The sequence below is a fragment of the Nitratireductor thuwali genome (assembly GCF_036621415.1).
Lineage (GTDB): Bacteria > Pseudomonadota > Alphaproteobacteria > Rhizobiales > Rhizobiaceae > Chelativorans > Chelativorans thuwali.
Window position 1 is genome coordinate 2611302 of sequence record NZ_CP030941.1, and the last position, 456861, is coordinate 3068162.

At 62.6% G+C, this 456861-nt stretch carries 424 protein-coding genes, 3 tRNA genes and 12 pseudogenes (2 of these 439 running past the window's edge); 209 read left to right on the forward strand and 230 right to left on the reverse strand.

Features of this window, described 5'->3' with window-relative positions; all coding sequences use genetic code 11:
- On the reverse strand, window positions 1-757 hold the start of the coding sequence (locus tag NTH_RS12700) for a PAS domain-containing hybrid sensor histidine kinase/response regulator (protein WP_338530356.1). It extends 2738 nt beyond the left edge of the window; 757 of the gene's 3495 nt are visible here — the first part of the coding sequence; its start codon is at window positions 755-757; the stop codon falls past the left edge of the window.
- 242 nt (window positions 758-999) lie between these two features.
- Here NTH_RS12700 and mscL point away from each other — a divergent pair, with 242 nt between their 5' ends.
- Together mscL and NTH_RS12710 are read left to right on the forward strand one after the other, a co-directional pair.
- Entirely contained in the window at window positions 1000-1419 is a 420-nt protein-coding gene (gene mscL, locus NTH_RS12705; RefSeq protein WP_338531898.1) for a large conductance mechanosensitive channel protein MscL, read from the forward strand.
- Between the two features lie 21 nt (window positions 1420-1440).
- On the forward strand, window positions 1441-2607 hold the full coding sequence (locus NTH_RS12710; RefSeq protein WP_338530357.1) for a pyridoxal phosphate-dependent aminotransferase: 1167 nt from the start codon (window positions 1441-1443) through the stop codon (window positions 2605-2607).
- 42 nt (window positions 2608-2649) lie between these two features.
- On the opposite strand, the gene hemA is transcribed toward NTH_RS12710, so the two are convergent.
- Both hemA and NTH_RS12720 read right to left on the reverse strand, forming a co-directional pair.
- On the reverse strand, window positions 2650-3927 hold the full coding sequence (hemA, locus tag NTH_RS12715; protein ID WP_338530358.1) for a 5-aminolevulinate synthase: 1278 nt from the start codon (window positions 3925-3927) through the stop codon (window positions 2650-2652).
- Between the two features lie 231 nt (window positions 3928-4158).
- Window positions 4159-4665, reverse strand: coding sequence for a MarR family winged helix-turn-helix transcriptional regulator (locus NTH_RS12720; RefSeq protein ID WP_338530359.1), 507 nt, complete (start codon window positions 4663-4665; stop codon window positions 4159-4161).
- 101 nt (window positions 4666-4766) lie between these two features.
- Here NTH_RS12720 and NTH_RS12725 point away from each other — a divergent pair, with 101 nt between their 5' ends.
- Genes NTH_RS12725 through NTH_RS12735 form a run of 3 tightly spaced genes read left to right on the forward strand, consistent with a single transcriptional unit; the run spans window position 4767 to window position 9533 of the window.
- Window positions 4767-6542, forward strand: a complete 1776-nt coding sequence (locus tag NTH_RS12725) for an N-acetylglutaminylglutamine amidotransferase (protein WP_338530360.1) — start codon at window positions 4767-4769, stop codon at window positions 6540-6542.
- Window positions 6543-6545: 3 nt separating this feature from the next.
- Complete coding sequence (gene ngg, locus NTH_RS12730; RefSeq protein ID WP_338530361.1) at window positions 6546-8357, forward strand: N-acetylglutaminylglutamine synthetase; 1812 nt, start codon at window positions 6546-6548, stop codon at window positions 8355-8357.
- Window positions 8358-8360: 3 nt separating this feature from the next.
- Complete coding sequence (locus NTH_RS12735; RefSeq protein WP_338530362.1) at window positions 8361-9533, forward strand: osmoprotectant NAGGN system M42 family peptidase; 1173 nt, start codon at window positions 8361-8363, stop codon at window positions 9531-9533.
- Here NTH_RS12735 and NTH_RS12740 read toward each other — a convergent pair.
- A complete protein-coding gene (locus NTH_RS12740) occupies window positions 9516-11018 on the reverse strand; it encodes an aminotransferase class V-fold PLP-dependent enzyme (protein ID WP_338530363.1) in 1503 nt (500 codons plus the stop codon). The two genes, NTH_RS12735 and NTH_RS12740, sit on opposite strands and share 18 nt — an antisense overlap.
- Window positions 11019-11126: 108 nt before the next feature.
- Between NTH_RS12740 and NTH_RS12745 the strand changes: the two genes are divergently transcribed.
- Window positions 11127-11591 carry an Lrp/AsnC family transcriptional regulator gene (locus NTH_RS12745; protein WP_338530364.1) on the forward strand — a complete coding sequence of 155 codons (465 nt, stop codon included), beginning with the start codon at window positions 11127-11129 and terminating at the stop codon, window positions 11589-11591.
- A 29-nt stretch (window positions 11592-11620) separates the two neighbouring features.
- Here NTH_RS12745 and NTH_RS12750 read toward each other — a convergent pair whose 3' ends face one another.
- Window positions 11621-12613, reverse strand: a complete 993-nt coding sequence (locus NTH_RS12750) for a LacI family DNA-binding transcriptional regulator (protein WP_338530365.1) — start codon at window positions 12611-12613, stop codon at window positions 11621-11623.
- 239 nt (window positions 12614-12852) lie between these two features.
- Between NTH_RS12750 and NTH_RS12755 the strand changes: the two genes are divergently transcribed.
- The 4 genes from NTH_RS12755 to NTH_RS12770 all read left to right on the forward strand — a co-directional run bounded on the left by NTH_RS12755 (window position 12853) and on the right by NTH_RS12770 (window position 18050).
- Entirely contained in the window at window positions 12853-13860 is a 1008-nt protein-coding gene (locus NTH_RS12755; RefSeq protein ID WP_422392439.1) for an ABC transporter substrate-binding protein, read from the forward strand.
- 73 nt (window positions 13861-13933) lie between these two features.
- Window positions 13934-16165 carry an ABC transporter permease gene (locus NTH_RS12760; RefSeq protein WP_338530367.1) on the forward strand — a complete coding sequence of 744 codons (2232 nt, stop codon included), beginning with the start codon at window positions 13934-13936 and terminating at the stop codon, window positions 16163-16165.
- The gene (locus tag NTH_RS12765) at window positions 16162-17223 is read left to right on the forward strand and encodes an ABC transporter ATP-binding protein (RefSeq protein ID WP_338530368.1); all 1062 of its coding nucleotides are present in this window, start codon (window positions 16162-16164) and stop codon (window positions 17221-17223) included. The genes NTH_RS12760 and NTH_RS12765 overlap by 4 nt, the downstream gene beginning before the upstream one ends.
- Before the next feature lie 47 nt (window positions 17224-17270).
- Window positions 17271-18050, forward strand: a complete 780-nt coding sequence (locus NTH_RS12770; RefSeq protein WP_338531899.1) for an inositol monophosphatase family protein — start codon at window positions 17271-17273, stop codon at window positions 18048-18050.
- Between the two features lie 14 nt (window positions 18051-18064).
- On the opposite strand, the gene rhaI is transcribed toward NTH_RS12770, so the two are convergent.
- Both rhaI and NTH_RS12780 read right to left on the reverse strand, forming a co-directional pair.
- A complete protein-coding gene (rhaI, locus tag NTH_RS12775; RefSeq protein ID WP_338530369.1) occupies window positions 18065-19354 on the reverse strand; it encodes an L-rhamnose catabolism isomerase in 1290 nt (429 codons plus the stop codon).
- Between the two features lie 7 nt (window positions 19355-19361).
- Window positions 19362-21464 carry a bifunctional rhamnulose-1-phosphate aldolase/short-chain dehydrogenase gene (locus NTH_RS12780; protein ID WP_338530370.1) on the reverse strand — a complete coding sequence of 701 codons (2103 nt, stop codon included), beginning with the start codon at window positions 21462-21464 and terminating at the stop codon, window positions 19362-19364.
- Between the two features lie 185 nt (window positions 21465-21649).
- Here NTH_RS12780 and NTH_RS12785 point away from each other — a divergent pair, with 185 nt between their 5' ends.
- From NTH_RS12785 to NTH_RS12810, 6 genes are all read left to right on the forward strand, one after another.
- Window positions 21650-22459 carry a DeoR/GlpR family DNA-binding transcription regulator gene (locus NTH_RS12785; RefSeq protein ID WP_338530371.1) on the forward strand — a complete coding sequence of 270 codons (810 nt, stop codon included), beginning with the start codon at window positions 21650-21652 and terminating at the stop codon, window positions 22457-22459.
- A 57-nt stretch (window positions 22460-22516) separates the two neighbouring features.
- Window positions 22517-23515, forward strand: coding sequence for a rhamnose ABC transporter substrate-binding protein (rhaS, locus tag NTH_RS12790; protein WP_338530372.1), 999 nt, complete (start codon window positions 22517-22519; stop codon window positions 23513-23515).
- Window positions 23516-23606: 91 nt separating this feature from the next.
- On the forward strand, window positions 23607-25157 hold the full coding sequence (locus NTH_RS12795) for a sugar ABC transporter ATP-binding protein (protein ID WP_338530373.1): 1551 nt from the start codon (window positions 23607-23609) through the stop codon (window positions 25155-25157).
- Window positions 25154-26137 carry an ABC transporter permease gene (locus tag NTH_RS12800; protein WP_338530374.1) on the forward strand — a complete coding sequence of 328 codons (984 nt, stop codon included), beginning with the start codon at window positions 25154-25156 and terminating at the stop codon, window positions 26135-26137. The genes NTH_RS12795 and NTH_RS12800 overlap by 4 nt, the downstream gene beginning before the upstream one ends.
- Window positions 26134-27132, forward strand: a complete 999-nt coding sequence (locus tag NTH_RS12805) for an ABC transporter permease (protein WP_338530375.1) — start codon at window positions 26134-26136, stop codon at window positions 27130-27132. Before NTH_RS12800 ends, NTH_RS12805 begins: the two co-directional genes overlap by 4 nt.
- Window positions 27133-27154: 22 nt before the next feature.
- The gene (locus NTH_RS12810) at window positions 27155-28552 is read left to right on the forward strand and encodes an FGGY-family carbohydrate kinase (protein WP_338531900.1); all 1398 of its coding nucleotides are present in this window, start codon (window positions 27155-27157) and stop codon (window positions 28550-28552) included.
- A 71-nt stretch (window positions 28553-28623) separates the two neighbouring features.
- Here the strand turns inward: NTH_RS12810 and NTH_RS12815 are convergent, their stop codons facing one another.
- From NTH_RS12815 to NTH_RS12850, 8 genes are all read right to left on the reverse strand, one after another.
- Window positions 28624-29475, reverse strand: a complete 852-nt coding sequence (locus NTH_RS12815; protein WP_338530376.1) for a c-type cytochrome — start codon at window positions 29473-29475, stop codon at window positions 28624-28626.
- Complete coding sequence (locus tag NTH_RS12820; protein ID WP_338530377.1) at window positions 29469-29843, reverse strand: c-type cytochrome; 375 nt, start codon at window positions 29841-29843, stop codon at window positions 29469-29471. Before NTH_RS12820 ends, NTH_RS12815 begins: the two co-directional genes overlap by 7 nt.
- Window positions 29840-30766, reverse strand: a complete 927-nt coding sequence (locus NTH_RS12825) for a cytochrome c oxidase assembly protein (RefSeq protein ID WP_338530378.1) — start codon at window positions 30764-30766, stop codon at window positions 29840-29842. The genes NTH_RS12820 and NTH_RS12825 overlap by 4 nt, the downstream gene beginning before the upstream one ends.
- The gene (locus tag NTH_RS12830; protein ID WP_338530379.1) at window positions 30763-31149 is read right to left on the reverse strand and encodes a hypothetical protein; all 387 of its coding nucleotides are present in this window, start codon (window positions 31147-31149) and stop codon (window positions 30763-30765) included. The genes NTH_RS12825 and NTH_RS12830 overlap by 4 nt, the downstream gene beginning before the upstream one ends.
- A 15-nt stretch (window positions 31150-31164) precedes the next feature.
- Window positions 31165-31767 (reverse strand): cytochrome c oxidase subunit 3, encoded by a 603-nt coding sequence (locus tag NTH_RS12835; protein ID WP_338530380.1) that lies wholly within the window; start codon window positions 31765-31767, stop codon window positions 31165-31167.
- A gap of 2 nt (window positions 31768-31769) precedes the next feature.
- Entirely contained in the window at window positions 31770-33683 is a 1914-nt protein-coding gene (gene ctaD, locus NTH_RS12840; RefSeq protein ID WP_338530381.1) for a cytochrome c oxidase subunit I, read from the reverse strand.
- On the reverse strand, window positions 33680-34636 hold the full coding sequence (gene coxB, locus NTH_RS12845; protein ID WP_338531901.1) for a cytochrome c oxidase subunit II: 957 nt from the start codon (window positions 34634-34636) through the stop codon (window positions 33680-33682). The genes ctaD and coxB overlap by 4 nt, the downstream gene beginning before the upstream one ends.
- Before the next feature lie 235 nt (window positions 34637-34871).
- On the reverse strand, window positions 34872-35066 hold the full coding sequence (locus tag NTH_RS12850; protein WP_338530382.1) for a DUF3309 family protein: 195 nt from the start codon (window positions 35064-35066) through the stop codon (window positions 34872-34874).
- Between the two features lie 161 nt (window positions 35067-35227).
- Here NTH_RS12850 and NTH_RS12855 point away from each other — a divergent pair, with 161 nt between their 5' ends.
- Window positions 35228-35710 carry a GNAT family acetyltransferase gene (locus tag NTH_RS12855; protein ID WP_338530383.1) on the forward strand — a complete coding sequence of 161 codons (483 nt, stop codon included), beginning with the start codon at window positions 35228-35230 and terminating at the stop codon, window positions 35708-35710.
- 24 nt (window positions 35711-35734) lie between these two features.
- Here the strand turns inward: NTH_RS12855 and NTH_RS12860 are convergent, their stop codons facing one another.
- From NTH_RS12860 to NTH_RS12880, 5 genes are all read right to left on the reverse strand, one after another.
- On the reverse strand, window positions 35735-36067 hold the full coding sequence (locus NTH_RS12860) for a c-type cytochrome (RefSeq protein ID WP_338530384.1): 333 nt from the start codon (window positions 36065-36067) through the stop codon (window positions 35735-35737).
- Between the two features lie 47 nt (window positions 36068-36114).
- A complete protein-coding gene (locus tag NTH_RS12865) occupies window positions 36115-37299 on the reverse strand; it encodes a sulfite oxidase (RefSeq protein WP_338530385.1) in 1185 nt (394 codons plus the stop codon).
- 242 nt (window positions 37300-37541) lie between these two features.
- Entirely contained in the window at window positions 37542-40058 is a 2517-nt protein-coding gene (locus tag NTH_RS12870; RefSeq protein WP_338530386.1) for an NAD-dependent epimerase/dehydratase family protein, read from the reverse strand.
- A 229-nt stretch (window positions 40059-40287) separates the two neighbouring features.
- Window positions 40288-40938: a methyltransferase gene (locus NTH_RS12875; RefSeq protein ID WP_338530387.1), complete on the reverse strand. Its 651-nt coding sequence runs from the start codon at window positions 40936-40938 to the stop codon at window positions 40288-40290.
- Window positions 40939-40969: 31 nt separating this feature from the next.
- Window positions 40970-42481 carry a S10 family peptidase gene (locus tag NTH_RS12880; protein ID WP_338530388.1) on the reverse strand — a complete coding sequence of 504 codons (1512 nt, stop codon included), beginning with the start codon at window positions 42479-42481 and terminating at the stop codon, window positions 40970-40972.
- Between the two features lie 276 nt (window positions 42482-42757).
- On the opposite strand from NTH_RS12880, the gene NTH_RS12885 reads away from it, so the two are divergent.
- Window positions 42758-43666, forward strand: a complete 909-nt coding sequence (locus tag NTH_RS12885; protein ID WP_338530389.1) for a lipid kinase — start codon at window positions 42758-42760, stop codon at window positions 43664-43666.
- Here NTH_RS12885 and NTH_RS12890 read toward each other — a convergent pair whose 3' ends face one another.
- On the reverse strand, window positions 43667-44650 hold the full coding sequence (locus tag NTH_RS12890; protein ID WP_338530390.1) for a LysM peptidoglycan-binding domain-containing protein: 984 nt from the start codon (window positions 44648-44650) through the stop codon (window positions 43667-43669).
- 323 nt (window positions 44651-44973) lie between these two features.
- Here NTH_RS12890 and NTH_RS12895 point away from each other — a divergent pair, with 323 nt between their 5' ends.
- From NTH_RS12895 to NTH_RS12945, 11 genes are all read left to right on the forward strand, one after another.
- The gene (locus NTH_RS12895; RefSeq protein ID WP_422392394.1) at window positions 44974-45993 is read left to right on the forward strand and encodes a substrate-binding domain-containing protein; all 1020 of its coding nucleotides are present in this window, start codon (window positions 44974-44976) and stop codon (window positions 45991-45993) included.
- Between the two features lie 74 nt (window positions 45994-46067).
- Entirely contained in the window at window positions 46068-47597 is a 1530-nt protein-coding gene (locus NTH_RS12900) for a sugar ABC transporter ATP-binding protein (RefSeq protein ID WP_338530391.1), read from the forward strand.
- Between the two features lie 98 nt (window positions 47598-47695).
- A complete protein-coding gene (locus NTH_RS12905) occupies window positions 47696-48619 on the forward strand; it encodes an ABC transporter permease (RefSeq protein WP_338531903.1) in 924 nt (307 codons plus the stop codon).
- 26 nt (window positions 48620-48645) lie between these two features.
- Window positions 48646-49626 (forward strand): sugar-binding transcriptional regulator, encoded by a 981-nt coding sequence (locus NTH_RS12910; protein ID WP_338530392.1) that lies wholly within the window; start codon window positions 48646-48648, stop codon window positions 49624-49626.
- Window positions 49616-50611, forward strand: a complete 996-nt coding sequence (locus NTH_RS12915; RefSeq protein WP_338530393.1) for an aldo/keto reductase — start codon at window positions 49616-49618, stop codon at window positions 50609-50611. Before NTH_RS12910 ends, NTH_RS12915 begins: the two co-directional genes overlap by 11 nt.
- A gap of 58 nt (window positions 50612-50669) precedes the next feature.
- Window positions 50670-52403, forward strand: coding sequence for a glycerol-3-phosphate dehydrogenase/oxidase (locus NTH_RS12920; protein WP_338530394.1), 1734 nt, complete (start codon window positions 50670-50672; stop codon window positions 52401-52403).
- A complete protein-coding gene (locus NTH_RS12925; RefSeq protein ID WP_338530395.1) occupies window positions 52394-53236 on the forward strand; it encodes a class I fructose-bisphosphate aldolase in 843 nt (280 codons plus the stop codon). The genes NTH_RS12920 and NTH_RS12925 overlap by 10 nt, the downstream gene beginning before the upstream one ends.
- Window positions 53229-54755, forward strand: a complete 1527-nt coding sequence (locus NTH_RS12930; protein WP_338530396.1) for an FGGY-family carbohydrate kinase — start codon at window positions 53229-53231, stop codon at window positions 54753-54755. Before NTH_RS12925 ends, NTH_RS12930 begins: the two co-directional genes overlap by 8 nt.
- A 164-nt stretch (window positions 54756-54919) precedes the next feature.
- Entirely contained in the window at window positions 54920-56533 is a 1614-nt protein-coding gene (locus tag NTH_RS12935) for a GMC family oxidoreductase (RefSeq protein WP_338530397.1), read from the forward strand.
- Between the two features lie 234 nt (window positions 56534-56767).
- Window positions 56768-57088: a hypothetical protein gene (locus NTH_RS12940; RefSeq protein ID WP_338530398.1), complete on the forward strand. Its 321-nt coding sequence runs from the start codon at window positions 56768-56770 to the stop codon at window positions 57086-57088.
- A gap of 16 nt (window positions 57089-57104) precedes the next feature.
- Window positions 57105-57290, forward strand: a complete 186-nt coding sequence (locus NTH_RS12945) for a hypothetical protein (RefSeq protein ID WP_338530399.1) — start codon at window positions 57105-57107, stop codon at window positions 57288-57290.
- A 147-nt stretch (window positions 57291-57437) separates the two neighbouring features.
- Here NTH_RS12945 and NTH_RS12950 read toward each other — a convergent pair whose 3' ends face one another.
- The gene (locus tag NTH_RS12950; RefSeq protein ID WP_338530400.1) at window positions 57438-57770 is read right to left on the reverse strand and encodes a hypothetical protein; all 333 of its coding nucleotides are present in this window, start codon (window positions 57768-57770) and stop codon (window positions 57438-57440) included.
- 235 nt (window positions 57771-58005) lie between these two features.
- On the opposite strand from NTH_RS12950, the gene NTH_RS12955 reads away from it, so the two are divergent.
- The 5 genes from NTH_RS12955 to NTH_RS12975 all read left to right on the forward strand — a co-directional run bounded on the left by NTH_RS12955 (window position 58006) and on the right by NTH_RS12975 (window position 63564).
- Entirely contained in the window at window positions 58006-59616 is a 1611-nt protein-coding gene (locus NTH_RS12955) for an alpha-amylase family glycosyl hydrolase (protein ID WP_338531904.1), read from the forward strand.
- A gap of 72 nt (window positions 59617-59688) precedes the next feature.
- Window positions 59689-60702, forward strand: a complete 1014-nt coding sequence (locus NTH_RS12960; protein WP_338530401.1) for an SDR family oxidoreductase — start codon at window positions 59689-59691, stop codon at window positions 60700-60702.
- 168 nt (window positions 60703-60870) lie between these two features.
- Complete coding sequence (locus NTH_RS12965) at window positions 60871-62112, forward strand: alpha-amylase family glycosyl hydrolase (RefSeq protein ID WP_338531905.1); 1242 nt, start codon at window positions 60871-60873, stop codon at window positions 62110-62112.
- Window positions 62100-62483 carry a hypothetical protein gene (locus tag NTH_RS12970; RefSeq protein WP_338530402.1) on the forward strand — a complete coding sequence of 128 codons (384 nt, stop codon included), beginning with the start codon at window positions 62100-62102 and terminating at the stop codon, window positions 62481-62483. Before NTH_RS12965 ends, NTH_RS12970 begins: the two co-directional genes overlap by 13 nt.
- 271 nt (window positions 62484-62754) lie before the next feature.
- Entirely contained in the window at window positions 62755-63564 is an 810-nt protein-coding gene (locus NTH_RS12975) for an ion channel (protein ID WP_338530403.1), read from the forward strand.
- Between the two features lie 89 nt (window positions 63565-63653).
- On the opposite strand, the gene NTH_RS12980 is transcribed toward NTH_RS12975, so the two are convergent.
- From NTH_RS12980 to NTH_RS12990, 3 genes are all read right to left on the reverse strand, one after another.
- Window positions 63654-64163, reverse strand: a complete 510-nt coding sequence (locus NTH_RS12980) for a ferritin-like domain-containing protein (protein ID WP_338530404.1) — start codon at window positions 64161-64163, stop codon at window positions 63654-63656.
- A 93-nt stretch (window positions 64164-64256) separates the two neighbouring features.
- Window positions 64257-64562 carry a hypothetical protein gene (locus tag NTH_RS12985; RefSeq protein WP_338530405.1) on the reverse strand — a complete coding sequence of 102 codons (306 nt, stop codon included), beginning with the start codon at window positions 64560-64562 and terminating at the stop codon, window positions 64257-64259.
- A gap of 116 nt (window positions 64563-64678) precedes the next feature.
- A complete protein-coding gene (locus tag NTH_RS12990) occupies window positions 64679-65116 on the reverse strand; it encodes a CBS domain-containing protein (protein WP_338530406.1) in 438 nt (145 codons plus the stop codon).
- Between the two features lie 154 nt (window positions 65117-65270).
- Between NTH_RS12990 and NTH_RS12995 the strand changes: the two genes are divergently transcribed.
- Window positions 65271-65705 (forward strand): MerR family transcriptional regulator, encoded by a 435-nt coding sequence (locus NTH_RS12995; protein WP_338531906.1) that lies wholly within the window; start codon window positions 65271-65273, stop codon window positions 65703-65705.
- A 123-nt stretch (window positions 65706-65828) separates the two neighbouring features.
- Here NTH_RS12995 and NTH_RS13000 read toward each other — a convergent pair.
- A pseudogene (locus NTH_RS13000) lies at window positions 65829-66819 on the reverse strand (zinc-dependent alcohol dehydrogenase family protein).
- 104 nt (window positions 66820-66923) lie between these two features.
- Between NTH_RS13000 and NTH_RS13005 the strand changes: the two are divergent.
- Window positions 66924-67820, forward strand: coding sequence for a LysR family transcriptional regulator (locus NTH_RS13005; RefSeq protein ID WP_338530407.1), 897 nt, complete (start codon window positions 66924-66926; stop codon window positions 67818-67820).
- A gap of 153 nt (window positions 67821-67973) precedes the next feature.
- On the opposite strand, the gene NTH_RS13010 is transcribed toward NTH_RS13005, so the two are convergent.
- The 5 genes from NTH_RS13010 to NTH_RS13030 all read right to left on the reverse strand — a co-directional run bounded on the left by NTH_RS13010 (window position 67974) and on the right by NTH_RS13030 (window position 72864).
- The gene (locus tag NTH_RS13010; RefSeq protein WP_338530408.1) at window positions 67974-68555 is read right to left on the reverse strand and encodes a YgjV family protein; all 582 of its coding nucleotides are present in this window, start codon (window positions 68553-68555) and stop codon (window positions 67974-67976) included.
- A 290-nt stretch (window positions 68556-68845) separates the two neighbouring features.
- On the reverse strand, window positions 68846-69910 hold the full coding sequence (locus tag NTH_RS13015) for a TRAP transporter substrate-binding protein (protein WP_338530409.1): 1065 nt from the start codon (window positions 69908-69910) through the stop codon (window positions 68846-68848).
- A 27-nt stretch (window positions 69911-69937) separates the two neighbouring features.
- Window positions 69938-71479, reverse strand: coding sequence for a TRAP transporter large permease (locus NTH_RS13020; protein ID WP_338530410.1), 1542 nt, complete (start codon window positions 71477-71479; stop codon window positions 69938-69940).
- Complete coding sequence (locus tag NTH_RS13025) at window positions 71476-71907, reverse strand: TRAP transporter small permease subunit (RefSeq protein WP_338530411.1); 432 nt, start codon at window positions 71905-71907, stop codon at window positions 71476-71478. Before NTH_RS13025 ends, NTH_RS13020 begins: the two co-directional genes overlap by 4 nt.
- A 228-nt stretch (window positions 71908-72135) precedes the next feature.
- The gene (locus NTH_RS13030) at window positions 72136-72864 is read right to left on the reverse strand and encodes a GntR family transcriptional regulator (protein ID WP_338530412.1); all 729 of its coding nucleotides are present in this window, start codon (window positions 72862-72864) and stop codon (window positions 72136-72138) included.
- A gap of 137 nt (window positions 72865-73001) precedes the next feature.
- On the opposite strand from NTH_RS13030, the gene dctP (NTH_RS13035) reads away from it, so the two are divergent.
- From dctP (NTH_RS13035) to ligD, 17 genes are all read left to right on the forward strand, one after another.
- Window positions 73002-74027 carry a TRAP transporter substrate-binding protein DctP gene (gene dctP, locus NTH_RS13035; RefSeq protein ID WP_338530413.1) on the forward strand — a complete coding sequence of 342 codons (1026 nt, stop codon included), beginning with the start codon at window positions 73002-73004 and terminating at the stop codon, window positions 74025-74027.
- An 80-nt stretch (window positions 74028-74107) separates the two neighbouring features.
- Window positions 74108-74629 carry a TRAP transporter small permease subunit gene (locus tag NTH_RS13040; protein WP_338530414.1) on the forward strand — a complete coding sequence of 174 codons (522 nt, stop codon included), beginning with the start codon at window positions 74108-74110 and terminating at the stop codon, window positions 74627-74629.
- On the forward strand, window positions 74619-75935 hold the full coding sequence (locus NTH_RS13045) for a TRAP transporter large permease (protein ID WP_338530415.1): 1317 nt from the start codon (window positions 74619-74621) through the stop codon (window positions 75933-75935). Before NTH_RS13040 ends, NTH_RS13045 begins: the two co-directional genes overlap by 11 nt.
- 16 nt (window positions 75936-75951) lie before the next feature.
- Window positions 75952-76113, forward strand: a complete 162-nt coding sequence (locus NTH_RS13050) for a hypothetical protein (RefSeq protein ID WP_338530416.1) — start codon at window positions 75952-75954, stop codon at window positions 76111-76113.
- 4 nt (window positions 76114-76117) lie between these two features.
- Window positions 76118-77851 carry an L-arabinonate dehydratase gene (gene araD, locus NTH_RS13055; protein ID WP_338530417.1) on the forward strand — a complete coding sequence of 578 codons (1734 nt, stop codon included), beginning with the start codon at window positions 76118-76120 and terminating at the stop codon, window positions 77849-77851.
- Window positions 77852-77876: 25 nt separating this feature from the next.
- Complete coding sequence (locus NTH_RS13060; protein WP_338531907.1) at window positions 77877-78596, forward strand: ribonuclease activity regulator RraA; 720 nt, start codon at window positions 77877-77879, stop codon at window positions 78594-78596.
- A 177-nt stretch (window positions 78597-78773) separates the two neighbouring features.
- Entirely contained in the window at window positions 78774-79721 is a 948-nt protein-coding gene (locus NTH_RS13065; RefSeq protein WP_338530418.1) for a sugar-binding transcriptional regulator, read from the forward strand.
- 117 nt (window positions 79722-79838) lie between these two features.
- Window positions 79839-81146: an ABC transporter substrate-binding protein gene (locus NTH_RS13070; protein WP_338530419.1), complete on the forward strand. Its 1308-nt coding sequence runs from the start codon at window positions 79839-79841 to the stop codon at window positions 81144-81146.
- A 158-nt stretch (window positions 81147-81304) separates the two neighbouring features.
- A complete protein-coding gene (locus tag NTH_RS13075; RefSeq protein WP_338530420.1) occupies window positions 81305-82174 on the forward strand; it encodes a carbohydrate ABC transporter permease in 870 nt (289 codons plus the stop codon).
- Between the two features lie 9 nt (window positions 82175-82183).
- Window positions 82184-83014 (forward strand): carbohydrate ABC transporter permease, encoded by an 831-nt coding sequence (locus tag NTH_RS13080; RefSeq protein ID WP_338530421.1) that lies wholly within the window; start codon window positions 82184-82186, stop codon window positions 83012-83014.
- A 12-nt stretch (window positions 83015-83026) separates the two neighbouring features.
- A complete protein-coding gene (locus tag NTH_RS13085; protein WP_338530422.1) occupies window positions 83027-84025 on the forward strand; it encodes an ABC transporter ATP-binding protein in 999 nt (332 codons plus the stop codon).
- Window positions 84025-84798, forward strand: coding sequence for an L-iditol 2-dehydrogenase (locus NTH_RS13090; protein ID WP_338530423.1), 774 nt, complete (start codon window positions 84025-84027; stop codon window positions 84796-84798). The genes NTH_RS13085 and NTH_RS13090 overlap by 1 nt, the downstream gene beginning before the upstream one ends.
- Before the next feature lie 54 nt (window positions 84799-84852).
- A complete protein-coding gene (locus tag NTH_RS13095) occupies window positions 84853-85629 on the forward strand; it encodes an SDR family NAD(P)-dependent oxidoreductase (protein ID WP_338530424.1) in 777 nt (258 codons plus the stop codon).
- Window positions 85630-85636: 7 nt separating this feature from the next.
- On the forward strand, window positions 85637-86341 hold the full coding sequence (locus tag NTH_RS13100) for an HAD family hydrolase (RefSeq protein ID WP_338530425.1): 705 nt from the start codon (window positions 85637-85639) through the stop codon (window positions 86339-86341).
- Entirely contained in the window at window positions 86341-87927 is a 1587-nt protein-coding gene (locus tag NTH_RS13105) for an FGGY-family carbohydrate kinase (protein WP_422392440.1), read from the forward strand. Before NTH_RS13100 ends, NTH_RS13105 begins: the two co-directional genes overlap by 1 nt.
- 213 nt (window positions 87928-88140) lie before the next feature.
- On the forward strand, window positions 88141-88977 hold the full coding sequence (locus NTH_RS13110; protein ID WP_338530427.1) for a Ku protein: 837 nt from the start codon (window positions 88141-88143) through the stop codon (window positions 88975-88977).
- Window position 88978: 1 nt separating this feature from the next.
- Window positions 88979-91465, forward strand: a complete 2487-nt coding sequence (gene ligD, locus NTH_RS13115; protein ID WP_338530428.1) for a DNA ligase D — start codon at window positions 88979-88981, stop codon at window positions 91463-91465.
- Here ligD and NTH_RS13120 read toward each other — a convergent pair whose 3' ends face one another.
- On the reverse strand, window positions 91466-92275 hold the full coding sequence (locus NTH_RS13120) for a Ku protein (protein WP_338530429.1): 810 nt from the start codon (window positions 92273-92275) through the stop codon (window positions 91466-91468).
- A 241-nt stretch (window positions 92276-92516) separates the two neighbouring features.
- On the opposite strand from NTH_RS13120, the gene cueR reads away from it, so the two are divergent.
- A complete protein-coding gene (cueR, locus tag NTH_RS13125) occupies window positions 92517-92909 on the forward strand; it encodes a Cu(I)-responsive transcriptional regulator (RefSeq protein WP_338530430.1) in 393 nt (130 codons plus the stop codon).
- Between the two features lie 69 nt (window positions 92910-92978).
- Here the strand turns inward: cueR and NTH_RS13130 are convergent, their stop codons facing one another.
- Window positions 92979-93665, reverse strand: coding sequence for a GGDEF domain-containing protein (locus tag NTH_RS13130; RefSeq protein WP_338530431.1), 687 nt, complete (start codon window positions 93663-93665; stop codon window positions 92979-92981).
- A 1001-nt stretch (window positions 93666-94666) separates the two neighbouring features.
- On the opposite strand from NTH_RS13130, the gene NTH_RS13135 reads away from it, so the two are divergent.
- The 4 genes from NTH_RS13135 (at window position 94667) to NTH_RS13150 (ending at window position 97617) form a co-directional block, all read left to right on the forward strand.
- Entirely contained in the window at window positions 94667-95500 is an 834-nt protein-coding gene (locus NTH_RS13135; protein WP_338530432.1) for a response regulator transcription factor, read from the forward strand.
- 11 nt (window positions 95501-95511) lie between these two features.
- Entirely contained in the window at window positions 95512-95997 is a 486-nt protein-coding gene (locus NTH_RS13140) for a hypothetical protein (protein ID WP_338531908.1), read from the forward strand.
- Window positions 95998-96367: 370 nt separating this feature from the next.
- On the forward strand, window positions 96368-96715 hold the full coding sequence (locus NTH_RS13145) for a nuclear transport factor 2 family protein (RefSeq protein WP_338530433.1): 348 nt from the start codon (window positions 96368-96370) through the stop codon (window positions 96713-96715).
- 215 nt (window positions 96716-96930) lie between these two features.
- A complete protein-coding gene (locus tag NTH_RS13150) occupies window positions 96931-97617 on the forward strand; it encodes a spermidine synthase (protein WP_338530434.1) in 687 nt (228 codons plus the stop codon).
- A 43-nt stretch (window positions 97618-97660) separates the two neighbouring features.
- Here the strand turns inward: NTH_RS13150 and NTH_RS13155 are convergent, their stop codons facing one another.
- The 4 genes from NTH_RS13155 to NTH_RS13170 all read right to left on the reverse strand — a co-directional run bounded on the left by NTH_RS13155 (window position 97661) and on the right by NTH_RS13170 (window position 101579).
- Window positions 97661-98482 carry an IclR family transcriptional regulator gene (locus NTH_RS13155; protein WP_338530435.1) on the reverse strand — a complete coding sequence of 274 codons (822 nt, stop codon included), beginning with the start codon at window positions 98480-98482 and terminating at the stop codon, window positions 97661-97663.
- A 111-nt stretch (window positions 98483-98593) separates the two neighbouring features.
- Window positions 98594-99916, reverse strand: coding sequence for a TRAP transporter large permease (locus NTH_RS13160; RefSeq protein ID WP_338530436.1), 1323 nt, complete (start codon window positions 99914-99916; stop codon window positions 98594-98596).
- 75 nt (window positions 99917-99991) lie between these two features.
- Window positions 99992-100516, reverse strand: coding sequence for a TRAP transporter small permease (locus NTH_RS13165; protein WP_338530437.1), 525 nt, complete (start codon window positions 100514-100516; stop codon window positions 99992-99994).
- 1 nt (window position 100517) lies between these two features.
- Entirely contained in the window at window positions 100518-101579 is a 1062-nt protein-coding gene (locus NTH_RS13170; protein ID WP_422392395.1) for a TRAP transporter substrate-binding protein, read from the reverse strand.
- A 274-nt stretch (window positions 101580-101853) separates the two neighbouring features.
- Here NTH_RS13170 and NTH_RS13175 point away from each other — a divergent pair, with 274 nt between their 5' ends.
- Together NTH_RS13175 and NTH_RS13180 are read left to right on the forward strand one after the other, a co-directional pair.
- Window positions 101854-103542, forward strand: coding sequence for a thiamine pyrophosphate-requiring protein (locus NTH_RS13175; protein ID WP_338530438.1), 1689 nt, complete (start codon window positions 101854-101856; stop codon window positions 103540-103542).
- A 33-nt stretch (window positions 103543-103575) separates the two neighbouring features.
- A complete protein-coding gene (locus NTH_RS13180; RefSeq protein ID WP_338530439.1) occupies window positions 103576-104109 on the forward strand; it encodes a 2,4'-dihydroxyacetophenone dioxygenase family protein in 534 nt (177 codons plus the stop codon).
- 12 nt (window positions 104110-104121) lie between these two features.
- On the opposite strand, the gene NTH_RS13185 is transcribed toward NTH_RS13180, so the two are convergent.
- From NTH_RS13185 to NTH_RS13215, 7 genes are all read right to left on the reverse strand, one after another.
- Window positions 104122-104877 carry an SDR family NAD(P)-dependent oxidoreductase gene (locus NTH_RS13185; protein WP_338530440.1) on the reverse strand — a complete coding sequence of 252 codons (756 nt, stop codon included), beginning with the start codon at window positions 104875-104877 and terminating at the stop codon, window positions 104122-104124.
- Between the two features lie 24 nt (window positions 104878-104901).
- Window positions 104902-106353 carry an aldehyde dehydrogenase gene (locus NTH_RS13190; RefSeq protein ID WP_338530441.1) on the reverse strand — a complete coding sequence of 484 codons (1452 nt, stop codon included), beginning with the start codon at window positions 106351-106353 and terminating at the stop codon, window positions 104902-104904.
- A 23-nt stretch (window positions 106354-106376) separates the two neighbouring features.
- Complete coding sequence (locus NTH_RS13195; protein ID WP_338530442.1) at window positions 106377-107087, reverse strand: ABC transporter ATP-binding protein; 711 nt, start codon at window positions 107085-107087, stop codon at window positions 106377-106379.
- A complete protein-coding gene (locus NTH_RS13200) occupies window positions 107080-107808 on the reverse strand; it encodes an ABC transporter ATP-binding protein (protein ID WP_338530443.1) in 729 nt (242 codons plus the stop codon). The genes NTH_RS13195 and NTH_RS13200 overlap by 8 nt, the downstream gene beginning before the upstream one ends.
- Window positions 107805-108785 (reverse strand): branched-chain amino acid ABC transporter permease, encoded by a 981-nt coding sequence (locus tag NTH_RS13205; protein WP_338530444.1) that lies wholly within the window; start codon window positions 108783-108785, stop codon window positions 107805-107807. Before NTH_RS13205 ends, NTH_RS13200 begins: the two co-directional genes overlap by 4 nt.
- Window positions 108782-109654 (reverse strand): branched-chain amino acid ABC transporter permease, encoded by an 873-nt coding sequence (locus tag NTH_RS13210; protein WP_338530445.1) that lies wholly within the window; start codon window positions 109652-109654, stop codon window positions 108782-108784. Before NTH_RS13210 ends, NTH_RS13205 begins: the two co-directional genes overlap by 4 nt.
- 110 nt (window positions 109655-109764) lie before the next feature.
- Window positions 109765-110994 carry an amino acid ABC transporter substrate-binding protein gene (locus NTH_RS13215; protein ID WP_338530446.1) on the reverse strand — a complete coding sequence of 410 codons (1230 nt, stop codon included), beginning with the start codon at window positions 110992-110994 and terminating at the stop codon, window positions 109765-109767.
- 229 nt (window positions 110995-111223) lie between these two features.
- On the opposite strand from NTH_RS13215, the gene NTH_RS13220 reads away from it, so the two are divergent.
- Window positions 111224-112135, forward strand: coding sequence for a helix-turn-helix domain-containing protein (locus NTH_RS13220; protein ID WP_338530447.1), 912 nt, complete (start codon window positions 111224-111226; stop codon window positions 112133-112135).
- 64 nt (window positions 112136-112199) lie between these two features.
- Here NTH_RS13220 and NTH_RS13225 read toward each other — a convergent pair whose 3' ends face one another.
- A complete protein-coding gene (locus NTH_RS13225; RefSeq protein WP_338530448.1) occupies window positions 112200-113519 on the reverse strand; it encodes a sensor histidine kinase in 1320 nt (439 codons plus the stop codon).
- Window positions 113516-114064: a molybdopterin-dependent oxidoreductase gene (locus tag NTH_RS13230; RefSeq protein WP_338530449.1), complete on the reverse strand. Its 549-nt coding sequence runs from the start codon at window positions 114062-114064 to the stop codon at window positions 113516-113518. The genes NTH_RS13225 and NTH_RS13230 overlap by 4 nt, the downstream gene beginning before the upstream one ends.
- Before the next feature lie 181 nt (window positions 114065-114245).
- On the opposite strand from NTH_RS13230, the gene NTH_RS13235 reads away from it, so the two are divergent.
- A complete protein-coding gene (locus tag NTH_RS13235) occupies window positions 114246-115025 on the forward strand; it encodes a hypothetical protein (RefSeq protein ID WP_338530450.1) in 780 nt (259 codons plus the stop codon).
- A 62-nt stretch (window positions 115026-115087) separates the two neighbouring features.
- Here the strand turns inward: NTH_RS13235 and NTH_RS13240 are convergent, their stop codons facing one another.
- Together NTH_RS13240 and NTH_RS13245 are read right to left on the reverse strand one after the other, a co-directional pair.
- Window positions 115088-117310: a vWA domain-containing protein gene (locus NTH_RS13240; protein WP_338530451.1), complete on the reverse strand. Its 2223-nt coding sequence runs from the start codon at window positions 117308-117310 to the stop codon at window positions 115088-115090.
- 143 nt (window positions 117311-117453) lie between these two features.
- Window positions 117454-118458, reverse strand: coding sequence for a hypothetical protein (locus NTH_RS13245; RefSeq protein WP_338530452.1), 1005 nt, complete (start codon window positions 118456-118458; stop codon window positions 117454-117456).
- Between the two features lie 150 nt (window positions 118459-118608).
- On the opposite strand from NTH_RS13245, the gene NTH_RS13250 reads away from it, so the two are divergent.
- The 4 genes and pseudogenes from NTH_RS13250 to NTH_RS13265 all read left to right on the forward strand — a co-directional run bounded on the left by NTH_RS13250 (window position 118609) and on the right by NTH_RS13265 (window position 121000).
- Window positions 118609-119682 (forward strand): response regulator, encoded by a 1074-nt coding sequence (locus tag NTH_RS13250; protein WP_338530453.1) that lies wholly within the window; start codon window positions 118609-118611, stop codon window positions 119680-119682.
- 24 nt (window positions 119683-119706) lie between these two features.
- Window positions 119707-120062: pseudogene (gene repC, locus NTH_RS13255) on the forward strand (replication initiation protein RepC); the annotation flags it as partial.
- A 279-nt stretch (window positions 120063-120341) separates the two neighbouring features.
- A complete protein-coding gene (locus NTH_RS13260) occupies window positions 120342-120590 on the forward strand; it encodes a plasmid stabilization protein (RefSeq protein WP_338530454.1) in 249 nt (82 codons plus the stop codon).
- Window positions 120587-121000 carry a type II toxin-antitoxin system VapC family toxin gene (locus NTH_RS13265; protein WP_338530455.1) on the forward strand — a complete coding sequence of 138 codons (414 nt, stop codon included), beginning with the start codon at window positions 120587-120589 and terminating at the stop codon, window positions 120998-121000. The genes NTH_RS13260 and NTH_RS13265 overlap by 4 nt, the downstream gene beginning before the upstream one ends.
- 49 nt (window positions 121001-121049) lie before the next feature.
- Here the strand turns inward: NTH_RS13265 and NTH_RS13270 are convergent.
- The 4 genes and pseudogenes from NTH_RS13270 to NTH_RS13285 form a co-directional block, all read right to left on the reverse strand.
- Window positions 121050-121503, reverse strand: a pseudogene (locus NTH_RS13270) (integrase); the annotation flags it as partial.
- Between the two features lie 160 nt (window positions 121504-121663).
- Window positions 121664-122035, reverse strand: coding sequence for an antibiotic biosynthesis monooxygenase family protein (locus NTH_RS13275; RefSeq protein WP_338530456.1), 372 nt, complete (start codon window positions 122033-122035; stop codon window positions 121664-121666).
- Entirely contained in the window at window positions 122032-122355 is a 324-nt protein-coding gene (locus tag NTH_RS13280; RefSeq protein WP_338530457.1) for an NIPSNAP family protein, read from the reverse strand. The genes NTH_RS13275 and NTH_RS13280 overlap by 4 nt, the downstream gene beginning before the upstream one ends.
- A gap of 204 nt (window positions 122356-122559) precedes the next feature.
- The gene (locus NTH_RS13285; RefSeq protein WP_338530458.1) at window positions 122560-123888 is read right to left on the reverse strand and encodes a DUF2254 domain-containing protein; all 1329 of its coding nucleotides are present in this window, start codon (window positions 123886-123888) and stop codon (window positions 122560-122562) included.
- A 336-nt stretch (window positions 123889-124224) separates the two neighbouring features.
- Here NTH_RS13285 and NTH_RS13290 point away from each other — a divergent pair, with 336 nt between their 5' ends.
- The gene (locus NTH_RS13290; RefSeq protein WP_338530459.1) at window positions 124225-126504 is read left to right on the forward strand and encodes a sensor domain-containing protein; all 2280 of its coding nucleotides are present in this window, start codon (window positions 124225-124227) and stop codon (window positions 126502-126504) included.
- Between the two features lie 195 nt (window positions 126505-126699).
- On the opposite strand, the gene istB (NTH_RS13295) is transcribed toward NTH_RS13290, so the two are convergent.
- The 9 genes from istB (NTH_RS13295) to NTH_RS13335 all read right to left on the reverse strand — a co-directional run bounded on the left by istB (NTH_RS13295) (window position 126700) and on the right by NTH_RS13335 (window position 135601).
- Window positions 126700-127437: an IS21-like element helper ATPase IstB gene (gene istB / locus NTH_RS13295; RefSeq protein WP_422392347.1), complete on the reverse strand. Its 738-nt coding sequence runs from the start codon at window positions 127435-127437 to the stop codon at window positions 126700-126702.
- Window positions 127434-128933, reverse strand: a complete 1500-nt coding sequence (gene istA / locus NTH_RS13300) for an IS21 family transposase (protein ID WP_338528863.1) — start codon at window positions 128931-128933, stop codon at window positions 127434-127436. The genes istB (NTH_RS13295) and istA (NTH_RS13300) overlap by 4 nt, the downstream gene beginning before the upstream one ends.
- Window positions 128934-129273: 340 nt before the next feature.
- Complete coding sequence (locus tag NTH_RS13305) at window positions 129274-129816, reverse strand: CAP domain-containing protein (RefSeq protein ID WP_338530460.1); 543 nt, start codon at window positions 129814-129816, stop codon at window positions 129274-129276.
- A gap of 116 nt (window positions 129817-129932) precedes the next feature.
- Window positions 129933-131405 carry a mannitol dehydrogenase family protein gene (locus NTH_RS13310; protein ID WP_338530461.1) on the reverse strand — a complete coding sequence of 491 codons (1473 nt, stop codon included), beginning with the start codon at window positions 131403-131405 and terminating at the stop codon, window positions 129933-129935.
- Between the two features lie 20 nt (window positions 131406-131425).
- The gene (locus NTH_RS13315) at window positions 131426-132154 is read right to left on the reverse strand and encodes an SDR family oxidoreductase (RefSeq protein WP_338530462.1); all 729 of its coding nucleotides are present in this window, start codon (window positions 132152-132154) and stop codon (window positions 131426-131428) included.
- Complete coding sequence (locus tag NTH_RS13320) at window positions 132155-132733, reverse strand: AAA family ATPase (RefSeq protein ID WP_338530463.1); 579 nt, start codon at window positions 132731-132733, stop codon at window positions 132155-132157. It abuts the gene before it with no gap.
- Entirely contained in the window at window positions 132730-133635 is a 906-nt protein-coding gene (locus NTH_RS13325) for an ROK family protein (RefSeq protein WP_338530464.1), read from the reverse strand. The genes NTH_RS13320 and NTH_RS13325 overlap by 4 nt, the downstream gene beginning before the upstream one ends.
- Entirely contained in the window at window positions 133619-134524 is a 906-nt protein-coding gene (locus tag NTH_RS13330) for a tagatose-bisphosphate aldolase (RefSeq protein ID WP_338530465.1), read from the reverse strand. The genes NTH_RS13325 and NTH_RS13330 overlap by 17 nt, the downstream gene beginning before the upstream one ends.
- Before the next feature lie 141 nt (window positions 134525-134665).
- Window positions 134666-135601, reverse strand: a complete 936-nt coding sequence (locus tag NTH_RS13335) for a sugar-binding transcriptional regulator (RefSeq protein ID WP_338530466.1) — start codon at window positions 135599-135601, stop codon at window positions 134666-134668.
- Window positions 135602-135763: 162 nt separating this feature from the next.
- On the opposite strand from NTH_RS13335, the gene NTH_RS13340 reads away from it, so the two are divergent.
- The 6 genes from NTH_RS13340 (at window position 135764) to NTH_RS13365 (ending at window position 141359) form a co-directional block, all read left to right on the forward strand.
- The gene (locus tag NTH_RS13340) at window positions 135764-136735 is read left to right on the forward strand and encodes an ABC transporter substrate-binding protein (protein WP_338530467.1); all 972 of its coding nucleotides are present in this window, start codon (window positions 135764-135766) and stop codon (window positions 136733-136735) included.
- Between the two features lie 11 nt (window positions 136736-136746).
- On the forward strand, window positions 136747-137745 hold the full coding sequence (locus NTH_RS13345; protein WP_338530468.1) for an ABC transporter permease: 999 nt from the start codon (window positions 136747-136749) through the stop codon (window positions 137743-137745).
- Window positions 137742-138482 (forward strand): ATP-binding cassette domain-containing protein, encoded by a 741-nt coding sequence (locus NTH_RS13350; RefSeq protein ID WP_338530469.1) that lies wholly within the window; start codon window positions 137742-137744, stop codon window positions 138480-138482. The genes NTH_RS13345 and NTH_RS13350 overlap by 4 nt, the downstream gene beginning before the upstream one ends.
- Before the next feature lie 124 nt (window positions 138483-138606).
- Window positions 138607-139554 carry a tagatose kinase gene (locus tag NTH_RS13355; protein ID WP_338530470.1) on the forward strand — a complete coding sequence of 316 codons (948 nt, stop codon included), beginning with the start codon at window positions 138607-138609 and terminating at the stop codon, window positions 139552-139554.
- Complete coding sequence (locus tag NTH_RS13360; protein ID WP_338530471.1) at window positions 139551-140903, forward strand: D-tagatose-bisphosphate aldolase, class II, non-catalytic subunit; 1353 nt, start codon at window positions 139551-139553, stop codon at window positions 140901-140903. Before NTH_RS13355 ends, NTH_RS13360 begins: the two co-directional genes overlap by 4 nt.
- A 225-nt stretch (window positions 140904-141128) precedes the next feature.
- Window positions 141129-141359 (forward strand): DUF6429 family protein, encoded by a 231-nt coding sequence (locus NTH_RS13365; protein WP_338530472.1) that lies wholly within the window; start codon window positions 141129-141131, stop codon window positions 141357-141359.
- A 4-nt stretch (window positions 141360-141363) separates the two neighbouring features.
- Here the strand turns inward: NTH_RS13365 and NTH_RS13370 are convergent, their stop codons facing one another.
- Window positions 141364-141975 carry a plasmid pRiA4b ORF-3 family protein gene (locus NTH_RS13370; RefSeq protein ID WP_338530473.1) on the reverse strand — a complete coding sequence of 204 codons (612 nt, stop codon included), beginning with the start codon at window positions 141973-141975 and terminating at the stop codon, window positions 141364-141366.
- 408 nt (window positions 141976-142383) lie between these two features.
- Here NTH_RS13370 and NTH_RS13375 point away from each other — a divergent pair, with 408 nt between their 5' ends.
- A complete protein-coding gene (locus NTH_RS13375) occupies window positions 142384-142881 on the forward strand; it encodes a ferritin-like domain-containing protein (protein ID WP_338530474.1) in 498 nt (165 codons plus the stop codon).
- A 203-nt stretch (window positions 142882-143084) separates the two neighbouring features.
- Here the strand turns inward: NTH_RS13375 and NTH_RS13380 are convergent, their stop codons facing one another.
- From NTH_RS13380 to NTH_RS13395, 4 genes are all read right to left on the reverse strand, one after another.
- A complete protein-coding gene (locus tag NTH_RS13380; RefSeq protein ID WP_338530475.1) occupies window positions 143085-144284 on the reverse strand; it encodes an IS256 family transposase in 1200 nt (399 codons plus the stop codon).
- 712 nt (window positions 144285-144996) lie between these two features.
- Window positions 144997-147006 carry a pyrroloquinoline quinone-dependent dehydrogenase gene (locus tag NTH_RS13385; protein WP_338530476.1) on the reverse strand — a complete coding sequence of 670 codons (2010 nt, stop codon included), beginning with the start codon at window positions 147004-147006 and terminating at the stop codon, window positions 144997-144999.
- Between the two features lie 49 nt (window positions 147007-147055).
- On the reverse strand, window positions 147056-147388 hold the full coding sequence (locus tag NTH_RS13390) for a hypothetical protein (protein ID WP_338530477.1): 333 nt from the start codon (window positions 147386-147388) through the stop codon (window positions 147056-147058).
- 247 nt (window positions 147389-147635) lie between these two features.
- Window positions 147636-148925 (reverse strand): PRC-barrel domain-containing protein, encoded by a 1290-nt coding sequence (locus tag NTH_RS13395; protein ID WP_338530478.1) that lies wholly within the window; start codon window positions 148923-148925, stop codon window positions 147636-147638.
- A 450-nt stretch (window positions 148926-149375) separates the two neighbouring features.
- On the opposite strand from NTH_RS13395, the gene NTH_RS13400 reads away from it, so the two are divergent.
- On the forward strand, window positions 149376-150239 hold the full coding sequence (locus NTH_RS13400; RefSeq protein WP_338530479.1) for a PRC-barrel domain-containing protein: 864 nt from the start codon (window positions 149376-149378) through the stop codon (window positions 150237-150239).
- A 237-nt stretch (window positions 150240-150476) separates the two neighbouring features.
- Here NTH_RS13400 and NTH_RS13405 read toward each other — a convergent pair whose 3' ends face one another.
- The 7 genes from NTH_RS13405 to NTH_RS13435 all read right to left on the reverse strand — a co-directional run bounded on the left by NTH_RS13405 (window position 150477) and on the right by NTH_RS13435 (window position 156335).
- Window positions 150477-150686, reverse strand: coding sequence for a hypothetical protein (locus NTH_RS13405; RefSeq protein ID WP_338530480.1), 210 nt, complete (start codon window positions 150684-150686; stop codon window positions 150477-150479).
- A gap of 112 nt (window positions 150687-150798) precedes the next feature.
- Complete coding sequence (locus NTH_RS13410) at window positions 150799-151695, reverse strand: hypothetical protein (protein ID WP_338530481.1); 897 nt, start codon at window positions 151693-151695, stop codon at window positions 150799-150801.
- A 26-nt stretch (window positions 151696-151721) separates the two neighbouring features.
- Window positions 151722-152786 (reverse strand): GNAT family N-acetyltransferase, encoded by a 1065-nt coding sequence (locus NTH_RS13415; protein ID WP_338530482.1) that lies wholly within the window; start codon window positions 152784-152786, stop codon window positions 151722-151724.
- Window positions 152787-153211: 425 nt separating this feature from the next.
- The gene (locus tag NTH_RS13420) at window positions 153212-155017 is read right to left on the reverse strand and encodes a mechanosensitive ion channel family protein (RefSeq protein ID WP_338530483.1); all 1806 of its coding nucleotides are present in this window, start codon (window positions 155015-155017) and stop codon (window positions 153212-153214) included.
- A gap of 257 nt (window positions 155018-155274) precedes the next feature.
- Window positions 155275-155691, reverse strand: coding sequence for a lysozyme inhibitor LprI family protein (locus NTH_RS13425; RefSeq protein WP_338530484.1), 417 nt, complete (start codon window positions 155689-155691; stop codon window positions 155275-155277).
- A gap of 66 nt (window positions 155692-155757) precedes the next feature.
- Entirely contained in the window at window positions 155758-156111 is a 354-nt protein-coding gene (locus NTH_RS13430) for an EF-hand domain-containing protein (RefSeq protein ID WP_338530485.1), read from the reverse strand.
- 17 nt (window positions 156112-156128) lie between these two features.
- The gene (locus tag NTH_RS13435; protein ID WP_338531910.1) at window positions 156129-156335 is read right to left on the reverse strand and encodes a hypothetical protein; all 207 of its coding nucleotides are present in this window, start codon (window positions 156333-156335) and stop codon (window positions 156129-156131) included.
- Window positions 156336-156933: 598 nt separating this feature from the next.
- Between NTH_RS13435 and NTH_RS13440 the strand changes: the two genes are divergently transcribed.
- The 6 genes from NTH_RS13440 to NTH_RS13465 all read left to right on the forward strand — a co-directional run bounded on the left by NTH_RS13440 (window position 156934) and on the right by NTH_RS13465 (window position 163297).
- Complete coding sequence (locus tag NTH_RS13440; RefSeq protein ID WP_338530486.1) at window positions 156934-157695, forward strand: helix-turn-helix domain-containing protein; 762 nt, start codon at window positions 156934-156936, stop codon at window positions 157693-157695.
- A gap of 170 nt (window positions 157696-157865) precedes the next feature.
- Window positions 157866-158159: a hypothetical protein gene (locus NTH_RS13445; protein WP_338530487.1), complete on the forward strand. Its 294-nt coding sequence runs from the start codon at window positions 157866-157868 to the stop codon at window positions 158157-158159.
- 224 nt (window positions 158160-158383) lie between these two features.
- Window positions 158384-159463, forward strand: coding sequence for a transporter substrate-binding domain-containing protein (locus NTH_RS13450; protein WP_338530488.1), 1080 nt, complete (start codon window positions 158384-158386; stop codon window positions 159461-159463).
- Between the two features lie 425 nt (window positions 159464-159888).
- Window positions 159889-160698, forward strand: coding sequence for an ABC transporter permease (locus tag NTH_RS13455; RefSeq protein WP_338530489.1), 810 nt, complete (start codon window positions 159889-159891; stop codon window positions 160696-160698).
- Window positions 160688-162043 carry an ABC transporter ATP-binding protein gene (locus tag NTH_RS13460; protein WP_338530490.1) on the forward strand — a complete coding sequence of 452 codons (1356 nt, stop codon included), beginning with the start codon at window positions 160688-160690 and terminating at the stop codon, window positions 162041-162043. The genes NTH_RS13455 and NTH_RS13460 overlap by 11 nt, the downstream gene beginning before the upstream one ends.
- A 45-nt stretch (window positions 162044-162088) precedes the next feature.
- Entirely contained in the window at window positions 162089-163297 is a 1209-nt protein-coding gene (locus tag NTH_RS13465; RefSeq protein WP_338530491.1) for a class I SAM-dependent methyltransferase, read from the forward strand.
- Window positions 163298-163334: 37 nt separating this feature from the next.
- Here NTH_RS13465 and NTH_RS13470 read toward each other — a convergent pair whose 3' ends face one another.
- The 9 genes from NTH_RS13470 to NTH_RS13510 form a co-directional block, all read right to left on the reverse strand.
- Window positions 163335-164273: an NAD-dependent epimerase/dehydratase family protein gene (locus NTH_RS13470; RefSeq protein ID WP_338530492.1), complete on the reverse strand. Its 939-nt coding sequence runs from the start codon at window positions 164271-164273 to the stop codon at window positions 163335-163337.
- An 11-nt stretch (window positions 164274-164284) separates the two neighbouring features.
- On the reverse strand, window positions 164285-165349 hold the full coding sequence (locus NTH_RS13475; RefSeq protein ID WP_338530493.1) for a glycosyltransferase family protein: 1065 nt from the start codon (window positions 165347-165349) through the stop codon (window positions 164285-164287).
- 160 nt (window positions 165350-165509) lie between these two features.
- A complete protein-coding gene (locus NTH_RS13480) occupies window positions 165510-166481 on the reverse strand; it encodes a glycosyltransferase family 2 protein (RefSeq protein WP_338530494.1) in 972 nt (323 codons plus the stop codon).
- 23 nt (window positions 166482-166504) lie between these two features.
- Window positions 166505-167395: a dTDP-4-dehydrorhamnose reductase gene (gene rfbD, locus NTH_RS13485; protein ID WP_338530495.1), complete on the reverse strand. Its 891-nt coding sequence runs from the start codon at window positions 167393-167395 to the stop codon at window positions 166505-166507.
- Window positions 167396-167407: 12 nt separating this feature from the next.
- Window positions 167408-168475 (reverse strand): dTDP-glucose 4,6-dehydratase, encoded by a 1068-nt coding sequence (rfbB, locus tag NTH_RS13490; RefSeq protein ID WP_338530496.1) that lies wholly within the window; start codon window positions 168473-168475, stop codon window positions 167408-167410.
- A gap of 24 nt (window positions 168476-168499) precedes the next feature.
- Window positions 168500-169051 (reverse strand): dTDP-4-dehydrorhamnose 3,5-epimerase, encoded by a 552-nt coding sequence (gene rfbC, locus NTH_RS13495; protein ID WP_338530497.1) that lies wholly within the window; start codon window positions 169049-169051, stop codon window positions 168500-168502.
- A complete protein-coding gene (rfbA, locus tag NTH_RS13500) occupies window positions 169048-169929 on the reverse strand; it encodes a glucose-1-phosphate thymidylyltransferase RfbA (protein WP_338530498.1) in 882 nt (293 codons plus the stop codon). The genes rfbC and rfbA overlap by 4 nt, the downstream gene beginning before the upstream one ends.
- Before the next feature lie 29 nt (window positions 169930-169958).
- Complete coding sequence (locus tag NTH_RS13505) at window positions 169959-170204, reverse strand: hypothetical protein (RefSeq protein ID WP_338530499.1); 246 nt, start codon at window positions 170202-170204, stop codon at window positions 169959-169961.
- A gap of 185 nt (window positions 170205-170389) precedes the next feature.
- Entirely contained in the window at window positions 170390-170887 is a 498-nt protein-coding gene (locus NTH_RS13510; protein ID WP_338530500.1) for a glycosyltransferase, read from the reverse strand.
- Window positions 170888-171054: 167 nt separating this feature from the next.
- Here NTH_RS13510 and NTH_RS13515 point away from each other — a divergent pair.
- From NTH_RS13515 to NTH_RS13530, 4 genes and pseudogenes are all read left to right on the forward strand, one after another.
- Window positions 171055-171628, forward strand: a pseudogene (locus NTH_RS13515) (transposase); the annotation flags it as partial.
- A gap of 151 nt (window positions 171629-171779) precedes the next feature.
- Window positions 171780-172034 (forward strand): annotated as a pseudogene (locus NTH_RS13520) (transposase); the annotation flags it as partial.
- 231 nt (window positions 172035-172265) lie between these two features.
- Window positions 172266-173624, forward strand: a complete 1359-nt coding sequence (locus NTH_RS13525) for an IS110 family transposase (protein ID WP_338530501.1) — start codon at window positions 172266-172268, stop codon at window positions 173622-173624.
- Window positions 173625-173768 (forward strand): annotated as a pseudogene (locus NTH_RS13530) (IS3 family transposase); the annotation flags it as partial. It abuts the gene before it with no gap.
- Window positions 173769-173879: 111 nt separating this feature from the next.
- Here NTH_RS13530 and istB (NTH_RS13535) read toward each other — a convergent pair.
- Window positions 173880-174617, reverse strand: a complete 738-nt coding sequence (gene istB, locus NTH_RS13535) for an IS21-like element helper ATPase IstB (RefSeq protein ID WP_422392347.1) — start codon at window positions 174615-174617, stop codon at window positions 173880-173882.
- Entirely contained in the window at window positions 174614-176113 is a 1500-nt protein-coding gene (gene istA / locus NTH_RS13540; protein WP_338528863.1) for an IS21 family transposase, read from the reverse strand. Before istA (NTH_RS13540) ends, istB (NTH_RS13535) begins: the two co-directional genes overlap by 4 nt.
- A gap of 480 nt (window positions 176114-176593) precedes the next feature.
- Here istA (NTH_RS13540) and NTH_RS13545 point away from each other — a divergent pair, with 480 nt between their 5' ends.
- Together NTH_RS13545 and NTH_RS13550 are read left to right on the forward strand one after the other, a co-directional pair.
- Window positions 176594-176959 (forward strand): hypothetical protein, encoded by a 366-nt coding sequence (locus NTH_RS13545; RefSeq protein ID WP_338530502.1) that lies wholly within the window; start codon window positions 176594-176596, stop codon window positions 176957-176959.
- 140 nt (window positions 176960-177099) lie between these two features.
- Window positions 177100-177708, forward strand: a complete 609-nt coding sequence (locus tag NTH_RS13550) for a TetR/AcrR family transcriptional regulator (protein ID WP_338530503.1) — start codon at window positions 177100-177102, stop codon at window positions 177706-177708.
- A gap of 153 nt (window positions 177709-177861) precedes the next feature.
- Here NTH_RS13550 and NTH_RS13555 read toward each other — a convergent pair whose 3' ends face one another.
- Genes NTH_RS13555 through NTH_RS13565 form a run of 3 tightly spaced genes read right to left on the reverse strand, consistent with a single transcriptional unit; the run spans window position 177862 to window position 180282 of the window.
- Entirely contained in the window at window positions 177862-178197 is a 336-nt protein-coding gene (locus NTH_RS13555) for a hypothetical protein (protein WP_338530504.1), read from the reverse strand.
- Window positions 178197-179063, reverse strand: coding sequence for a DUF6772 family protein (locus tag NTH_RS13560; protein ID WP_338531911.1), 867 nt, complete (start codon window positions 179061-179063; stop codon window positions 178197-178199). The genes NTH_RS13555 and NTH_RS13560 overlap by 1 nt, the downstream gene beginning before the upstream one ends.
- Before the next feature lie 55 nt (window positions 179064-179118).
- On the reverse strand, window positions 179119-180282 hold the full coding sequence (locus tag NTH_RS13565; RefSeq protein WP_338530505.1) for a mandelate racemase/muconate lactonizing enzyme family protein: 1164 nt from the start codon (window positions 180280-180282) through the stop codon (window positions 179119-179121).
- A gap of 170 nt (window positions 180283-180452) precedes the next feature.
- Here NTH_RS13565 and NTH_RS13570 point away from each other — a divergent pair, with 170 nt between their 5' ends.
- The 7 genes from NTH_RS13570 (at window position 180453) to NTH_RS13600 (ending at window position 187109) form a co-directional block, all read left to right on the forward strand.
- The gene (locus NTH_RS13570) at window positions 180453-181220 is read left to right on the forward strand and encodes a FadR/GntR family transcriptional regulator (RefSeq protein WP_338530506.1); all 768 of its coding nucleotides are present in this window, start codon (window positions 180453-180455) and stop codon (window positions 181218-181220) included.
- Entirely contained in the window at window positions 181217-182017 is an 801-nt protein-coding gene (locus NTH_RS13575) for an SDR family NAD(P)-dependent oxidoreductase (protein ID WP_338530507.1), read from the forward strand. Before NTH_RS13570 ends, NTH_RS13575 begins: the two co-directional genes overlap by 4 nt.
- Entirely contained in the window at window positions 182014-182916 is a 903-nt protein-coding gene (locus NTH_RS13580; RefSeq protein WP_338530508.1) for an SMP-30/gluconolactonase/LRE family protein, read from the forward strand. The genes NTH_RS13575 and NTH_RS13580 overlap by 4 nt, the downstream gene beginning before the upstream one ends.
- A 22-nt stretch (window positions 182917-182938) precedes the next feature.
- Window positions 182939-184183 carry an ABC transporter substrate-binding protein gene (locus NTH_RS13585; RefSeq protein ID WP_422392396.1) on the forward strand — a complete coding sequence of 415 codons (1245 nt, stop codon included), beginning with the start codon at window positions 182939-182941 and terminating at the stop codon, window positions 184181-184183.
- A gap of 10 nt (window positions 184184-184193) precedes the next feature.
- Window positions 184194-185123, forward strand: coding sequence for a sugar ABC transporter permease (locus NTH_RS13590; RefSeq protein WP_338530509.1), 930 nt, complete (start codon window positions 184194-184196; stop codon window positions 185121-185123).
- Window positions 185124-185125: 2 nt separating this feature from the next.
- Window positions 185126-185968, forward strand: a complete 843-nt coding sequence (locus tag NTH_RS13595) for a carbohydrate ABC transporter permease (protein WP_338531913.1) — start codon at window positions 185126-185128, stop codon at window positions 185966-185968.
- Window positions 185969-186059: 91 nt separating this feature from the next.
- Window positions 186060-187109, forward strand: a complete 1050-nt coding sequence (locus NTH_RS13600) for an ABC transporter ATP-binding protein (protein WP_338530510.1) — start codon at window positions 186060-186062, stop codon at window positions 187107-187109.
- A 35-nt stretch (window positions 187110-187144) separates the two neighbouring features.
- On the opposite strand, the gene NTH_RS13605 is transcribed toward NTH_RS13600, so the two are convergent.
- Together NTH_RS13605 and NTH_RS13610 are read right to left on the reverse strand one after the other, a co-directional pair.
- The gene (locus NTH_RS13605) at window positions 187145-188176 is read right to left on the reverse strand and encodes a sodium:calcium antiporter (RefSeq protein ID WP_338530511.1); all 1032 of its coding nucleotides are present in this window, start codon (window positions 188174-188176) and stop codon (window positions 187145-187147) included.
- A 9-nt stretch (window positions 188177-188185) separates the two neighbouring features.
- Window positions 188186-189172 (reverse strand): AI-2E family transporter, encoded by a 987-nt coding sequence (locus tag NTH_RS13610; RefSeq protein ID WP_338530512.1) that lies wholly within the window; start codon window positions 189170-189172, stop codon window positions 188186-188188.
- Here NTH_RS13610 and NTH_RS13615 point away from each other — a divergent pair.
- The 5 genes from NTH_RS13615 to NTH_RS13635 all read left to right on the forward strand — a co-directional run bounded on the left by NTH_RS13615 (window position 189159) and on the right by NTH_RS13635 (window position 193807).
- Window positions 189159-189593, forward strand: coding sequence for a CsbD family protein (locus NTH_RS13615; RefSeq protein WP_338530513.1), 435 nt, complete (start codon window positions 189159-189161; stop codon window positions 189591-189593). The two genes, NTH_RS13610 and NTH_RS13615, sit on opposite strands and share 14 nt — an antisense overlap.
- 572 nt (window positions 189594-190165) lie before the next feature.
- Window positions 190166-191425 carry a PRC-barrel domain-containing protein gene (locus tag NTH_RS13620; RefSeq protein ID WP_338530514.1) on the forward strand — a complete coding sequence of 420 codons (1260 nt, stop codon included), beginning with the start codon at window positions 190166-190168 and terminating at the stop codon, window positions 191423-191425.
- 85 nt (window positions 191426-191510) lie between these two features.
- Complete coding sequence (locus NTH_RS13625) at window positions 191511-191882, forward strand: hypothetical protein (protein WP_338530515.1); 372 nt, start codon at window positions 191511-191513, stop codon at window positions 191880-191882.
- Window positions 191883-191984: 102 nt separating this feature from the next.
- Window positions 191985-192761 carry a M48 family metallopeptidase gene (locus NTH_RS13630; RefSeq protein ID WP_338530516.1) on the forward strand — a complete coding sequence of 259 codons (777 nt, stop codon included), beginning with the start codon at window positions 191985-191987 and terminating at the stop codon, window positions 192759-192761.
- 59 nt (window positions 192762-192820) lie between these two features.
- A complete protein-coding gene (locus tag NTH_RS13635) occupies window positions 192821-193807 on the forward strand; it encodes a calcium/sodium antiporter (RefSeq protein WP_338530517.1) in 987 nt (328 codons plus the stop codon).
- Window positions 193808-194037: 230 nt separating this feature from the next.
- Here the strand turns inward: NTH_RS13635 and NTH_RS13640 are convergent, their stop codons facing one another.
- Window positions 194038-194862 carry a PRC-barrel domain-containing protein gene (locus NTH_RS13640; protein WP_338530518.1) on the reverse strand — a complete coding sequence of 275 codons (825 nt, stop codon included), beginning with the start codon at window positions 194860-194862 and terminating at the stop codon, window positions 194038-194040.
- A 320-nt stretch (window positions 194863-195182) separates the two neighbouring features.
- Here NTH_RS13640 and NTH_RS13645 point away from each other — a divergent pair, with 320 nt between their 5' ends.
- From NTH_RS13645 to NTH_RS13740, 20 genes and pseudogenes are all read left to right on the forward strand, one after another.
- Window positions 195183-195578: a PRC-barrel domain-containing protein gene (locus NTH_RS13645; RefSeq protein WP_338530519.1), complete on the forward strand. Its 396-nt coding sequence runs from the start codon at window positions 195183-195185 to the stop codon at window positions 195576-195578.
- Between the two features lie 358 nt (window positions 195579-195936).
- Window positions 195937-196374: pseudogene (locus NTH_RS13650) on the forward strand (hypothetical protein); the annotation flags it as partial.
- An 84-nt stretch (window positions 196375-196458) separates the two neighbouring features.
- Window positions 196459-198489 carry a conjugal transfer protein TraG gene (locus tag NTH_RS13655; protein WP_338530521.1) on the forward strand — a complete coding sequence of 677 codons (2031 nt, stop codon included), beginning with the start codon at window positions 196459-196461 and terminating at the stop codon, window positions 198487-198489.
- A gap of 115 nt (window positions 198490-198604) precedes the next feature.
- The gene (locus NTH_RS13660; protein ID WP_338530522.1) at window positions 198605-199018 is read left to right on the forward strand and encodes a CopG family transcriptional regulator; all 414 of its coding nucleotides are present in this window, start codon (window positions 198605-198607) and stop codon (window positions 199016-199018) included.
- Complete coding sequence (gene trbB, locus NTH_RS13665) at window positions 199015-199998, forward strand: P-type conjugative transfer ATPase TrbB (protein ID WP_338530523.1); 984 nt, start codon at window positions 199015-199017, stop codon at window positions 199996-199998. The genes NTH_RS13660 and trbB overlap by 4 nt, the downstream gene beginning before the upstream one ends.
- A 10-nt stretch (window positions 199999-200008) precedes the next feature.
- Window positions 200009-200317 (forward strand): TrbC/VirB2 family protein, encoded by a 309-nt coding sequence (locus tag NTH_RS13670; protein ID WP_338530524.1) that lies wholly within the window; start codon window positions 200009-200011, stop codon window positions 200315-200317.
- On the forward strand, window positions 200317-200589 hold the full coding sequence (locus tag NTH_RS13675) for a VirB3 family type IV secretion system protein (protein WP_338530525.1): 273 nt from the start codon (window positions 200317-200319) through the stop codon (window positions 200587-200589). Before NTH_RS13670 ends, NTH_RS13675 begins: the two co-directional genes overlap by 1 nt.
- On the forward strand, window positions 200583-203033 hold the full coding sequence (gene trbE / locus NTH_RS13680) for a conjugal transfer protein TrbE (protein WP_338530526.1): 2451 nt from the start codon (window positions 200583-200585) through the stop codon (window positions 203031-203033). The genes NTH_RS13675 and trbE overlap by 7 nt, the downstream gene beginning before the upstream one ends.
- Window positions 203030-203746 (forward strand): P-type conjugative transfer protein TrbJ, encoded by a 717-nt coding sequence (gene trbJ / locus NTH_RS13685; protein WP_338530527.1) that lies wholly within the window; start codon window positions 203030-203032, stop codon window positions 203744-203746. Before trbE ends, trbJ begins: the two co-directional genes overlap by 4 nt.
- 32 nt (window positions 203747-203778) lie before the next feature.
- A complete protein-coding gene (trbL, locus tag NTH_RS13690; RefSeq protein ID WP_338530528.1) occupies window positions 203779-205101 on the forward strand; it encodes a P-type conjugative transfer protein TrbL in 1323 nt (440 codons plus the stop codon).
- On the forward strand, window positions 205102-205833 hold the full coding sequence (gene trbF, locus NTH_RS13695) for a conjugal transfer protein TrbF (RefSeq protein WP_338530529.1): 732 nt from the start codon (window positions 205102-205104) through the stop codon (window positions 205831-205833).
- Window positions 205823-206848, forward strand: coding sequence for a P-type conjugative transfer protein TrbG (gene trbG, locus NTH_RS13700; RefSeq protein ID WP_338530530.1), 1026 nt, complete (start codon window positions 205823-205825; stop codon window positions 206846-206848). Before trbF ends, trbG begins: the two co-directional genes overlap by 11 nt.
- An 11-nt stretch (window positions 206849-206859) precedes the next feature.
- Window positions 206860-208074, forward strand: coding sequence for a TrbI/VirB10 family protein (locus NTH_RS13705; protein WP_338530531.1), 1215 nt, complete (start codon window positions 206860-206862; stop codon window positions 208072-208074).
- Between the two features lie 225 nt (window positions 208075-208299).
- A complete protein-coding gene (locus tag NTH_RS13710; RefSeq protein ID WP_338530532.1) occupies window positions 208300-209025 on the forward strand; it encodes a GntR family transcriptional regulator in 726 nt (241 codons plus the stop codon).
- Between the two features lie 3 nt (window positions 209026-209028).
- Window positions 209029-210066: an ADP-ribosylglycohydrolase family protein gene (locus tag NTH_RS13715; protein WP_338530533.1), complete on the forward strand. Its 1038-nt coding sequence runs from the start codon at window positions 209029-209031 to the stop codon at window positions 210064-210066.
- On the forward strand, window positions 210063-211022 hold the full coding sequence (locus tag NTH_RS13720; RefSeq protein WP_338530534.1) for a PfkB family carbohydrate kinase: 960 nt from the start codon (window positions 210063-210065) through the stop codon (window positions 211020-211022). Before NTH_RS13715 ends, NTH_RS13720 begins: the two co-directional genes overlap by 4 nt.
- A gap of 44 nt (window positions 211023-211066) precedes the next feature.
- Window positions 211067-212122: an ABC transporter substrate-binding protein gene (locus NTH_RS13725; protein WP_338530535.1), complete on the forward strand. Its 1056-nt coding sequence runs from the start codon at window positions 211067-211069 to the stop codon at window positions 212120-212122.
- A gap of 86 nt (window positions 212123-212208) precedes the next feature.
- Window positions 212209-213078 (forward strand): ABC transporter permease, encoded by an 870-nt coding sequence (locus tag NTH_RS13730; protein WP_338530536.1) that lies wholly within the window; start codon window positions 212209-212211, stop codon window positions 213076-213078.
- Window positions 213078-213866 carry an ABC transporter permease gene (locus tag NTH_RS13735; RefSeq protein ID WP_338530537.1) on the forward strand — a complete coding sequence of 263 codons (789 nt, stop codon included), beginning with the start codon at window positions 213078-213080 and terminating at the stop codon, window positions 213864-213866. Before NTH_RS13730 ends, NTH_RS13735 begins: the two co-directional genes overlap by 1 nt.
- A complete protein-coding gene (locus NTH_RS13740; RefSeq protein ID WP_338530538.1) occupies window positions 213867-214940 on the forward strand; it encodes an ABC transporter ATP-binding protein in 1074 nt (357 codons plus the stop codon).
- Window positions 214941-214972: 32 nt separating this feature from the next.
- Here NTH_RS13740 and NTH_RS13745 read toward each other — a convergent pair whose 3' ends face one another.
- The 6 genes from NTH_RS13745 to NTH_RS13770 all read right to left on the reverse strand — a co-directional run bounded on the left by NTH_RS13745 (window position 214973) and on the right by NTH_RS13770 (window position 221912).
- The gene (locus NTH_RS13745; protein ID WP_338530539.1) at window positions 214973-216712 is read right to left on the reverse strand and encodes an ABC transporter ATP-binding protein; all 1740 of its coding nucleotides are present in this window, start codon (window positions 216710-216712) and stop codon (window positions 214973-214975) included.
- Window positions 216709-217581: a metallophosphoesterase family protein gene (locus NTH_RS13750; RefSeq protein WP_338530540.1), complete on the reverse strand. Its 873-nt coding sequence runs from the start codon at window positions 217579-217581 to the stop codon at window positions 216709-216711. The genes NTH_RS13745 and NTH_RS13750 overlap by 4 nt, the downstream gene beginning before the upstream one ends.
- A 71-nt stretch (window positions 217582-217652) precedes the next feature.
- A complete protein-coding gene (locus NTH_RS13755) occupies window positions 217653-219206 on the reverse strand; it encodes an ABC transporter substrate-binding protein (RefSeq protein ID WP_338530541.1) in 1554 nt (517 codons plus the stop codon).
- Window positions 219207-219279: 73 nt separating this feature from the next.
- Entirely contained in the window at window positions 219280-220188 is a 909-nt protein-coding gene (locus NTH_RS13760; protein ID WP_338530542.1) for an ABC transporter permease, read from the reverse strand.
- A 3-nt stretch (window positions 220189-220191) separates the two neighbouring features.
- On the reverse strand, window positions 220192-221118 hold the full coding sequence (locus NTH_RS13765; protein WP_338530543.1) for an ABC transporter permease: 927 nt from the start codon (window positions 221116-221118) through the stop codon (window positions 220192-220194).
- Complete coding sequence (locus NTH_RS13770) at window positions 221112-221912, reverse strand: HAD-IIA family hydrolase (RefSeq protein WP_338530544.1); 801 nt, start codon at window positions 221910-221912, stop codon at window positions 221112-221114. Before NTH_RS13770 ends, NTH_RS13765 begins: the two co-directional genes overlap by 7 nt.
- Before the next feature lie 180 nt (window positions 221913-222092).
- Between NTH_RS13770 and NTH_RS13775 the strand changes: the two genes are divergently transcribed.
- Complete coding sequence (locus tag NTH_RS13775; protein ID WP_338530545.1) at window positions 222093-223061, forward strand: LysR family transcriptional regulator; 969 nt, start codon at window positions 222093-222095, stop codon at window positions 223059-223061.
- Between the two features lie 141 nt (window positions 223062-223202).
- Here NTH_RS13775 and NTH_RS13780 read toward each other — a convergent pair whose 3' ends face one another.
- A complete protein-coding gene (locus NTH_RS13780) occupies window positions 223203-223961 on the reverse strand; it encodes an SDR family oxidoreductase (protein WP_338530546.1) in 759 nt (252 codons plus the stop codon).
- A 297-nt stretch (window positions 223962-224258) separates the two neighbouring features.
- On the opposite strand from NTH_RS13780, the gene NTH_RS13785 reads away from it, so the two are divergent.
- Entirely contained in the window at window positions 224259-224990 is a 732-nt protein-coding gene (locus NTH_RS13785; protein ID WP_338530547.1) for a Crp/Fnr family transcriptional regulator, read from the forward strand.
- 436 nt (window positions 224991-225426) lie between these two features.
- On the opposite strand, the gene NTH_RS13790 is transcribed toward NTH_RS13785, so the two are convergent.
- The 7 genes from NTH_RS13790 to NTH_RS13820 form a co-directional block, all read right to left on the reverse strand.
- On the reverse strand, window positions 225427-225561 hold the full coding sequence (locus NTH_RS13790) for a hypothetical protein (protein ID WP_338530548.1): 135 nt from the start codon (window positions 225559-225561) through the stop codon (window positions 225427-225429).
- 402 nt (window positions 225562-225963) lie between these two features.
- Window positions 225964-227229: a Fic family protein gene (locus NTH_RS13795; RefSeq protein WP_338530549.1), complete on the reverse strand. Its 1266-nt coding sequence runs from the start codon at window positions 227227-227229 to the stop codon at window positions 225964-225966.
- Window positions 227230-227908: 679 nt separating this feature from the next.
- Entirely contained in the window at window positions 227909-228661 is a 753-nt protein-coding gene (locus NTH_RS13800) for an ABC transporter ATP-binding protein (RefSeq protein WP_422392397.1), read from the reverse strand.
- Window positions 228661-229419, reverse strand: a complete 759-nt coding sequence (locus tag NTH_RS13805; RefSeq protein WP_338530550.1) for an ABC transporter ATP-binding protein — start codon at window positions 229417-229419, stop codon at window positions 228661-228663. Before NTH_RS13805 ends, NTH_RS13800 begins: the two co-directional genes overlap by 1 nt.
- Before the next feature lie 5 nt (window positions 229420-229424).
- On the reverse strand, window positions 229425-230567 hold the full coding sequence (locus tag NTH_RS13810; RefSeq protein ID WP_422392398.1) for a branched-chain amino acid ABC transporter permease: 1143 nt from the start codon (window positions 230565-230567) through the stop codon (window positions 229425-229427).
- Between the two features lies 1 nt (window position 230568).
- Window positions 230569-231594, reverse strand: coding sequence for a branched-chain amino acid ABC transporter permease (locus NTH_RS13815; protein WP_338530551.1), 1026 nt, complete (start codon window positions 231592-231594; stop codon window positions 230569-230571).
- An 88-nt stretch (window positions 231595-231682) separates the two neighbouring features.
- A complete protein-coding gene (locus NTH_RS13820; RefSeq protein ID WP_338531916.1) occupies window positions 231683-233023 on the reverse strand; it encodes a substrate-binding protein in 1341 nt (446 codons plus the stop codon).
- A 202-nt stretch (window positions 233024-233225) separates the two neighbouring features.
- On the opposite strand from NTH_RS13820, the gene NTH_RS13825 reads away from it, so the two are divergent.
- The 9 genes from NTH_RS13825 to NTH_RS13865 all read left to right on the forward strand — a co-directional run bounded on the left by NTH_RS13825 (window position 233226) and on the right by NTH_RS13865 (window position 241015).
- Window positions 233226-234692 carry a helix-turn-helix domain-containing protein gene (locus tag NTH_RS13825; RefSeq protein ID WP_338530552.1) on the forward strand — a complete coding sequence of 489 codons (1467 nt, stop codon included), beginning with the start codon at window positions 233226-233228 and terminating at the stop codon, window positions 234690-234692.
- 93 nt (window positions 234693-234785) lie between these two features.
- A complete protein-coding gene (locus NTH_RS13830; protein ID WP_338530553.1) occupies window positions 234786-235166 on the forward strand; it encodes a response regulator transcription factor in 381 nt (126 codons plus the stop codon).
- Window positions 235163-235441: a hypothetical protein gene (locus tag NTH_RS13835; RefSeq protein ID WP_338530554.1), complete on the forward strand. Its 279-nt coding sequence runs from the start codon at window positions 235163-235165 to the stop codon at window positions 235439-235441. The genes NTH_RS13830 and NTH_RS13835 overlap by 4 nt, the downstream gene beginning before the upstream one ends.
- The gene (locus NTH_RS13840; protein WP_338530555.1) at window positions 235441-238158 is read left to right on the forward strand and encodes a sensor histidine kinase; all 2718 of its coding nucleotides are present in this window, start codon (window positions 235441-235443) and stop codon (window positions 238156-238158) included. The genes NTH_RS13835 and NTH_RS13840 overlap by 1 nt, the downstream gene beginning before the upstream one ends.
- 184 nt (window positions 238159-238342) lie before the next feature.
- Entirely contained in the window at window positions 238343-238747 is a 405-nt protein-coding gene (locus tag NTH_RS13845) for a carboxymuconolactone decarboxylase family protein (protein WP_338530556.1), read from the forward strand.
- Window positions 238748-239052: 305 nt separating this feature from the next.
- A complete protein-coding gene (locus tag NTH_RS13850) occupies window positions 239053-239331 on the forward strand; it encodes a DUF1905 domain-containing protein (RefSeq protein WP_338530557.1) in 279 nt (92 codons plus the stop codon).
- A gap of 65 nt (window positions 239332-239396) precedes the next feature.
- Window positions 239397-239870: a VOC family protein gene (locus tag NTH_RS13855; RefSeq protein WP_338530558.1), complete on the forward strand. Its 474-nt coding sequence runs from the start codon at window positions 239397-239399 to the stop codon at window positions 239868-239870.
- Between the two features lie 115 nt (window positions 239871-239985).
- Window positions 239986-240618, forward strand: coding sequence for an RNA polymerase sigma factor (locus tag NTH_RS13860; protein WP_338530559.1), 633 nt, complete (start codon window positions 239986-239988; stop codon window positions 240616-240618).
- A 13-nt stretch (window positions 240619-240631) separates the two neighbouring features.
- The gene (locus NTH_RS13865) at window positions 240632-241015 is read left to right on the forward strand and encodes a VOC family protein (RefSeq protein ID WP_338530560.1); all 384 of its coding nucleotides are present in this window, start codon (window positions 240632-240634) and stop codon (window positions 241013-241015) included.
- A gap of 294 nt (window positions 241016-241309) precedes the next feature.
- Here the strand turns inward: NTH_RS13865 and NTH_RS13870 are convergent, their stop codons facing one another.
- Genes NTH_RS13870 through NTH_RS13890 form a run of 5 tightly spaced genes read right to left on the reverse strand, consistent with a single transcriptional unit; the run spans window position 241310 to window position 246301 of the window.
- Complete coding sequence (locus tag NTH_RS13870; protein ID WP_338530561.1) at window positions 241310-242596, reverse strand: TRAP transporter large permease; 1287 nt, start codon at window positions 242594-242596, stop codon at window positions 241310-241312.
- Window positions 242593-243120: a TRAP transporter small permease subunit gene (locus NTH_RS13875; RefSeq protein ID WP_338530562.1), complete on the reverse strand. Its 528-nt coding sequence runs from the start codon at window positions 243118-243120 to the stop codon at window positions 242593-242595. Before NTH_RS13875 ends, NTH_RS13870 begins: the two co-directional genes overlap by 4 nt.
- Before the next feature lie 7 nt (window positions 243121-243127).
- Entirely contained in the window at window positions 243128-244123 is a 996-nt protein-coding gene (gene dctP, locus NTH_RS13880) for a TRAP transporter substrate-binding protein DctP (protein WP_338530563.1), read from the reverse strand.
- 52 nt (window positions 244124-244175) lie between these two features.
- Window positions 244176-245120 carry a hydroxymethylglutaryl-CoA lyase gene (locus NTH_RS13885; protein ID WP_338530564.1) on the reverse strand — a complete coding sequence of 315 codons (945 nt, stop codon included), beginning with the start codon at window positions 245118-245120 and terminating at the stop codon, window positions 244176-244178.
- Entirely contained in the window at window positions 245117-246301 is a 1185-nt protein-coding gene (locus tag NTH_RS13890) for a CaiB/BaiF CoA transferase family protein (RefSeq protein WP_338530565.1), read from the reverse strand. Before NTH_RS13890 ends, NTH_RS13885 begins: the two co-directional genes overlap by 4 nt.
- Window positions 246302-246400: 99 nt before the next feature.
- Here NTH_RS13890 and NTH_RS13895 point away from each other — a divergent pair, with 99 nt between their 5' ends.
- The 7 genes and pseudogenes from NTH_RS13895 to NTH_RS13925 all read left to right on the forward strand — a co-directional run bounded on the left by NTH_RS13895 (window position 246401) and on the right by NTH_RS13925 (window position 252527).
- Window positions 246401-247327, forward strand: coding sequence for a LysR family transcriptional regulator (locus NTH_RS13895; RefSeq protein ID WP_338530566.1), 927 nt, complete (start codon window positions 246401-246403; stop codon window positions 247325-247327).
- Between the two features lie 140 nt (window positions 247328-247467).
- Window positions 247468-247719, forward strand: coding sequence for an alpha/beta fold hydrolase (locus tag NTH_RS13900; protein ID WP_338530567.1), 252 nt, complete (start codon window positions 247468-247470; stop codon window positions 247717-247719).
- A gap of 279 nt (window positions 247720-247998) precedes the next feature.
- On the forward strand, window positions 247999-248520 hold the full coding sequence (locus NTH_RS13905; protein ID WP_338530568.1) for a CAP domain-containing protein: 522 nt from the start codon (window positions 247999-248001) through the stop codon (window positions 248518-248520).
- Window positions 248521-248522: 2 nt separating this feature from the next.
- Window positions 248523-248615, forward strand: a pseudogene (locus tag NTH_RS13910) (hypothetical protein); the annotation flags it as partial.
- A gap of 75 nt (window positions 248616-248690) precedes the next feature.
- Complete coding sequence (locus NTH_RS13915; RefSeq protein WP_338530569.1) at window positions 248691-249233, forward strand: hypothetical protein; 543 nt, start codon at window positions 248691-248693, stop codon at window positions 249231-249233.
- A gap of 82 nt (window positions 249234-249315) precedes the next feature.
- Entirely contained in the window at window positions 249316-251070 is a 1755-nt protein-coding gene (locus NTH_RS13920) for a type I secretion system permease/ATPase (RefSeq protein WP_338530570.1), read from the forward strand.
- Between the two features lie 152 nt (window positions 251071-251222).
- Window positions 251223-252527 carry an HlyD family type I secretion periplasmic adaptor subunit gene (locus tag NTH_RS13925; protein ID WP_338530571.1) on the forward strand — a complete coding sequence of 435 codons (1305 nt, stop codon included), beginning with the start codon at window positions 251223-251225 and terminating at the stop codon, window positions 252525-252527.
- Window positions 252528-252889: 362 nt separating this feature from the next.
- Here the strand turns inward: NTH_RS13925 and NTH_RS13930 are convergent, their stop codons facing one another.
- The 5 genes from NTH_RS13930 to NTH_RS13950 all read right to left on the reverse strand — a co-directional run bounded on the left by NTH_RS13930 (window position 252890) and on the right by NTH_RS13950 (window position 262401).
- Window positions 252890-254551 carry a GNAT family N-acetyltransferase gene (locus tag NTH_RS13930; RefSeq protein WP_338530572.1) on the reverse strand — a complete coding sequence of 554 codons (1662 nt, stop codon included), beginning with the start codon at window positions 254549-254551 and terminating at the stop codon, window positions 252890-252892.
- Window positions 254552-254572: 21 nt separating this feature from the next.
- Window positions 254573-255910, reverse strand: a complete 1338-nt coding sequence (locus NTH_RS13935) for an HlyD family type I secretion periplasmic adaptor subunit (protein ID WP_338530573.1) — start codon at window positions 255908-255910, stop codon at window positions 254573-254575.
- Between the two features lie 14 nt (window positions 255911-255924).
- Complete coding sequence (locus tag NTH_RS13940; protein ID WP_338530574.1) at window positions 255925-258519, reverse strand: type I secretion system permease/ATPase; 2595 nt, start codon at window positions 258517-258519, stop codon at window positions 255925-255927.
- Window positions 258520-258539: 20 nt separating this feature from the next.
- On the reverse strand, window positions 258540-260582 hold the full coding sequence (locus tag NTH_RS13945) for a type I secretion protein (protein WP_338530575.1): 2043 nt from the start codon (window positions 260580-260582) through the stop codon (window positions 258540-258542).
- A 127-nt stretch (window positions 260583-260709) separates the two neighbouring features.
- Entirely contained in the window at window positions 260710-262401 is a 1692-nt protein-coding gene (locus NTH_RS13950; RefSeq protein ID WP_338530576.1) for a hypothetical protein, read from the reverse strand.
- 1460 nt (window positions 262402-263861) lie between these two features.
- Here NTH_RS13950 and NTH_RS13960 point away from each other — a divergent pair.
- The gene (locus NTH_RS13960; RefSeq protein ID WP_338530577.1) at window positions 263862-264635 is read left to right on the forward strand and encodes a hypothetical protein; all 774 of its coding nucleotides are present in this window, start codon (window positions 263862-263864) and stop codon (window positions 264633-264635) included.
- 165 nt (window positions 264636-264800) lie between these two features.
- Window positions 264801-265373: a hypothetical protein gene (locus tag NTH_RS13965; RefSeq protein WP_338530578.1), complete on the forward strand. Its 573-nt coding sequence runs from the start codon at window positions 264801-264803 to the stop codon at window positions 265371-265373.
- Between the two features lie 326 nt (window positions 265374-265699).
- Here the strand turns inward: NTH_RS13965 and NTH_RS13970 are convergent, their stop codons facing one another.
- A complete protein-coding gene (locus NTH_RS13970; protein WP_338531917.1) occupies window positions 265700-266233 on the reverse strand; it encodes a transglutaminase-like cysteine peptidase in 534 nt (177 codons plus the stop codon).
- A gap of 353 nt (window positions 266234-266586) precedes the next feature.
- Here NTH_RS13970 and NTH_RS13975 point away from each other — a divergent pair, with 353 nt between their 5' ends.
- On the forward strand, window positions 266587-266766 hold the full coding sequence (locus NTH_RS13975) for a hypothetical protein (RefSeq protein WP_338530579.1): 180 nt from the start codon (window positions 266587-266589) through the stop codon (window positions 266764-266766).
- Window positions 266767-266838: 72 nt separating this feature from the next.
- On the opposite strand, the gene NTH_RS13980 is transcribed toward NTH_RS13975, so the two are convergent.
- From NTH_RS13980 to NTH_RS13990, 3 genes are all read right to left on the reverse strand, one after another.
- A complete protein-coding gene (locus NTH_RS13980; RefSeq protein ID WP_338530580.1) occupies window positions 266839-268206 on the reverse strand; it encodes a PRC-barrel domain-containing protein in 1368 nt (455 codons plus the stop codon).
- Between the two features lie 541 nt (window positions 268207-268747).
- Entirely contained in the window at window positions 268748-269584 is an 837-nt protein-coding gene (locus NTH_RS13985) for a D-alanyl-D-alanine carboxypeptidase family protein (RefSeq protein ID WP_338530581.1), read from the reverse strand.
- A gap of 23 nt (window positions 269585-269607) precedes the next feature.
- Entirely contained in the window at window positions 269608-269970 is a 363-nt protein-coding gene (locus NTH_RS13990) for a thermonuclease family protein (protein WP_338530582.1), read from the reverse strand.
- Window positions 269971-270668: 698 nt separating this feature from the next.
- On the opposite strand from NTH_RS13990, the pseudogene NTH_RS13995 reads away from it, so the two are divergent.
- The 4 genes and pseudogenes from NTH_RS13995 to NTH_RS14010 all read left to right on the forward strand — a co-directional run bounded on the left by NTH_RS13995 (window position 270669) and on the right by NTH_RS14010 (window position 273762).
- Window positions 270669-271372: pseudogene (locus tag NTH_RS13995) on the forward strand (DUF899 domain-containing protein).
- 62 nt (window positions 271373-271434) lie between these two features.
- On the forward strand, window positions 271435-272217 hold the full coding sequence (locus tag NTH_RS14000; protein ID WP_338530583.1) for a hypothetical protein: 783 nt from the start codon (window positions 271435-271437) through the stop codon (window positions 272215-272217).
- A 22-nt stretch (window positions 272218-272239) separates the two neighbouring features.
- Window positions 272240-272395: a hypothetical protein gene (locus NTH_RS14005; protein ID WP_338530584.1), complete on the forward strand. Its 156-nt coding sequence runs from the start codon at window positions 272240-272242 to the stop codon at window positions 272393-272395.
- Window positions 272396-272508: 113 nt separating this feature from the next.
- Window positions 272509-273762 (forward strand): MATE family efflux transporter, encoded by a 1254-nt coding sequence (locus NTH_RS14010; protein WP_422392399.1) that lies wholly within the window; start codon window positions 272509-272511, stop codon window positions 273760-273762.
- 234 nt (window positions 273763-273996) lie between these two features.
- Here NTH_RS14010 and NTH_RS14015 read toward each other — a convergent pair whose 3' ends face one another.
- The 6 genes from NTH_RS14015 to NTH_RS14040 all read right to left on the reverse strand — a co-directional run bounded on the left by NTH_RS14015 (window position 273997) and on the right by NTH_RS14040 (window position 279502).
- On the reverse strand, window positions 273997-275085 hold the full coding sequence (locus tag NTH_RS14015) for an ABC transporter ATP-binding protein (protein WP_338530586.1): 1089 nt from the start codon (window positions 275083-275085) through the stop codon (window positions 273997-273999).
- Between the two features lies 1 nt (window position 275086).
- The gene (locus NTH_RS14020) at window positions 275087-275872 is read right to left on the reverse strand and encodes an ABC transporter permease (protein ID WP_338530587.1); all 786 of its coding nucleotides are present in this window, start codon (window positions 275870-275872) and stop codon (window positions 275087-275089) included.
- The gene (locus tag NTH_RS14025) at window positions 275869-276876 is read right to left on the reverse strand and encodes an ABC transporter permease (protein ID WP_338530588.1); all 1008 of its coding nucleotides are present in this window, start codon (window positions 276874-276876) and stop codon (window positions 275869-275871) included. Before NTH_RS14025 ends, NTH_RS14020 begins: the two co-directional genes overlap by 4 nt.
- A 124-nt stretch (window positions 276877-277000) precedes the next feature.
- Window positions 277001-278110 (reverse strand): ABC transporter substrate-binding protein, encoded by a 1110-nt coding sequence (locus NTH_RS14030; protein WP_338530589.1) that lies wholly within the window; start codon window positions 278108-278110, stop codon window positions 277001-277003.
- A gap of 103 nt (window positions 278111-278213) precedes the next feature.
- Window positions 278214-279320 carry an NAD/NADP octopine/nopaline dehydrogenase family protein gene (locus NTH_RS14035; RefSeq protein WP_338531918.1) on the reverse strand — a complete coding sequence of 369 codons (1107 nt, stop codon included), beginning with the start codon at window positions 279318-279320 and terminating at the stop codon, window positions 278214-278216.
- A 2-nt stretch (window positions 279321-279322) separates the two neighbouring features.
- Window positions 279323-279502 (reverse strand): hypothetical protein, encoded by a 180-nt coding sequence (locus NTH_RS14040; protein WP_338530590.1) that lies wholly within the window; start codon window positions 279500-279502, stop codon window positions 279323-279325.
- A gap of 24 nt (window positions 279503-279526) precedes the next feature.
- On the opposite strand from NTH_RS14040, the gene NTH_RS14045 reads away from it, so the two are divergent.
- Window positions 279527-279781: an Lrp/AsnC ligand binding domain-containing protein gene (locus tag NTH_RS14045; RefSeq protein ID WP_338530591.1), complete on the forward strand. Its 255-nt coding sequence runs from the start codon at window positions 279527-279529 to the stop codon at window positions 279779-279781.
- A gap of 112 nt (window positions 279782-279893) precedes the next feature.
- Here the strand turns inward: NTH_RS14045 and NTH_RS14050 are convergent, their stop codons facing one another.
- The 4 genes from NTH_RS14050 to NTH_RS14065 all read right to left on the reverse strand — a co-directional run bounded on the left by NTH_RS14050 (window position 279894) and on the right by NTH_RS14065 (window position 283936).
- The gene (locus tag NTH_RS14050; RefSeq protein ID WP_338530592.1) at window positions 279894-280478 is read right to left on the reverse strand and encodes a peroxidase-related enzyme; all 585 of its coding nucleotides are present in this window, start codon (window positions 280476-280478) and stop codon (window positions 279894-279896) included.
- Window positions 280475-280975: a CMD domain-containing protein gene (locus NTH_RS14055; protein WP_338530593.1), complete on the reverse strand. Its 501-nt coding sequence runs from the start codon at window positions 280973-280975 to the stop codon at window positions 280475-280477. The genes NTH_RS14050 and NTH_RS14055 overlap by 4 nt, the downstream gene beginning before the upstream one ends.
- A gap of 5 nt (window positions 280976-280980) precedes the next feature.
- The gene (locus NTH_RS14060) at window positions 280981-282486 is read right to left on the reverse strand and encodes an NAD(P)-binding domain-containing protein (RefSeq protein WP_338530594.1); all 1506 of its coding nucleotides are present in this window, start codon (window positions 282484-282486) and stop codon (window positions 280981-280983) included.
- Window positions 282487-282565: 79 nt separating this feature from the next.
- Window positions 282566-283936 carry an MFS transporter gene (locus NTH_RS14065; protein WP_338530595.1) on the reverse strand — a complete coding sequence of 457 codons (1371 nt, stop codon included), beginning with the start codon at window positions 283934-283936 and terminating at the stop codon, window positions 282566-282568.
- Between the two features lie 875 nt (window positions 283937-284811).
- Between NTH_RS14065 and istA (NTH_RS14070) the strand changes: the two genes are divergently transcribed.
- From istA (NTH_RS14070) to NTH_RS14080, 3 genes and pseudogenes are all read left to right on the forward strand, one after another.
- Complete coding sequence (gene istA, locus NTH_RS14070; protein ID WP_338528863.1) at window positions 284812-286311, forward strand: IS21 family transposase; 1500 nt, start codon at window positions 284812-284814, stop codon at window positions 286309-286311.
- On the forward strand, window positions 286308-287045 hold the full coding sequence (istB, locus tag NTH_RS14075; protein ID WP_422392347.1) for an IS21-like element helper ATPase IstB: 738 nt from the start codon (window positions 286308-286310) through the stop codon (window positions 287043-287045). The genes istA (NTH_RS14070) and istB (NTH_RS14075) overlap by 4 nt, the downstream gene beginning before the upstream one ends.
- A 140-nt stretch (window positions 287046-287185) precedes the next feature.
- A pseudogene (locus NTH_RS14080) lies at window positions 287186-287296 on the forward strand (GlxA family transcriptional regulator); the annotation flags it as partial.
- Between the two features lie 648 nt (window positions 287297-287944).
- Here the strand turns inward: NTH_RS14080 and NTH_RS14085 are convergent.
- Window positions 287945-288532, reverse strand: coding sequence for a TetR/AcrR family transcriptional regulator (locus NTH_RS14085; protein ID WP_338530596.1), 588 nt, complete (start codon window positions 288530-288532; stop codon window positions 287945-287947).
- 232 nt (window positions 288533-288764) lie between these two features.
- Between NTH_RS14085 and NTH_RS14090 the strand changes: the two genes are divergently transcribed.
- The gene (locus NTH_RS14090) at window positions 288765-290168 is read left to right on the forward strand and encodes an FAD-dependent oxidoreductase (RefSeq protein WP_338530597.1); all 1404 of its coding nucleotides are present in this window, start codon (window positions 288765-288767) and stop codon (window positions 290166-290168) included.
- A gap of 156 nt (window positions 290169-290324) precedes the next feature.
- On the forward strand, window positions 290325-290948 hold the full coding sequence (locus tag NTH_RS14095) for a GNAT family N-acetyltransferase (protein ID WP_338530598.1): 624 nt from the start codon (window positions 290325-290327) through the stop codon (window positions 290946-290948).
- 143 nt (window positions 290949-291091) lie between these two features.
- Here NTH_RS14095 and NTH_RS14100 read toward each other — a convergent pair whose 3' ends face one another.
- The 10 genes and pseudogenes from NTH_RS14100 to NTH_RS14145 all read right to left on the reverse strand — a co-directional run bounded on the left by NTH_RS14100 (window position 291092) and on the right by NTH_RS14145 (window position 299551).
- Window positions 291092-291796 (reverse strand): L,D-transpeptidase, encoded by a 705-nt coding sequence (locus tag NTH_RS14100; protein ID WP_338530599.1) that lies wholly within the window; start codon window positions 291794-291796, stop codon window positions 291092-291094.
- 1147 nt (window positions 291797-292943) lie between these two features.
- The gene (locus tag NTH_RS14110; RefSeq protein ID WP_338530600.1) at window positions 292944-293228 is read right to left on the reverse strand and encodes a hypothetical protein; all 285 of its coding nucleotides are present in this window, start codon (window positions 293226-293228) and stop codon (window positions 292944-292946) included.
- An 81-nt stretch (window positions 293229-293309) separates the two neighbouring features.
- Window positions 293310-293513 (reverse strand): annotated as a pseudogene (locus NTH_RS23135) (DNA ligase); the annotation flags it as partial.
- A 108-nt stretch (window positions 293514-293621) separates the two neighbouring features.
- A complete protein-coding gene (locus NTH_RS14115) occupies window positions 293622-294641 on the reverse strand; it encodes a nucleotidyltransferase family protein (RefSeq protein ID WP_338530601.1) in 1020 nt (339 codons plus the stop codon).
- 331 nt (window positions 294642-294972) lie between these two features.
- Window positions 294973-295611, reverse strand: coding sequence for an NAD(P)-dependent oxidoreductase (locus tag NTH_RS14120; RefSeq protein ID WP_338530602.1), 639 nt, complete (start codon window positions 295609-295611; stop codon window positions 294973-294975).
- A gap of 50 nt (window positions 295612-295661) precedes the next feature.
- Window positions 295662-296606, reverse strand: coding sequence for a DMT family transporter (locus tag NTH_RS14125; RefSeq protein ID WP_338530603.1), 945 nt, complete (start codon window positions 296604-296606; stop codon window positions 295662-295664).
- Between the two features lie 278 nt (window positions 296607-296884).
- Window positions 296885-297268, reverse strand: coding sequence for a VOC family protein (locus NTH_RS14130; protein ID WP_338530604.1), 384 nt, complete (start codon window positions 297266-297268; stop codon window positions 296885-296887).
- A 278-nt stretch (window positions 297269-297546) separates the two neighbouring features.
- Complete coding sequence (locus tag NTH_RS14135; RefSeq protein ID WP_338530605.1) at window positions 297547-298329, reverse strand: arylamine N-acetyltransferase family protein; 783 nt, start codon at window positions 298327-298329, stop codon at window positions 297547-297549.
- A gap of 32 nt (window positions 298330-298361) precedes the next feature.
- A complete protein-coding gene (locus tag NTH_RS14140) occupies window positions 298362-298928 on the reverse strand; it encodes a DUF6506 family protein (protein ID WP_338530606.1) in 567 nt (188 codons plus the stop codon).
- Window positions 298929-298975: 47 nt separating this feature from the next.
- Window positions 298976-299551, reverse strand: a complete 576-nt coding sequence (locus NTH_RS14145) for an NADPH-dependent FMN reductase (protein WP_338531919.1) — start codon at window positions 299549-299551, stop codon at window positions 298976-298978.
- Window positions 299552-299667: 116 nt separating this feature from the next.
- Here NTH_RS14145 and NTH_RS14150 point away from each other — a divergent pair, with 116 nt between their 5' ends.
- Complete coding sequence (locus NTH_RS14150; protein WP_338530607.1) at window positions 299668-300585, forward strand: LysR family transcriptional regulator; 918 nt, start codon at window positions 299668-299670, stop codon at window positions 300583-300585.
- 198 nt (window positions 300586-300783) lie between these two features.
- Here NTH_RS14150 and NTH_RS14155 read toward each other — a convergent pair whose 3' ends face one another.
- The 3 genes from NTH_RS14155 to NTH_RS14165 form a co-directional block, all read right to left on the reverse strand.
- Window positions 300784-301191, reverse strand: a complete 408-nt coding sequence (locus NTH_RS14155) for a hypothetical protein (RefSeq protein WP_338530608.1) — start codon at window positions 301189-301191, stop codon at window positions 300784-300786.
- Window positions 301192-301603: 412 nt separating this feature from the next.
- Window positions 301604-301795 (reverse strand): DUF3606 domain-containing protein, encoded by a 192-nt coding sequence (locus NTH_RS14160; protein ID WP_338530609.1) that lies wholly within the window; start codon window positions 301793-301795, stop codon window positions 301604-301606.
- 83 nt (window positions 301796-301878) lie between these two features.
- Window positions 301879-302118, reverse strand: coding sequence for a hypothetical protein (locus NTH_RS14165; RefSeq protein WP_338530610.1), 240 nt, complete (start codon window positions 302116-302118; stop codon window positions 301879-301881).
- A gap of 37 nt (window positions 302119-302155) precedes the next feature.
- On the opposite strand from NTH_RS14165, the gene NTH_RS14170 reads away from it, so the two are divergent.
- Together NTH_RS14170 and NTH_RS14175 are read left to right on the forward strand one after the other, a co-directional pair.
- A complete protein-coding gene (locus NTH_RS14170) occupies window positions 302156-302749 on the forward strand; it encodes an HNH endonuclease (protein ID WP_338530611.1) in 594 nt (197 codons plus the stop codon).
- Between the two features lie 875 nt (window positions 302750-303624).
- On the forward strand, window positions 303625-303918 hold the full coding sequence (locus NTH_RS14175; RefSeq protein WP_338530612.1) for a hypothetical protein: 294 nt from the start codon (window positions 303625-303627) through the stop codon (window positions 303916-303918).
- Window positions 303919-304224: 306 nt separating this feature from the next.
- Here the strand turns inward: NTH_RS14175 and NTH_RS14180 are convergent, their stop codons facing one another.
- Both NTH_RS14180 and traA read right to left on the reverse strand, forming a co-directional pair.
- Window positions 304225-304440 carry a helix-turn-helix transcriptional regulator gene (locus tag NTH_RS14180; RefSeq protein ID WP_338530613.1) on the reverse strand — a complete coding sequence of 72 codons (216 nt, stop codon included), beginning with the start codon at window positions 304438-304440 and terminating at the stop codon, window positions 304225-304227.
- 119 nt (window positions 304441-304559) lie between these two features.
- Complete coding sequence (gene traA / locus NTH_RS14185) at window positions 304560-307559, reverse strand: Ti-type conjugative transfer relaxase TraA (protein WP_338530614.1); 3000 nt, start codon at window positions 307557-307559, stop codon at window positions 304560-304562.
- Between the two features lie 172 nt (window positions 307560-307731).
- Between traA and NTH_RS14190 the strand changes: the two genes are divergently transcribed.
- The 7 genes from NTH_RS14190 to NTH_RS14220 all read left to right on the forward strand — a co-directional run bounded on the left by NTH_RS14190 (window position 307732) and on the right by NTH_RS14220 (window position 317009).
- Entirely contained in the window at window positions 307732-308058 is a 327-nt protein-coding gene (locus NTH_RS14190; protein ID WP_338531920.1) for a conjugal transfer protein TraD, read from the forward strand.
- Window position 308059: 1 nt separating this feature from the next.
- Window positions 308060-308326 (forward strand): conjugal transfer protein TraD, encoded by a 267-nt coding sequence (locus NTH_RS14195; protein WP_338530615.1) that lies wholly within the window; start codon window positions 308060-308062, stop codon window positions 308324-308326.
- 248 nt (window positions 308327-308574) lie between these two features.
- Window positions 308575-310626 (forward strand): type I restriction-modification system subunit M, encoded by a 2052-nt coding sequence (locus tag NTH_RS14200; RefSeq protein ID WP_338530616.1) that lies wholly within the window; start codon window positions 308575-308577, stop codon window positions 310624-310626.
- A complete protein-coding gene (locus NTH_RS14205) occupies window positions 310623-311534 on the forward strand; it encodes a GIY-YIG nuclease family protein (RefSeq protein ID WP_338530617.1) in 912 nt (303 codons plus the stop codon). The genes NTH_RS14200 and NTH_RS14205 overlap by 4 nt, the downstream gene beginning before the upstream one ends.
- Window positions 311535-311683: 149 nt before the next feature.
- On the forward strand, window positions 311684-313414 hold the full coding sequence (locus NTH_RS14210) for a restriction endonuclease subunit S (RefSeq protein ID WP_338530618.1): 1731 nt from the start codon (window positions 311684-311686) through the stop codon (window positions 313412-313414).
- Window positions 313411-314004: a hypothetical protein gene (locus tag NTH_RS14215; protein WP_338530619.1), complete on the forward strand. Its 594-nt coding sequence runs from the start codon at window positions 313411-313413 to the stop codon at window positions 314002-314004. The genes NTH_RS14210 and NTH_RS14215 overlap by 4 nt, the downstream gene beginning before the upstream one ends.
- On the forward strand, window positions 314001-317009 hold the full coding sequence (locus NTH_RS14220) for a type I restriction endonuclease subunit R (RefSeq protein ID WP_338530620.1): 3009 nt from the start codon (window positions 314001-314003) through the stop codon (window positions 317007-317009). The genes NTH_RS14215 and NTH_RS14220 overlap by 4 nt, the downstream gene beginning before the upstream one ends.
- A gap of 327 nt (window positions 317010-317336) precedes the next feature.
- On the opposite strand, the gene NTH_RS14225 is transcribed toward NTH_RS14220, so the two are convergent.
- The 3 genes from NTH_RS14225 to NTH_RS14235 are packed head-to-tail and all read right to left on the reverse strand — an operon-like array spanning window position 317337 to window position 321332.
- Window positions 317337-318398 (reverse strand): hypothetical protein, encoded by a 1062-nt coding sequence (locus NTH_RS14225; RefSeq protein WP_338530621.1) that lies wholly within the window; start codon window positions 318396-318398, stop codon window positions 317337-317339.
- The gene (locus tag NTH_RS14230; RefSeq protein WP_338530622.1) at window positions 318382-319458 is read right to left on the reverse strand and encodes an adenylosuccinate synthetase; all 1077 of its coding nucleotides are present in this window, start codon (window positions 319456-319458) and stop codon (window positions 318382-318384) included. The genes NTH_RS14225 and NTH_RS14230 overlap by 17 nt, the downstream gene beginning before the upstream one ends.
- The gene (locus NTH_RS14235; protein ID WP_338530623.1) at window positions 319440-321332 is read right to left on the reverse strand and encodes a ribonuclease H-like domain-containing protein; all 1893 of its coding nucleotides are present in this window, start codon (window positions 321330-321332) and stop codon (window positions 319440-319442) included. The genes NTH_RS14230 and NTH_RS14235 overlap by 19 nt, the downstream gene beginning before the upstream one ends.
- A gap of 234 nt (window positions 321333-321566) precedes the next feature.
- On the opposite strand from NTH_RS14235, the gene NTH_RS14240 reads away from it, so the two are divergent.
- On the forward strand, window positions 321567-321875 hold the full coding sequence (locus tag NTH_RS14240) for a hypothetical protein (RefSeq protein ID WP_338530624.1): 309 nt from the start codon (window positions 321567-321569) through the stop codon (window positions 321873-321875).
- On the opposite strand, the gene NTH_RS14245 is transcribed toward NTH_RS14240, so the two are convergent.
- The 6 genes from NTH_RS14245 to NTH_RS14270 all read right to left on the reverse strand — a co-directional run bounded on the left by NTH_RS14245 (window position 321869) and on the right by NTH_RS14270 (window position 327474).
- The gene (locus tag NTH_RS14245) at window positions 321869-322708 is read right to left on the reverse strand and encodes a 23S rRNA (adenine(2030)-N(6))-methyltransferase RlmJ (protein WP_338530625.1); all 840 of its coding nucleotides are present in this window, start codon (window positions 322706-322708) and stop codon (window positions 321869-321871) included. The genes NTH_RS14240 and NTH_RS14245 overlap by 7 nt on opposite strands.
- A 318-nt stretch (window positions 322709-323026) precedes the next feature.
- Window positions 323027-324214, reverse strand: a complete 1188-nt coding sequence (locus tag NTH_RS14250; protein ID WP_338530626.1) for a tyrosine-type recombinase/integrase — start codon at window positions 324212-324214, stop codon at window positions 323027-323029.
- A 161-nt stretch (window positions 324215-324375) separates the two neighbouring features.
- Window positions 324376-324451 (reverse strand) — tRNA-Phe (locus NTH_RS14255).
- 363 nt (window positions 324452-324814) lie between these two features.
- The gene (locus tag NTH_RS14260) at window positions 324815-325663 is read right to left on the reverse strand and encodes an ABC transporter permease (RefSeq protein WP_338530627.1); all 849 of its coding nucleotides are present in this window, start codon (window positions 325661-325663) and stop codon (window positions 324815-324817) included.
- Window positions 325653-326423: an ABC transporter ATP-binding protein gene (locus NTH_RS14265; protein ID WP_338530628.1), complete on the reverse strand. Its 771-nt coding sequence runs from the start codon at window positions 326421-326423 to the stop codon at window positions 325653-325655. Before NTH_RS14265 ends, NTH_RS14260 begins: the two co-directional genes overlap by 11 nt.
- Before the next feature lie 34 nt (window positions 326424-326457).
- Window positions 326458-327474, reverse strand: a complete 1017-nt coding sequence (locus tag NTH_RS14270; protein ID WP_338530629.1) for an ABC transporter substrate-binding protein — start codon at window positions 327472-327474, stop codon at window positions 326458-326460.
- 279 nt (window positions 327475-327753) lie between these two features.
- Here NTH_RS14270 and NTH_RS14275 point away from each other — a divergent pair, with 279 nt between their 5' ends.
- Entirely contained in the window at window positions 327754-328077 is a 324-nt protein-coding gene (locus NTH_RS14275) for a VOC family protein (RefSeq protein WP_338530630.1), read from the forward strand.
- 349 nt (window positions 328078-328426) lie between these two features.
- On the opposite strand, the gene NTH_RS14280 is transcribed toward NTH_RS14275, so the two are convergent.
- The 3 genes from NTH_RS14280 to NTH_RS14285 all read right to left on the reverse strand — a co-directional run bounded on the left by NTH_RS14280 (window position 328427) and on the right by NTH_RS14285 (window position 332716).
- The gene (locus NTH_RS14280; protein WP_338530631.1) at window positions 328427-328630 is read right to left on the reverse strand and encodes a hypothetical protein; all 204 of its coding nucleotides are present in this window, start codon (window positions 328628-328630) and stop codon (window positions 328427-328429) included.
- Between the two features lie 271 nt (window positions 328631-328901).
- Window positions 328902-329144: a GSU2403 family nucleotidyltransferase fold protein gene (locus NTH_RS23140; protein WP_422392400.1), complete on the reverse strand. Its 243-nt coding sequence runs from the start codon at window positions 329142-329144 to the stop codon at window positions 328902-328904.
- A gap of 146 nt (window positions 329145-329290) precedes the next feature.
- A complete protein-coding gene (locus tag NTH_RS14285; RefSeq protein ID WP_338530632.1) occupies window positions 329291-332716 on the reverse strand; it encodes an indolepyruvate ferredoxin oxidoreductase family protein in 3426 nt (1141 codons plus the stop codon).
- A 132-nt stretch (window positions 332717-332848) separates the two neighbouring features.
- Between NTH_RS14285 and NTH_RS14290 the strand changes: the two genes are divergently transcribed.
- Entirely contained in the window at window positions 332849-333313 is a 465-nt protein-coding gene (locus tag NTH_RS14290) for an Lrp/AsnC family transcriptional regulator (RefSeq protein WP_265516515.1), read from the forward strand.
- Between the two features lie 238 nt (window positions 333314-333551).
- Here NTH_RS14290 and proC read toward each other — a convergent pair whose 3' ends face one another.
- From proC to NTH_RS14305, 3 genes are all read right to left on the reverse strand, one after another.
- Complete coding sequence (gene proC, locus NTH_RS14295; RefSeq protein WP_338530633.1) at window positions 333552-334358, reverse strand: pyrroline-5-carboxylate reductase; 807 nt, start codon at window positions 334356-334358, stop codon at window positions 333552-333554.
- Between the two features lie 127 nt (window positions 334359-334485).
- On the reverse strand, window positions 334486-335808 hold the full coding sequence (locus tag NTH_RS14300; protein ID WP_338530634.1) for an O-antigen ligase: 1323 nt from the start codon (window positions 335806-335808) through the stop codon (window positions 334486-334488).
- Window positions 335777-336769 carry a glycosyltransferase family 2 protein gene (locus NTH_RS14305; protein ID WP_338530635.1) on the reverse strand — a complete coding sequence of 331 codons (993 nt, stop codon included), beginning with the start codon at window positions 336767-336769 and terminating at the stop codon, window positions 335777-335779. The genes NTH_RS14300 and NTH_RS14305 overlap by 32 nt, the downstream gene beginning before the upstream one ends.
- Window positions 336770-336942: 173 nt before the next feature.
- Between NTH_RS14305 and NTH_RS14310 the strand changes: the two genes are divergently transcribed.
- The 3 genes from NTH_RS14310 to NTH_RS14320 are packed head-to-tail and all read left to right on the forward strand — an operon-like array spanning window position 336943 to window position 339796.
- Window positions 336943-338118 (forward strand): glycosyltransferase, encoded by a 1176-nt coding sequence (locus tag NTH_RS14310; protein ID WP_338530636.1) that lies wholly within the window; start codon window positions 336943-336945, stop codon window positions 338116-338118.
- Window positions 338115-338891 (forward strand): WecB/TagA/CpsF family glycosyltransferase, encoded by a 777-nt coding sequence (locus NTH_RS14315; protein ID WP_338530637.1) that lies wholly within the window; start codon window positions 338115-338117, stop codon window positions 338889-338891. Before NTH_RS14310 ends, NTH_RS14315 begins: the two co-directional genes overlap by 4 nt.
- A gap of 2 nt (window positions 338892-338893) precedes the next feature.
- Window positions 338894-339796, forward strand: a complete 903-nt coding sequence (locus NTH_RS14320; RefSeq protein WP_338530638.1) for a DUF6492 family protein — start codon at window positions 338894-338896, stop codon at window positions 339794-339796.
- On the opposite strand, the gene NTH_RS14325 is transcribed toward NTH_RS14320, so the two are convergent.
- On the reverse strand, window positions 339797-341035 hold the full coding sequence (locus tag NTH_RS14325; protein ID WP_338531921.1) for a lipopolysaccharide biosynthesis protein: 1239 nt from the start codon (window positions 341033-341035) through the stop codon (window positions 339797-339799). It lies immediately after the preceding gene.
- Between the two features lie 354 nt (window positions 341036-341389).
- Between NTH_RS14325 and NTH_RS14330 the strand changes: the two genes are divergently transcribed.
- The 4 genes from NTH_RS14330 to NTH_RS14345 all read left to right on the forward strand — a co-directional run bounded on the left by NTH_RS14330 (window position 341390) and on the right by NTH_RS14345 (window position 346034).
- Window positions 341390-343564 carry a GumC family protein gene (locus tag NTH_RS14330; RefSeq protein WP_338530639.1) on the forward strand — a complete coding sequence of 725 codons (2175 nt, stop codon included), beginning with the start codon at window positions 341390-341392 and terminating at the stop codon, window positions 343562-343564.
- A gap of 113 nt (window positions 343565-343677) precedes the next feature.
- Window positions 343678-344574: a bifunctional methylenetetrahydrofolate dehydrogenase/methenyltetrahydrofolate cyclohydrolase FolD gene (gene folD, locus NTH_RS14335; RefSeq protein ID WP_338530640.1), complete on the forward strand. Its 897-nt coding sequence runs from the start codon at window positions 343678-343680 to the stop codon at window positions 344572-344574.
- A gap of 51 nt (window positions 344575-344625) precedes the next feature.
- The gene (locus tag NTH_RS14340; RefSeq protein WP_338530641.1) at window positions 344626-345588 is read left to right on the forward strand and encodes a GlxA family transcriptional regulator; all 963 of its coding nucleotides are present in this window, start codon (window positions 344626-344628) and stop codon (window positions 345586-345588) included.
- Between the two features lie 59 nt (window positions 345589-345647).
- Complete coding sequence (locus tag NTH_RS14345; protein ID WP_338530642.1) at window positions 345648-346034, forward strand: DUF488 domain-containing protein; 387 nt, start codon at window positions 345648-345650, stop codon at window positions 346032-346034.
- A gap of 10 nt (window positions 346035-346044) precedes the next feature.
- Here the strand turns inward: NTH_RS14345 and chrA are convergent, their stop codons facing one another.
- From chrA to zwf, 5 genes are all read right to left on the reverse strand, one after another.
- A complete protein-coding gene (gene chrA / locus NTH_RS14350; RefSeq protein WP_338530643.1) occupies window positions 346045-347448 on the reverse strand; it encodes a chromate efflux transporter in 1404 nt (467 codons plus the stop codon).
- Window positions 347445-348293 carry a sulfurtransferase/chromate resistance protein gene (locus NTH_RS14355; protein ID WP_338530644.1) on the reverse strand — a complete coding sequence of 283 codons (849 nt, stop codon included), beginning with the start codon at window positions 348291-348293 and terminating at the stop codon, window positions 347445-347447. Before NTH_RS14355 ends, chrA begins: the two co-directional genes overlap by 4 nt.
- A 93-nt stretch (window positions 348294-348386) precedes the next feature.
- Window positions 348387-350201: a phosphogluconate dehydratase gene (edd, locus tag NTH_RS14360; RefSeq protein WP_338530645.1), complete on the reverse strand. Its 1815-nt coding sequence runs from the start codon at window positions 350199-350201 to the stop codon at window positions 348387-348389.
- 47 nt (window positions 350202-350248) lie between these two features.
- Entirely contained in the window at window positions 350249-350962 is a 714-nt protein-coding gene (gene pgl / locus NTH_RS14365) for a 6-phosphogluconolactonase (protein ID WP_338530646.1), read from the reverse strand.
- Window positions 350962-352431 carry a glucose-6-phosphate dehydrogenase gene (zwf, locus tag NTH_RS14370; RefSeq protein ID WP_338530647.1) on the reverse strand — a complete coding sequence of 490 codons (1470 nt, stop codon included), beginning with the start codon at window positions 352429-352431 and terminating at the stop codon, window positions 350962-350964. The genes pgl and zwf overlap by 1 nt, the downstream gene beginning before the upstream one ends.
- Before the next feature lie 192 nt (window positions 352432-352623).
- On the opposite strand from zwf, the gene NTH_RS14375 reads away from it, so the two are divergent.
- From NTH_RS14375 to NTH_RS14385, 3 genes are read left to right on the forward strand one after another with little or no spacing between them, the layout of a single operon-like run.
- Window positions 352624-354099, forward strand: a complete 1476-nt coding sequence (locus NTH_RS14375; protein WP_338531922.1) for an aldehyde dehydrogenase family protein — start codon at window positions 352624-352626, stop codon at window positions 354097-354099.
- Between the two features lie 38 nt (window positions 354100-354137).
- Complete coding sequence (locus NTH_RS14380) at window positions 354138-354887, forward strand: SDR family oxidoreductase (protein ID WP_338530648.1); 750 nt, start codon at window positions 354138-354140, stop codon at window positions 354885-354887.
- A gap of 46 nt (window positions 354888-354933) precedes the next feature.
- Complete coding sequence (locus tag NTH_RS14385; protein WP_338530649.1) at window positions 354934-356706, forward strand: SLC13 family permease; 1773 nt, start codon at window positions 354934-354936, stop codon at window positions 356704-356706.
- Between the two features lie 44 nt (window positions 356707-356750).
- On the opposite strand, the gene NTH_RS14390 is transcribed toward NTH_RS14385, so the two are convergent.
- Window positions 356751-357671: a LysR family transcriptional regulator gene (locus NTH_RS14390; RefSeq protein ID WP_338530650.1), complete on the reverse strand. Its 921-nt coding sequence runs from the start codon at window positions 357669-357671 to the stop codon at window positions 356751-356753.
- Between the two features lie 104 nt (window positions 357672-357775).
- On the opposite strand from NTH_RS14390, the gene NTH_RS14395 reads away from it, so the two are divergent.
- Window positions 357776-358333 (forward strand): carboxymuconolactone decarboxylase family protein, encoded by a 558-nt coding sequence (locus tag NTH_RS14395; protein ID WP_338530651.1) that lies wholly within the window; start codon window positions 357776-357778, stop codon window positions 358331-358333.
- Window positions 358330-359190, forward strand: a complete 861-nt coding sequence (locus NTH_RS14400) for an NAD(P)-dependent oxidoreductase (protein WP_338530652.1) — start codon at window positions 358330-358332, stop codon at window positions 359188-359190. The genes NTH_RS14395 and NTH_RS14400 overlap by 4 nt, the downstream gene beginning before the upstream one ends.
- A 46-nt stretch (window positions 359191-359236) precedes the next feature.
- Here NTH_RS14400 and bluB read toward each other — a convergent pair whose 3' ends face one another.
- The 6 genes from bluB to aceA all read right to left on the reverse strand — a co-directional run bounded on the left by bluB (window position 359237) and on the right by aceA (window position 365519).
- On the reverse strand, window positions 359237-359962 hold the full coding sequence (bluB, locus tag NTH_RS14405) for a 5,6-dimethylbenzimidazole synthase (RefSeq protein WP_338530653.1): 726 nt from the start codon (window positions 359960-359962) through the stop codon (window positions 359237-359239).
- Window positions 359963-360030: 68 nt separating this feature from the next.
- The gene (locus NTH_RS14410; RefSeq protein WP_338530654.1) at window positions 360031-361317 is read right to left on the reverse strand and encodes an NAD(P)/FAD-dependent oxidoreductase; all 1287 of its coding nucleotides are present in this window, start codon (window positions 361315-361317) and stop codon (window positions 360031-360033) included.
- Window positions 361318-361430: 113 nt separating this feature from the next.
- Complete coding sequence (locus NTH_RS14415; protein WP_338530655.1) at window positions 361431-362864, reverse strand: glutamine synthetase family protein; 1434 nt, start codon at window positions 362862-362864, stop codon at window positions 361431-361433.
- Window positions 362865-363209: 345 nt separating this feature from the next.
- Window positions 363210-363596, reverse strand: coding sequence for a response regulator (locus tag NTH_RS14420; protein WP_338530656.1), 387 nt, complete (start codon window positions 363594-363596; stop codon window positions 363210-363212).
- Between the two features lie 357 nt (window positions 363597-363953).
- Window positions 363954-364199 (reverse strand): hypothetical protein, encoded by a 246-nt coding sequence (locus NTH_RS14425; protein WP_338530657.1) that lies wholly within the window; start codon window positions 364197-364199, stop codon window positions 363954-363956.
- 30 nt (window positions 364200-364229) lie between these two features.
- Window positions 364230-365519: an isocitrate lyase gene (aceA, locus tag NTH_RS14430; RefSeq protein WP_338530658.1), complete on the reverse strand. Its 1290-nt coding sequence runs from the start codon at window positions 365517-365519 to the stop codon at window positions 364230-364232.
- Window positions 365520-365794: 275 nt separating this feature from the next.
- Between aceA and NTH_RS14435 the strand changes: the two genes are divergently transcribed.
- Window positions 365795-367216, forward strand: coding sequence for a helix-turn-helix domain-containing protein (locus NTH_RS14435; RefSeq protein WP_338530659.1), 1422 nt, complete (start codon window positions 365795-365797; stop codon window positions 367214-367216).
- 12 nt (window positions 367217-367228) lie between these two features.
- Here NTH_RS14435 and NTH_RS14440 read toward each other — a convergent pair whose 3' ends face one another.
- Window positions 367229-368104 (reverse strand): LysR family transcriptional regulator, encoded by an 876-nt coding sequence (locus tag NTH_RS14440; protein ID WP_338530660.1) that lies wholly within the window; start codon window positions 368102-368104, stop codon window positions 367229-367231.
- A 224-nt stretch (window positions 368105-368328) separates the two neighbouring features.
- On the reverse strand, window positions 368329-369306 hold the full coding sequence (locus tag NTH_RS14445; RefSeq protein WP_338530661.1) for an NADPH:quinone reductase: 978 nt from the start codon (window positions 369304-369306) through the stop codon (window positions 368329-368331).
- Window positions 369307-369504: 198 nt separating this feature from the next.
- On the opposite strand from NTH_RS14445, the gene NTH_RS14450 reads away from it, so the two are divergent.
- The 5 genes from NTH_RS14450 to NTH_RS14470 all read left to right on the forward strand — a co-directional run bounded on the left by NTH_RS14450 (window position 369505) and on the right by NTH_RS14470 (window position 375074).
- Window positions 369505-370890 carry a glutamine synthetase family protein gene (locus NTH_RS14450; RefSeq protein WP_338530662.1) on the forward strand — a complete coding sequence of 462 codons (1386 nt, stop codon included), beginning with the start codon at window positions 369505-369507 and terminating at the stop codon, window positions 370888-370890.
- A gap of 117 nt (window positions 370891-371007) precedes the next feature.
- On the forward strand, window positions 371008-372105 hold the full coding sequence (locus tag NTH_RS14455; RefSeq protein WP_338530663.1) for a polyamine ABC transporter substrate-binding protein: 1098 nt from the start codon (window positions 371008-371010) through the stop codon (window positions 372103-372105).
- 90 nt (window positions 372106-372195) lie between these two features.
- Window positions 372196-373335, forward strand: coding sequence for an ABC transporter ATP-binding protein (locus NTH_RS14460; RefSeq protein WP_338530664.1), 1140 nt, complete (start codon window positions 372196-372198; stop codon window positions 373333-373335).
- 6 nt (window positions 373336-373341) lie between these two features.
- Entirely contained in the window at window positions 373342-374253 is a 912-nt protein-coding gene (locus NTH_RS14465) for an ABC transporter permease subunit (protein ID WP_338530665.1), read from the forward strand.
- 2 nt (window positions 374254-374255) lie between these two features.
- A complete protein-coding gene (locus NTH_RS14470; RefSeq protein WP_338530666.1) occupies window positions 374256-375074 on the forward strand; it encodes an ABC transporter permease subunit in 819 nt (272 codons plus the stop codon).
- 20 nt (window positions 375075-375094) lie between these two features.
- Here the strand turns inward: NTH_RS14470 and NTH_RS14475 are convergent, their stop codons facing one another.
- Window positions 375095-376921, reverse strand: a complete 1827-nt coding sequence (locus NTH_RS14475; RefSeq protein WP_338530667.1) for an AsmA family protein — start codon at window positions 376919-376921, stop codon at window positions 375095-375097.
- A gap of 192 nt (window positions 376922-377113) precedes the next feature.
- Between NTH_RS14475 and NTH_RS14480 the strand changes: the two genes are divergently transcribed.
- A complete protein-coding gene (locus tag NTH_RS14480) occupies window positions 377114-379072 on the forward strand; it encodes an acetoacetate--CoA ligase (protein ID WP_338530668.1) in 1959 nt (652 codons plus the stop codon).
- A gap of 294 nt (window positions 379073-379366) precedes the next feature.
- Here NTH_RS14480 and NTH_RS14485 read toward each other — a convergent pair whose 3' ends face one another.
- The 3 genes from NTH_RS14485 to NTH_RS14495 all read right to left on the reverse strand — a co-directional run bounded on the left by NTH_RS14485 (window position 379367) and on the right by NTH_RS14495 (window position 385698).
- Complete coding sequence (locus tag NTH_RS14485; protein ID WP_338530669.1) at window positions 379367-381061, reverse strand: ABC transporter permease; 1695 nt, start codon at window positions 381059-381061, stop codon at window positions 379367-379369.
- Between the two features lie 97 nt (window positions 381062-381158).
- Window positions 381159-382190 carry a Fe(3+) ABC transporter substrate-binding protein gene (locus NTH_RS14490; RefSeq protein ID WP_338531923.1) on the reverse strand — a complete coding sequence of 344 codons (1032 nt, stop codon included), beginning with the start codon at window positions 382188-382190 and terminating at the stop codon, window positions 381159-381161.
- A gap of 202 nt (window positions 382191-382392) precedes the next feature.
- A complete protein-coding gene (locus NTH_RS14495; RefSeq protein WP_338530670.1) occupies window positions 382393-385698 on the reverse strand; it encodes a PAS domain S-box protein in 3306 nt (1101 codons plus the stop codon).
- Between the two features lie 255 nt (window positions 385699-385953).
- Here NTH_RS14495 and NTH_RS14500 point away from each other — a divergent pair, with 255 nt between their 5' ends.
- Window positions 385954-386418 (forward strand): phasin, encoded by a 465-nt coding sequence (locus tag NTH_RS14500; protein WP_338530671.1) that lies wholly within the window; start codon window positions 385954-385956, stop codon window positions 386416-386418.
- 304 nt (window positions 386419-386722) lie between these two features.
- Window positions 386723-386799: transfer RNA gene (locus NTH_RS14505), tRNA-His, on the forward strand.
- Window positions 386800-387105: 306 nt separating this feature from the next.
- On the opposite strand, the pseudogene NTH_RS23145 reads toward NTH_RS14505, so the two are convergent.
- The 7 genes and pseudogenes from NTH_RS23145 to NTH_RS14535 all read right to left on the reverse strand — a co-directional run.
- Window positions 387106-387235, reverse strand: a pseudogene (locus NTH_RS23145) (IS91 family transposase); the annotation flags it as partial.
- A 113-nt stretch (window positions 387236-387348) separates the two neighbouring features.
- Window positions 387349-387804, reverse strand: a complete 456-nt coding sequence (locus NTH_RS14510; RefSeq protein WP_338530672.1) for a GNAT family N-acetyltransferase — start codon at window positions 387802-387804, stop codon at window positions 387349-387351.
- A gap of 195 nt (window positions 387805-387999) precedes the next feature.
- Window positions 388000-389046 (reverse strand): siderophore-interacting protein, encoded by a 1047-nt coding sequence (locus NTH_RS14515; RefSeq protein WP_338530673.1) that lies wholly within the window; start codon window positions 389044-389046, stop codon window positions 388000-388002.
- 16 nt (window positions 389047-389062) lie between these two features.
- Window positions 389063-389860: an ABC transporter ATP-binding protein gene (locus NTH_RS14520; RefSeq protein ID WP_338530674.1), complete on the reverse strand. Its 798-nt coding sequence runs from the start codon at window positions 389858-389860 to the stop codon at window positions 389063-389065.
- Window positions 389857-390927 (reverse strand): FecCD family ABC transporter permease, encoded by a 1071-nt coding sequence (locus NTH_RS14525; protein WP_338530675.1) that lies wholly within the window; start codon window positions 390925-390927, stop codon window positions 389857-389859. Before NTH_RS14525 ends, NTH_RS14520 begins: the two co-directional genes overlap by 4 nt.
- Window positions 390924-391973, reverse strand: a complete 1050-nt coding sequence (locus tag NTH_RS14530; protein WP_338530676.1) for an ABC transporter substrate-binding protein — start codon at window positions 391971-391973, stop codon at window positions 390924-390926. Before NTH_RS14530 ends, NTH_RS14525 begins: the two co-directional genes overlap by 4 nt.
- 89 nt (window positions 391974-392062) lie before the next feature.
- Window positions 392063-394255, reverse strand: coding sequence for a TonB-dependent siderophore receptor (locus tag NTH_RS14535; protein WP_338530677.1), 2193 nt, complete (start codon window positions 394253-394255; stop codon window positions 392063-392065).
- Window positions 394256-394412: 157 nt separating this feature from the next.
- Here NTH_RS14535 and NTH_RS14540 point away from each other — a divergent pair, with 157 nt between their 5' ends.
- Entirely contained in the window at window positions 394413-395420 is a 1008-nt protein-coding gene (locus NTH_RS14540) for a helix-turn-helix transcriptional regulator (RefSeq protein ID WP_338530678.1), read from the forward strand.
- A 215-nt stretch (window positions 395421-395635) separates the two neighbouring features.
- On the opposite strand, the gene NTH_RS14545 is transcribed toward NTH_RS14540, so the two are convergent.
- The 20 genes from NTH_RS14545 to NTH_RS14640 all read right to left on the reverse strand — a co-directional run bounded on the left by NTH_RS14545 (window position 395636) and on the right by NTH_RS14640 (window position 414467).
- Window positions 395636-395875, reverse strand: a complete 240-nt coding sequence (locus tag NTH_RS14545; protein ID WP_338530679.1) for a hypothetical protein — start codon at window positions 395873-395875, stop codon at window positions 395636-395638.
- Between the two features lie 234 nt (window positions 395876-396109).
- Window positions 396110-396850, reverse strand: a complete 741-nt coding sequence (locus NTH_RS14550; RefSeq protein WP_338530680.1) for a tyrosine-protein phosphatase — start codon at window positions 396848-396850, stop codon at window positions 396110-396112.
- A complete protein-coding gene (locus tag NTH_RS14555) occupies window positions 396850-397665 on the reverse strand; it encodes a carbohydrate ABC transporter permease (RefSeq protein WP_338530681.1) in 816 nt (271 codons plus the stop codon). Before NTH_RS14555 ends, NTH_RS14550 begins: the two co-directional genes overlap by 1 nt.
- Window positions 397658-398590: a carbohydrate ABC transporter permease gene (locus NTH_RS14560; protein WP_338530682.1), complete on the reverse strand. Its 933-nt coding sequence runs from the start codon at window positions 398588-398590 to the stop codon at window positions 397658-397660. The genes NTH_RS14555 and NTH_RS14560 overlap by 8 nt, the downstream gene beginning before the upstream one ends.
- Window positions 398591-398644: 54 nt before the next feature.
- The gene (locus NTH_RS14565; RefSeq protein ID WP_338530683.1) at window positions 398645-399949 is read right to left on the reverse strand and encodes an ABC transporter substrate-binding protein; all 1305 of its coding nucleotides are present in this window, start codon (window positions 399947-399949) and stop codon (window positions 398645-398647) included.
- Window positions 399950-399978: 29 nt separating this feature from the next.
- Window positions 399979-400827, reverse strand: a complete 849-nt coding sequence (locus NTH_RS14570; RefSeq protein ID WP_338530684.1) for a metallophosphoesterase — start codon at window positions 400825-400827, stop codon at window positions 399979-399981.
- Entirely contained in the window at window positions 400797-401942 is a 1146-nt protein-coding gene (locus tag NTH_RS14575; RefSeq protein WP_338530685.1) for an ABC transporter ATP-binding protein, read from the reverse strand. The genes NTH_RS14570 and NTH_RS14575 overlap by 31 nt, the downstream gene beginning before the upstream one ends.
- A gap of 125 nt (window positions 401943-402067) precedes the next feature.
- Window positions 402068-402694 carry a TetR family transcriptional regulator gene (locus tag NTH_RS14580; RefSeq protein ID WP_338530686.1) on the reverse strand — a complete coding sequence of 209 codons (627 nt, stop codon included), beginning with the start codon at window positions 402692-402694 and terminating at the stop codon, window positions 402068-402070.
- Window positions 402695-403188: 494 nt separating this feature from the next.
- The gene (locus NTH_RS14585) at window positions 403189-403398 is read right to left on the reverse strand and encodes a hypothetical protein (RefSeq protein ID WP_338530687.1); all 210 of its coding nucleotides are present in this window, start codon (window positions 403396-403398) and stop codon (window positions 403189-403191) included.
- Window positions 403399-403548: 150 nt separating this feature from the next.
- Window positions 403549-404448 (reverse strand): pantoate--beta-alanine ligase, encoded by a 900-nt coding sequence (gene panC / locus NTH_RS14590; protein WP_338530688.1) that lies wholly within the window; start codon window positions 404446-404448, stop codon window positions 403549-403551.
- Between the two features lie 206 nt (window positions 404449-404654).
- A tRNA-Arg gene (locus NTH_RS14595) sits at window positions 404655-404731 on the reverse strand.
- A 204-nt stretch (window positions 404732-404935) separates the two neighbouring features.
- Window positions 404936-406438, reverse strand: a complete 1503-nt coding sequence (locus NTH_RS14600) for an ATP-binding protein (protein ID WP_338530689.1) — start codon at window positions 406436-406438, stop codon at window positions 404936-404938.
- Window positions 406439-406480: 42 nt separating this feature from the next.
- The gene (locus tag NTH_RS14605) at window positions 406481-407908 is read right to left on the reverse strand and encodes a dihydrolipoyl dehydrogenase family protein (RefSeq protein ID WP_338530690.1); all 1428 of its coding nucleotides are present in this window, start codon (window positions 407906-407908) and stop codon (window positions 406481-406483) included.
- Window positions 407908-408654 (reverse strand): TVP38/TMEM64 family protein, encoded by a 747-nt coding sequence (locus NTH_RS14610; protein WP_338530691.1) that lies wholly within the window; start codon window positions 408652-408654, stop codon window positions 407908-407910. Before NTH_RS14610 ends, NTH_RS14605 begins: the two co-directional genes overlap by 1 nt.
- Before the next feature lie 239 nt (window positions 408655-408893).
- Entirely contained in the window at window positions 408894-409274 is a 381-nt protein-coding gene (locus NTH_RS14615) for a DoxX family protein (RefSeq protein ID WP_338530692.1), read from the reverse strand.
- A 295-nt stretch (window positions 409275-409569) separates the two neighbouring features.
- Complete coding sequence (gene fumC / locus NTH_RS14620; RefSeq protein WP_338530693.1) at window positions 409570-410961, reverse strand: class II fumarate hydratase; 1392 nt, start codon at window positions 410959-410961, stop codon at window positions 409570-409572.
- A gap of 185 nt (window positions 410962-411146) precedes the next feature.
- Entirely contained in the window at window positions 411147-411398 is a 252-nt protein-coding gene (locus tag NTH_RS14625) for a hypothetical protein (protein ID WP_338530694.1), read from the reverse strand.
- 285 nt (window positions 411399-411683) lie between these two features.
- Window positions 411684-413333, reverse strand: a complete 1650-nt coding sequence (gene groL / locus NTH_RS14630; RefSeq protein ID WP_338530695.1) for a chaperonin GroEL — start codon at window positions 413331-413333, stop codon at window positions 411684-411686.
- A gap of 60 nt (window positions 413334-413393) precedes the next feature.
- The gene (groES, locus tag NTH_RS14635; RefSeq protein ID WP_265516575.1) at window positions 413394-413690 is read right to left on the reverse strand and encodes a co-chaperone GroES; all 297 of its coding nucleotides are present in this window, start codon (window positions 413688-413690) and stop codon (window positions 413394-413396) included.
- 138 nt (window positions 413691-413828) lie between these two features.
- Window positions 413829-414467 (reverse strand): DNA-3-methyladenine glycosylase I, encoded by a 639-nt coding sequence (locus NTH_RS14640; RefSeq protein ID WP_338530696.1) that lies wholly within the window; start codon window positions 414465-414467, stop codon window positions 413829-413831.
- Window positions 414468-414841: 374 nt separating this feature from the next.
- Between NTH_RS14640 and NTH_RS14645 the strand changes: the two genes are divergently transcribed.
- Window positions 414842-415666, forward strand: coding sequence for a L,D-transpeptidase (locus tag NTH_RS14645; protein WP_338530697.1), 825 nt, complete (start codon window positions 414842-414844; stop codon window positions 415664-415666).
- Between the two features lie 346 nt (window positions 415667-416012).
- On the opposite strand, the gene glcF is transcribed toward NTH_RS14645, so the two are convergent.
- From glcF to NTH_RS14675, 6 genes are read right to left on the reverse strand one after another with little or no spacing between them, the layout of a single operon-like run.
- Window positions 416013-417317, reverse strand: coding sequence for a glycolate oxidase subunit GlcF (gene glcF, locus NTH_RS14650; protein ID WP_338530698.1), 1305 nt, complete (start codon window positions 417315-417317; stop codon window positions 416013-416015).
- A 6-nt stretch (window positions 417318-417323) separates the two neighbouring features.
- Window positions 417324-417704: a DUF4870 family protein gene (locus NTH_RS14655; protein ID WP_338530699.1), complete on the reverse strand. Its 381-nt coding sequence runs from the start codon at window positions 417702-417704 to the stop codon at window positions 417324-417326.
- A 37-nt stretch (window positions 417705-417741) separates the two neighbouring features.
- On the reverse strand, window positions 417742-418980 hold the full coding sequence (locus tag NTH_RS14660; RefSeq protein ID WP_338530700.1) for an FAD-binding protein: 1239 nt from the start codon (window positions 418978-418980) through the stop codon (window positions 417742-417744).
- Window positions 418977-419384, reverse strand: coding sequence for a type II toxin-antitoxin system VapC family toxin (locus tag NTH_RS14665; RefSeq protein ID WP_338530701.1), 408 nt, complete (start codon window positions 419382-419384; stop codon window positions 418977-418979). Before NTH_RS14665 ends, NTH_RS14660 begins: the two co-directional genes overlap by 4 nt.
- Window positions 419381-419635 (reverse strand): AbrB/MazE/SpoVT family DNA-binding domain-containing protein, encoded by a 255-nt coding sequence (locus NTH_RS14670; RefSeq protein WP_338530702.1) that lies wholly within the window; start codon window positions 419633-419635, stop codon window positions 419381-419383. The genes NTH_RS14665 and NTH_RS14670 overlap by 4 nt, the downstream gene beginning before the upstream one ends.
- Before the next feature lie 55 nt (window positions 419636-419690).
- Window positions 419691-421187: an FAD-linked oxidase C-terminal domain-containing protein gene (locus tag NTH_RS14675; protein WP_338530703.1), complete on the reverse strand. Its 1497-nt coding sequence runs from the start codon at window positions 421185-421187 to the stop codon at window positions 419691-419693.
- A gap of 289 nt (window positions 421188-421476) precedes the next feature.
- On the opposite strand from NTH_RS14675, the gene NTH_RS14680 reads away from it, so the two are divergent.
- Genes NTH_RS14680 through NTH_RS14700 form a run of 5 tightly spaced genes read left to right on the forward strand, consistent with a single transcriptional unit; the run spans window position 421477 to window position 425946 of the window.
- Entirely contained in the window at window positions 421477-422292 is an 816-nt protein-coding gene (locus tag NTH_RS14680) for a FadR/GntR family transcriptional regulator (protein WP_338530704.1), read from the forward strand.
- 22 nt (window positions 422293-422314) lie between these two features.
- Window positions 422315-423088, forward strand: a complete 774-nt coding sequence (locus NTH_RS14685) for a (Fe-S)-binding protein (RefSeq protein ID WP_338530705.1) — start codon at window positions 422315-422317, stop codon at window positions 423086-423088.
- Complete coding sequence (locus tag NTH_RS14690; RefSeq protein ID WP_338530706.1) at window positions 423088-424524, forward strand: LutB/LldF family L-lactate oxidation iron-sulfur protein; 1437 nt, start codon at window positions 423088-423090, stop codon at window positions 424522-424524. The genes NTH_RS14685 and NTH_RS14690 overlap by 1 nt, the downstream gene beginning before the upstream one ends.
- Complete coding sequence (locus NTH_RS14695; RefSeq protein ID WP_338530707.1) at window positions 424521-425198, forward strand: LutC/YkgG family protein; 678 nt, start codon at window positions 424521-424523, stop codon at window positions 425196-425198. Before NTH_RS14690 ends, NTH_RS14695 begins: the two co-directional genes overlap by 4 nt.
- A complete protein-coding gene (locus NTH_RS14700; RefSeq protein WP_338530708.1) occupies window positions 425188-425946 on the forward strand; it encodes a metallophosphoesterase in 759 nt (252 codons plus the stop codon). The genes NTH_RS14695 and NTH_RS14700 overlap by 11 nt, the downstream gene beginning before the upstream one ends.
- Here the strand turns inward: NTH_RS14700 and NTH_RS14705 are convergent.
- Window positions 425936-426076 (reverse strand): hypothetical protein, encoded by a 141-nt coding sequence (locus NTH_RS14705; RefSeq protein WP_338530709.1) that lies wholly within the window; start codon window positions 426074-426076, stop codon window positions 425936-425938. The two genes, NTH_RS14700 and NTH_RS14705, sit on opposite strands and share 11 nt — an antisense overlap.
- Window positions 426077-426274: 198 nt before the next feature.
- Between NTH_RS14705 and NTH_RS14710 the strand changes: the two genes are divergently transcribed.
- From NTH_RS14710 to yihA, 10 genes are all read left to right on the forward strand, one after another.
- On the forward strand, window positions 426275-426928 hold the full coding sequence (locus NTH_RS14710; RefSeq protein ID WP_338530710.1) for a hypothetical protein: 654 nt from the start codon (window positions 426275-426277) through the stop codon (window positions 426926-426928).
- A gap of 31 nt (window positions 426929-426959) precedes the next feature.
- Window positions 426960-427709 carry a 16S rRNA (uracil(1498)-N(3))-methyltransferase gene (locus NTH_RS14715; RefSeq protein WP_338530711.1) on the forward strand — a complete coding sequence of 250 codons (750 nt, stop codon included), beginning with the start codon at window positions 426960-426962 and terminating at the stop codon, window positions 427707-427709.
- A 225-nt stretch (window positions 427710-427934) separates the two neighbouring features.
- On the forward strand, window positions 427935-429308 hold the full coding sequence (locus NTH_RS14720; RefSeq protein ID WP_338530712.1) for a glutamate--cysteine ligase: 1374 nt from the start codon (window positions 427935-427937) through the stop codon (window positions 429306-429308).
- Window positions 429309-429551: 243 nt separating this feature from the next.
- Window positions 429552-430421, forward strand: coding sequence for a DUF937 domain-containing protein (locus tag NTH_RS14725; protein ID WP_338530713.1), 870 nt, complete (start codon window positions 429552-429554; stop codon window positions 430419-430421).
- Between the two features lie 429 nt (window positions 430422-430850).
- The gene (gene rpmH / locus NTH_RS14730; RefSeq protein WP_265516593.1) at window positions 430851-430985 is read left to right on the forward strand and encodes a 50S ribosomal protein L34; all 135 of its coding nucleotides are present in this window, start codon (window positions 430851-430853) and stop codon (window positions 430983-430985) included.
- 22 nt (window positions 430986-431007) lie between these two features.
- Entirely contained in the window at window positions 431008-431391 is a 384-nt protein-coding gene (gene rnpA / locus NTH_RS14735; protein WP_338530714.1) for a ribonuclease P protein component, read from the forward strand.
- Window positions 431381-433207 carry a membrane protein insertase YidC gene (gene yidC, locus NTH_RS14740; protein ID WP_338530715.1) on the forward strand — a complete coding sequence of 609 codons (1827 nt, stop codon included), beginning with the start codon at window positions 431381-431383 and terminating at the stop codon, window positions 433205-433207. Before rnpA ends, yidC begins: the two co-directional genes overlap by 11 nt.
- Window positions 433208-433383: 176 nt before the next feature.
- Window positions 433384-433785 carry a VOC family protein gene (locus NTH_RS14745; protein ID WP_338530716.1) on the forward strand — a complete coding sequence of 134 codons (402 nt, stop codon included), beginning with the start codon at window positions 433384-433386 and terminating at the stop codon, window positions 433783-433785.
- Window positions 433786-434156: 371 nt separating this feature from the next.
- On the forward strand, window positions 434157-434813 hold the full coding sequence (locus tag NTH_RS14750) for a CatB-related O-acetyltransferase (protein WP_338530717.1): 657 nt from the start codon (window positions 434157-434159) through the stop codon (window positions 434811-434813).
- Window positions 434814-434980: 167 nt separating this feature from the next.
- A complete protein-coding gene (gene yihA, locus NTH_RS14755; protein ID WP_338531924.1) occupies window positions 434981-435625 on the forward strand; it encodes a ribosome biogenesis GTP-binding protein YihA/YsxC in 645 nt (214 codons plus the stop codon).
- A gap of 10 nt (window positions 435626-435635) precedes the next feature.
- On the opposite strand, the gene msrB is transcribed toward yihA, so the two are convergent.
- The 4 genes from msrB to NTH_RS14775 form a co-directional block, all read right to left on the reverse strand.
- A complete protein-coding gene (gene msrB / locus NTH_RS14760; RefSeq protein ID WP_338530718.1) occupies window positions 435636-436136 on the reverse strand; it encodes a peptide-methionine (R)-S-oxide reductase MsrB in 501 nt (166 codons plus the stop codon).
- Window positions 436137-436247: 111 nt separating this feature from the next.
- Complete coding sequence (locus NTH_RS14765; RefSeq protein WP_338530719.1) at window positions 436248-436802, reverse strand: fasciclin domain-containing protein; 555 nt, start codon at window positions 436800-436802, stop codon at window positions 436248-436250.
- 124 nt (window positions 436803-436926) lie between these two features.
- Window positions 436927-437646 carry an anti-sigma factor gene (locus NTH_RS14770; RefSeq protein WP_338530720.1) on the reverse strand — a complete coding sequence of 240 codons (720 nt, stop codon included), beginning with the start codon at window positions 437644-437646 and terminating at the stop codon, window positions 436927-436929.
- Window positions 437643-438182 carry a sigma-70 family RNA polymerase sigma factor gene (locus NTH_RS14775; protein ID WP_338531925.1) on the reverse strand — a complete coding sequence of 180 codons (540 nt, stop codon included), beginning with the start codon at window positions 438180-438182 and terminating at the stop codon, window positions 437643-437645. Before NTH_RS14775 ends, NTH_RS14770 begins: the two co-directional genes overlap by 4 nt.
- 228 nt (window positions 438183-438410) lie before the next feature.
- Here NTH_RS14775 and argB point away from each other — a divergent pair, with 228 nt between their 5' ends.
- A complete protein-coding gene (gene argB / locus NTH_RS14780; RefSeq protein WP_338530721.1) occupies window positions 438411-439304 on the forward strand; it encodes an acetylglutamate kinase in 894 nt (297 codons plus the stop codon).
- A 12-nt stretch (window positions 439305-439316) separates the two neighbouring features.
- Here argB and NTH_RS14785 read toward each other — a convergent pair whose 3' ends face one another.
- From NTH_RS14785 to NTH_RS14795, 3 genes are all read right to left on the reverse strand, one after another.
- On the reverse strand, window positions 439317-440219 hold the full coding sequence (locus NTH_RS14785; RefSeq protein WP_338530722.1) for a DMT family transporter: 903 nt from the start codon (window positions 440217-440219) through the stop codon (window positions 439317-439319).
- Window positions 440220-440302: 83 nt separating this feature from the next.
- Window positions 440303-440680: a hypothetical protein gene (locus tag NTH_RS14790; RefSeq protein ID WP_338530723.1), complete on the reverse strand. Its 378-nt coding sequence runs from the start codon at window positions 440678-440680 to the stop codon at window positions 440303-440305.
- A 77-nt stretch (window positions 440681-440757) separates the two neighbouring features.
- Entirely contained in the window at window positions 440758-441516 is a 759-nt protein-coding gene (locus tag NTH_RS14795) for a GGDEF domain-containing protein (RefSeq protein WP_338530724.1), read from the reverse strand.
- A gap of 104 nt (window positions 441517-441620) precedes the next feature.
- Here NTH_RS14795 and NTH_RS14800 point away from each other — a divergent pair, with 104 nt between their 5' ends.
- Window positions 441621-442328 (forward strand): pyrimidine 5'-nucleotidase, encoded by a 708-nt coding sequence (locus NTH_RS14800; protein ID WP_338530725.1) that lies wholly within the window; start codon window positions 441621-441623, stop codon window positions 442326-442328.
- A 3-nt stretch (window positions 442329-442331) separates the two neighbouring features.
- On the opposite strand, the gene NTH_RS14805 is transcribed toward NTH_RS14800, so the two are convergent.
- From NTH_RS14805 to NTH_RS14820, 4 genes are all read right to left on the reverse strand, one after another.
- On the reverse strand, window positions 442332-442583 hold the full coding sequence (locus NTH_RS14805) for a hypothetical protein (protein ID WP_338530726.1): 252 nt from the start codon (window positions 442581-442583) through the stop codon (window positions 442332-442334).
- A gap of 151 nt (window positions 442584-442734) precedes the next feature.
- Window positions 442735-443685 (reverse strand): DUF1775 domain-containing protein, encoded by a 951-nt coding sequence (locus NTH_RS14810; protein ID WP_338530727.1) that lies wholly within the window; start codon window positions 443683-443685, stop codon window positions 442735-442737.
- A gap of 53 nt (window positions 443686-443738) precedes the next feature.
- Window positions 443739-444131 (reverse strand): hypothetical protein, encoded by a 393-nt coding sequence (locus NTH_RS14815; RefSeq protein WP_338530728.1) that lies wholly within the window; start codon window positions 444129-444131, stop codon window positions 443739-443741.
- 288 nt (window positions 444132-444419) lie between these two features.
- Entirely contained in the window at window positions 444420-445259 is an 840-nt protein-coding gene (locus tag NTH_RS14820) for an LOG family protein (protein WP_338530729.1), read from the reverse strand.
- Window positions 445260-445420: 161 nt separating this feature from the next.
- Here NTH_RS14820 and dapD point away from each other — a divergent pair, with 161 nt between their 5' ends.
- Genes dapD through NTH_RS14840 form a run of 4 tightly spaced genes read left to right on the forward strand, consistent with a single transcriptional unit; the run spans window position 445421 to window position 448494 of the window.
- The gene (dapD, locus tag NTH_RS14825) at window positions 445421-446275 is read left to right on the forward strand and encodes a 2,3,4,5-tetrahydropyridine-2,6-dicarboxylate N-succinyltransferase (protein WP_338530730.1); all 855 of its coding nucleotides are present in this window, start codon (window positions 445421-445423) and stop codon (window positions 446273-446275) included.
- A 33-nt stretch (window positions 446276-446308) separates the two neighbouring features.
- Window positions 446309-446683 carry a DUF805 domain-containing protein gene (locus tag NTH_RS14830; protein WP_338530731.1) on the forward strand — a complete coding sequence of 125 codons (375 nt, stop codon included), beginning with the start codon at window positions 446309-446311 and terminating at the stop codon, window positions 446681-446683.
- Between the two features lie 32 nt (window positions 446684-446715).
- Window positions 446716-447903, forward strand: a complete 1188-nt coding sequence (gene dapE, locus NTH_RS14835) for a succinyl-diaminopimelate desuccinylase (RefSeq protein WP_338530732.1) — start codon at window positions 446716-446718, stop codon at window positions 447901-447903.
- 3 nt (window positions 447904-447906) lie between these two features.
- Complete coding sequence (locus NTH_RS14840) at window positions 447907-448494, forward strand: transporter (RefSeq protein ID WP_338530733.1); 588 nt, start codon at window positions 447907-447909, stop codon at window positions 448492-448494.
- On the opposite strand, the gene NTH_RS14845 is transcribed toward NTH_RS14840, so the two are convergent.
- Window positions 448467-449675, reverse strand: a complete 1209-nt coding sequence (locus tag NTH_RS14845; RefSeq protein ID WP_338530734.1) for an MFS transporter — start codon at window positions 449673-449675, stop codon at window positions 448467-448469. The two genes, NTH_RS14840 and NTH_RS14845, sit on opposite strands and share 28 nt — an antisense overlap.
- Before the next feature lie 48 nt (window positions 449676-449723).
- Here NTH_RS14845 and NTH_RS14850 point away from each other — a divergent pair, with 48 nt between their 5' ends.
- Window positions 449724-450290: an Lrp/AsnC family transcriptional regulator gene (locus NTH_RS14850; protein ID WP_338530735.1), complete on the forward strand. Its 567-nt coding sequence runs from the start codon at window positions 449724-449726 to the stop codon at window positions 450288-450290.
- Between the two features lie 84 nt (window positions 450291-450374).
- Here the strand turns inward: NTH_RS14850 and truA are convergent, their stop codons facing one another.
- From truA to def, 3 genes are all read right to left on the reverse strand, one after another.
- Entirely contained in the window at window positions 450375-451118 is a 744-nt protein-coding gene (truA, locus tag NTH_RS14855; protein WP_338530736.1) for a tRNA pseudouridine(38-40) synthase TruA, read from the reverse strand.
- 161 nt (window positions 451119-451279) lie between these two features.
- Window positions 451280-452245: a methionyl-tRNA formyltransferase gene (gene fmt, locus NTH_RS14860; RefSeq protein WP_338530737.1), complete on the reverse strand. Its 966-nt coding sequence runs from the start codon at window positions 452243-452245 to the stop codon at window positions 451280-451282.
- A gap of 37 nt (window positions 452246-452282) precedes the next feature.
- Entirely contained in the window at window positions 452283-452813 is a 531-nt protein-coding gene (gene def / locus NTH_RS14865) for a peptide deformylase (RefSeq protein WP_338530738.1), read from the reverse strand.
- 377 nt (window positions 452814-453190) lie between these two features.
- On the opposite strand from def, the gene NTH_RS14870 reads away from it, so the two are divergent.
- Window positions 453191-454438 carry a DNA recombination protein RmuC gene (locus NTH_RS14870; protein ID WP_338530739.1) on the forward strand — a complete coding sequence of 416 codons (1248 nt, stop codon included), beginning with the start codon at window positions 453191-453193 and terminating at the stop codon, window positions 454436-454438.
- A gap of 146 nt (window positions 454439-454584) precedes the next feature.
- Here the strand turns inward: NTH_RS14870 and hisG are convergent, their stop codons facing one another.
- The 3 genes from hisG to hisS form a co-directional block, all read right to left on the reverse strand.
- Entirely contained in the window at window positions 454585-455310 is a 726-nt protein-coding gene (hisG, locus tag NTH_RS14875) for an ATP phosphoribosyltransferase (protein ID WP_338530740.1), read from the reverse strand.
- A complete protein-coding gene (locus tag NTH_RS14880) occupies window positions 455307-456428 on the reverse strand; it encodes an ATP phosphoribosyltransferase regulatory subunit (protein ID WP_338530741.1) in 1122 nt (373 codons plus the stop codon). The genes hisG and NTH_RS14880 overlap by 4 nt, the downstream gene beginning before the upstream one ends.
- Before the next feature lie 211 nt (window positions 456429-456639).
- Window positions 456640-456861, reverse strand: partial view of a histidine--tRNA ligase gene (hisS, locus tag NTH_RS14885; protein WP_338530742.1) — the 3' portion only. The gene runs 1326 nt beyond the window's last position; 222 of the gene's 1548 nt are visible here — the last part of the coding sequence; the start codon falls outside the window, past its right edge — the gene reads right to left on this strand; the stop codon is at window positions 456640-456642.

The window sequence follows — 456861 nt, forward strand, 5'->3', positions numbered from 1 at the left end:
TGGTCATCACCATCCACGTCGCCAGAGAGGTCGGCGCGGCGAAGGCCTGCGCCACCTGCGGCGAGGCCATCGTCGTCCGCGCCAGATCGGCCGGGCCGTCGAAGAAGAAGAACGTCACCGCGACCCCGATCGCGAGAAAAGCGGCCAGCTTCACGACGGACTCGACCGCCACGGCCAGCACGAGCCCGTCTTGATGTTCGGTGGCATCGGCATGCCGCGTGCCGAAGAGAACGGCGAACAGCGCCAGCAGCATTGCCACCAGCAGCGATATGTCGCCGATGAAGAGGTCGATCGCCGGTGGCGCGCCATCGTAGTGGGCCACCATCAGGTTGACCGAGTCCGAGACGGCCTTCAGTTGCAGTGCGATATAGGGGATGGTGCCGAAGGTGGCGATGAGCGTGGCGACCGAGGCCACGGCAAAGCTCTTACCGTAGCGGGCGGCCAGGAAGTCAGCGATGGAGGTGATTTTCTCGCTCTTGGCCAGCCGGACGATGCGGGCCAGGAGCCGGCCCCCGAAGAGGAACACCAGCACCGGCCCGATATAGATGGCCAGGAACTCGAAAGCCCGCTCCGAAGCGAGCCCGACGGAGCCGAAGAAGGTCCACGACGTGCAGTAGATGGCCAGGCTGAGCGCATAGATGAAGGGCCGCGCAACGGCGCTTTCCGACGCGGCCGCGCGCCGGTCTCCGACACTGGCGATCACGAACAGAAGCGTGACGTAGCCAATGGCGATTATCGCAATCACCCACCCCTGCACGGCGATCCTCCCTTGTCCGAAAAGCCAAGCACAGGGCATGACGGCGCGCAATGCTTCTCATGACAGGCACCATGCTCGGTCGCCTACCGTCGATAGGTCCTGGCATCGATCCGGCTTTGGTACGCAACTGTGCATTGTGGCGAGGATTTCCTTACCTGTCGGAAGGCTTTTGCTATTCTCATTCCTATGGTGCGGGCGACATGGCGTCCTCGCGATTCGCCACTGAAGCGGAGCGGATATATATGTTCAACGAATTCAGGGAATTCATTGCGCGCGGCAACGTCATGGACTTGGCGGTCGGTGTCATCATCGGCGGCGCATTCGGCCTGATCGTGAAATCGCTGACCGATGATATCATCATGCCGATCATCGGTGCGATCATTGGCGGCGGCTTCGACTTTTCGGATTATTTCATCCCCCTGTCGGCCTCGGTGACGGCGCCGACACTGGCAGCGGCGCGCGAGCAGGGGGCGGTGCTGGCCTACGGCAACTTCCTCACCGTGGTCGTCAACTTCCTGATCCTGGCGTGGATCATTTTTCTGATGATCAAGGGCGTCAACAATCTGCGCCGTGAGGAAGCCCGGACTCCCGCCGAGCCGGACGCTCCGCCCCAGGACATCCAACTGCTCACGGAAATCCGCGATCTGCTCGCCAAGCGATAGCCCTTGCGGTAGCCTTTTCGCATGAACATCGTAGAAATGCTGCGCGCCCAGGCGCGTGAGGCGCCGCACAGCGGCATTGTATCCGTTGTCGACCACGCACGCGGCCGGCCCGGCCTCATTCCGCTCTGGGTCGGCGAGGGCGACCTGCCGACGCCGGATTTCATACGTGCCGCCGCCGCCGGCAGTCTGGCAGCGGGCGATACATTCTATACGTGGCAGGGCGGCATACCCGATCTGAGGCAGGCGCTGGCCGCCTATCACGCACGCACCTTCGCCAAGGCTTTTGCGCCGGAGGAATTCATCGTAGCCGGCGGTGGCATGCAGGCGATCCAGCTTGCGCTGCAGGCGGTGGCAGGCGCCGGCGACGAGGTCGTCTACTTCTCGCCCGCCTGGCCCAACTTCCCGGCCGCGCTGGGAATTGCCGGCGGCAGACCCGTGCCGGTGCGTCTGGATTTTTCCGAGAAAGGCTGGGACCTGGACCTGGCACGCGTGGAGGCGGCCATCACCGGCAGAACCCGTGCGATTTTCGTCAACACGCCCGCCAATCCGACCGGCTGGACCGCCGAAAGGCAGACGCTGCAAGTGTTGCTCGACATGGCGCGCAGGCATGGCCTGTGGATCATCGCCGACGAGATTTATACCAAGTTCTTCTATGGCGGCGACCGCGCGCCCTCCTTCCATGACGTGGCCGACGCGGACGACCGCATCCTTTACGTCAACTCCTTCTCCAAGAACTGGGCGATGACCGGCTGGCGGGTAGGGTGGGTAAAGGCCAATCCCGCGCTTACGAAGATCTTCGAGAACCTCGTACAGTATTCGACGTCGGGCGTGGCCGAATTCATGCAGCGCGGCGCCCAGGCAGCGCTGGAAGAGGGCGACCATTTTGTAGGTGAGCAAGTCGAGCGCGCTCGTATTGCGCGCGACCGCGTGTCCGACATTTTGCAGGCAACGGGCCGTGTAAGGCTCGCGCGTCCGGAAGGCGCCTTCTATCTGTTCTTCGCTGTCGACGGCATCGAGGATGTGCGAACGGCTGCCATAGAGATCGTCGATGCCACCGGGGTCGGCCTCGCGCCGGGCACTGCCTTCGGCCCCGGCGGCGAAGTTTTCTTCAGGCTGTGCTTCAACCGCCGCGCGGACCAGTTGGAGGAGGCGGCAACGCGGCTGGCGCGCTGGATTACTGACCGCTGATTGGGCATGATCCCCAAAAGCGGATGCCGGTTTTTCGGAAATCTATCCGCCCGACTTCGACACCACCAGCGGCACCACGCGCTCGGTCTGCGTAACCCGGCTGGGCTGCGTATCGGTGAAGGGAATGCCCACTGCCTCCCACGTCTCCATCAGCGCATCCTTGAGGGCGGCGATAAGCGTGTCGTCGTGAAAGGGCGTCGGCGTGATGCGCAGGCGTTCGGTGCCACGCGGCACAGTCGGATAGTTGATCGGCTGGATGTAGATGCCATGCATGTCCAGCAGCCGGTCGCTTGCCTTCTTGCAGAGCTCGGGATCGCCGACATGCAGCGGCACGATGTGAGTTTCCGAAGGCATGACCGGCATGCCTGCCGCCGCCAGCACGTCCTTTGTGCGCTGGGTCTGCCGCTGGTGCCGTTCGCGCTCCGCGCTCGACGTCTTCAGATGACGGATGGAGGCCGCCGCCGCACTGGCGATGGAGGGTGGCAGGGCGGTCGTGAAGATGAACCCCGGTGCATAGGAGCGGACCGCATCGATCACCGATGCAGAGCCGGTGATATAACCGCCGATCACACCGAACGCCTTGGCGAGCGTGCCTTCGATGACGTCTATGCGGTGGGCCAGGCCCCGGGCCTCTGTGATGCCGCCGCCGCGCGGGCCGTACATGCCCACGGCATGCACCTCGTCGATATAGGTCATCGCATTGTACTTGTCGGCCAGGTCAGCGATCGCCTCGATCGGCGCAATGTCGCCATCCATGGAATACACGGATTCGAACACGATCAGCTTCGCCTGCTCGCGCCCGGCGGCCTTCAGCAGGCTTTCCAGATGGGCAACGTCATTGTGGCGGAAAATCTTCTTCTCGGCGCCCGAGCGCCGTACGCCTTCGATCATCGAGGCGTGGTTCAATTCGTCGGAAAGCACCAGGCAGTTCGGCAGGAGACGCGCGATGGTTGAGATCGAAGCTTCGTTTGAGACGAAACCCGACGTGAAGACCAGACCGGCTTCCTTATCGTGCAGGTCGGCGAGTTCGGCCTCGAGCTCCACCAGCGGATGGTTGGTGCCGGAAATGTTACGAGTGCCGCCCGCGCCGGAACCCATGCGCCCGGCCGCTTCGCGCATGGCCGAAACCACGCTTTCGTGCTGGCCCATGCCGAGATAATCGTTCGAGCACCAGACGGTGATTTCGCGCGTCTGACCGCCTGAACGCCAGATGGCGCGCGGGAAACGGCCTGCAATGCGCTCAAGATCGGCAAAGACGCGATAGCGCCGCTCGGCATGCAACTGTTCGATCGCCTCGGAAAAGAACCGCTGGTAATTCATAATGTCTTTCCTGGGTTTTGCGCCGTGATCATAATGCGAGGTCCCCTCCGCGTCCATGTATTCGCGCAGGGCAAAATGCCACGGAGCGCGCGCCGCGCCTTGCGCCATGTCAAAGCGCCATATCTGTCTTTCAGCGTCCAAGAAAGACATAGCGGCCAGCGCGGCGATGCCAAGGCCGCGGCGCAGCCGTATTGGAAGCATGAAAGGTCAAGGGCGAGCGCGCGGCAAGGCTCAGGAAACAGAATCAGGCGCTTGAGGCGCCGCCTCGGATTGATCGGTGCTCAAGAGGTCGGCGAATTCGGTGACGGCGGCGATCAACTGCCTTCGGCGTGCCGTGTCGAGGCACATCAGCCTTTGGATAAAGGCACGGCCCAGCGGCTCGGGCGCGTTTGCCACCAGAGCGGCTCCTTTCGCGGTGAGACGCGTGTGAACCACCCGACGGTCGTACCGCGACCGGTACCGCTCGATGGATCCGCGTTCTTCCAGCTTGTCCAGAATGGTAATCACCGTGGCCGGGCTGAGATCGGCATGGGCTGAAAGGCGCGTGGTTGTCACTTCGCCCAGCGTGGCGATAGCCTTGAGTATCACAAGCTGGGCGCCGGTAAGGCCAGTCGCCTTGACCAGCGCTCTCGACCGCAGATCGTTGGCGCGCACGATTCGCCGTATGGCTTTCTCGGCCGCCCTGACATCGTCAGCGGGGAACTGCTCGTCGACTTGCGCATTCCTGTTCTTGGTCACCACGGGGCACTGATTTGACATGGAATAGTTAGAACTATAACTAAACGGGCATCCGATCGAGATCAAGATGCCACGTCAACAGGAGGTAATGGCCGCTTCACATGTGCGGAATTTGCGGAGAATTGAAGTTCGACGGCTCTCAGCCATCGCCCGTTGTCCTCTCGAAGATGATGGATTGTCTGGCGCCCCGCGGGCCTGACAGTGCAGGCGTCGCCATTCACGGCCCCGCCGCCTTCGGCCACCGCCGGCTCAAGATCATCGACCTTTCCGAAAAAGCGCGTCAGCCGATGGAGGATCCGGAACTCGGCCTGACCATCGCCTTCAATGGCTGCATATACAATTACCCGGAGCTTCGCGCGGAGTTGGAGGACAAGGGCTACAAGTTCTTCTCCACCGGCGACACCGAAGTGATCCTCAAGGCCTGGCATGCCTGGGGAGAGGAATGCGTGGAGCACTTTCACGGCATGTTCGCCTTTGTTCTGCGCGAACGGGATACGGGGCGCGTTGTCATGGCGCGTGACCGTTTCGGCATCAAGCCGCTCTATCTCGCGGAAACACCCGGCCGCATCGCCTTTGCCTCCAGCCTGCCCGCGCTGGTGGCGCGGGGGGATGTCGACACCTCGATAGACCGCATAGCGCTTCACCACTACATGACGTTCCACGCCGTCGTGCCGCCGCCGCACACGATCCTGAACGGCGTGCGCAAGCTGCCGCCGGCCACCATCCGCGTGATCGAGGCCGACGGCCGCAGCCGTCAGCGCGTCTATTGGGACCCGCCTTTCGCGCGCGATCCGTCGCTGACGTCCCTTTCGGCCGACGAGTGGCGTGACCGCGTTCTGGAGGCGCTGCGGCTTGCCGTCAAGCGCCGCATGGTGGCGGATGTGCCCGTCGGCGTCCTCCTGTCGGGCGGGGTCGATTCCAGCCTGATTGTCGGCCTTTTGGCCGAAGCAGGCCAGAAGGGGCTGATGACATTTTCCGTGGGGTTTGAGGAAGCTCATGGCGAAAAGGGCGATGAATTTGCCTATTCCGACCTTATCGCCGAGCGGTTCGGCACCGATCACCACAAGATTTTTGTGCCTTCGGACGATCTGATGGGGGCGCTCCCTGGCACCTTCGCCGCCATGTCGGAGCCAATGGTCTCCTACGACAATGTCGGCTTCTATCTGCTGTCCAAGGAGGTTTCCAAGCACATAAAAGTTGTTCAGTCGGGGCAGGGCGCAGACGAGGTTTTCGGCGGCTATCACTGGTATCCGCCGCTGATGAGCTCCAACGATGTAGTCGGTGACTATGCGCGCGTCTTTTTCGACCGGTCGCACGAGCAACTGGCTGAGCAACTTGCGCCCGAATGGATGGAGGAAGCGGATGTCAGCCGGGCGCTGGTTGCTGGCCATCTGACGCGCGCAGGCGCCGACACGCCGGTCGATGCGGCGTTGCGACTGGACTCCACGGTCATGCTGGTGGACGATCCCGTCAAGCGGGTCGACAACATGACGATGGCCTGGGGGTTGGAGGCGCGCGTGCCTTTCCTTGATCACGAACTCGTCGAGCTCGCCGCCCGCATCCCGCCGGAGGAAAAGCTGAAGCACGGCGGCAAGGGCGTTCTCAAGGACGTTGCACGCCAGGTGGTGCCGTCGGAAGTGATAGACCGCAGAAAGGGGTATTTCCCCGTTCCGCAGCTGAAATATGTCGACGGACCTTATCTCGACATGGTGCGTGACGCGCTGAGTTCGCAGAGCGCGCGGGATCGCGGCCTGTTCCGGCAGGATTATCTCGACCGCCTTTATGCCTCGCCGGCCGATCACATCACGCCGCTGCGTGGTTCGGAATTGTGGCAGGTCGGCCTGCTGGAACTGTGGCTGCAGACCCATGGAATTTGAGCGATGGCCAAGAATGACGACCACGCCGCGCGTGCGGCGAGAGGCCGTACCGACAAGGCGCTGGGCCACCGGCTTAAGCGGTTGCGCGACGAGACCATGAAGCCTGCCATCGGCGGCGAAGGCAGCGGAGGGACTCCCGACCGTGATGCCGTGCTCGACCTCGGCTGGGGACGGCTGATTTTCGCGCAGACATTCGAGACCAACGAGGACATCGCCGAGGCTTTGCGGGGAGAGGGGCCGGCGCGGCGGGACATCGCCTTCTACATCCGCGATCCGCATGTGCTGCTTGCCATCGCGCCGCAGGAACTGTTCCTCGATCCGTCGCATACCTATCGGCTGGACCTTTCGACATACCGAACCGGCCGCAGGCAGACGCGCGGCTATTTCATCCGCCGGCTGACATCCGAAGCGGATGCCGAGGCGGTCAACGCCATATATCAGAGCCGCGGCATGGTGACCGTGCGTCCCGACTTCTTCTGGACCAGACGGGACAGCCGCGCCGTCACCTATCTGGTTGCCGAGGATGAGCAGACAGGCGATATCATAGGCACCGTGACCGGGATCGATCATCATCGCGTGTTCAACGATCCCAAGCGAGGGGCCTCGCTCTGGTGTCTTGCGGTCGATCCGCAGACCCGGCACCCAGGCGTGGGTGAAATGCTCGTGCGCCGGCTTGCTGAGCACTTCGCCGCGCGCGGCGCAAGTTTTCTGGACCTGTCGGTCATGCACGACAACGAGCAGGCCATTGCGCTTTATGAAAAATTGGGGTTCCATCGCGTGCCGGTGTTTGCGGTGAAGCGCAAGAACCCAATCAACGAGAAGCTCTTCACCCAGCCGCCGGCCGAGTTCGATCTTCTCAACCCTTACGCCCGCATCATCGTCGACGAGGCGCACAGGCGCGGCGTGGCTGTCGATGTGACGGACGCGGAGGCCGGCTTCTTTCGCCTCTCCTTCGGCGGACGGTCCATCCACTGCCGCGAAAGCTTGTCGGAGCTGACTTCCGCCGTCGCCATGTCAATCTGCGACGACAAGGCCGTTACCCGCCGTATCGTTGAAAGAGCCGGCGTCCGCGTGCCGGAGCAGCTTGATGCTGATAGTCCGCAGGACGATATCGAGTCCTTCCTCAAGCGGCATGGGCGGCTGGTGGTCAAGCCGGCGCGTGGCGAGCAGGGTAAAGGCGTTGCCGTCGGCCTGGAAACGGTCGCGGATGTTGACGCCGCAGTCGAAAGCGCCCGCAAGATCTGCGAACGCGTCCTGCTGGAATCCTACTTCGAAGGCGAGGATCTGCGCCTTGTGGTCATCGACTACCGGCTGGTGGCGGCGGCCGTGAGACGCGCGCCGCGTGTGGTAGGCGACGGCCACAGCACCATCGAAACCCTGATCCGCCATCAGTCGCGCCGGCGTGAGGCGGCCACCGGCGGGGAGAGCCGCATACCGATCGACGGCGAGACCGAACGTTGCCTGGGGGGCGCCGGATACAGCCTCGAATCGGTTCCCGCCGAGGGGACCGAGGTTGTCGTGCGCAAGACGGCCAATCTCCATACGGGCGGCTCGATCCACGACGTTACCGCCGCCGTCCACCCCACCCTGGTCGACGCCGCGTGCCGCGCTGCGCGTGAGATCGACATTCCCGTCGTGGGGATAGATTTGATGGTGCAGTCGCCAAGCCGCCCCGAATATGTTTTCATCGAAGCGAACGAAAGGCCGGGTCTGGCCAATCATGAACCACAGCCCACCGCCGAACGCTTCGTTGATCTTCTGTTCCCCCGTTCGGGACCAAAGGCGGCGAAGCAGGCGCTGGCTCCCAAGGAGTAGCCTTTGTCGCGCCTGAAGATCAACGTTGACTACCTGCTCGGTCAACTCAAGGCTCTATTGTCGATAGACAGTCCCACCGGCTACACCGACACCATCGTGCGATATGTCACGGAGGAGCTTGAGAAGCTGGGCCTGGAGCCGGAGCTGACCCGCCGCGGCGCAATCCGCACGGTGGTGCGCGGCGGCCGCCGGCTCGGCGCTCGCGCCATCATCACCCATCTCGACACGCTGGGCGCGCAGGTCAAGTTCGTGCAGGAGAATGGCCGCCTGGAACTGGTGCCTATCGGCAACTGGTCTGCGCGGTTCGCCGAAGGCGCTCGCGTCACGCTTTATTCCGAAAAAGGCAGCTATCGCGGCACGATCCTGCCGTTGAAATCGTCGGGCCACACTTTCAACGATGAGGTCGACACAGCGCCGGTCGGGTGGAAGCATATCGAGCTTCGTATCGACGCCATGACATGGAGCCGCGCCGACACGCTGAGCCTAGGCATCGACGTCGGCGACTTTGTCGCCATCGATCCGCAGCCCGAATTCATGGACAATGGCTTCATTTCATCGCGCCATCTGGACGACAAGGCCGGCGTGGCGATCGCTCTGGCCTCGCTCGAGGCGCTGATGCGCGGCGACGCCATCGTGCCGGTCGACACCCACTGGCTGTTCACCATTGCCGAGGAAGTGGGCGTCGGCGCTGCGTCGATCGTCACGCCCGAGATAGCTTCCATGGTGACGATTGACAACGGCACCACGGCGCCGGGGCAGAACTCGTCGGAATTCGGTGTCACCATCGCCATGGCCGACCAGGCGGGTCCTTTCGACTACCATCTGACGAAGAAGCTGGTCGACCTGTGCCGCGAAGAGGACATCCGCTACCAGAAGGACATTTTCCGTTACTACCGTTCAGACTCGGCCTCGGCCATCGAGGCGGGGCACGATGTACGCACGGCGCTGATCGCCTTTGGCGTCGATTCCTCCCACGGCTATGAGCGGATTCACGTCCATGCGCTGCGTTCGGTGGCCGAACTGACCACGGCTTACGTGGTGAGCCCGATGGAGATCGAGCGCGACGTCGAGGAGGTCTCCGATCTGGAAGGCTTCACCGAACAGCCGACCGATCCGGCCGACCAGCCCCGCAAGAAGCGCAAGCTGCCTGAACCGCTGTCAGCCCCGCAGGACTGACATAGTGCCGGACGCTTCGGCCAAGGCGGGACGGCAGAGTGCGTCGGCCCTGTGTCTGAACCGGGCTGTGGCTGGGTCGAAGTCATAGTCTTCGACGAGGCGCTCGGCCTCGCGCGAAAGCGTGTCGACCGCTTCGATGATCCGGTCGGCGCGCGCGTCGCTCATCAGGTAGCTGAAATTGAGGCGCACCCAGCCGGGTTTCTCCATCTCGCGGCCGGCGCGGATCTCTGAAAGGAGTTCACGCGAGCGCCTTTCATCGATATCCAGCAACGCGTGGGCGTAAGGCCCGGCGCAGGCACAGCCGCCGCGCGCCTGCACCCCGTATTTGTCGCTCAGCATGCGCGTGAAAAGCTGCTGGTGAATATGGGTGCCGTCGGCGGCGCGCACCCGGAAGGAAAAGATCGGCAGGGCCTTTGCCTGCCCGTTGCCAAGAAGCTCAATATGCGGGTTTTGCGACCAGCGCGCCAATGCGCGCTCGCGAAGGGCCTGGTCCCGTGCGTCGATGAAGTCCTGCCCGACCGCGTTCTTGACGATCAACGCGAGCGCGGCGCGGACGTCGCCCACCACGTTTGGCGTGCCGGCCTCCTCCCGCGCGGCGATGGACGCCGAGTAATCGTGCCCCCAGGGGGAAACGAAGGTGACCGAGCCGCCGCCCGGTGCGGTGGGGCGATCGGTGCGGACGATATCGTCGCGCAGAACCAGAATGCCGGTGGCGCCGGGGCCGCCCGGAAACTTATGCGGCGAAAAGACAACGGCATCCTTCGCCTCACTGGTTCCCGCTTTCATGTCGATGGCAAGGTAAGGCGCGCCGCCGGCATAATCCCAGATGGCCAGCGCGCCCGCCGCTTTCAGCATACCCGTCACCGCATCCGTGTCTGTCAGAATGCCGGTGACGTTGGAGGCGGCGGAAAACGCGCCGACCTTGAGCGCTGCTTCGCGGTGTGTTTCGAGTGCGAAACCGAGGGCGTCCAGGTCCGGTCCGCCTTTCGCGGATTCGGGAATGGCCACAATCTCCGCCCCGCTTTCCCGCCATGGGAGGATGTTGGAATGATGCTCGTACGGGCCGATGAATACGACCGCCCGTTGGCCGCTCGCGGCCATCTGCGGAATCTGCAGCAGGCGGACGAGCTTGTTTATGCCGGCCGTCGCGCCCGAGCCGCAAAAGACGACGCTTGTCCCTCCGTCCGCATTCACGCTCTCCTTCACGATCCGCCGCGCCTCCTCGCGCAACCGGGTCGAGTAGGAGCCACAGAAGGAGGCCTCGGTGTGGCTGTTGGCGTAGTAGGGCAGCACGCGCTCGCGCACAAAATCCTCGACCTGGGCTAGTGCCCGGCCCGACGCCACATAATCGGCATAGATTAATGGCTTCGGCCCGAACGGGCCGTCGATCGTGGCGTCTTCCCCGATCAGCCCCGCGTGAAGCCGCTCCGGCAGGTTCTCGCCTGCAAGACTCTTTGCAAAATTGTCGAGCACACCGCCAGCCATCGGTCATTCATCTCCATCCGTTGCGGCAAGGAAAGGATCTCACAGGAGCTGGCGATCAATGGCAGAAAAGATCTTGAGAATGGTCAAAATTTCATATCATATGACAACATGAAGGCAGAGAAACTGGATCAGTTCGACCTCAGGATACTGCGCACTCTCCAGCGTGACGCGTCATTGTCGCAACGCGATCTGGCCGACCGGGTGGGGCTGTCGCAGAATGCCTGCTGGCGCCGGCTACGTGCATTGGAGGAGAAGGGCGTCATCTTAGGGCGCACCTTGCAGGTCGACCGCAATAAGCTCGGCCTAGGCCTAGTCGTCTTTGTGATGGTCAAGACCCGGCACCACTCCGCGTCTTGGCTCCAGACCTTTCGCCAGCACGTCTCCACCATCCCCGAGGTCGTGGACTTCTTCCGCATCGGCGGCGACTACGACTACATGTTGCGCATCGTGACGACGGACATGGCGAGCTACGATACCGTTTATCAGCGGCTCATCCAGAAAGTGGAGCTCGATACGGTGACGTCTTACTTCGCCATGGAGGCGATCGAAGAGCGCAGGCCTCTGCCGATATGATCATTCTTCGGCGGGCTCTTGGCTTTCGATCAAGGCTTGCCGGAGCGTACCGACTTGCGCCAGGCCATCGTCGCCGTCAGGTGCACGACATGCGGCTTTTCCTGCGTCTCGGTGTGGGAGAGCCAGTCCATGGCTGCCGCCGCGATGTCCTCAACTGGCTGCGTGAAGGTGGTGAGCTGGTAAGCCTCCCAACCGGCCTGCGGGATATTGTCGAAACCGATTATCGACAGATCGTCGGGTATAGCGAGTGAGAACCGGTGGCGGGCCGCGTCCATGACGCCGCAGGCCAGCAAGTCTGTTGTGCAGAACACGGCGTCGGGCCTATCGGGCCGCACCAATAGCCGCTCGCCGAGAACGAGGCCGCTTTCATAGCCGGTCGGCCCGTACCGTTCGCAAATTACGTCGATCCCGCGCTTGCCGGCCTCGGCCAAAAAGCTCTGCTCACGCGCCACCAGGCTGGGCGTGCCAGCTTCCGAGGTCGCCAGCGCGAGCTTTTTGCAACCTGACCGCACAAAGGCAATCAGGCCCAGGCGCGCCGCCTCGGCATCGTTGAGGCGGATCTGGATCGAGCTGGTGTGGCTGTCGTCGCGGTTGATCAGAACGAGCCGCAGGCCATTGCGGTGGCAGAGCTCGGTGATCGACCGTTCGGGCATGCCCGACAAGACAATGGCGGCATCCGCCCGGTAGCGGATGGCCTGCTGCAGTGCCATGTCAACGGTCGAGTCGGAGCGGTCCGTATTGATGAGGATCGCCACCTTGCCGGCGGCCTGCAATTGATCGGTCAATGCACGCACCAACTCGGAACGGTAGGGCGTTGCAAGTTGAGCGACGACCAACGCCACGATTCCGGATTGCTGACGGATTAGGCCACGGGCAAGATGGTTGACCTCATATCCGAGCGCTTCGGCAGCTTCCAGCACCTTGCTGCGGGTTTCCGGCGACACGCTGGCGCCCGGTGTGAATGTGCGCGAAACCGCCGCGCGGGAAACCCCTGCCTTGGCCGCGACGTCCTTGGCACTCACGGAGAATCTACGTCCCGTCACACTGTCCCCCGAAAGCTCCCAAACCCGTACAGTAAGCGAAGATAGGTGCCTTTGCACTCCTGTGCAAATTTTGCACAATACAGGTGTCTGAGCTTTCCGGATGAAATTTAACGTCGAGGATTGACTTGGCGTCCCAAGGGTATGAACATTGCACACGTGTGCAACACGACAGATCTAGTGCACCAAGGGAGGACGAAATGAGAAATAGTCGTTTGGCTATGGCCATGATTGCATCCGGTTCCGTACTGGCATCTGCAGCTGCGGCCAGCGCCGCCAATTTGAACCTGATCTGCTCAGCCGACGTTGTGATCTGCGAACTGCTTGTTGAGACGTTCGAGAAGGAGCACGACATCGACGTCTCCATGGTTCGCCTGTCATCGGGCGAGGCCTATGCCAAGGTGCGCGCCGAAGCGCGCAATCCGAAGACCGATATCTGGTGGGGCGGCACGGGCGATCCGCATCTGCAGGCTGCAGCCGACGGGCTGACGATGGCTTATCAGTCGCCGATGCTGTCCGAACTTCTTCCCTGGGCGGTGAAGCAGGCCGAAAGTGCAGAATACAAGACAGTTGGTGTCTATTCCGGCGCGCTAGGCTGGGGCTACAACAAGGATCTGCTGGAGTCCAAGGGCATTGAGCCGCCGAAATGCTGGGCTGATCTTCTGGACCCGGCCCTGAAAGGCGAAATCCAGGTTGCCCATCCCAGTTCATCCGGCACGGCTTACACGGCGCTAGCGACCCTGGTGCAGCTGATGGGAGAGGACGAGGCGTTCGACTATCTCAAGAAGCTCAATGAAAATGTCTCGCAATACACCAAATCGGGCTCAGCCCCGGTCAAGTCGGCGGCGCGCGGCGAAAACGGCGTTGGGATCGTCTTCATGCATGATGCCGTCGCCCAGGCGGTCGAGGGCTTTCCCATCGAGGTTGTCGCGCCATGCGAAGGCACGGGCTACGAGATCGGCTCGATGTCGATCGTCGACAAGGCCCGCAACGTCGAGGAAGCCAAGACCTGGTACGATTGGGTCCTGAAACCCCAGGTGCAGTCGCTGCTGAAAGAGGCCAAGTCGTTCCAGATCCCCTCCAACGCCTCGGCGGCCGTTCCGGAGGAAGCGCCGAGCCTCGATGAGGTGAAGCTGATCGACTACGACTTTGCTACCTATGGCAGTTCCGAGCGCCGGCGTGAGCTGCTCGAGCGCTGGGACCGCGAGATCGGCGCTATCGCCAACTGATCTCGCAACACCGAAGCCGTGATCCCGGCCCCTTTGCCGGGGTCACGTTCCGACAGAGGCGACAGGAACCGTCATGACGCGCGAAAATCGCCGGCTCGACCTCACATTCGGGTTCGGCCTGCTTTCCTTGTGCCTTTTGCCCTGGTATCGGGCCGACCGGGGTTTCTTCGCCTTCGAGTGGATATTCGGGATCTTTGGCGATTCCGACCTTTTCCCAGGTCTCTTCCAACCGTTCGTCGGCCGCTGGTGGCTGCTGATCGGCTTTGTCCTGTTCGCCGCCGCCTTTGTCGTGCGGATGCAGGAGCCTCCGGGGGATAGACGTGGCGGCAAGCTTGTTATCGCGGGCGCACTTGGCGTTGCTTTTCTTACGCTGCAGGGTCTCGCCATCACCATCTGGGGCTGGTCGTGGAACATTGGCGAGGCATTATTCGGTCCGCTCCCGACTGGACAGCCGGCTTTCGGCGCTGGAGCAACCATCTTCTTCTTATGTTTCCTCGCAATCTTGTCGTTCGGAATGGCCGAGCGGGGCGCGATGAAGGGAGACGCCTTTACCGTGGGCGCCATCACATTGCTGATCGCGCTGGTCGGCGTCTTCGTATTCTACCCAATCATTTCGATGTTCGCCGGTTCCTTTCAAGATTTCCACGGGTCGTTCAACCCGGACGGTTTCATTCGCAATATCCAGGATCCCGCCATCTGGAGTCTAGACTGCGTTATCGGCGGCGCACGCTGCGGCGTCGCCTGGCGAACGCTTTTCCTGGCGCTCATGACAGCTACCGGCTCCACGTTGCTCGGGCTGGCCTTCGCACTGGTCGCGACACGCACACGATTCCCGGCCAAGAAGGGCCTGCGTCTCCTGAGCGTCCTGCCGATCATCACCCCGCCCTTCGTTATCGGCCTGGCTTTGACGATGATGCTTGGCCGTTCCGGTTTCGTCACGCAGTGGATCGAAGCACTGACAGGTGTCGAACTCGGCCGCTGGCTGTACGGGCTCACCGGCATCTGGATCGCACAGGTCTTGTCCTTCACCCCGATTTCCTTCCTGGTGCTGATCGGCGTTGTTGAAGGTGTCAGCCCCTCGATGGAAGAAGCCTCACAAACGCTACGGGCAGGGCGCTGGCGCACCTTCCGCAAGGTTTCTCTGCCGCTGATGGCGCCAGGTCTGGCCAACGCCTTCCTCATCGGCTTCATTGAAAGCATGGCCGATTTCGGCAATCCGCTCGTTCTGGGGGGCAGCCATGGTGTGCTTTCGACGGAAATATTCTTTGCCGTCGTCGGCGCGCAAAGCGATCCGTCGCGCGCGGCCGTACTGGCGATTGTCCTGCTCACCTTCACCCTGTCGGCTTTCCTGTTGCAGCGCCTCTGGCTATCGGGCCGCAGCTTCGCCACCGTGACCGGCAAGGGCGATTCGGGCAAACATGCCGCCCTGCCCATGCCGCTGGCTGTGTTGCTCTACGCCGTGGTCGTGCCATGGATCGTCTTCACCTTAGCCGTGTATGGGATGATCGTGTTCGGCGGGTTCGTGAAGGTCTGGGGCCTAGACCACACACTGACCCTCGAGCACTACGCGCGCGGCTTTTCTGTCGTATGGCGTGACGGGGGGCTGGCCTGGACCGGTGTCGCGTGGAACAGTTTCTGGACGACGATGAAGATCGCGCTCATTGCCGCTCCCCTGACGGCCGCCGTCGGACTGCTGACCGCGTATCTCATCGTCCGGCACAAGTTCGCGGGCAGAGATGTTTTTGAGTTCGCCCTGATGATGAGCTTTGCCATTCCGGGCACTGTGATCGGCATCAGCTACATTATGGCCTTCAATCTGCCGCCAATCGAGATGACTGGCACGGCGTTGATCCTGATCACCTGTTTCGTCTTCCGCAACATGCCGGTGGGTGTGCGTGGCGGTGTGGCCGCCATGAGCCAGCTCGACAAGAGCCTCGACGAGGCGTCGATTACGCTGGGCGCCGGCAGCCCCCGCACCATCCGCAATGTGATCCTGCCATTGCTGCGCCCGGCAATCACAGCCGCACTCGTCTATTCCTTCGTGCGAGCGATTACCTCGATAAGCGCCGTCATTTTCCTTGTCAGCGCCAAGTACAACATGGCCACGGCCTATATTGTCGGCCTGGTTGAGAACGGCGAATACGGCATCGCCATCGCCTATTCCTCAGTGCTCATCTTAGTGATGATCTGCGTTATCGGCGGCATGCAGCTCTTGGTCGGCGAACGCCGTTTGAGGAGGGAAAGTACCGAGGTCCGCCAGCCGAAGGCAAAACGAGTGGTTCCCAATCTGGAGGCAAAGGCATGAGAACCTCGCAGCGCGGTTCGGTGCGCTTTCGAAATATTCGAAAGAACTTCGGCTCGTTCACCGCCATCCACGGGCTCGATCTGGAGATAGAACCGGGGACACTGGTCACGCTACTCGGCCCCTCCGGCTGCGGCAAGACGACCACGCTGCGCATGCTAGCTGGCCTCGAAACGCCAACGGCCGGTACCATCGAGATCGGCGGCCGCGATATGACTCGGCTGCCGGCGAACGAGCGCGACGTTGCCATGGTGTTCCAGTCATACGCCCTGTTTCCGCACATGTCGGTGCTGGAAAACGTTGCCTACGGGCTGGAAGCGGGCGGTCAGTCTAAGGCGGAGGCGCGCGAGAATGCCAATGCGGGTCTCGCCTTGGTCGGACTGGACGATTTCGGCCCTCGTCTACCGGCGGAGCTTTCCGGCGGTCAGCAGCAGCGCGTGGCGGTGGCGCGGGCGCTGGTTCTGCAGCCCCAGGTGCTCCTGCTGGACGAGCCGCTTTCCAATCTGGACGCCCGGTTGCGCCGCCGTGTCCGCACGGAAATTCGGGAACTGCAACAGCGCTTGGGCTTCACCGCCGTCTATGTGACCCACGACCAGCAGGAGGCATTGGCTGTTTCAGACCGCATCGTCATCATGGAAAGCGGCCGCATAGCGCAGGAGGGCCCGCCGCGCGAACTTTACGAACAGCCGGCATCCGAGTTCATCGCCGATTTCATGGGCGAGGCCAATGTGCTGCCTTGTGAGGTGCTGGAGATCGGTGCGGGCCGGGCAACGGTGCAAGTGGGCAGACTCCTCCACAGCCTGCCCGCTAGCGGAGCGACAACCGGCCCGGCCAAGCTCGCCGTGAGGGCGAATGCCATCACGCTGACACCCGGCGGCGGCGCGCTGCTGCCGGGCCGGATCCGGAGCTCTGCCTATCTCGGCGACCATGTCGAATACGAGGTAGCCGTGGAGGAGGGTATTTTGTTCGTCGTCGATGCTGGCACAACCGACCCTCTGCCGCCGACCACCGACGTTTCGGTAGGCTTCCGCGAGCGGGGCGTCGCTTTGATCACCGGGTAGTGCCGGACAACATTCAGGAGAATACCGTGACACTATCCGATACAGGCATGGCCGAGCGGCTGGCCTTTGCCAAGAGGACCGCCGAGATGGCCGGCGCGTTGGCCATGGAGTACTTCCATCAGCGCGATCGTCTGACTGTCGAGGCTAAACGCAATCCTCAGGACCTCGTATCTGAGGCCGATCGTGCCGTTGAGAAACTCATCCGCGAGCGCATCGCGGCTGCCTTCGCCGACGACGGCATTCTCGGCGAGGAATTCGGCCTCGAGCTCGGCGTGAGCGGCCTCACTTGGGTGATCGACCCGATTGACGGCACCAGCCCGTTCCTCAACGGCATGCCCAACTGGTGCGTGTCGATGGGAGCGTGCATTGACGGCGAGCCGGTGCTCGGCGTGATCGCTGCCCCATGTTTCAACGAATGCTACAGCGCATTACGCGGCGGTGGCGCGACACTCAACGGTGTGTCGATCCGCGTCACGAGTACGCTCGACCTACGCACCGGCGTGGTTGGTCTTGGGTCCAATGATAGGGTTACACCGGCCGCGGCGGCACGCATCGTGGAAAGTTTGTTCGAGATCGGTGGCAGTTTCGTCCGCAACGGTTCAGGCGCGCTGATGCTGGCCTATGTGGCTGCTGGCCGGCTGGTTGGCTACGCCGAGCCGAGTATGAACGCCTGGGACTGCATGGCCGGTTACTGCCTGGTGACGGAGGCCGGCGGAACTGTATTGCCTTTCCCACAAAACGGCCTTCGGGAGCCTGCCCGTGTGCTGGCCGCTGCACCGGCAAGCTATGCCGAACTCGAGCAGATTTCCGCGGTGGCACCGGAATAATTCAGGTCTGCGCCTCAGACGATCCCGCCGCCGCTGCCTTCTGTCGCCGGGCGTTTTTCGGCAACCTTCCTGCGGTAGCCGCTGGCCCGATAGGCGGCGACGGGGTCGACTGCGCCGCCGGCCTTCAGCCGCGCGCTGGCGAGGATAGGCTCGACGTCGGTGCGGAAGGCCGCCTTGAGCGCTTCGCTCGCCATCAGGGCGTCGTTCGCCTCCTGCGCCTCGGCGAGCGCCTGTCGGTCGACCAGCAGTGCCTGGGCATAGGCGCGCCGCACCTCGCCTGCCGAAACCATCAGGCTTTCGATCGGGTCCGTCACATTGTGGCTCTGGTCCAGCATATGCGCCGGCTGGAAGCCTGGCGCCTCGCGCCGCTCCGCCTCGACCAACTCGTTGAAGACCAGGAACAGCCGGTAGGGATCGATCGAACCGGCGTCGAGGTCGTCGTCGCCATATTTGGAATCGTTGAAGTGGAAGCCGCCCAGCTTGCCGAACTGGATCAGCCGGGAGACGATCATCTCGATATTCACGTTCGGCGCGTGATGCCCGAGATCGACCAGGCAATAGGCTTTCGGCCCAAGCTCCTTGGCGATGAGATAATTCGTGCCCCAGTCCTGCACGACCGTCGAATAGAAGGCCGGTTCGTACATCTTATGCTCGGTGAAGACGCGCCAGTCCTCGGGCAGGGCGGCATAGACGGCCTTCATCGAGCCCAGATAGCGGTCGAAAGCCCGGGCGAAATCGCTTTGGCCGGGAAAATTAGAACCGTCGCCGATCCACACCGTCAAGGCTTTGGAGCCAATCGCCTTGCCGATCTCGATACATTCGAGATTGTGCTCGACGGCCTGCTGCCGCGTCGCCGCGTCGGTATGTGACAGCGAGCCGAACTTATAGGAACGACGCTGGCCCGGCTGATCCTGGAACGTGTTGGAGTTGATGGCGTCGAAGCCCAGGCCGAAACGGGATGCCGCCTCCTTCAGTGCCTGCGGGTCCGCCTTGTCCCAGGGGATGTGCAGCGAGATCCTCGGGGTGGCGCAGGTCAGTTGATCGATGACGGCGCAGTCCTCGATCTTGTCGAATATGTCGCGCGGCTCGCCGGGGCCGGGAAAGCGCGCGAAGCGCGTGCCCCCGGTGCCCACGCCCCAGGAGGGAATGGCGATGCCGAAGGCGGCAACCTTGTCGCGGATCGCATCGATCGACACGCCGCGCCGGCCGAGCTTGTCACCGAGCGCGGCGTAATCGCGATTGAGGCCGGTCAGTCGGGCGGCGTTCTCGTTCTCCACCACGCTGCTATCGATGATGTCCTGCATAGTTTCCTCACCGCGTAAAGGATTGCGCGTTGCCGGCGTCGACGTTCACGATGTTGCCGGTCGATTTCGCCGCCATGTCGGAAACGAAGAAATAGATGGCCTCGGCGATGTCTTCGGGAAGGACGTTGCGCTTGAGCAGAGAACGCTTGCGGTAATGCTCCTCCAACTCGTCCGGGTCCATGTTATACGCCGCCGCGCGCTGCTCGCGCCATTCGCTCGACCAGATCTTCGAGCCGCGCAACACCGCGTCCGGATTAACCGTGTTGACGCGAATGCCGAACTCGGCCCCTTCGAGGGCAAGGCAGCGGGCGAGATGGATCTCCGCAGCCTTGGCCGTGCAATAGGCGGCGGCATTCGGCGAGGCGGCAAGCCCGTTCTTTGAGGCGACAAAGACGATCGAGCCGCCATTAGCCTGCGCCTTCATGAGGCGGAACCCTTCGCGCGCCACGAGGAAGTAGCCCGTCGACAGGATATCCATGTTGCGGTTCCACATCGCAAGATCAGTCTCGTCGATAGGGGCGGACGAGGAAATGCCGGCATTGGAGACCAGGATGTCGAGGCCGCCATACTCGCGCGCCACCGCTATGAACGCATCGGCCGTTTCGCTTTCCGAGGTGACGTTGAGTCTGACCGTGCGCACCACATCCGCCGAATGCCGGCCGGAAAGTTCTGTCTCGGCGACCTCGAGGGCCGCCTCGTCGATATCGGCCAGCATCACGCAGGCGCCATCGGCTAGAAGCCGCTCCGCCGTCGCCTTGCCGATGCCGCCGGCGCCGCCGGTGATCAGCGCCACCCTGCCGGCCAGCGGGCGGGGCTTCGGCATGCGCTGCAGCTTGGCCTCCTCCAGCACCCAATATTCGATGTCGAAGGCTTCCTTCTCCGGCAGTCCCATATAGGATGAGACGCTGGAGGCGCCGCGCATGACATTGATGGCGTTGACGTAGAACTCAGCGGAAATTCGCGCAGTCGCCTTGTCCTTGGCGAAAGTCAGCATGCCGACCCCGGGCACCAGATAGACCACGGCGTTGGGATCGCGCATCGGCGGGCTGTCCGGCTCCTTGCAGCGTTCATAATAGGCGGCGTGGCCCTGGCGATAGGCTTCCAGCGCTGCATCAAGTCCGATGACGGCGTTGTCGATATCCGGCGTTTCCGGGTCGAAATCGATGACGAGCGGGCTGATCTTGGTGCGCAGGAAATGATCCGGGCAACTGGTGCCGAGCGCCGCGAGCTTCTGCATGTCGCGCGCGGCGATGAATTCCAGCACCGCAGGCTGATCGTCGAAATGTCCCACCTTGGACTGAGACGACGAGATCTTGCCGCGGATGATCGGCATCAGCCGCGCCGCTATGGCGCGGCGCTCCGCCTCGGGCAGCGTTTTTCGCACCGGTCCGCCAAAGGCCGGCTTGCCTTCGCTCTCGGCCGCAAACCACTCGATGGCGCGGTTGATGATCTCGACGGTCGTTTCATAGCATTCGCGCGCCGTGTCGCCCCAGGTGAAGAGCCCGTGGCTCTCCAGCACGACGCCCCTGGCCCCAGGGTTGTCCCGGCAGAATTTCTCCAGCCACAGGCCGAGCTCGAAGCCGGGCCGTTTCCATGGCAGCCAACCGATCTCGCCGCCATAGATTTTCCGGGTCAGTTCCCTGCTGTCTTTCGCGGCGGCGATGGCGATGACCGCGTCGGGATGCATGTGGTCGACATGCTTCTTCGGCACGAAGGCGTGCAAAGGCGTGTCGATGGAGGCGGCGCGGGGATTGAGGTTGAACGTGCAGTGCGGCAGGTAGCCGACCATCTCGTCTTCGTGCTCGACCCCGCGATAGAGCCCTTTCAGCGCCTGCAACTTGTCGATATAGAGCGTGGCGAAACCGTCCATGCCGATGGTGCCGACATCGCCGCCCGACCCCTTCACCCACAGCACTTCGACCTCGTCGCCGGTGAGCGGGTCCCTCTCCATCGCCTTGGCCGAGGTGTTGCCGCCGCCGTAATTGGTGATGCGCTTGTCGGAGCCGAGCAGGTTTGAGCGGTACAAAAGACGCTCCGGCTCGCTCATGGACTGCGCCTTCGCCTCGTCCCAAAGGTTGGCAAGCCGCGTGCCGCCGCGCGTATCGAGCATGAATTCCTCCCTTGCAGCACCCGTTGAAGGCGCACATCCTTTCCCGCAAGGTCTCAAACGGGGCCTGCAATGTCAATCAGAAACGATCAATTGCGATCATTGTGCATTGCAATATGCGCTAAATTGATCAGAAATGATTGACAATGCGCGTTTCCGGTGCGCTAATCGACCCACAGGGAGGAAGCATGCACGAGAAAGAGCGCCATCGGATCATCTTGTCCGCGGTCCAGGAAAAGCCGGTTGTGACCGTGCAGGAGATCGTGGAGATGACGAGTTCGTCGGAAGCCACGGTCCGCCGTGACATCGCCGCCTTGCATGTGCAGCAGCGGCTGAGGCGCGTGCGCGGCGGGGCGGAGGCGCTGACGCCGCCGCAGGTAATCGGTCTTGCCGGCCGGCCCTTCCGCGTTAACGAGACGATGCATGCCGGCATGAAGCGCGCCATCGCGCAGAAGGCGGTCGAACTGTGCACCGATGGCGAGCCGATCATCATCAATGGCGGCACGACGACCTTTCAAATGGTGCACTATTTGGCGGCGCGGCGCATGCCCATTCTCACCAACTCGTTCGCCATCGCCGATCATCTTCTCAAACATTCGAAGAACACGGTGGTGCTGCCCGGCGGCACGATCTACCGCGAACAGAACATTGTCCTTTCGCCCTTCGACAACGACGTGACGCGCAATTTCTATGCAAAGCGCATGTTCATGGGCGCGCAGGGGCTGGGGCCGCTCGGCCTCATGGAAGGCGATCCGCTTCTGATCCAGGCCGAGCAGAAGCTGATCGACCAGGCTGACGAACTGGTGGTTCTGGTCGATTCCACGAAATTCCGTCAGCGCTCAAGCCTCATCCTGTGCGGGCTGGAGCGCATTTCGACCGTCATCACCGATGACGGCGTGGAGGAGCGCGAAGCCAGGATGCTTGAAGATGCGGGCGTCCGGCTGATCGTCGCTCCGATACCGGAAAAGGACAGGGAGGTATCTTCGCTGCCGGCGTGAGGGGAGGTCTCACCCGCGGCGCTGATGAAACACAACCAACGTTTGAGGGAGGACTTGATGAGACTTTTCGGGAAATTAATCGCGGCGGCTGCCATGTCGGTCGCATTCACGGTCAATCCGGCGCAGGCGCAGGATGATGTCAAGATCGCGCTGGTGGTCAAGGCGCTCGGCATCGGCTTTTTTGAGGCGGCTCATGAGGGCGCCAAGGAGGCCGCCGAGGAACTGGGCGGGGTCGAGATCATCTATACCGGCCCCACCGACACCACGGCGGAGGGCCAGATCGAGGTCATCAACTCGCTGATCGCCCAGAATGTAGACGCCATTGCCGTATCGGCAAACGATCGCGATGCGCTGGTGCCGACACTGAAGAAGGCAATGGACCGCGGCATCACGGTGATCTCTTGGGATTCGGGCGTGGCGCCGGAAGGCCGGCAGATGCATCTCAACCCCTCGTCCAACGCGCTGATCGGCGAAATGTGCGTCAAGATGGCCGCCGAGCACCTGCCGGAAGGCGGCGGCGACGTTGCCATCCTGTCGGCTTCCGCGACGGCGACCAACCAGAACATCTGGATCGAGGAGATGAAGAAGGTTCTGCCGAACTATCCGGGGGTAAATATCGTTGCCACGGTCTATGGCGACGATCTGGCTGACAAATCCTACCGCGAGGCGCAGGGCCTCATCCAGTCCTATCCGGACCTGAAGGCGATTATCGCCCCCACCTCGGTTGGCATCGTCGCGGCCGCGCAGGCCGTCACCGATGCCGGCAAGGCGGGCGAGATCAACGTCACCGGGCTCGGCCTGCCGTCGGAGATGGCTGGCCACGTAGAGTCCGGCGCGTCGAAAAGCTTTGCCATCTGGAATCCAATCGACCTCGGATACTCAGCCACCATGATCGCCTACAATCTGGCGACCGAAAAGGCCATGGCCGAGCCGGGCGCCGAGATTCCCATGGGCCGCATGGGTTCGGTCAAGCTCGACGACAACAATGAGGGCGCGATGGCAGAACCCTTCGTCTACGACGCGTCGAACATCGACGACTTCAAGGACATATTCTGATCCGATGAGCATTCCCCGACCGCCTGCTCCGGCAGGCGGTCGGGGCGGCTTCACAACAGATTACAGGCAGATCTGGAGCGCCCGCCGCATCATGTTGAATTCGGCAAGCCCGGCAATCGCGCAGCATGCGTCCCCATTGGCGACCCGGCCGCTTTTGACGCTGGACGGCGTCAGCAAATCCTTTCCCGGTGTTCGGGCGCTGTCCGAGGTGGCGCTCGACCTTTATCCCGGAACCGTGACCGCGCTCGTCGGAGAAAACGGGGCCGGAAAGTCGACGCTGGTGAAGATCCTGACGGGCATCTATCAGCCCGACCATGGCACCATCACGCTTGCCGGCGAACCGGTCTCTTTCTCTACCGCCTATGACGCGGCTCGTGCCGGCATCACCGCGATCCATCAGGAAACGGTGCTGTTCGACGAGCTTTCCGTGGCCGAAAACATCTATCTCGGCCATGCGCCGCGCGGCCGCTTCGGCCTGATCGACTGGAAGCGCATGAACAAGGACGCGGCGGCGCTTTTGCGCCGTGTCGGCGCCGATATCGATCCCGAAGCCAGGTTGCGGGGCCTCGGCATCGCCAGCAAGCACCTGGTCGCGATTGCCCGCGCTCTCTCCGTCGATGCGCGCATCGTAATCATGGACGAGCCGACGGCGGCGCTGTCGCACAAGGAGATCAACGAACTCTATGAACTGGTGGAGCGCCTCAAGGCCGAGGGCAAGGCGATCCTGTTCATCTCGCATAAGTTCGACGAGATTTTCCGCATCGCCGACCGCTATACGGTTTTCCGCGACGGCGAATGCGTCGGCGCCGGGCTGATGGCCGACACGAGCCACAATGAGTTGGTGCGCCTGATGGTGGGCCGCTCGGTCGACAAGATATTTCCAAAGACCGAAGCCGAGATAGGCGAGACCGTCTTCACCGTCTCCGGCTACAGCCATCCCACCGAGTTCGCCGACATCGGCTTTGAACTGCGTCGCGGCGAAATTCTCGGCTTCTACGGGTTGGTTGGCGCCGGTCGCAGCGAATTGATGCAGGCGCTATTTGGCATCACCCGGCCTTCCAGGGGGGCGGTCAGGATAGACGGCGAAGTCGCCGTCATCCGCAGCCCGGCCGAGGCCATCCGGCGCGGCATCGTCTACGTGCCGGAAGAGCGTGGAAGCCAGGGCGCCATCGCGGGCCTGCCGATCTTCCAGAACGTCACGCTGCCCTCGCTCGGCAAGACGACCCGCGCGGGTTTCCTGCAGCTTTCCGAGGAGTTCAGGCTGGCGCGCGAATATACCAGCCGCCTCGAACTGCGCGCCGCCGCCCTGGATCGTGACATCGCCACCCTTTCGGGCGGCAACCAGCAGAAGGTGGTGATCGCAAAGTGGCTGGCGACGAAGCCCAAGGTCATCATTCTCGACGAGCCGACCAAGGGCATCGATATCGGCTCCAAGGCTGCTGTTCATGAATTCATGAGCGAGCTGGCGTCGGAAGGCTTGAGCATCATCATGGTGTCTTCCGAAATACCGGAAGTGCTTGGCATGGCGGACCGGGTGATCGTCATGCGCGAAGGGCGTATTGCGGGCGAGTTTGCGCGCGAGGGGCTGGATGCGGAAACGCTGGTAAGGGCCGCGGCCGGCATAGACAAGGTACAGTCATGATCTCCCGGTTTCTCAAATCGCGCGAGGCACTTCTTGCCGGCGCCATCGTTCTTCTGACGATCCTGATCGCGATCCGCTTCCCGGCTTTCGTCAGCGCTGCCAATCTCGTCCGCGTCTTCAATGACACGTCGATCCTCATTATTCTGGCGCTGGGCCAGATGATGGTAATTCTGACACGCTGCATCGACCTCTCGATGGCCGCCAATCTGGCGTTGAGCGGCATGGTGGTCGCCATGCTCAACGCGGCGATGCCCGGCATTCCCGTACCGGCGCTGATCGCGCTGGCGATAGCCGTGGGCGCCATTCTCGGTGCCTTCAACGGTATCTTCGTGTGGAAGCTCAACATTCCGCCCATCGTCGTCACGCTCGGCACGCTGACGATCTTCCGCGGTCTGGTCTTCGTCCTGTCCGGCGGAGCGTGGGTCAACGCGCACCAGATGAGCGACGCCTTCAAGGCATTTCCGCGTGCCGTGTTCTTCGGCCTGCCGGTCCTCTCCTGGGTCGCCATATTCATCGTCGTGCTGATGACGGTTCTTATCGGCCGTACGGCGCTCGGCCGCGCCTTCTACGCAGTGGGCGGCAATCCGACGGCCGCCGTCTACACTGGCATAGACGTCGGGCGCACCCGCTTCGTTGCCTTCACCCTCGCCGGGGCCTTGGCCGGCTTGTCCGGCTATCTATGGATTTCCCGTTACGCTGTCGCCTATGTCGACATCGCCGGCGGCTTCGAGCTCGACATCATCGCCGCCTGCGTGATCGGCGGCATTTCCATTGCCGGCGGCATCGGGTCGGTCGGCGGCGCGGTGCTGGGCGCGCTCTTCTTCGGCGTGATCAAGAATGCCTTGCCGGTCGTCAACATCTCGCCCTTCTGGCAGCTCGCCATATCCGGCGCCGCCATCATCTTGGCCGTTGCCTTCAACGCCCGCGCCGAGCGCCGGCGTGGCCGCATCATACTGCGACAATCGGAGGCCGCCTCATGAGCGACACCACCGCCCGCGCCATCCCCGACCGGCTTGAAAGCCGCTGGACGACATGGCTCAAGAGCTGGGAGATGCTGCTTGTCGGCGTGGTCGTCTTCGTTTTCGCGGTGAACGCATACGCCTCGCCCTATTTCCTGAACGCATGGAACCTTTCAGACGCCACTTTCAACTTCACCGAAAAGGCGATGATTGCCATGGCCATGGCGCTTCTGATCATTGCCGGCGAGATCGACCTGTCGGTGGCCGCCATCATCGCCCTTGCCTCGACCCTGATGGGGCTGGCGCTGCAATACGGCGCCGGCACGCCGGAGCTGGTCATGATCGGTCTTGGCGTCGGGCTTCTGTGCGGCGCGTTCAACGGGCTTCTGGTCACCGGCCTCGGCCTGCCTTCCATCGTGGTCACCATCGGCACGATGAGCCTGTTTCGCGGCATCGCCTATATCATCCTCGGCGACAAGGCCTTCACCGGATATCCGGCCGATTTCGCCTTCTTCGGCCAGGGTTATGTGTGGTGGGTGGTCTCCTTCGAGCTGGTGCTGTTCCTGTTCATCGCCCTGATCTTCGGCGTCCTGCTGCATGCTACCTATTTCGGCCGCATGGTCTACGCCATCGGCAATAACGCCACGGGGGCGCTGTTTTCGGGCATCCGCGTGGCGCGGGTGAAGTTCATCCTGTTCCTGCTCACCGGGCTGATGTCGGGCGTGGCCGCCGTCTGCCTCACCTCGCGCCTCGGCTCGACGCGGCCATCCATCGCCTTTGCCTGGGAACTGGAGGTGGTCACCATGGTGGTGCTCGGCGGCGTCAGCATATTGGGCGGTTCGGGCAGCATTCCTGGCGTCGTGCTTGCGGCCCTCATCATGGGGCTCGTCACCTTCGGCTTCGGGCTCGCCAATGTACCCGGCATCGTGATGTCGATTTTCATCGGCATGCTTTTGATAGGCGTCATCGCCGCGCCGATCGTCTGGCGCCGCCTGCGCGGGGAGAGCGTTGGCTGATGAAGCTCAAACACGCCAACTCATGACCGGCCGGCCGCGCCATATCGCCGTCATCGACATCGGCAAGACCAATGCCAAGCTGGCGCTTGTCGATCTGGCGTCTCCCCGGGAAATCGACCACAGGCGCATGCCCAACGCCGTGCAGACCGACGGCCCATATCCGCATCACGATGTCGACCGCCTGTGGCGCTTCATCCTCGACGGGTTGGCTGAACTTCGGCAGCGGCACCCCGTCGACGCGCTTACCGTCACCACCCACGGCGCGACGGCGGCCCTTCTGGACAGCAAGGGTGGCTTGGCCCTCCCGGTACTCGACTACGAGCATGACGGCCCCGACACTCTCGCCTCCGACTATGACGCGGTACGGCCCGATTTCTCCGAAAGCGGCTCGCCGCGCCTTCCCGCCGGCCTCAATCTCGGCGCCCAATTCTTCTGGCAGTCGCGCGCCTTTCCTTCCGCCTTTGCCAATGTCGCGGCGATCATGGCCTATCCACAATATTGGGCATGGCGGCTGACGGGGATAGCGGCCAACGAAGTAACCTCGCTCGGCTGCCATACCGATCTATGGAATCCCGCCGCTGGCGATTTCTCGTCTCTGGTTGACCGAATGAGCTGGCGGGCACTGATGGCGCCGGTCCGGCCGGCGCAGGATGCGCTCGGGCCGGTGCTGCCCGACATCGCCGGATATACCGGCCTTGAACCGACGACCCAGGTGCTGTGCGGCATCCACGATTCCAACGCATCGCTGCTGCCGCATCTCCTGTCGCGCCTCCCGCCCTTTTCTGTCGTCTCGACCGGCACCTGGGTGGTGGCAATGGCGGTGGGCGGCAGGCCGGCAGCCCTCGATCCGGAACGCGACACACTCATCAATGTCAGCGCTTCCGGCGATCCGGTGCCCTCGGCACGGTTCATGGGCGGCCGTGAATATGCTGTGCTGACGGACGGGCTCGAACAAGGCTGGACGGAGGACGACGTCGCGGCCGTCCTGTCGAAAGGCATCTTGCATCTGCCCTCGGTGCAGCAGGGAAGCGGCCCTTTCCCAAGAAGCCGGGCCGCATGGGTCTGCGACGGCGAAATCGGTTCGGGCGAGCGGCAGGTGGCGTCGTCGTTCTATCTGGCTATGATGACGGCGGTTTGCCTGGATCTGGTCGGGGCCGACGGCGTGACCGTCACCGAAGGGCCGTTCGCTACTAACGATCTCTTCCTGCGCATGCTGTCGGCAGCCACCGGTCGAGGTGTCGTTGCCGACGCGGGCAGCGCGACGGGCACGAGCATCGGCGCAACACTGCTTGCAGACTATTCCGGTATGAGATCGAGCAACGATCGCAAGATCATCGAATATCCCGGTTCTCACTGGAATAGCTATGCCCGCCGCTGGCTGGCTGAGATTAAGGCTCGCGGGCTCGCCGATAGGCCGTGAGGCTCGGCCTTTGACGACAGATCACGGTCGGAGGCAGCACGGCGCCGCATCGGCTTCGCCTTTCGCCTCGCCTACCTTTCCTGGCGCTCTTCATCGCCCAGGGAATTGAGATAGGCCGCGATGTCCCGCGCATGGCTTGCAGTAACGCCGAGGTCGGGCATCGCGGTCAACGGATCGACGCCCTGAGGATCGCGGATCCAGCGCACGAGGTTTTCGCGGCTGTTCGGCAGGACCCCCGCAATGTACTTGCGCGCGCTCATGCGCCTCAAGGGCGGTCCCACCCATGCATCCGGTCCGGTTACCCCCTCGATTGTATGGCAGGAAATGCAGCCATATTGGCGTAGTGCAACCTTGCCCCTGGCCGCATCGCCGGAATCCTCATCCGGCTCCTCCGCTTCGCCTACCGCCGATTGGGGGGGTTCGATGCCAGCCAACTCGTAGTACTGGACGGGAGACAGGTACGGCACGTTGATCGCAAAGGCGACAATGTCCCAGATCTGCCCGTCCGTCAGCTTCAGGTCCCAGCCCGGCATTCCGGTCATCTTCAGCCCGTGTTTGACGATCCAGAAGATCTCTTCAGGGCTGAGTTCCCGCCCCGCCTGCACGATGGGCGGCGGAACAGGCGTCATGCCCAGGGCAAACTGCGCCGGCGCGACGCCGGGAGCCCCGTGACACTGGACGCAATGCTCCCGGTAGCGCCGCATGCCCGAGCGGAACCGTTCCTCGCCCGAAAGGTCGGGCGCTTCGATATGGTTGGCGCGCACCGCGACCGAACGCGACAGGGCCGTCTGCAGCAACCAGTAGACGGGAGGCGTGTGCTGCCGCGTCGCGGCCACATCGTAGATGCCGGAGTAGACGTACCCCACGGCTGCACCCAGCCCGACAATCCCGGCCACCAAAATGACGGAAAGCGCCCTCACCATTCCCCGTCTCCCGTCCTCGCATAAAGGTATGCGGCGATATCTCGCGCTTCATCTTCCGCGACGCCCAGGTCCGGCATTGCCGTGCGGGGGTCGACCTCCTGAGGATGCCGGATCCAGCTTACGAGATCGTCGGTCGTGTTGGGAATGACGCCGGCGACGTAGACACGTCTGCCATAATTGTCCAGCGGCGGCCCCGCCGTGGCGTCGGCCCCCAAAATTCCGGGGATGGTGTGGCAGGTGCCGCAACCATAATTATCGATCGCCGTTGCGCCTGCCTCGGGATCGCCCGCTGTGACGCGGGGCGCGTCGCTGCAGCCGGAAGCGGAGAGAAGAGCGGTGAATCCGATGGCGAACCGTTTGGCTATCACTTGCCGCCTCCCGCGCGATCCGGCACTGGTCCGCGGCGCTCCTGACCTATCCATCGCGCCCCCACTACGAGGCCGGCGATAAGGTGCGCAAGGCCGCCCGGCACCCACATGATGAGACCGCCGAGTTGCTGGTCCTCCAGCGGCGTCAGGCCCCAATGCGCGGCGGTCTCGAGGTAAGGCGAATACCAGGCGCTCGAAGCGAAGGTGAGCAAGGCGCCGAGAAGGGAGGAATGGACGGCGGTGGTGAAGTTGGCGACGAGCGCGATGCCGTCGTTGGACCGCCCGTGGCCGGCATCGAGAAACGCCCACCAGAACAGGAGGGCCGCACCAAAGAAGGTGGCGTGTTGCAAGGCGTGGACGTCATTCCTCACCGTTGCCGCCTCGAAGAGGACGGGCGCGTGCCAAGCCCACAGCACCGTCGCGTAGATGGTCCAGGCTCCCAGAGGATGAGTCAGGGGACGCCAGATCGCGAGCCATGGCGAGCTCGAGAAAAAGCGGCCGGTCCGGCGACGACCGTTCGGAGAGAACGCCCACAAAAACACTGCGGCGGGCCGCCCGAGCACGATCAGCGGCGCCGAGACGAGCATTAGGATCTCGTGCTGCACCATGTGCGCTGAAAACAGCTCCTCGCCCCACTGGTCGAGCGGCGACAGGAGGGCCGCCGCTGCGCTCAGCCACCCGCCGGCAAAGGCTGCCGCCTGCCAGCGCCGGATACCCGCGCCGGCGCCGGCGCGCGCCCACAGGCGGCGCAGCCCCTGCGCATAGAAAATGGCCGCCAGGGCGAGTGCTGCGGCGGTAAAGGCGGCCCAGGCCAATGACCCGGCCCCGCTGGCAGGGCCGAATGTGTGCGCTGCCGCAGCGTCGGCGAACGCGGCCGACAAAAGGATCGTCGATAGGAATATCCGCGCTCGCCTTGCCATCATGTTGCCCCCGCACAGGCATCCAGCATGAGAACCGGTATCGTCTCCACGAGAATGCCGGTGCCGGAAAGGGCGCAGATGAGGACGCCGACGGTTGCCACGAACCGGCCGCGAGAGGCCGCGACCGCGTGGTTGCCGGTGTCCCTCGCCTCCAACGTCGCTTGGCGTAGCCACCACGACACGTACCCGGCGGCGGCGACAACCGCCAGGGCCAGGAAGGTGGCCAGGTAGAAAGGCCATTTCGCGCCGGCGCCGCAGAGCAGGTGCGTCAGACCATAGCTCACGTTCTGGTGAGCGGCCCATGCGACCGGACCGAAGAGCCAGCCAGCCCACATCGCGAGAATGCCGGTCTTTGAGAGCGCAATTTTTTCGCTGCGATTTTGCATTTGCGTCTCCCTCCGTCACAGGACGCGCGGCGCCCAGCACAGCACGAGATAGAGCGCCACCCAGATCCCGGCCACGAAGTACCAGTAGAGCGTATCGACCACGACGCCGAGCTGTCTTTCGGGCGTGAAGTATCCGATCCCCGCCAGCACGGCGACGACCGCCGTGCCGATGATCGCGGAGACGACGTGGGTGAAATGGAAGCCCATCATCACCCACACGATCGAGCCGTAGGGGTGGCTGTCCCAGGTAAAGCCGAGCGTCCAGAGCTCAATGCTTCTGAAGACGAGCACCAGGCAGGCGAGCGCCACGCTGACACTGGTGCCGAGCGTGAGCACGAGCTTGTTGCCCCTGTTTATCCCCCAGCCGGCCCAGTACATCGTCCCGCTGCTGATCAGCAGGAGAGCGGCATTGGCCGTTGGCAGAAGCAGGCTGGGCGGCTCCACGCCGGGCGGGGGCCATGCACCGGCATCCATGCGCAGGTAGAAATAGCTCGCGATCAGCGAGGCCACCACGGTCGCCTCGATCGTGACGACTCCAAGGATGCCCCACCAGAGCGGATGCGTCCGATGGGCGAAACGGGTGAGATGGCTTGCGTCGTAGCCGGCGCGGTTCTGCATCGCTAATCGTCCCTCCACGGCCGGCGCGGCCAGAACCACATGGTGAAGGTTGCCGCCGCTCCGAAGAAGCCGACGAGGAAGAAGCTCGGATGGTAGAGGATGCCGAGGAAGCCCGTCGAAGCGGCCACCGCCGAAATGAACGGCCAGATCGTCGGGCCGGGCATAACGGCTACAGCCTGCGGCTCGGCATCGAGCACCGATGTCACCAGCACTTCGCGCCGGTCGTCGCGCAGCCCCGTGACGACGGGCTGTGAGGCCTGGCCCCGCCGCTCCCACAGCGGATAGCGTCCGGAAACGATCGGAATATATTCATGGTTATAGTTTGGCGGCGGCGAGGGCGTGGCCCATTCGAGAGTCGGTGAACCCCACGGGTCGTCGCCTGCCGGCTCTCCCCGCCACAGGCTCCACACCGCGTTGAAAAGGCTGAGCAGGAATCCGCCCGCCAGAACGAGCGAGCCGAGGGTCGCCAACAGGTTCAAATCGCCCCAGCCCAATTCTCCGAGATAGGTGTAGATGCGCCGTGGCATGCCTTCGAGACCGAGCTGGTGCATGGGGAAGAAGGTGACGTTGAAGCCAATGAATGCCAGCCAAAAGCTGATCTTGCCGAGGCGCTCGTCCATCATCCGGCCGAACATTTTCGGGTACCAGTAGTAGATGCCGCCGATCAGCGGAAAGACGGCGCCGCCGATCAGTACGTAGTGGAAATGCGCCACGAGGAAGAACGTATCGTGGACCTGCAGGTCGAAGGGGATGACTGCCACCATGACGCCGGTTATGCCGCCGGCAACGAAGATGACAAAGAAGCCGAGCACATAAAGCAGCGGCGTCTCGAAGCGGACGCGCCCGCCCCACAGCGAGGCGATCCAGCAAAAGACCTGTATGCCTTGGGGAATGGCGATCATGGCGCTCGCCGCCATGAAGAAGGTCATGCCGAGCTGCGGCAGTCCTGTCGTGAACATGTGGTGCACCCAAAGCCCGAAGCCGACGAAGCCGGTGGCGACAAGCGAGAGCACCAGCGCTGTGTAGCCGAAGATCGGCCGCTGCGTGAATACCGGAATGATGGTCGAGATAATGCCGAGAGCCGGCATCAGGATGATGTAGACTTCGGGGTGACCGAAGAACCAGAAGAGATGTTGCCAGAGCAGCGGCTGGCCGCCCGTTTCCGGCGTAAAGAAATGTGTTCCCACCTGCCGGTCGAGGACCAGCATGCTGCTGGAGGCGATGACGGCCGGCATGGCGAAGACGATCATGAAGGCGGTCACCAATGCCGCCCAGACGAAGAGCGGCATGCGGGCGAGCGTCATGCCCGGCGCGCGCAGTTTCAGGATCGTAACGATGATTTCTACGGCTGCCGTCAGCGCGGAAACCTCGATGAAGGTGATCATCGTCGTCCAGATGCCGACGCCGAGGCCCGGCGAATATTCCTTGCCTGCCAGCGGCACGTAGTTGAACCAGCCAGCCGACGGCGCGAATCCCAGCAAGAGAGAACCGAAAAATACGGTCCCGCCAATCAGATAGACGTAGTAGCCGAAGGCGTTCAGCCGCGGGAACGCCATGTCCCGCGCCCCGACCATCATAGGAACGACATAGATGGCGATGCCTTCCATGACGGGGATTGCGAAAAGGAACATCATGGCTGTGCCATGCACGGTGAAGAACTGGTTGTAGAGGTCGGGCGAAAGAAAATCGTTTTCGGGGCTCATGAGCTGGATGCGCATCAGCACCCCCAGCGCCCCGGCCAGGAAGAAGAAGACGAACGCCGTAAGCACGAATCTGCGGCCGATCACCCGTTGGTTGACCGGCATGAACCAGCCGATGAACCCTTTGGGTGATTGCCAGGTGGCGCCCAGGCGCTCCACCTCCTCGGGCGTCCGCGCAACGATCGGCTCCTGGCCGCTGTTCGAAGTGACGCTCATTCAAGGCTCCCGAGGAAGGCGAGAAGCGCCTGGAGATCACCAGGCTCCATGACCGTCGAGGGCATCTGGTTGCCCGGCTTGACGTGCTGCGGATCGGTGATCCAGCCGCCCAGATGTCCCTTGGTGTTGGGAATTGTGGCAGCGGCCAGCGTCCGTCGACTAGCAAGATGCGTGAGGTCCGGCCCGATCTCGCCAGCTGCCGACAGGCCGCGGACCGCGTGGCAGCCGACGCATCCCTGTTCGAGGAAAACCTGCTGGCCCCGCTCCTCCTGGCTGCTCTGGGGATCGTTGGCGGGCTCGGCCTGTCGCGAAAGCCACTGCTCGAACTCTTCCGGCGGATCGGCGACCACGAGGAAGCTCATCAGCGCATGCTGCTGGCCGCAATATTCGGAGCACTGGCCGCGATAGACGCCGGCCCTTTCCGCCTCGATCCAGCTTTCGTTCACCTGACCGGGAATGAGGTCGGTCTTGCCCTGAAGTTGCGGTACCCAGAAGCTGTGGATCACGTTCTCGGAGATCAGGCGCAGGCGAACCGGCTGACCGACCGGAACGTGCATCTCGTTAGCCGTCGTCGCAATCAGATCGCCGTTCTCGTCCAAGTAGCGCAGTTCCCACCACCAAAGCCTGCCGATGACCTCCACGATCGGGCCGCTGTCGGGCCGGTCGCCGATTTCCCGGCCCATCGAAACGCCCACGACGATCATGGCCAGAATCACGACCATTGGTGTGGCCACGCCGCCGGCGAGCACCAGAAGGAAACTGCCGCGTGCCGATAATGGCCGCTCAACAGGCCCCCTGCCGCGTCTCAGGGCGATGAACAAGGCCAGCAGAACCGCAACGAGAATGGCCGTGCCGACGATGAGCATCCCCCACCACAGATTGGCGATGAGGGCGGCGCTACGGCTGGCCGGATCGAGGCTGCTTTGAACCTGGGAACAGCCTTGGAGAAGCACGACGCTCAAGGCAAGCAGGACCGCTAGCCTCGAACTTCCCTTGGAATTGTCATGTTGTCGAGTGTTTCGGCAAGCCCGCATTATATCCGCCGGTGCGTTTCAAATGGAGCGCACTTAGGTCGAGAAGAGTCTCTGGCCCGGCACAGCCACCGGGAGCGCCCCTCGATGCAACCAGCGGTGCTGAAGATTGTTCCCGCACCGTCGGAACACGGCGGCTGTCCCGGTGAACCGGTATTCAAGCAGGTGGTGCGACCGGCGCCCACGGCCACCAGAACGCGACCGCGCCGAAATAGATAAGCACCAGCCAGAGGATCAGGAAGGCAAGCAGTATCCCACCGGGCCAGTATCCCCAATCCCGGCTATAGGGGTAGGTCGGCAGTGCAGCGATCAACAGGACCAACAAGAGCAGCAGAATCCAAAAGCCCAACATAAAATGCCTCCACGAGTTTCGGTGCAGTGGTCCATTTGGAACGCCAGCAAGGCGAGAACGTTCCTTGCAAGAGACGAGCGTCGGCTGCGTGAACTCGCGCTTGCAAGCGCTACACGGCGTGTAATGCGAAATAGCGGGATTGGTTCGGCATGGTGGAGGTCGTGGGTGCCGCGATGAAAAAGCTCTATAAGACGGCGGCCTTGGTTTACTTCCTGATTGCCACCGTGACCCTTATGGCTTCCGCTTTCCTATTGGTCGGACATGCCGTGTGGGAAGTTGCCAGCGGATTGTTCGCGGCCGAGAGCAACAGCATTGACCGGGTCCGCAGGACGCTGGATGGCATAGGCCTGATGATCATCGGCTTCGCCGTCGTCGAGACGGGGACCTTTATCGCGGAGGAAGAGCTTTTCCGCAAAAGGGAACTGCGCTCAACCCGGGAATCCCGGCGCTCGATCACCAAATTCATCACCATCATCGTGATTGCCGCCAGTCTGGAGGCGCTGGTGATGGTCTTCAAGACCAGCCGCGAGGACATTCCTGCGGTCATCTATCCGGCGGCCCTGTTCGCATCGGCGATGATCGCGCTCGTGGCGCTGGGCGTATATCAGTGGCTATCCAGTCGCGTCGAGCGGGAGGGCGAGTAGCAGCCGGAGGCCGCGGCTACATGATCACTCGCCGGCGACCTCTGCGACGTACTCGGCCACGGCATCGATTTCCTCGTCGCTAAGCCTGTCTCCATAGGGCGGCATGCCATCTGCGCCACCGCGCACGACATTGCGCACCTGGTCCTCGGACGGCTGAAGGTTGTCCAGGTTAGGACCGACGCGGCCGGTGGCATCGGCGTCGGCCAGCGTGTGGCAGACCTGGCAGGCGGGCTCAGCGGAAGTGAAGACGCGCTTTCCCGCTTCGTCTCCCAAGCCGTCTCCCGCCCAGGCACCGGCCGACCAGAGGATTGCGAGCGCGCGCAAGGCGACGCGCCCGTGGCGATACGTCTTCGTCATGAAGCTCTCCCAAGGCAGGCCGCCCCAAAGGGACGGCCCACGACCGATCAAACGACGGTCACGTCCACGGCAAGCGCGCGCCAGCCGCTGTAGTCGTATCCACGATGGTTGGGGGCCGTGACTTCCTCCTGCACGGTTCCTTCCGCATCCGTGGCTCGGCTGGTCACCGTATAGGTGCCCGGCTCCAGCTCGGCCGACAGCACGAACGGGCGCCAGGAAAACCGGCCAAGGTCGGGTCCGAGAAGGCGGGCCTGCTGCCAGTTGTCGCCGCCATCGGTCGACACCTCGACGCTGTCCAATGCGTTGAAGCCGCCGAATGCAACCCCGTGGATCTGCACGCGGCCGGTTCCCGCCTCGGCAAGCGGCCGGGTGACCCAGGACTTGACCTTCATCTCCCACATGGAGGGCTGGTCCGGCGCCCCGTCAACTCCGACCGGGCGCACACGATAGCCCGTGCGCATGATCGCGGCGTCGCTTTCCTCCTCGGTAAAGGACACGCGCTTCACATATTTCACATTGTTTATGCCGTAGTAGCCGGGGACAATGACCCGAAGCGGCCCGCCGTGGGCCCGCGGTACCGGCTCGCCGTTCATTTCCCACGCAAGGATCGCATGCTCCACGGCGTGGTCCACTGGTACCGAACGCTCGACCACAACCTGCTTAGCATCAATGCCCTCCGGCAACGTCTCTCCGCCGGTGCTGGTCATGAAATTGCGCCCGTCCTCAAGGCCGCCCAAAGCGTCTACCACATTGCGCACGGGGACACCGCTCCAAAGCAGGTTTCCTGCGGCACCGGTCAGCCACTGTGATCCACTGGTATCGTGATCGAAGAAGCCGCGTCCGTTGCCCGAGCACTGCAGAACCGTGGCGACCGTCTCCACGCCAAGGTCCTTAAGTTCGCCGACGGTGATCGAGCGCGGCTCGCGCACGCCTTCGATCGAGACTTCCCAGCTATCCCGGTCGGCAACCCTGTCCTCGTCTGGTGATGGCAGATTGTTGCGCAGGTACAGAACGTCCTTCGAAGTGATGCCGCTGGTACCGATTGCCCCACGCTCCGTCTCGACGGTGAACTCGGTGTGCACGATTGTGGAATCGGGATCCTTCCAGTCCACCACTTCCGGCAAGGGCCCTTCGTCCTGTGCCCATGCAGGATTCGCGGAGCGCGACAACGCCGATGCACCTGCGGTTCCGGCAACTGCGACCAGGAAATGGCGGCGGGGAATGGTAAGCATGAGTTTTCCTCCCTTTGCTTGCAATGCCGGTCGGGCGAACCCGGCAGCGCAGCAGGTCTCCGCAGATCGTGTCGGCTACCCGACCTGCGAAAGCCAACCGGTTGCCGCGTGCATTTGTTCCTGAAACAGGATCGAAAGGTGGAAGGGGAGGCGACGGCCATACTTGCGCGTTCCACTTCCGCCGTCCAATGGTTCATCTGCCGCGACTGCGCAACCGGAGGACCAGCGTGTCGAGCGGATTGTCAGAAGACATAGCGGTCCCAGCTTCCATAATGTTCGTTGCTCCGCGTTCCGCGTGGCAAGCTGAGCGTGATCACGAGAAGGCCGCAGATCACGTCGTTCCAGGCCGCCCCGGCAGCCGCGCCCGAAAGCATCCATGGCGCTGCGATGAGCCAGAGGCCGAACAGAACGTTCAGGAACCGCAGCGGCCGGGCGACCTCCGCCATGGCGATTACCGCGACAGTGATGATCATCGCTCCCACCAGATGATCACTGTCGGCAACGCCGCCTTCCGCACCGAACATGAGGCGGGAGAACATGAGCCAGGCGCCGAGGACGGAGCTGGCGACCAGCGTCCAGGGCACGGTGACGCCCCACACGGACGCTTCAGCCTGCTTCCTCAAGGGGTCACCGAACCGGGCACGCTCATCCACCTTGCCTCCGGTGTCCGGTCCGCCCTGCAGGAACGTGCGGATCAGCGGCCGGCCGGCACGCTGGCTGCGCATCATGTACTGACCCATGGCCACGACCTCGTCGACCGTCAGCGGGATCATCACCAGCATGGCGAAAGCGGCGATCAGGCAGAGCGTGCAATAGGTGCCTATCATGATCGGCTGGATTACGATGAAGAAGATCGAAACACCACCGAGCGGCACCACGAGAATGAAGAAGAATGCGACCATCCAGGGCATTGTGCGCCAGCGCTTGGAGGAGCCCATGACGCCCATCAGCGCCTCGATCATGTAGCTCGTGGCTCCCAGCCCGGCGTCCGGTATCGGCCAGGCGCGCGAAACGTCGGAGGTGATGATGTGCTCGGTCCCGTTCTGCGTGCCGCGGCCGGAGAAGAACGGCTCCCATATGTGATCGATATGCCCCAGCTGGTAGGCGGCAAGGTAGCGGGCGATGAAGAAACCAAACAGGCCGAGCGCGATGATCGGCAGGCGCTGCAGCCAGGAAGAGGGCGAGTAGGTCCAGCCGGCCGGGACGTCGTTCTCGTCCATCATGCCTTCATGGCTCATACCCGGCATCATCGGCACCAGCACCGAGAAGGCAATGGCCAGCGCGCCGACGATGGTGTCGTTGGCATAGGCTGCCGCACTGGGCGTCCAGAAGAAGAGCGGCGCGAAGAGGAGCCACAGGCCGACGACCGTCGTGCCCCACTGCGCCCATTTGAACCTGGAGTTCAGAGCGAGTGAGCCGAACAGGATCAGGAGAAGCCCGCAGGCGATCTGGTTCCAGCCGGTGATGGCGTTGCGCAGCGCCGGCTCCCACAGGCCGCGCTCCTGCGTGACGTCGCGCGCCGCATTGCCGGCCATCTCCGGGTTGAACAGCCCGAACTGGAACGGGCTCGTCAGCAGCCAGGCACCGAGCGCGATGACGAGAAAATGCACCCACAGCATATGCAGCCGCATGTCGGCCATCCTGCGCATGTGCTCGTGCATGGCCTTGCCGCTATGTCCGGTGTGCCCGGTCGGGCGCTGGCCGGCAACCTTGGATGCATTCAGCTTGTTCGCCCGGTACCAGCCGGCGGGATCGGCCTTCAGAGCCTCGATCATTCTGGGCAGTGTTTCGCGGAGCGAGCGTCTCGGCTCCCAGTCGAGCAGCGTCTTTGCGCGGGTGACATCGAGCGCGTAGTGGTCGTCGGCGATGTCGACCATCCACGGCTTGATGAATGGATCCTCGTCCAGCACTTCCTCTTCCACCCAGGCGCCGGTCTTGGCGAGAGTCTTTGGAACCGGCCAGGTCTCCCACGGCTCGCCGTGGATCAGCAGACCGATCTCGCGCTGCATCTCGCCGTAGCCGATCGCTTCCGGCTCACCCAAAAGGAGTGGCAGCTCGGCCGGGAGCTCCTTGCGCCGCTCGACGAGCTTCAGCATTCCCTCTGCCAAGTCGTCGACATGGAGAAAGGACTGGCCGGTTTCGAGGTCGCCCGGATAGACGCGGGCCTTCGGATTCCGCTCGTAGATGCGGGAGATCTGGTGGGCAAGGAAAGTATTGCTGCACCGGTCGTCGTACACGCCGGCCGGCCGAAGATAGACGACGGGGATGCTCCCGCGCCTTTGCCGTATCATCTGCTCGGTCTTAACTTTCGATGCGCGATAGGGCAGCTTGGGATCAAGCGGACGGCTTTCATCGATCCTTTCACCGGGCCTGGCGGCCTCGTGCACAAGCATCGTGCTGGCGAACACGAACTGCTCGACCTCGAAGCGCTGGAGCGCGTCCAGGAGGCGTCCGGTACCACCCACCGTGATCTCGTCATACTTGGGATCCGGCTCCCCCGTGAGATCGAAATAGGCGGCGAGATGGACAACGGATGCGATGCGGTCTCCGGCATGCTCGCGCACGCGTTCGAACGCTTCCTTCACGCTGCTGTCCGAGGTGAGATCGATCTCGACGAACAGGTCCGGCTCCGGCCCGCCTTTCGCGGCCTTCAGGTCGAGCGAGATGACGTCGAATTGTCCGCGAAGCCTCGCGATAAGCGCGCGGCCAAGAAACCCGCTACCGCCAGTGATGATTACCGTGTCTCGCTTTTCCGCCATCTTTGCTCCTTCGGACGGCAAGCCATGTCAGACTCGGGCCGTTTGCCCTCGACTGGAGCGGCGTGCGTCCGCATGGATACACCAGGGCGCTCCATCTCTTTGTTATCACTGCATTTTTGCCGACGTCAGGTGATCCGTCCGACTGCAAAAATGCCACAGGATCGGCAGCTCCTGTCGCCGGTTGCCTCCGTCGAGAACTCGAATGCGGCTGAGGTGTTCCAGATCGACTCTAGGCAGAGCTCGCCATTGTCGAAAGCCCTTTGGGCGGTTCCTGGCCGGAAACGGGGGTCGTTTGGAACACCGCCATCTGGCTGGCGCCGCCGAGAGAAGGATGACTGCCGGCAATGTCGCTGCAGGCGGCGGAATATCCGTTGCGGGCGGCAACGCCATGCGTCCAGCGCCGGAAACGCTCGCGGTCCCACTCGAAGCGATGGTCGGGGTGGCGGTATCTGCGAGGCGGCACGCCGAGCAGCGGATTGAACTCTGCATTTGGAGTCGTGATCACCACGGTTGCCGGCTGCATTTCGGCGAAAACGGCGCGTTCAAGGGTCGACAGCCGGCCCGGTTCGATATGCTCGATCGTTTCAATCAATACGGCGCAGTCGAAACCGATGAGCGCGTGCGCTCCCTCCGTTAATGAGCCCTGGATGAGGTCGACCTGCGCATGAAGCCTGTCCAGGCGCGCCAGCCGCTGACGGAGTCGGCCAAGAGACGCTTCACACAGATCGACACCGACAATCCGCTGGATCTGCGGCTCCACCGCCAGGCGTGTGAGAAAGTCACCGTCGCCGCATCCAAGATCGAGCACGGTGCCGGCGCAGCACTGCCGAACGACTGCAATTGCTGCATTCAGCCGCTGCTCGTGCAGCCAGTTCGTCATGCGCCACCTTCCTTTCCCGAAGGCATCCGCATCAGGGCGAAAGTCTGGCGGGGTAGAGCTGGGAGGCCGCCTCTTTCAGCGCCCGCCGGCTATCCGCCCTGAAATACATCATGTGCCCTCCCTCCAGCACTTCGATGCGGATAGGCTGAGTGCCGCCAAGGGACGGAACTTGCTCCACCAGATAGCGCGACGTCATGTAGGGCGTAACGAGGTCGGTATAGCCGTGGACTATCAGTACATCGAGCTCCGGGTTCAGCGCGCGGGCCTGCTGAAGGTCATCCATGACGCCGGCATACCCCTGACGCGAGGGGCTCGTTCCATAGTCCCAGGAACGGCTGATCTCACGGTTGAGGAGCCGGTAGCTCATCTCCGTTCGGAAATTGAGCTCGTTGCGCGCATAGCTGACGAAGGCCGAGGTGAGCACGGGTATGCTGCGGTCGAGCACGGGATCAGGCCCGGCGTTTCGCGCGCTTTGCGGGGCGATGTCCGCCGCCCGGATCATGCCGTCATAGGCGCTGAGGGTCATGCCTTCCTGATGCGCGAATTCCTTGGCGAAAAGCGGTGCCGGGATCCGCGCAAAGTTTCGCCTGACGAGATCGGAAGGCAGGCCGGTAATCTCCGCCACCCGCTCGCTGGCCAGCCGCCCGCCATGCTCAAGGCCGCGGGCCAGCGCGGCAAGATAGTCGCCGAGCGCATAGCGTTCGATCTCCGCCAGTTGCGCCCGCAAGGCATGACCGGCGACGCCTTCGCTGAGGAGGCGCACTGCCGCCAACGACGGAAGTCCGAGCGCCCAGTGCAGCAGCTCGAATTCGTCAGGCCGCACGAGCAAGAATTCGAGTGCCGGCGATATCAGCACGATGCCGGCCGGAGTGATGCCGACATCCTCCTGAAGCGTCCTGGCAAGCAGCGCCACCCGGAACCCGCCATAGCTTTCGCCGACGAGAAACACCGGCGACTGGGTGCGGCCGGCCTGTGCCAGGTACAGCCTTATGAACGCGCCCATTGACGCGGCGTCCTGGCTGACACCCCAGAAATCGCTCGGCTTTTCGCCGGGCGCGGCACGGCTGTATCCCGTTCCGACCGGATCGACGAAGACCAGATCGGTCATATCGAGCCAGGCGTCCGGATTGTCGATCAGCGTCTGGGGCGGAGGGAGGAATTCTCCGTTCGCTGCGGTCGCGATAATGCGCGGGCCGAGCGCGCCGAGATGCAGATAGGCCGAAGCTGCTCCCGGACCGCCGTTGAACACGAAGGTGACGGGACGTTTGGGATCGGCCATGGCCTGCCCGGAGCGGAGCGTATAGGCGACGTAGAACACCTCCGCGGTAACGTCACCCGTTCCCGATAACAGCGACAGAGTGCCGGCCTTCGCCTGATACTCAAGCACGCGCTCATCGATCGTCGTCGAATGCCGGGTCGTCTTCGGGGCTGGGAGAAGCGACAACACGCCGCCGGAAGGCGCGGCCCGTTGGGCGTCCTCCGCCTGTCCCGCATGAAGGCTGCTGACCAGAAGCAGCAGGACAAAGACCGATATGAACCGCATGTCCCCTCCGTGGCGAGTGTTCAAGTTACATGACGCTGTCGCGCCCGAAGTCAAACCGGCCCCGCAAGGCCCGCTCATAAAAAGCTCTGCCGGCCAACTCCGGCTTAAATCGGCCTCATAGCGGAGCTATCTGCCGATCTGGCCGTAAACACTAGATCAGTTCACGGTTTCACAGAAACGCCAAACTAGTCTAACCATTTGATTTCACGCAATTCCGGACGGAGAACCGGCTTCCACTTTTCCTGGAATTTGGAATTGCTTCAATAGAGAAGGCTCTTGCGAAACCCGAAAACCCTGAAGCGCGCGCTTCTCCTCGTTAACCCGAAGGCCAGACGCGGCACCGGCTCAATCGCTTCGGCGGTCAGCGTGCTGCGGACGAATGGTATTGACATAACCGAGATCAAACCCGGCCCGGAAGACACCATGGCCGAGCTCATCCGGCAGCATGGCAGCGGGTTCGATCTGGTTGTGGTTGGCGGCGGCGATGGCACATTGAATGCCGCCGCACCCGGCCTCGTCGATAGGCAACTGCCGCTCGGTGTGCTGCCGCTGGGCACCGCAAACGACTTTGCCCGCACGGTCGGAATTCCGTTCAATCCGGTCAAGGCAGCCGAATTGATTGCCGCCGGAACGCCGCGCCCGATCGATCTTGGCGAGGTCAATGGCCATCTATTCTTCAACGTCGCCAGCATCGGCTTCAGCGCGGAACTTGCCGCCGACCTGACCGAGCAGGCAAAGAAGCGCTGGGGCAAGCTCGGCTACGCCATAGCGGCTGCACGCATCCTCGCCCGCTCCAGGGTGTTCACCGCCCACCTCGACCACGACGGGACAACCGAGAAGATCAGGACGATGCAAGTTTCCGTCGGCAATGGCCGGCACTACGGCGGCGGCATGACGGTGGAGGAAAGCGCGACGGCAAGTGACGGGACGCTGGACTTCTACAGCCTTGAGGTCGACCATTGGTGGCGGCTGCTGGCGCTGCTCCCAGCGCTTAGAAAAGGCACGCATGGGCGCTGGGACGATGTGCGGGCATTCCGCACCACGGAAGTGACGATCCGGACCAGCCAGCCGCGACCAGTCAACACCGATGGCGAGCTAAGCACCTGGACGCCGGCCCACTTCCGTATCCGGCCGGGAGCCATTCAGGTCTTCACGCCGAGGGAAACACGCGTGGGCAGTGCGTAGCTAGCTGCGGGGAGGCTGGGCCCGCGTCATCTGCTCGACCTCAATGGTGGCTTCGCCCTCCATGCAGAAGGAAATCTCGGCAGTTCGGCCCCTGACACGGACATAGTCGCCGGTGTCGAATTGCGGATCCACGCCACTCAGGCTGTAGGTCCGGCCATCGGGCGTCCTCAGTACCGGGCATTCGGTGCCTTCCGTCAGTCGCCCCACCTCCGTCCGCGCTTGGTCGCCGTCTCCGGGGCGGTCGGGGTCCCGGTTCGCGACTACGTCGACCGGCTGGCTTACCTGCGTGCGGCCCGTGTCGGTATGGATGACAAAAACGACCTGCCTTCCAGGACGCGCGCTCTCGGGTATGGCCACATGCGCCTCGACCTCACCGTTCGGCCGCACTCGCACACGGTCGAGCGACCGCCACTCGGACTGCGGCGGCCCCACTCCAATTTCTACCGTTCGGCCCGGTGTGTACTTTTCCCCGCTGACCGTGATGGGCGCTCCAGGCCCGCCCGCCAATGGCTGGACATTGATCGTGGGCTCGCCGGCGATCGGATCGCCTGCGTCTCCCGAATCCGGAGCGGAGCCGGGAATGCGTATCGTCAGGCCTATCTCGAGATCGTCCGTCTCGATACCAGGATTGGCTTCGAGCAGGGCGTCAACGTTTACGCCGTACTCCTCGGCGAGCGAAAAGAGCGTGTCGCCGGGTGCGATCTCGTGTGCCGGGCCTCTCTCGGGCGCCTCGTCGCGCCCGCCGTCGAAGCCGGGGATTGTAAGGCGCATGCCGACAGGAATGTCATGAATGTCGCTGATCTGCGGGTTGGCCCTCAGCAGCGCCGAAAGCCGAACCCGGCACTGTTGCGTCAACTGATAAAGAGTATCACCGGGCTGGACGATGTATTCGTCCGCACACGGGCTCTGCGCCTGGGCACCCGATCCCGGAAGAACGGCGGAAAGCGCTACCGCCGCCGCGGCGGTCAACAAATATCTAAGCATCTCAAACCTCCTGTTTCGGGCCAGTGGCCGAGCGGCGATGCCATTCGGGCCGCAACAGTCTCGCGGACGGAAACGTTCCAGCGGGCCGTGCCAGGCATGGACCGGGCGCATCGTGGCGGCTGATTGGCGGGCCACGGCTTCGGCCGCGTTCCAATCAATGCAAGAAATTTCAGACACCGATTATTTGTTCATCTTGATTGACAAGTCGAGCGGCGACTGCTTCTATCGGCTCATCGATAGAAAAATCGATTAATGAAATATCTTGCGATTGAGCCGGCGGGTGCCAGTCGATTGCGAGGGGAGGATCAAAAGTGGAGGAAACAATGAAGACTGTTGGACTGGCCGGGGCGATCGCCGCGGCGACAATGACTATCGGTCTCGCCTCGACCGGCGGGGCGTCCGCGCAGAGCAAGTTCGCGTGTGAGCCGGGCGAAACATACATCATGAATGTAATGGTCTCGGCTCACCCCTACTGGGTGCCCGTATATCAGGGCTTCAAGCAAGCGGCCGAGGCCATGGGCTGCGAGGCCGTGTTCTCGGGCACGCCCGACTACGACATCACCAAGCAGATCGCCTCGTTCGAGCAGGATCTGGTGAAGAGCCCTGCCGGCATCCTGCTGCATCCCATGCAGTCGGACCCGTTCATCGAGCCGATCAACCGCGCGATCGAAAGCGGCGTCGAGATCGTGACATTCGCGGCGGATTCACCGGATTCGAACCGCACGGCCTACATCACCTCCGATAACCTCGCCGAAGCGAAGTTCGCGGCCGAAGAGATCGTCAAGCAGGTCGGCGAAAGCGGCGAGTATGCGGTGCTGGAGAACCCAGGGCAAAGCAATCACGACCTGCGTGTCACCGCTTTGGTCTCATACATGGAAGAGAATTACCCGGATATGAAGCTGGTTGGCCGCCAGGCCACCAACCAGGACAGCAACGCCGCCTACCGCGCGACCGCCTCGATCCTGCAGGCCAATCCGGATCTCGACGCGATGTGGATACCCGAGGCTGGCTCTGCCGAAGGTGCGGTTGCCGCCGTGCAGGAAGCCGAAGCCGATGTCCTCATCATGCACGCCGACATCACGCCGACCACTCTCGAACACATCAAGGCCGGCAACATCCACATGGCGCTGAACCCCAACCAGGGCATCCAGGGCTTCGTTGGCTTCGTCGCGACCTTCATGGCGGCACACTCCGACATGTTTGATCCGTTCAACGACTATAAGGTGTCCGGCTATAACCCGATGCAGATCCCATTCATCGACAACGGCTTCGCGGTCATCACCAAGGAGAACGCCGATTCCTTCGACCTGAACGCATACATGGAAGGGCGCGATCCCAGCTAGGACCGCATCCACGATCGCTCGCGCCGCACGACGGCGGCGCGAGCCCCTCAAATTCAACCGGGGAGGTCAGCGACATGTCTGAAGGCGCAGAATGCGACCTGATCCTCAAGATCACCAAGCTGACCAAATCGTTCGGGCCCATCCGCGCGTTGCGTGGGGTCGACTTCGAATTGCGGCGCGGCGAGATCCACGCGCTGGCCGGCGAGAACGGTGCCGGAAAGTCGACGCTCATGAACATCATCGACGGCATTCTCAGCCCGGACAGCGGCGAGATCCGCCTCGACGGCGAGCCTGTGACCATGACGTCCCCCGCCATGGCCCAGAGGCTCGGCATCGGCTTCGTGCACCAGGAAATCGCGCTGTGCCCCGACATCACGGTGGCGGAGAACATATTCATGGCGGCGACCAGCACGAGCGGCGCGATGCTGATGGACTTTCGCGCACTTGAGCGCAAAGCCGCCGATATCCTCCATCGTTTGGCAGACATCGATCCCGCACTGCCGGTGCGGATGCTTTCAATATCGCAGCAGCAACTCGTCGAGATCGCCAAGGCGCTGACGCTGGACTGCCGCGTGCTCATCCTCGACGAGCCGACTGCGGCGCTGACGGAGCGAGAATCGCAGATTCTCTTCGACATCATGCGCAACCTTGCGACGCAGGGGATCTCGATCATTTATATCTCGCACCGCATGGTCGAGATTTTCGATAATTGCGACCGCGTGACCGTCCTCCGCGACGGCCAATACGTAGCCACCATGAATGTGGCCGAAACCACGCCCGGCGAGGTGGTGAGCGCGATGGTCGGCCGGGTGATCGACAGTCTCTATCCCGAAAAGCAGCGCGAGAACGAACGATCCGGCGAAACTATCCTCGACGTCCGCAGCCTGACCGAACGAACCCGTTTCAGCGACGTCTCCTTCGAGCTCAGAAAAGGAGAGATACTCGGCCTGGCTGGACTGATCGGCGCCGGGAGGAGCGAGATCGTCAAGGGGATATGCAGGCTAGAGGGTGAGGTGACAGGTGATGTCGCGCTCTTCGGGCGCAGGCTGGCGCTCCGCCACTACAGCGACAGCATAGCGGAAGGCATCGTCTATCTTTCCGAGGACCGCAAGCAGGATGGCCTGTTCCTCGACATGTCGATCGCCGCCAACGTCTCCGCCCTCGATGTCGGCCAGGTGGCATCGAGAGCCGGTTTGATCGATGACGACAGGGAGGCGGAGCTGGCCGAGCGGCTGGGAGGGCGTCTGAACCTGAAATGTGGGCATGTCGGACAGCCGGTATCCGCCCTGTCCGGCGGCAACCAACAGAAGGTCGCGATCGCCAAGATGCTGTCGGTCAATCCGAAGGTGATCTTTCTCGACGAACCGACACGCGGGGTCGACGTCGGCGCAAAGGCCGAGATCCATCGCATCCTGCGCGAACTCGCGCGCAATGGGGTCGGCATCGTCGTCATCTCGTCCGAACTGCCCGAACTGATCGGCGTGTGCGATCGGGTGCTGGTCGTGCGCGAAGGGCGGGTTGCCGGTGAGGTAGCGGGCGACGAGATGACCGAGCGGAATATCATGTACCTGGCTTCAGTCGCGGAAGAGCGGAAGGAAGCCTGATGAGTGCGGGGGATAACATGACGATGACAACCGTACCTTCGCAGAAGGAGCACCGATCCGGCGACGGCGTCGCCAGCCTCTTGAAGCGGCTCCTGCGCATGCGCGAAACCGGCTTGATCCTGATCATCCTGGCCCTGTTCATCGCCATGTCCTTCGCCTCACCTTATTTCCTGACCTGGGTGAACATGCGGGCCATGGCGATGGCGTTCGCGGTGGAGGGTATCGTCGTCGTCGGCATGACGATCCTCCTCATCTCCGGCGGCATCGACCTTTCGGTCGGTTCGGTAACTGCCCTGGCGATGGTGATCGCCGGCTTGCTTTTCCTGAGTGGTGTCGATCCCTGGACCGCATCGGCAGTCGCGATTGCGGCCTGTGCGGCGATCGGCGCGACGATGGGATTCTTCGTCACCCGGGTTGGCCTGCATCACTTCATCGTATCGCTTGCCGTGATGGTCATCGCGCGGGGCCTGTGCCTTTTGGGCACCGGCGGACGGCCGCTGGGGCTTTATACGCTGCCGCCGGAGTTCAAGTTCATCGGGCAGGGCTCGATCGGCGTGATACCGGTCGTCATCGTGATCTTCGTTATTGTTGTCGTGGCCTTCGACTTCATGCTTCGCCGCACGACCTTGTTCCGCAAGGTCTTCTACACGGGCAGCAATGAGAAGGCCGCCGCCTATTCCGGCATCCGTACCAAGAAGGTGGTGTTCCTGACGACCACGCTCTGCTCGGCGCTGTGCGGCGTCGCCGGCGTCATCTACATGGCGCGTTTCGGCTCAGCACAGCCGACATTCGGTATCGGCATGGAGCTCAACGTCATCGCTGCCGCGGTGATCGGCGGGGCCAGCCTGTCGGGCGGATCGGGGACGATCTTCGGAGCCATTCTGGGTGCTGTCCTGCTGTCGGTTGTGTCCAGCTCGCTGGCTCTTCTCGACGTGTCGGTCTACTGGCAGGATATCATCCGTGGCTCCATCCTTTTGGCCGCGGTCACGATCGACCACTACCTTAACAAGAGGCGCGGCTGAGCCTTCGAGCCGCATTGGATATCGCCATGGCAGACAAGAAAGAAGACTTTGAATCGATCCGGCAGATCTACACGGTGCTCATGCTGCATTTCGTGGAGGGCAAGAAGCAGTCTGAGATCGCCGCAGCGCTCAACCTGTCGGCATCGAAGGTCAACCGGCTGATCAATCAGGGCCGCAGGCTGGGCATGGTGAAGATCTCCATCGAGAGCCCGTTCCAAAGCCTTGTCGAGCTGGAGAAGCGCCTCGTCGAGACGGCGCATCTGACGGGCAGCCTCGTTACACCCACCGTCTCGGGCAGCGCCGACACCACGCTGCAGCAGGTGGGAAGGGCTGCGGCCAACCATCTTCTGGAAACGTTGCGGGACGGCGACGTCATCGCCATCACCGGGGGCAAGGCCGTCAGCGCCGTCGTGGAGAACATGCAGCCCGAACGCGCCTTTGACGTCACCGTGGTGCCGCTCACCGGCGGCGTGCAGGGCAAATACTATACGGACGTCAACCACCTTGCCACGCGGCTTGCCGAGCGGCTGGGGGGCAGGGCGATGCTCATCCACGCACCACTCTTCGCCGAGAGCCGCGAGCAGCGCGACATGCTGATGGAGATGGCGTCGATCAAGGAGGTTTTCGACCTTGCCCGCAAGGCGGCGGTCGCGCTCGTCGGCATCGGGTCCATCCAGGCGCCGGGGTCCAGCTATTACGACCTGCATCCGCTGCCTAACCCGGACCGGGAACTGCTCGTCAAGAGCGGCGTCAGCGGGGAATTTCTGGCCCACCTCGTTCGAGAGGACGGCACGCTCGCCGACTATCCCCTCAACTCGCGTCTGGTGGCACTGGCGCCCGAAGAGCTTTCGCAGTGCCCGCGCACCATCGGCGTGGTGGCCGGGGTCGAAAAGGTTCTGCCCATTCGCGCGGCGCTCGCCGGGCGCTTTCTGGATACGCTCGTCCTGGACGAGGAAACCGCCGGGGCGGTTCTGGACACAATGGAGAAATTACAGCATGTCGCATGAGCTTCTGACGCGTGAAATCGGATCCTCCGGCATCAAGGCGTCCTGCATCGGCCTCGGTACCTGGGCCATCGGCGGCTGGATGTGGGGCGGCACTGACGAGGGGCAGTCGATCGCGGCCATACAGGCATCGCTGGATGAGGGCGTCAGCCTCATCGATACTGCGCCCGCCTACGGCCAAGGCCTATCTGAGGAGATCGTCGGCAAGGCGATCAAGGGCCGGCGAGACCAAGTGGTTCTGGCCACGAAGTGCGGCCTGGTCTGGCACACGACCAAGGGCAATCACTTCTTCGATTACGACGGCCGGCCGGTGCACCGGCACCTGGGAGCGGACTCCATCGCCTATGAGGTCGAGCAGAGCCTGCGGCGGCTCGGGACCGACTACATCGATCTTTACATCACCCATTGGCAGGATCCGACCACGCCTGTCGAGGAAACGATGGCGGCGCTGGAAGCGCTGAAGGCGCAGGGCAAGATCCGCTCGATAGGGGCGAGCAACCTGTCGCCCGAGGACCTTTCCGCCTATGTGGCCGCAGGCCAGCTCGACGCCGTGCAGGAAGAATACAGCATGGTCAAGCGCGACATTGAAACGACCCTGCTTCCCATCTGCGCCCGGCACGGCGTGTCGACCTTGAGCTATTCATCCCTCGCGCTCGGTCTCCTGTCCGGGCGGATCGGGCCGGATCGGGTCTTCGAGGGGGACGACCAGCGCAAGAATAACCTGCGTTTTTCGATAGCCAATCGGGAAAAGGTCACGCGTCTCATGGGTGCTATCCGGCCAATCGCGGAGAGCCAAAATGCTACCGAGGCGCAAATCGTGATCGCCTGGACGATTCAGCAGCCCGGCATCACCTTCGCTCTGTGCGGCGCGCGAAATGCGGACCAAGCCAGGGAAAACGCCAGGGCAGGGCGCATTCGCCTGTCGAAAGATGAAATCGATACGATAAGCGAGGCAGCCACGCGCCATCTGACCGACCTCGACGCCTAACCACCGGAACGACAATCCCTCATGAGAACGCCGCTCAAGGGCGGCGAACGGCGGAGCCATGCCTGAACAAAGAGACGAACACCTCGAATTGATCCGCCGTGACGGCGCGTTCGACGTTGTCGTCGTCGGCGGCGGGATCAACGGCATTGGCGTCTATCGTGAGCTCGCACTGCAAGGCCTCCGCGTGCTTTTGGTCGAGCGCAATGATTTCTGCTCCGGCTGCAGTGCCGCTCCTTCGCGCATGATCCATGGCGGGCTGCGCTATCTTGAGAACGGCGAGTTCGATCTCGTCAGGGAATCGCTGCGCGAGCGCGACGCATTGCTGGCCAACGCGCCCCACATGGTGCGGCCCCTGGCGACGACGATACCCATCGCCTCGATCTTCTCGGGGCTGCTCAACGGCGCGGCCGGCTTTCTCGGCCTCACCAGCAAGCCGGCAAGCCGGGGTGCGCTGCCGATCAAAATAGGCCTTATGCTCTATGACTGGACCACGCGCCGGCGCCGGGTCTTGCCCCGGCATCAATTTCGCGGCGCGCGGGAGACGCTGCGACTCTGGCCGGAATTGTCGCCACGCCTGCGCTTTTCCGCCACCTATTACGATGCATGGATCAGCTATCCCGAACGTCTCGGCTTGGAGTTGGTCCTCGATACGAAGCGTCTGGCGCCCGGCAGCGTGGCCTTGAACTACGCGCAACTCTCGCGCTCAGGCGAAGCTTTCGAGATCGCCGACGGCGCCAGCGGCGAGCGCCTGTCCGTCGAGGCACGAGCAATCGTCAACGCGACCGGCGCATGGATCGACGAGGCGCAGGCCAGCCTGTTCGACCGCGTGGCGGATCCGCAGGAGACACTAGTCTCCGGCACCAAGGGCTCGCACCTGATCCTCGATTGCCCTGCGCTGCACGAGGCGCTGGGCGGGCACATGATCTTTTTCGAGAATTCCGACGGCCGGGTGTGCATTGTCTTTCCCTATCTCGGCAAGGTCCTGGCGGGGTCGACCGATATCCGCGTCGATGCGCCCGATCGAGTACGCTGCGAGCCGGAGGAGCGGGACTACATCCTCGACGCCCTGCGTCTCGCTTTTCCACGCATTGCCCTGGCGGAGGAGGATGTCGTGTTCAGCTATAGCGGTATCCGCCCGCTGCCCCGCAGCGACCACGCGTTCACCGGCCGGATTTCGCGCAGCCATTTCATCCGTCGTCTGGACGGTTCCGTGCCCCAGTTCTGCATGGTGGGCGGCAAATGGACCACGTTCCGGGCATTCGCCGAGCAGACCGCCGATGCAGTGATGGCCGAGCTGCGCCATGAGCGTATGCGCGAGACGCTGGACCTGCCGATCGGCGGCGGTGCCGGCTTTCCGCAGCGGCCAGAAGAACTCCGGCACGAACTCGTGCGGGAGTTCGGGATCGGCGGCGAACGTGCCGCGCATCTGGTAGACGCTTACGGCACGCGCGCCAGGGAGGTGCTGCACTTCTGCATTGGCCGTGACGACGATACGCCGCTTGACACGGCCGGTCCTATCACCGCGGCTGAAATCGTTTTCGTTGCAAAGCACGAATTGGTGGTGGGCCTTGCCGACGTCCTCCTGCGACGAACCCCGCTGGCGATAAAGGGCGAAATATCACGCGCGCTCATCGAGCGCGTCGCGAAGGTCCTGGCAGTCGAGTCGGGCTGGGATGAAGGAAGAACCGGCAGCGAGATCGAGGCCTTCACCACGGACCTTGCAAATTATCACGGCGTCTCCCGAAAGATGCTCGACCAGCGAACCCACGACAGGAGTTTGACATGCGCGTAAGTACCAAGGCTCGAATGAACCGGCTGTTCACAAATGGGGGCTGCCTCGACGTTGCGATTGATCACGGCGTCTGCAATGAGCCAAGCTTCCTGGTCGGCCTCGAGGACATGGAGCGCGTCGTCGACACGCTTGTGCAGGCCAGGCCCGACGCGATCCAGATGACCTACGGCCAGGCGGACCTCCTCCAGAATCGCCCGGAAAAGGACAAGCCGGCGCTGGTGATGCGCGTCGACATGGGCAATCCCTACAATGCCGAACGCCATCGGGTGATGTGGTCGATGCTGCAGAATCATGACGAGCCGATTATCGGCGCGCTCGAAATGGACGCGGCCTGCGTGGTGGTGAATCTGTTCATGCTGCCGGACGAGCCCGAGCTTTTCCGACAGTGTGTCGGAAATATCAGCAGAGTGCGCGAGGCTTGCCACAGATACGGCATGCCTCTCATGATCGAGCCGCTTGTGATGCTGCCGAACGAGGTGCGCGGCGGCTATCAGGTCGACGGCAATGCGGAAAAGATCGTCACGCTGGTGCGGCTCGCCTCGGAGATGGGTGCCGACATTATCAAGGCCGATCCGACCGAGGACCCCGAGGACTTTCACCGGGTCGTGGAGGCTGCGCGCGTTCCGGTGCTCGTGCGTGGCGGCGGCAAGGACGACCTGAAGGGCGTGCTGGAGAAATCGGCGGCCCTGATGGCGCAAGGGGCGAAAGGCATGGTCTATGGCCGCAACATCTATCAGCACGCCAATCCCAAGGCCGTGGTGAACGCATTGATGGCCCTGATCCACCAGGACGCAAGTGGGGAAACAGCCTGGGAGGTCTACAATCGTGGCTGAGCGCGGTCGCTATCTCCTCGGCCTTGATGCCGGCAATACAATTATCAAGGCAGTCCTATTCGATCTCGAGGGCAGGCCACTGGCGACACATGCCATCGACGGCAGGTCGCATACCCCGCATCCCGGACATGTGGAGCGCGACCTTGAGGAGCTGTGGTCCAACGCGCGCGAAACGATCGGCAACTGCATTTCAGCTGCGGGGGTCGACCCACACGAGATTGCGGGGATCGGCTGCGCGGGCCACGGCAACGGCCTCTACCTGCTCGACAAGGCCCAAAAGTCCTTGCTCGGCATCCAGTCGCTCGATACGCGTGCCGCCGATCTTGCCACCAGCATGTCGGCAGCGGCCGGCGCTCCGCTACACGAGATTTGCCTGCAGAAACCGTGGCCGTCGCAGACGCCGACGCTCCTTGCCTGGGTGAAGGCCAACGCGCCCGAGATCTACCGGCGCACCGGGACGGTGATGCTGTGCAAGGACTTCATCACCTTCCGGCTCACAGGTGAGCGCGTCAGCGATAAATCCGACATGTCGGGCTGCGGTCTGCTGCGCATGCCGGACTGCACCTATGACAACCAGCTCCTGTCGCTCTACGGGCTGGCCGACGCGAGGCCGATGCTGCCGCGCCTCGTTGATTCGGCCGAGATCGCCGGCACTGTCTCGGCGCGCGCGGCCGCAGAGACCGGCCTTGCCGAGGGTACGCCGGTTATCGGCGGTTTCTTCGACGTCGTCGCCGGCGCGATGGGAGCCGGCGTGATAGCGCCAGGCGAAGCATCGATCATCGTCGGCACATGGTCTATCAACCAGGTGTTCTCCGAACGGCCGGTCGTCGATCCCTCCATCTTCATGGTGTCGGGTTTCGGGCCAGGTCGCTTCCTCAATATCGAATCGAGCGCCACCTCGGCCGCCAATCTCGAATGGTATGTCCGCGAACTTGTCGAGCGCGGCGGCCATCACGACGATCCCTTCGGATACTGCAATGGGCTCGTCGGATCCGTCGATCCTGCGGCTGACGATCCCTTCTTCCATCCCTTCCTGTACGGATCGGGGCAGGATCCGGCGCACCGCGCCGGCTTTTACGGCCTAGCAGGCTGGCACGGCGAGGGCCATCTGCTGCGCGCCCTCTTTGAAGGCGTGATGTTCGAGCACAGGCGACATGTCGGCATGCTGGCGAATGCCGGCGTGACTTTCGAAAGGGCAGTAATCTCGGGCGGCGGCTCGCGCAGCCTGCACTGGCCGCAGATATTCGCCGACGGGCTTGGCGTTCCGATCACGGTCGCCGAGGCGCGCGAGACCGGGGCCTTGGGCGCGGCCATCGGCGCTGGGGTGGGCACGGTCAAGTTCGCCGACTACGAAAGCGGCATCGCGGCGATGACCCGGCCCAAGGCGGTGTTCCAGCCGAATGCGGCGATGAAGAACCACTATGACAGGCGCTACCGCGTCTACACCGGCCTGACGGCAGTTCTGAGCGAATTTTGGAACGAACTACGCGATCAGGCCGGCGCCGGAACTGGACTATGATTCCGAAACGCGGATTCCGGTTTTCTGGAAGGATCATGCTCCACGATGAGGCAGATCACGATGGCGGTTCAAAGAAGCCTCATCATGATCTAAAGCAAAAGAAGCTGTCGCTTGTGGCGTCGCCCGCGGGCGGCGGCGCGGTTCGGGGAGGAGATTGAGCGGAAATGGCTGAGGCGCTTGGCGTGGAGGGACGCTACGACTACGTCATCGTCGGCGCGGGCACGGCCGGCTGCGTGCTCGCCAACCGTCTGACGGAGGATCCGGCCACGCGCGTGCTGCTCATCGAGGCTGGCGGCAGCGACAATTACCACTGGGTGCATATCCCCGTGGGCTATCTCTACTGCATCGGCAATCCGCGCACGGATTGGATGATGAAGACCGTAGCCGAGCCTGGCCTCAACGGCCGCTCGCTCGCCTATCCGCGCGGCAAGGTGCTGGGCGGCTGTACTTCGGTCAACGGCATGATCTACATGCGCGGCCAGGCCGCGGACTATGACGGCTGGCGGCAGATGGGCAATGCCGGGTGGGGCTGGGACGACGTGCTGCCCTACTTCCGCAAATCGGAAGACCATTACGCGGGCGCGGGTCCGATGCACGGCGCGGGCGGCGAGTGGAAGGTCGCGAAGCAGCGGCTGACATGGGACATCTTGCGGGCCGTGCAGGAGGGGGCCAAGGAATTCGGCATCATGCCGCGCGCCGACTTCAACGACGGCAACAATGAAGGTTCCGGCTTCTTCGAGGTCAACCAGCGCAACGGGGTGCGCTGGAACGCGGCCAAGGGTTTCCTGCGCCCCGCGCTGCGGCGCCCCAATCTTCGCGTCGTCACGCGTGCCCTGACTGAGAGGCTGATCGTCGAGAGCAGAAGGGTGGTAGGCGTTCGTTACCGCCGCCATGGCAAGCTGTACGAGGTGCGGGCCGAAGCAGAAGTGCTGCTTGCCGCCGGAGCGATCAATTCGCCGAAAATACTCGAGCATTCCGGCATTGGTCAGCCGGATGTGCTGAGCAATCAGGGGATCGAGGTCGTGCACGACAGCCCGGGCGTCGGCGAGAACCTGCAGGATCATCTGCAGATCCGCACGGTGTTCAGGGTCTCGGGCGCCAAGACCTTGAACACCATGTTCAACAGCCCATTCGGCAAGGCGCGGATCGCGCTGCAATATGCCCTCACCCGGAGCGGACCGATGTCGATGGCGCCCAGCCAGTTCGGCCTGTTCACCAAGTCGGACCCGTCCATGGCCACTCCGGATCTGGAATATCATGTACAGCCGCTCTCCACGGACAAACTGGGAGACCCGCTGCACCCTTACCCGGCCATTACCGTGTCGGTCTGCAATCTCCGACCGGAAAGCGTCGGCAGCGTGCATGCGAGAAGCCGCGATCCGAACGAACAGCCCGACATCAGACCGAACTATCTTTCGGCACACAGGGACCGGCAGGTCGCGGTGCAGGCTGTTCGTCAGGCGCGGCAGATCATGACGGCGCGGGAATTGGCGCGCTACAGCCCCGAAGAAGTCCTTCCCGGGCCCGCACATAGTTCCGATGATGCGATCCTCGAGCAAGTCGGAAACATCGCCACGACGATCTTCCATCCGGTCGGCACCTGCAAGATGGGGTCCGATGAAAGGTCGGTTGTCAGTTCCGACCTTCGCGTGCACGGGCTCGACCGGCTGCGTGTGGTCGACGCCTCCATCATGCCCAGGATCGTTTCCGGCAATACGGCGTCTCCCGTCGTGATGATCGCGGAGAAGGCGGCGGACATGATCCGCAAGGGCGCCTGAATAGACGAACTGCCGCAAGATCCAATGCATCGGGAGGTGCCGCTTTCGGGCACTGGTCAGGCAACCGTCCCATGGCCGCCTCTGATGATGGTCATGCCTCCCGCTTGCGATAGGCACGAGGCAGCGTCGCGTGCTGTCCATCCGTTCGCCGCTCGAATCGTTGAGCCGACGGGAACCCTCGCGGTGCTGCGGGATTGGGGACCAAACCATCACCCGAGGATCACGGAGAAAGACATGGCTGGCGGCGCAAAGGAAAGGCTCGTCAATTTCATCGACAGAAAGGCGCTCGCGCCGGTGCTTGAGGCAGATCCTGGCTCCTTCCCGGAAAGAAAGAGGGATGATCTGCGCGATGTGCAGGAGGCAACCCGCGCCGAGCGGGAGCGCTTCCGCAATTATGATTCGGCCGAGCAGGTCTACGAGATGTTCCGGAATGACCTTTCATCGGACGCGGCAAAGAAGGTGCACCGCAAGCTGCGCGACCTGGGCCTGCCGACGCTGGACGATATCGAAGTCGACGTCGAGGAAATGGCCAAGGATGCCGGCATCCGCAACTAAAAAAGGAGAAAGCGCCATGAACGCGAAACGCGATCACGAAATCCGCAAGGCCGAGAGCGGCAGCGCCAAGGGCAATGCTCCCTCCGAGAAAGGCGGCAGCCAGGCGCGGAAGGCCCAGGAATGGAGCGGTGGCACCAAGGCGCCGAAAGGCCCGATCACCGAGGAGGACCGGAAGAACCCGAATTCCAGCCAAAAGACGTGACCGGAGAATAGAAGGTCTGGCGGACGAAAAGCGGTAGGGTTCTGGAACTGCGCCGGCTGAACGGCCCGCACCTTGGGCCACATGCCGGTTCGCGAGCCGCATGGTTCACTGCCGAGGGCAGCGCGGGCGGGCGGAGGTCTGCTTGCCTCAACTCCGTTTCGGCTTCTCCACGTCGCGCGGCTCCTCCGTCCTGTGGGTCTGGCGTGCCACCGCATCGGCTTGCACTTCGGTATCATAGGGCGCAGTTTCTCCAGCGCCGACGTCGCCCGCATCGGCCACGCGCTTGGCGCCACCGCCTGGGGCTGCTTCACGAGCGCGGTCGCGGGCTGGTGTGGTCTCGGCATCCTTCCACACCTCCTTCGGATCCTTCAGGTCCTTGGCGTCAGGCTGGGCCTTCATGCGTTCGTGCGAGGTGTCGGCGCCGCTGGTCTCCCGAAGCTCAGCCGCCTTCGTATGCTTGTTGGCGTGTTTCTTGGGCATCGATCTCTCCTTTTTCACCAAGCCCAACCGGCGGCGGGCATGACTGTTCCCAGAAGGCCGCGCCACGATGGCGGGCATTGCCATTATTGGCGCCTGTTCAGGTCGAGCCGCCTTTCCACACGAACGCGCAGCAGCCTTCAGGTTGTACCGACGGCGGAACATTCGGGGGGCGGCCATGGTTGCCCGCATGAGCGACAGAAGCGTCAGCGACAGGCGAGGTACCGTGTCCGGTCTGATGGAAGCTACATCCGTTCTGCAAGAGCAAGCGCCCTGGTGGCAGCGCGGGGTGATCTACCAGATCTATCCGCGCTCCTTTCAAGACTCGAACGGAGACGGCATCGGCGATTTGGAGGGCATCATCGGGCGGCTCGATTATCTCGCCTGGCTGGGTGTCGACGCCATCTGGATCTCACCCATCTACCCTTCTCCCATGGCCGATTTCGGCTACGACATTGCCGACTACAAGGATATCGATCCGCGCTTCGGAACGCTCGCCGATTTCGACCGGCTCCTTGAGGGGGCTCACCGGCGGGGCCTGCGCGTGCTGCTCGATTTTGTGCCAAACCACACCTCGGACCGACATCCCTGGTTTATCGAGGCGCGCAAGACCCGCGAGAGCCCCATGCGGGATATGTATATCTGGCGCGATCCCGCTCCGGACGGAGGCCCGCCGAACAACTGGCCGAGTGAGTTCGGCGGCAGCGCTTGGGAATGGGATGAGACGACGGGACAATATTACTATCACGCGTTCCTGAAGGAGCAGCCGGACCTCAACTGGCGCAACCCCCGGGTACGCCGCGAGATGTACGACGTGCTGCGCTTCTGGCTCGACCGCGGCGTCGACGGCTTCCGCGTCGACGTCATGTGGCACCTGATCAAGGATGCGGAGTTTCGCGACAATCCGGAAAATCCGGATTGGCACGAAGGCATGCCGCCGCACAAGAAAGTGCTGAACCTATACTCCGCCGACCGGCCCGAGGTTCACGACGTGGTGGCGGAGATGCGTGCGGTGCTCGATGAATATGGCGGCGACCGGCTGCTGATAGGTGAAATTTACCTGCCGCTCACTCGGCTGGTCACTTACTACGGACGCGACCTCCAAGGAGCCCATCTACCGTTCAACTTCCACCTGATCCTGACACAGTGGGATGCGCGCCATATTGAAAGGCAGGTGCAAGAATACGAGGCGGCCCTGCCGGAGGGCGGATGGCCCAACTGGGTCTTGAGCAACCACGACAAGCCGCGCATTGCCGCGCGTGTCGGTCGCGACCAGGCGCGCGTCGCGGCCATGATGCTTCTGACGCTGCGCGGCACTCCGACGATTTACTACGGCGACGAGATCGGGATGGACGATGTGGAAATTCCGCCCGAGCGGGTCCAGGACCCGTTCGAGCTGCGGGTTCCGGGGCAAGGTTTCGGGCGCGATCCCCAGCGTACACCGATGCAGTGGGACACGAGCGTCAATGCAGGCTTCAGCACTGCCGCGCCCTGGTTGCCTATCGCTCCCGACGCCGCGGATTATAGCGTCGAAACCGAGCGCGCCCACCCGCACTCAATGCTGTCGCTCTACCGGAAGCTACTTGCACTCCGGCGCCGGAGCGAGGCGCTGTCGATCGGCCGCTATGCCACCGTCCAGTCGTCCGGGAGCGTGTTTTGCTATCTCCGCGAGTGGAAGGAGGAACGCTATTTCATTGCGCTCAATCTGAGACCGGAGCCTGCCGCCATCGTCCCGCCCGACAAATGTCGGATCATCATGTCCACGGTCGACGATAGGGAAGAGGAACGCGTGGAAGATGCGCTCCGCCTGTCCGCCGACGAGGGCGTGATCGCCGCCATGGAGGCTTGAGCCATTGCACCGGTTTTCAGGAACCTTGCGCGCTCCGCCACTGTTGTTTCACCACCAACCGAGGTCCAAACGATGCCGGAAAACCAGTCGCGACATGTCGTCATCACCGGAGCCAGCGCCGGCGCCGGACGAGCCGCTGCCGTTGCCTTTGGAAGGCGTGGCTGGAAGGTCAGCCTCATCGCCCGCGGACGGGCAGGGCTTGAGGGCGCGCGCGCCGATGTGAATCGGGCCGGCGGCAGCGCACTGGCCATTCCCGCCGATGTCGCCGATGCCGACGCGGTAGAAGCCGCCGCCATGCAGGCGGAGAACGCACATGGGCCGATCGACGTTTGGGTCAACTGCGCCATGGTCACAGTTTTCGGCCCCGTTTCGCAGGTGACGCCCGAAGAGTTTCGCCGCGTCACCGAAGTGACCTATCTCGGCCAGGTCCATGGCACGATGAGCGCGCTCAGGCGGATGCGCAGCGCCAACAGAGGCACCATCGTCAACGTGGGCTCGGCTCTTGCCTATCACGGCCTGTGCCTGCAGGCCGCCTATTGCGGTGCCAAGTTTGCGGTGCGGGGCTTCACCGAAGCACTGCGCAGCGAACTCATCCACGAGCGCAGCCGAGTGAGGCTCTCCTTCGTGGTGCTGCCGGCGCTCGACACGCCGCAGTTCGACTGGGCGCGCAACAAGCTCCTCGAGCGGCCGCGTCCGGTGGCTCCGGTTCACGATCCCGAAGTGGCGGCGGAGGCCATTCTGCAGGCCACGCGCTTCGCTCCCAGGGAACTGGCCGTGGCAGGTTCTTCGCTGCAGGTTATGGCCGGCAGCGCCGTGATGCCCGGCTACCTCGATCGCAAGCTCGCCGGCCTCGGCTGGTCCGGCCAGATGACAGGCGAGCCGGCTGTGGACCGGCCGGACAATCTCTTTACGCCGGTCGATGAGGAGAAGGATTTCGGGGTTCGAGGCCGTTTCGGCCAAGGGGCACGACGCAAGGCCGCGATGGTCCCGGCAAGCGCTGCGCGGGCAGTGGCCACCGCAGCCGCCGCTCTGCCGGTTGGGCTTGTATTCGCCCGGCTTCTGCTCGGGAAGAACCGCCGGCATTAGAGCATGATCCCGAAAAATGGGCACCGGTTTTCGAGAAAGATCACGCTCCAGCAAAGGAAATAGATCATGACGATTTAAGGAAGCGTCGTCGTGATCTAGAGATGGGATGAGGAACGGAGAAACGGCCGGATTGCCGGCTGCCGGAAGATGGAGGCTGGTTTGGCCGACATGTGGTGGAAAAACGCCGTCATTTATACCGTCGACGTGGAGCGGTTCTGCGACAGCAACGGCGACGGCATCGGCGACTTCAAGGGCCTGACATCGAAGCTTTCCCATGTTGCCGAACTCGGCGCGACCTGCATATGGCTTCTGCCATTCTTCCCGTCCCTCGGCCGCGACAACGGTTATGACGTCACCGATTATCTGCGGGTCGATTCGCGCTACGGCGTTTTCAGTGACTTTCTTGAGTTCGTGCATCGGGCCGGCGAACATGGCATCCGGATCATTGTGGATCTGGTCGTGCACCACACCTCGGACCAGCACCCGTGGTTCCAGGCAGCGCGCAACAACGAAGAATCGCGCTATCGCGATTATTATGTCTGGACGCACAATCCGCCGCCGATCAAGCCCGGCCAGGGCACCATGTTCCCCGGCGAGGAGAAGAGCGTGTGGACATATGACGAGGTGGCGCGGGCCTACTATCATCATCGGTTTTACCACTTCGAACCCGGCCTCAATCACGCCAATCCCCAAGTGCGCGACGAGATCGAGCGGATCTTCGACTACTGGATAAGCTTCGGTATTTCCGGTTTCAGGATCGATGCCGCCTCGCACATCCTGGAGGACCCGCTCGTGGAAGATCAAGCGGCGGCTGGCGAGCCGGACGTGTTGCGCGAATTATACCGCCGGGCAAAGAGCATCAGGCCCGATCTGGTGCTGCTGGGCGAGGTCGACGAGGCGCCGGAGGAACTGGAGAAGTTCTTCGACGGCACGAGGTTGAACATGATGTTTAACTTCATGCTCGACAACTATCTCATCCTGGCACTCGCCCAGCAGCGTAGCGAGCCTGTCGAACGCGGGCTGACGCTGCTCCCTATCCCACCGGAGAATGGGCAATGGGCGAATTTCCTGCGAAACCTCGACGAGGCTGATCTGGAGCGGCTGACGCCGATGAAATCGAAGCCGTCTTCAAGGTCTTCGCGCCGGAAGAGCGCATGCGCATCTATGGGCGCGGTGTACGGCGCCGAATCGCCCCGATGCTCGAGGGTGACGCACGCCGGCTCAAGATGGCCTACAGCCTGCTGTTCTCCATGCCGGGTGCGCCGATGGTCGTCTATGGCGACGAGATCGGCATGGGCGATGACCTGGCGCAACCGGGCCGTAGTGCCGTCCGCTCGCCGATGCAGTGGACCGCCGGCCGCAATGCCGGCTTTTCGAAAGCGCCGCCCGGCAAGCTCGTGCAGCCGGTGATCGAAGACGGCCCGTTCGGCTTCAAGAACGTCAATGTGGAGGGGCAGGCGGAACAGTCGGACTCCCTGCTGAACTTCGTGAAGGAACTGGCGCATCTGAGGCGCGAGCGAATCGAGATCGGTGGCGGGCTCTGCAACGTGCTCGCCTGCGGATCGGAGCATGTCCTGGCGCATCACTACAAGTCCGAGCACGCGCCTTTGGTTCTGCTGCACAATCTGACGGACCGGCCGCAACGGATCGATCTGTCGTTGCCGGCGGGTGTGAAGTCGCTGGACGACCTGTTCGGCGGAGAGACACCCTCGTTGAATGGGGGACGGCTCACGATGGAGCTCGAACCTTACGGCCTCCGCTGGCTGGGGCGCCGCCGATAGCTCTTTCCTGCGTTCGCATGGGCTTGACCCGGCTGTTGCGCGGTTGCCCAAGGTGGTGGACGCTTGCCGGCGCTTCGATCACCTGGCCCGATGCGCCCGATAGCATGTCCTTTACTGCCGCGATTTACAGGCGCTGCCGGCTCTGCCAGTCTCCGCCTCCCGGAAATATCATCATCCGGCCATGATCTCTGGACCGGACAACCCTCGGCGGCGCGCCGCAGCGGCGCCGTTGCCGAGAACCCTTCCACTGGAACGTGTTGAGCAATAGACGATGGATACTTCTCCAGAAACCGACGACACGGAACAGGAAGCAACCGTGCTGGACCGCGTTCGGGAACGCTTGCGCAGTCTTTACCACGGCCATTCACAAGGCGCGTTGCGGTTCCAACTCGCCGTCATGGTCATCGATCTCTTGATTATCGCATTCTTCATCGCGAGCCCGGTGTTGCGCGAGCGGCCGTCATTTCTCTGGATCGATTACTCCATTGCGGCGCTGCTGGCCGCGGACATCTCGGCCCGCGCGCTAGCCTCGCGCGATATTCCGCGCTGGCTGCGCCAGCCCACGAGCGTCGTCGATCTTTTCATCTTGGCCACGCTGCTCGCGCCGTTCTGGCTGGCTAATCTCGGCTTCCTGCGCGTCCTGCGGCTTTGGTCGCTCTCGCGCAGCGGGTTTCTATGGCGCCCGCTCATCCGGCGGGGCTACGGGCCGTGGCGCGAGGTCGTCCATTCGGCCCTCAATCTGGTCACCTTTCTGTTCGTGGTGACCGGCTTCATCTACACCTTCTTCTTCAGGGAAGATTCCGGCCTCGCCGGCTATGTCGACGCCCTCTACTATACGGTCACGACCATGACCACGACCGGCTATGGCGATATCCTCCTGTCGGGCATGTGGGGCAAGCTGACCTCGGTCGCCATCATGATCGCCGGCATCACACTTTTCATCCGTCTGGCCCAGGCGATTTTTCGGCCCTACAAGGTCCGATATCCGTGCCCGCAATGCGGCCTGCAGCGCCACGACCCCGATGCGGTCCATTGCAAGGCCTGCGGCTATCCGCTGAAAATTCCCGATACCGACGATTGAGATAGTAGCGCGGCGATGCGTAGACGGGGCGCACCGATGCGCTCCAAGGATTGGTGGTCCGAATCGGCGCACAACCGGCGCCTCGCGGCTCAGTGCTTGGCGGTTCGTCCTTCCTTGGATTCCAGTTCGAGGAACTTTTCCGTGAGGCCCTCCAGATTGTCCTCGAGCCACTTGGCCATCGACAGTTCCTCCTGGAGGATGTCCTCGCACACCCTGGCGGTCTCCGTGTCTCCCATCTGGCGTGCGGCCGCGATGAGTATTTTGTAGCTTGCGATCTCCATTTGCTCGAACGTGTAGCTCGCAAGCACGCCTTTCACCACCTCATCGCTCGTGAACATTCCGCTGAGACCCTGTCCGAGTCCCACCAGCTTCGTCCCTGCGTCCTTTACGGTGGAAGTATCGCTTCCGAGCCGGCGCAGGCATTCCTGGACGCGTTTGGCCTGCCGCTCGGTTTCCTCGACGTGCTGTTCTATGCGCGCCTTAAGCTCCGGATAGTTTTCGATCCGCCGCGCAAGACTGCTCAGCATGGTTATAGCCTGTTCTTCCGCTGCGTGGGCGTCCTTAAGCCAAGACAGCACATGGTCCTTTGGGTTGGTCATGGGGAGCTCCTATTTGCTGCTGGCCCATGAACCTTTGCTGTAATGGATTGTTCCGCAACGCAGCTCGCTGCTCCGCTGCGGCGGCCCTTTGCATCAAGATCGATTCCGATCAGAGCGTCGGGAGCGCGGCTTGGCCGCGTCGACCTCTCTTTTTCCGTCGTCGTCTTCGACCGTGCCCTGTGGCTCGTCCTGCCAGTGATCGATGCCGTCCGAGTGCAGCGAGAGGTCGACCGGGCGGATCGGTTCCGATGGTGACGCCCCGGCGATATCCGGCGCCTGCGCTGATCCGCCGCTCGGACCGCCTCCCGGCGCGGCCGCGTCTTCCTTCGCCCGAGACTGCGGCTCGACACCGCCGCCGGAAAAGGTTCTCCGCCACCAGTTCAGCAATGCTGATCTCATTTTGCCTCTCGATCTGGAGTCTCGGGGTGCGCCTTTGTTTTGGGCGCAGCATGAGCGCGAAGTGGAACAGGCAGGCTCCGGTGTATCTGCCTGCCGTCGCTGCCGCGCGTATCGCTCTATCGTCTCGGGACACCCGTCGGCTCGGAGATGCCCTTGAGGGCTTTGATGGAGGCTCGCTCGCCCTCGTCGCCGCTCCGCGCAAGATCGGCAAGCGAGACTATGCCGACCAGCCGCTTGTCCCGATTGAGCACAGGCAGGCGATGGACTTGATGCTCAGCCATCAGCTCTCCGGCCCTTTCGACTGGCTCGTCGTCGAAGCAATAGAAAACCCGCTCCGACATCACCTCTCGTACTGCAATGTTTCCGCTCGCGCCCTCCGCGGCCACACCGCGCATGGCGATGTCGCGATCCGTCACCATGCCGATGAGCCTGTCGTTCTCACCCACGGGCAGGGCGCCGACATCGTCTTCGCGCATCTTGCGAGCAGCATTGACGATCTTCGTGTTCGGATCTGCCAGATCGACTTGGGGGGTCATCACTTCTGCAACATTCATGCTTCAATCCTCCTCTGTCTTCACAGGGGCGAACACGGATCGTGCCGGACTTGTTCCGAGGGAATACTTGTGCTCGTTCAGTCGATGTTGGCGTTCCTTGACTTGGAGCGCGCTCGAATTCTTGGGCTGGATCTATTTTGGGGGGAGGCTGGTCATGAAGATCGGAGAACTGGCGAAACGGACTGGGCTGTCGGCCCACACGATCCGGTATTATGAGCGCATCGGCTTGCTGCCGTATGCGGACCGTGACCAGTCGAAGCAACGGGATTATGATGCATCGATCCTGACATGGATCGAGTTTCTTGGTCGTCTGAAAACCACGGGCATGCCGATCCGGGACATGCTGCACTACGCGGCCTTGCGCGAGCAAGGTGCCGGCACGGAGGCGGAGCGCCGTGATCTGCTCATTCGGCACCGCGATCGCGCGCGTGCTCGCATTGCCGAACTTCAGTCCTGCCTTCTCGTCCTCGACACCAAGATTGCCGGCTATGCCGGCACCGGGCAGAGGATGAAGGACTATGATTCAGAGCTACCTCAACGCCGGCGAAAGCCGGCTGGAACGCGGCTGGCGCATGCGCGCCGAGAATGACGGCCTGGCAGCCGACTGGCCCGGCTGCCATAACCTGAGCGCCATCGGCTGGCCTTCAGTCAATGGCCGGAGTCAAGCCACTCCGCCTTTGAGGCTGTTGAAGACCGGAAGGCTGTACGTCAGTCAGACCGTCACGACGATCTTGCCAAACTGTTCATTGGACTCCATGAAGCGATATGCCTCGATGATCTGATCGAAAGGAAAGGTCTTGGCGATAACCGGTCGAAGTGAACCCGAGGTCAGCCCATCGAGGATAAACGCCTTGGCGGCTTCCAACCGTGCCGGATCGCCGACGATCTCGTGTACGAGGTAGCCGCGCAGCGTCAGTGTCTTGCTCAGCACATGGAGCAGCGGGAAGGGTGTCGGGTCGGGGCTCAGGCTGCCATATTTGACGAGAATACCGCCGCGCGACATTGCCGCCGTCAGGGGCTCGAAAATGGGTCCGCCGATTGGGTCCAATACGACACGCGCACCGTCTGGGCCGGTTATTTCCTTCAGCCGGGTTAGCAGATCCTCCTCCGCCGAGGCGATGACATAGGCAGCGCCCGAGTCGAGCAGGGCCTTCTTCTTGGCAGCCGTTCGCGTGACCGCGATCGTGGTTGCGCCAAAGATATTAGCTATCTGTATCGCGGCCAGCCCGACGCTGCTCGATGCAGCGGTGATGACCACGAAATCCTCCCCGCGGAGCTTGGCGATGTCGATCAGCGCTCCGTAGGCGGTGAGATACTGCATCCAAGTGGCGGCCGCCGCTTTCCAGCTGAGCGATGGCGGGTGCTTAACGACGAGCTCAGCAGGAAACGTGGCAAGATCGCTATAGGCTGGCCAGCGTACCATCGATATCGGCGGTATAATGCTGACGGCGTCGCCTGCCACGAGGCCTTCGACACCTTCTCCCACCGTTTCGACCGTGCCCGCTGCCTCCAGGCCAAGACCGGAAGGCAATTCCGGGCTCTCGATATACCTGCCCGAACGCAGCAACGCCTCGGCACGGTTGAGCCCGAGCGCTCTGACGCGGATTCGAACCTCTCCGCGACCTGGTCCCCGCGACACCGATCTCCTCGATGCGCAGCACCTCGGGACCACCATGCTCATGAAACCGGACGACACGCGCCATCAGCTACAACTCCAAAGCGATTGAACTAAATGATCTATGCCTGCCGCCACCGGCAGGATAAATAGCCGTACAGGCAGGACAGAAGAAACCGGGGGTTACCAATATTGGATCGCCTTACAAGCATGGCCGTGTTTGTCAAAGCCGTCGACCTGGGCTCATTCGCGTCCGCCGCCGCTGCGCTCGATCTCTCCGGACCGATGGTCGGCAAGCATGTCCGGTATCTCGAAGAGCGTCTGGGAGTGCGCCTCATCAACCGGACCACACGCCGCCAAAGCATCACAGAATTCGGGCGCGCCTACTACGAACGCTGCCGCCTGGTGCTCGCTGAAGCCGAAGCTGCGGAAGCGCTCGTGGCCGAGCAGCTCTCCCAGCCGCGCGGGAGGCTGCGTGTCACCATGCCCGCACTTTTGGGCAAGCACTGCGTTGCCCCCATCTTGCTGGAGCTCTCGTGCCGTCACCCAGAATTGGAGCTTGATCTGTCGTTCAGCGACCGCATCGTCAACCTCGCGGAGGATGGCTACGATCTGGCCATCCGGACTGGCAAGCTGGAGGACAGGACCGGTCTGATGGCACGCCGCGTCGCACGCCACCGAATGGTTGTGTGTGCGTCGCCATCCTATATCGAGAAACACGGTCGCCCACGGGACCTGGATGACCTCGGTAGCCACCATGCCATTGTCTACAGCAGGCCCGGCTGGGTCCATTCATGGTTGTTCCCCGGTGACGGCCAGCCGATAAAGATAGCGCCGGTCAACCGGCTGCGTCTCGACGACCTCGATGCGATTGCCGATGCCTCAACCGCAGGCATGGGGCTCGCATGGCTCCCATCCTGGCTGGTTCGCGAGCGTATTCAGGCGGGCTCGCTCGTCCCGCTGCTGTCGGATCATCCGGAACATGTGTTCGACAATTATGCGCTGTGGCTGCAGACACCTTACTTGCCGCTGAAGATCCGCCTTGCTGTGGATGCGGTGGCCGCTGCGTTGCCGAGATACATGACATGAGATCAGGGGCGGGATCGGGCGCGGCGGGTTGCGTCGGTGCAAAGTATTGCGACAGCTGGCGCTGTGCGGCTGATGCGACGTCGTCCGGCGCGGCACGAATCTCTGATCTGACAAGCGCGACGGTTCGAGATCGCGTGAAGCCTGAGTGGGAGGCTACTCCGCCGGGGCGGCCAGCCGGCGTCGGTCGCGCGCAATCCGGACGATGGTGATGGCATTTGTCGCGAAGACCAGAAGTTCAGCGGCCAAAGCGCCAACTGAGCCGATATATGCATTCGCCGCAGCCCAGCAGAGTGCGGCGACCGCAAGGGCGATGCGCATGGCAATACCCCGCAGCATGAACATCGCGATGGTTCCTACGATACCTGCCACAAGGGGAAAAATGTCGGTCGCTCCCTCCCAGGTGACGGCGGCCACGGCGGCTGTCGCGCAGACGAACAGCACCGTGGCAGGCACGCTGCCCGGCATGCGTCGGGCCAAGATAATGCGGAGGATGATCAGGGCCGTAATCGCCGATGCGGTCCAGGCGCCAAACAGAGCGAACTGCGTCGCAAATGCGACGTTGCCGAGGATCAGGATTGCCAGCAGCCGGTCGTCATTCTTGCTCGCAAACGCGACGATACACAGAGCGAGGGCGATGAAGCCGACGATCTGGCCGAGCACTTGTGGATTGAAAAACAGGTCCATCTCTCCGGCATGATCGCCACCCTTCACGGCGTCAAGTGCAGGATAGGCCATAAAGGGCTCAGCCGTTGACACTGCCCGGCAAATCGATCGGTCCACAAGAACGCAAAGAGAGCGCAATTCTCACCAGGATTGCAATCGGCACCGGCCATGCAGGATACCTCATGGCACAGTCTCCGCAACGCTGTGGTCGGATCTGGCGCGACCCAGTAGTGGACGTTGCCTCCTGGGCAGTCTGCGTCGGCCGCGACGAAGCAAAGGCCGGCGCCGGTGGTCGAAGAAGCGCCCCCGGCGGTAGCGGGGGGCGCATTGTCTTGTGCTGATGGTATCAGTGGAACGAGCCGTCAGCGGCGGCCGGCTAACATCGGCTCGGTCATCGCGCGGCTGTAGGCGACGGCCTTTTCGAGATAGGCATCATAGCTCTCCAGAACACGGGCGACGTCCTCGTTCTGGCCGGCGAGCTCGGCCTTCACCTGCGCCCACGCATCCCCCATGGCGGCCACCACCTCATCAGGGAAGTTGAGGAACTCTACGCCCTCGTCCTTCAGCGCCTGCATGGCCTGAGCGTTGTGGTAGTCGAACTGAGCCTGCGCCTCGAGCGCAGCGGCACTCGCCGCGGCTCCGCAGATCGCCTGGAGGTCGGGCGAGAGCTCATTCCATGCATCGGCATTGAAGACTACGGCCAGCGCGGCGCCCGGCTCCGCATAGGCCGGCACGTAGCAGAGCTTGGTGATGCGCTGCAGACCAAAAGCCTGGTCGAGCATCGGGCCCACCCACTCGGCAGCGTCGATCGCGCCCGACTGCAGCGCCTGAAAGATCTCCGTCGGCGGCAGCAGAACCGCGTTGACGCCAAGCTTGCGCAGCATTTCGCCGCCGAGGCCGGCGATGCGCATGTTGAGCCCCTGGAGATCATCAAGGCCTTCGATCCGGTTCTTGAACCAGCCGCCGGACTGGGTGTTGGAGTTGCCTGAATAGAACGGCTTCAGATTGCGCTGGGCGTAGATTTCGTCCCAGATTTCCTGGCCGCCGCCCCAGCGCAGCCAGGCATAATGCTCGTTCGACATCATGCCGAAGGGCACGCCCGTGTACCAGTGCAGCGCCGGGTTTTTGCCGGCGGCGTAATAGGGCGGGGCATGGCCGACCGGCACGTTGCCCTGCTGGACCGCGTCCTCGACTGAGAAGGGCGGGACGAGCTCGCCGGCGCCATAGACGGTCAGATGCATCCTGCCGTCGGACATCAGCGAAACGAGTTCGGCATAGCGGTTGACGTTCGTACCGACGCCCGGTGCCGCCTTGGGAAAGGACGAGGCGATGTTCCACTCGATCTTTCCCTGGGCGATCGCGGGGGCGGCCAGTCCGCCGGCCGCGGCGAGCCCGGCGCCTCCAGCCAGAAAGGTTCTACGTTTCAATGGACGGTCCTCCTACTTTTATCCTGTTTATCCGAAGATCTTTGACGGCAACCAGGTCACCAGATCGGGAACTAGAATCAGCAGCGCGAGCGCTATGAGCTGTAGAATGACGTAAGGTATCACGCCGCGATAGATGGCGCCTGTCGAGATCGTGCGCGGCGCGACCGATCGAAAATAGAACAGGGCGAAGCCGAAGGGCGGCGTGAGGAACGATGTCTGGAGGTTCATCGCGAGCAACACGCCGAACCAGACCGGCGAGATGTCGCCGCCGAGGATGGCGGGTCCAAGCAGCGGCACGACGATGTAGATGATCTCCACCGCCTCGAGGATGAAGCCGAGCAGGAAGACGAGCAGCATCACCATCATCAGCGCCCCGAACTCGCCGCCCGGCAGTCCCTGGAGCAGTGCGGTGACGATGCGGTCGCCGCCGAAGCCGCGAAAGACGAGCGCCAGCAGGGAAGCGGCGATGACGATGCCGAACACCATGCCGGAGATCTTCATCGTCTCCGAGAGCGTTTCCTGGAGTACCCGGCTGCGCCATAGGCGCCAGGAGGCGAGCAGCGTGCCGGCCGTGATAAGGAACGCGGCCAGGATGGCGGTCATCCCTGCGGGACTGCCGGGCGCGGCACGATCCAGTCCCGCCATGCGCAGCGCCACCAGTGAAAAGGCCGCAAGGCCCGCCATCACCAGCACGGTCCTGCCGAGCGGGTTCTTTTCCGCCAGGAAGGCGGCCATCAGAAGCGCTCCGACCGCACCGAGGCCGGCGGCTTCCGTCGCGGTCGCAACGCCCGCCAGGATAGAGCCAAGAACGGCGAGGATGAGGAGCATCGGCGGCAGGAAGGTGAAGACGACGTCCGCTGCGGGCACCCTCTCTCTCGCGCGCGCCGGCGCACCCTTTGCCGGGCGCAGCACGAAGGCGAGATAGACGCCATAGATCGCCACGAGCAGGAGGCCGGGCACAAGCGCGCCGGCGAAAAGGTCGCCGACCGAGACGGCGGAAGGCGCGAAGTTGCCCGCTCGCTGCTGCGCTTCCATATAGGTGTTGCCGATCTGGTCGCCCAGCAGCACGAGCAGGATCGAGGGCGGGATGATCTGCCCGAGCGTGCCGGACGCGCAGATCAGGCCGCTGGCGCGGCTGGCAGGGACGCCGGAATCGAGCAGCGGCTTCAGGCTTACCATCACCAGCATGACGATGGTGGCCCCGATGATGCCGGTGGCCGCCGCGATCATCGCGCTGAAGAGAAGCACCGATAGCCCCATGCCGCGCGGGCTGCCCCCCATCATGCGCGCCAGCACCGTCAGCATGCGCGCCGCAAGGTTCGCCCGCTCCAGCAGCACGCCCATCAGGACGAAGAGCGGCACCGCCATCAGGAGGCTGTTCGTCATGATGCCCCAGATGCGGGCGGGGAAGAAATTGAGGAAGCCTAGATCGAAGGCGCCGAAGAGGCTGCCGACAATGGCGATCAGCAGCGGCATTCCGGCAATGGCAAGCATCGCCGGAACACCGCTGAGAATCCCGGCGAACAGCGCCAGGAACATGAGAAGGAGGAATATTTCCTGCAGGATCACGCCGACGGCTTCCCTTCATCGCCGCCATCCAGCACCGCGGCGATGCCCTGGACGATCACGAGCAGCGCGGAGACGGGCAGCGCCGTCTTGATGATGAAGAGGCCGGGCAGCCCACCCGTCTCTACCGAAGCCTCCCGGATCGCCCAGCTGTAGCGAAGATCCGGCCAATAGGCCCAGATGGCGAGGCCGAAGACGGGAACCAGGAACACGATGAGCGCGAACAGGTCGGCCCAGCGTAGATAGCCGGGCGGCATCCGCTCCGACACCACGTCGACGCGAACATGGCCTCCCTGCGCCAGGCAGACCGGCACCGACAGCGCGAGGAAGACGGCAAAGGCGTAGGCCGCGAAGTCCTGCAGCCAAATGAAGCCCATGCCGAATCCGTAGCGGAGCATGACAACCGCCAGGACCGTGGCTACCAGCAGCATGCAGGCAACCGCGCATACGATCCGCGTGATGCGGTCGAGCGCGCCGCTGAATGCGAGAAAGAAATGCCGCAGGGTCTCCTCCCCTCGATCAGTTGCGACGAGAAAGCACCGGTGCGTCGGCGGGTCAATCCCAAAGACGGTTTAGGTGAGGGTGCCAGCGCTGTCTCATCGTTCCCTGGAAGATCGCGAGGCATAACATCGATAGGCTGCGGCAAACCCGGGAGGGGCTTAGAAATATTCCGGGTATCGAGCTCTGATCTGATCCACGGTGCCGAGCGTGCCTGAAAGGTGCTCGCGCACGGAAGCTTCCGTTGCGGCGAGATCGCCCCGTTCGATGCCCTCCAGGATCCGATGATGGCAAACAAGGATGCTGGCCGGTTTTCCCGGCTCCGGCAGGTTGAGATTGCGCAAGCGGTCGATATGGCCGGAGCGCGCGGTCACGAGCTGCCAGAGATCCGCGACGCCGGCTGCTTCGCAGAGGGATTGGTGAAATACCCGGTCGAGCCGCGCGAAACGCTCCAGCTCGCCGGCCTCGAACGCGGAATCCTGCAGCGCAAGAACCTTGCGGGCCGTTGCGATGATTTCCCTTCTTGCGCCGCACAACGCCAGACGCCGCGTTACCTCCACCTCGATTGCCAAGCGAAGGAACTGGCTTTCGCGCGCATGTTCGACATCGATCTTCGAGACCTCTGTTTTCGACTGGGGGCGGATGACGAGGAGCCCTTCTTCCTCGAGCTTGAGCATGGCATCGCGTACCGGCGTCTGACTGACACCGTAATGTTGCGCGATCTCTGAGCGCGACAGGTGCTGCCCGGGAGCCAGGTCGAGTGAAATTATCCGCTCGCGCAGTGCATGGTGTATCTGCTGGCTTGCGGAGACGCGCTTGATCCCCTGTGCAGGGGAAGAGCCGGGAAATGCTTCGTTCTCGGCGATCACCGCAATGTCGTGGCCCTTCATCTTTATCGCGCCGTTCCCTGATCTGGTGTGGTGTCGTTCCCCGATATATATACCTTGCTTGACGCAATTACACTAATATATTAGTACATCAGATCGACGGGGCCGGTCGCCTCGCCAGGTCTCAAGGGAGGATAAACATGGCTTTCTCAAAGATTGCGCTTCTGGCTGTATCTGCCTCGGTAATGGCAGGCTCTGCGCAGGCAGATACGCTTAACATCCAGACTTCATTCAACGCCGGAGACTTCTCGACGCAGTACCTGACCGAGAACTGGCTGCCCAAGATTTCCGAGATGACCGAGGGCCGCATCGAGATCGTGCTGACGCCGAATGGTTCCGTCGTCCCGGCTCGGGAGACGCCCGAGGCTGTCGCAGCTGGTGTGCTGGACGGTGATTTCACATCCGTGAACTACTTCTCGGGCCTGGAACCGGCCTACGCCATCATGGGCGATTTGATCTCGGGCTATGAGACGCCTGAGCAGATGCTTGATTTCTGCCGCGAGGGCGGCGGCGAGGCTGTGATGCAAAAGGCTGCCGACGCAGTAACCGGAGGCGAGGTCAAGGTTGTCGCTTGCGGCCCTTATTCGCGGGAGTCGCTGCCCGCCCGCGTGCCCATTCGCACGTTCGAAGATCTCAAAGGCAAGAAGATTCGTTCGCCGGAAGGACTGGCCGCCGCCGTCTTCCAGGCAGCGGGGGCCTCGCCCGTTTCGATTCCCTTCTCGGAAGTTTTCGGCGCGCTGGAAAAGGGCATTGTCGATGCAGCGGACGCTTCGGCTTACGTGAACAACGACGCCACGGGCATTCACGACGTTGCCCCTTACCCGCTGTATCCCGGCATTCACTCCATGCCTTCGATGCAGTTCACGGTCAACAAGGAGAAATGGGAAGTACTCTCGGAGGCCGATCGAAAGGCGCTTCGCGATTGGTGGTATGAGGCGATGTACGCGATGGCCGCCGAGGTTGCCAAGCAGGATGCCGCGCTCGCGGCCCGTGACGATGCGGCCGATGACATCCAAGTCATCGACTGGGCAAAGGAGGACCGCGACCAACTGAGAGCGGTGGCGCGTGAGCAGTGGGAGATCTTTGCCGAAAAGTCCGGACTCGCCAAAGAGGCGCTTGATGCGAACATCGCCTATATGACCAAAATCGGCTTGTTCCAGGAGTAGGTGGATCCCCGCGCGCTGCCTTCGTACTCGTCGCAAGGCAGCGCGTTTTTGCTTCATCATGACATCCGGGGGGAAGCGCGATGAAGCGCTCACTTGCCATCTACGCCGGGTTGATCGACAGGTTCAGTGTCTTCATCGGCCAAGCCTGTTCTATTCTGCTATTCACATGCATTGCGGTTTCCGCTTGGGAAGTGGTGATGCGCTACGGCTTTGACCGCCCGACGGTCTGGACCATCGAACTGGCGATGGCCCTTTGCGCGAGCGCCTGGGTGCTTTCGGTGGGGTATGTTACCCAGCGCAATCGCCACATCTCCATCACGATGCTGGAACTGCTGGTCGGCCCCCGTGTCTGGCGACTGTTCCGCCTCTTTCAGATGCTGATCTCCATAGGGGCGATCTTCGTGCTGTTGCTGGCTCTGTGGGATCCGGCAGTCAAGGCGCTGAGCCGTGTCGAGCACTCCGGGACGGCGATGAATTCCATCCAGCCGACCATTCTCAAGGTCCTGCTCGCAATTGGCTGCGTTCTCTACCTGCTCCAGCTTCTGGCCAACGTCATCCACTGGGCCCAAGGCACGGAATCGGAGGTCGACGGTGGGCATTGAATCAATCACGCTTTTGATCGTCCTCGCGCTGCTGGCGCTTATGGCTCTAGGCCTGCCTCTGGGCATAACGACGCTAACGGTGTCGCTGGTGACTGCGATTCTTTATTTCGGAGAGCGGGCCGGCTTCTTTATCGTGGCGGCGAATGTCAGCGAAGTTCTGCACAAATACGAACTCATCGCCGTTCCGTTCTTCGTTTTCATGGCGAATGTGCTCGAGCGATCGGGAATCGCAAAGTCGCTGTTCGACTCCATGGCCATCATGGGCGGCCGCTTTCGCGGCTCGGTGGCCGTGCAGACATGCATTGTCGCTGTCGTCCTCGCGGCGATGTCGGGAATCATGGGTGGCGAGATCGTCATGCTGGGTCTGATTGCGCTGCCGCAAATGCTGCGGCTCGGCTATGATCGAAAGCTGTCGATAGGCATCATATGCGCAGCCGGGGCACTGGCAACGCTGATTCCGCCCTCCGTTGTCCTGATCATCTACGGGCTGGCGGCACAGGTTTCGATCACCAAGCTTTTTGCCGCCTCGGCGGTTCCGGGGCTAATCCTGGCCGCGCTCTACATAACTTACATTCTTGTCCGCGTGCGCCTGAGCCCTGCCATGGCGCCGATCTACGACATTCCCGAAACCGGTTTGCCCTTCTTCAAACGGATCAAATATCTGAAGGGGGTCATTCTGCCGGGAGTTCTGATCGGCGCGGTTCTCGGCGTTATCTATTCCGGTGTGGCGACGGTTACCGAAGCCGCTGCCGTCGGCGCAATTGGAGCGCTCGCCGTGGCGGCGGCGCGCAAGGAGCTTACCTGGACCATGGCACGGGACGCCATGCGCCAGACCGTCCTTACGGTCGGATCGATCATCTGGCTGGTGCTCGGCGCCGTGTCTCTCATCGGCATCTACAACCGCATAGGCGGCGGCGAATTTCTCCGCGGGCTGCTGACGGCGCTGGACGTCGCGCCGATCTGGGTGATCGTGGTGATGATGCTCATCGTCATGGTGCTCGGCACCTTTCTGGAATGGATCGCCATCATTTTCATAACCGTGCCGATCTTCGCCCCCGTTGTCGTCGATCTGGGCTACGACCCGGTCTGGTTCGGGGTACTCTTCGCGATGAACATCCAGATCTACTATCTTTCTCCGCCTTTCGGGCCGGCTTGTTTCTTCCTCAAATCGGTAGCACCGAAGGACATCCAGCTTCAGGAGATATTCGCCGCCGTCCTTCCGTTTATTGCGCTGCAGGCGGTCGGGCTCTTTCTCGTGCTGTTCATCCCAGAGCTGGCGCTCTGGCTCCCGGCGATGCTGGATTGAGGAGGTTTGACAGGCAATGAGCGACCCAAAGCTAACCCATCAAGATGAAGAGCTATCGGCCTTGGAGTTCGGCGCGGAAGAAAAGCGCGACCGTCACGATTTTGGGAATTGGCCGGAAGTCGCAGGTGTCGTCCTGACGCTCTTCGTCACCTGGCTGATCTTCGCATTTACCGGATAAAGCAATGGCAAGAAAAGACCCTAAGGATCTACGTTCCGCACGCTGGTTTGCCCCCGACGACCTGCGCAGTTTCGGACACCGCTCCCGCATGATGCAACTGGGCTATGCGGAAGAGGAATATCGCGACAGGCCGGTAATCGGCGTGCTCAGCACGTGGTCCGAACTGAACACCTGCCACTCGCACTTTCCCGAACGTGTCCAGGATGTGAAGCGCGGGGTCGCACAGGCAGGCGGCTTCGCCGTGGAGATGCCCACGCTCTCGGTCGACGAAAGCTTCACCAAGCCCACCTCGATGCTCTATCGCAACCTGCTGGCTATGGAGACGGAGGAGATGATCCGCTCGCACCCGCTGGACGGTGTTGTGCTGATGGGTGGGTGCGACAAGACCACTCCGGGTCTGATCATGGGCGCTCTCTCCGCGGGCGTGCCGATGATCTTCCTCTCCGCCGGCCCCATGCTGCGCGGCAATTACGCCGGCAAGGTTCTCGGATCCGGTTCCGATGCATGGAAGTACTGGGACGAGCGCCGCGCGGGCAATATCGGCGACGACGAGTGGCAGGGCATCCAGGCTGGCATCGCACGCTCGGCGGGCACATGCATGACCATGGGGACGGCATCCACCATGACTGCGATCGCTGAGGCGATGGGGCTCTCCTTGCCGGGCTCCTCCTCCATTCCGGCGGTCGACTCGGCTCACCAACGCATGTCAGCCGCCTGCGGAAGGCGGATCGTCGACATGGTCTGGGACGATATGACCCCCGACATGATCGTCACCGATGCTGCCTGCCGGAACGCAGCGATCGTGGCCATGGCCACCGGCTGCTCGACGAATGCCGTCGTTCATCTGATTGCCATGGCGCGGCGGGCCGGCGTCAGTCTCACGCTCGATGATCTGGACGCGCTCGGCCGGTCGACGCCGCTCATTGCAAATGTACGACCTGCGGGAAAAGACTATCTCATGGAGGACTTCTATCTTGCGGGTGGTCTGAGCGCGCTGATGAAGCAACTCGAGAATATGCTGGATTGCTCCGCAATGACGGTCTCCGGCAAGTCTCTGGAGGAGAACCTCAAGAACGCCCGAGTATACAATTCAGATGTTATCCGGCCGCTGTCGAACCCTGTCTACCATGAAGGTTCGCTTGCCGTGCTCCGCGGCAATCTCTGTCCGGACGGCGCGGTGATGAAGCCTGCGGCCTGTGACCCCAGATTCCATTTCCACGAAGGTCCAGCACTGGTTTTCGACAGCTATCCCGAGATGAAGGCGGCGATCGACGACGAGAGCCTCGATGTCACGCCTGACCATGTCCTGGTGTTGCGCAATGCCGGACCGCAGGGCGGCCCGGGCTTTCCGGAATGGGGTATGTTGCCGGTTCCTAAAGCTCTGATCAGACAGGGCCACCGCGACATGTTGCGGCTTTCCGATGCCCGCATGTCGGGCACGTCCTACGGTGCCTGCATTCTGCATGTCGCCCCCGAAAGCTTCGTCGGCGGACCGCTGGCCCTGTTGCAAACCGGCGATATCGTACGCCTCGACCTGCCGGGCCGCCGTCTCGACATGCTGGTGGATGAGGACGAGCTTGCGCGCCGGCGCGAAGCCTGGATTTCGCCTAAACCTCGTTTCGAGCGCGGCTACGGCTATATGTTTGCCCGGCACGTCACCCAGGCGGACCAGGGCTGCGACTTCGATTTCCTCCAATCCGACTTCGGCCGAACCGTCGGCGAACCCGACATCTTCTGAGGAACCCATGACTTCTGAGGAACCCATGACCGAATACGAGATTTCCAACGACACTCGCGCAAAGCTGAAGGGGACCTCGACCGCGTCGATCGCCACAGCGCTTTACAAGCGCGGGCTTCGCAACCAGTTCATCCAGGGCGTCGTGCCGGTGAGTCCCAAGCCGGAGAACATGGTCGGACAGGCGTTCACGCTGCGCTACATTCCCGCGCGTGAAGACCGCAACCCAATCACGGTGTTCCGCAACCCCGATCATCCCCAGCGCGTCGCGGTCGAAACATGCCCGCCCGGCTGGGTGCTGGTGATGGACGCCCGCAAGGATGCCCGGGCGGCGACGGCCGGATCGATCCTTCTGACAAGGCTCGCCTTGCGCGGGGCAGCCGGCGTGGTGTCCGACGGCGGTTTTCGCGATGCGGAGGGGATAGGAAGGCTCGACATGCCCGCCTACTACGCCAAGCCGTCGGCGCCCACGAACCTTACGTTGCACGAAGCGCTGGACATCAACGTGCCGATCTCGTGTGGCGAGGCGCCGGTTTTCCCCGGAGATGTGCTTGTCGGAGATCGAGACGGAGTAATGGTCGTTCCCGCGCACTTAGCCGACGAAATCGCGGACGAATGCTGCGGGATGGAAAGCTTCGAAGAATTTGTGCTCGAACAGGTTGAAGGCGGCTCTTCCATCATCGGTCTCTATCCCTGTACGAAGGAAGAGAACCAGAGGAAGTACGACCTGTGGCGCTCCAAGCGGTGACGCGGTTTTAGCCGGAGCGCAGATTGTTTCAACCATGGGCCAGACCGGGGCTTGGCTGTTCGGCAACAGCGCCTTGCTCCTGCGAATTTGCCTTCCCCCGCTCTCACGCCTATGGACCGGCTGCCTCGATGGCGGATACTGTCGCGGTTCGTTGCGAAAAAGGAGTGGTGCGGAACGATGGCAGTGCGGGAGAGTCGGTTGGATGATGCGGCCAGGGCTGGCTGGCTTTACTATGTTGCCGGCAATACCCAGGACCAGATTGCGGCCAAGCTCGGCGTATCGCGCCAGTCGGCGCAACGGCTCGTTTCGCTCGCCGTTTCCGAGGGGCTGGTGCGCGTACGTATCGACCATCCGATTGCGAGCTGCATGGAGCTTGCCCGTCAACTGAAGCAGCGGTTCAGCCTGAAGTTTGCCGAAGTGGTCCCGAGTGATCCATCGTCGACCTCGACCACGACCGGTATAGCCGAAGCAACTGCGGCCGAGATCGAGCGGCGCCTGCAATCGCCCGAACCGATCATCATGGCCATCGGCACGGGCCGCACGCTGAAGGCTGCGATCGAGCAGCTGCCGCCCATGGAATGCCCGCAGCACCGCATCGTCTCGCTGACGGGCAACATCGCCCCCGATGGTTCGGCCGCCTTCTATAACGTGATCTTCACCATGGCCGATACGGTCAAGGCGCGTAGTTTCCCGATGCCTCTGCCCGTCATTGCCTCGTCGCCGGCGGAGCGTCGGCTCCTGCATGATCAACCGATGATCCACTCGACGCTGGCCTTGTCCGCACAGGCTGATGTGACTTTCGTCGGCATTGGCGATCTGGGTCCCAGCGCGCCGATTTTCGAGGACGGGTTCATCTCGCGGGAGGAACTCACAGCCCTGCAAGAGGCAGGCGCCGTGGGCGAGATCGTCGGCTGGGCCTTCGATGCCGACGGGATGCTGATCAAAGGCATCACCAACGAGCGGGTGGCGAGTGCGCCAATTCCCTCCAGCGACACGTCTCTCGTCATAGCCGCCGCCATGGGACCGCGAAAACTTCCCGGCATTGCCGCAGCCGTCAAGCGCGACATCGTCAACGGCCTGATCACCGACGAACGCACCGCCTCGGCGCTTCTGGCTTCGGCCTGATCTCCCTCACCGGTTCCGGATTTTTGCCGCCCGCAATACGGGAGCGGGTTGACATGCCCTTGAAATGGGTATTTGCTCATACAAGTAGCAAATGCTCATCACTTTGGGAGGAGTATCATGAAGGTGAAGCGACTTGCTCTTGCTGCGTGTTCAGCGCTCTCAATTGCCGCGCATGCGCAGGCGGAAACCCTGACCATCGCCACCGTCAACAACGGCGATATGATCCGCATGCAGAAGCTGTCGGGTGCGTTCACGGAGCAAAATCCCGACATCGACCTGGAATGGGTGACGCTGGAGGAGAATGTCCTGCGCCAGCGCGTGACCACGGACATCGCCACCAAGGGCGGCCAATACGACATTATGACTATCGGCACCTATGAAGTGCCGATCTGGGCCAAACAGGACTGGCTGGTGCCGCTCGATTTCGGCGCCGAATACGACGTCGACGATCTGTTGCCGGCGATCCGAGCCGGGCTCTCGCAGGACGGCACGCTCTATGCGGCGCCGTTCTACGGTGAAAGCTCGTTCGTCATGTATCGGAAGGACCTCTTCGAGGAAGCCGGCCTGGAAATGCCGGAGGCGCCCACCTGGGACTTCATCGCGGAGGCAGCGCGCAAGATCACCGACAAGGAGAATGAGATTTACGGCATCTGCCTGCGCGGCAAGGCCGGTTGGGGCGAGAACATGGCCTTCCTGACGGCGATGGCCAATTCGTTTGGCGCGCGCTGGTTCGACATGGAGTGGAAGCCGCAGTTCGATCAGCCGGAGTGGAAGGAGGCGTTGCAGTTCTACGTCGACCTCATGAACGATGCAGGACCGCCCGGAGCCTCCTCCAACGGCTTCAATGAAAATCTTGCGCTGTTCCAGACCGGCAAGTGCGGCATGTGGATCGATGCTACGGTCGCGGCCTCCTTCGTGACCAATCCGGAAGAGAGCCAGGTGGCCGACAAGGTAGGCTTCGCTCTGGCTCCGGACAAAGGGCTGGGCAAGCGTGGCAATTGGCTGTGGGCGTGGTCGCTTGCCATTCCAGCGGGCTCCCAGAAGATCGATGCGGCCAAAAAGTTCATCGCCTGGGCGACCGGTAAGGACTATGCCGCGCTTGTGGCGGACAAGGAGGGCTGGGCCAACGTGCCGCCCGGTACGCGCACCTCGCTCTACGAGAACCCGGCCTATCAGGAAGCCGCCCCCTTCGCCGAGCTGACACTCAAGTCGATCCAGGCAGCTGACCCCACGCATCCCACGGTCGAAGAAGTTCCCTATGTCGGCGTGCAGTTCGTGGCGATTCCTGAGTTTCAGGGCATCGGTACCGCGGTTGGGCAGCAGTTCTCTGCGGCGCTCGCCGGCCAGTCGACGGTCGACCAGGCCCTATCCAGCGCACAGACGCTTGCCGAGCGCGAGATGATGAAGGCAGGCTACATCAACTAGCCGCCGCCTCCCGGGCCGCGCCACCTGTTTCTCCCAGGTGGCGCGGCCCTGGCAGCCTCGCAGAATACCAGCGGTCGATCGAAATCGGCGAAGGGCTGGCAGAACAGCCCACCTCGCGGGGCTCCGACCTTCCAACCGTCACAACGAAAGTGCGTATCATGGCGACATTGCAGACACGCGCCAGCGCCCGGCTGATGATGACGCCGGCGGTCGTCCTGCTGCTTCTGTGGATGGCCGTGCCTTTGGGGATGACCCTCTACTTCTCGATGCTGCGCTACAATCTTCTGATGCCCGGCATGGAGGAATGGGCGGGTTTGCTGAACTACCGTTTCTTCCTGACTGACCCAGCCTTCTTCACGGCCCTTGCAAACACCCTGCTTCTGGTTGGGGGCGTTTTATTGATTAGCGTCGGCGGCGGCATAATGATGGCGCTGCTCCTCGACCAGCCATTCTTCGGCCAGGGCCTCGTGCGGCTGATGGTCATCGCGCCCTTCTTCGTAATGCCCACGGTCTCGGCACTCGTGTGGAAGAACATGCTGATGCACCCGGTCAACGGCCTGTTCGCGTGGATCGCCCGCACCTTTGGCCTGCAACCGGTCGACTGGTTCGCCGAGGCGCCGCTGCTGTCCATCGTCCTCATCGTCTCCTGGCAATGGCTGCCCTTCGCGACGCTGATCCTGCTCACCGCGCTTCAGTCGCTCGACAGCGAGCAGAAAGAGGCGGCGGAGATGGACGGGGCAGGCGCCGTCTCGCGCTTTATCCACATCGTGCTTCCGCATATGGCACGCGCCATCACCGTGGTGGTGTTGATCGAGACGATCTTCCTGCTTTCCGTCTTCGCTGAAATCCTCGTCACCACCAATGGCGGCCCGGGCATACAGACGACGACGATTACCTATCTCGTCTACGTGCAGGCGCTGCTGCAGTTTGACGTGGGTGGGGCTTCGGCCGGCGGCATCGTAGCCGTGGTGCTGGCCAACATTGTCGCGATTTTCCTCATCCGCCTCATCGGCAAGAACCTGGATTAGGAGGGCACGATGGCGCGCGCAGTTTCAACCCGTACCAAGCTCAGCTTTACCATCCTCGGCTGGCTCGTCGGTTTTCTCATCTTTTTCCCGATCCTGTGGACGGTGCTGACAAGCTTCAAGACCGAGGGAACGGCCATAGCAACACCGCCGCAGTTCCTGTTCTTCGCCTGGACGGCGGAGAACTATATCGAGGTGAATGCCCGCTCGGACTATTTCAAGCACTTTGCCAATTCGGTGATCATTTCGGTGGGGTCGACGCTTCTCGGCCTGCTGATAGCCATTCCGGCCGCCTGGGCGATGGCCTTCTCGCCGACCAAGCGCACCAAGGATGTGCTGTTGTGGATGCTGTCGACCAAGATGCTGCCGGCGGTCGGCGTCCTGGTGCCGATCTATCTGATTTTCCGGGACAGCGGCCTTCTAGATACGCGGCTTGGTCTCACCGTCGTGCTGACCATGACCAACCTGCCGATCATCGTGTGGATGCTCTATACCTATTTCCGCGAAATCCCTGGCGACATCTTGGAAGCCGCGCGCATGGACGGTGCGTCGCTGGCCAAGGAGATCGTCTACGTGCTGACGCCGATGGCCATTCCGGGCATCGCCTCCACACTGCTTCTCAACATCATCCTGGCCTGGAACGAAGCGTTCTGGACGCTCAACCTGACGGCGGCCAAGGCCGCGCCCCTGACCGCCTTCATCGCTTCCTATTCAAGCCCGGAAGGGCTGTTCTGGGCCAAGCTTTCGGCCGCCTCGACACTGGCCATCGCGCCGATCCTCATCCTCGGCTGGTTCTCCCAGCGGCAACTCGTGCGCGGGCTCACCTTCGGCGCCGTAAAATAGGGAAACACGACAATGGGAGAAATCCGCCTCGACAAGGTGCACAAGACTTTCGGCTCGACGGTCGTCATTCCGCAGATCGATCTGGACATCGCCGACAACGAGTTCGTGGTCTTTGTCGGACCTTCCGGCTGCGGCAAGTCTACCCTGCTTCGGCTGATCGCGGGTCTGGAGGACACGACGAGCGGCAAGATCCTCATCGACGGCGAGGACATGACTGCCCGCGCGCCAGCCAAGCGCGGGCTTTCCATGGTGTTCCAATCCTATGCGCTCTATCCGCACATGAGCGTATTCGGCAACATCGCCTTCCCGCTGAAGATGGCCGGCATGGACAAGGCCGCAATCGAGGAGAAAGTGCGCGATGCCGCGCGCATCCTCAACCTCACCGACTATCTCGAGCGACGGCCAGGCCAGCTATCGGGCGGGCAGCGCCAGCGCGTCGCCATCGGGCGTGCCATCGTGCGCGAGCCCAAGGCCTTCCTGTTCGACGAGCCACTATCCAATCTCGACGCGGCGCTGCGCGGCTCCATGCGGCTCGAGATCAGCGAGTTGCACCACAAGCTGCAGACCACGATGATCTACGTCACGCACGACCAGGTCGAAGCCATGACCATGGCCGATAAGATCGTCGTGCTCAATGCCGGCTATATAGAGCAGGTGGGTTCTCCGCTGGAGCTATACCGGAGCCCCACGAATCTTTTCGTTGCCGGTTTCATCGGCTCCCCGCGCATGAACCTGATCACGGGTGCGGAGGCTGAGAAGCTTGGTGCTGCAACGGTCGGCGTCAGGCCGGAGCACTTGCAGCTTTCGACGACCGAAGGCCTGTGGAAAGGCACGGTGGGCATCGCCGAGCATCTTGGCTCCGACACCTTCCTCCACGTGGATATGGACGGCATCGGCCAACTGACCGTGCGTGCCGATGGCGAAGTCTCCATGCGGCATGGCGACAGCATCTTCGTGACGCCGGTCAACGGCCGGGTGCACAAGTTCAATAAAGAAGGAGAAGCGCTTTGATGCAGCGTTTGAAAGGCAAGTCGGCGCTCATCACAGGTGCCGCACGCGGCATCGGCCGGGCATTCGCCGAAGCGTATGTGCGCGAGGGCGCGACGGTGGCCATCGGCGACGTCGACCTGGCGCGTGCGGAGCGGACTGCACAGGAGATTGGCGAGAATGCCTATGCGGTGGGTCTCGACGTCACCGATCAGGCCTCCATTGACGGCGCCATTGAGGCGGTAGTGGAAAAAGCAGGCGGTCTCGATATTCTCATCAACAATGCGGCGCTGTTCGACCTGGCACCAATCGTCGAGATCACGCGCGAGAGCTACGAGCGGCTGTTCTCGGTTAATGTGTCGGGGGCCTTGTTCACCATGCAGGCGGCCGCACGGCAGATGATCGCGCAGGGGCGTGGCGGCAAGATAATCAATATGGCGAGCCAGGCCGGCCGGCGCGGTGAGCCACTGGTCGCTGTCTACTGCGCGACCAAGGCGGCGGTGATCAGCCTCACCCAATCGGCGGGCCTCAACCTCATCGAGCATCGCATCAACGTGAACGCCATCGCGCCCGGCGTGGTGGAAGGCGAGCACTGGGACCATGTGGATTCGCTCTTTGCGAAATACGAGAACCGCCCGAAAGGCGAGAAGAAGCGTCTTGCAAGTGAAGCGGTGCCTTTTGGCCGCGCGGGAAGGGCTGAGGATTTGACCGGCATGGCCATTTTCCTCGCCTCGAGCGAGGCCGACTACATTGTAGCCCAAACCTACAATGTCGATGGCGGCAACTGGATGAGCTGAACCATTTTGCCGGCGCACAAATTGCGGGTGGAAGACAAAAAAGGTGTTTCAAAAATGTATCTGGAGAAACTGAAGCTCGACGGTCGCGTTGCCGTTGTCACTGGAGCGGGGCAGGGGATCGGCGCTGCCTGTGCCCGCGCGCTTGGCGAGGCGGGCGCGCATGTGGTGGTGGCCGATGTGCTGGCTGAGCGCGTGGAGGCGAGTGTTGCCGGATTGAAGGAGTTCGGGCTGAAGGCCGAGGGCGTTGTGCTAGATGTCACCAAGTCGGCCGAGGTTGACGCGGTGGCCGCCGATGTTGCGGCGCGGCTTGGGCGGATCGACATTCTGGTCAACAATGCGGGCGTCGCCAGAAGCGATGTGCCGGCGGAGGAGACCAGCGACGAACACTGGCGGCTTCATATGGACGTCAATGTTGATGGGCTTTTCTGGTGCTGCCGGGCGTTCGGCCGCGAGATGCTCAAGCAGGGCTCAGGCTCCATCGTCAACATCGGCTCCATGTCGGGCGTCATCGTCAACAAGCCGCAGCCGCAAGCTTTCTATAATGCCTCAAAAGCTGCCGTGCACCAGCTCACCAAATCGCTGGCCGCCGAATGGGGCCGACGGGGCGTAAGGGTGAATGCCGTGGCGCCAACCTATATCGAAACCCCGCTCACGGCGTTCGGCATCAAAGAAAATCCGGAAATGTATTCCACCTGGCTGGAGATGACGCCGATGGGACGTGTTGGTCAGCCGGAGGAGATCGCCTCGGTCGTCCACTTCCTTGCCTCGGATGCGGCGAGCCTCATGACCGGCTCCATCGTGGTTGCCGACGGCGGCTACACCTGCTGGTGAACGGAGGATGAGAGAGGACCACATAACTTCTCCCATCGGCCTGGTCATCTTCGACTGCGACGGCGTGCTGGTGGACAGTGAACCCCTGTCCATGCGCGTGCTGCTGGAGACCATCGCGGAGAATGGCATCGAGATCGAATCCGACACCGCCTATGAGCTCTTCCTAGGCCGCAGCCTGACGACGATCACCGCGCTTCTCCAGGATTGCTTCGCCGTCGACCTCGACGAGGCTGCGCTGGAGCGCATGCGCCAGCGGCTCTACGCCGTCTTCCGCGCCGAATTGCGATGCATTGATGGTCTTTCAGCCGCGCTCGACGGTCTTTCCGTGCCCTACTGCGTGGCCTCGTCCAGCCAGCCGGAGCGGATACGGCTTTCGCTGGAGGTGACGGGAGTGCTGGCTCGCTTCGAGCCGCACATCTTCAGCGCCAGCATGGTGGCGCGCGGCAAGCCGGCGCCAGATCTTTTCCTTCATGCAGCGCGTGCGATGGGCGTCGAGCCTAAGCGCTGCGTGGTCGTCGAGGACAGTCCGGCCGGCCTGGAGGCGGCCAGAAGAGCAGGCATGCGGGTGCTTTGCTTCGCCGGCGCCTCGCATGCGACGGGCAAAGCGCATCGCGACCTGCTGCGCCGCTTGGAACCCGATTTGATCTTTGACAAGATGGATGGCCTGCCGTGGCACCTTGCCGGGCTTGGAGGAACGCAGAAGGTTTCATGATGCGCGATCTTGTGGTGGCGGTGGACGTGGGTACCGGCAGCGCCCGCGCAGGGGTGCTCGACCGCGAGGGCAGACTTCTCGGGCGCGCCGAAAAGCCGATCCTGATGAACAGGCCACAGGCCAATTATGCCGAGCATGATTCGGAAGACATCTGGAAGGCTGTGTGCCAGAGCGTGCGGGCGGCGTTGCAACGGGCCGGGGCTAGAGCCGACGCGATCGCCGGGATCAGCTTTGACGCCACGTGCTCGCTCGTCGTCCGCGATCCGGCCGGTGCACAGGTCAGCGTCTCTCTCACGGGCCAGAAGCGTTGGGATACGATTGTATGGCTCGATCACCGGGCAATTGACGAGGCGGACGAATGCACGGCCACCGGGCATCGGGTGCTCGACTATGTCGGCGGCGTCATGTCGCCGGAGATGCAGACACCGAAGCTGATGTGGCTGAAGCGCAATCTGCCGGAAAGCTGGAAGGTCGCCGGGCACTTCTTCGACCTCGCCGATTTTCTGTCCTGGAAGGCTTCGGGCAGCCTCGAACGCTCCCAGTGCACCCTGACCTGCAAATGGGGCTATCTGGCCCACGAGACGCCGGGGTGGCAGCAGGACTTTTTCGCCGGAGTGGGAATAGGCGACATGCTGGAGCGCGGAGCATTGCCGGAAACGGCGAGCGCCATCGGCACCGATCTCGGGCCGCTTACGCCGGCAGCTGCCGGCGAGCTCGGTCTAACCGAGCAATGCCGGGTGGGCGCGGGTTTGATCGACGCCCATGGCGGGGCGCTCGGGGTGCTGGGAGGCTTTGCCGGCAATGCTGCAAGCATCGACAGGCATATGGCACTCATCGCCGGCACGTCGAGCTGTATCATGGCCTTTTCCCCGGAGCCGAGACCCGTACGCGGTGTCTGGGGACCTTATCTCGGTGCCGCGCTTCCGGGCTATTGGGTCGGGGAGGGCGGACAGTCGGTCTCGGGCGCTCTGCTCGACCACATCATTCGCTGGCACGGTGCCGGCGGTGAGCCCGATGCGGCCATGCATCAGAAGATCGTCGGGCGCATCATTGAACTGCGCGAACAGGAGGGCCCTGCTCTGGCCTCGCGTCTGCATGTGCTGCCGGATTTCCACGGCAACCGTTCGCCGCTGGGCGACCCGCATGCGGTCGGCGTCATTTCAGGGCTGACCCTCGACTCCTCCTTCGACAGCCTCTGCCGGCTCTACTGGCGTACGGCCGTGGCAATAGCGTTCGGCATCCGACATATCCTGGATGCGCTCAACAAGAGCGGCTACGGCATCGACACGCTGCATGTGACGGGCGGGCATGTGAAGAACCCGCTGCTCATGGAGCTTTATGCCGACGCCACCGGTTGCACGGTGGTCGAGCCGCAAGCCGAGGACGCCGTGCTTCTCGGCACGGGCATGGTCGCCGCGACGGCGGCGGGTCTTTACCCCGATCTGTCGCAGGCGTGCATCGCGATGGACAGGGGCGGACGAATGCGCCTCCCCGATCCGGCTTCGCGGGACAGATTTGAGCGGGACTATCTGATCTTCCTCGAAATGCACCGTCAGCGCCGTTCGATCGACGCGATGCTATCCTAACGGACGCCGCCTCCGGACAACCAAACGCTGGCTGCAAAGGGCTCTCCCGCGCGAGCAGCAGGTCAACGCAGGATCAGCGGCTGCCAAACTGCGGCAGCAAGCCAGTGATTCAAGTGCACAGCGACGCCTTCTTGTTCTTATGGAGAAACCGCAAAAGGGAACATCTCCCATCGCCCAGCGTTGAATCGGCTATGTTATGAGTGGAGTACCCAAGTGGCGCCTCGTGCAACCTGGAAAGGCTATGTCAAACTCTCCGAGCTTGCCTTTCCCGTCGCGCTCTACGCTGGCGCGACCACATCCAAACGAGTCTCGTTTCATGTACTGAACCGCAAAACCGGCCATCGAGTGCATAGGCAGTATTTCGATGAAGAGACGGAAGAACCCGTCGAGCGCGATCAGCAGGTAAAGGGCTACGAAACCGGCGAAGACCAGTATGTGATCCTGCAGCCGGAGGAGATCGCCGAGGCGGTTCCGGAGAGCGATAAAACGGTCCACATCGAAGCCTTCATTGCTTGTCAGGATGTCGACACCGTCTATTTCGACCGACCCTACTACATCGCTCCTTCCGGCGGCATCCTTGGAGAGTCCTTTGCCGTCATACGCGAAGGCATGCGCCGCAAGAACGTGGCTGCGCTCGGGCGTGCCGTGCTGTTCCGCCGTGTCCGCAAGCTGCTCCTGCGGGCACAGGGGCCTGGTCTCGTCGCCAATACGCTCAATTTCGACTATGAGGTCCGCGCGGCCGAGGAGGTTTTCCGAGATCTTCCGGAGATCAAGATCGAGGGCGAAATGCTCGAGCTTGCCAAGCACATAATCAATACGAAGGCCGGTCAGTTCGACCCGCGCGAGTTCGATGACCGTTATGACCTGGCTCTGGCCGAACTCGTCAAGGCCAAGATGGAAGGGCGTGAGATCAAGGCGCCGAAGCGTCCAAAGGAAGCCAAGGTTGTCAGCCTCATGGATGCGCTGCGCGAAAGCGCCAAGGCGCAAAAGAAGGCCGCCTCCTCCAAGCGCAAGAAGGCGGAACCGGCAAAGCGCCGCAAGGCCGGCTGACATGGCTCTCACCACCTACCGCAAGAAGCGCGACTTCAAGTCCACGCCGGAGCCGCGGGGCAAGACGGGAAAATCCGCCGGCTCCAACAGCTATCTGATCCAGAAGCATGCGGCGCGGCGTCTTCATTACGACCTGCGTCTGGAAATGGACGGCGTTCTGAAGAGTTGGGCGGTGACCAAGGGACCGAGCCTCATACCCGGTGAAAAGCGGCTGGCGGTGCATGTGGAGGACCATCCCCTCGAGTACGGCGAATTCGAAGGAACGATCCCGAAGGGCGAGTATGGCGGGGGCACCGTGATCCTCTGGGATCGCGGCAGCTGGTCGCCGATTGGAGACGCCAGGAAAGGCTACGCCAAGGGGCATCTCGACTTCGAGATTCATGGAGAGAAACTCGGTGGACGGTGGCACCTCGTGCGGATGGCGCACAAGCCGCGCGAGAAGAAGGAGAACTGGCTGCTGATCAAGGGCGATGACGAGTTCGCCCGAACGGAAGGCGATCCCGACATTCTTGAAGAGCGCCCGGAATCGGTGAAGACGGGCAGGCTCGTCGACGAGGTCGAAAGCGAAGCGCCCGGCTGGTCGTCCAAGACCGGCAAGATCGACGTTCCCGGCGCAGCAAAGCCCCAGATGCCCAAGCAGGCGAAGAAGGCCGGCTATCCCGGCTTCATCGAACCCGCCCTCGCTACGCTCAAGAGCACGTCGCCGACTGCAAAGAAGTGGCTGCACGAGATCAAGTTCGACGGCTATCGCCTGCAGGGGCACGTCCGCGCTGGAAAGACGAAGCTCTTCACCCGGAGCGGGCTTGATTGGACGGACAAGTTCGGCCCTGCCATTTCCACGGCACTGTCCAGTCTTCCGCTAAAAGACGCCATCATCGACGCCGAATTGGTGGTGGAAGGCGTCGGGGGCGCGTCCGATTTCTCTGCCCTCCAGGCCGATCTTGGCGCGGGACGAACCGACCGGCTCGTCCTCTATGTCTTCGATCTGCTTTATCTCGACGGCTACGATCTTCGGCCCGTGCCTCTCATAGAACGAAAAGCGGCGCTTCAGACATTGACGCAGGATGCGGCAAGTATCGTGCGTTACAGCGAGCATTTCGAGGAGAATGGCGAAATCGTGCTGCGTCACGCCTGTCGCATGAGCCTGGAAGGCGTCGTATCCAAGGACCGCAACGCACCCTACCGGTCGGGAAGGGGAAAGGACTGGATCAAGTCGACGTGCTCCCAGCGCCAGGAATTCGTTATTGGAGGATTCGTCCCGTCCTCGGTGTCGAGCAAGGCGATCGGCTCCTTGGCTTTGGGCTACTATGACGGCGGCAAGCTGATCTATGCCGGCAGGGTTGGCACCGGATTCTCGCAGAAGGTCGCGGAAGAGCTTTACCAAAAGTTGCTGAAACTCCAGCAAAAGGAGAGCCCGTTCGCGCACAAGCTCGCTGCCGAGGAGGCGCGACAGGCGAAATTCGTGCGGCCGGAACTGGTGGCGGAGGTCGAGTTCCGCGTCTGGACGGCCGACGGCATCGTCAGGCATGCCTCTTTTCGGGGCCTGCGCGAGGACAAGAAGCCAGAGGAGGTGGTCCGGGAATCCACAGCACAAGCGCCGCCCGAGAAGGCGCCGAACCTGATCCGGCTCACCCATCCGGACCGGCTGTACTGGAAAGACGCCGGCGTCACGAAGCAGGGTCTGGCCGATTACTATTCTGAAGTCTGGCGGCACATGGGGCCATTTATCGTCAACCGCCCGCTTGCGTTGGTGCGTTGCCCCGACGGCGTCGGCGGCCAGTGCTTTTTCCAGAAGCACGCCTGGCGCGGCCAGTCGAAGGAACTCCTGAGGGCGTATGATCCCAAAGACGAGGGTGACGAGCCGATCATCGCCATCGACGGATTGCCGGGCCTGCTCGGGCTGGTCCAGGGCGGCGTCCTCGAAATCCACCCTTGGGGATCTGTCCTTGATGACCTGGAAAAGCCGGATCTCATTAATATGGACCTTGATCCCGGTCCGGATGTGGAATGGGGCGAGGTGATCCAGGCTGCGCTGGAAGTGCGCCAACGGTTTCTCGATCTCGGGCTGGAGAGTTTCGTCAAGACGACCGGCGGCAAGGGGCTCCATGTGGTGGCTCCCCTGCAGCCACGGGCGGAGTGGGACGATGTAAAGCGCTTTGCCAAGTCCGTAGCCGACGCCATGGCTTCAGATAGTCCCGACCGTTTCGTTGCCACCGTGACGAAGTCGAAACGGAAGGGCAAAATTCTTGTCGACTATCTGCGCAACGGCCGGGGCGCGACCGCTGTCGCTCCCTATTCGACCCGTGCCCGGCCAGGCGCGGCGGTTTCCATGCCGCTCGACTGGAACGAACTCAGCGCTGCGATCGGGCCTGAGTATTTTACGGTGCAGAACGCACCGACGCGCTTGGCTGCGCTCCGTATCGATCCGTGGGAGGACTTTTGGAAAGTGGCCGTTCCGCTCGGCGGTCGCAGGAAACGAGCGGCCTGATCATCTGCGGCCCTTCTTCTCCTGCGAAATCGACTTTTTCAGCGCGTCCATGATGTTGACGACGTTGCTCGGCACCTCCGGCTCCTCTCCCTTCTTCGGCTTCGCCGGCTTCTTGGCCTTCTTCTTCTGTTTGCTCTCGATGATTTCCTTCAGCCGCCCCTGGACCGGATCTTTGACGAGGGAGGGGTCCCAGGTTGTCGTCTGGTCTTCAATGAGCGTTTGGACGAGCTTGACCAGCCGCTGTTCCGGCTTTCTTTCCTCCTTGTCGCCGAAAATCTCGTCGGGCTCGCGCACCTCGTCGCCATAACGCAGCGTCCACAGAACGATGCCCTTGCCGCGCGGCTCCAGCATCACCGCCCGTTCCCGCCGGGAAAGCACAAGGCGTGATATGCCGACCATGCCGGTCGCGGCCATGGCCTCGCGGATGACCGCGAAAGCCTCCTGCGCGACCTCATCGTCCGGCATCAGGTAGTAGGGCGTATCGTACCAGATCCACTCGATCGTGTCGGCCTGCACGAACTGGTCGATGTCGATCGTGCGTGTGCTCTCCAGGCCGACGGCCTCCAGCTCCTCGTCCTCGATTATGACGTGCTGGCCTTCTTCGGTCTCATAGCCCCTCACCTCGTCCTCATCGGCAACCGGTTTGCCCGTTTCCGCGTCGACATAGCGGCTGCGAACGCGGTGGCCTGTCTCGCTGTTGATCGTATGGAAGCGCACCTTTTCGCTCTCAGTGGTGGCCGGCGTCAGGCTCACCGGGCAGGTGACGAGCGACAGCTTCAGGTGGCCTTTCCAGTAAGGGCGCGGCGCCATATCGGGTCTCCGGGCAAAGACGGGGAACGCGCGGACATGGATATGGTTTCAGGTGTCAAAGCGCGCATTGAGTGTTGCTGCTAGCGATGGAGACGGGTTGTCCCGCGCAAAGCAGTGCGATGGCCGCCGGCGCCCTGCTGCAGCCATCCCAGCGCACTTGAATTCCCTAGCTCGATACTTGTGTTTCCAGAAACTGGAACCTTTATATGTCCGAAGCCACCGAAAACTTGGAGTTGGCAGGATGAACATTGGAGCAGCGGCGGAACGTTCGGGCCTTCCCCCAAAAACGATCCGCTATTACGAAGATATCGGGTTGGTGCAGGCATCCCGCGCCCTCAACGGCTACCGCGACTACACCGTCGAAGACGTGCACAGGCTGAAATTCCTGCAGCGGGCGCGCAGCCTTGGCTTCAGCGTCGAGGAGTGCCGCCAGCTCCTCTCGCTTTACGCGGACAAGAACCGTGACAGCGCTAGTGTGAAGGCGATTGCCACCCAGAAACTGGAGGAGATCGACGCCAAGATCGCCCAGTTACAGAGCCTTAGCGCGGTCTTGTCTCATCTGATCTCGAATTGCCATGGTGACCACCGCCCCAATTGCCCGATAATCGATGATCTGGCCGGAGCGGCGCATTGAGAAGGGTGGTGTCTGCCTGCTGTTCCTGACGATGGTTGGACCAGCCCGGCGCTTCTGTGAAACGGTGATTTAATGCAAGTCTCTTGGAGGCTGGTGTGTCTCAGCGCCCCTCGAAGGGAAATATGAATACTCGATACGATTCCGTCCGGCATCTTTGGCGTCCCGCATACGTTGGCTGGCTGCCCGGAAGATTTCCTCAAATTCAACCTCATCCTCGAACAATGCGGCGCCGACGCTTACAGTAAGCAGACCCCGTTCTCGCTCTGGACCAAAATCCAACTCGGCGATGGCTGCACGGATCCTTTCGGCAACGTCCTCTGCATTTGCGCGAGAGGCGCCGGGGAGGAAGACCCCAAATTCCTGCCCGCCGACCCGCCCGACCAGGTCACCGGCGCGCACAGAGGCTCTGATCACGTCTGCCAGCTTCCGCAAAGCTCGGTCTCCCCAACCGTGGCCAAACCGCTCATTCGCCGCACGAAAATGATCAACGTCGATTATCAAAAGTGCGCCCTTGGCTGCGCGTTCGTTGGACCGGTTCACACCGATCGACACTTCGACAAATGAGGAGAATACGGGGCCGTTCAGGCATCCGGTCAAACCATCATGCATCAGCCGATCGGCGTATTTTTTCTGCAGGCTTCTAAGGTCATGCAGCTTCATGCCGATGAAAAACCACAAAGGGCCAGCTATCACGACAGGCACCACGGTCGCCAAGGCCAGCCGGCTCCATCCCGGGTCGCCAAAATAGCGCAGCATGTAATCGAACCCAACGGAGAACGCGAGGCATCCAAGCGTCCCCAACGTGGTCAGTCCGGCAACGCTACTCCACTTTGCGCGTCCTAGGCTCACGGGTAACCGCACGGATACGCACTCCCTTGTTGAGTCTTGCTCTATCACTATCGACGAGTCGTGAAGCCGCGATTTCCAGAATTATTCGCATTTGAGGCTTTTCTGGCGCGCCTTTGCGTCTGTTGACGGCACACTGCCGATCTTTAGCAAGAAAAAGGGCGGGATTGGAACATCAGTTTCGCGCCCACCTTCGCGACGGTGCAAGCCGATTTCCGTGATGGCCCAGTCCGATTTCTGAATAAGTAGGCCTGGCAAAACGCCTCCTCGATCTAATCCGGCGGGGCTAGTTCAGCGGGGCTATATGAGCTGGTCGTCAACAGGGCGACAAACGATGCAGCGCGCGACGAGGAAGGCCTATGCCGTGCATGGGCAATTGACGGGCCGAACGAGCACCGCTGGCACACTGCTCAAGCTGTCGGGTTAGCCTGGCGGTGACCTATGACAGGTGCTGAAACTTCGGCGGGCTTGCGTCCCGGCACCACTCGCCGCGCAGGCCGTGACCTGCAGTCGCGCCCTCTTCGTCCAGGTCGCTGGCTCGTCGATAAAGAATTCGTTGCGCTGGGTTGAGATCGAGTTGAAAGTCAAACCAGGCTCTGGCGGCGCAGGACATCGGGGGCTGCTGCACAGCGGAGCGGGCCGTCTCTTTTGAACGTGATGCCTTCGGTTGACCTCAACAGGTGCCCGCGAAAGGCGGCGCTCAAGCGTCACTACCTCCTTACCAGGAGAAGCAGCTCAGACAAGACCTATCGCATGGATTCTAAAAAGGGGCTCGACGTTCATCAAAGTAGCGCTAGCTCTTTCGGCCTATTCCGGCAGCTGAGGTTTTGGTTTATAGTTATTAACAAGTTGTTAATAGAGAGACAGCCCAAACGGTGGAGTTTTCTCATCGGGGGCGGGAGGCGTCTCCAATGGTACAGCGTCTAAGTCGTGCGTCCGCAGTTAGCCAGTTCACCTTGGCTTTTCCTTCCACACTCGAAAACACTTACCGCAGAAAGCTACTTATTGTTGCACCGCCAGGTTGCGTTTCTAACGCCCTGGTCGCAGCCGTTGAAAGAGAGTTCCGCTGGATTTCCGTTTCTCATGTACTGGAACCGGGCATGGTCTGCACCCGGTTCGATTCGGAGGTCCATCTCATTCTGGTCGATATCAGCCTGCTTGACGCCTTTCGGAAGAACTGGAGCGCAGTCAAGTGCGTGCATCCTTCTGCCTCGGCGGCAGTCATGGTGGCTGCTCAGAACCGGAGTCCGGCCAGCTTGATGCAGGTCATGGATTTCGAGGCAGTGCGCGGCATTCTGCCCATGGATGTGAACCTGGATATCTGGCTCGCGATCATACGCATCATTCTAAAGGGAGGAGAGTACTTTCCGCCTACGCTGTTTCCACGGCCACAGCAGTCCAGTTCCGCGGATTCCAACCCGCCGGCAGAGCAATATGCGCACCGGTCGGTCAGGCACGAGCAATGGAGCGAAACGATGAACGACCTCACCGTGCGCGAACTGGAAGTTCTTGCTATGGTAGCCCGCGGCTACCAGAACAAGATCATCGCTGCCGACCTTGGTCTCTCCGAGCACACGGTGAAAATTCATCTTCACAACATCATAAGAAAATTGGGTGTTCACAACAGAACGGAGGCGGCGGCTGTTTTTTTCAGACATGTGAAAGGCCATGGCGACGAGGCCAATGAGGATACGGAATCGGACCAGGAGGCGATCTCGTCGCGCAGAAAAGCGTCCGGTCATTGAAGCGTGCCGCCATGCCAAAGCTCCAGGAGATCCTTCTGCTCGTCGGCCAATTGAACTACACTTGGACGAACACTGAAAGCCTGCTGATCTATCTCATCGCCGGACTTGCCGGAACTGACAAGGAAACGGCGATCGTCATTTTCCTGACCTTGAACACGCCGCGCGCCAGGATCGACCTGGTCGAACGTCTGGCAAAAATGCGTAGGACGCCGACCGACTGTCGGACGGAAATACTCGAGGTCACAAGGCAGTTGTCCAAGGAAGCGAGCCTACGCAACAAGTTCAACCACTGCATCTATTCTTTCGATCCCGAAAGCGGACGCGGGATTACCCAGCTCATGCGCATTGTCGAGAGCAAGGACGAAATCAGGTATGGCAAGGTCGAGAGCCTGGACGAAATGGAAATGGAGAGGATAACGAAGAGCATCTCCTCCCTTGTTGAAATGAACAAGGCCATCTGGGCCATCTCCGAAAAGTACAAGTTCCCGGTTTCCTAGCCACCGCAGTGGCTCTGCCCGGCTTCAGCCGACCAGAGTGACACCTTGCCTGCTGCCTCCCGAAGAGGAGTAGATCCAATGCAAACCCAGTGCGTTCGCCGAGTTTGACTGCATCATCGGCGGGACAACAAGGCGTTGCTGCCGCAACTCCCGAGCCATTGCAGCTTAAATGTTCGAGCGCCGTGCGTCCATTTGGACGCACGAACGCCAACGCTCTGAATCTACCCCATCGCGGTTTCCGAAAATCAATTCCGATTTTCGGGCCGATGTTTTAGGCACCAATGTATTGTCGAACCAATTGACTTCCTGGCTGCGACCACCGGGCCCCAACGTTGCCGGGAGTCTTGTCTCTAGTTTCAGGGAGAGCCAGATGAACGATGATCAGGTTTGGAAAAGCGAGGAGCGGCTCTGGCTGGAGGGCGCAGCAGCCTATGAGGAACTGCTGCATCCCGAGTGCGTCATGGCCTTCTCGCCTCCGGTCGGGATTATGCAAGGGATCAAGATCGCCGAGAGCATAAGGCATGCACCGCGCTGGAAAAGCGTGACGATGACTCGGAGGGCCGTCTGCAGGAGCAAGGGGGTCATCGTCCTTGCCTACTACGCCAGGGGCGAGCGGGATACCGGCGACCCCTACCTTGCCTATTGCACGTCGACCTATGTGCAGCGCGAAGATGGCTGGCAGATCGTACAGCACCAGCAGACCCCGGCCGAGATATAGAACGACGTTGTGCTGCCGCAGCAGAAAGTGCAGTGCTCGCCAGGATATGATACATCGCTCTCGGAGGCGAAGGCCCTCGGGTAGCAATTCCAGGAAAAGTGGAAACCGTTTTCCGTCCTGGATTGCGGTAAAATCAGATAGTTGGATCAGTTTGGCGTTTCCGTGAAACGCTGAACTGAACCAGAAAAATTCAGCCACCTGTTCAAAGCACCTGAATGATTCCTTGGGAAACGCTTGACACTGCAAACATCCCGGGCGGCAGCGAGACGCTGCGGCTGAAGCGGCGCGGTACCGAGTTTTCGATAATGTTGGGCGCCAATGAGCTGATGAACAGCAGGCTCAGCGGCTCGGAGGCGGCATTGGCGCGCCTGACGATCGAGCGCCTTGCGGCATCCGCTCCGCGTATCCTGATTGGCGGTCTCGGACTGGGTTTCACGCTGCGCGCCGCATTGCCGCTTCTGACGCAGGCGGCCCGGATCACGGTGGTAGAGCTGGTCCCCGCGGTCGTCGCCTGGGCGCGCGGGCCTTTGGCGGCTCTTCATGGCGACAGTCTTGACGATCCGCGGGTGACCATCGTCGAGAACGATATTGGCGCCATAATCGGCGAAAGGCCCGCGGCTTGGGACGCAATCCTGCTCGACGTGGATAATGGGCCGGAAGGGCTGAGCCGCAAAGGCAACGATTTGCTCTATGATGCGCGCGGTTTGCGCGCCGCTTTCACAGCGCTCGCGCCCGGAGGCGTTCTATCTGTCTGGTCGTCCGGGCCCAACGCTCCGTTCACGCGCCGGCTCCGCCAGGCCGGCTTTACGGTCGAGGACGTCGCTGTGCGCGCCGGCACCACGCGGCGCGGTGCACGCCACGTCATCTGGCTGGCGACCCGTCCCTCGACTTCGCGGGCCTGACACGCGCTGCCTTTGGCGCAGCATTGCGATGCCGACCGGCAACTCACTCTTGCGGAGCCGGCTTTGCTCTGACGTCGGGACCCACAGGACGTCTCTCGGCGCCATAAAGGCTGTCTTCAACCTCTTGTGCGGTCGCGCGCAAGCGGCCCAGGGCCGTCTGCATGGCGCTTTCGGTGAACCGGCTGGAAGGTCCGAATGCCGAGATTCCCGCGATCATGCGGCCGGTTCGGGTAAGGATAGGAACGGCCACGGCGCGTATGCCGTCCTCGCGCTCCGAATCGTTTATGGCGTAGCGCTGTTCCCGCACTTTCTCCAGTTCCGCATTCAGCGCTTCCAGGTCGATGATCGTGTTCGTGGTGAAGCGCACGCGCTCTACGGATTGCAGATAACGTTCGCGCTCGTGGTCGGGCATGTATGCCAGCCATGTCTTTCCATGCGCCGTGCAATAGGCTTCGAGCTGGGTGCCCACGCGGATATCCACGGAGAGCGAGCGCTTCGATGTGGCACGGGCGATACAGGTCACCATGTCGGAACGGAACACCGTGGCCATCGTCGCCTCCTGCAATTCCTCGGTGAGGCGATTGAGAAATGGCTGCAGGAGGCGTGCCAGCGCATCGTTGCGCAGGACGCGGTCGCCGAGATCGGCAAAGACGTAGCCGAGCCGATAGATACCCTTTGTCACGGCCACCAGCGCGCCGACATGTTCGAGCGTCCGCAGGAACCGGTGTGCGGTGATGGCGTTCATGCCGGTCTCGCGAGCCACGTCGGCGGCGGTCAATTCAGGGCGCTCCTGAGAAAACAGTTTGAGGATGGCGAACGCCTTGACAACCGATCCATTGATTTGCGCGACCACGATCCCGTCCATTCACCTAGAGGCAATTCCAGGAAGTGGAAATCGGCTTCCCCTCTGGAATTGCGTTAGATCAAGCAGTTGGAACATTTCAACGTCTCTTCGAAATGATCCGGCCGCCGCCCGCTACTTTAGAACTGCTGGCAATACAAGCGCCAGCCACGGGAAAGCGATTAGAAGTGCCACACGCACCAGTTCGACCAGAAAGAAGGGCAGCGCGCCTTTGAAGGTCTCTCGCATCGGCACGTCGCGCGCGATTGCACTGATGACGAAGACATTCATGCCGACCGGCGGCGTGATCAGCCCCAGTTCGACGACGATCAGCGCCAGAATGCCAAACCATATCTTCGTCTCCTCGGGACCCATGCCGAAGTCGAGACCGGATATGACGGGCCAGAAGAAGGGGATGGCCAGCAGGATCATCGACAGGCTGTCCATCAGGCAGCCGAGCAGGATGAGCGCGGCGAGGAGCAGGACGAGGATGGTCAGTGGTGCCAGGCCGCTCGTCGCCATCATTTGTGCGGCGGCCTGCGGAACGCCGCCGCGCGACATGAAAATCTCCAGGAGTTCGGCGCCCAGCAGGATGAGGTAGATCATGCCCGATGTCCTGGCTGTCGCAAGAAGTGCGGCGCGTATCGCGCCAAGGCCCACGAGCCGGGTGGCAATTCCGTAGGCCAGCACCAGGAACACGCCTATGGCCGCGGCGGGCGTCGGATTGAAGAAGCCTAGATAGATGCCGCCGATGACAAGGCCGAAAATGATGGCGACGGGCAGCACTCCCAGGGTCGCTGTAATGAATTCCTGCCGCGAAACCGGGTCGGCGCGCGGTCCGGAATCAGGGAAGACGCGCACATAGACCGCGATGGTCAGGATGAACAGGATTACGGCCAGGATGCCGGGGATGAGGGCGGCGGCGAACATCTGGACGATGTTGGCCTCGACGATGATCGAGTAGACGACCAGCACGACCGAGGGTGGAATCAAGATGCCCAGCACGCCGCCGGCGGCCAGTGTACCCGTGGCAAGAGCTGGCGAATAGCGGTAGCGCTTTAGTTCGGGCAGGGCGACGTGACCCATGGTGGAGGCGGTGGCGAGAGAGGAGCCGCAGACCGCGCCGAAGCCGGCGCAGGCGGCGACCGCCGACATGGCCACACCGCCGCGGAACCGTCCGAGCCAGGCATTGGCACCGCGGAAAAGGCTTTGGGAGAGCCCTGCATGGGTGGCCAGGTGTCCCATCAGCACGAATAGCGGGACGACCGAGAGATCGTAGTTGGCGAAGACGCCATAGGCGAGCGTCTTCATCTGCGACATCAGCACGAGCGGGCCCGAAAGCATGACGATGCCGCCCGCTCCGACAATGATCATGGCGTATGCGATGGGCATGCGCAGCACGATCATGACGATCAGGATGCCAAGTCCGGACAGGCCGAGAAGGAGTTCGTTTTGCACGTCGTCAGCGCCTTTCGCAGGCCCGCAGCGGACCTGGCCTTATCCTGCTTGTGGAAGAAGAGTGGCTGGCGGCCGTCACCTCGGGCCGCCTTCTTCGGGAATCCTGCCGCCGAGAGCATCGACGAACGTGATCAGCGCGGCGGCAAAAAGGAGGGCGATGGAAACGAGGATGGGAATATAGGCAGCCCAGATGGGAAACTGGTAGATCGCCGTCGTTTCCTCGTAGAGCCGCAGATCGTGAAATCCTGCATGCATGCGTGAAAACAGGAACGCCGCGAAGAGGGCGGCGACTGCCGACGCGACCGCGGTCAGCCCCGCTAGAAGTCGGGGACCGGCGCCCGAAGTGAAGATGTCGGCCGTGACATTGGCGCCGGAGAGCTGGCAATAGGGTAGGAATGCAAAGACGGCGACCGCGACGCCGACTTCCACGATCTCAAAATCGCCGGGAAAGGGACTGCCCGCCACAATGAAGCTGGTCAGGCTCAGTGCGTTGACCAGCACCACCCCGAGAAGAACGATCCCGCCGGCGATCGCCCAGTATTCGATGGCGCGGCGCAGTATCGCCGTCAGCCGCGCCATCATGCCCGTCCAATGCGCCATCTCAGTTGGCTTGTGCGTGCTTCGCGATAGCGGCCCGGGCCGCCTCCACAAGCGCATTGCCGTCGATGCCTTTGGCGCTGACTTCCTCGACCCAACGCTCCACCACGGGCTCCAGAACCGTTTGGAACGCGGCGGTTTCCTCTTCGGTTAGGGTAATATGATCATTGCCGGCCTCGACGGCCAGTGCGATGCCCTTGTCATCGATGTCGCGCCATATGCGGCCGACCTCACGCACCCATTCATCATCTGAATTGTCGAGGAAAATCTGCTGGATGTCCTCGGGTAGGCTGTCCCACTTCGCCTGATTCATCGACACTTGGAAAGTCGTCGTGCCGAAGCGGGTCTTGTCGGCGCCCTCGATCTGATAGTCGGTTAAATCCTGCAGTTTCAGGGCGGGGATGATCTCCCACGGAATGAGGGCGCCGTCGACCACCTTGCGCGACAGCGACTGGGGCAGGTCGGGAACGGGCATGGAAACAGGATTGGCCCCCAGCGCCTCCACCACCCAGGCGCCGGTGCGCGTGGGGATGCGGATGCGCTTGCCTGCCAGATCGTCCGGGCTGCGCACTTCCTGGTCGACCATATGGATCCCCTGGCCGGCATGGACATGGTTGAACAGCACCTTGATGCCTGAATATTCCTCGGCCAGATATTCGTCGAACATCTCGCGCATGGCCAGGTTGGTGGCAACGGGATCGTTGGTGTGGATGAAGGGAAGCTCGAAGACTTCCGAGCGGGGGAAAAGACCCGCCGTGTAGCCGTTCACCGTCCATACGATATCGACGACGCCGTCGCGCACCTGGTTGATGAGTTCCGGCGGGCGCCCACCCAGCGACATGGCGGGATAGATCTCGATCTGGACGCGGCCTTCAGATGCCTCTTCGATGCGTTCGGCCCATGGAGCCAGCATGTCGGTCTGCGCGGGGGCGTTGGGCCCCAGGAAATGGTGCAGCTTCAGCGTGATCGTTTCCTGGGCAAGGCCGGTCCCGGCGAAGCCCAGCATCGCAAGGGCCGCCCCGGTGACGAGACAGGCGGCGCGGCGCGCTCCAGATAATGGTTTCATTTCTTCCTCCCGGTTCAGTTCAAACGAAATCAGGCGCAAGATCGATCACGATTCACACCCGCCGATTACGGCTTTCCCCCATCCCGGAGCCAACTGGCTCCTCCTCCCGGACGAAGGCCTTCCACCGCTGCGGCATCGAAATCCGCCAAAAGAGATTGACGGCGGCAAATTCTATTGTCAATCTATAATTGAATTACATATTTCAAATATAGCAATAGATGCTCAGTTGGATCCAGCTTTGAAGAACGAATATCCACCGAAGGAAGACCTGCAAATGACCGCCGGCGGAGCTCTGCTGGCGCGCATGAAAACCCTTGGGATCGACTATATCTTCGCCAATTCGGGGACCGATTTCCCCCCGGTGATCGAGGGGCTGGCGGAGGCGGAGGCCAAGGGCCTGTCGCTGCCGCGCGCGCTCGTCATGCCGCACGAATCCGCGGCCATGGGAATGGCACACGGCTATTATCTGGCGACGGGGCGTCCGCAGGCGGTCATGGCGCATACCAATGTGGGTCTTGCCAATTGCGCCATCGGCGCCATCAATGCAGCAACCGAACACGTGCCGATGTTGCTTTTCTCCGGTCGCACGCCGACGACGGAGAAGGATCGCCTGGGCGCGCGAACCGTGCCCATCGGCTGGGGTCAGGAGATGCGCGACCAGACGGCGCTGGTCCGTGAAACCTGCAAATGGGACTATGAGTTGCGTTTTCCCGAGCAGGTGGAGGAGATCGTGGACCGGGCGCTGGCAATCGCCGATTCCGCGCCGCGCGGCCCGGTCTATATCAGCCTGCCGCGCGAGGTTCTTTGCCAGCCGTCCCCATCTGCCGGGATAGGCCGCGACGCTATCATGACTGCGACCGTCACGGGCGTTCATCCGGAAGGGCTGCAAGCGGCTGCCAGGCTTCTTGCCGAGGCGCGCAACCCGCTGATCATAGCGCAGCGCGGGGCAGGCGGGGAAGCCGGCTTTTCCGCCTTGCAGGCCATCGCGGACGAATGGGCCATTCCTGTCTGCCAGTATTGGGCCGTGCGGCTTGCCCTGCCGCTCGATCATCCGATGGCCGCGCCGGCTGATCCCGGTCCCCTGATCGATAAGGCCGACGTCATTCTCGTCATCGATTCGCTGGCTCCCTGGGCGCCCGACAGCCATCGCCCCGCAGCCACCTGCCGGGTGGTCCATATGGGACAGGATCCGCTCTACAGCCGCTTTCCGGTGCGCAATTTCCGTTGCGATATAGGGCTTGCCTGCGAGGTGGAGGATGGGCTCATAGCGCTGAAAGCGGCAATGGAAGCGCTGAAACCGGCGGAGAAGGCCGCCGGCGAAGCACGACGCGAGGCACTCGCCGCGGCCAATCGCGCCGCGCGCGCGCGCGCCGTCGGGCAGGCGGAAGCCGGGCAGGGCGCACCGATGACCAAGGAATGGGTGAGCCTGTGCCTTTCGCGCGCGATCGAGGGGCGGGGGGCGTCGGTTTTCTCCGAACTCGGTTGTCCCATGGCGCCAATGAGCCTCGATCATGCCAAGGCCTGGTACCAGGAGCCGCATTCGGGCGGGCTCGGCTGGGCCTTTCCTGCTGCGCTCGGCATGCAGCTTGCCGAGCGCGACCGGCTGGTCGTCGCCACCATGGGCGACGGCTCCTATATGTTCGCCAATCCCGTCGCCTGTCATCAGATCGCGGAGGCGCTGGAGCTGCCGGTCCTGGTGATCATCCTCAACAATGCCGAATGGGGCGCGGTGCGTCATTCCGTGCTCGGAATCTATCCCGATGGATATGCTTCGCGCACCAACGCCATGCCGCTCACCGGCCTTTCGCCCATACCCGATTTCGCGCGCGTGGCGGAGGCAAGCCGTGCCTTTGCCCGCACGGTGCGCGACGGGGCGGAACTGCCGGGCGTTATCGCAGAGGCGCTGCGCCATATCGACGAGAAACGGGGCCTTGCGCTGATCGACGTGCATGTGCGCCCGTGAACCACACCCAGCCGCGAAGCGAGGAGAAGAGCCATGGCGGAACCGGCGACGACCGAATTCTGGAAGGAATTGAAACCGATCAAGAAAGTATTCCAGCGCGACGCGCTCCCGGAGGTCTATCTGGCCGACGCGCCGACAGGGGATGAGCGCTATTACGTGCCGTTTACTGAGACTGTTTCCTCGCGCCCATTGTGGATTTCGCCGACACAGAACAAATGGTGTGACATACTGATGGCCAAGAGCGCAGGCCTGGTAAACCGTCACTACCATCCGCACGAGGTGTTCGCCTACACGATTTCCGGAAAGTGGGGCTACTTGGAACACGATTGGACGGCGACCGCCGGCGATTTCGTCTACGAGACGCCAGGCGAGGGGCACACGCTGGTAGCCTATGAGCACGAGGATCCGATGCGCGTCTTCTTCCAGGTCAAGGGGCCGCTCATCTGGCTCGACGAGAAGGGCGAACCGGACGGCTTCTTCGACGTGCACAATTATATAGAGCTGTGCCGCACCCACTACGAAAAGATCGGCCTCGGCGCGGGCTATGTGGAGAAGCTGTTCCGCTGAAACAGCCATCTCCTATGTCGACATGCCGCCATCGACCACCAGTGTCGTACCGGTCGTGAAGCTGCTGTCGCTGGAGGCCAGGTAGAGTACGGATCGCGCCACTTCCTCGGCGCGTGCGTGCCGGCCGAGCGGGATGAGGTCGTTGAAGAACGCCGTCCCGTCGACGCCCATCTGGCTGCCGAGTCCTTCCTCCACCGCATATTGAAACCCGTTGTCTACCGGTCCCGGATGGATGGTGTTGACGCGGATGCCGCGGGGCGCCAATTCCTTGGCGAGACAGCGCATCAGGCCGACCTGCGCATGCTTGGCAGTGATATAGGCGTAGACGCCTGGGTCGCCGCGCAGGCCCGCGACGCTGGAAGTGATGACGATGCTGCCTCCGTCCCGCATCCTGGGCACGGCATGCTTCGCGGCCAGAAAGGCTCCCTTCACGTGGACCGCATGCACCGCGTCAAACGCCTCCTCGGGATAGTCGGCGATGGGTGCGACGGCACCGAAATTGCCGGCATTGGAGAAGAGGACATCGATCGGCCCGAAGCGCTCGACCGTGGCCTCGATGTAGCGCTCGGTCTGCCTGGCCGAAGTGACGTCGGCGGCGAGAGGCACCACCCTGTTGGCAGGCAGGTCAGCGATCGCCCGTTCCAGCGCCTCGCCGTCGCGGTCGACCAACACGACACGCGCACCCTCTGCGAGGAACAGGCGGGCGGTGGCCTGTCCGAGACTGCCGCCGCCACCCGTGATGATACAGGTCTTGTGCTGGAGTTTCATGACGCGGCACCGATAGGATTCGTGTCAGAATGGATGATGTATCGGGCCATCCTGGACGGTGATCCAGCGCAACTCGGTAAACTCGGCAATACCGGCCTTGCCGCCGAAGCGGCCATAGCCTGAATCCTTGACGCCGCCGAACGGCATTTGGGCCTCGTCGTGAACGGTCGGGCCGTTGATGTGGCATATTCCCGATTCGATGCGGCGGGCGACCGACATGGCGCGGTTGATGTCCTTGCCGAAAACCGCCGCGGACAGGCCATATTCCGTGTCGTTGGCAACCCGCACCGCCTCGTCTATGCCGCTCACCCGCACGATCGTGACCACGGGGCCAAAACTCTCTTCGCCATAAATGCGCATGTTCGGCGTCACGCGGTCGAGAAGGGTGGCCTCCATGACTGTGCCCTGCACACCGCCGCCGGCGGCCAGCACCGCGCCCTTGGCGACGGCGTCCTTGATCAATTCCTCAATGCGCCGGGCCGCGCTCTCGTCGACCACGGAGCCCAGAGGTGTGGAGCCTTCCCGCGGGTCGCCTGCCTTGAGGGAACGTGCCTTTTGCGCCAGTGCGCGGACAAAGGGCTCGGAGATCTTCTCATCGACGACGATACGTTCCGTCGACATGCATATCTGACCCTGGTTCATATATGCGCCGAAGGCGGCCGCCGCGACGGCGGCATCGAGATCGGCGTCATCGAGCACGACCATGGGCGCCTTGCCGCCAAGCTCGAGCAGCACCGGTTTGAGGTAGCGTCCCGCCGTCTCCGCTATGATGCGTCCCACACGCGTCGAGCCGGTAAAGTTGACGCGGCGCACGGCGGGATGGGCGATCAGGGCTTCGACGATGGCCGATGCGTCCTCGGGCGCGTTGGAAAGCGCGTTGAGCACCCCATGCGGCACGCCGCCCTCGTGCAGCGCGTCGACGATCAGCCGGTGCGTGCGCGGGCAAAGCTCGGAGGTCTTCATCACCACGGTATTGCCGCAGGCAAGCGGCGTGGCGAGCGATCGCACGCCGAGGATTACGGGCGCGTTCCACGGTGCCATGGACAGCACGACACCCGCCGGCTGGCGGATGGCCATTGCCGTACTGCCTGGCCGATTGGAAGGAATGATCTCGCCGGTGATCTGCGTCGTCAGCGAAGCCGCCTCGCGCAGCATGTCGGCGGCAAGCCCGACATTGAACATGGCCCAGCCAGCGGTCGCTCCAACCTCCTCGGCCATGGCGGCGACGATGTCTGGCCCCCGTGCTTCGAGGGCGGCCGCGGCTGAAAGCAGGATGCGCCGTCTTTCGCCGGGCCCCGTCGCCGCCCATGCGGGAAAGGCCCGCGCGGCCGCATCGCAGGCGAGTCGAGCATCTTCGAGGCTGGCTGCTGCGGCGCGCGTGGCCACTTCCCCGGTCATCGGGTTCAAGCGCTCGAAAGTCTGCCCGCTGGAGGCGCCGCGATCTTCCTCGCCGATCAGCAATCCCAATTGTTCCATCTTCCTACCTCGTCTTGTTTCTGTCACGCCATACCCAGGAAAGCCCGCTGCACGGCGCTGTCTCGCCTCAGTGCAGCCGCCGTTCCCTCTCCAACGATGCGTCCGGCCTCCATCAGATAGCCGCGGTCGGCGACCGACAGGCTCATCCGGACATTCTGTTCCACGATCAAAAGGGCAACGCCGGTTTCCCGCACTCGCCCCAGCGTTTCAAAAAGCTCCGTGACGACGACTGGCGCAAGCCCGAGGCTCGGTTCGTCGAGCATCAGATAGTCGGGCTTCGACATCAGCGCGCGGGCGACGGCCACCATCTGCTGCTCGCCTCCCGACATCGTATTGACGGTTTGACGGCGGCGTTCGGCAAGCTTCGGAAAAAGCTCGTATACATGGCGGCGCCGTGTCTCCTCGCCACTGCGCGCACGGCTTGAATAGGCGCCGAGCAACAGGTTCTGCTCCACCGTAAGATCGCCGAAGACGCCGCGGCCTTCAGGCACCAGCGCGATCCCCATGGAAGGTATGAGATGGGGCGGCAGGCCCGCGATGGGGTTGCCGTCGAGCTTGATCCGCACACCCTCGTCCGGCTTGACCAGGCCGGCAATCGCTTTCAGGAGCGACGATTTGCCGGCGCCGTTTGCACCCAGAATGACGACCGTTTCGCCGCGCCCTATGTTCGCGGCGACGCCGTCAAGGGCCAGATGCTTGCCGTAACGCAGGCTGAGGCCGGAAACTTCAAGCATGGCTTTCTCCGAGATAGGCCCGGACGACCTCTGGCTCGCTCAGCACGCTGCCGGTTTCGCCGTCCGCGATCTTGCGTCCCGCATTCATGACCACGCACCGCCCGCACAGCGCGCGGATGGCATCCATCACATGCTCGACGAGCAGCACGGTCATGCCGTCCCTTTTCAGATCGGAGATCAGCTCGATTCCTGTTGCCAGCTCGGTCGGATTGAGCCCCGCCAGCCATTCGTCGAGCAGAAGCAGCCTCGGGTCCGATGCCAGCGCCCGGGCGAGCTCCAACCGCTTCTGGTCGATATAGGTGAGTTCGGCGGTCATCTCGTTTTCCCGGCCGCCAAGGCCAACGCGCTCGAGGCAGGCCAGCGCCTTTTCGCGAGCCGCCGCGCCCCACAGCTTCTCCGGACCGAATGCGGCGGCCGCCTCCACGTTTTCTGCCACGCGCAAAGAGGGCAGGACACGCACCAGCTGAAAGGTGCGCGCCACGCCGCGCGTGGCGATGCGATGGGCGGGCATGCCCGCGATCTTTTCCCCGTTGAGCATGATTGCGCCGCCGCTCGCCGGCAGGAGGCCCGAGATCATGTTGAGGACGGTCGTCTTGCCGGAGCCGTTCGGGCCCAGCAGACCGACGGTCTCGCCCACATCGACAGTGAATGAGACATCGTTGACGGCGGTCAGCCCGCCGAAGCGCTTCCTGAGATCGCGGACTTCCAGAAGCTGTGTCATCGCCTGGCCTCCGCCGTGTCACGGGCAAGCGCGCTTTCGGCGCCCGGCATCTGTGGGGTGGGCTTTCGCTGGCCAAACATGCGCTCCGCAAAGGCCGCGACGCCGCCCGGCAGGGCGAAGACGATCAGGATGAAAAGAAGACCGAGAATGATGGAATAATGATCCGGAAACCTGGCCGATAGCCATTCGAAGAGCAGGAACAGCGGCACCGCTCCGAGCGCCGGTCCCCACAGCCGGTTGGCCCCGCCCAGAAGCGCCATGATCAGGGTGAGAAACGACAGGGTGGGGTTAAAGACGATGCCGGGCTCGACATAGGTCCAACGCGGTGCCTGGATCGCGCCGACCAGGGTTATGATGACGGCGCTCAGCGCGAACAGGGCAAGCTTCGTGCGGGCGATATAGATTCCGCAATGGGCCGCCACGACTTCATCGTCGCCGATCACCTTCAGCGCTAGGCCCAGCCTGTTGCGGCCGATCCACCACGATATGAACAGCGTGATCGCCATCAATGCCAGGAGTTGCCAGTAGATTTGCTCCGGCCCGAACGACATGAAGATGTAGCGGCCGAGCGTGCCGGTGACGTTGACCTCGTACCAGGTGACGAGTTGGCGCACGAGTTCGGCAAGCCCGAAGGTGAATATGACGAAATAGACGCCGGCCAGCCTGAGGGTGGAAAGGCCGACCACCAGCGCCACGGCAAGCCCAATGGCCGCGGCCGCAGCTAGCACCAGGGGATAGGGCAGCACTTCGTTCAGCGCAGCGACCGTGTAGGCGCCGATGCCGAAAAACGCAACCGTCGCCAGTGAGACGTAACGGGTGGGGCCGGAGAAAAGCGCCCACGCGCTGGAAAGCGTCACATAGCCGGTAAGCCCGATCAGAAGCCCGATCTGATATGGCCCTAGATAGAAGGGCGCCAAGGCCAGCGCGGCGAGAGCGACAAGCGCGGCGGCAAGGATGAGGGCGAGGCGTCCATTCATCGCGTCGCCTTTCCGAACAGGCCCTGCGGCCGCCACAGAAGCAGCGTCAGGAAAATCGCATAGGTGGCGGCGAGCGTCAGGCCGGGCTCCAGGTAGGTGGCGACGAAGGTCTCGACCATGCCGAGGATGAGCCCGGCGCTGAGCGCGCCGAGAAGATTGCCTACACCGCCCATGATGACGACGATCAGCGCCTTCATGGTGAAGGTCACGCCCGATGTGGCGGTGAAAGTCTGGTACATGGAGACGACCACGCCGCCGGCCGCGGCCAGGGCGCCACCGAGCGCAAAGGCAAAGCGCGCGGCGCGATTGACGTCGATGCCCACGAGCACAGCCGATTGCGGAGCGACGGCGACGGCACGGATCGCCGTGCCCCAGCGCGTGTAACGAAGCAGGGCGTAAAGCGTCAGACCGATAGTGAGGGCCAGCCCCAGGGCGAGAAGCCTGTTGGCGGCAATGTTCGCCCCCAGGATCGAGACCGGGATGTTCAGATAGGAATAGCTCATATAGTTCGAGCCGAAGAGAACGAGGAGTACCCCTTGGATGACGAAGAGAAGACCGAAAGTGGCGAGGATCGAATCGATCTCCAGTGCGCCGCGGTCTCCGGCCCTTGCCACCAGTGGGCGCATCATGACGCCATAGATGGCGTAGCCGAAGGCAAAGCCTGCCGGGACCACCAGAAGTAGGCCCGTCACCGGATTTAGGCCCAGCGCATCCTTGAGAACGAATGCGGCGAAGGCCGCGGCGATCATGGTCTCGCCATAGGCCAGGTTCATGATGCGGGCGATGCCGTATTGTAGCGTAAGCCCCATCGCCACCAGCGCATAGGTGCCGCCCAGCACCAGACCTGCAATAATTGCGGTCGTCAGCATTTCGACTTCCTGACCTGTTGTTTCCTTGGCGATGACGGCACCGCTGCGCTGCTCCCCATCCTCCGCCGCCGCCCGGCAACGGGAGGATGTGGAGCGGGCCCTGCCGTCGGCTAATTCTTCCAGGGCGCCTTGGGCAGCCTCGGCTTGGCTGCGCCGGGCCTGTCGGGCGGTGCGATGCCGACAAAGACGCCGTCCTGCCATTGTCCGGTCCACCAGAGGTCGCGGAGCTGGTTGTTTTCGAGCTTGGTTTCGCCCAGCACGGTCTGGAAGGTGCCGGTGGACAGCTCTTGCGATACGGCCTCCCGGTCAAGGCCGACGCGCCTGATTGCCTCCTGCAGCATTTCCAGGCTAGCATAGGTGATCACGCTGCCCCAGTAGTCAGGCCCCTGGCCCGTCAGCTCCTGATGCCGTTGGCGATAGGCACGGTTGGCCTCGTTGGCGGGGTCGATGCCGCCGAGGCTCATGACTCCCTCGGCAGCGGGGTTGTCTTCGCCGTAAGCCGGAAATCCAACGCCGACGCCAAGGTAGAAGACCCTGGGATTATAGCCTGAAACCTGCGCCTGTTGGGTCAGCGCAAAGGTGTCGGGCGGGTAGGAGAAGGCAACGAAACTGTCGGCTTCGGTCCCCGAAGCCTCGTTGACCATCGGCGAGAAGTCGGTCGTCCCGACGGGATAGGTCTTGTCGTAGACGATCTCGATATCCGCCTCGGCAAAGGCTTCCCGCGCCGCGGTCACGAGGTCGATGCCGAACCCGTCGGCCACCGAGATCATCGCCACCTTGTCGTTGATGGTTCCCGCTTCACGCGCGTCGACGAGCACATTGGCCAGTGCGTCCGTATAGTCGGCGCCGCCGCCCAGGAACCAGAAGCTCCTCGGCCAGCGCTCGACGAATTCGGGCGCCTTGTCGGTCACCGACGAAACGGCAAGCTGCGGATAGCCGTAGCGGTCGAACAGCGGCGCAACCGCCAGATTAAAGCCGGTCCCCCAGGGAGGCAGGATGAAATCGACCTCGTCCTGCGTGGCCAGGCGCTCCACGGCGCGGACCACCTCCTCCGCCGACGAGCGGTCGTCATATTCGATCAGCTCGATCGGCAGCCTGCTGCCGTCGGGCATTTCCAGGCCGCCCGCCTCCTTCACGTCGTTGATCCAGAGCTGATAGTTGGGAATCGTCGTGATGCCTGCTCCGCCCGCATTGACGCCGGTCTTGGATACGGCATAGCCGATCTTGACCGAAGTCCGCTCCTGCGCGGCGCCGTTTGCCGGCCAGATGGCCAGCGCCGCCAGGGCAATCGTCGATAGCAGCAAAGAGGGCGCGCGGCGCCCGCCGGTTGGTTCTAGCATAAGGTTCTCCTCCACATGTCGCACCGGATCTCTGGCGCGCGCTTGCCGGCTGACGCGTTCCAGTCCCGTGACCTCCCGGGGGACTGGAATGCGAATGTCGCCGATAGGCTGCGTGAGCCCGATCCGTTTCCTCCGCATGCAGGGAAGATGTTAAACCGCTGCCAAAACCTGCAAATGGACTTATTGCGCAAAGAATTGTACTTTTGACCGAGGCCAACGGGAAACGTTCATGGTATTCGGCAGCAGCGGTGACCGCGGTTCTGTGGGAAACTCCGAAGTCGCACCCATCGTGGTGCTTCCCGAGACGGAGGCGGTGGCGGTGAAGACCGCCTTGTCGCCTGTCGCTTGGACGCTGCACGGGAACCGCAACCGCGCTTACGTGCTCATTTCGGGTACGGGTCGGCTCTCCATGGAGGGCAAGGTGGTGCAACTTGCATCGCCTTGCGTCCTATGGCTGCCGACTGGCAACGCCGCCACACTGACCCTCGAAGCCGGCGCGCGAGGGGCGGCGCTCGCGGCTTCCGAACTCGCCATCGGGCGGGCGGTGCCGTCCGGTCCCATAGGCGGGCAGGTCAAGGATGCGCTGTTCCACCCCGTTCTGGGCGCGAAGGTGGAGCCGGCGGTCGCCCAGGATCTGTGTCGTTCGATCGAAGCGGTGGGAGAGGAGTTGCGGCACGACCGGCCGGGCGGTCAGGACGCCGCGCGCTATCACCTCGTCCTGGTTCTGATCGCGCTCTGGCGTACGTCGAGCCCCGAGGCACCGGCGCCGCAATCTGCGCCGCGCGCGATCGTGCGCAATTTTCTTCACCTTGTGGAACTGCACGCCCGCGACCACTGGCGCATTGAAGACTATGCCCGCTTCCTGTCTATCTCCCGAGGCAGGCTGGGCAGCGCCGTCAAACGCGTCACCGGCCGCTCGGCGCTGGCGCTCATCAATGCCCGTCTGGTGGCCGAAGCAGAGGTGCTGCTGGGCGGAACGAACCTGCAGGCATCGGAAGTTGCCGAAGCTCTGGGTTTCAAGGACGCCGCCTATTTCAGCCGGTTCTTCAAGCGCGAAACCGGCGTCACTCCCGGCCGTATGCGACGCGAGGCCGTGTTGCGCAAATCAAGGCGCGCCCAGTCTTTCGCCGCATGGCCTTGATGCACTGCGCATCAGAACAAACGGGCGCCGCTAACGCCGCCGACATCGTGTCCTCAGGCCAGGGCTAGATCGTCAGCATCAGTGTAAACGTCGAACCAACGCCCTTGGTGCTTTCGAAGGTGACGTCGCCGCCCATCATGCGAGCGATGCGCCGTGACAAATGCAGTCCGATGCCGACGCCGCGAATATCGGTGGCCGTGCTCGCCCGGAAAAAGGGCTGGAAAACCCGCTCCTTTTCGGCCTCCGGAATTCCGATGCCGCGGTCTTCGACGGCGATGTGGACGCAATTACTGCCGGCGCTCACGCGGATTGTGACCGGTTCGCTCTGGGGCGAGTATGTCACCGCATTGACGATCAGGTTGCCCAGGATTTCCTGTAGAAGGAGAGGGTCTGCCGTAATGCGAGCCGGCACTTCGTCGCCGACATCGATCCTGAGGGTGCGATCTGGCCTGTCTTCCATTTGGCTTTGGCGCAGTCTTTCCAACTCCGCCACGACGTCCAGTTCGACCATGTTGATATCGATCTGGCCGGCTTCCAACTTCATTGAATGCAACGTGATTTCCATAAGCTGGGTTAGCGAGGCAACGACCTCGCGAACGCGGCCGGCACGGCGTGCAAGCTCTGCATGCGGCATTGCCGGGCCCTTGCGCAAAATGCGCTGCATGGAGGAATCGATCACCGACAAAGGCGTGCGGAACTGGTGTGAGACCAGGCTCACGAAGCTGCGATAGGCCTCGCGGATCTCCTTTTCCCGCAGAAGCGACAGCTGGGCTCGTTGCTCGGATTGAAGTGCTGCGAGCATGCGCCAGGAGATGAAGGCGCCGAGGGCAAGAATGGTCACCACGATCGCTATGACCTGCAGGACGGCAGCATGCTGCGCATCGAGCCGCTCGCCGGTTTCGTTCCACTGGGCCACCATGGATCGATTGGCCGCACGGCCGAACTCGCTGGCCAGAGTGGAAAGCAGGCCGTGAATTTCACCGGCTGCGCGCATACTTGTCGAGCCGGCCGAAAGGATTTCGTCCTCAAGAGCGCGCACACGCGACGACAGTTCGTCTATTGCCTCATGATGACCAAGTTCAGCGAGATACCGCCGTTGCGGCCCCGCCTCCAGCAAGGTCAACCGGCTCAAAAGTACGTCGTAGCGCAGCGCGAGCTCGTCCTTGTTCGTTTCCCCGAGGTGTGCGCGAGCAACCGCGATATCGAGCCGCTGGGCCGCGACCTGGGCCCGGCTGATCGACCAGAGCATATTGTCTCCGACCTGGTTGCGCAGCGCCTCTTCTGCATTGGACAGACGCCACAGTGCGAAGGACAGCAGGCAGGTGAAGACGAAAATGGCTGCGAGGCTAAGGGGATAGGTATAGATGCCGCGCGCGGCTTTCATCGGACTTCCAGATGATTGAGCTGCCACACCCAACGGTAGTCGTAGCGCAGATCCTGCAGCTCCGCATGATCGTCGCGCGGATAGACGATCCAAAGCGGTCCCTTGTCGCGCGGCTCCAGCCTCTCGCCGTCCATGTGGGTGGCGACGACCACGTCAAATCTTTCGAAATCGGTGGCCGGAATGTCGATCACATAATCATTCAGGGCGCTTGCCGTCACGGTTTCACCTTCCGCTCCAACCCGCTTGAGAAGATCGCGCATATAGAAGCCGTCGAAACGGCGCACGCCATCAGTGACGACGGTGGTCGTTTCCAGAACTGCTGGGTCCAGTTCCTCCAGCATCGCGCGGTCGAAGACAGCCTTGCCGTCGCGATTGGTGCGCTGAATTCGCCCCTCGATTTCCAGCAGGATCTCGCCGGAGGGTTCACCGAGTGCGGTCTCCAGCGCATCGGCCCGACCGGCCATCAGGACCGGCAAGAAAAGAGCCATACCCAAGGCGAATAACATTCCATTCGAGAAAAGGTGGACGCCGCGTCGTCCGGTCATGCCGCTCCCCATTATTATCGTCGGCCGCGTAGATTGCCGCGGCGCGTTGCTGCGTTGAGGTGCCGCCAGCTAGAGCTGCGGACCCGTCGCCTTGCCCGTTCTTTCGGACGGGGACTGACGTATCCTATTGCCTTAGGCTTGCGATTCAATGGCAGCAGTAAAATCCAAGGGAACATCCGTCATGCCCAAATCCACTCGTCGCCGCACTGTCCTGGGAGCGGTGGCCGCGGCCGCCTGCTATGCAGTTTTCCTTGCCCCTGGCAACGATGCACGGGCCGAAGCCGATGGCCCGGATAGCTGGCGCGTTGTGGACGTGGCACCAAACGACGCGCTGAATGCACGCATGGGTCCGGGCACGGACTATGCCGTGATCGGCCAGTTCGCCCACAACGCGCGCGCTCTACAGCAGGTCACATGCGTGCCGCTGGTGCCGCCGGGCCTGTATTTCGAAATGAGCGAGGCTGAGCGCGCAGCCCTGCCGCCGCGCTGGTGCCTCATGCAAAATGCCGACCGGAGCATTCAGGGCTGGGTGGCACAGCGCTATTTGGCAGAAGATGGCGGCCCCGTCAGGACATCATCTGAGGATGGCACACAGGACATCGTCCAGGCGGCCGAACGTCTCGTGAAGCGCCTTTACAGCGATCACATTCAGGCGATGGCCGGCGGCACCACAAGTCCGCTGCATCCCTCGCGTGCCAGCGATTTCTTCGCCAAGCCGTTGGCCGCGAAAATTGCTCAAAGCGGACTACAGGCCGATCCGCTCTTCGATAGTCAGGATGCCGAGATCACGGATCTCAGGATCGCACTCGACGGTGAACGGCCAATGTTCCGCGGACTGATCACCGTAAACGCCGATTTCCGCAATTTCGGGCATCCGCGCCGCGCCGTGGTGCGCCTGCGCGTTTTCGAAGGCATGCCACGAATTATCCGGATTGAGCACGAAGAATGGGTTTTCCAGTAGCGCGTTAAAAGGCCGTCGCCGACGGGCCCGCCGGCCTCCTGAAGCCGGCGGGATAGCTGCCTTTATTCGACGGCGATCGTCGCCCGGCTGAGCACCTTGCGCTCGGTGATATCGAGGAGGCGGAATTCGTAAAAGCCCGCTTCCTCGGGCAGGGTAAAGGTCAGCGCATCGCCATCTGCCTTCCGCGCCTCAATCCAGGTGAAATCCGCCTGATCGGCACCGGCCAGCGCGATCCGCTGGTCGTTGTCCTGGTTTTCAGCCTCCCAGACAACTTCCACCGTCGCGCCCGGCGCGCCAGTCTCCGGCACTTCGAGTGCACCGCCTTCGTTCAGCGTGGCGGTTGCCGCAACGACCTCCACGGGGTGACGGGCCAACGTGCGGCGCCCTTCTTCCAGCACATAGCGGACTTCGTACAGCCCGGTCGCCTCCGGCGCAGCCAGGTCGGCCTGCTCACGCTCACCTACCCGGGCATAATCGCCATAATCGCCTTCTTCGGCCCCCATTGGCACGATGGTTACGAAGTCGCGCGGGTGCGGCGCGGTACCGGACCACCCGACGCGAATGGCTGTTCCCGCGCGTACCGTGTCCGGCCCCGACAGTTCGATATCGGCTTCCACGATCTCGATCTGTTCGGAGGCCAAAGTCTTCCGGCCCTCGTTGAGGACATAGCGCACCTCATAGAGCCCGCTTTCGGCCGGCGCCCGCAACTTCCCTTCGGCCTTGTCGGAAACTCTTGCGTAGTCGATATGATCGCCCGGTTCCGCGCCCATGGGCACGATGGCTACGAAGTCGCGCGGATGAATGCCCCTCGACCACTGCACTGTGAATGTGGAGCCGACCACAGCGCTATCCGGAGCCCTCACCGAAGCTTCCGCCTCGACGATCTCGATAGGAGCGGAAGCCAGCGTCTTGCGCCCCTCATTGAGAACGTAGCGCACCTCATATAGCCCGGCATCCGCAGGTGCTTGCAAGCTGCCTTGATCACTGTCCTTCACCCTCGTGTAGTCCGCATAGCTGCCCTCGTCGGCGCCCGCTGGTACGATGGTGACGAAGTCTCGGGGATGGATCGCGTTCGACCAACTGACCGAGAAGGTTTCGCCGGCGGTCGCTCTCTCGGGAGCTTCCACGGAAGCCTCCGCCTCGACAATCTCGATAGGAGCGGAGGCCAGGGTCTTGCGCCCCTCGTTGAGGACGTACCGCACCTCGTACAAGCCGGCATCCGCCGGTGCCTGCAGGGTTCCTTCCCGATCGTCCTTCACCCTCGTATAGTCCTCATAGGCGCCTTCCTCGGCATCCATCGGCACGATGGTGATGAAGTCCCGAGGATGTATGACGTCTGACCAACTGACGGGGAATGTTGCTCCGGCGGTCGTGCTTTCGGGAGCTTCTACTGCGACGTTGGCTTCAACGACCTCGATTTCGACCGATCCGGCCGTTGCGCGGCCGTCCTCGACCACGTAGCGCACCTCGTAACGGCCCGGTTCCGCCGGCGCCTGCAGCCTACCGCTGCTCTTGTCCTTCACCCGCGCATAGTCGCCGTGTTCGCCTTCCTCGGCGCCAACCGGCACGATGGTAACAAAATCCCCCGGCTGCTGGCCGGACGCGCTCCAGGATACCGAGAATGAAGAGCCCATGATCGTGGTGTCGGGCGCCTCCAGCGTAACGATCGGTGCGGATTGGGGCTGCGGCTCCGGTGTTGGTTTAGGTTCGGGTGCCTCGGCTACGACCGTGCCAACTTCGCTCAAGGCCTTGCCCAGTTCGCCGGCATTGCCGGCACTGAGGAAGAGGCCACCCGTTTCCTCTGCGATGCATGCCAGCGCATCGCGCTCTTCCCGCTCGGAAAGACCAAAGCCGACCACGTGAGCGGTAAAGGAGACGCCGGCGCGCTCAAGCTCGCTGGCCAGGGCACAGGGGTCGCGCTGGCAGCTTTCGATGCCGTCCGAGATGAGAACGACCGTCGCCGGATTGTCGCGGTAGGATAGTTGTTCAGCCGCCATTTCCACCGCATCCGTCAATGGCGTTTTGCCGCGTGGCGATATCTCCCCGACTTTTGTCAGAAACCTGTCGCGGTCCAGCTTCTGCGGCGCGAGCACCGTCTCAATATCCGAGCAGTCGCCTTCGCGACGGTGGCCGTAGGCGATGAGGCCGACATTGGTGTTGTCCGTCCAGTCGCCCAGAAGGTTGCCCATGACATCGCGGGCGATCTCTATTTTGGCGGTCCCGTCAATCCTGCCCCACATGGAATTCGATCCATCGAAGACCACCATGACGTCCTCAGCGGCCATCGCAGGTCCGGCGGACAAGATTATTGCGCTGGCTATGAGATATCCGGCTTTTCGCATTACTTCTCCCTCTCGGCGTTCCGGACCGACAATAGTGCAGGGCTGGAGCGTCTTCCCCGTTCAAACGAAGGGGAAAGCTGGAGCGGCTAGACGGCGGTGCCGGTGGCGGTGATTGGCCCTTCGCCTTCAGGCTGGCTCGAGGCGCCTGCGACGGCGGACGCCGCCTTATCCTTCAACTGGCGGAACTTTGATGAAAGGCTTTCCAGCTTGGCATCCCAGGCCGGATCGGGTGACTGCCCTTCGATCGTTTTGAAGTAGACCTGCATCATGCAGGTGATGGCAAACGGCTCGAGCAAGGCTGCCTTCACGCTCCAGGCGAACAAAAGCGCGAAGACCATTCCGCCCGCCGACCAGGCTCCAGGGATCAGATAGACTGCAAGGGCTGCCGGCGCCAGCATGAGTAGAAAGACCAGGAAGGACAGACCGTAGACGAAGAATGCCAGCCAGGCCGCGTTCTTCAGCATGGGCTTGTAGTTCTGGCCATAAAGAACGAGTCCCGTACGTGCCGATTCCCATGCATTGGTCGAGCGGGTGCGTATCGCGTAGGCAAGGATGACCTCGTCGACGAAGCCGACGGCGATGCGCAGGAACGCGTGGACGATGCTGACGAGCTGCCGCGCTCCCGGGATCGGAAGTATCGTCACGACGCCGCGCACGAGGCCCGTTACGGCTCGCAGCACGCCCTTGACGAGCTGGTCGATCGCAAACAGCACGCTCGTCTGGGCAAACCGTTCGGTAACTTCCTGACGCGCATGACTGATCTGAGAGCGACCCTGCGGCATCGGTTTGCCGTCCAACAGCTCTACCAGCACAGCAATATGGCCGGCCTTGACGATGTAAAGCGTGTATTCCCGAAGGAGATACATCACGGCGCCTGTAATGCCGAAACCGATGATGCCGCCCCAAAAGGTCGCGCCGGCACGGAAGCCCTCGTCCCCAAAGCCGCCAATGCCCCAGCCGACCCCCGCGCCAAGCCCGGTCATCAGCACATAGGCTATCGCGACGCCGAAATAGACGGCCATGCGCAGCAAGATGAATGGCGCCGTGCGTGCCATGAGCCCAAGAGCCCCATGGATGGAGAAATCCCACATGAACATAACCTCCTCAGCCTTTGACCAGGTTCTCAATCCTATACCCGCCTCTCCATTCCGTCCCCCTCCAAACGCAGGGGAGATCGGGCCCTTTGCGGTCGGCGGTCTCCTCTGCCACAATACAGCCTGGCTGGAGCGGGGAATACGGGAATGAAGGCACGAACAGCCGAGCGTGAAAGAGCGCTGATCCTGTGCGTCGAAGACGAGCCGGATCTGCGCGCCGACATTATCGACGAGCTGCGCGCTTCCGGTCACGATGCTATCGGCGCGGACGACGGCAGAAGCGCGCTGAAGACGCTGGGGAAGGTTCGGCCGGACCTGATCCTGTGCGACATCACCATGCCCGGAATGAACGGTTATGATCTGCTCAAAACGGTACGGGCGCACCGTGCCGACCTCGATGATGTGCCGTTCGTATTCCTCACCGCGCTCGACGAACGTGAGGCGGTGATATCGGGAAAGCGCGCGGGCGCAGACGATTATCTCGTAAAACCAATAGACTTCGACCTCATGCTCGCGAGCATAGAAGCGCGCATCGCGCAGACACGACGCATATGCGCGCTGCATCGGCAGGATGAGGAGTCCGTCAGGAAGGCCTTTTCAGTTCTCGCCGGCCGTTCGGATGCGCCGGCCATCGGAATGACAACCCAGGTGCTCGATATACTCGGTTTCGGCGTCGTTCTGGTCGACCGGCGGGGTGATGTCGTCTTCGCCAACGCCTTCGCGCGGACGCTGGGCGAGGGAACGGACGGCCTTTCCTTTGACAGGCGTGTTAGCGTGACTACGCCGGATTTGACGCGTCAGCTCCACGCGCATGTCGCGGAGGTCGTCGAGGCGAGCGAGCAGGGCAGAGACATCATGCGCGGGCTGGCCGTGCCCCGCCTCGACGGCGCCGGCGAAATCATGCTCGTGATCTGCGCATTGTGCCGTCGCGAAGGCGGGGACGGGCGCGCGCCGATAGCCGCCATTTTCATTTCGGATTCCAAGCGGCGGCCGGAGCCGCCTGAGCACCTGCTTGAATCGCTGTTCGGGCTGACGCCTGCGGAAGCGCATGTGGCGCACGGCTTGGTCAGCGGGCAGCGAAGTGCCGACGTGGCGCGCGATCTGAAGATCAGCCAGACAACAGTGGCATTTCACCTGCGCAACCTGTTCGAGAAGACAGGAACCCACCGTCAGGTAGATCTGGTCGCGCTTATCATGAATGCGCTCGCGGCAGTGAGGTAGCTTGGTCTGGTAGCCGCTGCGTATGAAGCGGTCGGCACGGTGGCGGAAACCGACAAAGAGCCTGCCGAAGCGGGAATTGCCTTTGGGCATCGTACTGGACGTTTGCGCGAGACTGCAGGAATTTGCGCAGGGCAATGGCGCGATTATCTGACCACGGCGGAGCTGGCGCGGGCGATGCTGGGGATCAGCCCCAGCGCCTGGTGCGAAGCCTGCAAAACTGTCGAAGAGCAGCACGCGGCAATCACACTCGCGGCGATTTACCAGCGGGCGGACCAGATCAACAACGCTGGCGGCTACCTGCACAGCTGACCGACAGGGCGAGGGAAGGAAAATTCTCGACTTGGCCGATGGTCATGGCGCTGCTCCGGGCAAAGCTCGAATATGTCAGGTCCAGACATACTGGATCCGATAGTGCTTTCCGTTTCTCCGGCGACCAACACATCTAGGCGCCACCAGGTGGAGCCCGTCTTGTGGGAGGATTGATAGCGCAACTGGATCCCCTGAGGACCGTATCGGAGGAAAGATCCAGACACTGAGGACACTGTAGCCCATCAATCGATTTGCCATCAAGCCAGCACGTGGCATCTTGATGGCATCACAGCGCATTGCTATATTTGCTCAAAATTTGCCAAAGTTTGCTCCAAGAAGGAGATGCGGCCATGGCCGAACCTCAGCTTTCCGTTCGCAGCGCCAAGGCCCGCGACTTAGCCCACCGGCTCTCTCGTCGCGAAAATAGATCCATTGCCGATATCGTCGAGCGGGCCCTTGAAGCCTATGAAGTGCGCGAAGCTGGCCGCGAGCCGGCTTCGACCTTCTATACCCGCATTGCCAAGGCCTTCGGCACCGATATCGACCTCGAGGCAGTGATCCGGGATGATCGACAGGTCCATACGGGGCCTGAGCTTTGATTTTTCTCGACACCAATGTGATTTCAGAGACGCTGAGAAAGTCGCCCGAGGCTGCCGTCATCGCTTGGCTGGTTCGCCACGATGCTGAACTGGCGTTGCCGACTGTGACGATCGCCGAGATCGCCTTCGGCATTCAGAAGATAAGGCCCGATCAGCGCGCTGATCGGCTGGAACAGGGATTGCAAGATTGGCGGCGTCGTTTTGCTGATCGGATATTTGGTCTGACCGAGGAAGCCGCACTTGCCTACGGGGAAATCATGGGCAGTGCCGCTCGTCAGGGACGCGGAATGTCAGCGCCCGACGGCATGATTGCAGCGATCGCCCGCGTAAATGGTGGCCGCCTGGCAACGCGCAATCTGGCTGACTTTGAGACGACAGGGCTCGATCTCGCATCTCCATGGGACTTTTGACGCTCTTCCAGTGCCGTAATCGCTTTGGTGAGGAGAGGGCTTTTTATCCCTATTGCCCGCACACCTTGGTGAGATTGACCCCAAACCGGTCACGGCGGCGCTGGTATTTTCGGGTCATTTCCGCGGACGAACGCCCAAGCTGTTTCTGCACATAGCCCTTGTCGACCTCGACCGATGAGGCGAGCCTGCACGCAGCGAATGGCCGGCAAACAGCCTTTCCCGATCGCCTTCCGAAAAATCGCCGCTCACGCCAGCCGTCAGGGCGGGCCGCTTGACCAGGCGTGCGACCTCCTGGCGATTGGGCAGCTGGGCGCCGAGCTTTTTGCCTTGCCCGGCCACCCTGCGGGACAGCGGCCCGTGCACGATGCGGCCGAGTAGAGGTCGAGTCTCGAGTGCCATGACCGGGCAGGCGGCGTCGGAGGAGCCGCGGCCGATCTCGACCTCGCGCCAGGTCTCGCCGCGCAGGTGACGAGCATCCCCTTGTCGACAATCTCCACCCAACCGTCCGCCCTCGAACTGGGGTAGCGAGAAAGTGTTCTGTCTCTGTCGGTGGAATGAAGGCGGAGCGAAGCTCGCGCCACTGGATTGGGCTCTAATGGTCGCTGAATAAGATCCGTGGTAGGTCCTTCCAATCACGCCGGCAGCGATAGGCATGTCCATATGTCAGTCGGACGCGCTTTCGATCCTGCGGCTGTCATGATGGCGGAGGGAATCCGCCGGCGCTTCGGCTCGGTCGCTCAAACCATAATCGCGGATCACATGTGCCACCCGCAGCCGGTAGTCGGCGAAGACGCCGTCTCGCCCATGCTCCTGGGCGGAGCGGTGCTCGGCGGTATTGCGCCAGCGAAGCACGGCGTCCTCATCCGTAAAGAAGGACAGCGAGAGAAACTTCCGCGGATCCGACAGGCTTTGGAATCGCTCAACGGAAATGAACCCCTCGGTCTGCTCGAGCATGGCACGCAGCCGCGCTGCAATGTCGAAGTACTGGCCGCTCCTGCCGTCCTTGGGTGCTACTTCGAAGATAACCGCGATCATTTCGAGCCTCCGTGGGGCGCGGAGGCCAGCTTCACGAATGTTCTGTCCTCGCGCAGCAGGAACTTCTTGGCCTGTGCAAATTCGTAGTTTTCCCGCCCCAGCGGGTCGGCCGCAAGTCGGGTGCGATAGGCCTCGTATTCCGCCAGGCTCGCAACGTTGTAGATGCCGTAGGCCAGCGTGCTCGACCCCTCATGCGGGGCGAAGTACCCGATCAGGTCGGCGCCGCAGCGGGGGATTGCCTGCCCCCAGTTCCGGGCATACTGGATGAAGGCATCTTTCTTCGTCGGGTCGATCTGGTAACGGATCACGCAGGTCAGCATGGGCATACTCCTCTGGCTCTGATGCAGGGGATATTCGATTGAGTGAAGCAAATGCTTCGATAGCTATCGAACCATGAACGAAGGCACGACATGCTGGCCTCCGACGATCGAAAGGCGCTGAAGCCCGTGGGCTGGCACAGGAACCAGGAGTGTTCCGCCTGGAAGAGGCGGATGGCACCGTCCGGAAGAAAGCTCGGACGTTGGTCAGTGCCGATGGGCTTCCTCGCTTTGATCTCGCCATGGCCCATTCAAAAGCGCATTCTCGGCCTGCTTGATGCTTGCCATGATGTCTTGGCGGTCATGCCGCGTGGTATTTTCAAGCAGTGCGGTCTCGGCAAGCCGGGTGAGCTGACCCGAAAGGGCCTCGCGCTGAGAAGCCGCCGTGGTGGTGGCGGCCAGGTCGCCCACGATCTCCGCTATGCGGATCAGGATCGCAGGATGGGTCCTACCAGCTTGTCTTATCGGATGGAAAGCGGCCGCAAGCAGGCCGGCGACATCGCTGCGGTCAGCGATAATGCGCGTTTCACCGTCGCTATCCTTGATCACATGTGGTTGGACGTGACGCGCAAAAATCTCCTCGAAGGCCGCCCCCAGCCTCTCGATGACGGCGATCGCCGTAAACGGGTCGTTGGTTCCAGGGGACAGCGCCCTGGTGGCGATCTCGACCAGTTGCCGTATTCCATGTTCGGGATCTTGGGCGGAGGTGCGCTCTGTTCCGATGGTAAAGGCGCGCCGGATGCGCACCCGTAGCTCTTCGTCGGGAGGCGCAGTGCTGTAAATGTCGACATGCTCGCCTTCCCGCAGCAGGTAATGGCCGGCCCGGACTTTTACTGCGATTCGCACATCGGCCTCACAGGCGATCGAAAGCAAATCATCGTAGTCCACCACTTGCACGTAGCCGGCCTTTTCCATGCCCAAGGGCCAACGCAATCCTTGAAGCGGCTGCTTGGAAGCGCTCGCGTCGTTGTCCTGGTCGGGCAGGATATCGTGCAACGTCCCGCGGAACTCCTGCGAGACGGCTTCCACCACATTGTCGGCGATGATCGAACGCGCGATCTTGTGAATATAGAAAAGGAGCGCCAGCAGACAAAGGATGGTTAGCAGGCTCGCCGCCGTGACAGCGAGATGAGGCACGCCGTCCGAGCCAAGGGTTTCATCGAGGGTCCGGAGCACCAGGATCACATAGAGGATCGTACCGATGAACAGCCCCAGGACGGACTGGAGTTGCCGGTCTCCCATGAAGATGGAGATTAGGCGGGGCCCAAGCTGGTTTGCCGCAAGCGTCAGAATTACGAATGTAACGGAGACAACAAGCGAGGTCATCGTCATCAGCCCGGAAAGGAGGCTGCCGAGAAGGTCGCGCGCGGTCCCCGCATTTCCACTGTAGACCCACCAGATGCGGCCGTTGGGACTGAACTGGTGGCCATAGCTGAGCAGCACATAGGCGAGCCCCACGGCACCAAGGGCGAACAGCACAGGCACGGGCCAAAGCTGGCCCCGTAGTAAAGCCAGGAAATTGCGGATGCGGTCCATCCAACCACAACGCCGAAAGGCCGTTCGCGATCCATTACAGGAGGGACGTCAGAGCGCTTTCAGGTCTGAATCTTGCTGCGGAACGGGTCGTCGCGATACTCAAGGATGCCGTTCAACGCTGCGGGCCCGTCAGCCATCAGCACCTTCCTCCTCAGTAGGCAATTCCAGAGGCAATGCGCGACATGCACCAGTAAACGACATCCGGAGATATGCCATTGTGGTTGCCGGTGCGATTTCTGCTACCCTTCTGCCGCACTGCTTAATCAGTTGATAATGGACCACAGTTACCGTCTCCGCCTGATCTGCATCTTGCACGCTGAATACTGGAGACGGGAAATGCCTGACAGGTACCCGACAAAAAAGAGCCGGGCGAAGGATGGCAATTGCTCGTCGGATAATGCAGGCCGACATCCCGATAAGCCCGCGGAGCCCGATCTTTCATTGGGTTCCCAGGAATATCTCCTGCGGGCGCTTATCGATCATGTTCCGGACTACCTGTTCGCAAAGGATACCAGAGGTCGTTTTGTCCTCGCCAACCCGGCCGTTGCGGTTGACCTTGGCCTTTCCGTTGCCGATCTGATCGGCAAGACGGACTTCGATTTGCACCGGCGCGAACTTGCCGAAAAGTTCTTTGCCGACGAACAGGCGGTGATCAGGTCCGGAAAACCCATAATCGATACAGAGGAATTCGTCGTCACGGCCTCGGGACAGAAGAAGTGGTTGGCGACCTCCAAATTGCCTCTGCGCAATCCCGGGGGAACGATCATCGGCGTAGTCGGCGTCTGCCGTGACATCACCGAACAAAAACGGGCAGAAGAGGCCCTGGCCGAAAGCGAGAGCCGATGGAATTTTGCACTCGAGGGCGCGGGACAGGGTGTCTGGGACCACAACGTGAAGGACGGCACCGCATACTTTTCCCCCACGTGGCGGAAAATGCGTGGCATCGGCCTCGACGAGCCGGTGGATCCTTCGCGGGAGGCATGGCTCGCCCGCGTGCATCCCGATGACCGCGAGCGGCTGATAGGTGAGACGGATCAACAGAATTCCGGTAAGCTTCGTCAGAACGCGTTCGAGTATCGAGAGCGGCATCGCGACGGCCACTACATCTGGATCTTGAGCCGCGGGGAACCTGTCGAACTGATGCCGGATGGCAGCGTAGCTCGCATCATCGGAACCGATACGGACATCAGCAGTCTCAAAGCCGCTGAGGCCAGAGCCGCCGAAGAAAAGGAACAAACCTACCGCAGACACTTGGCCGCGCTTGAAAAGGCGCATGAAGCAACTGACGCGGCACACCGGCTGGCCGAATCTTTGGCGCGGCACGATGCCCTTACGGGATTGCCGAACCGACGAGTGTTCGCGGAGACGCTGGAAAATGCGGTCAGTCGCGCCAGGCGCGACTCCGTCAGCTACTGTGTCATGATCGTTGATCTCGACCGCTTCAAACCCGTTAACGACATAAACGGTCACGCTGCGGGCGATGTCGTATTGCGCGAGATTGCGACGCGGCTTGGCGACCTGTCGAGGGCCGGCGACGTCGTAGCGCGTCTGGGCGGCGATGAGTTCGGCATCATAGTTGAATCCGACACTCCTGAACTTGCGACCGAAGCGGCATCAGCCCTCGCCACGCGGATCATCGCCAGCATCGGGCGGCCAATCAGCATAGGCGATCAGATAGTTGAAGTGGGCGCCAGCATCGGCATATCGATCTGCCCGAATGACGGGACGAACTCAGATACTCTGCTGCGGACCGCCGACATGGCGATGTATCGCGCCAAGGAAGAGGGCCGGGGCGCATATCGCTTCTTTGCGCTGAGCATGGAGAACGCCCTGCGCGAGCGCACAGAGCTTGAACAGGATGTGCGCCGTGCGGTTTTGGAGCACGAGATCTTTCCGCACTATCAGCCCCTCATGCTATTGGCGGAGAACCGGCTTGTAGGGTTCGAGATCCTCGCCCGCTGGCACCATGCGACACGCGGCGAAGTGGGGCCGGATGTCTTCATTCCCATCGTGGAAAAGCTCAACCTGATCGATCGCCTGACCTACGACCTGTTGCGGCGCGCTTGCTTGGACGCGCGCGATTGGCCGCGCGATATCACCATCTCCCTCAACATTTCGCCGCTCCATTTCTCCGACCCGCTCCTGCCGGTTAAGCTGCTGTCGATCCTCTCCGAGACCGATTTTCCGCCGCAGCGGTTGGAGATTGAAGTCACCGAAACGTCTTTGGTTGCCGACATCGACGCCGCGCGCGCTGCGCTAGTAGCACTTCAGGATATCGGGATAAAAATATCGCTGGATGACTTCGGAACCGGGTATTCCAGCCTCTACAATCTGCGTGAACTGCATTTTGACAAGATCAAGATTGACCGGTCGTTTATTTCGTCAATGCAAAGCAACGCCGGCAGTGCCAAGATCGTTGGCTCGGTGATCGACCTCGCAAAAAGCCTTGGGCTGCCGGTCATCGCCGAGGGGATCGAGCACTGGCAGGAAATGCAGGAGATCATCAAGCGCGGCGGCGAATACGGGCAAGGGTTTTATTTCGGCAAGGCGATTCCCGCCGGCGAAGCGACGGCCATGGCACAGGGTGGAAGTGCCAACAAGCTGAACCGGGCATGACGATGACGATCGGCGGTCGATCAGCGGCATTCTTCATGTGCTCGATACCGGCTGGTTGTCAATGATCGCGGAAACGGGACCCCGTTTTTTCGTCCAAAAGGGACCCCTTTGACGGGCACGATGTGAGCGCTCGACCGGGTGGAGCTGGTCGAGTTTGCGCAGCCCGGTCGAGTGCGCCTGATTGGCCTTTCGGCTTTAGCTTTGAGAGCGGTTCTTGAAGCGCCAGCTGTCGTTGCCGGTCTCGATGATGTCGCAGTGATGGGTGAGCCGATCGAGCAGTGCCGTGGTCATCTTGGCGTCGCCGAAGACAGTCGGCCATTCGCCAAAGGTGAGATTGGTGGTGACGATCACCGATGTCTGCTCATAGAGCCGGCTGATGAGGTGGAACAGGAGCTGCCCGCCGGCCTGAGCGAAAGGCAGATAGCCAAGTTCATCGAGAATGACGAAGTCCAGGCGACACAGCCGATCGTTGAGCCGCCCCTGGCGCCCGGCCCGGGCCTCGGCCTCGAGCTGGTTGACGAGGTCGACGACGTTGAAGAAGCGGCCGCGCGCGCCGTCACGGATGCAGGCGCGGGCGATGGCGACGGCGAGATGGGTCTTGCCGGTTCCGGTGCCGCCGACGAGGACGGCGTTGCGCTGATGGGCGAGGAAGTTGCCGCCGGCCAGATCACGCACCAGCGTCTCGTTGATCGGTGTGCCGTCGAAGACGAAGTCCTCGATCTCCTTGGCCAGCGGCAGCTTGGCGATCGTCATCTGGTATTTGATCGAGCGCGCCTTCTTCTCGGATATCTCTGCATTGAGCAGGTCGGCGATGATGCGCTGCGGCTCGTGTTGGCGCTTCACGGCGGTTCGAATGATCTCGTCATAGGCCGCCTTCATGCCGAAGAGCTTCAGCGATCCCATGGTGGCGAGAATGTCGGTGCGGTCCATCATACGGCTCTCCTCAATTGATCGTATCGGCTGCAATCTGCCGTGGGTTCATGGTGAAGCTTGAGGCCGGCCGGCGTGGCCATAGTCGGTGGCCGCGCCGTCTCGCGTCGACGCGCCAGGATGTTGAGGATGACATCGGCCGAGCAGGCACCCTCACGCAACGCTTCTGCGCAGGCGGCTTCCACCGCCGGCATGCCGTCGCTCAGCACGGCCGACAGAATGCTCACCATCTGCCGGTCTCCGTCGTCAGAACGGGCAAGCTTGCGGCGTATCCGCTCCAGGCTGCTGGGCAGCATCCAGTCCTTGAAGGGCGCGCCGTTGCGCAGCGCGCCCGGCTTGCGGGCCAGAACCGGCACATAGTGCCAAGGGTCGTAGACGGTCTTGCCGCGGCCAAAGGCGCGGCGATGCTCGCCGACGATCACCCCATCCTGGCGGATCACGATCCGGTCGGCATAGGCCTGGATCTCCACCGGCCGGCCGAGCGCGCTGGCCATGACGGAGTATTTGTTGTTGTCGAAGCGCACCAGGCAGGTCTTCGACACCGAGGCCGGCACGGCGTGGAATCCATCGAAGTGGCCGGCATAGGGCACCAGGCTTGCCCGTTCAGCCTCGAAGGCTTCCCAGACCGTCTGCTCGGGCCGCTCGGAATGGCGATGCGCCTTGGCAAAGACGACGCACTGGTCGAGCAGCCAGGCGTTCAACTCCTCATAGTTCCTGAAGCGCAACCGCGGTGTGAAGAAGCGCCGGCGCACCAGCCCGACCTGGTTCTCAACCTGGCCCTTCTCCCAGCCCGAGGCCGGCGTGCAGGCGACCGGCTCGACAAGATAGTGGCTGCACATCTGCAGGAAGCGGCGGTTGAACTGGCGGTCCTTGCCGACGAAGACGGTCTCCACCGCCGTCTTCATGTTATCGTAGATGCCGCGCGTGCAGGTGCCCCGGAAGAAGGCAAACGCCCGGTCATGGGCATCGAACACCATCTCCTGCGTCTCGCGCGGATAGGCCCGCACGAACAGCATCCGACTGTGGCACAGCCGCACATGCGCAACCTTCACCGTGGTCGTCGCACCGCCCAGCACCACGATCTCGTGGCTCCAGTCGAACTGGTAGGCCTCGCCCGGTGCAAAGCTCAGCGGCACATAGGCGGCGACGGAGGTGCTGCCGCGCTTCTCTTTCCAGGCCTGCGCATGCCGCCAGACCGAACTGTAGCTGCCCTCATAGCCGAGGCCCCGAAGCTCTTCAAAAACCCGCATCAGGGTCAGCTGCTCACGCGATGGCTTCGCCGCATTGGCCGACAACAGCCGCTCCAGCTCATCCCGCCAGGCACCCATGCTTGGCATCGGCTGATGTTTGCGCTCGTAGCGAAACTCCGTCGCCTCCGAGCGCACTACCTTGCGCACCACTTTGCGCGAGACATTCAACTCGCGGCAAATCGCCTTGATGGGCTTCCCATGGACAAAATAGGCACGGCGTATCTTCGCGATCGTTTCCACAACCAACATCCAAAAACAAATGCCTCCGATGACAATCGGAGGCAGTCTGATGCCCCTGTGTCTCAGGGGTCCCTTTTGGATAAAAATTACCCCTCAAACGGGGTCCCTATTCCATGAAAAATCACAGGCTGGTCGCATCCTCTGACTTGGCGGTCTCGAATATGGAGGATTTTCAGTTCATCCATATCGACCCTGATCAGCAGGCCACAACAAAGCGGCGGCAACTGACCGACATCGAAAAGGAGTAGCGGCAGTTCATGGAGCGCCGTATGGGCGCCGATGAAGGTAGCTCGAACTGATCCAAGAAAAGCTAAACACATCACGGCGTCACGAGCAGTACGAAGACTACCTACGGCCGTATCTCGGCGCGTTCGCCGACGAAGGTTTGCACCGCGTAGAGCCTGCCTTCGGCGGATGCGATGCCGAACCCGAAGCTTCTGACGCGCGGATCCAGGATATTGCGGCGGTGGCCTGGGCTCCGCAGCCAGCCGGCATGGAACTCGACGATTTGCTCACTGGCGGTCCGGCAAGCAATGCAACTGGATATGTTCTCCGCAATGATCTCCCAAAGGCCGCCGCCCGCTGCCCGATAGCGGTCGGCCACATCCTGTCCATCGTGCGAACGGTGTGCGTAATAATCACGCCGCGCCATATCCTCGGCGTGAGCTTGCGCCGCCGCATTGAGCGGTTCGGCGAGGCGCAAGCCTGGAAGACCTTCACGTGCTCGCTCCGCATTGACGAGAACGAGGGCCCTTTGCCGCAATCCTTCAAGATTATCGACCGTTTCCAATGGTCTTTGCCGAGGCGCGGCGCAGGCAGCGAACAGGAGAAGAAGGAGCAGCAGCAAAGCCACTCCTCGCCCACGCCCCGAAACTGTGTGCAGCTGATTCACGGGAGTCTGGTATCACGTAATTGTGGCCTGTCCAGCCAGAATGAGCGGCACGTAGTTGGCTGGGCGCAGGTTGAAGACGCGAACGACGAGAAGCTCTTCTGGATTCTGCTGATAGCTCAAACCGATGGTACGGCATACACCTGGAGCGTCTCGCGGACGCCCGCCTCGTCCAGCCGCCGGGTCCAATGGCTGAACCTCTCGGCGAAGCGCGGGTTCTCGGCCAGATCTCCGAAAACACGGACATTTCGCAGAAACACCAACGGATCGGAATCCAGTTCGTTCGCGCGGCGGCGCAGGTCTTCTGCCAGTGGGTCATGGATCACGATCTGGCCTCCCGCTTCGTCAACCCCGCGAAGATATCTCGCCCACAGGGCAATTTCGAGCGCAAAGCCCGACATTTCCTTGCCTGTCGCGAGCGCGTCTCGCAATGCAGGCAAGATGAACTTGGGCTGCCGTTCCGAACCATCGGCCGCGTTACGCGCGATCGTGTCGCCGACCCCAGGGTTGGAGAAGCGGGTCACAACGGCTTCCAGATAATGGTGATAATCCACCTCATCGAGCGGCGGCAGAGTCGGTATCATCTCGCGCTTTTGCAGGACCTGCAGCCAGCCGAGAATGTCCGGATCCGCTACTGCATCATGGATGAAGCGATACCCCAGAAGAGCAGCAGCGTAGGCAATGCAGGCATGAGAGGCATTCAGGATCCTTAGCTTCATCAGCTCATACCGGGCGATATCGCCGGTAAACTCCACCCCGACCTGCTCCAATGGCGGTCTGCCTGCCGAAAAACGGTCCTCGATCACCCATTGCCGAAACGGCTCGCATACGACAGGTGCGGAGTCTTCGATTCCAAACCTTTCCCGGACAAGATCGCGCTCGCGTTGCGTCGTTGCCGAGGTGATGCAATCGACCATGGAGTTGGGGAAGGCGACTGCCTCGGCGACCCAATCGGCCAAGGCCGGGTCTGTCATCCGGGCAAGCCCAGTGACCGCCCGACGAGCGGCAGCGCCGTTGCCCGGCAGATTGTCGCAGGAAAGCACGGTGAAGGGCGGATGTCCTGCCGCCCTGCGCAGGCGCAGTGCCTTCAGGATCATTCCGAACACCGTACTCGGCTGGTCCAATGTTCGGGCGTCTGCCCGGATCTCGGGACGATCACGGTCGAACTGCCCTTCCGCGTCCAGAAAGTAACCGCCTTCGGTCACCGTGAGGGAAATGATACGGATACGGGGATCGGCCATTCCGGCGACGATCGCGTCGGGATCGATGGGCAGAAAGTCGATCATCGCTCCGGTTACACTGGCTGTCGGTCCTTCGGGGTCAAGTTCCACCACCGAGGTCAGCCAGTCCTGCGATGCAAGACTGTCACGCATGACGGCATCGCTGTCGCGAATGCCCGCCCCAACGATCGCCCAGTCGTGGCTTCCGCCGGTCGCGAAGAGACGATCCAGGTAGACGCTCATATGCGCGCGATGAAAGTTGCCAACACCGACATGGAGGATGCCTGGTGAGAGAGCCGCACGATCATATTTGGGCGCGGCGACGTCATTGGGCAGGTTTGCGAGCGTGCCGGCACTGATGCGAAGAGCCATCCCCTGTTCCTCTCACAGGCTCAACAGGCGGTGAAACCGCCGTCGATAGGCAATGACACGCCGGAGATCATCGAGGCGCCGTCACTCAGCAGGAATGCGATAGGCGCCGCTATCTCTTCTTCCGTCGCCCAGCGGCCGAGGGGCATCTGGTTCAGGAACGGTACGCCGATCTCGGGGCGCCCCCAGTAGAATGCCGACATTTCGGTCATGACCACCGTGGGATGCACGCCGTTGACCCGGATTCCATGAGGCCCGAGTTCCAGTGCGGAAACGCGGGTGATGTTATCCAGTGCCGCCTTGGACGAGCCATAGGAAATATGGCCTTTCAACGCGACCAGAGAGGCCTGACTGGACACGTTGACGATCGCGCCGCCCCTGCCAAGCCGGATCATTGTGCGTGAGGCGTATTTGGTGACCAGCAGAGCGCCTCGGGTGTTGACCGAAATCACCTTGTCGAACACGTCTATATCGGTCTCCATCGGCGTTGCGATCTCGCCGCCGAAGCCGCCGCAATTGACCACGCCCCACAAATCAAGATCGCCTATGGCGCCCCGCACATTGTCCTCGGACGTCAGATCGAACGCTACCGTTCGGCAGCCGGTCTCGTCGGCAAGCGCCTTTAGCTTCGTTTCATCGCGGCCGCTGGCGATTACATCGGCGCCCTTGGCGACCAAATGTCTGACAGTTGCCGCGCCGATGCCGCCCGTGGCGCCCGTCAATAAAATGGGGCCTTTGTCGTACGATGCCATTTATGTTCCTCCTCTAGGCAGAAGTTTCTGTGTGGCCGGGCTCAACAGCTCGCACACCTTGCCAATCACCTGCAGATCGAAGGGCTTTTCCGTGTCGATCTCCACGACCGAACCGATGGCAAATGGCTTTGCATGTTTGGTGAGTTCGAACAGTTCGTCGGCGTAGGATGCGGGCGGATGCCCTGCGTGCCGGCCTGCAGTCCGGGCACGATAACGCGCGGCGGCCGTTTCTGGACTCACCCGGCACCAGAGTTCGATCACCCGTTCGATCCGCGCGCGCGCGATGTGATCGCGCAGGACGCTTTCGGGTTGGAACCCATGCCAAGCGTCGATTACCGGCACCAGCCTGTCGGGAAAAGCGGCTATCGTATCGAAAATGGCTTGATAGCTCGCCCGGCCCAGTATCCGATTATGCTCACGGTCGCCCGTTCCCGCATGAACGAAGAGTCCTTCCTTGACCGTATCGAGGCTTAAGGGCACCGCGGCGATGTCTGCGTCGTGAAGTGCCTGAGTCAATCGCGCGCTAACGGTTGATTTGCCGCTTGCTGGCACGCCGTTGACGATGATCGCCTGCCTCATGCCGCTGGTCCCGGTTGCGCGTCGCGCACCGCTTTAAAAGCGCAAAGGCCCGCTCCTATGACACCAGCGTCGTCGCCAAGCAAAGCCGCCTCGACAGGCATCTCGAACCATTTGCTCCGCCGGGGCAACCGTCCAAGCGCACGTGTCATCTCGGATCCAAGCCCGCCGCCGATGATAACAAGGCGCGGATCTGCCACGGCAACAAGGGATTCAATCGCTCGCTGTAGCGGTGCAGCCCACCGGTCGAGGACGGTTGACGCCGAGCGATCCCCGGACCCAGCATGCAGGAAAAGATCCTCCGCGCGGGTTTCGACAGGCAGACCGGTCTCCGCGATCAGGCGGCCAAGCGCCGTGCCTGAACTGAATGTTTCGACACAGCCGGTCCGCCCGCAATTGCACACAGGCCCATCCTTGGCGACGACGACATGTCCAAACTGTCCCGAAAAGCCGCCCCCATACCACGGTGCGCCGTCCTCTAGTGCCGCGCCGCCGATCCCGGTGCCCACGGTTATCATGAAGATCAGCCCCAGCGCGCCTTCGGGGCGTGCCCATCCTTCAGCGATCAACGCCATGGTTGCATCGTTCTCGATCCGGGATGGCAGGCCGGTTCTGTGCGCGATCAGACCGGCTATATCCATTCCTGCGATGTCGAGATAGCCTGCGGATCTAATCTCGCCCGAGTTGCCGTCCACCCTGCCCGGAATGCCGATACCCACCGCGGTGCCACTATCGGTTCGCAGGCCGTCGACCAGGCGCAGCAACTGATCCGCAAAACCCTCCCGGTCCTGTCTGACAGGCTCGATCACGCGCTCTAGCAGCTTGCCTGCCGGACTTATCCGGGCAACGCGGATGCGGGTTCCCCCCACATCCACACCGATGGCCGTTTCAGCCCCGGACGGCATGCTCGTCCAGAACTTTCTGGATTTGGCGAAGCCGATCGCTTGCGATCTGTTCAAGACGGGTCTCATGCGTCTTCGCGTCGAGCGAGATGCAGTCCTTCCACAAAGCACGGCCTGCGATCACACCCGATGCTCCATGATCCATGGCAATCTTCACCTGTTCGATAAAGGTCTCGTGGGCGACGCCCGCCGACAGTACCGCCCAGGGTACGCCGTTGCAAAGCTCAGTGATCCGGCGGCATGCTTCGGCGGTGCCAGGGTAAGGCAGTTTGAGAACCTTGGATCCCAGCTCCAGCGAGATGCGGGCGCAATCGACGATGAGATCCGGGAAGACCTTTGCGTAGTCCGCGTCCGTCTCGTCATCAAGCTGATAGGTCAGGATCTCGACCACCAACAGCACATCTTCGCGTGCAAAATCCGCGATGCATTCGCGAATGATCTGAATGTTGACTTCGTTGGCATCGGGGCGATCAGGGCGCAGATACACCATCAGTTTGGCGCCGGTTCCCCCCAGTTCGCGCACGCGGCGTGCGTCGACGCCCGGCACCAGCTTGGAGATTCGATAGCCGTTCGCGTCAGTATCCCAACCCGAAGCGTCGAGGCCGATCAGAAGCCCGGTGTCACGGGCAAGAACGGCCTCATCGACGACCTTCGGCACGGCACATACCGCGTCGAGAAGTACGCAGGATGCCTTGTTCGCGAGGTGGCGGACGATGCCGGCCTTGACCACGCCCAGGGCGGCCTCGTCGATATTGGCCTGTGCCTCGGGCGTATCGGCCAAAACTTTGCGCATGCCTCCGCGTTGATCGCAGGCAACAACCATCATCAGCCCGTTGTCGCCGCAAATCTGCTGGTAGCCGCGAAGTTCCGAAGTCGTCATTTTGGTGCTCATGCGGATGATCCTCGTTTCAGAGTCCTGGCATGCCATTGGCTGATATCGAGGGAGATAACGTCCTCCGCATTTTCATTCAACAATAATTTACAGAAATATATTACACATAAATGTTGGTGTCGCGCGGTTTTCGATCTCCTCCTAGGCGTTGCTTTCCAGATGGTCCAGCATCAGGCGAGCCACTCGAGTGTCGGTCACGAGTGCGTTGATCATGCCGGACCGTGCTGCGCCGAGGATGGCGCGGACCTTTTCCTTTCCGGTGGCCACGCCGATGCTCAGAGGGATCCGTCGCAACTGATCGCGGCTGATCGCCATGAGATTATCCTGGCCCGGCCACCTGATTTCATGTCCGTTCTCGTCGAAATAGTGTCGTACCACGTCGCCTGCCACTCGATGTGCGTCGTCGCTCTCGAAGCTGGCGCCGCGATTGCTGTTAGCTCGCTGAAAGTCGCCGATACCCAAAATCGCCGCGTCGACTCTTGTCCAATACTTCAGCACTCGCGCGGTGTCGGGGTCCTTCTTCAGCACTGAACGCAGTTCCGCAGAGGCCAGGGAGGGGGCATGAAGAAAGCAGGCGTCACCCTTCATCTGCTCGGCGGCGGTGCGCACGAACTCATTGATCTGAAAATGCGAGGCAGTTTCATGTATTCCTCCCATGGCCGGCACCACGATGACATCCGGTATCCTGGGAAGCCCGGCGGCGATAACGCTCTGAACTGTGCGTCCCCATCCGATAGCGACGACCGATCCCACCGGCAACTCCGCATCGCTTAACAGAGCGCCGACGCTGGACGCCAGCAGGGCGACCTTGTCGCTTTCAACGACCCGGACCGCACGCAGCTTCAATGCGGCACAAAGCTGGTCGCCGATCTCGTCCGCCTCATCCAGATCAACGACATGAATCCGCACAATTCCGTCGTCCCGAGCTTGTGCCAGAAGCCGGGACACTGTTGCGGTCGACACCTGCATACGGCGCGAAACCTCCAATTGCGATGCGCCCTCCAGGTAATGTAGCCTTGCAGCAGTGTGCATCAGGCTGCGGTTCAAAAGCCGAGCGCCCTTGGGGCGTCTGGTCATTGCAGTTCTCCGTGAAATAAATTTCTGGAACTAAATTCTTGCGTCATAACTCGCGGTTGGGCAATATCAAATTCGTCGAACCTGTTTGGTTCGCGGCGGGTGATATTTCCCCGCCATCGGTATTCCGGTTCGGAGGAGCCGGTTCCAAAGGGAGGAATCTTTATGCTAAATCTCATCAGATCGACCGTGTTTGCTGCCGCGCTTGGCGTGACCGGCATGGCGCAGGCCCAGGAAGATATAACGATCACACTTGTTCCGGGCCTGACGACGGATGCCTTCTACATCACCATGAACCGCGGCGCGCAGGCGGCGGCTGAAGCACTTGGCATCACGGTCGACTTCCAAGGTGCGGAAGAATTCGATCCTGTTCTGCAAACGCCGGTTCTCGATGCGGTCATCGCCCGCCAACCCGATGCGATCCTTATTGCGCCGACTGACAGCGTGCAGATGATCGAGCCGCTGCGTCGTGCCCACGATGCCGGCATTCCGGTGATCACCGTTGATACCTTTATCGGCGATGGAAATTACCAGGATGGTGCGGGAGACGGTGACTTTCCGATCTCCTACATCGCGTCGGACAACATTGCCGGCGGTCGGATGGCGGCTCGCTTCATGGCCGAACAGATCGGCGGAGAAGGCAAGGTCTACGTCTCCAACGTGCGTCCGGGCATCTCAACAACCGACCAGCGGGAGGAAGGTTTCAAGGCCGAAATGGCCGAGAACTACCCTGACGTGGAAGTGCTCGAGACACAGTACAATGAGAACGACGCATCGCTGGCGGCATCACAGTTCCAAGCCGTTTTGGCCCGCAATCCCGACATCGCGGGTGTGTTCGGTGCGAACTTGTTCTCGGCACTCGGGGCAGGTAACGGCGTTGAAGGCGCGCAGAAATCCGAAGACGTGACGGTTATCGCATTCGACGCACCTAAGAGCATTGTGGACAATATCTCGTCCGGCGTGGTCGATGCGGCAATCGCACAGCATCCGGCGGAGATCGGCTATTATGGCGTTGTTACCGCCTATGCCGTTCTGACAGGCCAGTCGGTGCCGACGTCCATCGGGACCGGGTTCACCGTCATCGACGCCGACAATGTGAACGACGAGGACATCGCCAAGTTCATCTATTCCGAATGAGGCCGAACTCGATGTCGGAGAATAATGGGACTTCATTTTTGAAGTCCCTACTCAACGCATGGTCGTGGCTGTTCCTGATCCTCATCCTCGGCTTCTTCGAACTCTATGCGCAGATGGAAACGGGCAACACGTTCCTTTTCCGTGTCTACACGCTTCAATCGATTGCCGTCGCCGCGTCGCAGATCCTGCTTCTCGCGCTAGGCCTGACGCTGGTGATCGTGGCGGGGCATATCGATCTTTCCATCGCGTTCACTACCGGGTTCTCTGCGGTCGTCATGGCGCTGGTCATTCGCTTCTTTGGGCCGGAGGGCGGCTGGTTGATTGTGATCCTTGCGCTTGGTGTCGGGCTCTTGGCTGCAATCGTGGTGGGGCTCATCAACGGCTGGCTTGTCGCTTTCATCAACGTGCCGAGTTTCATCGGCACTCTCGGCACCTACGGTATCGCCCGCGGCGTCGCGTTGATCGTGGCGGGTGGTGCAACCGTGTCGATCCGCAGCGATGAGGCGCGCGAGATCGGTAACGGCATAATCCTGGGCTTTCCGATCCCGGTACTGATAGCGGCCGCCGTGGCGATTGTTTTTAGCTATTTGCTGACCCACACGAAGTTCGGCGTGCATACCTATGCTCTCGGCGCAAACAGAGCATCGGTCGAACGGGCCGGGGTGGACGTCAAGAAGCATCTGGTCATTCTCTTCGTCCTTTCGGCGCTGACCGCCGGCATAGGCGGGCTGATCTACACGGGCCGATTCTCGGCCGGTGCCGCCAATGCAGGTGAGCCAATCCTGCTTTATGCCGTCGCGGCCGTGTTTATTGGCGGCGCGTCCCTGACCGGAGGGCAGGGTACGGTGGTCGGCACGGTGATTGGCGCGATCATCATCGCGGTGATTCAGTTCGGCCTCGTCTTCTCAGGCCTGCCGCCCTACTGGCAATTCGTCGCCGTTGGGCTGGTCATCATTGTCGCCGTGGTTGTCGATCAGTCCAGAGATCGGCTGACGGGGGTGAGTTCATGACGCCACTCCTCAGCGCAAAAGGGTTGAAGAAGCGGTTCGGAGGCAACGAAGCGGTCAAGGACGTCACCTTCGACGTCAATGAAGGCGAATGTGTCGTGCTTGCCGGCGACAACGGTGCCGGGAAGTCCACGGTCATCAAGATGATCTCGGGCGTCTACACGCCGACCGAAGGCGAGGTGCACTTCGACGGGGGAAGGCTTACCGGAAAGTCGGCCGAAGCTATTCGAACCGCCGGAATCGAGACAATCTATCAGGACCTGGCCTTGGCGGATAATCTCGATCCCGGATTGAACCTATATCTCGGGCGGGAAAAGACCAGGCGGATTTTAGGACTCCCGTTCCTGGCGCGCGAAGAGATGCGGCGCGATGCGGTCAACGTGCTTCAGAGTCTCGGCATCGTCGTACCGGACCCGACGGCGCCGGTTCGCGAAATGTCAGGCGGACAGCGGCAGGCAATCGCCATCGCACGCGCGATCCATTGGCAGGCAAAGCTTGTCATCATGGACGAACCGACGGCGGCGCTCGGCGTGCCCGAGCAGCGCGAGGTTATGGCGCTGATCGAGCGGATGAAGTCGAAGGGCGTGGGAATCATCTTGATCTCGCACAACCTGCCGGACATCTTTGCCGCCGCTGATCGCATCATCGTGCTGGCCCGCGGCGTCGTTGCCGGAGAACGCCGTCCATCGGAGACGAATGACGAAGAAATCGTCCGGATGATGATGGGCGCCACGTTATGAGGCCTCCTCCCGCTTGAGGGCGCACGCGCTCGCGCCTTCGGTCCTCAAGGCGCGGGAGCCTTTGAAGGCATATTCCACTGTTGATTGAAACGTGCCGTGACATGCTGAATAGGCCAACGCTCTCATGACCAAGATTTTGACAGTCGGAGAAATACTCGTCGAGATAATCGCTGCCACCAAGGGTGACGGGTTTCGGGAAGTTCAACCGCTGACGGGCCCATATCCTTCCGGCGCACCAGCGATCTTCGTTGATCAGATCGGCCGCCTGGGGTTCGAGGCAGCGATCATTGGTCGTGTGGGCGAAGACGATTTCGGCCATCTCAACATCGCGCGGCTGGCGGCAGATGGAGTCGACGTTTCCGGAGTAGATGTGGCTGCGGGCGAGGCGACTGGCTGCGCATTCGTCCGCTACCGGCCCGATGGAGCGCGCTCTTTCGTCTATACGCTGGATGGAAGCGCCACTGCGACCCTGGCTTTGACTGAAGCGGGCGAAGCCTTGATGGGTAGCTGCGGGCATATCCACATCATGGGAACTGCCCTGTCAGTCCCGGGTATGGCCGGGATCGCGCTTCAAGCCGTCGACCGGGTGAAAGCGCGGGGCGGCACGCTGAGCTTCGATCCAAATATCCGCGCTGAGATGCTGAACAAGCCGAGCCTTCAGGAAAAGCTTATGGGCCTGATCGACCGCACGGACATCTTTCTGCCTTCGGGCAACGAGCTATTCCACTTCACGGAAGCGGCCGACGAAGAGGGGGCAGTACACGAATTGTTGTCCCGAGGGATTGGCGAGATCGTGATAAAAAGGGGTGACAAGGGCGCGACCTACTTCGCCCCCGGCGCACATCTCGACGTGACAGCCCATACGGTTGAGGAGCGTGATCCCACCGGGGCCGGCGATTGCTTTGGTGGAACCTTTGTAGCGCTGCGACTGGCAGGCGAGCCTCCCGAAACTGCGCTGCGCTATGCAAATGCCGCCGGGGCGCGAGCCGTTACCGAGATCGGGCCGATGGAAGGGGCTTCCACCCGAGCCGAACTCGAAAGGTTTCTGGAAGACGCGGAGGCCCGGCGATGAGCGCGCATCCCCTTTCCGACATCGCTCACTGGCGCGCAAGGCCGGGACCCTCGGGCCTGCCGTCGGTCTGCAGCGCCCATCCGCTGGTGCTGGAAGCGGCGATGCGTGCGACACTTCCGGCAGATCTGCCTCTTTTGATTGAAGCAACCTGCAACCAGGTCAATCAGGATGGCGGCTACACGGGCATGACCCCTGCTGACTTCCGTGCCCGTGTCGAGACAATTGCGCAGATGGCGGGTTTTCCGGTCGAACGGGTCATCCTGGGTGGTGATCACCTGGGTCCAAACCCATGGAAGTCGCTGCCGGCGGCGCAGGCGATGGACAAGGCCGATGCTATGGTTCGCGCCTATGCTGCCGCTGGCTTCACAAAGCTGCACCTCGATTGCTCGATGGGCTGCGCGGGGGAGCCGGCATCCCTCGACAACGTCACGACATCACGTAGGGCGGCCCGGCTGGCGGCAGCGGCGGAGGAGGCTCTGCCAGGCGGCGACACGCCCGCGCCCGTCTATGTTATCGGCACAGAGGTGCCGATCCCCGGCGGCGCGATGGAGGAGTTGGGCGTTCTGGAGGTGACAACAGCCGCCGCTGCGACCGAAACGGTATCTGCCCACAAAAAGGTCTTTGTGGAGGCGGGGCTGGATGATGCCTTCGCGCGGGTTGTCGGTCTGGTCGTTCAGCCAGGTGTCGAGTTCGGCAATCACAATGTGGCCGACTATGATCCCGCTGCTGCACGCGAGCTGAGCGCCGCTCTGGCCGATCTGCCCGGTCTTGTATTCGAGGCACACTCCACCGACTACCAGACCCGCAAAAACCTGTCCGCTTTGGTTTACGACGGTTTTGCAATCCTCAAGGTCGGCCCTGGCCTCACCTTTGCGCTGCGCGAGGCGCTTTACGGTCTCGATGCTATTGCGACAGAACTTGTGCCGGAGGGCAGGGACCGGACGCTTCGCCAGGTTATGGAAACGGTCATGCTGGCTGATCCGTCGCATTGGGGCAAGTACTATGAGGGCGATGCGGAGGCGCGGCGGCGTCTGCGGCATTTCTCCTACAGCGACCGCATTCGGTACTATTGGCCGAATGCAGAAGCCGAGGCGGCCGTCGCGCAGCTCTTCGATCTTTTGAACGAGCGGGACATTCCGGAGCCGCTGATCGGCCAGTATCTGGGCCACCTGTTCCCGGCCGTCCGAGCTGGCGAGATTTCGCGACATTCGCGAGCGCTCGTTCTGGCTTCTATCGAATTGGTGGTGCAGGATTATATTGCGGCATCTTTCGGGGTCCATCGCGAGGCGGGAGCCGCTCCGTCGAGGATGCGCGCAGTGCCGTTCTCGCTACAGAAGCCCCAATCCTGATTGTGGTCAAAGAAGTTGGAAACGAAGACGCAGCGGGCTCTTGTACAATGAATGATCACGCCGCCGCCGATCCTGCTCCATGTCGGAGATAAGTTTCGCTTGGCACCCAAGCGCAAGAATGAGGAAGTTCAAACATAAGCATCCTCCCTTTTCCGCGAAATTGGCTCAAACGCCTGGAGGTACGAGCTATGCGCAGGTGGGGATCATTTGTGCTAAGCTGCGGGCATGGAGATCGACACCGATAAGATCGACGACGCGGTTCTGGCGCTGTTGCGGCTGACGCTGCATAACGAGCGGTGCGCGTGGAAGAGCTTCGATTGGAATGTCACCGACCGTCTTCATGAGAAGGGACTGATTGCCGATCCGGTGAACAAGGCAAAGTCGTTGGTCCTGACGGACGAGGGCTTGCAGCGGTCGGAGGAACTGTTTCGGGAGCTGTTCACGCGGCCGAGATAGGCGGCTATTCGGCTTTGCCGCGAGACATTGTCCTGGGCCTGCGCGTCCAGCGTCGGCCGAGCTTCGTAAGTGCCTCTTCGATCGCAGCGCTATCGACAGCAGTCGGATCGAAGGTTTCTTCGCCCCACCATTCCACCGTCTCCCGGCGGCGCTCGTGGTCGGGATCCGTCATCGCCTCGAGGAACTCCTGATATCCCCACGGACCGCCGACATCCTCCGGTGGGCAGCGGCCGGCGGCGTCGATCAGTCGCGGATAAACGAGACCTGGAACTGCAGTTCCGATGCGCTCGATTCTGATTGAGTGCTCCCATCCGTCACCGAAGTCGTAGATGTAGCGGAACGACTTGGCGCCCGTGTCTTCGATGGCATCGAGGAGCGTCGTCTTGCGTGCGTCAAGCGGACCGTCGAAGCCCCAGTCGGGATCAGGTATGCCGAAGCCGATGTCGCGGATGCGAAACTCGTAAAGGTGACTGTCGGTCCAGCCAACGGCATGCTGGATGACGATATGCAGGCGGTCCAACCGCAGTTTCAGTGGAACTTCGAGCCGCCGCATGACGGCCGGTTCGACGTCGTCAAGGACGATCTTGATGCGAGCAATTGCTGTCGATGCCGTCATGCCGCCACGCGTTCGCTTAGGTACACTGATTTATGGCCGAAATTCGGGGGCCGTGGCCAGGACAATTGCTCACAAGTACCCAAGAATCTGATGATGGAAGCGCTGAAGCCCCTTCTCGTTGCGACGATGCGCGGCCGGCCGCTACTGCGCCGGCTCCGCCGGCTGCTGCGGAACCGCATCCATTGGCTGCGTCTGGTCCATCCCTGCACCGCCTTCCGGCGGCCGCCGCCTGTTTGATCAGTTCGCCGCTTCACAGAAACGACGAGCGGCGGCGCCTGCGGCGGCCGCTACGGACCCACCGGAGACATCTCGCAGAGGTGCAGGTGACAGTCCCGGCACAAGGGAACAAGCGTCGGTTGTCGAGATTGGTAGTCGGGGCCGCAGGCGGGCGCAGCCAGGAGACGGAAAATGGCGAAGGAAAAGAGGCTGGACGACCTTTATTACGATGCGCTGAAGGATATCTACTACGCGGAACGAAAGATACTGAAGGCCTTGCCCAAAATGGCGAGAGGTGCCCAGTCGGACCAATTGAAAGTTGCTTTTGAAAAGCACAAGGATCAGACGGAAGGTCATGTCGAGCGCCTTCAGAAGGTGTTCGAGATTCTTGGCAAGCGTGCGCAGGGAAAGACGTGCGACGCGATCGAGGGCATCATATCGGAGGGCGAGGAGATCCTCGAGGAGTTCAAGGGAGCGCCGGCGCTCGATGCCGGCCTGATCGCTTCGGCACAGGCGGTCGAGCACTATGAGATCACCCGCTACGGAACACTCAAGCGCTGGGCACAGACGCTCGGAATGAAGGACGCGGCCAAGCTCCTGGACGAGACGTTGCAGGAGGAATCTCAGACCGACGAGAATCTGTCGAAGTTGGCCGAGACGGCCGCAAATCAACATGCCAAGGCAGCATAAGGTTTCATAAACGGAGAACCCCGCAACTTCGGCTGCGGGATTCTCGCACGACCGTCGCCAGCTACGAAGTTATGTCATCGGAAGCGGAGCAATTGCTACATCGGTGTCTGCTGTGCACTGATTTGCGAGCGCGCAGGATCGTGCCCACTGAGGTGGTGTAACTGACGGCTTGGTCGCCGTGCTCTCCGGCAGGGCCGGAATGATCAGCGTGCCACAGCCGGCAGGCTGATGAGCGGATCATCGCTCATCTGGCTGATGGTCTCAAGCGTCATGTATCGGGCCCGCTGCACGGCCCATTCATCATTCTGTTCAAGCAGCAAGGCGCCGACGAGGCGGACGATGGCGCCGTCATTGGGGAAGATGCCAACGACCTCGGTGCGCCGCTTGATCTCGCCGTTGAGCCGCTCGATCGGATTGATCGAGTGCAGCTTGACGCGGTGCTCCTTGGGGAAGGTCATGTAGGCCAGCACGTCGTGCTCGGCCTCGTCCATGATGGCGGCGAGCTTCGGCACCTTCGGGCGGATCTGGTCGGCGACGGCGCGCCACTGCAGGCTTGCGGCCTCGGCCGTCTCCTGGGCGAAGGCGGTGGCGATGAAGGCCGAGACGACGCGGCGGCCGCTCTTGCCAGCATGGGCGAGCACGTTGCGGGCGAAATGAACCCTGCAGCGTTGCCAGGTGGCGGACAGAACCTTGGAAACCGCTGCCTTGATGCCTTCGTGAGCGTCGGAGACGACCAGCTTGACGCCGCGCAGGCCGCGCCGCGTCAGCTTGCGCAGGAACTCGGTCCAGATTGGCTCGGCTTCCGACGTGCCGACCTCCATGCCGAGCACCTCGCGGCGGCCATCACTGTTGACGCCGACGGCGATGATGACGGCGACGGAGACGATGCGCCCGCCGCGGCGCACCTTCAGATAGGTGGCATCGACCCAGAGATACGGCCAGTCGCCCTCGATGGGTCGGTCGAGGAAAGCCTTCACCTTGCCGTCGATCTCCTCGCACAGCCGGCTGACCTGGCTCTTGGAGACACCGCTCATGCCCATCGCCTTGACCAGGTCGTCGACCGAGCGCGTCGAGATGCCCTGGATATAGGCCTCTTGAATAACAGCCGTCAGCGCCTTCTCGGCCATGCGCCGCGGCTCCAGGAACGAGGGGAAATAGGACCCCTTCCTGAGCTTCGGGATGCGCAGCTCGACCGTGCCGGCCCGCGTCTCCCAATCGCGGTCGCGATAGCCGTTGCGCTGGGCCGTGCGCAGCGGGTTCTTCTCGCCATAGCCAGCGCCGGTGGCAGCGCCAACCTCCATCTCCATCAGCCGTTCGGCGGCAAAGCCGATCATCTCGCGCAGGATATCGGCGTCAGGGGTCTTCTCTACGAGCGTGCGCAGGTTCATCATGTCGTTGGTCATCGGTGGTTCCTTCGAATCAAGTTGGTGTGAGCAACCCGACCCTACCGGAGAACATCGATGACCACTGCTCGCCGCTCGCTCGCTACAGCGCTGTTGAGGGCGCGCTCGCGAGCGGCTTCGTCACCGCCGAGCTACACCACTCAGCGGGGCACGACCGCGCGCAGTTCCCAAAGACGGCTCCTGACGCATCGGCCCGTTGCTGCGGTGCCGACAACTTGGAGCCTTGCCGCAATGTCCTTCCTCAGGGGTTCCACGGGCGAGACCGGGGAGCTCTAGCCCGATGCCGGCCATCTTGCCGCTCGGCGTCCATTTACGTCTTTTCACGGATGGCCAATTCCGTCGACAGAACTCGTTTCCGTGGCGTCCAGGTGAGGACGACCACCAAGGCCTCCGGTACACAACCGCCGCTACGCCCGTTGCCATCGTGGTTCCCGCGTCTACCTCAGTTCCGGAGTATGCTCAGCTGCCGGCTTCGCACCACTCTCGGCCATGGCTGGCAACCCGGTGAGGGCGGAGATGAGCAGTGGGGTCGACAGAAGCGCTGTGAACCTGGTCATCATGACTATTTCCCCTCCTCGTTTGGGCCTCCTGTACGAACATGGTTTCTCGGCTGCTATCATGAGCAGTCGAGGATATCCGCCGCAGCAGATTGCGGCCAATCGCGATAGCCGCGGTTTGCACGTTGGGGCCCGAAGAGCCGCGCGCGGAATCTTCAATCTTCAGGCAGGGCGTAGACGGCCAGCTGGTCGCCTACCTGATCCTTCAGGATCGGATTGCCGCCGGCGGCGAAGGCCACATATTGGCGGCCCTGATATTCATAGACAGCCGGGTTGGCGACGGCGGGGGCCTCGACCTGATCCGACCAGAGCTCCTCGCCGGTCTCGAGCGAATAGGCGCGTACCTTGGCGTCCATCGACGCGCCGATGAAGATCAGTCCGCCGGCCGTGACCGCCGGGCCGCCGATGGTGGGTGAGCCCATGGATTCGGGCATGTAGAAGCCGTATTTCTGCGACGCACCCACCGGCCCGCGCCACTTGATATCGCCCGTCGTCATGTCGATGGCCGCAAGTTCGCCATAGGGCGGCTCCCAGCACGGCATGCCGAGCCAGTTCAGCGCGTTCCTCAGCTGCATGCCGTAGGGCGCTCCCTCCTGCGGGTGCAACCCCAGTTCGGCTACCTCCCTTTCTTCCTTCAGTTCCTCGAATTCCTCGCGCGGGATGAGCTCTATGTACTGGGCGACGTGCGAAAAGTTGACGATCGCCGTTTGGCTCTCGGGGTCGAAGGCGACCCCGCCCCACTGCACGCCACCGGCGGAGTCGGGATAGGTGTAGGTGCCTTCGCCCCTCGTCGTAGGCGGCGTATACATGCCCTCGTACCAAAGATCATCCCACAGCCGCGAGCACCCGCCGAAGCCGACGATATCGGCGATCGTCCAGATGTCGGCCTTCTCAGCCTGGTCAAGCAGCGGCGGGGGCTTGGTCGGGAAGGGCTGGGTCTGGGCATAGACCTCGCCCTCCACCGAGCCGTCGCCGGAAGGTACCGGGCGCTCCTCGATGGGCCAGACGTCTTCGCCCGTCCTGCGGTCGACGACGAACAGGAACGCCTGCTTCGTGGCCTGGATCAGGGCGGGAATCTCCTCGCCGTCGACGGTGATGTCGACGAGGGTCGGGGCGGCGACGGTGTCGTAGTCCCAGAGATCGTGATGCACCCATTGGCGCGACCAGACCGGCTCGCCGGTCGCGATGTCGAGGGCGGTGGTGGAGGTGGCAAATGGAATGGGCTCGGTGCGGTTGCCGCCCCAGTAGTTGGGTGAAGGGCTCGCCACCGGCAGGTAGACGAGGCCGAGACCCTCATCCACCGACATGGCGGTCCAGACGTTGGCTGTGCCGGTCTGGTCCCACATCTCGCGCGGGATCGTCTCGAACACCCACTGCAGCTCCCCCGTCTCAGGGTCGACGGACAGCACGTTGCCCGGCGGCGTTTCGGCATGCTGCCAGTCGGCGCCCGCCCAGCCCATGATCACGTGGTCGCCGGCCACAGTGGGCGGCTGCAGCAATGAGAAGGGGAAGGTGGTGTTGGTGGTATTCCACTTGTTGACGTTAAGAATGCCGCCATCGGCAAACCCTTCGCAAAGTTCGCCGGTGTTCGCGTCCAGCGCGTAGAGCCGCGCGTCCATGGTGCCGAGATAGACGATCTTCTGGCATGGCTCGCCCGCAACAGGGCTCTCTGCCTCCCAATAGGCGACGCCGCGGTTCTTGAGCGCCGGCTGGCTGAGGGCTTTGAGCGTCGAAGCGGAATCGAACGACCATTTCTCCTCGCCTGTCGCCGGGTCGAGCGCGATCACCCTGTAGAAGGGCGTGCCGAGATAGAGCGTATCATTGGCGAAGACCGGGGTGGCCGACCAGACTGTCTTGGGCAGTTCGCCGGAGCCGTCGGAGACATCGCCGGTGTGGTATTCCCACGCCAATTCGAGCCGACCGACGTTCGAGGCGTCGATCTGGGTCAGCGGGGAATATTTCTGCGCGTTGAGCTGGCCGTGGAAGGTGTTCCAGACAGGTTCCGCGGGCACGAGGGGCGCATCGGGATCGGCGATCCGCCGCTCCGGGGCAGTCGTTTCCGGCTGGTCGCCGGCTTCCGTGGCAGGCCGGGCCTCCTCGGAAGCGGCGGGGTCCTCAGGCGGCGACTGCTGCGCAAGGGCAGGGGATACTGCGGCTGCGCCCATGAAAAGAGCCACGACGGTGCTCGGGATTCCTGCGGACAGGTTCTGGCATTCAAGCATTACGAGGTCTCGGCGCTGGGCTGCTGTGCTTCATGAAGATATCGGCGGCAAGACCCAGGGCGACCACGACCATCGCCGCCATGAGCCACCAGGCATGCAGGAACCCGGCGGCCGCAAAGGTGCCGAGAACGCCGAGGACGCCCAGCGTCAGCATGATGGTGCGCATGGCGCCCGAAGGCAGAAACAGGAGGATGACGGCGTCGAGGACCAGCAGCAGGCTGGAGACGACCACGAGCAGGGCCCCGGCCGTGCCGTCGATGCCCGTCATGGGAGCGAAATAGCCCCAAAGGGCGATGGCCGTGCCGACGAGCGCTGCGGCGAGCATGAGGGTCGTACCCAATCACGTGCGAAGTCAAAACGAGACATTGTGAAAACCGCGGCCTGGTGGTTGAGCTGTCGTTTTGGATGTGGCGACCGCCTGCCCAACGCTTGTTGGCCGATTTTGTTTCCGGCTGACCTTTCGCGGCCCGATATGCCGTCAGTTGAGACAGGTCTGGGGAGTGCCTGAAATTCAGCTTTCGGCGCCTCCAAGGGGCCGGCTTGCGCCGACCCCCCATGCGGAGGATGGAAGATCACTCCTCGAATGCATCGTATTCGAACGGCTCGGCCTGGGCGACGTCTTCCTCGCCGTACGGCATGTCGTAATAGGGGCCCGGCCCTTGCGCATAGCCATAATAGGGATAGGCGTAATAGGGATCGCCCAGCCCGTAGCCCGGGCTCGGGTTCACCACCACCGCCGCGAGTTGCCCATCACGGATGACAAGGTCGTTGACATAGCCGAAATCGGCGTAGCCGAGCTCCGCTTCGTCGTCGCGGATGCGGGCGTAATCGCCGATCAGATCGGTCGCGCGGAAGGCGTTCGGGCCGGTCACCAGATCGTCCTCCACGGTGGCGGTCTCCTGGGCCGCGCCTTCGGCGGTCAGATAGCCGGTCTTGAAGACGCTGTAGTCCTCGGCGTTCTCCTCGGTCACCGGGATAACGATCTCACCTGCCGAATACTCGACCTCGTCCCAGGGCACGTTCACATGGGTGTCGAACATATCAAGGAAGCCGCCGAGCTCCGCGACGACGGACAGCACCCGACCGTCCCGGGAGAAGACAACGTTTTCGATGCTGCCGATCTCATCGCCCGTGGGGCCGAACACCTCGGCCTCGTCCAGCAGGAACTCCACGCTGATGCCGTCGGCATAAAGTTCGTCGGTCGCCCAGTTGGGCAGAGCGATGACTTCCTCCGGGGTGATGGCATCCTGGCCGATCGCTGCCGTCTCCTCGCCGCGCTCGACGTCGGTCGCCTCGGTATCCCCGGTATCCGCGGCAGCGGTCTGCTCGCCTGCGGTGATCCGGTCGTCCTCGAACGCCGCATAATCGTCTTGGCTGAGCGCGTCGTCCCCGTCGCGGTCATAGACGTCGAACAGGGCCACATGGAAGGCTGTCCAGTCGACACCGTCCTCGCCGGCGTTAAAGCCGGCCATCGCGTCCGTCTCACGCAGGCCGGAGGTGAACTCGTCCCGGCCTATCACATCATCGTCGCCGGCAATCTCGCCGAAGGCAGGCTCCACATCATCGCCGAACCAGGCCGTATAGCCGTTTCGGTATTCCTCTTCGCCAAGGTCGCCATCGGCATCGGTATCCCAGGCGGCGAAGAGGCCGCCATAGAGCTCGTCTTCTGTAATGCGCTGGTCGGCGTTCTGGTCCCAAGCTTGGAAGGCACCACGGCTGACCTGTTCGAACTCCGCTTCCGACAGTTCCAGATTGCCGTCCGCATCGATATCGCTGAAGGTATATTGCGCTGCCGCCAAGGCCGCCGCGGGCGCCAGAGCGAATATCAGGGCCGCCGCTGTTGAAGTCTTCAACGCCTTCATGTGAATCTCCTTTCGTTACTTTCCGTCATCCCTCGTGTACGCAACGGAACAGGCGAGCTGCCGCGTTGTTCCGTCGTCCGAAGGATTCCATCCGGAGATTCTCCCATCTCACCGGCCGCTTCGGCCGCCGCGATGGTCAGTCGTGCTCGCGTGGCCGGCATGGTGGTCCGCATTGTCCCGCAGGTCCGCAATTCTCGCCGACATAGGCATCGCGCTTGCACGCCGTTGGGATCGGGCGTGGCGATTTCGCCGTGCTCCCCAGCCGCTGAGAGCGATTACCGCAGACTGCTTAGCGGCTCCCGCGCCCGCTGGTGTCGGCCAGCCGGCCGCTCGGCGGGTGGGAACATTTGTGCGTTCGCTGAGCTTAAGGATGGCACAAACGCAAAGAGCCCGCCGAGGAAGCTGTCCTTTCGTTGCGGCGGGCAACACATTGACGAAGGGAGGCCTGCCATGAAACGAACTCTTATGATCTCGCTCCTCGGCTGCACGGCTGCGATGCTGAGCGGAGCCTATGCCCAGCAGGATCAGACGGCCGATACTGTACGGGGAGTTGAGGAACGTTTTGTCTGGGTAACGCCCTCACGTGCGATCATTGGGGAAGATCTGGTTGGTGAACGCGAACGTGCGGGCACCGTGAAATTCCTGCTGATCGATGTGGCCGATGGAGATTTGATCTACGCTTTGACGAGCGTCGGCCAGGCGGGTCAGTTCGCGGCCGTTCCGTGGGAAGCGTTGAATGCGGACGATCTCGACGACTGGAAGGATGGAGAGCTCCAGCTCAACATTCCCGCCGAGCGCGTGGAGGATGCATGGCGCTTTGATATCGAGGATATCTTTCGCCTCACCTCTCCGGTATTTGCCGCAGAGGCGGCCGATACTTATGGGGTCGAGATTGAAGCCCCGGCTGCCGAGGACACCACGATGCTTGTGATCGGGCGCGAACTTGCCGGCACCGTCAGCCCACCCGCGACGCAAGTGAGAAATCAGATCGAGGGCAGTTCCGTCGTTACCAGCGACGGGGTGGAGATTGGAGAAATCACCGAGATCATGGTGGACATGGACCAGGGCAAAGTGCCCTACGTCACGATCTCGACCGGCGGCTTTCTCGGCTCCGATCAGAGCTACTTGCCGGTCCCGCCGATGGCACTCAATTGGAATGCAGAAGGCGCGCAGTACTCGGTCGAGCGCACCGCCGCTGAAATCGAGGAACTGCCCAGCTTGGCTGGGAACACGCTGACCGCCTTTGTCAGCCGTTCTGACCTTGAGCAGCTATATGAGTTCTGGGGCGTCGATCCCTATTGGACATCGCCCTGACCGTGAGGGGGCGGCGTGGGCAATCACCGGTCGCACACTGCCGTCCCCTCCACCCACTACTCGGCCGGCATCAGGTACGGGAGTTCGCTCCCGCTGTTCGAGGAGCGCTCCGGGTAGGGCTGCGGCCCGCAAGGGAAGTCCGAGGAACTATGTCGGCGGATCCAATGAAGTGGCCGCACAGCAGGCACAGCAACTTTGACGGTTCCCCTCTAGGAACTTGCCCTTTGGTTAAACGGCTTAGCCTGCCTCGGCCTTTATTCCAGCGTTGTCCGCCAGGTCATGGACCCTGGCGAACTGCTCCCGCAGCATCGGCAGGGTCTCTTCCGCGAATGCGGCGAGTTCGCCGCCTTTCTGCGAATAGTTATTGAACATGGCGATTAGCTCAGGCAACTGCTCGAACTGCATCTCGATATAGCTCTTCGAGCCGCCCTGTCTCGCTGCGTTCAAGTTCCGCCACCTTGCGATGGTGGCTGGTTTCCATGATGCGCGGCATCTCGCCCTGCGAGATCCCTTCGGCGATGGTAGCGGCCACCCGATGGCAATGAACGAAGCGGATGTCTCAGATGGTCTCGGAAATGGCGACGCCGATGGCCGCGGAGGCTACTGAAACCGACAGCGCCAGCGGCACCCATTTACGCGAGCGGGTGTCGTCGATGGTAAAAAAATTGAGCGGGAAAAGGTGCTGATGCGATGCACTATCGGCACCCTCACGAGGCGCTTCCATGAAACATTCGTCGTCGAACCATGCCCAATCGTCGGCCCAGGTCCAGCACCCATGCTTCTTGTATGTGGCGGCGACTTCATCCGCGAAGGGTTTATCGGTTTCGAGCCGCAGATGGCTGCCGGGACAGCTTTCGAAATAGCGCATGGCAAGCGGAAGGGCCCGGTTGGTGCAGTAGTTCGACATCCACAGCTTGAAGCCGATCTCTTCGCGCAACCGCTGCAGGACACGGAAGACCTGGACATGCTCCTCGTGCCCATACTCGCCCCACGGGTTGTGCGTAAACACATTCATCTGACGCGAGAGGCGGGGCCTGAGAGCTTCGCCGATGAGCTTGAAATTGGCGCTGTATGCGCGCGCAACGCTGGCGGTTGCGATATTTCCAGGGGGATAGGCCGCGACCTTCGAGAGCGATATTCTCGCAAACCGCGTCAACTCACGCCGGTTTGCCTCAAGCCCGAGCGTCAAGCCGAACTCGCTCTCCTCGGGGTTGGACCAGTCCGCGCAGCCGTGGGCACCCGATTCAGCGATGTCCAGGCAGGTGACCCGATCGCGTGGATAGTCGGCGATCGCCGCCGCCCTTGCCGCGCCAATATGCGGCTGGGCCCAGAAATCCTTGAATACGATGACGACCTCATCGGCATGGCGAAGGATCGAGTTGAACCAGAGCAACTCATCATCTGGATGCGCGCCGATGATCATCGAGTTCTCAAGGAATTCAGGACGTTTGCTCATTGGGCCCCCCGGCCATTTCACAATGTCTAGCTTGTTTTATGGTCCTCGGCCGCCTTTGGCCGCGTCAGACGCTTGCGCAAGTTGAAAGCAGCCAGCGCGAGTTTTCCGACCGGCGTCGCGCAACATGAGAGCGCATAGATCGCGGTCTGCTGTGTGCCGAAATCAGCCTTGAAAGGTTCATCGCCGATGGTGAAATCGAAGCAGTCGCCACCGGAGGAGAGCCAATCCTCCATTATGAGGTCATACATCAGCAGCCCCGGTGAATGGCGGCCATGAGCCCGGTAATCGCAGCCTATCAGCAGGTAATGGAAGCGGCCGGCATGGGTCAGGCCGAAGACATAGCCGATCGGTTCGCTGTCAAGCGTCAGCGCGTATGTTCGCGCCAGCTCCGTGGCAACGCCGCGGGCGGCAATATCGGCATAGAAGTCGCGAACGAAGTTTTGCTGGATGACATCGCCCTCGAAGCGGCCGGCGCGCAAAGACTGGATGGCGCTGAATGCCGCCGCGATCTCGGCGGGCTTCAGGAGCAGGCGGAGTTCAGCGCCTCCGCTCCTGAACAGACGCTTTTTCTTGCGGTCGAGGTACTTTGTGAAACTTGGTGTCAGCACCTGCTTTCGCCATTCGGCGTACGGCGCGAAGAGGCCGACCGCGTGAGCGCCAAAATCCTGCTGCACAGCTTGTGCGGGGAAAAAAGCCTGCCACCGGTTGACCGCTTCTGCCCGCACGGGCCTGACGCGCAGGAGATCGAAGGAAGGCAGTCGTTCCCTTACCGATCGCACCAGGTCGTCTGACGGCTGCCAGGAGCGATCCACGACCGGTGCGGCATAGTCGCTGACACCAAGATCCGCCGCCTCCACTAGAGTGATGCCCCACTTTCTTCGCCGGATCATCGGCAGGACAAAGAGCAACTGGCCAGTTGCTGTTCGGCCTGTCACCACCAGTTTCTCGGCGCCACGCACGGGCGCCAGGTGGAAGTAGAGCCGGTCGAGCCATAGCGGATGCTGGAACGCCGTCGCGTCCGAACGGCCGAAAAGCTCATGATACTCCGGTCCGGCGAAATCAAATGCGCGTTCGACGGCGATGCGTGTCACTCGCATCGCCGTTGCTGACGTCGTCGCGGCCGGTCGGCCGTCATCGGCTAATTCCATCGTTGCGCGGGCGGCATTGGGTTCCATAGGCGCAGATGTAGCAGGCAAAACACGAAAAAAGGTTAATCCTCATTCCTCAAGCAACTGCTCGAATGCAAGCCAGCAACGGCATGACTAGGTCCGTCGGATACAGGTGTCGACCTGCCGTAGCGACCACCACCACACCACCACTACAAGCACCACTCGGATAGATCCTGGTAAAACCTGGCAGAGGCGGTCCCGCGCTGTGCCCTGTCCACAGGGGCTCCAGTGGGAGCACGAGGGAGTTGTCCACGGCTCTCTTCGAAGAATTCGGACCAAGCAAATCCGGCGCCAGGCGGGCTTTATGTGCCTCAAACCTGCCCTTCGCGTGCATGATATAAGTCGAGCTATAGGCCTTCTTCGCGAAAGCGGCGAATGATCTCCTGGTTGATCATCTGGCAGTGCTCCAGATAGGCCCAGTGGTCGGGCGGGCTGTACCAGTACATGACGGCTATGTTGAGTTTGTCGGAGTTGATCTCATTAAACACGACACGGGGCGGGCGATCGGGATGATTGATCGCTTCATTCGCGTGCCGTTCTTCCGCTTCTTGGTCGCCGTGTGATTCCATCCTCTGTGGTCGCCGATCGTCCGTCTTCGCCCTGCTGGTATCGGGCACGGCCACAATCTCCTGCAGGATCGTCACAGCGCGCTCAATCTTCTCCGCAGACGCATCAAAGGGCAGAGGAAGGTTGATCGTACGCTGGATGAAGGGGCGCATGTCGACATTTTCAATATCCATCCCTGCGACGTTCTCGTTGGGGATGCTGACGACGTGGCCCGAGGAGAGACGCAGCCGCGTCGAGCGCATTCCGATGTCCTCCACGACGCCTTCATAGCCGCGAAGCTTCACGCGCTGGCCAACCTCGAATGGCTTGTCCAGGAGCAGCATGAGGCTGCCGAAAACGTTGCGGAGAGTATTCTGCGCAGCCAGCGCAACGGCGAGGCCCGTCACACCGGCACCGGCAAGAATGGTGGCCAGCGAAAAGCCCAAGAGGTGCATCCCTTGGAGCAGGAAGGCCATGATCGCAATGATGCTTGCGACGCGGATGCCGAGGGTTGCCAGATGGAAGCCGGATGGACTTCGTTTGGCACGCTCGGTAGAGGCCACCAGTTCGATCAGCACGGTTCCGAGCGAGTAGATGAAGACGACCCCCGCGACCAGAGCTATGCCGTAGAGGATGTAGACGGCAGTCTGAAAAACCAGGCCCGTGACAAAGATCTTGTCGCCGATCAGGTCATAGAGAACATAGCTGATGAACACCGCGAATAGTGGAACAAGCAGAAGCGCCGAGTCGCGGGCGAGGGGTGTGACGTTCCGTGTCAACCGTTTCAGAACCGACGACAGGAGCCAAATCGAAAGGAACGCCAGGGCAAAAAGCAAAGCCATGGCGATCCATTGCCACAGGGTCTGCCCCAGTATGCCGTGATGCATCCAGGCGGGCAGGCTGTCCGACCATGCCTGGAGGGTTGGGCGCGGCGTCAGAAACGACGCCTCGTAGAAGCCTTCTGCAGACGTACTGCGATACGGAAACGATTTGAGCTGCCAGAATAGATCTTCGACCGTTTCCAGAGTTTCCTCACTGAACAGATATTTTCCCTGGTTTGGACCATCGTCGATGCGCGTGATGACAAGCGGAGTGTTGCCGATCTTCCAAGCGGGCGGATAGCCCTCATTAATGGCGGCGATCATCTGTGTTCGGTCTGGGATCTCCGAAACGGGGGGCAGACCGATCCGGTCGATGATTTCACGAAGATAGACCGCGGAATTTACGGCCACGTCCTGACGCAGTGAGGGTGCCACGTTCCTGAGATCGAAAAACCACTGCATCTCATCATACAGATGCTGAAGCTCGGCGTCGTCCTCGGCTGTGTATGCGTCCTGTCGCAGGAGGTCGTAATAGCGCTGGGTCCGTTTGAGGAAGCTGATGATCGTGTCACGAGGGCTGTTCGTATTCGCAGGCTCTAGAATATCCTCCAGAGGTTGGAAATCTTCTTCAGCACGTTCAGTGAGCTGATCGAGAATGGCTTCGATGCCGCGCGTGCTCTCGGATGGAAAAAAGGAGGCGCCGGTTTCCTGCGCAAAAGCGCCCGGCGGGAGGACTATGACGCAGAGCGCCATGACAAGGCGCAGAATGCCACTTGGATAGCTCATTGCACTCGATCGAGTTGAGATGTGACTGATTGGCTGGCTAACATGACAGCATTCAGGCGCCGACCCTCATGAAACAGCCTCTTGAGACGGTGTCTGGACATGCTTGAATCCCGGCTCCAGGATAGCGAGCGCCTCAAAGGCTTTTCTTGTTCGCGGCACAATGACCTGACGATGCATCAGGGACACCGCCTATGTAAGCCGCGCCATTGCGGCAGTGCGCGGCGTTCAGCGGCCGCACGGCGTCAGTTGCGCGAATGTCAGTCCGCGGCCGGAACGGGGCAGCTCAGATCGCCTTCCTCGCAATTCAGGTAACCCTCGAAGTCTTTGATACGCGATTGCGTCAGGTCATCCATGCACATCGCATCGAGCGCGGGAACTATGCTTCCGCCGGCCGCTCCTGCGGTTTGGAAGCTGCATTCCGCGTCGCGGAACTTAACCCAATCGCGCTGCGCTTGAACGAGAAGCTTCTTGGTATCTGGATCGTCGGACAGTCGGAGTTCGATTTGCTTGTAAAGCTTGTTGAGCTCCTTGTCGGATTCTTCGAAGACGGCACCGGCGCACTCGCTCATCGCGGCCTGATCCTCGGCCTCGACGCACTCGCTCATATTCGCTTGAGCAAAAGCCAAGGTCGGCATGGCCAAAAGGATGGCAGCAGCCAACATCGCGGTTTTCATCGATTGCCCTCCATTGAGAACGTGCCTGCCGCCCGTGTCAAAGGCGGCAGAAGCACCCGCCAGTGGTTACTTCAAATGCCCGTCGCCGCCACGGTCGGCCGCTGCGAAATCGCGCATGACCTGATCGAGGAACTCGTCACGGCTCGCATGACCATCGCCATTGGCGTCGATTGCGGCGAACTGCTGCGGTGTGAGCACCTCCGCTGTCTCCGTTTGGCTGAGAACACCATCACCGTTGCCGTCGAGTCGGGCGAAGCTTCCAGTCATGAAGACACGGTACTCTTCCTTGCTGACGCCTCCGTCATTGTTCGTGTCGAACTGGTTGAGATGGGCTTCATGCATTGCCGGGGCCTGTTGTGCCGCGGCCAGACCGGCTCCGGTCAGGAGGGCGATTGCGGCGGCAAGAACTGTCTTTCGCATCGTGCGTGCTCCTTCTTCTAGCGGCATGCCAAACGATTACCGAGATAACCGCCGCCGCCGATTCCGGCCGCTTCGGCCAGTACAGTACCAGCGCCACCACCGATTGTGCTGCCTATCAGTGCGCCAACAACAGCGCCGCCAACGGTGCCGGCGATGCATCCGAACTCGTGATTGCGCGCCTGGACTTGTGGGTCTGGACTGGCTTGGCAGCCCGCCAACAGCATGGCCGCGCCAGCGAAACCAATTACATTTCGTTTGATCATTCCCTCACCTGTCGGTTCGTGTCGCGCCCCGAACGGCTCATCGCTTGTCCGTAAGACATCGGTTCACAGAGAAACATAGCCGGACATGCCCACGCATAGGATGAAGCACAGAAAGCCTAACGTTTCACCGAATGAGATATAAAAAGTAGCGGGTATTTGACAAATGACAATCTTTTGACAGAGGCCTTCAATAGAAATCTAAGGAGTATAAATCACTACATAAAACACTATGTAATGTTTATTGAATTACTAAATTGATAACGGTTTATTAGTCATTCATAGGCAGAAATACTCAAGGTTTATTGCGCTTTGAAGGCTTTTTGGAAGATCGTGCACCGCAGCGGACTGTCGAACATTGCCTTGAACGGAATTTGCCGCAGCAGGCTTTGAACTGTGCCGTCTCGCTGAGGCGCAATCGGGGGCGGGGGTGACTCAATCTATTGGCAGCCTACTGAGCAGCGTTCCTGACGAATGGGGACCCAAGTTCGAGACGACAAGCGGATCCGTTACGCGTACCCTGACGGGCCCCAATTCAATCGCCTTCAACGCACCCTCACACATGGCGCTGGTGATGCTCACACCACAACCCGGACGGGAGGTGGCACTCAACTCGGACAGAAGATCACCGTTTCTGGCTCCGGTTGGCACACTCGAGATCGTTCCTTGCAACGCCGAGCTTTTTGCGCGCTGGACGGTGCCAAAAGAAAACCTGCTATTGGCCTTGGCGCCCGAACAACTCAACAAGCTGGCAGATTTGGAGTTCGAACGGAACGATTTTGAGTTCCGCCCTCCGCCGACCGGGCATGTCGACAACAAGGCGCTTCTGCTCGCCCAGTTGGTCCGGGAAGAATTTCAGAAGGGGAAGTCGCTAAATCCTCTCCATATGGATTCCCTGCTTACGGTCTTCTCCACCTATCTTTTGCGCAACTATACGACTCTTCAGGATTGTCCCGCATCCCGCTACCAGGGAGGACTTCCGCCCAAGATCTGGCGGGATGTCCAGGATTACATCAGGGCCCATATCGGTGAACAATTGTCGATCGAACGGTTGGCCTTGCTTGCCGGTTTATCTCCGAGCCATTTCATGCGCGCTTTCAAGCAGACGGCCGGCCAATCGCCACATCAATTCATCCTCGCTACCCGCCTGCAACTAGCCGAGCGCCTTGTGATCACGACGGATCTGCCCCTGCCGCGGATCGCCGACATCACCGGGTTTGCAAATCACAGCCACCTGACGGCCTCCATGCGGCGGCACAAATTCACAACGCCAAGCGCGCTGCGCCGCGATCGCATTCTCCGCAGAGCGGGAATGCCACGATGAGCCGGAGTCATGCTCCTCCAGACGACCGGGGGGAACGAAGCGTTTTCGCGACGTATGGCGTGGCTGATTGGAGCCGTCCGAACGCCCGGAGCTGGTAGCTGGGCAAAGAATCTTGGAGCGTCGGCGGGCTTAGCCAAATGTTTCGCCGAGGCAATTACGGGAGATGAACGATGATCTTTCTGAGGCTTATCCCTTTTTTGGCGTTTTGGCTGATGATGGCCGGCTGCGCGAGCGATGACCGATCGTGGGTCAGGGACGACACCCCCCGTTCGGATGTCGACCAGGCGCTCGCCGAATGCAAATACCAGGCAGAAGCGGCAACAATCGGGATCGGAGCGAACAATCATCACCCGAGGACCTGGGGCGATGCAATTGGCGATGCCATCGGCGACGGGATCATCCAGGGCATGGACGAAGCCGAACTCGTCAATTCCTGCATGCAAGCCAAAGGATTCCGGCGATAGGGGGATCGCCAGATTGGAGCAATGCCAGCAAAAGCGGAAACCGGTTTTCCGCCCGGAGCTACCTAATATAAGATGGCGGGGCCGGTTCACTCTTTCCGTCAAACGGCGACCTGACCTAGCCTTTTCCGTCGCGCGGTCATTGGAAATGGAGAGGAATGTTGCACCGCTGTCTCGTTGCGAACGCTGCAATTGAGGTCTGCCTGGCTTCACTCGCAACGGCGCTCATGCGCGCCCTCGTATTGGTCGGCATGGCGGTCCACGTTCTCGCGCCGCAGGCAGCGTTCGCACAAGCCGACAATGGCGCCCTCAATGTCGGGGTATATGTCAGCGCACCCTTTGTCGAGCAAGGGGAGGACGGCAGCTACTCCGGAATGGCGATCGAATTGTGGGAGACGGTTGCGCAGCGATTGGGGCGGGACTACCGGTATGTCCGCTATTCGTCCTTCCATGATCTCGTGCGGGCGACGAGGGATGGCGAGATCGACGCCGCCGTCACCAACCTGACGATCACGCGCGACCGTGCGGAGGTCGTGTCCTTTACCCAGCCCTGGTATGATGCCGGACTGAGGATCATGGTGCCTGACAGGGGCGGTAGGGGCGGTTTCTGGGGCGTCATCGACGGACTAAGGGACGCCGGCCATCTGCGCGCCTATGCCTGGCTTTTGTTCGTGATCGTTCTCGCGACCATTGGCTTCACCATTTTCGACCGGAAGTTCGATCCGGCCTTTCCGAAACGCTGGCGCGAGGGCGTCGCGGAGAGCTTCTACAACGTTATGTCTATAGCAACCTCCGGCAAGACTTCGCGTAAGAATCTGTTCGGCTGGATCGGGCGAATCTGGCAGGCTCTCTGGCTCCTCATAGGCGTCGGTGTCATCGCCTACATCACCTCTTCGGTAACGAGCATCATGACGACGATATCCCTCACGCAGGGCATCACCTCCTTGGCGGATCTTCCGGGCAAGACGGTCGCGGTATTCGAGGGCAGTGTTTCGGAAGATTATATATCCGAACTCGGGATCGCGACACGCAGCTATCCCGGGATAGACGAAGCCGTGGAGGCCATGCGTGCGGGACGGGTGGATGCCATCGTGGGTGATGCCCCTGTGCTGGAACATTACGCGCATTCTTATCCTGGTCGGGAAGTGGCAGTGGTCGGCAGCATTTTTCATCCTGACAAATACGGATTCGCCTTTCCGCTTGAGAGTGAGCTGAGACGACCGGTGACGCTGCACATTCTCGATTTGGTCGAAGACGGAACGCTTGCAGAGATAAGAATGCGCTACTTCGGCGTCGAAGACCTGTAGTGGCCGACCGCGAAGGGCCCTACGCAGCGGCGACTTCTCGCAACATGCGGCGTCGGCGGCAGCGTCCATCTCCATGAGCGCGCGCAGTGGTCTGTCGTAGTGCCCTTCGGTCTTGGCTTGGTATAGGAACCACCTCGGGACGGCTCATCGTAAAGGATAACACGGGGAGACCTATGAGGGGCATACCTTTTGCTGGCTGTGGAACCTGGACGACCAATGGCGGCTAGCGGCGGATTGCCGCCGCGACGCCGAGATCTGCAGCCAGCATCAGCTGAACGACAGAGATTCAGGCCACCGTATTGCCATCGTGCCCTACGATGAACAGAATAAACCTGCGGTCATATATCCCGATTGGGAACTGCCGCACCCCCTTTATTTTTACATACGCGGATGCAATAAGCTGCTTCGCACTCAGATGGATCGCAATGCTGGCATTTCTCACCGACATATGGAGCCACAGAAATCTCGTTTGGCGTCTCACACAGCGCGAGATAGAGGCTCGGTTCCGTGGCTCCTTCCTGGGCTTGTTCTGGGCGGTCATCGTGCCGCTCTTCATGCTGGGGGTCTTTAGCCTGGTCTTCGGCACCATCTTCCAGTCACGCTGGGCTAGGCCGGAAGGCGCGGCGATGGCGAGCGAATATTCCTTTCCGATAATTCTCTTTTCCGGCCTGATCGTCTTCGGCATCCTTGCCGACCCGCTGAATAGGGCGCCCGGGCTGGTAATGGAAAACGTCGCCTATGTTAAGAAGGTCGTGTTTCCTCTCGAGATACTTCCCCTCGTGGCACTGATCAGCGCGCTCGTGACGGCGGCGATTTCCTTTGCTGTCTTCCTCGTCGTGTTCGCGGTCATCTATGGCCTGCCCCCGGTCACGATCGTGCTGCTTCCGCTCACCCTGTTGCCGCTGATGCTGTTCGTGCTCGGGGCCGTCTATTTCCTGTCTTCCCTTGGCGTGTTCCTGCGCGACCTCAGGCATATAATGCCGCCGCTGACGACGGCGATGCTTTTCCTGTCGTCAGTGTTTTACTCGCCGGAGAACCTTCCGGAAGATTACCGCTGGCTGCTCTACCTCAATCCGGTGACGCCGGCCGTCACCTATGCGCGGGACGTGATTTTCTGGGGGCGCCTGCCGGACCTCCTGGAATGGAGCGCGACGCTCATGTTCTCGCTGTTGGTCCTGATCGCTGGGGTCTACTGGTTTATGCGTACGGAAAAGGCCTTCGCAGATGTCGTCTGAAGCGGTGATCGAAGCGCAAGGCCTGGGCAAGGCCTACCTGATCTACGCCAAGCCGCAGGACCGGCTGAAGCAGATGATCCTGCGCCGGCGGAAGTACTACCAGGAATACTGGGCGGTGCAGAACGTCGACCTGACGATAAGGCGCGGCGAGGCGGTCGGCATCATCGGGCGCAACGGATCGGGCAAGTCGACCCTCCTGCAGATGATCGCGGGCACGCTCCGGCCCAATGCCGGGACGCTATCCATCCAAGGACGGGTGGCCCCGCTGCTCGAGCTCGGCGCCGGCTTCAACCCGGAGTTCACCGGGCGCGAGAACGTCCGACTGGCGGCGAGCATCCTCGGCCTTACGCCCCGGCAGGTGGACGAGCGCTACGACAGGATCCTGGAGTTCGCCGGCATAGGAGAGTTTATCAACCAGCCGGTGAAGACCTATTCCTCGGGCATGTATGCGCGCCTAGCCTTCGCGGTGGCCGCCCATGTGGATGCGGACATCCTCATCGTGGACGAGATTCTCGCCGTGGGCGACGCCGCCTTCACGCAGAAATGCATGCGCTTCATCCGCAAGTTCAAGGAGAACGGAACGCTGCTCTTCGTCTCTCACGACACGGCCGCGGTCAACAATCTTTGCGACCGCGCGATCTGGATGCACAAGGGCCAGGTGCGGGCTGAGGGCGACCCCAAGGATGTGTCGCTCGCCTATCACTCGACCCTCTATGGCGACGACGACGGCGACAGCTTCCAGATCTCCGGCCGGCGCCGGATGGCCCCCGTGGCGCGCCGGAAGCAAGATTTCCGCCATGAACTGATCCGGAATTCCGACAAGCGCAATCTCATAGAGGTCTTCGAGTTCGATCCCAACGCTCCCTCTTTCGGCGCCCGCGGCGGCTCCATCACCAATGTTCGCATTCTCGGGCAGGACGGCGGCGAGATGCCGGTGATCGAAGGCGGCGAGGACGTTACGATAGAGATCACCTGTCGCGCTACCTCCGCCATTAGCCGCCCGATCGTGGGTTTTTTGCTCAGGGACAGGTTGGGCCAGAACCTCTTCGGGGACAATACCTACTTGACCTACGCGGATCGCAGCACGATCGTTCAGGAGAACGAGGAGTTCCGCGCGCTTTTCACATTCCAGATGCCTTATCTGCCAGCAGGTGACTATACGATTGCGGCTGCGCTTGCCGAGGGGACGCAGGCAGATCACGTCCAGCATCATTGGGTTGACGAAGCGTTGATTTTCCGGTGTGAGGGCAGCCATCTCAGATACGGTATCAGCGGGCTGATCGGCATTCCGATGAACGACATATCCATCGTAACCGGCGCCTCGGCCGACGCCACAAACGCATAGCGAGCTGCTAATGCGCGGTCGCAACTGATCGAGGAACATCACGCTATGAGTAGCCAAGCTTACGCACGCCCGATCACCCTCATGCGGCCTGAGCGGCTCACATCTCCGCCGCCATGGGTGGGGCACATCCCCTTCGCGTTCTGGATCGTTGACGTCATGCGGCCCCGTCGATTCGTGGAGCTTGGGACGCATAGCGGAAACTCGTTCTGCGCCTTCCTGCAGGCGGCTGATGCACTTTCAGTAGCTGGCGAGTATTTTGCCGTCGACCACTGGCATGGCGACGAACAGGCCGGACTTTACGGGGAAGATGTCTTTAACGATCTCAGGCGCTATGTCGATACGCGCTACGGACTCCCATCCGCGCTCCTCCGGATGACATTCGACCAGGCGCTCACCCGCTTCGAGGACGCCTCGATCGACCTATTGCACATGGATGGTCTTCATACCTATGAGGCCGTGCGGCATGATTTCGACAGTTGGCTCCCCAAGATGAGCAAGCGCGGCGTCATGCTCTTCCATGACACTGCGGTGCGTGAGCGAGACTTCGGCGTCTACAGGCTGTTTACTGAGCTTGCGCAGCGTTATCCTTCTTTTGAGTTCTTCCACTCGCACGGACTTGGGGTCGTTCAGACAGGTACGGAGGGGGTTCCAGAACTGCTGTCGGCCCTATTGCGCAACGAGAACGACATTTCCGGCCTCACGCCTCGATCCTATTTTGAGCGACTTGGCAACGCGCTGATAGACGAATATTACCTACAGAGTTTCATGGAATGGGTGCAACGAAAGGAGAATGTGGAAGTCGAGCTTGCGCATATACAGCGTCGCCAGCGTGAATTACAGATCCATCTTGAGCAGTTGTGGGATGTCCGAAGTATAGTCGAAGGCTACGAATCCCAAGCGCAGCCTGGTAGTGATGCGAAGGCTATCCGGCTTATTCTCGGCAGCGGCCTGTTCGACCCCAATGGCTATGCGGAAAGGGCCGGAATCGCCCCGGGCAACGCCGAAGCCAGCGCAAACCACTATCTAACGATTGGCGAGGCAGCAGGTCTCGCACCGTCCGTGCATTTTGACCCCCAGTTCTATCGTGAACAATATCCCGACATCGCCATGAGCGGCACAAAGCCGCTCTTGCACTATCTCTGCTATGGCCGACTTGAGGGGCGATCCCCAAGGTCGCACGACATTTTGCCGGATATAGAAAGGCCGGCTCCGATCGCAGGGCAGCCGACGGGCAAAGGCGAAGGTACCGCCTGAAGGCCGTGATCGGAGGCGAACTGTACTGGAATCTGATTCACGCATCAGGTCGCGTTGACAGCGCCATATTGCTATTCAAGTCAATACAGTACGACACAAAATCGTCTATCCCATCCCTAACTGTAAAGGATGTGTGCCAATTAAGGTCACTCCTGATTCTTGAGCAGTCCATTACAATATTTTTGACCAAGTAGCTCTTTTGCTCGGTGTATATAACATTTATTCTTTTTTTCAGTGCCTTTTCGCATAAATCAATTACCTGGTTTATGCTAACAGAAGATCCCATGCACACATTGTATATTTCATTCTTTCCGCGACCAATACTCGTTGCTAATTCGATAGCATGGCATAGATCCAGAACATGCAAATAGTCGCGAAGCGTATCGCCGCTCCCCCAAATCTCCATAGAAGATCCCGTGATGGCGGCTTGCACAGCGGCGGCGACCAGTCCTTGCCCCCGATCCACGGCCTGATACTTCCCAATCGGATTTGATGGGCGAAGGATAGTGTAACTCCACCGTGAGCGAAGCGACCAAGTTCTGATGGCCTCTTCAATCATCAACTTGGCGCAGCCGTAGGCGCTAATAGGATTTCTTGGATGCGTTTCGTTCACGGGAACAGTATGAGGACTTCCGTAGACCGCTCCTCCCGAGGACAAATACACGAGATGTTGAACCGGCTTCCCTTCAAGGGCTTTTAGAAATCTGGCATAAGGAAGGACGTTCTCTTCAACTTCTTTCGCAATATTATTTGGAAACGTCGATGGGACAGAAGCGCTAACTAGCAGTATGACTGTATCAAGTTCATTCAGATAATTAGAGTACGAAAGGGGGTCGCTGAAATCGATGTGAACAGTGTCGTTCTCCTTTAGGGAGGAGGCTCGTCTACCAAAACTGCGGACAGTATTGCCTTTGGCTGTAAGAAATTCCACTAAGTTGCGGCCAATAAATCCTGTTCCGCCGAAGATGCCAATCACTGATTCTCTCCTTACAGAGTTCGCAAAAAGCTGGCCACCTTGTCTGCTTCATGGCCCCAACTGCTCTGTTGGGCACGCTGCATAGCAGCATTCGCTCTCAAGGACGCTTCTTCAGGGCGATCGAGAACCTCGTTCAGCGAGGAGACGATCGAGTCCGGATTCAGGTCGCAATAAAAAGCCTCTTCTTCTGAGAAGAGCCACTCCGAATGTGGGCCGCGGTTGATCACCAGTGGGCAGCCGCATGCCGCAACTTCCATCGGCAATAATGAGAGATTTGATGCCGAAATGACTAGTGCGACATCGCACTGTGAATACAGATCCGGCAGTTCGGCGATCGCGAGAGAACCGGTATTGAGATGATGAAAAGGTATATGATAGTCACGCAGCTCGCCGCCAGATAGTATAGCGGCCACATTGGGACGAGAACGGCATACTCGACTTAGTGACATAATGCCCAGTTCAAAGCATCGCCTTGGCGTCTCAGGGCGCGCATAGAAGAATATGTGTTTTGTGTCGCTTGAACGCTTAGGGTATGGCTTGTAAATATCATGTTCGTACGAGAAGGAGAAGGGGAAGGTCCGCATGCCATACTCGCGGTTAAGCTTCTCCGCCAACCATGACCCAGCTGTGACGGCCGTTAGGCCGAGCTTGTATGTCCCCTCCGCAATCGCTGACCAGCTTCCACTGGAGAAAAAAGCTGGTTCAAAATCCTGGACGAAATAGATATGATGAATTGCGTCGCGGTATTTCGCAACCCAATACGCTGTCTGCCACCCCGTCGCCACCAGGAATTGACAAGGCTCGATAGAGCGGACACCGAGAGAAAGGCTAATTCCACAGTCGCCGAAAGCCGCGTTGAACGCTGCTTGTGCCTCTTCGTCCGACCGCCAGCGGTGTGGCTCCATGATTACGACATGCTGAAAAGGAAAACCGCGCTCCTTTAGAAGCCGTATCATCCGTGCGATATTAATATGCCCCCCGGACGAAGCGGTGAAATCAGGCATGAGCCAGGTCATCGAGCCGTATGGAACATTCTCATCGGTGAGCTTGAGGCCAAATCCTTGCTCCTCGCCCAATATGAATTCTAGTGACCCTATTGCATCGCTTTTCCTATGCGCAGGGTACGGCATCTCAGCTGCTAGTCGCGAAACGGCCTTTTGAGTGGCTACCCGCCACCCGTCCCGATTGACGGCGCGAACGAAGGTCGCGAGATTTCTACTTAACACTTGCATATCCCTATTTAATGTAGAGTTGCCGATCGCGAGACAGAGCCATGGCGAATGTTTGAGAACGGGCCTTTCCGGATGCTGCCAGGTAATAGCCGAGGTTCTTGGCAAAGTTGACAAACGGCCGCCTGAGAGTTGCGATGGGGTGGGAAAAAATCCAACCGTTCGCTGATGCCAAGCCAATATCGCGAAGGCTCGTCCGCAAACTCGACTGAATTATGTGCGCCTTTGAAGGGCAGAGCACGTAACCAAAAAGCCTTTTGAATGCTAGTGCTTCATCATAGCTTCGCTGAACGGTTTCCCAGATGGAATACTCGTGAGAGTGATACACAACCGAATCCCACGCAAACGCCTTTTTATAACCGGCTTCGACAACTATTTTTGCCCAAGTCTGATCCTCAGCAAATTCAACATCAGGATAGGGATGGTCTTTCCATACAGAACGACGAAGGCATGAAGAATTGTCAGAGTAGAAGTGATAAACCTGCCTAAGGCCAATGTCTCTACAATATTCTCTCGCGTCAGAGATCCATACCTTTGGCCAATTCTTCAAGTGCTCAAAGTGCTTGTCGATTTCCCAAGCAGTAAACGGCGACGTGCCGTCATAGGCTACATGTCGGCTGAAAACTCCGGCCACATGGTCGTCCTCCAGGAGGGGAGCAACTAGCGCCGAGAGCCATTCAGTGTCCGCCGGCGCGGCGTCATGAGTGAGGAACGCGCAGAACTGACCTCTCGCTTCGTGTGCACCCAGGTTTCTCGTCCTCCCGTGTCCAAACGAGGATGGCTCAATCTCGATTAGTCGGAAACGGTCATCATTCCTCGGAACAACGTCCTTCGATCCATCGCTGGAACCCGAGTCGATTACGATCACCTCATATTTGCCTTCAAAGCGCTGAATAGAAACCATCTCGATGACGCGCTTGAAATGTGGCATCCCATTTTTCACAGGTATTATGATCGAAACTAGCGGCGTAAGACTCATGAACGCTCCCAGGCGATGATAAATCAGCGATTCTCGTTCAAGATCGCCCCCGCTACACACATCTGCACCCTGTCACGCCAGTCCGGCAGCGTGTGGGCGAAGGTGGTGCAGAATTTCCCATTACTGAGGCGCGAGTTCCTCGGTCGGCGGGCGGGCGTCGGATAATCGGCCGTGCTAATCGGTTCGACCCGCGCGGTCGGGCCGCCGCGTGCCGCAGAGGCCGCAAAGATCGCTTCGGCAAACCCCGCCCAGTTCGTCTCGCCGGCCGCCGTCACGTGGTAGGTGCCGCGCCAGGCTTCACTTTCCAGTGCAGCAAAAGCGGCGAGCGCTACTATTACAACGCAGTCCGCGATATCAGGCGCATAGGTCGGCGCGCCGTGCTGGTCCGCCACCACGCGCACGGTGTCGCGCGTCTCCGCCAGCCGCAGCATGGTCTTTACGAAATTGTGGCCCCAGGGCGAATAGACCCACGCCGTGCGCAGGATGACGTGGGCCGGGTTGGCCTCGGCCACGGCCTCTTCGCCGGCGAGCTTGGAATGGCCGTAGACGCTCGCGGGCCCGGTTGCGTCCGTCTCCACATAGGGCGAGGGCTTGTCGCCCGCGAAGACGTAGTCCGTCGACAGATGCACGACCGGCATGCCGGCGGCAGCTGCCGCCGCGGCCGCATTGCGCGCGCCGTCGCGGTTGACGGCGAAGGCTGTCTCCGGCTCGCTCTCGGCCTTGTCGACGGCCGTATAGGCCGCGGGATTGACGAGGATGTCCGGCCGGATCTCTTTGATCGCGCGGTCGATCGACGATCGGTCCGTGATGTCCAGGTCCGGCCGGCCAACACAGGTGATCGAGACGCCGTCCGTCCCGCAGAACGCCAACGCGCGTGCAACCTGTCCCTCCCGTCCGGTAACGAGTATTCTCATGTATATCGGTCCCTACTGCGCGGCAACCGCGTGGCCCAGCCGCTCGCCCGCATAGCTCTTCTCGCGGATCGGCCGCCACCACCACTCGTTCTTCAGGTACCACTCCACCGTTTTGGCAATCCCGCTGTCGAATGTTTCCTGGGCATTCCAGCCGAGTTCCCTCTCCATCTTCGCCGGATCGATCGCATAGCGGCGGTCGTGGCCGGGCCGGTCGGTGACGAAGGTGATCAAGTCGCGGTGGCTGCCCCCGCCGGCACGCGGGCGCTTTTCATCAAAGATGTCGCAGATCGTTTGCACGACGGAGAGATTGGTGCGCTCCGCCCTGCCGCCTATGTTGTAGCTCTCCCCGACCCTTCCCCTGGTGGCCACCAGCTCCAGGGCGCGCGCATGGTCCTCCACGAATAGCCAGTCGCGCACATTCGAGCCCGTGCCGTAGACCGGAAGTGGGCGCTCGTGCATGGCGTTGAGGATCACCAGCGGGATCAGCTTCTCGGGGAAGTGGAACGGCCCGTAATTGTTCGAGCAGTTGGAAAGGACGACTGGCAGCCCGTAGGTCTCGTGCCAGGCCCGCACGAAATGGTCGGAGGCCGCCTTGGAGGCGGAATAGGGCGAGGAGGGCGCGTAGGGCGTTTCCTCCGTAAACACACCCTCGTCGAAAGGCAGGTCGCCGAACACTTCGTCTGTCGAGATATGGTGGAACCGGAAGCGCTCCTGCCGCTCGCCCGAAAGCTCCCGCCAATAGGCAAGGGCGGCGTTGAGCAGGCGGAAGGTGCCAATCACATTGGTTTCAACAAAGGCGGCCGGACCGTCGATCGATCGGTCCACATGGCTTTCCGCCGCAAGATGCATGATCGTGTCGATCCGCTCGCGCCGCAGGATGTCCAGCACGCGCGCTTCATCGCAGACATCGACTTGGTAGTGGATGTAATTGGCTGCGTCCCCGATCGCGCGCAGCGACTGCAGGTTGCCGGCATAGGTGAGCTTGTCCAGATTGACGACCCTGACGCCTTCCCGCTGCACAAGCAGGCGACACACCGCCGATCCGATGAAGCCGGCGCCTCCGGTTACCAATATATTCATCGTCCCCGCTCGTGGTTAGACCGATCAAAAGAGCTCAGAACCCCGTAAAGGGGATGCCTCTGAATCTTTCTTCGACAGCTGAAGGTCAAGACCCATTATAGGCCAGTCAATCCCAATTTCCGGATCATTGTAGAGGATGCCGCAGTCATGCTCCGGCGAGTAGTAGTCGCTCACCTTATAGCTGACAATGGTATGTTCCTCGAGTGTGACGAAACCATGTGCAAAACCCTTTGGGACAAGAATCTGGTTCCCCTTGGCCGCCGAAATCTCAAGGCCGACCCAACGGCCGAAAGTGGCTGAAGCGCGCCTTATATCCACAGCCACATCATAGATGCGGCCTTTCAGCACACGCACCAGCTTGTCCTGCGCGCGCGGCGGCAACTGATAGTGCAGCCCGCGCAAAACGCCCTTTTGCGCGGAATAGGATTGGTTGTCCTGGACGAACTCCATGGCAATGCCTTGACTGGCATATCTTGCTCGATGGTAGGTTTCGCAGAAATACCCCCGCTCGTCGCCGAACTTGCGGGGAACGATCTCGAGCACATCTTCCAGTTCGAGGGCGCGCACTTCAATCATGATAGAGCTCGCTCCAATACACGCCTTTTCAGATAAGCGGCATATTCCGTCTTGCCGAGGCTGTTTGCGCGGGCAAGCACCTGCTCCGCCCCGAGCCAGCCCATCTCGAAGCCAATCTCTTCGGGGCAGGCGATCTTTATCCCTTGGCGATGTTCGATCGTTCGCACGAAGGAAGATGCCTCGTGAAGGCTGTCATGCGTTCCGGTGTCGAGCCAGGCATATCCCCTGCCTAACTGCTGAACGCGCAGTTCCCCCCGCTCTAGATAAGCATTGTTGACGGCGGTTATCTCGATCTCGCCGCGCGCGGAGGGCTTGATGCCTGCAGCGATGTCAATAACCGCGTTGTCATAAAAGTAAAGCCCCGTCACTGCCCAGTTGGATTTCGGGTTTTGCGGCTTTTCCTCGATTGACAGTGCCATTCCGGTTTCTCGGTCGAAGTCGACCACCCCGTAACGCTGCGGGTCCTCCACGTGATAGGCGAAGACAGTGGCGCCGCGTTCCTGATTGATCGCCTCGATGCATAGGGCGGGCAAACCGACGCCGTAGTAGATGTTATCGCCGAGGATCATGGAAACAGCGTCCTTGCCTACGAAATCGCGCCCGATGATAAAGGCTTCGGCAAGACCGTTCGGATGCGGCTGTTCAGCATAGGAGAGCGCAACGCCGAACTGCTCGCCGTTTCCCAAAAGCTCCACGAACGTCGGCAGGTCCCGCGGTGTCGAAATAACAAGGATATCACGAATTCCCGCCAGCATGAGTGTGCTCAACGGGTAGTAGATCATTGGCTTGTCGAATACAGGCAGAATCTGTTTCGAAACTGCCAGCGTCAGCGGATAGAGACGCGTGCCGCTGCCGCCTGCAAGAATGATGCCTTTCAAACTACCCTCCAACGATCGATGCTTGGTGACTACAACTTACCCAAAGCCGCGGCAAGATAAAGCGCAACGTCTGAGGCAGCCGTCTGCCGGTGGATCCGATTTCGCCACAACGACCATACGCGCTGGAAAGGGCCACCTTCACGAGCTTCCTTAAAGCCGTTCAGAGTCCGGCGTCCATCATCGTCGAGAAGGTCACGGCATTTTTCCAGCGCAGCGACGTTTACGAGGTTCCAGTCTGCAAACCGCCCATGCGCCAAGGCGTTCAGTCGCTTCATACGTGCGGCCCACCCCTGATTTTCGCCGATTAGATTGCCGCCATGCTGCCGGTAACTGAGCCTGGGAACCGGATCGTATATGACTGTACCGCCTGCACCTGAAATGATCTGATAGCACCACCAATCGTGGCTTACGAAACTAGTCCGTTGACAGCTTTCGCGGACAAGCTCAAAGGCCGCTTGGTTTAGCACAATCGTGTTTCCTCCTGCCAAACTTTGGACGACTGCGTTCCCGAACCTTGGTTGTCGAGAGAACAGGGGGACATGCCTCGTTCATAGCCATCCTTGGTGACAAGCCGCGTTCGCCCGCAATACATAGCCGGAGCGCGAGGTCCAACGGCACCAAGTTGCCATACAGCGTGAGACAACTTGTCGAAATCCCAAATGTCATCCTGGTCACTAAAAGCCACATACGCATCGCCGACCGATGCCGTGATGATCAACCGGCGAAAATTCTCAACATAGCCTTCCTTGGGGCCGAGCTTGATCCTGAAGACGCCCTTGTTCCACCGTGCGCCCCAACACTGCAGGATCTCCAGCGTATTGTCAGTCGACCCATCATCGCTTGCCCAGACATCGACGCCAGTAATTTCCTGACTGGCAATAGAATGCAGCTGCTCTTCCAGAAATGGCGCGCCATTGAACGTGGCCATCAAGACAGCTATTTTTGGCTCGCTCGTCACAATCGCCGTCCTTCTGCGTACCTAGGCAGTGCTGCTTATGAGGGATCATAAGCGGTCGATCAAGGATCAAGGAAGCGAACTCGCTTTTGCTGACTGGGGCGACACCTTTGTCCGAAACCAGTAATGGCAACTTGATCCCCAGGAACTTTCTGAGGAAGACGCAATGTATCATCGTGGCGAAGGGCGCGCAGAATGTGGATCGGCTGAAGGAACAACTGGATCGACTTCCAGAAGAGCCCGGACGCCCGTGGGCTTGCTCTTCGATCAGTTGGCCGAGACGAACAATCGGATCGAACAGTTGACCGATGAGATCGAAGAGACCCACAGGCAATGCGAGACAAGCCAGCGTCTGGCTACGATCCCAGGCGTAGGGATGCTGTCGGCGACGATCATCGCGGCAACGACGCCGGATGTCGACAACTTCGACTCTGCGAGGGTCTACGCCGCTTGGCTTGGCCTAACGCCCAAACCGCACTCCACTGGAGGTAAGCAGAGAGTGGGGCGGATCTTCAAGATGGGCAATCGATATATCCGACGCCTGCTGTACCTCGGTGCCATGGCGCAGATCACGCTCAGACATCGTCTCAAGCGCGAGCCAGGATCGGACTGGCTATCCAGCAATCCATCATGCTGATGCGGAAGAAGACGAAGGTCGTCGCCATCGCCTGGGCACAACGCGCCGCAAGAATGATATTTGCCGTCCTCAGGGACGGCACACGCTACGAGCCGCAGGCAACCTGACAGGCTCTCAGAATGGTCAGGGCAAAGTGAGGTGATGGCGAACAAGCGGAGACGAAGAACTAGGACACCCCCCGATCAATCCGAAGCGTTGGCCTGCTGCCGGTTTCGTGGACACCGAGATAAGGTGCTTTGACGAAACCGGAGTTTGTGAATGCAGAGAAGGAAGTTCAGCCGCGAGTTCAAGGTTGAGGCGGTGAGGTTGGTCAAGGAACGAGGCGTGTCGGTCGCCCAGGCTGCCCGCGATCTTGATCTCCATGAGAATGTGCTGCGCAAATGGGTCAGGGAACTGGGCGCTGATCCGCAGCATGCGTTTCCCGGTCATGGGCAGATGAAGCCGGAGCAGTTCGAGATCGACCGGCTGCGCAAGGAGGTCGCGAAGCTCAAGGCGGAGCGTGACATCCTAAAAAACCACCCCGGGCCACTGCTCGCCTGCGCGCGGTAGAAACCGCCCTGTGCTACTCTCGATCCGTGAGGGCAGCGGCCGTTAGCTTATTGGTGGGATCGACCCCGTTAAAAAACGTGGCCCATGGGTTCATGCGCACTTGAGAGTGGTGACGCCGGCTGTCCGCGCGATCCCGATTAGGAAGATGAAGGACTGGCATAACCCACGCCCTCCAACCCGAACGGAGGAGATGCCATGACGAAGATCACGACCGGCGGCCACCCGGACATGAAGATGGTCAATTCACATGCCGCGGCGGTGGACATCGGTTCGACGATGCACATGGCGGCGGTAAATCCCGATGTCTGCGAGACGCCTGTACGTGCTTTTGGAACCTTCACGCGGGATCTGCACGATCTGGCGACGTGGTTCCGATCCTGCGGTGTGACGAGTGTCGCAATGGAATCGACCGGCGTCTACTGGATACCCGCCTTCGAGATCCTCGAGCAGCACGGGTTCGAGGTGATCCTGGTGAATGCGCGTTACGCCAAGAACGTGCCGGGACGGAAGACAGATGTCAGCGATGCCGCCTGGCTGCGGCAACTGCATTCATACGGCCTGCTACGTGGCAGCTTTCGCCCCGAGGCGGAGATAGCTGCGCTGCGGTCCTATCTGCGCCAGAGGGAACGGCTCGTCGAATACGCAGCGGCCCATATCCAGCACATGCAAAAGGCGCTGATGGAGATGAACCTTCAACTCCATCATGTTGTCTCCGATATCACCGGAGTAACCGGCATGCGGATCATCCGGGCTCTTGTAGCCGGAGAGCGAGACCCAGACGCGTTGGCCGCTTACCGGGACGTGCGCTGTCAGTCGTCCATCGACAAGATCCGGTCGGCACTGATTGGGAATGACCGCGACGAACACATCTTCGCGCTGGCTCAATCCCTGGACCTCTACGATGCCTATCAGGCAAAGATTGCCGAATGCGATCAAAAGCTGGAAGCGTCCGTCGAAGTGCTGACCATCCGTAACGCGAACCCGGCCCCGTTGCCGAAGCCGCGCTTCCGTCAGAAGCCAGCCGGCGCACCGGCGTTCGATGTCCGAGCAGCCCTGCACGGCGTCCTCGGCGTGGATCTGACCCAGATACACGGCATCGGACCATCTTTGGCACTGAAGCTCGTCGCGGAATGCGGAACGGATCTACGAGCATGGCCCAGTTCGAAGCACTTTACATCCTGGCTTTGCCTTGCGCCTGGCAACAAGATCTCAGGCGGAAAGCTCCTCTCATCACGGACGCGACGATCCTCAAGTCGGGCGGCGGCCCTGTTGCGGCTGGCCGCGATCACGCTTGGACGCAGCGACACGGCGTTGGGAGCATTCTATCGACGGCTGTCGTCCCGCATCGGCAAACAGAAGGCGGTGACCGCCACTGCACGCAAGATCGCCGTGCTCTTCTATAACACGCTCCGCTTCGGCATGACCTATAGCGACCCGGGTGCGGCAGCCTATGACGAGCGGCATCGAACACGCGTTCTTGCCAACCTCCAGCGTCGAGCCCGATCTCTCGGCTACGAACTGGCTCCCGCGCCAGCAGCAGCGAGTGTTTCTTAGGAAGGCCGCAGCCTACTTTGCAAAGGACGCGATATGAGGTTCGCGTTTATTGCAAAGCACCGTTCGATCTGGCCGGTGGCATGGCTCTGCGAAGCGCTGGATGTGTCGCGGTCGGGTGTCAATGATCGCGGAAACGGGACCCCGTTTTTTCGTCCAAAAGGGACCCCTTTGACGGGCACGATGTGAGCGCTCGACCGGGTGGAGCTGGTCGAGTTTGCGCAGCCCGGTCGAGTGCGCCTGATTGGCCTTTCGGCTTTAGCTTTGAGAGCGGTTCTTGAAGCGCCAGCTGTCGTTGCCGGTCTCGATGATGTCGCAGTGATGGGTGAGCCGATCGAGCAGTGCCGTGGTCATCTTGGCGTCGCCGAAGACAGTCGGCCATTCGCCAAAGGTGAGATTGGTGGTGACGATCACCGATGTCTGCTCATAGAGCCGGCTGATGAGGTGGAACAGGAGCTGCCCGCCGGCCTGAGCGAAAGGCAGATAGCCAAGTTCATCGAGAATGACGAAGTCCAGGCGACACAGCCGATCGTTGAGCCGCCCCTGGCGCCCGGCCCGGGCCTCGGCCTCGAGCTGGTTGACGAGGTCGACGACGTTGAAGAAGCGGCCGCGCGCGCCGTCACGGATGCAGGCGCGGGCGATGGCGACGGCGAGATGGGTCTTGCCGGTTCCGGTGCCGCCGACGAGGACGGCGTTGCGCTGATGGGCGAGGAAGTTGCCGCCGGCCAGATCACGCACCAGCGTCTCGTTGATCGGTGTGCCGTCGAAGACGAAGTCCTCGATCTCCTTGGCCAGCGGCAGCTTGGCGATCGTCATCTGGTATTTGATCGAGCGCGCCTTCTTCTCGGATATCTCTGCATTGAGCAGGTCGGCGATGATGCGCTGCGGCTCGTGTTGGCGCTTCACGGCGGTTCGAATGATCTCGTCATAGGCCGCCTTCATGCCGAAGAGCTTCAGCGATCCCATGGTGGCGAGAATGTCGGTGCGGTCCATCATACGGCTCTCCTCAATTGATCGTATCGGCTGCAATCTGCCGTGGGTTCATGGTGAAGCTTGAGGCCGGCCGGCGTGGCCATAGTCGGTGGCCGCGCCGTCTCGCGTCGACGCGCCAGGATGTTGAGGATGACATCGGCCGAGCAGGCACCCTCACGCAACGCTTCTGCGCAGGCGGCTTCCACCGCCGGCATGCCGTCGCTCAGCACGGCCGACAGAATGCTCACCATCTGCCGGTCTCCGTCGTCAGAACGGGCAAGCTTGCGGCGTATCCGCTCCAGGCTGCTGGGCAGCATCCAGTCCTTGAAGGGCGCGCCGTTGCGCAGCGCGCCCGGCTTGCGGGCCAGAACCGGCACATAGTGCCAAGGGTCGTAGACGGTCTTGCCGCGGCCAAAGGCGCGGCGATGCTCGCCGACGATCACCCCATCCTGGCGGATCACGATCCGGTCGGCATAGGCCTGGATCTCCACCGGCCGGCCGAGCGCGCTGGCCATGACGGAGTATTTGTTGTTGTCGAAGCGCACCAGGCAGGTCTTCGACACCGAGGCCGGCACGGCGTGGAATCCATCGAAGTGGCCGGCATAGGGCACCAGGCTTGCCCGTTCAGCCTCGAAGGCTTCCCAGACCGTCTGCTCGGGCCGCTCGGAATGGCGATGCGCCTTGGCAAAGACGACGCACTGGTCGAGCAGCCAGGCGTTCAACTCCTCATAGTTCCTGAAGCGCAACCGCGGTGTGAAGAAGCGCCGGCGCACCAGCCCGACCTGGTTCTCAACCTGGCCCTTCTCCCAGCCCGAGGCCGGCGTGCAGGCGACCGGCTCGACAAGATAGTGGCTGCACATCTGCAGGAAGCGGCGGTTGAACTGGCGGTCCTTGCCGACGAAGACGGTCTCCACCGCCGTCTTCATGTTATCGTAGATGCCGCGCGTGCAGGTGCCCCGGAAGAAGGCAAACGCCCGGTCATGGGCATCGAACACCATCTCCTGCGTCTCGCGCGGATAGGCCCGCACGAACAGCATCCGACTGTGGCACAGCCGCACATGCGCAACCTTCACCGTGGTCGTCGCACCGCCCAGCACCACGATCTCGTGGCTCCAGTCGAACTGGTAGGCCTCGCCCGGTGCAAAGCTCAGCGGCACATAGGCGGCGACGGAGGTGCTGCCGCGCTTCTCTTTCCAGGCCTGCGCATGCCGCCAGACCGAACTGTAGCTGCCCTCATAGCCGAGGCCCCGAAGCTCTTCAAAAACCCGCATCAGGGTCAGCTGCTCACGCGATGGCTTCGCCGCATTGGCCGACAACAGCCGCTCCAGCTCATCCCGCCAGGCACCCATGCTTGGCATCGGCTGATGTTTGCGCTCGTAGCGAAACTCCGTCGCCTCCGAGCGCACTACCTTGCGCACCACTTTGCGCGAGACATTCAACTCGCGGCAAATCGCCTTGATGGGCTTCCCATGGACAAAATAGGCACGGCGTATCTTCGCGATCGTTTCCACAACCAACATCCAAAAACAAATGCCTCCGATGACAATCGGAGGCAGTCTGATGCCCCTGTGTCTCAGGGGTCCCTTTTGGATAAAAATTACCCCTCAAACGGGGTCCCTATTCCATGAAAAATCACAGATTGACGCACACCACGTCCTGTGTGAGATTTGGATTAGACCGACCGGTCTGTTCCACGCATCGAGGACGGAGAGCGCTCATGACCAAGCAGTCCATTCGACCCCGGCATCGCATGTCCTCGGCCGCGGGCTCTGCAGAGGCGCCATCCGCGCTACCCCGACTGATTGATCGAAGCATGATCGCGAAAAGCGAGTTCTGGTTTCCGGAGAAGATCATGCTCTAGCAAGGAGATTAGTCACGATGACGATTCAGCGAAGTCTCATCGTGATCTAGAGGGTTCCAAAGCCGACGATCCGATTGGACGGAATGTGGCTTTGGAATAGGCGATTACTTTCACTCCCGTCTGGAAAGGAAATGACGTCATGACGACATCAATTGAGACCCGGCGCTTCGACAAACCCGACGACCTGCTTGATATGAAAGAATGCGGTGGTATCGCCATCATCAAGATGGGGACCGGAGCGACCGGCATGCACGCCGTATTCGAACCTGGCTGGACCTGGGCAAAAGACGAGAAGCCGCTTCTCGGCAACCCGGACTCCTGTCCAATGCACCACACGGGCTACTGCATCTCCGGCACTCTTGTCGTCCGCATGCTCGACACGGGAGCGAAAACGAGGATCGCGCCTGGCGACTTTTTCGAGATTCCGCCTGGCCACGACGCTCATGTGGAAGGCGACGATCGCGTAGAATTGATCCTCTTCGCGCCCCCCGAACACCAACACTGATCCGCGGCGCGCCCGGCACCTTCACTTGCCGCCGGCGCGGCCCGCAACCTGCAAGGCCGCCCTGTTCGATCAGGGGCGGCCTTGACCTTCGGCGCAGGGGAGCCGACCTTCTTCCCAACGACAACGAGCTGGACTTTTCGATGAGTGATTCCACCAAGGAGCGCATGCTCGATGCGGGGCTGAGCATGCTCCTGCGCCATGGCTACAACGATCTCGGCATTCAGGCCGTCCTGCAGGAGACGGGTATGCCGAAAGGGTCGTTCTACCACCACTTCAAGAGCAAGGAGGATTTCGCCCTTCAGGTCATCGACCGCTATATGAGCGAAGTGCACGATGGGCTGGACGATTCCCTGGGCGACCGCTCGCTGCCGCCGCTGGATCGTGTGCGGAAGTTCTTCGAATCGACGCGGGACAAGTACCGGGAGGAAGGGTATCTCGGCTGCATGCTCGGCGGCCTGGGTCAGGAGTTGTCCGGCATCAACCCTGTTTTTCAGCAGAAGATCGAGTCATGTCTGTCCATCATCGCAGGTCGCATTGAGGACTGTCTGGAAGAGGCGCGCGACCGAGGCGATCTGCCCTCCGGTTCGGACCTGCACTTGTTGGCCGATCTGGTGGTCAACTGCTGGGAGGGAGCGGCCCTGCGCAGCCGCCTGCGTCGCGATCCGGCACCGCTCGATACAATGCTCGACTTCTACTTTGCTTCCGTTGCCTCGTCGCCCAAGCCCTCGGCGGGAGCAACCTCCGGCTGATCCGCATCCCTGCCCGACAGCGGGTGCATTGCGCGGCAACTAAAACGGCACCTCGCCGATTTCGGCTACCTTGGAGAATCCGGTCCTGCGGGTCGGATGCTTGCATTCGCCTTGCTCGCTGCACTTCCGGAAGTCGACGGAACGATGGGTGGCTCAGGCTTTCAGGTGAAGCGTCACCAGCACGGTGCAGGAAGCGCCGTCCTCGAACCGGGTGGCGATCCGCAGCCAGTTGCCGAAATTGGTAAGGCGTGCCACTGCGATCTCGCCATTGGCTGCGGGCATCGTGAACTGCGCGCCCTCCGGCACCCAATGCATCCCGTCCGGCGATATCTCCACCTGTGCGGTGGGAGCGGGCCCTACGGGCTCCTTCAGCGCACGCACGAAGATCACCGCCTCGCGCGCCCACCCCGCCTCGTATGGCTCGGTGGCGACCTGACCGCTCCAGGTTTCGTTGCGGGCAAGAATGGCGGTTATGTTCTCGGGCAGCATCAAAAGTCACCGGAAATGCAGACGGAATCGACATAGAGAAAGGCCCGCTTCGCCACATCCGTTTCGGCGAAAAGGCAGAAATTGAGCATGCACCACAAATTCTTCATGGCCGGCATGCGGATGGATTCGAAGCCCGACATGTCGAACACGCGGTCGTTGCACTGGAAGGAGAGGGCGCGCATTTCGGCCAGATCGAAATCGAAGCGCAGATAGCTCCAGTTCACCTTGGTGGCGATCTCGTTGTAGCACAGCCTCTGCTCGCCGCCCGGCAGGTCTTGCCAGCCTTCCGGCGCCAGATGGTAATGGCTGAGCGTCTTTTCGCCATTGCCGACCGGCCGGAAAGGGGTGGTCTGCGTCTTGAACTGCCACCTTTGAAGGTGCTTGCCGTCCTCGGCATTCAGGAAGCGCATATGCGGCATTACACGCTCGGCGCCGGCGTCCTTGTCGCCCCCTTGTATATCGAGGAGGAAGCCCATTGAGCGCACGTCCGTCTCGCCCAGCTGCAGCTTGGTCGCCTCCGGCTTGAAGGTGAAATAGGCCTCTAAGCGGATGGGGCCGCGGCGGCGGAACGTCAGCCGCTTGATGGCGACGTTCTGCGCGCCCGCGCGCGGCCGGGTTGCGATCTTCAGGGCATAGGAGCTGTCCATCCCGCCGTGCGAGCCGGCGTCCCAATGGGAGAGCGTCGATAGCATGGCGCTGGTGTGCTGCGCATAGCCAGGCAGCATCGTATCGAGCGAATCCTCGTAATTGCCGACAAGCTGCGACCAGCCGCAATGGCCGCGCGAGAACTCGTCGTGGCTGATGATCCGCGGCAGCGGATCGAAGCGGCTGAGCTTCGGGTCCGCCAGCAAGAGGGCGCCGCGCAGCGCCTCCGCCAGCTCGCTTCCTGAAGGGCTATCGGTCAATATTGTCTCTCCGCCATCACTTGCTTCTTAGGCGCGCCACCGCGTCCCAGTCCACCTCGATGCCGAGGCCTGGGCCCGTGGGCACCGGCAGGAGCCCGTTCTTCTGCCGGTCGGCCCCCGGCGCAGCGCCGGTGATCGCGGTCTTGAATGGACTGGTGTCGGTCTCGCACTCCATGGCGCGCAGATTGGGCATGGCGGCGGCCAGATGCACGCTCGCCGTCTCGCAGACAATGCCCGACATGCCGATATGCGGCGCATAGGCGACATCGTGGGCGGCGGCGAACTCCGCCATCCGCCGTGTCTCCGTGATGCCACCAGAGCGCGCGACATCGGGCTGCAGGAAGGACAGCGTGCGATTGGCGACAAGGCGCATCGCCTGGTCGAGCGTATAGTTGCTCTCGCCGGCGGCGAGCGGCGTCGCGCAGCGCCGATGAAGCTCCTCGTAGCCCTGCTCGTCCTCGGGGCGCAGCGGCTCCTCGAACCAGAAGTAGCCGTTGGCGGTCAGTGCCCGGCCCACCTCCACCGCTTCCTCCAGCGTGTAGGCCCAGTTAGCGTCGACGCACAGTTCGATGTCGTCGCCCGCGCGCTTGCGCAGCCTCTCGATGCGCCGGCAGGCATCCTTCACGGGCTTGGCGATCTTGACCTTGATGCGCGGAAAGCCCTTCTCCAGATAGCGGTCGAGCTCCTCGTCCATGAACTCGTCCGTGCCCCAGTTCACCGATGCGGCGTAACACGCCACCTCCGTGCGGCCGACGCCGCCCAGCAGGCGGTATATGGGCAGGTTGGCCGCCTTGCCGAGGATGTCCCACAGCGCAATGTCCACGCCGGCGATCGCCTCGATCAGCATGCCGCCCGCCCGGCCGGAGAGCGCGCGGCGCATCGTCTGCCAGTGGGCGCCGATATCGCGCGGATCCTTGCCGACAAGGCGCGGCTTCAGCGAGGTCTCGATCAGTTCCGCATAGGCCTTGGGGGAAAAGCGCGCCAGCGTCTCGCCCACCCCCGTGATGCCTGCATCTGTCCGCACCTCGACCAGGACGATCGACACCTCTGTATACTTGCCCCATGAGGTGACTGTGGGCCTTGGCAGCGTCTGCGTCAGCGGATGGGCGATGACGTCGGTGATGCGGATGCCGCTGGCATCCGCGGATGTCTCTTCCTGCTTCGAACTGAGTGCGTGCATTATTCCCGTCCTGCGCAAAAGCCGAGCCGCCCCGCGGCACGTTTCCCTGACCGGGCGAACCATTCCCGGCGCTCAACTCCATAAACTAGGCATGGCTTCTTCGCAACTAACAAACTTAGTTGCTAGGTAAATTAGGTCATGCTAAAGGAGCAGGGAAAGTTGAGGTGTCCATGAGCGAAAACCCATCCGAGATGGCTTTCTTCTCCGCCCGCGCACGCATCGCGGTGCCCTCGCGGCTTGCCGACGCAGTGACGGAGGCGATCGCCGCAGCGGTTTTCGACGGGCGGCTGGTGCCGGGCGATCCACTGCCTTCCGAAGGCGAGATCGCCCGCGAGTTCGGCGTCAGCAAACCCATCGCGCGGGAGGCATTGCGTCAACTGTCTGGCGCCGGACTCGTCCAAACCCAGCAGGGGAAGGTGGCGCGCGTGAAGGCGCTCAATGGCGAGCCGCTGGAACGCTTCTACGGCTTTGCCGTTCGCTCCAGCCTGCGCCGCCTGCGCGAGGCCAACGAGATGCGCCTCGTCGTTGAAGCGGGCATAGCCAGGCTTGCAGCGCAGCGCCAGCACCCGGAAGGGCTGAAGGCGATGGCCGATGCGGTGGCGGATATGCAGCGCGCCCTGGGTGACCCGGACGCCTTCACCGCAGCAGACATCGCCTTCCACCATGGCCTGGCGCTGGCAACCGGCAACATGATGATCCGGGTGCAGATGGAGGGTCTCCGCTCCGTCCAGCGCGAGGTCTCGGAGCTCTTTTCCAGCCGAAGCAACCGCACCAGCGCCGACTGGGCGGCGACGGTGGAGCGGCATCGTGACATTTATTCCGCCATCGAAGCCGGAGATCAGGATCGTGCGGAGGCCATGATCACCAGGCACTACGAGGCGGCCGACATCGCTTCGCTCGAGGTCGCCGGCGCGCCGGCGGAAGGGGGCGGGCAGTGACGGGCGGGGGGCGCTTCTCGCTTGCCGGCCGCAAGGCGCTGGTCACCGGTGCCAATAGCGGCATCGGACGGGCAATCGCTCTGGGTCTCGCCGAAAGCGGCGCTGATTTGGTGGTGCACCATCTTGGCGATGATGAGGGCGCATTGGACACCTGCCGGCGGACTGAGGCGCTCGGCCGTTCCGCCCATGCCGTGGAGGCCGATTTCACAGTGAGCGGCGCAGCCGTCCTTCTCGCCGGCACTGTGCTGGAGGAGCATGGGAATATCGACATCCTCATCGCCAATGCCGCCATTGAGCGCCGCTCGCAATGGAGCGCGCTGAGCGAATCCGACATCGAGGCGCATGTCACGGCGAACTTTAGCTCCCTTCTGCTTCTTGCCCGCACCCTCTTGCCACCGATGATCGAGCGCGGCTGGGGCCGGGTCGTGGCGATCGGCAGCGTGCTCGCCGCAAGGCCGCGCGCCGAGACGGTGGTTTACGCATCCTTGAAATCCGCCCAGCTTACCGCCATCCGCGCCCTGGCGCGCGACGTCGGCGCCAAAGGCGTCAACATGAACGTTGTCTCGCCTGGAGCGATCGAGACCGAGCGCAACAGCGAGCGCTACGCCGACCCCGCCTTCAGGCGGGCCGTGGAGGCAAAAATCCCGATTGGCCGGGCGGGCCGCCCGGACGATTGCGTCGGTCCGGTGCTGCTTTTGTGCAGTGACGCAGGCGCCTACATCACCGGTGCGAATATCCCCGTCGATGGCGGCTGGTCCATCGGTGATGCTCCTGGCAACGCGGGCGTCACGGCATGAGCAGGCGGCAGGACATTGACGTTCTCTACCACGCCCAGGACGTGGTCGGCGAAGGTCCGCTGTGGGACGCGACGGGCGCTTGCCTCTGGTGGGTGGACATTGTCGGAAGGGCCATCCGCAGGCTGCAACTGTCCACCGGCGCCTTCACGAGCTTCGGTTCCGCCGAGCCGCCGGCCGCGCTCGCACTTTGCGACGACGGCTCGCTGATTGTCGCGGCGGGCACCGGCTGGTCGCAGCTCGATCCTGTGTCGGGCGTGCAATCGCTGATCGCGCAGGCGCCGGTTGCGACTGGCGGCTGGCGCATGAATGACGGCGTCGTCGATCCCGCCGGCCGGTTCTGGACGGGCTCCATCGACGAGCCCAGGGGCAGCGGCGCCGACGGCAAGCTCTTCGTGTTCGACAGGGATCGCGCCACCCAAATCCTGGACGGCCTTCTCATCCAGAACGGCATGGCGGTATCTCCGGACGGCGGCACGCTCTACCTGTCGGACAGCCATGTCTCACGGCGCGTGATCTGGGCTTTCGATTTCGATGTCGAAAGCGGTGCGCTGTCCAATCGGCGCATCTTCCATCAGTGCGAGCACGGCCGGCCCGACGGGGCGGCAGTCGACAGTGAGGGCTGCTACTGGTTCGCAGCGATCGATGCCGGCGAAATCGTGCGCCTCGATCCCGATGGCATTCTGATGACGTCCATCCCGCTTCCGGTCACCCGCCCGACGAAACCTGCATTCGGCGGGCCCGATCTCTCCACCCTCTATGTCACGACCATGCGCAATGGCCTCGACGAGAACGAACTTGCGCAGCAGCCGCTGGCCGGCGCCGTGCTGGCGTTGGATCCCGGCGTGCGCGGCTTGCCGCAGACCTTCGCCAGGGCGCCTGGGCGAAGCACATCCAAATAACCTGAAACTGGGAGGAAAAGACATGAAAACGCGACTTGTAATACTGGCCACTTCGACTGTCCTGTTCGGTCTCATGGCCGGACCGGTCCTGGCCGAAGATCTTCGCTTCACCGTGTGGACCGGCAGCGAGGCGCATCTGAAGATGCTGAACGAGATCGCCGAGAGCTTCAAACAGAAGCATCCTGACGTGAATGTCCAGTTCGAGACGATCCCCGCCGCTGATTACACGCAGAAGCTCACCTTTCAGCTTGCCGGCGGCAACCCGCCCGATCTCGGCTGGATGATGGAAGACGCGGCGCCCACCTTCGCAGCTGCCAACGTCCTGATGGATCTCGGCCCGACCCTGAAAGCTACGGAAGACTACGACTACGCTGATTATTCGGAAGCCGCGATGGGCCTGTGGACGGATGGCGAGACGGTCCACGGCGTTCCCTTCTCCACCTCTCCGTTCATGATCTTTTACAACGAGACCCTGTTCGACGAGGCGGGGATTGAGACGCCCCTGGAACTTGCCGAAAAAGGCGAGTGGAACATGGAGAAGTTCCAGGAGGTCGCCAAGACCATCAAGGAGAAGACCGGCAAGTGGGGATTCGAGTTCAAGGACGGGCAGGGATATGATTCCCGCATCATGCACGCCCTCATGCCGCCTATCCGCGCCTATGGTGGATACGCCTGGGCAGATGGCGAATGCGGCTTCGACGATCCCGAGGCCGTGGCGGCTGTGGAGCAACTCCACGGAATGGTCTTCAAGGACACGTCCATCGTGCCGCCGGGCGAGCAGGGCGATTATTTCTCCGGCTCTTCGGCCATGACCATTAACCAGATCTCGCGCGCCTCCAAAATGTCGGAGGCAGGCTTCGACTGGGGCATTGCGCCGCTGCCTTCCGGCCCCGCCGGCGAGGCGCCGGTGATCGGCCAGGCCGCCATCGTGGTGTTCGAGCGCGGTGGCAAGAAAGATCTCGCGGCCGAGTTCGTCGCCCATATGACGAACAAGGAGAATGTCGCCAAGATGGCCCAGTTCTTCCCGCCTGCGCGCAAATCCGTGCTCGACAGCGCGGCCTTCACTGAAGCCAACTCGATCATTCCGGCCGATCAGATGGTGCATGTGAGCGAGGCCATCGCCAATGGCAAGGTTCTGCCGAGCCATGAGCGCAGCCCGCAGATCCTCGCCGCCATGGCGCCAAAAGTCGATGCCCTCTGGCGTGCCGATGCCGATGTGAAGCAAGCGCTGGAAGGCGTTTGCGCGGCGGTCGAGCCTCTGCTCTAGCGGCGAGCCGATGGCCAACACCCTCACCGATCATGTCTCGGCGCGCGGCTTGCGCGCGCCGAGGTTTTCATTGCGGCAGCGCGAGGCCATCGAGGCCTGGCTGTTCGTAAGCCCGACCGTCGTCGGCTTCATGCTCTTCTTTCTCGGCCCGCTGGTCGCCGTCGTCTATTTCAGCCTGACGGAATGGAACCTGCTGACCCAGCAGTCCACCTTCGTCGGGGTGGAGAACTATGTCGACGCGCTCTCTCGCAATCCCGACTTTTGGCACGTGCTGCGCAATTCCTTCGTTTTCGCCCTTGGGCTCGTGCCGCTCAACATGTCGCTCGCCCTGATGCTGGCGCTGGCGCTGTCGCGACCGTTCCGCGGCGTTGTCTTCTTCCGCACCATCTTCTTCGCCCCGGTGGTGACCTCCGCGGTGGCCTGGGCCATCGTCTGGAAGTTCCTGCTGCAGGGCGAGGCCGGAGCGGTCAACCAGCTTCTGGCGATGGTGGGCATAGACGGTCCCAATTGGCTGCGCGAGCCCGACTGGGCGATGGTTGCCGTCATCGTTACCCGCGTCATCAAGATGGTTGGCCTGAACATGATCCTTTACATCGCAGCGCTACAGGCAATTCCCCGCGACTACGAGGCGGCGGCGCGGCTTGAAGGCGCTTCCAGCTGGCAGATCTTCCGCATGGTCATCTGGCCGCTTCTGGCGCCCACCACGCTGGTCATCTTCGTCATCACCATGATCGGCTCATTCAAGGTGTTCGACCACATCTACCTGATGACCGGCGGCGGCCCGGAAAACGGCACCCTCGTGCTTGCCTTCTACATCTACGAACAGGGCTTCAAGTTCTTCAATGTCGGCTATGCCTCCGCGCTCGCCATGATCATGTTTGTCATCGTGCTGGCGCTCACGGTCGTGCAGATGATCTTGCGGCGGAGGGACATGCAATGACCTTGACCACCCGCCAGGCCCGGCTCATCTCGCGCACCTGCCTGACATTGGCGCTGCTCGTGGTTGCGGTGCCCTTCGTCTTTCCATTCTTGTGGATGGTCTCGTCCGGTTTCAAAAGCGCGACCGAGATCTTTGGCCAGCCAAGCCTTATCCCGCGCGTGTGGCGCTGGCAGAACTACGTCGAGGTGTTCGAGTATCAGCCCTTCGCGCGGCAATATTTCAACTCGCTCTACATCGCGGTCACGGTCACCGTGCTCACCCTGATAATCTCGTCGCTAGCCGGCTACGCGCTTGCCCGGATGCGCTTTGCCGGGGCGGGACTACTGATGCTGTTCCTCGTTTCGGCACTCATGGTGCCGGAGGAGGTGACCATCATCCCGAACTTCTTCCTCATCCGCTGGATGGGGCTCATGGACACGCACGCGCCGCTCATCCTCCTGCCGGTCTTCGGCTCGCACGGGGTGATGGCCACATTCCTGATGCGGCAATATTTTCTCGCCATCCCCAAGGAGCTGGAGGAGGCGGGCAAGATGGACGGGCTGTCGCGCTTCGGCATCTGGTGGCGCGTGGCGCTGCCCATGTCGCGGCCGGCGCTCGCCGCCGTCTCCATCATCACCTTCCTCTTCTCATGGAACCTTTTCCTCGAGCCGCTGGTGTTCATCAGTTCGCTCGAACGTTTCACCCTGCCGCTGGCGCTCAGCAACTTCACCGATTCCTACGGACTGCCGCTCTGGCATCTGCAATTGGCGGCAACCAGTCTCGCGGTGGTGCCGATCCTGATCGTCTACCTGATCGCGCAGCGCCAGATCATCGAAAGTTTCGCCCTTTCGGGCGTCAAGGGATAGAGCAATTCCAGGAAAAGCGGGCACCGGTTTTTCCGTCCGGAATTGCGACAAAACAAACGATCTAGCGCCGGGACGGCCAAGGACAGAACGCATGACCAGTCTGCAGCTTCACAATCTCAAAAAGCGCTTCGGCTCCACGGAGGTGATCCGCGGTGTCGACCTTGCCATCGAGGACGGCGAATTCGTCGTCTTCGTCGGCCCGTCGGGTTGCGGCAAGTCGACACTCCTTCGCATGATCTCCGGTCTGGAGGACATCACGGAGGGCGAACTTTATATCGGCGACCGGCTGATCAACGACGTGCAGGCCGCCCAACGCGGCGTCGCCATGGTCTTCCAGTCCTACGCGCTCTACCCGCACCTGACCGTCAGGCAGAACATGGGTTTCGGGCTGAAGGTGCGCAAAGTGCCGGCGGACGAGGCAGAGCAGCGGGTGAATGAGGCGGCCGCTTCGCTCAAACTGGAAGCTCTGCTCCATCGCTATCCGAGGGAGCTTTCGGGCGGACAGCGCCAGCGTGTTGCGATCGGCCGCGCCATCGTGGGCCATCCGCAGGTCTTTCTCTTCGACGAGCCGCTTTCCAATCTGGATGCGGAGCTGCGCGTGCATATGCGTGCCGAGATCGCCGCGCTCCACAAGAAGCTCGGCAATACGATGGTCTACGTTACGCATGATCAGATCGAGGCGATGACGCTGGCGGACAAGATCGTCGTCCTGCGTGACGGCCTGATAGAACAGGTTGGTACACCGCGTGAGCTCTACGAGCGCCCGGGCAATCTGTTCGTCGCGCAATTCATTGGCAGCCCCCGCATGAACGTCCTGCCTGCAGCTTCAGTCGAACGGCAATTCGCAGCGTACGGACTGAAGATCGGCTCCGCGCATGGGGTGGGCATGCGGCCCGAACATCTCTCCGTCGTCTATACCGGGGCGGGAATGCTGCGCGGCACGGTGCTGATCAGCGAATACACGGGCGCCGCGACGCTGCTCCATATCGAGCTCGAAAGCGGCGAGACCGCGTTGGTGATCCATAACGGCCAGAACACGCCACAGGTCGATGACGCCGTGGCCCTGGCGATCGACCCGGAGAATCTGCACTTCTTTGATGAGAAGGGCCAGGCGATCCGGCCTCTGCGACGCGCCGCCTAGCAGACCTCTCGAGAGGTTCGTCCAGCGCTCCGGTGTCAAACGATCAAGATGACTGCACCGAGGGCATACAGGATGAGAATGGCGACGCTTTCGAATCCGATGCGGCCGGGCCCCACCGTCTCGCGTCGCAAAAGCCCCAGGAGCAATGTGCCGGTCATCAGGATCGCCAGCGCAACCGTGAAGACGTTGTCACTGTTGAACTGGTGGTAGAGCGAGCCCTCGCGATAGGCCACGTCCGAGAAGGCGATGAAGAGCGTGTCGAATGCGTTCCCACCGATGATGCCTCCCACCGCCATCGTCAGCGCACCTGCCCTGACTGCCGCGACAGAGGTGACCAGCTCCGGGAGCGAAGTGGAGATTGCGGTGAGAAGGCCGCCGACCGCGGTCTCGGCAAGACCCGTCTGCCGTGCGAGGGATATTCCGAACTGGCTGATGCCATACCCGGCACCTGCGGTGATCGCCGCCAGCCCCAGGAACTCGGCTGAAATCCGGAAGGCAGATTGCTGCACACGCCTACCCTTGCCCTCATCATCGGAGTCCTGTGTCTGGGACGTGGCACGCGGCGCCCACATGGGATGCGTCCGGGCCCTGTTGATCAGATGGACGCCATAGGCGTAGCCGCCAAGCATCAGCACCGTCGCGGGATGGACGCCGAGAATGGTGATCTGGGGCCCCGACATTGCGATCAGCGGGATCGACAGCAGGGAGACCAGTAAAGCGCCCTGGGTGAGGTTTGCGGCGGATGCCGCCGCGTGCTCCAGATTCGCACGACGGTAGAACGTGTCCGCCACGACGAGGAAGGCGGTCTGCGCAGTGATGCCTCCTATGGCGTTCGATATCGACAGCACCGGATGGCCCTGCCAGGCGGTGACGACGGAGGTGATGATGCCGGGCAGCGAGGTGCTCCCGCCGAGAAGAACCGCTCCGACCAGCGCCTCACCCAGCCCCGTCACGTCGGCAATCATGTCGGCGCGCTTGGCAAGCAGCGTGCCGGCGACGGCGATGAGGGCAGCGCAGAAAACGAAACCCCCCAGCGTCAGCCAAATGCTCTCGATACCGAAAGGCATGGCCGCTCCTCATTTCGAACCCGGAATATCGACGTCCTCCTGCAGCGTATCCCTGAGATAGAGCTGATTGACGACAACGTATAGGATAACGGTGAGTGGTGTGCCGAGGAGGACCCCCAGCGGGCCGAAGAGCACACCGAAGGCGAGGAGCGCAAAGAGGGTTAGCACCGGCGGTAGATCTACGGTCTCCCTTTGGACGAGCGGCATGACGACATTGCTTTCGATCTGCTGGACGGCAACGTAGAGCCCGATTACCCAGAAGATCATGTTGCCTCCCTCCGAAAGGGCAAGCAGAAGTGCAGGCACCGCGCTGAGGATCGGACCGACGATCGGTACGAACTCGGACAGGCCCGCCAGCAACCCGAGCGCCAAGGCTGACGGCATGCCGATCAGGTAGAGGCCGAGCGTGATGAGGGCGCCGACGATCGCCATTGAAACCAACTGCCCGAGCAGCCAGAGCCGGAGTGCGCGGCCTGCGTTTTCGAACGTATCTGACGTATTGTCCCGGAGGCGCGGGGGAACAAGCTTGAGAATCCCCCGCCGGTATTGCCGGGGGCGCGCCGCGAGGTAGATTCCCGCCACGAGGACAAGCACGAAATTGGTCAAGGCGCCGACAAGCACGGATGTGTAGCCGGCCACCTCAGAGGCCACGTCGCCCCTGCCGGCAAATTGGGTCGCCCGTTCTGTCAGTCGTTCATAAAGGTCATCGACGCCGATGCGCTCGCCCAGACTGGCAATCATCTCCGGCAGGCGCTGTACGAGGCTTGACGCTTCGCTCGCGATCTGCGTGCCGAGCAGAAAGAAGAAGCCGCCCATCAGGGCGGCTATCGCCAGGATGGAAAGGATGAGCGACCAGGGTGCTTTGACCGGCGTATTGTCTTCGAGCGCCTTGGCACCGCTGCGTAGAATGACCGCCACAACGATGGCACCGAAGAACAGCAGAAGCACATTCGAGAGCTGCCACAAAAGAAGAGCACCCACGATGACGGCGCCCACGACAAGGCTCGTTCTCGTCAAGGTGGCCCAACTCGGCATCGGTCGCTTCGCCGTCTTTTCCCTCACTGTCTCTCCTACCTTTCGTATCTGCGTATGTGCCTCCCACCGCCATCACTGCCAAGCGCAACTTCTCGGCCATTCCTTTTGTTTCTCCGCGCGTTCGGAACTCCGCCGCCTATTCCAGTTCAATTCGGCCAAGCGACAGGGGAAGGAGATCCGTTGGGACCAAGTGAAAGAGCAGTGGGCGAAGTGCAAAGCTAAGGCGAAACAGCAATGGGCCAAGCGCACGGATGACACCTCGACCGGGCGGAAGCAGTCTGAACCTTCTCGGAAATGGAGAACCTGCGCGATTTCGGCGATACCCAAACCATCTTCAGGCTCGACAGAGGCGCTGGAGCGCGACCGCTTCCAGCGCCTGTAAAATAGGCGTGCGCGAGGAGCCCCTTGCTCGCGCACGTGACCACATGGAGATGGTCGGCGATCCGCAACCGACCGTACAATCTGGTCGACCGAACGCGAGGCTCATCGTACGCCGCCGCCGCTACAAACCAAGGACTCTAGCGGCGGCTCTCACGCTCGGTCTATAACCGTAACAACATGTGACGCGATATGTTTCGACAGCGTCGGCAAATTTTTCCATTGAGGGGCTAGGCGTGCGGCGGCTGGGATATTGGGACTCTTCCAATCAGGCCGCCAAGGCGCTCAGAACCGGGGGCAACTCCCGGCAAGGCGATTGAACCGCCGCGCGAAACTATCGTTCCTTGCCTCGCCTCTGCAACGACGCCTCACCTCTGCAACGAATTCACTGCCGATCCTTGCAGAGATCCGGACGCGCCGGCGACTCAAGCGCCGCAACGCTTCTCCTTAGCCCGGTATTTGGTGATCAGCGCCGCAGGCGAGGGCTCTACGATCGCGGCCGAATTGCTCGCCTCTACGGAACAAGAACGGGCCGCACCAGTTCCGAAGAGATCGGCGAAAGACATGGAGCAGGATATGAAGGTGTTGATGGCCGCCACGGCAACTGCACTGGCCGTGGCTCTGGCCCCCCCGATAGGCATGGCGGCGGCGGATCGGACATTCAGTGATGTCGACGCCGACGGGAACCTGGAGCTGAACGAATCGGAGTTCGAGCAGGTCAGCCGCAGCGCCTTCGATGCCTGGGACCTGAATGGCGATCAGCGCCTCATCAAGGAAGAGTTCTACAGAGGACTGTTTGCGGCGTGGGACTCTGATGAGGATGCCGATATTGGGGAGGAGGAGTATCGCACCGGACACAGTCTCTGGTTCGGCGGTGAAGTGGAGCCTGATTTCGCCGAGATTTCCGGCGGCCACAATACGATGACCCGCGATGAACTCGCGTCCGGTCTTGCTGAGGCCGACATTCTGGCTAAGGCCGAAATGCTGAGCGGCTTCGGAGCCGGTGAACCCGGTGTCGGCTGGGCCGCGTTCCACTCGGCACTTTTCGAGGTCTATGACCAGGATGACGATGGCATGGTCACGAAAGATGACTTTGCCGCCTTCGAAGACACATTGGTGACGAATGTCGACAATGGCGAGCAGGTCGCAGCCATCGGTCAGCAGGATGCCGTCCACGCCGAGGTTGTCGCCCTGTCGGAGTGGCGCGCCACCGAGCTCTATGCCGACGGAATCAGCGTCGAATACCTCATAGACGAGGCCGAGGTGTACGGTCCCGGCGGCGACGAGATTGGAAGCCTTGAGAATGTGGTCTTTTCACAGGATGGCCGGGTGCTGTCGATTGTCGCCGAGGTTGGCGGTTTCTGGGATATCTTCGACACGCATGTGAACGTTCCGTGGGACGAAGCAGATTATCTGGGCGACGGACTGACTATTCCCGTGACCGAAGAGAACGTCGAGGACTATTCCGTCTTTGAAACCGGATATCTAACCACAACTGGCGCGGTAACGGACACGGCCGTCGTGGAGGATGACCTGGCAACAGGGCCGAATGCCTTCCGCGGCACGGATCTAATCGGCGATTACGCCCGTATCCGTGAAGACCGCGATGACGACGGGTTGTCCAGCTTCGGCTATGTCAACGATCTCATCATCCGCAATGATGAGCTCGCGGCAGTCGTGGTGAGTCCTGATCCGTCCTTCGGCCTGGAGGGCCCCTACTATGCCTATCCCTATTACCCCAATGCATCGGCCCTGGGGCCCTATTACGACATGCCCTACTGGGAGGAGCAGGTCGCTCAGGCAAAGCCGTTGGACTATGACGAGTTCGAGGAGTGACCGGATTGTCGCCAGTTTCGTACTCTGCTGCCTGCCATAGGCCGCGGAGCGCAGGGCAAAGGCGTTCCAACTGTCGGAGAGACGCATGAAGCACAGCTTTAACCTCATGGCGACCTTCGCGCTTGGCGCAGTGGCGGCCTTTCCTTTGCCGGCCTTCGCGCAGACTTCTCCGGGATCGGATGAGTGCCCGGCGGCCGAGCTTTCGGCGGGCGCCGCCGAAATCGAGCGGGGGATCGGTGATCGCCGTCTGGCCGAGGCCCAGGGCGAGGTCCTGATGCGCATCGGACCGAGTTTTTTCTGTGAGAGCAAATATCTGGTGCCGGCGGGAGGCACGGTCGAGCTTCAGGAGTGCGAGCAAGATTGGTGTCTTGTAGCCTACGGAAACGAAATCGGCTATCTGCCTGTTCTCGCGCTCGACCGCGTGCCGGACAGAGCACCGGACGTAGACGACGACTGAACGCCCGTCCGCAAAATACCATAGCTGCGGGATCTCGAACGGCTTGATGGTGCGCAGGTCCGGGGGCCTTCTCCGGCAAGCGACTGGCGGCCTGGAGAAATGATGCTTAAACGACCAACCGGAATCCTCACCTGCCAATGTGTGTCCAGACGCGCTTTTTTAGGGGGCGCCGGGGCTGCTGCGCTCCCCCCGCTGTCCGGCTGCAACTACCTGCCAATCGATCTTGTCTCGGACGAAAAGGTTGAAGCCATGGGCCTGCGAGCGTGGGAGGAATTGATGGCGGCTTCACAGCCGAGCGATAACCCCGCCCTGCAAGAAATGGCCGACCGTGTTTCGGGCAGGCTTCTCGCCGCCGCAGGGGAGGCGCCGGAAAATTGGGAGATACTGGTCCTGGAGCGGCCGGAAATCAACGCATTCGCGCTGCCGGGAAACAAGATTGGCGTCTTCGAAGGCATGTTCCGCGTTGTCGAGACTGAAGATCAGCTTGCCGCGATCATCGGGCATGAAATCGGTCATCTTGGTGCCGAGCACAGCCAGGAAAGGATGAACACGCAGCTTCTCACAGACCTCGGACTACGCGCTCTCACTTTCTTGCTTCAGGCCGGCGAGGTGCAGTACGCCTCCGAAATCGCTGCCGCACTCGGGATCGGCGTTGAATACGGCGTCGTTCTGCCTTATTCGCGTCGGCAGGAACTGGAGGCTGATCGCCTTGGGCTAATCGCCATGGCGTCGGCCGGATATGACCCCCGATCAGCGGTCGCGCTGTGGCGGAGGATGGATGCCGTGGGTCGATCGCGCACGCCCGAGTTTCTAGCTACCCATCCTGCTCCCGGATCGCGGATCGAGGCCATTGAAGCGATGCTGCCCGATCTGATCTAGCGGGCCGAGATGTTTAGCAAGGGCCCCCTGGTCGCGCGGGTATTTGGAGAGGGAGTTGGATGGCAGCAACGGTCGTTCTTTCCATTCTGGGCGGTCTCGCCCTGCTGATAGTTGGGGGCGAACTTCTCGTTCGCGGCGCGGTCCAGACCGCCGCGCGGCTGGGCGTGTCGCCTCTGGTGATCGGCCTGACACTGGTCGGCTTTGGCACGTCGACACCCGAACTCGTGACTTCGGTCCAGGCCGCGCTCAGCGGGTCGCCCGGTATCGCCTTCGGCAACATCGTCGGTTCGAACATCGCCAACATCCTGCTCATTCTCGGAACCGCGGCTGTTCTGACACCGATCCTCGTGACCGCGAATGCTCTCAGGCGCGACAGTGCGGTCATGGTCGGCGCCGCCATCCTTTTCGCTGTGATCGCTGCGCTCATGCCGCTGGGACGGCTCGTCGGAGCGATCTTCGTCGCCGGCCTGGCCGGCTACATTTTCCTCGCGTTCCGCCAGGAACGGCAGCACGATGGGGCCGATCACGGGGCTATCTACGACAAGAGCCTGGCCGCTCAGAACGTCGACCCGGGCCTCATTCCTGTCTCTGCGCCACAGCGTCCGATTGCCGTTTCCTTGCTGATAGCTTTGGCGGGACTGGCGCTCGTGGTGCTGGGCGGCTACTTCCTGGTCGGAGGCGCCGTCGGCCTCGCCCGGTCCATGGGCATCTCCGAGACCGTTATCGGCCTCACCATCGTCGCGGTCGGCACCTCAATGCCGGAGCTCGTAACCTCGGTGATGGCAGCACTGCGGAAGGAGACCGACGTCGCGTTCGGCAATATTGTCGGCTCGAATATCTACAACACCCTGGGCATCGGAGGTATGACAGCGCTGCTTTCGCCAACGCAGGTCCCGGCCGAACTGGTGCGGTCCGACAACCTCGTCATGGTTGCTGTCTCGCTGATCCTGGTCGTCTTTGCCTATACCGGCATGCGCATCAGCCGCCGCGAAGGGGCGCTGCTCGTTGTAGCTTATGTGGGCTATATTGCTTGGCTCTGGCCATAGATGATCAGTCTGGGCCATGATCCCGAAAGCCAGGCGGAAAGATGGTGGTCAAGGATGGTGGTCCTGGAGACACCGCAAGTAAGCACCACGTACCACAAGGTATCTTCCCCTTCCGAGAGCTGGTCCCGTGGTTCGATGAGGCAGTTGTTGGGACGTAGCAGTCTGCGGCGGTGCGCCCGTCGCACCCCGCCAACAGGCGGGGTGCAGAACCTCTTGGCTGAACATGCAGGTCAGTCGGCGGCATCCGTTTCGGTCTGGTCCTGATTGTCGCCCGTCGCCGAAGTGGTGTCGTCCGCTGCGATGCCCGTTTGCATCTGGTCGTAGTCGAACTCCTCCAGTACGGCGATCTCTTCGCCGGTGTAGGGCAGGTTATAGCGCGGATAATATGACGGATTAGCCCTATATCCATAGTAGGGATAGGCATAGTAGCCGGGCCGTCCATACGCTGCGGCATCGATCACCACGGCGCTGATCGTACCATCGTTCACAACCAGGTCGTTGACATAGCCATAGCGCGCGTTCTCGCTGAGATAGGCATAATCCCCGATGAGATCGGTTGCCTTGAACACCATTGCCCCCGTCTCAAGGTCATCGTCAACCTGAGTGATCGTTTCGGCGTCGGTCTCAAAGAAGAAGCCGGTCTCGAAAATCGAGTAGTCCTCGACGGTCTCTTCCGTAACCGGAACCGTCATCCGGGCCGCGTCTGCGGAAAGCTCGACCTCTTCCCAGGGAATGGCGACGTGTGTATCGCCGATGTCCAGGAAACCGCCGATCTCGGCAATCACGGCAAGGACCTCACCTTCGTCGCTGAAGATAAAGTTCTCGATGCTGCCGATCTCCTCGCCCGTGGCGCCGACGACATCCGTCTCGTCGATCACTCTCTCGACGCTCCAACCTGAGGCATACAGGGGATCATAGTTCCACTCACTCAGTACCATCACGTCCTCGGCGGCCGGCTGCTCCTGCGCCGCCTGATTCTGCTGCTGATCCTGGGCGAATGCTTGCGCGGCAAAGGTGACCGCGAGCAGACTGGCTCCATATGACAATGTCTTCATAAACGCCTCCTCATGGATGAATCCGGTTCTTGGCGGGCGCCAGACTGCGGCGCCTCAGCGCAAACCGTTGCCCTTCCAACCTGCGACAGAGTTCAAAGTTCCAGATTCCCACCCGGGCAGACGCCCTCGTGCCGGCGTTGGACCGGTTGCCCCGGCTGAAGCTTTGGGCATCAGTCGGAAACTCGATCTCTTCCTCTTCGCGTCATCTCGTGCGGGATGTCCCGCTCCCGTTCCGAACGCGGAACGTTCGCGGGTCTGCCGCGTTGAGTATAACTACGCAAGGTCCCTTGGGTCATACACGGCAACGGCAAGGAGCAGGAATGGGTGGACGGCACATACTGTTACTGTTGGCGATCCCGGCCTATCTGGTCGGACCGGCGAGTGCCCAGGACGGGCCCGGCACCGGTGCCTCAAACGTGCTTGTCGAGGTTACGGACCGCGACAATCTGCACATCTCACGACTGAACATCAGCGTGGAGGATCTCCGGGGAATGACGGTTTACGGCGCCAACAACGAACAGATCGGCGACGTCGAAGAGGTGCTGGCAACACCCGATGGACGCGTCGCCGCTGTGACGTTGGACGTCGGCGGCTTTCTAGGAGTCCGCGAGAGGACCGTGGTGATTTCTCTGGATCAGATCGAGCTGGACGGTCTGCGCATGGTTCTCAACATGACCAAAGAGGAGGTCGAGTCGCTCCCCGAATGGGGAGGCTGAACCCGGGAATGTTGAGAACGCAACCGGAGCGGCAGCGGTAACATGGTTCGCGTCATCCGAGCTGGGTTGCTTGACAGCGGTCGTCTTTCTCGCCCTCGCCGCTTTGCTGCCGGTCCTTCAGTTTGACGTGTGGTGGGTACGGCTCCTCGAATTCCCGCGCATTCAGATGGCCGCAGGACTGGTTCTGTGTATCGCGACCTTGGCGATCACCTCACCCGATTCGGGTTGGAAGACCGCCATCGTGCTTGTTATCGGGCTCGTGGCGTCGCCTACGACAGCTGTAAGCTGGCACCGTTCCTTCCGGTGGGAGCAGTGAAGCAAGGGCGGTGCAGAGTGCCCGGACAACTCTCGACTTCGCAACTTGATCGCCAACCTGCAGGCGGCAAGCGAAAATGCGTCTTCACTATTCAAGCCTGATCCATTCTTCGCGATGGAAACGGATCAGTGGTGGGACAGGGTGCTCGACGGGCTTTCAACTAACTTTAGGTCGCACGTAAAGCAGGTCGCCGTCGCCAAAAGCCGCTTCGGGGTTCACCTGTTCTCCAACCTTGCCCCTTCTTCTGCCGAGATCCGTTTTCGGGTTGGGGACGGCATTCCGTCGGTTTTCGCGACGCTTCAGCTAACAAATGGTGCCAAGGTCGGATTTTCAGGGGCTGCATCCCAGGCCGCCCTTGCGCGCAAACGGTTCAAGCCTTTGCGATGGAGGGGTTTGCAGCAAGGCCGCCCCCTTTCCCGATGCCTGGCACATGCTCGAAGCTTCAGGCTAGGCGGCCGCCCAAAGGTCACCATATTGTAGCGCCCGGTCGTACATAAGGGCCCTTTGCACTTCTGACACTCGACGCAATGCTCTGACCACTGTCCAGAACAACGGAGCAAGTCGATGACCCCAACCAAACTCCTGATCGGCCAGATTGCCGTGGTATTCGCCATTGTCATCCTTGGCGTCTGGACCGCAACCCAATGGTGCGCCCACATGCTCGACTATCAGGGGCAACTCGGCAGGCCTTGGTTCATGGTGACCGGTTGGCCGATCTACAGGCCCTGGAAACTGTTCGAGTGGTGGTTCAAATTCGAAGCATATGCGCCGGAAGTCTTCAACAAGGCCGGCATGCTCGCAGCGGCCAGCGGCTTCATGGGTTGCGCCGCCGCCATCGCTGGCTCGCTGTGGCGGGCGCGGCAGCGCGGCTTGGTCACAACCTACGGCTCTTCGCGCTGGGCGACGAATCGCGAAATCCAACAGGCGGGACTGTTTCGACCAGTTGGCGTTTTCCTCGGTAGACTGCAGGATCGCTACTTGCGCCATGACGGCCCCGAGCATGTCATGGCCTTTGCGCCAACGCGCTCGGGCAAGGGCGTGGGTCTCGTCGTGCCGACACTTCTTTCCTGGACAGGCTCGGCGGTAATTCACGACATCAAAGGCGAGAACTGGCAACTGACAGCGGGTTGGCGGTCGAAATTTTCGCACTGCCTTCTGTTCAACCCAACCGATCTGAGGTCGGCACGCTACAATCCGCTCTTGGAAGTGCGCAGGGGACCTCACGAAGTTCGCGATGTACAGAACATCGCCGATATACTGGTGGATCCCGAAGGCGTCCTGGAGCGGCGTAACCATTGGGAGAAAACGAGCCATGCACTGTTGGTCGGAGCCATTTTGCATGTGCTTTATGCAGAAGAGGAAAAGACGCTCGCCCGTGTGGCAACATTTCTGTCCGACCCGCAACGCTCCTTTGCCGAGACGCTGGACCGGATGATGGCGACAAATCATCTCGGCACGGCCGATAAGCCCGAAGTCCATCCCGTCGTAGCCTCGGCAGCACGCGAGGTGCTGAACAAGTCTGAAAACGAACGCTCCGGGGTCCTGTCCACGGCCATGAGCTTCCTCGGGCTCTATCGCGATCCTACCGTGGCGGCGACGACATCGGCCTGCGACTGGCGCATCGCCGATCTCATGGACGGGAACTGTCCGATGTCGCTTTATCTCGTGGTGCCACCTTCGGACCTCTCCCGCACCAAACCGCTGGTGCGACTGGTTCTCAATCAGATCGGCAGGCGACTTACGGAGCGATTGGAGGGCGATCCGAAGAAAAGCCGGAAACACCAACTGCTCATGATGTTGGATGAGTTCCCGGCGCTGGGTCGCCTAGACTTCTTCGAAACTGCGCTTGCCTTCATGGCCGGGTATGGCATCCGCGCCTATCTGATAGCGCAGTCACTCAACCAGATCTCGAAGGCCTATGGCGAGAACAATGCCATCCTCGACAACTGCCATGTGAGGATTGTCTTTTCCTCCAATGACGACCGCACGGCCAAGCGCATCTCGGACGCGCTCGGTATGGCGACGGAACTGCGCGCTATGCGCAACTATGCCGGCCATCGCCTCGCACCTTGGCTTTCCCACGTGATGGTGAGCCGTCAGGAGACGGCACGTCCACTGCTGACGCCGGGCGAGGTGATGCAGTTGCCTGCAGCCGACGAACTGGTGCTGATCTCTGGGTTGCCGCCGATCCGCGCCAACAAGCTGCGTTACTATGAGGACAGGAACTTCAAAGAGCGCGTGCTGCCTTCGCCGATCCTGCGTGATGGTCCGTATGCAGACCGTCCTGCGCCGCGATCTGACGCTTGGAGCGGCCAGGTGCGTGGTGTGGACCGTCGTCTTGCTACGCACGACGAGCGTGCTGAAGTCTTCTGTGACGACAACGACGGCGTCCAACAGCAGTGTCAGTCGGGGCTTCCTGGAGAAGGCAAAGCGGCGTCCAAAAAGCCCGACCAGGGCGACCTTTTCAAGCCGGTGGAGGATGACGGCGAGGCGGTCGCGGACAAGCAGGTTCTGGATCGGTTTACCAATGCAGCGAAGGCCTACGGCCTCAATGAGGGTATGGGCAAGGACAAAGACATCTTGCCAGGCTTCTGACAGTTCCGCAGCCAGGCGTACCTGAGCGTAGATAAGGGCCATAAGCGATTCCGGCCTTCCGAGGCATGCTCTTTCCACGACCGTCGCCCCGCGCCGGCCAACCGGAACGAGCCACATGAACCAGAAACGCATCAATCATCAGATCCGCCTTGATGCCCAGTTGAGCGAAAAGCTCGACCTACTCAGCCGCAATGCCTCGACCTCAAAGACGGATCTTGTGGCGAAAGCGGTCGAGGCCTTCATCGAACGCCGTGGCGAGAACGAGCTCGACCGGCGCTATGGCCAAAGGCTCGACCGCTTGTCGGGCGACCTCAATCGCGTCCGGCGCGATGCCGAGATGATCCTGGAGAGCCTGGCGCTCTTTATCCGATTTTCTATCGCGCTTCACGCCCACGCGCCGGTCCCGGACAAGGCCACACAGGCGATCGCTCAGGAGCGCTTCCAAAAATTCGTCGAGCAGGTCGGCCGTCAGATCGCTTCCGGCAAACGCTCGCTTGGTGAAGACAACGGTAGGGGAGAGCAGGTATGACCACTCATCCCGAAGCCGACCATCGACGCAGAACCATGTTGCGCACTGCAATGGGCCGGGCAGTCGCCGATGCCCTTGCCGATCCGTCGGTCATCGAGGTGATGGTCAATCCGGACGGCGCCCTGCGGCTAGACCGCCTGGGTAAAGGCCGTGTCGACACCGGCGTGCGCATGCAGCCATCCGAGACGGAACGCATCATCCGCCTCGTCGCCTCCCACGTGCGCTCAGAAGTTCATGCCGACAATCCGATCGTCAGTGGCGAACTGCCATTTTCAGATGGTTCGGGTGGCGAGCGCTTCGAGGGCCTGTTGCCTCCCGTCGTACTGGCGCCATGTTTCGCCATCCGCAAGCCGGCGTCCAAGCTCTACACACTCGTTGACTACGTCGCGGACCGAATCATGATGCCGGTTCAGGCTGATGCGCTGAAGAAGGCGGTCCGGGAGCGTCGCAACATCCTGGTCGCCGGCGGCACGTCGTCGGGCAAGACGACGCTTGCCAATGCACTGCTTACAGAGGTCGCCCAATGCGATGAGCGCGTGATCCTGATCGAGGACACGCGCGAACTGCAATGTGCGGCGGCCGACTGCGTCGCGCTCAGAACGAGGCGCGGCGCGATCACCCTTGCGGACCTCGTCCGCTCCACGCTGCGGCTCAGACCCGATCGCATCATTGTCGGCGAGGTCAGGGGGGCGGAAGCCCTCGACATGCTGAAGGCTTGGAACACCGGCCATCCCGGTGGAATCGCCACGGTTCATGCCAATTCAGCTCGTTCCGCACTCTATCGCATCGAGCAGCTTGCTCAGGAAGCCGTCGTCACGGTCTCCCGCCGTCTCATCGCCGATGCCATCGACCTGATCGTCTTCATTGCCGGGCGCGGATCGTCGCGCCGCATCAACGAGATCGCGCAGGTCAGCGGTCTTGACCGCAACGGCGACTACGCCGTCACGCAGCTCACCCTCCCGCAACTCCAGCAGCTTTGAGAGGATTTTCATGCGCAAGAAGCTTCGCTTTCTTTCGACCGCCGCCCTCACGATTGTTCTCACGGTTCCGGCTCATGCGGCTGGTTCCGGTATGCCGTGGGAAGAGCCGCTGCAGCAGATTCTGGAATCGGTCCAAGGGCCGGTCGCCAAGATCATCGCTGTGATCATCATCATCATCACAGGACTGACGCTGGCCTTTGGCGACACGGCGGGAGGCTTCCGCCGGTTGATCCAGATCGTCTTCGGCCTGTCCATCGCCTTTGCGGCATCCAGCTTCTTCCTCTCCTTCTTCTCCTTCGGTGGCGGGGCCCTTGTCTGATGGACGCCCGCGAGCTGCACATCGAGGGCTTTGAGGTTCCTGTTCACCGGGCCCTGACCGAGCCTATCCTGCTGGGCGGCGCGCCGCGGTCCGTAGCGATCTTGAACGGCACCGTGGCCGCGGCCATTGGCCTTGGCCTGCAGCAGTGGGTTGCCGGGCTGGTGCTTTGGCTCGCAGGCCACACGCTCGCGGTCTTCGTCGCCAGACGTGATCCGGACTTCGCCGGTGTGCTCGTGCGCCACCTCCGCCAGAAGGGTTGGCTGGCATGCTGAAGCTTGTGGAATACCGCACTCGGGTCGACCGGCTTGCAGACCACCTGCCCTGGGCGGCGCTGGCCGCGCCTGGCGTCATTCTCAACAAGGATGGCAGTTTTCAGCGAACCTTCCGATTCCGCGGACCCGATTCGGAAAGCGCGACCGACGCCGAGCTCGTCTCAATCTGTGCGCGCGCGAACAATGCGCTGAGAAGGTTCGGCTCCGGCTGGGCCTTGTTCTTCGATACCGAGCGCATCGAGGCTCTGGACTATCCGGAATCGCAGTTCCCCGACGCTGCGTCATGGCTGATCGATCAGGAGCGACGCGCGGCCTTCGAGGGCAAAGTTGCGCATTTCGAGAGCCACTATCACCTGACCGTACTGTTCATGCCGCCACCGGATAGCCAGGCACGGGCAGAAAGCGCGCTCGTGGAGTCCAGTCACAAGCCAGGAGAAAGAAACTGGCGCCAAGAACTGGCGCAGTTTCGCGATGCGACTGACCGCGTTCTGGATCTTTTTTGCGGCTTCATGCCGGAAGTGCGCGCGCTTGACGATGCCGAAACATTGACTTTCCTGCACGGCACCATCTCGAGCAGACGTCACCCGGTCGCCGTGCCGGAAACACCGATGTATCTCGACGGCGTGCTGGTCGACACGCCGCTCATTGGCGGCCTTGAGCCGGTTCTGGGGGACCAGCACCTGCGCACTATCACCATCCTCGGTTTTCCGAGCGCCACCCGGCCCGGAATTTTCGACGCACTGAATCGTCAGGACTTTGGTTATCGCTGGGTGACGCGCTTCATTCCACTCGACAAGACGGAAGCCGCCAAAACCCTGACCCGATTGCGCCGGCAGTGGTTCGCGAAGCGCAAGTCAATCGCCGCCATCCTGCGCGAGGTGGTTACCAACGAGCCGGTACCGCTGGTCGACAGCGATGCCGACAACAAGGCGCACGATGCTGATGCTGCGCTGCAAGCGCTGGGCAGTGATCACGTCGGCTTCGGTTATCTCACCACCACCGTGACAGTGTGGGACGAGGAGCCTCAGGCTGCTGAGGAGAAGCTTCGAGCAGTCGAACGCGTTGTCAATGGGCTTGGCTTTACAGCCATCCGCGAAACCGTCAACGCGGTCGAGGCGTGGCTCGGCTCGCTGCCCGGCCACGTCTATGCCAATATCCGCCAGCCGCTCGTCCATACCCTCAATCTGGCTCATCTCATGCCCTTGTCATCGGTGTGGGCCGGCCCGGCGCTCAATGAGCATCTTGCCGAAGTGACCCAGACGGAGTGTCCACCGCTTCTTTTCGCCGAAACCAGCGGCTCGACACCATTCCGGCTATCCACCCATGTCGGTGATGTCGGCCACATGCTGATCGTAGGGCCCACCGGCGCCGGCAAGTCGGTGCTGGTCTCCCTGATAGCCCTGCAGTTCCGGCGCTATGACGGCGCGCAGGTCTACATCTTTGACAAGGGCAACTCCGCCCGTGCGGCAACGCTCGCCATGGGCGGCGAGCACCACGTGCTGGGCGCAGACGGATCATTGGCCTTCCAGCCACTGAGAAACGTCAACCAACAGGCCGACCGCAGTTGGGCTGCCGAATGGGTTGCCGGCCTGCTGGCTCACGAGAAGGTCGCTGTCACGCCGGAGTTAAAGGAAGCTGTCTGGTCGGCGCTCACAAGCCTTGCCACCGCACCGGCGGATGAACGCACCCTGACCGGCCTTTCCGTGCTGCTTCAGTCCAACGCGCTAAAGGCTGCGCTCATGCCCTACACGCTGGATGGGCCTTTCGGCCGGCTGCTCGATGCCAATGACGACCGGCTGGCGCTGTCGGACGTGCAGTGTTTCGAGACCGAAGAACTGATGCATGAGGAAGGCGTCGTCCTGCCAGTGCTTACCTATCTGTTCCATCGGCTCGATCAACGGTTCGACGGGCGGCCCACGGTACTCATCCTCGACGAAGCGTGGGTCTATCTCGACAACCCGCTCTTTGCCGCCCGCATTCGCGAATGGCTGAAGGTGCTGCGCAAGAAGAACGTGTCGGTGATCTTCGCCACACAGTCGCTCGCCGACATAGCCGGTTCTTCCATTGCGCCGGCGATAATCGAGAGCTGCCCGCAACGCATTTTCCTGCCTAACGATCGCGCCATCGAGCCGCAGGCACGGGCGGCTTATGACCGGTTTGGTCTGAACGAGCGGCAGATTGAGTTGATCGCCCGCGCCACCCCAAAGCGCCACTACTATCTGCAGTCGCGCCGCGGCAACCGCCTGTTCGAGCTCGGACTAGGTCCAGTCGCACTGGCTCTCTGTGGCGCCTCCGATCCGGCCGCGCAGACCCTCATCGATACCATCGTTTCCGAGCACGGGCGGGAGGGCTTCGCCGCGCAGTTCCTCAGCGCACACGGCCTCGATTGGGCCGCTGAGCTTCTCGGGCAATTCCCTCAACCACGCAAGGAGCAATCATCATGATGCAGCATCACCTTCTTGTTGCAGTAGCCCTGATGGCCAAGACGATCACCGGAGCGATTCAACCGGCCTTCGCCATCACCGTGTTTGATCCGTCGAACTATGCACAAAACGTGCTGACGGCGGCGCGATCGCTGGAGCAGATCAACAACCAGATCCAGTCGCTGCAGAACCAGGCAACGATGCTGCAGAACATGGCACGGAACATTCGGCGTCTGGATTTCTCCTCGCTCGGCCAGCTCACCGGCGCACTCAACCGCATCGACGGCCTGATGATTCAGGCGGAGGGGTTGAGCTTCGAACTCGACCAACTCGACGAGGAATGGCGCGAGCAATATCCGGAAAGCTATGACGGCACGATCAAGGTCAGCGATTTGGCGGCGGCTGCACGCGAGCGCTGGCAGAGCACAATGAAGGCCTTCCGCCAGACCATGCGTGTCCAATCGCAGATTGTCGAGAATGTCCACGCCGACGGCAATCTTCTCGTCGATCTCGTCAGCCGCAGCCAGAGCGCCGTCGGGGCACTGCAGGCCCAGCAGGCCGCAAACCAGCTGATTGCGCTTTCGACAAAGCAGCAGATGCAGATTCAGACGCTGTTGGCCACGCAGTACCGGGCGCAGGCCGAGAACGCCGCTCGAAAGGCGCAGTCGGAAGAGGCTGCGCGGGAGACGACGCGGCGCTTCCTAGGCGCCGGCACGGCCTATTCCGGAAACTGATCCCAGCTCAACAGTAAGAGGAGAGCGGCGGCGTGCATGACCTCGGCGTCATCGATCGGTTCATGGAGACCTTCATCCGCTACATCGACAGCGGGTTCGGCCTCGTTTCAGGCGACGTCGCCTTCCTCACCACCATCCTGATCAGCATCGACATCACACTGGCTGGTCTGTTCTGGGCATTCGGCGGCGAACCCAACATTCTCGGTCGGCTGGTCCGCAAAGTTCTTTATGTCGGCGTCTTCGCCTTCATCCTGAACAATTTCGCCAACCTCGGCGACATCATCTACCGCTCATTCGCTGGACTTGGAATCAATGCATCCGCCGGCAATTTGTCCGCCGACGACCTTCTGCGGCCCGGCCGTATAGCGGCCACGGGCTTCGAGGGCGCCTGGCCGCTGCTCGATCAGGCCAGCCAACTCCTGGGTTTCCCCGAGTTCTTTGGCAATGCGCTGACCATCTTCGTGCTGCTACTGGCCTGGTTTCTGGTCATCATCGCCTTCTTCATCCTTTCCATCCAGCTCTTCATCACCATCCTGGAGTTCAAGCTCACTACGCTTGCTGGCTTCGTCTTGGTCCCCTTTGCGCTGTGGAACCGATCGGCATTCCTGGCCGAACGCGTGCTGGGCAATGTGGTTGCGTCCGGCATAAAGGTGATGGTGCTCGCCGTCATCGTCGGCATCGGCACCACACTTTTCGGCGAGTTCGCATCGGCGTTGCAGGGGCAGGAACCCGACCTTGCTGCCGCCATGTCACAAGTGTTGGGTGCCCTGTCGCTGCTCGGCCTCGGCATCTTCGGGCCGGGGATCGCTTCCGGTCTGGTATCGGGCGCACCGCAACTCGGCGCGGGTGCGGCGTTGGGGGCAAGTGCGGCGGCAGCCGGTGCAACGCTCATCGCCGGTGGTGCGGCCTACGCCGGCGTCCGCGCGGGAACCGGCGGAAGTCTTGCCGCCATCCGCGCCGGTACGGCTATGGGCTCGGCCGCCTCCACAGCTTGGCAGATCCGGCGCGCAAGCTCGGCGGCCTCCGGCCTGTCTGGCATGGCCGCAGGGATGGACGGTGTCACCCGCGCAGCCGGCGGTGCCATCATGCGTCAAGCGCAGTTCGCCGCCGAACCATTAAGACGTAGCGCTGATGCCGGCCGTCGCGCTGCTTGGGCCGCGACCGGCGGTGCGTCGACAGCCTGGGTGCCGGAAACATCCTCGACCGCCGTGCCTAGTGCCGCGCCGGCCTGGGCAAGACGCTTGCGCTCTGAGCAGGCCGCCCGTGCGCATCGCCACGCCGCTATGCAGGCCGTCCGCGATGGCGACCGGCCGGCAAGCGGTGCCAATCCTTCCCTCAATGACAAGGACGACTAGATGATCTTCAAGCGACCCGTTCAACGCTACGGGAAGACACCTGAACCGGTAACGCCTTACCAAAAGGCGGGGCAGCTCTGGGACGAGCGTATCGGCTCGGCTCGCGTGCAGGCCCGGAACTGGCGTCTCATGGCCTTCGGATGCCTGACACTGGCAACAGGCTTGTCCGGTGGACTCTTATGGCAGTCGATGCAAAGCCGAGTCGTGCCTTACGTGGTCGAGGTCGACCGCTTCGGCGAAGCACGTGCGGTCGCGCCAGCCATCCAAGACTATGAGCCATCCGATGCCCAGATCGCTTGGCACCTGGGCCGGTTCATTGCCAACGTCCGTTCCGTTTCCACCGATCCGGTCATGGTGCGGCAAAACTGGCTGTCGGCCTATGACTTCGCCACAGACCGCGCAGCGCTCTTCCTCAACGAGTACGCGAAGGCGAGCGACCCCTTCGGCCGGATCGGCACCCGCAGCGTGTCGGTGCAGGTGACCAGCGTTGTCCGGGCCTCCGACAGCTCGTTTCAGGTCAAGTGGACCGAGCAAATCCATGAACGGGGAAGCCTCGCCAGCACGACCCGCTGGACTGCCATTCTCACCGTAGTGATCCGATCTCCGAGAAATGCCGATCAGCTGCGCAGGAACCCGCTGGGCGTCTTTGTTAACGCAATCGACTGGTCGCGTGAACTGGACAGCGCCGCACCGACATCCATTCGCCCGAAGGAGGCCACCGATGTACAATAGAGTTCGAACGTTGGGCACGCTGTTGATCGTTTCGACATCGGCACTGGCCGTTTCAGCCTGTGCGTCGAAGAAGGTGCCCCCGCCCGAGATTTCATATGACGCGGCTGACTTTAGACAGGCGATCATAGAAGCAGCGCCCGACAAGCCGGTGAAGATCGTCGAGGTCCCAAAGCCTCTGCCGCTACCAGGCCAGTTGCAGCCCGGGACGGACAAGTTCGTAGAGGACAAGCGAGCGCCCGAGGAACGTGTCGCGGATGCCAACAAGGCGGCAACGCAGGAGCCTACCAAGCATGGCTATGTAAATGCGGTGCAGGTCTATCCCTATGCCGAAGGCGCGCTTTACAGGCTCTATGCAGCACCCGAACGGGTTACCGACATTGCCCTGCAGCCGGGCGAGACGCTTACAGCTGTGTCGGCCGGCGACACCGTGCGTTGGGTGATCGGCGACACGGTCAGCGGCTCCGGCGAAAAGCAGCGCACCCACATACTCGTCAAGCCCTTTGCGCCGGGCCTGAAGACCAATCTGGTCATTACGACCGACCGCCGTTCGTATCATCTGCAGCTGGAAAGCACTGAGCGAACCGCGATGGCAGCAATCTCTTGGACGTACAGCCAGGACCAGATCATTGCATTGCGCAGGCGCAATGCTCGAGCCGAGGCGGCGATGCCCGTTGCGTCGAACGTGGCCCTTGAAAACCTTCGCTTCCGTTATGCCATTGCCGGCGACCGTCCAGCATGGCGACCGGTGCGTGCCTTCGACGACGGTCATAAGGTCTATATCGAATTCCCGCGCCGTATCGATCAGGGCGAGGCGCCGCCACTTTTCATCGTCGGTGCTGATGGGAACAGCGAACTCGTCAACTACCGCATGCGGGGCAACTACTACATCGTAGATCGCCTCTTTGCTGCGGCCGAACTACGGCTGGGCACGAAGCCGCAACAGGTCGTGCGCATCACCAGGACCGACGGCCGGACACGCCGCCGCACATTCCTGTTCGGCCGTTCGAGCAGGTGAGAGGGCAGGTCATGACCGACACATCCGCTTCCCATGCTTCTCCCAAAGTTAACCCCGAACGCTTGCAGCTGCGGGCCTCACCGCGCCACGCCGTGCGCTTCAAACGCGGCTTGATCATCGTCATCGCTGCCCTGGGCTCAGGGACGATCCTAGGCGTCACCACGATCGCACTGCAGGGGCCGGCATTGCGACTTAAAGATCAGGCGGAAGAACTCTACCACACGGAGCGCAAGCCGATGGCCGAGGGACTCGAAACGCTTCCGCAAGACTATTCCGAGGTCAAGCCCGAAACGCCGATGCTTGGGCCGCCGCTGCCCGGTGACCTTGGAGGTCCCATCCTTGAACGTCAGCGCCAGCTTGGTATCGCACCGGGGCAGGAGGTTTCCGCCGAGGAACAGCGTTTGGCCCAGCAGGCAATCCAGGCCCGTGAGTCGGAGGTTTTCTTCCGGATCGAGAATAAGGCCGATACGATGATTACCGCCGAAAGGAAGCGCCTTGGATCCAAGCCTATGGAAACTGCATTGCCACCAGAAGCCAGGTTTGCGCCGGCTTCCGTGGCGCCGGCCGAAGGAGATCAGAACAACCAGCAGCGCAAGCTCGATTTCATCGGTCAGCGCGCTACGGAGGGGATTTACAATCGCCATGCCTTGCAAACGCCTGCTTCGCGCTACCAGATCATGGCTGGAAGCGTGATAGCTGCCAGTTTGATCACCGGCATCAATTCCGACCTGCCAGGCCTCGTCGTCGCTCAGGTCACCGAGAACGTGTTTGACACGGTGACCGGCAGCGTTCTGTTGATCCCGCAGGGTTCGCGTCTCGTCGGTACATACGACAGCGTCGTCGCCTTTGGCCAAAGGCGGGCGCTTCTCGTCTGGCAACGCGTCCTGCTGCCCGACGGATCATCGATCCAAATTGAAAATCTTCCCGCCACCGACGCCGCTGGCTATGCCGGACTCGAGGACGAGGTCGATTTCCACACTTGGCAGCTGATCAAGGGTGTTGCACTGGCCACTTTGCTCGGCGTCAGCACAGAACTTAGCCTCGGTCAGGATGAAAGCGATCTCGTGCGCGCCATCCGTCAATCGACCCAGCAGAACGTCAACCGCGCTGGCCAGCGCATCACCGAAAAGAACCTCAATATCCAGCCAACTATCACCGTTCGCCCTGGCTGGCCGCTGCGCGTTATTGTCCAGAAAGATTTGGTTCTGCGGCCTTATAGAGGCTAGTGCCCGCCGTGGAGCCTTTGTGAAAATCATGAAAGTTCAAATGACAGATATAGGACTCGCAAACTGCCCGGCCTTACACCAGCAGGTGTCACCGTCAGTGCAGGAAGGAACCAAACTCTCCGCGGCTAAGCTGAGCAGAACAGACTGCACTACGTTCTCCATTGACGCGCTCTTGCTGATCAATTATCAAACAAGACTAAACAGGCTCATTATACAGGTATAAGAATGGTGCGACGTTCCGATGCCTCGTCACTCGGACGAGGTAAGCCCGAACAGATCGCGACCGTCCTGGAGAAGGAAATACGGTCCGGCGTTCTTGGCTTTGGCGATCGGCTGCAGAGCGAGAACGAGTTGGTCCAGCGCTTCTCGGTTAGCCGCAGCACAGTTCGCAAGGGGCTGGAGGAACTGACCTCCCGCGGCCTGATCACCACGCGCGTCGGCATCGGTTCCTTCGTTACCTTCGACGGCAAGACGGTTGATGACGCCGTCGGGTGGTCGCAGGCGCTAGCGAATGCCGGCGCTAACGCTGAAACACGCACCATGCGGCTGGAAGTCATGGAGGACGAGGCGCTGGCGGCGAAGCTCGAACTCGACAGCGCATTGTTCATCGCTGTCGAGCGGGTGCGAACCAATGCCAGCGACGGCCATGCGATTTCCATCGAGCGCAGCCGCCTGCCGCTGTCTGCCGAACTCGAGGATGTGCCGCTGCGCGGCCTGCGCGAGGGATCGCTGCATCGAACGTTGCGCGCAGCAGGCCTCGTGCCGGACCATGGCGAGGAATGGGCGGATGTCGAAATGCTGAATGCCGAGGACGCTGCCATTCTGGGCTGCCCGGCGGGTACGGCATTTTTGCGGACGCGTCGGCTGACGCGGGCGACCGACGGCCGTCCGATTGAATATGTCGTCAGCCTGCTCAACCCGGCCCATTTCGCGCTGCATCTGGAGTTCTGAGGGATGGCGCGGGGGGCAGGGGGGACGGTCGACCGGGCGATGGGCGCTCTGATCGGCGGCGCGCTCGGGGATGCGCTCGGCATGCCGACCCAGCTGCTGTCGCCGGCGCAGATCAAGAGGGCATACGGTTTCGTGGATCGCTTTGTGGTTCCGGAAGAAGATCATCCGGTTTCGAAGGGATTGCCGGCCGGCACTGTCACGGATGATACCGAACAGACCATGCTTCTGGGGCGCCTGCTGCTGGAGTCCGGCGGCTGTTTCGATCACAGGCAATGGGTTGCCGCATTGGTCGAATGGGAGCGGGATGTGAAGGCGCGTGGCAGCTATGATCTGCTCGGGCCGTCGACCAAACGCGCCATCGATGCGATCAATGACGGTGCGGCGCCGGAGGAGGCGGGCCGTGGCGGCGATACCAACGGGGCGGCGATGCGCATCGCACCGGTGGGAATCATGATGCCGCCGGAACCGCTCGACAGGCTGGTCGCCAAGGTCGCGGAGACGAGCCGGGCGACGCACAACACGTCAGTCGGCATCGCCGCGGCGGCCGCCGTGGCAGCGGCCGTCAGCAGTGGCGTTGCCGGCGCCGGCTGGCACGAGGCTTCCGCTAAGGCAGTCGAGGCGGCGCGCCTTGGGGCATCGCAAGGCCATTGGGTGGCCGGCGCCGACATTGCCGCACGTATCCGCTGGGCGGGTGAACTGGTGCGCGGCAAGGCGGCTGCAGACGCGATCGGGCTGATCGTCGATCTGGTCGGCACCAGCGTTGCCAGCCAGGAATCGGTTCCCGCAGCCTTCGCGGTGGTGGAAGTGGCTGGCGGCGACCCGTGGCGGGCAGCGGTGATCAGCGCCAATCTCGGCGGCGATACGGACACGATCGGCGCAATCGCCGCCGGCATGGCCGGTGCCTGCGCCAGTCTATCGAGCCTGCCGCGGGAGCATATCGCCGCCCTCAAGGGCATCGATCTCGCCGATATGCGTTCGCTGGCCACAGGCCTGGTCGGGGCGCGTTCTGCGCGCGCCGGCGGCAAGGATGATGCGGCATGACCGGGCCTCGCCTCGTCCATACCGGCAGCGCCGTTGTCGATTGCGTCTACCACATAGACGCCCTGCCTGCGCCTGGTACGGAAAAGACCGCCGCTTCCTATGCACAGCTTCCCGGCGGCGGCTTCAACATGATGGCCGCGGCAAGCCGGACCGGCATGAAGGTGGTGTTCGCCGGCCAACTGGGCACCGGGCCGAACGGCGATTTTCTACGCGCCGCCTTTGCCGCCGAGAATATCGATACGCTGATGCCGTCGTCGCCGGCGATGGACAGCGGCAATTGCGTGGTCCTGGTGACCGGAGACGCCGAACGGACCTTCGTGTCGTGGCCCGGCGCCGAAGGCGTGTTGCGGGCCGACCTTTTGGCGCGTGTGTCGGTAGAGGCCGGCGACTGGGTTTTTACCTCGGGCTATACGCTGAGCTACCCAGGCAGCCGCAATGCGCTCGCCGATTGGATCGGAAAGCTGCCGCCCGAGACGCCCCTCGTCTTCGATCCGACGCCTGTGGTGGCTGACATCCCGCCGGTGATCCTGACGCGCGTGCTGGGGCGCACGACCTGGCTGAGCTGCAATGCGGCGGAGGCCGCGACCATTGCCGGCGGCGGCGATGCGCAGGGCGTTGCGGAGCGGCTGATGGCGGATCATTGCCCGCAAGCTGCAGGCGTGCTCATCCGCGCCGGTGTGGCCGGGTGCCTGGTGCGCTTGCGCGACGGCCAATCGTGGATGGTTCCGGGCTTTGCCGTTAAGGCCATCGATACCAACGGTGCAGGCGATACGCATATCGGCGCTTTCGTCAGCGTGCTGGCCCGCGGCGCTGCGCCGGAGGAGGCGGTGCGTTATGCCAATGCGGCAGCGGCCATTGCGGTGACCCGCCACGGCGGCTCTTCGGGCCCGGCCGACCGGGAAATCCGCCAATTCATCCAGGCAGCCGAAAAGAGGGCAGACCGCTTCCCAGGATAACGAGAAGATCAAAGCCTGACAGAGCCAATAGAGAGGAACAGACAATGCGCATGACGAGACTGAAGACGATCCTGACCGCCGCCGCCGTTCTGACATCCGCCGCCGCGGTGCAGGCCGACGATCTGCATGTGTTGAACTGGAAGGGCTATGGTGCGGACGAGCCGTGGGCGGTCGAGGCTTTCGAGAAGGCCACGGGCCATAAGGTGATCAACGACTTCTTCAATTCCGAACAAGAGATGCTGACCAAGCTGCGCACCAACCCGGGCCTTTATGACGTTGTCATGATCAACGCCGCCTTCACCGGCCAGGCGATCGAGGAAGGGCTGATCCAGGGCATCGACGTCTCCAATATCCCCAACTACGCCGACATAAGCCCGGACAAGTCCGACTCGCCGATGCTCAATCGCGATGGAACAGTCTACGGCATTCCGTGGGTCTGGGGGCTGACTGCCATCGCCATCAACGAGAAGTCGTTTGCGACGCCGCCGACAAGCATATCGGTGATGTGGGACGAGGCGCACAAGGGCAGGGTAATTATCCGCGACGACGCGGTCGAGGCGGTCCAGTTCGGCGCAATCGCCACCGGTCAGGACATCAACGACATCGAGGATATGGATGCGGTCAAGGCGAAGCTGGCCTCGCTGATGCCGCAGATCAGGACCTTCTGGAGTTCGGAGAATGACTGGAACCAGATGGTCGCCTCGAACCAGATCGATATCGGCACCTATTGGAGCGGTTCGGCCGACCGCGCCAAGACGCAGTTCAACCTGCCGGTCTCGCTGGTCATCCCCGAAGAGGGCGCTGTGGCGTGGCTCGATGCCTTCTCCATCCCGACCGGCTCGAAAAACGTCGCCGGCGCCGAAGCCTTCATCAACTACATGATCGATCCCGGCTTCTATGTCGAATGGGTCACCAAGGTTGGCGCCCCGGTCTCGGCGAACGAGAAGGCTGTCGCCGCGCTGCCCGAAAATTCCTTCAATCGCAAGGTGATGGGAGATCCGAAAGTGGCTGAGCGCATCCAGTTCCAGGCGCCGATCACGGACGAGCAGCGTGAGGCCTATCTGGCGATCTGGCAGGAGCTCAAGGTCAACGTCAAGTAGTCGCCGCGCCTGTCCCCCAATCCGGAAGGCGGCTCGGGGCAGGCGCAGACAACGGGAGGATGGCGTTGGAACCGCGCGGAGAAGGCATGGCAGGACGGGTCGCATCGGGATCGCGCAAGGGATTTGTCCGGGCGCTCCCGCTTCTCGCGCCAGCATATCTTTGGCTGACCGTGGCGATTTTCCTGCCGCTGTCGGCCATGGCCTTCTTCTCCTTCATGACCGAACTGCCGATGTCGGGGAGGGCATGGTCGTTCACGCTGCAAAATTACATCGCGTTCTTTACCACCGGGGTTTACGGAACGCTGCTGTGGTCGTCGCTCAGGCTCGGCCTGGACGTCACCTTCTGGTGCGCGCTCATCGGCTTTCCGGCGGCCTATGTGCTGGCCAAAATCATCAAAGGCCGCAGCCGCGAGGCGATCTTCCTGCTGGTCATCCTGCCGTTCTGGAGCAACGGCCTGGTCCGCGTTTTTTCGTGGACGATGGTGCTGCGGGAAGGCGGCATCCTCGATACGGCGCTGAATGCGGTGCTGCCGTTCAGGGTCAGCATCGACCTGATGTATTCCTATCCCGCCATCATCATCGGGCTGGTGCATTCATACGTGCCCTACATGGTGCTGACCTGCTATCTGACGCTGCAGGCGATCGACGACGCGCTCATCGAGGCCGCCCGTTCGCTTGGCGCTTCGCGACTGACCGTGCTGCGCCGCCTCGTCATCCCGCTCTCGATGCCCGGCCTGGTCGCGGGCGCGGTATTGATCTTCGTGCCGGTGGTCGGATCGTTCATGGAGCCGCGCATCCTCGGCGGCCGCGCCGGCACCTTCTATGGCACGGTGATCGAAGATCAGTTTGTCGCCGTCTTCAATTGGCCGCTCGGGGCGGCACTTTCGTTCGTCCTCCTGGCGGTTGTGCTCGTTATTCTGGCACTTGCCTCGCCGGTTCTTAGAAGGGGAAACTGATGCCGATCACCCGCATCCTTGAGGGTCTCGGGCGGCTGCATGTGGGCCTGCTGCTGGCATTTCTCTATCTGCCCATCGTCATAATGGCGCTGATGTCGTTCAACGCATCGCCGTTTTACCAGCTGCCGCTCGAATGGACGACAGGCTGGTATGTCGACCTGTCTCGCAATGCCGGCCTCCTCGATGCAACCTGGAACAGCCTCCTGATCGCTGTCGTCACAGCGCTGATCGCCACGGCGCTCGGCACCGCGGCGTCGCTGGCGCTGTTCCGCTACGAGTTCCGCGGCAAGAAGATCCTGCAAGCGCTGCTGTTCCCGCCGATCGCCATTCCGTGGCTGATCACCGGCACGGCAATGCTGATCTTCTTTTTCGGCATCGGCATCGGGAGGGGGCTGCACGCCATCCTGCTTGGTCATGTCGCGCTGGCGCTGCCCTATGTAATTGTCGTCGTCTCGGCGCGGCTGCACACGTTTGCGCCGGAACTGGAAGAGGCAGCCCGTTCGCTCGGGGCCAATCAATGGCAGGTGACGGCGCGCATCACGCTGCCCTGGATCATGCCGGGCGTCATCGCGGGCGCGTTGTTCGCCTTCGCCGTCTCCTTCGATCAGTTCGTGGTGTCCTATTTCTTGTCGACGCCGGGCGAAGCAACGCTGCCGGTCGAGATCTACGCTGCCATCCGCAAGGGCTTTACGCCGGAAATCAATGCCATCTCCACCATCATCATCACCGTTTCCATGGGGCTGATGCTTCTGGCGGCCCGCTTCTTTCGGTTTGGGGGAGAAAAGTAAATGGCCAAGGTGCAGGTCGTGGGCATTACGCGCAAATTTGGCGCGCATACCGCGCTCGAGGAGGTCTCCATCGATTTTGCCGATGGAGGATTCTATGCCCTTCTGGGGCCATCGGGAAGCGGCAAGACCACCCTGCTACGCCTGATCGCCGGTTTTGATTTTCCCGATGCCGGCCATGTCATGATCGGCGACGAAAGGGTCGAGCGGGTGCCGGTCGAAAAGCGCCACATCGGCATGGTGTTCCAGAGCTATGCGCTCTTTCCCAATATGAGCGTGGCCGAGAATGTGGGCTTCGGCCTGTCCGTGCGCGGTGCCGGGAAAAGCCAGATCGCCGAGGCCGTGCAGCGTGCTCTGGATCTGGTCCAGCTCGGAGCGCTTGGCGCGCGGCGCCCGCATCAGTTGTCCGGCGGCCAGCGCCAGCGCGTCGCACTCGCCCGCGCGATCGTGATCAAGCCGCGGGTGCTGCTCCTCGACGAGCCGCTAGGCGCACTCGACAAGGCACTGCGCGCCGACATGCAGATCGAGCTGAAGCGCATCCAGCGCGAGATCGGCATCACCACGATATTCGTAACCCATGACCAGGAAGAAGCGCTGACCATGAGTGACCGCATCGGCATCCTCCGGGACGGACGCCTGGTGCAGGAAGGCCCGCCCGAGGAGATCTACAATCACCCGAAAAGCGAGTTCGCCGCGACCTTCCTCGGGGACGCCAATATCCTGCGTGGCGCGCCGACCGACAACGGTATCCGCCTCGATGACGGCACGGCAATCGTCGTGTCGGCAAGCGCACGCGTGCGCGCAGGCGCCATGGCAAGCTGCGCAGTGCGACCGGAACGCATCGAGATCGAACCGTATGCCGGGCCAGCGGCTTCCGATCCCGGCACGGCAAACGTGCTGATGGGCCGCGTATCCAGGCGTATCTTCACCGGCAACAGCAGCACCTATTTCGTCGTGCGCGGCAGCGAAACCATAAAGGTGCACGTGCAGAACAACGGCACTGACCGCTTGGCGGAAGGCCAGGACGTGGTACTTCGCTGGGCTCCGCAGAGCACGGTGCTGATCGAATCGGGATAGCCGTCTTCGTGCGTTGATCAGGGCGGTTGTCGTCAGGCCACCTCCGTGCGCACGAAATGGCCCGGCGTGCGCTCGACGAGCGACAGGATCGACCGCCCCGCCTCTGGCTTCGCGGCGAGTTGCGGCGGGTTCGTCTCCGGCACTGCGGGGCGGCGCACGCGGCGGGTCGGATCGGGCCGCGGAACGGCTGCGAGAAGGCGTTTTGTGTAGGAATGTTGCGGATCGCTCAGGACGGCTGTGGTCGGGCCGGTCTCGACGATTTCGCCCGCATACATGACGGCTACACGATGGCTCACGCGCTCCACCACGGCAATGTCGTGTGAGATGAACAAGAAGGCGAGCCTATCGGTGCGTTGAAGCTCTAGCATCAGATCCGTCACCTGGCGTGCGATGGAGACGTCCAGCGCCGAGACCGGCTCATCCGCCACGATCAGCCGCGGCCCGACCGACAGCGCGCGTGCGATGCACAGGCGCTGGCGCTGCCCGCCGGAGAACTGGTGCGAGAAACGGTCGACCGCGTCGGCTTCCAACCCGACCTTCTCGACGAGGCTGACGGCGAGGTCGCGCGTCTGGCGGCGCGTGGCGATGCCATGGATGCGCGCCGGCTCCGTCACCAGCTCATGCACGGGAAGGCGGGGATTGAGGCTGGCATAGGGGTCCTGGAAAACCATTTGCGCGTCTCGCCGCGCCAAGCGCAGCTCCTCCCTTGAAAGCCGCATCAGGTCGCGCCCGGCAAGCCGCACGGAGCCGGACGCCGGTTCCACCAGCCGCAGGATGGAGCGGGCGAGCGTGGACTTTCCGCAGCCCGATTCCCCTACCAGCCCCAGCGTCTCCCCCTCGCCCACCGTCAGCGAGGCGTTGTTGACCGCCTGGATCTCCGCCCGCATCCGCCGCAAAAGGCCGCTGCGCAGCGGAAAGCGCGTGGAGAGCCCTTCCACCTCCAGGATAGGCCTGGAGGGCTGGCGCAAGCGCGGCGAGCCCGAACCAAGCTTCGGCGTCGCGTTCATGAGTTGGCGCGAATAGATCGCGCGCGGTCGGGCGAAAAGGTCGCGCACATCGGCTTCCTCCTCCATCCTTCCCTGCCGCATCACCACGACCCGGTCGGCAATCTCCGCCACCACGCCCATGTCGTGGGTGATGAAGAGGACGGCCATCCCGATCTCCTCCTGGAGGCTGCGGATGAGGGAAAGGATCTCGGCCTGGGTGGTGACGTCGAGCGCCGTCGTCGGCTCGTCGGCGATCAGGAGGCGGGGCCGGCAGGCGAGCGCCATGGCGATCATCACGCGCTGGCGCAGCCCGCCTGAAAGCTCGTGCGGATATTGCGAAAGCCTACGCGCCGCCTCGGGAATGCGCACCTTGTCCAGCGCCTCGCGCGCCGCCTCCATGGCACCCCGGCGCGACATGGCCCGGTGGCGGACAAAGACCTCCATGAGCTGTTCGCCGATGGTCATGACCGGGTTGAGCGAGGTCATCGGCTCCTGGAACACCATGGAGACGGCGCGCCCGCGCAGCCCGCACATGGCACTGTCGGATAGCGCGGCTAGATCTCTTTCGTCCGCACCATGAAGGCGGATACGCCCCTTGGTTATGCGCCCGCCCTCGCGCTCGATGAGGCGCATGATGGCAAGAGCGGTGGCCGATTTGCCCGAGCCCGACTCGCCCACCAGCGCCAGCGTCCGGCGCTCCTTGACGGCGAAGGAGAGGCCCTGGACCGCCTCGTGCCGGCCAAAGGCGACATGCAGATCCTCGACGGTGAGCACCGGCGCGTTCATGCCGGCTCTCCCTTCATGCGCGCCGCCACTTCCGGAATCTGGTGGAAGGGGGGGACGGGCGGCGTCCAGCGCCGCGTATTGGGTATGAAGGAGAAGTCGATGGGGTCGCGCCCCTCCACGCGCCAGCGCACCGTATCACCCAGTTCGATGAGGCCGAGCGCCGCCGCAGGCTCGCCCTGCGTGGTAAAACTTTCGGTGAGCGATTGCTGGGTCAGATGAGTGATGCCGTCGATGTGGGTGATCGTGTTCCAGTGGACGTGGCCGGCAATGCAGACGACGGGCACACGCGCCTGCGAAAGCACGGCGCGGGCGCGGGCGGCTTGCGGATAGGTGGAGGAGGACGGGTTTGCCTCGAAATAGTAGTTGCCGACTTGCGAGTGGCCCGACACGGGCACGTGACTGACCACGAGCAGCGGCCGGTCGGCGTTCTGCACGATGCGCGACAGCCACAGGAGGTCGGCCTCGCCGAGCAGGAAGCCGCGATTCTCCGGTTCGCGACGGATGCGCGTGTCGGCGCGCCACAACGCAATGCGCCAACCGCCGATGTCGAGCGTCTGATGGCCGAGCGCCTGGCCGAGAATCTCCTCATTGTCGGCGACGGAAAGGTGATCGCGGTCGTGATTGCCGTTGATGTGGCAGATGGGAGCCTCGACGGCCTTGAAGGCCTCGGCCACATCGCGCTCGAGGCCGATGTCGGTGTCGCGGTCGATATCGGAAATGCGGTCGCCCAGATCGAGCACGAGGTCGGCCCGCGCCTCATTGGCGAAGCGGGCGAATTCGCCCATCAGATCGAGCGCGGTGTCACCGCGCTTCGTCATGGATGGCTTTCCGTGATGGATATCGGCGACGAGACAGATGCGGACGGCCATGGTTTTCAGATCCCTTTTTGCGCAGATGAGAGGTGTCGCGCCGCCGCGACTGGCGGCGCGGCAAGCACTGATCAGTTGGAAGCGAAGGAGATTGAGCCGGCGCGGAAATCGAGCACATAGGGAATGTGGCCCGGCTTCGGCGCCCAGTTCACGTCCTTGCGCATGGCCCAGGATTCGTAGGGCCGGTAGAGCGGCAGCACCGGCGGATCGGCCTTGATGCGGTCCATCAGTTCCGCATAGGCCGCCTTGCGCGCCGCCACATCCTTGGAGAAGCGGAAGCGCTTCCAGATCTCGGCGTACTCCTCGTCCGTGTTGAAGCGGCCTTCCGATTCTGAGGGGCCGTCCGGCGCCCACATCACGCCGAAGGAGCCGAAGGGGTCGGAGAAATACATCGGGTTCGACCAGTTGCGGGTCATCATGTCCGGCGAATTGCCTGTCCACTTCTCGCCGACCTGGACCTTGCCCTTGACGCCGACCTCCGCCCACATCTCCATGATTGCCTGCGCAGCCAGAAGTCCGTTGGTGTAATAGACGGCATCCGTGTCGTAGGTGATCTCGAAGCCGTCATAGCCGGCTTCCTGAAGCAGCGCCCTGGCGCGCTCCGGGTCGTATTCGAAGGTTTCCAGCTCCGGCATGTAGAGCTCGCCGAACTCCTCCAGCGTGTGCGTGGACGGCACGACCGCCTTGCCCAGCCACAGCGCCTCGTTCAGCGCATCGCGGTCAATGGCCAGGCTCAACGCCTGACGGATGCGCGGGTCCTTCAGCTTCGGGTGGTTCACGTTCATGATCATGACGTGGAACAACGCTGTCGGGGCGCCCACCGCCTCGAGGTTGGGATCGCCTTCGATCAGCGAGAGTTGGTCCGGTGCGACATTGGTGATGATGTCGGCCTCGCCCGTCTTCAGCGCCGTGATGCGCGAGGCCATCTCCGACATGCGCTTCACCGTCACCCGTTCGAGCGGCGCCTTCTCGCCCCAGAAATCGTCGAAGCGCTCATAGACGATCTGCTCGCCGGGCGTGAATCCGGTGATTGCATAGGGGCCGGTGCCGACCGGCTTCAGTGAGAAGGCTTCGTAGTCGTCGTCCTCGGCGACGTTCGGGTCGCCGGCCAAAGCCTTCGTATACTCCTCCGGGATGATCATCACCTGCTGCAGGTTGAGCAGCGTCTCCCACAGCGGCTCCTCGCGTTCGGCATGGATGCGCACCGTATAGTCGTCTACTTTCACTGCTTCCTTGAAATTGCCGAGCCGGTCGCGGGCGCGCACCTGATAGGGCACGAAGGTCGCCTGGTACATGCGGTTGAGCGAGAAGACTACATCGTCGGCGGTCATCGCCTCGCCATTGTGGAACTTCACGCCCTGGCGCAGCTTGAGCTCCATGACTGTGGGCTCGACCAGCTCCCAGGATACGGCCAGCCCCGGCAACCATTCGGCCTCAGCTTTATCGTGGTTGCGCGCGATCAGCGTGTCGAAGGCGTTGTAGTAGAACTGGGAGCCGACATTTGAGTGGTCGCGGCCCGGATCGAGATAGGATGCCATGTTGGACGCACCCACCGTTATTTCCTGGGCGAAGGAGGTGCTGGCGAAGAGTGTGGCCAGAGCCGTTGCTGCAAGAAGTCGTTTCATTTGAAGCCTCCATTGAGATTTTCGGGTTTCTGTTTTGTCCGGGCCTTGAGCGGCCTCTTGTGAGCATGAGGTGTCAGCGGGCGCGCAGGCGCACGTCGGCGCGGTCGCGCAGCCAGTCTCCCAGGATCTGCACGGCGAAGGTGACGAGCAGGATCATCAGGGCTGGCGCGACGACGATCCACGGCGCCGTCGGCATGTAGTCGCGCCCAATCCCGACCATCGCGCCCAGCGTCGCCGTCGGCGGCTGCACGCCGAGCCCGAGGAAGGAGAGCGTCGATTCAAGGAGCACGATGTTGGAGAAGGAGAGCGTGAACTGCACGACCAGAGGCGAGGTGATGTTGGGCAGGATATGCCTTGTCGCGATGCGCCGGTCCGTCGCGCCCGCTGCCCGCGCAGCCTCGATGAAGGGCATCTCGACCAGCTTCCGCACCTCGCCGCGCACGATGCGGGCGTATTGCTCCCACCCATGGAGGCCGAGCACCAGCACCATGATGGTGAGGCTCGAGCCGAAAATGGCGAGGATCAGGAGCGCGATGAGCGTGAAGGGGATGGCGATCTGCGCATCCACCGTGCCCATCACGAAATCCTCAAAGACGCCGCCCATAAGCCCCGCCAGGACGCCCAATATGCCGCCGAGGAGAAGGCCGATGATGGCGCCCAAAAGCGCTAGAGAAAGGGTGAGCCGGAGCCCGTAAAGCGAACGCGAAAGCACGTCGCGGCCGAGCTCGTCGGTGCCGAGCAGGTATCCCTCCCGGTAGTTTTCGAAACCGATGGGCGGGCGCAAACGCGCGATCAGGCTCTGCTCGACCGGGCCGAAGGGCGCTACGAGCGGCGCGAAAAGCGCTGCCGCGGCGAGCACGAGCGCCAGCACCATGGCCAGACGCTGCACCCAGTTGGCCTCGCGCCAGAGCGTGCCGATGCCGGTGAATATCCGGCTTGCGCCTCTGCTCTTCGGGCGGGCGATGACGGTCGCGTCGGCCATGGTTCAGACCCTCCCCAGGCGGATGCGCGGGTCGGCATAGGCATAGGCGATGTCGACGATCGCGTTGATGAAGAGGACGGCGATCGAAACGGCGATGACGCCGAACTGGAGCACCGGATAGTCTCGCGTGATCGCCGAGCGCACCAGAAGCTCCCCGATGCCGGGCCAGGCGAAGATCGTCTCCACCACCACGCTGCCGGCCGCGGCAAGCCCGGCGACCTGCAGGCCGATCACCGACAGGATGGTGATGGTGGCGTTGCGCAGCCCGTGCTTGAAGATCACCTGCGTCTCGGAAAGGCCCTTGGCGCGCGCGGTGCGCATGTAGTCCTGGCCGAGCACGTCGAGCATGGCGTTGCGGGTGAAGCGCGTCAGCCCGGCGATCAGGATGGCTGACATGGTGATGGTGGGCATTAGGAAATGCCACACCGTGCCGTTGCCGACCACCGGGAGCCAGTTGAGCTGGTAGGCAAAGAGCAGGATGAGGAAAATCGCCAGCACGAAATTGGGCACGGCGTAGCCCAGGAAGGCGAACACCATCACGGCGCTGCCTACCCAGGACTTGCGGTAGACGGCGGCCATGATGCCGAGCGGCAGGGATACGGCAAGCGTCAGCGCCACACTGGCGAACAGGAGCTGGAGCGAGGGCCAGACGCGCTCGGCCACGATCTGGGCCACCGGCCGGCGCTCCATGAAGGAGAGGCCGAACTGCCCGTCGACGAAGGATAATAGGAATGCCTGGTATTGCGCCCATATCGACCGGTCGAGGCCGTAGTAGCGGGTGAGCAGGATGCGGTCCTCCTGCGTGATGCCCTGGCCGATGACGAAGTCGATCGGGTTTCCGGAAAACCGGGTCGCGAGGAAAACCAGCGTGACGATGGCGAAGAAGGTGATGGCAATCTTCGCCAGCACACGCAGGAGATAGGTCAGCATGCCGCCCTCCTCGCCCCGTCGAGCACCGCCGGCTTCTCCTCCCCGAGGGGAAGGCGCGACAACGCTAGGTGCGAACTTCGCAGATGGATGAAGTCTACCCCTGCTACCCGAGCGGCCTCGCCGTCCGTCGTTACATTGTCGCCGATGAAGACCGCCTCGCCGGGGACGGCGCCGGCGCGCCCGAGCGCGATCTCGATCAGATCCGGCGCCGGCTTGCCGATGGACCGGAAGGAAAGATCCGTCTTACAGGCCCGGAGCGCCGCAAGCAGCGCCCCCGTCTCCGGTACGGGCAGACCTTCGGGGTCCGGATGGGCGGTATCCAGATTGGTGACGAAAAGTGCCGCTCCGGCCTCGATCTGCGCCAGGACCGCGGCAAGCCGGGGTAGGTTCAGCCGTGTGTCGCGCGCAAGCAGAACCCACTCGGGCAGATGTGCGCTTTCAACCAGGCCAAGCTCTTCGGCAAGCGCCTGAATGGGCGGTTCGGCATGAATGGCAACCTTGGCGCTGGGTCGTTCGGCCGCAAGCCGCCGCACCGCCTGCTCGCCGGCAAGCACGATGCGCTCAGGTGCGATGGCGAGGTCCAGCGCCGCCAGCCGCAGGCTGAGGGTCGCTGCCGTATCGGAGGAATTATTGGAGACGATCCAAAGGCGCTCGCCATTGAGCGCGGCAAACTCGTGCACGCCTGGATACACGTGGTCGCCCGAGATCAGGCAGCCGTCCAGGTCGCACAGGATCGCTGCATAGGACGTAAGCAACGAGGCCGGCAGGCTGTGCATGGTCGCATAGGGTCGCATTGGTCGGCGATGTCCTCTTGTGCGCGCGCCCTCGCAGAAGGGCTTCGCCGCCGGCCGGTGCATGGCGTCTGACGGCTCGTTTCTGCCGTCACCCTTGCGCGCCCTCTGTGACATGGCCGTAACAAGAGAAGGTTATGCTTTGCCGCAGTCCAAGCTTGCCTTGGGGCTGGGGAAAAGATCATGGCCATCACGCTTTCGCGCATCCGCGCCGTCAACGCCGTCGCCCATACGGGCTCCTTCGCCGCCGCTGCACGGCTTCTCGGCGTCTCGCAGCCGGCCGTCTCACAGCATGTGCGCGAGATCGAGAGGGAGTTTTCGGTGCGCCTCTTCCTGCGCAAGAACGGCGTCCTTCATCCCACGCCGCTCTGCGCCCACCTCTGTGACATCGCCGAGCGCATGGCGGAGGGGGAGCGCGAGGCCGAGCGCATGCTGACCCGGCACACCACCCTGCTCGACGGCCGGCTTTCTATCGGCCTCGGCAACTCCATGCCCGGCATGGCCGTGATCGCCGCTTTCCGGCGACGCCATCCCACCGTCTCTATTTCTGTGGAGACAGGCTCGCACGAGAAGATCGTGAAAGCTGTGCTGGCGCGTGAAGTGGATGTGGGCGTGCTGCCCGACGTGCCGGTTGACGGCCGCTTCCGCAGCGAGTTGCTCGTACGTCAGGACGTGGTGGCGGTGGTGCACGTGGAAAACCCGCTGGCGAAGGAAGAGAGCCTCACCTGTGCCCGCCTCATGCGGGAACCGCTGATCTTCCGCAGCCGCGGCTCGTCCACCCAGCGGGTGGTGGATCGCGCCTTCCGCAGTGCAGGCTTTGGGCCAGAGCCCTTGCTGATGCTCGACACGCGCGATGCCGCCTATGAGGCAGTGGCGAACGGTCTCGGCGTGGGGTTCATCTGGCGCCATGGCACCGGGCGCACCGACGCGGTGCACCGCATTCCGGTCAAGGAGATGAGCCGTCTCTACGACGAGGTGGCTTTCACGCTCGCTGACGAGAATACCGTGGTGGTCTCCGCCTTCTTTTCCACGGTTAAAGCGTTGGCTGAAGCACAGGCGGAAAAACCCGCCGTGCGGTCGCTGTTGCAGCCGGAGGGCGGTTTTCATGACGCGAAACGTTGGAGCACTTCAGGGGGTGCTCCAAGTTTCTAGAAGCCGACCGCCGACCACCAGTTGCTGCCGCTGATGCTTCGCTTCATCCAGGACCGCTTGACCGGTGAAAGATGAGCCTCCCGAGAGGCGTCTTTCTCAGGGAGGCTCCGCTCCTTCGTCGCGAGGGTGCACTTGCGGTTGCTATGTAAGACGGACGGACATTCCGCCATCCGCGATCATCGGACTGCCGGTCATGAAGCTCGAGCGGTCGGAAATGAGGAACAAGGCCGCTTGCGCAATCTCCTTCGCGCTGGCCATCCGCTTCATGGGGTGCAGGTTTGCGATGAACTCCAACGCTGCCGGATTGCCTTCACCTCCGCTCGGTGTGATCGTGCCGCCCGGCAGTAGCGCATTGACGCGTATGCCTTCGGCGGCATGATCGGATGCCAGTGACTGTGCCAGCCCGATCAGCCCTGCTTTCGATGCCGCATAGGCTCCCATGCCCGGCATGCCTCCGTTGCTGAAACCCACGAATGACGATGTGAAAACGATCGAGCCTTGCCCACGCGCCTTCATTGCCGGTATCTGCGCCTTGGCAGCAAGGAAGGCGCCTGTCAGGTTGACCGAAATCACATCGGTCCAGTTGCCGATACTCATATCCGGAACCGGCTGCATTTCGCCTACGATACCGGCATTGTTAAACGCACCGTCCAGCCCGCCGAATTCTTCTGTCGCAAGATCCACCAGAGCATCTGCATAGCTCTCGCTCGTCACGTCGCCGGCTAGAAATACGGCTCTGCCAATGCCTTTGTTGACCGCTTCTGCGAGTGCAGAGAGTTCCGCCGATCGGCGTGCACCAAGGACCACATTGGCCCCTTCGGATGCAAATAGCCGAGCCGCTGCCGCGCCGATGCCGCTGCTGGCACCGGTGACGATGATTGTCTTGTTTTCCAGTTCCACGACTTGTGTCTCCTAAACATTGCGTCATGGCTGTCTAGCGGCTGGTCAAAGGGTGCAGCCACCCGATTTATGCCATCGGCGTCCGTGAGGAGAACGGCAGCTCTATCAAAATACTTCGGCATATCCCCGACCCCGTGCTTCAGGACCTTCTGCAGCTGGCCCTAACCGCCGGCCCATGAAAATACCTGTCCGGCATGCGAATGATCCAGTTCAAGCGGCTGGGAACGAGCGCTTCATCACCGCGTTGGAATTGAACCGAGTTCAATGCTTCGCCCGTCCGGAACCAGGAATGCCTCGATGGAAGATCCCCTCGTCAAGAAGCTCTCACTTCATGGCCCCCTTTCCTCCGAGGAAGAGAACGCACTCGCGGAGGCTGTCAGTGAGCAACGAGACATAGGAGCGGACGAGGAGTTCATTTCCGAGGGATCCGAGCCGTCCTACAGCATTCTGCTCCTCGAGGGGTTCGCCGCGCGCTTCAAATACACTGCGGACGGGAAGCGCCAGATCCTGTCAGTGCATGTGAAGGGCGACTTCGTGGATCTGCACAGTTTTCTCCTTCAACCGATGGAACACGGCGTTTTTTCTCTCAGTCCATGCACATTGGCGCTGGCCCCTCATCATCGAATTCGCGAGATCACGGAAGGCTTTCCACATCTGACCCGTTTGCTTTGGCACAGCACGCTGATTGATGGAGCAATTCACCGCGAGTGGATCGTCAATCTCGGATGCCGATCGGCTGTCTCTAGGGTCGCGCACTTCCTTTGCGAATTGTTCTTGCGGTTGCGGGCTGTGGGAGAGACACAAGGCCGTTCCTTCCGGCTTCCGATTACGCAGAACGAAATGGCTGACATTGCCGGAATGTCCATTGTGCACCTGAACCGTTCCGTTCAGGATCTGAGAGCCCGGCGGCTGCTTTCGTGGCGAGGGCAGGATGTGTCAATCGACAACTGGGACCGCTTGTCCGCCCTAGGCGATTTTGATCCGAACTACCTAAGTCTTCCTGAAAGGCTGATACCCTCGGGCGATTAGCAGCTAATCCATGTGTTTCCGCAAACGAATTGTAGTCCTCGCCGGCCGAAGCCAACGCAGCGACTGTGAATGCAATGCGGGGGCGCGGCTCCCGATCCGGAGTGATCGTAGCTGACACCCATGCGAGCAGTCGCGATCTCGTGTGTCAGTGATCTATGCAGACTCCGTCCGCACCGGCTTTTGTCTGACGGCTCTTTAGACGGAGCTCGAAATCCTCCGCCAAATCCGCAACGGTGATTCTCCCGAAATGCGCCAAGAGCATCGCTTCAGTCTCATCCAACGTTTTTCCCATCCGGGCGTCAACGGCTTGCTCGACAAGGCAGCCAGGATGACTGGTGTGGGGACCGATGCTGAATAGCGGTTGTTCGCCGACCTGCAGCCTGCTGCCAAATCTCCTCGCCCAGACCGGCGTTGCCCTCGGCTTCGTCTTCATTGTTCAACGATCGGCTCTGCAGTGGCCATGCTGGGGGCTGATCTGCTCCGCCTTGGCGAACATCGCCTGGATCAGCTCCTCTTTGATCTTCTTGTTGTCGCTCGGCACATCGGCGATCGTGGCGCCGTATGCCAACATCGCAAGGCGCTTTAGTTGCTGAAGGCGTCGGAAAAGCGATAATGGGTCTTATAGCCGAGGGTACCGGCCACCAGCGCTAGCGACATCGCGGGTGGTTCCGGCGGTGTATTTCAACGGTGCGGCCGGGGCGGCGAGTGGCCCGCCGCTGTCGCCCGCTACGCGTTCATCCGCGCCAGCCGGCCCTACATGCTGCCAATTGGGTTGGCCGTTGGCAACCTGCCCACGATGCGGGCGCTCTGAGCCGGAATGATCCACCACAACTCGAAGTGGTGCAGAATTGCCTATTTCAGATTGTGAGCGTTGGCAAATAGGAATTGTAAGTTGCCACGCAAGCGATTCCTTTGGCCAAGAATAGGAGGAAGTTAAACGTTTCAATGCCATTGAGGCAGTTCCCAAAGCAGCTCACCTGAACGAAAGGGTAGGCGGCTCCGGCACGGTCACTTCGGCATCGGTGAAGAGATTTGGAAACAGCCTTTCGCGGAAATCGAGTGGGAAGGCAATCCGTACGGGAGCCTTTGGGCTGTCTGACTTCAGGAACCCGCGGCCAACAAGATCCGACAATGTGTTCCGAGCGGTCCGCTCGGAAGTCTTCAGCACGAAACTGGCCTCGCCACGAGCAAGGCTACCGTGCCTGAGGACTGCCGACACCAGGTCCGGTGCCCGCCTGTCGTCGACAACGTCTTTCACTATAGACCGATACTTTGCCTCAAGGCGCCCGAGGTCGAACATGGCTATTGAGAACCTGATCTGGCCGAGGGCGACCGTCAGAAACCACTCACAGAAGTCCTTGAGGGCGGACTCTGAAAGATTTCCGCGCCCGTCACGGTCACCCTGACGCGGGGTGTCCGCGTGATCCATCATCCGCTTGTACTCGCCTCGGTCTTTCAGTCCACGGGCAAGGCCCCGGGAAATTGACCACAGGCCGTTGCCGCCGATTCCAGCCTTACGCGCCATTGCATGCGACATGAGGCGACTGACGCGCCCATTCCCGTCTGGGAACGGGTGAATATAGTTTAGCCTATGATGACCTGACGCGATCGCAATGATCCGCGAGCTGGCTTGCCTTTCGGCCATAGCGTATCGCTTCTGGAAATAATCCATGAACGTCGGCACCCGCTCCGATGCCGGTGGCTGATGCCGTCCGACCACGACGTCATGATCGGATGATGTTCGAAATACACCAGGTACGTTCTCGACCTTTGTGCCGTCAGGCTTCTCCTGGTAGCGAAATTCCTCCGGCATTTCATCATAGAAAGCCCGGTGTATCCATCGGATGAATTCAATGGTAGTAGGGGAAGGCAACTGACCGCGAAGGGCGAGGCGGTCGATCACGCGCTGGACTTCGACATGTGCCTTGGCTTCCAAGGCTAGGGGACGGCGCTGGGGGTCGATCTCAGCTCCAGCCAATGCCATCTCGATGTCGCGGGGCCTGGTATTGTGGCCCTCAATCAGGTTGCTGTAGTAGCTGTTCATGACGCGCACTAGTTCGGCCAACTCGGCAGCCGACTCTGGGTGCAGGGCTTGCCCAAGTTCGTCGGCTGCTTTCTGCAGCTCGATTGCAAGATCTGCCAGCACGGTTGGCACCGCATCATCGAAGAACAGTGGCTCCATGCGGGCTGGAGTTTCAAGCATTTCTTGCCGATCCAGTTTTTCGTCGGATGCCTGCAATATAAGGTGCTCAGGGACGAAAGCCAGAAAAATTGCCGATCTTGGTTGCCGATACTAGGTTCCTCTCAAAAAGTGGAGCCAGACGCGCAGCAGCCCGCTTTCAAGCCGCTACCTAAGAATGCCCCGGCGCAGCCCAATGCATGGTGTGACTTGAGCGTCCCGATCGGCAAGGATCGCCGACCGCATTGGATGAAAAACCGAACAATCGCCAATCCCAATGGGCCGGCTCGCGTAGGTTCGTCTCCATGGCCGCAATCTCCGGATCCGCCGGACTGATAAGAACGTCTTGTTCGACGCGCGCCACCACATTCGGCACCAGCAAGACCAAGCTGCGTTGGCAAGGAGCGGGTTCAGTCATCAAGTTTTTTGAACTGGCCGGCCTATCGCGGCGGGGGCGGTGGCTTTTGCGCGAGGTCCCCTTCATGCCCCGGATCGATAAGAACGTTTTGTTCGACGCGCCACATCGGCGTCAGCAAGATTGAGCTGCCTTTCTCAAGGCACCGGCGTTGGCCGAAAGCTGAGTAGTCACCGGCTCAAATCCAGCTTTAAAGCGCGGCCGGCGAAAATCTGGTCGCTTTACCCGACCGGAATCATGTTCTCATGCAATGCTGGTTCGGCGGAAGTCGCCTGTGCCGTGGACGAGCTTTCGAGAAGCGGCGTCAACCCATGCCCGCGGCCGTCAGATAGCCAGATACTCATTGCGGAGCGCGGCGTCTTCGAGAACTGCTCCGGCGGCGCCGTCGAAGACGATCTGGCCCATGTCGAGGATCAGCGCGCGATTGGCGAGTTCGAGCGCCGCCACGGCGTTCTGCTCCACGATGATGGTGGTGATGCCGAGCATTTTGATCTCTTGCACGATGCGCTCGATCTCCTGCACGATCACGGGAGCGAGCCCTTCATAAGGCTCGTCGAGCAGCAGCAGCTTGACGTCGCGCGCAAGCGCCCGCGCCACTGCGAGCATCTGCTGTTCGCCGCCAGAAAGCGTCACGCCGTCCTGCTTGCGCCGTTCGGCAAGGCGGGGGAAACGCTCGTAGATCTTCTCGAGCGGCCATCCTTTCGGCTCGGCGATCTGTGCCAGAACCAGGTTCTGCTCGACCGTCAGGCCGGGAACGATGCGGCGGTCCTCCTGAACGATCTGAACGCCGTGCCGGGCCGCCTGGAAGTCCTTCAGCTTGTGGATCGGCTCGCCGTCGAGCCAGATCTCGCCCCGCTTGAGCTCCGGATCGAGCGCTCGGGCCAGCGTGCGCAAAGTCGAGGTTTTTCCGGCTCCGTTGCGGCCGAGCAGCGCAACGACGTCGCCCTTCTGTATCGCAAAGCTGACGCCTTGCACGATGTAGCTCTCGCCGTAATAGGCGTGGATGTCGCGAACGTCGAAATAGGGCGGGGCCGTGGTGGCCGGGAAAGCAGGTTCCGGCAAGGTCATGGCGTTCATCAGTGGCTTCCTCCCAGATAGGCTTCCTGCACCTTGACGCTGCGCCTGACCTCGTCCGGCGTGCCATCGGCGATGATCTGGCCCTGTGCGAGTACCGTGATGCGGTCGGCCAAGGAGAAAACGACGTGCATGTCGTGCTCGATGATGACCTTGGTCATGCCGCGTTCCTTGAATTTCTTGAGCAGATCGATCGTTGAATTGGTGTCGTGCCGCGACATGCCGGCCGTCGGCTCGTCGAGCAGCAGCAGCCGCGGATGCTGTATCAGCCCCATGGCCAGTTCCAGGCGGCGTTTGTCGCCGCGCGACAGGCTGGCGGCGGTGACGAGCTTCTGTTCCTTGAGGCCGACATCCTCCAGCCAGTGCTCCGCCTCTTCGCGGATGGCGTGCTGGCTCGACACCATCTGCATCGCATTGAGCCTGAACGAGCCGTCGCGTCTGGCGAATGCGGGTATCATGACATTTTGCAGCAGCGTCAGTTCTGGAAAGATCTCAGGCGTCTGGAACACCCGCACGACGCCCATCTGGTTGATCTCGTGCGGATGCTTGCCTGTAATCACTTCGCCGTCAAACACGACGGCGCCCGTATCGGGCGCAATGCGTCCGATGCAGACGTTGAGCAGGGTCGACTTGCCCGCTCCGTTGGGGCCGATTATGGCATGGGTCGTCCCTTCCTTGACCTGCAGATCGACATCGCTGAGCGCTTTGAGACCGCCAAAGCTCTTGTGCACATCGGCTACGTGGAGAACGATATTGTCCATCTTTACTACGCCACCGGCTGGAGTTTGCCGGCGGCTCTCTCGCCGGCGGGCTTGCGTGTGAGCGCGGCGCGGATGCGCCGGGCGCCTTCCATCAGTCCGCCGGGCAGGAAGATGACGATCAGCATAAAGAGCAAGCCGAGCGTCAGATGCCAGCCTTCACCGACGAACGGCGCCGTGATCACGACGAACAGGTCCTGGATGCCCTCCGGCAGGAAGGAAAAGGCATCGTACAGCCGCTGCTCGTGAAAGGCGGAAAAGATGTTCTCGAAATATTTGATCACGCCAGCGCCGATGACGGGACCGACCAGCGTTCCCGCGCCGCCCAGTATGGTCATGAGAACTACCTCGCCTGACGCCGTCCATTGCATGCGTTCGGCACCCGCCAGCGGATCTGTCGCCGCAAGCAGTCCGCCCGCCAGTCCCGCATACATCCCCGAGATGATGAAGGCGGTCAGCGTGTAGGGCCGCGTGTTGAACCCCGTATAGGCCATGCGGGTCTGATTCGATTTTATTGCCTTCAGCATCATGCCGAATGGCGAACGGTCGATCCGCATGGCAAAGAAAAAGCATAAGATCAGCAGCAAGGCGCAGAAATAGAAGCCTTCGTAGCCTGTCATCTCCGCTCCCAGGAAACTGGGCGATGGAATTCCCGGCCCCCTGTCCACGCCGAACAAATGGTCGAGGATCCTTGCGTCCGCCAGGGAAAGCTGCAGGCCGGTTTCGCCGTTAGTGATCGGCGTGAACACCGAATAGGCGAGATTGTACGACATCTGCGCGAAAGCGAGCGTCAGGATCGAGAAGTAGATGCCCGACCGCTTGAGGCTGACGAATCCGATGATCGCGGCGAAGACACCGGCGATCACCACGGCGAACAGCACAGCGGGAATGACGTTCATCGTCAGCAGTTTGAACGACCATACGGCGGCATAGGAGCCGGCGCCGAGAAAGGCGGCATGGCCGAAGGAGAGATAGCCGGTCAGGCCGAACAGGATGTTGAAGCCCAACGCAAATATCCCGTAGATCGCGAACCGCTGCATGAGGTTCGGATAGGCCGCGCCGATCGGTTCCAGCCAGATCGGCATGGTGAGGATGACGAGGGCGAAGATCGCCAGAAAGATCAGGTCTCTGCCGAGCGTGTTCATATGCATCTTACTTCTCCATCACGCCCTTGCGCCCCATCAGCCCGCGCGGCATGGTCAGCAGCACCACGACGGCGACGAGATAGATGATCACCTGGTCAATTCCGGGCAGGATGTTCTTGACCTCGTTCATGGACGCGAATGACTGCAGGATGCCGAGCAGGAACCCGGCCAGTACGGCGCCGCTGACCGACCCCATGCCGCCCACGACCACCACGACGAAGGACAGGACGAGGAAATCCATGCCCATGGAATAGCTCGGTGAGACGATCGGGGTGTACATGACGCCCGCCAGCCCCGCGACCACCGCTGCAATCGCGAAAACGACGGTAAACCGGCGCTGGATGTCGATGCCCAGGAAGCCAACGGTCTGGCGGTCTTCCATGCCGGCGCGCACGACCATTCCATATGTCGTGAATTGCAGGAAGGCGATAACCAGGCCGACGACCACGGCGGCGAAGGCCAGATAGGCTAGTCGCCACCACGGATAGAAAATACCCTGGCCGAGGCCAAGCCACGCGCCGACATCGGCGCTGCCGGAGAGCGCGCTCGGCGCGTTGACTGGAATGGGATTGGCGCCAAAGCTCGCCTTGATGATCTCCTGGATCACGATGGCCAGGCCAAAGGTCACCAGAATCTGTTCGGCATGCGTGCGCTTGTAGAAGAAGCGGATCAGGCCGCGCTCCATCACCAGCCCGACAATGAGCATGACGGGAATCGCCAACAATAGGGAGAGCGGCACCGAATACTGGACGAGAAACGCGCCGAAGTCGCCGAACCACGCCTGGACGAGCGGCGTGCGGATCTCCATCGGCGATCCCCACGGTGTCAGCTTTTCGGGGTCGATCGTCACCGTCTCGAGTTGAATCAGGCGGCTGAAGACAACGGCGCAGAATGCGCCGATCATGAACAGTGCGCCATGTGCGAAATTGACGACGCCGAGCGTGCCGAAGACCAGCGTCAGGCCGAGCGCGATCAGAGCATAGGCACCGCCTTTGTCGAGGCCATTGAGCAGTTGGAGAACGAACTCGTCCATTATCAGGGGTTCCGGCGGAAGAGTGTATTTGATCGGATGAAGCTGCGGCCGCCCGCGGGTGCGAGGCGGCCGCAGCAGGTCGACAAATTCAGCAGGCCGTGTTGACCGGCCCTAACTCTCCGCCGAATATCGAGGCGTCGTAGCTCACTTGCTCTGCCGGCACTTCCTTGACCACCTGCAAGAGGTCGAATTTATCGGCCGGGTCCTGCTTGCCCTGCACGACCAGGACGGGTTTGAAGCACTGGTGGTCTTCGGCGCGGTAAAGCGTCGGCCCGTTGCCCAGACCATCGAACTCGAAGCCTTCCAGCGCTTCGACCACGCCTGCCGGATTGAAGGTTCCGGCCATTTCGCAGGCATTCGCGTACAAAAGCGCCTGCACGTAGCCGGTCTGCGCGGCCTGCGACGGCGGTGTGCCATAGGCTTCGCCGAACGATTTGGTGAACGCCTTGGTCCCTTCGTTGTCCAGCTTCCAATCCCAATTGGCAGTCCCGTAGATGCCTTTGATGGCGTCGCCGGCACCCTGTGCCATCAGTTCGGAGAACAGCGGCACGACGATTTCGAAGTTCTTGCCGTTGGCCTGCTTGTCGCGCAGGCCGAACTGGACCGCCTGCCGCAGCGAGTTGACCATGTCGTTGCCGTAATGGTTGAGGATCAGCACGTCGGCGCCGGAATTGAGGACTGGCGTCAGGTACTGCGAGTAGTCGGCCGAACCGAGCGGCGTTCGCACCGCGGCTACCGTCTCCCAGCCGAGCTTCTCGGTTGCGTTCTTGATCGACTCCTCCTGAGTCCAGCCCCACGTATAGTCGGCGGTCAGGTGGTAGGCGCGGCGGTTCTTGCCGTAGGCTTCGCCGATAACCGGCGCGATCGCCTCGCCCGACATATAGGCGTTGAAGAAGTGGCGGAATCCATTGCGCTTCTTGTCCTTGCCTGTCGTGTCGTTGGAATGGGTAAGGCCTGACATGAAGATGATGCCGGTGTCCTGGCACAGCGACTGCACCGCCACCGCAACGCCCGAAGACGAGCCGCCGCTGATCATGATGGCGCCGTCGCGCTCGATCATGCGCGTCGCCGATGCACGGGCAGCATCGGACTTGGTCTGTGTGTCGCCGGTGACGAAGGTGACCTTCTTTCCCAGGATGCCGTTGCCCTTCAGGACCGAGCCCTTGAAGGTGTTGAGCATGCCGCCGTCGCCCTCGCCGTTCAGGTGCTTGACGGCGAGCTCATAGGCCTTCAACTGGTCCTTGCCCTCTTCAGCGTAAGGTCCGGTCTGCGGGCAATTGAAGCCCAGCACGACGTTTGCGCCGGTCGGCTCGTTGCAAAAACCTTGCGCACGCGAACCGCTGGTAAAAATGGTCGGTGTGGCAAGGCCCGCGCCGATGATCGCGCTGCTCTTCAAAAAGATGCGCCGGTTGATCCTGTCGAACTTCATAGCTTCCTCCCATGGATGTCGCGCCGACTCGGGGCCGGTGTTGTGGCGTATGTCGCCTGTCTCGTTATCCGTGTCGCTTGTAATTTTTTCAATAAGACATTGGTTTAACAAAGAAATTTTGTCATTATTTGCATTGGGTTTTCGTGTAATCTGTAAAGAATTTACTTTTGAGCTGAATGCTGAGGTTTCGATGGCGAAAAATATGACCGGCCTCAAGATTAGGGCGCTGCGCAAGGAGCGCCGCCTGGGCCAGGGTGAGCTCGCGCGACGGGCCGGCATATCGGCGTCCTATCTCAACCTTATCGAACGCGACAAACGGGCCGTGGCCGGAGCGCTCGTCGACCGCATCGCGGCGGCGCTGGGCGTTGACCGGTTCGACCTCGACGGCGAGGCCGAGCGCCGGGTCGTCGCCCGCCTTGACGAGGTCGCCGCCAATCCGCAGCTGGCTGGCGGCGCGGGCCATCCAGGTCCCGCCGAGGAACTGGTCGGCCGCCATCCGGGCTGGGCCGATCTTGTGCTCAGGCTTCATCGAGCCTGGCTCGACCAGAGCGAGGCGGTGCTTGCGCTCGCCGACCGCCTCAACCGTGATCCGTTCTTGGGAGACAGCGTTCATCGCATGCTGACCAACGTCACGTCGATTAGGGCGGCCGCCGAAATTCTCGAGGATGAGGCTCTGGCGCCGAGCGATCGCCAACGTTTCCTGTCGATCATCGCCACGGATTCCCACGGGCTCTCCATCGCGGCCCAGGCGTTGCTCGAATTCTTCGACAGCGCCCAGATGCGTGTGCGCTCGGCCACCCCGGCCGAGCACGTCGACGCATTCATCCTTGCCACGGACAACTACTTTTCCGAACTCGAGGCTTTGGCATCGGACTTTCTCGCAAGCTGCCGCCCGGGCGAAACGGCCGCCGCGGCGGCGGAAAGGCTTCTTGGCGCGCAAGGCCGGCTTCCGGACGAGCCTTCCGCCGCTCACACCGCCGAGACGCGGCGTTTCCGGCTGCTGAGGACAGCCCTTCACGAAGACGCGGCGGGAGCGATCGGGCTGCTCGTGAAGAATCATCCCGCCCTTGCGTCGGAAGAATCCCGGGAACTGGCCGCCTCCGCCCTCCATGCCTATGCCGCCGCTGCAGTGCTGATGCCCTACGAGCCGTTCTTGGAAGCTGCCGAAAAGTGGCGCTACGACATCGACGCGCTCTCGCGCTTGTTCGCCGTATCCTACGAGCAGGCGGCGCATCGGCTTGCGACGTTGCGCCGGCCGGGGGCCGAGGGGGTGCGCTTTGCCTTCATGCGGTCGGACGTTTCGGGATATGTGACCAAAAGGCTGCCTTTGCCTCGACTGCCATTGCCCCGATACGGCAATGCCTGTCCTCTTTGGCCGATCCATGCGGCGTTCCAGACCCCCGGCGTGACAGCGCGCGGCTTCGGCGAGTTGACATCGGGCGAACAGTTCCTGTTCTTTGCCCGCGCGGTCGAAAAGCTTCCGCCCTCGGCGACGCTGCCGCGCCACCTGCTCTCGGTGATGCTGGCTTGCTCAGCCGGCGACGCCGGGCGCGTCACCTACGGCGACGGCATCGACCGCGCGACGGCCATGGCTCCGGTCGGCACCATCTGCCGGCTGTGCCCGCGCGACAGCTGCGGCCATCGGCAGGAGGCGCCGCTGATTGCGTGAGCAAATGTCCGGGATTTTCTAAGGCCAAAGGCCTATGGGTGAAGCGGCGCAAACCGTATAGGCTTGCAGAAAGAGCCGGGGGAACGGATTGCAATGAACAAGGCGCGCATACTCATCGTCGAGGACGAGCCCAATATCGTCGAGTCGTTGAGTTTCATTCTCCGGCGCGCCGGTTTCGACGTCGACACGGTGACCGACGGGGCGGAGGCTCTCGACCGCGTGCGGCGCCAGCCGTTTGCGGCTCTCATTCTCGATATCATGCTGCCCGGCATGAACGGTTTCGACGTGCTTCGCGCGATCAGGGCCGAACCTGCTCTGGCCGCCCTCCCGGTCGTCGTGCTGACCGCCAAGGGCCAGGCCAATGACCGCAGGATGGCCGAAGCGATTGGGGCCAGCGCTTTCATCACAAAACCCTTTTCCAATTCCGAGGTGGTCGAGCGCGTCTCCAGCCTTGCCGGAGGCGCCCTGAAATGAGCCGCTGGGAGGCAGGCGCGCGAAGCACGCGAGACGCTGCGGTGCTGCTTCCGGTCGCTGCCGCGGCCCTGCTCTTGCCGCCTTTCATCCTCGTCTTCGCCGCGCCTGTGTACATCGCCGGGGTACCGCTCATCGTAGTCTATGTATTCAGCGTCTGGGCGGGCGTCGTGCTGTGCGCCTGGCTGCTGGCTCGCCGTCACGCAGAGGCGCCGGATGGCATGGATGCCGCGGCGGAGGCTGAGACGGCTGCGGGGCCGCAGCCCGGTAGGCGCTGATGCTGCATCCAAATCTCGTCGTCGCCGCCTGCCTTGCCTATGTCGCCATCTTGTTCGGCGTGGCCTTCGCCGGGGACCGCCGGGCGCGAAAGGATCCGACGGGGTGGCTGTCCTCGCCGCTCGTCTACACCTTGTCGATCTCCATCTACTGCACCTCCTGGACCTTCTTCGGCGCGGTCGGCTCGGCGGCCAACAGCGGCATGGAATTCGCCACGATCTATCTCGGGCCGACCATCGTCTTCGCCGGCTGGTGGGTTTTTCTGAGGAAGCTGGTCACTGTCGGAAGGGTCCACCACACCACCTCGGTCGCTGACCTGATCTCCGCCCGCTTCGGCAAGAACCCGGCGTTGGGCGCCCTGGTCACACTGATAGCGCTCGTCGCCACGGCGCCTTACATCGCGCTACAGCTGAAGGCTTTGAGCGCCAGCTTTCAGGTCGTCACCTTTCCAGCCGGCGCGGTCGCCGCCGCTGGCACCAGCCTTGCGCCCGACTACCTCATTGCCTTCTGGCTGGCTGCCGGACTCTGCGTCTTCTCGATCGTTTTCGGCGTGCGCAACATCGACGTCAATGAACGCCACCATGGCGTCATCGCTGCGATTGCGGTGGAGGCGGTGGTCAAGCTTGCGGCACTGCTGGCCATCGGCCTGTGGGTGGTCATCGGGCTGGCCGGAATGCCGGCGGAGATTTTTGCCAACGCCCCCGTCAGTCTTCTCAATTCCGAAGAAACGTTCGGTGCGCGCTGGGTTACGCTCTGCTTCCTCGCCGGCGCTGCGGTGATTTGCCTGCCGCGCCAGTTCCAGGTGACGGTCGTGGAAAATTCCAGCGAGAGCCAGATCCGAACCGCCTCATGGCTTTTCCCCCTTTATCTGTTCCTGACCTGCCTATTCGTCTTGCCCATTGCGATTGCAGGCCTGAACAGGCTGCCGGTGGGATCGAACCCCGACCTTTATGTCCTGACGCTGCCTCTTGCGGCCGACCAGAACGCGATCGCGCTTCTCGCCTTCCTCGGCGGCTTCTCCTCTGCAACCTCCATGGTCATCGTTTCCTCGATCGCCCTGTCGACCATGATCTCGAACCATATCGTGATGCCGCTTGCGCTTCGTTTTTCCATCCTGCCGGCGGCCGGGGCGCAGAATTTACGCCGCTTCATTCTCGGCGCGCGCCGGCTCAGCGTCATTTTCATTGTGTTCCTCGGTTTTCTCTATTTCAGGCTCAGCGGGACCTCGGACGCGCTCGCCGCCATCGGGCTGATCTCCTTTTGCGGCGTGGCTCAATTTCTTCCCAGCCTGGTCGGCGGGCTGTATTGGCGCTCGGCGACGCATGGCGGCGCGATCGCCGGTTTGGCGGCGGGCTTTCTGGTCTGGAGCTACACGCTGTTCCTGCCAAGCTTCGAAGGCTTCTTCCTCATGCCTGCGGGGGTTATCGAGCATGGGCCGTTCGGCCTGGCTTGGCTGAAGCCCTACGAACTGTTCGGTCTCACTGGTTTCGACCCGCTCGTGCACGCCACGTTCTGGAGCATCGGCATCAACGTTGCGCTCTTTGCCGGCGTCTCCCTGCTGTCCGAGCCGACGCCGCTCGCCCGGCTCCAATCGACGCTTTTCATCGACGTTTTCCGCCGCCAGACGGAAAGCGAGCTGCGCGTCATCCGCCGCACCGCCCGGGTCGCCGAACTGCGCCAGATCGCCGACCGGATTCTGGGCCCCGCCGAAGCCAACGAACTGTTCGACCCCGGCGAGGCCGGAGAACGCGCAGTCATAGCCAGCGACGAACTGATAACCGAGGTCGAGCAGCGGCTGGCGGCCAATATCGGGGCCGCCTCCGCACGGTCGCTCGTATCGCGCGTGGTCACCAGCGAGACGATCAGCGTCGAGGAGTTGAAGCGGCTCGCCGGCGAGGCCGAGCAGATCCGCGCCTATTCCACCGAACTGGAGCGCAAGTCGCGCCAGATCGAGGCGACCGCCGCCGAACTGGCGCGGGCGAACCGGCGGCTGCGGGAAGTCGATAGCCAAAAAGACGAATTCCTGAGCCAGGTCAGCCATGAGGTGCGCACCCCGATGACCTCGATCCGCTCCTTCAGCGATATCCTGCTTCAGAACCGCGACATCGAGGAGGCGGAGAAGCTGCGCTTTCTCGGCATCATCCAGAACGAAAGCCTCCGCCTGACCCGGCTGCTCGACGGGATACTTGACCTCAACCAGATGGAAAGTGGCGGACCCGCTTGGGAGGGAACGTCGTTCGATCCGGAGACGGCATTGGATCAGGCGATGGAAAGCTGCGAGGCCCTGGCACGCACGGCCGGCGTTGCGCTAAAGCGGGCGAGCCGGGCGCGCAAGGCGCTGGTTTACGGTGATCGCGACCGGTTCGCGCAGGTCTTCATCAATCTGATCTCGAATGCCATCAAATACAATACCAGCCGCGAGCCCACCGTCACCGTTTCGAGTGTCCTGAGAATGGACGTTTACGAAGCGCGCATCGCGGACAACGGGCCGGGCATTCCAGAACACGAGCGCGAACGCATCTTCGTCAAATTCGCGCGCGGACCGATGCCGAAGCAGTTTGGAGCGGGTCTCGGACTGGCGATCAGCCGTCAGATCATGGAACGGCTCGGCGGCAGCCTGTCCATCGCCGCCGGCAAATCCGGCGGTGCCGAATTCATCGTTCAACTTGCAACCGCCAATGGCGGCGCCCGGCCCGACATCCGGACCCGAAAGCTATGAGCGCCTCTGGTCTAAGGCCGCATGCGCGCTTGTTCCATGAAACCTTCCTACACAATTTAACGGCCACCGGTTGACGCCTGTGCTTCGACGCTAAATGCGACGGTGAGCAAGAGGTCCGGTTTAGGCCAGGGCGCTCGCCAAATCCGGATATCGACAAAGGAGCGCCGGATATAGGGAGGCTCACATGAAAGCCAGATTGATCGCCGGTATAGGCTCTACAGCGTTGGCCCTCATGGTCGGCGTGCAAGGCGTTGCGGCGCAGGACGGTGCGCCGAACTTCATGACCCAGACATTCCCGCAGGCGGGCGTCGACGCCGCCTGGGAGGAATTCCAGGCCCTGATGGGCGAGGGCGCGCTTGACCCGAAGACGAAGGAACTGGTCGGACTGGCCGTCGCGGCCCAGGTGCCATGCGACTACTGCGTTTACTACCACACCAAGGCCGCCAACGCGCATGGCGCGACCGAGGAGGAGATCAAGGAGGCGCTTGCTTCCGCCGCGCTGGTGCGCAAGTGGAGCACCATGTTGCATGGCTCGCAGTACAGCATGGAGGAATGGCGCCAGGAAGTGGACGCCATGTTCGCCCAATAGCGGATTGTCGCTGGCGATCCGCTGAGCCGCTCGCACCTTGATGCGCGTTGGGGGACTTGGTGCTGCTCCTGCCGAGTGCCGCCGACATGTTTGGTCGGCGGCAGGCGGACACAAACGCCTGAACCGGTTCGGGGCGCTGTAGGCGCCGCGGACTTCTTTCGCTTCTAGGCATTCAACTTCGATATCATGCTGCCGAGGCCACGATCTGCGCCCTTCAATGGATAGATTCCGCGGAAAAATTCAGCGTTGATGTCGGAACGACCCTCGGCCAAGCGTCCTTGAGGCAGTCCGCAAGGAGCAATTGAATGCAGCACGCCCTCAGCAAGTCGTTTGAAGCACTGATCCGGAAAAGCTCTGCGAAAGGTGGCTGGACATACGTCATCTGGGAAGAGTCCGTCAGCTTCTTCGGGACGAAAGGTGGCGTGAAGGTTTGCGCAAGCGCCGACGGCGTTCTATTCCAGAGCTCTTTCATGGCCTTGGGCGACGGAACGCACAAGCTGCCTCTCAGGGCGGACCTGCTCAAAACCATAGGCAAGCAAGCCGGTGACAGCGTTACCATCACCCTGACGGAGCGCATGTCCTAAGCCCACGGCCGGAAGCGGCGGGAACGAGAGCCGAAATCTTCTTCAAAGCAAAAAGGAAACACGCAATGGCAAAGAACACGATCTGCCTCTGGTACGACAAGGACGCCGAAGCTGCCGCCCGCTTCTACTCCGAGGTCTTTCCCGACAGCAAGGTGAGTGCCGTTCACCGCGCCCCCAGCGACTACCCATCCGGCAAGGAAGGCGACGTGTTGACCGTCGACTTCACCGTTCTCGGCATTCCTTGTCTCGGCCTCAACGGGGGTCCCGCGTTCAAGCACAACGAAGCCTTCTCGTTCCAGATCGCCACCGACGATCAGGAAGAGACCGACCGCTACTGGAATGCCATCGTCGGCAATGACGGCGAGGAAAGCGCGTGCGGCTGGTGCAGGGACAAATGGGGAATTTCCTGGCAGATCACCCCGCGCGTGCTGACGGACGCTCTGGCTGCTGGCGGCGGCGAAGCAAAGCGCGCGTTCGAGGCGATGATGACCATGAAGAAGATCGACGTCGCGGCAATCGAGGCGGCGCGGCGGGGCTGATGCTCCAGCCCGTCTCGTCATCAGGTCCTTGACCTGCCCGGTATATCGCGGCGGATGGACAGGAAGGATGGGCGGCGGTAGCGTTTGCGCGAGGTCGCATCGCAAAGGCATCCGCATGAGCCCTTCGCGGCACTATCTATCCCTGCTCGCCACCGCCCGGCGCTATGCCCGGCGCCCGGACGAGGCCGAGGATATTGTTCAGGACGTCATGCTGGCAGCCATTGCTGCGGGACGTGTGGAACTCGCCGAATCCGCCAATAGGCGCTGGATGGCCGGTGCCATCCGGCGCCGCGCGGCGTTCGACGCCCGCAGCGCGGCCAGGCGGCGCAAGCGTGAGGGGCAGTGGCAGGTCGGCCGCCCGGCCGAAGTCGTGCCCGAAACGCCCGAGGCGCTTGCCGAAGTGCTCGCGGAGTTGCCCAGGTCCCTGCGCGTGTTTGCCGCGCTCGCGCTTTCCGGCCAGGCGCGCCATGAGATCGCTTATCTCCTCGATCTGTCCGGCACCGCGCTACGCCAGCGCATAGCCGCGCTCAAGAAGGCGTTGAAGACCCGCGGAATAGCCATGCCCGATGGCCCGGCGGGACTCACGCTCGATCTTGCCTACGGTCAGATCCGCTCCGGGCTGGCACCTTATCTTGCACGCCATGCCGGCGCATTCGCCGCCCACGATCCGGATGGACATTTTTTTGTCGTGAGGCGCTCACAAACGCCATCGACGCGGCAACAAGGGATGCAAGAAACCCGATCATGAGGAGATCCGCCCGATGCTTCCCAAACCGCACCGCGCATCCATTGTCTTTTATGTTTCCGATATCAATAGAACCGAAGCCTTCTACAACGAAGTCCTCGGCCTCGATCTCGCCCGCCAGGAGGGAGCCGAGCCCTTTTGGCTCTCGGGGACTCTCGATCATGGGCTCGAGATCATATTCTTCGAAATGGAAGGTAAGCGGGGCAACACGCCCGCGCTCGTCTTCGACATAACAGACGGCGGGATCGATGACGTCGTGGCCGCGCTCGCCGAGAAGGGTGTCACTATCGTCACGCCGGTTGCAGAAGCCCCTGGAGGCTGGAGCGCGGACTTTCTGGACCCGGATGGCTTTGGCCTGGGGCTCTGGCAGGCGGCGGACAAACCGCGAAGCCTGAAGTAACAGCTGTTTGCATTGGCGACGGCTTCCCGTCGGCGGCCGTTCCAAGTGCCGCCTGTCCCTATCGGGGTGAACGTATCAACAAGCGCCCGTTCGGCTGACAAGACCGGTTGTCATCGAGGTTTGCTCGCCACGTCCACGTAAGCTGCGGATATCCGGAATGGCCCATCGGCAGGTCATGTATGCGCAACGCCGACATCCGGGCGGTGTTGCGCATACGTTTCGGAGAAGTGCCTATTGATGATACGTCACACCCTCTTGCAACCACCGCAATGACCCGCCAATGCTGGTCCGACTCTATCGACCGAATCCTGCGGTCGTCGGCAGCCAAAGCGACAGCTGCGGGAAAGCCCAGAACAGGACCAGCCCGCCGACCAGGAGCGCGACATACGGCCCCGAGCCGCGGATGATCTCGGCCAGCGGCGCGTTGGTGATGCCCTTGATCACGAACAGGTTCATGCCGACCGGCGGCGTGATCAGAGCCAGTTCGAGATTGATCATCAGCAGGACGCCATACCAGATGGGATTGATGTCGAGCGCCAGCATGGCCGGCAGGATGATCGGCGTCGTGATCAGGATGATCGCGATGGTCTCCAGAAACATGCCGAGGATGAAGATGGCGATCATCACCACGAGCATGAAGCCGGTCTGGGAGAGGCCGAGCGCAGTGACCGTCTCCATGATCTCCGCCGGTAGGCGGATGATGGTGACGGCATGGCCGAACAGGCCAGCCCCGGCGATGATCATGAACAGCATCGCGCTGGTTCGCATCGTCTGCCAGGTGCAGTCCCACAGATCGGCCAGCGAGACATTGCGGTAGACAATGAGGGCGACCGCGAGCGCATATACCGCGCCAACGGCTGCAGCTTCCGCGGCCGTGAAGACGCCGAGATAGATGCCGCCCAAAATGATGGGAGGCATCGCAACCGCCCAGATCGAGTTGAGCAGCGCACGTGCGACCGCGCGGGTTCCCGGCCAGGTCTGTGCCCGCGTTTCGCCGTGCCGGTTGGCCTGAACCCAGGAAAAGACGGCGAAGACGGCCGCCATGATCAGCCCCGGGATCATGCCGGCGAGGAAGAGCGCGCCGATGGAGGCGTCGGTGACGATCGCATAGAGGATCATTGGGCCGGACGGCGGGATCAGGATGCCGAGCGTGCCGCCGGCGGCGATTATGCCGTAGGTGTCGCGCGGCCTGTAGCCGAAGCGTTGCATCTGGGGGATAGCCGTCGAACCGATCGTCAGCGCCGTGGCGACCGAGGAACCCGAGATGGTGGAGAAGATTGTGCAGGAGAGGATGGTGGCGAAGCCCAGGCCGCCCTTGACGTGGCCCACCAGCTTGTTGGCCATGTCGTAAAGGTCGTCGACGACCTTCGCCTTGATCATCACATGCGCCATGAAGGCGAACATGGGAATGGTCGCGAGCAGAGGATTGTTCAGGCTGGCGAAGACCGTATCGGCGATCGAATCGAACTTGCCCTCGAACATGAGCAGGATCGCGATCGAGGAAAGGCCGAGCGCGGCGAAGATCGGCATGCCCGTCAGCAGCATGCCGACGAGCGACGCGAAGATGAGCAGGATCGTCAATTCCCTCGCTCCGCAATGAGATCGAGCAAGGCGGCGAGCGCTGCGATTATGAGCAGGATTGCCCCGACGATCATCGTCGATTGTGGAATCCACATCGGAATCGAAAGATAGCCAGTGGAGTAGGCACCGAAGGTTCTAGAAAACACGACCGTGTGCCAGGATGCCACGAGCAGGAGGGTGGAAAAGCTGATGACGGCCGCCAGCGACCACAGTTCCAGCCACCAGCGCGTGCGCGGACCTGCGTGGGCGAAGAGGATGTCGATGCGGATGTGGTCGCCACGCCGCAGGGCCTCCGCCGCGCCAAGCATGACGATGGCGACGACCAGGAAGCCGGTTGCCTCGTCGATCCCCATGACCGGCCTGCCGAGGACATAGCGATTGAACACGCTGACGGCGGTGGCCACCAGGACAACGAGGATCAGGACGGCGCTGAGCGCCCCGCCGAGACGCGAGAGCGCTCTCGCCGCCCTGTGTGGAAGCGAGGGGGCGCGGGGCGCCTCCTCTTTTGCAGGTTCGCCGGACATTCTGGCGCTACTGGATCTTCTCGATCAGGCCGAGCAGCGTCTTGCCATCCTCGCCGGTTTCCTCGGCGAAACCTTCCGCAAAGGCAGGCTGCATGACCGCCTTGAAGGCCTCGTTCTCGGCTTCGGTGGCAACATGTACCGTCACGCCCTTTTCCTCCAGTTGCCTCGGTGCATCGGCCGAGGCCTGAATTGAGGCATCGAGCGCCCACTGCGCGGCCGATTTGCCGGCTTCGTCAAGCGCCGCCTTGGACTTGTCGCTCAAGCTTTCGTACCAGGACGGATTGACATAGCCGTGAAGGTAGGCCGCAAGAACCGGCACCACGGTCATGTGGTCCTGCACCTCGAAGTACTTGCGCGAATAGGCCGCGGCGACATCGGTGATCGCCGCATCGACGACACCCGTCGCCAACGCCTGATAGACTTCGCTGCCCGGCATCGAGACGGTGGTTGCTCCCATTGCCGTCAATCCGCGATCGAAGGCGGGCCCGATGCCGCGCATCTTGATGCCCTTGAAATCCTCCGGAGATGTCAATGCTCGTCCCCTGGAAGTGAAGACGCTGACATTGGTCTGAAACATCCAGGCGACGTTCTTCACGCCTTTTTCGGCCAATTTCTGCTCAAGGAACGCGGCAGCCTCTGATGTCGGCCACTTCTTCCACGCCTCGATGGAGGACATGGTGTAGGGGCCGACTGTGACGTTCATGATCGGCAGCGTCTTGCCCCACTGGAAGTTCAGCGAGAATGCGCATTCGATGTCGCCCTTCGCAACGGCCAGGATGTTGTCGTTCGCCTTGACGAGGCTATCGGCGCCGAAGACCTCGACATCGAGGTCGCCCTCAGAGAGCTTTTCGACCTCAGCCGCCCACTGGTCAACGACCTGTGCGATGTGATGGGCAGGCGGCAGCTGATGGCTGCAGCGCATGGCAGTCGCCGCGTTCGCCATGCCTACCGCGGAGACGGAAAGCAGCAAAGTCGCGGTCAGCAATTGTGTCGTTCGTTTCATCATATTCCTCCCGATGGTTTGTTCAGTTCTTAGCGCGGGCCCTTGTTCCCGCTCAGGTCCGCCAGTCGAGCGTGGCGGGCGGTCCCGCACGCGCGATTCCTCCGTAGAAGCTTTCCCCGGGCATTGCCTGCTCGGGTATGCTTCGGGCCGCTGCCAGCGCGGCCAGATCAATGCCGGTGGCAAAGCCCTTCGTCTCACACAGATAGACGAGATCTTCGAAGACCACATTGCCGGTTGCGCCCGGCGCGAAGGGGCAGCCACCAAGGCCCCCGAGCGAGCCGTCGAGAATGCGGCAGCCGCTGTCGAGCGCGGCCGATGCATTGGCGATACCCATCCCGCGCGTGTCGTGGAGGTGAACGATGAAGCCGCCGTCGCCCACCAGCCGATACATGTCCGCCACCAGTCCGGAAACCTGCCTAGGACCGGCAAATCCGACCGTGTCGGCGATCCCGACCAGATCGGCGCCTGCCTCCACACAAGCTTCGGCAAGTCGCAGCACTTCCACCGCTTCCACTTTTCCGGCGATTGAGCAGCCGAAGGCCATAGAGATGCCGGCATTGACGAGCGCCTTGTGGCCGAGCTCGTCCCGCATCCGTGCGACGGTGCGCACCAGGCCGATGGCCTCGTCACGAGAGCGGCGCATATTGGCTTGGCTGTGCTCCTCGGTTGCCGACACGACGCATACGATCTCGTCTACATGCGTTTCCAGCGCATCGGTCGCTCCACGTTCATTCAGCGCGAGCGCGGCGGAATAGCCGCCTCCGAGGGCTGCGACGGCATCGATCATCGCCACGACGTCGGCGAATTGCGGCATCCTGCTCGCTGGCAGGAAAGAACCTACCTCGAAGTGACGGACGCCGGCAGCATGCTCGCGTTCAAGCCACTCCCGCTTCTCGGCAGTCGACGGCCACGTCCTCACCAGTTGCAGCCCGTCGCGCAGGCCTACTTCGCGCAGGTTCACCTTGTCGGGTGGGTAGGCGATGTCGATCCGGCTCATGCCGCCCTTCTCCTCGTTCCCCGCGCCTTGCCGATCGCCTCCGGGTCGAATCCCAGTGCAGCGAGCACAGCGGTCGTATCCGCCCCGAGCGCCGGAACGTCGCCGGCGGCATTCATCATCACGCCGTCGACATCGACGGGGAGCGAGGGCGCCCGGAAGGCTTGTCCATCAGGAAGGTGGGACGCGACGAGCCCTCCCGGCCGCATCACGTGAGGATCCGAATACATGTCCGACGGTTTCGCGATTGGCGAAAAGGGGATGCCGAGTTGCTCGAACGCTTTTGAGAGATCGTCTGCATTGCGCCTGGAGATCGCGGTGGCGACCACCGGGATCGTGCGGGCGCGCGCATCGATCTGGTCCATCCTCGTCTGCAGCGTGGGGTCCGAAAGCAGTTCGCCCAGGTCGAGCAGCCGGCAGAGCGCAACCCACTGCCCTTCGGTCACCGCCCCGACGAATATCTGCTTCCCGTCCGCGGTGTCGAATATGTCGTAGACCGGCCAGGAGAACGTTCGCTCCGGCATGGGCGGCGGGTCTACTCCCTCCAGTTCATACTGGACCATGTGCTGGGCCACTAGCAGCAGGCAGTTCTCGAACAACCCGATCCGCAGGCTGCGGGCCTTGCCCGTTTGCTTGCGCTCCAGGAGTGCTGCAACGACCGAGAACGCACCGAACAGGCCGCCCATGATGTCGTTGGCGGAGGAGCCGACCCTCAGCGGGCGGCCGGTCGGTCCCGTCATATAGGCCAGCCCCGTCATCATCTGCACGACTTCGTCGAGCGCCGTGCGGTCCTGATAGGGGCCGGACAGGAAGCCTTTATGCGACGCCAGCACCAGCCCCGGATACCGCCGCCGCAGATCTTCTGGATCGGCACCCATCTTTGCAAGCGAGGCATCGCGAAAGTTGTCGATGAACACGTCGGCGGTCGACAGCAGCGCGCCGAGCGCCTCGCGGCCGCTCTTTGACTTCAGATCGAGTTGGACGGACTTCTTGCCACGATTGAACAGGGGAAAGAACGGGCGCCCCATTCCCGTCAGGTCGCGGGTTTTGTCACCCTCCGGAGGTTCCACCTTTATGACTTCGGCACCCAGCATTCCAAGGAACATGCCGCAGGACGGACCCATGATCATGTGGGTCATCTCGACCACTCTCACACCGGCTAGCGGCTGGAATTCCCGTTCCATTCATGCCTCCACGATGGCCTTACGCTAGCGTTGCTACAGGCATCGGAAAATCATAATGTTTCTAAGATAACATTCTAAATTATAGAAAGCTTATCGGTCATGGATTCGCGCCAGCTTCGCTACTTCGCAGCCATCTACGAGGAGGGCACGCTGTCCAGCGCGGCGGAAACCTGTCGCGTCGCAGTCTCTGCCCTGAGCCACCATCTCGCAAACCTAGAAGCCGAGTTCGGCACGCAGCTCTTCGTGCGCAAGCCGCGGGGGCTGAGCCCGACGGCGGCTGGCGAGAGACTCTACGGGCATGCCAAGGCCATACTGAAGGCAATGTCGGCGGCGGAGAAGGATATCCGCGAGGCCGGGGACGAGGTGTCCGGCGACATCTCGGTGGGCATGGCCTATTCGGCCGTCAAGGCGATCGGAGTCGACCTGTGCCGTCGCGTTGTCGACGAGTATCCAAAAGTCCGCCTGTCGCTGTCGGAGAGTCTGTCCGGTTCGACGCTGCTGCACCTTATGGCATCCGAAGTCGACCTCGCGCTGGTCTACAATCCGCCCGCCGACCCTCGGTTGAGGACGCAGGCGGTGCTTGAAGAGCAGATGGTGCTGGTCGGCACCCGACAGATCATCGGCGAAAGCGATGCACCGGTTCGCTTCGCCGATATATTCAACCTTCCGCTGATTTTGCTTCGTCAGGGAATCTCCGCGCGCGCCCTGATGGATGACACCAATTTGTTGAGGAAACTGGAAGGGCGCGCGAAGCTGCAAATGAACTCGGTACATGCCATCGGGGCCTCGCTTGCGGCAGGTCTGGGCTGCGCGATCGGCACCAAGCTGTTCATGTACGAACATATCGAAAGTGGGCTTCTCCACTATCGGCCTATCGTAGACCCTGCGCTGTCGCGGACCCTCTACATCTGCGAGATGGCTGATCGCCCGGCCACATTCGCTCTCGAGACGGTACGGAGCCTGATGGTGAACCTTGTCCGCCTCGCCGTGACAGCCGGCAAGTGGGAAGCGAGGCTCGTCGATTAGCGGACTCGCCAGCCGTGCGCAGTAAATGACAGGAGACAGATATTCGAAGCTATCGCCATGAGACCCGCCACGAGACCATGAGCGTCAAAGGCTTGGACGTTTTCTAGCGACGTGCTGGCGACCCGGAAAGACGGGCAATATTGCTGCTCCACGGATACCCGGGCTCGTCGCATATGTATCGCGGCATCATTGAGCCACTGGCCGAAACTGCATACGTCGTTGCGCCGGATCTGCCGGGATTCGGCGTCTCGTCCGCCCCATCCGCCGATGAACACGGCTGCACATTTGAGAACAACGCGGACACGAGTGAGGCTTTTGTAGCGGCGATCCGAAGTGACAGCCAGTCCATGATCGAAACCTTCGACGAGCCCCCTAGTCGGGTCACGCGCTGATCCACCTGGAGCGCAGATACCGTGGCGTCGCTGTCCATCGACGATGACTTCGGAAATTCCCTGGAACCGCCTGCAGGGCGGCCGGATATACACGCGGGCGTTGCAGTAATTCATTTAAAACTGGTCAATCAACACATAGTATTGACTGTAAGAAATCGTGTGTTCTTTAGAAGTATAGGGTGTTGCAGCTTGGCCATAGTCGTTTTTTAAGGAGTTACTGGGGGGATGTCTCAATGATTGGGAAGTCATCCCAAAACAGAACAGTGGAGCGACAATCAGATGCCGCAGCATAGCGCAAACGAGCAATATTTACTGGAACTTATCAATGCCGAGAGGGCTCAGGCGGGTGTGCAACCGCTCGCCTTCGACAACGATCTGAGCGAGGCTGCGGAAGGTCACAGCCAGTGGATGCTTGCGACGGACACATTCTCCCATACCGGATCAGGCGGATCGACGCCCACGCAGCGCGTGACAGCAGCCGGCTACTCGCTCGAGGGTTCGTGGGCGACGGCTGAAAACATTGCGTGGGCGACGACAAGAGCGCCGTCAGGTTCTGCCGATGAAGTTCTGCTTCTGCACAACAACCTCATGAACTCGCCCGGGCATCGCGCCAATATTCTCAGCGGCGACTTTCGTGAGATCGGACTGGGTTTCGAGGTTGGAGACTACCGGGGCCGTTCCAGCGCTTTTCTGACGGAGAATTTTGGCAAGACCGGCTCCGACCTGTTCCTGACGGGTGTGGCATTCGACGACCAGGATGGTGACAAGTTCTATGATCCCGGTGAAGGGCTCTCGGGATAGACATCACCGCGCAAAGCTCGACCGGCGCAACATTTACGACGACGACCACGGCCGCCGGCGGTTACGACCTGGCGCTCAAGCCCGGCACCTACACGGTCACATTCTCAGGAGCCGGCCTCGAGACTTCGACAAGCACGGTTTCGATCGGCGCCAAGAACGTCAAACTCGATTTGGTCGACCCCGAGGCGGAGATCGTCGTTGCCGCCCCAGAGGATCCGATCGAGACGCCGGTTCCGCAACCGCAACCTGAAGAGCCGGAATTGACGCCCGAGCCCGCTCCGGCGCCCGAGCCAGCTCCGGCACCCCAGCCCGACTTCGTGACGGATTCCGGGCCGCAATACGCCAATGACTGGCTTGCCAAGTTCTTCGGCGGTGCCCGCGGCGATATTTGGTCTCGCCAGACCTTGGCCGAACACGAGGAGAACCACGGCACACCCCGACTTACCTCTGAGGCCGATTCGAAGGTCGCTTTCGACGGCGATGCCATCGTCTTCGCGCCTCTTCAAAAATCATTGACCGACATCGGCGAGATTATGGAGCAGGCGCGCGACGAGGCGCAGGCGGTAGTCCAGACCGCGACGGACCGTGGTGCGGAGATGGACTGGCCCGATTTAGGCCAGGCGCCCTGGGGCGACGGCGATTGGCTCGCTGCAAAGCTGCTTGAGCAGGTCTCGACCCACAACTCCCTTATGACGGCTGATCAGCCCGCATAGCCAGGTTGCCAGAGGGGCGGACCCGCGCTTTCAGGGCGCGTGTCCGCCCCCGGCAAAACCGGCCGTCTGGAAGAGACAATCCATGCAACGATCCATCTCCGAGACACCGCGGGCGTCAGCAAGGTCCGAACTGGCCGCCTGCCTGGCGAAATTCCGGCTTGCATTCCTGGCAGTCGCCGGCTTCAGCGGCCTGATAAATCTGCTCATGTTGTCGGGCCCGCTCTTCATGCTGCAAGTCTACGACCGGATTCTGCCGAGTCGCAGCGTGCCTACCCTGGTGGCCCTTATCCTCCTGGTGGCGGTCATATATGCGTTCCAGACCGCACTCGATGCCCTCCGCAACCGTGTCCTGGCACGCATAGGGAGCGGGCTGGATGAGCGCCTCAACGAACGGAGCTACCGGATCATGTCGCGGCTGCCTCTTGTCAAAGGCCGCTCCGGTGAAGGCCTGCAGCCCATCCGCGATCTCGATCAGATCGGCGGTTTCCTGGCAAGCGGGGGCCCTGCCGTCCTGTTCGACCTCCCGTGGATCCCACTTTACATCGCACTCTGCTTCTTCTTCCATTTCTGGCTCGGCATGGCCGCGCTTTCCGGCGCCGTCGTGCTTTTGGCGCTAACCGTGCTGACGGAGAAATATGTTCGCCGGCCCGCAGGCGAACTTGCCGCACATGGCGCCAGGCGCAACAAAATTGCGCAGGCCAGCGTCCGCAACGCCGAGGTTCTCGAGGCGATGGCCATGCGGTCCAACCTTGCCGCACATTGGAGCCACGCTTCCAACAGGCACCGGCTCGCCCAGGTGCGGGCGAGCGACGTGACCGGCTCGTTCGGAGCAGCTTCTCGAGGCTTGCGCATGCTGCTGCAGTCCGTGGTGCTGGCCATCGGCGCGTTTTTGGTCATACAGCAGCAGGCTACCCCCGGCATCATCATCGCAAGTTCCATCCTGACGGCACGGGCTCTGGCCCCCGTCGAGCTCGCGATCGCGCATTGGAAGAACTTTCTTGCCGCAAGGCAAAGCTGGCTGCGGCTGGGCGAGCTTTTCGCCCGCTTTCCCGCCGAGGAAGATAAGATGCAGCTTCCGCCGCCGCAGTCGGAAATAGCCGTCGAAAGTCTCAGCGTCGTCCCGCCTGGAGACCGCCACATGGTCGCCAACGATGTCACGTTCTCCCTGAACGCCGGATCCGCCCTCGGAATTATCGGTCCGAGCGCCTCGGGCAAATCCTCTCTTGCCCGTGCGCTGGTCGGCGTGTGGCCAGCTGCCAGGGGCAGAGTCCGCCTCGACGGCGCAGCCATCGAGCACTGGCCTGCCGAGGCGCTCGGGCGATATGTCGGTTATCTGCCGCAGGATGTGGAGCTCTTCTCGGGAACGATCGCGCAAAACATCGCCCGTTTCGATCCGGCGCCGGAACCGGCGGCGATCATCGCTGCGGCCAGGACGGCCGGATTGCACGAAACGATACTGAGATTCCCGCGCGGCTATCAGACCGAAATCGGCGAGGGCGGTACCTCCCTCTCTGCCGGTCAGCGCCAGCGCATCGGACTGGCTCGTGCTCTTTACGGGGACCCGTTCCTGGTCGTGCTGGACGAGCCGAACTCAAATTTGGACACCGTTGGCGAAAGAGCTCTCACGCAGGCAATCCTCGCGGTGAAACGCCGAGGCGGTGTCGTCGTCGTAATCGCCCATCGCCCGAGCGCACTGGCAGCAGTGGACTTTCTGCTTGTGCTCGAAGGCGGTCACCAGCGGATGTTCGGCTCCAAGGAGGCGATCGTGCGTGGCTCCACACGAACTGCCGAACAGGGAACCCTGCAGGCCGTCCCTTCGACGGGGAAGGTGTTGTGATGATGAATCTCAGCGGCATGGCACGTCCACGCCTGCGCCACCTTGTCGCGGAGAGAATCGACCACATTGGCGCAAGGAGCCGCGGAATTGCAGTCATCACGGCGGCTCAGGCGGTGGCTTTTACACGCCTTTGGTTGAACCCGCCGGCGCCCATGTCATCGGGCCCGACCGAAAGCGACCGCTCACTGCGACGCAATATAGCGGCCGGTCTTGCGATGGTAGCCGTACTGGTGGGCGGACTTGGGACATGGGCCGCCATGACGAGGATTTCGGGAGCAGTGGTGGCTGGTGGTCACCTCGTGGTTGAATCCAACCTGAAAGCCGTTCAACATCCGAGCGGCGGCGTCGTCGGCACGATCAATGTGGCGAACGGAGATGAGGTCAAGTCAGGCGATGTCCTGATCACGCTGGACGACACCCTCACGCGCGCCAATCTTGCTGTCATCACCAAGAGCCTCTACGAACTCTCGGCGCGCGAAGCCCGTCTTGCCGCTGAGCGGGAGGGTGCGGATGAAATCTCCTTCCCGCACGACTTGCAAGACAGATCCGCCGCCCAACATGTGGCGCGTGTCATTCAAAGCGAGCAGAGGCTCTTTACGCTCCGCAGCGCCGGCCACGAGGCGTACATCGAGCAGCGCAGGAGGCGGATTTCCCAGCTCCGCGAGGAGATAGGCGGGTTTCAGGCACAACGGGACGCCAAGGAAAAAGAGATCGCCCTTGTCCGTGAGGAGATGGCAAGTGTCAGGGAGCTCGTCGAGAAGCAGCTCGTGCAGCGCTCGCGGCTTCTGGATCTGGAACGGATGGAGGTCCAGCTTGAGGGTGGTCGCGGACAATTGGTCGCTGCGATCGCAGAAGCAAACGGCAGGATCAGCGAGACGGAAATGGCCATCGTGCAATTCCAGCAGGACTGGCGCAGCGAGGTCGCAGGCGAGCTGCGCGAGACGGAAGCCCGCCTAGCCGAGCTCGAGGAACGGAAGGTCGCCGCGGAGGAGTTGCTCCGGCGGACGGATATACGCGCGCCACAAGACGGGCGCGTGCATGAGCTCGCCGTTCACACCGTCGGCGGCGTGATCAGCGCGGGGGAACCGATCATGACGATTGTACCAAGCGCAGACGAACTGACGGTCGAGGTGCGCGTCGCGCCTCAGGATGTCGATCAGGTCGAGCCAGGCCAGCCCGTCCACCTTCGTCTATCGGCATTCAGCCAGCAGACGACGCCCGAGCTCGAGGGGTCGGTGGAAACCGTTTCCCCCGACCTGGTGCAGGATGAACGAAGCGGCCTTCCCTACTACAGGGTTCGCATCCGGCTTCACGGGAACCATCTCGAGGCTTTCGAGGCGGGAAGTCTAAGACCCGGCATGCCCGTCGAAGCGTTCATGCGTACCTCCGACCGCACGGTCATGTCCTACCTTCTGAAGCCGCTTACGGACCAGATCAGCCATGCGTTCCGCGAATAGTTCACCCCGAACGGTCCGAAAACCGGTAGGCGCCTCGCGCCGGATGAACCGCCCAAGAGTCGGGTTTTATTTGAGCGGAGACAGCAGTCGGCCTGTCCGCCTTCGGTGAGTATCGCCGCTCGTCAGCGGCCTCGATAGGACGATATGGCGTCGTTCCAAACGCCACCGCGGTACCGAACACCCCGGTCGACGCGTGTGCGCTGGCCGTCGAACCTGAAGTGCTCGCATACCTGTACTCTGTGCGGGCGCTCCGCCCGTATGATCCAGAACAATGCCTACATAGGTCGGCGCGGGTCTGACCGGTGCGTGACAGCCCGGCCGCGGGCCGCGTGACATACGGACGTGAACTGGCCGCGACTACATCATTTTGCTCCAACCAAAGCGTCCGGGGAAAAAGGCATCGTCGATGCGGAGTTCTTCAGATGCGCAACGACCTGATCCAACCTGTCCTGCTTGTGCAGCGAATGCGGATCCTCTCGTGTCAATCCGTGAAGAAGCAGCCAAGCCCGTTTGCGGAGCGCGCGATCTTTTTCTCCGCCTGCCGGTTGCTGCACGATCGATCGGAACACGTCGGTCGCCTCGCCGACGCGTCCCTGCCGGAGGAGGCACTGTCCGATGGCGTAGCGCGCAATTGTGAGCCCCGGACTGAGCTGCATCGCCTTTTCGAACGCACCGATCGCTTCCGCGAAGCGCTCTGCTGCCTTCAATGCAAATCCCAGTCGCAGCCAGACCTTGAGAGAAGCGGGTAACAGCTTGGAAAGTTCTCCGAACATTTCGGCCGCCTGGCGATGAGCACCCTTCTCGGTAAGCAGTTGGCCCAGTTGATAGAGCGCTTGCCGATGAGATGGTTGAGTTTGCAGGATCTGCGTGTAGGCGACCTGGGCCGCGGGCAGGCGGCCTTCCTTATGGAATTCGGTCGCGTGCTTGAAGATGCCGTGCAGCGATCTGGAATCCAGCTTGTCGCCGAGATTGCGCCCTGTGGTCGTACGGACGACCGCGCAGCGGATCGACGTGTCCGTAACACCGAATGAGTATTTGTAGGGTTCGTTGCCTCGCAGGAAGTCGTATGTCCGGAAGCCGTTTTCGATCCCGTAGCGGATGCTGTGCCCGTGAAGGATCAGGCCCGCGGGGATATCGTTTGCCTGCTCATCGCGGCCTGCCATGTAGAAGAGCAGCGCCTTCTTCACCGGATCGAGAAAGATGGCGAGTGCCCCAAGGGGTCTCTCCCCATGCCATAAGACCGGCAGAAAAAGGTTCCCGGTCTGGAAAGCATTCCGGAAGATCGAGCGGTTGCTCCGGATCAGGCCTGGCAGGAGCTTGCCTTTTCGTGCGCTCCACTTGATGCGCCAGAATTCGAGCAGGATTTCAATGTCTCGTTCCACCGTGCTGGCGTCGGCGTGCGTGATGCCAAACGCGTCGGAATTTTCGACCTTGCGCAGGAACCGCCGCAGCTTTTGTCGCGTGTTGCTGCTCAGGTTCCGCTCCAGAAAGAGGTCCCAGGATTCCGGGAGCGATGCGGCCGGACAGATGCAGTTGTCGATGTTGTCGGAGTTGATGCGCTGCATGGGCTGGATCGCCAGCTTCGCATCGGACAGTTTGCTGACAAAGGTCCGCCACTTTCGCTCCGAGCCGCGGAAGTTCTCAAGATGCAGCTTCGCCCAGTGCAGTTCCTTGAGGTGGGCGGCGAACGCCGGGACGGCGCTGCCTGCATGCTCTGGCATGGTCAGGATGCCGGTGTAATCCGCAGCAAAATTCCCTCCCATGTTGATCTCGTTGCAGGCGAGCCCGGTCTTGCCATTCATCTTCGTGCTTAGCCGCAGGGGCAGGAGAGCGACGTAGCCGGACTCGCGCCGCCCCGGACGGGCGGCGAGGATGAACCAGGCTCCGTTGAAGCGGCGGAGATAGCGATGCATGAAGTTCCATGACAGAAAAAACTGGGCGTCCGGATCGCTGGCATAGATCCTGTCCCAATCGCCCCGAAGTGCGTGCAGTTCTTCTGTTGTTCTTATTGTGTCGATAAACATTCCCCACTCTCCACACCTGCACTATTGTTCCATGAATGCCCGGGCCATACTGTCGGTGATCGGCTTGGTGATGTAGCTGAAGAATGTCCGCTCCATCGTCTGGATCAGGATTTCCGCAGGCATGCCGGGTGTCGGTGCAAAGCCGGGAACCCGGGTGAGCTCGCTGACGGGAAGCCGGATCCGCGCGAGATAGACCTCGCGGTCGCCGTTCTGTGTCTGCTCGGCAAGTGAATCCGCCGAGATGTAGAAGACATCCCCGTTCAGCACTGGCGTGGTGCGCTGGTTGAGAGCAGTCAGCCGCACGGTTGCCTTTTGCCCCACCTTCACGCTGTCGATCTCGTTGCGCGAGACCTGAGCCTCGATAATAAGGGGAGCGTCTGCCGGAAGGATCTCCAGAATCGGCTTGCCGCTCTCAATCACCCCCCCGGGCGTATGGTAGTAAAGGCGCACGACCGTGCCGGCCACGGGAGCATTGATGGTCGCCCGGTGCAGTACGTTTGCCGCCTCGCGCGCCTGTTCCCTTACGCTCTCGAGATCGGCCTCTATTCCTTGCAGTTCATCCAGCGCCGCTTCCTGATAGGTATTTCGCGTCTGCCGCGCCTGCTGTTCCTGCTTGACCATCTGTGATTTCGTCTCGGCGATTTCCGCCGACAGCCGGCCGATCTGTCCTTGCGCTTCAGCAATGGCGCGCTGGATGGCCTTTACCTCCGTGTTACGGATCAAGCCCTTGTGGAGCAGCGTCTTCTTTCCCTCGTATTCCTCCTGAAGCAGCTGCAGCTGCTCCTGCACCGCCTCGCGCTGCCGTTCATAGCCGGTGGCCCTAAAGCCGTAGGATTCGATGTTCTGGTCGAGCAGTTGCAAGTCACTAGCCAGTTTGCTGCGCCAGGCATCGAAGCTGAGCTTTTGGCTGTGCAGGATCGCCGAGATATCCGGGTCATCCAGGTTCTGGCTGATGACGGGTGGCAGTTCGATAGTGTCTCTTCCCTGGACCTGGGCGGCCAGACGAGCGGCAATTATTTCCAGTCTTGCCTTGCGCAGGACCAGTTGGCGTTCCTTGGCGCGCGCCGCCGTCTCGTCGAGAACCACCAGCGGCTGATCGGTTTCCACCAGGTCGCCTTCGTCAACCAGGATCTGCTTGATGATGCCTCCCTCCAGATGCTGCACGATCTTGTTCTGGCCGGTCGCAACGAAGCTGCCTTGCGCAATTACTGCCGCAGCCAGTGGCGCCGTGAGGGCCCACGTTCCGAAGCCGCCGAAACTCACCACCAGCAGCACAAGGCCGACGGTTGTTTGCTTCCAGATCGATCGTGGAACTTCGGAGTACCACTGGAGATCGTGAACCTTCGCAATATCCGACATACTTCTGCGCCCTACTACTGGATCTGGTGTCCGAACGATCCGCCCTCGATGCTGATCCCGCGCGATTCCAGCGCCTGAACTACATCTCTGCGCTTGCCGAAGAGTGCGACTGTCCCGTTCACGAGAAGCAGTATCTTGTCGACGTTCTGCAGGACCGAGGGCCGTTGGGTTATGGTGATCACTGTTATCTTGTTATTCTTGGCGTGCTGCAGCGCCCGTGCGAGTGCTGCGTCGCCTGCGCTGTCCAGGTTGGAGTTCGGCTCATCGAGCACCACCATTCGTGGATTGCCGAAGAAGGCGCGCGCAAGGGCGACCCGCTGCTTCTGACCTCCCGAGAGAGGAGAACCGTCAGCCGCCACCAGGGTCTCATAGCCATGGGGCAAAGTGGCGATCATCTCGTGCACGTCGGCGAGTTGGGCAGCTTCATAGATTTCTGCATCGGTGACGTCTTCGCGCATGCGCGCGATGTTGGCCTTGATCGTGCCGGGGAAGAGTTGCACGTCCTGCGGCAGGTAGCCAATGTTCTCGCCGAACTGGCGCTGGTCCCAGTTCCTCAGATCCATGAGGTCCAGGCGCACATTGCCGGAGGTCGGCAGGATGGACCCGACCAGCATTTTGCCGAGCGTCGTCTTGCCGGCCCCCGAATTCCCGATAACCGCCAGGGACTCTCCCGGCGTGAGGGAGAACGAGATGCCGTTGAGGACGACGCGCTTGGTGCCCTGGGGCACATAGAGCAACCGCTCCACGTCGAGACGCCCTTCCGGCCGCGGAAGGTTCAACCGCTCGAAATTCAGCGGCGAGTTCTGCAGCAGCGTGGTAATCCGGCCATAGGATGCGCGTGACTGCACGAACTGGTTCCAGCCCTCGATCGCGCCTTCGATCGGGCCCAGGGCCCGACCGGCGATGATCGAGGCGGCGATGACCATCCCGCCTGTTATCACCCCGTCGATCGCAAGGTAGGCACCCCATCCCAGCATGCTCACCTGCGTAAGCAGCCGCGTGGCGCGGGAGATCGACGCGAAGGCAATGTTGCGGTCTTGCGCGATGACCTGCGACCGGAGCGAACCTGCCGTATCCCTGCCCCAAATCTTCACGGCTTCGGGGATCATCGCCAGCGCGTTGATGATCTGGGAATTGCGCGACATGGAATCGAGGTGGAGATTGGCCTTGCTCTGCGCGGCGTTCGCATCGCCGAAGGGGTTGGACGTCGCCCGCTGGTTCAACAGCGTGAGCACCAGCAGCAGAAGCGCCGCGGTAACGACGATGAAGCCGAGGTCCGGGTGGACGAGAAACACTGCCAGAATGAACAAGGGCGCCATCGGCGCATCGAGGAAGGACAGCAAAGTTCCCGAGACCAGGAAGGAGCGGAGTTGTTGCAGATCGCCCAGCGTCTGATACTCGCGGCCGTTTCCGTGGAGGGAGGCTCGAGCCGCCGCGCTGAGAATGGGCGATCCCAGTTGCGCGGCAACCTCCACTGCGGTCCGCATCAAAATGAACCGTCGGATGGCATCGAACGTGGCCTGCAGAACAACAGCCCCGACGACCACGATCGTCAGCATGACAAGCGTGTCCGTCGAACGGCTGGTGAGCACGCGGTCCGATATCTGGAAGAGATACAGAGGAATGCTGAGCACAAGCACATTGGCCGCGACGGTAAACACCATCACCACCATGAGATTCTTTCTGACGGCCAGTTTTCCCGCCTTCAGCGAGGCGGCGAAGTCCACAGGGCCCAAGCGCTTGTGAAACGCTCCGCCACCGCCACCGCCACCGCGGCCGCCGGATCCGCCTCTGCCGCCGCCGGACGAACCACCGTTTTGAGGCGGCGCTTCGGCTGTCTTGACGGGCCCCCGGTCGCCATCGATCGTTACCATTCCTTCCGGGGATTTCTCGCTCTTCACCTGTGGAGGCGGTACGCCTTCATTCTTGGTCGGTTCAGCGGTGGCCGCCTTTGCGCTGGTGGTTGCTGTATGTGACTGTCCATTGGCATGTGATTGGCCATTGGCCGATTTGCCCGCTTCGGACGTTCGAGGAAGGGCATCTTGTTCGTCAATCGGCGCGCGCGCTGTGGCAGCGGCTTCCTGCCTCTGGCGGAAACCTGCGGTTGTCTCTTCCGATGCCCTCGTTCCCCGCGGCTCTCCATTCGGCACACCGGCCGGTTTTTCCATTTGTGTTGTGCCCGCAGATGCCTGCGAAGGTCTCTCCCTCACGACGTCCGCTTGACGCGGATGGTGTCCGGGAGGATGTGTCTGGACAGGGTCTTTAGCCTGCGCAGGCTGCGGGGGAGGGGGCGAGGCGTTGGGTGCCGCGCGTGTACCATTGACCTGTGGAGCGGTTTTCTTTGCCGAGGCGGCCATCGCAGGCCGGCCGCCCAGGGGTGGTTCTGCCTCCCGAACGCGAACTGCCGGATGCGCGACCGCGTCTTCGTCCGCGACCTTGTGCAACTCGGCGATCACCTCGTCGATCTGGCTGACCGCGCGCTCGATGTCCTTCTCCACCGGCGCAAGCGCCTCGGAAAGTGCACGAGGATGATCATCATTCCTCTCATTCGCGCTTCCCGGCTCCTCTGCTTCACGGGAGACCCAGGCTGTATTGCGGTCGTCGGTCATCGGTGCCCCCATGGAACGGCTCAAGCAAGCATGCTTTGCAGGCCGTCGGATTGTCCGGCGTCGGTCGGGGTGTAGCCCGCTCCCTCTGGCGAATTCTGATTGGCATCGGTCGTGTCGTCGCCCAGAAAGGCGACAGCCTCTGTGGCCAGCTTGTCGGGATCCTGAGCGCCCAGATCCGGGTCGCTGGAGATCAGTTCGGCCTGTATCAGGAGCTCGTCCGAATATTGGGAGCCACCGACATAGGTCTTGCCCGCTGCGTCCACGTCCAGAATTCCGGCCATATTGACCAGTGAATTGGCGCCTGTTGAAAGGGTCCAGTCGGATTCCGGGTGAGGCCTGACAGCGTCCATCGCGAGCGCGACCTGGTCGCTGTCGCCGAGGATGTTCGTCTGTTTGACGAACTGAACGTCTATGAGGTCGCCCTTTATATAGAGCACACGGAGCGTTTCGAGGCCGGCGAAGGCACTGTCGTTCAGAACGCCGTCTGAGAGGCTGCCGTTGCCGTTTGCAAAGCTCGCCGCCGCTTGTCCATACGCTTCCGACAGGGCTTCGAAGCGGTCGGCCCTCCCGATTGTATAGATATGGGCCTGGTTCCAAAGCAGGTTGTCGCTCATCGAGACCGACGCGGTACCGGAGGTCTGAAAGCCAGGAGTTGCGCCGATCAGGTCGTTTTCGAACAGGATGTTCAACTGCTGAATGATGTTCAGATCGAAAACAGAACCGCCGATGATGATGAGGTCGTAGTTCTTGCCCAGTTCGGTCAGAGAAATATCGTTTGTCGCGGTATTGCCGCCGCCGATTATCCGCGTGGTTACGCCGGAGGACGACAGAACACCGATGTCGTTGTCCATCATGAACGTATATTGCTCGAGCCAGTTCATGATCATGAGATCGCCGTCGATCTCCTGCACCACCCAGTGCTTTGGAAAGTCGCTCTCAAGCGCGTCGCCAGCGCCCGTCGCTTCCTTGGAAGGATCCAGGCGCTCGAACGTCGCGATATTGAAGGCCTGCGTAGGCGGACCATCGGCCAGGGAGCCGAAAGCGGTGGTAAGCCAGTCGGTGTCACACCAGGCATTGATCTGGATAACCGCGTTGATCTCGATGTGATCGCCGACGACCGCGCAGACGGAACCGGCGAGCCAGTTGTTCTCCAGACTGACCGAATTGACGAGTAAATTGCCGCCGGCCTGCAGTTCGACCGAGGCTTTGAAAGCTTCGTTCCCGCTATGGCTGATCGAGGAACCCGCTTCGGCAGTCTCCCCCTTCCGGTCGCTGCCGTGCACAATGCCGTCATTTTCCTCGCCCTCTTCCTCGCGCTCTTCCTCGTCTTCTTCATCCTTTTTGAGGTCGAGGTAGTCTTCCAGCTCGGGCGCTTCATCGACGAGCTGCCCGTTTACATACGTTCCTTCGATCGTTGCGGAGTGGACCGTGAACACCTCCGCTTCATCACCAGGCTCATATGGCGCTGCGATCAGTTCCGTCACTGTCGTTGAAAAGTCGCGGGCGCCTTCGGAGAGATCGGAAATCTGCAAATCCCTCAGAGGCGACAGGTTCTTCGCCTCCGACATAAGGGCGATCAATTCCGACCCGTCGCTTATTGCAGGCGAGAACACCAGACCGTGCTCGCCGACCGAGAAATAGTCGTCATCGTGTAGCCTGATGTACTGGGCTATGACGGTCGCCACCGAGCCGGGTGGCTGGAGATCGGGGAGATCTATGGCGGTTCCCGGCCACGCTCCCTGCAGATGCGCTTTCAGGGAACCCGAAATGGTGATTTCCTGTGCCGGCGCAATCGGGATGTGTTGCGGGGTATATCTAAAGTATGGCAGCACATCCAAAGGGGTCAGCTCTGGCCCCGGGGAGACATATTTCAGCTCGGGCGCGAAGCCCTCGAAGGAATATGGAGCCTTGACCGTTTCCTGCGAGGCCCACAGATCCCCTTCATCTGGTTGTCTTGCCTTCAGAGCTCTGAATTCGTCGTACTGGTCGCGCAGACGCGCTTCTTCCAGTGAAACTTCGAACAGTCCAATGAAGTGGGCGATCGCCTCGGTGATTTTATCCATATGCACGAGCTTCGCCTCCTGTCTGACGACCGGTGTTGTTCAAGCCGATCTTTTTGGAAGTGGACTGCGCGGCTTCCCGCGCAGTCCGTTGTCGGTGAGTTCGTGACTGGCACGAAATCGGTCAGCCTTAGGCCGCCTGGTCGTCTTCGCCGATAACCGTGCTGTTGAGGTTGCCGCCGACCACGGTCATGTCGACCGCGTTCTGCTGCAGGTTCGCACCCATCACGATTTCCTGGTTGAATGCCGACAGGCTGTTGCTTGCGTCGGCCGAAGCAGCGCTTTCACCGAAGACATAGCCATCGTCGCCGTTGCTGCTGCCCCAGGTTCCGCCTGCGCCGCCTGCGCCGCCGGTGCCGGTAGAGGTAGCAGCACCGCCGCCACCGCCGCCACCGCCGTAGGCCCAGCCGCCCGTGGCGCCGCCGCCATCGGCATCGCTATCGGCCCAAGCGCCGCTGAGCGCATCGCCACCGGTGCCTTCGGACTTTGCGTCGCCGCCTGCGGCATCGCCGCTGTCCGCCTTGGCGTCACCGCCAACGCCCAAGCCGAGCCCGAATCCCGCACCGATGCCAACACCGGCACCAAGCGCGTCTCCGCCATCGTCGGTCGTGGCGTCGCCGCCGCGGCCAGCCGTGGCGTCGCTGTCGGCGTCCGCGTCGCTGTCGGCGTCGGCCTTGCTGTCGGCGTCGTTGTCGCCACCTTCGGCCTTGGCGTCGCTATCGCCGCCTTCTCCGAAGTTCAGGATGGGGATGATCGGCACATGAGCATCGATGCCGTCCCCGGCGTCGTCGGCATCAGCCTTTGCGTTGCCGGCGTCTTCGGCTTCGGCCTTGCTGTCGGCATCTGCGCCACTGTCGGCGTCGGCCTTGCTGTCGGCGTCGCTGTCGCCGCCTTCGGCCTTGCTGTCGCCACCCGTTGCCAGCCCGGCACCGAGCCCTAGGCCGAGCCCAAGGCCCAGACCAACACCATGGCCGCCTTCGGCCTTGGCATCGCCGCTGTCGCCTTCGCCGCCCTTGGCATCGTCTGCCTTGCCGTCGCCGCCATCGGCTTCATCGGCCTCGGCCTTGGTGTCGCCGCCGAAGCCACCGATGGCACCACCGCCTTCAGTCTTCGTGTCGCCGCCGTTGCCGCCATCGGCATCGGAATCGCCTTCGCCGCCGTAGCCGCCGGCCACGATGCCGTCACCAGACTTCGCTTCGCCGCCCTCGGCCTTCTGATCGACGTCGAATTCGGCGTCGTTCTTGACGATGGCTTCTTCCAGGGTGTCGTTGTCATAGATCTGGGCGGTCTGGGTGATGACGTTGGCCGTGTTTGTGCCATCGCCAATCAACGAACCGTTCAGGAAGTTCGAAAGGCTTATGTCGTCGCCCGGATCGAAATCGACGTCACCGAAAGCAGAGACCATGTCGCCGTCGACATCGACACTGCCACCATGATCAACGTCAATGAGGTCGTTGTCGTCGGTGCCAAGATCGCCTTCGAGAGCAAGGTCGAGCTCAACGTCAACATCAACGTCGGTCTTGTTCTCGTTGTAGTTGACGTTCTTGTTCTCGTTTTCGTTCTCGTTCTTGTTCTCGTTTTCGTTCTTGTTTTCGCTCTTGGCGTTTGCCTCGGCCTTTGCATCGCTGTCGGCATCAGCCTTTGCGTCGGCGTCGCTCTTTGCATCCGCATCAGCCTTTGCGTCGGCGTCACTCTTGGCGTCGGCGTCGCTCTTTGCATCCGCATCAGCCTTTGCGTCGGCGTCGCTCTTGGCGTCGGAATCGGACTCGCTCTTGGCGTCTCCCAAGTCGATCTCGTTTCCGATAAACTGCCAGCCAAGCACATTGATGTTGTCGCTATTTCTGTCGACCATTGTTGTGTCCTCAGAAGTGGGGCCGCGACAACCGAACCACTGTCATCTCTAATGTGGTTTTGAGCTGCACACGGCCGTTGGGTTTGATGTTTTTTGGACCACCAGACCGAGGGGACGTACGATCGGCGATCCGTGGAGCATGCTTGTTTGTGTGCTTAACCTCCCTTCGCTAGTGGATCTCACCGTCGTTCGACGGAGGATACGCACCGCCGGTGCGCATCAGGCATCGGGAGAATGAGAAAGCCGCAGCTTCACATGGTTCCCAAGCCAGAGAGGAAGTCTGCCGCTGCGAAGGGCAGTTTGTTAGCTGTCAGTTGGAGCTAAACCGTCCGAGATACCTCGGCCGTGCATTTATTGCCGCACAGCTCCAAGTGGACCTGCAAGCCGTTAGAAGGCGAAGGCGGCGACACATGGCATTTGCGCTTCCATTCTTCGGAGCAGCGCCTGCAACCTGCCTATGGATGTCTCGATGAGGATTAACTGCGATGGACTAAACGGCAGGACCCGGCCAACGGTCCCACATAGATCGAGCTATGGTGCGGGCCGCCGCAGACCCTTACTTGGTAGACAGCGCCAGGTCGCGCTGGGTTCATCGGGGCTAAGGCGAGCAAGTTTGCCGGAAGCGGCGGGCGCTGCTGCGGGGGCGGGGCGAATGGTCGGTCGTGATCACCTTATGGTGACCTTCGGGTTTTGCGGCGCTGCCAGAACAAGACGGAATGCCCGGACTCCACGAATCCTGCTGCTCGTGGGACGGCTGAACTGGACGAACACGGAGAGCCTCCTCATCTACCCGGTTGCCGGCCTGGCGAGGTTCGACAAGAAACGGCCATCATCATTGGCGGACGTGGAACGCAGGGGTGCAACTGTCGGCGATGGCTGCGCTCGGATGCGCATCCCTGCCAGCGGCCAGGCGCAAGAGCATCTAGAAGCAGCCGGCCGCAGCCAGCGCCGCGCCTGCTGGTACACGATCGCCCACGGCGGCAGATCGTTGGGCATCCAGCGCTACCGTGTGTCCTGGCGATGTAGCGCAGACCGTTTGAAGACCGCGCGCGGCGAATGCGTCCGCTGACCGCATTCTACGGACAGAAGCCACGGATCAGGCACCACAAGCGCCCATTCCGCTTCGGAAACAATGCAAGGGGTAAGGTTTGCGAGAGGCACTGCGCCCAGCAGGCCTCACTATGTTTACTAGTCCCTATTTACTAGTCCTAACAGCCTCTGGCGCCAGGTGCAGGATAGCCTTTCGCGCTGCCGGTCGCGAATCCTCCAATATTCCAACGATAGCGGCAGCGGTACTCGCATCGGTACGCTGCTATAGATTGCAGAAATCAGGAGGCGCTGGTATCATTAACAATCTGTTACCGTAGTCGTAGCAGTTGATACGCGCTCGAAAAGGGGACGGGGCGCCTTTTTCCTCAAAGGAGAAGACGATGTACCTGTACCCCTTGGGGAGCGGGCTGAGCGCAGCTTTGCTCCTATCATCCACAGTAATGTCGACGGTTGTACCGGCGGCTGCACAAAACAGTCCACGGCCACGCCTGGCATTAGAGCAGTGCCAACCACTGACGGTGGACAATTTCGCGATCTGCTGTGTCGCGCTCAATCGCGGCGCCATCCTGACGCCTGAGCAGCTTCAGCAATGTCCGCCACTGACAACGTCTATCGTGTCCAGAGCGCTGGGCGGCTTTAGTGACTCCGACAACGGCGGCGCTGGCGGCAATGGCGGCGACAACGGCGGCGGCGGCAACGGCGGCGGCGGCAATGGCGGCGGCGGCAACGGCGGCGGCGGCAACGGCGGCGGCGGCAACGGCGGCGGCGGCAATGGCGGCGGCGGCAACGGCGGCGGCGGCAATGGCGGCGGCGGCAATGGCGGCGGCGGCAATGGCGGCGGCGGCAATGGCGGCGGCGGCAACGGCGGCGGCGGCAACGGCGACGGCGGCAGCACCGGTGGTGGTGACACCAGCGGCGGTGGCGGCGGTTCCGGCGGAAGCGACTCCGGCGGCGGCGACGGCGGCGATGGCGGTAGCACCGGTGGTGGTGACACCAGCGGTGGTACCAGCGGCGGCGGCGGAAGCGACTCCGGCGGCGGCGATGGCGGCGATGGCGGCAGCACCGGCGGTGGCGGCACCAGCGGTGGCAGCGGTGGTAGCGGCGGCAGCGGCGGTTCCGGTGGCTCGGGGGGCGCAGGCGGCTCCGGCGGTTAAACGGAGAATGCCATCTCAAAGGGACGAGCGCCGACGCGCTCGTCCCTGCCTGTGTCAGCCGCACTTCCGATCACCACCGCCTTACGTCCATGCGCCCGCCGCCACTGATGCCGAAAGCCCCACATTCCTCATGGCGCATCCCCCGCGGACTGGATAGCTGAACCGATGACGGCCAACCGGTATCCATATCTGGTGTCGCCCGACCCATTCGTACGGGAACTGGTTGCGCGGATCGACCGCGGCTTTCCGAAAGCTGCGGCCGTCATGGCTCAGGCCATCGGTATGGTCTGCGGCGACGCCGAACGTCCGATACGCTTTTTGCGCAATCCTGCATCGAAAGCGGCATTCCTTGTCGGTTGCTGTGCGGAGGAGGTCGCCACGCTGGCAGGCAATCTGCCGAGCCGCGAAGGCAGGATTTTTCTCCGCGAAACGATCGAACAATTGAAACGCCATGCACGACCTTTGAAGGCGAAACGCATATCGCCGGATTTCCGGCGGCTGGTAGCCGACTATCGCGGCAATCCAACCGGCATGCGGCTTAAAACCGCCTGCTACATGCTTCGGGTAAATGGCATGCACCAGCTGGAGGAAGTGCTTATCGCAGATCCCGTGGCGTCACTCAGTATAGAGGTGACAGTCGTGATCGACGGGGTAGCAGGTACGCTTCTTGACACCATGTCCCATCCGCTCGCCGGAACTGGTGCGGCTCCAGCTCCTGTCCGCAACCGGACCGGCTGAGGACCCCCTGTGCCCATCAGCAGGTGCGCCGGCCGGTAGTTGGTCGAAGCAGCGGTCGTCCGATCATACGGTCCCAGTTTGCCTATGATGATGTTGTGGCGTGTACTTCAATCGCGTTATCCGCGACATCGAGTGCCCGGATGGTAAAGAGTTTCCGCGCCCGGAAGGGAAGCGGTGCACTGAGCGGAACAGCATCTCTTCCACGGCACGCTGTTGCTGAAAGGACCACTTGGCCGGGCTGTCGGGAGATCCGTCTGCTCTCAAGGCGCGTGCAACTGCTGTCGCCGCGTTTCTCCGGCAACCGCTCTGGAAGGCAGGCGGGTGCCTCAGCTCGTCGCCGCCGGCTTGCTGATCGTGCCGATGCGTTCCCACTTGCCTGGGACGGACTGGGATTGGCGAGCGAAATAGCGGTACGGCGACTTGGACCAGTCCCTGACGGCATCCGTCATATTGTCGAGAACGAAATCGCCCCGGTCGGTCCTGACCGTGAGCACCACATGGCCCTCGCCGCCGCGCGTGGCGACCGTGAGCAGAAGGCTAGAGGCCGGCCAACCGCGCTTGAGCAACTCCTGCTTCTTCCGGATGGCGAAGTCCTCGCAATCGCCCACTCGCTTGGGCAGGCGCCAGTCATCTGCCTTGCCGGTCGATTCGAGGTCGCTCATCTCCTTGACGGCGCGATTGACGGATACGGTGACGGCTTTGAGTTCCGCCGTGCGGGCAGGCGTCAGTTCAACGGCCTTCACCGTGCCTACAGTGTTGCACAACTGCGGCTCGCGAGAGCAGAACGGGAAGAAGGCCGGCGGCGGGAAGGCATGGCCGCGCAGCACCATATGGGTTCCGATCGGAGCGGTTTCCTGCATCGTGCCGATTGCAGCGGTGGAGGCGATCGGCGCAGACTGACTGCAACCCCACAGTCCGGCGGCCGCCATCATGACCCAAATAAATCGAATCATATAAGTCCCCTCTATATTAATCAGAGTGCTTAGTACAAATTGCTTTAGCAAGTCTTTCGAACCGTAATTCACGGCTTTCCATTGCGCGGACTGTTAAAAATTCGTTAACGTCCTTCAAAGGATTTGAAGGACCTTGTCTCGGGCAGGCGGCGACCGCTCCGCCGAAGCGTTTCCGAAGCCCGCAAGTGCCTCAAGACAGTCCTTCTCCCCGCCTGAATAAGCTCACCTGCAGGATGCGAGCGGGCGCCGCAGGCGTGCCAATGCATATACTATCGGGCCATATTGTGGTCCGGAACGGACAAGGAGAGCCCGGTGCTCGCGAAGCGGCCCGGCTCGCCGCGCTCGAGGCAGCGGCGGCGATTGGCTTTCAGGTGATCGAGGAGGCCGTTCCCAAGCGGCTATCGGGGGGCGAGTTCGTAGGGGTCTCGCACGGCACTTAGTCAATTCGAGTTTCCACAGGTTGCCCCGCCGGCCAAGCAAGACCGGCGGGGCCTGCACATGGGTTCAAAGCGTTACGAAGACTGCGATATCCTGACCTCCTGGCCGCTTCCCAGCTCCTGGTCGGCATCAGCGTCGACCTCTGGAAGCTGTTCGATGTCTTCCTCGGTCATGCCGCGCAGCACGAGTTCATCGCCACCGCGCAATGCCGAGATCCTGTCGAGCGGGAGGGCGACCTCATCCTCGCCCAGCCCCAGGAAGCCGCCGTGGGAAAGGACGACATAGAGCCGGTCATTGGACCTGATCACTCTCTCCACCGTGCCCAGTTCATCGCCACGCGCATTGACGAGGTCGCGGTCGACGATCTCCGAAACCGGAACGGATGCTGTCTGCCCTGAGGCTTCCTGGCCGCCATCGCCGCGCAGCATCCGGTAGGTCCGGTCGGAGACGCCCTGCTGGCCGACGCTAGCCGTCTCCTCGGCACCGTCCGCCTGGGCGCGTGCCTGCTGCTGCTGATCCTGTTCGCCGCCACGCCTCTGCTGACGCTGGTCGGCCGTCTGCTGCTGTTCGGCCGTTTCGAACCGCACCTGCGGCTCGCCCGTGCGGTTGAAGGTTACCTGTGGCTCGCCGGTCATTTCGAACTGCACATTCGGCCGCGCGGCTTCGTAGCGTACTTGCGGCCGCTGGCGTTCCACATTTACCTGAGCCTGCTGTTGGCCCTGGTCCTGTTGCTGCACGATGGGCTGGCTGCGCTCGACCTGCACCCGCGCGTCGCCCTCGTCTTGAATCCTGACCTCAGGTTCCGGCTGCCGGACCCGCACCTCGGGCTGGGTCTGAGAGACGTCGATCTCCGGCTCAGGCACTGAAACCGCGACATCGGGCTCCGGCATGCGGACCACGATCTCCGGCTCAGGCTGGTCGATGGTGATCCTCGGGCGCGGCATCTCGACCCGGACCGTCGGCTCGGCCTGACGGACGATAACCTCCGGCTGCCCCTGACGCACGTTTACGCGAGGCTCTGGCTGATCGTAGGTGATCTCCGGCGAATCCTGCTGAACGGTCACCCGCGGATTCGGCTGCTCCACCACGATCCTGTCTGGATCGGTCTGTTGTGCCTGCTGTCCCGACTGGCCTTCGGCTCGCTGTTCACCGGTATCTGTCTGCTGGTTTCGTGCTTCACGCGCATCGAGACGCTCGACAGCTTGCTCGGCCTGCGCCACGTACTGCGCGCATTCCTGCCTCTCCCCTTGGCGCACGACGTCGTTCGCCTCGTTGATCCATTCGCTCCGGAATCTGTCTTCGTTTTCCTGGATAAGCTGCGTCAGCCGTTCACAGGATTGCTGATTGCCGGCGGCACGGTCGTTTTCCTGGGCCAAAGCAGGCGTGAGAATGGTTCCGCAAAGTAGGCCGGTCGCAAATAGTGCGATACGTTGTCTGTGCATTTCTTTCCTCCTTGGCTGCGCGCAGACATCAACCCCGTGGCGCCTCGGCACCCCGTTGAATCACCCATTGCCTGCGCATCGATCTGGCTTCGGCGGCTTATGACAGTCGCTCTACTCGCCAATAACGGCAGGGCCCAAATGTTCCGAAAAAGCGGTCGGCCACCGACGAGGTTCCGGCGCGAGGCCGTTTCGGCCCTCGCACTACTCAGCGCCCAAGCAGCCACCTGGCGAAGGCATCTTTCGCGCTGGTTCAACGGCGGGCACAAAAGGAGGCAGTCCCGCCAGCGCGATGGGGCCCTGCCTCAATGCTCTGGAACCGTCAAAGGACCCTGTAGGACGACATGACCAGGTTCCATCACGGCCCTCCCGCCAATCGTTGCCCAGGAGCGCCTTTCGCGCATCGCCGCACTGTCACAGCTTACGGCGAGCCCGGTGCGGAGGTTAGGACATCCCGGCGAAGGGCTCCAACAACTCGCGAACCTTGGCGCGCCAGACGCAGACCAGATCTTATACGGGCACCGTACGCCGGCACTGAGCGCAATCAACGGCCTGCTACGACGGCACGTGGCAGATATATATCAATCAGCTTTTCCATATGGGCGTCACGCTCAGTCGCGCTCTCCCCGCCCATGACAATCGCGATAACCCCCCGGCCACCGCGAGCGGCAGAGGTGGCGACGTTAAAGCCGGACGCGCGGATATAGCCCGTCTTTAGACCATCGACCCCATCCACGCGGCCGAGGAGTTTGTTGTGTCCGCGGATCGTTTTGCCGCCGTACGCGAAGCTGCGGTTGGCAAAGTAGTGATAGCGATGCGGAAAGCGCTTACGCAAGGCACGTGCCAGCATTGCCATGTCACGTGCCGTGGAGATCTGCTCCGAATTGGGCAGACCCGAAGCATTGCGGAATGTGGTTGAGTGCATGCCAATTAGGCGTCCCTTCGCAGTCATCATACCGGCGAACTGCTCCTCGGAACCAGCAAGATGTTCAGCTACCGCGGTGGCAACGTCGTTTGCAGACTTAACGCAAAGGGCCAAGATGGCAGCTTGGACGTCTAAGCTCTGGCCGGCCTTCAAGCCGAGTTTCGATGGGGGACGGGAGGCAGCGTAGTTGGAGAAGGGAATCTGATCGGAAAGGTCAATGAGTCCCGAGTCCAGCGCCTCAAACAGAAGGTAAAGCGTCATCATCTTGGTGAGTGAGGCGGGATAGCGGGCATCCCTCGATGCATGTTCGTAAAGGACCCTATCGGAATTGGCATCAACGACAATCGCCGCATACTTTTCCGATTCCAGCGGCGGAACGGCGGGTGTCAGTACGGCACTGGTGCTGCATCCCGCCAGCGTCATGAGAGCAGCCATGATCATAGCGAGAAAGCGCACGTGGGACTTCGCCCTCATTTGAATCACGGCACCCAGTGGCCTGGACGCCAGCGAGCAGCATAGCCGTTCCGAAGAACTTCCCCAGCCGTTTCGCCATTTGACATCCTGACCCAGGCCAATGGCTGACCTTGACGATCGCGCAGGCAAGAGACTTCAGCCTGCACTTCTTCTGGCAGGAGTTCCTCCAGCCGCTGCTTTGCCTGCTCACCCAGCGCCTTCTCTCTTGGGCGCTTTGGACTGGGCGTTTCGGGCGTGTTGATGCCGCACCGGTTCAGCGCAGCCGGACCCGTGATGCGCATCTTCTGACTGTCGCAACTAATCGTGTCGCCGTCGATGGCGGAGAGGGCGCCGCAGGTTAAGACAGCAACGCTGGCCAGTCCGATCACATTCTACCTCTCAATCCAGAATTCTTGCTGACCATGTAGTCACTTCGGGTCGCGACCATTCCACAGCAATTCCACCGGAAAAAGAAGGGGTTCACATACGCGATCTACAACGTACGATTTCTGCAAGGTAAATCGGCGTCCACAACACCGCTAATCTGGTAAAGCCAAAGTTCGGTCCCTAGCGCGCGAGGTCGCCGAGCCGCGCCATCACGTGCAGCGCTGATAGCGCAACGCAGCCGTTTCGGCGCAGCCAGCGGATCGCCAGCCGGGAGAGCGCGTGCCGCGGCAGTGATCAGCGATCCAATTGAAATCCCGTCACACTTGTAACTCTCACCCGACGCACCGCCCGAGGTAGAGTATCTTTGTCGCAATCGTTGAAAAAGGCGGACTGAGAGGACTGGAAATGACGACGCTTTCAGCAAGAGAGCAAGTCGATTCGCTGTCGGGGCCGGCGGTCGATGCGGCCGGCTAGCTCGGGCTCGCCGCCTCCCCGACCTTCGCACTGATGACCTGGATTTCCGCCATTGGCATGCCGAGCATGACGATGTGCTCAGCCACCTCTGCTTTCGTGCTGATCGACGATATGGCCCTGATGTACCTGCTGATGAGCTTCTTTCACCTATCGCCATGGTTGGAGCTCCTTTCAACCCGTTCGCAGTGCCGCAACACCCCGACACGCAAACCATAGGAGACTAGCAATGCAACACGCTGTTGTTTCACGCGATGAGTGGCTGACCGCCCGCCGGGCCCTGCTGCAGGCGGAGAAGGAACTCACGCGTCTTCGCGACAAGGTCGCCCGACAGCGGCGCGCCTTACCATGGGTGCGCATCCACAAGGAATACATGTTTGACACGCTGGATGGCCCGCGCACGCTTGCCGATCTCTTCGACGGTCGATCGCAGCTTCTTGTGCAACATTTCATGTTCGCGCCGGGATGGAAGCAAGGCTGCCCGAGCTGCTCCTTCATGGCCGACCACACCGACGGTATGAATATGCATCTGGCAACCACGACGTTACGATGATCGCCGTGTCGCGCGCCCCGCTTGTCGAGATCGAGCGCTTTCGCAGTCGCATGGGCTGGCAATTCGAGTGGGTGTCGTCGAACAGCAACTCGTTCAATTATGATTTCCGCGTCAGTTTCACGCCTGAAGAGGTTGCCACTGGCCATATCGACTACAACTTTGGCCAATGGCGGGAGACTGGCGAGGAATGGCCTGGCGTCAGCGCCTTCTTCAAGGACGAGACTGGCGATGTCTTTCACACCTACTCCACTTTTGGTCGTGGTGTGGAGGTGATGATGGGCACCTACGCAATGCTCGACCTCACGCCGAAGGGGCGCAATGAGGCCGGGGGAATGGACTGGGTGCGCCACCACGACCGCTACGAGAATTCGCCCCGGTGATGCATGGACCGGCTTCGCACAAGAGGCAGCCAAGGAGGATACATGACGGTCCGGATCCGCTGATGACGCACGCGCGCCGGAAATGCGCCTGGCTGTCGAGCGAAAACTCGGCATTTCTCGGTGCGCGGCATGAGCGGTTTCTTCACCACCTCCATAATGCGCCGGACCTTTTGATCGTGGTCGACCTCGCCCGCCGTTTCGCCACAGTAGGCGGCGATGACCACACCGGCCTTTACCAACGGGTCGCCGATGCCACGAACAGCGAACTGGCTTCGTCGGGTGCGACATCGAGGTGGGGCATCAACTACTGCAAGGCAGCCTATTGGCAGCCGCCTGAGCCTCCCACAGCAGTGGGGAAGACGCCAATCCTTGCCCCGCACCATATATGCGGAAGATCCCTTGAATCTCGCACCGCAGCAGAGGCTCGCTACGTGACCGAGGGCTGCCACACAGACGCCCAAGCAGATTCTTCGCTGGAGAATTCATCCCGTGAGGACCGGGTTCAACGCCTCGATTTCCGAGTTGACGAATTCGAAGAACGCTTCAACGCGCGGAAGGTGCCTGGCGTCGGGATGGGTAACCAGTCGCCAAGCGCGGGTCAGCTCGGGAACGCGTTCGAAGACTCGGACAAGCTCCGGTTCGCCGTCGCCAAGAGCGATCGGCAGGGCGGCGACACCTATTCCGGCCTTCGCCGCACGGCCCATATCGAGTCTGCGACTGCGGGGCATGAATCATCCGTGATTCCTTGTCTGGCACGCATCGCGAGCAAGACGCCATCGACGGGACGGCAGACGCATGGTTTGATCGTGATCTTTCCGAACTTCGGTTTGCGTACGAGCGTTTGAGCGATCGAGCCACCAGCGAATCATGTTTCGCAAAAAAAAAGGAGGCGAGGGCCGTTGCATGCTGTCCGCCGGCGAGGCATTCATGGCCGCGCAAGGCAATTCGAGGGAGCAGCGGATCTCCATCCGCGACTGCAAAAAACAACAGCTGGTCTGGTCGGTCTTTGCCGCGAAACCATGACCTGAGCTGATTTCCAGCGTCCGGGCCGTCCAGTGGATCAAGCTTCGTCATATTCGCACACCGCTCGGCCGTTCGATGTTACGAACCGGCTGGTGCTCACGGTGGCGGTGCCAATGACGCTGGCCTATCTGACGACGCCGCTTTTGGGCATCGTCGATACGGCCATAGTCGGGCAGTTGGGCGATGCCGCGCTTCTCGGCGGTCTCGCCGCCGGCGCCATCGTCTTCGATGTCGTCTTCAACACTTTCAATTCGTTGCGCTCCAGCACCACCGGTCTCGTGGCCCAGGCACATGGGCGCGGCGATTGCGAGGAGGAGCAGACGATCCTCATGCGCTCAGTGGCCGTGGCTGCCATCGTCGGCATCGCGCTCATCCTGCTCACTGCCGTCGTCGCCACCTTCGGCATCTGGTTCATCAGCCCGGAGCCACGCGTAGCCGAGGCCATGCACGCCTATATCGCCATCCGCATGCTGGCGGCTCCCTTCACGCTCCTGAATTTCTCCATTCTCGGCTATGTGCTCGGACGCGGGGAAGGCGGCCTCGGCCTTGCGCTTCAGGTCATCCTTAATGGCACCAATATTGGCCTATCGCTTTTCCTCGGCTTGCATATGGGCTGGGGGCTCGAAGGGGTGGCGTGGGGCACAGTGGGCGGAGAGGTGACCGCCACGCTCGTCGGCTTCGCCATCCTGTCACGGCGTTTCATCCGCGTGCCTGCGAGCCGCGTTTTCCACTTTGCGGCCTTGGCGCGCATGATGGCGCTCAACGTCGACATCATGGTGCGCTCCTTCGCGCTTCTGGCGGCCTATGCGCTTTTCACCCGCCAGGGCGCGCAGCTTGGCACCGTCACGCTGGCCGCCAACGCCGTTCTTTTGAACTTCTTCCTCGTTGCCGGCTACTTCCTCGATGGTTTCGCCACCGCCGCCGAGCAGCTTGCAGGCCGCGCCGTTGGTGCGCGCCACTTGCGGGCCTTTCGCCGCGCCGTCGGCCTCACGGTCCTGTGGGGGTTCGTTCTGGCGGGCACCGCCACGGCAGTATTTTTCCTCTTCGGCGGGCCCTTCATCCGCTTTGTCACCACGGCGGAGGAGGTGCGTGCGCTCGCCATTGCCTATCTGCCCTGGGCTGCGCTGATCGCCGTCAGCGGCGTGCTCGCCTTCGAGATGGACGGCATCTTCATCGGCGCCACTTGGTCGCGCGACATGCGCAACATGATGCTGGTCTCGCTGGCGGTCTTTGTCCTGTGCGCCTTCGCGCTGGGCAACGCGTTCGGCAATCACGGCCTGTGGGCGGCCCTGCACCTCTTCCTCGTCATCCGCGGTCTCAGCCTGCTGGCCATCCTGCCGCGCCGAACGCGCGAAACCTTCGCCTGACCCGCAGCCCTTGATGGCCATCGCCAGTCGAGCTGCCGCGCCACGCTGCTCAATAGTATTTCCAGGAAAAGTGGAGATCGGTTCTCGGTCCGGAACTGCGAAGAATCAAATGGTCAGATCCGTTCACCGTCTTTGTGCAACGGCGAACTGATCTAGTGGCTCCCCGCTCTCAATGCCACGCGCCACCGTCAGCCGGCGTCACCGGGGAGGCAGCGACTGCCGGCTGTGGCGATGTCAATCCCTGAGAACGCTCAGCCGGTCCGCATCCCAGTCGATCCACAACTGATCGGGCGGCAGGCTATCAGCCTCGCGCGCGTCCAGATAGGCCCTGATGACGGCATCGTCGCGTTCGCCAACGCGGATGTCGAGTGCCGTGCGGCTGCCCTTGAAGAGCTTGTTGACGATGCGTCCTTCGATGGCGTTGCCTGCCTTCGGCTTGGTGGGATAGCAGTTGACATTTTCCAGCCGCAGTGCGGCCATGACCGCGTCACCCGCCACGGGCTTGGTGCCGCGGGCGGAGCCGCGGACCTCGATCCCGTTCCAGTCGATGACGATGGAGTCCGCATCGCTGCCGCGCACGGTGCCTTCCAGAAGGTTGGTCTCGCCGATGAACTCGGCCACAAACCGGCTCTGCGGGCGGAAATATAGCTCCTCGGGCGTGCCGTCCTGCTCCACCCGACCGGCATTCATCACCACGATCCGGTCGGACATGGTCAGCGCCTCGTCCTGGTCGTGCGTGACGAAGAAGAAGGTCTTGCCGGTGCGCCTCTGGATATCCTTCAGTTCCACCTGCACCTGCCCGCGCAGCTTGGCGTCCAGCGCCCCCAGCGGCTCGTCGAGAAGCAGGAGTTTGGGATCGGGGGCGAGCGCGCGCGCCAGCGCCACGCGCTGGCGCTGGCCGCCGGAAAGCTGGTCCGGCGTGCGGTCGCGGAAGCCGCCAAGCTGCAGGAACTCCAAAAGCTCGTCCGTGCGCTTGTCGATCTCGCTGCGCGTCTTGCCCTTCAGCTCCAGGCCGAATGCCACGTTCTTGCCCACCGTCATGTGCGGGAACAGGGCGTAGTCCTGGAACACCATGTTGACGTCGCGCCGGTTGGGCGGCTGGCTCGTCACGTCGGTGCCGCCGAGGATGATGCGCCCCTCGTTCGGCGTTTCAAAGCCGCCCAGCATGCGCAGTGTCGTCGACTTGCCGCAGCCCGAGGGTCCGAGGAAGGTGACGAACTCGCCGGCCATGATCTCCATGTCCAGCTTGTCGACGGCGACAGTGGAGCCGAAGCGCTTGGTGATCTTGTCGAGATGGACGATGACATCGCGTTGGTCGGTCATGTCAGGCACCCTTGTTCATGCGCCGCATGGAGCGCTCGGCCCACAGGCCCAGCACCGCGGTCAGTATGAGGACGACGGTCGAGATGGCGTTGATTTCCGGCGACATGCCCGAACGCAGCATCGCGAAGATGAGGACAGGAAGCGTCGGCTCATATCCCCCCAGGAAGAAGGCACGCACGAAGTCGTCGAAGGACAGGAGCATGCAGAAGATGCCCGCGCCGATCAAGGCCGGCAGGAGATAGGGCAGGGTGACGCGGAAGAAGGCGACAACCTTGTCGGCGCCCAAATCCTGCGCCGCCTCGATATGGCTTTTCGGCAGCGTCGCCAGCCGCGCCATCACCACAAGCGCCACGAAGGGCACGTTGTGCACCGTGTGACCGAGGATGATGGCAAACATGCCTGGTTCGATGGACAAAAGCCGGGCGAAGATGCGCAGCGAAATGGCCGAGATGATGCCTGGGATGACCGCAGGTAGGCAGGTCAGGGCGAACACGATCAGCTTGCCACGGAACTTGTTGGGGCCAAGGAAGGTCGCCACCCACACGCCGATCACCAGCGACAGCAGAGTGGAGGCGACGGCGATGGTCATGGAGTAGGCGAAGACGCCCAGGACTTCCGAGTCCTGAAAGACGCCCGTGTACCAATCCAGGGTCCAGCCCTGGATGGGAAAGCCGATGAACTGCGAATCCTTGAAGCCCATCATCACCATGAGGATGAGCGGCACGAAGAGATAGACGATGAAGGCCGAATAGATGACCGACATCAGGATGCGCGTGTGTCTGGTCATTGCATCATTCCTTTCCCGTCACGGCCCATGAGCTTGAGGAAAATCCCCGTCAGCGCCAGCGTGGTGATGAGCATGATGGAGGAGAAGGCGGCACCAGTGGGCCACTGGTCGCCCGCGACGTGGAAGAAGCCGGCGATCGTCTCGGCAAAGACGGTCGTATTCGGCCCACCCAGAAGCACGGGTGTAGCGTAGTAGCCGGTCGAGATTAGGAAGACGAGCGTGCAGCCGGACGCGATACCTTCCCGCGAAAGTGGCAGCGTGATGCGCAGGAACCGCGTCCAGGCGCCCGCACCGAGGTCGGCGCCGGCCTCCAGATAGTTCCGCGGGATCTTTTCGAGCGCCGAGTATAGCGGCAGGAGCATGTAGAGCGCGGTCAGATAGATGATGCCCATGCCCAGCGAGAAGCTCGTATACATGAAGGGGATCGGCCGCTCGATCAGACCCAGCCACTTCAGCACCAGGTTCACCGCGCCATTGTTGCCAAGCAGGATCATGATCGCGTAGGTGCGCACGATCTCGCCCACCCAAAAGGGAATGAGCAGGAGCAGGAGTAATAGAAGCTGGTTTTTGCGGCTGACATGCTTGGCCAGGAAATAGGCCACCGGATAGGTGATCACGAGCGTCGACGCCGTCAGCACGAAGGCGAAGGCCAGCGTGCGGAAGAACGGGATGATGAAAATCTGCTCTTCGAAGAAGCGCTGCCAGTTGGCCAGCGTCACTTGCGGCTCCTGGCCGGCAGATGGCGGGTAGGAGTCGAGAAAGCTGATCCAGAACATCTGGATGATGGGCCCCAGATGGGCGACGAACACCCAAAGCAACGGAAAGCTGGCCAGCAGGATGAACTGGCGGCGCTGCGTCTTGAACAGCGTTCCCGTGACGGACTGATAAAGACCGTTGGTCATCAGCGCACCCCAGACGCTGCGCCGTCCGGCGCCGCCCGTGGCCGTGCCGAGCCCGGTTTCTTGTTTTACATCTGCATGGGCCATGTCTTGCTGGCTATCCATTCACCGCTTCGCGCGCTTGTTTGATGACATCGCTCCGCGCCATCTGTCGGTGGCCGCGGAAACTGCAGGCTCCGCCTGCGTTGGAAAGGGGCGGAGGAGTTTCCTCCGCCCCTTATTGGGCTGCTTAAGCCGCCTTGATCTCCTCTACGGCCGGATCGACCAAGCTATACTTCAGGTCGTTCGCCTCTGAACGGAAGAACTGCAGTCCCTGCAACTCTTCCTCGGTGAAGGAAGCCGCCTTCTGCTCCAGCTCGGTCAGGTGCTGATCGACACCCTTGAAGGTGGAGATGAAGCCGGAGGCCTTGGTCATCTGCGCGCCCACTTCCGGCCGGGCCAGAAGCGCGTCGAGCAGTGCGTAGGCATTGTCCGGGTTGGGACCGTTGTTGGTGACGTTGAGCGTGTAGACGAAGCCGTATGAGCCTTCTTTCGGGATCGTCATGTCGACGGGAAAGCCGTCCATGATGAGCTTCGAGATCGGTCCGCTCCAGGCGTGCGCCAGCACGATGTCCTGGTTGATGAACATCTGCTGCACCTCGGCACCGGAATCGTAGAACTTGCGCACCATCGGCTTGTGTTCAATGAGGAAGTCACGTGCTTCCTTGACGATCTGGGCGGCCTTCTCCGGGTCATCCTTGTAGGCCACCATGTTGCCGTCATAGCCGAGATACAGCATCACGACCGACATCATGTCCTGGATGATGTAGGCGGTCTGACCCTCGTATTTCGGGTCGAACATGACGTCCCAGCTCTTGACCTCGTCCTCGCTTACGATTTCGGTATTGTAGGCTAGGACTTCGGCACCGGACAGGATGGGTGCGCCCCATTTGTTGCCGTTGATGGTCGCCCAGTCGCTCTCCGAATAGACGGGATTGATGTTGCCCCAGTTGTTGAGCCGGTCGGTGTCGAGCGGTGCCAGCAGGTCGGAGTCGATGAACTGCAGGAAGCGGTGGCCGGCCACGGTGACGATGTCGGCGCTCGGTTCCGGCGCTTCGGCGGCCAGCAGGTTGAACTGCTTTCCCTGGTCGTCGACGAGCCGGACGCGCACCTCGATTCCGGTTTCCTTCTCGAACTCGGCCTTGAAATCGTCCGGAATGAAGTTGGCGTAGGTCCAGACGTTGACGACGCCCGAGGCCCGCGCAGCGGTGGAGCGCAGATAGGCGGGCGCTGCCAAGATGGCTGCGCCCGCTGCGCCGGACTTGATGAATCCCCTGCGGCTGGTGATGAATTTACTCATGACTGTATTCCCTCTTCTGGTTGGTCATTTGTTATAGCGCTTGGCGCCTTAGTTCAGCAGGGCTCTTGGCGGCCCCTTGTCATGGCATTGTTGATCCCTTCTGTCACCCAGGCTGAGGCACCCGATTGCGACCTTCCTGAGACAGGGTCTTCAGCTCATCGAGCGTCAGCGCATCCAGCGCCAGCGCGTCCAGCAGCTGGTTCTCCGAGAAAAAGTCTCGCCCGTAGAGGGCCGAGAATATCTCGACACCGGAGCGATGGAGCTTTGCCTCCCGTCCCGTGAGCTCGCCCAGTTTGACGGTCATCAGCAGGCCGTAGGGCACGTCCTCCGTCACATAGCGGCTGTCGGCCGTTGTCGGTCCCGTGCCGCCGCGGCCCTGGCGGTGCATCTCCTGGTTCATGTTCGACACCGTGTCCTCCGGCACGTGAAAGGACAGGTGGAAATGCTCGAAGATCGTGCGCACCGACAGGCCCAGCGCCTCGGCGATCGCCAGCCGCTCCTTGTCGAGCGCCTCAAGAAGCCGTCCCACATTGGGCGTGACGTTGTAGCCCTGGTCCCAGGTCTCACCGTGCTCCATCCGCGTCATGTTGCACAGGGCGATGCCCATGTGGTTCTGCGGGTTGAGGTTGCTGAGCGAGATCGCCAGCAGGCCATCGCGTTGCACGAAGCGGTCGCCGAAAAGCCGCTGGCAAAGCGCCAGCCCCTCAGCTGCGCGCGCGCTGGGCACGGTGCACAGATCCACCTTACTGCGGACCGTGTTGACACTGGCCTCCACATAGCTTGGCTGGCGGCCGGTTGTTGCCGTCGTTCCCCAGGCGATGATGGGCACGCTCACGCCGCGCTGCGCCAGAAGGCGCGAGAGATAGAGCGCGCCGAAGGAGGCATGCGAAGAGATGATGATGGCCTGTTCCGGCCGGATTTGCGGGGCGATGGCGTCAAACGCCATCTTGTGGCCGTAGCCGGGCAGAGCGACGAGGATGACGTCAGCGTCCTTCACCAGTGCCGCGGCATCGGACGCCACACCGGGATGGAACGTGCATTCGACAGCGCCCGTGGCCCTTAGCGGTTCGCCGGCGGCAAGCCGCTCCGTGCGCTTGCCAGACGGCGACCACAGGACGGGCCGGTGCCCGGCCTGCTCCAGAAAAGCCGCCGCGCCGAATGCGATGGCGCCAGCGCCGGCAATTCCCACAGTGAGCTGATCTTTCTGCATGTTCATTGTCTCAGCCCCCTGGTTCCGGCCCGTTTTTCGTCCTCATTCAACTCGGGATATTGCACCGGCGTCGACCACTCCTCAGCGCTGTGCATCTCCCAGTAAAGGTCGCTTAGCCGCTGTGTAACCGGGCCGATGCGGCCGTCGGCGACCGGCGCCCCGTCGATGCTCGTTACCGGCATGATGCCGCCGGCGGTCGACGTAACGTGCTTGTCGAACTGGAGCGCGAGCGGCTCGACCTTCTCGATGACTTCAAGCGCGAGATGCACGCCACAGATGAGGTGAGCCAGTGCTACATGGTCACCGGAGAGGCCGATTTCGTGCTCGTGGTCACGGTCGAGGACATCGCGACCTTCGATCACTTCGTCAAGACCAAGCTCTACGCCAACAGAAACCTGCGGAAATTCCGCAGCATGATCACGCTTGAAAGGCTCAAGTTCGAGCCGCGCATCCACGTGTGATCGCCTCTTGCAATGACGCGCGGCCGTCGCCGAGGCACTGGCCGCAACGGCCTCGCGCCTGAAAGGCGGCTTCCATCTCTGTGTCGCTATCCCTTGCAAGGTCGTGTCGCTCCTAGCTTTCTTCGTGCGCGACCGGGTCGCCCAAGACATGCATCAGCCGGTTCGCCCAGCCGAAGAGCGAGGCCGACAGGATGAGGTCCAGGATCTCGGCATCGTCCAGCCCTGCGTCGCGCAGCGCCTGAACGTCCGCCTCGTCCGCCTCGCTCGGTGCTTTGGAAAGCCGCGTGGCGAAACGGAAGATCGCCGCCTGCCTGTCGTCCAGCTCCGCTGCCTCGCCATCGCGGAAGATGCGCTCCATCACGCTTTCGTCCTTGGCGAGCTGGTTGTAGCGGCTGGAGTGGACGGCCGCGCAATAGACGCAGTGATTGACCACGGAAGCCGCCGTCGCGCCGATCTCGCGTTCGGCACGGCCCAGGCCGCCACGATTGTACATGATGGCGTTGAAGAGCGGCGTGCGCACCTTCAGCGTCTCCACGTCGTTGACCAGCACCAGCACGTATTCCGACACCTTGGTGTTGGAGGGCGTGACCTTCAGCGCGTCGAGCTGCTCCGGCGTCGCCTCGGCGAGATCGATGGGCTTCACGCGCGGCTGCCAGTGCGGAATCTCGGTGGTGAATTCGCGGATGACCGTGTTCATGCCGTCGCCCTCATCAGTTTCAGCCCGGCGATCAGCCGCACCTGATAGGCCAGGAACGCGTTGAGTTCCGCCAGACGCACGATGTCCGCGTCGCTGATGCCGACCTTCTGCAGGGCCTCAATATCCGCGGCGATGGTCTCGCGCGTGCGCATCGTCACCAGGTCGGTGAAGGTGATCGCCGCCGCAAGCCGTCCGCTGCCCTTGAAACTAGGATCGGCCGCCGCAGCTTCGTCCGCGCTTGCGCCGGCATTGTCCAGGAGTTGCATATAGTGAGCGGCCAGTGCCTCGTCGCCGTTGAGCCGCGCGATACGCACGGCGAGTGCGGCGCGCAGGCCGTGCGACAGGCCCCCGGGATCGGCCGGCGTGAGCGCCGCGTCATGGGTGGCCTGCGTCATCTCCATCACGTCGGCACGGCCGGCCAGGGCCTCGCGCACCGACGCGGCATCAGCCGCGCCGGAAAGGCGGGTCACCACATCGTTCGCCAGGGTCTCGCTCATCTTCATCAGCTCCCGTTGGTGAAGGCCGGCGCAGGCGTTGCCGCGGCGTCCTCGATATCGGTTTCGGCCCACTCGTCGCCCAGAAGCTCCGGCTTCGAGTAGTCCAGCATGCCCTGCCAATGCGTTTCCACATCCTCACGGTAGAGCGTGGCCGCAATCGCTCGCGTCAGCCACGCCGCGCCGTCGCTGATGCCGGGAATGTCGCCCGACACCTTGCCGAGGCTCGCCGAGGCGCCGTAGTTGAAGCAATAGACCTTCGACAGCCAGGGCGCCTTGCCCGGTGTGCGCTCGCGGAAGCTGAAGTCCTCATTGAGATAGGGAAAATTGGAAAGCTCGGTGCTTTCTTCTCCCGCCGGCGGCGTATAGCGGTCGCGCCACAGCATGATCTCGCCGGCCGCCTCGCCTAGCTCGGTGCGCGCCAGCGGATCGACGGTAAAGCCGGTGCCGAGGATGACGAAATCCGTCGTCAGCCGCTTGCCTGTCGTCGTCTCGATGACCACCTCGCCGTTCTCGTAGTCCATCCGCCGGATGCCGTGGCCGAAGTGGAAATAGGCGTTTTCGTGCCGGCTCACCCGCAGGGTGGAGCCGCGCGGGGCCGGCGTCTGCGTGACAAAGGAATATTGCATGAAGCGCCAGCGCCATTCGTCCGGCAGCGCCGCATAGCCCGCGGTGAAGCCGGGCGAGCCGATACCCATCATCTTGTTGATGGTCGGCATCTCTCTGCGGCGGATCAGGTGGCGCACCTCCTTGGCGCCGGCCTCCAGCGCCTCGGCCGAATTGTCGACCGCCGAAGCGCCGACTCCGATGACGACCACCCGCTTGCCCTTCAGCGCCGGGAAGTCGATATCGTCGGCCGAATGCGCCCAGCAATGGCCGGGCAAGCCGTCGACGAAGCCGGGTATATTGGGCTGGCCGGTGCCGTCCCGTCCCGTCGCCATGACGAATTTGCGCGTCAGGATGGATTTCTCTCCGGCGCCGCGTCCGGCAAGCTCAAGGCGCAGATACTCGCCCTCCGGGCGCACCCGCTTTACCTCGATCTCGTTCTCGACCGGAATGTCCAGCACCTTGCGGTACCAGACGAGGTATTCCATCCACATGGGCCGCGGGATCTTGTCGAGCGCCTCCCACGCCTCCTCGCCGTAAAGCGCGGTGAACCAGGCGCGGAAGGTCAGGGACGCATGGCCGTAGGCCGGCCCGGTGAGCTGCTTGGGTGAGCGCAGCGTCTCCATGCGCGCATAGGTAAGCCACGGCCCTTCCAACCCCGCCGGGTTGCGGTCGAGGATGCGCGTGTTGCGTATGCCGCCGCTCCACAGCGCGAAATAGGCTAGAAGCCCCACCATGCCGCCGCCGATGATGACGACGTCATGCACGGGCTCGCCGTCCTTCTCGTGCGGCGGCACCCAATTGGCCGGCGGCAGGCACAGGTAAGCGAGATCCTGTCGAACCCGCTCCTCGAGCCGGGCCAGGCGCTCGGCGCCGATCGCCGGGTCTATGTCTGCGGAGTGCTGCATCGTTGTCGGTCTCAGCCTTCTTTAGAGCGTTGGAAAGGAGTGTTCTTTCCTTCCTTCCGCGGCTCGCATTGATTTCTTTCTACATATTCCAAACCGGGTGGTGATCGTCGATCACGAATGCGTGGCGGTGGCGAAGGGGCTCGTGCCGATGCGGATGTGCGTGCGGCTCCGGTCCCTCCCATCCTTCATGCTCGTGATCGTGATGCTCGTCATGGACATGCATATGGTTGTGATGGAATGGCGCGTGCGTGTGCTCACGCTCCACCGCGTCTTGTGCGGGCCAGATCGTGAGCGCGATAAGGCCGGAGGCGAGCGCTCCGCACGCCATGACCGCGAACGACAGTTCCAGCCCAAGATGTGCGCCCAGATAGCCCGCCAGCGGATAGGTCGCAAGCCAGCCGGCATGGGACAGCGAGAATTGCGTGGCGAACAGCGCCGGCCGGTCCTCGCTATGGCTGGAGCGGGCAATCAGGAGCCCACTAGGCGTCAGTACCAGCGCGGCGGAGGCGCCGAGCACGAACCACAGCACAAGGACGCCGGCGAAGGGCAGGCCGATGAGGATGGTCCACGGCGCAAGGCCGAGGAGGAGCGCGCCGGCGCCCATGGAAAGCCTGGGCGACACGCGCTTCAAGAGCGCGCGCATCGAAATAGCCGTGACCATGGATCCGGCACCATAGCAGGCGAGTATGGTGGTGTAGGTCTGCTGCGTGCCGCCCAGCGTCTCGCGGGCGAAGACGACGGAATTGACGATCACCCATGCAGCGGTGAAGGAGACAGCCATGCCCAGCGCGAACAGCGCGCGCAGACGCGGTGTGCGGGCATAGATGCGAAAGCCGCGCGAAAGGCGTTCCAGAAAGGGCAGCGCGGTCTTGAGCGTTCCACGCTCCGGCAGCCTGGCCGACAACACCAGTGCAGCGGAGGCAAGGAAGCCGAGAGCAGTGCCGATGAAGAGCAGCCGCGCATCCATGAGGCCCAGAAGCAGGCCGGCGACAAGCGGGCTCAGTAGTGATTCCATGTCATAGGCCAGGCGCGAAAGCGACAGGGCGGATGTATACTCCTCCTCGTCGGGCAGAACGTCGGGAATGACGCTCTGGAAGGTCGGCGTGAAGGCTGCCGAGCAAAGCTGGAAGATGAAGACGATCAGGTAAATCTGCCAAACGGCCGTGACGAAAGGCAAAAAGGCCACGAAGGAAAACCGCAGCACGTCGAGAGCGATAAGAAACGGCTTGAAAGGCGCGCGGGCGGACAGCGCGCTGGCGATCGGGGCGAACCCCACATAGGCCACCATTTTGATAGCCAGCAGCGTGCCCATGACCATGCCGGCGTCTGCACCGGTCAGTTCGTATGCAACAAGCGCCAATCCCACCGTCATCAGCCCCGTGCCCAGGAGCGACAGGACCTGCGCCGAATAAAGCCGCCGAAACTGTTGATTCTTCAGAACCGATAGCATGTTGCCCCACTTGCCGCCTCAACGGCACTTATCGTTGTTCGAGAGTGGCGCCCGGCTGCACCATCTCAGCCTGCGAACCTTTGTTCCTCCATTGCATCAATGCTGTGTTTAAACCGTGCGGTGGTCGCGTCAAACCCGTAGTCGGCCGTGATCGCTCCGGAGCCGGCAATAACGACGCTTGTCTCCTCATCCGCGCCACCGACCGCGCCTCCTTGCGCAGCCAAGTGCACAACGCGCGCTCCGTAAGGCTGTTGGCGTAGTAGGGGCTGCACGGGATCGCGCACGAAGCCTCCAAGCTGAGCGAGCGGCCGGCCGGACGCGACTGTCGGCATGGATCAGCGGTGTGACCCCATGGGGACCTTCAATGGGGGCGTTCTCGCGGATCAACCCCTCATGCAGGCGCGCGGGCAGTTCGACTCCCTTCAGGCTCTCGGCAAATGCTGCGAGTATGCTTGCGCGCATTCCGGTCCTTCTCTCAAAATGGTCTGCACTCGACTGGACTGAAAGCCTCGCACAATCCGGTGGGACAGTTTCCGCAAATTCCATTGCAGAAACGCACCAAATTGGTTCATATGAACGAACAATCCAGGAAAATTCGATCAGCTTGATGCGCGTATCCTGCAGGCGCTTCAAAAGGGTGAGATGACAACTGGGACAATGACTTCTTTGATCTCACCGAACAGACCCATCTCACCTTCAATGGTCGGGCGGATGGGGAAATGTTTGGACTATCCGGAAGCAGTTCAGGCGAGGCAATGTGTGATTTTTCATGGAATAGGGACCCCGTTTGAGGGGTAATTTTTATCCAAAAGGGACCCCTGAGACACAGGGGCATCAGACTGCCTCCGATTGTCATCGGAGGCATTTGTTTTTGGATGTTGGTTGTGGAAACGATCGCGAAGATACGCCGTGCCTATTTTGTCCATGGGAAGCCCATCAAGGCGATTTGCCGCGAGTTGAATGTCTCGCGCAAAGTGGTGCGCAAGGTAGTGCGCTCGGAGGCGACGGAGTTTCGCTACGAGCGCAAACATCAGCCGATGCCAAGCATGGGTGCCTGGCGGGATGAGCTGGAGCGGCTGTTGTCGGCCAATGCGGCGAAGCCATCGCGTGAGCAGCTGACCCTGATGCGGGTTTTTGAAGAGCTTCGGGGCCTCGGCTATGAGGGCAGCTACAGTTCGGTCTGGCGGCATGCGCAGGCCTGGAAAGAGAAGCGCGGCAGCACCTCCGTCGCCGCCTATGTGCCGCTGAGCTTTGCACCGGGCGAGGCCTACCAGTTCGACTGGAGCCACGAGATCGTGGTGCTGGGCGGTGCGACGACCACGGTGAAGGTTGCGCATGTGCGGCTGTGCCACAGTCGGATGCTGTTCGTGCGGGCCTATCCGCGCGAGACGCAGGAGATGGTGTTCGATGCCCATGACCGGGCGTTTGCCTTCTTCCGGGGCACCTGCACGCGCGGCATCTACGATAACATGAAGACGGCGGTGGAGACCGTCTTCGTCGGCAAGGACCGCCAGTTCAACCGCCGCTTCCTGCAGATGTGCAGCCACTATCTTGTCGAGCCGGTCGCCTGCACGCCGGCCTCGGGCTGGGAGAAGGGCCAGGTTGAGAACCAGGTCGGGCTGGTGCGCCGGCGCTTCTTCACACCGCGGTTGCGCTTCAGGAACTATGAGGAGTTGAACGCCTGGCTGCTCGACCAGTGCGTCGTCTTTGCCAAGGCGCATCGCCATTCCGAGCGGCCCGAGCAGACGGTCTGGGAAGCCTTCGAGGCTGAACGGGCAAGCCTGGTGCCCTATGCCGGCCACTTCGATGGATTCCACGCCGTGCCGGCCTCGGTGTCGAAGACCTGCCTGGTGCGCTTCGACAACAACAAATACTCCGTCATGGCCAGCGCGCTCGGCCGGCCGGTGGAGATCCAGGCCTATGCCGACCGGATCGTGATCCGCCAGGATGGGGTGATCGTCGGCGAGCATCGCCGCGCCTTTGGCCGCGGCAAGACCGTCTACGACCCTTGGCACTATGTGCCGGTTCTGGCCCGCAAGCCGGGCGCGCTGCGCAACGGCGCGCCCTTCAAGGACTGGATGCTGCCCAGCAGCCTGGAGCGGATACGCCGCAAGCTTGCCCGTTCTGACGACGGAGACCGGCAGATGGTGAGCATTCTGTCGGCCGTGCTGAGCGACGGCATGCCGGCGGTGGAAGCCGCCTGCGCAGAAGCGTTGCGTGAGGGTGCCTGCTCGGCCGATGTCATCCTCAACATCCTGGCGCGTCGACGCGAGACGGCGCGGCCACCGACTATGGCCACGCCGGCCGGCCTCAAGCTTCACCATGAACCCACGGCAGATTGCAGCCGATACGATCAATTGAGGAGAGCCGTATGATGGACCGCACCGACATTCTCGCCACCATGGGATCGCTGAAGCTCTTCGGCATGAAGGCGGCCTATGACGAGATCATTCGAACCGCCGTGAAGCGCCAACACGAGCCGCAGCGCATCATCGCCGACCTGCTCAATGCAGAGATATCCGAGAAGAAGGCGCGCTCGATCAAATACCAGATGACGATCGCCAAGCTGCCGCTGGCCAAGGAGATCGAGGACTTCGTCTTCGACGGCACACCGATCAACGAGACGCTGGTGCGTGATCTGGCCGGCGGCAACTTCCTCGCCCATCAGCGCAACGCCGTCCTCGTCGGCGGCACCGGAACCGGCAAGACCCATCTCGCCGTCGCCATCGCCCGCGCCTGCATCCGTGACGGCGCGCGCGGCCGCTTCTTCAACGTCGTCGACCTCGTCAACCAGCTCGAGGCCGAGGCCCGGGCCGGGCGCCAGGGGCGGCTCAACGATCGGCTGTGTCGCCTGGACTTCGTCATTCTCGATGAACTTGGCTATCTGCCTTTCGCTCAGGCCGGCGGGCAGCTCCTGTTCCACCTCATCAGCCGGCTCTATGAGCAGACATCGGTGATCGTCACCACCAATCTCACCTTTGGCGAATGGCCGACTGTCTTCGGCGACGCCAAGATGACCACGGCACTGCTCGATCGGCTCACCCATCACTGCGACATCATCGAGACCGGCAACGACAGCTGGCGCTTCAAGAACCGCTCTCAAAGCTAAAGCCGAAAGGCCAATCAGGCGCACTCGACCGGGCTGCGCAAACTCGACCAGCTCCACCCGGTCGAGCGCTCACATCGTGCCCGTCAAAGGGGTCCCTTTTGGACGAAAAAACGGGGTCCCGTTTCCGCGATCATTGACACTGGAACGTCGGCTATGAGGACGCCGCCGCCTTCCGCCGTCTGTTCAAGCGCATCGCCCGCATCGCCCCCGGCGCCTATCGCCGCAAATTCGCGCCGGCCAACTTGGCGTGAGCGCCGCCGCGAATGATCGTTGTCGGCGCAACCGCCGTGGGGCAACGGAAGGGCAGGTGGAGTTTTCCGGCGTCATTATCGTCTGAGGATGAACTTCGTGGTCAGCAGAACCCAGCTTCCACAGGACAATTGCGCCTGTGCCCCGGAACCGAACCTCTCCAGCCACATTCTAGCGTCTTCCAGTCTCGGTGGACGACGAAGACGACAAGGCTGAATGGCGATTCAACGGGTGCGGTCGCCCAAGTGCCCTTGGGAACCTGCAACAGCGTTGTGCGCCTGATCTGCGGGGATTTTTCTCGGCCCTGACGGCGAGCATCTAGCGGTCTTCCGTTCAAGAAGATGTCATTTTCCGCTTCGTCCCACTGTGCCATAGTTCCAAGGGGTGGGGGTGCAAGCATGGGAAAGCCGACCTGGACGTGCGCGGGCTGCCGGAAACCGTTCGCGCTGAGGAAAATCGACCGGTGGAGGTTCTTGCGCGTGGAAGTCTCGATCGTTCAAGGCGCGACCCGCCTGGGAGAAACGTTCGAGCTCTGTCCGGCCTGTCAGCATCGCCTTTTAGAGAACCCGTCGCATGCGTTCTTGCACATTCGGAGTTGTGAGCGGGCCTGACTTTGAACCTTTTCGGCTCCCAAAAAGGTGTGTGAGTGTTCATCGAAACAGCATCCTGATGCAAATGCGAACCATCTCGATCTGCGCCGGAAGGATCTTACTGTCGCCGGTGGCCCGCCCGAGAACCATCCCGCCCTCGATCGCCGTCGAGATCATGTCCGCCACGGAATCGAGGTCTATATCCTCCCGCGGATCGTAGTGTTCGCAGATCGCCTCCAGACAGGATCGGAAGCGGGATCGCCAGTCGAGCACGATCTTGTGGTAAAGCGCGTGCACCTCAAGGTCAAAGAGCCTCTCCTGATAGCAAAATGTGGCGACGAGACAGCCTGGAAACTTTTCCGGCAGATCGGCTGTTGCCTCGGCCAGCAGTTTCAGCGCGATCAGAAAGGCCTCCAGCGGATCGTCTGAAAGCTCGCGGCCGCGGGCGAGCACGTCGTCGAACAGCGCATCGTCACGCTCGACATAGCGGTGCAGTAAGGCGAGCGCGAGGGCGTTCTTGTTCGGAAAATGGTAGAAGAAGCCGTTCTTCGTGATGCCAGCCTCGGCGGCAAGTTCCTCCACCGACGTCGCGCCGAAGCCTTTGGCGAGGACGGCGTCCTCCGCCAGATCGAGTAATCTTTCTCGCATGTCAGCGCCGGTCCGCCGTTCGGAAGAGGTCATGCGCATCACCAGCAGTCCACTTGACGCCAAATTATGCGGTCCCAGAAGGAGCATCGCAACCTCTCGCTCACGCCAAGCCTTTGACGCGAGACAACTTCATAGTTTCAGCGGCGATGCACCGCTCGTCCACTGGCAAGGACGAGGCCAGGATGTCTACCATCCGACCGAGTATTGAAAACCGGCAGATGAGGAGGACGAAGTGGCGGTAACGAAACATGCAAGCTCGCCTCGTCGTGCGGAATGGGCCGGCCGTCAGTTCGTGACGGCGTTGGCGCCAGACTTTGGCGGCGATATGCTGCGCCGGGGAGACGACGGATTTGAGGCGGCGACGAGACTCTGGAACGGAACCATCAAGAGCCGGCCGAACCTGATTCTTCGGCCGCGCACAACCCGGGACGTTGCGGCAGCGGTAAGGACTGCGGCGCAGCTCAATGTTCCGGTGGCGGTGCGCGGCGGCGGCCACAACGTTGCCGGCCTTGCAACCTGCGACGAGGGCGTGGTGATCGACCTGACGGCGATGAACCGGGTCGCGAGCGATCCCGGACGCCGCCGTGTCCGCGCCGGCGGCGGCGCCACTTGGGGCGACGTCGATCGGTCGACGCAGCGAGATGGACTTGCTGTTCCGGGCGGCCTGGTCTCCAAGACCGGCGTCGCCGGACTGACGCTCGGCGGTGGGTTTGGCTGGATGCGCAGAAAGTTCGGCCTCAGTTGCGACAGCTTGGTCTCGGTGGAAATCGTAACCGCCGACGGCGAAGTTCGACGGGCAAGCGAAATCGAAAATCCTGATCTTTTTTGGGCTCTTTGCGGGGGCGGTGGCAACTTCGGCGTTGTGACGGAGTTCGAGTTTCGTTTGCACCCGATCGGGCCGGAGGTGATGTTCGCCTTGGTCTTTTACCCGATTGAAGACGGACGGGAAGTGCTCAAGAGCTGGCGTGAATTCTGCGCCTCGTGCTCCGACGATGTAAGCTCCCTCGCGCTGTGCGGCACCGTGCCGACGGGCGATCCGTTCCCGCCGGCTGCCGGCGGTCGCGCGTACGTTGCCATCGGCGCGGTCCACTCTGGCTCGCCGCAAGAGGGCAAAGCGATTCTGCAGCCGTTGCGTGAACTAGGGGCGCCGCTTTGCGATCTGAGCGCCGTCACGCCCTATGTTGACGTCCAGATGGCTTTCGACGAAGACTATCCCGACGGTCGGCGCTACTACTGGAAATCGCTCTACCTGAACGGGTTCGACGATGAGGCGATCGAATTGGTGCTCGACTTGACGGCCTCGCGTCCATCACCGCTCACTACCGTGGATGTCTGGCAGCTTGGCGGCGCCATGACGCGGATCGCACCGGATGCGACAGCGTTCGGGAATCGAGACGCACCGTTTCTGCTGGGCGTCGAGTCGAACTGGGTCGACCCGAACAATGACGAGGAAAATCGCGACTGGACGCGCGAAGCCTGCTCGAAGATGGCGCGGTTCTCGACGGGATTGTCCTATCTCAATTTCGAGCCCGAGACGGTTTCTATCTCCCGAGTGGGAAGCAGCCGCTCCAAGCTCGGCGCGTTGAAGCAGAGGTATGACCCACGCAACCTCTTCCGCTTCAACCATCGTATCTAGTCGGTGCCTCTGCGCCTCCGCGCGCTTGATCAAAGGTCGCACATATCCTCGCCGGTACATGTACAGATGGTAGGCCAGCATGGGTCTGATATTGTTGCGTGCGCCGTCAGGAAATGCAGGTGAGGCATTCCCGTCGTTGCACTTTGGAGGAGCCAGATGAAGGAAGTATTCCCGTCCCCGACCTCGACAGCCGGGGAGATTGTCCTGCGCGATGCCACCGCCGCCGATGCACGCGCCTTGGCTGAACTTATCGCCATCGCTGGCGCGGGCATTCCCGAATGGCTCTGGGCTCAGATGGCTGACCCGAACGAGGACGTGTTCGACGTTGGCACGCGACGTGCGGAACGCGACGAGGGCGGGTTCTCCTGGACAAACGCTATCGTCGCCGAAACCTATGGCTCGGTGATCGGCATGATCCTTGGATACCGGCTTGAAGTCGAAGACGGAAGTCTTGACGAAGTGCCGGAAATCCTGCGCCCGTTCCTCGAACTCGAGCGACACGTCCCGGGGAGCTGGTACATCAACGCCTTCGCGCTGTACGCGCCCTGGCGGAGCCGTGGCATCGGCTCCCGTCTCCTCGCCGCAGCCACCGAACGTGCGCACAAGGCGGGCTGCCGGCGGATGAGCGTGCAAACCTTCTCGGAAACACCACGGTCGGAAGCCTTCTACATCCGTCGCGGGTTCCGCAGGATCGATGCCCGTCGCCTTCCGGTGCCGTCACCCTGCCGCCATGGCGGCGATACGCTTCTCCTGCTTCGCGATGAGAAATCGACAGGATAAGGCCGAAGCGGCGATAGGCCACTGGACGGCAGGTTACGGGATGAGCCATCCGGGTGCAATATGACCGCTATTGGGCGCAAGATCGTCATGGCTCTTGCATAGCACCCGTCCTTTCAGCATTGCGTAGTCAGCGGCAGTTGGCCCTATGCCGGCAGGACCACCACCTTGGTGTTTACTGGCGTCTTGGAATAAAGGTCGATCATATCTTGGCTGAGCAGGCCGATGCAGCCGCTCGAAACGCCTTTTCCGATCGTCTCAGGCACACTCGTGCTGTAGATGGTGTAGAGCGTGTAGACACCATTCTGGTAGAGATACAGTGCTCGTGCCCCGAGTGGATTATCTAGTCCTGGCGCCATGCCGCCGGCATACTGTGCGACCTCTGGCTGGCGCAGGATCATCTCCCTGGGCGGCGTCCAGATCGGCCATTCGGCTTTTCGTCCGACATAGGCGTCACCGCTCCACAGGAACCCGGCGCGGCCGACATTGGCGCCGTAGCGGGTAGCATTTCCGTCGCCATCGATCCGGTAGACGTAGTAGTTGCCAGGATCGACGATGATCGTACCGGCTGCTTCCTTTGTGTCGTAACGCACCGTCCGGCGTAGATACTTCGGATCGATCTTGCTGACATCGACAGCCGGGATCGGAAAGCGCTCGTCGGGAACTGGACCGTAGGCCTTCTTCGCTTCAGCAAGGCTCATACCGCCGGACGTTGCGCAACCAGCAAGGCCAAACGCGGTGAGACTGACGGCGGAGCCGATCAGAAGCGACCGGCGGTTGAGAGTGCCTAAGGCGCGGTCGGGGGGCGCTACCGCGTCAGTCTCACGCGCATCCGACTTCTCATCATACATGTTTCCAATCTCCCATCCCCGACCAGAGACCACGTGGCTTCAGCCTCCGGGACGCCTAGCTGCGCGCAGCTTGGTCTCAAAGGTGACGGTTGGCAAGGTTTCCCGATAATGCGGTGCGTGATCGGACGTCTGGCATGGCAGCGAAAGCCGGAACTGAGACAGGAGCGGGGAATTTGGCGGGACAGAGCGAGGAAAAGCAGATGCGGACGCCTCAATGGCAGTGGACGTGGACCCTGAATGCGGCCGACATCGATCGGCTGGACAGGCGCCTGACGGCGACTGAATCTGTCGCGCGCCAGCTGGACAATCATGAACTGAGGATCACCATGTCGAGCGGCGGGCGAGCAAGGCGGCCGACGCGATGCGCACCGTGGAAGCGGTGATCGATTCGCTGGCGCCCGATATCCGGGTGACGCGGGAGATCATTCAGCGGATCGAACAGGCGCAATCAAACTCTAAGGTGCCACCAAACTAAATGCAGCTGAGGAAGTGCCTCAGCTTGAAACTTGAATGCAGACAGGCTTGACGTTGCTGTTGCCTGCTGCGTCAGAGCCTTCAAGCGCGCGAGTGATCTCGCTGGCGGCAGCTTGACACAATTCCTGCGTCGCCACCGTAGTCTGGAAGACCACCTCTGGCGCTTCGCCTATCGATGAAACTACAAAGACCAGCAGAAGCCACGACATAGTTTTAGTTCCCCTGTTTCCTGTAGGATCGGCGAGGCACCAGCCCGGGCGCTATCGTGTCCAAGATCGCAGCCGACAATGCGGATCGGCGGGCGGTCCAGCTGCAATTTTCGCGCCGAGATATTACCTGCCCGACAGTGAGCCTGCCAGTCATTATTGCGATTGTTAGGCGCCTGCTGCGATATCGATCCATGACCAGAGGAACCAGACCACCGCGACGACGATGATGATGATCATGGCGCCAACCCACGCCGCCATCCGGTATCTCGCATTTGTGCCGCTTCTTTCGTCCTGGACGTCCCGTAGTGAGCCCATCCGACCGCCCTCGTTGCACGTTCGAGAACACCCAATCCGTATCAGGGAATATACGTTATCATTGCTCCTGAAGCAGCAACAATCAGCACCACTGCGACCAGCAATATGGCCAGACCGTCAGGCGGCGCCGACCGATGTGTGGTAGCTCCTTATTTACCCAGGCCCAGCCCGGCCGCGCTCTTGTCCTCGCGCACGCCCTTGAACGATGGGTGGCGCAGCTTTTGATCATCGGTCCAGCCGCGATACTCGACCTCCACCACCACTTCCGGCCGTATCCAGGTCGCACCCTTGATCTTCAGGCCGGAAACGGGCGGCTTTTCCGTCTTCAGCGCATCGAGCCGCAGCCTTGCATCGGTGCCGGTCTTTGCATTGAAACCTGTACCGACGCCGCCGGCGTGAATGAGCTTGCCTTCCTCCACCCGCGCCAGGATCACATTCCGAAGACCGCCAAAGCCCTTTCTGGGCTCATAGCCAATCGCGACGAACTCATCGCTCTGGACGCATTTCGTTTTCAGCCATTCTCGCCGGCGCCCCGAAACATAGAGGCTGTCGCGGAGCTTGGAGACGACGCCTTCCAGACCGAGCCGGCAGGAATGGGAGAAGATCTGCTCAGGCCCTCCCTCTATCGTCTCGCTGAAGATGATGCCGTCGGGGGCGTTGCCGCCAATCAGCTCCAGGAGGGCGGCGCGGCGCTCGACAAGGGGCTTCTTGCGCAGATCCTTGCCGTCGAAGCGGCGTTCACATTGAAGAGAAGATTTTGCTCAAGGTATAGAGCGAACTCGCTCATGCGGAGGGCACAGCATCCGACACGAGCCTTCGCCAGCGTATCAAACCAATGCCGAAAGCCGTTCTGCCGTCTCGGGCATGCGTTTTAGGCTTGCCTTGATCCGGTGACGCCAGCGAGGACCACACGATAGCGCGTCCTGATAGGCTTCTGCGAGATCGTCTGGGCGATCCTCAGAAAGAACCGATACAAGGAACTCGGTCTGGGCACGGTCCTTTCGAGCCTTCAACTGATCAGGCCCGCCGAGGCGCCGATCGGCCACGATCAGCTTGTGAATGGCGAAACGCTCGGGCCGCGGTATCTGAACCAGAACGCCAGAACGGTATAGAGCGACCGCGTGGATAGGGTCCGCGATAAGAAAATTCAGGTAGTTCAACGCCTGGGCACTCACTCCCAATGCAGGCAGCGGCTTGACGGTTTCGTCGCCGAAGGCCGGAGTCAGAAATTCGACCATTGTTTCCGAGTGGCTCTGCCGCCATTTCCAGATCTGCCGATCATCTATGCTGGGAACCGGATCGAACTTAAGAAATTTTAGTATCTCGGCGGGATTCTCTTCGACCTTATCTTCCAGCACAACCGAAAGCCGTTCGAAACTGGCGAAATCAATGTCGCCTGTTTGCGCCAGCTCCTCGTAATCCATGCGTACCCCAAGGTCACCCTGGTAGAAGCTATAAGCTGATGTCCCCACGAGGGTGCCACCAAGCCGGAATACGCCTGCCCGAGAAAAGGCGAGAAGCAACGACCCTGTCTCACGATCTGTCGTGATGAAGCCCTCGGCCCGGAGCGTCCTGGCGAGCCTCGCCATCCGCTTCCGGCGCTCTTCCGCGTCCTCCCTCAGCGCTTCTGCGCGTTCCAGGCGCGCACGCAACTCCGGTTTGTCCTCACCGAGATACCGGCTCATCATATCGGTCCCGATGCGGAAGCGCTCGTAGAGATAGGTTCGCCCGTTGCGCTCTCGCTCCTCGATGGTGCCAACCAGACCGGAGGCCCTTTCGTCGAGATGAAGACGTAGCAGGTCCTGATAGGCCACCACGGCCGGACGACTGTGTGCGACGATTTTCATGGCCCTCTATTCCCCACGGCATGTGCATCAAATAATACATTGATGCACACAGATTCAAGTGTGCAGCAGAAAAATTACTGATGCACACATCAAACCCTCCGAGAACGGGCCACCGCATTTAACGGTCTGGCGTGCTCCGGCGTAGGAGACTGAACGATCGGGCCCCAGGACCACTACCGTCAATCCCCACACCTGCCGGATACACGCTATAGGCTCCGATTGTTTTCGCGCTTTATGGCGGCATAGGTATGCATGACTTGAGCTTGTTGGGCTTGCGGGCCGCGTCGCTCGCTTCGCGAGCATTGCCAAGATGGTTTGGCCAAGTCGCAACTCAATAGGCGACGGTGAATCGGGCGCGCCGATGCTTGGGCTCTTCCGCCTCGTCGAGCAACGCAACGGCAAGATCCTCCATCGATATCGTCGACGTGCCGGCGGCATCGACGAGCAGTTCGTCACCGCCTGTTCTATAGCGGCCGGTGCGTGCGCCTAGTTGCAGCAGTGCCGGCGGGCTCAGATATGTCCAGTCCGCATGCGTCTCGGCCCGGCAAACCGCGTATTGATCACAGCAGGCAACCGCGATCTCCCGCCAGGCCGGGGAGACATACCGTTCATCGTCGACGATTGCCCTGCCCGAATTGGGTGCAGCCAGACTGCCGGCTCCCCCGACCAACAGGAGCCGCACACCCGTGAGCCTGAGACCCTCCAGCAGCGCCTTGGCGGCTGCAACCAGATCGCGCTCTCTGCCGGGCGCCGGGCGGGTGGCGCTGACCACCAGATCGTGGCCCACGCTTAGCTCGGCGACGTCGCCCGCGTTCGCGGCATTGCCGGTGCAAATGGTTACTGCGGCCAGCGGCTCTGCCACGCGTGTCGGGTCGCGCAGGACGGCAGTAACCTCGTGCCCCCGCTGCAGGGCCTCGGCGACGACACGGCGTCCAACATTTCCTGCGGCTCCAAAGACAAGGATGCGCATTTTCCTCAAGCTCCTGTTTCGACAGATTTGCAGAAATTCCCTTCGCCAGTTCAGCCGGTTGTGGGTCGGCTATCCGTGGCGGGCGCCCCACTGCGTCCGCTCGCCGAACGGCGCAGTAGGAGTACGATCGCCAGGATCACCGCCAAGCTGCCGGGCAGCCATTCCCACCCGATCGTGTCGGGTTCGGTGACAAACAGGATGAGCATGGAAACGAAGGGAACCAGATAGGTATATGCCGTCACTGTGCCCGGCGTGAGGACCCCGGTCCCTCGCTGAATCAGCCAGAAGGTGACGCCACTGGAAAAGACGCCCAAATAGGCCACAAGTAGAAAATCAAAGACCGTCATGCGGGTCAGCGCCGGGATCGGCTCAAGCGCCAACCCGAGAAAACCGATGAGCACGCCGCCGGCCACCAGGCTCCAGAAAGTGCGCAACGCAGCGCTGTTCGAAAGCCAACCCCGCTGCAGGCCCCATTTGCTCAGCACCGGGTAGAGCGCAGATGCAACACAGCCAAGGAAAAATAGCCCCTCCGCGAGGCCGAATTCAAAGCTGTCTCCCACGCCGTCACTGCCGACCCAAGCCAGCGCCAGCGCACCAGCTGCTCCAACCGCCAGTGTCACCAGCAGCGCCACATCCGGTCGCTCCACGCCAAGTATCCGGCCGAGGGCATAGGCAAGCAACGGAACGCTGACATAAAGTGTGGCCATCGACAGGGCGCTGACCTGATGTGCGGCCCAGAACATCGCGCCAAAGAAGCCGGCAAGACACAACCCCATCACCGCATAAAGGGCGAGCCCGGGAAGACCAGGTCGACGATCAGGCGCTCGCCAGACAAGCACACCGATGGCTATAGCCGCGATCGCGAAGCGGATCGCTGTCAGGAACAGCGGCGGCAGCCCCTCGCTCAACAGGCCCACTGCCGGGAACGATAGTCCGACGATCAATGCCCATAAGGACATTCCAGCGTGTGCGCTTTTTGGTTCAGACGTTGTCATTTTCGGTCTCTCATCTTGTCTTTCCGGCTGTCGTCATCACGTCGGTAGTTCGCGCCATCACGAACAGCCCCTTACCTGCCCCATCAGCGTCTTCCCGCTGCTATCTATTGCTTGGGCACGGGGCCGGAGGAACTGTGGGCCGCCAGCCGGCGAATTGCAGTCCTATCAGTACCAATCGTGGTGCTCTCATCTGACTAGCCTTTAAACAGGGATGTGAGCTGAGCTCGCGACGTTTCCGCCGGAGCGGATCGTGTCTGTGTAGCCGACGCCCTGGGCTGCTAACGCTGCGGGCCAGATGCTACCCGCCAGGGAGGGGTCATCCGGTTCGGTCCCGCAAAGTAAAGGACGAGCCGGTTGCCGCCCGGGTCATACAGTTCCGCTTCACGCCAGAGCCATCGCTTGTCCTCGGGCCCACTGGCGAACGCGATCCCGCCAACCGCCAGCGCGTCGACCGTCTCGTCTAGCTCGTCGCATTCAAAGTATACGGTCGTGCCGCCGCCTCCCTCGCCTTGGTGCAAGGAAAAGGTGCTGTCTCCGTCCGGGCAAGCAAATCGAGCATAGTGAGGCCGCGCATCAACGATGGGGGTCAAGCCGAGCTTCGAGTAGAAGTCCCAGCCGGCATCCAGATCCGGCAGAGCAATCGTTACCTGGTTCATTCGCATCTCCAATCTTCTCCTTTTCGGCATGACGCCGATCGATATCCGCGGAGCATCCGTGGACACTTATCGGCGCCCGTTCATCCCATTGTTCGACCGCGTTCCGTTCCTTTGCAGACGGGACGACACGTTTTAGGCCGTTGCCTTCTTCCTTGCGGCGTGAGCGCTGCAAATCCGCCTGCGATCTGATCAGCGAGCTTTCCAACACGAATCCGGGAGCGTCAGACTATGATGTCACCTGATGACCGACGACAGGGCCGCTTTCTGGTTGCGCGGAACGTCGATCAGAAAGCGGGAAGCAAGTATGTCGTGCATTCGGCGACGCTGGAGAGCAGCGTGCGCTGCGGCGGCGCATCAAACGTATGGACGGTAAACCGGTTGCCGAGCAGGGCGTAACGTCCCCCGTGGAAGGGACGCGCGGCAATGAGCGTGTCGCGGAAATGGGAGCTGGGATGCGACGACAGGTAGTAGTTGGCGATCTCGTAGTCGCCGAGCACCTGCGCCTGCAGATCGAAAACATAAACCGGCCGCCAGTCGGTTCCGATCTCAGCGTCGAGACGGTAGAGACCGTTGCGCTCCATAAGGCGAAATCGTTCATGCGGCGTCTGCTGTTCGCGGTCGGTACCGAGGCGGAGCGCACCCGTGAGCGTCAGCGCGCCAAACCCGACATCGGCGATATATTCCGCGCCTTCCGCCATCACCTTCAGAAGCATGTGGCCGCGCGGAGTCCGCACGCCGTTATCCTGGTTCCAACAAATTCTGGCTGAAAGCCCGGTGACGCCGAAACCCAACGCTGCGAGCACCATCCCGAACAGCAGGTTCTGCTCGAAGCAGTAACCGCCGCGCCTCTTTCGCACCAGCTTGTCGACCAGCGCTTCCGGATCGAGCCGAACGGGCAGGTTGCCGAAAAGCGGATCCAGATTTTCGAACGCAATCACCTGCGGATGCAGATAGTGCAGGGCCTGCAACGTCTCGAGGGTAGCATCCCACGGTCCCGAGTATCCAATCCGACGCATATATGCATCGAGATCGATCCTGGTCGCCGCGAACAACTGGTCAGCGGTCATGGTGGTCACCTCCTGGTTCGCACTGTCCCTGATCACCTGTGCCCGAAGCCGCTCACGCCAACGGCGGCCCGCCCCGCGACGGCGTCGATGATTTCCGAAACGGTCTCGTCGGAGAACCCGCCATAAAGCTCGATCAGGCCAACCCCTTGATCCGCCAACTGGCGCGCAACGGGAGACGCGATCCGTTCGTCAGCCATGATGAAGGTGGTGCTTTGAGGCCCGGCGCTGCGGGAGAAGCGGTCGGTGGACGGATCGGCGCCCGGCGCCAGCACCATGCCGACCTCGGCTGGGGGCTTTCCATCCATAAAGGCCTTGTTGAATTCGGCCGCTTTCACGATCGATTCAATTCCGAACGATACGGCAGCGACCCATGTGTCGGCGGGTACGGCCGCCTTCACCTTGGCGCGCACCGCCATCGGCATGCCGCCGCACAATTCGATCAGTTCAACACCTGAGTCTGCCATCTCCTTGGCAACCGCCGGGACCATCGACACGTGGCCGACCAACACTATGGTCACATTGCCGTTTTCGTACTCGTGGACGAACCGATCGGTATTCGGATCGGCTTCTGGAAATTCATAGACGATGGCACGATGCATCACGTTCCCCTTATTGCTGCGGCTGAAGCCTGCGTTCGCAGCTTTCGTCAGGAGCCATAGGGCCGATCGGCACGCGCGTTGCGGAGCGCCACCGCCCACCACTGGAGTTGGTCGAGCATCATCTTCGCGGCGACGTTGGGTCCATCAGGTTCGGAGAGCGCGCCAGTTTCGTCGAACATGCCGTGGCAATTGTGCAAGCTGACACAATCGCGGATTGAGACCATGTGCAGCTCGGCACATACCTGCCGCAGTTGCTCGACCGATCTCAGTCCGCCTGAAATGCCACCGTAGGACACGAACGAGACCGGTTTGGCCATCCACTCCTCGCGCGCTGAATCGAGCGCGAACTTCAGCGAGGCGGGATAGCCGTGGTTATATTCAGGCGTGACGATCACAAACGCATCCGCCGCCGCAAAACGCCCGATCATGGCCTGCACCTCCGCCGGAGGGGTGTCGGTGATAGCGGCCGGAAGATTTGCTTCAGCCAGATCGATGAGGTCGATGTCGATCGCGTCGTCCAAGGCGGCGCGCCCGACGAACCAACGCGCCACTGTATCTCCAAACCGCCCTTCGCGGGTGCTCCCCACGATGACCGCTGTGCGAATTCGATCTCCAGACATCATCGCATTCTTCTCACTTCGCTGCGTTGCCAATTCGAACCTGGCTTCTCGAATGGCACTGGCACCTGTTCTAGGCAATTGCTAAAGCTTCGATCGCTTTGTTCGAAAGGATCGATCAATTGATTGACGCGCTCACGCTCGACCAGTTGCGAGCTTTTGTTTCGGTGGTCGAAGCCGGAAGCTTTCGTGGCAGCGCAAAGCGCCTGTCGCGCGTCCAATCCGCGGTGAGCTACTCCGTTGGAAACCTGGAGACGCAGTTGGGAGTGACGCTTTTCGACCGTTCCGGGCATAGGCCAAAGCTCACGCCGCAGGGTCTGTCTCTGCTGGCCCACGCGCGGTCGATTCTCCTGAAGGTCGATGCGATGCGAGCGCGGGCACGAGAACTCGGCGAGGGAGTGGAACTCGAACTGTCGATCGTGATAGACTCGCTCTACCCGATGCCCTGGATCATGGAGGCGTTGCACGCCATCCGTCGCAGCTACGTTGGCGTGAGTATCCGGCTCGAGGTCCTGCCGCTCGGGGGCCCGCCTGCCGCGATTCAGGAGGGGCGGGTGACGCTGGGCATTCTGGCCGGCGAAGATCTGACGGATTCGCGCATCGAGCTCGAGGCGATGCATTCGCATTCCTTTGTCGCGGTCGCTGCGCGAACCCACCCGCTGGCGGCAGCGGCAGAGGATTTGGACACTTTGGAGGCCGTGGTGCTGGCCGAGCACGTCCAGATCGTCTTGTCCGACCCGACCCAGATTACCGAAGGTCGCGATTTCGGCGTCCTGTCGCCAACGACCTGGCGCGTCAACAATCAAGAGACAAAGTACGCGATGATCCGCGCCGGCCACGGCTGGGGACGGCTACCCCATTGGGTCGTGGACAAGAACCTCGCAAGCGGGGAACTCGTTCGGCTGCCGGTGGTTGCTCTGGGTCTCGGCGGCCAGACCGACGTGCAGTTCTATCTTGCGCGCAGGATCGACCGGCCCCTTGGACCCGTGGCCCGTGCATTCAGGGAGGCGATCCTCGCCAACCACGCTTCCGGAACTTGAGGGACACCGGGCCTGCTTCTCCCTTCGGCCCGATATGAGAACCATGTTTTCCTGGTATTTCGTTTGCACGCCTCAGACGTCCAAGCTTCCAGAGGTTCAAGCTGCTTGCGACGGCTGCAGGATGAAATCGTTTGCACCGCAAATGAAGCCAGGTGGCAAGAAGCCGGGCGACGGCACGTAGCCGCCGCCTTCTGAAAATCACTCAGCTGCGATGGCGCCGGAGGCCATTCTTGCCGCCGGTTCCTTGGAATAGACGATGACCGCGAACATGAGCACGCCGGCAGCGCTAACGAGTGAACTCAACGCGACGAGCGGCTCAATTGCAGCATAGCCGAGAAGTAGAAGGTATAGTGACGGCACCATCACTGCGACACCTGCCGTATAAACCCAGTACTGAAGGTTCGCGAGCCTGGTTTGGGCCTTGGCAGGGTTGAGGGCATAGTAGCCGCCGAAGATTGCCATCGTCGCCCAGCCCAAAAGGTTTGCATGGGCGTGGGCGCCGATGACGTTGTGGGTGCCGGAGATGGCCATCTGCAAGCCCATGGCAATTCCGATGATGAGAAACACGACTGCAGTTCTGAAGAAGAGTGTAGCCAGGTGTGGCATTGTAGTTCCCCAGGAAAAGAACTCGCCCTCCCGGCGAGCGCACCATTATACACCCGAAGAACTCCTCCAGTAAGCGGTAACTCGACAGCGAGGCAAAGCACCTTCCGCAGGGCCCAACGCGTGCGTGCCGAGGCAGCTAGCCCCGTTCACAGCCTATTCCATCATTGTCGCGATCAAGGCCGTATTCATCCTGTCCTATGACGCTGACCGGTCCCTCGACATATTCTGGTCCGTTGCCGCTACCACCGGCGCAATCGACGTCACTGGCAATCGGCACGCATGGGTCGTAACTCGGATGGCATTCCTGCGTGAGCGAAGGCGCCAAGGTCGTCGGGATAATTGCGAGTGCCACAATTGCTCCGAGCGAAATGCGTCGGAGGATCGACTGGGTCATGAGGGCCAATGGCGAATTTTAGCGCCTTTTCTTGTAGTGCTCTGCTGCCTCGTTGGCCTTCTCCCGATTTGGGCCGTGGCGCTCAATGATATCTTTGGCCTTTTCAAGCGAGAGGTCATGCTTCTTTCGGAAATAGCTGACTTCATACGGCTGTTCGAGAGCGACCCTTGCGCGATCTCGTGGTCCCCTCTTACTTTTGTCGTCTGCCATTAAACTCTCCTCCAAGAACGGCTTGAAGAGTATCAACCGTGACGCTCACCGACAAGCAGCGCCGCCCCATCGGCAGCGCTCGGCTATGGCAGATCGTAGGAAGTCACCAGCGGTGGAAGACCATATCGCGCCCGGATCTTTGCCCGCTCCAGCGATTGCCGCCTGACCGAAACGGGATGGTCTTTAACCACCTGTAGAAACGTCCTCGAAATTTGAAACTCGCCGCACTCGGGGCAACTGATTTCTAGAAAGTCGCCAGTGGTGGCATCGGCCTGCTTTGCCGCTCCGTCGCAGATCGGGCAGTTCGTCTGTGTTTTGTTCATTCCATCCCTATCGTGTTGCGCGTGAGCAGTATCAGCCATGTCCTTGACCGACAACCTGCGCCGCACGCATGACGCCCGGCCGCATCGCCACCTCTACCGCGACATGCGCTGGCGCGGACAGCACGGCATAAGGCTACAGGCCCTCATTCGGGACCGCTTCACCTGCCAGCGCTGCGGCTGCATGCTGGTGACGGGCAAGCCGAACCACCCCCGCGCCGCCACGGTCAACCACAAGATCCCGCACAAGGGCGACGAACGGCTATTCTTCAACCTGGCCAACACCGAGAGCGTCTGCAAGACCTGCCACGACGGTCGCATCCAGCGTGAGGAAGAACGCGGGCATCTGGTTGGCAGTGATGAAACGGGCAGGCCGGTGGATCCGGAGCATCCGTGGAGCAGGGACTGCAACCAAAACCAACCGCGCCTGCGCGAAAGCACCGGATCAGGCACTTCCTGCTGTTTCATGACCCGCGGCCGCTGCCGTAGCACGACGGTTCCAGCGGCGACTGGATGCGAGGCTAAAAGACGAAAAAGTAGAGCAGGATTATCACCACGAGGGGAACACCCAACAGCCATAGGATTAAGCCGCGCAACATTGTCGATCTCCTTGTTCGACGCGGCAGTGTCTTGATCTCGCCGCACAGAGGCAACACCACCACAGCGCGTTCAGTTCCGAGTTCTTCTTTCCTGACCTGATCTAAGCCAACCGAAAAGACCTACAAGTTCTGAGAACAAACTGATCGGCTCAGGGGCAGCTGGACCGGCCGTCATGGGCTGATGCTGTCGAAGGGACCTTCACTTTGCGCCCGCTGGTGCAAGTGATTTCTCGGGGGCACGATGAGGAATTGATCTACGCCCATCACCGTGGACGGATCAAGAACTGCTTCAGACGCTGCAAATGTAACAAAGGTGCGCGGTCCATCCTCCTCCGTAACAATCAACCATGCTCCTGTCTCATCTTCAACGAGGACAACTTGGTTGCCATGGCGTCTTCTCCTTTTGAATGGAAGGAAGATGGCGGCGTTCGCGGGCAGCGTCTATGGCTAGATATGACACTTGACCGGCAACAAAAAGGGCCGACCCAGGGGATGGTGTCTGGGCCGGCCGATGGGCTGCGAGGAGGGACATGGAGATTTCCAACCAGGCCCATCGCGCGCCAAACCAGCGTGGACGAGCATGGTTCCGAAGCGACCGTCGCGGGAACGATGTCAAACGGCCGACCCGGGAGGAGTGGGCCGGCCGCGACGGGCTTGGGCTAGGGGGCGGAAGGGCTGAATCGCCCGTCCTCGCATAAACCCGCACGTTTGAAGATGGTTCCAGGCCCGATCTGACGGGCACGCAACTTCCAAGGATGCCTCCGAGAAATTCATCCTTTCTTATGGCTGATGCCGCAAGATGCAGCTCTATGGACAGTCGATACGATCGGCAGCCTCGTCCTTGGGCAAAGAGGAACGATTGCATTGATCGATACTGAAATAAGTCCTTCTTCGAGTGAGGAGAATCTCCTTGAAGCAACTGTTGATCTCAATGGCTCTAGCGTGCACTGCCTTTCCGGCGCTGGCATGCGGCCTCTACACCAGCGATGCTAAGGCTCCCGGCGAGCGTGTTTTAATGGATTATGTCGACGAATTGGTCTTGCGTGACGGCAACAATCAAGCGCACTACGCAACGAGCAACGTGGGGACTGGCCCAGGGATACGCGTTGCCATCCCACTTGAGGGCGGCGACGCCTTGGAAATTTCGGCCGAGGGCGATATTTTTTGGTTCGGTCCAGAGCGCTTCAATAAGTTTTGCCGCTGAGCAAAGATGGTAAAAGTGCCACCCTCAGTGGCAAAAATGGCCACGCAGAGAGACTACACCATGTATCCGGTATAAAATGTAACCTATGTGCCCAGAATGGACCCTGAAAAGAATGGTGCCAGAGGCGGAATCGAGCTTATAGCTTATCAAGTTGATTTGATTGATAAATCTTCAGTGCGATCAATGATCGATACCCGCAAAATTACCCAATCCAAAATCGTACCGGCGGCTCGATTCCGTTTCCACAGGAAACTGCGTTGCATGATACACCCTGTGCTATCGTCTAGCCACCTCTCGCATCCGGCCTTATCGGACTTCATCGCCTTCTCGCCTCGGCCTCCATGATGCGGGATCTTCGATCCAGTGATTGATGTCGGATTCCCGCCACCCGGCCCCGTGGATGCTGATTTTGATCTGGGCGGGGAACGTGCCCTCTGCGATCTTGCGATAGATGGTGGAGCGGGACAGGCCGGTGCGGACGAGGACGGTTCTAAGGCGGATGATACGGTCTGGTTGGTCCATAGCCGTGGTGCCTCCTGCTGGTCGCTTCTGATCCAGACAGAAACAGCGATTTGTTGTTACGCAATAGGTATTTGACTGGCGTCGAACAGTGGCGTGGAAACGGCGGTAAATAGGAAAGATTACAGCCCAAGTCCGCGCCCTCTGCCGAGGTGGATGCCGTGGGTAAAGGCGAGTTCTCGGCCAAGGCTGCGACCTGATTCGAACGAGATGCCTAGTTCTCGCTTGCGATTGGCGAGCAGTGATTCCAGTTGCGGATCGCGCTCCAGACTCTTGGCCATGCTGCCCATCTCCATCCGCGTGGATTGGTAACCGGACATGTCGCCTGCCTGATACTGGCGCTGGCTGGTCCGGTCGAGCTTCTGCCAGCGTTCCACGAAGCGGTCGGCGCGGCGCTGTGGATCGGTGCGCAGCTCGGTTTCAAGCTGGAGGGCGCGGATGGCGCGGTTGACCTTGCCTGATCCAGCCTCGCGGGCAAGGTCTCCGTCTTTGGCGTAAGCGGCTTCGGCATCCTGCCACCCGTGAGGCCGCACATCCTCGAAGTCCTTGCGGGCATCGTTCAATTCCTTCACCTGTTCTGGGCTCGCCCTGCCGCCCATCTCCTGCGCCTCGGAGATCGCGTCCACAGCGCCGGCGTGACGGATGAGCGCCCGCGTGCGGGCTTTGCGCAGCGCCGCTTCCGGGTCTTCCTCCTCCATTCGTTCCGGCCGCATGGAGTCGCGCTGCGCGGCCGCTACATCCGCACTTCCCCTCTCCGGCCGCTGCGCATCGGCAGGACTAGGCACACTGTCTCCGGGGGAGTGCAATCCGTCGAGCAACCTGTCTATCCTGTCGCGGACCTGCTCGGGCACGACCTTTCGCATGATCTCGGCGACGCGGGCGCGGAAGGTGATGCCGCGACGCTCGGCATAGTCCTGCGCCGGGTCAAGCTGCTCATAGTCGGTCGCCATGTCCTTCGCTCGGTCGCGCGACAGGGTGCGGGCAAGCCGATCCTGATCGGCAAAATCGTCACGGCCGTAATGCAGGTCCATGCCGTCGCGGTGGCGTGACAAGGCGACATAGCTGCCATGGGCATCCAGGCCTGGTGTCGCCAACACATGGGTGCGGTCTACCGTCATGCCCTGCGCCTTGTGGATGGTCGCCGCATAACCATGGTCGATGCGATCGTAGTCTTTCAGATCGAAGGAGACGTTGCGTCCGTCGTCGGTGCGCACCGACATGGATTGCACACTGACCTGTTCGATGGTGCCGAGCGTGCCGTTCTTCACTCCAAGCCCACGTTCGTTCTGCAGGAACATGACGCGATCCCCGCTGGCAAAGCGGCGCTCGCCGCGCTCGACCGTGAGGCGAATGTCATCACCGAGATCGCCCGCGTGCCGCATTTTCTCCCGCGCAGCTTCGTTGAGTTCGCGGACCTCGGCATTGGTATGGGTGAGGATGATGCGGCTGCGATCCGGTTCTGCCTGCCGGTCGCGGTCCCAGCGGTCGATCAGCACGTCACGTGCCTGTTCCCGGGTCTGGGCTTCATGCACCATATCATGGCTGTCATAGGCATGGATGGCATCTTGCGTTCGTCCTGTCGCCAGATAGCGCGTCGCGGCGCGCTGCCAGTCCTCGCGGTGGCGGCGCACGGTGCCGATCTCGACACCACCATGACGCTCATGGATCGAGCGGAACGCCGCACCCGCTTCAATCGATTGCAACTGCTGCGGATCGCCGACCAGAACGACTTTTGCGCCGACATCGGCGGCATGGGACAGCACGCGCTCCATCTGGCGCGTGCCCACCATGCCGGCTTCGTCGATCACAAGAACATCGCGTGACGCAAGCAAGTCGCGGCCGTTCTCCCACCCATGTTCCATGCTGGCGATGGTACGCGAGGAAATGCCTGACCCGCTTTCCAGATTCTCGGCCGCGATGCCGGACAGGGCAACGCCACGAACCTCGTAGCCCGCCGCTTCCCACGCCTCGCGCGCCACGCCCAGCATGGCGCTCTTTCCCGTCCCGGCATAGCCGACGACAATGCCAAGGTCGCGTCCGTCCGTCACATGCGCCAGCGCATCGGCCTGCTCGCCGGACAGAACAAGACCGCGTTGTTCGGCACGGGCAAGTGCCGCCTCTGTGTCTCGTTCGTTCACCTCATGCCGCTCACGTTCCGCCATCATCTCGGCGGCGCGGTGAAGGCGCTGTTCGGCGTCGATCATCTCGCGCGTGGTAAAGCGGTCCTGGCCGCGCGAATCCTTGCCGAGTTCGACCAGATCCGGCGCGTTGCGCATGGCACCCATCACCTCGTTGAACTGCTCGATGCCGTCGCTGTGGCGGTGCGCGAACATTGCCATGTCGCGCTGCGTGAAGGTCGATTGCTGATGCGTGATCGCGTCCAGTGCGACGGAAGGATCGGCGATGATGTGTTCGCCATTGTTGCGGGCGATCTCGCGGTGCATCTCCGCCCGGTCGGCGGCTTCAATGCCTTCGCCATCGATCCGTTGTGCTGGCGCACCGATCTGACTTTGCGGCTCCAGACCGATGCCCTGCGCCTCAAGGCTGCGATGGTCAATGCGGGCGTCGATGTCGAGTTCGGCCAGCCGCTCGTTGACGTGCTCGGCCCAGCGTTCGCGCCACCGCTCCACCATCTCGGTTCGGTTCCACTCCCGCACCTTCGGGCCGAAACCGTTCTCGTCCACTTCACGCATGGTGAGCATGACATGCGCATGGGGTTTGGGCATCCAATCCTCGCCGATGTCCCAATGCACATTCAGGTCGGCGATCATGCCCTGATCCACGAATTCGGCCTGCACGAAGTCACGGGCAAGCTCGATGCCTTGGCGCTTTGTCATCTCGCGCGGAATGGCGAACTCTACCTCGCGGGCAAGCTGCGCGTCCTTGCGCACCTCGAACGCTTCGACATCGTTCCACAGCCGTTCGCGGTCCGACCAATGCTCGGGTGCGTTCTCCGGCAGCAGCACCTCGGAATGGACGACGCCCCGCTTCTTCGAAAAATCCTGCACGCGGTCAATCCGCTCATCACGCAGCCGCGAGGCCGAGCGATAGGCGGCGGACGCCACCGAGCTGGAGCCTGCCTTGCGGCCAATGACCTTGACGTGAAGATGATAGATCGCCATCGCGATCCAAGAATTGGCACGGCCAAGCCCACGTCGGAACGACGTATAAGCGCGCCCTCCCTCGAAAAAATCTCGGGATGGACCGGGGCGTCCCGCACCGTCCCTGCAACATAGAAGCATTCCGCAAGGCGCTCAACTATCATCGCTGCATCAACAGCTTATGGAGGTGATGGTGCGCAAGCCACGGGACTATGATGTGGAACTGAAAGCGCTTGAGGACAAGGCCAAAGAACTCAAGACCCGCAAGGTGCAGCAGCTCGGCGAACTGGTGATCGCAACAGGTGCCGATAACCTCAGCGCCGAGGAACTGGCCGGTGCGCTGGTCGCGCTGGCGGAGACAAAAGACCCTGCCAAACGGGAGGCGTGGACGAAGCGCGGCGCGGCGTTCTTTCGCAGCAAATCGCGGCGATCTGCTTCGGCATCTGAGCGCGACACTGGCGGCGCTCCGGCGCAACCGGGCGGCGCGGAACCGGCATCAGGCGGCACAGGCGCGGCATGACATGCGCAACTGGCAAATCGAGCGCCGCAAGCGCACGCGGCATCTGATTGAACTGGGCGGCCTCGTCGTCAAGTCGGGGATCGTCGAACTGACGGGCGATAATCGCTCCACCATACTCGGGGCGCTGCTCTGGATGGCCGACAAGCTCAACAGCGAGCAAGGCGAATATGCACGCGCGCTCTGGGCCGAAAAGGGAAAGCAGGCGTTCTTGGCGGAACACAAAGGCGAGACACCAACCGTGTCACCAGGCCAGCACGGTCGGTCTTAGCCGCTGGCGGGCGGCGCGGAGACCTCAAATATCGCAGCGCTGCCCGCCAGCGCGCAGCTTGCCGCTGGGGGATCATTCCATATCCGACCTCCCGCATGTCCTTGCCGCGCCGGCCACCGTCCTTGACATTTCCAGTCTGTTAAGCAGTAACGAGTATTGTTAAAGTATCTACACGTCGGCTCGGGCCGAGACGATCATCGTCCCGATGCTCGCTTGCGCGCGAATCGGCCAATGGGCGGGTGATTTGCGTGGATCAAAATGTAGGTGCAAAAGCCAAAGCGCTATCCAACTTCGTTTGGCAGATCGCCGAGACGCTGCGCGGCGACTTTAGGCAATCCGAATACGGCAAGGTCATTCTGCCCTTCGTGGTGCTACGCCGCCTCGACTGCATTCTTGAGCCCAGCAAAGATGCCATCCTCAAAGCACACGCAAACCTGCCAGAGGGCATCGACGAGCAGACCCGCGACATGATGCTCTTCGGAGCTGTCGGCGGGAACATTCGCGTCTACAATACCAGTTCATTGTCCTTCAAAACCATCCGCTCGCAGAATCCGGCGGATGCGCACAAGAACCTTGTCGCTTACATCACGGCGTTCTCGGATTCCGTCCGCGAGGTCTTTCTCGAAAGGTTCCTCTTCACCGATCAGCTAAAGCGGTTGAACGAAGCCAGCCTTCTTTGGAAGGTGTTCGAGCAATTCGCCACGCTTGATTTGACACCGCCGCTGCCGGCGAAGCCCACCGAGGGAGTTTCCACCCTTGTGATGGGCTACCTGTTCGAAGACCTCATCCGGCGCTTCTCGGAAATCTCGAACGAGACAGCGGGCGAGCATTTTACGCCGCGCGAGGTCATCCGTCTGATCGTTGACCTTCTACTAGTCAACGATTCACAGGCACTCACTGGTAAGGGCATCATCCGCCAAGTATATGATCCGGCATGTGGTACGGGCGGAATGTTGGCACTTGCCGAAGAGGGAATGCGCGATCTCAACCCGGACATCCGGGTCGAACTTTTCGGCCAGGAGCTCAACGGCGAGTCCTTCGGCATTTGCAAGTCGGACATGCTGGTCACTGGGCACGACCCGGAGAACATCGCTTTCGGCAACACGCTGACGCATGACTCGCATAAGGATCGCAAGTTCCACTACATGCTGTCGAATCCACCCTATGGCGTGGATTGGAAGAAATATCAGGAACCCATCAAGGAAGAGGCTGAGACCAAAGGCAAACAAGGCCGCTTCGGTGCGGGATTGCCTCGGATTTCCGATGGCCAGCTTCTTTTCCTCCAGCACATGATTTCCAAGATGCGGGACGACGAGGCCGGTTCACGCATCGGCATCGTCATGAATGGTTCACCGCTCTTCACCGGTGGCGCTGGGTCGGGTGAAAGCGAAATCCGCCGCTGGATGCTGGAAAACGACTGGGTCGAGGCCATCGTCGCTCTGCCGACCGACCTCTTCTACAATACCGGCATTCAGACATATGTGTGGCTCCTGACCAATAGGAAGGAACCGACGAGGCACGGTAAGGTTCAGCTTATCGACGCGTCTGGTGAGCGGTTCTGGACGCCCATGCGCAAGAACCTGGGTTCCAAACGCCGCGAAATCCGGGACGATGCCCGCGAGACCATTGCCATGATCTTTCATGAGATGGCGAACGGTGGCGGGCCGTGGGGGGAGGTGTCGAAGATCTTCAATACGACCGATTTCGGCTATCGGGAAATCAGGGTGGAACGCCCGCTCCGGCTGAACTTCCAGGCCAGCGCCGAACGCATCGAGCGGCTGAAGCTCGCCAAGCCGTTCCTCAAGCTCGATCCTGCCGAACAGGATGACGTGCTGAACGTTGTCACGAACCGGCTTCCCAACACGCTCTTCAAGGATCGGCCGGCCTTCGAGACTGCTTTGACCAAGGCGCTGAAGGGCGCGGGCGTGAAGATCGGCGCGCCCGTCAGGAAGGCTATCCTCGCCGCTCTGTCCGAGCGGGATGAGAACGCCGCCATCTGCCTCGACAAGAACGGCAATCCAGAGCCGGACCCCGAACTGCGCGACCACGAGTTGGTGCCGCTCACGGAGGATTGGAAAGAGTATTTTGCCCGCGAGGTAGCGCCTTTCGTGCCGGACGCGTGGGTGGATGAGAGCTATCGGGACAGTGCCGACAAGGGCGTCGGCCGCGTTGGCTACGAGATCAACTTCAACCGTTATTTCTACCGCTATGTTGCGCCGCGCCCGCTTGCCGAAATCGACGCCGAGTTGAAAACGCTGGAAGCGGACATTGCCAGCCTCCTGACCGAGGTGGCGGGATGAACGAGGGTATCAAGGGACGCGCGCTCGAACTCTTCTTCATCGACGGACGGCCGGACGGGATGCTGACTGCCGAGGTCTTCAACTGGACCGGTCACGTCCTGATGACGCCTCGGACACAAATCATCGAAGCCTTGAAGCGCGAGCAGGCGCGCCGCACTGGCGTCTACCTGTTGATCGGCGAACGGGAAGGCGAGCCACTGGCCTATATCGGCGAAAGTGAGGATGTCGCCGAGCGCATCCGCAACCACGACAGTCGGAAGGAGTGGTGGGACAAGGCGGTCCTGATCACCTCGAACGACCGGAATCTCAACAAGGCGCACGTCAAATATCTTGAGGCGCGGTTGATCGAGGAAGCCCGCCACGCAGCTCGTATCGTGCTGGAGAATGGCACCGATCCTGGCCGTCCGGGCCTCTCGGAAGCGCAGCGGGCGAATATGGAGGCGTTTTTGGATCACGTCCTGATGATCCTGCCTGCGCTGCGTGTCGACTCCTTCCTGAAGAACACGCGCCCAATCTCACAACGCGAGATGGGCATTGCCGCGACCGATGAAGTACCCGTCTTTGAGCTCCATGCGCGCAGGCATGGTCTTCGGGCCACGGCCCGCTTGGAAGGTGGTGAATTTGTGGTCGAGAAGGGGTCGCAGGCGCGCAAGTCTTGGGAAGGAGTCGAATCCCATTCATACCAGGCACTGCACGATGAATTGGTGAAGTCGGGAGTACTGCGAGAGGACGGCGACATCCGCGTATTCAGCGAAAACTACGCCTTCAGGAGTCCGAGCGCCGCTGCGGCCGTCATCAACGGCCGAGCCGCCAATGGTAGGCTCGAATGGAAGGTGACGGGGCAGCGGAAAACCTACGGCGACTGGGAAGCTGAAAAACTCGCCCGCGATCAAGCGGAGGGTGAGTAATGCGGCTTAGGCATGTCGTCAAAATTGGGCCGCGCCCGTTGCCGCATCAGACAGCTCTCACCGATGCAGAGGTCACGTTCGCCCCGATGGAGGCGCTAGCTGACGGCCTAGGCGGGTTGGACGTATCGCGGACGCGACCTCTCGGAGACGTGGCATCCGGTAGTTACAACTTCTTTGCGGAGGGCGATCTGCTGCTGGCCAAGGTTACGCCATGCTTCGAAAATGGGAAGAAAGCGCTGGCGCAAGGACTCAGTTGTGGTGTCGGTTACGCGACATCGGAAGTGCATGTCATCCGTACCGACACGCGCCGTATTGATCCACGATATCTGCTTTACGTTTTGTCCTCGGAAGATTTTCGAGCAGTCGGAATGGCCAGCATGACTGGTGCAGGCGGGCTCCGACGCGTTTCCGAGCACGCCATTCTCAATCACCGCGTTCCTGTCACTGATCTCTTCACTCAGAACGCCATCGCCGAGTTCCTTGACCGCGAAACCGCCCACATCGACCAACTGATCGCGAAGAAGGAGCGGCAAGTAGAGTTGCTGCACAGGCGCGCCAGACAGGCGGTTGCAGAGCTTGTGACGGGTGCGGCTGTGGAGGGCGCCGCTACCCTGCAAACGAGGCTTGATCATATTCCACGCATCCCTGCCCATTGGTCGCTCCAGCGAGCGGGGCATCTTTTCCGCCAGGTGACCGAGCCTAATACCGGCGATCTTCCCGTCCTCTCGGTCTCAATTCATCGCGGTATATCGGACAGGCAGCTTGACGATGAGGAACGTGACCGCAAGGTGAATCTCATCGAGGACCGTTCGAGCTATAAACGCGTCAGGCCCGGATACCTAGCCTACAACATGATGCGGGCATGGCAGGGGGCAGTCGGCGTTTCCTCCGTCGATGGCGCCGTGAGCCCTGCATACGTGGTCGCGAAACCGACATGCGACCTACACAGTCCCTACTACCAGTTCCTGCTTCGCACCCCACCTTTCATCGAGCAGATGCGGCAGGGCTCGAAGGGAATCACCGACTTCCGCCTAAGGCTGTATTGGGAACAGTTTCGCCTCATCATGTTGCCTGTTCCCCCGCTGGAAGAGCAACGCAGAATTGCTGGTGAAGCCGAACAGGAGCTAAACCATGCCGACGAGGCGGCGGATAAGGTCGCTCGTTCTGTTGAACTCCTGAAAGAACGCCGCGCAGCCCTCATCACCGCGGCCGTTACAGGCCAGATCGATATCCGCGAGAAACTGCCTGCCGTCACGACAAAGCCGGATCGCAGCAAGTTCCGCGTAATCGTCGGAGCCGAGATCGTCCACCGGCATCAGGGTAATCCGAAGTTCGGGCGGGTGAAACTACAAAAAGAACTCTATCTTGCCGAGGCCCATCTCGGCATAGACGGGTTGCAAGGCAACTATCTCCGCGAGGCCGCCGGTCCACTCGACCGAGCCTTGATCGACGAGACCGAGCGAGGTCTGGAGGCTGCCGGCTTCTATCGGGCAAGCCAGCGCGATGGAACCGGAACCGCCGTCACCTACGCCCCGCTTGCGAAAGCCGGGCAGCACAAGGCTGAACTGGAAACCCTGCTAGGTTCGAAAGCCAACGAACTGCGGAAGCTCATCACCGCGCTTCGCGACCTCGACCGTCGCGAAGTGGAGGCTGTTGCCACCCTCTACGCCGTTTGGAACGACGCGCTGATGGACGGCGAGGAGCCTGATGATACAGCGGTCATCAATGGGGTGCTGACCGAGTGGCACACCGAAAAGGGCGAAAAGTTCAAGGCGGATGACCTTTCCCGTTGGCTCGGCTGGATGAAGCGGCAAGGCTTAACACCGCGAGGACAAGGGCCACGCACCGCCCATACGACAACGCGGGATATGTTCGGATGAGGTATAACGCCGACATCTTCACCGAAGAGGCGATGACCCGGCCGCTCTTTGAGGAGCTTACCGGGGATCACGCACGCGAAGACGAATGGTCCGGCCCGCATGGCTTCGCCATCGGCGGAATGATGCAAGCCAATGCCGCTTCCCTGGCCGAGGAGTATTTTGCCGCCGCCAATGAGCTGGTGGATGCCATTATGGAAAAGCGCATCGCCGACTACCGTATAGGTAATGCCGCGCTTTTCCTCTATCGCCATTCCTGCGAGCTCATCCTTAAGGCGGCGTTGCCGCAGGCAAAGCGAAATCACGATCTCGTCGGCCTCACCAACAGCTTCGTTGCGATGGTCAAAGAGCAATATGGCGAGGACGTACCCGTCTGGATCACACGGCGGATGAAGGAACTGGCCGCTATCGACCCAAATTCCACTGCGTTCCGCTACGGCGCGTATAAAGCGCCAATTGACGCGGCAGATAGACCCATAGAGTTCGAAGCATATGTTAGCCTTCCGCACCTTCAAGCTGCAATGCTGGCGCTCAACACTGCGTTGGTTTCGGCTGTGTCGGAAATCAGAATGGCGCGGGGGGAACGGCCATGAACTACGAACAGCCTCCAATTTCGCACCCTTATGCCAAGGGCTTCTCGGAAGACAGCGTTCATCGCGAGGAGGTGTTGGAAGTCCATATGTGCAAGGCCCTTGTGGAACGCCAGGGTTATCGCCCCCGCCGCCCTGAGGACTATGACCGCGCATCCGCGCTCGACAAGGCGCTGGTGATCGAGTTCGTCAAGGCGACGCAGGCTGACGAATGGGCGAAGCTGGAAAGCCACTATGGCCCTTCGGCCGAAGCAGAGTTCTTCAAGCAGCTTGAGCAGGGACTGAAGCAGCGTGGCGCGCTGGACCTGTTGCGAAACGGGTTGAAGCTGGTTCCGAACCTGAAATTCTTTCTCGCGGCTTTCAAACCGGCCTCCGGCATAAATCCCGCGCTGGTAGGGTTGTTCGAAGCCAACATCCTCAGCGTCATCAATCAGCTTCGCTACAGCATCAAGAATGAGAATGCCATTGACGTTGCTCTGTTTGTCAACGGGGTTCCGGTGATCACACTGGAATTGAAGAATACGTTGACAGGCCAGACTTTCCGACATGCCGAGCGCCAATATCGCTATGATCGGGCACCGGCCAATGAGCCGCTGCTGACGTTCAAGCGCGGCGCCCTTGTTCACTTTGCCGTGGATCAGGACAACGTGTCCATGACCACCCGGCTCCAGAATGGCAAGACCCGCTTTCTACCTTTCAACCGTGGGCATAACGGAGGAGCGGGGAATCCGGACATCGAGGAAGAATTCCGCGTCGCGTATCTTTGGGCCGATCAGCCAGAAGGCCGAGCGATTTTCTCACGTGATGTCTTGCTCGACATTATCGGGAGATTTCTTCATCTCGACACGCGCAACGGCAAGGAGGCGATGATCTTTCCGCGTTTCCACCAGATTGATGCTGTTCTGAAAATGCTAGCTCATGCCCGCGCCAACGGCAGCGGCAAGAACTATCTTATCCAGCATTCGGCGGGCTCGGGGAAATCCAACACCATTGCATGGACAGCGCACCGACTCGTGACCCTTCACGACGACGGTGACCGCCCCGTGTTCGATACGGCGATTGTCGTCACGGACCGGGTCGTTCTCGACCGCCAGCTCCAAGGCACCATTGCTCAGTTCGAGCAGACGCCGGGTGTGGTCCGAAAGATCGACGGCACCTCACGGCAGCTAAAGGCCGCCATCGAGGGCCAGGCTAAGATCGTTATCACAACGATCCAAAAATTCTCGACCGAACACCTTCGGGTGATTTCCGGCCAAGGCTCACGGCGTTTCGCCGTGCTGATCGACGAAGCACACGGATCGCAGTCGGGCAAGAGCGCTCAGGCATTGAGCGATGCCCTCAGCCGCGAGGAGGAAGCGAAAACGTCGGACGAGATCGAGGAGCTTATTGCTGAATATCAGCGCCAGCGCGGCCCTCAGCCAAACATCAGCTATTTCGCCTTCACCGCGACACCTCGCAACGTCACTCTGGAACGTTTCGGCACATATGGCACGGATGGGCTGCCGCATCCCTTCCACCTATATTCCATGCGACAGGCTATCGAGGAGGGCTTTATCCTCGACGTTCTGCAAAATTACATGACCTACAAGGCCTATTACGCCTTGGAAAAGACCATCGATGACGACCCGGAGCTAGATACGCGCCGGGCACAGCGAAAGGTCGCCCGCTTTGCCGCGCTACACCCGACCGCGCTCAGCCAGAAGGTTGAAGTCATGGTCGAGCATTTCAGGAGGCACGTCCGGCCGGAATTGAACGGTCAGGCAAAGGCAATGATCGTTACATCCAGCCGCGAAAGCGCGCTCCGCTACTATTTCGCCCTGAAGGCATATATCGAGGACAAAGGCTATCCGGACCTCAAGGCCCTCGTCGCCTTTTCGGGCGAGCTTCACATCGACGGCACCACCTACACGGAAGTGGAGCTGAACGAGTTCAGCGAAACCGAGCTTCCAAGACGCTTCGACAGCCCGGATTATCAAGTTCTGATTGTGGCAGAAAAATACCAGACGGGGTTCGATCAGCCGAAGCTCTGCGGCATGTATATCGACAAGAAGTTGGCCGGACTTCAGGCGGTGCAGACTCTCTCCCGCCTGAACCGCACATATCCCGGTAAAGAGCGGACTTTCATCCTCGACTTCCAGAACACGATGGACGAGATCAAAGAGGCGTTCCGTCCATTCTATGAGGTGTCGAGCCTCGAAGCGGTCTCCGACAAAAACCAAGTTTATCAGTTGGAGACACGTATCCGCACATTCGGCTATCTCGACAGCAACGAGGTCGAGCGTTTTGCCGCTGTCTTTTTCAAGGGCACGCTTTCAACCCAGGATCGCGTTATGCTGGAAGCGCTCGTTCGCAATGCCGTGGGGCGCTTTGAGGCCGATGACGATGAAGGGCGGCAGGAAGAGTTCCGGCAGCTCTTGCGAAGCTACAAGCGATTTTACAGCTTCGTCGCGCAGATCGTGCGCCTTGGCGATACCAGTCTCGAGAAACTCTACGCCTATGCTGACTGGCTGGACCGGATGCTGCCGAGCCGAGAACAGCCTCCGGAAGTGGAGATCACCGACGAGATGTTGCGTCTGCGGGCGTTCCGCGTGCAGCAAAAAGAGGTTGGCTCCGCGTCCCTCCAGGCGGGAGATACGCAGCCACTCACAGCGATCAGCGAATTTGGGGCTAAGCCCTATACTGAGGACGAAGCCAAAGCTCTTTCCGAAATTGTGAGGTCGTTCAACGAGCGGCACGGAACGCAATTCACGGAAGAGGATTTCATCCGGTTGGAACAGGTGAAACGCAAGGCGCTCGACGAGGAGATGGCCGCAGTGCTGCGCAACAATCCTCCCGACGTATCGCGCCCGACCTTCGTTCGGCGCCTGTTGGAAGAGACGATCAAACAATATCAGCGCGATAGCAGTCTTCAGAACATCATTATGACCAACGCTGAGGATCGCGACCGGATATTCAACCACCTTTTCAGTCGAGCCTTGCGCGAGGTGCGTGAAACACAAAATCCCTGATTGGGTCAGAGGACTATAGCGTAAACGTAGTACTATCGGTCGCGGCACGCCATAAGCCGCCGATAGCCCTTCATAGTCCGTTATTGCCCCCGATAGCCGCCCGTGACGGGAACGCGCGGGCAGAGAAATTCCGACTGGATTTGAGTGGCAGCGGAAGAGTGCTTCCACCAATACAGTGTTGCAATCGCATTCGTGTACTGGAAGGGAACCTGAACCACTTCGGGCCTATCGGAGGCTATTTTCTCTAAGTCGCGCTGCCGCGGCCGGCTCTTCCGGCGTGGCCTGACAATCTCAATAATGGATCGAAGGGTTGGGGTGTATGCCGCTTCACTGGGGTTCTGCGTCCTCCACACCCTCACCTTGTTGCCCCTGCCTCTCCGGGGTCGGAGGGAGCATCCGAGATTCCAATTGCTCAATGCGCTGTAGCGCCTGCTGAAGCTGTTGTGAAAGGCGATCTTGAAATTGAACAAGATCGCCAATCTCTCTTTCCCGCAGATGTTCAATCCGCGCCCTCCAATTATCCACATAATCCTTCGATACTTGATAAATGCTATTATACGATTGCAAAAAAGTAGGTATAGAAATAACAGTTGCAACAAATATAGCAAAAGCTGACACAACTCCAATGTTTCTTATGATATTTACACGTGATATCGCCTTATCCGCTTTTTTAGATGCTTTTTCAACGGCCTCTGGTATGGAGCTGCGAATTGGAACGTGCACTCCGTCCGTCAGGCTCTTAGAAGCTCTTTCGACGAATGCCCGTGGCTCCCAGTATCCTCTTCGTCCGTCCTGAGTTGTTGGAGGGTCTCCCTGTAGAGCATCAGAGCCACCTTGCCCACTGCCCGTGGTTTTGGTGAATTCTATCCAGATCAAACCTTCATTGCTGGGAATTACATAATCTTCTGACGTTAGATTATGAATAGGGATGCACAATGCTCCCCAATATCCTGGGTCAACCAGTGGCCCAGTGCCAAGAAGAAGCCCCCTATGGACATGGCGTATTTGGAGATTGTATCTTAGAGCTATATAATCTGGTAATCTAAATTGAATATCGCATTCGACAAAGACAATAGAATTAGCTGGAATTAAAAGTGTTCCATGCGGACGTGGAATCTCTATTTCTTCGAGCTTCCCATCATTTCCGTCGGCGTATCTATAAGCCTTCTTTCCTATTCGTCCTTCATAAGAAGCCTTTTTGAGGCGCTTCCCTTCATAGAACGGAGCGATCAAGCCGGTTTTCAGCACATATTGCTTAATGTGTTCAGCCGATAAAAGAGAAGGAGGAATATCAGGAAGAGGATCAATGGTGCTGAGACTCGTTGCCAAAGCCTCCGCCGCATTACATGACAACAGCTCTCTTTCTTCGGAATTAGACTTCTTGCTCATGCCCCACTCGCTGCGGTTCTGCTACATCGAGCCCAGAGAAGCCAACCCAGTCAATGGTGCGACCAATATCACGTTCGACCCTTTCGAGAAATTTCCTGACGCGACTTCCTTCATCAAGAAGACTGTCCTCAGATCCTATGTAATCCATGTGGTTAAGCACAAGCCTCGTCGGCGCGTTGGCCGCCAATGCACGGCGAACGAGTACTGGATCGAACTTTCCAACGCGCCGCAATTTTCGTGTTACGGTCGTGTATTCCTGAATATCTGAATCCACATCGGCGTTGCGTGCAATTTCTTCCCAAGTCGTTTCATCGACCAGATGGCCAGAATCTCCTGCAACCCTGATTGGGAAGGATCGGATGACCATCGTTATGTCGTCTACATCCCTGGGGCTCAGGCCGGATTCAGACAACGCGCCCGCGGCTGTCGTCGCGCGTGAGGTTGCTTTCGGCCAATATCCGCCATCGAGAAGGGAAAGGCCAAAACCCTGTGTGCCTTCGATGACAACGCGATGTCCTTTGTCCAAGCGCTCTCGCAACAAACCGGTTGTCTCTCCGCGATGGGTGAACTTGTGTAGTTGCTCACAATGCGCAGCATCCCGCGATGGAAGCTTCAGGTTGCTAGCCTCGCGCGCGATAGATGCCAGAACGGCGGCGCCGACTCCTGAGCCGGTAGAACCGATTGAACTGGCAAGGTTGGACTCTTGCTCCCACTTCTTGTGCTCCGGCAAGATAATCTGTGCGTAAGGGCTGATGAATATTCTGTCATGCGGGTAGTCCAATGCTTCCATTTCCTGAAGCAGAACATCCGCGTCCAGGTAGGAACCAGCGGGGAAATAAACATCCACATCTCTATCGATGCAGCTTGCTGGCATTTGCCGCAGCGCCCACTTCTTGCCAGAAAGTTCATAGGCCGTATGTCCGGAGTTCGGGCCGCCCACTCGAATGACGGCTACGGAAGCACTACGAACGCGTTTCTGCTCCCGCCGCACGATCTCTAGCGCAACCTTTCCTTTTCCTTCCGAGCCAAATTGCCCGCCGATCACGATTGATACCGGCATGGCTTCCCTCCTGCGACATGTGAACCCACTGCATCGGCTTTTTCCATAATTGCCGACATCGCGCCCTCGTTGACGAGGATTTCATGCGCTAGCGATTGAAGTTCGCTGACCCGCCCCTCGACCTCGGAGCGTGTTGCGGTATCAAAGTCCACGTCTTGTCCAAGCTTCTGGTAACGCTGCCGCCTGACATCACCATTCGCCATGATGTGAACATGGTGAAAGCGCGCACCGAAACGTTCGACCATGAAAGCATGGTCCTCCGGAAAACGCAGGCCATCTACTACGATCTTCACCGCTTCCGAAACACGTCTGATAGTTTGCTCTGCCAGCCAGCGCTGCTTTCCGGTCTCCTGGATTTCCTGTCCCAGCGCCTGCCGGCTCTCCCGATTGAGCGGGGCACCGCGTTTTTTTAAGATATCGTCTATGACCAAACTAAATCGCGTGTAGGCGTACCCCTTACATTCCAAGGCTCGCGCAAAAGTGGTTTTGCCGGCCGCGATGGGGCCGCTGACACCGATGACGATCGGTCCCGGTTCCGCTCTAAGATCAGGAACAATCAACGGTGCTTCATCCTCCGACCCGAGTGCTTCCGAAAGCCCTGCCAGATGGAATGACCCAACCAAGGCAGAAGTTATGGCATCCAACTCGTCATGGGTGACGTTCTTGTCGATGAAGCCACCTTCGATGCCGAACTCACGCAATCCAAGTTTCAGCCATTCAACGCCACCTCCTTTGCGAGGAATGCGCATAATGTCTTGCGCAGCGCCAGGATAGCTTTCGATGACGGGAATACCCTTCTTTCGGAGTACTTTCGCGAGCCTTATGCCTCGTTCAGTAAGTTTCTGCATGCTTGGCAGCAGGCAAGGATAGACATTGACGCCCCGCCTCTTCAATTCCCTTTCGCATTTCCGCATGATTCCAAAGCGCTCTCGTCCAGGGTCCGAGTCCTCAACGCTTGTTCTGCCAGACGGAAGGCACAACGGTGAATCAATCGAGACGAGATGCGGCTTGCAGGCTACGGTCTGAGTAAGGATTTCATCATCAGTATGGAGAGTCTTTGTGGACGCCCTATTACCTTCCAGCATGCACCAGCCAGAACCGCGCTTCTCTGAACCCGTAAGATCGATCCCGACTATCCGAGCCGTTGAAGCCGGTCCATCTGACAGCAGTTGATCGAAATCAGGAGCCGCCGATAAATCGTCCCCCGCTGCCTCAAAACTTGGGATCTCAGTCCATCCCGCGGGGGCAGCCCAGCTTTCAAACTCCACCGGCTCTTCAAAAAGGTCGGGTTCGATCAGGAGCCGGGCGAGCACATGATCGAAGATTGCACCCATGGCCGCGATATCAGCGCGGTTATAGCGGATCAGCTTCTCCAATGCTGCCACGTCACCACGCAGATAGCGGTGCCAAAGTAACACCGCAGCGAAGCCGTCGACATCAGCAATTTCGTCACGCAATCTAAGGTCAAGCACCTTTTCAATCGCCTTTTGCCCTCCGGTCAGGCCGACCCGCCGACAGAGGTACATGAGATCGATGTGAGCCTCGGGCAGCGTCACATCGGGAAACTCTTTCTGCAGAAAGCGCTGATCAAAGCGAATGCCGTTGAAAGTGACCAAAGCCACCGCATCCTTGGCATCTTCAATGAGCCGATGATGGCATTGGCCCTTGACAATCGTAGAAGAGCGCCCAGCGATTGACCATCCAATTACAGTGATCTCGTCATAGTAATGGCTTAGGCCGGTCGTCTCGATATCGAGGAAGAGCACCCGCTCGGGCAGCGAGCGGCATAACGCCAGTTGCTCTTTGAGCTTAGACGGCAAAGCTCGCGGGTGCTGCCATTTTGGAGTTTCCTGCGGTTCAAGTAGCAACGTCATGCGTAGCCCCTTACGGCGACATACTTTCCCCGCGCATGCCGTTTTGTTCGGCGCAAATGCGCCGCACTCTCCTTCCGGTGCTTGTAGGGCCTATCTGCATCCCTTGAGCCGGAAAATCGCACCGCATTATCCCCATTGAACAAAGTTCGCCTTCGGCCACAGACTACCGGGAGCGCACCTCGTTGGCGATGGCTTCCGATTCGTTGTACAAAGAATACTCGACCGCGAAATGACATGCACGGTGCCGATTTGGGCAGGAAAAAGTCGGAATACAGCATAGGCAATTTCGACATCACCATTGAGTCGATCATCGATGATGAGTCGCGGCTGCACGACTATGGATTCAGCAGATCGACGTGGCTCCGAGGTGTGAGGCTTATGAAGCGATTTGGCTCTGAGGAAGCGCTTGAGCTGATGGATCAAAGGGCGGACGGGGCGCTTGAACGGGGCAATCTCGCGCTATGCAATAGGTGGCGTGATCTGATGGGTGTTATTCATGCAATAGAAGCGGATGAGCCGCTGCCGTCCGACCGTATTCAGTGATTGCGGTGCTGGGAACAATCCACGGCTACGACAGACCAGGAACTTCGCTTTCCTCCCAAGAGCGAGGTGAGGTCTCCGCAAAGAGTCCGAAGCTTATCATCAATTTTCCAGGGCGGATTGCATATGACGATGCCACTTCCCGCCAGTATGCCGCCATCTCGCTGATAGGGGCAAAATTCTGCCTGAAGGGCGCTTGAGAAGCCCGCCAAAGCAGCGGCAGATGCTACTGCCTCACCCGTGGTAGGCTCCTTGATTGGATACCATACCATAAAGATACCAGTCGCCCACTTCTGGAAGCCCTTTTGAAGAGCCCTTTGGATCAGGTTGATTTCATCTTTTCGTTCGAACGGAGGATCGATAAAGACCACTCCTCTACGCTCTGGCGGAGGTAAGAGCGCGCCGATGGCTTCGTACCCGTCCCTTACGTGAACAGAAATGCGACGATCCTTCTGATAGCGGCGCTTCAGTTGCAGTCCGTCCGTCGGATGCAGCTCACACAGAATGAGCCGGTCGCATTCCCGAAGTGCCAAGCGGGCGAGTTCGGGTGAGCCCGGATATGAAGTGAGTCCATTACCGTTTATCGCATGGAGAGCACTAAAATACATGGATGCGGATGGGAGTGCCCGTCCGAATATCCGCTCAACCCCAGCAGCTTTTTCGTTCGTTCGCAGTGCCTCATCAGCCGTGAGATCATACAGGCCGATCCCCGCGTGCGTATCGAGTATCGCGAATGGCCGCGGTTTCTGCAGGAGTTGTTCCAACACCAGGGTCAATGCGGCGTGCTTGAAAACCTCGGTGTGATTGCCCGCGTGAAATGCGTGTCGATAATTCATGTTTTCATCTCAAAACTGCCGATCACCAATATCGTTGGCTCGGCCTGTGATGGAGTTGTGTCTTAGCGCGCACTTGTGATCGACGCCACTATGAGAGGGGCGATGCTGGGCTCGTCTAGACGCTAGAGACGCATTGATGGCGACTGATCAACATTGAAGGGATACCCGCCAGATCACATCCCGGGATGTCGCCAAGAACTGGACGATTACGACCAGAAAATTTCCGCGATCGTCGGTCCGTTTTTCAAAGAGGAATCCGCTGCCGACGATTGCACCAACCTGGAGGGCAGCGCGCGCTGCCTCTGAATGCGCGAAAAGCTAACGGCCCGCCTTTAATGCGTCTAGCAAATTCCCCCACTCCTGCATCAGCATCACCCGCTGCTCCCAATAGGTGGCGCGGTTGTAGGTTCGCCGGATGGCGTTCTTATCCTGATGCGCCAGGACCGCCTCAATTACGTCTGGATCGTAGTTGCGGGCGTTGAGGATGGTGCTGGCGGTCACCCGGAAGCCGTGGGCGGTCACTTCGTCCTTGCTGTACCCCATACGCCGCAACGCGGCATTCATGGCGTTCTCCGAGAGGGGGCGCCTGGTCGAGCGGATCGAAGGAAAGACCAATCCGCCGTGCTCGGAGAGCGGCCAGACCTCTTCCAAGACCAGAAGTGCCTGCTTGGATAGCGGCACGTCGTGCGGAGCGCGCATCTTCATGCGCTCGGCCGGAATGCGCCAGACGAACTTCTTTAGGTCGAACTCGTCGCGGGTAGCTCCCCGTACCTCGCCGGGGCGGACGCAGGTGAGGGCGAGGAACTGGAGAGCGGCTTTGAGGGTCGGCCATCCATCGTAGTCATCGATCGCCACAAGGAGCTGACCGAATTTTCTTTCATCGGTGATAGCAGCGCGGCCATTAACTTTCGGCGGCTGGAGAGCACCCTGGAGGGCCAGGGTGGGGTCGGTCTCGGCGCGGAGGGTGACAATCGCCAGCCGGAAGACGCTGCCGATCACGCCGCGCAAGCGCCGCGCCGTCTCTCTTCGGCCGCTCTTTTCGATCTTCTGGAGGAGTTGGAGTATTTCCGCGGGGGTTATCTCTTTGATGGGACGCTTGGCGAGCGGGCTGGCCAGGTCCTCGAGGAGCCACTTGGTTTTGGTAACGGTGGCCGCCGCCGCCTTCCGTTCCTCCATCCGCCTAACATATTCCTCGGCGATAAGGCCGAAGGTGGTGCGCGCTTCCGTGATGGCCGCGATCTTCTCCTCCTTGCGCTTTGTGGAGGGGTTGATACCGGCAATAAGGAGCCTCTTGGCTTCGTCGCGCTTCTCTCTCGCGTCGAGAAGCGACACCAGCGGGTATTTCCCAAAGGAGAGGATATTTTCCTTCTCCAGGTAGCGATAGCGCAGTTGCCAGAGCTTGGAGCCGCTTTTTTGGACGAGGAGATAGAGCCCGTCGCCGTCGGCGAGACGATACGGCTTGTCCCTGGGTTTGGCGTTCTTGCAGGCGAAGTCGGAAAGCGGCATGGGTAACGAGCCTCCGGGGTAATGGGCAATACCCGGATCGTTACCCACAAACTGATGCGTTGCAATGGTACGTGGCGGGGCGCCATGAGCAGCCATAACCAGCTAACTCGTTGATTTTTAACCATCTGAGAGACGGTCTGAGAAGCTATGGGAAGGGGCAATGGTGCCCAGAGGCGGATTCGAACCACCGACACGCGGATTTTCAGTCCGCTGCTCTACCAACTGAGCTATCTGGGCCTTCCATCCGCCATCGGCGGCTGCCGCGGGCGTGAGCTTCGTGGCGGGGTTGGCTCTCCGTCGCAAGCGCGTGGGTTATAGCATGTGATTTCGCTCTGTCCAGCATCCCCACGCATGATTTCGCGACAGTTTTCCAAATGCCGTTCCGGCAATGCCGGGCTGGGAGCACGATCCCGAAAAGCGGGCACCGGCTTCTAAAAAGATCATGCTCCAGCAAAGGGCTAGGTCGCGATAACGATTAGGGAAAGCGCCGTCGGCACCTATAGCATTTTGCAGTCTGGTGGAATCACCTGACGTCCGCATAAATGCGGAAAAACAAAGAGACAGAGCGTCTTTTGTGCGTCCGAATTGACGAACGGCGCTCTAGCTGCGCCACGCGAGCAGGCGCTTTTCGGCTCTTCCGATAAGCCAGGCTATGATGAGGCCGAGCACCGACAGGATGGCGACGCCGGCAATCAGCTGGTCGAGCGCGAAGAGCGCGCCGGCCATGAGGATATAGGCGCCGATGCCGAATTCGGCGCCGATCATTTCGGCCGCCACCAGCAGCACGATGGCGATGGAGGCCGAAATGCGGAAGCCGGACAGGATGGCCGGCATCGCCCCCGGCACGATAATCTTCCGCACGATGGAAAGCCAGGAAAGCCCGAAGGACTGGCCCATGCGGATCAGGTTGCGGTCCACATTGTCGACGCCGCCATAGGTGGCGATGACGGTGGGAAAGAAGGTGCCGAACAGGATGGTCGCCACTTTCGAGCCTTCGCCGATGCCGAACCAGATGATGAAAAGCGGCAGAAGCGCGATCTTCGGGATCGGAAAGAGCGCCGAGACGAGCGGCAGAAGGCCGGCGCGGGCGAGCGAGAACAGGCCGATCAGAAGCCCGAAAGCGATGCCCAGCAGGCTGCCCAGCGTCCAGCCGACGATGAGGCGGTAAAGGCTTGCCCCCAGATGCTTCCACAGCATGCCGGTGGCGATGAGGTCGCCCAGCGCCGCCAGCGCCTCGGAGGGGGCGGGCAGGGCGATGGGGCTGATGAAGCCGGAGCGCGCGCCCAATTCCCACAGCGCGATGATGGCCAGGAAGACGATGGGTGCGACCGGGCCCAGCGGCCGGTGCTTGAAGCCGCCGCCGCGAAACGGCACCGGACGCAGTTCCTCGCCGCTGCCGGCGCCCGCCGCGCCGGTTCTGCCCGGCCGCGTGGTTGCTTCATGGGACATCGGCAATCTCCCGGTCCGCCTCGCGTGCTTCCTCGCGCATGATCTCCCACACGCGCCGCTGAAGCCTTTCCAGCTCGGCCAGCCGCTCGGCGCGCTGGTCGATCGGCATGTCGATCTCGACCACTTCGCGGATGCGCCCGGGCCGGCGCGAAAGCACGATGATCCGGCTTCCCAGCCGCACCGCCTCGTTCAGATTATGGGTGACGTAGCAGGCGGAAAAGCGCTCGCGCTGCCACAGCGCCACCAGATCGTCCATCAGCAGTTCGCGCGTCTGGCTGTCGAGCGCCGACAGCGGCTCGTCCATCAGCATGATGGCCGGCTTCACGGCCAGCGCGCGGGCGATTGCCACGCGCTGCTTCATGCCGCCGGAAAGCTGCCGGGGAAGCGCCCTTGCGAAGTCCGAAAGATTGGTGCGCGCCAGGACATCGGCGACGATGGCGCGCGCTTCCGCCCCCCTGATCCCGTGGTCTTCCAGCACCAGGCTGACATTGCCGGCCACCGACCGCCAGGGCAGCAGAGCGAAGTCCTGGAAGATGTAGGTCAGCGGGTTGAGCGAGCCTTCAGGCGCCGCGCCCGCCACCAGCACCTCGCCGCTGTCCGGCCGCTCCAGCCCTCCGGCGATGCGCAGGAAGGTGGATTTCCCGCAGCCCGAAGGGCCGACAACGCAGACGATCTCGCCGGCGCCGATAGCGAAGGAGATGTCCTCCAGCACCGCCGTGCCACCATAGTGGTGGGTGATGTTGCGGGCGATCAGCTGCATTGCGATTGCCTGAATGTGTGGGGCAAAGTCGCGGTCAGCGCGTCTCCACGAAGCTCGTGTCGACCAGCTTCTCCATGGTCACGCCCTCGGGAACGAGGTTCTCTGACTTGAACCATTCGAGCTGGTCTTCCACGCTCGCCAGGCTCAGCGCCGCATTCTCGTTGATGCGCATGGCGCCGGCGCGGATGCGCGGATCAGCCTTCTCGATGGGCTGGTCGGAATAGACGTATTTGTGGATCATCGCGACGATCTCTGCCGTCTCCTCCTCGCTCATTGTCTTGTCGACGAGCGCGGCATTATAGTCGGCGATGCCGTTGGAAAGCCCCGCCAGGAAGCGCTTCACAAGGTCCGGCTTGTCGGTGACATTGGCCGTCGAGGTAAAAACGGTGGTGACTTGGTAATTGTCGATATAGTCGGAGATCCGGCCGATCTCGACCACTTCCGGCCCGCTGGTGAGCGCGCCGGCTATATTGGGAACGATCGACCACGCGTCGATCTGCCCGCTCTTCAGCGAGGCGATGACGGCCGGCACCTTCTGCAGCGGCTTGACCTTGATCTCGGAGCGGTCGAAGCCTTCCTTGTCGGCGATCTTGTGCGCCATGTAGTGGAAGGACGAGCCGGTGGTGGTGATGCCGAAGCTGCGGCCCTTGAGGTCTGCCGGCGTCTTCACGCCGTCGTCGAAGGCGGCCTTCGAGGCGAGGATCTTCTGCCCGTCGATCTCCGGCGTTTCCTGCAGCGCGCCGCCGATGATCTTCACCACGCCCTTGTCGGCCAGGCTGATCAGCCCGCCGGAAATCGCCGTCATGCCGAAATCGACATCGCCCGAGGCAATGGCGACGGCCATGGGCTGGGCGGCCTGGAAGGAGACGAACTCGACGTCCAGGTCCTGGTCGGCGAAATAGCCCTTGGCCTCGGCGATGATGCTCGGCGAATGCGAGGCAAGCGACAGGATGCCGATATTGATCTTGTCGGCCGCCGAGGCCGGCATGGCAAGCGCCGCCGCGCCCGAAAGCGCCAGAACCCCGAGAAGCCTGCGTGAAATGGTGAACATGTGATCCTCCCTTTGTAGTGCGTGTTTTCGCAGGCACTTTGCACAGGGATGCCCTTGGGGCAAGAGCAAATGGGGCAGGAGCGGCGGTGGGCATCCGCGTCGGCGGCACCATCGACCGCGCCATGGCGGCAGTGCCGGCTTCAACTTCGGATGCGGGCGGCCGAACGTCTGTCGGGCAATGCTCGGCGGCTGTAGCTGGACAGGGCTTTCATGCGACCTCACAATCGTCGAGGTCGGGCAGGCGATTTGCTTGCCCATACGCTCGGTCCAGGGGATGGCATGATGATCGAAAGCGGCAAGCGCGGAGCGCTTCAGGCACAAACCTTTGGAATCATACTCGGCACCGAGCGTTTCGAGGAATGCGTTCGCTTCTATAGGGATATTCTGGAACTACCGGTTTGGTTCGAGAAAGAGCGTCTGGTCTGCCTGCGCTTCGGCGACGGATATCTGATGATCGAGACAGGCGGAATGGCGCGAGAGGGCAGAAAGCCCAACCGGGAAAACCCGACCATGCTTCGGTTCAACGTCGACGATGTTGAAACGGCGGCAGCCGATCTTGAGGCCAAGGGAATTCCGGTGGTCGTGCCCTACAGCGTGGTGTAGCTCGGCGGTGGTGAAGCCGCTCGCGAGCGCGCCCGACAGCGCTGTAGCGAGCGAGCGGCACAGCAGCGGTCATCGATGCTCCCCGGTAGGGTCGGGTTGCTCACAGCAACCTGATTCGAGGAACGATCGATGACCGACGACATGATGAACCTGCGCGCGCTCGTGGAGAAGACCCTGCCGCGGTTAGGGTTTAGGCAGCCGAACCGTTCAAGCATTGCGAGGGCCGTATTGGCCACAGCAAGAGCCGCAACTTATGAGGCCGGATATCAGCGACGGCCGAGGAATGTCGGTCGGGAAGGCTAGTGCTTGTTTGCTGTTTGTTCATAGTTTCTGCAGTGGCTGTTAAAGGTTATCCAGCATCCGCGGCTCTGCCGAGGAGCGTGATAAGTGCTCCAGCGCCCAAAAGAGCAATCTGGGCGAGAACTTCGACCAATCGGCGGTGAGTTTCGTTGGACCGTGTGTTGCCGACAAATGCCACCACCATGGCTGCAATCCCACTCAGGACGGTCAGCGCCAGCACTGTTGCAAAGATCAAAGGGAAGGGGATCATCATCGGCTCCATCGTTTAACAAAGCCATTATCGGCCGAGCCGAGCTACCGTGGATAAATTAGGCAAAGAACGCGTAGAGATCGCCCGAATCCCGCCATCGATGATGAACTGCTATCCACGCATGTTAGGTCGTCCTGCTGAGCTGTTTGATGTTGATGAGCACGTCCATCGTGTGATCTGGTTCGGGTGAAGCTCAGCAAACCGAGATCCGAATTCATTTGTTGAGGCATAGCCATGCGTTCGGGCCCGAAATAAAGACGTCACTGCAACGTGCTCACGCTAGATCGATCCCAGTACCGCCTGTCCCCGTCCTTGCGAATCCTTCTTTCTCCGTCCGCCGACGGCTTGCGACAATCAGTTTAGGAATGGAGAACAGCTCAGGTGGCGGGACGTTGACGGGAACTCGGGCGCCTTGCAGCAGCACGCCACGGATCGGCTGGCAAATGAGGAAATCCAGAAAAGGCAAGGGTTTCGCTACAGCGCCTGCGAGCGTGCGCGGGAGTTGGGCGGCCGCCATATTCGTCCGATCCCGTGCTCGGGGCCAGGAGGTCCACCTTGTAGCCTGATCGCTAACTTCGCGAACTGCCCACGCTTTTCTCAGTCGTAAAATTGGCCACAGACATACTGTCAGTCTGTCGTACTGAGATTGCGCCGTTCCATGGCCTACATCAACGCCTCAAGCCGCCGCTCGACCTCCGCCTTCACGCGCTTCACCGCCGCGTCCTTCACCGGTCCATAGCCGCGTATTGCCATCGGCAGGGCGAGCAGTTCCGCCACCTCGGCGCCATTGTCGGCACGCAGCCTGGTGAGGGCCTTTTCGACAACCTCCTGGTACCAACCGACAAGCGCCCGCTCCATGCGCCTTTCCGCCGAATAGCCGAAGGGATCGAAGGTTGTGCCGCGCAGCCGCCTCATGCGGGCGAGCAGGCGGAAGGGCAGGCGCACCCAAGGGCCGAAGGCCCGCTTGAGCGGCCGTCCCCGCGCGTCCCTGCCCGAAGCCAGGAAGGGCGGGGCGAGGTGATGGACGACGCGGAAATCGCCGTCGAACACCTCCGCCAGCCGCTCCTGGAACCCGGTCTCGACATGCAGGCGCGCGACCTCGTATTCGTCCTTGTAGGCCATCAGCTTGAACAGGGCGCGCGCGACGGCCTCGCCAACCGCTTTGCTGCCCGTGTCAGCCGCGCGGACGCGATCCACCAGCTGGCGATAGCGCTGCCCGTAGGCGGCATCCTGATAGTCCGTGAGAAAAGCTTCGCGCCGCGCAATGATCTGGTCGAGTGTCTGCTTCTGTGCGGGCTTCGGCTCGATGATCTGGCGCAGCGCCTCCGACCGCGCCAGCGCGATGCGCCCGAGAAGGAACGCGCGGTGATTGGCCTCCACCGCCACGCCGTTCAGCTCTATGGCTTGGCTCAGCGCGTTGAGAGAGACCGGCACCAGCCCCATCTGCCAGGCAAAGCCGAGCATCATGACATTTGCGAAGACGGTGTCTCCCATCAGCTTTTCTGAAAGCCGATTCGCGTCGATGGCCGACAATCCATCGCGACCCGTCACACCTTCGATGGCGGTCAGCCTCTCGTCTATCGCCAGCGATGCATCTCGCCTCAGGACGATATCGCCCGTCGGCATTTCCGCCAGATTGACCGCCGCCCGCATGCCCCTGCGATAGGCGGCGGATGCCTTGGGCGAGGATGAGACGACGATGTCGCAGCCGATCAGCGCATCCGCCGAAGTGCGGTCGATGCGCACCTGGTTGATGGCTTCGGGCGAAGCGCCGACGCGCACATAGGAAAGCACCGGTCCGAATTTCTGGGCAAAGCCGGTAAAGTCGAGCACGCTCGAACCCTTGCCTTCCAGATGCGCTGCCATGGTGACGAGCGCGCCAACGGTCACGACGCCCGTGCCGCCGACCCCGGTGATCAGAAGGTCGAACGGCTTGTCAAGCGGCGAAGCCTCCGGCTCGGCTAAGTCCGCGCCGAGGGCGGCGATGTCCATTTCCAGGCCCGGCCGCTTCTTCCGCGTCGCGCCCTCGACCGTCACAAAGCTCGGGCAAAAGCCGTTGAGGCAGGAAAGATCCTTGTTGCAGGAGGACTGGTTGATCCGCCTCTTGCGCCCGAACTCCGTTTCCACCGGCTCGACGGAAAGGCAGTTGGATTCCACCGAGCAGTCGCCGCAGCCCTCGCAGACAAGCTCGTTGATGACGACGAAGCGCTTGGGGTCTTCCATCTGTCCGCGCTTGCGCCGCCGGCGCTTTTCAGTCGCACAGGCCTGCTCGTAGATGAGGACGGAGACGCCCGTCACATCGCGCAATTCGCGCTGCACGCGGTCCAACTCCCTGCGGTGATGGATGGTCGTCCCAGTCGGAAAATCGCCGGCCGAGAACTTCTGGGGATCATCGGAGACGAGGGCGATGCGCTCCACCCCTTCGGCGCGGCTCGAATGCGCGATGGCCTGCACGCTCACCGGCCCGTCCACCGGCTGGCCGCCGGTCATGGCGACCGCGTCGTTATAAAGGATCTTGAAGGTGATGTTGGCACGCGCCGCGATTGCCTGGCGCACGGCCATGGAGCCCGAATGGTACCAGGTGCCTTCGCCCAAATTCTGGAAGATGTGGCCCTTGCCGGTGAACAGCGAGGAAGCCGCCCAGTTCACGCCTTCGCCGCCCATCTGGATGAGCGAGCTCGTTTCCCGGTCCATCCAGCTTGCCATGAAGTGGCAGCCGATGCCGGCCAGCGCCTTCGAGCCTTCGGGCACTTTGGTCGATGTGTTGTGCGGGCATCCGGAGCAGAAATAGGGCGTGCGCGCCGCGCCCTCGACGCGAAGCGCGATAGCCGGCTCGTCGGCTATCTTCCGGGCTTTTTCCATAAAGCCGTTGCCAGGGAAGATGCCATCGAGCCGCCTGGCGACGATGGGCAGAAGCAGGCGCGGGGAGAGTTCGCCCGTCCACGGCACCAATCTTTCGCCGCGCTCGTCCCGCTTGCCCACCATGGCGCGCGGCTTGTGCCCCGGCCAGTCGTAGAAATATTCCTTGAACTGGCTCTCGATGATGCCGCGCTTTTCCTCGATGACGAGGACTTCTTCCTTGTCCTTGACGAAATCCAGCGCATCGCGCCGCGCCAGCGGCCACACCATGCCGATCTTGTAGATGTCGATGCCGAGCGCCCGGCATTCGGCCTCGCCGATCCCCAGTAGGCGCAGCGCCTCCATCAGGTCCAGATGCGCCTTTCCGGTGGTGACGATCCCGAAACGGGCATGCTTCACGTCATAGATGTGCCGGTCGATGGGGTTGGCTTCGGCAAAGGCGAAGACCGCGTGCTTCTTCGCCTCCATGCGCTCTTCGATCTGGGGTCCGGGCAGATCGGGCCAGCGATAGTGCAGGCCGCCGGGCGGCGGCGTGTAATCCGGCGTATTGAACGCCCGGTCCAGTGGGAGCTCGATGGAAGCCGCCGATTCCACCGTTTCGGAGATCGCCTTGAAGCCGACCCACATGCCGGAAAAGCGCGAAAGCGCGTAGCCATATTCGCCGAAGGAGAGATACTCCGCGACCGTCGCCGGGTTCAGCACCGGCATGAACCAGCTCATGAAGGCAACGTCCGATTGGTGCGGCATCGACGAGGAAACGCAGCCATGATCGTCGCCCGCCACCACCAGCACGCCGCCATGGGGCGAGGAGCCGTAGGCGTTGCCATGTTTCAGCGCGTCGCCCGACCGGTCGACGCCCGGCCCCTTGCCATACCAGAGGCCGAATACGCCCTCCACTTGCCGGTCCGGATTGGTCTCCACCTGCTGGCTGCCCAGGATCGCCGTTGCCGACAGGTCTTCGTTGACGGCGGGCAGGAACTCGATGCGGGCTTCCGTCAGCCGCTTCTGCGCCTTCCATAGCTCGAGATCGAACGCGCCCAGCGGCGAGCCGCGATAGCCCGAGACGAAACCCGCCGTGTCGAGGCCGCGCGCCCGGTCGCGCCGCGCCTGATCGAGGATCACCCGCACCAGCGCCTGCGTGCCGGTCATGAAGACGCGGCCGGATTCCTGAGTATAGCGATCCTCGAGCTGGTAGCTTTTCAGCCGGCCCATCCTGTGATGCACGGTCATCGGCTCCTCCATCCTTGCTGGGATGATTTTACACCCGGAGGGCTGAAAATTTCTGCCAGATGTGGCGACAGGGCTGGCAAAGATGGTAGGATCTACCGGTAAAGGGTAGAATTTTGAAATGAAGCGGTGGCCATGGCGGAATCTCTGACGGAGCAGGACAAGCGGCTGCTCGAGGCGCTCCAGGAAAATTGCCGCCTGTCAAATCAGGAGCTTGCCGAGCGCGCCGGCATGTCCACCTCCGCCTGCTGGCGGCGCGTGCGGGCGTTGGAAGAGGCGGGCCTCATCCGCCAGTACGCCGCGCTGATCGACACCGAGCGCGCCGGCCTCGGCTTTCAGGCCATCGTGCATGTGTCGCTGACCCGGCACGACCACCGCCACGTCGACACCTTCATCGCCGAGGTGCGCCAAAGGCGCGAAGTGCTCGACTGTTATTCGACCACCGGCGATGCCGACTACCATCTGCGCGTCGTCTGCCGGGACCTGGCCGCCTACAATCTGTTCCTGGAGGATTTCCTGTTCCGCCTGCCCGGCATCGCCAATGTCCGCACCAACCTGGTGTTGAAGGACATCAAGACGCACAGCGCCGTGCCGGTTTAGTTCTGGAGTTGCGATTGACCGCAGCGCCCCTTCGCACCCCCCTCTGCCCTGCTGGGCATCCCCCCTCAAGGAGGAAGATCATCTCTTCATCTATGTCTTGCTTGTCCTTTGAGATCGGCGAAACCGGTCAAGACAGCCAATCTCCCCCCTTGAGGGGGAGATGCCCGGCCGGGCAGAGGGGGGCGAAGGGCGCCGCGCTCAATCGCAACCGTCGAACCAAGTCCGGCCGGAGAGCCGCCTACTTCCCCAATTCGATCGAGCGCTTCCTGGCCGCCTCGACCGCCTCGCTCACCAGATCGAGCAGGCGGTCGCCACCCATCAGCACCGAGAGCGCGGCCGCCGTCGTGCCGTTGGGGCTCGTTACCTGCTCGCGCAGCACGCCGGGCTCCTCCGCGCTTTCCTTGGCCAGGTTCGCCGCGCCATAGACGGTCTGCATCGCCAGCAGCTTCGCCGTATCCGTGGGCAGTCCCGCTTTCTCGCCGGCCGCGGTCAGGCATTCGATGAAATGGAACACATAGGCAGGTCCCGAGCCGGAGACCGCCGTCACCGCATCCATGAGTTGCTCGTTCTCGATGGTCGCGACGGCCCCGCTGGTGGCCAAGAGTTCGCCGACGAACTTTCCCGCCTCGGCCGTGACGTTGCGGTTCGAGAAAACCACCATCATGCCCTTGCCGATGGCGGCCGGCGTGTTGGGCATGCAGCGCATGATGGCGGCCTGGCCGCCCAGCACCTCCTCCAGCGTGGCCACGCCTGTGCCGGCCGCGATGCTGACGAAGGTCGCCGTCCCGGCCAATGGCTTGTACTGCGCGGCGACGTCGCGGATGACCTGCGGCTTCACCGCGAGAAACACCACGCCGGCATCGCCGTCGACCTCATCGGCGCTCGCCGCCACCGTCACGCCCAGGCTGGCGGCACGAGCCCGCAGGTCCGCGTTCGGCTCGACCACGACCGTGTCGCCGGTGGCCAGCTTGCCGGACGATAGCCAGCCCTTGAGCATGGCGTACCCCATATTGCCGCAGCCGACGAGAATGACCTTGCCGTTCATCATGTCCTCCTGATGCTTTACCGGCAGGTTTGGCGCTTTCGCGCGCGCCTTGCAAGAGCCTGCGCCGCAAGCCAGGGGCGGCGGAGCCGCCGGTCCGGCGCTTGAGGGGCGGAAAAAGACATCCGGTCTACTCGATCACCCTGGGATGCACCCGGAACCGCGCCACGAGGCGCATGCCCAGGGCGGCGAAGACGAAAAACAGCCAGACCGGATCGGCGCGCCGGAAGAAGAAGCTTTCGAGGAAGGCGTTGAGCAGGGTGAAGGTCAGCATCATCATGAACAGCTCTGAAAGCAGGATGTTCTCGCGGAAGAAGGGCACCCGCAGGAAATCGCGCATCGGCGCTATGATGAAAGCCGCCAGCGCCACGCCCAGCGCCGGAAGCCCGAGCGAGATGGCCAGATCCATATAGCTGTTGTGACCGTGCACGATGCCGCGAATATCCCAGTCGCGATCGAAGGGCTGGTCGGCCTGGAGCACGATTTCAGTGCCCCAGAAACTCTCGAAGCCGTAGCCCGTCAGCGGTCTCTCGGCCAAATTCTCCCCCATGAAGGCCCACAGCGCGGTGCGGCCGGTATAGGTAAGGTCGGGCGCTATCTGGTCCCGCAGCGCCGTCAGCGGGTCGATGAACACGATGCCCACCGTGGCAAGCGCCAGGCCGGCAATCGCCGTCATGAGAAGCGCCGGGGTGAGGAAGCGCAGGCCTATGGCGCCGGGCAGGGCGGCCAGGATGATAGCCAGCGGCACCGTGCCGAGCGTGGTCTTCGATCCTGTCTGCGACATGAAGATGACGGCCAGCAGGAACATTGCGCCGCCCGACCACCGCCATCCGCGCCGCCAGAGATAGAAGCCGGCAAAGGAAAGGCAGGCCATCACCGGCGCGGCGATGTTCTTGTGCGCGAAGGAGCCGCGCCACAACCCCGCATGCTGCGGCTCTTGTCCGTCGCCCCCGTGGATGGCCACCTCCGGCATGGCCAGAATGCCGTAATAGCTGAACCCGAGAATGGCGAATCCGGCCAGGGCGAGCACGGTCGAGAACGAATCTGCGTCGCGCGGCAGCGTCAGGACGGCGGCCATGGTGAGGATGCCGATCACGGCGAAGAGCGCTGCCCGCATGGAATCGGCTGGCGACAGCGCGTTCATGACGCCAAGCCCCACAAAGGCAAGGAGCAGCAGCCACCATGGGCTGAGAAGGGCGGCAAGCACGCGCCGGTCGACGAACATGAAGAGCCCGGCCAGCGCCAGGGCACCCAGCGAGCCGAAACCGATCTGGTTGAGGATGTCCCCGCCTTCGCCCTCCGCGCCGGCCGGCTGAAAGGGGCGGAATGAGATGATCACCGTCGCAAGCAGCAAGGCGGCAAGCACCGTGGCGATCCGCGCCATCGCGCGCCGGCTTGGCCGGGCCGAAAGCACCGGCCTGTCAGTTCTTGTCTGGCTGGCGGTATTGCTCATTGGCATAGCCGAATTCGGCAAGCACCCGGCCAAGGCCCACATAAACCGGATACATTGCAATGGAAGGTGAGCCAGTCTCGACAAGGCGGAGGAACCCGCGCAGCGGCGAGGCGGCAAGCAGGGCGAGGCTCTTGGCCACCACAAGCTGCGGCCCCAGCCTTTCGCCGGCCCGCTTCTTTTTCTCGACCAGCGTGGAGATCACGCCGTTGCGCAGCGCCCGCGCGCGGATCCAGTCGGGCTCGATCCGGCGCGCCGGCACCGCCTCGTCCACCGGCGCCTCCGCGCACCAGGCGAGGGGGAAACCCTTCGCCTTCGCGCGGCTGAGGAAGTCGGAATCGCCGCCGCCCATGAAGTTGAAGCGCAGGTCGAGAAACGGCCGCTCCATCGCCTCCAGCACATCGCGCCCGATGGCAAGATTGCCGGACGAATAGAGCGCCGGCACCAGCCCCGTTTCGTGATAGGGCGGGCTGAAAACCGGATGCCGCCCCCATTTTTCATGGGACGCGGAGGCAAAAACCGGCCGCTGCGGACCGCCGACGATATCGGCATCAAGCATCTCGGCGGTGGCGCACATGGTTTCGAGCCAATCCGGCGGCGCAAGCTCGTCATCGTCGATCACGAGCAGATGCCGGAATCCGCCGAAGGTCGCGAGCGCCATTTCCCAGCCGGCATTGTAGGCACAGCAATTGCCCCGTTTGTGGGCGATGATGACAAGGCCGTCAATTGCACCGGCTTCGAACAAGGGCGCTGCCGCCTTCGCGCCCTCGCGCCTTTCCGCCTCGTTTTCGATCACGATCACCGCGACGCGCCTGCCGGTCGCCTGTTCCCGAAGGGAGGCGAGCGTCGCCAGCAATTGTTCCGGGCGCTTGAAGGTGGGAACCGTGACGACGCATTCGACATCGCCCGCCTTCAGGCCGGGCGTGCGCGCATGGACGGAAACGTTGGCTGGTTCCGGTTTCAAAAGATGCCCCGAATGCTGGCGTTGCCGCGCATATATGATGTGCCCGCGATTAAGCTTGCGTTAAACACCTTCCGTGCCGGTGCCGCCATCCGCGGCAGCCGCTACGAATTTCAACGCATCTTAATCAACGCTTCACGGCCTGAAACCTATACCTTTCCCAGCAGGAAGACCTGATGCATCTGGTGTTTGCAACGTCCATCGTCCCCTGCGGGGCGCCTGAAACCGGCTACGAGATCGCCAATGCGGCGGTCCTCGGCGCTTTGGCGCGCGCCGGCGTCCGGGTCACCGTGATGGGCTTCGCCTGGCCGGGAAAGCAGCCGGCGGGGCCGCACGAGACTGTTCTGCTGGGCCATGTCGACGTGACGACCGAGGGCGCGCCGGCGCTGCGCAAGGTCGGTTGGGCGGCAACGGCCCTTGCAAGCGGCCTCACCTTCGCCTCCGCCAAGCTGCGGGTGACAGGTGAGCGGGAAGTGGCGAAAGCACTCCAATCGATCGGCCCGTTCGATGGCATTATCCTCAACTCGGTGCAGATCGCCGGCGCTTTCGAAGAGCTCCTCACGTCGCGGCCCTTCGCCTACGTCGCCCACAATGTCGAGCACCGCTCGGCACGGGAAAATGCCGCGGCCGCCTCGGGGCGCCTGGCCCGACACATGTTCGAACGCGAGGCCGAACTGCTCGCGGCGCTGGAAGCAAGGCTGTGCCGCAAAGCCCGCTTTGTCTACACCTTCGCCGAGGAAGACGCAGCGGCGCTGGGCGTTGCCGGCAAGGGACTGACCGCCGTCCTGCCTCTCGTCACGCGAGCGGCAATACCGGACGCCACGGCCCCGCATACTCCGCAATACGACGCCGTCCTGATCGGCACCTGGACCTGGGCGCCCAACAGGATCGGCCTGGACTGGTTCTTGAATGAGGTGGTTCCGCTGCTGCCGGAGGATTTTTCCATAGCGATTGCCGGCCGCGCGCCAGACGGCCTGGCCGGCGCCCATCCGCGCGTGTGCTTTGCGGGGCGCGTCGAGGACGCCGCCGCCTTCATGTGCGACGGCAAGGTCGTGCCGCTCGTCAGCCGCGCGGGAACGGGCGTGCAGTTGAAGACTATCGAGGCTTTCGAGCTTGGCCTTCCCTGTGTGGCCACCTCGCACGCGCTGAGGGGCGTTGCCGAACGGCCGTCGAACTGCGCGGTGGCCGACGATGCCGAGAGCTTTGCAAGGACGCTGGTCGAAGCGCGGGATGCTTCCTGGCCGCGGCTCGACGGAACCGCATTCCATGCCGCCCAGCAGGCCGCGCTCGACGCCAATCTGAAGCTGGGCCTTGCCGCGCTCGGCAACGACCGGGCGGGAGCTGCGGCATGACCGCCCATCCCGGGACCTCCCGCCTCTCCGAACTGCCGCGCCGCCGGATACTCGGCTCGTCCGTCGCATCCATGGGCTGGGACGAGTGCCTCGCGCTCTTGCGCGGGCTCATCGGCCAGCAGCGTTTCACGCGCGTCACCTTCCTCAACGCGAACAACGCCAACATCGCCTCGCGCGATCCCGAATTCGCCCGCGCCCTGCAGGATTTCCTGATCCTGCCGGACGGCATCGGCGTCGACATCGCCGCCAGGCTTCTTTACGGGCGGAGGTTTCCCGCCAATCTGAACGGCACCGACTTCGTGCCGGCGCTTCTGGCCGCCGAGGAGCGTCCGCTCAAGGTCGGGCTCATCGGCACGAGGCGCGAAAACGCCGATGCCGCCGCCACAAGGCTAAAGGCCTTGGCGCCCGCCCATGAATATCTCGTCATCCGCGACGGCTTTTTCCGGGAGGACGAGGAACCGGCGATCCTGGCCGAGCTCGAGGCGATCCGGCCCGACATCCTGCTGGTCGCCATGGGCGTTCCCCGGCAAGAGCTATGGATCGCCCGCAGGCTGGACGAACGCCATTGCACCCTGCCCATCGCCGTCGGCGCGCTGCTCGATTTCCTCAGCGGCGCGGTGCCGCGCGCGCCCCAATGGGTGCGCCGCCTGCGCATGGAATGGGTATTCCGGCTGATGCTGGAGCCGCGCCGGCTTTGGCGGCGCTACGTGGTCGGCAATCCCCTGTTCCTCGCTCGCGTAATGCGCCAGCGCCTGTCGCGCGGCCGGAAATAGTCGTGACTACGCCGCTTGAACCGAATCGGGAAACTCGGTCAGAGCAGCGCGCGGCGCTGGTGACGCCCAGCTATGCCGGCGACTTCGAGCGCTGCCGGCTGCTTTGCCGGACCGTCGACCGTCACGTCAGCGGAGCGGACCATCACTATGTCCTCGTGTCGGGTGCCGACGTCGCGCGTTTTCGCGCCCTCGAAGGCCCCCGCCGCAGCATCGTGGACGAGCGCGACATCCTGCCTTCGTGGCTCCACGGCCTGCCCGACCCGTTCAGCCTTTTCCGCCGCCACGTGTGGCTGAGCATGCGCGTCCCGCCCTTGCGCGGCTGGCACGTCCAGCAATTGCGGCGCATCGCCATTGCCCGGCACGTGTCCCAAAGCACGCTGGTCTATTGCGATTCGGACGTGGTGTTTCTCAAGCCGTTCGATTTGGCCTCTTTCCGCCGCGAGGGAAATCTGCGCCTTTACCGCCGCGAGGGGGCGCTGCAGCGGGAAGGCGGCGAGCACCTGGATTGGTTCGCCAATGCCGGAAAGGTGCTCGGCCTGCCGGAAGTTCTACCCGCTCCCAGCGATTATATCTCAACCGTCATCGCCTGGAGCCGCGACAGGCTGCTCGCCATGCTGCGCCATATCGAGGCCGGGCAGGGCCGCGACTGGGTGACGGCCATCGCCCGCCGCCGCCGGTTCTCCGAATGCCTCATCTACGGCCGCTACGTCGATGAAGTGCTGCAAGGCGCCGGCCACTTTCACGACGACACGCCCTTGTGCCGGGTCTACTGGTCGGGCCCGGAGCTCGGCGCCGAGGGTCTGGAGAAGCTGGCCGCATCCATGACACCCGAGCAGGTGGCCATAGGCATCCAGTCCTTCACGGGCACCGACCTCGACACGGTGCGCCGTTTCGCCGGCGTATAGCTAGACGCGCTTTGCCGGAAGTCTCAGCGCCGAATAGGTCAGTGCCGCCGACGCAGCGTAGATCATCAGGAACGCCCAGTTCAGCGCCGGCACCAGGTCGCGCGCCAAGTCGTGGCGCTCCAGAATATAGGCGAGCGCGACCGCCTTTATGCCGGCCAGAAGCACCAGATTGAGGGCGCGTATGGCGGTCTGGCCGCGGGCGAACAGGAGCTCGGCCTGATACTCCACCAGATTGCGCAGCCCCGGCACCGCCAGGGCCAGGATCACGAGCGGGGCGGCTTCGGCGACATTGGAGCCCAGAATGCCAGGCGCGAAGTAAAGCAGCACCGCAAGCGACAGCAGCGCCAGCGTCGACACGGCGAAGATGCCGGCCTCTATCCCCAGCCTTGTGCCGATCGGCCGCAGCATGTCCGGCGCGCGCATCATCTTCTGCACGAGCAGCATGGAGAAGGTGCGCACGGGAATGGCGGTCAGGTCCACCAGCCGCATGATGATGGCGTAGATGCCGGCCAGATGCGGCCCGCCCAGCGCCAGCACGAGAAGCTTGTCCAGCTCCATCTGCAGGTAGAACAATATCTCCGCGCCCGCGACATAGGCGGCGTCGCTCAGCCGGCGCATATAAAGGCGGGGCGTGAAGCGCAACCGCTGCCACGGATAGAAGAACGTGGCGGCGACAAGCAGCGAGAGCGCGTTGGCCGCCACATAGAACTGCGTCCAGATCCACAGATCACGCGTGGCGAGGAGGGCAAAAGCCAGCGCCGCGGCGGCGCGGATCGCCGTGCCGAAAATGACCAGAAACGCCCCGCGTCCAAAGCGGTTGAGCCCGTTATTGACGATGATGGCGGCCTCCGCCAGCCGCCACAAAAGCGCCTCGGCCGCGATGACCAGCGCAAAGGCGGCGGGCGCCATGTCGACCCGGAAGAAGATGAGATACATCACCCCGCCCGCCACCGCGACCACCGGCAGCGACAAGGCCGACATCGCCAGGAAGCCGACCGTATAGGCGCCCAGCAGGCGAGGCTTGACCGTGGCGATGCGATAGAGCGGGGCGATGAAACCGAAACCCAGAATGCGCGACAGCATGACGCCGGTGGCCGAAGCGGTGGCGAAGACGCCGAATTCCGAAATCGTCAGCGCATTGGCCAGGACGACGAAATAGGCGAGCGAAAAGACGAGCCGCCCCGCTGATCCGCTGATCGCCGAGAAATAGTCGCGCAAGACGCCTTGCCTGCTCCTGATGATCCCGACGACCGAAATGGCGAAGCCCCGATGCTGCTTGGTCCCACGGGATCGCCGTAGCAGCTAAAGCTTAATGCGCCGTTGGCAGGCGCGCAGGGAGCGCCGCATTAACTATTTGTTACCCGTGCCTGTTTAGCTTGGGTTAAGATAATCGCGGGCTTGGCGCTCCATTCTCTGCAAAGGCGGCAGTCATTAATGTTCAATTCCGACGATCAGCGGAAAGATCGGCGCAACCGGTCGCTCCTGTCTGGCGCGGGCCGCGGGCCGGCCCCAGCGCGGCCGCGCGGGCGCCCGCTGCTTTCGGCAAAGCCCGTCCGCCAGCCTGACCCGGCGCCGCAGGCACCGCCCCGCCCCGTGCAACCGCGAAAGCCACATGCGCCGGCGCCGGCCGGCCGCCTCGAAAAGACCCGCACCACAGACCAACGTCCGGGGCTGGTGGCCCGCATCCGCGATGCCGCCGCACGTCTGGCGCCGGCTTCCCCTCCCGTCCGCGAACCTCCCTATGAGGCTCCTCGCCGGGGGGAGCGGCAAGAAGAACCCCGTCGCCCGGAGCCGCACCGCCGGGATTGGAACGCTGACCATGCCCGGCCCGATCAGGACGACTACTGGAGACCGCTCATCGACCCGATGAGCGTCGTCTCCGGCATCGTCCGCGCCAAGGGGCTCATCGTCCTGACGACGATCCTCGGCGCGCTCCTCGGCGTCATCGTCGCCCTTTCGACGCCGAAGCAATACTACGCGCAGACCGAGCTTCTGTTCGATCCGCGGGACCTGCAGCTCGTCGACCGCGATCTCACCCGGGACGGACTGCCCTCCGACGCCACGCTGGCGCTGATCGAGAACCAGGTCAGCATCATCCGCTCCGGCTCGGTCCTCAACAAGGTGGTCGAAAGGCTCGGCCTGGCCGACGATCCGGAGTTCAACGGTCAGGGCGGCGGCGGATTCTCGCTGCCCGGCCCGCGCGCGCTTCTGGGCGGGCGAGGGGACGGGGGCGAGGCGGGTGCGTCGCTGCGCCGGTCGCTGGCCGTTCAGAACCTGGCCGAGAGCCTGGAGGTGGGCCGCGACGCCAAGACCTTCATCATCTATATCCGCGCCACCACCCGGGATCCGGAGAAGTCCGCGCGGATCGCCACGGCGACAGCCGAGGCGTTCCTTGAGACGTCGGCGAACATGCAGTCGGATACCGCGCAGCGCGCCAACGACGAGATCACCGGTCGTCTCGACGAGTTGCGCAGGCAGGTCGAGGAGGCCGAGCAGGCGGTGGCGGATTTCAAGAGGGAGAACGACATCGTCGACGCGCAGGGGCGCCTGATCACCGACGACGAGATCGTCCGGCTCAACGAACAGCTCTCCACCGCCCGCGCACGCACCGCCGAGTTGAACGCCCGCGCGGCCTCCACCCGCGACCTCGAGCTTGGCGACATTCTGGGCGGATCGCTGCCCGAGCAGGTTGCCTCGCCCGTCATGACCGAGCTGCTCACCCGATATGCCACCCTTCAGCAGCAGGCCGACCGCGCCGCCGCGAGGCTGGGGCCGCGACACCCTGACAACCAGACGGTCCAAGCGGAACTGGCAGGCGTGCGGGAGGCTATCGCGCGCGAGCTGAACCGCGTCGCCTCGTCCATCCAGGTCGAGTTGCAGCGTGCCGTTCGGCTCGAACAGGATCTCGCCGCGCGGCTGGCGCGCCTCAAGGCCGAGCAGGGCGATCTGGCCAATGAGCAGGTTCGCCTGCGCGAATTGGAGCGTGAGGCCGCGGCGCGGCGCGCGGTCTATGAATCCTTCCTGCTGCGCGCGCGGGAAACGGGCCAGCAGCGCAATCTCAATTCGGCCAATGTGAGTATCATTTCCGAGGCTTATCCGCCGCTCCTGCCGACCGGCGCCTCGCGCGCCTCGATCGCCATTGCCGGCACCATTCTTGGGTTCCTGGCCGGTGTCGCCCTGGGCGCCGGCATGGGCGCGATCGGCAGCCTGCGCGAAAACATGCGGGAGCGCCGCCGCAACGACGGCAATGGCGGCGGGCAATCCGCCGGCTGGCCGGAGGACGATGATCCCATGCCGCCTGGTCCCCGTCGGGACGGCAGGCCTTTCGCCCCGTCGGCCGAACCGTCGGCCTCGCCATCCCCGGCCATGCGGGCGGCCACCAGCTCCGCGCCGAGCGCGGTGGGCGAATCTTTACCCCAGCAGCCAGATCCGGCGGTGCCGGCGCAGCCCTTGGCCCAGCCGCAGCACGACCAGGCTCCGCCGCCGCCCATCACGATGCCGGTGCAGGGCTGGCCCGCGCCCATGATGCCCTATCCAGTGCCGTACCAGCCCATGCCGATGGCCTGGCATGCCCCGCAGCATTTCTATCCGCAGTTCATGCCGCCCATGCATCCCGGCTGGCCGCAGCAGACCGCGCCTGCTCCGGCCAACGACGCCCGCCCTTCTCCCGAACCGGAACCGGCCTCCGCCATCGACCGGATTCGCCGCTCCCTGCGGGAGTTCCGCGACGAGGTGGATGCCGTCGCCCGCAATCGCCGCTCCGCATAGCTGCACACCGGCATTGTCCGCTGTGCGGCAATGGAAGGCGCATCATGGCATTGCACCGCCGTGAATTGCCGCATATTGCGTGCATGCTCGAAGTTTCCGGAGGGAGTGCACGCATGGCTGACTTGATCGACGGAAAGGCGCTGGCCGCTGAAGTGACCGGCAAGGTCTCCCAACACGCCGCTGATCTCATCGCCTCGGGCACAACGCCCGGCCTCGCGGTGGTCATCGTCGGCGAGGATCCGGCCAGCCAGGTCTATGTCGCTTCCAAATCGAAAAGGGCGAAGGAGTGCGGCTTCCACTCGGTGCAGCACACGCTCGCCGAAGAGACCTCCGAAGATGAGCTCGTTGCCTTGGTCGAGGCGCTCAACGCCGATCCGGCCATTCACGGCATTCTCGTGCAGCTTCCCTTGCCCGGCCACATCGATTCAGGGACCATCATCCAGACGATCGCCCCCGAAAAGGATGTCGACGGCTTCCACTTCATCAATGTCGGAAAGCTCGGCACCGGCGAGCTCGACACCGCATTCGTCCCCTGCACGCCGGCCGGCGCGATGCTGATGCTGGAGCGGGTGCGCGGCCGGGATCTTTCCGGCCTCAACGCGGTCGTCGTGGGCCGTTCCAACATCGTCGGCAAGCCGATGGCCAATCTTCTTCTGGCCGCCAATGCCACCGTCACCATCGCCCATAGCCGCACCGCCGACCTTCCCGCCCTTGCCCGCACCGCCGATATCCTGGTGGCGGCGGTGGGCCGGCCGGAGATGATCAAGGGCGATTGGGTCAAGCCCGGCGCCACCGTCATCGACGTCGGCATCAATCGTGTTCCCGCGCCGGAGCGCGGCGAGGGCAAGAGCCGGTTGGTGGGCGACGTTGCTTTCGACGAGGCGGCGGCCATTGCCGGCGCCATAACGCCCGTACCCGGCGGCGTGGGGCCGATGACCATCGCCATGCTGATGGCCAACACGCTCGTCTCCGCCTGCCGGGCCGCCGGCAGGCAGCCGCCTGCGCTGTAGCGCCGGCACCCGGCATTGCACCTGCCGGCCGATCCTGTAGAAATACCCGCCATGATCGAAGGCGAGGGCACAGGGCGGCAATTCGCGTTCCTGCTGGTCGACAAGTTCTCCATGTTCTCGCTGGCCGCGGCCATCGATACTTTCCGTTCGGCCAACAGGCTCCTGGGCTACGACTTCTATTCGTGGACGACCGTTTCTGCCGATGGCGAGGCGGTGATGGCCTCCAACGGCATCCCCATTAAGATCGACTATGCCATCGACGACCTGCCGCCCGTGGACATCCTGTTTGCCTGCGTCGGCATCACGCTCGATTTTGCCGGCAAGGGAAAGGTGCTCAGTGCGCTGCGCATCATGGGTCGGCAGGGCCGTGCGCTGGGTGCGCTGGCGGCCGGCTCCTATCTCCTGGCCGAGGCGGGCCAGCTCGACGGCCACCGCTGCACCATCCATTGGGAAAACCGCGCCAGCTTCCGCGAGAATTTCCCCGATATCGAGTGCACCGGCAATGTCTACGAGATAGACCGCAAGCGCTACACCTGCGCCGGCGTCACCACCTCCATCGATCTCATGCTGGAGATCGTTCGCGGTGACCATGGGGAAAACCTGGCGAACGAGGTGGCGAACCAGTTCCAGCACGAAAGGATCCGCTCGCCGGGCGACCGCCAGCGCGTCGGCCCGGAGCGCGCGCTGATTGGCAAATCCGAAAAGCTCAAGAAGATAGTCGAGCTGATGGCCGACAATCTCGACGAGCCTTATTCGGCCGTGCAGCTCGCCAAGTCGGCGGGTCTTTCGGTGCGTCAGGTGGAGCGGCTGTTCCTGCGGCATCTGGGCATGACGCCCGGACGCTATTACATGCGGCTGCGCCTGGAACGCGCGCGCGAGCTTCTGCGCCAGACGAATATGCCGATCCTCGACGTTGCGATCGCCACCGGCTTCACCTCCCATTCCTACTTCGCGCAGAGCTACCGGCTTCAGTTCGGCCGTCCGCCTTCGGACGAGCGGCGCACGACCTATTGACGCCGCCGCGGCGCGGGACGATACCGGCGAGCAGCAGGTATCGTCTCCGGAGCTTTGCCATGTCCCTAAGGATCGTCCGCCTGGGCACGCCCCGCCATCCGCAGGAGGGAACGCGCATCGGCACCGTCCGCCGGCCGCCGCGCGGCGTCGCAAAGGAGCGGTTCGCGGCGGACGATTGGTACGACGTCTGGTATCCGGAGCTGTCGCCCAGTGCGGAACTGGTGGCCAATGCCCAGAAGGCGGAGACGCCCGCCGAGTGGGCCGCCTTCGTCCGCGCGTTCGAGGCGGAGATGAACGCGCCGGCCGCGCGGCGCACGCTGGACCTGCTGGCGGCGCTGTCCCATGGCGCCGATTTTTCGATCGGCTGCTATTGCGAGGACGAGGCGCGCTGCCACCGCTCGGTGCTGCGCGCGCTCCTGGCCGAGCGCGGCGCCGCGATCGCCTGAGCCGCCGCGTTCACCGGATCGCGACCCACAGCAGCCCGGCCAGCGCAGAGCCGAGAAGCACAGCCATCAGCGGCGCCTTCAGCCGGAAGACGGCGAAGACGGCTGCGGCCGTGAGCGCCAGCGCCGCAGCATTGAGGCTCGACCAGACCGGCACCACCACGGACATCCCGAACCCGCGCCAGGGCGAGATCTCGGCGAACAGCACATGCAGCGCGAACCAGATGGCAAGGTTCATGATGACCCCCACCACCGCCGCCGTGATGGCCGACATGGCGCCGGTCATGGCCCTGTTGCTGCGCAACCTCTCCACGAAGGGCGCGCCGAGAAATATCCACAGGAAGCAGGGCACGAACGTCACCCAGGTCGTAAGGATGGCGGCGAGCGTGGCGGCAATCATCGGCGAAAGCGAACCGGGATCGCGATAGGCGCCGAGAAAGCCGACGAACTGCACGACCTGGATCAATGGCCCCGGCGTCGTCTCGGCCATGCCCAGCCCGTCCAGCATCTCGCCCGGCTGCAGCCAGCCATAGTTCTGCACCGCCTCCTGCGCCACATAGGCAAGCACCGCATAGGCGCCGCCGAAGGTCACCACCGCCGTCTTGCTGAAGAACAGCGCGATTTGCGAGAAGACGTTCTCCCCGCCCATAATGCCGACGATCAGCGCCACCGGCACCAGCCACAGGGCGAGAAAGACCGCCGACACTTTCAGCGACCAGGCGACATTCGGCCGGGCATGCGCCGGCGTCTCTTCGCCAAGCGCGGATTCGCTGTCGGCGAGCGCCGGGCCGGAGGTCTTTCCGTGGCCGCCGCCGATCTGGAAGAGCGCCGAGCCCGCCCGCCCGCCGACGAAGCCGATCATGGCGGCGGCGAGGATGATGAGCGGAAAGGCGACGTCGAAGAAGAAGATCGCGATGAATGCCGCGACCGCGATGGCGATCATCGCCTTGTTCTTCAGCGCCCGGCTTCCGATGCGCATCACCGCGTTGAGCACCACCGCCAGCACGGCCGCCTTCAGCCCGAAGAACAGGCCCTCCACGACCGCTACATTGCCGAAGGCGGCGTAGATATAGCTGAGCGCCAGGATAGACAGGAACCCTGGCAGGACGAACAGCGTCCCGGCGACGATGCCGCCCGCCGTCCTGTGCATGAGCCAGCCGATATAGACGGCGAGCTGCTGCGCCTCCGGTCCTGGCAGAAGCATGCAGTAGTTGAGGGCGTGCAGGAAGCGGTTCTCGCCGATCCAGCGCTTTTCCTCGACGACGATGCGGTGCATCACGGCCATCTGACCCGCTGGGCCCCCGAAGCTGAGCGCCGCCACACGCAGCCACACTTTCACGCCCTCGGAAAAGGGTATGCCGTGATCTTGCGGCTGCGGGGAAGATCTCTTGGAAGTATCGTCAAGCTGCTCGGTCACGCGCTTTTGCCTTTCGCGTTGGGCCAATTGTGGTTTTCGTCGGTGGCATCCCGGCACCAGCGATAGAACGCGTCATAGAGCAGCATGCCTGCCTCGAGCTGTTCCAGGTCGTTCGCGAACATTCGGGAAAGGCCGAGCGAGGCGGCAAGCAGGCCGGCTGCCTGCGGGGCAAGGTCCAACCGCCCGGTGTCGGCGGCGCGTACCATGGTGGCCAGCCGCAGAAGCGGCTCGGTGGAAAGCTTCAGTTCCGCCACCATCACGTCGAACGTGCACAGCTCTCCCCGGTGGCTCCAGAACACGTCTTCGATGTCGAACGGAACGGCATCGAACCGCTCGCCGACCGCCGCCACCTCCTGCGGCGCTACGAAGAGAAAGACCGCCTGCGGGTCGATGAAGCGGCGGATCAGCCACGGGCATGCGATCCGGTCGATCTTTGGCCGCGCGCGGGTGACCCAGACGCTTCCGCCGAGGGCGGCTGTCTGAGGCAGGCGGTCGACCGGAACCACCGGCAATCCCGCCGCCGTCCAGGCCTCGAACCCTCCTTCGAGCGACTCGGCCGCGACGCCCTTGTTGCGGAGCCACGCCGCGGCTCCCTCGCTCAGCTTCTTGCCCTGTTGGCAGATGATGATGGCGGTTTTTCCGGCGATCGCGCCGCTCCAGTCCTGCACATCCTGATGGGACCTGCGGCCGGAGCCGGGAACGAGGCGCGGATCGGCTGAAAAATCCTCCTCTGTGCGAACGTCGATCAGCGTCGGGCATTGCGGCGTGCCGATCAGGCGGGCGATTGTCGATGGATATGGTGGTGGGAGAGGGCATGACGCGTCCTTCCGTTTTACCGGTTTCATGGACGCGATACTTGGGCTGGCGCCTCGTGGGGAGATCACGATCCCCATGACGATTCATTCACGCCGTTCGCCCTTTCTGTCAAGCGAGCGGTTTCAAAAAACCGCCGCGCCCTGGTCGGCCCGGCTCGCCAATTGACGGAACCCGGCGAAAAGCTCCCGGCCGAGGCCGAACTGGTTGCCGGAAAGATCGGCTCGGGCCTGCTCGCGGCCCTGCAGTTCCTCCGCGCTGACCAGCACTTCCAGCGTCCCGGCATTCGCGTCGAGCCGCATCATGTCGCCGTCGCGCACCTTGCCGATGACCCCGCCGTCGAGCGCTTCCGGCGTCACGTGGATCGCTGCCGGCACCTTGCCGGAAGCGCCGGACATGCGGCCGTCGGTCACGAGCGCCACTCGGTAGCCCCTGTCCTGAAGCACGCCCAGAAGAGGTGTCAGCTTGTGCAGCTCCGGCATGCCATTCGCCATGGGCCCCTGATAGCGGATGACGGCGATGAAATCGCGGTCGATCTCGCCGGCCTTGAATGCCGCCTGCAGCGCTTCCTGCGTCTCGAACACGATGGCCGGCGCCTCGATCAGGCGATGCTCGCCCTTCACCGCCGACGTCTTGATGATGGCCTGGCCTATATTGCCCTTGAGAACGCGGATGCCGCCGGTCGGCTGGAAAGCCTTTGCATAAGGCGCCAGCACCTTTTCGTCGCCGCTCGCCGCGGGCGCCTGTTCGCGCACCACATTGCCGTCCGCGCCGAGTTTTGCCTCGATCGCATACTGCCTGAGGCCCGGCCCCCAGATCGTCTGCACGTCTTCGTGCAAGAGCCCTGCATCCAGCAGTTCCCGGATCATGAAGCCCAGACCGCCGGCGGCGTGGAAATGGTTCACGTCGGCCAGGCCGTTGGGATAGACGCGGGCAAGCAGCGGCACGTTCTCGGAAATGTCGGCGATGTCCTGCCACGTCAGCCTTATGCCCGCCGCCGCCGCCATGGCGATCAGGTGGATCGTGTGGTTGGTCGACCCGCCCGTCGCGTTGAGCCCGACGACGCCGTTGACGACCGAGCGCTCGTCGATCATGCGGCCGACCGGCGTGAACTCGTTGCCGAGAGACGTGATCGCGAGCGCGCGCCTGGCCGCTTCCTTGGTCAGCGCGTCGCGCAACGGCGTGTTGGGATTGACGAAGGACGATCCGGGCGTGTGCAGCCCCATGATCTCCATCAGCATCTGGTTGGAGTTGGCTGTGCCGTAGAAGGTGCAGGTGCCCGGACCGTGATAAGATTTGGATTCGGCCTCCAGCAGCGCCTCGCGCCCCACCTTGCCCTCGGCGAAGAGCTGGCGGATCCTCGCCTTCTCGTCATTGGGCAGGCCGGTGGTCATCGGCCCGGCGGGAATGAACACGGCCGGCAGATGGCCGAAGGTGAAGGCGGCGATCGCCAGCCCCGGCACGATCTTGTCGCAGACGCCGAGGAAGACAGCCGCGTCGAACATGTTGTGCGACAGGCCGACGGCCGCCGCCATCGCGATCACGTCGCGCGAGAAAAGCGAAAGCTCCATCCCGGGCTGCCCCTGGGTGACGCCGTCGCACATGGCCGGCACGCCGCCGGCCACCTGCGCCACGCCGCCTGCTTCGCGCGCCGCCTCTTTGATGAGCGCGGGGAACGGCTCGAATGGCTGATGCGCCGACAGCATATCGTTATAGGAGGTGATGATGCCGAGATTCGGCACCGTATCGCCCGCCAGCGCCTGCTTGTCGTGCGCGCCGCAGGCGGCGAAGCCATGTGCGAGATTGCCGCAGGAAAGGACGGTGCGGTGCGCTCCCTTGGACGCGGCCTCGTCCACCCGCGCAAGATAGGCCTCGCGGGTCGGCCTGGACCGTTCGCGAATGCGCTGCGTGACGGCTTCGATTTCTCTTCTGGCGGTCATGATCCTGTCCTTTGCTGACGCCGCCGGGCGGCGCGGGCGTTGATGATTTACGAGGCGGACTTGGGCGCCCAGTAAACATGGACCGGCTTGGCGGCCCGTTCGATGACGGCACGGATCGGCGCCTGCCGGCCTTGCGAACGAAGCGCTTCGTTGAGCGCTTCCTTCTTGTCGATCCCCTCGATATGCAGCGCGACCTGCGCCGCCCCGGTGATGGCGCCCATCGAAAGCGTCAGGCGGGGCTCCCCCGCGCTGGGTGCGGTGACGGGCCGCACGATAGGCCCGTCGTCCCCCTCCAGAAGTTCCGAGATATTCGCCGCGTCCGGGAAGAACGAAGCGGTGTGCTTGTCTGTTCCCATGCCGAGCACGACCATGTCGATCGGCTGCGGCAGGCTCGAAAGCGCGGTGGACGCGCGTTCGGCTGCCGCCGACACGTCGTTCGTATCGCTGTGCAAGCCGATGAAATCCGCCTTCGCTGCGTCGTTCTGCAGCAAATGCTGGGCGACGAGCCGCGCATTGGAGCGCTCCGAGGAAGGCGGCACCAAACGCTCGTCCACCAGCGTCACCGTCACGTTCTCCCAGGGCAGCTTCTGGCGCGACAGGGCGCGGAAGAAAGGCGGCGGCGTGCTGCCGCCGGACACGGCCAGCGAGGCTCTTCCGCGCGTCTTCACGGCGTTCGAAAGCTGCCGCGCCACGGCCCTGGCCAGGGCGTCGGCAAGTTCCTCCCCGGTGGCGAACTCGTGCCGTTTGGTTTCCGCGCTCATCAGATGCTCTCGTGCCAGGTGCGCCCGTCACGCTCTATGAGGGCGATCGAGGCCGACGGCCCCCAGGTTCCGGCCGTATAAGCCTGCACATCCTGTCCCGTTTCCTCCCATCCCGCAACGATGGGATCGATCCAGCGCCATGCCGCCTCCACCTCGTCGCGGCGCATGAACAGCGTCTGGTTGCCGCGGATCACGTCCATGATCAGGCGTTCATAGGCGTCGGGATTGCGCACGTTGAAGGCGTCGGCGAAGCTCATGTCCAGCGGCACATGGCGCAGGCGCATGCCGCCCGGCCCCGGATCCTTGATCATGATCCACTGCTTGACGCCTTCGTCCGGCTGCAGCCGGAGGACGAGCTGATTGGCAAAGACGCGTCCCACGCCCTCGCCGAATATGGAATGCGGGATCGGCTTGAACTGGATCACGATCTCTGAAGCCCGGCCGGCCAGCCGTTTTCCGGTGCGCAGATAGAACGGAACGCCCGCCCAGCGCCAATTGCCGATCTCAGCCTTGATGGCGACGAAAGTCTCCGTGTCGCTTTCGGCGCCGAGCTCCTCGCGGTAGCCTTTGACCGCGCCGCCCGAGGATGCGCCCGAACGGTACTGGCCGCGCACCGTCACCTTTTCGCTGTTGGCCGGCTCGATGGGCCTCAACGCGCGCAGCACTTTCAGCTTTTCGTCCCGCACCGCGTCGGCATCCATGGAGGCCGGGGCTTCCATCGCCACCAGGCAAAGAAGCTGCAGGATGTGGTTCTGCACCATGTCGCGCAAGGCGCCGGCCTTGTCGTAATAGCCGGCACGGCCTTCCAGCCCCACCGATTCAGCCACGGTGATCTGCACGTGATCCACATGGGCCGAATTCCACAGCGGCTCGTACAGCGCGTTGCCGAACCGCAGCGCCATCAGGTTCTGCACCGTCTCCTTGCCCAGATAGTGGTCGATGCGGAAGACGCGGGTTTCGTCGAACACCCGCCCGATCACGTCGTTCACCTGCTTGGCCGTCTCGAGGCTGCGGCCGATGGGTTTTTCGACGATGATGCGCGAGGCCGGGCTCGCCAGATCGTGCTTCTCGATATTGTCGACGATGTCGCCGAAGATGCCCGGCGCCACGGCGAGGTAGAAGGCGCGCACGCTATCGCTGTCGCCGATGGCGCGCTTCAGCCGGTCGAACCCCTTGCCGGTCTTGGCATCCGCCGGCACATACGAGAGCCGTGCCAGAAAGTTCTCCAGCTCGACGGCGTCGATGTCCGCCTTCGCCACATGCTCTTGGATGGCGGTCCTGGCGAATTCGCGAAAGGCGTCGTCGCTGAGTTCGGAACGCGACGAGCCGATGATCCGCGTCGGCTCGGAAAACTGGCCTGCCCGCTGGCGCTGGTAGAGCGCGGGCAGAAGCTTGCGCTCGGAAAGATCGCCGGTGGCGCCGAAAACCACGAGATCGAAGGGCTCGACCGGTATCGTCTGGCTTGTCATCGTTGCTCCAATTCGCAGCAGTCCCGCATTTCTGAAAAGCCTATAATCTAATCGATTTAACAATGCCAGCTTTACAATGCCACCCATAGCCGCCTTTTGAGCCAGCGCTTGACAGAAAGGGCCTGGCAGCGCTTCTCAAAGGGAAGGCCAGGATAGGCCCGCCGCATGACAATACAAGCTGGAGCCGATCCCATGGGAAGCCATTTTTCAACCACGGTCGCACAGGATCGCGCCTTCATGCAATTCATCGACGGCAAGCCGGCGGATGCGCTGTCGGGCGCGCGGCTGGATGTGGTGAGTCCCTCCGACGGCAAGGTCTTCGCCTCCATCCCGGCCGCCGCCAAGGCCGATGTGGATGTCGCCGTCAAGGCCGCACGAACAGCTTTCGACGACGGTCCATGGAGCCGCATGCCGGCGGTCGAGCGCGGCCGTTGTTTGACCCGCCTAGGCCAGCTGGTCGAGAAGAACGCCGACGAACTGGCGGCCCTTGAATCCCGCGACACCGGCAAGCCCGTCCGCCAGGGCAGGGCGGACGTCACCGCCACCATGCGCTATTATGAATTCTACGGCGGCGCGGCCGACAAGGTCCACGGCGACACGATCCCCTTCCTCGATGGCTACACCGCCCTCACCATGCGCGAGCCGCACGGCGTCGTGGCCGGCATCATTCCGTGGAACTATCCGCTGCAGATCCTCGCCCGCGTTGCCGGCGCCGCGCTTGCCATGGGCAACACGCTGGTGGTCAAGCCCGCCGAGGATGCTTCGCTGACGACGATCCGCATCGCGGAGCTGGCGCTGGAGGCGGGTGTTCCGGCGGGCGTGTTCAATGTGGTGACGGGGCTCGGCCGCGAAGCCGGTGCAGCGCTTTCCGCGCACCCGCTGGTCGATTACGTCACCTTTACCGGCTCTACCACCACCGGCACCGCCATCCAGCAGGCTGCCGCCGTCAACAACCGCGGCGTGACCATGGAACTTGGCGGAAAGTCGCCGCAGATCGTGTTTGCCGATGCCGACCTCGATGCCGCGCTGCCCGTGCTGGTCAATGCGATCATCCAGAATGGCGGCCAGACATGCTCGGCGGGCAGCCGCGTTCTCGTTGAGAAGCCGGTCTATGAGCGCGTGGCCTCAGCGCTGGCGGATCGGTTCTCCAGGCTCGTCGCCGGTCCGCACGACGCCGACCTCGATCTCGGCCCGCTCATCAATCCTGCGCAGAAGGAAAAGGTCGCGGGCATGGTCGATGCCGGCGAGCGGGCGGGGCTCAAGGTTCTCGCCCGTGGCTCGGTCCACGAGAATGCGCCGGAAGGCGGCTTCTACCATCCGCCCGTGCTGTTCGGCGATGTCGACCCGGCAGCGGCCATCGCGCAGGAGGAGGTGTTCGGCCCGGTGCTCGCGCTCTTCCCCTTCGCCGACGAGGCGGATGCCGTGCGGCTGGCCAACGGCACCGAATTCGGCCTCGTCGCCGGCGTGTGGACGCGGGACGGGGCGCGTCAGCATCGCGTCGCCAGGCGCGTGCGCGCCGGCCAGGTCTTCGTCAACGGCTATGGCGCGGGCGGTGGCATTGAGCTGCCGTTCGGCGGGTTCAAGAAATCCGGCCACGGGCGCGAAAAGGGATTTGAAGCGCTGTTCGACATGTCGGCAACCAAGACGATCGTTTTCAACCACGGCTGAACGCGCCGGATCGATACATCAGACCAAAAGGACATTGCATGGCACGGCTTGAAAACAAGGTAGCGGTAATCACAGGCGCCGCATCCGGCTTCGGCAAGGGCATCGCCCAGCGTTTCGCCGAAGAAGGCGCCAAGGTGATCGTTGCCGATCTCAACATCAAGGGCGCCGAGAAGGTGGCCGAAAGCATAGGCGCTGCCGCTATTCCGGTTTCCGCGGACGTTTCCCTGAAGGCCGATGTCGAGGCGATGGTCCAGGCCGCGCTCGACGCCCATGGCCGCATCGACATCATGGTCAACAATGCCGGCTACACCCACCGCAATGGCGACATGCTGCAGGTGGACGAGGATACGTTCGACCTGATCACCGCCGTCAACATGAAGGCCATCTACCATTCCGCGCTCTGCGTGGTACCCGTGATGGAAAAGCAGGGCGGCGGGTCCATCATCACCACGGCGTCGACGGCCGGCCTCAGGCCGCGTCCGGGCCTGACCTGGTACAATGCTTCCAAGGGGTGGGCGATCACCGCCACCAAGTCCATGGCCGTCGAACTGGCGCCGAAGAAAATCCGCGTCAACTGCCTGTGCCCGGTCGCCGGCGAGACCGGCATGCTCAGCCAGTTCATGGGCGAGGACACGCCGGAAAAGCGCGCTCAGTTCCGCGCGTCGATCCCGCTCGGCCGCCTGTCGACGCCGCGCGACATCGCCAACGCCGCGCTCTGGCTGGCCTCGGACGAGGCGGAGTTCATCACCGGCGTCGCGCTGGAAGTAGATGGCGGCCGCTGTATCTGATAGGTCTCTCGCCGCATCCAGCCTTCCACAGCTTGCTCCGGTATCGATGACCTATGAACAGATATACCTCTTCACCCTGCTCGGATTCGTGTTCGCGTTTCTGGTCTGGGGGCGGATCCGCTACGATCTGGTGGCTCTTGTCGCGCTGGTTGTCGCCGTCGCCGGCGGGGTGATCGAGCCCGAGCACGCCTTTGTCGGCTTCGGCCACGAGGCTGTCATCATCATCGCGCTGGTGCTGATCGTCTCCCGCGCCATGATGAATGCCGGCGCCGTGGAACTCGTCGCGCGCTTTGTCCTTTCGGCCGGGCGCCGGCTGTCCGCCCATATCGGCATCATGTCCGTCGTCGGCGCCGGCCTTTCGGCCGTCATCAACAATGTCGCCGCGCTCGTCATGCTGATGACGCTCGACATCGAGGCAGCGGAGAAGGCCAAGCGCCCCGTTTCCCAGTCGCTGATGCCGCTGTCCTTCGCCACCATCCTGGGCGGAATGATAACGCTGATAGGCACGCCGCCCAACATCGTCATCGCGCAGTTCCGGGAGCGGGCGCTGGGCGAGCCGTTCTCCATGTTCGACTTTTCGCCCGTCGGCATCGTCTGCGCCCTGGTCGGCATCGCCTTCGTGACGACCGTGGGCTGGCGGCTAATACCGCAGGTCGAGCATCGGGCTTCGGTCGGCGGCGGCGGCGATACGGGCCTGTTCGTGGCCGAGGCGGCGGTAAAGGAGAAGTCCGGTTCCATCGGCAAGCTGGTCAGCGATCTTTACCCGCTGGGCGAAGAGCACGACATCACCATCCTAGGCCTGGTCCGCGGTGGAAAGCGGCTGCCGGGTTTTTCGGCCGGCGAGGAAATCCGCAAGGGCGACCATCTGGTGCTGGAGGGCGATCCGAAGTCCATCGAAGCTTTCATAGGCGCCGCCGAGCTCGACGCGCCGGGCTCCGAGAAGAACGAGGGCCTGCGCGGCCGTTCGCTGACGCTGGTCGAGGCCATCGTCCCCGACAATGCGCGCATGGTGGGCCGCACGGCGATCGGACTTCGCCTGCTCTACCGTCGCGGGGTCACGCTTCTGGGCGTATCGCGCCAGGGCAAGCGCTTCCGCGAACGGGTCCGCAAGCTGCCGATCAAGCCCGGCGACGTGGTCCTGCTGCTGGGGCCTGAAAGCCGCGTCAACGATGCCGCCGAATGGCTGGGGGTCTTGCCGCTGGCGGAAAAAAGCCACACGGTGATCCAGCGCGGCAAGGCCTTCTTTACCATCGGCGTGTTCGCTGTCGCCGTCTTCCTTTCGGTCATGGGGTTCGTCCCGCTGGCCATCGCGCTGGCCGGCGCTGTCGCCGTCTACGCCCTTTTCAATGTCGTCGGCCCGCGCGAGGTCTACGAGTCCGTCGAGTGGCCGGTGATCGTGCTTCTGGCCTGCCTCATCCCGCTCGGTTTGGCGCTCGAGGAATCGGGAGGCACTGCACTGATCGCCGAAGCCATCGTCGCCCAGACCACGGCCCTGCCGGTATGGGCCATTCTCGCCATCCTCATGGTCGTGACGATGACCCTTTCGGACTTCCTCAACAACGTGGCCACGACGCTGATCGCCGCCCCCATCGGCATGTCGATTGCCGGTGCTCTGGACGTATCGCCGGACCCGTTCCTGATGGGCGTGGCCGTGGCCGCCTCCTGCGCCTTCCTCACGCCCGTCGGCCACAAGAACAACACCATCATCATGGGCCCCGGCGGCTACCGCTTCGGCGACTACTGGCGCATGGGCCTGCCGCTCGAGATCATCATCATAGTGGTGTCGGTGCCGTCGATCCTGTTCTTCTGGCCGCTTTAGATGTGAGCTTGCAGGAAGAGTGGAAGCCGGCTCCCGGTCCGCAATCAGGTAACATTAATAGGTCTTGACCTTAGCGCCGTCCGGCGCAGGGCGTCGCGCAGGAAGTCGATCACCACCCGCACCTTGCGCGGAAGGAAGGCGCGGCTGGGATACACCGCGAAAATGCCGGTCCCGAAGCTTGTGGCCGTCACGTCGTGTTCCGGAAGAAGATCGACCAGCCTGCCGTCTGCAAGGTCGCCCCCCACGAGCCAGTCAGGCAGCAGAGCCGGGCCGAGGCCGGCGAGGGCGGCCGAACGCAGCGCGCCGGCGGGCGTCATAACGAGGGCGCCTGAAACGGCCACCGTCTCCACATGGCCGGCGCCGTCCCGAAAGCGCCAGCGGCTTCGATAGGCCGGCAGGTCGAACAGGATGCAATTGCGCTCCGACAACTCGGCGGGCGCTGAAAGGGGATTGTCGCGCAGGTAGGACGGGCTTGAGACGACACGATAGCGCGTGTCGATCAGCTTGGTGGCGATCACGTCGCCTTCTATGTGTGGGGCAAGCCGGATGGCCAGATCGATCCGCTCACCCACGAGATCGAGATTGGCATCGCTGAAGAGGCAGTGAAAGCGCAGCCGCGGGTAGAGTGTGCGCAGTTCGGCTAGGAGCGGTACGATGCAGTGCTGGCCGAAAGTCACCGAACTCGTCAGACGCAATGTTCCGGCCGGCTCCTCCACCGTTTCGCGGACCTCGCTCGTCGCCAGCTCAAGCTCGGCAAGAACCGGTTCGATCCGCGCCAGCAGCCGCTCGCCGGCTTCGGTCAGGGCGACACGGCGCGTTGTGCGCTGAAACAGCCGGGTGGCCAGCTCGTCCTCGAGAGAAGCGATCGAACGAGAGACCGAGGAGGGGTCGACATGGCGCTGCCGCGCGACCGAGGCAAAGCTGCCGGCCGCCGCAACTTCTACGAAGAGCTGAAGATGGGCCATGTTCATTAATGCAAATATTGCACCAAAGCCATGCAGGTCAAAGCGTTTAATGCGACAAGCCCCCGGAGCATGCTGTCCGGGCATCAACACCGGAGACAGCCGACATGCACGATTTCCCGATCCATTCGCTCGATTCGGCGCCCGAGGCCTCCCGCGGTCTTCTGGCAGAAATCGAGACCCGTTGGGGCTTCCTGCCCAAGCTCCATGCCGCGCTGGCGGAAAGCCCGGCAGCGCTCAGGGCCTACGAGGCCTTGTTCTCCCTTGCGGAGCAGACCGGCTTCACGCCTGCGGAACGGCAGGTCGTGTTCCTTACGGTCTCCACGTTCCATGGCTGCGGCTACTGCACGGCCGCGCACACCTTCCTCGCTCGTCAGGCGGGGCTCGATGAAGGCGAGTTGCAGGCACTGCGCAGCGGGCGGCCCTTGACCGGGCGCCGGCTCGAATCCTTGCGCCGCTTCACGCTCGCCGTGGTGCGGGATCGGGGCGATCCGGGCTCGCAGGAAGTCGAGGCCTTTCTGAGTGCCGGATTCGACGAGGCCAACGTTCTCGATCTGCTCGTCATCATCGCCGCCAAGACCATATCCAACTACGCCAACCACATCGTCGGCACGCCGATGGAAGAGTTCATGGCCGATCCGGCCCTGGCCTGGAGTGCGGCATGACGCGGATCGCGTTCCTCGGGCTGGGGGCCATGGGCGCACGCATGGCGGGCCGGCTGCTGCAGGCAGGGCACGACTTGACGGTGTGGAACCGTAGTCCTTCGCGCGCCGAACCGCTGGTGGCCAAGGGCGCGCGTCAGGCGGCGACGCCCGCCGATGCGGCCGCTGGCTGCGACTTCTGTATTTCCATGGTGCGCGACGACGCCGCCTCGCGAGCGGTGTGGACCGGAGGCGACGGGGCGTTGGCGTCCTTGTCCGAGGCAAGCGTTGCCGTTGAATGTTCCACCATCGGGCCAGGCTGGGCAGCCGAACTCGCGCGAATGGCTGGGACATGCCGCATCGCCATGCTGGAGGCGCCGGTGCTCGGCTCGCGAAAGCAAGCCGATGCGGGCGCGCTGATCTTCCTTGCCGGCGGCACCGAAGCGGCGGCAGAGCGGTTCCGCCCGCTTGCCGCCGAGCTGGGCTCGGCCTGCCACCTTGTCGGCGGCACCGGCGCCGGTGCGGTGGCCAAGCTCATTGCCAACGGCTTGTTCGCCGCGCAACTTGCCGCCCTCGCCGAAATGATAGCGCTCGCGGACCGGCGCGGCCTTGACGCCGGGCACATGCTGTCCGTCCTCGCCGGAACTCCGGTCTTCAGCCCGGCCATGGGCGTGGCCGGCGCGGCGATGCTGGCGGGGCATTGGCAGCCGCAATTCCCGATTGAGCTGGTCGTCAAGGACCTCGGCCTGCTTGCCGAGGTCACCGATCCCGGCCCAACCCCGGTGGCCGATCGGGTGCGCGAGGTCTATCGAGCGGCGCTCGAGGAAGGTCACGGCGCGGACAACATCACCGCGATCATCCGGCGCTATTTCGGCGCCTGACGCCGATCCTGTTCTTCTGGCCGCTGCAGGCTGCTGCCGGCAGCGCTCACGAGCCGGCCGTGAAAGCGCCCCTGTTCGTCGCTTCGTCGGCAACCTTCTTGAGCGAATGTTCACCGGCTCCGGCGTAGGTTTCGCTCATGATGAGGTCCGAAAGCGGGAGCCGCTTGCCCCACCCCTTTGTTTCCAGCTCCGGCTGTGCGGCAAAGGCGGAGACCGGTCCCACGCAAAGATAGGCGACGGGCTCCACATGTTCGGGAATATCAAGCAGCCGCTTCAGCGCTTCCCGGTCCAGAATGCTGACCCAGCCGACGCCAATGTCTTCGGCGCGGGCCGCAAGCCAGAAGTTCTGCACCGCGCAAACGGTGCTGTAGAGGTCCATCTGGGGATTGTGCGAACGGCCCAGCGGCGAATTCTGCGAGCGCTGCCGATCGCAGGTGACCACCAGGTTGAGCGCGCTTTCGCATATGCCTTCCAGCTTCAGCGTGCGATAGAGGGCCTGGCGCTCCTCCGCGATGCGCGGCAGTTCCTGTTGCCTTGCCGCTAGGAAAAGGTCCCGCACCTGCCTCCGGCGCGCCATGTCCCGGATGATGATGAAGTTCCACGGCTGCATGTAGCCGACGGAAGGGGCGTGATGCGCGGCCATGAGAAGCCGCGCAAGCACCTCGTCCTCGATCGGTTCCGGCAGGAACTGGCTGCGTATGTCCCTCCGGGTGAAGATCGCGCGGTAGACCGCCTCGCGTCCAAGCATGCCGAAAGCCTCGCCCGAGTTCATCCGCTGTCCCCATTGTCGTACATTTCTTCTTGCAGGCGGTCATGCCCGCTCCCCCATAGGTCCTGACCCTAGATCCTGTCCCGCAGCGCATACCAGTTGAGCGCGAGGAACAGCAGGGCCGGCCGCAGCCGCGGCCCGCCGGGGAAGGGGGGTATCTTGAGCTCCTCGAACAGTTTCAGGCGGTCGCGATTGCCCGTCACCGCCTCCGCATAGAGCTTGCCCGTGAAATTCGACAGCATGACGCCGTGGCCGGAATAGCCGCCCGCGGAAACGACATTGGGCATGACCTCGCGCACGAACGGCTTGCGCGGCAGGGTGATGCCCACATAGCCGCCCCAGGCATGCGTGATCTCGACACCCTTGAGGTCTGGATAGACCTCGGCGATCTGCCTCCTGATCTGGTCCTTGATGTTCTGCGGATCGCCCTTCGAATAGATTTCGCGGCCGCCGAACAGCAGCCGCCCGTCCCGGGACTTGCGGAAATAGCGCACGACGAAGCGCGAATCGTCCACGCTCTCGCCCCCGGGAATGACGGGACTGTCGGGCCCCAGCGGTGCCGTTGCGCCGATGAAGGAGCCGATCGGCATCACATGCGCCGCCGTCACCGGCTCCAGCCCGCCGCAGTGGGCGTTGGTGGCCATCAGGCACTTGTCGGCGGTGATCGTCCCCCTCGGCGTTGTCACATGCACCTTGCCGCCGGCGGACTTGATGCCGGAGGCCGGCGTCTTCTCGTAAAGCTTGGCGCCCGCTGCCGCTGCCACGCGCGCCGTGCCGACCAGCAGCTTGAGCGGATGAATATGCCCGGTGCCCGAATCGGCCAGGCCGCCATGGTAAAGCCGCGAGCCGAGCCGGCGCGCCGCCTCGCCCGCATCCAGGAAGGTCAGATGGGGATAGCCGAAACGCTCGGCCATGATCTCGGCATGGGCCCGATAATGTTTCAGGTAGCGCTTCTTGTGAGCGACCGAAATCTGCCCCGGCATGTAATCGAGATCGATGTTGTTGGTTGCGGCGAAATCGAGAAGGTGCTGCTTGGCTTCCTCCCCCAGATCGAACAGCGCCTTTGCGCGGGTGAAGCCGAGCTCTTCCTCGAGGTCCTCCGCCCAGGCACGCTGGCCGGTGCCCAGCTGCCCGCCATTGCGGCCCGAGGCCCCGTCGCCGAAGCGATGCGCCTCGACCAGCGCGACATCGACCCCCGCCCTGGCCAGATGTGCGGCCGCCGAAAGCCCGGTGAAACCGCCGCCGACGATCACGACATCCGCCTTCACGTCGCCGTCGAGCGCCGGATACCCGGGCCGCTCGCCGACCGTGGCCTCATACCAGGAATAGCCGGGGGAGATGGGGGACTGGTAGGGCATGCTACAGGTGAATGGGGAATAGTGGATGGTGAACAGGCCCGGCCGTGCCGTTGCCGCACTCGTTGGAATCCGTCATTTCAGCCATTCACCATTCACCATTCACCGTTTGCCCCTCACACATTCAAAAGCAGATACTCTCGCTCCCATGGGCTGATAACCTGCATGAACGTCTCGAACTCCGCCCGCTTGATCGCGGCATAGGTCGTGGCGAAGGGATCGCCGAGGATGGAGACGAGCGAGGCGTCCTCCTCGAACAGCGAAACCGCCTCGAGAAGACCGCGCGGCAGCTCGATCTCGTCCTTGTTGACGGCCGTGCCGGCCGGCGCATCGGGCTTAACCTTCTCCAGGATGCCGATCAGTCCGCAGGCCAGCGATGCCGCCAGCGCCAGATAGGGGTTGGCGTCCGATGAGGGAATGCGGTTCTCGACGCGCCGCGCCGCGGGGTCCGAGCGCGGCACGCGGAAGGCGGTGGTGCGGTTGTCGTAGCCCCAGCGCGTGTTCACCGGCACGGAAGTGCCCTGCGTCAGCCGCCGGTACGAGTTGACGTAGGGCGCCAGCATGATGAGTGCGTTGGGAATGTGCCGCTGCAGTCCGCCGATGAAGTGGAGGAAGGTTTCGGTCTCTTCGCCGTTTTCCTCCGCAAAGACATTGCCGCCGGTTTTCAGGTTGACCACCGATTGATGGATATGCATCGCCGATCCCGGCTGGTTCTGGATCGGCTTGGCCATGAAGGTGGCGTAGATGTCGTGCTTCAGCGCCGCCTCGCGGATCGTGCGCTTGAACAGGAACACCTGGTCCGCCAGTTCCACCGGGTCGCCGTGGCGCAGGTTGATCTCGAGCTGCCCGGCGCCTTCCTCATGGATCAGCGTGTCGATCTCGAGACCCTGCGTCTCGGAAAAATGATAGATGTCGTCGATCAGCTCGTCGAATTCATTGACGCCGGCAATGGAGTAGCCTTGGCCCCCGCCGATCGGCCGGCCCGACCGCCCGACCGGCGGCGTGAGCGGATAGTCCGGATCCGGGTTCTTGTGGACGAGATAGAACTCGATCTCCGGCGCGACGATCGGCTTCAGCCCGTGCTTGGCATATTGCTCGACCACATTCTTCAGCACGTTGCGCGGCGTGAACTCCACCGCCCGTCCGTCCTGGTGCACCAGATCGCAGATCACCTGCGCCGTCGGGTCCGATTCCCATGGCACGACCGAGAGCGTGGAAAGGTCGGGCACCAGCTTCAGGTCGCCGTCGTCCTGAGGATAGGTAAAGCCGCTGCTGTCCTCCGGATAACCGCCCGAGATGGTGGTCATGAACACCGCCGAAGGAAGCGCCAGCGAGGTGTTGGAGGTGAATTTCTTGGAGGGCATCATCTTGCCCCGGGCAACGCCCGCCTGGTCGGGCGTGATGCACTCGATGTCCTCGATGCTGCGCCAGTCGAGCCAGGCCGCGGCTTCCTTCCACCCCTTCACGCCCCTGAGATTCTTCACGAAAGTCGGCGTGCGAACGCGCCCGCTTCTGCCGACGGTCCGGCTTTCCTTTTTCTTGTCCAGCATTAGGGCCTGTTGACATTCATGGTTGTGGTGTCGGCGCGGCGCTCAAGGCCAATGGCTAGGCGCGAAAGGCGTCGTAGTGTGAACCACTTCAAGCCTTTCGCAACAACGTCCATTGGGCTTGAGCGCCGCGTCCCGCAGGGATTTGGCCAGAATGGCCCTTGGCCGCAGCCTTCGTCGTCGAATATGCTCTGCATGTCCTTCCTCCTCAGGCTACGACCCTGGGCCATTCTGGTCAAACCGACACCGCAGCCATGAGTGTCAACAGGCCCTAATCACCAGGAGTGCTTCAGATGGCCGAGTATAGACGCGGGCATCCGGTAAAGGAAAGGGGCGTCCCGCTTCGCTTCACGGCTTCGGCTGGGTATGTTGCTTGATGACCCGGTCGATGATGGGCTGCAGGATATCCGGTGTGATCGGCTTCCCGGCCACCGTGTCGATCAGATATCGATAGGCATCCAGCCGTTCGGCCTCGCCGGGCCCGCAGATCAGCACGACACGCGGCAGGGCGGGAAAGGCTGTCCGCCTTCTCTGCGCGATCCCGTCGAAAAGAGCGTGCAACAGATCGGGAGCGGCTGCGGTGTCGATGATCACCAGACCCGGGTCGCGGTGCATGAACTCGCGTTGCGCGACTTCGGGGGTCACCGCTATCGCCTTTATGTAACACCGCTCGATCGTGCGGGAGATCACGATCCTGCTGATGGGAGAGGATGCAACCACAAGTGCAGTCTTCATGATTCCGTGCTTGTCAGGAGAACCGCATCGCGGGATGGAGACGGCACCAGGCGTCCTCGCGCATGTGGTGTGTTCATGACGCCACGTCATCCTGCCGTTCGATCGCAATGTCAGGTTGAAATCAGTTTCCGCATACTCCCCACATCCGCGATTTTGTCAACCCGTATAACAGTTCGTGCGGCAATCTGTTCCCATAAAGAAAAAAGCTCCGGCGTGGACGCGCGGAGCCTTTCTCGCACCGGGGGCGGGGGTGATGCAGAGCAATTCCAGGAAAAGGGGAAGCCGGTCTTCCGTCCGGAATTGCGCAAAATCAAACAGTTGGTTCAGCCTGGCGTTTCTGTGAAACGGTGAGCCGATCTAGCGCTGTGCCAGTCCGTTTGTGACGATCACCGGCACCAGCAGGTCGCCCCAGTTGCCGCCGCCGGCGTGGTGACGGGCCGAACGCACGAGCTCGACCGACACGCCGGCATCCACCGCCTTCATGACCGACTGGTTGAGACGGTGCAGATCGTTGGCCAGCATGCGGATGGCCGCCTGCTGGTCGTCGTTCATGGCCGATGCCTGTTCTTCGGCCCGTTCCTTGACGCGTGTGTTCGGTGTCATTTCGGTTCTCCTTATGGGACCCGCCGGGGTCTATTCGGCTGCCGGCCGGAACTGGTCATGCTCGGTCGATTCGCCCATGGCGGTGGTCGAGGACTGGCCGCCGGTGATGGCCATCGAAACGGCGTCGAAATAGCCCGTCCCAACCTCGCGCTGGTGCTTGGTGGCGGTGTAGCCATTGGCCTCGGCGGCGAATTCGGCCTCTTGAAGCTCCGAATAGGCTGCCATCTGCCTTTCCTTGTAGCCGCGCGCCAGTTCGAACATGCCGTAGTTGAGCTGATGGAAGCCGGCCAGCGTGATGAACTGGAACTTGTAGCCCATGGCGCCGAGCTCGCGCTGGAACCTGGCGATGGTTGCGTCGTCCAGGTTCTTCTTCCAGTTGAACGAGGGCGAGCAATTGTAGGCGAGCTTCTTGCCGGGGTGATGCTTGTGCACGCCGTCGGCGAACTTCCTCGCCTGTTCCAGGTCCGGCTTCGAGGTCTCGCACCAGATGAGATCGGAATAGGGCGCGTATGCGACGGCACGGGCGATGCAGGGCTCCAGCCCGTTCCGCACCCGGTAAAAGCCTTCCACCGTCCGTCCGGCATCGTAGTCGACGAAGGGCCGGTCGCGCTCGTCTATGTCCGAGGTCAGAAGCTTGGCGGCTTCCGCGTCGGTGCGGCAGATGACCAGCGAGGGCACGCCCATCACGTCGGCGGCCAGCCGCGCGGCGGTAAGGTTGCGGATATGGGCCGCCGTCGGGATCAGCACCTTGCCGCCCAGATGGCCGCATTTCTTTTCCGACGCCAGCTGGTCCTCGAAGTGCACGCCGGCGGCGCCGGCCTCGATATAGGCCTTCATCAACTCGAAGGCGTTGAGCGAACCGCCGAAGCCGGCCTCCGCGTCGGCCACGATCGGCGCGAACCATGTGTCGACCGAAAGGCCCTTGCCTTCGGCGGTCTCGATCTGGTCGGCGCGCTGCAGGGTCTTGTTGATGCGCTTGGCAAGCTCCGGTCCGGCATTGGCGGGATAGAGCGACTGGTCGGGATACATGGCCGATGCCGTATTGGCGTCGGCCGCCACCTGCCAGCCCGACAGGTAGATCGCCTTGAGCCCGGCGCGCACCATCTGCATGGCCTGGTTGCCCGACAGCGCGCCGAGCGCGTTGACGAAATCTTCCTCGTTGATGAGCTTCCACAGGCGGTTCGCGCCTTCCTCGGCCAGCGTGTGGCGGATCGCCACCGACCCGCGCAGCCGTTCGACATCCTGCACGCTATAGGGCCGATCGAGCCCTTCGTAACGGCCTTCGGGTGCACTGGGAACAAGTTTGTAAAAGTCGGTCATGAACGCCTCTTTGCATGGGTGTCTTCGAGAGCCTCGCGCATGTCTCGGCTGAAACATGGCGTCGGGTTCGTGACAAGATTTACGCTGCAGTGCAGAATAAGGCGAAGGGAACGGCGCCGTTGAGTCGGAAATTCGCGTTAGTTTGTCCGGCATTTGACTGAATGAGCTTGTAAATCTGTCAATCTTGTAAAGAGAATGGCTCGCACATTTGACCCGCCTGTTGTAAATGATTGTCAAGTTTCAGCGATCGCCGCGCCCCGCATGAGGAAGGACAATTGGCCAATCAGAAGATATTCGCCGGCCCGCGCATCAGGCGCATCCGCACCGCCAAGGGGCTGACCCAGACGGCGATGGCCGAAGGGCTCGGCATTTCGCCCTCCTATCTCAACCTGATCGAGCGCAACCAGCGCCCGCTCACGGTGCCGCTGATCCTCAAGCTGGCCTCCGCCTACCGCGTCGATCCCGACGAATTGCAGGGCGAGGCGGGGCTGTCGCTGGCGGCGCTGCGCGAGGTCTTTTCCGATCCGCTTCTTGCCGGCGAACTGCCGGGCGAGCAGGAACTGATAGATGTCGCCGAGGCCGCGCCCAACGCCGCTTCGGCCCTGGTCAAGCTCTACCGCGCCTACCGCGAGCAGGCGGGCCGGCTGACGGACCTTTCGGAAATGCTCGCGCGCGAAGGCCGCGCCACCGCGATCTCCGCCGCTCGCCTGCCCATCGATGAGGTGCGCGAGGTGCTGGAGCGCCGCCCCCATCATCTCGAGGGATTGGAAGAGGAGGCCGAGGCGTTTCGTCGGGTCTTGGGCGACGGCGAGGATTTGTCGGGCGCGCTCAGATCATGGCTGCGAAGCGAGCATGGCATCGCCGTGCGCGTGCTGCCCGTGGCCACCATGCCCAATTGGCGCAGGCGCTACGACCGGCATTCCCACCGGCTGTTCCTGTCCGAGCGCCTGTCCCCGCCCGACCAGCTGCGCGAGATCGCCATCGAGGCGTCGTTGATCCGGATGCGCGCGGCCATCGCCATCGAGGTCGATGCCCTGAAGCTGTCGAGCGACGAGGCGCGGCGTCTCGCCCGTTTCGAGCTGGCGCGCTACGCCGCTCACGCGCTGATGATGCCTTACCAGCCTTTCCTGGCCGCCGCCGAGCGGGCGCGCTACGACATCGACGTGCTGCGCTCGCGCTTTGCCGTCTCGTTCGAGCAGGCGGCAAGCCGCTTGACGACCCTGAGCCGGCCGGCAATGGGCGGCGTTTCCTTCTTTCTCATGGAGGTCGACGGCGCCGGCAACCGGCTGCGGCGTTGCGGGGCCGAAGGCTATCCGCACAGCCGGTTCGGCGGCGGCTGTCCCAAGCTGGCGGTGCATGCCGCCTTCGCCCAGCCCGGACGAATCTTGGTCGAGGCCGTCGAGATGCCCGACGGCGGCAGGTTCCTGACGCTGGCGCGAACGCTCGAGGGGCCGCACGGCGCCTTCGACGAGCGCCCCCGCCGTACGGCGCTGCTGCTGGCATGCGAACTGGCGCAGCGGGAGAAGCTGATCTATGGCGGCGCGTTGCCGGCCGCCGGCGACGGCGTGATGCCGGTCGGCCCCGCGTGCCGGCTGTGCGAGCGGACGGGCTGCCTGTCCCGGGCCGAGCCGCCGGTTACAAGGCCGCTGGGCCTGGACGAGATGGTGACGGGTCTTTCCGCCTTCGATTTCCAGTAGCGCGGGCCGCCGCTACTCCATCCCAAGGGGGCGCTCGCCGGCGAACAGCGCCCTGTGCGCCGTCAGAAGATCGGTGATGCGGTCGATGACGGTACGCACCTCCTTGCGATGCCGGTCGTCATTATGCGCCACCACCCATTGCCCTTCCTCGAGCGCCTCGATCGGCTCTCCCGCCCGCTCCATCAGCGGATCGCGGTCGCCGGCAAAGCAGGGCAGGATCCCCTTGCCGACGCCCGCCCGTATCAGGTCGCTCAGCATCCGCGGCGTGTTCGCCCATGCCGCCACCTGGATGTCTTCCTGCTCGTTGAGCCAGCGCGCCGAACGCGTGACGGCATCCTCCCGGCCGATCGCCAGCCATTCCTCCTCGCCCGGCCGGGCATGCGCGCGTGCGCGGAACGGCGCCTGCGCCACCACCGCCGTCTTCCGGGCAGCCAGGTTGGGGCTGTCCGGCGCACGGTTCCGGATGCCGATCTCGATTTCGCGGTGGGCGATGTCGAGTTTGGCCTCCGTCGTCTTGAACGCCAGCCGGAAGGGGTCGTCGGGCGACCACAGCTTGAAGATGTTCTCCGCAAAGAAATTGGCCGTCCACGTGCCGGCGGAAATCCTCACCACCGGCCTTTGCCCCTTGCCGCCGGACCATTCGGCGATGGGGCGGGCGCTCGCCTCCATCGCCAGCACGCGCCGCAGCAGGCTTTGGCCGTCGGCGGTCAGCGCGTAGCCGGTCTGGCTGCGGTGAAACAGCGGCCGGCCGACCGCTTCCTCCAGCGACAGCATCCGCCGTCCCAGCGTGGCCGGGCTCAGGCCTGTCTCCGCGCCCGCTTTCGTAAGGCCGCCGCCGCGCGCCACAGCCAGGAAGGATTGGAGGTCGTTCCAGTCTAGGTTTTTCATTGTTGAAAAGCATAATGCGGAATCGCCCATTATCAAGCGCCAATCGCCGGCCTTATGCTCCATCCACGAAATTCCGACGGAGATAATGATGATGGATTTCCTGCATGGGCTGGTCCTGCTCAACCACATATCGCACAAGACGAACGAGAACGATCGCCGGCCGGGCGGGGCCCAAAGGAGCCGGTATCGGCCGCGCCGCCTTTGGCGCGGCGTTGCAGGCCTTTTCAGACGATATCGACGATGACGTTGCCGACCGCCTGCCCGCCTTCCACCGCCTCGTGCGCCTTGGCGATCTCGTCGAGCCGGAACCGGGCCGCCACGTCGTGCTTGAGCGCGTTGGAGGCGAGCAGCGCCGTCAGCTGGTCGATGGCCCTGGCGCGCGCTTCCTCCTGCAATTCGTAGACCAGGAACACCTCGAGGGTGAGGCTGTTCCACAGCATGGCAGGGAAGGAGAGCGCGATGTCGCCGGCATAGTTCGAGCCGTAGGAAACGCACTTTCCATGCGCCGCCAGCACCCCTTGGGACAGGAGATCGGCGGTGCTGGCAAAATCCATGTCGATGATGCCGTCGACGCCCTTTCCGGCGGTCAGGTCCTTCACCACCTTGGCGACGTCCTTGGACTTGTAGTCGATCACGAAGTCCGCGCCCGCCGCGCGGGCCCGCGCCGCGCGGGCCGGTGACGCGGTCCCCAGAACGCGCGCGCCGCGCGCCTTTGCGACCTGCAGCGCATAGTGCGCGACGGAAGAGCCGGCGCCGATGATCAGAAGCGTCTTGCCGGGCAGCTTTTCGAGCCTGTTGACCGCGTGCAGCGCCGTCAGCGCCGGTATTCCGAAACAGGCGCCGGTGGCGTAGTCGACATGTTCCGGCAGCCGGACCGCCTGGGCCTCCGGCACGCAGATATACTCGGCGGCGGTGCCCGACGTCCGGCGCCATTGCCCGTTCCACAGCCACACGCGTTCGCCGATGCGCGAACGGCTGACGCCCGCACCGACGGCATCGATGTCGCCCGCCCCGTCGCTGTGGGGAATGATGCGCGGCCCGATCAGCGGGCGGCCCGCGCGCCCCTTCACGTCCGACGGATTGACGCCTGAAGCGTGGACCCGGACCCGCACCTCGCCGGCGGCGGGCTGGGGCGTCGGCGTCTCGCCCACCTCCAGCACGTTCCGCGCCGGGCCGTTCCGTTCGTACCAGGCAGCTTTCACGGGCGTCCTCCTTCGCCATTTCCAGCCGACAAGCTGCCGCACCCTGCTGCCATTGACAAGTCCGAGTGAAGCGGCGCACCTTTCCCGCAAGCGCAACAGCAAGACAGGCGTAATTTGCGACAGAGAGCCAACGGACCTGCCAAAACAGGCACGGGCGCCAGGATACCGCTTCCCCACAGCAAGCTCCCCGATACCGCCATGGCCGTCTCCGTGCCGGAAAGAACGTCCACCGGCTTCACCTCCGCCGAGCACGAGGCGGAATACGAGGCATTCGTCGCGGAGCACCCCGACCTGGAAGCGGTCGAGTTCCTGCTGGTCGACCCCAACGGCGTCATCCGCGGCAAGTGGGCGCCGGGCGACAGCTTGAAAAAGGCGTATCAGGAGGGCGTGAACTTCCCCATGTCCCTGCATGGGCTCGATGTCTGGGGCCGGGAGGTGGAAGAAACCGGCCTCCATATCGAGACCGGCGACAAGGACGGCTATTGCCGGGCGACGCGCGGCTCTCTTTCCATCGTTCCATGGGCCAAGCGCAAGACCGCGCAGGTGCTGTTGCAGACCTTCACGCCCGAAGGCGAGCCCTATATGGCCTGCTCCCGCCAGGTGCTCAAGCGCAAGGTGCAGGAGGTCAACGCGAAGGGTTTCTACCCCACCGTCGCCTTCGAACTGGAGTTCTACCTGCTCGATCCGGAGACCGATTGGGACGACGGCATGCCCGCGCCGGTCGGCGCCATGGCCGGGCCCGACAGGCTGCGCATGTACGGCCTCGACGACCTGGCCGAGCATCAGGATCTGTTCGACATGATCCGCGACGCTGCCGATGCCCAGAGCCTGCCGATCGACACGATCATCAAGGAAGCCGCGCCCGGCCAGTTCGAGGTCAATCTAAAGCATCGCGCCGATCCGCTGCGCGCCGCCGACGACGTGATCCTCCTGCGCCGCATCGTCATGGGCTGCGCCCGCGCCCACGGGCTGACGGCCACCTTCATGGCCAAGCCTTTTCTGGAATATGCCGGCAACGGCATGCATGTGCACGCATCCATCTGCGACCGCGACGGCAATAACGTCTTTGGCGGCGGCGAGGGGAGGGCGCGGCTGGAGTCGGCGGTGGCCGGCCTGCTCACCACAATGCCGGAATCCCTGCTCCTCTTCATCAACACCTGGAACGGTTTTCGCCGCATCACGCCCGGCTCCTACGCGCCCACCCGTGCCGTCTGGGCCGAGAACAACCGCTCGGTCGCCCTGCGCATCCCCGTCTCGAACGATGAGAACAAGCGCGTCGAGCACCGCATCGCCGGCGCCGACGCCAACCCCTACCTGGTCATGGCCGCCATCATCCAGGGCATGGTGGAAGGCATCGAGAGCAGGGCAAAGCCGCCGCCGCCGGTGGAGGGCAACGCCTATGAGGGGGACGGGCCGGCCCTGCCGGACGACATGGATGATGCGCTGCAGCTCACCATGCGCAGCCACTTCGTCGACCGTGCGCTGGGTCCCTTGCTCGCCAAGGTCTATCGCGACTTGAAGCGTGCCGAGATCGTCGCCTTCTGGGGAGAGATAACGCCGCTCGAACGCACGACATATCTTTGATGGAACAAGAAAATTCGCGCTTGTCGCATTCACGAAACGACAATAGGTTTTAACAAAACACGAAGCCGTCTGCCTGGATGGTGGACAAATAAGCATGCCGCAAATGGGAGTCACTCGATGATACGCAAGACCGCACTGCTTTCAGCAGTTTCCCTCGCCGCGACGGTTCTGGGGCTGAATGCCCACGCTCAGGACCGCGTCGTGAACGTCTACAACTGGTCGGACTATATCGACGAATCCATCCTGGAGGACTTCACTGCGGAGACCGGTATCGAGGTCGTCTATGACGTGTTCGATTCCAACGAGATCCTGGAGACCAAGCTGCTGGCCGGCGGCACCGGCTATGATGTCGTGGTCCCCACCGGCACCTTTCTCGCCCGCCAGATCCAGGCCGGCGTGTTCCAGAAGCTCGACAAGTCGAAGCTGCCGAACCTTGAGAATATGTGGGACGTCATCGAGAACCGCACCGAGAAATACGACCCCGGCAACGAATACTCGATCAACTACATGTGGGGCACCACCGGCATCGGCTACAATGTCGACAAGGTGAAGGAAGCGCTCGGCATCGACAAGATCGATTCCTGGGACGTCGTCTTCGATCCGGAAAAGCTTTCCAAGCTCAAGGATTGCGGCGTGCACATGCTCGACGCTCCGGCCGAGATGATCCCGGCCGCGCTGAACTATCTGGGCGAAGACCCGGACGGGCGGTCGCCGGAACAGATCGCGATGGCGGAGGAACTGCTGCTTTCCATTCGCCCCTACATCCGCAAGTTCCATTCTTCCGAGTACATCAACGCGCTCGCCAATGGCGACATATGCTTGGCCGTGGGCTGGTCCGGCGACGTCTTCCAGGCCCGGGACCGCGCCGCCGAGGCCGGTCAGGGCGTGACCGTCAGCTATTCCATCCCCAAGGAAGGCGCGCAGATGTGGTTCGACCAGATGGCCATCCCCGCCGACGCGCCCCACGTCGAGGAGGCGCATGAATTCATCAACTACATCATGCGTCCCGAAGTCATCGCCAAGGCCTCCAACTACGTGTTCTACGCCAACGGCAACAAGGCCTCCCAGGAACTCCTGGACGAGGAGGTGATCGGCGATCCGGCGGTCTATCCCGATCAGGAAACGCTCGACAATCTCTTCACCACCACGCCGCCCGATCCCCGCGAGCAGCGCCTGATTACCCGGACCTGGACAAGGGTCGTCACCGGCCAGTAATGGCGGCCGCGCCGGCCCGGTCTTCCGGGCCGGTCCCGCAGGGTCGATCAAGGTCTGCTGAGATTAAGGCTTGGGCTTAGGGCGCTTTTGATGGAATCGCTGGGCAGCACGAGACGGAGCTTCGCTCCATGGGCCGATCCGAAGGCAAAGCCCTATATCCAGATCGAAAACCTCACCAAGCGCTTCGGCGATTTCACTGCGGTCGACGACCTGACGCTCACCATATATGAGCGTGAATTCTTCGCGCTGCTGGGTGCGTCCGGCTGCGGCAAGTCCACCCTCCTGCGGATGCTGGGCGGCTTCGAGACGCCGAGCGCCGGCCGCATCCTGCTTGACGGGCAGGACCTGCGGGGCATTCCGCCCTACAAGCGCCCCGTCAACATGATGTTCCAGTCCTATGCCCTGTTCCCGCATATGAGCGTGGAAGCCAATGTCGGCTTTGGGCTCAGGCAGGAGGGCATGCCAAAAGGACAGATCGCCGAGCGTGTGGCCCAGATGCTCAAGCTGGTGAAGCTGGAGCAGTTCGCCGGGCGCAAGCCGCACCAGCTTTCCGGCGGGCAGCGCCAGCGGGTCGCGCTCGCCCGCTCACTGGCCAAGCGCCCCAAGGTGCTGCTGCTGGACGAGCCGCTGGGCGCGCTCGACAAGAAGCTGCGCGAGGAGACGCAGTTCGAGCTGATGGACCTCCAGCACGAGCTCGGCCTCACCTTCGTCGTCGTGACCCACGACCAGGAAGAAGCCATGACCATGGCCGACCGCATCGCCATCATGGAAAAGGGCAACGTGTTGCAGGTGGCCACGCCGCCGGAGATCTACGAGGCACCGAACTCGCGCTTCGTGGCCGATTTCGTGGGCTCGATCAACATGTTCGAGGGAAAGCTGCGCGAGAAGGGCTCGCGCGGTTCGCGCATTGTGCGCGCCGATGGCCTGGCGCTCAGCGCCGATGCCCCGGCCGATGCGGTGGTTGGCGAAAAGGTGTGGCTGGCGGTGCGCCCCGAGAAGATGAAGGTGTCGAGCGCCCGGCCGGACAACGCGGTCAACACGATGGAAGGCGAGGTCTGGGACATCGCCTATCTGGGCGACATGACGATCTACTATGTGAAGCTCGACGACGGCATGGTCGTCAAGGCCAGCACGGTCAACAGCCTGCGCAGGATCGGCGAGGAACTGACCTGGCACGACCGTGCATGGGTTTCCTTCGCGCCCGACGCCGGCGTCGTCCTGGCGCGGTAGGCGGCGATGAACCGGGCCCTTTCAGCCGTCTTCCGCCGCCTCGTCATCGCCGTTCCCTATGCGTGGCTGCTGGTCTTCTTCCTCGTCCCCTTCTTCATCGTCTTCAAGATTTCTCTGTCTCAGACCGCGATCGCCATGCCGCCCTACGTGCCGACCTTCGGGTTGGAGGAGGGCTGGAGCGGGTTCGTTGAGGCGCTCGGCGAGCTCTCCTTCGAAAACTACCTCTGGCTGTTCGGCGATCCGCTCTATGTGAACGCCTATCTGTCCAGTGTCTGGATCGCCGGGGTTTCGACGATACTCACGCTGGCCGTCGGCTATCCAATCGCCTATGGCATGGCCCGCGCGCCTTCCGGCGTCAGGCCGCTGCTGCTCATGCTCGTGATCCTGCCCTTCTGGACCAGCTTCCTCATCCGCGTCTATGCCTGGATCGGGATTCTCAAGCCCGAGGGCCTGCTCAACCAGTTCCTGTTCTTCCTGGGTGTGATCGACCAGCCGCTGGTCATCCTCAACACGACGACCGCCGTCTATATCGGCATCGTCTATTCCTACCTGCCGTTCATGGTCCTGCCGCTCTATGCGACACTGGAGAAGATGGATTACTCGCTGATCGAGGCAGCCGGTGATCTGGGCTGCCCGCCGCTGACCGCGTTCTGGAAGATCACCTTTCCGCTGTCGCTTCCCGGTGTCGTCGCCGGCTGCATGCTGGTGTTCATCCCTGCGGTGGGCGAGTTCGTCATCCCGGACCTGCTCGGCGGCTCGCGCACGCTGATGATCGGCAAGACGCTCTGGAACGAGTTCTTCTCCAACCGCGACTGGCCGGTGTCGTCGGCCGTGGCGGTGATCCTGCTCCTCCTTCTGATCGTGCCCATCGTCCTTTTCCAGCGGGCCCAGGCCCGCACGCAAGAGCAGGGACGCTAGCCATGGCCGGAACGTGGGGCAGGCTCAACATCGCCGCGCTGGTGCTCGGCTTCGCGTTCCTCTATCTGCCCATCGTGCTGCTGGTGATCTATTCGTTCAACGAATCGCGCCTCGTCACCGTCTGGGCGGGCTTCTCGACAAAATGGTATGCCGCGCTCTTCTCTAACCGGGGTTTGATGGATGCAGCCTGGGTGACGGCGCGGGTCGCCTTCCTGTCGGCGACCGTCGCCACCGTTCTTGGCACCATGGCCGCGGTGACGCTCACCCGCTACGCACGGTTTCGCGGGCGCGTCCTTTTCTCCGGCATGGTGTTCGCGCCGCTCGTCATGCCGGAGGTCATAACCGGCCTTTCGCTGCTCCTGCTCTTCGTCGCCATCAATTTCGACCGCGGTTTCGCCACCGTCACCATCGCCCACATCACCTTCTCCATGTGCTTCGTGGCGGTCGTCGTGCAGTCGCGGCTGATCTCGTTCGACGAGGCGCTGGAGGAGGCCGCGCTCGACCTCGGGGCGACGCCGGTCGGGGCCTTCTTCCAGGTCACGCTGCCGGTCATCTTGCCTGCCGTCGTCTCGGGCTGGATGCTGGCCTTCACCCTGTCCCTCGACGATCTGGTGATCGCCAGCTTCACCTCCGGCCCCGGCGCCACCACTCTTCCCATGAAGATCTACAGCCAGGTCCGCCTGGGCGTGACGCCGGAAATCAATGCCGCCTGCACGCTATTGATAGGCGTCGTCACCGTGGGCGTCATCGCCGCATCGCTGGTCACGAAAACGCGCGAGGTCCAGCGCCGGCGGGACGAGCAGCTGGCGGAGCGCGGTTGAGCTGGGCAGCGTCGTCGCAATTATTGCGGCGCCGGCGCGTGGAAGGAAGCGATGAACGGGGCGCTCCACGAGCCGCCGACGAAAAACATCAGCGGCGCCGGCGGCGCAGCCGCCTCGTTTTGCGCGTGGCCGAGCGTGCCGTAGAGGGCAAGGCCCCGCCCGGCGATGGGAACCAGCCCGTCGAGCGAGATCGCATATGGGCCTGATCGGGCGTCCGCCCGGTCGATCTGGGCCACGCCTTTGGTGATCGTTGCCCGCAGCTCGGCATTGTCGATAGCCAGAGTGCCTTCCGACAGCGCGGCCAGCGGGAAGAAGTCGCCCTCCTGGCTCAAGGCCAGGAAACGCGTCATGTCGAGCCCTGGGACCGTGCCTTTGCCCAAAGTGGCGGTGAAGCTTCCGTCGGCCCCTTGCAATACGGTTTCTAGGTCGCTGCCCGTGCCCCTGACCATGAGGGAGAAGGAGCCTTGCGCCTGGGGCACGAGCCGCTCGAGCCCGAAGGCCGCCCCGAACTCGCCGGTCTGGATCTGCTCCCCGGTCATGCGCAGTTCGATCATGTCCTGCGCCCCGGTCCGGTCGGCGCGCATGCCGAACTGCAGATTGCCGCCAAAGGCGGACGCGTCCGAGACGTCGAAGGTTTCCAGCCCGTCCTTTACCTTCACCGCGGCCGCCACGCCCGACAGCTTCACCGAACCAAGCGCGGCTGTCGTGCTGGAAAGCCGCAGATCGACATCGAAACCGCCGATCCGCAGGTGCTGTTCGCGCCCGTCTGCCATGACCGTCCGCGAGAACGGGTTGAACGCGTTGAGCAGCGCGCGCAGGTCCAGCGCGTCGAAGGCCAGCGTGCCGGCGACGGCTGGCCGGCCATTGCCCAGGCTCACATCCAGAAGGCCCTTGCCGCCGCTCCCGTTGAAGCCGATCGCGGCGTTCTCGAACTTCAGGCGCCGCTGGTCGCCCGTAACCTGAGCCGACAGCGTGACGGGGCCGACGCGGTTTCCTGCGAAGGTCAGCGCATGCGTCCACTCCATGAGCCGGTTCAGCGAAGGCGCCGCCAGGCTGATCTGCCCGTCGATGAAGCTGTCACCGGCAAAGCTGGCGGTGCCCTTATATGTCGCGTTCGCCGGCGCCGACTGGATGGATACGTCGACAGGCGCGCTGCCGCCGCCCAGCAAGATCAGCGGCTGTGCGCTGGAGGCGGCGATCTTGACGCTCTCGCCGTGCCATATGCCGCTGGCCGATAGCGAGGCCTGCCGGTTGAGCGCCGGCCAGTCGAGCTGCCCGGTAATGCTGGTCATCAGGTCGGTATGCTCCCCGCTGCCCTGCGCTATCAGCCGCCCTTCGACAATTTCGATGGTCCCGAAAACGTCGTTTGGCAATCCTTGCAGGTCCGGGCTTGCCGGCGCGGAGGAAACGAGGGCCCGCGCGGCTTCGACCGAACGCGCAAGCTTTCCCCACCCTTTCGGTGCCGGCAACGTGTATCCGTCTTCGCCGGGCCGCAGCCGTATAAGCGGCCTGATGAGCCGCATCTTGGTGAAGACGACGTCGCCGCGCAAAGCCGCCAGCGCCGACAGATCGATCTCGATCCGTTCGGCTTCGACGACCGGCGCTGGATCGCCGGGATTCCAGTCCGCCAGCGACACGTCATGCAGCACGGCGCGGAAGGCGGGCCAGACCTGTATCTGGGGCGTTTCGTCCAGTCTTACGCGGTAGCCGCTCCAGGCGCTCATCTGCGAGGCAACGCTGTCCCGGACGATCTGCGTGGAAGCGATGACGGGCAAGCCGAAGACCACGAGCAAGGCCAGCACCACAGCGGCAGAAGCTGCCCACACGCCCTTTCTGGCCAATGTCACGAATATATCCTTGCCTGTTCCGATGCCCGTTCCCCGTTTAGGCTAAGAATACCGAAAAGTGAAGGAAGCCGCGCGGTAATCCCCCGGCCATGCCTGCCGTTTACATGCCGTAGTCGCAGGCCGTTCCCGAATACCGTCTTGCTCCCGCCACCGGGTGAATGCATAACCGGCAAGCCAATCTGGAGGATTTAGATGCACCACGAGCAACCCCTTTGGACGCCCAGCCGCACAAGGATCGACCAGTCGGCCTTGACCGCATTTGCGCGGGAAGCCTCGCAGCGCGCGGGACGCGATGTCGAGGGGTTCCAGGCTCTGCATCGGTGGTCCATCGATGACCGGGAGGCCTTCTGGTCGTTGGTCTGGGACTTTTGCGGCATCGTCGGCGGGAAAGGCGGCACCGTCTTGGAAAACGGCGACCGCATGCCCGGCGCCTCCTTCTTCCCCGAAGCCCGGCTGAACTTTGCCGAGAATCTCCTGCCCAGGCGGGGCGCGGACGACGCCATCGTCTTTCGCGGCGAGAACAAGGCCGAGCGCCGGCTGAGCTGGGACGAGCTGCGCGACCTCGTTTCCAAGCTTCAGCAGTATTTCGCAGCGCACGGCGTGAAGGCCGGCGACCGCGTCGCCGCGATGATGCCCAACATGCCCGAAACGGTGGCGGCGATGCTGGCCGCGACGTCGCTCGGCGCGATCTGGTCCTCCTGCTCGCCCGATTTCGGCGTCCGCGGCGTCCTCGATCGTTTCGGGCAGATCGAGCCGGTCATCTTCATCGTGCCGGACGGCTACTGGTACAATGGGAAATCGTTTGAGGTGGCCGAAAAGACGGCGGAAATCGCGGCCTCGCTGCCGAGCCTGCGAAGGGTTCTGGTGGTCGACTATCTGGGAACCGCCGGCGAGGCCGCCAAATCGATCCCCAACGCCGTCTCGATGGAGGAGGCGCTGGAAACGATCGAGGCGAAGGAGCCGGTGTTCGAGCGGCTGCCGTTCGCCCACCCGCTCTATATCCTGTTTTCCTCCGGCACCACCGGCACGCCCAAGTGCATCGTCCACTCCGCCGGCGGCACATTGCTGCAGCATGTGAAGGAGCAGCGGCTGCACGCCGATATCCGCGAGGGCGACCGCGTCTTCTATTTCACGACCTGCGGCTGGATGATGTGGAACTGGCTCGTCTCCGGGCTGGCCTCGGGCGCCACGCTCGTCCTCTATGACGGTTCGCCCTTCCATCCGGATGGAAATGCGCTTTTCGACTACGCCGACGCCGAGAAGATCACCTATTTCGGCACCTCGGCCAAGTTCATAGACGCCGTGCACAAGGCAGGGCTGGAACCGCGCAAGTCGCACGACCTTTCGAGCGTGCGGGTCATCTCCTCCACCGGGTCTCCGCTGTCGCCCGAAAGCTTCGCCTTCGTCTATGACGGCATCAAGTCCGACGTCCATCTCGCCTCCATTTCCGGGGGCACGGACATCGTCTCCTGCTTCGTCCTCGGCGTCCCGACGCTTCCCGTCTGGCCGGGAGAGATACAGGGCCCGGGCCTCGGCATGGCCGTCGACGTTTGGGACGACGACGGCAAGCACCTTAACGCCGGCAAGGGCGAACTCGTCTGCACGCGCGCCTTTCCGGCCATGCCCATCGGCTTCTGGAACGACCCGGCGGGCGAGAAGTATCACGCGGCTTATTTCGACCGCTTCGACAATGTCTGGTGCCACGGCGATTTCGCCGAATGGACGCGCCATGGCGGCATCGTCATCCATGGCCGCTCGGACGCCACGCTCAATCCCGGCGGCGTGCGCATCGGGACGGCGGAGATCTACAATCAGGTCGAACAGCTCCCCGAGATTCTGGAAGCCATCTGCATCGGCCAGGAGTGGGACGACGATGTGCGGGTGGTCCTGTTCGTCAGGCTGGCCGAGGGTGTGACTCTGGACGAGGCGCTGGAAAAGAAGATCCACACCAAAATAAGGACCGGGGCGAGCCCGCGGCATGTGCCCGCCCGCATCGTCGCCGTCGCGGATATCCCGCGCACCAAGTCCGGCAAGATCACCGAACTCGCCGTGCGCGACATCGTCCATGGCCGCCCGGTGAAGAACAAGGAGGCGCTGGCCAACCCGGAGGCGCTGGACCTTTACCGCGACATCCCCCAGCTGAAGTCGTAGAGCCGGATAAGGAAAAGTGGGAACCGGTTTTCCTTATCCCGCTACAATTCGTGATCACCGCATGGTTAAGAGTTCCTTGCACCGAAATTTACCGAGAATTCACGGGTGATACACTTTCGTAAAGATGGCAGTACCCCGGTAAGGTTCTGTTAAGGAATGGCGACGATAGTCGTGCGTAACTTGACGCAGCAGCCCGGCCCCTCCTTGGTGGGAAGTGGCCGGGGAAACGCCAAGCCCCTGTTTTGACAGCACCCTGAAACGAATTTTTGCGCCCCTTTTTCAAGGGGCGCTTTTTTATGCGCCGCGATCCCGCATGAGCGGACCGGACAAAAGCGCGACAGGCAGGATCGACGTGACGATGATCAGCAGCGCTGCCACGGCGCCCTCTTCGACGGCCCCCCGCGAAGCGTTTTCGTAGACATAGGTCGCGAGCGTGTTGAACCCGAATGGGCGGAGCAGGATGGTCGCCGACAATTCCTTGACCGTATCGACGAAGACAAGGATCGCCGCCGTGAAGATGGCCGGCTTGAGCAGGGGCAGGAGCACGCTCACCGCGCTCGCCGGTGCCGAGCGGCCGAGGCTGCGGGCGGCCTGGTCGAGATTGGGCGGCAGCTTCTCCAGCCCCGCCTGAACCGCGCCCTCGGCCAGCGCCAGGAAGCGGATCGCGCAGGCAAGGATGACGGCGGCCGCCGAGCCCGTCAGAAGCAGTCCTGTGGAAAAGCCCATATGGCTGCGCGCGAACGCGTCAACCGCATTGTCCAGCCGCGCCAGCGATAGCAGCAGCCCCAGCGCAAGGATGGTGCCGGGCAGCGCATAGCCGACCGTCGCCAGGCGTACCATGAAGATCATCACCGGCGAGCGGACGAGCCGCGCCGCATAAAGGATGGCGAGCGCGGCTCCCACCGCGAGGCCGGCGGCCGCGACGGCGACGGCGACGCTCGTCAGGAACGCCTCGGCCAGCGCCGGCTCGCCAAACTGGTAGAGCCGGTTGAGCGCGTAGCGGCCGAAGATTGCGAGAGGCACCCCGAAGCCCGCCAGAATGGGCAGGAGCGCGAGGGCCATGGCCGCCAGCGCCCGCCCGCCCGACAGCGCCTTGCGCGGCGGGCGAATATTGATCTGGGTCCCCCTCGGGGCATGGAATCGCTGTTTGCGCCGCGCCATCTGCTCGGCCGTCAGCAGGACGAGAACGAGCACAAGCATGATGACGGCGATCTGCGCCGCGCCTTCCAGGCTTCCTCGGTTGAGCCATGTTGAATAGACCGCAAGGGTCATCGTGTTCACGCCGAGATGCTGGACCGCGCCGAAATCGTTGACCGTCTCCATCAGCACGAGCGCGACGCCGGCCACGATGGCCGGGCGCGCCACGGGCAGCAATACCCGCCAGAAGACCCGCGCCGGCCCCGCGCCCAGCGTGCGCGCCACGTCGGCGATGTTGCGGCCCTGCATCAAGAAGACGACGCGGGCGGTCAGATAGACATAGGGGAAGGTGACCGCGGTGATGACGATGGCCGCGCCGATGGTCGAGCGTATGTCCGGAAACCAGTAGTCCGAAGGCCGCTCGAAGCCGAACAGGCCCCGCACCAGGCTCTGCACGGGCCCGACATAGTGGAAGAACTCGGCGAAGGCATAGGCGGCCAAGTAGGGCGGCACCGCCAGCGGCAGCACGAGCGCCCAGGCGAAAACCCGCCGCAACGGGAACTCATACGCCACGACCAGCCAGGCGCACCCGACGCCGATGACGCCGCTGCCCAGCGCCACCAGCACCAGCAATCTCAGCGTCGTTGTTATCGACTGCGGCAGGACGTAACGTGCAAGATGGGGCCAGTCCTCGCCTGTGCCCCCCATCGCGGCAACGACGAGCGTTGCGACCGGCAGCAGGACGACCGCGGCGATGACCACGACGATGCCGATAGGCCATTTATGGCTTTGCCGGCGTGCCCGACGGTCGGCGGCGGGCAGCTTTGGAGTGTTCAGGCTGAAGCTGCTCATCGATATGTCTGCGGATGGGACCGAGGGGGATCCTTACGCACGGAGGCCGGGCAGGTCTCCCCGCCCGGCCTCCGGGAATGCTCGGCGCGAAGCCTGCTCAGCTTTCCGGACCCTCGTCGAGTCCGACGCGGTCGACCATTTCCGAGGCGGCCTTGCGGTGCGCGGCGATCTCGGCCAGCGGCAGGCTGTCGGGCTTGATGTCGCCGAAGGACTTGACGAGCTCGGCCGTCTCGGCGCTCGGCAGCACCGGATACTCGAAATTCTGCTCGGCATAGATGGCCTGGGCTTCCGCGCTCGACAGATATTCCATCAGCGCGATGGCGTTGTCCCGGTTCGGCGCGTGCTTGGCGAGTGCCATGCCGGAGATGTTGACGTGGGAGCCGCGGCCTTCGGTGTTCGGGAAGAGGACCTTGATGGCCTTCGCCCATTCCTTCTGCTCGGGCTCCTTGTCGTTGGTGATCATCTTGCCGACATAATAGGTGTTGCCGATGCCGAGATCGCATTCGCCGGCATAGATCGCCTGGGCCTGGCCACGGTCATTGCCATTGGGCTTCCTGGCGAGATTGGCCTTCAGGCCCTGCATCCATTCCTCGGCTTTTTCTTCGCCATGATGAGCGATCATCGAGGCGAACAGCGCGATATTGTACATGTGCTGGCCGCTGCGCATGCAGATCTTGCCCTTCCACTTCGGGTCGGCCAGTTCCTCATAGGTGATGGTGTCCTGGTCGACGCGCTCCTTGGAGGCATAGACGACGCGGCCGCGCGTGGTCAGGCCGAACCAGTTGCCCTCCGGATCGCGGAACTCCGCCGGAATGTTGGCATTGACCGTTTCATTGTCGACCGACTGCGTGACGCCTTTTTCCTTCACGTTGACCAGGCGGCCGATATCGACCGTCAGGATCACGTCGGCCGGGGAATTTTCGCCCTCGGCGGCGATCCGGTCCTCAAGACCCTTGTCGAGGAACAGGACCTCGGTCTCGATGCCCGTCTTTTCGGTGAAGGCGTCGAGCAGCGGCTCGATGAGGAAAGGCTGCCGGTAGGAGTAGATGTTCACCGTGCCTTCGGCCTGCGCCAGGGCGGGAGTGAAGCCGGCGGCCATCGCAAGGGCGGCGAAGCCGGCTATGAGCATAGGGGTTTTCGTCAACATGATCTGTCTCCTAACCACCGGGAGCCAAGATCCCGGGAGGGTTTAACTCTGCGGTCAAGCCATCGGCGACCGTACCCTCCTATGGGAGAAATTCACCCATGGGTCAAGAGAAGCGCAACAAAATCAGTAGTTTAGAATTATTCTAAACTACAAAACTCCACTATTGCCCCGCTGGCTGCGATTTTCAGTCGGCCAGCACGCGCGTCGGCGGGAAAACCACCTCGACCAGCGTCCCTTCGCCGGGCTTGGACTGGATGGTGAAGCGGGCGCGGTTGGCTTCCACCATGGCGCGGGTCAGGGGCAGCCCCAGCCCGGTGCCGTCGCCCCGTTTGCGCTTCAGCGTGTTGATCTGCTTGAACGGCTTCAGCGCCTCGTCGAGTTCGGCCGCGCTCATGCCGACGCCCGTATCGCGCACCCTCAGCACCACCGATCCGTCGGAATTATAGGCCGTCGAAACGATCACCTGGCCGCCGGCCGGCGTGAAGCGTATCGCGTTGGACAGGAGATTGATGGCGATCTGCTTGACGCTCCTGAGATCGGCCACCACCTCGGGCAGGCGCGATGCGAAGCTGGACCGGATGATGACGCGCTCGCCATTGGCTTGAGGCTGCATCATGGCCACCGTCTGGCCCAGCGCCTCGTTCAGCGAAACCGCCTCATAATGCATCTCCTGCTGCCCGGCCTCGATCTTGGAGATGTCGAGAAGGTCATTCACCAGATCGAGCACATGATTGCCGGAGCGCTTGATGTCGCGCAGATAGTCGCGGTAGCGGTCGTTGCCGATGGGCCCGAACTTCTCGTCCACCATGAGCTCCGAAAAGCCGATGATGGCGTTCAGCGGCGTGCGTATCTCATGGCTGACGCGCGCCAGGAACTCGCTCTTCTGTGAAGATGCCCGTTCGGCCTGCGCCCGCGCCTGGGTAAGCTCCTCCTCGGCGCGCTTCCATTGAGTGATGTCGCGCAGGACGGCGCAATAGCCGCTGTCGTTGGGCAGCCGTCCGATCGTGATGAACAGCGGGATGAAGCGGCCCTTGGCCTCGCGGCCGATCACCTGGCGTCCGTCGTTCAGCACGCTTGCCACGCCGTGGTCGGAAAGCGCGCTAACATAGTCCTGCACCGTTCGCTGGCTCTCGATGGCGAACAGCGTCGTGAACGGCTTGCCCGTTACATTCTCGGCGTCAAAACCGAACAGGGCTTCGGCGGGACGGTTGATCGAGCGGATGTTGCCGTCCTTGTCGAGCACCGCAATGCCGTCGGTCGCGGTGTCGACGATGGCGCGCATTTCCACCAGCCGCGCCTCGATCTCGCGCTGTTCCGCCCCGGTCGGCTCCGCCTCCGGTTCCGGCAGCGCCGGCTTCAGCGCCAGCATCAGCGCCTTGCCCTGTCCCCAGGAGACCGACTGAAGATGCGCTTCGACCGGCGTCGAGGTGCCGTCCGCCTTGCGGATTTTCAGGCTGGCGCGCCGGCCTTCCCCGCCGGCTTCCTGCGGCTCGTCGAACAGCGCCTCCATTCCGCCCTGCGCGGCCAGCGTGTCGAGATCGCGATAGCCCGTGAACGCGAAGAATTCCGGATTGCCGTAGTGCATCCGGTCGCCCGAGTGCACCAGTATGGGCAAGGGCAGGGCGGCAAAGAGCGCGATATCGGCCTTTTCGCCGGCGCCGCCGGCAAAGGCCGAGGGCGTGAATTCAGGCGGCAGGGCCGCCGCTTGGTCGCCGCCGTTCTTGGTCTGCAAGGGCCTGGCCTGCGGGGGCTCGGCCGGTTCCGCATGCGCATCTGCCGTCGGGCCGCCATGCGCGTCCTCCGGCCGAGGCTCGTCCGCCCTGTCGATGCCGGCAGCGCTGCCTTCGGCCTCGCCCTCCGGCGGCTGCGCGGGAATATCGTCGTTCACCGGACGCAATCCCGCTTCGGTGTCCAGCGAGGGCTCCTGTGCGGACGTCTGTCCGCCACGGCCGGCGCCGGTGTCCAGCGTTTCCGATGCCGGATCGGTTTTCGCACGTTCCGCAAGGGCGTCGCTCGCCCGCCGCAGCCTGTCGCCGATCTCGCGGAAAGCCAGGCGTTCGCTGGCGGAAAGGCCGCTGTCGCGCAGTTCGGCCAGCCGGATGATCTTGTCGCTGGACCGTCTTTCCGGGCTTTGCGAAATGTGGAGCGCCGGTGTTTCGCCCAGAAACGGATCGATCACCGGCTCCGGCCTCTCCTCCGGTTCGGCCGCAGGCTGTGCCGCATCCTCCGGCTGGCCTTGCTGTGGCGCTGCCGCTTCCTGCGCCGTTGCCCGCTGTCCCTCCGGCGGCTGTTCCGGCGGAACCGTCTTTACGAGCGCCAGTCCTATCCTCTCCGGGTCCTTGACCGCCTGGCCGAGGCGGATGATGCCGAAGCCGCGAAAGCCTTCGAATGTGCGGTCGCGCCCGTAGGCCGGCAGCGCAGCCAGATCCACGGGCACTTTCAATTCCGTTCCCGACAGGGGCCACATGACGGTGCGCCCCGACCAGGTCTCCCGTCGATCGAGAAGCTTGACGATGATCCCTTCTTCGTCGAGGCCGAAAATATTGGAGACATCGCGGAAGCGCCGCCCGATAATGTCGGCCGCCGGCGCGCCCATGGCCTCGGCGAATTCCTCCGACAGCGCCGAAAACCGGCCTTCGGCGTCGGTCCGCCATGAAAAGCGCACGGTGCGGTCTTCGAGCGCGGCAGGCGCGGGTTCCGGTGCCGTCTCGACGTCGGCCGGCCGTTCCTCCGGCCGGGGGGGCTCCGGCTCGGCCCGCTCCGGCTCGGCCTCATCGGCCGGCGCTCCGGCCACTTCGGCTTCCGGCGCGGCGCCGGGTGCCGCCGCCTCGTCGGAAGGGGCAGGGCGGTCGTCGACGACGACCAGAAGGTGGCGCGCGGGATCCTCGGTCAGGCGGGCGATCCCGGCGGGAAAAAGACTGCCGTTACCTTCTATCCGCTTCTTTACCAGCCGGTCGTCCTCGCCGCGCACCTCCGACACCAGCGCCCGCAGGGTCGCCTCGTCGATGTTGAGGCCGCCGAAACCCTCGGAAGCGGCAAGGATGTTTCCTTCGCCGTCCAGCAGCCCCGCGAAATGACCGGGCTCGTCGAAGCCCTCGATCACCGCGGCATTGGCATCCTCGGCCTGAAAGGGCAGGGCGATGAGAACGGCCCGTTCGCCGCGCGGCAGGACGATCGCCGAGGCCAGCACGTTGACGACCCGGCTTTTCAGCCCCGACGTCATCCGCAGCCCGACCGGGCGCTCCTTTCCGGCTTCCGGCATCCGCGCGGCGCCCTGTAGCTGGCGCAGGGCGACGGGGGGCAGCCGCGGCGGCGCGCCGATGGCCGCTTCGATCCTGTCGTGTCCCACCAGCGCCGCGCCGGCGCCATTCGCCCACAGCACCTCGTCGAGATCCGGCGAAAGCACCGCCAGCGCATCGCCCTTGGCAAAGCGCTCCCGGATCGCGTCGAGCACGGCAATATCTAGAAACGCATAGGAAGCCGAAGCCATGAAAACCGTACCAACCAGTCTTGCGGGGAGGGCCCGCGATTAACCACTCGTTAATAGAAGCACGCCGCGCCCGCGTCCACAAACTCCGCCGCCAACACCGCCCGAATTGCAGCCTTGGTTAATCGCCCGGGCGCAAATGGTGCAGTGCAACATTAAATATTGCAATGCACCATAGAGTGCGTTATATAGGGGTCAAGTTTGGTTCAAATCCAGCCTGCCCGCAAGGCAGGCGCAACACTGACGAGGACAATCGACATGAGCAAGACCACTGGCAACACCTCCGCCGGCAAAACCGCCGAAACCGAATTCCCGACCTTCGACGCCTCGAAGGCTACCGAGCAGTTCCGCGCCCTGACGGAAAAGAGCGCCGAGCAGACCAAGCAGGCCTTCGACCAGATCAAGACCGGCGCCGAAGATGCCCGCAAGGCCTTCGAGAATTCCTTCGAGTCCGCCAAGGGCGCCAGCGATGAGCTCGCGCTGAAGTCGATCTCCGCCATGCGCGCCAGCGCCGAAGCCAATTTCGCGCAGTTCGAAGCGCTGGTCGGCGCCAAGACCCTGTCGGAAGTCATCGAGCTGCAGAGCTCCTTCCTGCGCAAGCAGTTCGAGTTCGGCCTTGAGCAGGCCAGGGATTTCCAGGCGATCTCGCAGAAGGCCGCCGCCGAAGTCACCAAGCCGGTCAAGGACGTCTTCGAAAAGACGCTCAAGCAGACCGCTGCCTGAGACGAACGGTCGCGCTGAACAAGGGAACATAAACCCCTATATGCGCGTTGTTCGCGAGAACACGGGTCGGCTCCTCCTCCTCCCGCCGACCCCTAGTGAAAAGACCGGGCTCCTCCCCCCGGTCTTTTCTTTTTTGGCCCTGGGTTTCCTGCAGCGCCGGGAATCCCAGCCAAGCAACGACGCCGTCGGCTCTTGAGTGGCGTTTTCGCCGGATGCGCCAATAAGTCTCCCGCCGGGTGGCGCATTGCTCTTGAAAATGCGATCATTTGCCCGTAAGGACGCTGGCGCGGTCGTCGCACGGTATGCGGTTGTAGCTCAGTTGGTTAGAGCGCAGGATTGTGGCTCCTGAGGTCGGTGGTTCGAACCCACCCAACCGTACCATTTCTCGGCGGGTCTGTTCCGGGCACATGGGTTACATTTCATTCTAGAGACATAGTGGAGTGCACGCTCGGGTGAAACAGAGATAGGCAACAGTTCTCCGTTTCTCAGACTGCAGCAGGGACTTTCCGCCGGGAGGTGTCGGGATGGGTGCAGGCGGGCCGCCTCGTCTTCCAGTTGCGCGGCATTGTTGGCTCGACGCGACAACGGTCGCGGCTCTGTCGGCGTCGATGATCACCGTGGACGCGCGTGGGTCCGTTGCCGTAAGCTGAGTGCCTGCGGCTGGACGCTGGAGCATGCCATGCCAGGTCATGGGGCGTTCTCCGGGTTCGTCGCTGTTTTGCCCCGGGGGTCCGCGCGGCTGCCTCCATCGTTCGAACACCTCGATCACGATCATGCGCCCTCCACAGCAGGGGCATGGCGGGCAGAAGTCACCCGGCAGGGCTGATCTGATGCTGGGTAACAATCGGCATGGCAGACGTCCTGTTGACCGCCCAATCTCCGAAGATCTCATGAGAGCCGGCCGTTACCGGGTGGCAGAAGGGCGGAAAATTACGCTGAGCGAAGTTCTTTGCTCATTTGGATGCAGTCCTTGGCGAACCCGATCAGCTCACTTTTATCCCAATTGGTGCACTGCCAACCCATCTTCTCATAGTATCCGAGCGCCTCTGGAGCGGCGTTGACACGCAGCGTTTTAACACCCCGTTGCCTCGCCTCGGCCTCGACCAGAGCGTTCAGCTTCCTCCCGTGGCCTTTGCCTTGTTCCCTTTCAGTGACCGCAACCAGCCGGACGATGGCTACTTCTCCGCGCAGGTCGAGGCGGAATACACCTACTGGACGAGCATCGAAGAGAAGCAGAAAGGGTACATTCCCCTCTACGCGGTCGTCGGGGTGGTTCTCATCATAGTCAACTGAATGCCGCTCGGGTGTGAAGAGAACGGTACGTCTGATGTGGTGCAGGTGATGCCACTCTTCCGGAGAACGGACAGGTCGCAGTTCGTAGGGCATGTTGTTCGTCCTCGTCGGAGAGAAATGCTTCAAATCTCGTCTGCATCAGGTCCATTGTTTGAAGTGAAGCATCATAGTCAACGACCGGTCGCAGGTCATCAGCGGAACGACCGCTTCGCGCTGGCTCCATCCTGCCAAGCAGGTGGCCAGCTTTCGACCCAAAGGAGATGGTTGGTCCATTCCGGACCAGCCTTCCTATTCGCCTTCGGGGCGTCCTCTTCGCCAATAGGGGACGGCCAATTGGTTCCACTTGGCGACACCGCACTCCTCCTTCCAGTATCGCCGGATCGTCTGGATCGTCTCGAACTCCGCGCCGGCCCAGCAGAAGTGCTTGCGATGCGTGGGAACGCGGATGCGGCTGACGGCGGCGGCCAGTCCTTCCGCACAGGCTGCTCGATGCAACCAGCGGATTTCGAAGCCGCGAGGGTGAGTGAGTGGCAATTTGTCGGCCTCACTCTCGACCTCGATCAGCGCCATGCCCTCCGTGCCGGGTGCGAGCCCTTCGAGAATGCGTGCGATCGCCGGCAATGCCGTCTCGTCTCCAACGAGAAGCAGCCAGTCTGCCGGCTGTGCGCCTCGCCCGCCGGGCCCGGCCATGCCGATCATGTCGCCTTCCTTCGCATTCTTGGCCCAGTCGCTGCCGGTGCCGGGATCCCTGTGCAGCAGGAAGTCGATGTCGACCGTCCCTGTGACAAGATCGATGCGCCGGATCGTATATTTTCGGACGGCAGGCTGTCTGGCCGGCTCGATGTGCCGCTCCAGACCGTCCTCGCCGCGGGTCGGCCACACCGGCGGCTGGCCGGGCGCCGGGAAGAACAGGCGCACATGCAGGTTCTCGTCCGTCGCGAAGCGCCTGAGGTCCGTTCCGGCAAGGGTTATCCGCCGCATGTGCGGCGTCAGCTCGGTCACGCCGACGACCTTCATCTCGCGGAAATCAGCGAATGTGCCGCTCGGCTGGAAACCCGACCAGCGGATGACCGGCGTTTCCGGATGAGCGAATTCCAGTACATGCGAGGCAAGGAAGCTCGCCACGTCCTCAAGGCCGGACTCGCTTGCGGCCCGCACTTCCAGCTCAAGCATGGAAGCCTCTATCCGCATGGTCGCGTGGCCTGAGGGAAGATTGGCGCTGGCCACCTGTCCGTCGAACTCGACCACGAGCTCATGCTCGGCCAGATGCGTGCGTAATGCTTCCAGAACCGAGACCGGGTTTGTGAGCGTGACGACCGCGCTGGCTGTTTTCACGGCTGTACTCCGGATGTCATGAGAGGGATCGCGGGGCGTCGGCCGGCGCCCCGCGATCGGGGACGATGAAGAGGTTCTTGCCGAGATGCTCGACGCTCGCCGCGAAGCCATAAACGTCAGCCAGCATCGAGGGCGTGATAACGTCACGTGGCGCGCCGGCGCTGTGCAGCCGTGCGGATTTGAGCACGATCGTACGGTCCGCCCACTGCGCCGCGAGTGCCAGGTCGTGCAGCACGATCACCACCGCGGCACCGTTGCGGGCAGACGCCTGCACGAGGCGCATCACCTGGTGAACATGCCCAAGGTCGAGCGCGCTGGTCGGCTCGTCGAGGAAGAGCATGGCCGGGTCGCGCGCGATCGCCTGCGCGAGGCTGACGAGCTGGCGTTCTCCACCCGACAGCCGGTCGAGCGGTGCCAGTGCAAGCTCGGCGATGCCGAGTCGTTCGACCACGCCCACAGCACGGCGTTCTAGGTTGCCGGCCTCGCCGCCTGCTTTCAATGCGATGATGACGCTCTCCAGCGCGGTCAGCTCCGTGCCTTGCGGCAACACCTGCGGCATGTAGCCGATCATCGCGGCGCGCTGCCGCGGCGACAGCTGCCGCAGGTCGGCCGAGCCGAAATGCAGATCGCCGTCCGATGGCACCACGCGGGCAAGGGCCTTGAGCACGGTGGACTTGCCCGTCCCGTTCGGGCCGATGAGGGCCGTCACCTGGCCCCGCCGGATCGGCGGCAGTGTCAGGTCTTGCACGATGCGCCGGCGCCCGTAGGCGACGTTGAGACCGCCGACCAGAAGTGCGTCTTCGTTCGGCCTCATCGCGCCCGCCTGTGCCGTCGCAGAACGAGCCAGACGAAGCCCGGCAAGCCCACCAGGGCTGTGACGATTCCGATCGGAAGCATCAATCCGGGGACGATGAGCTTGGTGGCGATCGAGGCGGCCGAGACGGTCAGCGCGCCGGTGATCAGGCTTGCCGGAAGGAAATAGCGGTGGTCCTCGCCCACCAGCATGCGCGCGACGTGCGGCGCGACGAGGCCGACGAAGCCGATCACGCCGACGAAGGCGACGCTGGTGGCGGCGAGCAGGCTGGCGCGGACGAGCGCCATCAGCCGCAGGCGGCGCGTGTCGAGTCCGAAGCTGATAGCCCGCTCCTCGCCCAGGCGCAGCGCGGTGAGCTTCCACGCCGCGGCAAGCGAGAATGGTGCGACGATGCAAAGAACCGCTGCAGCAATGGGCAGCACGGTCCAGTCGGTGCGGGTGAGGCTGCCCATGCTCCAGAAGACGATCTGCTGTAGCGCGTCCGCCGAAGCCATGTACTGGACGAGCCACAGAAGGGCGCTCGCCGTGAAGCCGAGGGCGATGCCGAACAGCACCAGCGTCTCCGCCCCCGCGTCGCTCAGCCGTGCCAAGAGCTGGATCAGCAGCAAGGAACCCGCGGCGAACAGGAAGGCGTTGCCGGCGATCGTCAAGTTGGCAGGCAGCCATGCACCGCCCAGCCCGAACACGATGGCGAGCGCCGCGCCGAGCGCTGCGGCGTTGGAGACGCCCAGCGTGAACGGTTCGGCCAATGGATTGGCGAGCACGGTCTGCATCTCCGCTCCGGCGAGCGCCAGCGACGCCCCGACCAGGATGGCCATCAGTGCCACGGGCAGACGCAACTGCCAGAGGATGACTTCCTGCGCGGGCGGCGGGTCCGCAAGACCCACGAGCGCGGAGAGCGCCTTAAGCGGTGCAATGCCGGCAGGTCCCGTGCCGAGGTCGAGGAGGAAAACCCCGACCCCGCAGGCAGCGAGGAGGCCGATCAGCAGCAGGCGCTGCCGCTTTAGCCGAGCGTAGCCGCGCAGCGCCTGCCCCTCGTCCGCGGCCCCTGCGGCAAGCTCCGTCATCGCCCGATCCAGTACGTTCCGGACATCGGCACCGGCAGGAATTCTCGATTGATGGCGTCGATCGTCGCCTGCGGATCGATATCGGCAAAGAGTTCCGGGTGTAAGAGCTTCGCCAGGAACTCGATCATCGCGATGTGGGCCGGCGTGTCGTTGAACATATGCCAGAGCGCGAAGGCATTTCCTTCCTTGACCGCCGTCAGCTGCGACAGCCCGGGCGTGGCGAGCAGCTTAGCGAAGGAGGCGTCCGCCTCCTCACGCGTTACGCCGGGCCCGAGCACGAGGCCGCCCCGCGCCGCCAGATGCGCGCCGCCGGTGGCGATGTAGATCTCCGGATCGTCGACGATCAGCTGCTCTAGGCTGATGTCGCCATAGAGGCCGCTGATATGGTCGAGCGCGACGTTCCGGCCCTTGGCAAGCGCGATCATGTCGTTGAACACGCCGCGCCCCGGCGACGGGCAGCACGGCATGCCGCCGGCGTGAACGTGCATGAACACGCCCGGCGGGCGCAGGTCGTCGGAGGCGAGGCGCGACTTCACCCGCTCGAGCCGGGAATTGTAGAACGCGACAAAGGCCTCGGCGCGATCCTCGGCGCCGATCGCCTGCCCGAGCATGCGCAGGCTGGGCAGAGCATTCTCCAGCGGATGCGAAAAGAAATCGACGACCAGCACCGGGATCTCCAATTGCTCCAGCAGGTCCATGGACCGCCTGGTCGCAGCCGCGCTCGAATCGTACAGATCAAGTACCACGAGGTCCGGCTGAAGCTGTACGATCGTTTCCACCGGGAGCCCGTTGGCGGCATTGCCGCCGAGTACGGTAATCGCATCGATGTGCGGGAATTTTTCCGCCCAGGCGCCGTATTGCGCGCCGTCCAGCTTGAAGTCTCCGCGCCAGCCGACCACGAGCGATGCAGGGTCGGGATGCAGCAGGCCGAGCACCGGCAGCTGGCGTCCGGCGCCCATCACGATGCGGCTGGCCGGTGCGTCGAGCGTCACCTTCCTGCCAAGGACGTCGGCGATCTCGACCGCGCCCGCCGGCGCAATGGCCACTGACGCAATGATTGTCACCAACGCGAACCATCCACAAAGCATGCGGGTCGCCAGGTACCTGGCGGCCCGCTGAAAGATTGCAAGCCCGCCTACCATCTGTACGTCAAGTTCGCCGTTATCGTTCTGCCCGCGCCATAGTTGCAGCTGCCTCCGGTGAGATTGAGGCAGTGTGTCACATAGGTCTCGTCGAAAAGGTTTGTCACGTTCACCCGCAATGTGGAGCCTTCGAGCTCTTCGTTCAGCACCCCGAAATCCAACTCGGCGCCGATATCGACCAACGTGCGGGCGGGGATGCGCAACAGCGGGTTGTATGCCGCATCGCTCTGATAGGAAGACGTGGCGCGCACGCCTGCACTCAGCGAAAGACCCGGTATGTAGTGGGGCCGGTAGTTGACCCAAAGCGCCCCCTGATGCTGGGGAAGGCGCAGCATCTCGCGGCCGAGCTCGACGGGATTGTTCGAGCGCGTCACCTCCGAGTCCGAGTAGGCGTAGGCGGCGATGATGTCGAGCGACGGGGTAACCTCGTACTTGCCTTCGATCTCGATGCCGCGCACGCGCTGCTCGCCAGTCTGGACGGAAGCGTTTGCGACATCCGGGTCCGGGGTCAGGGCGTTCTCGATCTGCAGGTCGAAATAGGAAACGCTGATCAGGCCGCGCGCGCCGGTCGGCTCGTACTTCACGCCAACCTCGAACTGGCGTGCCTTCTGCGCCTCGAATGGCCGGCCGAACCGGTCCGCGCCGAGCGTCGGCAGGAACGAGGTGGAATAGCTGACGTAGGGCGCGATGCCGTTGTCGAACAGATAGGTCAGGCCGGCGCGACCGGTCAGCGCGGTGTCGTTGTTGGTGGTGGCCGCGCCGCTTATCCGGTTCAGGCTGTCGATCTCGGAGATGTCGTAGCGCAATCCGAAGGTCCCGATCCAGCGATCGTAGCGGATCTGGTCCTGCGCATAGAAGCCGAGCTGCCGCGAGTTCTGCCGGATGGACGTGGTCACCGGCGCGGTGGGAAAGCCAAAGCCGTAGTCGGGGTCGAGGTAGTCGATCGGAGCGACGCCCACACCGTAGTTGCCGAAGGCCCTTTCAGACCTCGTCGCGTTGTAGTCGATGCCGAAGAGCCCGGTGTGCTGGAACGCGCCCGTATCGAAATTCGCCTCGACCTGCGTGTCGACCGCAAAGGAACTGAGCTGGTCGTCAGAGACCGCAGTCACGCGATTGAGTGACGAGCCGGTCGGCGTGCCGGGAAAGGGATAGGCAAAGGCGGGGTTCACCAGCGCCAGGTCCATATGCTGGTCGGAGGCCGCGTAGCGAAGGTTCTGCCGCACGGTCCAGGTTTCGTTGAAGCGATGGTCGAACTCATAGCCGAGCGCATAGAAGTCGCGCGTGAAGGAACCCCAGGTCGGATCACCGAGGAAAACGTCGCGCGGGATCTGCCCGAACGGGTTGGGCAGCAGTGTGCCGCGTGCCGGATAGAAACGAGGGCTGAAGATTGGGTCGTCCTTTTGATAGTAGCCGTAGACGGTGAGCGAAGTATCGTCCGATGGCGCCCAGGTGATGCTCGGTGCCAGCATGATCTGCCGATCCCGCTCATGGTCGATCTGGGTCCCGAGGTTCTTGGCAAGCCCCACGAAGCGCGCGAGGAACTGCCCGTCCTCGGTCAACTTGCCGGTCACGTCCACCGCGCCCTGGACGCCGCCGAAAGCCGTGGTCTGCAGCGATATCTCGCGCTGCGTGTCGGCCTGCGGACGCTTGCTCACCTGGTTGACCAGCCCGCCAGGAAGCGCGCGTCCGTAGAGCACCGAAGCCGGACCTTTGATCACTTCCACGCGCTCCAGCGCATAGGGGTTGATGGAGGGCAGCGCGTAGCCGACCGGATCGCCGGGAAGCATCAGGCCGTCGAGCCACATCGTGCCCAGCGCGTTGAAGCCGCGGATGTAGAGCCAGTCGTAGCGGATGTCGTGCCCATTGGGCTCGTAGAGTACGCCCGGCGTGTAGCGCAGCGCGTCGGAGACCGACCGGGCGCCCTGGGCTTCCATTTGGTCACGCGTGACCACATTGACTGCCTGCGGCGTCTCGATCAGCGGCGTGGCGGTCTTGAGGGTCGTGGCGCTGCGTTTGGCAACGACGCCCGTATCGGGGCCCTTGGCCGGCTCGTCACCCTCTCCTTCGACCACCAGACGCTGCAGCAGCGTCGTGCCTTCCTGAGCCTCGGCAGGCGTCAGGCACGAACTGCCCGACAGCACCGCGAGACCGAGCGAAAAACCGATGAATGTGCTGCCTGTACGCAAAACGGTAGACCCCTGCCGTAAACCTGATTAAGACGGTCATCTTAAGCGCTTGTCGTAGCCAGGGGCCGTGAGCAACGCAACGCCCCGGCCTTTGCGGCAGCGCCAAATTCGTTTGCGCGAGAGGCAAGCGGGGTCGAAACAGGTGGGGAACGGCGGCGTGGACATAGTGGAAGGCGCGGTGATGCGGGTCGGCGACCTGGTCCGCCGCCCGGGCATCACCTTGGAAAGCCGGGAGGGCTTCGCCTCGCTCGATGACGCCCTGTTTCGCGGTTATTTCTGGCATCGCGAGCTGCGGCGCGGCCTGACCGTGCATGCCAGCGACGTGTTCGAGGAGGCCGGTTTCACCGCGCTGTCGTCGCAGCATGAAGGCTTGTCCTGCATCTTCTTTCTTGACGGCGATGTCGACGTGGAGATCGGTGAACAGGGCTTTCACTTCAGGGGCGATGGCCGCCTGCGGGAGGGACTGCTGCTGCCCAGCGTGCGCCCGGAAAGTTTCAAGCGCTGTTCGCCCGGCCGGCAGCGGATCAGGCATCTCGTCGTCTCGGCCACCCCGGAATGGCTCGACCGCGACGGGCTGGCGTCGGTGGATGACCGCAGCGCGATCAACGCAGCGCTGAGAGCGCATCTTGATGCGCGGAGCTGGCAAACGGGCCGGCGGCTGGCCTATCTCGTCGAACGGATCCTGCAGCTCGGCGGTTCACCCTCCGGTTTGGACCAGCTGCTGGTCGAAAGCGCGGCCGTCGAGATCGTGGCCGAGGCGCTTACATCCGCAACGGGCCGGGATGCGGCATTGCCCGGGAAGCCGCTCAATCTTTCTTCCCGCGACAGCACGCGCCTGCGGCGGGCTCACGATTTCATCCATGCGAATTTGAACATGTGGCCGAGCGTGGAAGCGATCGCGCGTGAGGCCGGAATGAGTCCGAGCAGCCTGCAGCGCCTGTTCAGGACGGCCTACGGCATCAGCGTCGTGGAGCAAATCCGCCGGGCCAAGCTCGAGTTCGCGCGCGACGCGCTCGCTGCGGGCGAGTATACGATCAAAGAGGCTGCGTTCATGTCCGGCTACTCGAGCGCCGCAAACTTCGCGACCGCATTCAAGCGTCATTTCGGCGGGCCGCCGAGTGACGTTGCAAGAGTTCGGCCAAACCTCCGCACGCACAATACATAGAGCTCGGCCTCGCGCGAAGCAGTCGACACCGCGTCAGTTTCAAGGCCAGGTTTGGAGCGAATAGGTATCCTCATCCGCATGGCCGGGGTGGCGCGGCTGCCGAACGGCTGCTTACTCTGTTTTTCGGCCAGATCGGACAGTCAGCAGACGGCCCCAGGGCTGCCTGCCTGCAACGCGCCGGAATGTCGACGGTAGAGCCCAGCTTTTTTTGTCACTTACCGTAAGCAGACATTGCCTGCGATGAAACGAAGCCGCAGATCTCGGTTGCAGACTTTCGAGACATTCGGATTGGCGATCGGTACGGGCGCGCTCGACCCTTTTGTGCCGTTGACGATAAATTCAGTGAGCACGAACGCGACATTGTAAACGGTATGAATGTCGAGGAGGCGGCCTGATATCAAGGTCGCCAGCTCACGGCCGATCGTGAGCGTTCCGACACCGGGATATCCATTCAAGACTACATGCTCGTGTTCGCCCTAATGCCATTGGGAAAACGCTAAAGCGGTGGGGTTGTGATGTCACCATTCGATGCCGCGGATCGTCGCCCCTTTCCGACCCGGAAGCTCGGTTCATTAAAGGCACGGTAGGTCTGTGGCCGTGTATCGCGCCTCGCTCACGCCAACAGCGCATCCGAAATCGACGGCTCGAAACGGTCCCGCACGTCGCTTCTGTCGATCGGTTTGCAACAGCTATGTCAGCCGTTCGGTAACTCGGTTCATGTGTTCGGCGGCCATGGCATCATCGAAGTATGTCCGGAACCCGCCGTATCGTTCGTCGACGTGACTGAGAAGTGAACGGATGGTGGCAGGCTCGCAGGACAGCAGCCTTAGGGCCACGTCGTCGGGAAGACCGCGCGCAACTGCCTGTTGCCTCAACCTGTCCAGAAGAGGGGTGGCGACACTGCCGGTCAGGGCATAATCGTCGACGATCTCGTCGTGGCCGACGCCGGCCAGCGACAGGAGCATGGCCGCCACCAGGCCGGTGCGGTCCTTGCCGGCACTGCAGTTGAACAGAACCACGCCCTCATCGGCATCGGCGACCGCCGCGAGCACACGGCCCATGGCAGGGCGGCAGCGGTCCGCGGCGTCGACATAGCGCGCGGCGAGATCGAACATGCCGGGCCCCCTGGTCAACAGATCCACCGGGGCCAGTTCCGAAAAGAGCGGAACGTGGTTGTAGCGAACCGCCTCATGAACGTGGAATGGGCTTGGCTGGTTTTCGAGTTCGACCGGGCTGCGCAGGTCGATCACCGTTCTCAGACCCATCTCCAGGAGGCGTTCGATATCGCCGGGCGTCAGCTCGTGGAGGCCATCGGCGCGCAGGATAGAGCGCCAGCGCGTGACACCGCCAGTGCCGATCGCATAGCCGCCGAGATCGCGGACGTTGAAAGCGCCTTCCAGGTGAATGTGGCGCTCGAATATTGCGGTCATCAGCGGATACCCGATTTCATGAAGGAGTCGACGATCTGGCGTTGCAGAACAAGGTAGAGGATCAGGATCGGCAAGGACGCAAGCGTGGCTGCGGCCATCAGCAGGCCCCAGTCGTTGCCTTCCTGCGTCATGAAGAACTGAAGGCCGATCTGCACGACGGAATTCTCCATGCGTCTGATCAGGAGAAGTGGCCAGAAATAGTCGTTCCAGGCCGAGATGAAGCAGAGGATGCCCACCGAGGCAAGTGGCGCCCGCATATTCGGCAACACCACCTCCAGCAGTGTCCGCAGGCTGGAAGTGCCGTCCATGCGTGCGGCCTCCACCACCTCGCGGGGAAAGCCGCGCATGGCATTGTAGATCACCAGGACTGCGATGGCCGCCGCCGCATTGGGGATGACCAGACCGGCGAGGCTGTCGAGAAGGCCAAGCCGCGTGGCCAGAACATAGTTGGGTATCATGACCACCTGGAACGGCACCAGCCAGGAAAGCGCGATCAGCGAGTGGACAAGCCGTCCACCAGGGAAGCGCCACCGAACCAATGCCCAGGCTGCCAGCAACCCCGTCGCAACCTGCGCGATCGCGGTGGCTCCGGCCATGACGAAGGTGTTCCAGATAATGCGAAAGATCGGCATTGCCTCGATCACTGCCCGGTAGTTGTCGAGCGTTGGCGCAGTTGGAAACAGCCCTGTGGAGAACACCGTGTTCTCCGGCCTGAAGGATGTCTGGACCATCCAGTAGACCGGAAAGATGGCCAGCAGCGACAGCGTGATCATCACGCCATGGGCGAAAAAGCGGCCCGCGCGCGCATCATTCATCATAGACGGCAAGCCTCCGCATGAGAGCCAGGCAGACCAGTGCGGTCACCCCGAACACGGCAAAGACAAGCATGCCCGCGGCCGTGCTCCAGCCGGCTGCCATCGTCTTGAAGCCGTATTCCCACATCACGTAATAGACGTTGGTGGTCGAACGGAGCGGCCCGCCGCCGGTGAGGGCATTGATATAGACGAAGCTCCATTGCGCGCCGAACAGGATGGTCATCATCGTCAACAGCAGGATAGTCGGCGACAGGAGCGGCAGGCGTATGTCGCGGACGATCTGCCAGCGGCTCGCGCCATCCATTCGTGCCGCCTCGACATAGCTCGGGTTGATCGCGCTGTCGGCGGCGGCAAAGAGCAACGTGGAAAAGCCCATCAGCTTCCATCCGGTGACCCACACAAGCGTCCACAGCGCCACCTTCGGATCGCGCAGGAAGCCGACGGTCTCGAAGCCCAGCCCACTGAGCCAGGCATTCACCAGCCCATGATCATCGTTGAGGAGCCAGCGCCACAGAATGGCAGCCACGATGGGAGCCACGATCATCGGCACGAAGATCAGCGTCCGATAGAGGTTACGCAGCGGCCCGCTGAGCCCCCCTGTCAGAAGCGCGACGGCAAGCGGAATGCCCACCGACAGAGGAAGGAGGCCGATCGTGTAGGAGATCGTGTTGAGCACCGCCGCTTGCATGTCCGGCAGCCCGAGGAGGTTTCGATAATTGTCGAAGCCGACATAGAGCGGCTCGGACCGGGGCAACATATTCCACTGGTAGAAGGACAGTTCGAACGCCTGCAACAGAGGCAGATAGGTCCAAACCATCACAACGGCTATGGCCGGGGCCAGGTAGAGCCAGGGTTCGATATGGCGAAACCGCAGCCTTGGGAGGATGCGGGGAATCTGCTGCTGAGCGGGGATTGCTGTGTTCATGACGATCTTCGAAAAAGTGGTCGCCGGAGCCGAAGCTCCGGCGCGCAAGAAGGATCAGTGGCCGGCAGGCATCAGGGGCTGGGCAGTCTCCTGTGCCGTACGCAGCACTTCATAGGGATCGCCGTCGCCGAAGACCGCCTCGGTCACGGCTTCCTTCATCATGTTCTCGACCTGCCGGTAGTTGGGGCCGGGGAAAGCGACGTTCGCCGTCAGCCGATCGAGCTGCTCGATATTGGCCTGGAACTTCGGATTTTCCTCGAGCCAGCCCTTGAGATACCGCTCGCTCTCGATCGCCTCGGGACGAAGCGGCAGGTAGCCGATCTTGGAGGTGATCGTCGTGTAGGCTTCGTTGGAGGTCAGGAACTTCATCAGTTCCCATGACGCACGCTGCTTTGCCGGATCCTCGGAGAACATGAAGATCGCCGAGCCCGAATTGGTGGGTGCGGTCGGCTTGTCTCCGAAGCTGGGCATCGCCGCCAGGCCGAGCTCGAAATTGCCCTCAGCTGCCTGCTCGAAGCGGCTAAGAACAGCGGAGGTGAACAGGAACATGCCGAGATTTCCGGACTGGAACGTGTCCATGTGGGCAGCCACGTCGATGCGCGCATGCGCACCGCTGTCCATCAGGTCACGCAGCATGGCGACCGCGTCGGCCTGGTCCTGATCGGCGAATGTCAGACGGTTGCCCTCACGCACCTTGCCGCCATTGGACATGACGATGGATTGATAGACAAACGTGCCGTCAATCGGCCCGTAGGCGCCGGGGAAGAAACCGTGCTTGCCTGTGTTCTCGGCAATCGCGATGCCGGCCTGCTTGACCTCTTCCCAGGTGCGGGGCGGCTGATCGGGATCGAGGCCGGCCTCGCGGAAGAGGTCGCGGTTGATGAACATCACCGGGGTGGAGAAGACATAAGCGAGGCCATAGGTCTTGCCGTTCACCTCACCGAGCGCCAGACCGTTGGGCACAAAGCCCTCGGCATGAGCGGCGAGTTCCTCGCCCGCGACGTCTTCGAGCGGCTGCGCGCCAAGCTGCTCGGCGGCATAGATGAGATCGCGGAAGACGAGCTGAGCAACGCCCACGTCCTGCCCGGCGACCATATCGGCCTGAACCCGGCTCAGGACCTCGTTCGAAGGAACGGCGATCGGCTCGACCGTCACCATTGGATTGGCTTCTTCGAAGGCGGCGATCAGTTCGAGCGTCGCTTCGCGGCCGAGGCCGGCAGAGGCGAGATTGTAGTTATAGAAGGAGATGGTGACGGGTTCATCGATGCTGTCGGCCATCTGGGCACTGGCGCCGTTCAAGCCGCCTGCCATGACGAAGCAGGTTGAGAGTGCAAGGCTGAGAAACTGTCTGCGGATCATGGGATTGGTCCTTTTCGGCTTGAGAGAGCTTATTCGGCGGCGGTCTTCACCGGCGCGGCCCGCTGACGCATCAGCTCCAGCGGGTAGACGTTGAGTTCAGCCCGGTCGCTGGGCAGCGGAACAAAGGCCATGGTCAGGCCGCTCTTGCGGATGGTGCCCAGCCCGAAAGAGGAGCCGCGCACCATGCGCAGCACGTTCGGCTTGAGGATGTCGCTGGCTGCGTGCTGCCCGGTACCGACCACCACGGGAATCCCGTGCCAGTTCGACACGCGGTCGTGATGGATATGGCCGCTGAGGATGCCGAGCACGTTGCGCTCTTTGAGCATGTCGGCAAGCCGCCGGGAGTGCTCGTGGACGATGGTGCGCCAGTGGGCGGGATCGGGATCCTCGCCAAGCGACGGCGGATGGTGGGAGACGATCAGCTTCGGCAGGTCGAGATGCCGGTCCAGCGTTTCGGCAAGCCAGACGAACTGCTCCGGCTCGATGCTGCCGCCAATGTAGCCGGGCGTACTGGAATCGAGCGTGATGATGTGGATGCCATCGACCACCAGATCATGGCAAAAGGGTGCATCGAGATCGTAATCGCGGCCGACCATTCCGCGGTAGAAACCTTCCCGCGTGTCGTGGTTGCCCAGCGCATAGACGACCGGCAGGTCGAGCGCAGCCATGGCTTTCTTGAGATGGATGTAGCTTGCCGCATCGCCGCGGTTCGAAAGATCGCCGCTGGCCACCAGGAAACGCGGTCGGGGTTCGATGCCGGCGAGCAGACGCAGGATGCTGTCGAGCGTCTCACGGGTATCGCTGAACAGATGGTCGTCTGTTTCGTGATCGCCGATGTGCAGGTCCGTCAGATGGACGAAAGTGATTTCTCGCGACATGCGTCAGCTCCAATTGTCTTTGTATCGATGGCCGGAATCACAAGCGGATCTACCCGGCTGCCATTCACGGCGAGGAAGGCGTGGACGGCTTCGTCGGCTATGGCGATGCCGTAGGGCACGGTGGGCAGGACGGTCCCCGCCGGCAGGGCCACCGCCACGATCGTGTCGGCCACCGCGCCATGCAGATGGATCTCGCTGCCGAGGTCCTCGATCATCTCGGCTTCAAAAGGCAGGATGCCGGCGGCGGTGGCGCCCGTGACAGGGCGGGCAGCGCTCGGCCTGAAGGCGATCTCGATGGCCGTGCCTTCGGCGAGGTCCCAGCGCAGTTGCGGCCAGGGCATCCTGCGGTCTGCCAGACAGGCGCTACCTTCGCGATCGATGACAGCCGGCAGGAAATTCATTGGCGGAGAACCGAGGAAGTTGGCCACGAAGCGGCTGTTGGGCCGCCGATAGACCTCGGCGGGGCTGCCGACCTGTTCGATCAGCCCATCATTCATGACCACGAGCTTGTCGGCCAGCGTCATCGCTTCGACCTGATCGTGGGTCACGAAGACGCTGGTGGTGCGCAGTTCCCGGTGCAGCCGCTTGATCTCGAGCCGCATCTGGATGCGCAGCTTGGCATCGAGGTTCGACAGGGGCTCGTCGAAGAGGAAGATGCCGGGCGAGCGCACCATGGCGCGCCCCATGGCGACACGCTGCCTCTGCCCACCGGAAAGCTCCGACGGCTTGCGGTGCAGCAGCAACTCCAGACCCAGCGTGCCGGCGATGCGGCGCACCCTCTCGTCACGCTCCGCACGCGGCATCCCAGCGACCTTGAGGGCGTAGCCGATATTCTGCGCAACCGTCATGTGCGGGTAGAGGGCATAATTCTGGAAGACCATCGCGCAACCGCGCCGCGCAGGCTCCACATCGTTGACCACGCGTCCGTCGATCGAAATCTCGCCGGCGGTGATGTCCTCGAGGCCCGCGATCATCCGCAAGAGGGTCGACTTGCCGCAGCCTGAAGGTCCGAGAATGACCATGAAGGAGCCATTCTCGACGATCAGGTCGATGCCGCGGACGGCGGGGGTGGACCCGTAGAGCTTATGGACGCTGGAGATGTGTATCGATGCCACGGTCTGATGCCTTGTCGTCGCTTTTCAGCTACGGGGGCATCTCTAGCGGCGCGTCATATACGCTGCGTGACGGTCTTCGAACGCTGTTCGATACTGTGGAAAACGACGACTCTGGCAGCCCCGGGTCAGGATGCGCGCCGGAACATGGGCGCCACGACCTCGACGATGCGCGCGATGACCTGCTCGGCATCGGAAAAATCGATCGTATGGGCGGTGAGCATCTCGTTGCGCAGGCGGGATCGCGTCACCTGGGAGCGAATGCCGAGCGCGCAGCTCATGCGCCACCCGATATCGGCTTCGCTGAGCCACGGCGCCAGAACCCGGAACTGGTGAATGAATACCTGGTGGTGCTCGATCCCTTCAATCACGGACCGGTAGGCTTCCGGATCCTGGCTGCGCTGCGACATCGAGGTGAAATGGACCAGGACACGGTATTTGGAGTTGGGCTCCAGGCTCCAGCGAACCGACGGGCCGACAAGAGCCGCGATGACGTCTTCGACCGCGGGCGGATTTGGGGAGGATTTCTGCGTGGCGGCGTTGAGCATCGACAGCCGCTCGGCGTTGAGCCGCTTGTAGACGCGCTCCGCCGTGGCGATGATCAGACGTTCCTGCGAGCCGAAATGGTAGCTGATGGAAGAAGGCGTGGTCCCGGCCACGCTGGCCAGCCTGCGCGCTGTCAACTGGTCGACACTGTCGACGCGACACAGCAGCTCCTCGCAGGCGTCGAGCAGCCTGATGGGCGTCTGATTCATGAGAGCTGTCCGCCATTCTACCGATGGGCAGAGACTACGCGCGGCAAATCGCGTCCATATGAAGGCGGTGTTGTTTCTCGGTTGAACGCGATGCCGCCTGCCGATCGATGGCGTTTAGCCGTTCCATGTCGTGGATGATCAGCTGCTGGCGGCTTCTCGCCAGCGGCATGAAGATGGCGTCAGCCCGCTCGGACGAATCCGGCACAGGGTGAAACCCATGCCGTCGACCACCTGCAGGCCCGAACGGAACGTGACGTCGACTGCATTGTGCAGTCCCGTCCCGATGATCACCGGAATCCCGTACCAGTGGATCACGCTGTCGAAATGGACGTGGCCGGAGAGGATCGCGAGAACCTTCCTGCCGCGAACCGCTTCGAGCCTCTTGGTGCTGGCCGGGTCTAGGCTGTGCCAGTTCGCCTCGGTTCCGTCGAGATGCGGCGGATGGTGGCAGCCGGCCAGCTTGGGCAGGTCCGTGTTCTTGGAGAGGGCATCGTTCAGGAAGTCGATCTGGTCCTCGCCAGGGCGCCGGGGATACGACCGGGAATGCTGTAATCGAGCGCGATGACATGCGTGCCGGAAATCACTTCCTCATGCAGACAGGGCGCTTGCGGCTCACCGGCTCCAAGCCTCACGGAGCGGAATGCCGGCCGCAAAGCGTGATTGCCCGGAGCAAAGATCTTCGGCGCGGCGATCGGCGCCAGCAAGCCGTCGTCGCCAAGCCGTTGAACGAACCCGCTTCTTGACGTTGAGACGCCGCAGGTGCCGCAGGGCGCCGCGGCAGAACACAATTCCAGAGAGCAATTCCAGGAAAAGTGGGAGCCGGTTTTCGTCCGGAATCGCATATATTCAAATGGTTAGGTCAGTTCAGCGTTCTGTGAAACGGTGCGCTGATCTAGCGAAAGCCTCGCCGGCATCACCTTCACATTGTCGATCAGCCGCGTCTCACCGAGCCAGGCGGCGGCGAGCAGCCGGGCCGGCTTCTCGGCCTGCTCGATGGGCGCCAATGTCTCCTCGTCGCGCAGTTCCAGATATTCCACCTTATCGAAACCGCCCGCTTCGAGCGCCACGCGCGCCGCGTCCAGCGCTGCGGCCGCCGGCACGCCTTCGGCCAGTCGGCCGGCCGTGTCGAACAGCGTTTCCGCCAGCTTCGGCGCGATGCGCCGCTCGGCCGCCGAAAGGCGCACATTGCGGGAGGAAAGCGCCAGGCCGTCGGGCTCGCGCACCGTCGGGCAGCCGACGATCTCGATTGGGATGTCGAGATCGCGCGCCAGCCGGCGGACCACGTGAAGCTGCTGGAAATCTTTCTCGCCGAAAAAGGCGAAGTCCGCGCCACCCTGCAGGAAGAGCTTGGTCACCACCGTCGCCACCCCGTCGAAATGGCCGGGCCGGTGCGCGCCGCACAGGCCTTCGCTGACGCCGCTCACCGACACGGTTGTGGCAAAGCCCGGTCCGTACATCTCGTCCCCATAGGGGGCGTAAAGCACATGCGCGCCGAGCGGCGCCAGCTTGGCGGCGTCGTCCATTTCGGTGCGCGGATAGGCGGCCAGGTCTGCGGCGCTGTTGAACTGCTTCGGGTTCACGAAAAGCGTCACGATCACCCGGTCGGCGCGCGCAAGCGCGGCGCGCACCAGGCTCAGATGCCCCTCGTGCAGCGCTCCCATGGTCGGCACCATGGCGATAGAGGCGCCCTCCCGGCGCCAGATGGCGGTCAGTGCCCGCAGATCCGAAACCGTGCGTATGATCGGCAGGCTCATCGGCCGGCCATCCTGCCGGTGGCCGCCGCCAGCATCAAGGCTCTCCTCGTTCCCGCAACGCTCAAGGCACCGTCCCTCCGTCCCTTCCTGTGACACGGCATATGCCACAGTTTTGTGCATTTGCGAAGAAGGACCGGCGCAGCGAGCGCAGCCCCGCCGAAACAGGTGCGCCGGGCTCAAAATTTTCAATGATTCAAAGGATTTAATGGCGCGCCCGAAAGGATTCGAACCTCTGACCCCCAGATTCGTAGTCTGGTGCTCTATCCAGCTGAGCTACGGGCGCGCTGTCTGCCACGGCGGCAGGTGATCAAGGGAACAAGCCATTGACCGAACGCCGCCTACCTAACGATTGAAACCGGCAAAAGCAAGCGCCGTCATGACATTTATTTGTCTGTTTCCCGCGATCTTCAAAGGGCCGGCAAGCCGGAGGGGTGGAGCATGGCGCGCGCCGATTCCGGCATCCGCGATGGCGCTGCCGGCGGCGCGGTCAGGCGCCCTTGGCCGGCGCCGTGCCTCTTGCCTGCGACGGAGTGGCGGTGCCGCCATCGGCATGGGGCAGGATCACGGCGAAGACGGTGCGTCCGTTGCCGGTCTCCACCAGCTCGATCCGCCCGCCATGCGCGCTCACCAGCTCGTGGGCGATTGCCAGCCCCAGCCCGGTGCCGCCGCTCTTGGCCGAGCCGCGGAATGCGGCGAAGAGGTTTTCCTGCGCCCGCGGGGGCAGGCCGGGCCCCGTGTCGCAGATGTCTATGCGCACCTCGCCGCCGTCGACGCGCGCCGACACGGTCAGCCGCCGCACAAGCGCGGGATCGTGTTCCCCCGACATCGCCTGAACCGCATTGCGGCACAGATTGGCCAGCACCCGGAAGAATTGTTCCGCATCGGCGCTGATCTCGAACTCCGGGTCGATTTCGTTGATGAACTCGATCCCGCCGTCGGGGTCGATCGCCAGCGTCGCCTGCACATCGTCGATGATCTGCGCGAGCCGCAGGCGCCGGCGCCGCGGCGGGGCCTCCTGCGTGCGTCCATAGGCAAGGACGCCCTCCGTATAGGCGACGGCGCGGTCGAGCGTCCGCACGAGGCGCGGCGTCAATGATTGCACGGTGGGATCATCGATCATGGTCAGCCGGTCGGACATGAGCTGCGCCGAAGACAGCATGTTGCGCATGTCGTGGTTGATCTTCGAGACGGCGAGCCCGAGATCGGCCAGGTGCTTGCGCTCGCTCAGCGTTCGCTGCAGCGTCCGCTGCATGTCGGCCAGTTCGCGCTCGGCCGTGCCGATCTCGTCGGCGCGGTCTTCCGGCTGGATGATGCGCGCCGCGTCGTCGGGCGCGGCCGCGAAGTCGAGCATGGACTGCGTCATCGCGCGGATGGGCCTGATCATGATCCGGTTGATCGCGTAGAACACGAGCATCGCCGTGAACAGCGAAATGATGAGCGACAGAAGCGCCACGTTGCGGGCATAGACGAGCATGGCCGAGCGCAGTTCTCTGTCGGGGATGACAATCTCGAACCGCTTGCCCGTCTCGCCGACCAGGCCGTGAACCCGCAACATCCGGTCGCCGCCGGAGAAAAGCGTGACGAAGGCCTGGCCGATGGCCTCCACCGGCCCCACCGCGTCGAGGTCCACATGCATGTCCACCTGCGGCGGCATCTGCGAAACGACCAGAAGGCGCGACATGCCCTCCTCGCGCACCGCGATCGCCCTGGCTCCCGTCGCCATCAGGATTTCGTTGCTGGCCTCGCGGCTCAGGCTGTCGGGATCGCCGTTCATCAGGACAACCGCGACGGCGGCAACCGTGCGCAGCCGCTGGCTCATCCACTGCTGGCCGAAATTGGCGACCGAAGGGATGAAGATCAGAATCTCGGCCAGGAGCACGAAAAGGATGGTCAGGAACAGCAGCTTGGTCGACAGCCCGCGCGTCAGCGGAACCGGCGGCGCGTGCCCGGCCGCGCCACTGCCGTTGTGATGTCGTTCCTCGCTTGCCATCGCCGATCCTTGTTCGGGGCCGACAACGCTTGCCGCCGGCGATTACCCGAATAAGCGCATAAAGCGTATGAGTCCACGCACCACGGGCTTGCGGGTAGCGCTGGTGAAGTGCGTTATCGCGGCTCGTTTGCCGATCTCGGACATGGTCGGATAGGGGGCCACATAGCCGGCGATGTCGCGTGTCCTCATCTTCTTGGCGAGGGCCAGCGACCAGAAGTTCATCATCTCGCTCGCATTGGCTCCGACGATGGAGACCCCGAGAATGCGTCCGCCCCTGCCGGTGACCAGCTTGATGAAGCCGCTTGTCTTGCGCTCCGTCTGGGCGCGGTCGTTCTCCGCATAGGGCCAGCGCAGGATGCCGATCTTTCCATGGCGCGTGCGCGCGGCCTCCTCGGTCAGGCCGATATGTGCCAGTTCCGGATCGGTGAAGGTGGCCCACGGTATCGTGTCGCGCTTTTCGGAAGCGGGCAGGCGGAACAGCAGCGCCCGGATCACGAGCCCCGCATGATAGCCCGCCACATGGGTGAACTGCAGGCCCCCGGCAACGTCGCCGATGGCATAGACCCGCCGGTTCGTCGTGCGCAGTTTCCTGCTCACCTTGATGCCCGAGCGGTCATGGGCGATGCCCGCCTTGTCGAGTTCCAGCGCTTGCGTGTTGGGGCTGCGGCCCGCCGCCACCAGCAGCGTCGAGCCATCGATGGCGCCCGGGCCCTCCGCTCCTTCCACATGCACGCGCACGCCGCCGCGTCCCCGCTTTTCGACGCTCGATACCTTGGTCTGCTCCAGGACTTCCACGCCTTCCTCGCGCAACTGCTTCAGGACGATTGCTGCAAGTTCGGGATCGTCCTTGCCCAGCGCCTTCATCGCCTCGATCACGGTCACCCGCGCCCCCAGCCGCCGATGCGCCTGGGCAAGTTCCATGCCGATGGGCCCGCCGCCGATGACGATCAGGTGCTCGGGCAGCTTCTTCTGGGAGAAGATCGTCTCATTGGTGTGGTAGGGAACGTCGTCGAGCCCCGGAATGGGCGGCGTCATTGGTGATGAGCCGGTCGCGATCACGAAGCGGCGGGCGCGGATCACGAAATCTCCCGCCGTCACGGTGCGTGCATCGGCAAAGCGCGCCTCTTCCTGGACGACCTTCACGCCGAGGGCGGTGAAACGCTCGACCGAATCATTGGGCGCGATCGCCGCGATGACGCTCTCCACATGCTGCATCACCTTGCGGAAGTCGACATCCGGCTCGACATCGGCAATGCCGAACCCTGCGCCATGGCGCAGCCGGGCCGCGTGCCTGCCGGCGGCGATGAGGGATTTGGAGGGCACGCAGCCATAATTGAGGCAGTCTCCGCCCATCCTGCCGCGCTCAATCAGCACCACCGGAACCCCGAAGGAGGCGGCCGCCGCCGCCACGGTCAGGCCGCCGGAGCCCGCGCCGATGACGCAGATGTCTGGGGTGAGGGTGGTCGGCATCACATATCCTTCGTTGCGCGCAGCTTTCTTATGACGAGCGGTATCAGGGCCACAAGGGCGAGCGCGGCGAACGCCAGGGTGATCTGCGGCGTGACAAGGTCCGCCGCCGTAAGGTCTTTCCCCGACCGGGCCGCCGCAACAAGCACGCTCTCGAGCCCTCTGCCCAGATAGGCATAGGCGAAGGTGCCGGGCATTATGCCGAGCGCGGTCGCGGCGACATAGGTCTTCACCCGCACATTGAATAGGGCAGGGGCCAGATTGACGACCCAGAACGGAAAGATGGGCGCCAGTCTGAGCACCAAGAGATAGCCGAAGGCGCCCTCCTCGAACCCGCGGGCAAGCTTGCCCGCCACGCCGCCGAGCCGCCGGCGCACCGTATCGCGAAAGGCGCTGCGGGCCGCCAGGAAAAGCACCGTCGCGCCGGCCGTCGCCGCAACCACCACCAGCGCGCCGCCCAGCACCCAGCCGAAGAGGAACCCGGCGAAGATGGTCAGAACGGAGGCGGCGGGAAAGGAGACGGCCACGGCGGCGGCATAAAGCAGCATGAAAAGCGCCGGCGCGAGCAGGGGGTGGGCATCCACATAGGCCTTCAGCTGCTCGCGGCTTTCGGCAAGCATCGAAAGGCGCAGATAGTCGTGAAGGCCGAGCGCATAGCCGGCGGCAAGGACCGCGACGATCACGGCCAGCGGCGCGAAATGCGCAAGCCGGCTCTTCTTCCCACCGTTTTTCAGCTTCTCGGTCGTCATTTCCTGCCGCCTGTTGCCTGATCGCACGACCGGAGCCCGAAAGTCCCCACACGACCGCCCTTGCCCTTGAAACGCCACCTACATGAGCCCTTTGCCGGTCGTCGGCAATGACTTGGCCGGTCTCTCACCGGCATTTGACATGGCGGGCGGGCCGCTTCACCTGTACGTGAAGCCGGCTGAACGAAAAAGCCCGCCAACGCGGCGGGCTTCGAAAAAGCGGCTGGCGGGAAAGGCGGCGCCTATCTGCGCCCGTCGATGGACAGCCTGCCGGGGCCGAAAGCGGCCAGCACCAGCAGCCCGCCCGTCATCGACATGTTCTTCATGAACTGGATCGCCTGCATCTGGTCGGCAAAGTCGAAATGCGCGATGAAGCTCGAGCCTACCGTGAACAGGGCAAGCAGGATGGCGGCGATGCGGGTCTGGAAACCCACGGCCACGGCAATGCCGCCGAAAAGCTCGAGCACGCCCACGAGCACGGCGGTGACCATCGGCAGCGGAAGCCCCAGGCTTCCGAAATAGCCGGCGGTGCCGGAAAGGCCGGTAAGCTTGCCATAGCCGGAAATGATGAAGATGAGCGCGAGCAGGATGCGGCCCGCGAGAACGAGAAGGTTATTCGTCATGAGATGACTTCCGTTTGTTAATGCCGGAGCGGCTTTTATGTCGGTTTGCCGCGATGGGAAATAGCTGGTTTCATTGACAAAGCGTTTACCGTAGACGCTTGAAGACCCGCTGCGGAACATTCTCGGCGATCGCGGATTTTCAGCCCGCGGGCGTGCGCCGTGTCAACCGGACGCGACGGCACGGGGCACAGGTCGGTTTTTCCGGTTTCCCGCCTGGCCATGGGAATGGCACCCACCCTTGTCCCGTCCGGCGCGCGCCCGGCCGCTTGGGACGGGCGCCTGCCGGACGAAAGCGCTATTTGGGCGCGATCATGAGTTCCGGCCGCACCAGCCGGTCGTAGTCTTCCTCCGACACATGGCCGCTCTTCAGGGCTTCCTCGCGCAAGGTCGTCCCGTTCTTGTGCGCCTTCTTGGCGATCGCCGCCGCATTGTCGTAGCCGATGGCCGGCGCCAGCGCCGTCACCAGCATCAGCGAGCGCTTCATCAGGTCGGCGATGCGCTCCTCATCCGCCTCGATGCCCTTCACGCAATTGTCCGCGAAGGAGCGCATGGCGTCGGTGAGGATGCGGATCGACTGCAGCACGGCGTTGGCGATGACGGGCTTGAACACGTTGAGTTCGAAATGGCCCTGGCTGGCGGCAATGCTCACCGTCGTCTGGTTGCCCATCACCTGGGTCGCCACCATGGTGAGCGCTTCCGCCTGGGTCGGGTTCACCTTGCCCGGCATGATGGAGGAGCCGGGCTCGTTTTCCGGCAGTTTCAGTTCGCCCAGCCCAGAGCGCGGACCCGAGCCGAGAAAACGGATGTCGTTGGCGATCTTGAACAGGTCCGCGGCCAGCGCGTTGAGCGCGCCATGGAAGGTGTTGAGCGCGCCATGGCTAGCCAGCGCCTCGAACTTGTTGTCGGCCGTGCGGAAGGGCAGGCCGGTGATCGCGGCCACCTTGTCGGCAAATGCCTTGTCGAAGCCGGCGGGCGCGTTGAGCCCGGTGCCCACCGCCGTGCCGCCCTGCGCCAGAGCGTAGACGTCGCCCAGCGCGTGCTCGATGCGCTTCGCGCCGAGTTTCAGGGCCGCCACATAGCCCGAGAATTCCTGGCCCAGCGTCAACGGCGTCGCGTCCTGCGTATGGGTGCGGCCGATCTTGACGATCCCGTCGAAGGCCTTGGCCTTTTCTTCCAGCGCCTCGGTCAGATGGGCGAGGGAAGGCAAAAGCTCGCCCGCCGCCTCGCGGCCGGCCGCGATATGCATGGCGGTCGGGAAGGTGTCGTTTGACGACTGTCCCATGTTGACGTGGTCGTTGGGGTGGACGGGCTTCTTCGATCCCATCTCGCCGCCCAGCATCTCGATGGCGCGGTTGGCGATCACCTCATTGGCATTCATGTTGGACTGGGTGCCGGAGCCGGTCTGCCAGACGACAAGAGGAAAATGATCGTCGAGCTTGCCGGCGACCACTTCCCGGGCCGCGGCTATCATGGCCTCGCCGATTTTGCGGTCGAGCTTGCCCAGGTCCAGGTTCACCTCGGCCGCCGCCTGCTTGACCACCCCCAGCGCCCGGATCAGCGGCACCGGCATCTTTTCCGTGCCGATCTTGAAATTCCCAAGCGACCGCTGCGTCTGCGCGCCCCAATAGCGGTCGGCGGCCACGTCGAGGGGGCCGAAAGTATCGGTTTCGGTACGGGTATTGGACATGCGAACTCGCTCCGTGTTCAGCAATCGGCCGATCGGCCCAAGGCGATGGATCTGAAGCGCGGCGTCACTGCCGCTCAGCGTGCTTGTAATGGCGCTAACGGAGCGGCAATGCAACGCCCGACAGCTTTCGGGCGGAACGGTTTCAAAGGAGGGGCGGCCATGACGGCCGCCCATTCCCTTGCCGGTCAGCGCATTTGCTGGAAGCGCGGCGTCGGTTCATCGTTCTGGTCGCTGGGGCCGAAGCCTTGAGCGGCAGAAAAACCCGCCGGCTTGCGCGGGGTCCGGGGGGCCCCGACGCTGGACGTAATCGCACTGACGTCGACCGCCATCCGGTCGCGCGGGCCGGAATCCGGTTCGCTCGGACGGAAGTCCTGCGCCGACGCGGCGGTCAAACCAAGTATGGAAATGACGGAAGTGACAATAATCAGGTTACGCATGAAATAGTCTCCTTAAAAATATAGTAGATTTATCCGGTTTTTGCTTCGTCTATCTAAAGAAGCGCATCCGATTTACGGACGGCATGAGGCAATTTCATGGTCCGCCGACCATCGTTTCCGCAAGCTGCAATCAACTTTGCGTTATGGCCGGCAACCCTGCTTGCCGCTTTCCCCGGCACCGCGCGGAACCCGCCCGCCAAGAGCGCCCTCAAAGAAAAAGCGCCCTCAAAGAAAAAGGGCGCCCCGTCGGGACGCCCTTTCCATGTCGGCTTGTCGGGGGTTGGCTTAGAAGCCCATGCCGCCCATTCCACCCATGCCGCCCATGTCGCCGCCGCCGGGCATTGCCGGAGCGTCCTTCTTGGGCAGTTCGGCGACCATCGCCTCGGTGGTGATCAAGAGGCCGGCAACCGATGCAGCATCCTGCAGCGCGGTGCGCACGACCTTCATCGGGTCGACGATGCCCATGGTGATCATGTCGCCATATTCACCGGTCTGGGCGTTGTAGCCGAAGGTCACCGCGTCGTTCTCGAGGATCTTGCCGACGACGATCGATGCTTCCGCACCGGCGTTCGTCGCGATCTGGCGGCAAGGAGACTGGACGGCGCGGCGCACGATGTTGAGACCGGCTTCCTGGTCGGCGTTCTCGGCCTTCGCCTTGATGGCGAGCGAAGCGCGCAGCAGCGCGGTGCCGCCGCCCGGAACGATGCCTTCTTCAACGGCAGCGCGGGTAGCGTTCAGCGCGTCGTCGACGCGGTCCTTGCGCTCCTTCACCTCGACCTCCGTCGCACCGCCGACGCGGATGACGGCAACGCCGCCGGCCAGCTTGGCAAGGCGCTCCTGCAGCTTTTCCTTGTCGTAGTCCGAGGTGGTCTCCTCGATCTGCGCCTTGATCTGGGCAACCCGGCCCTCGATCTCGGACTTCTTGCCGGCGCCGTCGACGACCGTGGTGTTCTCCTTGGTGATGGAGACCTTCTTGGCGCGGCCCAGCATGTCGAGCGTCACGTTCTCGAGCTTGATGCCGAGGTCCTCGGAGATCACCTGGCCGCCCGTCAGGATGGCGATGTCCTCGAGCATGGCCTTGCGGCGGTCGCCGAAGCCCGGCGCCTTGACGGCGGCGATCTTCAGGCCGCCGCGCAGCTTGTTGACGACGAGCGTGGCCAGCGCCTCGCCCTCGACGTCCTCGGCGATGATCAGCAGCGGCTTGGACGACTGAACGACCGATTCCAGCACAGGCAGCATGGCCTGCAGGTTGGACAGCTTCTTCTCGTGCAGGAGGATGTAGCAATCCTCGAGCTCGGCCACCATCTTCTCCGGATTGGTGACGAAGTAGGGCGAAAGGTAGCCGCGGTCGAACTGCATGCCTTCGACGACTTCCAGCTCGGTCTCGGCGGTCTTGGCCTCTTCGACCGTGATCACGCCCTCATTGCCGACCTTCTGCATCGCCTCGGCGATCATCTGGCCGATTTCCTTTTCGCCATTGGCCGAGATCGTGCCGACCTGGGCGACTTCGGCCGAGGTGTTGATCTTCTTGGCTGCGGAGGCGAGATAGGCGACCACGTCTTCGACAGCCTTGTCGATGCCGCGCTTCAGGTCCATCGGGTTCATGCCGGCGGCAACGGCCTTGGCGCCTTCCTGGACGATGGCCTGTGCCAGAACGGTGGCCGTCGTGGTGCCGTCACCGGCGATGTCGTTGGTCTTCGAGGCCACTTCGCGCACCATCTGGGCGCCCATGTTCTCGAACTTGTCCTCGAGCTCGATTTCCTTGGCGACGGTCACGCCGTCCTTGGTGATGCGCGGTGCGCCGAACGACTTGTCGAGAACGACGTTGCGGCCCTTCGGGCCGAGCGTCACCTTCACCGCGTCGGCGAGGATGTTGACGCCGCGCAGCATGCGCTCGCGGGCATCACGGGAAAACTTTACGTCTTTTGCAGCCATATTCTTGAAGCTCCTGGATCCCGCTTGGGACCCTTTTCGCGTGTTTCGATGTCGGCCTTATCAGCCGATGATGCCCATGATGTCGCTCTCCTTCATGATGAGGAGATCTTCGCCATTGAGCTTGACTTCGGTGCCGGACCACTTGCCGAAGAGAACGCGGTCGCCTTCCTTCACGTCGAGCGGAACCAGCTTGCCGGCCTCGTCGCGCGCGCCGGAGCCGATGGCGATGATTTCGCCTTCCTGCGGCTTCTCCTTGGCGGTATCGGGGATGATGATGCCGCCGGACGTCTTCTCCTCGGATTCTACCCGACGTACGACCACACGGTCATGGAGCGGGCGAAAATTCGTCTTGGCCATGTTTTGAACCCTTGATTCGGATGATGGAATAGGTTTTCCCTCCACCGGCGCTGCCGGATGGCTTTAGCACTCACCTATCGAGAGTGCTAATGCGGGCCTGAGATAGTGGCGACGGGAAAGAGAGTCAAGGCGACCTGTTCATACGGGACGTGTGAACCGCTCCCGCTCCGCCTCCACCACCGGCCGCATCGAGCAGCCTTCGATGTGGTCGTTGACCAGCCCCATCGCCTGCATGAAGGCATAGATCGTCGTGGGGCCGACGAAGGACCAGCCGCGCTTTTTCAGGTCCTTCGAGATGCGCGCCGAGATATCCGTCTTGGGATTGGCCATAAGCGTGGGAAAGTCCAGCAGCGCCGGCCGGGCGTCCGGCCCCGGCTCATGCCGCCAGAAATAGCGCGCCAGCGAGCCGAACTCCCGGCGCAGCTCGATGGCGCGCTGGGCGTTGTTGATCGTCGAGCGTATCTTGCCGCCATGGCGCACGATTCCGGCATTGGTCAGAAGCCGGTCGACATCCTCGTCCTTAAAGCGCGCCACCCGCTCGAAGTCGAACCCTTCGAAGGCTTCGCGGAAGTTCTCCCGCTTGCGCAGGATCGTGAGCCAGGAAAGGCCGGACTGGAAGCCTTCCAGGCACAGCTTCTCGAACAGGCGGATATCGTCGTCGACAGGCCGGCCCCACTCCTCGTCATGATAGGTCAGGTAGTCCGGCAGGTTGGCGTGCCAGAAGCATCGCGTCTTCCCGTCAGGCCCCTCGATCAGCCCCGTCCGCTCGTCGCCCATGTAACCGTCCTCTGATGGTTAGAGCAATTCCAGGAAAAGTGGAAACCGGTTTTTCCGTCCGGAACTGCGTAAAATCAAACCGTTAGATCATTTGGCCGTTTCACGGAAACGGCCAAATGATCTAACGCATGAAATCAGTCGTTTAACGGCCGATTCACCAGCTTTTTGAACCGCCGGGTAACCACGCCAAATGGTTTTGTCGTTCTATCGCATTTTATCGATGCGGATTCACCATTCGCTTGCCGCCGCCGATGCAGCATCCTGACACGGATTGACGGGAGAACCGCTTTTTCCGTCCGCCGCCACCCGTTTCCCGCGCCAGATTGCGGGAAGCGTCCTGAAGGCAACCGCGTCGAATAGTAGGAATTACGTCAATGAAGCCATTTCTGTGTGCCGCCGGCCTTGTGGCCGTGCTGCTTTCACCCTGGGGGGCCCAGGCGCAGAACCGCTATGTCGAGCGCCCGCCGGTTCTGGTCAGTCCCGATCTGTCCGCCCCGTGGGTGATGCAGCTTCGCACCGTGCCCGCCGAGGCGCAGGCGCGCTACCGCGCCCGGCAGGCCGAACAATATGGCCGCTATGAGGAGAGCCAGCGCCAGATGCAGCGCCGCGTTCCCGTGGCGCAGCCCCGCCATGTCGAGCGGCCCCGCCAAGTAGAACGGCAACGCGCCTTTCCGCCCGCCCCGCAGCGATTGCACACCGCCGCCGTTGCGCCGCGTGCGCCACAGCAGCCCGACAACCGTATCGACCCGAAATTCCTGCCGCAGGAAGTGAATTACGACGGACCGCACAAGCCCGGCACCATCGTTGTCGATACCGGCCAGCGCTTTCTTTATCTCGTGCAGCCCGGCGGCAAGGCGCGCCGCTATGGCGTCGGCGTCGGCAAGGAGGGCTTCTCTTGGTCGGGAACCGAGAAAATCTCGCAGAAGCGCGAATGGCCGGACTGGCGTCCGCCGGCCGAGATGATCGCCCGCGAAAAGAAAAAGGGCCGCATCCTGCCCGCGCATATGAAGGGCGGACCGTCCAATCCCCTCGGCGCGCGTGCTCTCTACCTCGGCTCCACGCTCTACCGGATCCACGGCACCAACGCGCCCTGGAGCATCGGCCGCGCCGTGTCGTCCGGCTGCATCCGCATGCGCAACGAAGACGTCATCGACCTCTACAACCGTGTCCAGGTAGGCACCAGGGTCGTCGTCATCTGATCATCGAACGGGGGATGTCCGGCGCGGCGATCGCCGGGCATACGAAGAAGGGCGGCGCCTCGGGAATGCGCCACCCTTTTTCATGGTGGCATTACAATCACGATTTGCCGCAGCGCCCCTTCGCACCCCCTCTGCCCTGACGGGCATCTCCCCCCTCAAGGGGGTAGATCATTTCTTCATCAACGTTACTCTTGATTCTTGAATGGTCGAAGATTGGCGAAATCAGTCATGAGAGCCAATCTCCCCCCTTGAGGGGGAGATGCCCGGCAGGGCAGAGGGGGGTCGCGCAGGGCGCGGCGGTAAATCATGACCGTAGAATCAATCTAACCGATGACCCCTACAGCCCTCACAACGCAATCACATCCGGCTTCGGCCCGCCATAAGCCCAGTCGAGCAGTTGCACCGTGTGCAGGATGGGCATCGCGGTCCCGCCGGCGATCTGCGTGATGCAGCCGATATTGCCGGTGGCGATCGCCTGTGCTCCCGTCGCCTCGATATTCCGCACCTTGCGCTCGCGCAGCCTCGCCGAAATTTCCGGCTGCATGATGTTGTAGGTGCCGGCGGAACCGCAGCACAGATGCCCCTCGCGCGGCTCCTTGACGGTGAAGCCGGCGGCTTTCAGGAGATCGCGCGGCTGGCGCGTGATCTTCTGGCCGTGCTGCATCGAGCAGGCCGAGTGGTAGGCGACCTCCAGTCCCGGCTCGATCGCGGGCTCGGGCAGGTCGAGCGTGGCGAGGAACTCCGTCACGTCCTTGGCCAGCGCCGAGACCCGCGCGGCCTTGTCCGCATAGGCGGGATCGAGCCGCAGCATGTGGCCGTAGTCCTTGATCGTCGTGCCGCAGCCCGACGCGGTGATGACGATGGCGTTGAGGCCGCCCCCCTCGATTTCGCGCGTCCAGGCGTCGACATTGCGGCGCGCGAAGGCAAGCGCCTCTTCCTCGCGTCCCATATGGTGGACGAGCGCTCCGCAGCAGCCCTCGCCCTCGGGCACCACCGTCTCGATGCCCAGACGCTTGAGCAGGCGGATCGTCGCCGCGTTGATCTCCGGATCGAGCACGGATTGCGCGCAGCCCGTCAGCAGCGCCACGCGGGCGCGTCTGGCGCCTTCGGCTTCATGCCGCCCCGGCTTGGCGGCCCTTGCCGGTGCGGGCACGTGCGAGGGCGCCAGCGCCAGCATCGCGCCCAGCGGTTTCAGGCCGGGAATAGTCCGCAACAACGGCGCAAAGGGACGGCCGAGCTTTGCCAGCCTGAGCGCGGCGCGAAACCGGCTCGGATAGGGCAGCACCCGCGCCAGCACGGCGCGTATCACCCGGTCGGGCAGGGGGCGCTTGTATGTCTTTTCGATATGCGCCCGCGCATGGTCGACCAGATGCATGTAGTCGACGCCCGAGGGGCAGGTGGTCACGCAGGCAAGACACGAAAGGCAGCGGTCGATATGGGTGACGACCTCCTCGTCCGCCGGTCTGTCGTTCTCCAGCATGTCCTTGATGAGATAGATGCGCCCGCGCGGACTGTCGAGCTCGTTGCCGAGCTCGACATAGGTCGGGCATGTGGCCGTGCAGAACCCGCAATGCACGCATTTGCGCAGGATCTGCTCCGATTCCGCGACATGGGGATCGGCAAGCTGCTCGGCCGTGAAATTGGTCTGCATATGTGGTTACAAAATCCAGCTTTGAGGGTTCTTGATCGGCTCGCGGCGGCTGACGGCCTGCAGCCCGATGACGATGCGCACGACGGCCCAGACGGCCACGGCCAGAAGCAGCAGGAATCCGATGCCGACCACCATCAGTATGGCGGAGATCAGGCCGAAGAGGATGCCGATCCAGAAGGTGCGGATCGCCCAGGTGTAGTGCGTTTCCACCCACGCTTCCGATTTGCCTCGGTTCATATAGGCGAGCACGATGCCCACCAGCGCGGAGATGCCGATGACGAAGCTGACGAGGTAAAGAACGTAGATGACCTGAATGTTCGTGGGCCCCGGTTCCAGCCAGCCGTCGGTCTTGCGCTGCGGTGCGGGTTCGCTGTTCGGATCGCTCATTTGCCTTCTCCCAATCTTGAAAAACGGTGCCACCCTATCATGCTCTCGATCCACGGCCATGCGCCTGGCCGTTCGGGTTGGCCATGCGCCCGGGGTTGAGAATGTTCCGCGGATCGAACTGCTCCTTGAGACGCCGCGCAAGCTCCGCCAGTGCCGGCGGCTGCGGCTGAAAGACGGGCAGGGCGGCGCGCAGGCTTTCCGGCGCCCGCACCAGCGTCGCATGGCCGCCGCCGAAATGGGCGATCAGCTTACGCAATGTCTCCGCTTCGGGGTCGGCTTCCATGCGTAGCCAGATCAGCCCGCCCTGCCAGTCGTAATAGGCATTGGCGCCCGCCGCGCGGCGAAAGGCATCGACCAGCCGATGGCCTACCGTCGGCGCGACCGATACCCGCCACACCGGCGCGTTTGACCCATCGGCAAACGGCGCGACATCGCGGATTTCGCGCCACAGCCGCTTGCTGCCGTCCGCCTCGATCGTTTCGCCCGCCCCGTATGGCTTCAACAGCCGGGCCAGAAGGTCGATGCGGTAGTCGACCGAGGGGCCGAAGCCTTCGACGCGCAGAACCGTGGAGGCCGCCGAAAACGCCCCGCCGAAAAAGCGCCCCACAACGCCCTCCGGCAGATGCGCCGCGCCTGAGACCTCGCCGCTCGATCCCATCGCTTCCGCCATGGCGCCGGCCGCCCCGGCATCGTCCAACCCGGCCAGCACGAATGTCCGCTCCGTCTCGCTCGCCGGCAGCACCTTGAACGTGACATCCGTCACCACCGCCAGCGTGCCCCACGAGCCCGCCAATCCCTTGGACAGGTCGTAGCCGGTCACGTTCTTCACCACCCGCCCGCCGGATTTGAAATTTTCGCCGCGTCCCGAGACGGCATGGATGCCCAGCACATGATCACGCGCGGCCCCGGCCTTGATCCGCCGCGGCCCCGACAGATTGGCGCCCAGCATCCCTCCGACCGTCCCGCGCCCGGCCTCCTGTCCCAGCAGCGGCCCATAATCGATCGGCTCGAAATCGAACCGCTGGCTGTGCCGGACCAGCATCGCCTCGATCTCGGCCACGGGCGTTCCCGCCTTGGCCGAAAGCACAAGCTCCTCCGGCTCATACAGCGTGACGCCGGAAAGCTGCGAAAGATCGAGCACATGCGCCGCCTGCACCGGCCGGCCGATGCCGCGCTTGGACCCGTGGCCGGTGATCTCCAGCGACGTCTCCTCGTCGACCGCCCATTGAACGGTTTCCAGCACGGCTTCGGCGGTGGCGGGGGTGAAAACGGTCATGCGAACGTGTTCGCATGCTGAGCGGCAAGACCTAATTTGCTGACATGGGTCACGGCCTTGCGGTCGAATGACACAAACATCTCCGAGCCCATTGCAGCACCGGAGCTGGCAATAATTCCGTCTGCGAAATCCCCGCCGGCCGCAAAGACATCCAATCCGGCTTCCACTACTGGCACCTCGGTCAGAACATTCGCCGAATTGATCAGTACATGCACGGCCTCGGCGATTTCGCTGCGTGGAAGGCGGTAGAGGCTCCCGAGCACCCAAACGAGTTCAAGGATGCACGGGATCGGCACAATTACCCATTCTGCCGTTGAGATTATCTTCAACGCGGTCGCAGCCTGAAGCTCGTCATCCCTTGTTGCCATTCGCACAAGCAAATTCGTGTCGGCGGTAATCCTCACCTCAACAACCCCGCCCAGCCCTTCTCGATCACCTCATTCATCTCCTCGATCGTGGCAACCTTGTCGGTCTTGCCAGCCACGATCCCGTAAAAGTCCTCGATCTTGCCCTTTGGCCGCGCGGCTGTGATCGAAAGCCTTCCGCCGGGCAGCGGGTCGACCTCGATCTTCTGCCCCGGTTGCACACCAAGGTGCTGAAGCAGTTCCTTCTTCAGCGTCACCTGTCCCTTGGCCGTCACCGTCAGCGTCGTCATGTATCGTCTCCATATCTGCGATTGAAAGTAAGGCAATTTTCCCTTACTTTCAATGTCAGAACCGCTCCAGCTCCGGAAACGGCACCCGGCCGCGGTGGATATGCATCCGCCCCAGTTCCGCGCAGCGGTGAAGCTGCGGGAACACCTTGCCGGGGTTGAGCAGATGGTTCGGATCGAAGGCGCATTTGACGCGGATTTGCTGGTTGAGGTCGTCTTCGGTGAACATCTCCGGCATCAGGTCGCGCTTTTCCACGCCGACGCCGTGCTCGCCGGTCAGCACCCCGCCCACCTTGACGCAAAGCCGCAGGATATCGGCGCCGAAATCCTCGGCCCGCTCCAGTTCGCCCGGCTCGTTGGCGTCGTAGAGGATGAGCGGGTGCAGATTGCCGTCGCCCGCGTGAAACACATTGGCCACGCGCAGCCCGTATTTCTCCGACAGTTCGCGCATGCCCGCCAGAACGCGCGGCAGTTCCTTGCGCGGGATCGTGCCATCCATGCAGTAATAGTCCGGCGAGATGCGCCCCACCGCCGGAAAGGCGGCCTTGCGCCCGGCCCAGAAGGCGGCCCTTTCCTCGTCGGAATGGGAAACGCGGCTGGTGGTCGCGCCGTTATCGCCGGCGATCTTCTCCACCCGCCCGATCAGATGGTCGACCTCGGCCTGCGGCCCGTCGAGTTCCACGATCAGCAGCGCCTCCACGTCCAGCGGGTAGCCGGCATGCACGAAATCCTCCGCCGCGTGGATGGCCGGCCTGTCCATCATCTCCATGCCGCCGGGAATGATGCCGGCGCCGATGATGTCGGCCACGCACTGCCCCGCCGCCTCGCTGGAGGGAAAGCCGATCAGCATCGCCCGCGCCGTTTCCGGCTTCTTGAGCACGCGCACGGTCACTTCCGTCACCACGCCCAGAAGCCCCTCGGATCCCGTCATCAGGCCCAGAAGGTCGTAGCCCTCGGCGTCCAGATGCTTGCCGCCCAGCCGGACGATGTCGCCATTGATCAGCACCATCTCGACGCCCAGGATGTTGTTCGTCGTCAGCCCGTATTTCAGGCAATGCACCCCGCCCGAGTTTTCCGCCACATTGCCGCCGATGGAGCAGGCGATCTGCGAGGAAGGGTCGGGCGCATAGTAAAAGCCTTCCTGCTCCACCGCATGGGTGATACCGAGATTGGTCACGCCGGGCTGCGCCACCACGGCGCGGTTGGCCAGATCGATATCGAGGATGCGGTTGAACCGGCTCATCACCAAAAGCACCGCATCCTCCAGCGGCAGCGCTCCGCCGGAAAGGGATGTGCCGGAGCCGCGGGGCACCACGCGGATATTTCGCTCGTTGCAATATTTGAGAATTCGCGCCACTTGGCGCGTCGTCTCCGGAAGCACCACCACCAGCGGCAACTGGCGATAGGCCGTCAGCCCGTCGCTCTCGAACACGCGCATCTCGTTGGCCGCGTCGACCACCCCTTCTCCCGGCACGATGACGCGCATGTCGGCGACGATCTCCTCGCGCCGCTTCATCGTGGCGGCATCGGCCTTCGGCATTACGGGTCCGGACATGGCGCACTCCAATTGGTAAAGGAAAATTACCGATTTGTTCCACGATAATCAACATCGTTCTGTCGATGCGGGCACGCCATCGCTATGCCGTTACGTTGCGGTCAAAGATCGTGCGGCCACCTTCTGTACCCGGGGCTTGCGGACTCTCTGGACTCAGGGCCGCGGGAAAAGGCCCATAGGCCAACCGGCAACGCCCATCCGTGCCGCGTACTGTGGACAAAACATTTGACCAAAAAGCGCTCCTGATCCTAGAATGGCAATGAAATCTCGCTCCAGCGGTTCCGGCTCAGTGACCACGATTTTTACAAGAATAGAGCATTCGCGCACCGCCGACGAGGTGACGCGCCAGATCGAGGCGCTGATCCTTGAAGGCGTCCTGCGCGACGGGGACCGCTTGCCGGCGGAGCGGGAGCTGGCCGCCGAGATGCAGGTCTCCCGCCCCATTTTGCGGGATGCGCTGAAGGCGCTGGAAGCGCGCGGCCTGCTCGTCACGCGCCAGGGCGGCGGCACTTTCGTCGGCAACATCGTCGGCGAGGTTTTCGCCAAGCCGATGCGCGAGTTGATCGCCACCCATCCCAAGGCGACCGCCGACTATCTGGAATACCGCCGCGAGGTGGAGGCCGTCGCCGCCGAGATGGCCGCCCGCCGCGCCACGCCCGCCGACAAGGCCTTGCTGGCCGGTCTCGTGGAGCGCATGCAAAAGGCCCATCGCAACGGCGACTTTGACATCGAGGTCGAGATCGACGCTGAGTTCCACAACGCCGTCAGCGAGTGCACCCACAATTTCGTGCTCATGCACACGCTGCGCTCGTGCTATCGGCTTTTGGCGGAGGGCGTGTTCTACAACCGCGCCAAGGTCTACGATCTGCCGGGCGCCCGCGAACAGCTTCTTGCCCAGCACCTGGCCATCTACGAGGCCATCCGCGACGGCGATCCCGAGGCCGCGCGCGCCGCGGCGGTCAGCCACATCGCCTTTGTCGAGCGGGCCAGCGCGGAGGCCGAGCGCACCGGCGAGTGGGAACGCATCTCCGCCATGCGCCTGCGCCAGCGCTCCGAAAATTCCACCAAACCAGCCCGTAGTAGCAAGCGGTCCGCCGCGACCTAGTAGCAAGCAACAGGATAGTCCATTGTCTGAAAGCGACCACCAGCCCCCCCGCGTCGGCCTGTTCGTGACCTGCCTTGTCGACCTTTTCCGGCCCAGCGTCGGCTTTGCGTCGGTCAAGCTCCTGGAGGACGCCGGCTGCCGTGTCGAGGTACCCATGGCGCAGACCTGCTGCGGTCAGCCGGCCTATAATTCCGGCGACCGCACTGATGCCATCGCCATCGCCAGGAACACGATCGAGACCTTCGAGGACTACGATTATATCGTCGCGCCGTCGGGCTCCTGCGCCGGCATGCTGAAGAAGCATTACCCGGCGCTCTTCAAGGACGGCGACTGGCAGGACCGCGCCGAAGCTTTCTCGGCCAAGGTGCATGAGCTGATGAGCTTCCTCGTCGACGTGATGGGCATGGAGAAGGTCGCGGCCCGTCACGAGGGAACCGTCACCTATCACGATTCCTGCTCGGGCCTGCGCGAACTCAAGGTAAGGGACCAGCCGCGCCGCCTGCTCGCCACCGTCTCGGGTCTGAAGCTCAAGGAAATGCGCGACAGCGACGTGTGCTGCGGCTTCGGCGGCACTTTCTGCGTCAAATATCCCGACATCTCCAACAAGATCGTCACGGAGAAGGCGGCCAATATCGACGCTTCGGGCGCCGAGACGCTTCTGGCCGGCGACCTCGGCTGCCTCATGAACATGGCCGGCAAGCTTCAGCGCGAAGGCAGCAGCGTCAGGGTGCGCCACGTCGCCGAGATTCTGGCCGGCCTCGACGACAAGCCGTCCATCGGCGGGGGGAAAAGCTGATGCAGATCACGTCACCCAGTTTCAAGAAGAACGCGCGCGGCGCGCTATCCAATGTCCAGTTGCAAAAGGCGCTCGGCAATGTGCGTCTGGGCTTCATCGACAAGCGCATCAAGGCGGTCGACGCGCTGCCCGAATTTGATGCGCTGCGCGATTCGGCCCGCGACATCAAGGACCACGCGCTGGCTCATCTCGATCTTTACCTGGAAGCCTATGAGGAAAAGGTCACCGCGGCAGGCGGCAAGGTGCATTGGGCCGAAACGGCGGAGGATGCGCGCAAGGCCATCCTCGGCATTTGCCGGGCCGCCGGCGCCCGCACGGTCACCAAGGGCAAATCGATGATCACCGAGGAGATCGGCCTGAACGATTTCTTTGAGGAAAACGGTATCCGCCCCGTCGAGACCGATCTGGGCGAATACATCATCCAGCTCCGCGGCGAGCATCCCAGCCACATCATCGCCCCCGCCGTCCATCTCAACAAGGAGCAGGTGGAGGAGGATTTCAGACGGGTGCACACCCATCTGCCCGAGGGCCGCGACCTGACCGAGCCCGAGACGCTCCTGGCGGAGGCGCGCCGTGTCCTGCGGGCGGAATATTTCGCCGCCGACGTGGGCATCACCGGCGCCAATTTCCTTGTCGCCGAGAGCGGTACTTCCGTCATCGTCACCAATGAGGGCAATGGCGACCTCACCCAGACGCTGCCGAAGGTGCACATCGTCGTCGCCTCGATCGAGAAGATCGTGCCGACGCTGGACGATGTGGGGCAGATCCTGCGCGTGCTCGCCCGCTCGGCCACGGGCCAGGACATGAGCGTCTACACCACCTTCTCCACCGGCCCGCGCCGGCCCGACGATCCCGACGGCCCGGAGGAATATCACGTCATCCTGCTCGACAACGGCCGCTCGTCCATGCTGGGCAGCGAGTTCCAGGACATGCTGCGCTGCATCCGCTGCGGCGCCTGCATGAACCATTGCCCCGTCTATCACGCGGTCGGCGGCCACGCCTATGGCTGGGTCTATCCGGGCCCCATGGGCGCGGTGCTCACCCCGTCGCTGATCGGTGTCGACAAGAGCGGCCACCTGCCCAACGCCTCCACCTTCTGCGGCCGCTGCGAGGCCGTCTGTCCCATGCGCATCCCGCTACCCAGGATGATGCGGCACTGGCGCGAGCGCGAATTCTCGCGCCGCCTCAACCCGGCGACCCAGCGCTACGGGCTGCGCGCCTGGGCCTGGTTCGCCCGCCACCCGAGGCTCTATCAACTGGCAACGTCGTTCGCCATTCCTGGCCTGTCCCTTCTGGCCGGCCGGCGCGGCAGGTTCGGCTATCTGCCCTTTGCCGGAGGCTGGACCAGGCATCGCGACCTGCCGGCCCCCGAAAGCAGGACCTTCATGCAGCAATGGCGCGACCGGGAAACGCTGAAGCAGGGAGGTTCGGCATGAGCGGCCGCGACGCGATCCTGGGCAAGGTGCGGGCCTCGCTCGGCGCGGCCGGCGACGATGCCGCTCGCAGAAGGAGCGTGGCCGGCCGCCTCGACGCCGCGCCCAAGGGCGTCATACCCGCCCGCGGCCAGCTCGGCGGCAAGGAGCGGATCGAGATGTTCTGCCAGATGGCGGAAAAGGTATCGGCCACCGTCAAGCGCGTGAAGAAGGATGCGAACGTGCCGGCCGCCGTGGTCGAATATCTGCGTTCGAAGAACCTGCCGGCCTCGGTGCGCATGGGCGCGGATGAGCGGCTGGCGGCGATGCCCTGGGAAAAGGCCAGATCCCTCGAAGTCACGCACGGCCCGGCCGGGCCGGACGACGAGGTCGGCGTCAGCCACGCCTATGCCGGCGTGGCCGAGACCGGCACCGTTGCCCTTCACTCGGGCCAGGACAATCCGACCACTGTCAATTTCCTGCCCGAGCACCATATCGTTGTCGTCAAGGCCGGCGATATCGCCGGCGACTTGGAAGCGGTGTTCGACCGTCTCAGACAGACCTTCGGGAAGGGACAGATGCCAAGGACGCTCAATCTCGTCACGGGCCCCTCGCGTTCTGGCGACATCGAGCAGAAGCTGCTTTTGGGCGCCCACGGGCCGCGCGCCCTGCATCTGATCGTGGTCGATGAGGGGTGACGGCGGCATTCACTTCGACGATGCATCCACGCCCGAGGGCATGCGCCTTTATGCCGTCGGCGATATTCACGGCCGTCACGATCTTCTGGTCGAGATGCACCGCCGCATCATGGCGCAGATCGTCGAGGACCGCCCCGCCGATTGGCGGCTGATCTACCTGGGCGACTATGTCGACCGGGGCGGGGCCGAAAGTGACGTCCTCGAGTTCCTGTCGCGCGTCACGCGCGAGGAGCCGCGCGTTGTCGCCCTGGCCGGCAACCACGATGTCGGACTGCTGGACTTTCTGGACCAGCCCGGCCTGGACGGGCTTTTCGTCAACAATGGCGGCGAGACGACGGCGCGGTCCTATGGCGTGGAGCCGGATTTCGGCTCGCATTCCGGCCTGATGCGCAGCCACGCCCGCCTGCTGCAGGCCATTCCCGAGGCCCATTTGAGGTTCCTGCGCAGCCTCTCATTCTCGGCCAGTCACGGCGACTTCTTCTTCTGCCATGCGGGCATTCGCCCCGGCGTGCCGCTCGAAGAGCAGTCGCCTCAGGATCTCGTCTGGATAAGGCAGAGTTTCCACCGTCATGCCGGCCTCCATCCGAAAGTCGTCGTCCATGGCCACACGCCCGTCGCAGCGGCGGAGATCCTTCCCAACCGCGTCAATCTGGACACCGGCGCCTGGACGTCCGGTCGCCTGACGGCAATGATGTTCGAGGGGAAGCGAAAGAGGCTGCTGGAAGTCGTGCGCGGTTCTATTGGGTAAACGCAGTAATGCCGTAGCCGTCTGTCGTCGCCTGGGTTCCCGATGCGGTCGCCGCATAGATGCCGGCGCCGCTGGCTGCAACGGCGGTGAGCATCATCAGGGAAAGAACGGCAGCGCGCATGAGGCTCATTTGGGTTCTACTCGTTGGGCAACAGCTTACGATACGGCAGGTTACGAAAACGTTCCGCGTATCGGGTTGAATGGCAGCGACTCGAGGTCGGAGACGACGCGCCAATTGCTGCTATTCCTAAAAAATGACAAGCCGGTTTCTGTTATTGTTCGTGACTTTTGCAATCCCGATGTGACTTGCCTGCAACTAGGGTCCCGCATGCCTCTCCAGAACCGGGTCGATCCCTTCGGCGAAATCCACAGCACCCCGGCGCGCGGTCTCTTCACGGGCAATCGCGGCGTGATCCACGATCCCGATTCGCGCACGCTCCTGAAGCGGCGCTGGACGAGCCGTGCCTGGATCGTCTGCGAGTGCGCGTTCCGCGGCCGCAGCCGCGAGGTTATGGGCCGCAATGCCCCCCGCGGCGGCGCCGGCTGGACCGAGCTCTTCTTCCTCGACGAGGTGACCGCCCTGGCTGCCGGCCATCGCCCATGCTTCTACTGCCGCAGGGAACGGGCGAAACGGTTCAGCCGGTGCCTCGCGCAGGCCCTGCATCGCCCCGGCATTCGCGCTCCCGAGATCGACGCCCTGCTGCACGCCCAGCGATGGGCCTCGGCCGGAAGCCGCGAAACTGTGGAGCCGGAGGAGTTGCATCGCCTGCCGGACGCTACGGTCGTCGCGTCCGGTGGCACTGCCTATGCGCTGCGCGCGGGCTTGCTCCTGCCCTGGTCCTTCGATGGTTACGGCAAGCCGCGGCCCGGCGCCCTGCCGGCCGTGATTTCCATCGTCACGCCTTCCGCCACGCGCGCCGCGCTCGCCGCCGGCTATCAACCCGTATGGCACCCGACGGCGCCTGTGGAGGACCGCACTTGACCCCGAGCCACCAGCGCCGCATCAAGCGGTCATGAGAGCCAACTACAAGATGCAGCGCCTCTTTGTGCCCGAAGGCCTTGCCGCGGGGGCGTCCTTCGATCTGGCCGCGGATCAGGCGCACTACCTGTTGAACGTCCTGCGCATGCGCGAGGGCGGGCGGCTGCTCGTCTTCAACGGGCGCGACGGCGAATGGCTGGCGGAATTGGCCGGAGCGGCCAGGAAGAAGGCCACGCTCGCTGTCCGCGAGCAGACCCGCCCGCAGTCGGCCCCTCCCGACCTCTTCTACTGCTTCGCTCCCATCAAGAAGGGAAGGTTGGACTACCTCGTCCAAAAGGCTGTCGAGATGGGCGCCGGCATCCTCCAGCCCGTCATTACCCAGCACACCCAGGTGCCCAAGCCGGGCATCCAGCGCCTTCAGGCAAATGTGATCGAGGCGGCCGAACAATGCGGCATCCTCTCCGTTCCCGAGCTTTTCGAGCCCGTGAAGCTCGACCGGCTGCTGGCGGAATGGGAGCCCGGGCGCGCGCTCGTCTTCTGCGACGAGGATGCCCCGTCCGACAATCCTGTCGATACGCTATCAGGGCTTGCCGGGCGCAAGCTCGGGCTCCTCGTCGGGCCGGAAGGCGGCTTCTCCGACCAGGAGAGGCAGATGCTGCGCGACCTGCCCTTTGTGGTGCCCATCCCGCTCGGCCCGCGTATTCTGAGGGCCGATACGGCGGCCGTCGCCGCCCTGGCGGTCATTCAGGCAGCGGCCGGTGATTGGCGCGATGCGCCGGCTTGAACCATGGTTCAGAACTTTTCGCTTGATTGCGCCCCGGCCTTTCGCCAATCAGGCGGCGAAAGATACGCATCGACCCGAAAAGCCGCAGGCCGGGCGGTGATTACCATTTTCGCCCACCGAAAATGGCAAGGCCGACCGGCCGGCGGCGCTCGTGCACCGTAAGCCAGGGGCGCGGAGGCGCCCGCCCGGCGCTTGAGGGACGGAAAAAGGAAAGGGCCCGGTTCAATGGCGCGCGACACGACCGACGATCAGCCGATCGAAAAGATTGACGAGTTGGTCTCCTATATCGCCGCCGGCTGCAAGCCTCCCAAGGCATGGCGCATCGGCACGGAGCACGAGAAGTTTCCGTTCTATGTGGATGGCAACCGCCCCGTTCCCTATGAAGGCGAGCGCGGCATCAAGGCTCTGCTGGAAGGCATGCGGCGCACGCTCGGCTGGGACCCGATCGAGGATGCCGGCCGCATCATCGGCCTGGTGGAGCCGACCGGGCAGGGCGCCATCTCCCTCGAGCCCGGCGGCCAGTTCGAGCTTTCGGGCGCCACGCTCGAAACGCTGCACCAGACCTGCCGCGAGGGCAACGCCCATCTGGCGCAGCTGCGCGAGATCGCCGAGCCGCTGGGCATCCGCTTCCTCGGCCTTGGCGCCAGCCCGAAATGGCGGCTTTCCGAAACGCCCAAAATGCCCAAGTCGCGCTACGACATCATGACAGCCTACATGCCCAAGGTCGGCACCCATGGCCTCGATATGATGTACCGCACCTGCACCATCCAGGTTAATCTCGACTTTTCCTCCGAGGCCGACATGCGCCGCAAGATGCAGGTCTCCTCGCGTCTCCAGCCGCTGTCCACCGCGCTCTTCGCCAATTCGCCCTTCACCGAAGGCCGGCTCAACGGGTTCCAGTCCTGGCGCGGCGAGATCTGGCGCGACACCGACAATCAGCGCTCGGGGCAGTTGCCCTTCGTATTCTCCAGCGATTTCGGCTTCGCGGACTATGTCGAATGGGCGCTCGACGTGCCGATGTACTTCGTCATCCGCGAGGGCCGCTACCACGATTGCACCCATGTCACCTTCCGCCAGTTCATGAAAGGCGCCTTGCGCAAGGAATTGCCGAACGGCATGCCGACCATGGGCGACTGGGCCAATCACCTTTCCACGCTCTTCCCCGATGTGCGGCTCAAGCGCTTTCTGGAAATGCGCGGCGCCGACGGCGGCCCCTGGCGGCGCATCTGCGCGCTGCCGGCCTTCTGGGTCGGCCTGCTCTATGACGAGGAGGCCCTCGACGCCGCCGAAGAGCTCACCAGAGGCTGGAGCTTTGAGGAAGTCATCGCCATGCGCGACGCCGTGCCGGCGCAAGCCCTGTCCGCCTCCTTCCGCAATCACGAGCTCCGCGAGACCGCCCGCGAAGTGCTCGCCATCGCCCGCATGGGCCTGAAAAACCGCGCCCGCTTCAACCGCGAGGGCTTCGACGAGACCGGCTTCCTCAATCCGCTCGACGAGGTCGTCGCCCGCGGCACCACGAGCGCCCAGGAAATGGTCAACGCCTTCAACACCCGCTGGGGCGGCTCCATAGAACCGGTCTTCCTCGAACACGCCTACTGAGTGCCTGGAGACTGATCCTGCAATCGCCAACGCTGGCGATTGGCCGTATCCATCAAACGTTCGTCATCCTCGGGCACTGACCCGAGGATCCATGCCTGAACCGTGAAGACACGTCAGCCCATCCTTTTGGGCCCCACACGTCGTGTTTTCCCGAAATCAACTCCGATTTTCAGGCCAATACTGTAGGTCATGGACTGATTCTCCGCTAAACTCCCCCACCGCTTTTGATCCGGGAGGCCAGCCATGTTGCCCTTGTTTGAAATGCTCCAGAACGCCCAGAACGGCCGGGGCGTCGACGTTCTGGCCGGCCAGTTCGGCCTCACCACCGCACAGACCCGGCAAGCCATGGAAGCGCTGCTGCCGGCTTTCAGCCAGGGGCTCAAGCACAACGTATCCGACCCTAACGGCCTCGGCGCTTTCATGGCGGCGCTGTCGTCCGGCCAGCACGCCAGATATTTCGAGGATGCCGCAAGGGCCGCCTCCGCTGAGGGCAGGGCGGAAGGCGACGGCATTCTGGGCCATCTCTTCGGCTCCAAGGAACTCAGCCGTGCGGTCGCTCAACAGGCCGCCCAGACGACGGGCCTCGCCGAGCAGACCCTGAAGCAGATGCTGCCCGCGCTTGCCACGATGATCATGGGCGGCCTCTTCAAGCAGACGACCGGCCAGATGCCCCAGGCGCAGGCCAGCGGCGCCGGCATGGGTGGCGGCGGATTGCTGGGCGAGATCATGAAGCAGATGATGCAGCCCGGCGCGGGGCAACAGCCCGGCAGCTCGCGGTCGGCGCCTGCCGGCCAGGACGCCAATCCTTTCGGCCGCATGCTGGAGGAAATGTTCGCCGGCGCCCGGCAGGGCCAGCCCCGCCCGGGTTCGCAGGACAACCCCCTCGGCCAGATATTCGAGGAGTTCCTCAAGGCCGGGCAGCAAGCGCCTTCGCCAGAGCCGGCAGCCAGGCCCCGGCAGGCGGAGAGCAACCCGAGCGGCCGTCCGCGCAATCCCTATGACGACCTGTTCGGCCAGATGTTCGAGACCGGCCGCAAGACGCGCGACGATTACGAGCGCAACGTGAAGGACGTCTTCGAGCAGTTCCGCCAGGGCATGGAGCGCCGTCGCTAGATCGGTATGAGTTCAGGTCGGTCTGGACTCCCCGCGTCCTCAACTCTGAGGAAGCTGGGCACCTCTCCTCGTCATCCCGGCCGACCGCTGGGAGAGCCGGGATGGCGGGCGCGTTTGATCCAACCCGAACTCATCCTGATCTGGCGGTCGTCGACTACACTTTGCGACGTCGCTAAAACGACCACGCTCCCTTCGTTGACTCGGGGCCTCACGCTCCGTATAAGCGCCGCACGTTCGGGCTGACCGCCCCGGCGCGCGTCTCTGCGCCACCGTGGTGGTCCGAAACGCTCCTGTTAGAGCAACTCCAGGAAAAGTGGAAACCGGTTTTCCGTCCGGGGTTGCGTGAAACCAAGGCGTTGGATCGTTTCCACGAAACGATCCAACCACGAACAGACCCAAGAAGGGCCGCACTCCGCGGTATTTAAATAAATGAAGCGCACATATCAGCCCTCGAAAATCGTCCGCAAGCGCCGGCATGGCTTCCGCGCGCGCATGGCTACCTCCGGTGGCCGCCGTGTCATTGCGGCGCGCCGCAACCGGGGCCGCAAGCGGCTTTCCGCCTAAGTGCGGGCGCGGGGCCGGGGCATTGACTGGCCCATCGACCGGCGAAGCGCCGCAAACCTTTCCAGCGCGTCTGACCAAGCGCGCGGAGTTTCTGGCGGTCCGTCGCGGTGACAAACGGCGGGGCCGCCTTTTCCTGCTGGAAGTGCTGGACCGGGGCGACGAAGGTCCCCCGCGTCTCGGCATCACGGTGACCAGGAAAGTAGGCAACGCGGTTGTGCGCAATCGCATTCGCCGCCGCCTCCGCGAGGCGACGCGCGTTTATGCCGCTCGTGACATGGCGCCCGGCACCGACTATGTGATCGTCGGGCGGCGCGACATACTCGACGCGCCGTTCGATGCTCTGAAGGACGAGCTTGCCCGGCGGTTTCGCGGAAAGGCGCTCTCAAGGACTGTTCATGGACAATAATCGCAATTTCCTCATCACGATCGCGCTGTCGATACTGATTCTGACGGTATGGCAGGTGTTCTATATGAATCCGCGTATCGAGGAACAGCGCCAGGCCGCCCAGGTCGAGGCCCAGCAGACGGGCGAGAGAGCTTCGCCCGCGGCCGGCAACGGCGCGCAGCCCGCCGACATTCCCTCGGCAGGCGGTGCGATGACGGGCGACGCCGCCATTCCCGGGCAGGGCGCGCCGGCCGGTGCGCCGACGGATCGCGCCTCGGCGCTGGCCGGCACCGACCGTATCAGGATCGACACGCCGCGCCTTGCCGGTTCGATCAACCTGACCGGCGCCCGCATCGACGACCTGCTCCTGAAGAACTACCGTGTCACCGTCGATAAGGATTCGCCCAACGTCACGCTCCTCAATCCGGCCCCGCTTCCCAACGGCTACTATGTCGAAGTCGGCTTCGTGGGCGGCGAGACGACCGGCGACGTGCCCGGCCCGGATACGGTCTGGAGTGCGCCGGAGAATGCGGTCCTCACCCCCGACAGCCCTGTCACGCTCACCTATGAGAACGACCGGGGCCTGACCTTCAGGCGCACGATCGCCATCGACGAAGACTATCTCTTCACGGTTTCCGATACGGTCGAAAATGCCGGCGGCGCACCGGTCGAACTCAGGACCTACGGCCGCACCACCCGTTTCGGCGAGCCGGAAACCTCGGGCATCTACATCCTTCACGAAGGTTTGATCGGCGTCACCGGCGAGGAAGGGCTGCAGGAAATCAGCTATTCCGAGGCCAAGGAAGACGGCCGCATCGTGCCGGGCATGTCGTCCAATGGCTGGCTCGGCATCACCGACAAATATTGGGCGGTGGCCATGGTCCCGCGCGCCGGCAAGGATTTCCAGCCGCGCTTTGCCTATTTTGACGACCAGCGCTCGCGCTACCAGGCGGACTTTCTCACCCAGCCCCTCTCCGTGGCTCCCGGTGGTTCCACCACCGTCGACACGCTCGTGTTTGCCGGGGCAAAGGAAGTCGGCGTCATCAACGCCTACGAGGCGGCCGAGGGCATTCGCCAGTTCGAACTGATGATCGACTGGGGCTGGTTCTACTTCATCACCAAGCCGATGTTCTACCTCATCGACTGGTGCTACAAGCTGCTCGGCAATTTCGGTCTTGCCATCCTGGCGACCACCGTCATCGTCAAGCTCTTCTTCTTCCCGCTCGCCAACAAGTCCTACAAGTCCATGGCGAACATGAAGAAGGTGCAGCCTGCCATGATGGAGATCCGCGAAAAATACGCGGACGACAAGATGAAGCAGCAGCAGGCCATGATGGAGCTATACAAGAAGGAGAAGATCAATCCGATCGCCGGCTGCTGGCCGATCCTCATCCAGATCCCGGTCTTTTTCGCGCTCTACAAGGTGCTCTACGTTACCATCGAGATGCGCCATGCGCCCTTCTTCGGCTGGATCCAGGACCTTTCAGCGCCCGATCCCACGTCCATCTTCAATCTGTTCGGGCTGCTTCCCTACGACGTGCCGGCGTTCCTGATGGTCGGCATCTGGCCGCTCATCATGGGCGTCACCATGTTCCTGCAGATGCGCATGAACCCGACCCCGCCGGACCCCACCCAGGCGATGATCTTCAACTGGATGCCCGTCGTCTTCACCTTCATGCTGGCGACCTTCCCGGCGGGCCTCGTCATCTACTGGGCCTGGAACAACCTGCTCTCCATCATCCAGCAGGGCGTCATCATGAAGCGCCAGGGCGCCAGGATCGAACTCTGGGACAATCTGATAGGCCTGTTCAAGAAGAAGCCGAAACCGGCGGAATAAAGAATCCGGAAAAACCCCGCCTCGACAGGCGGTGTGAAAACTCAGGAGGCTCCGGCGTTGCCGGGGCCTCTTCTGTTTGAGGCGGAGCGCAGCCCGCCATATCGGTGGCCTCGCCGCTCGCCTTATGGTTTGATGCCGTGCTATGTCCGCTGCACGGATCGAGTGAGGAGGGTCTCATGAAAGTCGTTGCCAACATCGATTTCGACGGCGATTGCCGCGAGGCGTTTACCGCTTATGCCGACATTCTGGGTGGCAAGATACGCGCGATGATAAGCCATCGCGAGATGCCCGGAATGGCGGAAGGCGTCCCCGAGGATCGTCTGGATCGCATTCTCCATGCCTGGATCGACATCGGCGATCAGGGGCTGATGGGTCAGGACATGCAGGATTTTTCCGGCCGCAAGGGCTACAGCGTGACCGTTTCGGCCGATTCCGTCGATGAGGCCCGTCGCATGTTCGAGGCATTTTCCGATGGCGGAACCGTGATCATGCCCTTCGGCCCGCAGCCATGGTCGCAAGGCTTTGGCCTCGCGACGGACCGCTTCGGCGTCACCTGGGTGATCGATTCGCCAGGCTGACCCATCCGGGGCAACGGCAATCGCGGCGGCGGAAGCGTGTTCGGTCGCTCCGCCTGGAACGCCTGCAGGCCGCCGCCCCGTGCGGCGCGTCTGATTGCTGGCTGCATCGGGCTGCGCTAGAGCGCCGTGCGTCTTTCAAGACGCACAAAGGACGCTGTAAACCATTGAATCTACGCATCGTGCTTCCCGAAAATCGATTCCGATTTTCGGGCCGATGCTGTAGGATAGCTCCCCGCGCTCGCAAGACAGGCGTCGGCCGGCACCGTTGGGGAGACATTCGATGATCAAGTAGAGGCTTTTCAGGAAGCGCCCTTCGAGCGGGTCGGGCGCTGCCGAGATAGTCACCTCGATTGCTGATCGTGGAGGTTTCCATGTACGGACCGAAAACCGAAAACGGGCCAAAGCCCGAGATCAAGCATCCCATATATCTCCATCCGCGCGTTGGCTTTCTGAAGCCGCTCGTGGACGCGCCGAACATCGAAATCGGCGAATACACCTATTACGACGATCCCGAAGGCCCCGACCTTTTCGTCCAGAAGTGCGTCCTGCATCACTACGAGTTCATCGGCGACCGCCTCATCATCGGCCGCTTCTGTGCCATCGCCGAGGGCGCGCGCTTCATCATGAACGGGGCCAACCATGTGCTTTCGGGGTTCTCGACCTACCCGTTCAACATTTTCGGCCAGGGCTGGGAGGAAGGCTTCGACCCGGAAACCTGGCGCCGCGAAATGCGCGGCGACACGGTCGTCGGCAACGATGTCTGGATAGGCATGGAAGCCATCGTCATGCCCGGCGTCACCATCGGCGACGGCGCCATCGTCGCCGGCCGCTCCGTCGTCACCCGCGACGTGCCGCCCTATGCGGTGGTCGCGGGCAATCCGGCCGAGATCGTGAAGCACCGTTTCGACGGCGACACGGTGCGGCGGCTGCTTGCCATCGCCTGGTGGGACTGGCCGGCCGACAAGATCACCCGCAATCTCGACGCCATCCGCGGCAACGACATCGCGCGCCTTGAGGCCGCGGCCTGACGCGCATTGCCGGTTGACAAAGGAGAGCCAAGCATTGATGGCCTAGGCTGGACGCATCGTTTTCCCGCTTCATGCGGGCGGCAGGCGAGTTCGCGTGCGTTGACGATATCACCGGCAGGAGAGACGGCGTGAGCAGATCGAGCGACAGGGGCCCAAGCGATAGGGGCATGGGCGACACGACCGAAAGCCGCCTTTTTTCCCAGCCCTGGATCTTCATTCGCGGCGTGCCCTCGATGAAGTTCCTGCCGCCGGAAGGTCCGCCCGAGATCGCGTTCGCGGGCCGGTCGAATGTCGGCAAATCCTCGCTCATCAATGCGCTCGTGCGCCAGCGGGGGCTGGCGCGCACGTCCAACACCCCAGGCCGCACGCAGGAACTGAACTATTTCGTCCCCGACGGCTACAGCGGCGAGCCCGGCGACCTGCCGCCCATGGCGCTGGTCGACATGCCCGGCTACGGCTTCGCCAAGGCCCCCAAGGAACAGGTGGACGCCTGGACCAAGCTCGTCTTCGAATATCTGCGCGGCCGCGTGACGCTCAAGCGAGTCTACCTGCTCATCGACGCCCGCCACGGAATCAAGAAGATCGACGAGGAGGTCATGGACCTGCTCGACCAGGCCGCCGTGTCCTATCAGGTGGTGCTGACGAAGGCCGACAAGATCAAGCCTCCGGCCGTCGTCAAGCTGGTCGACCAGACCCTGGCCCAACTGAAAAAGCGGGCTGCCGCCTTCCCCGAACTCATCGCCACCTCGTCGGAAAAAGGCGAAGGCGTCGAGAACCTGCGAGCCACCATTCTGCGCGCGATCGAGGGGTAGGCGCCTCCCGCTACGCCGTCTTCGGCGAAAATGTCAGCGCCACGCCGTTGATGCAGTGACGCTTCCCCGTCGGCGGCGGGCCATCGTCGAAGATATGGCCGAGATGCCCGCCGCAGCGCCGGCAGTGGCATTCGGTCCGCGTCATGAACAGCGTGTTGTCGTCCTTGGTGCCGATGGCATCGGGCAGCGCCTCGTAGAAGCTCGGCCAGCCGGTGCCCGAATCGTACTTGGCCTCCGATGCGTAGAGCGGCAGCGCGCAGGCGGCGCAATCATAGGTGCCGGCCCGCTTCTCCTTGAGCAGCGGGCTCGTATAGGGCCGCTCCGTCACCTCCTGGCGCATCACGGCGAACTGCTGTTCGCTCAGGATTTTCCGCCACTCGGCTTCGGTCTTGGTGATCTCGAAGCTTCTCGCCATGGCGCTGTAGCCGGGCCTGCCGCGAAACGCGAACGCCCCACCCGCAATGGCGACGCCCGCGCCCGCTCCGGCATAGAGGAAATGTCTGCGTTTCATGTCTTGCACTCCTTCACTGGCCCTGAATCTAGCTACGGGGTCGCTCTACGGCAAATCAATGGGCCGTGATGGCCGGGCGGAGAAGATGATCGCCCGGCCACCGCGTTAGGCTTACTGCTTGGGCAGAAGCACGGTGTCGATGACGTGGATGACGCCATTCGACTGGTCGACATCGGCAATGGTGACGGTCGCCACGTTCCCGTTCTCATCGGTCAGGGTTATCTTGTCGCCATCCATTTTGGCCTGCAGCGTGCAGCCGCCAAGCGTCTCCACCGGGTGCGTGCCGCCATCATCGGCGATCATCTTGCCGATCGCGCCGGACATTGCCTCCGCTCCCACCACGTGGCAGGTCAGAATGGTTGTCAGCAGTTCCTTGTTCTCCGGCTTCAGCACCGTCTCGACAGTCCCGTCGGGAAGCTTCTCGAAGGCGGCATTGGTCGGGGCGAAGACGGTGAACGGGCCGTCGCCGGACAGCGTTTCGACGAGGCCTGCAGCCTTGACCGCGGCCACCAGCGTGGTGTGATCGGCCGAATTCACCGCATTCTCGATGATATTCTTGTCCGCATACATGGCCGCGCCGCCGACCATGGGATTGTCGGCCATGCTTGCCCCGGTAAGGGCGAGGACTGCAGTGCCGGCGAGAATGGATGAAACGAGCTTCTTCATGTCGGTAACTCCCTGATTGTTCCTGTGCTCCGTTCTTGGAGACACAGGGAGACACGGAGGCGACGACGGAAGAGTTTCAGGAGAACCGAAAAAAATGCGCGTGAAGAAAACGCTTTGGCGGCGCTCAGATCGGATTGAGGGCGCCTTGCGCCACGACGGGTCCGGTAGGCGCGCCGCTGGGCGAGCCGCCCGGGGGCTCGGTCGTGATCGCGAAAACGGCATCGTCGTCGATGGCGGCCTGGAGCGCTTCGCCGACGGCCACATGCACGCTGCTTCCTTCCGGGATGACGCCCAGCGAGTGAGGCTGGCCGTCGTCGATCACCCACAGCTCGAAATCCCGCCCTTCCGGACGGGCGCCGGTGACATGGGAAAGGCCGATGTCTTGCGTCCGCGCGTCGTAAACGACGAAATAATGGACCTCGCTTCCTTCGCCGGACAGCGACGCGACGAACCGCTCGTCCGCGTCGGGGGCAGGGGCCTCCATCAACGTGACGGCGGCAAGGACAAGGAGCGCCGCCGCGGCTGCCGCCGTCGCCGCCCGCCACACCGAAACGCTTTGCCACATCCGCGCCAGCGCGCCGGGTTGCTGGCGCGCTGCCTGCCCGAACAGCCGTTGCTGCAGGGCCTCGCGCACCGCGCCCGGCGGGGCGACTTCCTCGAATCCGTCCGCCATCGGCGAAAGCTTGGCTTCCCAAGCCTCGACCAGCTGGGCAAATGCGGGTTCTGCCTCGATCCGCCCGGCCACCGCCGCCCGTTCGTCGGCCGGAAGCACGCCAAGCACATACTCGGCGGCGACGAGGTCGTCCTCCTCCCTGTATGGCCTATGGTCGTCGACCGGCGTCATCGTTCCAGGCATTCCTTCAATTTGGCCAGGCTGCGCCTGAGCCAGGTTCGCATCGTATTCAGCGGTACGCCGAAGCGCTCCGCCAGTTCGGAGTAGCTGTCGCCGTTGAGATAGGCGCCGCGCACGGCCGCTGCCCGGTCGTCCTCCAATTCGCCGAGGCAGCCATCGATAAGCCGGCGCTCGCCGCTGGCGATCGCCTGCGCCTCGGGAGTTGGCCCGTCGTCCGGCACATCCATCGCTTCGTCAAGTCCGCTGCCGCGCCGCCGGCGGGCGCGGACGCGATCGATCGCGTGATTGCGCGCCACGGCCACGAGCCAGGTCATCGGACTGAGGTCCGAAGCCGAGAACCGGTCCGCCTTCGTCCAGATCTTGACATAGACTTCCTGCAGCGCTTCCTCGGCCTCCGCCCTGTCCCGCAAAATACGCAGGCACACCCCGAATAGTTTCGCGCTCGTCCGGCTGTAGAGCTGGTCGAAGGATGTGCGATCCCGCAAGGCGGTCCGGAATATGAGCTTGGTGATGTCGTCCGACCCCATGGCTGCCAAGATACAGTTCGCCGCCATATTGGCAATGCCCGCCCGCCCCGTGCCCTGGCCGCGACAATCCGTTTGCGCCGGCGCGCGAATGCGATAAGAGACGGGCGGTCTGGAGCATGATCCCGGCAGCGGGGCGCCGGTTCTCGAAAAAGATCATGCTCAGACGAGGAGATGGGCTGGGGGACGGTTCGACCGACATCGTCCTCATCAATGCTTGGGAGCTGCCTGATGACGGATATTGCGGGAACGGCCGAAGCGCAGGCGCGCCTTCTTTCTGCGGCGCTGCCCTATATGCAGCGCTACGAGAACAAGACGGTCGTCGTGAAGTATGGCGGCCATGCCATGGGCGACCCGATGCTCGGCCAGGCATTCGCCCGCGACATCGCCCTCTTGAAGCAGTCCGGCGTCAATCCCATCGTCGTCCATGGCGGCGGCCCGCAGATTGCCGCCATGCTCAAGAAGATGGGCATCGAATCCAAGTTCGAAGGCGGCTTGCGCGTCACCGATGCCAAGACCGTCGAGATCGTCGAGATGGTGCTGGCCGGCTCCATCAACAAGGAGATTGTCGCCCTGATCAACGCCGAGGGCGAATGGGCCATCGGCCTGTGCGGCAAGGACGGCAACATGGTCTTCGCCGAAAAGGCCCACAAGACCGTTACCGACCCCGATTCCAACATCGAGCGCGTGCTCGATCTGGGCTTCGTCGGCGAGCCGGTGGAGGTGGACCGCACGCTGCTCGACCTCCTGGCGCGTTCCGAGATGATCCCGGTAATCGCCCCCGTGGCGCCCGGCCGCGACGGCCACACCTACAACATCAATGCCGACACCTTCGCCGGCGCCATCGCCGGCGCCGTCAGGGCCTCGCGCCTTCTGTTCCTGACCGACGTTCCGGGCGTCCTCGACAAGGACATGAAGCTCATCGACGAGCTCACCGTCGCCGAAGCCCGCGCCCTCATCAGGGACGGCACCATCTCCGGCGGCATGATCCCCAAGGTGGAAACCTGCATCGAAGCCATCGAGCGCGGCGTCGAGGGCGTCGTCATCCTCAACGGAAAGACCGCCCATTCGGTGCTGCTGGAACTCTTCACCGAGCACGGCGCCGGCACGCTGATCGTTCCCTGACAGACTGTCGCGTCAGACCAGCACCAGCACGATGATCCCCGCCACGATCAAGGCGCAGCCTGCCACCTCCGTCGCGTTGATCTTCTCCCGGAAGAAATAGACCGTGGAGGCGAAGGTGAAGATCATCTCGATCTGCGCCAGCGCCTTCACCACCGCCGCCTGCTGCAGCGTCATCGCCGCGAACCACCCGAACGAGGCCGAGGCGCCGACGAGGCCGACGAAGAGCGAGGCTTTCCAGGCCTTGGCGATATGCGCCAGCTCCGCCCGTTCCTTCCACACGATCCAGCCGAGCATGACCACCGTCTGAAAGAAGATGGTGAACAGCAGCGTGGTCGCCGCCTGCATCATGAAATTCGGGCCGCCGAGCGACAGGGAGGCGGCGCGGTAGGCCACCGCCGCTACGCCGAACAAGGTGCCTGAAGCAAGCCCGATCAGCGCGTTGCGGCTGACCAGCGAGGCGAGCAGGTTGCGCCAGCTCATCGGCACATGGGCCACCGAGATCGCCATCACGCCGAGCACCGTGATGGCGATGGCGACGAGCGCGCCGGCGCCGGCAAGTTCGCCGAGGAAGATCAGCCCGAAAACGGCCGCCTGCGCCGGCTCGGTGCGCGAATAAGCCGTTCCCACGGCAAAGTTGCGGAACGAGAACAGATGGATCAGAAGAAACGTCGCGCCGATCTGCGTCAGCCCGCCGACGACGACCCAGGCAAGGAAGCCGCCATTGGGCCGGGCAAGCGGGTAGCCGGCCGCCAGATGAAGCAGCGCGAGGAACAGCGCCGCGAACGGCAGGCCGAAGCCGAACCGCACGAAGGTTGCCCCGGTCGTGCCCATCACGCCCTTCAGATGCTTCTGCGCGGCCGACCGCAGGTTCTGCAGGAAGGCGGCGACAATCGTGATGGGGATCCAAAGTTCCATGCAGAAGTCCGGGAGAACGGGCGGAAGGCGTGCCCGGATTACCCCCGTTGCAGGTCCGGCGCAACACCAGCACCGGGGGCGGCCTATTGCGGCTCCGGCGGATAATGCAGGCAGGGGTCGAGCCGGATATGGTCCTCGTCGATCACGTTCAGCCCGCCGCTCAGTATCACCCGGTCGCCGACCTTGTAGTCGTTGATCCGGTATGTGATGCAGAGAACCTGCGGATCCGGCGCCTCGCACGCCGCCATATAGCCCAGCGTTCCGTCATGCTCGACCATGGTCAGCGAACCGACGACGTCGATCACGATCAACTCGTCGTCCTTGGGCTGGAGCTGCGCCAGCTTTTCCCGCAGCGCGCCGCACTCCGCCTCGAAGCTGGGCGCCGGCTGGGCCTGTGCGCCGAGGGGCCAGAAAAACGCCGCGAGCATGATGCCCACGGCCGAATGCGTTGTGCCCCGCACGGCGCTCTCCCGTCAGTTGGATCAGGGGTTCATTGGCGGCAAGAAGCGCGACAATAATATGGCAGGTCCCGCGGGAATCACGCCGCCGTCGCCTGGGGCGGGAGAATGACCATGTTGCGGCCCTTGGCCTTGGCCTCGTAGAGCCTTTTGTCGGCCACGCTCATCAGCTCGGTGAACGTGGCGCCCGCCTCGGCGGTCGCGACGCCGATGCTGACGGTAAGCCGCACCAGGCTGCCGTCGGGCGCGGCAAAGCCGGCCTCTTCGACGGCTTTCCTGATTCGCTCGGCCACCTTGGACGCCTCCTTGAGGTCGGCCTCGACGAGGAATATGCCGAACTCCTCGCCCCCCAGCCGCCCCCGATGATCCGTCCGCCGGGTGCAGCCGCCGATCGCCGAGGCGATCCGGCGCAGCGCCTCGTCGCCCGTCAGATGCCCGAAGCGGTCGTTGATCTGCTTGAAATTGTCGGCGTCGGCGATCAGCAGCGAGCCCGCCTTTCCGGCGCCTTCCGACCCCTCGACCGCCTCGATGAAGGCGCCCCGGTTGAGGAGGCCCGTAAGGCTGTCGAGGCGCGCTCTTTCGGCGAGTTCGCGGTGCACGTCGGTCAGTTCGCGGTGGGCGGCCCGCAGCCTCTCATGGGCATCGGCCACCCTGCGCCTTTGATTGTAGGTGTAGGCGCTCGCCGGAAAGGCAATCGCGGTGGGGCACAGGATGCACATCGCAAGAGCCGCCGAATCCATTTCGCGGCCGAGCACTGTCAATGCCATCCAGCCGATGGCGACAGACGCCAGGATCGATACGGCCGTCGAAACCGAGGCGTGAAAGAACACTTTCCTCATGCTGCACTCCCGATGCGGGCGCAACATGACAAAGCTCCTTTGCCGCTTCCTTTCCGACTTACTTAAAGTTTGAGGCAGCAGGTGCAAATCTGCCATAAGGAGCCATGACCAACCGCCCCGATCCATCCAGATTCGCCCACGTCACCGACTGGGTCTTCGATCTCGACAACACGCTTTATCCCCATCACAGCGATCTGTTCTCGCAGATCGACGTGAAGATGACGGCCTATGTCTCCGAACTCCTGTCGATGCCCCGCGATGAAGCGCGGGCGCTTCAGAAGCAGCTTTACCGCGACCACGGCACGACGTTGAAGGGGCTGATGGAGGCCTACCGCGTCGACCCGGACGATTTCCTGGAAAAGGTCCACGACATCGACTATTCCTGGCTTGATCCGAACCCCGAGCTGGGCGAGGCGATAAGCGCTCTGCCCGGCCGCAAGTTTATCTTCACCAATGGCGACCGCAACCATGCCGAACGCGCGGCCCGGCAGCTCGGCGTGCTCGACCATTTCGAGGATATTTTCGACATCGTCGCCGCCGGGCTGGAGCCCAAGCCTTCAAAGGCGACCTATGACCGATTTGTCGACCTGCATGCCGTGGTCGGCTCGAACGCCGTGATGTTCGAGGATCTGGCCCGCAATCTCCGCGTGCCCAAGGCGCTGGGCATGACCACGGTGCTGATCGTGCCGAAGAATTTCGAGCCGACCTTCACCGAGATATGGGAGCAGGATCCCTATGAGGAGGACGACGTCGATTTCGTGACCGACGATCTCACCGTCTTCCTGCGCACCATCCTTCAGGACAAGCGGTAGGCCTCACCTGCCGCGCCGCGCTCGGTCGTTGCGCTCGGCGGCGCGTTCGAGCTTGCGTTCCGTCGCCGCCGTCTTCTTGTCGCCATACATCGCCGAGCCGATCGCGCGGTTTGCACGCGTGTCACGTTCGATCCGCTCGGTTGCCGTCTCCTTCTCGGCATCCTTGGCCTGTTCGGGCTGCGACTTGGTGGCGTGGCCGAGATCCTTGGCCTGCTGCTTGTTCATGACGTCCTTGTCGGGAACGGTTTTGGGCATGGCGGAGCCTCCTTGCCTCGACGGCCTTGATACGTCCGGATGGACGCACGGCGCTGTAACGCCGATCTTGCGCCGGGCGTTCCAGGGCCGGCGACAAAACCGGCCCCGGAAGTCGTTTCACGGTTTCGGTGAAATGCCGAAACGAGCGCCGTCAGTGCTGGTGGGCTTCGCCCCGGCCGGCGCTGGCCGGCTTCACCGGAAGGTCCATCTCCACCGCGCCGGCCTTCTCGAATTCCAGGATCACCGGCACCGTCTGGCCCTCCTCGAACCGCTCTTCCACGTCCATGAACATGAGATGCAGGCCGCCCGGCTTCAGCTCGACGCGCTCGCCGGCGGGAATTTCCAGCCCCCCTTCGACGGGCCGCATGGTCATCACCTCGTTGACGACCTTCATCGTGTGGATTTCCACCTTGCCGGCCCGCGGCGAGCGCACGGAAACCAGCCTGTCGGCGCTTTCGCCCGTGTTCACGATGTCCAGATAGGCGCCGCCCGTGGGCTGGCCCGGCAGCATGGCGCGCGCCCATGGGGCCGCGATTTCCAGCGCGCCGGCGGAAACGGTCGCCTCATGCTGATGGCCGGCCGTCTCCGCCGCCAGGATGGTCAGCGCGGGAGCCGGCCTTTCGAGCGAATGGGAATCCTGGCCTTGCGCAGGCTCCTCCACCCATTCGGCCTTGCCTTCGGCGCAGGTCTGAACGGTCTTGAAAAAGAGCCGCTGGCCTTCCTCGACACCGGCAAGCGTGCCGCGCAGGGCGAACTCGTCATAGTGGCCGTCGTCCAGCGAGCCGCCCTTCCAGGTGACGGCGACAGGCCCGGAACCGACCTCCCTGCCGTGCAGCGTATAGGTCCTGGCGTAGTCGCCCTGTTCGATGTCGATCGTCCACCCGGCCTTCGGCATCGGCTTGGCGCCGACGAAGCCTTCGGGAAGCTGAACCCTCACCGCCGTCGTGGGCTGGCCGTCGCAGCCATGCGGAACGCCCAGCACGGCCTTGAACGGGCCCGGCGCGGCCTGGTCCTGCTGGAGCGATACATGCGCCGAAGCCGTGGGTACGAGATAGGTGAAAAACGAAGCCGCCGCCGCGGCGGCAATGACATTGCGGTACATTTCGATAATCCTTTCGATGTGCTTTGTGGGTCGCGCCGGCCATGCCGGACGTTTCACGTCGAAAAGGGAGGCCCGCGTATGGAGGGCGGCGCCCCGGCGCTGGCGCCCTCGGCCGCATGGCCGCGTGCGGGGGCGGGAAGCCGCGCGCCGGGCCGGTCGGCAACGGACATCGGAGCGTCCGCGCGGGCATCCATGCCCATGCCCGTCGCGCACAGGTGGCCGGCGGGGCAGAGCGGGCATTCCGGCCCGCCCCGGCCATGCTCCGGCTTGTCCGCCATGTTCAGCGGATTGCACAATATGTCGAGACCGGCAAACCGGGCCGCCTTGGCCGCCGCCAGCGGCTGCAGCGTGCCGGCAAACAGCAGCAGCACCGCCAGCGCGGCAAAAAGCGCCCGGTCCCGCCGAAGCGTGGCAAACCAGCCTGGTTGTCTGCGCGCCTTGCTCATGCGCAACGAATAGCGCGCCCGCCGCCCGGACGCCAGCACCCCGCCTGCGGCATTGGCGCGCTGGTTCTACAATCGCGATCCACCGCTGCGCTCCCTCGCCCCCCCTCTGTCCTGCCGGACATCTCCCCCTCGAGGGGCGAGATCATCTCTGCATCGATGTTTCGCTTGATCTTTAAAAGATTGGCGAAACCGGCCGTCATAGCCAATCTCCCCCCTTGAGGGGGAGATGTCCGGCAGGACAGAGGGGGGCGAGGGAGCGCAGCGGTAAATCACAACCGCCCATAACCCCTACAACTCGTAAAACTCCGCCACCTTCGCCCAGGCTTCCTCTGCCGTGTCGACGAAGGTGATCAGCTCGTCGTCGCCGGGCGAAATGGTGCCCTGCTCAGCTAGGTAGGGCAGGTTGATGGCGTGCTTCCAGAACGCCTTGCCGAACAGGATCACCGGCATCCGCTCCATGCGCCCGGTCTGGATCAGCGTGAGCGATTCGAAAAGCTCGTCCATCGTTCCGAAGCCGCCGGGAAACACCGCCACCGCCTTCGCCCGCATCATGAAATGCATCTTGCGGATCGCGAAATAGTGGAAATTGAAGCAAAGCTCCGGCGTCACGTAGAGATTGGGCGCCTGTTCGTGGGGCAGGACGATATTGAGGCCGATCGTCGGCGCGCCGCAATCGGCCGCTCCCCGGTTGCCGGCCTCCATCACGCCGGGGCCGCCGCCGGTCACGACGACATATTCGCGGTAATAGCTCTTGGCCGACTGCTCCGAGCACAGCCGCGCAAACTTGCGCGCTTCCTCGTAATAGCGGCTGTTTTTCAGCAGATTGTCCTTCTGCACATCGTTCTTGGCCGCCCATGCCTCGCCGCCCGGCTCCGGGATGCGCGCCCCGCCGAACAGGATCACGGTGGAGCGGATGCCGCGCTCGGCCAGCGCCAGTTCCGGCTTCAGCAGTTCGAGCTGCAGGCGCACCGGCCTGAGCTCGCGCCGGGTCATGAAATCCTCGTCGTCCCAGGCCAGCCGGTAGGTGTCGGAGCGGGTCTGCGGCGTATCCGGCACGCTGCGCGCCCGTTTCAGGTCCTCGTCCGAATGCGGCAGCGGCGTCCAGCCATTTTTGTCGTTTGCGTCCATCGCGCATGATTTCCCGTCTTGGCGCGCCGGGTGCTGATCGGCCCGGCGCGTAACCATCGATTGACCCCCTCGGGCGCTTCGCATAGGTTCCGCGCCGGCTCAAGGCTTCCCTGAAGAAACTAGCGGGCTTCCCCTTAATTGCGCGTGTAGCGGGACGAAATATGACGAAAACGAACATCGCCGCCCTGGAAAAGACCATCGAAGAAGCCTTCGACAACCGTGATGGCATCACGGTTGATACCCGCGGCGAGGTCCGCGAAGCGGTCGAGGCCGCGCTGCACCTGCTCGACAGCGGCCAGGCCCGCGTCGCCGAACGCGGGGCCGACGGCGCGTGGTCCGTCAACCAGTGGCTCAAGAAGGCGGTGCTTCTTTCCTTCCGGCTGAACCCGATGCAGATCATCAAGGGCGGCCCCGACGATTCGGTCTGGTGGGACAAGGTTCCCTCCAAGTTCGACGGCTGGAGCGCCAACGAGTTCGAAAAAGCCGGCTTCCGCGCGGTGCCCAATTGCGTCGTCCGCCGTTCCGCCTATATCGCGCCGGGCGTGGTGCTCATGCCCTCTTTCGTCAATCTCGGCGCCCATGTCGGCAAGGGCACGATGGTCGACACCTGGGCCACCGTCGGCTCCTGCGCGCAGATCGGCGAGAACGTGCATCTTTCCGGCGGCGTCGGCATCGGCGGCGTGCTGGAGCCCATGCAGGCCGGACCGACCATCATCGAGGACCATTGCTTCATCGGCGCCCGCTCCGAGGTCGTGGAAGGCTGCATCGTGCGCGAGGGCTCGGTGCTGGGCATGGGCGTCTATATCGGCAAGTCGACCAAGATCGTCGACCGCGCCACGGGCGAAGTCTCCTACGGCGAGGTCCCGCCCTATTCGGTCGTCGTCGCCGGCACGATGCCGGGCAAGCCCATGGGCAATGGCGAGCCGGGCCCCGGCCTCTACTGCGCCGTCATCGTCAAGCGCGTGGACGAGAAGACCCGGTCGAAGACGTCGATCAACGAGTTGCTGCGCGACTGACGCCAGCGCCATATCCCGAAAAGTGGGGAGGCTATGACACGCAGGCAGATTTCCTGGCTCTTTTTCGGCTTTTCCGGCCGCGTCAGCCGCATGGCCTACTTTCTGGCCGGCCTGCTTCTGGCGATCTTCCAGGCCTTCGCCCTTTACCGCTTCACGCTGGCCCCTGAAGAGAGCGGCGCCAGCGCGGTATGGGCGACGCTTTTCTGGGCCGTGTTCTTCCTCTCCGTCTGGTCCTATGTGGCGCTCGGGGTGAAGCGGCTTCACGATTTCGGCAAGCCGGGCATCTTCGCCGTGACGCTTTTCATCCCCATGGTCTCGATTCTGGCCTTCATCATCCTGTGCCTTTATCCCGGCGACGATGGGCCAAACGAATATGGCGAGCATACCAACGCGCCGCCGGACGGGTGACAGGCGCTCCCCTTTGGAATATCCCTCTCACCATGACATTGCCGACCGACCCCGCCGCAAACCTCGCCGCCCTTATCCGCTGCCCCTCCGTCACGCCGGCTGATGCCGGCGCGCTGGGCGTGCTTTCGGCGATGCTGGAGCGCCTTGGCGCCAAGATCGAGCGCCCGGTCTTCAAGGAAGACGGCACGCCCGATATCGAGAACCTTTATGCCAGGGTGGGCGCGGAAGGACCGCACCTGATGTTCGCCGGCCACACCGACGTGGTGCCGCCGGGCGACGAGGCCGCCTGGACCCATCCGCCCTACGCCGCCGAAATCGCCAATGGCCACATGTTCGGCCGGGGCGCGGTCGACATGAAGGGCGGCATCGCCTGTTTCGTCGCCGCGCTCGCCCGCTATCATGAACGTCACGGTGCGCCCGCAGGCTCGGTCTCCTTCCTCGTCACCGGCGACGAGGAAGGCCCCGCCGTCAACGGCACGGTCAAGCTGCTCGAATGGGCGAGGGAGCGCGGCGAGGCGTGGGATGCGGCGCTGGTCGGCGAGCCCACCAATCCCGATGCGCTGGGAGACATGATCAAGATCGGCCGACGCGGCTCGCTTTCCGGCACGCTCATTGTCCATGGTCGGCAGGGTCACGTCGCCTATCCGCACCTGGCCGACAACCCGGTGCGCGGCCTCTTGATGCTCGTCGAGGCGCTGCTGGAGCCGGCCTTCGACGAAGGCACGGCCGACTTCCAGCCGACCAATCTGGAAGTGACCTCCATCGATATCGGCAATCCCTCCGTCAACGTGATCCCCGGCCGCGCCGTGGCGTCTTTCAACGTCCGCTTCAACGATCGCTGGACGCCCGAGAGCCTGCAGGCCGAAATCCACAACCGGCTCGACCGCGCGGCTGCTTCGCTGCGGCTTCGGCCGGGCCGCGATACCCCCGTCGCCTTCGATATCGAGTGGCGGGACCGGCCCAGCCCGGTCTTCCTCACCCGCGACGACAGGCTGGTCGAAACCCTCGCCGCCTCCGTGGCGGCCGTGACGGGCAGGCGGCCCCAACGGTCCACCTCCGGCGGCACCTCGGATGCGCGCTTCATCAAGGATTACTGCCCCGTCGTGGAATTCGGCCTCGTCGGCCAGACCATGCACATGGTGGACGAGCGCGTCGCGCTTTCGGACCTCGAAACCCTGACGCGGATCTACCTGCGCTTCCTCGAAGACTGGTTTGGCTAGCCCATGCCCACCGGCGTCGAAATACAGCAATATATGGCCGGCGTCTGGCGGTTGATGATGGGCCGGCCCGACGGGGTGCGGTGGCTCGACCTGTCGGCCGACGGCTTCTGGAACTCCTTTTTCGCCATCCTGGTGGCGTTCCCGCCCTTGATGGTCGGCTGGGTCGGCATTGCCAACGATGTCGCGGGCGACGTCGGAGCCGATGTCCGGTTCGGCCTGCTGGTCCGCCTGTTCCTGGCCGATATCGGCGCCTGGCTGATCCCGCTGGGCCTTCTGGCCGCTGTCGCGCGGCCGGCCGGCATTGCCGACCGCTTCGTGCATTATGTCGTCGCCAGCAACTGGGCTTCGGCGCTCTTTGCCTGGCTGCTCGCGCCCGCCGCCATCATGCGGCTGTTCTTCCCCGCCGGCGACGGTGCGGCCGATCTCCTGGCGCTTGTCCTGTTCGTCGTGACGCTGTTCTTGTCCTGGCGGCTCACCACGGCGGTGATCGACAAGGGCCCCGCGATGGGCAGCGCCGTCTTCTTCTCCATGTTCGCCGCGTCGGTCGCCGCCCTTCTCACGCTTCAGTCGCTGCTCGGCCTCACGTTCTGATCTGCGCCGCGCGGCCATGTCGCCGCGACGGAGACAGCCATCAGCACGGCCGCCGCAAGGGCCAGGTCGGGAAACGATCCCGTCAGGTAGAGCGGCCCGAACGCCACGGACCCGGCGAATGCCGCAAGATAGGTGACGGCGCTGTTGAGGCCGAGAATCCCGCCGCGCCTTGCCGGATCGATCGCCGTCAGCCGGACGATGAGCAGGTTGAGTCCGAGATGGTTGGCAACGCCCCAGACGAATGCCACCGCCAGCAGCGCCGCATAGACATGCGCGGTCAGGCTGAGCAGCACATAGACCGCCAGGACCAGCGAGAAGGCCATCGGAAGGGCCATCCGCGCCGGCACCCGGCCGCCCGCCCGGTCGAGGAAGGCCGCCGCGCCGAAGCCCAGGCCGTAGGCAAGCGTGGTGAGGCCGCCGGCGCTGAGCGGCAGGCCGAGCGACTGGTGCAGATGATCGCCCAGATAGGAATAGGTGCCGTAGAAGGCGGTCATGAACGCGCCGTTGGCGGCAAGAAGCGGCAGCAGGCCCGGCGTGGCAAGGGCGGCAAGCGGCGATGTCGCCGGTGCGCAAGCCTTCCGGTCCTCCTGCCCGCCCATGATGAGCGCGGCCAGTCCCAGCAGCGCGAGGCAGGCGACGACCGCAAAGACGGCGCGCCAGTTCAGCATGTCGGCCAGCACGGCGGAGAGCGAAACCCCGGCCACCATGCTTATGGTCCAACCCGTCAGCACGATGCCGACGGTGCGGCTTTCGCGGCCGGGCGGGGCAATGGCTGCCGCATTGGCATAGATCGCAGGCAAGGACAAGCCGACGGCTATGCCTGCCGCAAGCTGCGCCGCCACGAGCACCGGAACGGCGGGCGCGGCCGCGCTCAGCGCCAGCGCCGCCGCCAGAAGTGCGAAAGCCAGCCGCAGGATGCGCCATGCGCCGACACGGTCGATATGGCGCGCCAGAAGGAGCGCGCTGCCGGCGGTCCCGAGCCCGAAGGCGCCGGTGCCGGCCATCACCGCGGGCACCGGAACGCCGAACGCTGCGGCGACGTCCGGCGCGATCGGCGACAGGACCAGCGAGTTGCAACCGATGACGGCGATCGCCCCGGTGAGCACATACACGGTCGCCGGGATGGGCGCGGCCGCCGGTCCCGGTTCGGAAATCGAACTGGCTTTAAGATGGATCGACATAATGGCATAATGGCTGAACGAAGTTAGGCAACAACTGGAAAATGCAGAATGGTAGAAAAAACAGACAGCTTTCAGCGAAGGGCGGCAGCACACCCATCTCTGGATGCGATGGACCGAAAAATATTAGGTGTTCTGGTTGAAGACGCGACGGTCAGCTACGCGGAGCTCGGGCGCGCGGTCGGCCTGTCCGCGCCCGCGGCCCATGAGCGGGTCAAGCGGTTGAGGCAGAGCGGCGCCATTACGGGCACCTGCGTGCGCATCGACCCCGACGCGGTGGGCAAGCCGCTTTTGGCCTTCGTCCATGTCGACACGAGCGGCTGGGGCAAGACGCCGGAGCTCATGGCTATCGCCAGGCATCCGGAGGTCGAGGAAATCCATTCGGTGGCCGGCGATACCTGCATGCTGCTCAAGGTGCGCGCGAAAGACACCCATGCGCTCGAAGGCCTCCTGGCCGAGCTCTATGCGACGCCCGGCGTGGTGGCCACGCGCAGCTACGTCGTCCTGTCGACCTATTTCGAGCGTCCCGTCCAGCCGGCCGTGACCGGGGAGTGGAAGGTTCCGGAAGGACTGGCGTCGAAGGCCCGCGCGGCGGCTCATACCATGGGTCATTCTTGATGACCCATGGAGCCCGCGACCGCAGGCCGCGCCGTTTGGCGCGCAAGCCAAGGGCGCGGATGCGCCCGCCCGGCGCCTGAGGCCTCAGTAGTCGACCTTGACCAGGTAGAGCCCGTGTGCCGGTGCGACGGGTCCGCAGGCGGCGCGGTCGCGGGCCTCCAGCGCTGCCGTCACGTCGTCGGCGCTCCACGCGCCTTCGCCCACCCGCTTGAGCGTGCCGACGAGGGAGCGCACCTGGTTGTGCAGGAACGAGCGGGCCCATGCCCGCACGTGAACCTCGTCGCCCTCCCGCGTCACCGATAGCCCGTCGAGCGTCTTGACCGGGCTTTTCGACTGGCATTGTGCGGCGCGGAAGGTGGTGAAGTCGTGATGGCCCACCAGCCGCTGCGCCGCCTCGTGCATGGCATGTTCGTCGAGATGGTATTTGACGTGCCACGTGCGATCGCGTTCCAGCGGCGCGGGAACGCGTCGGTTCATGATGCGATAAAGGTACTGCCTTCCCTTGGCCGAAAAGCGGGAATCGAAACTGTTGTCCACCACCGCCGCTTCCAGCACCGCCACCGCCTCGTCGGCCATCGTCAGATGCGCGTTGAGCGCATCGCGGACCGTTGCTCCCTTCCACAGGCGCGACAGGTCGAAATGCGCGACCTGGCCCAGGGCATGGACGCCGGCATCGGTTCGGCCGGCCCCGTTCAGGGTGATGCGCTCGCCGCAAAAGCCCTCGATGGCGTTCTCGATGGCCTCCTGCACCGTGTGCTGCCCCGCCTGGCGCTGCCAGCCGGCATAGGGGCTCCCGTCATACTCTACATCGATACGATAGCGCGGCATGGCCTGGTTGGGTCTACGGTTGCGATTGTCCGCCGCGCCCTGCGCGCACGCGTCGAAGAAGAAGCGAAAACGTCGATGAAGAGCCGATCTCCCCCCTTGAGGGGGAGATGCCCGGCAGGGCAGAGGGGGTAGCGCAGGGCGCGGAGTGAACGATTGTCATCCTATCCGACCTTCGCGCCGGCGGCCAGCTTGGCGCCGCGCAGGAAGTTCTCAGCATCGACCGGCTTGCCGCCCGCGCGCTGCACTTCCACAAGGCGCACGGCGCCCGAACCGCAGGCACCCGAACCACAGGCACCCGAACCGCAGGCAATGGTCAGCGCATCGTCCAGCACCAGGCCCGGTTCGCCTGCGCCTTCCGCGACGACCGACCGCAGCAGCTTCACCCGCTCGGCCTTCCCGCCGATGGGCATTTCGCACCAGGCTCCCGGAAACGGCGAAAGGCCGCGAATATGGTTGTGCACTTCCGGCGCGGTCCGGGTCCAGTCGACCCGCGTCTCCTCCTTGCTGATCTTCTTCGCATAGGTCGCGCCTTCTTGAGGCTGCGGCGTCAGGGTCAGCGCCCCCCGTTCCAGCCGTTCCATGGCCTCGACCATCAGCCCCGCACCGACCCCCATCATCCGGTCGTGCAATTCGCCCGCAATCATGTCCGGGCCGATGGCGACGCGCTCTTCCAGCGCGACAGGTCCGGTGTCGAGCCCTTCGTCCATCTTCATGATCGTCATGCCGGTCTCCCGGTCGCCCGCCATGATCGCGCGCTGGATGGGAGCGGCCCCCCGCCAGCGCGGCAGCAGCGATGCGTGGCCGTTGAAGCAGCCGAGCCGGGTGCCCTCCAAAATGGCCTTCGGCAGCAAAAGCCCATAGGCGACCACGACGGCCGCATCGGCCTCAAGCGCCCGGAAAGCCTCCTGCTCCTCCGCGCCCTTCAGCGATTTCGGCGTGCGCACCTTAAGGCCGCGCGTCTCCGCCGCGCGATGCACGGGCGATTTCGTAAGCTCCAGCCCGCGCCGTCCGGCCGGCCGCGGCGGCTGTGTGTAGACGGCGGCGATCTCATGCCCGGCATCGGCCAGGGCAGTAAGCATCGGGACCGAGAAATCCGGCGTTCCCATGAAAATCAGGCGAAGGGGCATGCCCGCACCCCCCTGAGAGTGTCCCGGCTGAGCCGCTTCATCCCGCCATGCGGGCAGGCGGCCGGTCCTTCGCAAGTTTCTTGAACTTGCGCACGACGATGTCGCGCTTGAGCTTCGACAGATGGTCGATGAAGAGCACGCCGTTCAGATGGTCGATCTCGTGCTGCAGGCAGGTGGCCAGAAGGCCGTCGGCCTCGACCGTCTGCTCCTTGCCGTCGAGGTCGATATATTTCACCGTCACCTCGCCCGGGCGCTCCACCTCGGCGTAATAGTCGGGGATCGACAGACAACCTTCTTCATGCACGCTGCGCGTATCGGAGCTGGCGACGATCTCGGGATTGATGATCACCCGCGGCTGGGGCTCCTCGTCCTTTTCCGCAAGGTCCAGCACCAGCATGCGCAGCGGCTCGCCCACCTGTATCGCCGCCAGCCCGATGCCGGGCGCGTCATACATGGTGTCGAGCATGTCGCGCGCGAATTTGCGCAGCGCATCGTCGACCCGCTCCACGGGCTTGGAAACCTCACGCAGCAGCGGATCGGGAAGGACTATCAGCGGTCGGATCGTCATGCGCGTCAGGTAATGGCTCCCGGACTTGCCGTCAATATGAAAGCGCGGCGCGCCAGGGCCATCGCATATGTCGGCGCCTTCCCCCACTCCGTCCCGCTTCGCGTTCCACCTCTCCCCCGCAACGGGGGAGAGGAAACGCCGGCTAAGACGCTAGGCGCCCTTCCTCTCCCCCACTTCTTGGGCCGGAGGCCGAGACGGAGTGGGGGAGCAGGCGCTTCCTTATGCGATAGCCTGCCAAAAGGGGGAGGGGACCATGGAGCGCTCGCCCAATCTCTCCTCCTTGTGGGGAAGGAACCTCGCAATCGCCCTGGCTGCGTACCGCACATTGTTCACGTTTTGGTCTTATGATGCACCCGCGAATCGGATAGGCTCCATCCATGAACGACACGATCTCGCTGTTTTCCTCGCCGGTCGCGCAATTGGGCGCGACCACGCTGACGCTGGGCCATCTGGCGGCCGCCGGCGCCTGCATCGTGCTCCTGCTGCTGGCCTTGCTTGTCGCGGGTATCTGGCGCGGGGCCTCGGCCCGCGCCGTTGCGGCGGTCGAGGCTGCCGAGCGCGCCCGCGAGGCGGAGGCGCGCCTGGCCGACCTTGCCAAGGCGCAGGCCGAGCTTCAGGGCCGCATGGGCACGATTGCCGAGGTCTTCGGCCAGCGCCAGGCGGAGATGACGAAGTCGATCTCCGAGCGCCTGGACGGCATGACGTCGCGCCTCGGCCATTCGATCACCGAGCAGACCAAATCGACCCACGAAAATCTCGCCCGGCTGCAGGAGCGCCTGGCGGTGATCGACACCGCCCAGAACAACATCCAGTCGCTGGCCGGCCAGGTCGTGCAACTGCAGCAGATCCTGTCGAACAAGCAGACGCGCGGCGCGTTCGGCCAGTCGCGGATGGAAGCGATCATCGCCGATGGCCTGCCGCACACGGCCTACGAGTTTCAGGCGACCCTTTCCAACAACAGCCGGCCCGACTGCCTCGTCAAGATGCCCAATGGCGCGCCGTCGCTGGTGATCGACGCCAAGTTTCCGCTGGAATCCTGGAATGCCATCCGCGCCGCGGCCGAAGGTGAGGGCGGCTCGCCCGAGGCCCGCCGCCAGGCCGAGCAGTCCTTCCGCCGCGACGTGGAGGTGCATGTCAAGGCGATTGCCGAAAAGTATCTTTTGACCGGCGAAACCCAGGACACGGCCTTCATGTTCGTACCGTCGGAATCGATCTTCGCCGAGATCCACGAGAATTTCGAGGCGCTGGTGCAGAAGGCCCATCGCGCCCGCGTCGTCATCGTGTCGCCTTCGCTTCTGATGCTGTCGATCCAGGTCATCCAGGCCGTATTGAAGGACGCCCGCATGCGCGAGCAGGCCCATCTCATCCAGGCCGAGGTCGTGCGCCTGATGCAGGACGTCTCCCGCCTCGACGACCGCGTGCGCAAGCTCCAAGGCCATTTCCTGCAGGCCAACAAGGACGTGGAAATGATCCTGACCTCCGCCGACAAGGTCACCAAGCGCGGCGCCAGGATCGAGGCGCTGGAGCTCGGCGCGCTGCAGGGGGAGAAGACGGGGGACGAGGAAACCTCTTCCGTGGACGGTCCGGCCTCCAGCCGGCTCAGGCTGCGCGTCGTCGACGAATAAGGGCGGCAAAACACGACCGCAGTGCCCGGTTCCGGCGATGGCGGCGGCCTTGCCGTTCTCTTCGTCCCGCTCAGCCTTTGGCGCTACAGCATCGGCCCGAAAATCGGGATCGATTTTCGGAAAGCACGATGCGTAGATTCAGGAAGTTAGAGCGTCCTTTGTGCGTCCGAGTGGACGCTCGAGGCTCCAAGCCGCCGCGCGAGTTCCTGCGCCAAAGCCGCGTCTTCCGCCCCGCGCTCTTTCACCGCCTCCACCAGGCAGGCCTGCGACCGCAGGATCACCCCGTCGTCCAGCACCTTCAGATGGTTTGCCGCAAGCGTCGAGCCGGTCGTGGTGATGTCGACGATGATGTCGGCCGAGCCCGCCGCCGGCGCGCCTTCGGTGGCGCCCAGGCTCTCCACGATGCGGTAGACCTGGATGCCGTGCTTCTGCGAGAAGAACTGCTGCGTCAGCCGCCAGTATTTCGTGGCGATGCGCAGCCGCCGCCCGTGGCGCTGGCGGAAATCGGCGGCCACGTCGTCGAGATCGGCCATGGTGGCGACGTCGAACCAAACCTCGGGCACCGCCACCACCACATCGGCCCGCCCGAAGCCGAGCCGCGCCGCGATATCGACCTTGCCTTCCCAGTCGGCAATCGTCTCGCGCACCAGGTCCTCACCCGTCACGCCCATGTCGATGGCGCCGCGGTCGAGCTCGCGCGCGATCTCGGAGGCCGAAAGGAACGCGACCTCGATGCCGGGATAGCCCTTCATCGTCGCGCGGTAGCGCCGGTCGTTCTCGGGCATGGCAATGGTGAAGCCGGCCGCCTGCAGCGTTTCCACCGCCTGCTCCTTCAGCCGGCCTTTCGAGGGCAGGGCAAGGGTGATGCTCATCGCGTGCCCTCCCGCAGCGCCGCGACCCGGTCGAGCCAGATCGAAAAGCCGACGCCGGGTATCGGGTCGGAAGCGCCGAGCAGCGTCAAAAGGCGGTCGTACCGCCCGCCGCCGGCCAGCGGCTGGCCGCCGTCGCCGGCCCCGATCTCGAAGATGAAGCCCGTATAATAGTCGAGCGGACGGCCGAACCCGGCGCGATACTCGATATCCGCCAGCGCCAGCCCCTCATCGCTTATGCGCCCGGCGCGCCCGGAAAAATCCTCCAGCGCGTGATCGATGATCAGGCCGTGCCCGCCGGCAAAGGCGGCAAGCCGCTCCGCCGCCTCGGAGGCCGGCGCGCGGATCGCCAGAAAGCTCTTGAGCGCGGCCAGCGCATCGTCGTTCAGCCGCACGCTGCGCAGCTCCGCCTTTTCGGCGAGCCGGCGCGCGATGTCGGCGGGCGTGCGGCCCGCCGAGGGCGAAAGCCCGGCGGCCTCCATCGCCTGTTCGATATGGGCTTCCAGCGCGCTTTCATCGCCCCGCGCGACCAGCCCGGCCACTTCGCGCGGCATCGACGCCGCGTTCTGCGGGTTGGCCAGTTCCGACATCACGGCGTCCAGCATGGCAGGAGAGCCGAAGGCGCGCACCAGCCGCTTCTGCCAGCCCCTCGGCAGGCCGAGCGCGGAAAGCACCGCCTCGAAAACCGCCTGGTCGCCGATGGTGATCGAAAGCGCCGCCCCCGGCAGGACGCGCGATAAAAGCGCATGCGCATCGGCCAGCGAGCGCGCATCGGCCGATGCGTGGTCGGGCGCGCCCAGGTCCTCGATGCCCGCCTGGAAGAACTCCGCCCCGCCCTCGCGCCGCTGGCGGAAAACCTCGCCCAGATAGGCATAGCGGCGCGGCGTGGCGGCCCGCTTGGCGATATGCTCGCGGCAGACGGGAATGGTGAATTCCGGCCTGAGGCAAAGGCTTTGCCCCGTCTCGCTCTCCGTCAGGAAGATGCGCCGCCGCAGATCCTCGCCCGCCATGTCGAGAAAAGGGTCGGCCGGCTGGATGATGTCGATATCCGTCATCGCCGCCTCGCGCTCGGTAAACAGCGAGAGGATATCGGGCGCGAAGGAGGGGTAGCGGATGCTCATGAGGGCGTCGCGGGCGCTGTAGCCGTCACCCCCCCCTCTGCCCTGAGCTTGTCGAACGGGCCGGGCATCTCCCCCTCAAGGGGGGAGATTGGCCGTCGCGCCGGCTTTCGCCAATCGTGGAGTCGGAGGTCGATGACAGGATAATCTCCCCCCTTGAGGGGGAGATGCCCGGCAGGGCAGAGGGGGGTAGCCTTGACGCCTGCGTCCAACATCATCCAGCCGCGCCGTCCCGCTCACGCTTCTGCGCGTCCAGCACACGCTGCACCGCCTCCACCAGCTCGTCCTCCTTCACGGAAAACTGCGCCACGCGCGCCTCGCGCCATTCCTCGTTGCTTTCGATCTCGGCGGAAAGCTGCTTGCCCTCGATCAGGTCCTTGATCTGCACCTCGCCGTTGGCCCGCTCGTCCGCCCCTTGAATGATGGCGAGCGGGCA

What these genes read in the sequence shown, in the direction of transcription:
- NTH_RS14700 (WP_338530708.1), top strand. Translation starts at nt 425,188, where the DNA reads ATGAGGGGTGACGGCGGCATTCACTTCGACGATGCATCCACGCCCGAG.
- NTH_RS12710 (WP_338530357.1), top strand. Translation starts at nt 1,441, where the DNA reads ATGAACATCGTAGAAATGCTGCGCGCCCAGGCGCGTGAGGCGCCGCAC.
- NTH_RS13390 (WP_338530477.1), bottom strand. Translation starts at nt 147,388, where the DNA reads ATGCTCGCCGCAGCGCTCGTCGGCACGGCCATCGCCCTTTGGGGCTAT.
- NTH_RS14555 (WP_338530681.1), bottom strand. Translation starts at nt 397,665, where the DNA reads ATGAATGATGCGCGCGCGGGCCGCTTTTTCGCCCATGGCGTGATGATC.
- NTH_RS13745 (WP_338530539.1), bottom strand. Translation starts at nt 216,712, where the DNA reads ATGAACGCGCCGGTGCTCACCGTCGAGGATCTGCATGTCGCCTTTGGC.
- NTH_RS13705 (WP_338530531.1), top strand. Translation starts at nt 206,860, where the DNA reads ATGACCGACACATCCGCTTCCCATGCTTCTCCCAAAGTTAACCCCGAA.
- cueR (WP_338530430.1), top strand. Translation starts at nt 92,517, where the DNA reads ATGAACATTGGAGCAGCGGCGGAACGTTCGGGCCTTCCCCCAAAAACG.
- NTH_RS14705 (WP_338530709.1), bottom strand. Translation starts at nt 426,076, where the DNA reads ATGAGCCTCATGCGCGCTGCCGTTCTTTCCCTGATGATGCTCACCGCC.
- NTH_RS13320 (WP_338530463.1), bottom strand. Translation starts at nt 132,733, where the DNA reads ATGAGGCAGGCGATCATCGTCAACGGCGTGCCAGCAAGCGGCAAATCA.
- NTH_RS14385 (WP_338530649.1), top strand. Translation starts at nt 354,934, where the DNA reads ATGACCTATGAACAGATATACCTCTTCACCCTGCTCGGATTCGTGTTC.
- NTH_RS13645 (WP_338530519.1), top strand. Translation starts at nt 195,183, where the DNA reads ATGGGTGGACGGCACATACTGTTACTGTTGGCGATCCCGGCCTATCTG.
- NTH_RS12910 (WP_338530392.1), top strand. Translation starts at nt 48,646, where the DNA reads ATGGCAGACAAGAAAGAAGACTTTGAATCGATCCGGCAGATCTACACG.
- NTH_RS13260 (WP_338530454.1), top strand. Translation starts at nt 120,342, where the DNA reads ATGGCCGAACCTCAGCTTTCCGTTCGCAGCGCCAAGGCCCGCGACTTA.
- NTH_RS14260 (WP_338530627.1), bottom strand. Translation starts at nt 325,663, where the DNA reads ATGTCCCATGAAGCAACCACGCGGCCGGGCAGAACCGGCGCGGCGGGC.
- istA (WP_338528863.1), bottom strand. Translation starts at nt 128,933, where the DNA reads ATGTTGGTTGTGGAAACGATCGCGAAGATACGCCGTGCCTATTTTGTC.
- NTH_RS12875 (WP_338530387.1), bottom strand. Translation starts at nt 40,938, where the DNA reads ATGACGAACTGGCTGCACGAGCAGCGGCTGAATGCAGCAATTGCAGTC.
- mscL (WP_338531898.1), top strand. Translation starts at nt 1,000, where the DNA reads ATGTTCAACGAATTCAGGGAATTCATTGCGCGCGGCAACGTCATGGAC.
- NTH_RS14285 (WP_338530632.1), bottom strand. Translation starts at nt 332,716, where the DNA reads ATGACCGTGCATCACAGGATGGGCCGGCTGAAAAGCTACCAGCTCGAG.
- NTH_RS14690 (WP_338530706.1), top strand. Translation starts at nt 423,088, where the DNA reads ATGCAGATCACGTCACCCAGTTTCAAGAAGAACGCGCGCGGCGCGCTA.
- NTH_RS13460 (WP_338530490.1), top strand. Translation starts at nt 160,688, where the DNA reads ATGTCGTCTGAAGCGGTGATCGAAGCGCAAGGCCTGGGCAAGGCCTAC.
- NTH_RS14270 (WP_338530629.1), bottom strand. Translation starts at nt 327,474, where the DNA reads ATGTTCACCATTTCACGCAGGCTTCTCGGGGTTCTGGCGCTTTCGGGC.
- NTH_RS13450 (WP_338530488.1), top strand. Translation starts at nt 158,384, where the DNA reads ATGCGCGCCCTCGTATTGGTCGGCATGGCGGTCCACGTTCTCGCGCCG.
- NTH_RS13220 (WP_338530447.1), top strand. Translation starts at nt 111,224, where the DNA reads ATGGTATTCGGCAGCAGCGGTGACCGCGGTTCTGTGGGAAACTCCGAA.
- NTH_RS12870 (WP_338530386.1), bottom strand. Translation starts at nt 40,058, where the DNA reads ATGGCGGAAAAGCGAGACACGGTAATCATCACTGGCGGTAGCGGGTTT.
- NTH_RS13310 (WP_338530461.1), bottom strand. Translation starts at nt 131,405, where the DNA reads ATGGCTCTTCGCATCAGTGCCGGCACGCTCGCAAACCTGCCCAATGAC.
- NTH_RS14490 (WP_338531923.1), bottom strand. Translation starts at nt 382,190, where the DNA reads ATGCTCATAGCCGGCTTCGCCGCCCTTGCGATGGCCGCCGGCTTCACT.
- NTH_RS12945 (WP_338530399.1), top strand. Translation starts at nt 57,105, where the DNA reads ATGAACGCGAAACGCGATCACGAAATCCGCAAGGCCGAGAGCGGCAGC.
- NTH_RS13350 (WP_338530469.1), top strand. Translation starts at nt 137,742, where the DNA reads ATGACGCCACTCCTCAGCGCAAAAGGGTTGAAGAAGCGGTTCGGAGGC.
- NTH_RS14470 (WP_338530666.1), top strand. Translation starts at nt 374,256, where the DNA reads ATGGCCGGAACGTGGGGCAGGCTCAACATCGCCGCGCTGGTGCTCGGC.
- NTH_RS14605 (WP_338530690.1), bottom strand. Translation starts at nt 407,908, where the DNA reads ATGCCGACCACCCTCACCCCAGACATCTGCGTCATCGGCGCGGGCTCC.
- trbB (WP_338530523.1), top strand. Translation starts at nt 199,015, where the DNA reads ATGACCACTCATCCCGAAGCCGACCATCGACGCAGAACCATGTTGCGC.
- NTH_RS14615 (WP_338530692.1), bottom strand. Translation starts at nt 409,274, where the DNA reads ATGACGAATAACCTTCTCGTTCTCGCGGGCCGCATCCTGCTCGCGCTC.
- NTH_RS13625 (WP_338530515.1), top strand. Translation starts at nt 191,511, where the DNA reads ATGAAGCACAGCTTTAACCTCATGGCGACCTTCGCGCTTGGCGCAGTG.
- NTH_RS13410 (WP_338530481.1), bottom strand. Translation starts at nt 151,695, where the DNA reads ATGAGCAAACGTCCTGAATTCCTTGAGAACTCGATGATCATCGGCGCG.
- NTH_RS14815 (WP_338530728.1), bottom strand. Translation starts at nt 444,131, where the DNA reads ATGAGCAAGGCGCGCAGACAACCAGGCTGGTTTGCCACGCTTCGGCGG.
- NTH_RS14000 (WP_338530583.1), top strand. Translation starts at nt 271,435, where the DNA reads ATGACGCACGCGCGCCGGAAATGCGCCTGGCTGTCGAGCGAAAACTCG.
- NTH_RS13960 (WP_338530577.1), top strand. Translation starts at nt 263,862, where the DNA reads ATGTACCTGTACCCCTTGGGGAGCGGGCTGAGCGCAGCTTTGCTCCTA.
- NTH_RS14420 (WP_338530656.1), bottom strand. Translation starts at nt 363,596, where the DNA reads ATGAAGACTGCACTTGTGGTTGCATCCTCTCCCATCAGCAGGATCGTG.
- NTH_RS12815 (WP_338530376.1), bottom strand. Translation starts at nt 29,475, where the DNA reads ATGGTGAGGGCGCTTTCCGTCATTTTGGTGGCCGGGATTGTCGGGCTG.
- NTH_RS12995 (WP_338531906.1), top strand. Translation starts at nt 65,271, where the DNA reads ATGAAGATCGGAGAACTGGCGAAACGGACTGGGCTGTCGGCCCACACG.
- NTH_RS13805 (WP_338530550.1), bottom strand. Translation starts at nt 229,419, where the DNA reads ATGGACAATATCGTTCTCCACGTAGCCGATGTGCACAAGAGCTTTGGC.
- NTH_RS12985 (WP_338530405.1), bottom strand. Translation starts at nt 64,562, where the DNA reads ATGAGATCAGCATTGCTGAACTGGTGGCGGAGAACCTTTTCCGGCGGC.
- NTH_RS13065 (WP_338530418.1), top strand. Translation starts at nt 78,774, where the DNA reads ATGGCAGTGCGGGAGAGTCGGTTGGATGATGCGGCCAGGGCTGGCTGG.
- NTH_RS14465 (WP_338530665.1), top strand. Translation starts at nt 373,342, where the DNA reads ATGAACCGGGCCCTTTCAGCCGTCTTCCGCCGCCTCGTCATCGCCGTT.
- NTH_RS13965 (WP_338530578.1), top strand. Translation starts at nt 264,801, where the DNA reads ATGACGGCCAACCGGTATCCATATCTGGTGTCGCCCGACCCATTCGTA.
- NTH_RS13080 (WP_338530421.1), top strand. Translation starts at nt 82,184, where the DNA reads ATGGCGCGCGCAGTTTCAACCCGTACCAAGCTCAGCTTTACCATCCTC.
- NTH_RS14275 (WP_338530630.1), top strand. Translation starts at nt 327,754, where the DNA reads ATGATGATCGAAAGCGGCAAGCGCGGAGCGCTTCAGGCACAAACCTTT.
- NTH_RS12880 (WP_338530388.1), bottom strand. Translation starts at nt 42,481, where the DNA reads ATGCGGTTCATATCGGTCTTTGTCCTGCTGCTTCTGGTCAGCAGCCTT.
- NTH_RS14380 (WP_338530648.1), top strand. Translation starts at nt 354,138, where the DNA reads ATGGCACGGCTTGAAAACAAGGTAGCGGTAATCACAGGCGCCGCATCC.
- NTH_RS14215 (WP_338530619.1), top strand. Translation starts at nt 313,411, where the DNA reads ATGAGGTATAACGCCGACATCTTCACCGAAGAGGCGATGACCCGGCCG.
- NTH_RS13175 (WP_338530438.1), top strand. Translation starts at nt 101,854, where the DNA reads ATGACCGCCGGCGGAGCTCTGCTGGCGCGCATGAAAACCCTTGGGATC.
- NTH_RS13840 (WP_338530555.1), top strand. Translation starts at nt 235,441, where the DNA reads ATGCTGCATCCAAATCTCGTCGTCGCCGCCTGCCTTGCCTATGTCGCC.
- NTH_RS13380 (WP_338530475.1), bottom strand. Translation starts at nt 144,284, where the DNA reads ATGACCAACGACATGATGAACCTGCGCACGCTCGTAGAGAAGACCCCT.
- proC (WP_338530633.1), bottom strand. Translation starts at nt 334,358, where the DNA reads ATGAACGGCAAGGTCATTCTCGTCGGCTGCGGCAATATGGGGTACGCC.
- NTH_RS13375 (WP_338530474.1), top strand. Translation starts at nt 142,384, where the DNA reads ATGGCGAAGGAAAAGAGGCTGGACGACCTTTATTACGATGCGCTGAAG.
- NTH_RS13090 (WP_338530423.1), top strand. Translation starts at nt 84,025, where the DNA reads ATGCAGCGTTTGAAAGGCAAGTCGGCGCTCATCACAGGTGCCGCACGC.
- istB (WP_422392347.1), top strand. Translation starts at nt 286,308, where the DNA reads ATGATGGACCGCACCGACATTCTCGCCACCATGGGATCGCTGAAGCTC.
- NTH_RS14495 (WP_338530670.1), bottom strand. Translation starts at nt 385,698, where the DNA reads ATGGCTTCGGCTTCCTATGCGTTTCTAGATATTGCCGTGCTCGACGCG.
- trbJ (WP_338530527.1), top strand. Translation starts at nt 203,030, where the DNA reads ATGATGCAGCATCACCTTCTTGTTGCAGTAGCCCTGATGGCCAAGACG.
- NTH_RS13555 (WP_338530504.1), bottom strand. Translation starts at nt 178,197, where the DNA reads ATGCTGCCCGAGAACATAACCGCCATTCTTGCCCGCAACGAAACCTGG.
- istA (WP_338528863.1), top strand. Translation starts at nt 284,812, where the DNA reads ATGTTGGTTGTGGAAACGATCGCGAAGATACGCCGTGCCTATTTTGTC.
- NTH_RS13360 (WP_338530471.1), top strand. Translation starts at nt 139,551, where the DNA reads ATGAGCGCGCATCCCCTTTCCGACATCGCTCACTGGCGCGCAAGGCCG.
- NTH_RS13420 (WP_338530483.1), bottom strand. Translation starts at nt 155,017, where the DNA reads ATGAGCTATCCAAGTGGCATTCTGCGCCTTGTCATGGCGCTCTGCGTC.
- NTH_RS13400 (WP_338530479.1), top strand. Translation starts at nt 149,376, where the DNA reads ATGAAACGAACTCTTATGATCTCGCTCCTCGGCTGCACGGCTGCGATG.
- NTH_RS14005 (WP_338530584.1), top strand. Translation starts at nt 272,240, where the DNA reads ATGTTTCGCAAAAAAAAAGGAGGCGAGGGCCGTTGCATGCTGTCCGCC.
- NTH_RS13600 (WP_338530510.1), top strand. Translation starts at nt 186,060, where the DNA reads ATGACCAGTCTGCAGCTTCACAATCTCAAAAAGCGCTTCGGCTCCACG.
- NTH_RS13800 (WP_422392397.1), bottom strand. Translation starts at nt 228,661, where the DNA reads ATGAACGCCATGACCTTGCCGGAACCTGCTTTCCCGGCCACCACGGCC.
- NTH_RS14830 (WP_338530731.1), top strand. Translation starts at nt 446,309, where the DNA reads ATGACACGCAGGCAGATTTCCTGGCTCTTTTTCGGCTTTTCCGGCCGC.
- NTH_RS14460 (WP_338530664.1), top strand. Translation starts at nt 372,196, where the DNA reads ATGGAATCGCTGGGCAGCACGAGACGGAGCTTCGCTCCATGGGCCGAT.
- NTH_RS13215 (WP_338530446.1), bottom strand. Translation starts at nt 110,994, where the DNA reads ATGCTAGAACCAACCGGCGGGCGCCGCGCGCCCTCTTTGCTGCTATCG.
- NTH_RS13100 (WP_338530425.1), top strand. Translation starts at nt 85,637, where the DNA reads ATGAGAGAGGACCACATAACTTCTCCCATCGGCCTGGTCATCTTCGAC.
- NTH_RS12920 (WP_338530394.1), top strand. Translation starts at nt 50,670, where the DNA reads ATGCCTGAACAAAGAGACGAACACCTCGAATTGATCCGCCGTGACGGC.
- NTH_RS13835 (WP_338530554.1), top strand. Translation starts at nt 235,163, where the DNA reads ATGAGCCGCTGGGAGGCAGGCGCGCGAAGCACGCGAGACGCTGCGGTG.
- NTH_RS14135 (WP_338530605.1), bottom strand. Translation starts at nt 298,329, where the DNA reads ATGACCGCTGACCAGTTGTTCGCGGCGACCAGGATCGATCTCGATGCA.
- NTH_RS14785 (WP_338530722.1), bottom strand. Translation starts at nt 440,219, where the DNA reads ATGGAACTTTGGATCCCCATCACGATTGTCGCCGCCTTCCTGCAGAAC.
- NTH_RS13345 (WP_338530468.1), top strand. Translation starts at nt 136,747, where the DNA reads ATGTCGGAGAATAATGGGACTTCATTTTTGAAGTCCCTACTCAACGCA.
- NTH_RS14805 (WP_338530726.1), bottom strand. Translation starts at nt 442,583, where the DNA reads ATGCCCAAAACCGTTCCCGACAAGGACGTCATGAACAAGCAGCAGGCC.
- NTH_RS13060 (WP_338531907.1), top strand. Translation starts at nt 77,877, where the DNA reads ATGACCGAATACGAGATTTCCAACGACACTCGCGCAAAGCTGAAGGGG.
- rfbD (WP_338530495.1), bottom strand. Translation starts at nt 167,395, where the DNA reads ATGAGAATACTCGTTACCGGACGGGAGGGACAGGTTGCACGCGCGTTG.
- NTH_RS12825 (WP_338530378.1), bottom strand. Translation starts at nt 30,766, where the DNA reads ATGATGGCAAGGCGAGCGCGGATATTCCTATCGACGATCCTTTTGTCG.
- NTH_RS13190 (WP_338530441.1), bottom strand. Translation starts at nt 106,353, where the DNA reads ATGGAACAATTGGGATTGCTGATCGGCGAGGAAGATCGCGGCGCCTCC.
- NTH_RS14060 (WP_338530594.1), bottom strand. Translation starts at nt 282,486, where the DNA reads ATGCAGCACTCCGCAGACATAGACCCGGCGATCGGCGCCGAGCGCCTG.
- NTH_RS13755 (WP_338530541.1), bottom strand. Translation starts at nt 219,206, where the DNA reads ATGAAACGACTTCTTGCAGCAACGGCTCTGGCCACACTCTTCGCCAGC.
- NTH_RS13155 (WP_338530435.1), bottom strand. Translation starts at nt 98,482, where the DNA reads ATGGACGGGATCGTGGTCGCGCAAATCAATGGATCGGTTGTCAAGGCG.
- NTH_RS13290 (WP_338530459.1), top strand. Translation starts at nt 124,225, where the DNA reads ATGCCTGACAGGTACCCGACAAAAAAGAGCCGGGCGAAGGATGGCAAT.
- NTH_RS13660 (WP_338530522.1), top strand. Translation starts at nt 198,605, where the DNA reads ATGAACCAGAAACGCATCAATCATCAGATCCGCCTTGATGCCCAGTTG.
- NTH_RS14670 (WP_338530702.1), bottom strand. Translation starts at nt 419,635, where the DNA reads ATGACGACGCTGACGGTGACGGCCAAGGGACAGGTGACGCTGAAGAAG.
- NTH_RS13820 (WP_338531916.1), bottom strand. Translation starts at nt 233,023, where the DNA reads ATGAAGTTCGACAGGATCAACCGGCGCATCTTTTTGAAGAGCAGCGCG.
- NTH_RS13165 (WP_338530437.1), bottom strand. Translation starts at nt 100,516, where the DNA reads ATGGCGCATTGGACGGGCATGATGGCGCGGCTGACGGCGATACTGCGC.
- NTH_RS13050 (WP_338530416.1), top strand. Translation starts at nt 75,952, where the DNA reads ATGAGCGACCCAAAGCTAACCCATCAAGATGAAGAGCTATCGGCCTTG.
- NTH_RS12905 (WP_338531903.1), top strand. Translation starts at nt 47,696, where the DNA reads ATGCGCGAAACCGGCTTGATCCTGATCATCCTGGCCCTGTTCATCGCC.
- NTH_RS12795 (WP_338530373.1), top strand. Translation starts at nt 23,607, where the DNA reads ATGTTGAATTCGGCAAGCCCGGCAATCGCGCAGCATGCGTCCCCATTG.
- NTH_RS14845 (WP_338530734.1), bottom strand. Translation starts at nt 449,675, where the DNA reads ATGTCGATCCATCTTAAAGCCAGTTCGATTTCCGAACCGGGACCGGCG.
- NTH_RS13235 (WP_338530450.1), top strand. Translation starts at nt 114,246, where the DNA reads ATGCCCAAATCCACTCGTCGCCGCACTGTCCTGGGAGCGGTGGCCGCG.
- NTH_RS13775 (WP_338530545.1), top strand. Translation starts at nt 222,093, where the DNA reads ATGGCCATCACGCTTTCGCGCATCCGCGCCGTCAACGCCGTCGCCCAT.
- NTH_RS13200 (WP_338530443.1), bottom strand. Translation starts at nt 107,808, where the DNA reads ATGACACAGCTTCTGGAAGTCCGCGATCTCAGGAAGCGCTTCGGCGGG.
- NTH_RS14205 (WP_338530617.1), top strand. Translation starts at nt 310,623, where the DNA reads ATGAACGAGGGTATCAAGGGACGCGCGCTCGAACTCTTCTTCATCGAC.
- NTH_RS14315 (WP_338530637.1), top strand. Translation starts at nt 338,115, where the DNA reads ATGACCGCCCATCCCGGGACCTCCCGCCTCTCCGAACTGCCGCGCCGC.
- NTH_RS14655 (WP_338530699.1), bottom strand. Translation starts at nt 417,704, where the DNA reads ATGAGCGATCCGAACAGCGAACCCGCACCGCAGCGCAAGACCGACGGC.
- NTH_RS14485 (WP_338530669.1), bottom strand. Translation starts at nt 381,061, where the DNA reads ATGAGCAGCTTCAGCCTGAACACTCCAAAGCTGCCCGCCGCCGACCGT.
- NTH_RS13760 (WP_338530542.1), bottom strand. Translation starts at nt 220,188, where the DNA reads ATGGCCGACGCGACCGTCATCGCCCGCCCGAAGAGCAGAGGCGCAAGC.
- NTH_RS12895 (WP_422392394.1), top strand. Translation starts at nt 44,974, where the DNA reads ATGAAGACTGTTGGACTGGCCGGGGCGATCGCCGCGGCGACAATGACT.
- msrB (WP_338530718.1), bottom strand. Translation starts at nt 436,136, where the DNA reads ATGAAACGCAGACATTTCCTCTATGCCGGAGCGGGCGCGGGCGTCGCC.
- NTH_RS14765 (WP_338530719.1), bottom strand. Translation starts at nt 436,802, where the DNA reads ATGAAGAAGCTCGTTTCATCCATTCTCGCCGGCACTGCAGTCCTCGCC.
- NTH_RS14820 (WP_338530729.1), bottom strand. Translation starts at nt 445,259, where the DNA reads ATGGACGCAAACGACAAAAATGGCTGGACGCCGCTGCCGCATTCGGAC.
- NTH_RS14130 (WP_338530604.1), bottom strand. Translation starts at nt 297,268, where the DNA reads ATGCGAATGAACCAGGTAACGATTGCTCTGCCGGATCTGGATGCCGGC.
- NTH_RS13640 (WP_338530518.1), bottom strand. Translation starts at nt 194,862, where the DNA reads ATGAAGACATTGTCATATGGAGCCAGTCTGCTCGCGGTCACCTTTGCC.
- NTH_RS13120 (WP_338530429.1), bottom strand. Translation starts at nt 92,275, where the DNA reads ATGGCGCCGCGCCCTTACTGGAAAGGCCACCTGAAGCTGTCGCTCGTC.
- NTH_RS13940 (WP_338530574.1), bottom strand. Translation starts at nt 258,519, where the DNA reads ATGACCGACGACCGCAATACAGCCTGGGTCTCCCGTGAAGCAGAGGAG.
- NTH_RS14035 (WP_338531918.1), bottom strand. Translation starts at nt 279,320, where the DNA reads ATGCAGAAAGATCAGCTCACTGTGGGAATTGCCGGCGCTGGCGCCATC.
- NTH_RS12740 (WP_338530363.1), bottom strand. Translation starts at nt 11,018, where the DNA reads ATGGCTGGCGGTGTGCTCGACAATTTTGCAAAGAGTCTTGCAGGCGAG.
- NTH_RS13860 (WP_338530559.1), top strand. Translation starts at nt 239,986, where the DNA reads ATGAGCCCTTCGCGGCACTATCTATCCCTGCTCGCCACCGCCCGGCGC.
- NTH_RS14160 (WP_338530609.1), bottom strand. Translation starts at nt 301,795, where the DNA reads ATGGCAGACGACAAAAGTAAGAGGGGACCACGAGATCGCGCAAGGGTC.
- NTH_RS13435 (WP_338531910.1), bottom strand. Translation starts at nt 156,335, where the DNA reads ATGCTGTTGGCGGGCTGCCAAGCCAGTCCAGACCCACAAGTCCAGGCG.
- rfbC (WP_338530497.1), bottom strand. Translation starts at nt 169,051, where the DNA reads ATGATTGAAGTGCGCGCCCTCGAACTGGAAGATGTGCTCGAGATCGTT.
- NTH_RS14225 (WP_338530621.1), bottom strand. Translation starts at nt 318,398, where the DNA reads ATGAGCAAGAAGTCTAATTCCGAAGAAAGAGAGCTGTTGTCATGTAAT.
- NTH_RS13565 (WP_338530505.1), bottom strand. Translation starts at nt 180,282, where the DNA reads ATGCACGCACTCAGTTCGAAGCAGGAAGAGACATCCGCGGATGCCAGC.
- NTH_RS12890 (WP_338530390.1), bottom strand. Translation starts at nt 44,650, where the DNA reads ATGCTTAGATATTTGTTGACCGCCGCGGCGGCGGTAGCGCTTTCCGCC.
- NTH_RS13890 (WP_338530565.1), bottom strand. Translation starts at nt 246,301, where the DNA reads ATGGAACGGGAATTCCAGCCGCTAGCCGGTGTGAGAGTGGTCGAGATG.
- NTH_RS14140 (WP_338530606.1), bottom strand. Translation starts at nt 298,928, where the DNA reads ATGCATCGTGCCATCGTCTATGAATTTCCAGAAGCCGATCCGAATACC.
- NTH_RS13545 (WP_338530502.1), top strand. Translation starts at nt 176,594, where the DNA reads ATGACGACATCAATTGAGACCCGGCGCTTCGACAAACCCGACGACCTG.
- traA (WP_338530614.1), bottom strand. Translation starts at nt 307,559, where the DNA reads ATGGCGATCTATCATCTTCACGTCAAGGTCATTGGCCGCAAGGCAGGC.
- NTH_RS14810 (WP_338530727.1), bottom strand. Translation starts at nt 443,685, where the DNA reads ATGTACCGCAATGTCATTGCCGCCGCGGCGGCGGCTTCGTTTTTCACC.
- NTH_RS13980 (WP_338530580.1), bottom strand. Translation starts at nt 268,206, where the DNA reads ATGCACAGACAACGTATCGCACTATTTGCGACCGGCCTACTTTGCGGA.
- NTH_RS13655 (WP_338530521.1), top strand. Translation starts at nt 196,459, where the DNA reads ATGACCCCAACCAAACTCCTGATCGGCCAGATTGCCGTGGTATTCGCC.
- NTH_RS13465 (WP_338530491.1), top strand. Translation starts at nt 162,089, where the DNA reads ATGAGTAGCCAAGCTTACGCACGCCCGATCACCCTCATGCGGCCTGAG.
- NTH_RS14180 (WP_338530613.1), bottom strand. Translation starts at nt 304,440, where the DNA reads ATGGACCAACCAGACCGTATCATCCGCCTTAGAACCGTCCTCGTCCGC.
- NTH_RS14450 (WP_338530662.1), top strand. Translation starts at nt 369,505, where the DNA reads ATGGCCGTCTCCGTGCCGGAAAGAACGTCCACCGGCTTCACCTCCGCC.
- NTH_RS13735 (WP_338530537.1), top strand. Translation starts at nt 213,078, where the DNA reads ATGCCGATCACCCGCATCCTTGAGGGTCTCGGGCGGCTGCATGTGGGC.
- NTH_RS13210 (WP_338530445.1), bottom strand. Translation starts at nt 109,654, where the DNA reads ATGCTGACGACCGCAATTATTGCAGGTCTGGTGCTGGGCGGCACCTAT.
- NTH_RS14745 (WP_338530716.1), top strand. Translation starts at nt 433,384, where the DNA reads ATGAAAGTCGTTGCCAACATCGATTTCGACGGCGATTGCCGCGAGGCG.
- NTH_RS13830 (WP_338530553.1), top strand. Translation starts at nt 234,786, where the DNA reads ATGAACAAGGCGCGCATACTCATCGTCGAGGACGAGCCCAATATCGTC.
- NTH_RS14580 (WP_338530686.1), bottom strand. Translation starts at nt 402,694, where the DNA reads ATGAATCAGACGCCCATCAGGCTGCTCGACGCCTGCGAGGAGCTGCTG.
- NTH_RS14235 (WP_338530623.1), bottom strand. Translation starts at nt 321,332, where the DNA reads ATGACGTTGCTACTTGAACCGCAGGAAACTCCAAAATGGCAGCACCCG.
- NTH_RS13710 (WP_338530532.1), top strand. Translation starts at nt 208,300, where the DNA reads ATGGTGCGACGTTCCGATGCCTCGTCACTCGGACGAGGTAAGCCCGAA.
- NTH_RS13225 (WP_338530448.1), bottom strand. Translation starts at nt 113,519, where the DNA reads ATGAAAGCCGCGCGCGGCATCTATACCTATCCCCTTAGCCTCGCAGCC.
- NTH_RS12915 (WP_338530393.1), top strand. Translation starts at nt 49,616, where the DNA reads ATGTCGCATGAGCTTCTGACGCGTGAAATCGGATCCTCCGGCATCAAG.
- NTH_RS12965 (WP_338531905.1), top strand. Translation starts at nt 60,871, where the DNA reads ATGTGGTGGAAAAACGCCGTCATTTATACCGTCGACGTGGAGCGGTTC.
- NTH_RS14030 (WP_338530589.1), bottom strand. Translation starts at nt 278,110, where the DNA reads ATGAGTAAATTCATCACCAGCCGCAGGGGATTCATCAAGTCCGGCGCA.
- NTH_RS13335 (WP_338530466.1), bottom strand. Translation starts at nt 135,601, where the DNA reads ATGACCAGACGCCCCAAGGGCGCTCGGCTTTTGAACCGCAGCCTGATG.
- araD (WP_338530417.1), top strand. Translation starts at nt 76,118, where the DNA reads ATGGCAAGAAAAGACCCTAAGGATCTACGTTCCGCACGCTGGTTTGCC.
- NTH_RS13785 (WP_338530547.1), top strand. Translation starts at nt 224,259, where the DNA reads ATGGAAGATCCCCTCGTCAAGAAGCTCTCACTTCATGGCCCCCTTTCC.
- NTH_RS12800 (WP_338530374.1), top strand. Translation starts at nt 25,154, where the DNA reads ATGATCTCCCGGTTTCTCAAATCGCGCGAGGCACTTCTTGCCGGCGCC.
- NTH_RS14085 (WP_338530596.1), bottom strand. Translation starts at nt 288,532, where the DNA reads ATGCGAGAAAGATTACTCGATCTGGCGGAGGACGCCGTCCTCGCCAAA.
- NTH_RS13180 (WP_338530439.1), top strand. Translation starts at nt 103,576, where the DNA reads ATGGCGGAACCGGCGACGACCGAATTCTGGAAGGAATTGAAACCGATC.
- NTH_RS13030 (WP_338530412.1), bottom strand. Translation starts at nt 72,864, where the DNA reads ATGAAGGGCCACGACATTGCGGTGATCGCCGAGAACGAAGCATTTCCC.
- NTH_RS13040 (WP_338530414.1), top strand. Translation starts at nt 74,108, where the DNA reads ATGAAGCGCTCACTTGCCATCTACGCCGGGTTGATCGACAGGTTCAGT.
- NTH_RS14550 (WP_338530680.1), bottom strand. Translation starts at nt 396,850, where the DNA reads ATGACCGCAATATTCGAGCGCCACATTCACCTGGAAGGCGCTTTCAAC.
- truA (WP_338530736.1), bottom strand. Translation starts at nt 451,118, where the DNA reads ATGCCGCGCTATCGTATCGATGTAGAGTATGACGGGAGCCCCTATGCC.
- zwf (WP_338530647.1), bottom strand. Translation starts at nt 352,431, where the DNA reads ATGACAAGCCAGACGATACCGGTCGAGCCCTTCGATCTCGTGGTTTTC.
- NTH_RS13855 (WP_338530558.1), top strand. Translation starts at nt 239,397, where the DNA reads ATGGCAAAGAACACGATCTGCCTCTGGTACGACAAGGACGCCGAAGCT.
- NTH_RS14710 (WP_338530710.1), top strand. Translation starts at nt 426,275, where the DNA reads ATGCCTCTCCAGAACCGGGTCGATCCCTTCGGCGAAATCCACAGCACC.
- NTH_RS13205 (WP_338530444.1), bottom strand. Translation starts at nt 108,785, where the DNA reads ATGAATGGACGCCTCGCCCTCATCCTTGCCGCCGCGCTTGTCGCTCTC.
- NTH_RS13195 (WP_338530442.1), bottom strand. Translation starts at nt 107,087, where the DNA reads ATGCTTGAAGTTTCCGGCCTCAGCCTGCGTTACGGCAAGCATCTGGCC.
- NTH_RS13635 (WP_338530517.1), top strand. Translation starts at nt 192,821, where the DNA reads ATGGCAGCAACGGTCGTTCTTTCCATTCTGGGCGGTCTCGCCCTGCTG.
- def (WP_338530738.1), bottom strand. Translation starts at nt 452,813, where the DNA reads ATGACGATCCGACCGCTGATAGTCCTTCCCGATCCGCTGCTGCGTGAG.
- NTH_RS14775 (WP_338531925.1), bottom strand. Translation starts at nt 438,182, where the DNA reads ATGGGGTCGGACGACATCACCAAGCTCATATTCCGGACCGCCTTGCGG.
- NTH_RS12940 (WP_338530398.1), top strand. Translation starts at nt 56,768, where the DNA reads ATGGCTGGCGGCGCAAAGGAAAGGCTCGTCAATTTCATCGACAGAAAG.
- NTH_RS14800 (WP_338530725.1), top strand. Translation starts at nt 441,621, where the DNA reads ATGACCAACCGCCCCGATCCATCCAGATTCGCCCACGTCACCGACTGG.
- NTH_RS13505 (WP_338530499.1), bottom strand. Translation starts at nt 170,204, where the DNA reads ATGAAGCGACTGAACGCCTTGGCGCATGGGCGGTTTGCAGACTGGAAC.
- NTH_RS13620 (WP_338530514.1), top strand. Translation starts at nt 190,166, where the DNA reads ATGAAGGTGTTGATGGCCGCCACGGCAACTGCACTGGCCGTGGCTCTG.
- NTH_RS14165 (WP_338530610.1), bottom strand. Translation starts at nt 302,118, where the DNA reads ATGAACAAAACACAGACGAACTGCCCGATCTGCGACGGAGCGGCAAAG.
- NTH_RS14055 (WP_338530593.1), bottom strand. Translation starts at nt 280,975, where the DNA reads ATGAGCGAGACCCTGGCGAACGATGTGGTGACCCGCCTTTCCGGCGCG.
- NTH_RS13275 (WP_338530456.1), bottom strand. Translation starts at nt 122,035, where the DNA reads ATGATCGCGGTTATCTTCGAAGTAGCACCCAAGGACGGCAGGAGCGGC.
- NTH_RS13815 (WP_338530551.1), bottom strand. Translation starts at nt 231,594, where the DNA reads ATGGACGAGTTCGTTCTCCAACTGCTCAATGGCCTCGACAAAGGCGGT.
- NTH_RS14520 (WP_338530674.1), bottom strand. Translation starts at nt 389,860, where the DNA reads ATGAGGCCGAACGAAGACGCACTTCTGGTCGGCGGTCTCAACGTCGCC.
- NTH_RS13825 (WP_338530552.1), top strand. Translation starts at nt 233,226, where the DNA reads ATGACCGGCCTCAAGATTAGGGCGCTGCGCAAGGAGCGCCGCCTGGGC.
- glcF (WP_338530698.1), bottom strand. Translation starts at nt 417,317, where the DNA reads ATGCAGACCAATTTCACGGCCGAGCAGCTTGCCGATCCCCATGTCGCG.
- NTH_RS14645 (WP_338530697.1), top strand. Translation starts at nt 414,842, where the DNA reads ATGAAGCCATTTCTGTGTGCCGCCGGCCTTGTGGCCGTGCTGCTTTCA.
- NTH_RS14500 (WP_338530671.1), top strand. Translation starts at nt 385,954, where the DNA reads ATGAGCAAGACCACTGGCAACACCTCCGCCGGCAAAACCGCCGAAACC.
- NTH_RS13905 (WP_338530568.1), top strand. Translation starts at nt 247,999, where the DNA reads ATGCCGCAGCATAGCGCAAACGAGCAATATTTACTGGAACTTATCAAT.
- NTH_RS14480 (WP_338530668.1), top strand. Translation starts at nt 377,114, where the DNA reads ATGCACCACGAGCAACCCCTTTGGACGCCCAGCCGCACAAGGATCGAC.
- NTH_RS13925 (WP_338530571.1), top strand. Translation starts at nt 251,223, where the DNA reads ATGTCATCGGGCCCGACCGAAAGCGACCGCTCACTGCGACGCAATATA.
- NTH_RS14155 (WP_338530608.1), bottom strand. Translation starts at nt 301,191, where the DNA reads ATGCCACACCTGGCTACACTCTTCTTCAGAACTGCAGTCGTGTTTCTC.
- NTH_RS14415 (WP_338530655.1), bottom strand. Translation starts at nt 362,864, where the DNA reads ATGCTGGACAAGAAAAAGGAAAGCCGGACCGTCGGCAGAAGCGGGCGC.
- dctP (WP_338530413.1), top strand. Translation starts at nt 73,002, where the DNA reads ATGGCTTTCTCAAAGATTGCGCTTCTGGCTGTATCTGCCTCGGTAATG.
- NTH_RS14640 (WP_338530696.1), bottom strand. Translation starts at nt 414,467, where the DNA reads ATGGGCGACGAGCGGACGGGGCTGATCGAGGGGCCTGACGGGAAGACG.
- NTH_RS12850 (WP_338530382.1), bottom strand. Translation starts at nt 35,066, where the DNA reads ATGTTGGGCTTTTGGATTCTGCTGCTCTTGTTGGTCCTGTTGATCGCT.
- NTH_RS13145 (WP_338530433.1), top strand. Translation starts at nt 96,368, where the DNA reads ATGAACGATGATCAGGTTTGGAAAAGCGAGGAGCGGCTCTGGCTGGAG.
- NTH_RS14715 (WP_338530711.1), top strand. Translation starts at nt 426,960, where the DNA reads ATGAGAGCCAACTACAAGATGCAGCGCCTCTTTGTGCCCGAAGGCCTT.
- trbE (WP_338530526.1), top strand. Translation starts at nt 200,583, where the DNA reads ATGCTGAAGCTTGTGGAATACCGCACTCGGGTCGACCGGCTTGCAGAC.
- NTH_RS13920 (WP_338530570.1), top strand. Translation starts at nt 249,316, where the DNA reads ATGCAACGATCCATCTCCGAGACACCGCGGGCGTCAGCAAGGTCCGAA.
- NTH_RS13715 (WP_338530533.1), top strand. Translation starts at nt 209,029, where the DNA reads ATGGCGCGGGGGGCAGGGGGGACGGTCGACCGGGCGATGGGCGCTCTG.
- NTH_RS13105 (WP_422392440.1), top strand. Translation starts at nt 86,341, where the DNA reads ATGCGCGATCTTGTGGTGGCGGTGGACGTGGGTACCGGCAGCGCCCGC.
- NTH_RS12835 (WP_338530380.1), bottom strand. Translation starts at nt 31,767, where the DNA reads ATGCAGAACCGCGCCGGCTACGACGCAAGCCATCTCACCCGTTTCGCC.
- NTH_RS14770 (WP_338530720.1), bottom strand. Translation starts at nt 437,646, where the DNA reads ATGACGCCGGTCGACGACCATAGGCCATACAGGGAGGAGGACGACCTC.
- rhaI (WP_338530369.1), bottom strand. Translation starts at nt 19,354, where the DNA reads ATGCAGGACATCATCGATAGCAGCGTGGTGGAGAACGAGAACGCCGCC.
- pgl (WP_338530646.1), bottom strand. Translation starts at nt 350,962, where the DNA reads ATGAGCGCGGAAACCAAACGGCACGAGTTCGCCACCGGGGAGGAACTT.
- NTH_RS12925 (WP_338530395.1), top strand. Translation starts at nt 52,394, where the DNA reads ATGCGCGTAAGTACCAAGGCTCGAATGAACCGGCTGTTCACAAATGGG.
- NTH_RS13095 (WP_338530424.1), top strand. Translation starts at nt 84,853, where the DNA reads ATGTATCTGGAGAAACTGAAGCTCGACGGTCGCGTTGCCGTTGTCACT.
- NTH_RS14040 (WP_338530590.1), bottom strand. Translation starts at nt 279,502, where the DNA reads ATGCCGGTAACGAGCATCGACGGGGCGCCGGTCGCCGACGGCCGCATC.
- NTH_RS14395 (WP_338530651.1), top strand. Translation starts at nt 357,776, where the DNA reads ATGCACGATTTCCCGATCCATTCGCTCGATTCGGCGCCCGAGGCCTCC.
- NTH_RS13720 (WP_338530534.1), top strand. Translation starts at nt 210,063, where the DNA reads ATGACCGGGCCTCGCCTCGTCCATACCGGCAGCGCCGTTGTCGATTGC.
- NTH_RS13430 (WP_338530485.1), bottom strand. Translation starts at nt 156,111, where the DNA reads ATGCGAAAGACAGTTCTTGCCGCCGCAATCGCCCTCCTGACCGGAGCC.
- NTH_RS12955 (WP_338531904.1), top strand. Translation starts at nt 58,006, where the DNA reads ATGGAAGCTACATCCGTTCTGCAAGAGCAAGCGCCCTGGTGGCAGCGC.
- NTH_RS13630 (WP_338530516.1), top strand. Translation starts at nt 191,985, where the DNA reads ATGCTTAAACGACCAACCGGAATCCTCACCTGCCAATGTGTGTCCAGA.
- NTH_RS12960 (WP_338530401.1), top strand. Translation starts at nt 59,689, where the DNA reads ATGCCGGAAAACCAGTCGCGACATGTCGTCATCACCGGAGCCAGCGCC.
- NTH_RS13070 (WP_338530419.1), top strand. Translation starts at nt 79,839, where the DNA reads ATGAAGGTGAAGCGACTTGCTCTTGCTGCGTGTTCAGCGCTCTCAATT.
- fmt (WP_338530737.1), bottom strand. Translation starts at nt 452,245, where the DNA reads ATGCCCCTTCGCCTGATTTTCATGGGAACGCCGGATTTCTCGGTCCCG.
- NTH_RS13970 (WP_338531917.1), bottom strand. Translation starts at nt 266,233, where the DNA reads ATGCAGGAAACCGCTCCGATCGGAACCCATATGGTGCTGCGCGGCCAT.
- NTH_RS13425 (WP_338530484.1), bottom strand. Translation starts at nt 155,691, where the DNA reads ATGAAAACCGCGATGTTGGCTGCTGCCATCCTTTTGGCCATGCCGACC.
- NTH_RS14600 (WP_338530689.1), bottom strand. Translation starts at nt 406,438, where the DNA reads ATGGCAAGCGAGGAACGACATCACAACGGCAGTGGCGCGGCCGGGCAC.
- edd (WP_338530645.1), bottom strand. Translation starts at nt 350,201, where the DNA reads ATGACCGCCAGAAGAGAAATCGAAGCCGTCACGCAGCGCATTCGCGAA.
- NTH_RS13385 (WP_338530476.1), bottom strand. Translation starts at nt 147,006, where the DNA reads ATGGGCGCAGCCGCAGTATCCCCTGCCCTTGCGCAGCAGTCGCCGCCT.
- NTH_RS13355 (WP_338530470.1), top strand. Translation starts at nt 138,607, where the DNA reads ATGACCAAGATTTTGACAGTCGGAGAAATACTCGTCGAGATAATCGCT.
- NTH_RS12725 (WP_338530360.1), top strand. Translation starts at nt 4,767, where the DNA reads ATGTGCGGAATTTGCGGAGAATTGAAGTTCGACGGCTCTCAGCCATCG.
- NTH_RS13945 (WP_338530575.1), bottom strand. Translation starts at nt 260,582, where the DNA reads ATGGATAAAATCACCGAGGCGATCGCCCACTTCATTGGACTGTTCGAA.
- NTH_RS13845 (WP_338530556.1), top strand. Translation starts at nt 238,343, where the DNA reads ATGAAAGCCAGATTGATCGCCGGTATAGGCTCTACAGCGTTGGCCCTC.
- rpmH (WP_265516593.1), top strand. Translation starts at nt 430,851, where the DNA reads ATGAAGCGCACATATCAGCCCTCGAAAATCGTCCGCAAGCGCCGGCAT.
- NTH_RS13670 (WP_338530524.1), top strand. Translation starts at nt 200,009, where the DNA reads ATGCGCAAGAAGCTTCGCTTTCTTTCGACCGCCGCCCTCACGATTGTT.
- NTH_RS13895 (WP_338530566.1), top strand. Translation starts at nt 246,401, where the DNA reads ATGGATTCGCGCCAGCTTCGCTACTTCGCAGCCATCTACGAGGAGGGC.
- NTH_RS13725 (WP_338530535.1), top strand. Translation starts at nt 211,067, where the DNA reads ATGCGCATGACGAGACTGAAGACGATCCTGACCGCCGCCGCCGTTCTG.
- NTH_RS14195 (WP_338530615.1), top strand. Translation starts at nt 308,060, where the DNA reads ATGCGCAACTGGCAAATCGAGCGCCGCAAGCGCACGCGGCATCTGATT.
- NTH_RS14265 (WP_338530628.1), bottom strand. Translation starts at nt 326,423, where the DNA reads ATGCAGCTGATCGCCCGCAACATCACCCACCACTATGGTGGCACGGCG.
- NTH_RS13140 (WP_338531908.1), top strand. Translation starts at nt 95,512, where the DNA reads ATGCCAAAGCTCCAGGAGATCCTTCTGCTCGTCGGCCAATTGAACTAC.
- NTH_RS13445 (WP_338530487.1), top strand. Translation starts at nt 157,866, where the DNA reads ATGATCTTTCTGAGGCTTATCCCTTTTTTGGCGTTTTGGCTGATGATG.
- rhaS (WP_338530372.1), top strand. Translation starts at nt 22,517, where the DNA reads ATGAGACTTTTCGGGAAATTAATCGCGGCGGCTGCCATGTCGGTCGCA.
- NTH_RS14065 (WP_338530595.1), bottom strand. Translation starts at nt 283,936, where the DNA reads ATGCTATCGGTTCTGAAGAATCAACAGTTTCGGCGGCTTTATTCGGCG.
- NTH_RS14850 (WP_338530735.1), top strand. Translation starts at nt 449,724, where the DNA reads ATGGTAGAAAAAACAGACAGCTTTCAGCGAAGGGCGGCAGCACACCCA.
- NTH_RS13525 (WP_338530501.1), top strand. Translation starts at nt 172,266, where the DNA reads ATGACGAAGATCACGACCGGCGGCCACCCGGACATGAAGATGGTCAAT.
- NTH_RS13750 (WP_338530540.1), bottom strand. Translation starts at nt 217,581, where the DNA reads ATGGCCGTCCGCATCTGTCTCGTCGCCGATATCCATCACGGAAAGCCA.
- NTH_RS13440 (WP_338530486.1), top strand. Translation starts at nt 156,934, where the DNA reads ATGGCGCTGGTGATGCTCACACCACAACCCGGACGGGAGGTGGCACTC.
- NTH_RS12755 (WP_422392439.1), top strand. Translation starts at nt 12,853, where the DNA reads ATGGCCATGATTGCATCCGGTTCCGTACTGGCATCTGCAGCTGCGGCC.
- dctP (WP_338530563.1), bottom strand. Translation starts at nt 244,123, where the DNA reads ATGAAACGAACGACACAATTGCTGACCGCGACTTTGCTGCTTTCCGTC.
- NTH_RS13245 (WP_338530452.1), bottom strand. Translation starts at nt 118,458, where the DNA reads ATGTGGGATTTCTCCATCCATGGGGCTCTTGGGCTCATGGCACGCACG.
- NTH_RS14120 (WP_338530602.1), bottom strand. Translation starts at nt 295,611, where the DNA reads ATGCGCATCCTTGTCTTTGGAGCCGCAGGAAATGTTGGACGCCGTGTC.
- NTH_RS12760 (WP_338530367.1), top strand. Translation starts at nt 13,934, where the DNA reads ATGACGCGCGAAAATCGCCGGCTCGACCTCACATTCGGGTTCGGCCTG.
- NTH_RS14455 (WP_338530663.1), top strand. Translation starts at nt 371,008, where the DNA reads ATGATACGCAAGACCGCACTGCTTTCAGCAGTTTCCCTCGCCGCGACG.
- NTH_RS13850 (WP_338530557.1), top strand. Translation starts at nt 239,053, where the DNA reads ATGCAGCACGCCCTCAGCAAGTCGTTTGAAGCACTGATCCGGAAAAGC.
- NTH_RS13580 (WP_338530508.1), top strand. Translation starts at nt 182,014, where the DNA reads ATGAGCAGGCGGCAGGACATTGACGTTCTCTACCACGCCCAGGACGTG.
- NTH_RS14355 (WP_338530644.1), bottom strand. Translation starts at nt 348,293, where the DNA reads ATGAAACCGGTAAAACGGAAGGACGCGTCATGCCCTCTCCCACCACCA.
- NTH_RS14145 (WP_338531919.1), bottom strand. Translation starts at nt 299,551, where the DNA reads ATGATGTCTGGAGATCGAATTCGCACAGCGGTCATCGTGGGGAGCACC.
- NTH_RS14340 (WP_338530641.1), top strand. Translation starts at nt 344,626, where the DNA reads ATGATCGAAGGCGAGGGCACAGGGCGGCAATTCGCGTTCCTGCTGGTC.
- NTH_RS13770 (WP_338530544.1), bottom strand. Translation starts at nt 221,912, where the DNA reads ATGCGACCCTATGCGACCATGCACAGCCTGCCGGCCTCGTTGCTTACG.
- NTH_RS14280 (WP_338530631.1), bottom strand. Translation starts at nt 328,630, where the DNA reads ATGATGATCCCCTTCCCTTTGATCTTTGCAACAGTGCTGGCGCTGACC.
- NTH_RS14015 (WP_338530586.1), bottom strand. Translation starts at nt 275,085, where the DNA reads ATGACCGACCAACGCGATGTCATCGTCCATCTCGACAAGATCACCAAG.
- NTH_RS13570 (WP_338530506.1), top strand. Translation starts at nt 180,453, where the DNA reads ATGAGCGAAAACCCATCCGAGATGGCTTTCTTCTCCGCCCGCGCACGC.
- istB (WP_422392347.1), bottom strand. Translation starts at nt 174,617, where the DNA reads ATGATGGACCGCACCGACATTCTCGCCACCATGGGATCGCTGAAGCTC.
- NTH_RS14525 (WP_338530675.1), bottom strand. Translation starts at nt 390,927, where the DNA reads ATGACGGAGCTTGCCGCAGGGGCCGCGGACGAGGGGCAGGCGCTGCGC.
- NTH_RS13935 (WP_338530573.1), bottom strand. Translation starts at nt 255,910, where the DNA reads ATGTCGGATATTGCGAAGGTTCACGATCTCCAGTGGTACTCCGAAGTT.
- NTH_RS13455 (WP_338530489.1), top strand. Translation starts at nt 159,889, where the DNA reads ATGCTGGCATTTCTCACCGACATATGGAGCCACAGAAATCTCGTTTGG.
- NTH_RS13150 (WP_338530434.1), top strand. Translation starts at nt 96,931, where the DNA reads ATGATTCCTTGGGAAACGCTTGACACTGCAAACATCCCGGGCGGCAGC.
- NTH_RS13790 (WP_338530548.1), bottom strand. Translation starts at nt 225,561, where the DNA reads ATGTTGGCATACGGCGCCACGATCGCCGATGTGCCGAGCGACAACAAG.
- NTH_RS13130 (WP_338530431.1), bottom strand. Translation starts at nt 93,665, where the DNA reads ATGCTGCGCTATTTTGGCGACCCGGGATGGAGCCGGCTGGCCTTGGCG.
- NTH_RS14230 (WP_338530622.1), bottom strand. Translation starts at nt 319,458, where the DNA reads ATGCCGGTATCAATCGTGATCGGCGGGCAATTTGGCTCGGAAGGAAAA.
- NTH_RS14625 (WP_338530694.1), bottom strand. Translation starts at nt 411,398, where the DNA reads ATGCGTAACCTGATTATTGTCACTTCCGTCATTTCCATACTTGGTTTG.
- NTH_RS14440 (WP_338530660.1), bottom strand. Translation starts at nt 368,104, where the DNA reads ATGAAAAACCTAGACTGGAACGACCTCCAATCCTTCCTGGCTGTGGCG.
- dapE (WP_338530732.1), top strand. Translation starts at nt 446,716, where the DNA reads ATGACATTGCCGACCGACCCCGCCGCAAACCTCGCCGCCCTTATCCGC.
- trbF (WP_338530529.1), top strand. Translation starts at nt 205,102, where the DNA reads ATGATCTTCAAGCGACCCGTTCAACGCTACGGGAAGACACCTGAACCG.
- yidC (WP_338530715.1), top strand. Translation starts at nt 431,381, where the DNA reads ATGGACAATAATCGCAATTTCCTCATCACGATCGCGCTGTCGATACTG.
- NTH_RS13930 (WP_338530572.1), bottom strand. Translation starts at nt 254,551, where the DNA reads ATGTTTATCGACACAATAAGAACAACAGAAGAACTGCACGCACTTCGG.
- hemA (WP_338530358.1), bottom strand. Translation starts at nt 3,927, where the DNA reads ATGAATTACCAGCGGTTCTTTTCCGAGGCGATCGAACAGTTGCATGCC.
- NTH_RS12780 (WP_338530370.1), bottom strand. Translation starts at nt 21,464, where the DNA reads ATGCTCGATACGCGCGGCGGCACGCGGCTTGCCAACCTTTGGGACGAG.
- NTH_RS14425 (WP_338530657.1), bottom strand. Translation starts at nt 364,199, where the DNA reads ATGACACCGAACACACGCGTCAAGGAACGGGCCGAAGAACAGGCATCG.
- NTH_RS14880 (WP_338530741.1), bottom strand. Translation starts at nt 456,428, where the DNA reads ATGAGCATCCGCTACCCCTCCTTCGCGCCCGATATCCTCTCGCTGTTT.
- NTH_RS12860 (WP_338530384.1), bottom strand. Translation starts at nt 36,067, where the DNA reads ATGACGAAGACGTATCGCCACGGGCGCGTCGCCTTGCGCGCGCTCGCA.
- NTH_RS13325 (WP_338530464.1), bottom strand. Translation starts at nt 133,635, where the DNA reads ATGCCGTCCGGGGCTGAAACGGCCATCGGTGTGGATGTGGGGGGAACC.
- NTH_RS13085 (WP_338530422.1), top strand. Translation starts at nt 83,027, where the DNA reads ATGGGAGAAATCCGCCTCGACAAGGTGCACAAGACTTTCGGCTCGACG.
- NTH_RS13170 (WP_422392395.1), bottom strand. Translation starts at nt 101,579, where the DNA reads ATGAAACCATTATCTGGAGCGCGCCGCGCCGCCTGTCTCGTCACCGGG.
- dapD (WP_338530730.1), top strand. Translation starts at nt 445,421, where the DNA reads ATGACGAAAACGAACATCGCCGCCCTGGAAAAGACCATCGAAGAAGCC.
- NTH_RS12975 (WP_338530403.1), top strand. Translation starts at nt 62,755, where the DNA reads ATGGATACTTCTCCAGAAACCGACGACACGGAACAGGAAGCAACCGTG.
- NTH_RS12805 (WP_338530375.1), top strand. Translation starts at nt 26,134, where the DNA reads ATGAGCGACACCACCGCCCGCGCCATCCCCGACCGGCTTGAAAGCCGC.
- NTH_RS12950 (WP_338530400.1), bottom strand. Translation starts at nt 57,770, where the DNA reads ATGCCCAAGAAACACGCCAACAAGCATACGAAGGCGGCTGAGCTTCGG.
- NTH_RS23140 (WP_422392400.1), bottom strand. Translation starts at nt 329,144, where the DNA reads ATGGCGGCCGCCCAACTCCCGCGCACGCTCGCAGGCGCTGTAGCGAAA.
- yihA (WP_338531924.1), top strand. Translation starts at nt 434,981, where the DNA reads ATGGGCGACACGACCGAAAGCCGCCTTTTTTCCCAGCCCTGGATCTTC.
- argB (WP_338530721.1), top strand. Translation starts at nt 438,411, where the DNA reads ATGACGGATATTGCGGGAACGGCCGAAGCGCAGGCGCGCCTTCTTTCT.
- NTH_RS13075 (WP_338530420.1), top strand. Translation starts at nt 81,305, where the DNA reads ATGGCGACATTGCAGACACGCGCCAGCGCCCGGCTGATGATGACGCCG.
- NTH_RS14565 (WP_338530683.1), bottom strand. Translation starts at nt 399,949, where the DNA reads ATGATCCGCAGACAGTTTCTCAGCCTTGCACTCTCAACCTGCTTCGTC.
- NTH_RS13885 (WP_338530564.1), bottom strand. Translation starts at nt 245,120, where the DNA reads ATGAGCCGGATCGACATCGCCTACCCACCCGACAAGGTGAACCTGCGC.
- NTH_RS12770 (WP_338531899.1), top strand. Translation starts at nt 17,271, where the DNA reads ATGGCCGAGCGGCTGGCCTTTGCCAAGAGGACCGCCGAGATGGCCGGC.
- NTH_RS12935 (WP_338530397.1), top strand. Translation starts at nt 54,920, where the DNA reads ATGGCTGAGGCGCTTGGCGTGGAGGGACGCTACGACTACGTCATCGTC.
- NTH_RS14840 (WP_338530733.1), top strand. Translation starts at nt 447,907, where the DNA reads ATGCCCACCGGCGTCGAAATACAGCAATATATGGCCGGCGTCTGGCGG.
- aceA (WP_338530658.1), bottom strand. Translation starts at nt 365,519, where the DNA reads ATGACCGACTTTTACAAACTTGTTCCCAGTGCACCCGAAGGCCGTTAC.
- NTH_RS13730 (WP_338530536.1), top strand. Translation starts at nt 212,209, where the DNA reads ATGGCAGGACGGGTCGCATCGGGATCGCGCAAGGGATTTGTCCGGGCG.
- NTH_RS13865 (WP_338530560.1), top strand. Translation starts at nt 240,632, where the DNA reads ATGCTTCCCAAACCGCACCGCGCATCCATTGTCTTTTATGTTTCCGAT.
- NTH_RS14695 (WP_338530707.1), top strand. Translation starts at nt 424,521, where the DNA reads ATGAGCGGCCGCGACGCGATCCTGGGCAAGGTGCGGGCCTCGCTCGGC.
- NTH_RS14095 (WP_338530598.1), top strand. Translation starts at nt 290,325, where the DNA reads ATGAAGGAAGTATTCCCGTCCCCGACCTCGACAGCCGGGGAGATTGTC.
- NTH_RS12865 (WP_338530385.1), bottom strand. Translation starts at nt 37,299, where the DNA reads ATGCTTACCATTCCCCGCCGCCATTTCCTGGTCGCAGTTGCCGGAACC.
- NTH_RS14570 (WP_338530684.1), bottom strand. Translation starts at nt 400,827, where the DNA reads ATGTCGCGAGAAATCACTTTCGTCCATCTGACGGACCTGCACATCGGC.
- panC (WP_338530688.1), bottom strand. Translation starts at nt 404,448, where the DNA reads ATGAGCCTGCCGATCATACGCACGGTTTCGGATCTGCGGGCACTGACC.
- NTH_RS13330 (WP_338530465.1), bottom strand. Translation starts at nt 134,524, where the DNA reads ATGAGCACCAAAATGACGACTTCGGAACTTCGCGGCTACCAGCAGATT.
- NTH_RS14610 (WP_338530691.1), bottom strand. Translation starts at nt 408,654, where the DNA reads ATGACGACCGAGAAGCTGAAAAACGGTGGGAAGAAGAGCCGGCTTGCG.
- NTH_RS14100 (WP_338530599.1), bottom strand. Translation starts at nt 291,796, where the DNA reads ATGTATGATGAGAAGTCGGATGCGCGTGAGACTGACGCGGTAGCGCCC.
- NTH_RS13285 (WP_338530458.1), bottom strand. Translation starts at nt 123,888, where the DNA reads ATGGACCGCATCCGCAATTTCCTGGCTTTACTACGGGGCCAGCTTTGG.
- NTH_RS14660 (WP_338530700.1), bottom strand. Translation starts at nt 418,980, where the DNA reads ATGACCGTTTTCACCCCCGCCACCGCCGAAGCCGTGCTGGAAACCGTT.
- NTH_RS13875 (WP_338530562.1), bottom strand. Translation starts at nt 243,120, where the DNA reads ATGTCCGGCGAACCTGCAAAAGAGGAGGCGCCCCGCGCCCCCTCGCTT.
- NTH_RS13135 (WP_338530432.1), top strand. Translation starts at nt 94,667, where the DNA reads ATGGTACAGCGTCTAAGTCGTGCGTCCGCAGTTAGCCAGTTCACCTTG.
- NTH_RS14375 (WP_338531922.1), top strand. Translation starts at nt 352,624, where the DNA reads ATGGGAAGCCATTTTTCAACCACGGTCGCACAGGATCGCGCCTTCATG.
- NTH_RS13675 (WP_338530525.1), top strand. Translation starts at nt 200,317, where the DNA reads ATGGACGCCCGCGAGCTGCACATCGAGGGCTTTGAGGTTCCTGTTCAC.
- NTH_RS14245 (WP_338530625.1), bottom strand. Translation starts at nt 322,708, where the DNA reads ATGAATTATCGACACGCATTTCACGCGGGCAATCACACCGAGGTTTTC.
- NTH_RS13975 (WP_338530579.1), top strand. Translation starts at nt 266,587, where the DNA reads ATGCATATACTATCGGGCCATATTGTGGTCCGGAACGGACAAGGAGAG.
- NTH_RS12785 (WP_338530371.1), top strand. Translation starts at nt 21,650, where the DNA reads ATGCACGAGAAAGAGCGCCATCGGATCATCTTGTCCGCGGTCCAGGAA.
- NTH_RS13185 (WP_338530440.1), bottom strand. Translation starts at nt 104,877, where the DNA reads ATGAAACTCCAGCACAAGACCTGTATCATCACGGGTGGCGGCGGCAGT.
- NTH_RS14290 (WP_265516515.1), top strand. Translation starts at nt 332,849, where the DNA reads ATGGCGGAATCTCTGACGGAGCAGGACAAGCGGCTGCTCGAGGCGCTC.
- istB (WP_422392347.1), bottom strand. Translation starts at nt 127,437, where the DNA reads ATGATGGACCGCACCGACATTCTCGCCACCATGGGATCGCTGAAGCTC.
- bluB (WP_338530653.1), bottom strand. Translation starts at nt 359,962, where the DNA reads ATGAACTCGGGCGAGGCTTTCGGCATGCTTGGACGCGAGGCGGTCTAC.
- groL (WP_338530695.1), bottom strand. Translation starts at nt 413,333, where the DNA reads ATGGCTGCAAAAGACGTAAAGTTTTCCCGTGATGCCCGCGAGCGCATG.
- NTH_RS14240 (WP_338530624.1), top strand. Translation starts at nt 321,567, where the DNA reads ATGCACGGTGCCGATTTGGGCAGGAAAAAGTCGGAATACAGCATAGGC.
- NTH_RS14725 (WP_338530713.1), top strand. Translation starts at nt 429,552, where the DNA reads ATGTTGCCCTTGTTTGAAATGCTCCAGAACGCCCAGAACGGCCGGGGC.
- NTH_RS12990 (WP_338530406.1), bottom strand. Translation starts at nt 65,116, where the DNA reads ATGAATGTTGCAGAAGTGATGACCCCCCAAGTCGATCTGGCAGATCCG.
- NTH_RS14750 (WP_338530717.1), top strand. Translation starts at nt 434,157, where the DNA reads ATGTACGGACCGAAAACCGAAAACGGGCCAAAGCCCGAGATCAAGCAT.
- NTH_RS14250 (WP_338530626.1), bottom strand. Translation starts at nt 324,214, where the DNA reads ATGCCGCTTTCCGACTTCGCCTGCAAGAACGCCAAACCCAGGGACAAG.
- NTH_RS14300 (WP_338530634.1), bottom strand. Translation starts at nt 335,808, where the DNA reads ATGAGCAATACCGCCAGCCAGACAAGAACTGACAGGCCGGTGCTTTCG.
- ligD (WP_338530428.1), top strand. Translation starts at nt 88,979, where the DNA reads ATGGCTCTCACCACCTACCGCAAGAAGCGCGACTTCAAGTCCACGCCG.
- NTH_RS13365 (WP_338530472.1), top strand. Translation starts at nt 141,129, where the DNA reads ATGGAGATCGACACCGATAAGATCGACGACGCGGTTCTGGCGCTGTTG.
- NTH_RS13370 (WP_338530473.1), bottom strand. Translation starts at nt 141,975, where the DNA reads ATGACGGCATCGACAGCAATTGCTCGCATCAAGATCGTCCTTGACGAC.
- NTH_RS13340 (WP_338530467.1), top strand. Translation starts at nt 135,764, where the DNA reads ATGCTAAATCTCATCAGATCGACCGTGTTTGCTGCCGCGCTTGGCGTG.
- NTH_RS13010 (WP_338530408.1), bottom strand. Translation starts at nt 68,555, where the DNA reads ATGGCCTATCCTGCACTTGACGCCGTGAAGGGTGGCGATCATGCCGGA.
- NTH_RS12830 (WP_338530379.1), bottom strand. Translation starts at nt 31,149, where the DNA reads ATGCAAAATCGCAGCGAAAAAATTGCGCTCTCAAAGACCGGCATTCTC.
- NTH_RS13590 (WP_338530509.1), top strand. Translation starts at nt 184,194, where the DNA reads ATGGCCAACACCCTCACCGATCATGTCTCGGCGCGCGGCTTGCGCGCG.
- NTH_RS13240 (WP_338530451.1), bottom strand. Translation starts at nt 117,310, where the DNA reads ATGGCCGCTGAGGACGTCATGGTGGTCTTCGATGGATCGAATTCCATG.
- rfbB (WP_338530496.1), bottom strand. Translation starts at nt 168,475, where the DNA reads ATGAATATATTGGTAACCGGAGGCGCCGGCTTCATCGGATCGGCGGTG.
- NTH_RS13230 (WP_338530449.1), bottom strand. Translation starts at nt 114,064, where the DNA reads ATGACCGGACGACGCGGCGTCCACCTTTTCTCGAATGGAATGTTATTC.
- folD (WP_338530640.1), top strand. Translation starts at nt 343,678, where the DNA reads ATGGCTGACTTGATCGACGGAAAGGCGCTGGCCGCTGAAGTGACCGGC.
- ngg (WP_338530361.1), top strand. Translation starts at nt 6,546, where the DNA reads ATGGCCAAGAATGACGACCACGCCGCGCGTGCGGCGAGAGGCCGTACC.
- ctaD (WP_338530381.1), bottom strand. Translation starts at nt 33,683, where the DNA reads ATGAGCGTCACTTCGAACAGCGGCCAGGAGCCGATCGTTGCGCGGACG.
- NTH_RS14510 (WP_338530672.1), bottom strand. Translation starts at nt 387,804, where the DNA reads ATGCCCTACGAACTGCGACCTGTCCGTTCTCCGGAAGAGTGGCATCAC.
- NTH_RS13280 (WP_338530457.1), bottom strand. Translation starts at nt 122,355, where the DNA reads ATGCTGACCTGCGTGATCCGTTACCAGATCGACCCGACGAAGAAAGAT.
- NTH_RS13810 (WP_422392398.1), bottom strand. Translation starts at nt 230,567, where the DNA reads ATGCATATGAACACGCTCGGCAGAGACCTGATCTTTCTGGCGATCTTC.
- NTH_RS13740 (WP_338530538.1), top strand. Translation starts at nt 213,867, where the DNA reads ATGGCCAAGGTGCAGGTCGTGGGCATTACGCGCAAATTTGGCGCGCAT.
- NTH_RS14125 (WP_338530603.1), bottom strand. Translation starts at nt 296,606, where the DNA reads ATGACAACGTCTGAACCAAAAAGCGCACACGCTGGAATGTCCTTATGG.
- NTH_RS14010 (WP_422392399.1), top strand. Translation starts at nt 272,509, where the DNA reads ATGACGCTGGCCTATCTGACGACGCCGCTTTTGGGCATCGTCGATACG.
- NTH_RS12765 (WP_338530368.1), top strand. Translation starts at nt 16,162, where the DNA reads ATGAGAACCTCGCAGCGCGGTTCGGTGCGCTTTCGAAATATTCGAAAG.
- NTH_RS12980 (WP_338530404.1), bottom strand. Translation starts at nt 64,163, where the DNA reads ATGACCAACCCAAAGGACCATGTGCTGTCTTGGCTTAAGGACGCCCAC.
- trbG (WP_338530530.1), top strand. Translation starts at nt 205,823, where the DNA reads ATGTACAATAGAGTTCGAACGTTGGGCACGCTGTTGATCGTTTCGACA.
- NTH_RS14025 (WP_338530588.1), bottom strand. Translation starts at nt 276,876, where the DNA reads ATGGATAGCCAGCAAGACATGGCCCATGCAGATGTAAAACAAGAAACC.
- NTH_RS14170 (WP_338530611.1), top strand. Translation starts at nt 302,156, where the DNA reads ATGTCCTTGACCGACAACCTGCGCCGCACGCATGACGCCCGGCCGCAT.
- NTH_RS12810 (WP_338531900.1), top strand. Translation starts at nt 27,155, where the DNA reads ATGACCGGCCGGCCGCGCCATATCGCCGTCATCGACATCGGCAAGACC.
- NTH_RS13615 (WP_338530513.1), top strand. Translation starts at nt 189,159, where the DNA reads ATGACGGCGCCCACGACAAGGCTCGTTCTCGTCAAGGTGGCCCAACTC.
- fumC (WP_338530693.1), bottom strand. Translation starts at nt 410,961, where the DNA reads ATGTCCAATACCCGTACCGAAACCGATACTTTCGGCCCCCTCGACGTG.
- NTH_RS14390 (WP_338530650.1), bottom strand. Translation starts at nt 357,671, where the DNA reads ATGGCCCATCTTCAGCTCTTCGTAGAAGTTGCGGCGGCCGGCAGCTTT.
- hisG (WP_338530740.1), bottom strand. Translation starts at nt 455,310, where the DNA reads ATGAGCATCACCCTTGCCCTGCCCTCGAAAGGCCGGCTGAAGGAGCAG.
- NTH_RS14020 (WP_338530587.1), bottom strand. Translation starts at nt 275,872, where the DNA reads ATGACCAGACACACGCGCATCCTGATGTCGGTCATCTATTCGGCCTTC.
- NTH_RS13765 (WP_338530543.1), bottom strand. Translation starts at nt 221,118, where the DNA reads ATGCTGACCTATCTCCTGCGTGTGCTGGCGAAGATTGCCATCACCTTC.
- NTH_RS14115 (WP_338530601.1), bottom strand. Translation starts at nt 294,641, where the DNA reads ATGAAAATCGTCGCACACAGTCGTCCGGCCGTGGTGGCCTATCAGGAC.
- NTH_RS13480 (WP_338530494.1), bottom strand. Translation starts at nt 166,481, where the DNA reads ATGAGTCTTACGCCGCTAGTTTCGATCATAATACCTGTGAAAAATGGG.
- NTH_RS13250 (WP_338530453.1), top strand. Translation starts at nt 118,609, where the DNA reads ATGAAGGCACGAACAGCCGAGCGTGAAAGAGCGCTGATCCTGTGCGTC.
- NTH_RS14720 (WP_338530712.1), top strand. Translation starts at nt 427,935, where the DNA reads ATGGCGCGCGACACGACCGACGATCAGCCGATCGAAAAGATTGACGAG.
- NTH_RS14310 (WP_338530636.1), top strand. Translation starts at nt 336,943, where the DNA reads ATGCATCTGGTGTTTGCAACGTCCATCGTCCCCTGCGGGGCGCCTGAA.
- NTH_RS14410 (WP_338530654.1), bottom strand. Translation starts at nt 361,317, where the DNA reads ATGCCCTACCAGTCCCCCATCTCCCCCGGCTATTCCTGGTATGAGGCC.
- NTH_RS14050 (WP_338530592.1), bottom strand. Translation starts at nt 280,478, where the DNA reads ATGAACACGGTCATCCGCGAATTCACCACCGAGATTCCGCACTGGCAG.
- NTH_RS13025 (WP_338530411.1), bottom strand. Translation starts at nt 71,907, where the DNA reads ATGCTGCTGGTAGCCACGGTCCTGGCGGTTGTCATGCTCCGCTACGGA.
- groES (WP_265516575.1), bottom strand. Translation starts at nt 413,690, where the DNA reads ATGGCCAAGACGAATTTTCGCCCGCTCCATGACCGTGTGGTCGTACGT.
- NTH_RS13585 (WP_422392396.1), top strand. Translation starts at nt 182,939, where the DNA reads ATGAAAACGCGACTTGTAATACTGGCCACTTCGACTGTCCTGTTCGGT.
- NTH_RS13315 (WP_338530462.1), bottom strand. Translation starts at nt 132,154, where the DNA reads ATGGCATCGTACGACAAAGGCCCCATTTTATTGACGGGCGCCACGGGC.
- NTH_RS14675 (WP_338530703.1), bottom strand. Translation starts at nt 421,187, where the DNA reads ATGTCCGGACCCGTAATGCCGAAGGCCGATGCCGCCACGATGAAGCGG.
- NTH_RS13395 (WP_338530478.1), bottom strand. Translation starts at nt 148,925, where the DNA reads ATGAAGGCGTTGAAGACTTCAACAGCGGCGGCCCTGATATTCGCTCTG.
- NTH_RS14795 (WP_338530724.1), bottom strand. Translation starts at nt 441,516, where the DNA reads ATGAGGAAAGTGTTCTTTCACGCCTCGGTTTCGACGGCCGTATCGATC.
- NTH_RS14400 (WP_338530652.1), top strand. Translation starts at nt 358,330, where the DNA reads ATGACGCGGATCGCGTTCCTCGGGCTGGGGGCCATGGGCGCACGCATG.
- NTH_RS14220 (WP_338530620.1), top strand. Translation starts at nt 314,001, where the DNA reads ATGAACTACGAACAGCCTCCAATTTCGCACCCTTATGCCAAGGGCTTC.
- NTH_RS14560 (WP_338530682.1), bottom strand. Translation starts at nt 398,590, where the DNA reads ATGAACACAGCAATCCCCGCTCAGCAGCAGATTCCCCGCATCCTCCCA.
- NTH_RS14870 (WP_338530739.1), top strand. Translation starts at nt 453,191, where the DNA reads ATGAACGACACGATCTCGCTGTTTTCCTCGCCGGTCGCGCAATTGGGC.
- NTH_RS14345 (WP_338530642.1), top strand. Translation starts at nt 345,648, where the DNA reads ATGTCCCTAAGGATCGTCCGCCTGGGCACGCCCCGCCATCCGCAGGAG.
- NTH_RS12745 (WP_338530364.1), top strand. Translation starts at nt 11,127, where the DNA reads ATGAAGGCAGAGAAACTGGATCAGTTCGACCTCAGGATACTGCGCACT.
- istA (WP_338528863.1), bottom strand. Translation starts at nt 176,113, where the DNA reads ATGTTGGTTGTGGAAACGATCGCGAAGATACGCCGTGCCTATTTTGTC.
- NTH_RS13550 (WP_338530503.1), top strand. Translation starts at nt 177,100, where the DNA reads ATGAGTGATTCCACCAAGGAGCGCATGCTCGATGCGGGGCTGAGCATG.
- NTH_RS13605 (WP_338530511.1), bottom strand. Translation starts at nt 188,176, where the DNA reads ATGCCTTTCGGTATCGAGAGCATTTGGCTGACGCTGGGGGGTTTCGTT.
- NTH_RS12900 (WP_338530391.1), top strand. Translation starts at nt 46,068, where the DNA reads ATGTCTGAAGGCGCAGAATGCGACCTGATCCTCAAGATCACCAAGCTG.